Below are 453,706 nucleotides of genomic sequence, written 5' to 3' on the forward strand. Positions count from 1 at the left end.
CCCAGCAGCAGCGCGACCGGCTCCCCGGTCCGCAGCACCTCGGCGACGGACTTGATCGTCGTTTCCGGAACCGTCTTCGGGGCGCGGGGCGGCACCGGTGCGCACGGCCTGCCGCCGTCGCCCCACGACACGTCCGCGGGCAGGATCAGGGTCGCGATCCGGCCCGGCGCGTCCTGGGCGGCGGCGACGGCCGCGGCGGCGTCGGCGCCGACGTCGGCGGTGCTGTCCGAGCGGCGCACCCATCCGTTCAGCGAGCCGGCCACCGCTTCGATGTCGGATTCGAGTGGCGCGTCGAAGCGCTTGTGGTAGGTCGCGTGGTCGCCGACGACGTTGACGACCGGCGTGTGGGCCCGCCGCGCGTTGTGCAGGTTCGCCAGGCCGTTGCCCAGGCCGGGACCGAGGTGGAGCAGCGTGGCGGCCGGACGACCCGCGATCCGCGCGTAGCCGTCGGCGGCGCCGGTGACGACTCCCTCGGCGAGGCCGAGGACACCTCGCATCTCCGGAACCGAGTCCAGGGCGGCGACGAAGTGCATCTCCGACGTACCCGGGTTCGAGAAACACACGTCGACACCGGCGTCGACCAGCGTGCGGATCAGGGACTGCGCGCCGTTCATGGCCCTCCTCGCGGACGTTTCAGTCGAAAAGCACGCCGGGGTTGAGGATCCCGGCGGGGTCGAAGGCCTGCTTGAGCCGCCGCATGAGCGCGATCTTGTTCGGATCCTCGAGTTCGAGGAAGTGCTCCTTCTTGACCTGGCCGATGCCGTGCTCACCGGAGATCGCGCCGCCCAGCTCCATGCCCACCGCGAAGATGTCATGCAGCAGGTTCGCGCGCTTGTCCGGGTCCTTCTGGAAGATGCCGAGGTGCACGTTGCCGTCGCCGGCGTGCCCGCACCCCGCCACGCCGGACTCCGACTTGGCCGCGATCTCCCGTGCCCTGGTGAGGAACTCCGGCATCGCCGCGCGGGGCACGACCACGTCGATGACGTCGTCGGCGCCGGCGGCCTTCGCCGTCCAGAAGGCCTTCTCCCGTGCCTCGATGAGCTTGCGGGCCGCCGTGCCGTCGAGCACGTACACATCGGAGGCACCGAGTCCGGAGAGCAGTTCACCGAGCGTCTCCACGTCGCCGTCGAGGCGGTCGGCGTCCCGGTTCTCCAGCCCGACCACCAGGTACGCCTGCGAGGCCTCGCGCACGTCGTCCGGCACGCCGAGGGACAGCTGCGCGGTGTAGGTGATCGCGGCCATCGTGAACGCGTCGATGTACTCCAGGATGTGCGGCGCGAGCCCGCTGGAGACGATCTCCGGCACGGCCGCCATCACCTGGTCGAAGTCGGAGAACGGCGCGAGCACCGTGGCGCCGTGGCCGAGCCGGGGGTGCAGCCGCACGGTGACCTCGGTGGCCAGCGCGAGCGTGCCTTCCGAACCGATGATCAGCTGGGTCAGGTCGTAGCCCGAGGAGGTCTTCACGATCTTGCCCCCGGTGCGGATGATCTCGCCGGTCGGCAGGACGGCCTGCAGGCCGAGCACGTTGTGGCGGGTGACTCCGTACTTGACCGCCCGCATGCCGCCCGCGTTCGTGCCGACGTTCCCGCCGACACTCGCGCTGAGCTCGCCGGGGTAGACGGTGTAGCCGAGGCCCTTCTCGGCGGTCTTCTCATCCAGTTCGGACAGCGTGACGCCGGGTTGCACCACGGCGACGTGGTTGGTGGTGTCGATCTCGAGGATGGCGTTCATGCGCTCGAACGAGACGAGCAGACCGTCGGGGCGGGGCCGCGCCGCGGCGGAAAGGCCCGTGCCCGCGCCGCGGGCGGTGACCGGGACACCGTGCTCGGCCGCGGTCGTGAGGACCGCCGCCACCTCGTCCGCCGTCGCGGGCCGGACCACGTACGCGGGTTTGGCGGGCGGGCCGACGAGGGACTCGTCACCGGCGTAGTCGTCGGAGATCCGGTCGCCGGTCAGGAGGTGCTGCTCGCCGACGATCCCGGCCAGCCGCTGTGCAACGTCGCCCATGGCGGAAGACTAGTACGGGCGCCTGCTCCGCCGCCATGAACGATCTTCGGGTCCGCTCCGTGCGGCGGGGCCGGTCCGCGCCAACGTACCGGCCCCGCCTACCGGGCTGTCGATCCCGGAGGATCGGTCAGGTCGTCAGACCAGCCAGCCCAGCACGTGCGCCAGGTGCGCCAGCACGCTCGTGATGATGTCGTCGGCGTGGTGGGCGTGCGTGGCAAAGAACTGCATTGAGGGGCTCCTTGATCGGAATTCGCTTGCAACGGTCTGTGTGCGCACACCGCTTTCGAAAGCGAGATCAAGATTTCGCGCCGTGCCCGCCGGTGTCAAAGCGCCCTTCCCGCGCGGTCTGGGCGGAGGGCATCCCCCCAGGCTAAACACGTAACACGTTCGCGTTTTGCGCCGGGGTCACGTCACGTAGTCACGGTGACCGTCCGTGGTCCCTCCGCGGAGCGTCACGCCCGAGGACCCCGTGCTTGATGCGGCAACTGGGGGTTCGCGCTTGCGCGGACGGGTGAACCTGGTGCACCGATCGTGATCTTTCCAGGTCCACCCGTCCGGGTGATCACTGTGCGCGCGCGAACGACAGCGTCTCGCCCTCGACGCCGCGCAACCACAGGTCCTGCGCGGCGGCGGCCATCTCGTCGAGCCCCTCGGTGATGGTGGCGAAGACGTTGCCCGGCACCCAGCCGGCGTCGCCGTTGATCAGCAGGTTGTTGCGGCCGTAGAAGATGGCGAGATCGGTGGCGCCCTGCGCGCTGTGCGCCTCGCTGCCCTCCTCGTAACCGTAGGCCGGGTTGCCGATCTCCCACGGCTCGAAGCCGAAGTAGACGACGTCGCCGGGGATGGGCGTCACCGTCGGGTTCTCCCGGCCCGGCCTCGGTTCGGCGAACGGCGGCACCAGCGTGTAGACCTCGTTGCGGGCGTACTTCGCGTGGTAGGCGGAGCCGCTCTGCGGCAGCGCGTTCCACACCGCCGCACAGGTGCGGGGCGCCTCCGCCTCCAGCAGCCTGGCGCGGCAGGAGACGCCGCGCTTGTCCAGCGTGATCGTGATGTAGCGAGCCATGTGCGCTCCTCGCCGTCGTGAGTGAAAAACGTTGTTCTAACGACGGGGAACACTCACGAGGTGACGGACGCGACGACCTCGGCCCAGATGTCCAGCGCCTCGTCGACCTGCTCGGCGCTGACCACCAGCGGCGGGATCATCCGCACCACGTTCATGTACGCGCCGCAGGTCAGCAGCAGCAGCCCGCGCTCGGCGGCCGCCTTCTGCGCGGCCTGCGCCGTGGGGTTGTCCGGCTTGCCGTCCGGCGTGGTGAACTCCGAGCCGACGAGCAGGCCGAGTCCGCGCACGTCGCCGATCGCGGCGGTCTTGCCCGCCACGGCCCGGGCTCCCTCGAGCAACTGCCTGCCCCTGGCGGCGGCGTTCTCCACCAGGCCCTCCTCCTGGATCACGTCCAGCGTGGCGGCGGCAGCGGCGCACGCCACCGCGTTGCCGCCGTAGGTGCCGCCCTGGGAACCCGGCCAGGCCTTGGCCATCAGGTCCTTCGAGGCCGCGATGCCGGACAGCGGGAAGCCGCTGGCGAGCCCCTTGGCGATCAGCACGATGTCCGGCCGGACGTCGAAGTGCTCGTGGCCCCAGAACCGGCCGGTGCGCCCGAAGCCGGTCTGGATCTCGTCGAGCACCAGCAGGATCCCGTGCTCGTCGGCACGTTCCCGCAGCCCGGCGAGGAACTCCCGGTTGGCGGGCACGTAGCCGCCCTCGCCCAGCATCGGCTCCACGAAGAACGCCGCCGTCTCGTTCGGCGCGGTCATGGTCGCGAAGAGGTAGTCCAGCTCCTTCAGCGCGAACTCGGTCGCGGTCCGCTCGTCCCAGCCGTAGTGGAAGGCGTACGGGAACGGCGCCACGTGCACCCCGGACATCAGCGGGGAGAAGCCCGCGCTGAAGCGCGTGCCGGAGGTGGTCAGCGAGGCGGCGGCGACCGTCCGGCCGTGGAACCCGCCCTGGAACACCACGATGTTCGGCCGCCCGGTCGCCTGCCGGGTCAGCCGCAGCGCCGCCTCCACCGCCTCGCTGCCCGAGTTGGCGAAGAACAGCGAGTCCAGCCCCGGCGGCAGCACGTCACCCAGTCGCTCGGTCAGTTCGAGCAGCGGCTGGTGCATGACGGTGGTGTACTGGCCGTGGATGAGCTTGCCGATCTGCTCCTGCGCCGCCCGCACCACCCGCGGGTGGCAGTGGCCGGTGCTCGTCACACCGATTCCCGCGGTGAAGTCGAGGTGCCTGCGGCCGTCGACGTCGTAGAGGTACACGCCCTCGCCGCGGTCGACGACGACTGGCGTGGCCTGCTTGAGGAGAGGCGAGAGCTGGGCCATGGCGGCGGATCTCCTTCAGGGCGCGTGCGGGGTTGTAGATTGTCAACAATATTCGTATCATGGCACTCGCAGCGGCGCAATTCACTCGCAGGAGCACGGAGGCAAGGCAGGCAATGAGCACGGTCAGTGAATCCGGCGTCGTCGACGCGGTGGCGAAGGAACTGTTCATCGGGGGCAAGTGGACCGCCGCCAGTGGCGGCCGGACGTTCCCCGTGCACGACCCGGCGACCGGCGAGGTCCTGTGCGAGGTCGCCGACGCCTCCCCGGGGGACGGCGTCGCGGCGCTCGACGCGGCGGTCGCCGCGCAGGCCGAGTGGGCCCAGCACCCGCCCCGGGAGCGGGGCGAGATCCTGCGCCGCTCCTACGACGCGCTCATGCGCCGCCAGGAGGAGCTCGCGCTGCTGATGACCCTGGAGATGGGCAAGCCGCTCGCCGAGGCGCGCGGTGAGATCGCCTACGCCGCGGAGTTCTTCCGCTGGTTCGCCGAAGAAGCCGTCCGCATCGACGGCGGTTTCGCGACCGCGCCGAACGGCACGGGCCGGTTCCTCGTGACCAAGCAGCCCGTCGGCCCCTCGATCCTCATCACGCCGTGGAACTTCCCGATGGCGATGGGCACCCGCAAGATCGGCCCCGCCGTCGCCGCCGGCTGCACGATGGTCATCAAGCCCGCCGCGCAGACGCCGCTCTCGATGCTGGCGCTGACCCAGATCCTCGCCGATGCCGGGCTGCCCGACGGCGTGCTCAACGTGCTCACCACCACCGACTCCGGCGGGGTCATGGAGCCGCTGATCCGGGACGGGCGTGCCCGCAAGCTGTCGTTCACCGGCTCCACGGCCGTCGGCCGCAAGCTGCTGGAGCAGTGCTCCGACAAGGTGCTGCGCACCTCGATGGAGCTGGGCGGCAATGCCCCGTTCCTGGTCTTCGACGACGCCGACCTCGACGCCGCCGTGGACGGCGCGATGCAGGCGAAGATGCGCAACATCGGCGAGGCCTGCACCGCGGCGAACCGGTTCTACGTGCAGCGGGGCATCGCCGACGAGTTCTCCCGCAGGCTCACCGAGCGCATGGCCGCGCTGCCGATCGGCCGTGGCACCGAGGACGGGGTCGTGGTCGGCCCGCTCATCGACGAGGCCGCCGTCGAGAAGGTCACCACCCTGGTCAACGACGCGGCGCAGCGCGGCGCGCGCGTGCTCACCGGAGGTTCCACAGTGGACGGACCGGGCAACTTCTACCAGCCCACCGTGCTCACCGACGTCCCCGCGGACGCGCGCATGGCCGCGGAGGAGATCTTCGGCCCGGTCGCGCCGATCTCCGTGTTCGACACCGAGGAGGAGGCGCTGGCCGCCGCGAACGACACCGAGTACGGCCTGGTCAGCTACGTCTACACGAACGACCTCAAGCGGGCGCTGCGGGTCTGTGAGCGGCTCGAGGCGGGGATGGTCGGGCTCAACCAGGGGATCGTGTCGAACCCGGCGGCGCCGTTCGGCGGGATCAAGCAGTCGGGGCTCGGGCGCGAGGGCGGCACCGTCGGCATCGACGAGTTCCTGGAGACCAAGTACATCGCGGTGAACCTGTGACGACGTACCGCATCGCCGGCATTCCTGGCGACGGTATCGGCGTCGACGTCACGGCCGAGGCGCGCAAGGTCCTCGGCCGGGCGGCGGAACTGCACCACTTCGGTCTGGAGTGGACGGAGTTCGACTGGAGCTGCGAGCGGTACACCAGGACCGGCACGTTGATGCCGGACGACGGGATCGAGCAGCTGTCCGCGTTCGACGCGATCCTGCTCGGCGCCGTGGGCTTTCCCGGTGTGCCGGACCACGTCTCCCTGTGGGGGCTGCTCATCCCGGTGCGCCGCGCGTTCGCCCAGTACGTCAACCTCCGCCCGGTGCGGTTGCTGCCGGGCACCACGTCCGTGCTCGCCGGCCGCACCGCGGCGGAGCTGGAGATGGTGATCGTCCGGGAGAACTCCGAGGGCGAGTACTCCACGATCGGCGGCAGGCACAACCGGGGCAGACCGGACGAGTTCGCCCTGCAGGAGGCGGTGTTCACCCGCGCAGGCGTCGAGCGGATCGTCCGCTACGCGTTCGATCTCGCCCGCACCCGTTCCGGCCGGGTGTGCTCGGCGACCAAGTCGAACGGGATCGTCCACACGATGCCGTTCTGGGACGAGATCTTCGCCGAGGTGGCGGCCGGGTACCCGGACGTGGCCGCCGAGCAGTGCCACATCGACGCCCTCGCCGCCCGGATGGTGCAGCAGCCCGGCCGGCTCGACGTGGTCGTCGCGTCGAACCTCTTCGGCGACATCCTCAGTGACCTCGCCGCGGCGGTCACCGGCGGGCTCGGCATGGCTCCCTCGGGCAACATCAACCCGGAGCGGGAGTTCCCCTCGATGTTCGAGGCCGTGCACGGCAGCGCGCCGGACATCGCGGGCCAGGGCATCGCGAACCCGGTCGCGCAGGTGCTCACGGCGGCCATGATGTTGCGCCAGCTCGGAGAGGACGCCGCGGCGGCCGCGGTGGAGGGCGCCGTCGAGAAGGTGCTCGCCGACGGCGCCGTGCGCACCCCGGACCTGGGCGGCCGCTCCACCACCGCGGAGCTCGGCTCCGCCATCGCCGCCGCGCTGTAGCTGCCCCGGGAACGGCAGGGTCACGCATAGAAAACCGCGGTTCTGGGCACTTGAGGTGCCATGAGGTTGTTGGGGGTTCGGGTACCGGGTCCGTTGACAGCCGTGGGCACCGCCGTCGGCACCGCGCGCGGGCTGGCCGGGCTGGCCACGCGACCGCGCAGGCAGGTGTGGTCGTGCCCCGGCCGGTTGCACATCGAGGCACACGGCGTCCACGGGCCCGGCGGAGACCGCGTCGGCAGGCGCATCGAGCGCGAACTCGAACAGCATCCCGGCGTGGAGTGGGCGCGGGTCAACGCCCCCGCCGCCCGGGTGATCGTCGGGGTGGCCGACCCGCCGCCTCCCCGCGGCGAACTCGTCCGTCTCGTCGAACGCGCCGAGGCCGCGCCGTCCTGCCCGGAGGAGGAGGCGGCCGAGGACGAGCTGCACCACCCGGCCGACGGCGCCAAGGGCACGCGCCTCGTGCCGACGCTGGCAGCGGACGCGTTCGGCCTGGGGCTGTCCCTGATCACCCGCCTCGCGCCGTGGGCCCCGCTGCCTGCCGAGATCGCGGCGCTGCCGGGACTGGTCAGCCACCACCCGGCACTGCGGGAGGCCGCCGCCCGCAACACGCACAGCCACGAGAAGGCGGACTCGATGACGGCCATCGCGGGAGCGCTCACCCAGGGCCTCGCCGCCGGTGGCGAGGGTGCCCTGCTGGACAGCGCGCAGCGGCTCAACCGCCTGCGGGAGGCCAGGGCCCAGGAACGCGTGTGGTGTGAGGCCGAGGCCAGGCTGATCACCGGGCCGGACCACGCCGCGGCGGCGCCGGTCGCGGGGCCGCGGCCGGTCCCGCTGCCCGACGGGCAGGTGGAGGAGTACGAGAAACGCGTCCTCGCCCTGGGCGCCGCGGCGAGCGCCGCGGCGTTGCCGTTCGCGGGCCCGCGCAAGGCCGCGGCACTCGGGTTCTCCTCGATACCGAAGGCCGCGGAGTCGGGCCGGGCGGCGTTCGCCGCGCACCTCGGCCGGATTCTCGCCCAGCGGGGCGTGCTGGTGATGGACCGCTCGGCGCTGCGCCGGATGGACCGCCTCGACGCCCTGGTGCTCGACGGCTCCGCCCTGGAGACCGGCCGCCTCGTGCAGCGGGACCTCGTCGCGCTGCCCGGCAGCGATCCGCGCCGGATCGCCGAGCTGGCCTGGACGCTGTTCGACCCGGCCGACCCGAAGGCCGTGCGCCGCGACGGCGACTGGACCCTCGGCCCGGTGGACGAGCTCGACCTCGAGGGACGCCGGGGTGTCCGGGAGCGGCAGCGCCTGGAGAAGCAGGGCGCGGACGCCGTGCTCGGCCTCGCCCGCGGCAGGCGGCTGGAGGCCGTGCTCGCCCTCGGCGGTGAGCCGCTGCCCGGGGTCCACTCGCTCATGGTCGCCGCCCAGCGTGGCGACCTGCGGATCGAGCACACCGACGATCCCCTGGCCACGGTCCGTGAGCTGCAGCGGGACGGGCACGGCGTGCTGCTGGTGTCGCGGGACCGGCGCGCGCTGGGTGCCGCCGACTGCGGAGTCGGCACGCACCGCGACGGCGAGCCCGCGCCCTGGGGCGCGCACGTGCTCGTCGGGGAGGACATGCGCGCGGCGGCCCTGCTCGCGGAGGCGGTCGCCGTGGCCCGCGACGTCAACCGCGAGAGCATCCGCATCGCGCAGGCGGCCACCGGCGTCGGGGTGGTCACCGCGCTGCAGGGACGGCGGCGCGCCGGCGCGACCGGCCGGGGGATGCGTGCGCTGAACGCGGGAGCCGGGCTCGCCCTGGCCAACGCCCGGCGGCACGCCCGCAAGCTCTCCCCGCCCGAGGCCGCGGCACCGGACACCGTGCCCTGGCACCTGATGCCCGCGCGCGCCGTGCTCGACCGGCTGGACACCGGCGAGCAGGGACTGACCGACGACGTGGCGCGGCGCAGGGCCAGGGACCGCGGCGGGGGTTCCGAGGCGATGACGACCAGCCTCGGCAGCGCGTTCCTCGCCGAGCTGGCGAACCCCCTCACCCCCGTGCTCGCCGGTGGCGCGGCGCTGTCGGCCGCCGTCGGCTCGCCCGCGGACGCCGCGCTGGTGGCCGGGATCACCGGGCTGTCGGCACTGATCGGCAGCATCCAGCAGGTCCGCACCGACCGCGAGCTGGCCGACCTGCTGAGCCGCTCCTCGGTGAGCGCCACGGTGCTGCGCTCCGGCGACGAGCGGGTGATCAGCGCGGACGACCTGGTGCCAGGGGACGTCGTGGCGCTGACGTCGGGTGACGTCGTGCCCGCCGACTGCAGGCTGCTCGACGCGGACGGCCTCGAACTCGACGAGTCGTCGCTGACCGGGGAGTCGCTGCCGGTCGCGAAGGATCCCGCCCCGGTCGTGGCCGCCGAGATCGCCGAGCGCACGTCGATGGTGTACGAGGGCACCACGGTGGCCGCGGGCGAGTGCACCGCGGTGGTCGTGGCCGTCGGCGACGACACGGAGGCCGGGCGCAGCATGGCGCTGGCCAGGGAGGGCGCGCCGCCGACCGGTGTGGAGTCCAGGCTCACCGAGCTGACCGAGAAGAGCATGCCGTTCGCGGTCGGCTCCGCCGCGGCCGTCGCCGGGGCCGGGCTGCTGCGCGGCGTGCCGCTGCGGGAGAGCATGTCCGCCGCCGTGAACCTGGCGGTGGCCTCGGTGCCGGAGGGGCTGCCGTTCCTGGTCAACGCCGCCCAGCTCGCCGCCGCCCGGCGGCTCGCCGAGCACGGCGTGCTCGTGCGCAACCCGCGCAGCATCGAGGCGCTCGGCCGGGTCGACGTGCTCTGCTTCGACAAGACCGGCACGCTCACCGAGGGCAGGCTCAGCGTCAGCGAGGTCGACGACGGCGACCACCGGTGCCGGGTCGACACGCTCAGCGAGTCGCTGCGGCCGGTGCTGGCGGCCGCGTTGCGGGCCACCCCGCACGCCGACGACCCGGAGGAGCTGCCACACGCCACCGACCGCGCGGTGCTGGAGGCCGGGCGGCGGCTGAAGATGGGCACCGCGACCGGGGCGTCCGGCTGGCGGCCGCTGTCGTCGGCGCCGTTCGAGCCGTCCCGCGGCTACCACGCCGCGGTGGGGGAGACCCGCAAGGGACGGCTGCTGAGCGTCAAGGGAGCGCCCGAGGAGGTGCTGCCGCGCTGCGCGCTGGACGGCAAGACCCGCAAACGGTTGAACGGCCGGATGAAGCGGCTGGCCGAGGAGGGGCACCGCGTGCTGGCCGTCGCGGAGCGGCAGGTGGACTCCGCGGAGGCGAGCGACGAGCTGGTGACCGAGCTGAGCTTCCGTGGGTTCGTCGCCATCGCCGACCCGGTGCGCCGCAGCGCCGCGCCCGCCGCGAAGGAACTGCGGGCCGCGGGCGTGCACATCGTGATGATCACGGGCGACCACCCGGTGACCGGGGAGGCCATCGCGTCCGAGATCAACGGGGACGGCACCGAGCTGCGGGTGGTGACCGGGGCCGAACTCGACGAGTTCGACGACGAGCGGCTGCAGCGGGAGCTGCCCGAGGTCGACGTGGTCGCGCGGTGCAGCCCGGCGCAGAAGGTGCGGATCATCAAGGCGTACCAGCGGATCGGGCGGACCGTGGCCATGACGGGGGACGGTGCCAACGACGCGCCCGCGATCCGGCTCGCCGACGTGGGCATCGCGCTCGGCGGGCACGGCACGCCCGCGGCCAAGGCCGCGGCCGACCTGGTGGTCACCGACGACCGGCTGGAGACGATCATCGCCGCGCTCGTGGAGGGCCGCGCGATGTGGGCCTCGGTCCGCTCCGCGCTCGGCGTGCTGCTCGGCGGGAACCTCGGGGAGATCGCGTTCAACGTGCTCGGCGCGGTGATGACCGGCAGGTCGCCGCTCGTGGCGCGTCAGCTGCTGCTGGTCAACCTGCTGACGGACCTGGCACCCTCGCTCGCGATCGCGCTGCGGAGGCCCAGTCACGAGACCGTCGAGGAACTGCTGCAGGAGGGTCCGGAGAGCTCGCTCGGCGGCCGTCTCCACCGGGAGATCGGCGTCCGCGCGGGGACCACGACGCTGGGCGCTTCCGCCGCGTGGACGCTGGCCCGGCTCACCGGGCGGCGGCGCAGGGCGGGCACGGTCGCGCTCGCGGCGCTGGTCGGCACCCAGCTCGGCCAGACGCTGCTCACCGGTGGACGCAGCCCCGGCGTGCTGGCCAGCGGGCTCGGCTCGGCCGCCGTGCTGGCCGCGGCCATCCAGACGCCGGGGGTCAGCCGGTTCTTCGGCTGCACTCCGCTCGGCCCGGTCGGCTGGGGCATCGCGCTGGGCAGCGCGAGCGCGGCGACCGTGCTGAGCGCCGTCGCCGGGTCATGAGCCCACGCGGCCGCCTGCCCCTTCCGCCACCCGTCGCGCGGCGAGCTCGGTGAGCTTCGGGTCGCCATCCTGGTAGCTGACCGTCAGCGTGACGGCGGTGACCCGCGGCCCGCGGGGCGTCCGGCGTACCCGCATGTCGTAGCGCCCCGCGACCATCCACGTGGCGTGCTCGCCACCCTCGGTGAACCGGTGGTAGCCACGGACGGCCGTACGCACCGTGGTGTCCCCGCCTGCTCCCTCGGCCACCAGGAGCGGCCCCGTCAGGTGCTGTGTGGCGTCGAACCCGGGGAGCAGGCCCTGCCAGCGGCGCACCACCTCGTCGCCGGGAACGGTCTCCACCTCGCCGCCGAACAGGTCCGTGTAGTCCAGGCGGACCTCGTCGGCCAGCGCGGCGCGCACCCCGGTCCAGTCCAGCTCGTCGACCGCCAGCAGCAGCGCCGTGACGACGTCATCCACCCCGTGGTCACGCATCGCCCGCCCCCAGGGTTCGCCGGAAGTGCTCGGCCGCGGCGTCCGCCGCCCGCTCGACCTGCTCCGGCCGGTCGTAGAAGTCCGTCTGCCCGCCCCTCGACCACACCGTCTCCACCGGCCCGGTCAGCCGGTCCCGCACGGACTCCACATTGCCGGGAAACACGCAGTCGTCGCCGTGCACCAGCAGAGTCGGCACGCCGACCCGGGAGGCGGCGGTGAGCCCGTCGAAGCCGAGCCAGTGCCACCAGCTGAGCTCCGCCATCGCGTTCGTCCACTCCGGAACGGCACCGCGTGCGGGATCGGCGTAGTAGTCCAGGGAGAGGAACATCGCGGCCCGCTCGTCACCCTCGGCGTAAGCGGGTACCGTGACGACCTCACCGCTCGCGCGGTACCGCGCGACGGCGTCCCGCGCGCGGTCCAGGCGGGCCCGCACGCCGTCGATGCCGCCGTAGAACGGCGCGACCGTGGCCGGGTCGTGGAACCAGCCGGCGACGCTCGCGAACGACGTGATCGGTGCCCCCGCGGCGATCGCGGCCAGGGCGTACTGGGCGCTCGCGCACACACCGAGATAGCCCACACCGGACGGTCCGCTCACCGCCAGGGTGGCCGCGAAGCGCGCCGCGGAGCCGATGTCGGCGATCTTGCGGCTGGGCAGCTCCGCCTGGCGCGGCGCGCCTTCCGACTCGCCGAATCCGGCGAAATCGAAGGTGATGGCCGTGCAGCCGCGCTCGGCGAGCGCTTCCGCGTAGACGTGGGCCATCTGTTCCTTGACGGTGAGCCAGGAGCCGGTGACGAGGACGACCGGCCGCCGGACCGCCGGATCTGCGGGCTGCCCGTAGACCCGGCCGGCGAGGACGGTTCCGTTGCCGGGCACCAGGATCGGGATGGGTTCGGTCTGCATCGGTCTCCCCGGTTTCGCGTTGTACCGACGGCAGCGTGGCAGCGGCGGCGGCGTCCGGGGAGGTCCGATCCTGCTGTTCTCGGTGGTTCAGCGGGACCGGGCCGCGGCGGGCAGGATGCCGGTGTGCCGCCGGAAGAGGCGGCGGAAGTGGCCCACGTTCGAGTACCCCACCGCGTACGCCACCTCCGCGACGCTGAGCGTGGTGTGCCGCAGCAGCAAGGTGGCACGGTCCAGCCGCCGCGAGGTGACGAACTCGTGTGGCGCCATCCCGGTCGAGAGCCGGAACGAGCGCGCGAAGTGGAACGGGCTCAGCGTCGCCGCGGCGGCGAGGTCGGCGACCGTCAGCGGGTCGCCGAGCCGGTCCTCGACGAGTGCGGCGACCCGGTCGAGCTGCACCCGGTCGAGGCATCCGGTGGGCGGCCGGGACGCGCGGCGGCCGCCGTAGTAGGTCACGAGGTGCGCGGCCAGCCGGTGCGCGAGCTCGCTGGCCGCGACGTCCCCGAGCGAGCCGGGACGCAGGTGCGCGCGTTTCAGCGTCGAGGCGACGGCGAGCACCACGGCGTCGCGGGCACCGGCGAGGGGCTCGATCTCCGGGGTGCGGGACGTCCCGGCGGCCGCGCGCAGCAGCGCCGCGTCGGGGTAGATCTCCACCACCTCGTCCGGTCCGGCGACCTCCGACCAGTAGAGGTGGTCCCGGCCGTTGGCGAACACGTCGCCCGGCCGGATGTCGAGCCGCGCCGCCCGGCCGTCGCGTTCGAGGACGACGCCCCGGTGCGCGGCGAACGAGACGCCGACCTGCTGCGGCCCGGTGACGGTCGGGCCCTCGTCCGGCGGGATCCTGGCGTGCAGCGAGCGCATGCCGGGCCAGCGCAGTACCGAGGACACCACGTCGTCAGGTTACCGGTGGGCCGTGCGTGTTTCCCCGTCGCCGGAACGACGTTCCTGCCCTTGACCTACCGCGCGGGGCTTCACCCGGCGCCGGGCAGCGGGGTACCGGAGGGCACGTGCGGCACGGCGTCGGCGTGCAGGCTGGTGCCGGGCGCGAGCCGCTGCACGGCGTCCTCCATGTGGGCCTCCAGCAGCGTCAGCACGGCGACCTCGTCGCCCTCGCGGATGGCCGCGATGATCTGGTTGTGCTCGGCGACGCGCTCGTCCACGCCCTGCGCGTTCCTGCCGTAGGTGCCCTGCAGCGCGGTGAGGCACATCCGGGTCTCGATCAGCAGCGTGCGCGCCATCCGCGCCAGCCGCTTGCTGCCGGAGGCCTCGATCAGCTCCTCGTGGAACCGCAGGTCGGCCTCGGTGAGCGCGGCGGGGTCGTCCTGCTCGTCGGCCTCCGCCATGGCCGCGACGGCGGCGTCCAGCACGGCGGTCACCCGCTCCCGGTCGCCGCCGCGCATGACCCGGATCGCGGCGGCCCGCTCGACCGCCGAGCGCGCGGCGTAGATGTCGTAGACGTCGCCGGGTTCCAGGTCGATGACGAACAGCCCCCGGTGCCGCTCGCTGCGCAGCAGGCCCTCGGACACCAGCCGCTGCATCGCCTCCCGCAGCGGGCCGCGCGAGACCTGGAACCGCGCGGCGAGCTCCGTCTCCCCGAGCTGGGTGCCGGGCGGGAGGGCACCGGTCATGATCGCGTCCCGCAGCTGGCGGGCGATGATGCCCGCGGTGGACTCCCGGTTGACCGGTTCGATGTCGGCGAGCATTCTCACGCCCCCGTCCGGAAGAGGGTGCCGAGCCCGGGTACCGCGCGCGAGGCGCCCGCGAGCCGCAGTCCTTCCCAGACGGTGACCTGGTTGGCCGTGAGCACCGGCTTGCCGAGGCGCTCTTCGATCCGGTCGAGGAGCGCGAGCGTGCGCATGGCGGTGTCCGGCACGAGCAGCGCCTCCGCGTCCGGGTGGTCGCGGCCGGCGACGAGATCCACCACCGCCTCGGGGTCGAGCCTGCCGACCTCCGCCGCGGTGTCGATGTCGGCGGCCGACATCGACACGACGTCGATCCCGCCCTTGCCGAGGAACTCGGCGAACAGCGCCGCCACGTCGTCGGGGTAGCTGGCCGCCACGGCGACGCGCCGCAGCCCGAGCGCGTTCGCCGCCCGCACGAAGGCGAACGACGTGCTCGACGCCGGCAGCCCGCCCGCGGCCTCGGACAGCCCGGCGACCTGCTGGGTGGCCCCGTCCCAGCCGTAGACGAAGCTGCCGCTCGTGCACGCCCACACGACGGCGTCCGGCTCGTGCCGGGCCAGCAGCCCGGCGCCCTCGGTGAGCCTGGCGGGGCTGCCCAGGTCCAGCAGTTCGGCGACCGCGTGCAGGTCGGTGCCGTAGATGTGCGCCACCGGCAGCCGGACGTCGCCGCCGAGCAGGCGCTCGGCGAGCGGGTAGTCGTCCTCGGCGGCGTGGTCGGGGTAGATGAATCCGATCGTGCTCACGGCACACCTCCTACTAGGATTGTCGACAATCCTAGTAAAACTGGTCAAGACACTTCCCGGAGCCATTGGCCGGGGCCGACGATGGGCAGCTCCATCCGCCTGAGGCAGGCCCACATCGTGAGCTGGTTGGCGGTGAGCACCGGCTTGCCGAGCGCGGACTCCAGCGGGTCGATCACGTCGTAGGTGGGCAGGTTGGTGCAGCTGACGAAGATCGCCTCGGCGTCGTCGTGGTTGGCGGCGATGATCCGCTCCGCGATCGTGCGGTAGCTGACCTTCCAGATGCCGCCGCCGAGGCCGAGATGGTCGCTCGACAGGGTCTCCACGCCCAGCTCACCCAGGAAGTCGTGCAGCTTGGCGGTGAGGTCGGCGTCGTACGGGGTGAGCACCGAGACGCGGCCGATGTCGAGCTGGCGCAGCACCTCCGCGAGCGCGCCGGACGTCGTGACCGCCTGCGGGGCGCCCGCGTCACAGATCACCTTGCGCAGCGCGTGCTCGGCGTCGACGCCGTTGACGAAGCTACCTGACGTGCACAGGTAGGCCACGACCTCGGGTTCGACGTGCAGCACGTCCCTGGTGGCCGCCGCGAGGTGCTGTGCGTTGCTGACCAGGTGCGCCATCTCCATGCTCACGGGCACGGGCTCGTACGGGGTGCGAGCCAGGTGCAGCGAGACTTCCATCGGCACCCAGCGCCAGAGTTCCCGCTCCAGCGCCAGGTCGAACGGCGCGATGACACCGATGCCGCGCTGGGCTACCGGGCCATCGAACGCGGGGAAGTCCAGGGCTGCGAAATCCAAGGCTCAACCTTCGACGGGCTTGTGAGGGAGTGCCTCCGGGGTTATTCCTCGGATTGTTGACAATCATACGACTGGCTCTTACCGTGTCAACGTGATCGGCACGGATCGTCCGGTGCTGGCGGTGTTGTGCGGCGAGAAACACCCCCCGGACATGCACCCCATCGAGCAAGAGGCGACTGTGCGTTACACGCGCGCCGACGGGCTCGCCGAGGCGCTGCGCGGGGCCGACGCGCTGTTCGTCTACGACTTCCTTTCTACCGCCGTTCCGGACGCCTGGCACGCCGCGGACCGGCTGCGGTGGCTGCACATCGCGAGCGCGGGCGTCGACCCGGTGCTGTTCCCCGGACTGCGCGACAGCGACGTGGTCCTGACCAACTCGCGGGGCGTGTTCGACGACTCGATCGCCGAGTACGTCCTCGGGGTGATCCTGGCCTTCGCCAAGGACTTCGCCCGGTCGGTGCGGCTGCAGGACAACCGGGAGTGGCGGCACCGGGAGAGCGAGCGCATCGCGGGCAGGCACGCCCTCGTGGTGGGCACCGGGCCCATCGGCAGGGCCATCGCGCGCCTGCTGCGCGCCGCGGGGATGCGCGTGTCCGGCGCCGGGCGCCGCGCCAGGGACGGCGACCCCGACTTCGGCACCGTGCACGCGTCCGCGGAGCTGAACGGGCACCTGTCCGCTTTCGACTTCGTCGTCGTCGTGGCGCCGCTGACCGAGCGGACCAAGGGCATGTTCGACGCCGAGGCGTTCGCGGCCATGCGGCCGGACGCGCGGTTCGTCAACGTGGGCCGCGGCGAGCTCGTGGTGACCGACGACCTGGTCGAGGCCCTGCGGGCGGGGTCGATCGCGGGCGCCGCGCTCGACGTGTTCGACACCGAGCCCCTGCCCGCCGACAGTCCGCTGTGGACGATGGATAACGTGTTCGTGTCGCCGCACATGTCGGGGGACTTCATCGGCTGGCGCAACGCGCTGGTGGAGGTGTTCGCCGACAACTTCCGGCGGTGGCGGGCCGGGGAACCCCTGCGCAACGTGGTCGACAAACGACTGGGCTACGTACCCTCGGCGGATTGAGGCACCGTTCACGCGATAGGCACTCAAGGAGAGCGATGCGGAGCACGGAACCCCTGCTGACGGCGAGCGAGCTCGTCGCGGCGTACTCCTCGGGTGAACTGTCGCCGGTCGAGGTGACCCGGGGAGCGCTCGAGACGATCGAGAAGCTGGATCCGGAGTACAAGGCCTACACGCTCGCCGACCCCGAGGTGGCGCTCGACCAGGCCCGGCACTCGGAGGAGCGCTGGCGCGAGGGTAACCCGATCGGCTGGCTCGACGGCGTGCCCGCGTCCATCAAGGACATGTTCCTCACCCAGGGCTGGCCGACGCTGCGCGGCTCGCTGTGCATCGACCGCGACCAGCCGTGGGACGTCGACAGCCCGGTCTCCGCGCGGATGCGGGAGAACGGGCTCGTGCTGCTCGGCAAGACCACCACCCCCGAGCTGGGCTGGAAGGCCGTCACGGACTGCCCGCTCGACGGCGTCACCCGCAACCCGTACGACCCGTCGCTGACCCCCGGCGGGTCGAGCGGCGGCAGCGCCGTCGCCGTGGCCACCGGCATGGGCGAGCTGTCGGTGGGCACCGACGGCGGTGGCTCGGTGCGGATCCCGGCCTCGTTCTGCGGCATCGTGGGGTTCAAGCCGACCGGCGGCCGGATCCCGCTGTACCCGGCCAGCCCGTTCGGCCCGCTCGCGCACGCCGGGCCGATGGCCCGGTCGGTGGACGACATCGCGCTGTTCCTCGACGTGCTCGCCACGCCGGACCACCGTGACCCGGCCGCACTGCCGCCTCCGCCGGGGACCTACCGCGAGGCGGTGCGCCGGGACGTGCGCGGCCTGCGGGCGGCGTTCTCGCTGGATCTCGGCTACGTGGACGTGGACCCGGAGGTGGCGCAGCTGGTCGTGTCCGTGGTCGCGGCGCTGACCGAGGCGGGTGTGCACGTCGAGGAGACCGACCCCGGGTTCACCGACCCGATCGACGCGTTCGGCGTGCTGTGGTCGACCGGCGCGGCCAAGTGGCTCGACACGTTCCCGCCGGGCTCGGCCGAGCGCGTCGACCCCGGCCTGGCGCAGGTGTGGCGGCAGGGGCACACGTACTCGGCCAGCGACTATCTCGAGGCGTCCGCCGAACGGGCCGCGCTCGGCATCCACATGGGCGAGTTCCACACCCGGCACGACATCCTCCTCACGCCGTCGGTGGGAATCCAGCCGTTCGAGGCGGGGCACGACGTGCCGCCGGGCAGCGGGCTGGACTCCTGGATGCAGTGGGCGCGGTTCTCCTACCCGTTCAACATGACGCAGCAGCCCGCGATCAGCGTGCCCGCGGGGTTCACCTCGCGGGGACTGCCGGTGGGATTGCAGATCGTCGGCCCCCGGCACTCCGACGACCTCGTGCTCGCGGTGGCCAAGCTGGTCGAGGAGATCCGGCCCTGGCCCACCGACCGCCGCGCGGCTCCCAAGGCCGCCCGCTGACCACCCGCGTGCCCTCGTGAGTGCTGAACGTGGTGAGAACGACGTTTTTCACTCACGAGGGCGGGTCGGCAGGTCACCGGGTCGCGTACTCGAGTTCGGCGAGTGCGGTGTCCAGGTGGGTCAGCAGCCGCTGCAGGTGCGGCACGCTGCGGCGGCAGCCCGTGATGCCGAAGTCGAGGTTGTCGCCGTTGCTGGTGAGCGTGATGTTCAGCGCCTGACCGTCGAGCAGTACCGAGGCCGGGTACACGCCGTCGAGCTTGGCGCCGTTCCAGTACATCTGCTTGCGCGGCCCGGGCACGTTCGAGATGACGACGTTGAACGGCGGCCGGGTGTTGTTGACGAACCCGGGCACCGGCGACGCGCCGAGCGGGGCGACGTTGAGCGCCGAGAGCAGCAGCACCTGTAGCGGGGTGAGGTCCTTGAACAGCCGCTTGCCGTCCCGCATCGAGCGCGCGATCACGGCGAGCCGGGCCGCCGGGTCCGTCCGGTCGGTGCCGAGGTTGCACAGCATCGCGCCGATCTGGTTGCCCGAGGCCTCCCCGCCGTCCGACCGTGTGCGCAGCGAAACCGGCACCATCGCCACCAGCGGCGCGTCCGGCAGTGCCCGCTGCTCGATGAGGTAGTCCCGCAGCGCGCCCGCGCACATCGCGAGCACCACGTCGTTACGGGAGACGCCCGCGGCCGACGCGACCCCGCGCACCCGGTCCAGCGGCCACGACTGCGCGGCGAACCGGCGGGCACCGCCGATCGGCACGTTGAGCATCGTCCTCGGCGCCTGCATCGGCAGGGTCAGCCGGTGCTCCCGGAACGCCTCGTTGGCCACCCTGACCGCGGCGGGCGCGAGCCCGGCGAGCTGCTCCGTCGTGCGACGGGCCGTCCGGAGCAGGTCGAACGGCCCGGGCCGGGGCCGCCTCGGCCGCTGCGGGGACCGCGAGCCCCACGGCGCGGGGCAGTCCGTCGCGGACGGGTCGTCGCTGAGGATGCCCTGCAGGTGCCGCAGCGCCGAGACGCCGTCCATCACGGCGTGGTGCACCTTGCTGTACATGGCGAACCGGTCGTCGTTGAGACCTTCCACGAGGTGGATCTCCCACAGTGGCCGGTGCCGGTCGAGCAGCGTGCTGTGCCAGCGCGAGGTCAGCTCCAGCAGCTCGCGCACGCGGCCAGGCTGCGGAAGGGCGGAGTGCCGGAAGTGGTAGTGCAGGTCGAGGTCGTTGTCCTCCACCCAGGCCAGGTAGCCGAGCGAGTTCACCGGCTTGGCGAGGCGGCGCCGGAACAGGCTGCGCACCTCGGTGTTCTCGAGCATGTCGTGCCGGAGCTTGGCCAGGTAGTCGTCCCCCGCGCCGTCGGGTTTGGTGAACAGCTGCAACCCGCCGACGTGCATGGGATGCTCTCGGGTCTCGACGAGCAGGAACATCGAGTCGGTCACGGGCATCATCGGCATCGACCTCACCTCGCTCGCTTGCGTGGGCACACGCCAAGTGAACGAGTCTACGCACGGCGCGACGCGCTGACCGCTGTACGAAACGCGACTAGGGTCGGGGCATGACCATCCCGACCGACCCGGAGACGGGCGAGTTCCACCGCGCCCCCAACCACTTCGCCGCCCGCATCACCGCGGACGGGCGCGACGGCTGGCCGGTCGAGCCCGGCCGGTACCGGCTCGTGGTGAGCCGGGCGTGTCCGTGGGCGAGCCGCGCGCTCGTGGTGCGCAGGCTGCTGGGGCTGGAGCACGCCATCTCGCTGGCGGTCGCCGACCCCATCCAGGACGAGAAGAGCTGGCGGTTCACGCTCGATCCCGGCGACCGCGATCCGGTGCTCGGCATCAAGTACCTGAGCGAGGCCTACTACAAGGCCGATCCGGACTACACCGGCGGAATCAGCGTGCCCGCGGTCGTCGACACGCCGAGCGGCAGGCTCGTCACCAACGACTTCCCGCGGATCACGCTGGACTTCGCCACCGAGTGGACGGCCCACCACCGCGAGGGCGCGCCGGACCTGTACCCCGAGCACCTGCGGGACGAGATCGACGAGGTCAACCGCGGGGTGCACACCGACGTCAACGCCGCCGTGTACGAGGCGGGCTTCGCCACCAAGCAGGCCGCCTACGACGACGCGTACCGGCGGCTGTTCGCGCGGCTCGACGCGCTGTCGACGCGGCTGGAGAACCAGCGTTACCTCGTCGGCGACACGATCACGGAGGCGGACATCCGCCTGTTCACCACGCTCGTCCGGTTCGACGCCGTCTACCACGGCCACTTCAAGTGCAACCGGAACAAGCTCACCGAGATGCCGGTGCTGTGGGCCTACGCGCGCGACCTGTTCCAGACCCCCGGTTTCGGCGACACGGTCGACTTCGACCACATCAAGCGGCACTACTACCAGGTGCACGAGCAGATCAACCCGACGCGGATCGTGCCGCGCGGGCCGGAGCTGTCCCTGTGGGCGACCCCGCACGGCAGGGAGGCGCTGGGCGGGCGCCCGTTCGGCGACGGGACGCCGCCCGGACCGCCGCCCCCGACGGAGGTCCTCCCCGCGCAGTGGTAGCGCCGCGCGCAGCGAAGGGCACATCGCCTGCGTGCGACGCGGGGGATGTGCCATGCACTGCCCGGATCCCGGCGGGGTTCACCGGGTCGTATCCTCGCCCCGTGTCGCAGACCGGAGCGCAGCGCCTCGTCGAAGTCCTGAAGGAGGTCGGTGCGGAGGTCGTCTTCGGCTTACCCGGTGTGCACAACCTGCCGGTGTGGGAGGCCCTGGCCTCGTCGGGGATCCGGCTCATCGGCGTGCGGCACGAGCAGGCGGCGGGATACGCGGCCGACGGCTTCGCCCGAGCGACCGGCAAGCTCGGCGTCGCGCTCGTGACCACCGGCCCCGGCGCGGCGAACACGCTGGGCGCGGTCGGGGAGGCGATGGCCTCGGCGTCGCCGGTGCTCGTCATCGCCACCGACATCCCCTCGACCCTGCGCAGGCCGGGCACCGTGCGCGGGGTGCTGCACGAGACCAGCGACCAGCAGGCGATGTTCGCGCCGGTCACCAAGGCCGGGTTCACGGTCGGCCACCCGGACACGATCACGCCGGTGCTGCTGCGGGCTGCCCGGCTCGCGCTGCGGCCGCAGAGCGGGCCCGTCTACGTCGGTATCCCCACCGACTTCCTGCGGCAGGAGGTGGCGCACCGGCCGGGTACCGAGCCGACCGAGTCGATCCCGGCGCTGGCCGTCGCCGACCTCGGCCGGGCGCAGGACGTCCTCGCCGCCGCCGAGCGCCCGCTCATCTGGGCGGGTGGCGGCGCGTTGCGGTCCGGTGCGGGTGAGGGGATCGGCAAGCTCGCCGAGGTCCTCGCGGCTCCGGTCATCACGACGTTCGGCGCGCGCGGCCTGCTGCCGCCGGACCACCCGTGCCTCGCGTCGAACCCGGTGCACGCGCCCGAGGTGGGCGCCCTGTGGGACGAGGCCGACGTCGTGCTCGCCGTCGGCACCGACTTCGACGGCCTGATGACGCAGAACTGGCGCATGCCGCGGCCGCCGAAGCTGGTGGCCGTGAACGTCGACGCCGACGACGCGGCGAAGAACTACCGGCCGGACCTGCTGCTCCAGGGCGACGCGAGGGAAGTGGTCGCCATGCTGCTGGACGGCCTGCCACCCCGGCCGGGGCTCGCCGCGCTGAGCCGCAGGCTGGACGAGATCGAGGTGCGGGTGCGGCGCCGGATCCGCAAGGAGGAACCCCAGGCCGCGGAGTTCCTCTCCGCGCTCGGCGAGACACTGCCGGACGGCTCGGTGCTGGTGGCCGACATGTGCGTGGCCGGGTACTGGGTGGGTGGCTTCCACCGCATCGCCGCCCCGCGCAAGCTCGCGTATCCGATGGGCTGGGGCACGCTGGGGTTCGCGTTCCCCGCCTCGCTGGGCGTCGCCGCGGCAGGCGAGGGCCGTGCGGTGTGTGTCACCGGCGACGGTGGCTTCCTCTTCGGCTGCGCCGAACTGGCCACCGCCATCCAGGAGGAACTGCCGATCACGGTCGTGATCGTCGACGACGGCGGCTACGGGATGCTGCGCTACGACCAGACCAGGGAGGGCCTGCCGCACCGCGGCGTCGATCTGGTCACCCCGGACTTCGTCGGTCTCGCCAAGTCGTTCGGTGTGCACGCGGACCGGGTCGACGGCTTCGGCCGCGCCTTCCGCAGGCTCCTCCGTGAGTTCACGCGGTCGGAAGAGCCGAACGTGCTCGTGGTGAACGCGGAGCTGAGCCCTCCGCTCAACACCTCGCCACGCTGGTACCGGAAATGAGCCAGGAAAGCGGAGGGTGACCCGGTGGAGGACATGAACGAGACCGCGGAGCGGATCCTGCGGGAGGCCGACACGATCGCCGTCGTGGGGCTGAGCCGCGACCCCGCGAAGGAGGCGCACTCGGTGCCCGCGGCGATGCAGGCGGCCGGGTTCCGGATCATCCCGGTGAACCCGGTGGCGGACACGCTGCTCGGGGAGCGGGTCCACCGGTCGCTGGCCGACATCCCGGAACCGGTGGATGTCGTCGACGTGTTCCGGCCCTCGGAGCAGGCCGCGGAGGTCGCCCGCGAGGCCGCCGCGATCGGGGCGAAGGCCCTGTGGCTGCAGCAGGGCATCACCTCGGCGGAGGCGCGGGCCATCGCGGAGGAGGCGGGCATGGACTACGTGGAGGACAGGTGCATGGCGGTCGTGCGGGCGGTCGCCGGGATCCGGAAGGAGCGGCGCTGATGCGGGACAACTATGTCGAAGGCGAGTGGGTGCCCTCGTCCGGAACGCGGGGGATCGACGTGGTCAACCCCGCCACCGAGGAGGTCATCGCGACCGTGCCGGAGGGCACGGCCGAGGACGTGGACGCCGCCGTCGCTGCCGCCCGGCGCGCCTTCCCCGGCTGGGCGGCCACCCCGGTCGGGGAACGCTGCGGCTACGTCGGCGCGATCGCGGACGCGCTCGACCGGCGCCGCGACGAGGTCGCGGCCACGATCAGCGCCGACATGGGCTGCCCGATCAAGATCGCGCGACTCGTGCAGGCCGGCCTGCCCGTGACCGTGGCGGGGACGTTCCGCGACCCGGCGCTCGTGCCGGAACCCGAGGAGCTGGGCAACTCGCTCGTCGTGCGCGAGCCGATCGGCGTGGTGGGGGCGATCACGCCGTGGAACTACCCGCTGCACCAGGTGGTCGCCAAGGTCGCGCCCGCGCTGGCGGCGGGCTGCACGGTGGTGCTCAAGCCGAGCGAAGTCGCCCCGATGGCCGCGTACCTTTTCGCGGAGATCGTGGCCGAGGTGGGCGTGCCCGCGGGCGTGTTCAACCTGGTGAGCGGCACCGGGCCGGTGGTCGGCGAGGCCATCGCCGCGCACCCGGACGTCGACATGGTGTCGTTCACCGGCTCGGGACGCGCCGGGGCCAGGGTGTCGGAGGTCGCGTCGGGCACGATCAAGCGGGTCGCGCTGGAACTGGGCGGCAAGTCGCCGAACGTGATCCTCCCGGACGCCGACGTCGAGCAGGCGGTCAAGGCGGGCCTGAACAACGCCTACCTCAACGGCGGTCAGACGTGCGCCGCGCTGACGAGGATGATCGTGCACCGCGACCAGCGCGACCGCGTGCTGGAGCTGCTGCGGGCAGGCGTCGCCACGTTCACGGTCGGCGATCCGAGCGACCCCGCGACCCGCCTCGGGCCGATGGCGTCGCGGGCGCAGCGGGACCGTGTCGTCGGCTACATCGAGAAGGGCATCGCCGAGGGCGCGACGCTGGTCTGCGGCGGGCCCGACGCCCCCGAGGACGCCCCCAGCGGGTGCTACGTGCGGCCCACCGTGTTCGCCGACGTGGACCCCGGCATGGCCATCGCGCGGGAGGAGATCTTCGGCCCGGTCCTTTCGGTGTTCACCTACGACACCGAGGACGAGGCCGTGGCGCTGGCCAACGACACCGAGTACGGGCTGGCCGCCGCCGTGTGGGCGGGCGATGTCGAGCGCGGCACGGCGGTCGCGCGCCGGATCCGGGCCGGGCAGGTGGACGTCAACGGCGGCCGGTTCAACCCGCTCGCGCCGTTCGGCGGCTACCGGCGGTCCGGAAACGGGCGCGAGCTCGGCCGGTACGGGCTGGAGGAGTTCCTGGAGACGAAGGCCATCCAGCGTTGACGCGGCCGCTGGCCGGGCTGCGGGTCGTCGACCTGTCGCGGGTGCTCGCCGGGCCCTACTGCACGCAGTACCTCGGTGAGATGGGCGCCGACGTGATCAAGGTCGAGCCGCCGTCCGGGGACGATACCCGCGGCTGGGGGCCGCCGTTCGTCGGCGGTGCCGGGGACGAACGGGGCGAGGCGGTGTACTTCCTCGCGGCCAACCGCAACAAGCGTGGCATCGTGCTCGACCTGAACAGCGACGCGGGCCGGGACGTGCTGCGCAGGCTGGTCGCCGGCGCCGACGTCCTCGTGGAGAACTACCGGCCGGGCACGCTGGAGCGGTGGGGCCTCGGCCACGAGCGGCTGGCCGAGCTCAACCCGCGGCTGATCCACGTCTCGATCACCGGGTTCGGGCAGACCGGGCCGTACCGCGACCGCGCGGGCTACGACCTGGTCGCGCAGGGCATGGGCGGGGTGATGGGGCTGACCGGCGAGCCGGAGGGACCGCCGGCCAAGGTCGGGCTTCCCGTCGCCGACCTCAACGCGGGGACGTGGGCGATCATCGCGGTGCTCATGGCACTGCAGGCGCGGCACACCACCGGCCGAGGGCAGTACCTGGACGTCTCGCTGCTCGACGCGCAGGTGGCGTGGCACACCTACGCGGCGGGCGCGTACTTCTACGACACGCCACGGCCGGGCCGGATGGGCTCGGCGCATCCGAGCATCGTGCCGTACCAGGCGTATCCCGTGGCCGACGGCTGGCTGACGATCGCGGTCGGCAGCGAGCGGCTGTGGCGACGGTTCTGCGCGGTGCTGGATCTGGACATCGCCGAGGACCCGCGGTTCGCGAGCAACGCGGCCCGTGCCGCGCACCGGGACGAGCTCAACGAACGGCTCGTCGCGGTGCTGTCCACGCGCACGGCCGCGGAGTGGATGGCCGAGTTCGACGCCGCGGGCGTCCCGGCGGGGCCGATCAACACGATCGACGAGGTGTACGAGGGCGAGTGGGCGCGGGAGCGGGAGCAGGTGGTGCGGTTGCCGCACCCGGCGATCGGCACCTACGTCGGCACCGGTTTCCCCGTCAAGGCGTCGGACACCCCGGCGCGCCCGGTGTCGGCGCCGCCCACCCTCGGCCAGCACACCCGCGAGGTGCTGGCCGAACTCGGCTACCCGGAGGCGGAGATCGACGCCCTGACTCGCGGGTGAAAAGCGTCGTGAGAACCACGTTCTTCACGCACGAGTCAGGAAGAGGAAGTCGCGGGCCCCGGCGGCCTTCAGCGCGGCGCGGACGGGCGGCGGCACGCAACGCCGGGTCTCGTCCCGCACCACGCGTGGATCGGTGAGCCGCACCCGGTTGCCCCGCGTGATCAGCTCGCATCCGCCCGCGGCGAGGACATTGCGCACCCATTCCGCTTCGGGACCGTAGGTCAGCGGGACGACGTAGCCGTCGCGCGTGCGGAAGGCGTTCACCGGGGTGCGGTACGTCCGCCCCGATTTCCGGCCGGTGTGCGCGACCACTCCGAACGCGGGGAACAGGGCGGCGAACGGGCCCGTGACGCGGTTGGTCACGACGCGGTTGAAGCGGGCCAGCCCGCGGGGAAGCACCACGGCGGCCACGATACTCACGAGACTTTTCCGCCGCAGCGCGCTACGGTGCGCCCATGCCGTTTCTTTGACGCCCGGTACCGACACCCGCACGCCGCCTGGTCCGGCTGAGCCTGGGCTGGGCGCTGCTCGCGGACAGCATCCCGATCTATCCGCTGTACGCGTTGCTGTTCGCCGACACCGGTCTTTCCGGTGCCGAGATCTCCGCGCTGTTCGCGGTGTGGTCGGCCGTCGGCATCGCCGCCGAGGTGCCCTCGGGTGCGCTGGCCGACCGGTTCTCCCGCCGCGGCGCCCTCGTGCTCGGCGGGGTGTTGCAGGCGCTCGGTTACGTGCTGTGGACCGCCTTTCCCGGTTTCGCCGCCTTCGCGGCGGGTTTCGCGTTGTGGGGGCTGGGTGGCGCGTTCGTGTCCGGCGCGAGCGAGTCGCTCGTGTACGACGGGCTCGCCGCCGCCGGTGCGCGGGCGCACTTCGCCCGGGTGCACGGCTGGATGGAGGCGGCGGGGCAGCTGGCCCAGGTCCCGGTCGCCGTGGCCGCCACCGTGTTGTTCGCGACGGGCGGTTACGAGCTCGTGGGGTGGGTGAGCGTCGGCATGTGCCTCGCCGCCGCCGCGGTGGCCGCCCGGCTGCCGGAGCCGCCGCGGTCCGGCGAGGAGGGGCATGCCGCCGTGGCCGGGTACCTCGCCACCCTCCGCACGGGCCTGCGGGAGGCGCTGTCCCGCGCGCTCGTGCGGCGGGCGTTGCTGGCGGTGGCGCTGCTGACCGGCCTCGACGCCATCGAGGAGTACTTCCCGCTGATGGCGCGGGCGTGGGGGCTGCCGACCGAGGCCGTCCCGCTGGCGATGGCCGCGATCCCGCTGGTCGGTGCGCTGGGCTCCGCGTTCGGTGGCCGCGCGGGCAGGCTGGGCGCACGGGGGCTGACGGTCGTCTACGGTCTGGCGGCGCTGCTGTTCGCGGGCGCGGCGGTGGTGCGGCATCCGGCGGGGCTGGCGCTGATCGCCGCGTTCTACGGCCTGTACCGGGCGGTGCTGGTGGTCGCCGACGCGCGGCTGCAGGACCGGATCGGCAGCGCCGCCAGGGCGACGGTGACGTCGGTGGCCGGACTGGCGACGGAACTCGCCGTGTTCTCGGTGTACCTGGCCTGGGTGGCGGGCGAGATGGTCGCGGTGACCGGGCTGGTCGTCGTGGTCGCGGCCGTCCTGCCGTACGCCTTCCGCGCACCCCGGGCCGGGATACCCGTTCAGGTGTAAGGACCTCCGCTGGGTGGTATGCGGCGAACATGGCGACCTTCCAGTACTCGGCACCAGCGGAGCTTTCCGCCGACGACGTGTTCGGCTTCCTCGCGGAGCCGGGCAAGCTGGCCCGCCACTTCCCGGTGATCGCCGACGCGGAGGGTGGACCGCACATCGATCGGGAGACGAGGACGCTTACCTGGGGCGATCCGAAGCACAGCTCGACGCACGGCTCGCTCACCGTCGATCCCGACGGGCCCGGCCGCTGCGTCGTGTCGGTCACGCTGCACGCGGACGACTCCGACGAGCGCGACTTCCAGCGCGGCGTCAAGGAGACCGTCGCGGCGGTGGCGCACCGCGCGGCGGCCGAGACGGACGTGCGCGCCGCCGACGACCAGACCGGCTGGGTCTGACCGGAGCGCGCCCCGGGATACTGCCGGGGTGATCGTCTGGCTCAACGGTGCGTTCGGCGCGGGCAAGACCACGACCGCGCACGCGCTGACCCGGCTGCTGCCCCGGGCGCGCGTGTTCGACCCGGAGCAGGTCGGGTTCCTGCTGCGGCACGTCCTGCCCGAGCCGCCCGGCGACTTCCAGCACCTGCCGCCGTGGCGCCCGCTGGTCACCGAGACCGCGGTGCGTGTGCTGGCCGAGGTCGGCGGCGTGCTGGTGGCACCGCAGACCGTCCTGGTGCGGGAGTACCTGCGGGAGATCTTCGACGGTTTCGCCGCCGCGCGCGTGCCGGTGCGGCATGTCCTGCTGCATGCCGACGAGCCGGAGCTGCGCCGCCGGATCGACGGGGATGTCGCCGAGTCCGCCCGGGCGCGGGCGTGGCGGCTGGAGCACGTGGCGGCGTACCGGGAGGCGCTGCCCTGGTTGCGGACCTCCGCCGACGTGGTGGACACGGTCGGCCGTGCGCCGGACCGGGTGGCCGCCGAGGTGGCCCGGACGTTGCCGCGGTGATCGCTCCCGCACCGGGTCGTTCCGGCGGGGGCGCGCACACCCGCCGTGCCTAGACTCGCCTCGTGTCGAGGGATCCGCGGGAGGTCGGTGGCGCGTGGGCGCGGTACCAGCGGCACGCGTTCGCCGCTCCCTCCGCCGACCTGGCCCGGTACGTCGAGCGCTACTGGATCGTCACGTGGAGCTACCGCGAGCCGTACCGGCAGCTGGTGGTGCCTTATCCGAACGTGCACCTGACTTTCCGGGACGGCGGCGCGACCGTCCAGGGGGTGTCGGCCGGGTACCAGGTGAAGGTGCTGGAGGGGGACGGCCGCGTGTTCGGCGTCGCCTTCCGGCCGGGCTGTTTCCGGCCGTTCCTCGGCGCGCCCGTCTCCACGATCACCGGCACGTCCCTCGACGCGCGCGAGCTGTTGCCTGGCGCGCTCCCGGACCCGGTCGACGTGGTGACCGTGGAGCGCTACCTCAGGACCCACCTGCCGGAGCCGGATCCGCGGGCGGAGGAGGCGGCGGAGATCGTGGCGACCATCGCCGCCAAGCCGGAGATCGCCAGGGTCGACCAGCTGGCCCGCGAGCGGGGCACCACCCCGCGGCGCCTGCAGCGGCTGTTCGCCGAGTACGTCGGCGTCGGTCCGAAGTGGGTGATCCGCCGGTACCGGCTGCACGAGGTGACCGAGCGGCTGGCGAAGGGTGGGGACATCGACTGGGCCGCGCTCGCGGTGGAGCTCGGTTACACCGACCAGGCCCACTTCGTGCGCGACTTCCGTGCGATGTTCGGCGAGCCGCCGACCTGGTACGCCCAGCGCTACTAGCCCACGCGGGACAGCGAGTGCTGTGCTGAGTGCTGTGCTCCGACCGGTGAGTGCCGCGTTCCTGCTGGCGAGTACCCCGTTCGGGCCGGTGAGCGCTGCGTTCGCGTGCGGTCACCGGGCGCCGGGGTGCCGAAAAGCGGTGGACGGCCGCGCGGATTCGCCCGAGGATGGCGGCGCATGCCACGCTGTCGAAAGGACTCGCCGGTGGACGTGGTCGCCGCGACCGAACGGCTCCTGCTGCGCCGGTTCACCCCCGCGGACATCGACGACCTCGTCACGCTGGACGCCGATCCCGCGGTGATGCGGTTTCTCACCGGCGCGCCGACGCCGCGGGCCGAGATCGAGCACGTCGTGCTGCCCCGCATCCTGCGCGACTACCGGCGAGGCCCCGCGGGCCGGTGGGCCGCCGTCGAGCGGTCCACCGGGGACTTCGTCGGGTGGCTGGCCCTCCAGCCATCCGGCGATGGCGACGTCCGGGAGGTCGAGCTCGGTTACCGCCTGCGTACGTCCGCGTGGGGCAAGGGGTACGCCACCGAGGGTGCGCGGGCACTGGTCCACAAGGCGTTCGCGGAACTGGGCGTGGACCGGGTGTGGGCGCAGACCATGGCGGTCAACACCGCGTCCCGCAGGGTGCTGGAGAAGGCGGGTCTCGCCCACGTGCGCACGTTCCACGTGCATTTCGACGATCCGTTGCCCGGCACCGAGCACGGTGAGGTCGAGTACGAGCTGTGGCGTGCGGACTGGGAAAGGCGGCAAGGGCCCGAGCGATGACCGGACGGGATGGGAGCTGCCGAGGTCGTCAGTGCGGCCGGGCCATGATCCCGGCTGATCGAGTGGACACCCTGGACCCAGATCGTTCTGTGCGGGCCTCCGGCCGCCTGCTCAGGGCACGTCAGCCCGGGACGCGTGGTTCGTGGAGGGGCTCGGGGTCGCTGGTGTAGGTGGCCCCGGCCGGGGTGGTGACGGTGAGCCGTCCCGTGTGCGGGCAGAGGCGGTACCGCCAGGACGGTGAGTGCTTGGTGCGATGGTGTCGGCGGCAGAGGCCGACCAGGTTGGCCGCGTCCGTCCGGCCGTTCTCGCCGTGCGGCCGGGCGTGGTCGAGATCGCCGAACTGGGCCGGGCGGCGGCAACCGGGATGGCGGCATTCCCGGTCGCGCACGCGCACGTAGTCGGCGGTGACCGCGGGCGGACGGTAGCGTTCGCGTCCTGCGTCGACGGGGGCGCCGGTGGCGGGGTCGGTGATGATCCGTCGCCACGTGCTGCCGGACCGGTGCGCGATCTGCCGCGCCAGCCACGCCGGGATGGGACCGTGCCCGGCCAGCTCCGCGGGGCGCCGGTTCAGACCCGCCAGCGTCGTCAGGTCGACATAGACATGGATGTCCGCCTTGGGTCCCGGGGGCACGGCGCGATCGGACAGCAGCGCGTCGGCGAGCACGTCGGCGCGGAGCTGGTCGAGGGTGCGGGTCTCCCCGCCACCGCGAAGCCTCCTGGCGGCGCGGTCCAGGCGGGCGTAGGCGCCGGCAGCCACTTCGGCGGGCAGGTTGGCGACCAGGCTCGCCATACCGTCCTCGCCGTGCACCAGCTCCACCCGCCGTTCCGTCCGGCGGCGCCGCGCCCGCTCGGCCGCGCCCTCGGGATCGACCTGGTGTACCTGCCGCCGGACGGCGACGCGGAGGTTCGAGGGATTCTTGCCCGCTAGTTTTCCGGACATGCGCGAATCGACTTCACGTGCTTTTTCGTCGGCGAGGAATGCGGTCGGCTCGTGTATCTTCGCGGCCTTGTAGGAATCGATATCGCCACGCCGCATGGCGGCGAAGGTATTCGGTAACCGAGTGGTCAACGCCTGGGCGAGATCGAGTTGCCGCGCCGCGGCGTTCTCCGTGACGGACAGGGCCAGGGCGATCTCCTGCGCGACGTCCCTCCCGTGCCCGCGAAGGCATGCGTGCTCGGCGATCGCCCGCAGCTGAAGCGCCTGCAGGCGGGCGATCCGGGCGCCGATTCGCACGGCCCGGTCCAGAAACTCGGTCATCGATACCTCCCTGGAAACACTGCTACGCTACCGATGTAGCGAGCTATTATCATCATTCTTCCGGGTGATTCAGCGATTACCGTGCGCCAGCTTTCGATCCTCGGGTAATTGTCGTGTCGTTGGCGCTATGAGAGTGCTGAATGGGAGTGACGGTGACTGTTTCGAAGCGGCTGCCTCGCCATGCTCGCCGACACCGCCCCGATCCCGCTTCGCCGGGCGGGACAGTGCGCCACCGACCGGGAGGTTCGCCGCCGGCTCAGCCGATCCGCCACCCCGGCGGCGCGGCACACAGCCCCTGGTCCCGCTCGACATGTCCGGGGAGTCGTACTTTCCGGACCATCGCCTGCCGTGGTCGATGACGAGTGCACCCAGGAGCGGAGTCGCCCGGCGCCTTGCGGCTGGCCGCGCAGCGACTCGCCACCGGCTCGTTTCTCATCGTGGGCGGTGTGCTCCTTCGGCTTTCGAACGCCACGGGCCGATTCCCGCCGACCCCGGCGGCCAAGGCGGCAGGATCTCGTCGCGTCCGCGGCAGCGTGCTGCGTCCGGGAAGTGGCACGTGGCCCGCCGGGTACGTTCGGCTCGCGTCAGCAACAGGGGCGAGCAGCACGGTCCGGTCGGGTACCGGGACGGCAGCGGTGCGGGTGACGCCCGTCGGGCGGGCCCCGCTCGCGGGCGCCAGCCGGCGGGGACCGGGTGGTAGCGCAGGTTCACCGTCGCCGGACAGCACGGGCGCGAGGTGCCGGTCGGTCTCGTCGATCTCGTCGATCCGACCGCGCTCGAGCGGCCGGCGGCCGATTCCGGGCCCTGCTCCGCGCCGCCGTGCCCGCCCAGCTCGGTCCTCCCGCGCGGTTGACCTCTACCTAAGTCGAGATTCTAGCTTCGGTGGCGTACTCGATCGCCACCACGAGGGGACGCAGGATGACCACGTCGACGAACGCCACCGTGACCGTGCTCGGCCTGGGCGAGATGGGCTCCGCACTGGCGGGTGCCTTCCTGGCCGGAGGTGTCCGCACCACAGTGTGGAACCGCACCCCGGGCAAAGCCGGGGCTCTGGCCGCGAAGGGAGCACACCACGCCACCACAGTGGACGGCGCGGTGGCGGGCGCGGACCTCGTGGTGGTCAACGTCAAGGGTGACGCCGCGGCGAGGGAGGTGCTGGCGGCGGCGGGGGAGTCGCTGTCCGGAAGGGCCGTGCTGAACCTGACCGACGGCACGTCAGCCGAGGCCCGCGAGACGGGTGAGTGGGTGGCGGACCGGGGCGCGACGTACCTCCACGGGCAGATCATGACGATCGCGCCGGGCATCGGGCATCCGGCCGCGGTCATCTTCTACGGCGGGGACAAGGCGGTGTACGAGCGGTTCGCCGACGTGCTCGCGCTCCTCGGGGGCGGGGCCTCGTTCGTCTCCGCCGATCCCGGCCTGCCCACCCTGTACGGGATGGCCGTGCACGACACGATGTGGGGCACGCTGAACGCCTTCCTGCACGCCGCCGCGCTGCTCTCGGACGCGGGCGTGGAGCTGACCCGCTTCCTGGACCACGCCGACGGCTCCCTTTCGGCCCTGCTGGGATTCCTGCCCTCGCTGGCCGGTGAGGTCGACAGTGGACAGTACGCGGTGGAGTACGGCGCGCTGCGGCATCACCTGCCCTCGATCGAGGACCTGCTCCGGGAGAGCCGGGCACGCGGCATCGACACCGCGCTGCCCGGCCACACCCGCGCCCTCGTCGCCGGGGCCGTCGCGGCGGGCCACGGCGGCGACAGCTACTCCCGGCTCGTCGAGAGCTTCCGCGCGGGGACGGAACCGGCGTAGGCCCGCAGGTGCCGGGCCGTGACGGTGTCACCCGAGCGGACCAGCTCCGCGGGCGTGCCGGTGAACACCACCCGCCCGCCGTCGTGCCCGGCACCGGGACCGAGGTCGATGACCCAGTCGGCGTGGGCCAGCACACCCTGGTGGTGCTCGATCACGACGACCGTGTTGCCGTCGTCGACGAGCCGGTCCAGCAGCACCAGCAACGTGTCCACGTCGGCCAGGTGCAGTCCCGTCGTCGGCTCGTCGAGCACGTACGTGCTGCCACCGCGGGCCATGTGGATGGCGAGCTTGAGCCGCTGCCGCTCCCCGCCGGACAACGTGGTCAGCGGCTGGCCGAGGGTGAGGTACCCGAGCCCCACGGCCGCCAGCCGGTCGAGCACCACGCGTGCCTGGCCGGTGGTGAAGAACTCGCGTGCCTCGTCGACCGCCATGCCGAGGACCTCGCTGATGTTCCGCCCGCGCAGCCGGTAGGACAGCACCTCGGACGTGAACCGCTTGCCCTCGCACTTCTCGCACACCGTGGCCACCTCCGCCATCATCGCCAGGTCGGTGTAGACGAGCCCGATCCCCTTGCACGCCGGGCACGCCCCCGCCGAGTTGGCGCTGAACAGGCCGGGAGAGACACCGTTGGCCCTGGCGAACGCCGTGCGGATCGGGTCGAGAAGCCCGGTGTAGGTCGCCGGGTTGCTCCGCCGCGAGCCGCGGATCGGTGACTGGTCGGCCACGATCACCCCGTCCCGCCCGGCGAGCGAGCCGTGGATCAGCGAGCTCTTGCCGGAACCGGCCACCCCGGTCACCGCGGTGAGGACACCGAGCGGGACGTCGACGCTCACGTCCCGCAGGTTGTGCAGGCGAGCGCCCTGGATCGGCAACCACCCGGCTGGCGTGCGCACCCGCTCCCGCAGCGGCACCCGGTGGTCGAGGTAGCGGCCGGTCAGCGTGCCCGACCGGCGCAGTCCCGCCACGTCCCCGGCATAGCGGATCCGGCCGCCGGCCGGACCGGCGCCGGGACCGATCTCCACCACGTGGTCGGCGATCTCGATCGTCTCCGGTTCGTGCTCCACGACGAGCACGGTGTTGCCCTTGTCCCGCAACCGCAGCAGCAGCTGGTTCATCCGCTCGATGTCGTGCGGGTGCAGCCCCACCGTCGGCTCGTCGAAGACGTACGTGACGTCGGTCAGGCTCGACCCGAGGTGCCGCACCATCCGCACGCGCTGCGCCTCGCCGCCGGACAGTGTGGACGACTCCCGGTCCAGGCTCAGGTAACCGAGTCCGATCTCGACCAGGGAGTCGAGCGTCTCGCGCAGCGCCTCCAGCATCGGTTCGATCGAGGGCGCGGAGATCGAGCGCACGAACGCGGCCAGCTCGTCGATCTGCATGGCCGAGCACTCCGCGATGTCGTGTCCCTCGACCTTCGCGGACCTGGCGGTGTCGTTCAGCCGTGTGCCGGCGCAGGCCGGGCAGGCGGACAGCCGCAGCGCGCGGTCGGCGAACGCCCGCGCCCTCGGCTGCATCGAGTCGCGGTCCTTCGCGAGGTAGAGCCGCCGCACCTTGGGCACCAGCCCTTCGTAGGTCACGTTGTGCGAGCCCATCCGCAGCTTGGTGGCCGGCTTGTGCAGCAGGTCGTGCCACTCCCGCTCGGAGTAGTCGCGGAGCCTGCGCGCCGGATCGACCAGCCCGGAGTGTGCCAGCAGCTGCCAGGGCCACGAGTCCACCGTGAACCCGGGGACCTTGACCGCCCCCTCGTTCAGCGACAGGTCCCGGTCCACGAGCTCGTCGACGTCCACCTCCGGTGCCTTGCCCAGCCCCTCGCACCGCGGGCACATACCCTCGGCACGGTTGAAGCTGAACACGAACGGCGGCCCGACGTGGGGCGTGCCGATCCGGCTGAACACGATCCGCAGCATCGTGTGCGCGTCGGTGGCCGTGCCGACCGTGGAGCGGGCGTTCGTGCCCATCCGCTCCTGGTCGACGATGATCGCCGCGCTCAGGTTGCGCAACGCGTCGACGTCCGGCCTGTTCAGGCTCGGCATGAAGTTCTGCAGGAACGCCGAGTACGTCTCGTTGATCAGCCGCCGGGACTCGGCGGCGATCGTGTCGAACACCAGCGACGACTTGCCGGAGCCGGAAACCCCGGTGAACACCGTCAGCCTGCGCTTGGGCACGTCGAGGTCGACGCCGGTGAGGTTGTGCTCGCGCGCGCCACGCACCTCGATCACGTCGTGGCTGTCCGCGGTCCGGTTCGGACTGTTCACATCGGCCTCCGCAGTGCCTTCTCCCGCCGCGCGGCCATGCGCGCGCCGGACTCCCGCCGCGCCATCCGGCGCAGGACCGGCGGTGCCAGCAGCAGACCGAGCACGGCCCACGCGCCCAGCACGCCGACCGTCTCCAGGTGCCGCCAGGACTCGCCGATCTCGGCCATCACCAGGGCGTCCGGCAGCAGTGCCGAGCGCAGGCCGAGCCCGAGCCAGTAGATCGGGAACACCTGGGCGATCCACTGCAGCCACTCCGGCAGCGCCGTGACCGGGTAGAACACGCCGGAGACGCCCATCAGCGCCATCCCGGCCAGCGTCACGACGCTCAGTCCCTGCACACTCTCGAACAGCGAGCCGAGGACGATCCCGAGCGGCAGCACCGCGACGAGCCCGAGGGCCAGTACCCAGGTCAGCGTCAGCCAGGCCGCCGCGTCGCCGAGCCGCAGCCCGTCGAACAGGAAGGCCGAGGGCAGCAGCGGCACCAGCAGGCCGAGCACGGTCATCCCGGCGCGGCTCACCACCTTGCCGACGACGTAGCCCAGCACCCCGTTCGGTGTCGCCTTCGCCCGCAGCAGCGTGCCGTCCTCGCGGTCCATCGTCAGGACCATCGCCACGGCCACCAGGCCGACGAGGACGACGTTCATCCCCAGGATGCCCGGCACCGCCTGAGCGCCGAGCGAGAAGTCCGTGCCCGGCACCGTCCTCCCCCGCAGGAAGAACATCACCACCAGGGCGAACACCGGGAAGTACAGGGTCATCCAGAGGTCCTGCCCACTGGTGACGCCCTGCCGGAACTCGATCCGGCCCCGGTGCAGTCCGGTCCGGACGGCGACCGTCGCCGCGCTCATACCGCCAGCTCCTTCAGCTCGTGGAAGGCCTCGGTGCGCTGCCCGGACTCGAACTCGCGCACCAGGGCCAGGTAGACGTCCTCCAGGCGCGCCCTGCGCACCTCCAGATCGGTGATCGCGTCGCCGTGCCGGGCGAACAGCTCCCGGACGTACGCGGTCGCGTCGGTCACGGCATGGGTCCGCTGCTCGCCACCCCGGCGGTACCGGACCTCGGCCGTGCCCGCCACGCGCGTGGCCAGCTCGGCGGGGGTCCCCTCGGCCGCGATCGTGCCCCCGGCCAGGATCAGGATCCGGTCGGACAGCTTCTCCGCCTCGTCCAGGTCGTGCGTGGTGAGCAGGATCGCCGTGTCCTCCAGCTCGGACAGCCGGTGCACGACGTCGTGGAACTCGTGGCGGGCCTGCGGGTCGAAGCCCACCGTGGGTTCGTCGAGGAACAGCAGGTCGGGCCTGCCGACGAGGCCGACGGCGACGTCGAGCCTGCGCCGCTGCCCGCCGGAAAGGCGCGCGACGACCGCGTCCGCCCGGTCCCGCAGCCCGACGAGGTCGACCAGCTCGTCCACCGGGTACGGGCGGGGGCGTTCCGCCGTGCGGTACGGGGCGTAGAACCGGCCGAGGTGGTCGAGCAGTTCGCGGACGCGCCAGCGGCCGTGGTCGCGCCACGACTGCAGCACCACCCCCAGCCGGGCGCGCCACGCCTCGTTTCCGTGGTCCGGGTCGGTGCCCAGCACCCGCACCTCGCCTGCCGAGCGCCTGCGGAAGCCCTCGAGGATCTCGATCGTGGTGGTCTTGCCCGCGCCGTTGGGCCCGAGCAGCGCCACGACCTCACCCCGGTGCACCCGGAGGTCGACCCCGCGCAGGACCTCGGTGGAGCCGTAGCGCATCCGCAGATCGCGGGTCTCGATGACCGGGGTGGAGCCACCGGTCGGTTGTGCCAAGTTCATGCCTTCGAACTTATCGTTCAAATTGCATGTGTAAGGTTGACGAGAATCAGCCCCAGGCAGAGCGGGAGTTCGATGGCACCAACCCTCAAATCCGGGGAGAACTTGCGGCCGATCGATCTCGCGCGTGCGGGAGGGGTCTCGGCTCAGCAGGTGCGCAACTACGTCGAGGCGGGCGTCCTCCCGGCGGTGCCGCGCACCGCCAGCGGGTATCGCCGGTTCGGTCACCGGCACCTGCGCGCGCTACTGGCCTACCGGGCGCTGGGCAGTGCCCTCGGCTGGGTGATCGCGCGGGAGATCATGCTCGCGGTCCACGCCGGGGACACCGCGCACGCGCTCGCGCTCATCGACGAGGGCCACGCCGGCCTGCACGAGCAACGGGGGTCGTTGCGGGCCACCGCGCGGGCGCTGGCGGACGTCGCGGGGCAGGTGCCGGACACGACCGGGCCACGGCGGGCGGACCTGCGGATCGGCGAGGTCGCCCGCAGGCTGGGGGTGCGCCCTTCGGCGCTGCGGGTGTGGGAGTCGGCGGGGCTGCTGTCGCCGCGCCGCGAGGGCGGCACCGGCTACCGCAGGTACCGGCCGGCCGATGTGCGGGACGCCCGGGTCGTCCACCTGCTGCGGGAGAGCCGCTACCCGCTCGACCAGATCGGACCGGTGCTCGACGACCTCCGCGAGGCGGGCAGCACCGAGGAACTCCGGGCCGCCATCGCCCGGCGCGAGGAGAGCCTGACGCAGCGGGCGGCCGCGATGCTGGCCGCGGCGAGCCACCTGCACGGGTACCTGGAGGAGGGCTCGTGAGTGGGAAACGTGGTAAGAACCACGCTTCCCACTCACGAGCCCGCGGGCGGTCAGTGCCGGAAGAAGCGCCGGTACTGCTGCCAGACCACGTCGGCTTCCGCCGCCGTGTCGAGGAACATCAGCGAGTCCATCCGGCAGTTACACGGGTTGGTCTCCCGGTTGTCCTGCGGGAAGCTGCCGCCGATCTTGATCCCGCGCGGGTTGGTCGCACTCGTGCCCGAGCCGTCGACCTGCCAGGGGTCCCCGGCCTTCGTGTAGAAGCCCGGGACGGCCTTGCCGTTGCGGTACAGCGCCATCTCGCCCGTGGTGTAGTCGAACGTCGCCGCCAGGTGCACCCACTCGTCCTGCGGGAGCAGCTGGCGCCAGTCCTGGCTCGCGGCGAAGATCTGCGACTCACCGCCGTCGATCCGCCTGCCCAGGGCCACAAGACGTAGCTCACCGTCTACATTGATCAATTCAAGCAGGGCCCGGACGTTGTGCCCCTCGGAGTCCCCGCTGAGGATCCCGGCAAGGCCGACCGCGTTGTAGTGGTCGTCCGGGTTCGCCGTCGTGGAGTTGGGGCTCGGGTTCTGCCCGGTCATCTTGAACCAGCCCATCACCGTCGCGCCCCGCACGCCGTTGAACGCGCTCAGCGACTCCACGCCGTCGGCGTCGCCGTCCCAGACGCCTGCCTTCCAGTCGTCGTTGCCGTTCTGGTCCGGGTTCACCTGCCGCAGCTGCAGCGCGTTGTTGCTGCCCGGGAACGCGCCGTCGCCCACGCGCATGTCCTCGCCGCCGTTGACCAGGTTCAGCAGCGTGCGTGAGCTGCCCTGGTCCAGCTCCCTGGCGTCGTCGGCCGCGAACGGGTGCTCGAAGTCGTAGTACGCCACCAGGTCGCGCTCGACCTGGCGGGTGACTTCCGAGCCGGAGCCCCAGCGCGTGCCCGCGACCTTCCAGATCTTGCCGTTGGCCTTGGCCAGCAGGTACAGGTCGCCCCGCGAGTTCGTGCCGAAGCGCAGGTCGACCCTGCCGTCCCCGACGAAGTCGCTCATCCGCATCCGCTTGCCGCCGGTGTCGAACAGCTGCAGCTCGTGCAGGGTGGCGGGCTTGTGGCCACGCTTCATCTGGTTGACCTCGGTGTAGAACACCCGGCCGTCGACGAGGTCACCGAAGATGTACTTGCCCCACAGCAGCGGGAACTCCGCGCCGCGGTACACCTGGCCACCCGAGATGGCGTGGCCGCTGTCGGAGTTGCACGGCCAGTTCGGCGGCGGGTCGTGGTCGAACTGCGCCACGGGGTACACGTAGCCGTACCGCGCGTCGTCCTCGGGCAGCGGGTACAGCCAGCACTGGTTCGCCGGGTCGAAGCGGAAGGCGCCCTCGCGCTCGCTCCACCCGTAGTTGTCCCCGGCGCGCACCTCGTACACGGCCTCGATCGCGTGCTGGCCGATGTGCCCGAGGTACAGGGCGTTCCGGCCGCCGCGGTCCCAGCTGAACCGGTGCGGGTCCCGCATGCCGACCGCGTAGATCTCGCCCAGCGCGCCCTCCTGCCCGACGAACGGGTTGTCGTCCGGGATGCCGTACTGGCCGTTCGGGCCGTCGCTGCCTGCCGGGTCGATCCGCAGGATCTTGCCCGCGGGCGTGCTCATGTCCTGCGGAACGTCGGTCCCCACCCCGATGCCGCCGTCGCCGACAGCGAGGTAGAGCATGCCGTAGTCGGCGTCACCCGGCTTGGCGGTGGGGTTGAAGTCGATCTGCTGGATCGCGTGAATCTGCGTGGTGAAACCGAACCGGAAGATCTCCCGCTGGCTGCCGGAGAACACGTTGGCCGAGGGGTCGTCGGCCGTCCACTCCGTCACCACGCTCTGCACGAACGCGTTGGGCTGGTTCGGGTAGGTCGGCTCCTTCTCCGCGATGGCGTCGCGGTCCTCGGTGTGGACGGTGTAGAGCTTGCCGTTGCTCGCGAACTCCGGGTGGAACGTGACGAACCCGAAGCCACTGCCCAGGCCGCGGCCGGAGAAGTAGTCCTCGAAGCGTTCCTTGAAGTTCAGGTAGACGTGCTGCCGCTCGCCGTCGAGGAGGTACAGCGGGCCGTTGAGGTCGGGGACGTACATGCGGCCGGAGCCGTCGGGGACCTCGCCGATGTAGTTGATCCGGTTGTGCCGCATCAGCCTGCGGTCGGTCGGTGCCGGGGTCGGCTCCGACTCGGGCAGTTGCGCGTACTCCTCGAGCACGAGGCCGAGCCGCGACTGCTGAGGGTCCTCCGGAACCGGATCGGTGATCGGCTGATCCGGCGGTGGGGTGGACTGCGCCGCCGCCGGTGGTGCGACCAGGGTCGCCGTGAGCACCGTCGCGGTGATCACGGGCACCCACCATCTATGCTTGCCCATCGTTGGACTCCATCCCTCGGGTCGGGGTTGGTGGTGGGCTGCCGCTGCCACGGCAGCCCGGCTCGCCTCCCCGGGTGCGAGCCCGGGGAGGCGACGCCGCTTCAGGGGGTGTGCTGCTGCCCCGGTACCGCCTTGCTGCCCGCCACGACGACGTCGCGGATCCGGCCGAAGTTGTCGAACGAGCCGAAGCCGACCCTGCCGCCGGCGAACGTGGTGTCCGTGGCGGTCATGAGCGGCTCGTCCGCCCCGTCGACGTACACCGCGATCCGGCCCGTCTCCGCGTGGTAGTCGAGGCGGACGTCGTGCCATTCGGTGTCGTCGATGGCGGGCGGGGCGCCGATGGTGCCGTTCCACTGGTCGTCGATGCGCACGCGGTCGGCGTCGGCGACCTTGAAGATCCCGTTGTGCGGGTAGATCGTGTTGTCCTGCGAGAGGTGCGCGTAGTAGAAGCGGGTCGGGGACTGGTAGTTGAAGACCAGGATGACGTCGCGGTCGTTACGGGTCACCGGTTCGTCGATGCGGACCTCCGCGCGGTAGCTGAGCGAACGCAGCTCCGGTCCTTTCTCGACGATCGCGAACTCGAACGGCCTGCGGGGACCGCCGGGGTTCGTGCCCCGCTCGGTCATCACCACCTGGCCGTGCTCGAACGCCCACTTCTCCGGGTTGAGCGGTTCCCAGTGGCGGTCGGTCGCCTGCGGGTGCACGACGGCGAACGGGCCTTCGTGCGGGTCCAGATCGCCGGGAGTGCCTGCCGCGGCGGGAGCCACACCGGCGAGGGAGAGCGCGCACGCGGCCAGTGCGGTGGGCAGTTTTCGGTTCATGGTCGTGATCCTTCCGGTGGGGACGGTCCGGGGATTCGCTACAGGTGCGGCTCCACGATCTCGACGTAGCGCCGTGCCATCGTGGCGAGGACGGCGGCGCCGGGAGCCGCCCAGACGTCGGCGTTGAAGATCTCCACCTCGACGTCGCCGGTGTAGCCCGCGGCCGCGACGGCGCGGGTGAGCGTGCGGAAGTCGATGTGCCCGTCGCCCATCATCCCGCGGCTGAGCAGCGTGTCCGCGGGCAGCGGCGTGATCCACTCGCAGACCTGGTAGGACACGATCCGCCTGCCCGCGCGCGCGATCTGGTCCAGCACGCCCGGCTCCCACCACACGTGGAACGTGTCCACCACGACGCCGACGACGTCGGCCGGGTGCTGCTCGGCGAGGTCGAGCGCCTGCGCCAGGGTGGAGATCACCCCGCGGTCGGCGGCGAAGATGGGGTGCATGGGCTCGATCCCGAGTCGTACCCCGCGTGCCCGCGCGGGCGCGACCAGCTCGGCGACCGCCTCGGCCACCCGTTGCCGGGCGCCGGCGAGATCCCGGTCACCCTCGGGCAGCCCGCCGGGAACCAGCACCAGCGTGTCACAGCCCAGTGCCGCGGCCTCGTCCAGCGCCGCGATGTTCTCGGCGTGCGCCGCGGCCCGCGCGGACGGCTCCGACACGGTGAAGAACCCGCCCCGGCACAGCGACGAGACCCGCAGCCCGGCGTCGCGGATCATGCGGGCGGCGGTGTCCAGCCCGGCCTCGGCGAGCGGTTCCCGCCACACGCCGATCGACCCGATGCCCGCGGCCACACAGCCGTCCACGGCCTCGCGCAGCGACCAGCGGGCGGTCGTGCGCTGGTTGAGCGACAGCCGCGCCAGCCGGGGGTCGCCCGGCTCCGGTGTCGGCACGCGGGCCGGCGCCCCCGAGGGCACGTCCAGCTCTCGTGCCGCCGCCGGTGCGGTGCCGGTCATCGGACCGCTCCCGCGGCTTCCAGCCACAACCGCATGCGGTGGGCGGCGAGTTCCGGATCGGGCAGCAGCCGCGCCTCGTTGGCGAGCGCGAACGTTCTGGCCAGGTGCGGCACGCTCCGTGCGGACTGCAGCCCGCCGACCATGCTGAACCCGGGCTGGTGTCCGGCCAGCCACGCCAGGAACGCGATTCCCGTCTTGTAGTAGAAGGTGGGCGCGGCGAACACGTGCCGGGACAGCGGCAGCGTCGGTGCCAGCTCCTCGTCGTAGGTGGCCAGATCGTCCTCGTCGAGGGCGGCCAGTGCCGCCGAGGCGGCGGGCGCGATCGCGGAGAACGCGCCGAGCAGCGCGTCGGAGTGGTGCTCACCGTCGCCCCGGATCAGCTCGGGGTAGTTGAAGTCGTCGCCGGTGTAGAGCCGCACGCCGTCCGGCAGCGCGGCGCGCAGTCCGCGCTCGTGCTCGGCCGACAGCAGTGACACCTTCACCCCGTCGATCTTCGCCGCGTGCGCGCGGACGAGGCCGAGGAACGTCTCCGTGGCCGTGGGAACGTCGGTGGAACCCCAGTAGCCGGCCAGGTTCGGGTCGAACGCCTCGCCGAGCCAGTGCAGGATCACCGGTTCGGCGACCTGGCCGAGGATCGTGTCATACACCCGGCGGTAGTCGTCCGCGGAGCGCGCCAGCCGGGCGAGGTGCCGGGAGGCCATCACGATCACCTGCGAACCGCACCCCTCCACGAAACCGACCTGTTCCTCGTACGCGGCGACCACCCCGTCGAGGTCGGCGATGTCGTCCCGGTGGTCGGTGCCCGCGCCCGAGGCGATCCGGGCCCCGAAGTCCCTCGCCTGCTCGGCGCTGCGCCGGATGAGCTCCCGCACCGCCGCCCAGTCCAGGCCCATGTTGCGCTGCGCGGTGTCCATCGCCTCCGCCACCCCGAGCCCGTACCGGAACAGCTCGCGACGGAAGGCCAATGTGGAGTCCCAGTCGACCGTGGCAGGTGCGCCCGGCGTGTTGTCGCCGAGGGGGTCGGCGGCCACGTGTGCCGCGGCGAAGGCGACGCGCGACGCGTAGGGCTGGGGGTGTTCCTTCCACCGCCGGGGCTCGCGCAGCGGGATCTCGGTCCAGTCGCCGTCCGCGGTGGGCAGGTGGATCGTCGAGGTCATGCCGCGCCCTCCTGGACCAGCTCGACGCGACGGCCCTCCGCCGACGACGCGAGCCCGGCGTCGACCAGTCGCAGTCCGCGCACCCCGGCGGCCAGGTCGTAGGGGTGCGGCCTGCCGTGGTGCACGTCGAGGAGGAACCGCTCCCACTGGGCGCGGAAGCCGTTGCCGAACTCCTGGTTGTCCGGCACCTCGTCCCACTGCGCCCGGAAGTCCTCGGTGGTCGGCAGGTCGGGGTTCCACACCGGCTTGGGCGTGCGCACCCGGGGCTGGATCCGGCAGCCGAACAGGCCGGCGACCGCCGAGCCGTGCGTACCGTCCACCTGGAACTCGACGAGCTCCTTGCGCTCGACCCGCACCGCCCACGACGAGTTCACCTGCGCGATCACGTCCCCCTCGAGCTCGAAGATCGCGTACGCGGCGTCGTCGGCGGTGGCCTCGTAGCGTTCGCCGTGCTCGTCCCAGCGGTACGGGATGTGCGTGACGGCCTTGGCGGTGACCGCCCGGACGGGGCCGAAGAGGTTCTCCAGCACGTAGTTCCAGTGGCAGAACATGTCGAGCACCATCCCGCCGCCGTCTTCGGCCCGGTAGTTCCAGCTCGGCCGCTGCGCCGGGATCAGGTCACCCTCGAACACCCAGTAGCCGAACTCGCCGCGCACCGAGAGGATGCGGCCGAAGAATCCACTGTCGACGAGTCGCTTCAGCTTGCGCAGGCCCGGCAGGTACAGCTTGTCGTGGACGACGCCGTTGACGATCCCGGCGGCCTCGGCGGCGCGCACGAGCTCCTCGCCCTCGGGGACCGACGACGCCACCGGCTTCTCGGTGTAGATGTGCTTTCCGGCGCTGACCGCCTTCAGGATGGCCTTCTTGCGCTCGCTGGTGATCTGGGCGTCGAAGTAGATCCGCGCGTCGTCCTCGGCGAGCAGCGAGTCCAGATCGGTGCTCCAGTCGGCGATGCCGTGGGCCTCGGCCAGCCGCGCCAGCTTGTCGGCGTTGCGGCCGACCAGCACGGGCTCGACCTGGATGCGGTCGCCGTCGCCGACGGCGATGCCGCCCTCGTCGCGGATCGCGAGCACCGAGCGCAGCAGGTGCTGGCGATATCCCATGCGGCCGGTGACGCCGTTCATCAGGATGCGGTAGGTGTGCGTGCTCATGTGTTGTCTGCTCCCGGGGTAGAGAACTGGCGCCGGCCCGCGGTGCGGTTGCCGAGGTAGAGCTCGCCGAGCGCCGGATCGGCGAGGAGGTCCGCGGCGGGACCGGAGATGTGCACGCGACCGAGGTCCAGCACACAGCCGAGGTCCGCGGTCTCCAGCGCCCGCCTGGCGTTCTGCTCGACGAGCAGCACCGCGGTCCCGGCGTCCCGCATCCGCACCACTTGCTCGAACACCGTGCCGGTCGCCTTGGGGTCGAGCCCCATCGACGGCTCGTCGAGCAGGACCACGCGCGGGCTGATCATCAGCGAGCGCGCGAACTCCACCTGTTTCTGCTGGCCGCCGGACAGCGCGCCGGCCAGCGAGGTCCAGCGGTCGGCGACGACGGGGAAGAGGGTCTTGACGAAGTCGACGCGTTCGGCGATCTCCGCCTTGTCCCGCAACGAGTAGGCGCCGAGCAGCACGTTCTCGGACACGGTCATCTCCTTGAAGACGCTGTGTCCCTGCAGCACGTGCGACAGCCCCGCGCGGAGCATCTGCTGTGGACTGTTCCGGGTGACGTCCTCGCCACCGACGAGGATCCGGCCCGCCCGGGGCGGCAGCATGCCGCTGGCCACCTTGAGCACGGTGGACTTCCCGGCTCCGTTGGGCCCGACGAGGCACACCACGCTGGCGGGCGGGACCCGCACGGTGAGCCCGCGCAGGACGAGCGCGGCCCGGCCGTAGCCCGCCTCGATGTCGACGAGTTCGAGCAGGTGTTCAGACGCCAAGGTAGGCCTCCAGGACTCGCGGGTCCTCCTGGACCTCGGCAGGCGTGCCCTCGGCGATCGGCCTGCCCCGGTCGAAGACGACCACGTGGTCGGACAGGCTCATCACCATGTCCATGTTGTGCTCGACGATCAGGAAGGTCTTGCCCTCCGCGTTCAGCGAGCGCACCAGCTTGCCGATGCGGTCGATCAGCGCCGGGTTCACGCCACCGGCCGGCTCGTCGAGCATGATCGTCTCGGGGTCGGCCATCAGCACGCCGGCGAGTTCGAGCAGCTTCTGCTGGCCGTAGGACAGGTCGCGGGCCTCGGCGTGCTCGAGGTGGTCGATGCCGACCCTGGCCAGCAGCTCGCGGGCGCGGTCGACGTCCGCGCTCTGCCGGGCCGAGATCAGCTTGCCCAGCAGCGAGCTCGTCCGGACGGACACCAGCATGTTCTCCAGCACCGTCAGCCGCGGGAAGATCCGGCACAGCTGGAAACTGCGCCCGATCCCGGCCCTGGCGATGCGGTGCGGAGCCTTGCCGGTGATGTCCCTGCCGCGGTAGCTCGCCGTTCCCGCGTCCGGCTTGATCATGCCCGTGACACAGTTGAAGAACGTCGTCTTGCCGGAGCCGTTGGGTCCGATCAGCGCGTTGACCTTGCCGTGGTGGAAGGCCACGGTCGCGCCGTCGACGGCGCGGACGCCACCGAACGACTTGGTCAGGCCGGTGGTCGACAGGCCGGATGCGGTCATCGGCGCACCTCCTCCTTCTCGCCGCGCTCGCTACCGCCCGTGTCCTCGGCCGCGCGGCGCTGCTCGGCGAGTTCGGCGGCGCTGACCTCACGGATCGAGGCCGCCTGCGGCCGGAACCGGTTCACCAGCCCGCGCAGTGCGGGGATGATCCCGTCGGGCATGAACAGCACGACGATCGCCAGCAGCGCGCCCATCGCGATGAGGTGTGCCTGCGTGTCGCCGTACTGGGCCTTGAAGAACTCCATGGCGTAGCCGACGATCACGGCGCCGAGCAGCGGGCCGAACAGGCTGCGGATGCCGCCCAGCAGGCTCATCAGGACCATGTAGGAGCCGACCAGGATGGAGAACTGGAAGATCGGGTCGAGGAAGCCGAACCACAGCGCGTACATCCCGCCGCCCAGTGCGGTGAAGAACGCCGAGATCACGAACACCACGAGCTTGTAGGTGAACGTCGGCACGCCGAGCGACTGCGCCTTGTCCTCGTCCTCGCGGATCGCCTTCAGCCCCATGCCGAACCGGGAGCGGTCGATCGCCCACCAGCACAGCAGCAGCACCGCGAGCAGCGCCGCGTGCAGGTAGAAGAACCGCTCGTGCTGCTCGGGCCGGAGCACGTCGTCGCCGAATGGGCGGGGCAGCCGGATGCCGTTCGAGCCGCCGGTGAACGACCCCCAGCTCTGGAACACCAGCAGCAGGATCAGCACCAGCGCGATCGAGACGATCACGAACGAGGCGCCGCGCACCCGCAGGCTCGCGATGCCGACGGGCACCGCGAACGCCGCCACGAGCACGCCCGCCGCGACCATCGCCAGCCACGGGTTCACGTCCGCACGCGTGATCAGCAGCGCCGTGCCGTAGCCGCCGAGGCCGGAGTAGGCGGCGTGACCGAGCGAGATGTAGCCGGTGAAGCCGCCGACGAAGTTCCACGACGTGGCCAGCACGGCGTAGCTGGCGATCACCACGCCGACCGAGAGGATGAACGAGTCCGGGGCGAGGCTCGGGAAGGAGATCACCAGCCCGGCCAGCACCAGCAGGCCGAGCACCTTCGCCACCCGGGTGGTGGTGGAGGTCCTAGCGCGTGCGGGGACGGTCACGAGGTCAGAATCGCTGGGCAAGGCGGCCTCCGAAGAACCCCTGCGGGCGGAGCATCAGGGTGGCGAACAGTGCGAGGTAGAAGAACGTCTGCGCCCACGTCGTGCCCAGCGGGATCTGCAGCAGGCTCTGCCCGAGCCCGAGCGCCATCGCGGCGATCGCGGCGCCGGGAACGCTGCCGAGCCCGCCGACCACGATGATCGCCATCAGCGGCCCGATCCAGTGCCAGTGCAGCGACGGGTAGATCGTCGAGTCCAGCGCCAGCGCGGTGCCGCCGATCGCCGCGGTGGCCAGGCCGAGCCCGAAGCCGAACCCGGCGACGCGGTCGGTGTTGATGCCGACCAGCTGCGCGGCCTCCCGGTGCTGCATCGTGGCCCGCAGCGCCTGGCCGAACCGGGTCCGCTTGAGCAGGATGTAGAGCCCGGCCAGCGACAGCGCCGCGAGGCCGAACGCGATGAGCTTCACCACGGCGATGCTGGCGCCGAAGAACTCCAGGTGCGCACCCGAGTACGGCAGGCGGATGCGGCGGTGGGTACCGGTGAACGCGAAGCCAAGCACCCCCTCGATCAGCAGCGCGATCGAGAACGTCAGCAGCACCGACATCATCGTCAGTGTCGCCGGACGGAGCCGGGAGATCAGCAACCGCTGCATCAGCACCCCGATCCCGAAGAACAGCGGAACGGTGAACAGCAGCGACAGCATCGGGTCGAGACCGGTCTGGCGGGTGAAGAACCAGGCGAGGTACGCCGCGAGGATCAGGAACGCCGAGTGGGCGATCATCACCACGCGCATGACTCCGAAGTAGAGGGTGAGGCCCGCTGCCAGGAGGGCGTAGAGCCCTCCCAGCAGCACGCCGAGCACGAGGCTCTGCAGGAGGAGCGATCCCGTCACGTTCTCACCACGCCGGCTTGGGATAGATGAACTCGGCCTCCTTGGCGTCCTCCGGCAGCACGATCCTGATCTTGCCGTCGACGTACTGCTGGATCAGGTGCGCGCCCTGTGGTCTGCCCGCCTCGTCCCAGCTGAGCGGGCCGACGACCGTGTCGACCTCGTTGTTGCGCAGCCAGTCGATGAGCTTGCCCTGGCACTCGGGGTCCGGATCGGCGCATCCGACGGCCTCGACCGCGGCCGCGACGACCTGCCCGGTGGTCCAGGCGTTCGCCTCGTCCTCAGTGGGCGGAGAGCCGTGCTGTTCGGTGTAGAACTCCACGAACTCCTTGTTGGACGGGTACGGCGCCTCCGGCGTGTAGCCGGTCGGGGAGAGGATGCCCTCGGTCTGCTGTCCGATCGCCTTGGGGAACTCGGGATTCGTCGGCGCGGTGGAGAAGGCCGCGAGCTTCGGCTGGTAGTCGAGCTGCCGCAGCGCGACGATGAGGTTCACCGCGTCCTGGTACTGCGTGCCGCCCACCACGATGTCCGCGTTCGAGTCGGCGATCTTCGCCGCGATGGAGCCGAAGTCGGTGGTGTTCGGCGGGTAGACCTCGTCCACCACCGTGCGGATGCCGCCCTCTTCGAGCTTCTGCTTCAGGCCGTAGGCGGTGCCCTGGGCGAACGGGTCGTCCATCGCCGCGTACGCCGCGGTCTTGGGCCGCTGGCCTTCCGGCATCGAGAGGATCTTCTCGGCCAGGTGGTTGTAGTGGTCGTCGGCGACGGCGGGCGCCGCGTAGAACAGGTTGTCGAAGCCCTGGGTGAAGACCTCCTCGGCCGCACCGGCCGGCTCGACGAACAGCATCCCGTAGTCCTTGGCCACCTGCGCCGCGGGCACCACGAGCCGGGTGGAGAACGGGCCGAACACCAGGTCGACCCCGTCGGAGTTGATGAGTTTCTCGTAGTCCGCCGCCACCCGGTCCGCGTTCGACTGGTCGTCGAGGATGGTCAGCTTCACCTGCCGCCCGAGCAGCCCACCCTGCGAGTTCACGTACTCGGCCCACGCCTCGTAGCCCCGGCCCACGCCCTTGCCGGGCTCGGAGAAGTCGCCGGTGAGGGGGAGGGAGATGCCGATCCGGATCGGGTCGTCGCCACCGTCGCCGCCGCCCTGTGCGGAGTTCTCGCTGAGACAACCGGTGAGCACGAGAGCCGCGGTGCCCGCGAGCGCGCCGAGCCGGAGCGCGTTCGACCGTGTTCTCTTCGCTGTGTGCATCATTCAACCGCCATTGGTCGTTTGAAAGCGCTTTCGTAAGCGCTTTCAGGAGCATAAGGACGGAGGCCCCCAGGATCAACCCCCGTCCGCGAGATCAGCGCCGTGCGAGTCCCCCGCCCCTGATCGCGAGTCCCCTGGGCGGACGCGCGCGTGCCGCGCTCCGGCACGCGAGTGCCGCGCTCGGGTCCGTGACGTGCGCGGCCGGCCCGGTGGGCAGGGACACCGGCGGCCGGGACCCGGCGTTCCGCCGGTACCCCGGCGCGGCGGGCCGCGCCGGTTGTCCTCCCGCCTCGGCCGCGCCGAGGAGGTGGTCGCGCCCGCTCGTGCCAGGATCCTCGCGGCGGTGCGCCCCGGGCCGCCGGGCCCGCCCGCCGACCACGCCGACCACGCCGACCACGCCGGAGGCGGGCCGCGAGGGCACGTGTCGCCGGGGCCTGGCGGGGAACTCAGTGAACAGCCGTGGACATGGGAGGTCGGACGAGTGCGGATCGAATCGGGAGCCGCCAGCCGGGAGGCGCCGCCCGCGCGGGGAGGGCGCGCCGGGCTGCTCATGCTGGTCGTGTTCATCGTGGCGGAGGTCGTGTGGCTGGGCGCCTCGGTCCTGGTGCTGGTGCCGTTCGCCATCTCCGACCCGGCACTGGCGGAGGAGCAGCGGCTGACGATCTGGCCGCTGGTCACGCTGCTGGTCGTGCCGACGCTGCTGGCCGCGCTGGTGGCGGTCGCGGGCACCGCGTTGCTGGGCGGCGGGCCGCGGCGGTTCCGCGTCCGCCGCGAGCTGGCGTTCCGCTGGAACTGGCGCGATGTCGGCACCGGCGTGGTCATCGGGCTGCTCGGCCTGCTGATCACCGTGCCCGCGTCGGCGATCTGGGCCGCGTGGGTGGGCGCCGACGACGCCTCGTCGGCCGTCGGGGAGGCGTTCTCCGGCAGGCAGCTGGCACCCGCCGTCGCGGTGCTCGTGTTCCTGATCGTCTGGCTGCTCGCGCCGCTCGGCGAGGAGGTGCTCTACCGCGGCGTGCTGTGGCGGGCGTTCCAGCACTGGAAGTGGAACCGCTGGGTGATCTTCGCCGTCACCACGGTGGTGTTCTCCGTGGCCCATCTGGAGCTGCTCCGCACCCCGCTGCTGCTGATCGTCTCGATCCCGGTCGGCCTCGCCCGGCTGTTCACGGGCAACCTGCTGGCCAGCGTCGTCGCCCACCAGACGAACAACTTCCTGCCCGCGATCGCCCTGCTGCTGTCCACCACGGGCGTGGCGCCGGTGCCGATGTGACGGCTCAGCGCGCCGCGGCCAGCCGGTCCAGGGCGCGCGGCAGTGCGGAGGCCAGCAGGTCGAGTTCGGGCTCGCCCGCGACGAGGGGCGGGGACACCGCGATGCCCCGGCCGAGCGGGCGCACGAGGACGCCCTCGTCGCGGCAGGCCCGCTGCCACCGCGCCGGCGCCGCAGGGTCGTCCGCGAGCACGTCCGGCGCCAGGTCGACACCGGCGAGGAAGCCGAGGCCCGCCCGCACGTCCGCCACGAGCGGGTGGTCCGCGAGGCCGGACAGCGCGTCCGCCAGCGGCTTCTCCAGCTCCCGGCCCCTCGGCACCAGCCCCTCGCGTTCGTACAGGTCGAGTGCCGCGAGCGCGGCCGCGCACGCGGCGGGATGACCGGCGTAGGTGGGTCCGTGCCGCAGCACGGGTGCGCCCGGCTCACCGGTGAAGAACGGTTCCGCGACCTGCGGCGCCACCAGGAGCGCGCCGAGCGGCACGGCGCCGCCGGTGATGCCCTTCGCGAGGGTGACCAGGTCGGGGCGCACGTCCCAGCGGTCGATGCCGAGCCAGGTGCCGAGCCTGCCGAACCCCGCGATCACGCAGTCGGCGACGAAGAGCACCCCGTGGGCGCGGCAGGTCTCCGCCACGGCCTCGACGTAACCGTCGGGCGGCGGCAGCACCCCGCCCGCGCCGATCACCGGTTCGCAGAAGAAGGCCGCCACCCGGTCCGGCCCGACGCGGCGGATCTCGGCGTCCAGCGCGTCGGCGCTGTCGTGCGGGACGTGCGAGACGTCGCCGGGCAGCGGCCCGAAGCCGGTGCCGTTGGCCGGGATGCCGCCGACCGCGGTGCCGAACCCGTGCGTGCCGTGATAGGCCTGCGTCCGGCCGATGACGTGCACCCGCTCGGGCCTGCCGCGCTGCGCGAAGTGCGCGCGGACGACCTTCACCGCCGTGTCGATCGCGTCGCCCCCTCCCGAACCGAGGAAGACCTTGTACTCGGGGGCGGGCGCCAGCGCGGCCAGCCGGCCGGCCAGGTCGAGGGCGGGCTCGTTGGCGTAGTAGCCGAAGATGCCGTAGGCGTCGAGTTCCCGCAGCTGCCCGGCCACGGCCGTGGCGATCTCCTCGCGGCCGTGACCGAGGTTCGCGTACCACAGCGCGGCGGTGGCGTCGAGGTACCGGGTGCCGTCGACGTCCCAGACGTAGCTGCCCGACCCCCGGGTGAGCACCAGGCGGTCGCCGTCGACCGCGCCCATGTCCGCGAACGGGTGCCACAGCGGGTTGCTCGCGGTCGTTCGTTGGTTCGCCATCGGCCGGGCCTTTCGGTCTCGGTGTCGTCTGCCGCGATCGTCGCCCGCGCCGCGCATCCGGGCAACACACCGGTGTGTACAACCCGGAGTGCGCGGTGCGCCGTTCCGTCCACCCCGTTCAGCGCAGCGGGCTGAAGAACGCCCGCAGGTCCGCGGTCAGCAGGTCCGGCACCTCCATCGCGGCGAAGTGGCCGCCCCGGTCGAACTCCGACCAGTGCCGGATCCGGCCGGCCGGGTCCAGTGCGGCGCGGATCGTGTCGTCCGCGGCGAAGACGGCGACCCCGGTCGGCGGCCCGGCCGGTCCGGCGGCGTCGTGCTCCGTCCCGCCGGTGTCCTGCCTGGCGGCGAACTCCTTCCACGCGCGCATGCCGTCGTAGACCGCGTGGGCGCTGGACGCTCCCGAGCCGGTGAACCAGAACAGGCTCACGTTGGTGAGCAGCTGGTCGCGGTCCACGGCGTCGTCGGGCACCGCGGCGGCCGGGTCGGTCCACTCCCGGAACTTCTCGACGATCCACGCGAGCTGCCCCGCGGGGGAGTCGTTGAGCAGGTAGGCCAGGGTCTGCGGGCGCGTCGCCTGCTGCACGAGGTAGCCGATGCCGTCCTCGCGGAAGGCGTTGAACCGCTCGGCCCTGCGCCGGTCCTCCTCCGGGAGCCCCTGCGGCTCGAGCGGCGGCCCGAGCGGGTTGGCGGCCGCCGTGCCGCTGAGGTGGGCGCCCACGACGTGGTCCGGATCGACCATCGGCAGCATCCCCGCCACGCCGGAGCCGACGTCGGTGCCCGCCGCGGCGTACCGGTCGTAGCCGAGGCGGCGCATGAGCTCCGCCCACGCGGACGCGACGCCGAACAGGTTGAAGCCCGCCTCGCCGAGCGGGTTCGAGAACCCGTAACCGGGCAGCGAGGGCAGCACGACGTGGAACGCGTCGCGGGGGTCGCCGCCGTGGGCGCGAGGATCGGTCAGCGGGCCGAGCAGGCGCAGGAACTCCACCGGTGAGCTGGGCCAGCCGTGCGTGAGGACCAGCGGCAGCGCGTCCGGCTCCGCCGAACGCAGGTGGAAGAAGTGGACGCGCTGGCCGCCGATCTCGGTCGTGAACTGCGGGATGTCGTTCAGCGCGGCCTCTCGCGCCCGCCAGTCGAAGCCGGTGGCCCAGTAGCCGGCGAGCTCGGTGAGGTAGTCGGTCGGCACCCCGCGGCTCCAGTCGTCGACGCGCGGCCGCGCGGGCCAGCGGGTGCGGGCCAGGCGCGCGCGGAGGTCGTCGACGTCGGCCTGCGGGATCTCGATGCGGAAGGGACGGATCTCGTGGTCATCGCTCATGACCGGAAAGCTAGAACCAATTGCGGAAGGATACGTTCCGCATAATCCGTGTCCGCGCTCCGCGCTCGCGTGTCCGCGTTCTGTGCTCGCGTGTCCGCGTTCTGTGCTCGCGTGTCCGCGTTCTGTGCTCACGTGTCCGCGTTCTGTGCTCACGTGTCCGCGATCCGGGTACGGGCGTGCCGGCGGTCGCGACGCGGACGGCGGACACGCGTGCATGGACGGCGGACACGCGTGCATGGACGGCGGACACGCGTGCGGGCGGGATAGGGTCGGCTCGGGCGGGACGTTCTCGTGGTCACCGGGGCCAGCCGCGGCATCGGCGCCGCCGTGGCCCGGCTCGCGGGCAGGCACGGCTACCGGGTCTGCGTCAACTACCTCTCCAGCGACGAGGCCGCCGCCGCGGTCGTCGACGACATCACCGCCGCGGGCGGGGAGGCCCTCGCGGTACCGGCCGACACCGGCCGCGGTGCGGACGTCGAGCGGCTGTTCGCCACCGTCGACGAACGGCTCGGGCCGGTCACCGCACTCGTCAACAACGCCGGTGTCCTGTTCGGCCAGTGCCGTGTCGACGAGGTGGACGAGGACCGCCTGCGCGAGCTGCTCGCCACCAACGTCACGGGGTACTTCCTGTGCGCGAGACAGGCCGTGCTGCGAATGTCCACACGGTACGGTGGCGCGGGCGGTGCGATCGTCAACGTGTCGTCCGTGGCCGCCCGGCTCGGCTCGCCCGGCGAGTACGTCGACTACGCGGCCAGCAAGGGAGCCGTGGACACCCTGACCGTCGGGCTGTCCCGCGAGGTGGCGGCCGAGGGCATCCGGGTCAACGCGGTCCGGCCCGGATTCGTCCACACCGACATCCACGCCCGTGGCGGCGATCCGGACCGGGTGGAGCGGATCGCGCCCACCCTGCCGATGCGCCGGGGCGGTACGCCGGAGGAGGTGGCGGAGGCGGTGCTGTGGCTGCTGTCGCCGCGGTCGTCCTACGTCACCGGCACGTTCGTCGACCTCGCCGGCGGCAGGTAACCGCACTTCACGCGGTCTTTGCTTACCGCACCTTTCGCCCCGTTCTGCTCGGATGGACCTCGGCTGGACACAGCGGGACGACACGGCGAAAGGGGAGCAATCATGCGCAGCAGGACACTGGCCGGCCTGGCGGTCGCCGGTTTCTCGGCGGCGGCGGTCGCGGGCGGGGCCGCGTACGCGGCGAACGGGACCGAGGGCGAGCCCGAACCGACCGTCCGCATCGTGCAGGAGGCACAGCCCGGCGAGGACCGCGACTGTCCCGGCGAGGGGGCACCCACGGCGGCCACGACCGAGGCGGGGCTGTGAGCGACCAGCTCGAGCAGACTCTGTTCGAGGTCAAACGCATGATCGTCGGGCAGGACCGGCTGGTGGAGCGGCTCGTCGTCGCCCTGCTCGCCGACGGGCACTGCCTGCTCGAAGGCATGCCCGGCGTCGCGAAGACGCTGGCCGCGCAGACGCTCGCGAAGGCCGCTGGGGGCGACTTCGCCCGGATCCAGTTCACGCCGGACCTGGTGCCCTCGGACATCGTCGGCACCAGGATCTACCGGTCCGCGAGCGAGACGTTCGACGTCGAGCTGGGACCGATCATGGCGAACATCGTGGTGGCCGACGAGATCAACCGGGCCCCGGCCCGCGTGCAGTCGGCGCTGCTGGAGTCCATGGCCGAGCGGCAGGTGTCGATTGGGGACCGAAGCTATCCGGTGCCGAGGCCGTTCCTCGTGCTCGCCACGCAGAACCCGGTGGAGTCCGAGGGCGTCTACGCCCTGCCGGAGGCACAGCGCGACCGGTTCCTGATGAAGGTCGTCGTCGACTACCCCGACGAGTCCGAGGAACTGGGCATCCTCTACCGGATGGGCATCCGGCCACCGGTCGCGCGCCGGGTGCTCGACCCGGCGGCCGTGCTCGCCCTCCAGGACCGGACCAGGGACGTCTACGTGCATCACGCCCTGGCCGAGTACGTGGTGCGGATCGTGCTGGCCACGCGCGACCCGGAGCGAGCCGGGCTGCCGGACGTCGCTGCACTCGTGCAGTTCGGCGCCAGCCCGAGGGCCACACTCGGCCTGGTGGCGGCGGCCAGGGCCCTCGCCCTGCTGCGCGGCAGGGATTACGTGCTGCCCGGCGACATCCAGGAGCTGGCGGTCGAGGTGCTCGCCCACCGCCTGGTGCTGTCGTTCGACGCACTCGCCGACGGGGTGGCTGCCGAGGACGTGGTGCGCCGCGTCGTGACGGCGGTACCGGTGCCGCGGATCGCGCCCGCCCAGCACGAGGAGGCGGCATGAACACCGGCAACGGCGCCGCCGCCCTCGTCCCCGAACAGCGGTTGCGCAGGCTGGAGCTGACGGTCACCCGCCGCCTCGCCGGATTGCTGCGCGGCCAGTACGCGGGGCTGCTGCCCGGGCCGGGCACGGAGCCCGCCGGGAGCCGGGAGTACCGGCCGGGCGAGGACGAGGTGCGGCGCATCGACTGGGCGGTGACCGCCCGCACGGCCACCCCGCACGTGCGGGACACGATCGCGGAGCGGGAGCTGGTCGTGCAGGTGCTCGTCGACGGCAGCGCGAGCATGGACTTCGGCACCGTGGCGCTGGAGAAGCGGGAGCTCGCGGTGGCCGCGGTCGCCGCGATCGGCTTCCTCACCGCGGGTGCGGGCAACCGGCTGGGGGCGGAGCTGCTGGGCCCGCACGGCACCCGCCGCTTCCCGGCCCGTGCCGGACGTGCCCACCTGCTGGGCGTGCTGCACGCCTTCCTCGCGGCACCCAGGGCCACGGAGGGCAGCGGATCGCCCACGTTGGCCGCCGCGCTGCGAGGCCTGCGCCGCGGGCTCTGGCGGCGCGGCCTCGTGGTGGTGGTCTCCGACTTCCTCGACGAGCGCACCTGGGCGGCCGAGCTGCGCAGGCTCGCGCGGCGGCACCAGGTGATCGCGGTCGAGGTCACCGATCCGCGCGAGCTGGCACTGCCGGACGTGGGCCTGCTGACCGTCGTGGACCCGGAGACGGGCCGCCGCCAGGAGATCCCGACGGGCAGCAAGCGATTGCGCGAGCGGTTCGCCGCGGCGGCCGCCGAGCAGCGCCGCGCCGTGCGCGATGCCCTGCGCGCGGCGGGTGCCGCGCACGTGGCCCTGCGCACCGATCGGGACTGGGTGGCCGACCTCGCCAGGCACGTGCTGGCGCAGCGGCGCCTCGCGCACCGGGGAGGCCCCCGATGACGTTCCTTTCCCCGGTACGGCTGTGGCTGTTGCTCGGGGTGGCCGCGCTGCTGGTGGCCTACCTGGTGCTGCAGCGCAGGCGGAGCCGGTACGCGCTGCGGTTCACGAACCTGCCGCTGCTCGAACGCATCGCCGCCGCGCGTCCCGGGTGGCGACGGCACGTCCCGGCCGGGCTGTTCCTGACGATGCTCGCGTTGCTGGTGGTCGGGTTCGCCCAGCCCGCCGACGCGGTCCGGGTGCCGAGGGAACGCGCGACCGTGCTCGTCGCGGTGGACGTGTCGCCGTCGATGGGCGCGGCCGACGTGCGGCCCGACCGGCTCGGCGCGGCCCGCGACGCGGCCGAGGAGTTCGTGGCCACCCTGCCCGGGGAGTTCAACGTCGGGCTTGTCGCCTTCGCGGGCAACGCGACGGTCCTGGTGCCGCCCGGTACCGACCGCGACGCGTTCCGGTCGGGGCTCGACCGGCTCGCCGACGGTGACCTCGGCCCGGCGGGCACGGCCATCGGCGAGGCCATCGCCACCGCGCTGGGGGCGGTCCGCACCGTGGACGCCCGCGCGGTCGTCGAACCACCCCCGGCACGGATCGTGTTGCTGTCGGACGGGGCCAACACGACCGGCCGCGCGCCCGGTGCGATGGCCGACGAGGCCGCCGCCGCCGAGATCCCGGTGGACACGATCTCGGTGGGCACCGAGGACGGCGCGGTGCGGATCGGCGGTCGCTGGCAGGACGTCCCCGTCGACGGCGAGACGCTGCGGATGGTCGCCGAGCGGACCGGCGGCGCCTACCACGAAGCCGCCACCGCGACCGAACTGCGCGAGGTGTACGGCGACATCGGCGGCACCGTCGGATACCGGACCGAGCAGCGCGACGTGTCCAGCCGGTTCATCGGCTTCGGGCTCGTCCTCGCGCTCGCCACGGCCGGCACTTCGATGCTCTGGTTTTCCCGGATTCCCTGAAGGAGGCATGGTGACCAGTCAGCTGACCGGGCTGGGCGAGCCCCGTGGCCCCCGTTTCCTCCCGCCCGCACCACCCGCCCTGGCCGCGGTGCCGCCACCGCCGCCCGGTCCCGCGCCGCTCCCGCCGCGTGGCGGCGAGCGGCGACGGTGGCCGCGGTATCTCGGGGCCGGGCTGCTCGTGGTGACCGTCTCCGCCGGTACGGGGGCGCTGGCGGGCAGGGCGGCGGCGCCCGAAGGCGGAGAGGTGACCTTCCCCCGCGCGGCGCCCGCGCCCGGGGACCAGGGCGGTCTCGTCGGCGTGGCCGAGCGGACGCGGGCCGGGGTCGTCTCCATCACCGCGCCCGGCGGCGGGCGCGTCGCGGGCGGCTCCGGCTTCGTGCTCGACGACCGCGGGCACATCCTGACCAACGACCACATCGTGTCCGGCGCGGACTCGGTGACCGTGACCGGATCGGACGGCAGGCGCGTGCGGGCCGAGATCGTCGGCCGGGAACCGCGCGCCGACGTCGCGGTGCTGCGGATCCAGCCGAGCCCGGCGGTGCGCCCGCTGCCACTGGGCCGGTCGTCGAACGTCAGGGTGGGCGAGCGGGTGCTGGCGGTCGGCTCACCGCTCGGTCTCGCGGGCACGGTCACGTCCGGCGTGGTGAGTGCCGTGGAGCGCGAGGTGCGCCTCGGCGGCACGGAGCAGACCGCGGTGCAGACCGACGCGTCGATCAACCCCGGCAACTCGGGCGGGCCGCTGGTGAACGCGCGGGGCGAGGTGATCGGGGTGAACACGGCCATCGCGACCGACGACGGTGGCGGTTCGATCGGCATCGGGTTCGCCATCCCGGTCGACCGTGCCGCCGACGTGGCCGAGCGGCTGATCTCGGGTGGGTGACGGGGATGCGGTTGCTGTTGCTGGAGGACGAGGAGGACCTGGCCGAGGCCGTGCAGCTGGGGCTGCAGCGTGCCGGGTACGCCGTCGACACGGCCGCCACCGTGGACGCGGCCACGGAACGGCTCACGGTCAACGAGTACGACCTGCTGCTCCTGGACCTCGCGCTGCCGGACGGGGACGGTTTCTCGCTGTGCCGGGCGATCCGGGAGGGTGAACTTCCCGTCGTGGGCGGTGCCGACCTGCGCGTGCTCATGCTGACCGCGCGGGGTGCGCTCGCCGACCGGGTACGCGGGCTCGACGACGGCGCCGACGACTACGTGGTGAAGCCGTTCGCGCTGGACGAGCTGCTCGCCAGGGTGCGGGCGCTGCTGCGCCGGGAGACGCGTGGTGTCGGCGCCGTACTCCGTGCCGGCGATCTGCGGCTGGACACGGCCAGGCACGAGGCGTGGCGCGGGGAACGACGGCTTTCCTTGGCCCCCAAGGAGTTCGGCGTGCTCGAGTACCTGATGACCCGCCCGGGGCACGTCGTGTCGGCGGAGGAGCTGCTGGAGCACGTGTGGGACGAGAACGTCGACCCGTTCACCCACACCGTGCGGGTCACGGTGGGGACGTTGCGGCGCAAGATCGGCAACGGCGACGAGCACTCGGTCATCGAGACGGTCGTCGGGCGGGGATATCGGCTCAAGGAGGAGTGATGCGCCTGCCCGGGTTCGTGCACTCGATCAGGTTCCGGCTCACGGTGCTGTACTCGACGTTGCTGTTCCTGCTCGCCGGGGCGGCCCTGGTGACCGGCTACCTGGCCGTCGAGCGCAGCACGGACCCGAAACCGGTGACGGAGCGGTACGAGGCCGAGCTCGTCAAGCGCAAGGCCGACGGCAGTGAGGTCTTCCTCGGGACGATGGAGGTGGCGGCGGTCGAGCAGATCGAGTCGGAGGTGAACCTCCGCACGCTGGAGGTGATGCGGAACTACTCGGCAGCCGCGCTCGGCGGGTTGTTCGTGCTCAGCCTCGGCATCGGCTGGGTGCTGTCCGGCCGGGCGCTGCGGCCCGCGCGCTCGATCGCCCACGCGGCGCGGGAGATCCAGGCCACCGATCTGTCCCGGCGCATCCGGCTCGGTGGCGCGCGCGACGAGCTGCGCGAGCTGTCGGACACCATCGACTCCATGCTGGACCGGCTTGACGAGGCGTTCCGGGCGCAGCGCCAGCTGATCGACGACGCCTCGCACGAGCTGCGCAGCCCGCTCGCGATCATGCGCGCGCACCTGGACGCCTCGTTGAAGTCGCCGCAGGCGGGTGCGGAGGAGCGCGCGCGGGCGGTGCTCGTCGTCGACCGCGCCGTGGAACGGATGTCACGGCTGGTGGAGGACCTGCTCGCGACGGCGCGCCGCGACACGGACACGTTCGCCGACACCGATGTCGACCTGGCCGCCGTGGCCCGTGAGGCGGGTGACGACTTCGCGGTGCTGGCAGGCGAACGCGGGCTCCGGCTGTCCTACGACCTCGCGGACGGGCTGACCGTGATCGGCGACCGCGACGCCCTGCGCCGCGCCGTGGGCAACCTGCTGTCGAACGCCGTGCGGCTGTCCCCGCGCGGCGGGGAGATCAGGATCGCCTGCGGCCGGTCGGACGGCTGGTTCTGGCTCGCGGTCGCCGACGAGGGACCGGGCATCCCCAGCGAGAGCCAGGCACGCATCTTCGACCGGTTCTGGCGCGGTGTGGCGGGGCATGGCCGCGACCGGCACGCCGGGCTGGGGCTGGCGATCGTCCGCCAGATCGCGGAGTCGCACAGCGGGCGGGTCTCGGTGTTCTCGCGGATCGGGGCGGGCGCCACCTTCGTGCTGTGGTTCCCCGAGCACGGCGCCGAGGGGGACGCCGGACCGCCGGTGACCAGCCCGCTGGCCTGAGCCGCCGCCTCCGTGACCTGCGCGCACCGGGTGCGTGGTCCTGGTGCGCGGGCGGTGGCCACGACCGCGAGGTCACGGCCGCCGGTCCAGTTCGACGATCTCCGGATGCCTGCCCGACAGGCTCACCGCGCGGCGGCCCCGGAGTGCGAACCCCGCCGCCTTCGCTTCGGCCACGGCCGCCTCGGCATCCGGCACCAGCAGGACGGCGCGGCCGCCGGGCCGCAGCACCCGGTGCAGCTCCCGGTACAGCCGCCCGGGCTCGCGCGCCAGCGCGCCGGACGGCGGCACCTGGCGGTCCCACGGCGGGTTGCTCACCACGACGTCGACCGCACCGGACGGCACGGGGAGTGCGCCCGCGTCGGCGACCACCCAGCGGACGCCGGTGCCCGCGCCGTTGGCGGCCGCGGCGGCGACCGCGGCCGGGTCCCGGTCGGAGCCCACGATGGACAGTCCGGACCCGGCGAGCGCGGCCTCGACCGGGATCGTCCCCGTCCCGCAGCACGGGTCGAGCAGGCGGGCACCCGCGGGCGGGGCGGCCAGCCGGACCAGCGCGCTCGCCAGCGGCGGGTGCAGGCTGCCCGGCCGGGATGCCCGGCGGTAGCTCCTGCGGTGCAGCGGCCGCGCACCGATGCGCAGCGCGAGCACCGCGCGTTCGCCGGTCACCGTGACGCGCCACGACAACCCGCCCGGTGGCGGCTTCGCACCGTCCCGCCTGCTGTGGTACGGCAGGCCGAGTGCGGCGGCCAGCGGCTCGCCGACCGCGTCCTCCAGGTCGTACCTGCTGTAGTTGCGCCGGCCGAGGAACGACGCCGAGACGTCCACACCGGACGGTTCGGCGGTGGGTGCGCACCGGGCGCGCGCCGACAGCAGCCCGCGCAGCGGCAGCGCCGCGGCCGCCCGGGTGAGCCCGTGCAGGTCCGCACGGTGCCGCCCGATCCCGGCGACGGTCGTGGCCACGAGGAACACGTCGTCCGCGGTGCGCAGCCCGAGCACCGCCGGGCCCGGTGCGGTGTGGCGGAACCACACCTCCCGGTGCCCGAGATGCTCGACGTCGCCCAGCCCGCGTTCGCGGATCTCGTCCGCCACCACCGGCTCGATTCCCCGTACCGTCCGCGCCAGCAGGCGCGCGGCGGTCACGGTGTGCCGACGGCGCCAGGACGCGGTGAACCTCCGGCGCGCACGGGCGCCGGCGTCCGAGAGAGCATGTGATCTTCTCCCACGTCGCGACCCGGGACGGTGGTCTACCGCCCCGCATCGCCGGCGAGGGGATGTCCGCGACTCGCCAGCGGTCGCGTCAGATTCGGAAGAAGAAACTCATGGCCGCGATGCTAACCGACCCGCGCGTGCGCCAGGAACGTATTTTCCGGCCATGCGGAGTGATGTCAAAATTTCTTGACTTCGTGTCGGCTCTGCTTTACCTTCGATGGTGTCAAGTTTTCTTAACATCGGGAGACTGGACATGTCGTTCGAGGAGAAGCGCGCCTGGATCCTGGCCGTGGTGGCGGTCGTGGCGTACGCGGTGTACGTGGCTGTCGTGCTGGGGCGAGCGGGGGACGTCCCGCTGCCCGAGGTGCCCTACGCGGCCGCGATGGCGTGGACGATCGGGTCGGCCATCGCGGCGGGGATCCTGCTCGACATCGTCGCCGCGGCGGTGTCACCGGAGGACGCAGGCAGGAAGGACGAGCGCGACCGGGAGATCGGCCGGTTCGGCGAGCACGTCGGCCAGTCGTTCGTCGTCATCGGCGGGGTCACGGCGCTGGTGATGGCGCTGGTCGAGCTCGACCACTTCTGGATCGCCAACGCGATCTACCTGGCCTTCGTGCTGTCGGCCGTGCTCGGTTCCACGACGAAGATCGTCGCCTACCGGTGGGGTTTCCCGCGGTGGTGAAGCCGACCCGAGTCACGAACCGGATTCGCGCGCTGCGGTTCGAGCACGGCGAGATGACCCAGGCCGAGCTGGCGAGACGGGTCGGCGTGACCCGGCAGACCGTCATCGCGATCGAGCAGGGCCGCTACTCGCCCTCGCTGGAGATGGCCTTCCAGATCGCGCGGGTCTTCGGCGTGCCGCTCGACGACGTGTTCCAGTACCCCGACGAGGCGGGAGGAACCTCATGAAGGCCATCGTGCAGGACGGGTACGGCCCGGCCGACGTGCTCAGACTCGGGGACATCCCCAAGCCGGTGCCGGGTGACGGCGAGGTGCTGCTCTCGGTGCGCGCGGCCGGGGTGGACCCCGGCGTCTGGCACCTGATGACGGGACTGCCCTACCTGGTCCGGGTCATGGGGTTCGGGCTGCGGGCGCCGAAGGTGCGGGTCCGGGGCAGGGACGTCGCGGGCGTCGTGGCGGCGGTCGGCGCCAACGTGACCGGATTCCGGCCCGGCGACGAGGTGTTCGGCACCTGTGAGGGTTCGTTCGCCGAGTACGCGTGCGCCAGGGCGGACCGGATCGCGCCGAAGCCGGCGAACCTCGGCTTCGTGGAGGCGGCGGCCGTGCCGGTCTCGGGCGGCACGGCGTTGCAGGCGGTGCGCGACTGCGGGCGGGTGCGGCCCGGCCACCGGGTGCTCGTCATCGGCGCGGGCGGGGGAGTGGGCTCGTTCGCGGTGCAGCTCGCGGCGGCGTTCGGCGGGGAGGTCACCGGTGTGTGCGGTCCGGACAAGGCCGAGCTGGTGCGTTCGCTCGGTGCCGTCGACGTGATCGACTACACCCGGGAGGACCTCGCCGAGCGGAGACACCGCTACGACGTCATCCTCGACACCGCGGGCAACCGGCCGCTGGCGCGGCTGCGCCGCGCGCTCGCGCCGCGCGGCGCCCTGGTCATCGTGGGCGGCGAGGGCGGTGACCGGTGGATCGGCGGGTTCGACCGTGCGCTGCGGGCGGGACTGCTCTCGCCGTTCACCCGGCAGCGGCTGCGCGGGCTCGTCGCGAAGGAGAACTCCGCCGATCTCACCACCCTGCGGGAGCTCGCCGAGTCCGGCGCGTTCGCGCCGGTCGTCGGCCGGACCTACGCGCTGGCTGAGGCGCCGGACGCGATCCGTGAACTCCACAAGGGACATACCCGTGGCAAGCTCGTCGTCACGGTCGGCAGCTGACCGGCCGTGCCCTGCCTGCCCGGACCCGGGTGGGCCCGGGCAGGCGTCCGGTCACTGGTACAGGACGGCCTGGATCTTCTCGTCGTCGATGTTGCTCTTGTCGTACCAGTAGAAACCGGTGTCGACGGTCTCCGGAAGCCGCTGCCCCTCGATCGCCTTCAGCGCCGCGTCCACCAGTCGCTCGCCCATGCCGATGGGGTTCTGGGTGACGGCACCGAGCATCTGGCCGTTCCGGATGGCGTCGATCTGCGCCTGGCCGGAGTCGAACCCGACGACGGTGACCCCGGACGCGCCGCTCTCCTGCACACCCTTGATCACGCCGATCGCCGAGCCCTCGTTCGACGCGTAGATGCCGTCGAGGTCGGGATTCGCCGAGATGATCGACTTGGTGATGTTCGCCGACTCCAGCTGGTCGCCGCCGCCGTACTGCGCGGGCAGCACGGTGATGCCGGGCGCGTTCTGTTCCATCCACTCGACGAAGCCGTCCCGCCGGTCCACACCGGAGAGGCTGGTCTGGTCGTGCACCACGAGCGCGACCTTGCCCTTGCCGCCGAGCTCCTCGGCGAGGTGCTTGGCGGCCTCGGCCGCGGCCGCCTTGTTGTCCGTGGCGACGGTCGTGACCGGGATGCCACTGTCCACACCGGAGTCGAACGCGATGACGGGGACGTCCTGCGACTGGGCCTGCTGGAGCAACGGCGCGGCGGCCTTGCTGTCCAGCGCGGCGAACCCCAGCGCGTCCGGCTGCTTGGCCAGCGCGTTGGTGAGCATGTTCAGCTGCTCCTCGACCTCCTGCTCGGTGGCGGGGCCGACGAACGTCACCCTGGCTCCGCGCTTGCTCGCCTCCTGTTCCGCGCCCTTCTTCACGGCCTGCCAGAACTGGTGCTGGAAGCCCTTGGAGACGATCGCGACGTAGGGTTCGCCGCCACCACCGGCACCGTCGCCGGCCGAGCCGCAGGCGGCCAGGGAGAGTGCCACGACCGCGCTCGCGAGAGCGGCCGTGATCTTGCGTGCCAACATGTCCAGATCTCCTTTGTTCTGGTCGTGTGCCGGAGCCCCTCACGTCTCCTTCTTGCGGATCATGTCCGTGTACACCGCGACGAGGATCACGCAGCCGAGGATCACGTTCTGCCATTCCTGTGGGATCGACATGATCTGGAGCCCGTTGTTGAGCACCGAGATGATCAGCGCGCCGATGAGCGTGCCGACGATCGACCCCTTGCCGCCGGACAGCGACGTCCCCCCGATGACGACGGCGGCGATCGCCTGGAGTTCGTAGCCCATGCCCGTCGCGGGCTGCGCCGAACCGAGCCGGGCGGAGATCATGACGCCGGCCAGCCCGATGAACAGCCCGGCGAAGGCGTAGATCGCGATCTTCCACCGCCGGACGTTGATACCGGAAAGGGCGGTGGCCTCCTCGTTGCTGCCGATCGAGTAGGTGTAGCGGCCGAGCACGGTCTTCGTCAGCAGCACCGCGGCGACCAGCGCGGCGCCGAGCAGGACGAGCACCGCGTTCGGGAACCGCACGCCGGGCAGCAGGTTGCCGGTGGAGATGTCGGTGTAGCCGGCGACGTCGGTGAAGTAGATGGGAGCGCTGTCGGACAGCACCAGCGCGAGCCCCTGCGCGACGAGCATCATCGCCAGCGTCGCGATGAACGGCGGGATCTTCAGCACCGCGACGTTGAACCCGTTGACCAGCCCGATGAGCCCACCGAAAAGGATCGCCGCGGGCACCCCCAGTGCCAGCGGCAACCCGATGTCCACAAGGAACACTCCGGACATCACCGCGCACAGGGCCATCCCGGTGCCGATCGAGAGGTCGATGCCACCCGCGATGATGACGAACGTCGTGCCGATGGCGAGCGTTCCGATCACCACGGTCGAGAACAGGATGGCCGTGAAGTTGTCGTAGCTGAAGAAGTACGGGCTGGCGACCGAGAAGAACGCGGAGATGACGATGAGGCTGGCGAACGCCAGCAGCTGCTGCAGCCTGCCCTTGGCCACCGTGACGAGGCCGGTCTGGGCCGATTCCCTGGCGGATACCTTGGTCGCGGTCATGGCTCTCCTGCCTTCCGGGGCTCTTCGTCGGCCTGCGGCGCGGGCGGTTCCAGCCCGAGCTCGGCGGCATCGGCCGGGTTCTCGTCCGGCCGCAACGTCGCGTAGTGCATGATCGTTTCCTGGGTCGCCTCCGCCGCGTCCAGCGTGCGGGTCACCCTGCCCTCGCTCATCACGACCACGCGGTGCGCGAGACGCAGCACCTCGGGCAGCTCGGAGGAGATCATGATGATCGACTTGCCCTGACCGGCCAGCTCGGTGAGCAGCTGGTAGATCTCCTCCTTCGCGCCCACGTCGATCCCGCGGGTGGGCTCGTCGAAGATGAGGATGTCGCAGTCGCGGACGAGCCACTTCGCGATCACGACCTTCTGCTGGTTCCCGCCGGAGAGGTTCTTCGTCCGCTGTTCCGGCGACGGGGTCTTGATGCGCAGCGTCTCGACGTACCCGGCGGCCTCCGCCCGCGCGGCCCGGTCGCGCACGAATCCGGCGGTGGCGAAGCGTTGCCGCAGCGCACCGAGCGTGATGTTCGCCCGCACGGTCTGGTCCAGCAGCAGGCCGTACCGCTTGCGGTCCTCGGAGAGGTAGCCGATGCCCAGCCGCACCGCGTCGGCGGGATTGCGGACGCGCGCCCGCTCACCGCGCAGCGTGACCTCGCCCGCCGTGCTGCGGTCGGCGCCCACCAGCGCCCTCGCTACCTCGGTGCGCCCCGCGCCCATGAGCCCGGCGAAACCGAGGATCTCGCCCTGCCGGAGGTCGAACGAGACGTCCTTGAGCAACGACCGCGTGCACAGCCCCCGCACCCGCAGCACCGTCTCGCGGTCGGGGCGGACGTCCCGTGGACGGGCGTCGGCGGCCAGCGTGCGCCCGACCATGCGCGCGATGATCTCGTCGGTGGTGGTCGTCGCGGAGTCCACCGTGTCGACGTACTCGCCGTCGCGGATCACGGTCACCCGGTCCGAGATCGCCCTGATCTCGTCCATGCGGTGCGAGATGTAGATGACGCCGGTGCCGGTGCGCACGTATCGGCGGATCAGGTCGTGCAGGGTGGCGACCTCGGCGTCGTTGAGCGCGGCCGTGGGCTCGTCCATGATCAGCACCTTGGCGTCGTAGGACAGCGCCCTGGCGATCTCGACCATCTGCTGGTGGGCCACGGTGAGGTCGCCGACGACGGCCGTGGGGTCCAGCGGCAGGCCGAGGGAATCGATCAGCTTCCGGGTGCGGGCGTTCAGTTCCCGCTCGTCGAGCAGGACGCGCCACCGCCGGGGTTCGCGGCCGATGAAGACGTTCTGCGCGACGGTCAGGTGCGGCATCAGGTTGAGTTCCTGGTGGATGATGCTGATCCCGCTCGCCAGCGCCGCCCTGGGACCGTCCGGCGCGAACGGCTCGCCGGCGAGCCGGAAGCGGCCCGCGTCGGCGTCGTGGATGCCCGAGAGCAGTTTCATCAGGGTGGACTTGCCCGCCCCGTTCTCGCCGACCAGCGCCAGCACCTCGCCCTCGTACAGGTCGAGCCGCATGTCGGTGAGCGCCCGGACACCCGGAAAGCTCTTGTGCACGCCCTCGACCTCGAGCAGCGGCACCGGCGAGCGCGTCGCCCCCGCCGCGGTGGACGTCGTCGTCAACACGTCGGCACCTTCCTGATCTCGCTCCTGCGGGGCATCAGTCCGGGCCGCCGATGCCGTAGACCTCGGTGGCCGTTCCCGCCAGCACCCGCGCGCGTTCCGCGGGCGCCAGCTCCGCGATCAGCTCCGCGAGCACCCGCCAGGTGGCGGCGTAACCCCCGTACGGCAGCGTCATCGGCCAGTCGCCGCCGTACATCAGGCGGTCCGGGCCGAACAACTCCAGTGCCGTCTCCCACACCGGTCGCAGCGCGGCCGCGGTGAGCGGCTGGTCCGGCCACTGCAGCCCGGACACCTTGGCCACCGTGTTGGGCCGTCGCGCCACCTCGCGCAGTGCCTCCCGCCAGCGGGGGTAGTCGTCCCGGCCGCGGGGTGGTTTGGCGAGGTGGTCGACCACGATCGTGAGTCCGGGCAGCGCGGCGGCCAGCTCCGCGGTCGCCGTGAGATGCCGTGGCCACGCGTCCGGCACGTCGAACGGGATGCCGCACTCGGCCAGCAGGCGCAACGAGTCGCGCACCGGGCGCAGGGCGAGGAAGTCGTCGCGGGGGTCGTCGTGCACGAGGTGCCGCACCCCGCGGAAGTACGGGGAGCGCCGCCAGCGCTCCAGCTGCCGTGCGGCCCTGGCCGGGTCGTCGAGCGCGACCCAGCCGACCACCCCGCTGATCCACGGCTGACCGGCGGCCTGGTCGAGCAGGTAGGCGGTGTCGGCCTCGGAGTCCTCCGCCTGCACCAGCACCGCCGCGTCCACCCCGGCCGCCGCGAGGTGTGCGTGCGCGTCGGCCGCCGTGAACGTCGCGTGCACGGGGCCGTGCTGTGGCCCGAGCCAGCCGTAGTCGCTGACGGTGAGGTCCCACAGGTGCAGGTGGGCGTCGATGACGCGGTTGCCGTCGAGGGTCATGTCCTGATCAGCCCCCGCTCGCGCAGGACGGCCCACAGCCCCTCGGGCACCGGTTCGGTCAGCCGCCGCAGGTTGTCCTCGACCTGCGCGGCGGTGGCGGCGCCGAGCACCACGGTCCGCACGGCGGGCTCCCGCAGCGGGAACCGCAGCGCGGCCGTGGGCAGCTCCACGCCGAACTCGCCGCACACCGCCGCGAGCGTGTTCGCCCTGGCCAGTACCGACGGCGGGACGGTGCCGTACTCGTACTTCCCCTCGGCCGACGGCGCGGGCTCGGCGAGCAGGCCGGAGTTGAACACGCCCGCGCTCGCCACGGCGATCCCGCGCTCCCGGCACTCGGGCAGCACGTCGTCGAGCGCGGGCTGCTCCAGCAGCGTGAAGCGGCCCGCGACCATGAGCACGTCCACCATCCCGGAGCGCGCCGCCGCGAGCAGGGCCGGCACCGACTTGGAGCCCACGCCGATCGCGGACACCACGCCCTCCTCCCGCAACGCCGACAGCGCGGGCAGGCCGGTGTCCAGCGCGGGGCCGAGCGCGTGCTCGTCGGGGTCGTGCAGGTAGAGCAGGTCCACCGAGTCGAGGCCGAGACGCCCGAGCGAATCCGCCAGCCCGCGGCGGACCCCCGCCGCGGAGAAGTCCCAGACCCGCCGCGCCGTGGCCGGGACCGCGAAGCCGTTGGCGAGATCCAGCGTGCCCGCGCCGTCCGGATCGGGCACCAGCAGCCTGCCGACCTTCGTGGACACGACGAACTCGGCGCGCGGCTTGCTGGCGAGGAACTCCCCGAGGCGGCGCTCGGAAAGGCCGAGCCCGTAGTGCGGCGCGGTGTCGAAGTAGCGCACGCCCCGGTCCCACGCGGCCTCCAGCGCCGCCCTGGCCTGCTCGTCGGAGACGGGGTGGTACAGGTTGCCCAGCCCGGCGCCGCCGAGGCCGACGGTGCCGATCCGCCCGGCGAGCCGGGCCCGCTCACCGCTCATGGGCGTACTCCGCGAGCGAGCGGGCCAGCATCTCGGTGCCGGCGCCGGGGGCCTTCGGCGCGTGGTAGCGGCCGCCGTGCACCTCGACCGGGGTGACGAAGTGCTCGTGCAGGTGGTCGACGAACTCGATCACACGGCCCTCGGCCGAGCCGGACACGGCGACGAAGTCGAACATGGACAGGTGCTGGACCGCCTCGCACAGGCCGACCCCGCCCGCGTGCGGGCACACCGGAACCCCGAACTTCGCCGCCAGCAGCAGGACGGCGATGTTCTCGTTGACCCCGGCCACCCTGGTGGCGTCCAGCTGGAGCACCTGCAGCGCGCCGGCCTGCAGGAACTGCTTGAACATGACGCGGTTGGCCATGTGCTCGCCGGTGGCGACGGGCACGGGGGCGATCGCCCTGGCGATCTCGGCGTGGGCGAGCACGTCGTCCGGATTGGTCGGTTCCTCCACCCAGGCCACGTCGAACGGCCGCAGTGCGGCCATCCACCGGATCGCCTCGCCCACGTCCCAGCGCTGGTTCGCGTCGACGGCGATCCGCACGCCGTCGCCGCAGGCTGCGCGCGCGATGCCGAGCCTGCGGACGTCGTCGTCGAGGTCGGCGCCGACCTTCAGCTTGATCTGGGTGAAGCCGTCGGCCACCGCCTCGCGGCACAGCCGGTCCAGTTTGGAGTCGTCGTAGCCGAGCCAGCCCGGTGTCGTCGTGTAGGCGGGATAGCCCTCGGTGAGCAGCACCGACTCCCGCTGCGCGCGCCCCGGCTCGGCGGCCCGCAGGATGGCCAGCGCGTCGTCGCGGGTGAGCACGTCGGTGAGGTAGCGGAAGTCGACGAGGTCGACGATCTCCTCGGGGCTCAGCGCGGTGAGCACCTGCCAGAGCGGCTTGCCCTCCCGCTTGGCCCGCAGGTCCCAGAGCGCGTTGACGACCGCCCCGATCGCCATGTGCATGACGCCTTTCTCCGGCCCGAGCCAGCGCAGCTGCGAGTCGTGCACGAGCTCGCGCCACAGACCTCCGAGGTCTGCCAGCACCGCATCGACGTCCCGGCCGAGCACGTAGGGGGCCAGCGCCCGGATGGCCGCCACCTGGACGTCGTTGCCCCGGCCGATGGTGAAGACGAAGCCGTGGCCCTCGAGCCCGTCGCCCGCGTCGGTGGTGATCCGCGCGTAGGCCGCCGAGTAGTCGGGGTCGGGGTTCATGGCGTCGGAGCCGTCGAGCGACAGGGACGTGGGGAACCGCACGTCATGGGTGTGCAGCGCGAGGATGCGGGCCACGAGCATCTCCTGTCGTATGGGCTCCGTCACAGACGTCGGAGGGGACATTAGACATCCGATGTTTCCGGGTCAAGGTCTCGCTTTCTGTGCCGGATCGCCCTACGGTGAGCGGTACCTCGTGCGGACATCCGACCACTGAGCCGAAGGAATCCTCGTGAAGCTGGCCCGACTGGGCGCCGTCGGCGCGGAGCGACCCGTGCTGCTCGACGGCGGCACGACCTATGACCTCTCCGGGATCACGCCTGACCTCGACGGTGCGTTCCTCGCCTCCGAGGGACTCGCCACCGTGCGGGCCGCCGCCGAGGCGGGCGACCTGCCCGAGTTCGCCGCCGCCGGCCTGCGGGTGGGCGCCCCGATCGCCCGGCCCGGCGCGGTGCTCTGCATCGGCATGAACTACGCGGCGCACGCGGCGGAGTCCGGCTCGGCCCCGCCCGACGTGCCGATCCTGTTCCTCAAGACGCCGAACACGGTCGTCGGACCGCACGACGCCGTGACCATCCCGCCGGGAGCCGAACGAACGGACTGGGAGGTCGAACTGGGCGTGGTGATCGGCAGGCGGGCGTCCTACCTGGACTCACCCGCCGACAGCATGGCCCACGTCGCGGGGTTCGTGGTGGCCAACGACGTCTCCGAACGGGAACACCAGCTGGTGACCTCCGGCGGGCAGTGGAGCAAGGGCAAGTGCGCGCCCGGGTTCTGCCCGACCGGTCCGTGGCTGGTCACGCCCGACGAGGCCGACCACAGGGCACTGCGGTTGCGCAGCTGGGTCAACGGCGAGCCGAGGCAGGACTCCACCACCGCGGACCTGGTGTTCGGCGTCGAGTACCTCGTCTGGTACCTCAGCCGCTACCTCACGCTGGAACCCGGCGATCTGGTCCTCACCGGAACGCCGGAGGGCGTCGCGCTGTCCGGCCGGTTCCCCTACCTCACCGGGGGTGACGTGGTGGAACTGGAGATCGAGGGTCTCGGCAGGCAGCGCCAGGAGTTCGTGGGGTCGTGAGTGGATAACGTTGTTCTAACCACGGTCGGCACTCACGAGTGGTGACCAGGACGGATGGTGACCATGGCAGCGGAGTTCGACGGACTGGTGGCGGCGGTCACCGGTGGCGCCTCGGGGATCGGGGCGGCGATCGTGCGCGCCCTCGCCGAGGCGGGCGCCACCGTGGCGGTGCTGGACCTCGACGCGGGCGAACGCGACGACGGCGTGCTCGCGGTCCGCACTGACGTCACCGACGACGAGTCGGTGCGGGCCGCGGTGGACACCGTCGTCACGCGGCTCGGCGGCCTGGACATCCTCGTCAACAACGCGGGCATCGGGGCGCAGGGCACGGTCGCGGACAACGACGATGCCGAGTGGCTGCGCGTGCTCGACGTGAACGTGCTCGGCATGGTGCGGACCACCCGCGCCGCGCTGCCGCACCTGCGCAGATCGCCTGCCGCGGCGGTGGTGAACACCGGTTCCATCGTGGCGACGGCGGGGCTGCCGCAACGCGCGCTGTACACCGCGAGCAAGGGCGCGGTGCTCGCGCTGACCCGGGCGATGGCGGCCGACCACCTGCCCGAGGGGATCCGGGTCAACTGCGTCAACCCGGGCACGGCCGACACCCCGTGGATCGACCGCTTGCTCGCGGCCGCGCCGGACCCGGAGGCCGAGCGGGCCGCACTGGAGGCACGGCAGCCGCACGGCAGGCTCGTCACCGCCGACGAGGTGGCCCGCACGGTGCTGTACCTGGCCAGCCCGCTGTCCCGGTCGACCACCGGGGTGGGGATCGCCGTTGACGGCGGTATGCAGGACCTGCGGCTGCGGCCACGCGGGTAGCCGTGGCTACGCCGGGCCCTGACCGTCCTCGGTGAGCGCCTCGCGCAGCCACTGCTCGACCCCGGCGATGTGCACCGTGGCCCACGAGCGCGCGACCTCGGGCTGCCGGTCGGCCAGCGCGCGCTGGATCGCCCAGTGCTCGGCGAGGGTGCGCTCGACCGCGGCCTCCTGGGTGAGGCCGCGCCAGGTGCGGGCGCGGTGCGTGCGGCTGGACAGGCTGTCGAGCAACGAGCACAGCACCTGGTTGCCCGAGCCCGCCGCGATGCGCGCGTGGAACTCCACGTCGTTGGCCACCAGCTGCTCCACCGTCGGGTGCTCGCCGAGCGAGGTGAGCAGCCGGGCGAGCCCGTCGATGTCGGCGGCGGGCATGCTGATCGCGGCCATCGCGGTGGCCGCCGGTTCGAGGATGCGGCGGACCTCGAGAAACTGCAGGACCGTGTCGTCGCGGTGGAAGTCGACCACGAAGCCCATGGCGTCCATCAGCAGGCCGGGGTCCAGGCTGGTGACGTAGGTGCCATCGCCCTGGCGCACGTCCAGCACGTGGATGAGCGACAGCGCCCGGACCGCCTCGCGCAACGAGCTGCGGGACAGGCCGAGCCGGTCGGCGAGGTCGGCCTCCCTCGGCAGCCGGTCGCCGGGCCGCAGCTCGCCCGTGACGATCATCTGCTTGATCGCCTCGATGGCGTCGTCGGTGACGGACACGGTGTGCTCAGCCCGCCGTTCCCGTGCCGTCGCCCCGCTGCCGGGACAGGCTCCACACCAGCGGGATCCCCTCGTCCCGGCCCGAGTAGTCGTCGGCCCTGGCGTGCAGCGGCGCGACCGTCGCCTGCCAGCGCACGTTCGCGGGGTGGTCGCGCAGGGCGTGCCGCATCGCCGGGTAGTCCGCGACGTCGATGAGGTGGAACAGGTGCCGCCCGTCGCGCCAGATCCGCCACTCGCGCACGCCGTTGTCGCGCAGGGCCGCGGCGAGCTCGGCCGGGATCGTCTCGTGCACCGCCTCGTAGTCGGCCTCCCTGCCGGGCAGCAGCTCGGTGTGCAGCGCGATCTGCGGCATTCTCCGCCCTCCTCGTCGATCCGGTCAGGATACATCCGATCTCTGGTAACCCGTGGTCCGCCGCCGCGGCGGCGCACCGTCCACCGGACGGCACGCCGCCGCTCCGGTCAGCCGAACGCGTGCCCGCGCCAGTCCGCGACCTCGGCCGCGTCGAGCGCGTGGGGCAGGATCGCCGTGCGGTCGACCGCGCCGGTCAGCCGCTGGCCGCCGTTCTGGTCGGCGCCGAACCGCAGTTCCCTGGTGGCACAGCCGTTGATCCCGTCGCGGGGAACCGTCGCGGTGCCCGCCCGCGCGCCGTCGAGATAGACGGTGATCGCACCGCCGTCGGTCATCGTCACCACCACGTCGACCCACCGCCCGGTGGGCACGGTGGCCGAGGTCGTGACGCCGGTGCCCGATCCGATGAACCGCACCTGGTTCGACGGGGTCAGGTCGACCAGCACACCGTCGGTGCCCGGGTCACCGCTCGGCTGCCAGTCGAACAGCCGCCGGTAGGAGCCCGAACCCTCGACCCGCACCTCGGTGGCGAACGTCGCCTCGCGGAGGAATCCCAGCGACGTCGGCCCGGTGCGCAGGTACGACTGCCCGCCGAGGACCAGGCCGCTCCCGGTCGGCGCCGAGTCGTCGTAGCTCGCGTCGCCGTGCACGGCGGCGTCCCGTCCGTACGCCGAGGCGTCGGCCACTGACGGCCCCGACTCGGGGTCCCACGCCACCAGCGGCCCCCCGGGTTCGGGTGCCGGGCACGGCGGCAGCGGATCGATGCCCACGCGCGTGACCCCGGTGTGCCGCCAGCCGTCCCCGGTCAGCACCGCCCGGATACTCGCGTGGTCGCGCTCCCCGGCCACCGGGGTGACCGCGAAGGTGACGCGGGTGGACTGTCCCTTCCGGACCGGACGCATACGGTGGCTCTCCGGGGTCGCCGTCCAGCCGTCGGGGAGGTCCAGCCGCAGCCGCCCGGCGGGCACCGTCCTGTCCCGCGCCGCCACCGTCACGGACACCTCCGCCGGGGCGCCCGCGGTGACGTGGTCCGGCGCGCCGACCGTGACCGACGCGAGGGCCCGCACCAGGTAGGTGCCGCCCCGCTCGGCGTCGAGGGTGATCCGGTCGCCGTCGGCGCGGAACGGGATCCGGTGGCCGGACCGCGCGTCCACCACCTCGTAGCGTCCGGCGAGCAGGTCACTCGACAGCGAGAGTTCACCGGTGCGCCCGGCGGCGAGCCGGATGCGGGTCGGCGTGCCGCCCGCCCAGTCCACGTCCACCGTGACGTCACCGCGGGCCCGCAGCCCGCGCACCGAGCCGGTGTCCCAGAAGTCGGGCAGCGCGGGAAGCACGTCGATCACGCCGGCATGGCTCTGCAGCAGCATCTCCGCCACCCCGGCGGTCGCGCCGAAGTTGCCGTCGATCTGGAACGGCGGGTGGGTGTCCCACAGGTTGCTCAGCGTGCTGTTCCGCAGCAGTTCGGACAGCATCGTGTGGGAGTGGTTGCCGTCGAGCAGCCGCGCCCAGAAGTTGATCTTCCACGCCTTGCTCCAGCCCGTGCCCGCGTCGCCGCGTGCGGTCAGCGAGGTGCGGGCGGCCTCGGTGAGTTCCGGATCGCCCGCCGGGGTGATCTGGTCGCCAGGGTGCAGGGCGAACAGGTGCGACACGTGCCGGTGCCGGTTGGCCGGGTCGTCCCAGTCCTCCTTCCACTCCTGCAGCTGGCCCCACGAACCGATCCGCAGCCCTGGGTCGAGCCTGTCCAAAGTCGACCTGGCCCGTGCGGCGAACCCGTCGTCGCCCACCCTCGCCGCCGCCGACGCGGTGTTGGTCAGCAGGTCCCACACGATCTGCTGCGACATCGAGGCACCCGCGGAGAACGGGCCGTGCTCGGGGGAGAAGCTGGGGCTCACCACGAGCTTGCCGTCGCGCGGGTCGGCCACCAGTTCGTCCATCCAGAACTCGGAGAGCGACTTCAGCATCGGGTACGCCCGCTCGCGGAGGAACCGCTCGTCCCGGGTGAACAGGTAGTGCTCGTAGTAGTGCTGGGCGAGCCAGGCGCCGGACTCGGGGAACCAGAACGCCGTCGCCCAGTCGTGCACGCCGGTGAAGCCGAACGGGGTGGTCTCGTTGTGCACGACCCAGCCACGGTTGCCGAACATCTCCCGTGCGGTGACCTCGCCGGGCGCCACCAGCGAGTCGACGTAGTCGAACAGCGGCGCCGCGGTCTCCGACAGGTTGGTGGTCTCCGCGGGCCAGTAGTTCATCTGCAGGTTGATGTTGACGTGGTAGTCGGCGCTCCACGGCGGGGAGGTCGAGTTGTTCCACACGCCCTGCAGGTTCGCCGGCAGCGAGCCCGGCCGCGACGAGGCGATCAGCAGGTAGCGGCCGTACTGGAAGTACAGCGCCTCCAGTGCCTTGCGGTGCCCGGCCGGGGTCGCCGGGTCGCGGTAGGCCCGCAGCAGGTCGTCGGTCGGGATGGCGGGCATGCGCTGGCCGATGTCGAGGCTCACCCGGTCGAACAGGGCCCGGTAGTCGGCCACGTGGTCCGCCCGGAGCCGGGCGAAGCCCTGGCGCACCGCGTGGTCGATCCGCTCGCCGACCGCGGCGTGCGGATCGGTGCCGGTGCGGTAGTCCGGGTACTCGGGGGAGTAGTCGGTTCCGGCGGCGACGACGAGGGTGACCGCGTCGGCGCCGGTGACGGTGACCGAGCCGTCCGCGTTGTCGGTGCGGGTGCCGCCCTCGTTGAGCACCTGGATCTGGGCCTCGTAACGCATCCCGTTGTCGTCGAGCCGCCCGGCGAAGGTGATGCGGCCGTCGCGTGCGGACACCGACCTGGACCGGTTGCCGGGTGCGGTCACGGCCGTGGTGAAGCCGACCTCGCCGGGCCGGTCCGCGGACAGCCGGGCCACGATCACGTCGTCCGCGGCGGAGGCGAAGTACTCGCGGCTGTGCCGCACGCCGTCGGCGGTGTACTCGACACCGGCCGTGGCGTCGGTGAGGTCAAGGTCGCGCCGGTAGTCGCCGACCGTCGCCGGGGCCTGCTGCTGGGTGAGCCGGAGGTCGCCGAAGACCTGGTAGGCGCCGTAGCCGGTCTTGGGCTGGCCGAGCCGGCGCGCGACCCAGTCCGGGTCGGCGCTGCCCTCGGCCTCGATCCGGTCCCGCACCCGCTCGATGGCACCCGGGCGCGGGGTACGCCAGTTGCCGAAGTCGTACCCCGGTGAGCCGGGGCCTCCTGTCCACAGTGTCTTCTCGTTGAACTGCAGCAGCTCGGTTTCCACCCCGCCGAAGACACCGGCGCCGAGGGCGCCGTTGCCGATCGGCAGCGACTGCGACTCCCAGTCGGTGGCCGGTTCGTCGTACCACAGCGTCAGCCCGGCGGCCCCGTCCGGGCTGACGGCCTCGCCGGGCAGGTAGCCTGCCGCCGGCCGGCCGCCCGCGGTCCCGGTCAGGACCGTGCTCGTGAGGGCGGTGGCCGCCACCACCGAGGCCACCAGCGCCCGGGTCGCTCTCCCTCGTACGCGTCTGTTCGTCATCACGGCTCCTTCTGTGCTGAGCACACCAAGGTCTCGGGGATTCCTGCCGGGATCGGTGGGTGATCGGGTCACCGGCGGAGAACGGCGTCGACCGTCTCGCGCCCTGCCGGGGTCGGTGGTACCGGTGTCTCGGGTCGTGCCGGGCGGGCTCCTCTCCCTCGGATGGCGCACCACGATTCATCCGACGTCAGGTGTGTGCCGTGGCCGTCGTTCGCTCGCGGCCACGTCGCCGGTGCACGCCGGGCGGACGCGGCTGGTGGAGTGACCGTTCGCCCGTCAGCCGCCGGGGTGCGCTCGCCTGGTCAGCGGGGTGACTCGCGGCGTCGTGACGGGTGCGCGAGGGTGGCCGGTCATGCGGCCGGATGGGTGATGAGGTGGCGAATTCGTTGAGACAGGACCCATTGTCGCTACCTGATGCGGCCGGTCGGCGTACCCGGCTCGGGCGCGATGCGGTCGCGGGCGTGCGGCGAGCCCGCCGGACGGACGTGGCTCACGGTAGCTGTGCCGGGGACGGTCGTGATGGCGACCAGGGAACCCCAGGCCACTCGTGTCGTGCGCGTCGATGCGAGCCACGATCGCTCCTCCTCGTGCTGGGAGTGAGTCCGACCGAGACTAGACATCCGATGTATGTACCGTCAAGGCGGCGGAGGGTGCTGAGGCTTCCTACGTTGCCCGCTCATACGGATAGCGGTCTCTGACGAACCGGTTGAAGTACCGTCCCTTGCTCGCGGCCGCCATCAGCTCGGTGTAGACGGCGTGCTCGACTCCGAGGTAGCGGTAGACGCGGTCGTTCCGGAACTCCACTTCCAGGACCCGGTGGGCCGGGTCGTGACCGACACTCCGGAGCACGGACGAGTCGACGGGCTCGCGGATCATCCGCGGCCTCCACGCGGCACCACGTCATCGAGCGTAGCCGTTGCCCGGCTCCGTTGCCGCTCGACGAATCACGGACACGGCGACCTGGGTTCCCGTTGTGGCACAACGGGAACCCGGGCCAACGACGCCGGACCACGCTGGCGCGGGTACTGGCCCCCGCCGGTTCTCCCGGAGGGACCTCACGGCCGGAGGCGCTCCTGCTGGAGGTCGTAACAGACCAGGCCGTGCTCCTCCGCCAACTCGGCGACGGAGGCGGACACCTCGTCCACCCGGTCGTCGCCGTACCTGATGTTGACGTTGAGCACCGGACCGCTCGCGTCGCCGGTTCCGCCCGTGGCCCACGGTGCGTCGCCGGTGTCGTCGAGGTCGCCCCAGCGCGCTACCAGGGCGTCGACGAACCGCGTGATCTTCGGGGCCGCCGGAACCTCGTCATTCTCCAGGTAGCGCTCGGCGAGCTCACCGAAGATCTCAATCGCCTCGTCGTCACTGTCCGGCCGCCGACCGTCCCATATCGCCATGTCGTAGCTCATGGCCGCACGTTGGCATACGACACCGACAGTTCGTTCCCGAACGTGCTGCCGGAACTCACCGGGCTGGTGCGCTCACGTGCTAGACATGCCGCATGAGCCTCACGGTCAGGGGGATCTCCTACGTCACCGGGGAGACGAGCGCCGAGGTGCTCCGGGGCGATCTGCGGGCGATCCGCGAGGACCTGCATTGCACCGCCGTGATGCTGATCGGCACCGACGCCGGGCCGCAGCTGCGGGCGGCCCGCATCGCCCTCGACCTCGGGCTGGACGTCTACGTCCGGCCGCATCTGGCGGACCGGTCGCGTTCGGCGCTGCTGGCCCACCTGGCGGCGATGGCCGCCGGAGCCGAAGAGCTGCGCCGACAGTGCTCGGGCAGGGTGACGTTGCTGGTCGGCAGCGAGTTCTCGCTGACCCAACGGGGCATGCTGCCCGGCCGGTGGGTGTTCCTGCGCCTGCAGGTGCTGGTGCGCTGGCGGCGCTTCTTCGACCGCCGGATCACCCGCAAGCTCCGCGGTCTGCTCGCCGACGCCCTCGCCACCGCTCGCGGTGCCTTCCACGGTCCGGTCACCTACGCGGCGGGCTACTGGGAGCGGGTCGACTGGTCCGGCTTCGACATCGTCGGTGTCAACCTCTACCGCCTCGGCGACGATCCGGCCGCCTACGAACGGCGGCTGGATTCACTGCTGGCGGAGGCGGGCGAGGCGGGCAAGCCTGTGGTCATCACCGAGTTCGGGTGCGGCGCCTTCCGCGGGGCGGAGCGCAGGGGGCCTGGCTCGTTCCTGATCGTGAACTGGCTCCGCATACCGCCCCGCGTCCGGGAAGGGCACGAGCGAGACGAGCGCACCCAGGCGGCCTACCTCGGTGAGCTGATCGACCTCTTCGCCGATCGCGGTGTCCACGGCTGCTTCGTCTACACGTTCGTCATGCGGGACTTCCCGCACCACGAGGATCCGGCGCGCGATCTCGACATGGCCGGGTTCGGGGTGGTCAGGGTGTCCGCAGAGGACTCGTCGAGGTGGCAGCCCAAGGCGGCCTACGCCGCGGTGGCCGACCGGTACGCGGATGGCGGTACCGCCGCACGCTCCTGAGCGAGGACATCCTTCGGGGCGCATCCGGCCCAGGCAGCAAGACCCTTCAGGCTGTACTGGAACCTGCAGCGAGCCCTCGGGCTTGGCGAGGGCAGCAGACCTTGGGTGTCCCGCTTTCGGTAGTGAAACGCCGGATGACCGTCATACGGCGTCGTGCGCGATCTGCGACCAGCGGTCCGCGTGGCGCTCAAGTTGGGGCAAGGCCGCCGGCCGGTGTGGCTGTGGGGGTGAATGAGCCAGCCTTGTGCTTCCGGTGGCGGTCATGCTGATCCAGTATCGGTACGGCTGGTCAAGCGCACACAGCGTCGGAGTCGCATCTGGCCGCGTGGAGCGTTCGAAGGTCGCGCCGCGCAGTGCGTCGTCGAGATCGCGTCGAAACAGGACTTCGCCGGGCCACGCGAGGTCAGGAGCGCCTACATCTTCTCCGGGGCCGAGATCCCGAGCAGGTCAAGGCCCCGCGCCATAGTTCGCCCGGTCAGCGCACACAGCGCCAGCCGATTCGCCCGGATTTCGCTGCTTTCGGCTTTGAGCACCGGGCACGCCTCGTAGAACGAGGAGAATGTCCGCGCGAGCGCGTACAGGTAACCCGCGAGGCGATGTGGCTCGAGGGCGTCCGCGACGGCGTCGCACGTTGCGGCGAATTCGTCGAGCAGCAGGGACAGCGCCCGCTCCTGGGGCTTCAGCGCCAGATCAGCCACGAACCGGGCTTCGCCGACTCCAGCGTCGACCGCCCTGCGCTGGATCGACTTGATCCGCGTGTGCATGTACTGCAAGTAGACGCCGGTGGCACCGGTGAACGAGACCATGCGATCGACATCGAAGGCGTAGTCCTTGGTCCGTGCGGTCGACAACTCGGCGTACTTCACCGCGCCGACACTGGCCGTGTGCGCGATCTCTTCGAGCTCGGCGGACTCGAGCTCGGGATTCCTGTCCGTGACGATCTCCTGCGCCCGGCGCAGCGCGTCGTCGAGCAGGTCGGCGAGCCTGACTGTGCCTCCCGAACGGGTCTTGAACGGCTTGCCGTCGCTGCCGAGCACCGTGCCGAACTGCACGTGCACCACGTCTTGGTCGGTCAACCACCCGGCGCGGCGCGCGACGCGGAAGACCATGTCGAAGTGCTGGGCTTGGCGGGCGTCCACGACGTAGAGCGCGCGGGTGGCCTTCAGCTCCTGCAGGCGGTACCGGATCGTGGCCAGGTCCGTGGTGCCGTAGCCGTAGCCGCCGTCGCGCTTGCGGACCAGCAGCGGAACACGGTCGCCACTCGGCCCACGGATGTCGTCGAAGAAGACCACCAGGGCGTCCTGGCTCTTCTCGACGATGCCCTTGCGCCACAACTCCTCGACGACGTCAGCAAGGAGCGAGTTGTACCGGGATTCACCGGCAAGGTCGTCGTGGTTGAGCAGAACCCCGAGCCGGTCATAGATCCGCTGGAACGCGATCTCCGATTCCTTGACGATTTCTCGCCACGCCGCGACCGTTTCCTCGTCGCCGGACTGCAGCGCCACCACCCGGCGCTGCGCGCGCTCCTTGAACGCCTCGTCAGCGTCGAACTCGGCTCGGGCAGCGCGGTAGAGCGCGTCCAGGGCCGAGGTGGCATCCTCGTTCCCGACCTGGTCAACCTCGGTGTTCCGCCAGTTCGCTCCGGGGTGCTCGAAGAGGTGCTGGATGAGCATTCCGAACTGCGTGCCCCAGTCGCCGACATGGTTCTGCCGGACGACCTCTGCCCCGAGGAAGTCCAGGACACGAACCAGTGCGTCGCCGATAAGGGTCGACCGCAGGTGCCCGACGTGCATCTCCTTGGCGATGTTGGGGGCCGAGTAGTCGACAACGACCACCTGGCCGCTCTGACTCTCCGCCACACCCAGCCTCACCTGTTCGGAACGCTGAGCGAGCTGCTTCACGACCGCCGCGTCCGCCACGGTGATGTTGAGAAAGCCTGGTCCCGAAAGCTCCACCGCAGTGATCCAGGGGACAGCCGCAAGGTGCGGTCGCAGCCTCTCCGCGAGGTCACGAGGTTTCTGGTCTGCCTTCTTCGCCAGGGCGAGTGCGATGTCCGACTGAAAGTCGGCGTGGTCCGATCGGCGCACCAACGGGTCCTGATCGGCGAGCTCGGCAGGCAGCTCCGCAGCCATCGCCGCGGACACCGCGTGCTCCACCTCGGAGACCAATGAGCGCACCTGCTCCACCACGTCGGGCCAATCCTTCACACAAGTTCGGAATACAGACGTCAGACCTGCGCACCGTGTGCCGGACCAGGCTGACTTCCGGATCAGCGCCTCCCGGCGACACGCCACCGATCGATGTTGTCACCAGACCCGGGGCGCATCAGAGTGTGCCGCGCATGGTTCGTGCGAGCGTCTTCCAAGGGAGCCGGCCGTGGTCCGTCAGCCCAGGGGATGGGCCCGGAATGGCCGGGTCGTAGGCGCTGATGCGCGCCCCCGCGTGGCCAGCGCGGTGGTGATGGGCAACGCGGGCGAGGATCATCGCGTGGCCACGTTCGAGGCGGCTCCTCGCACGGGGAACCCTAGGTCAGCAGCGCGATTGCGCACTGCAGGACGTGTGGCACAGTAGTCGGACACAGGCCATTAGCCGCGGCTACGATCGTACGGTTCCATCCGATGGAATCAGCTGACATCTCCGGGATCGGGTAGGTGGCCCAGCACCTCGATCTCACGCCTGAGGCGGCCAAGGCGTTCGTCGGCAGTTCCTGGCCAGGCAACGAACCCCGGGTCACCTTCAATCAGGTCGCCCGGCACCGCCCCGCGATCGATCAGGTCGGAGGCCAGTTTCATCGTCATGTCGATGATCTCACGGTCGGATGCCTCAGAGCCGGCCACGCGGTTTGCCGCGTCTACCACTGTTGAACGTTCCAGCCAGTCATCGGATGCGTACCGCAGCAGATAGTCCAGCCGATCGTCGTACGGCAACGTTTCGAATTCCATCCCAGCCACATTCAATATGGAAGCGTTCGACGTTCAGGCCAGCTACGTTGTTGATATCGATCGGCGGACCGCCAGAACCGCTGTGAGTCCGGTACGTGATGTTTTTCGGTGTGTGGTCTCAGGACTTGTTTGACGGTTTGTCGTCGGGAGATGCTTGACGTGATCTTGGGACTCCGGCTCCGGTGACGTGGAGGCGGGTGATCGGCTTGAGGTTGCGTCGGGGTCGGACGGCGATCTCTTCGTCGTTGTGCAGGATGCGCAGGTGGGTGTCTTCGATGACGACGGTGACCAGCTTGCCGCGATGACGGGGGCCGAGCTTGATGCCTTGGCCGGCGACCATGATCCGGCCGCTGGCGTGCACTTTCCGTTGCGCGCGCAGCGATCCGGCCGGCAGCGGCGGGGGCGGCGGTGGTGGTGGAGGGTGTCCGTGCCCCGTGGATGCTGGTCAGGTGGTCGGCGGGGATGGGGCTGGGTCAGTTGCCGATCAGGGCGTTGTCGGCAATGGCGTGCATCAGGTGCCCGTCCAGCCGCAGCGTGATCTTGCGGCCGGCCCAGGCGAATCCGACCAGGTGGGCCTCGCCGGCGATGTTGACCTTGCCGTCCTTGGTCACGGTCCGGTCGATCTCCACCGCCCTGCCTTCGGGGAGAACAGGGGTGCCGTTGCGGCGCCGCAACGCGGGCCGGGCCGGTGGTGGGCCAGCGCGCCGGCCGCCCCGCATGGCCAGATGCCGCAGGTCCTCGGGCTGGAGCCGAGAGGACACGGTGCGCACCACGTGCCCATCCGCGGTGACGTGAACGCTGCGCAGATCGGCCCAGATCGTCACCAGCCGACCGGCCATAGACTCGTGCAGCGAGATCGCCTGCCGGCCGGAGGAGACGGTGAGCTGCCCGCTGGGCGGCACCCGCGCCTCGAACTCCACCGCAGCGCCTTCGACGGCGTCCAGGTCGACCGGCGCCGGTGGTTCGATCACGTCCACTAGCAGCGGGAGTAACTGTGGCAAGCTGTACTGAGCAGACTTGGGAAAGTATGCTCCTCGCTAGCGCACCGCGCGAGTGCTCATGGCGCAGTCGGCTTGTGTAGCCAGCACACGTCCCCAGGATACGGAAAGTCGCCGTGTGCGCGCATTTCATTACGCAGCCGGTCGAGTAGGGTGCTCTTTTCTCCGCTCCAAAGTACGAAGTCAGGGTAGTCAGCGATCAAATCTCCGGGCCGGATCCCTCGATCAATAAGTTCACCGACAAAGTCGACCGTAGCCTCGACGATCTGATCGAACGTCGCACCTTTGCCGAGGTGGCCGTTGACGGCGACGGCGACGTTGTGCAAAGGAACCCAGTCGTCGGTTGCGTACTTCGTGTAGTAGTCGAGATCTTCATCCCGGTTTTTCCCAGACACTGTTAAGCCTCACCCTTGCTGATGTGGAAGCGTTTGGCATCCAAGCCCTGAACTTCGTTGAGGTCGATTGTAGCGCCGCCTGAGTTACTGTACGAGCGATAGGTGACAGTCGATTTCGGGTCGTCGGATATTTGCCAGTACTCCAGCTGCCCTTTTGGGGTTTCAATCGTCTTGGTTGGCTCGCCCAGTCTGTCGTGCAACTGCTGCCGTAACTGGTTTAGATCCGCTTCCGGGATCAAGTAGACGCCCTTGCTGTCCTCGACGCCGGGAACCCGGCCATCCGGAGCCAGCACGGCATCGTGGACCGCTTTCGTCTTCTCTTCCGGTGTTTCCGGACGTCGGTTCGGGGACGCAGGCTCAGCGTGGCCACCGTCGGCGGGCCTGCCACCTTTTAGCATCCGGCCGGCGGCGCCGCCGACGAGGATGTTGCCGCCGATCTCGCCCAATGCTCGTCCGGTGTTGCCTTTTTCCCATTCGTCCCAGGCGACGAGGTTCTTCGCGGTGTCGACCGGGTTGGTGATGTTGTGCCAGGCAGCGGAGGCGATGTCGGTGAGCTGGGCGTGGTCGGGGTTGCCGGGGTCGGCGACGGCCAGCAGGAGGTCGGCTCCGGCGGAGGCGGTGGTGCTGACGCTGTTCCACATGCCGGCACCGAAGTCGAGCGCGTGTTCACCCCAGGACTTGTTCTCCGGCGCGGTGTCGGCTTCGGTATCGAGGATCGCGACGGCCTGATCACCTGCCGACGTGAGTTGCTGGCGCGCTCGGTTGAGGACCTCGCGGGCCGCTTGCCGGGTGGCCTCACCGGGATCGACGAACGGTCCGGGCGAGAGGCAGGTCGGGTTGCCGGCGGCGGCGTTGGCCTTGTTCTGGGCGGTGGCCTGCGCGACCGCGGCTTCGTGCTGCTGCTTGGCCTGCTGCGTTGCCGCGTTGCCTTCATTCCACAACCGGATCGCCTCCGCCGCTTGGCCTTGTGCCCAGCGCAGCGTCGCCGCATAGCCGTCGAGTGCGTCCGCGGCGGCGGTGAGCGCGTCCCCGGCTTTGATCCACTTGACCGGCTCGTAGTCGAATGCGTCGCGGAAGGCGTTGGCCGCCTCACCGGACCACGCGCCGGTATCAATGCTCTTGAGACCTTCACCGGCCCGCGTCGCCCGGTCGGCCCGGGCCCGCAGCACGCGCGCGTTCTCCTCGATCGCCTCAGGCTTGCCCTCTACCAGCGCGGCGGGGTCCTCGGTCTCCCCGAGCTCGGCCATCAGTCCTCAACCGCCTCGACAGCGGGATCCGGGAGCGTTCGAGCGGCAGCTGGTCGGTCTCCCGGTACTTCTGCGCCACCCGGTCAAGGCTGTCGGCGATGTCCTGCGCGTCGTCGTTGAGGTAGTCCAGCTCCTCACTCCACCGGGTGCAGAAGTTCATCAGCGCCGCGTGCAAGCCGCCATGGCCGTACAGCGACGTATCGCCACACAGCTCACGCAGTTCGACGTTGTCCTGGTCCCGCACGCTCTCGCTGATCCCGCGTGCCGCCTGTTCCAGCGCCTCGACCTCGACGTGCCAGCCCGGTCCGTCCATGCCTCCCCGCTCACCCCGACCACGTCACAGTCACCGTCGAGTCTAGAGCGACGACTCAGAGTGATGAGGCAGCTCAGCGAGACAGGACCTGCGCCGCATGCCAGGCGTTCTTGTCGTCACGGATCTCGACCCAGTCGCCGTGGCGAGCCACCAGCACGCAGTCCTTCTGCGGATCACTGCGCGTCGCCTGCCGGGTCTCTGCGAACGTCAGCGCGGCGTTCGACAGCCGGGCCCCGCTGCTTCGTACGCCTTGAACGCCTTCTTGACAGCTCGACCAAGTGCTGCAGCTGTTCGCGCATGGTCTCGGCGTCGCCCACACCCGACGCACGCATGAGTCCGACAACACGAACTGCAAGATCTGGCCTCCAGGGTGACACCGTCGATCTTCGGCTGGTCGGCATGCATGGCGCCCACATATGCCCTCGCACTGCAGCAGGCCGGGCACTCCGTGTCCGTGCTGTACGAGAGCTACGCCTCGTTGTTCCTGGACGGTGGCGAGGCAACCGTGCTGCAGCAGGTACCAGCGGCCCTCGGGGCATATCGCACGTGAGCTCGTCCCGCCGTACGTCACCGTGGCCGGGCATTGGCCGGAGACGGCCGGAGAGGGCCGGATACCAAAAGAACCCGCCCCTACCGGCGTTTCCGCTGGTGGGGGCGGGTTCGTGCACCTCAGATGAGGGCGCCCTCGGCAGGATTCGAACCTGCGACACCTGCCTCCGGAGGGCAGTGCTCTATCCACTGAGCTACGAGGGCCCATCGCCGTGCGACTTCCCGAAGCCTACCGCATGCCCTCGGCGGCCCTCACCGGGTGGTCGGGTTCGAGGGACGGCAGGTCACGGATCCCGAACTCGCGCCGCAGCACGTCGGCTGCCGCGTAGTAGCCGGCCATGCCGTGCACGCTGGGTCCGGGGGGTGTCGACGCCGAGCACAGGTACACGCCACCCAGCGGCGTCCGGTACGGGTGCCAGCGCGGGGCGGGGCGGAACAGCATCTGCGGCACCGTCACCGCCCCGCCCGCGATGTCGCCGCCCACGTAGTTGGGGTTGTAGTCCGCCAGCTCGGCGGCCGGGATCCCGCGGCGGGCGAGCACGGTGTCGGAGAACCCGGGCGCGTACCGCTCGATACGCGCCCGCACCAGCTCGGCCGGGTCGGTGCGGTCGCCGTTGGGCACGTGGGAGTAGGCCCAGACCGGGCGCCTGCCGCCCCGGGCGCGGCTCGGGTCGGCCACGGCGGGATCGACCACCAGGGTGAACGGATGCGCGGCGGGCGCCCCGTTCGCGACCGCGGTCTCGTGCGCGAACACGTCGCGCTCGTCCTCGCCAAGGTGCACGGTGCCGGCGGCGGCCAGCTCGGGGTCCGCCCACGGGATCGGCTCCGACACCAGGAAGTCCACCTTCGCCGCGCCGGGTCCGTACCGCCAGCGTTCCAGCCGCCGCCGGTAGCGCCGCGGCAGCCACGGCCCGGCCAGGTCCAGCAGCACGCGGGGGCTCACGTTCAGCAGCACCGCCTTCGCTCGCGCCAGCTCCCGCAGGTCTGTCACCGGCGCCACGGTGTGCACGACCCCGCCGTGCGCGACCAGGTCGGCGGCCATGGCGTCGGCGATGCGCTGGCTCCCGCCGCGCGGCACCGGCCACCCGCTGCCGTGCGCCAGGTGCCCGAGCAGCATCGCGACCGCCCCGCCCGGCAGGCTGGGCAGCGGACCCAGCGAGTGCGCCGCCACCCCCGCCAGCAGGCCCGGCGCCACGCGCCCGGAGAACCAGCGCCCGGCCAGCCCGGTGCCGTGGGCGAGCACGCGCGAGCCGAGCAGCCACGGCACCGAAGGGTCGGCGGGCAGCCGTCGCTGGTCGGAGAGGAACAGGTCCACGATCGGCCCGCTGTGCTCCAGCAGCGGCTCCATCAGCCGCCGCCAGCGCGGGCCGTCGGCACCGAGCCCGGCACACGTCCGGTCCAGGCTGTGGTACGCGACGCCGGGCGGCCCGCCGGGGAACGGGTGCGCGTAGCTGGCCTCCGGCTGCAGCAGGTCGACTCCCCGCGCGCCGAGGTCGAACTCGCGGAAGAACCGCGACGCGGCCGCCATCGGGTGCACGGCGGAGCACAGGTCGTGCACCACGTCGTCGTCGAACAGCGCCCGCGACCGGAGCCCGCCGCCGACCGTGTCCCCGGCCTCGAACACGTGCACCGACAGCCCGGCCCGCGCGAGGACGACCCCCGCGGCCAGGCCGTTCGGTCCCGATCCGACGATGGCGACATCCACGTCCCCGACGCTACGCGCCCGTTTGCGCGCCCGAGTGCGGGGAAAGCCCGATCGAGGGATGGCCGGGCGGCGCGTTCTCGCTACGTTGTCGATGTCAGGTGAGCCTCACCTGTATTGCAAGTATGCGCATGTCACTATATGTTTCTCGGGTTCCCGACCGAAGGAGGCGTTGCGATGGGCCATGGCCACGGGCACGGATCCGCGCTCCCCGCCGCGGGCAGCGCCTCCAGCCGGTACGTCCGCAGGCTCGCGGCGGCGCTCGCCATCGGCGCCACCTTCATGGTCCTGCAGTTCGTCGTCGCGCTGGCCACCTCGTCGCTGGCCCTGCTCTCCGACGCCGCGCACATGTTCACCGACGTTCTCGGCGTCGGTCTCGCGCTGCTGGCGATCGTGCTCGGCAGGCGCAGCACACCCACGTTCACCCGCACGTTCGGCATGTACCGCGCCGAGGTGCTCGCGGCGCTGGCCAACGCGGTGCTGCTGTTCGGCGTCGCGGGCTACGTCGTGTACGAGGCCATCGACCGGCTCGGCGACCCGCCTGCCGTGCCGGGCCTGCCCGTCCTGCTCGTCGCGGTGGCCGGGCTCGCGGCCAACGTCGTCTCGTTCCTGCTGCTGCGCGACGGCGCCAAGGAGAGCCTCAACGTCCGCGGCGCCTACCTCGAGGTGCTCGCCGACATGATCGGTTCGATCGGCGTCATCGTCAGCGCCGTGGTGACGCTCACGACGGGATGGCGCTACGCCGACCCGCTCGTCGGTGTGGCGATCGGACTGTTCGTGCTGCCGAGGACCGTCGTCCTGGCCGGGCGCGCGCTGCGGATCCTCTTCCAGCACGCGCCGCACGGCGTGGACGTGGAACGGATCAACGCCGAGCTGGCCGCCCTGCCCGGCGTCGAGGACGTGCACGACCTGCACGTCTGGACGCTCACCTCCGGCATGGAGGTGGCGTCGGCCCACCTGACGATCGAGCCGGACGCCGACTCGGCCGGGGTGCTCTCGGCGGCGCGCGACCTGCTCGCACGGGACCACGCGATCGAGCACGCGACCCTGCAGGTGGAACCGCGCGAGGCCGCCCGGCGCTGCGAGCAGCTGTCCTGGTAGGTCAGGGGTACGGCAGGGGTTCCGCGTCCCGCTCCGCGAGCAGCCGCCGCATCAGGTCCATTTCCGCGCCCTGTGACGTCAGCATGCTCTGGGCCAGCGTGCGGACCGCGGGAACCGCCGCGTGGTCGCGGGCGTACTCGGCCATGTCGGCGCCGCCCTGGTGGTGCCGCAGCATCAGCTGAAGGAACTTCACGTCCAGTTCTGCGCCGGAGAGGGAGCGCATCTGCTCCATCTCCGCGCTGGTCGCCATGCCCGGCATCGGCGCGTCCCCGGAAGCCTGCTCGGGCGCGGCGTGGCCGTGCGCGTGCCCGTCCGGGCCCGCCATCCACGTCATGTACTCGCCGAGCGCCTGCTCGGGCTGGCCCCAGAGCATCAGCCAGCCCTTCATCCGGCCGATCTGCTCCAGCTGGGTGCTGCCGATGTCGAACGCCAGCTGCCGGATCGCCGGATCGTCGGTGTGCGCCCTCGCCCAGTTGGCCATCGAGACGGCTTGCTCGTGGTGCAGCGCCATGTCCTGGGAAAAGCCGACGCTCACCGAACCCGCCTGCGGCGTCGCGGCGGGTTCGTCCCGGAACGTCTCGGTGAGCATCATCCCGCCCGTCGCACCCACCAGCAGGAGGGCGAGGGCGGCACCCAGGTAGATCACCCAGCGTGACCACGCGGGCCGGGGATCGGCGGTGTCCGGCTCCGGCACGGTCTCGGTCTCCGTGCCGGACTCCGCTTCCGTACTCACGGTCCGATCAGCCCTCCGAGCCCTGGCCGGGCTGCTGCTCGCCCATCTGCTGCGCGCTCTCCGAACCCTGGTAGTCCATCGGCTTGGCGTCCGGGCCCGGCGGCTCCGGGTTGAACGGCGGCGGGTTGTCGGGATCGAACATGCCCGCGCCGAGCGCGTCACAGGACGCGCCGACCTCGGGGTAGGTGTTCGGGTTGCGCCGCAGCGCCGCGATGAACTGGTCGATGCGCTCGTCCTCGGCGCTGTCGACCTTGAGCTGGTGCCCCCACGACTGCAGCGAGATCGGCGATTCCAGCCCGGGGTAGGGCGACATCATGGTGTACGGCTTGCCGTCCACGCGGGCCTTGAGCAGCTCGAGCGCCTCGCCCTTGATCTGGTCGGGGTTGTAGGCGATCCACACGGCCCCGTGCTCCAGCGAGTGCACCATGTTCTCGCTGCGCACGCCCTGCTCGTAGACGGTGCCGGTGCACGCGGCCCAGTAGCCGTCGTGCGGCCCGCCGAACGGCGGCGTCTCGTCGTAGGCGACCCGTTCCGTCGGCAGCACGTGGGCTCCGCCCTCGTAGCCCTTGATCTCGACGCCTTGGATGTCCTTGGCCGGGTCCGGGTTCTCCGCGGACGGCGCGAACGCGGCGGCCGCCTCCTCGCGGGCCCGCTGCTCGCGCTTGTCGGCCGAGGCCACCCAGTAGTAGCCGAACACGCCGGCGGCCAGGAGCAGGATCCCGACGACGGCCATGATGGTGCCCCAGGGGGTGTGCTTCTGTTTCACCACCGAGCCGCGCGCCGCCTTGACGGCACCACTCTTGCGTGCCCCTTTTTTCTTCGTGCCGCTACCCATGGCTCCCGCGTTTCGTCGGACGTGGAATTGGCGTGCTCGTGCCTGGTCTGCCAGTGTAGGGAGCACGTGTCTACTCGGTGTCAACGGCCACCGGGCGGCCCCGTCGGGCGGTCACGGACCGTCGCGCCCGCGGCCGTACACTCGCCTGGTGACTCCCGCCGCTCTCGCCGACCTCGTTCGTTCGTCCGCCGTGCAGGTGCTGACCGCGCGTGGCCTCGACCACAGCGTGCTGCCCGACCCCGTGACGATCGAGCGACCGCGCAACCCCGAGCACGGAGACTACGCCACCAACCTGGCCCTCCAGGTAGCGAAGAAAGTAGGACTGGCGCCCCGGGAGCTCGCCGAGGCGCTCGCCGCGGAGCTGACCGCCGCCGAGGGCATCGCCTCGGCCGAGGTCGCCGGTCCCGGTTTCCTGAACCTCCGGCTCGCCGCGGACGCGCAGGGTGAGCTCGTGCGGCGGGTCCTGTCCGCGGGCCGGGACTACGGCCGCGGCGACGCGCTCGCGGGCACGCGGATCAACCTGGAGTTCGTCTCGGCCAACCCGACCGGGCCGATCCACCTCGGCGGCACGCGCTGGGCCGCCGTCGGCGACGCGCTCGGCAGGCTGCTGGCCGCGCAGGGCGCCGAGATCACGCGCGAGTACTACATCAACGACGCCGGGGCGCAGATCGACCGGTTCGCCCGGTCGCTGATCGCGGCGGCGCTGGGCGAGCCCGCCCCCGAGGACGGCTACGCGGGCAGCTACATCAACGACATCGCCGCCGAGGTCCTGCGCAAGGAGCCCAGCGCGCTCACCAAACCGGAGGACGAGCGGCACGCGATCTTCCGGCAGGCCGGGGTCAGCCTGATGCTGGAGGAGATCAAGCGGACCCTGCACGAGTTCGGCACCGACTTCGATGTCTTCTTCTCCGAGGCCTCGCTGCACGAGTCGGGATCCGTGGCGGAGGTGGTCGAGCGGCTGAAGGAGGCGGGCAGCCTCTACTTCGCCGACGACGCGTGGTGGCTGCGCTCGACCGACCACGGTGACGACAAGGACCGGGTGGTGCTCAAGAGCGACGGCACCCCGGCCTACATCGCGGCCGACATCGCCTACCTGCGCGACAAGTTCGAGCGCGGTTTCGACCTGTGCATCTACATGCTCGGCGCCGACCACCACGGCTACATCCCGCGGCTCAAGGCGGCGGCCGCGGGGCTCGGCCACGACCCCGGCGCGGTCGAGGTGCTCATCGGCCAGCTCGTCAACCTGGTCAGCGGGGGCAAGCCGGTCCGGATGAGCAAGCGCGCGGGCAACGTCGTGACGCTGGAGGACCTGGTCGAGGCCGTGGGCGTGGACGCCGCGCGGTACGAGCTGTGCCGATACTCGGTGGACTCCATCCTGGACATCGACCTCGACCTGCTGCGCAAGCACACCAACGAGAACCCGGTGTTCTACGTCCAGTATGCCCACGCCCGGCTGGCCTCGTTGCAGCGCAACGCGGCCGAGCTGGGCCTGCGGACCCAGGCCGACGCGGACCTCGGCCTGCTCACGCATCCGAGGGAAGGCGACCTGATCCGCACGATCGGGGAGTTCCCCACCGTGCTCAGGAAGGCGGCCGAGCTGCGCGAACCGCACCGCGTCGCCCGCTACCTCGAGTCGCTCGCGTCGGCGTACCACAAGTTCTACGACGTGGCGCGCGTCCTGCCGCAGGGTGACGAGGAGGCGACTCCGCTCACCCACGCGCGGCTGGCGCTGTGCGAGGCCGCCCGCCAGGTGCTCGCCAACGGACTGTCCCTGCTCGGGGTCTCCGCCCCGGAACGGATGTAGTGAACGGCTATGTGCGCTCACCCCGCGGGGCCCCGGCATGCCGAGGTTTACCCGCACGTCGACCAGGCCGGTTTTCCACCGTCCACTTCGGAGGAACTGGACCGGCTTTACCCGAAGGTGTGGCCCCGCAACGCCTACCGCGCGCCCGACGGCGTGGTGCGGATCGCGGGCGTGGACGTCCGGGAACTGGCCCGGACGTACGGCACGCCGCTGTTCGTGATCGACGAGGCCGACTTCAAGTCCCGGTGCGCCGAGTACGCCGAGGCGTTCGACGACCCGGCGCTCGTGCACTACGCGAGCAAGGCGTTCCTGTGCACGGAGATCGCCCGCTGGGTGGCGGCACAGGGGCTGAGCCTCGACATCTGCAGCGGCGGTGAGCTCGCGATCGCGCAGCGCGCGGACTTCCCGCCCGAGCGGATCACCTTCCACGGCAACAACAAGTCCACCGCCGAACTGGAGGCCGCCGTCGAGGCCGGCGTGGGCACGATCGTGCTCGACTCGTTCTTCGAGATCGCCCGCCTCTCCGACGTGGCGGCCCGGCACGGCATCACGCAGAAGGTGCTGGTGCGCGTCACGGTCGGCGTCGAGGCACACACCCACGAGTTCATCGCCACCGCGCACGAGGACCAGAAGTTCGGCTTCTCGCTCGCCGCGGGCAACGCCGCGGAAGCGGTCCGGCGCGTCCTGAACGCCCCTTCGCTGGAACTCGTCGGCCTGCACAGCCACATCGGCTCGCAGATCTTCGACGCCGACGGCTTCGAGGTGGCGGCCCGGCGTGTCATCGGCCTGATCGCGGAGCTGGCGAAGGAGCACGGCGACGAGCTCGTCCAGCAGTTGTCCACAGTAGACCTCGGTGGCGGCTTCGGCATCGCCTACACCGACCGGGACAACCCGCCGCCGCCCGCGCAGATGATCACGCAGATCCGCGAGATCGTCCGCAAGGAGTGCGAGTTCGCCGGCCTGCCGGTGCCCCGCATCGCGGGCGAGCCCGGCCGCGCCATCGCGGGTCCGGGCACGGTGACGCTGTACGAGGTCGGCACCGTCAAGGACGTCGCGCTCGGTGACGACGCCGTGCGCCGGTACGTCAGCGTTGACGGCGGCATGAGCGACAACATCCGCACCGCGCTCTACGACGCCGCCTACGACTGCAGGCTCGTGTCCCGCGCCAGCGACGACGGCCAGCCGCAGCAGGTCGGGGCCGCGCTGTCCCGAGTCGTGGGAAAGCACTGTGAGTCCGGCGACATCGTGGTCCGCGACTGCTGGCTGCCCGACACCCTTGCCCCCGGCGACCTGCTCGCGGTGGCGGCGACCGGTGCGTACTGCTACTCGATGGCCAGCAACTACAACCGGCAGCCGCGGCCGGCCGTGGTCGCGGTCCGCAACGGCAGTGCCCGCCTGCTGCTGCGGCGGGAGACGAACGAGGACATGCTGCGCTTGGAGGTGTCGTGAGCGACGAACGCGTCAGGGTCGCCCTGCTCGGCTGCGGAACGGTCGGCAGCGAGGTGACGCGCGTGCTCCTCGACGAGGCCGACGAGCTGGCCGCCAGGGTGGGCGCCCCGGTCGAGCTCGCCGGGATCGCCGTGCGCCGCCCCGACAAGCATCCCGAGCTGCCGCAGGAGCTGCTCACCAACGACGCGGGCGCGCTCGTCGAGTCGGACGTCGACATCGTCGTCGAGCTGATCGGCGGGATCGAGCCCGTGCGCGGCTGGCTGCTGACCGCCCTGCGCAAGGGCAGGTCCGTGGTGACCGCCAACAAGGCGCTGCTCTCGGAGCACTCGGCCGAGCTCGCCGAGGCGGCCGACCTCTCCGGCGCGGACCTGTACTACGAGGCCTCGGTGGCCGGTGCCATCCCGCTGCTGCGGCCGCTGCGCGAGTCGCTGGCCGGTGACCGGATCACCCGCGTGATGGGCATCGTCAACGGGACCACGAACTACATCCTGTCCGCGATGGACGCCACCGGAGCCGGGTACGCCGAGACCCTCGACGAGGCGAGCAGGCTGGGCTACGCGGAGGCCGACCCGACCGCCGACGTCGACGGCTACGACGCGGCGTCCAAGGCGGCGATCCTCGCGTCGCTGGCCTTCCACACCCGCGTGACGGCCTCCGACGTGCACCGCGAGGGCATCGCCGGGATCACCGCCTCCGACATCGCGGCCGCCCGGCTGCTGAACCGGACCGTCAAGCTCCTCGCCATCTGCGAGCGGGTCACGGCCGACGACGGAACCGAGTCGGTCTCCGCGCGCGTGCACCCGGTGATGATCCCGCGCAGTCACCAGCTGGCCGGGGTGAACGGCGCGTTCAACGCCGTGTACGTCGAGGCCGACGCCGCGGGCGAGCTGATGTTCTACGGCCAGGGCGCGGGTGGCGCGCCGACGGCGAGCGCGGTGCTCGGCGACCTGGTCGCCGCCGCGCGCAACCGGGTCGCGGGCGGCCGGGGTCCACGCGAGTCCGCGCACGCGGCGCTGCCGGTCCGGCCGATGGGCCAGACCCCGACGCGGTACCACATCAGCCTCGACGTGGCCGACCGCGCGGGTGTGCTGGCGCAGGTGGCGCAGGCGTTCGCCACGCACGACGTGAGCATCGCGGCGGTGCGCCAGCGGGACCGCAACTCCACCGCGAGCCTCGTCATCGTCACGCACTCGGCGCCGGACGCGGCGCTGCGGGCGACGGTGGACGAGATCGGCAAGCTCGACGTCGTGCGTGAGGTCGTGAGCGTGATGCGGGTGGAAGGCGAGGACTCGTGAAGTTCGGCACCGACCCGGGCTGGCCGGGCATCATCAACGCCTACCCCTCGCGGATCCCCGTCCCGGAGGGCGCGGAGGTCGTCACGCTCGGCGAGGGCAACACGCCGCTGCTGGCCGCGCCGCATCTGTCCGAGCTCACCGGCTGCTCGGTCTTCCTCAAGGTGGAGGGCGCCAACCCCACCGGGTCCTTCAAGGACCGGGGGATGACCGTGGCCATCACGCACGCGCTCGCCAGCGGGCTGCGGGCGGTGATCTGCGCGTCCACCGGCAACACGTCGGCCTCCGCGTCCGCCTACGCCGCGCGTGCGGGACTGACGAGTGCCGTGCTCGTGCCGCAGGGCAAGATCGCGCTCGGCAAGATGGCGCAGGCCGTGCTGCACGGCGCCCGGATCCTGCAGGTCGACGGCAATTTCGACGACTGCCTCGAACTCGCGCGCAAGACGGCGGCCGACTACCCGGTGACGCTGGTGAACTCGGTCAACCCCGTGCGCCTCGTCGGGCAGAAGAGCGCCGCGTGGGAGATCTGCGACGTGCTGGGGGAGGCCCCGGACGTCCACTGCCTTCCGGTCGGCAACGCGGGGAACATCACCGCGTACTGGGCCGGGTACACCGAGTACGCCGCCGACGGTGTGGTGGACAACACACCGCGCATGTTCGGGTTCCAGGCCGAGGGCGCGGCGCCGCTCGTGCACGGCGAGCCGGTGCCGTGCCCGGAGACCGTGGCGACCGCCATCCGCGTCGGCAGTCCCGCGTCGTGGGACTCGGCGGTCAAGGCGCGCAACGCCAGCGGCGGCCTGTTCGAGGCGGTCTCCGACGAGCGGATCCTCGACGCCTACCGGCTGCTCGCCCGGCGCGAGGGCGTGTTCGTGGAGCCCGCTTCGGCCACGAGCGTCGCGGGTCTGCTGGTCACCGCGGCCGACGGCAGGCTGCCGCGCGGGTCCACCGTCGTGTGCACGGTGACCGGGCACGGGCTCAAGGACCCGGCCACCGCGCTGGAGGGCAACGTCGAGGTGGAACCACTCTCGGTGGACCCGAGAGCCGTCGCCGCGGCGCTGGAGCTGTCGTGACGAGCCTCCGCGTCACGGTTCCGGCCTCGACCGCGAACCTCGGCCCCGGCTTCGACACGCTGGGCATGGCGCTCGGCCTGCGCGACGTCGTCGAGGTGCTGGTCACCGAGCCGGGACTGAAGGTCGAGGTCCTGGACGCGGGCGCGGGCGATGTCGGCGACGTGCCCACCGACGGGACGCACCTGGTGGTGCGCGCGCTGCGGCGGGCCTGCGAGCACCTCGGCGTCGAGATGCCGGGGCTGCACCTGCGCTGCCACAACGCGATCCCGCACGCGCGGGGGCTCGGCTCGTCGGCGGCCGCCGTGGTCGCCGGCGTCGCCGCGGGCTACGCGCTGGCCGGACGCGGCCTCGACGACACGGTGCTGCAGCTGGCCGCCGAGTTCGAGGGGCACGCCGACAACGCCGCCGCCAGCCTGCACGGGGGTGTCGCGATCGCGTGGCGCGCGGACGGCCGGTACCACGCCGAACGGGTCGAACCGCACCCGGCGCTGCGCCCGGTGGTCGCGGTGCCCGCCGAGCGGTCGTCCACCCACGCGACGCGGGGGCTGCTGCCGGAGCGGGTTCCGCACGCCGACGCCGCGTTCACCGCGGGCCGCGCCGCGCTCGCCGTGCACGCCCTCACCGCGCGGCCGGACCTGCTGCTGCCCGCCACCGAGGACCGGCTGCACCAGGACTACCGCGAGCCCGCGTACCCCGCCAGCCTGCGGCTGCTGCGTGACCTGCGGGAACGGGGGGTGCCCGCGACGATCTCCGGCGCGGGGCCGACCGTGCTCGCGCTCACGACGACGGGAATACTCCCCCCGGGCACCGTTGTTGACGGATTCGAGGTCACCGAGCTGCCCGTCGATCCGATCGGCGTGCAGGTGACCGCCGGAGAGTGAGGCACGCCACGCAGGGGGTGGTTGTTGCACCACGACCCCCGGCGGTCTACCCTCGGGGGCGTTCGGTCATCGTGCACATTCCGCACCCGGTGCTGGTCCCGGGGTCTTCCCGGATCACATCTTTCGTCAATCCGACGGGCTTCCGGTAGCCACGATGGTCGGCTCAATCCCCGTGCTGGCGGTTCCGCCGCTGTGACTCGCACGTCTCAGCCCGAGCCGGTTCGCACGGGGAACTAGAACGCCGTCTCGCAATTCGGACGCGGGCGGCGGTCCGCTGGTCCACCGTGGAGGCGTGGATCGGTCAGGAAGGACATGTGTGAGCAACACCGATCTTTTGAGCGGCGACGTGAACACCCAGGCTGAAACGTCGGGTGCCGGGGAGCAGACGCCGCAGTCCAATGGTGCCGTCGCGGCGCCGAAGCGGCGTCCGGGCGGGCTGTCCGGCATGGTCATCGCCGACCTGCGGGCACTGGCCGGTGAACTGGGCATCAGCGACACCACGGGTATGCGTAAGGGTGATCTGATCGCCGCGATCAGGGAGCGTCAGGGCAAGTCGAAGCGGGGCCGCCAGGACGAGGGCGAGGCACTGCCGCTCGAAGGGGTCGAGCAGGCCGGCAAGCAGAAGGCCGCGGAGGCGACGCGGACTCCGGCCGAGGCACCCGCCGCGAAGCAGGCCACCGAGCAGCCCGAGCGGCCGACGTCCGGCTCGGAGCAGAAGCAGGCGGAGAAGTCGGCAAGGGACTCCGCCGCTCCCGCCCAGCCGCAGCAGGACGAGGGCCAGCCGGCCGAGGAGGGCGGCCGCAACCGGCGCCGCCGTGGTGGCTCCGGCCGCCAGTCCGGCGGCGGCTCCGGCTCCGACTCCGGCAACCAGGGCGGCCAGGGCAACCAGCAGGCTCAGCAGGGCGGCCAGCAGCGTGGCGGCGGCGAGGGCAAGCAGGGCAACAACCAGCGCGGCCAGCAGGGTCAGCAGGGTCAGCAGGGCGGCGACGAGGACGACGAGCGCGGCGGCAGGCGCGGCAGGCGCTTCCGGGACCGGCGCCGTCGCGGCGGTCGCGGCGAGGGGTCGGGCGGTCCCGACACCGAGATCCGCGAGGACGACGTGCTGCTGCCCGTCGCGGGCATCCTCGACGTGCTGGACAACTACGCGTTCGTCCGCACGTCCGGCTACCTGGCCGGGCCGAACGACGTGTACGTCTCGCTGTCGCTCGTGCGCAAGTACGGGCTGCGCCGGGGGGACGCCATCACCGGCGTCGTCCGCCAGCCGAGGGAGGGCGAGCAGCAGCGGCAGAAGTTCAACCCGCTGGTGCGCGTCGACTCGATCAACGGCCTGGACTCCGAGGTGGCCAAGAAGCGGCCCGAGTTCCACAAGCTGACGCCGCTGTACCCCAACGAGCGGCTGCGGCTGGAGACCTCGCCGAACAAGCTGACGACCCGGGTCATCGACCTGGTGATGCCGGTCGGCAAGGGGCAGCGTGCGCTGATCGTCTCGCCGCCGAAGGCGGGCAAGACGACGATCCTGCAGGACATCGCCAACGCGATCAGCACGAACAACCCCGAGTGCCACCTGATGGTCGTGCTCGTGGACGAGCGGCCGGAAGAGGTCACCGACATGCAGCGGTCGGTGAACGGCGAGGTCATCGCCTCGACGTTCGACCGCCCGCCGTCGGACCACACCTCGGTCGCCGAGCTGTCCATCGAGCGGGCGAAGCGCCTCGTGGAGATGGGGCACGACGTGGTCGTGCTGCTCGACTCGATCACCCGCCTCGGCCGTGCCTACAACCTGGCGGCGCCTGCCTCGGGCCGGATCCTGTCGGGTGGTGTCGACTCGACGGCGCTGTTCCCGCCCAAGCGGTTCCTCGGCGCGGCCCGCAACATCGAGGACGGCGGCTCGCTGACGATCTTCGCCACGGCGATGGTCGAGACCGGCTCGACCGGTGACACGGTGATCTTCGAGGAGTTCAAGGGCACCGGCAACGCCGAGCTCAAGCTCGACCGCAAGATCGCCGAGCGGCGCGTGTTCCCCGCGGTGGACGTCAACCCGTCCGGCACCCGCAAGGAGGAGCTGCTGCTCTCGCCCGACGAGCTGGCGGTCACGCACAAGCTGCACCGGGTGCTGCACGCGCTCGACTCGCAGCAGGCGATCGACCTCCTGCTCGACCGGCTGCGCAAGACGAAGACCAACATCGAGTTCCTGATGCAGGTCTCCAAGACCGCGCCCGGTACCGACGACGACTGACCCCTTCACCGCGCAGTGGGGTCGTGAGTGGGAAACGTTGTTCTAACCACTCGGAACACTCACGACCCCCGGCGCGTTGAAACCCAGGTCAGCGCGTCTGGCAGAATTCATCCGCTGAAGTCCGGCACCGGTTCACCCCGCGGGACGGGGACCCGGCGGCCATCGAGAGAGGACCCCATGAAGAGCGGTATCCACCCCGAGTACGTGACCACCACGGTGACCTGCGGCTGCGGCAACACGTTCACCACCCGCAGCACCAAGGAGACGGGCTCGATCCACGTCGAGATCTGCTCCAACTGCCACCCGTTCTACACGGGCAAGCAGAAGATCATGGACACCGGTGGCCGGGTCGCCCGCTTCGAGGCCCGCTACGGCAAGCGCGCCAAGAAGTCCGGCTCCCAGTAGCTTCGCCGACGGCGCCCGCACCTGCCCCCGCGGCAGGGCGGGCGCCGTTTGTCTGTGCAGAGAGACCGCCCGGCCGAGGCCAGGCCTGAAAGCGAAGGACCATCCGTGGACTCGAGTTCGCTGCGAGGGCTGCTCGACGAGTACGCCGAGCTGGAGGAACAGCTCGGCGACCCGTCCGTGCACGCCGACCAGGCGCGCGCCCGCACGCTGGGCCGCCGCTATGCCGAACTCGCGCCCGTCGTCAAGACGCTCGGCGAACTGGACGCCGCACGGTCGGACCTGGCCGCGGCCCGCGAGCTGGCCGCGGAGGACCCGGCGTTCGCTGCCGAGGCCGAGGAGCTCGCCGCGCGTATCCCGGCGCTGGAGACGAAGCTGACCGAGCTGCTCCTGCCCCGCGACCCGTACGACACCTCCGACGTGGTCATGGAGATCAAGTCGGGGGAGGGCGGCGAGGAGTCCGCGCTGTTCGCGGGCGACCTGCTGCGCATGTACCTGCGCTTCGCCGAGCGGCAGGGCTGGAAGGCCGAGGTGCTCGACGCCACCGAGTCCGACCTCGGCGGGTACAAGGACGTGACGCTGTCGGTCAAGGGCAGGAGCGCCGAAGCCGACGGCGTGTGGTCCCGGCTGAAGTTCGAGGGCGGCGTGCACCGGGTGCAGCGCGTGCCCGCCACCGAGTCACAGGGCCGCATCCACACCTCCGCCGCCGGCGTACTCGTGTACCCGGAGCCGGAGGAGGTCGAGGTCGAGCTCGACCCGAACGACCTGCGCATCGACGTGTTCCGGTCCTCGGGGCCCGGTGGCCAGAGCGTGAACACCACCGACTCCGCCGTGCGGGTCACGCACCTGCCCACCGGCATCGTGGTGTCCTGCCAGAACGAGAAGTCGCAGATCCAGAACCGCGCCAGGGCGATCCAGGTGCTGCAGGCGCGCCTGCAGGCGATCGCCGAGGAGGAGGCCGCGGCCAAGCAGGCCGACGCGCGCCGCTCCCAGGTGCGCACCGTGGACCGCTCCGAGCGCGTCCGCACCTACAACTTCCCGGAGAACCGCATCTCCGACCACCGGGTCAACTACAAGGCGTACAACCTGGACCAGGTCCTCGACGGCGACCTGTCCGGCGTCCTCGACGCGCTGCTCGCCGCCGACCGGGAGGAACGCCTCTCCGCGGCCCAGGCGGTCTGAACGGGCGGCCTCGTCCGCGTCGCGGTGCTCACGCGTGCCGCCCGAGGAACCCGGTGATCGCCGCGAGCCAGGCCTCCGGCGCCTCCGCGCCGATCGCGTGCCCGGCCTCGATCTCGGCCAGCTCGGCGCCGGGGATGCCGGCGGCCAGCTCGCGGGAGAGTCCTGGCCCGACGAGCGTGTCGAGCGTGGTCGCGACCACCAGCGTCGGCACCGAGATCGCGGCGAGCTCCGCTCGCGTGTCGACGGTGCCGACGAGCGCGACCTGTTCCGGGCTGCCCTCGGGGATCGACCCGGCGAGCTCCGCCACCGCCTGTTCCAGCCGCTCCGGGGACAGGGCGGCGAGCGCGCGTTCCCCGCTCGCGACGAGCGTGAGGAAGCGGGCCAGCGGCGCGCGGTCCTCGTGCCCGAGCAACTCCGACCACACCCTGGTGGCCAGCCGCAGCCGGTTGTCCGGGCGGGCCAGCCCCGACGTCAGCACCAGGCCGGTCACCCGCCCGGGATGGCGCGTGGCGGCCCGGACCGCGACCGCCGTGCCCAGTGAGTAGCCGAGGATCGCGAACCGCTCGACGCCGCTGTCCACGGCCGCGTGCACCAGCTGGTCGGCGAGACCGTCGAGGGTGAGGCCGCCGGCGGCGCGCGGGGTCGCTCCGCTGCCGGGATAGTCGGCGCCGACCACCGTGTGGTGGCGCGCCAGCTCGTCGATGATCGGTCCGAAGTTCGCCTCGACACCGCCGCCCGCGCCGTGCGCGAGCAGCAGCCCGGGACCCGAGCCGCGGACCGTGCGGGAGAAATGTTCGGTCATGCCGCGACGTTAGGAGCTGACATCGGTGTCAACGTCAACTCGCGAGGTGAGGCGGACCATGCTGATCGGGGAACTGGCCAGGCGAACCGGGGTGAGCCCCCGGCTGTTGCGGTACTACGAGCAGCAGGGCCTGCTCGACAGCGCACGCGGGCCGAACGGTTACCGGCACTTCGGCGACGACGCGGTGACGACGGTGCGGCAGATCAGGGCGCTGCTGGCGGCGGGGCTGTCCACCGACGTGATCCGCACGGTGCTGCCGTGCGCGCGGGGCACGGCCCCCGAGCTGGAGTACTGCCCGGAGCTGGTCCGCACCCTCAGCGACGAGCTGGCTGACCTCGACTCCCGCATCGACACGCTGCGCCGGTCGCGGGAGTCGCTCGCGGCGTTCCTCCCCGTTCCCGGATGACGGATATGCCAGGGTGGGGTGCGTGAAGAGACAGCCACTGCGTCTGGCGATCCTGGAGGCGACGCGGATCCTCGAGGACGCGGGAGTGGCGTCCCCCAGAGCCGACGCCGAGCTGATCGCCGCTCACGTGCTCGGCGTCGAGCGCGGGCGCCTGCCGCTCGTGCCGCTGGTGGACCCGCCGGTGGTGGAGGCGATCCGGCAGCTCGTCGTGCAGCGCGCCAAGCGCGTGCCGCTGCAGCACCTCACCGGCTGGGCGGCCATCGGGGACATCGCCGTCGACGTCGGTCCCGGCGTCTTCGTTCCCCGCCCGGAGACCGAGCTGCTCGTCGAGTGGGGGCTCAAGCTGCTCAAGGGCCGGGAGTACCCCGTGGTGGTGGACCTGTGCACCGGCTCGGGGGCGCTGGCGCTCGCCGTCGCGCACGCGCGGCCGGACGCCGTCGTCTACGCGGTGGACGTGGACACCAACGCGCTCGCGTGGGCGCGGCACAACGCCGACGCCCGCGCCGAGGAAGGGGACACGCCGATCCGGCTCTACTCCGGTGACGTCACCGACCCGACCGTGTTCGCGGAGCTGGACGGGCTCGTCGACCTGGTGCTGTGCAACCCGCCGTACGTGCCGCAGGGCACCTCCGTGCCGCCCGAGGTGGCCGACCACGACCCGCCGCAGGCCGTGTTCGCCTCCGGGGGCGGGCTGGACATCATCCGGCACGTGGTCTCGGCCGCCGCCCGCCTGCTGCGGCCGGGCGGGGGCGTGGCCATCGAGCACGACGACTCGCACGGCAGGGCGGTGCCCGCGCTGCTGTCCGCCCGCCGGGTGCTGACCGACGTCGAGAGCCACACCGACCTCGCCGGTCGCCCCCGGTTCGCCACCGCGCTGCGGGCGATAAGCTCCAGCGCATGAGCACGGTTTACGACTGCGGCCAGCCGGAGACCAGGGCGGACGGGCTGCGCGCTGCCGCGTCGGCGGTGCGTTCGGGAAGGCTCGTCGTGCTGCCGACCGACACGGTGTACGGCATCGGCTGCGACGCGTTCGACGGCGGCGCGGTCCGGTCGCTGTTGCAGGCCAAGCACCGCGGCCCGGACATGCCCGTCGGCGTGCTCGTCGGTTCGTGGTCCACAGTGGACGGGCTGGTGCTCGGCGTGACTCCGGAGGCGCGCGCGCTCATCGAGGCCTTCTGGCCGGGCGACCTGTCGATCGTGCTGCCGCACGCGCCGAGCCTCAACTGGGATCTCGGTACGACGCGGGGCACCGTGATGCTCCGGATGCCGCTGCACCCGGTGGCGCTGGAACTGCTCCGCGACGTCGGCCCGATGGCCGTGTCGAGCGCCAACGTGTCCGGCAGGCCACCCGCCTCGACCGCGCAGGAGGCGCAGGACCAGCTCGGTGAGTCCGTCGCCGTGTACCTCGACGGCGGCCCGAGCGGCGACCCCGTGCCATCGACCATCGTGGACCTCACCGGCACCGAACCCGTGCTGCTGCGCGAGGGTTCCGTGTCGGCGCAGGCCGTCTCCGAGGTGCTGGGCGTCGAGATCGGCCCGCGGTCGTGAGGTTCCGGCGCGGCGGTAGCGTTGCGCCCCGTGATCGAGCGGTACCTGACGTGCGGAGCGTGACCCCTCCGTGAACCCGACCCTCAGCGCCGGCCTGCCCATCCGCGAGTACGTCCTCGTCGGCCTGGTCAGCGCGGCCCTGACCTTCCTGCTCACGGCCGCGGTGCGGCGGTTCGCCATCAGGGCGGGAGCGGTGGCGGTGCCGCGCCAGCGCGACGTGCACGTCATCCCGATCCCCAGGATGGGCGGGCTGGCGATGTACCTGGGCGTGGTCGGCGGGATGGCGATGGCGCACCAGCTGCCGGTGCTGCGCAGGGCGTTCGAGTACTCGTTCGACCCCGTCGCCGTGCTCGTCGGCGGCGGGGTCATCGTGCTCATCGGCGCGCTCGACGACCGGTTCGAGCTCGACGCCTGGACCAAGCTCGCGGGGCAGGTGATGTGCGCGGGCATCCTGGTCCTCTTCGGACTGCAGTGGGTGTCGTTCTGGGTGCCCTGGGGCGGCGACGGCACCGCGCTGGGGCAGGTGCTCATCCTCGACCGCAACCAGGGCGGCCTGCTCGCCGTGCTGCTCGTGGTGGTGATGGTCAACGCGATGAACTTCGTCGACGGGCTGGACGGCCTCGCCGGCGGGCTTGGCTTCATCGCGGCGGCCGCGACCTGCACCTTCTCCCTCGGCCTGCTGGCCTCGTCCGGGGGCGACGTCGGCACCTATCCGCCCGCCCTGATCGCGGCCACGCTCGCCGGCGCCTGCCTCGGCTTCCTGCCGCACAACTTCCAGCCCGCGAAGATCTTCATGGGCGACTCGGGCTCGATGATGATCGGCCTGATGCTGGCCGCGGCGAGCACCTCCGCCTCCGGCAAGATCAACTACACGTCGTTCGACGCGACCGACGTCGTCGCGCTGCTCTCGCCGCTGTTCGTGGTGGCCGCCGTGCTGTTCCTGCCGCTGCTGGACCTGGTGATGGCCGTGGTGCGGCGGACCCGGCGGGGGGAGAGCCCGTTCGCGGCGGACAAGATGCACCTGCACCACCGGCTGCTGGAGATCGGGCACTCGCAGCGGCGGGCGGTGCTGCTGATCTACCTGTGGGCCGGGATCCTCGCGTTCGGCGCCGTCGCCGTGACCCTGTTCGACACGGCCGCGGTCTTCTGGATCATGTGCGTCGGGCTGCTGGTCGCGGCCCTCATCTCGGTCATCCCTAGACTGAGGTCGAGAAACCAGCAGGGAGCTTCATGACCGACCGCACGGGGACCGCCCCGAATCCGCACGCCGCGCAGGTGCTGAAGCTGGCCGACGCCATGCTGCGCGGAGCTCTGTGGCCCGGCCTCGGCACCGTCGTGATCGGCGCCGTCGTCGCCACCGTCTGGGTCGGGGTGCCCGGCCTCCTGGGGGCGCTCGTCGGCGGTGCCGTCGCGTTCGCGTCGTCGCTGGCTTCGCTGTGGATGATGCGCAGGACCTCGGGCATGGACCCGATGGCGCTGCTGGCGGTGGCCCTCGGCGGCTACATCGTCAAGTTCCTGGTGTTACTCGGTGTGATGATGCTGCTCGGCGGTGTCGAGGCGCTGCACCCGTTCGCGCTGGCGCTGACCATGCTGGCGGTGATCCTCGTCTGGGCCACCGCCGAGGCCATCGCGTTCAAGCGCACCAAGATCCCGACGATCATCCCGGACAGCAGCGGACAGGCCACGGCGCCGGTGGACAACAGTCCCGCCGAAGGTCGCTGATCCGTGCAGGTCAGCTGCCTTGCCCGGAAATGGCCACCCGTGGCCTCCCCGGTAAAGGAGTACGGCCGTACGGCGTCACCCGGGCGGCTGGTATCGTCCGCGCCATGGAGGCGGCCGCGGCCGGCTCCCGGGTAGCGCCTACCCTTCCGCAGCGTGGCGACCAGCCGGAACGCCACGCACCGCGGGGTGCTCCCGGTGAGGTCGGCTGTGTTCTCTCCTACACCTGGTAGGTATCCGCTTCCAGGTACTCGATCACGGTCGGGTACGTTAAGTCCAGATCGTACGATTCCCCCGGCGGAGTGAACGCCGGCCGGGAGAACCGGAAGGAGCCCAGTTGGGCGCGCTGGTACTCACAGCAGCCGAAGGTGGCGAGTTCGCTCCCCCCGGCGTCGGAGACTTCTTTCTGCCGCCGATCTTCCTCGGCGTCACCAAGCCGATGGTGCTCGTGGTGTTCTCGGTGATCATCATCGCGGCGTTCTTCCTGATCACCTCGCGGAACCTGAAGATCGTGCCGAGCAAGATGCAGTTCGCGGCCGAATCGGTCTACGACTTCGGGCGCAACAACATCGCCAGGGACCAGATCGGGTCCCAGGATTTCCGGCCCTTCGTGCCGATGATCCTGGCGCTGTTCACGTTCATCCTGGTGAACAACATCTTCGGGATCATCCCGTTCTTCCAGTTCCCGACGATGTCGCACATCGGCTTCCCGCTGGCGCTGTCGGTGCTGGTCGTCTACCCGGTCTACCACTACGTCGGCATCCGCAGGCACGGCCTCGGCGGCTACCTCAGGAACCAGCTCTTCCCCTCGGGCGTGCCGAAGCCCATCTACCTGCTGCTGACGCCGATCGAGTTCTTCCAGAAGTTCTTCTTCAACCCGATCACGCTGGCGATCCGAGTCTTCGCCGCCATGTTCGCGGGCCATCTGATCCTGCTGGTCTTCACCATCGGTGGTGAGTACCTGCTGCTGGAGGCGGGCGGCGCGCTGAAGGCCCTGTCGGCGGTCTCGTTCGCGTTCGCGATCCTGCTGACCTTCGTCGAGGCGCTGATCCAGGTGATCCAGGCCTACGTCTTCGCGGTGCTCTCCGCCGGCTACATCGGCATGGCACTCGCGTCGGACCACTGAGGGACAACCCGCAAGCCCCCGATCCGCGTACCAGCGGACCGAGTTGAAAGGGAAAACGCAAGTGAGCAACATCGTTCTCGCGCAGGCCGCGGAGGCCGCCACCAACATCAACCCGGGTCTCGCCATGATCGGCTACGGTCTCGGCGCCATCGGTCCCGGTATCGGTGTGGGCATCATCTGGGCCGCGGTCATCAACGGCACGGCGCGCCAGCCGGAGGCTCAGGGCAAGCTCATGGGTATCGCCTGGACCACCTTCGTGCTGACCGAGGTGCTCGCCCTGATCGGCCTGGTCCTCTTCTTCATCGCCTACGCCGCCTGAGCCGGCCGACGGCAACTAGGGAGACATCCGTGCTGAACACATCGATGATCCTGGCGCAGGAGGAGGAGCCGAGCCCGGTTCTTCCGCACGTCTCCGAGATCATCCTCGGCCTGGTCGCCTTCCTCATCCTGCTCTGGCTGCTCAAGAAGTACGCGGTCCCCCGCTTCGAGAAGCTCTACGAGGAGCGGACGGCGAAGATCGAGGGCGGCATCGAGAAGGCCGAGAAGGCGCAGGCCGAGGCGGAGCAGGCGCTGGCGCAGTACAAGGCGCAGCTCGCCGAGGCCAGGACCGAGGCGGCCAAGATCCGCGACGACGCGCGGCTCGAGGCCGAGCAGATCAAGGAAGAGCTGCGGGCCGAGGCGCAGGAGGAGGCCCGGCGGATCGTGGCGCAGGGCGAGGCCCAGCTGCAGGCCCAGCGGGCGCAGATCGTCGCCGAACTGCGCAGCGAGCTGGGACGCAACGCCGTCGAGCTGGCCAGCCGGATCGTCGGTGAGTCGCTCGAGGACGAGGCCCGTCGCCGGGGCACGGTCGACCGGTTCCTCGCCGAACTCGAAGCCAGTGGCAACGGCGCCGGAGCGAGGAAGTAGACGATGACGCTGCATGCTGCGAGCCGGGAAGCTCTGCGCTTCGCCGAGACCCGTCTCGACGAGGTACTCCGCGATTCGGGCACCGACCCGTCGGCGGTCGGGGAAGAGCTGCTCTCCGTGGTGGATATGCTCACCAGGGAGGTGGGGCTGCGCCGGGCCGTCGGTGACGGTTCGTCGGACCCCGAGGCCCGCAAGCGGCTGGTCAGGTCACTGCTCGAGGGCAAGGTGTCCGAGCCGGCGCTGACCGTGCTGGACGCGGCCGTCGGCGGCCGGTGGTCGAGCCCGCGCGAGCTGGTCGACGGCGTCGAGGCGCTCGGCCGCTCGGCGCTGCTCAACAGCGCCGAGAAGGCGGACAAACTGGACTCGGTGGAGACCCAGCTCTTCCGGATCGCACGTATCGTGGACGGCGAGCCGGAGCTCGAGCGGGCCCTGTCCGATCAGGCCGCGTCGCTGGAGGCGAAGCGCAACCTGATCCGGAGCCTCTTCGCCGACAAGGTGGATCCGATCACGCAGGTGCTCGTCGAGCAGGTCGTCGCCCGCACGCGTGGCCGCAGCGTCGCGTCAGGTCTCGACGAGCTGGTCGAGCTGGCCGCGACCCGGCGGGAACGGTCCGTCGCGTACGTCACGAGCGCGTCCGAGCTGTCCGAGGACCAGCGGGAACGGCTGTCCGGGAAGCTGACGCAGATCTACGGGCGGCCGATCACACTGCACGTGGAACTCGACCGGGAGCTCGGCGCGGGCCTGATGGTCCGCGTCGGCGACGAGGTGATCGACGGCAGCGCCGCGGGCCGGATCGAGGCGCTGCGCAGGCAGCTGGCCAGCTGAGGCTTCACAGCGACAGCACACATACTTCAGACACTGGCAAGAACGAAGCGAGAGCGGGAACGACATGGCGGAGCTGACGATCTCCTCGGATGAGATCCGCAGTGCGATCGAGAACTACGTCTCGAGTTACTCCCCGGATGTGAGCCGGGAAGAGGTCGGCGTCGTCGTCGACACCGGTGACGGCGTCGCCCACGTCGAGGGTCTGCCGTCCACCATGGCCAACGAGCTGCTGGAATTCCCCGGCGGCATCCTCGGCGTGGCGCAGAACCTGGAGCCGAGGCGGATCGGTGTCGTCATCCTCGGCAACTTCGAGAAGATCGAGGAAGGCCAGGAGGTCAAGCGGACCGGGCGGATCCTGTCCGTGCCGGTCGGCGACAACTTCCTCGGCCGCACCATCGACCCGCTCGGCAACCCGATCGACGGCCTGGGCGACATCGAGTCCGACCAGCGCCGCGCGCTGGAGCTGCAGGCCGCCTCGGTGGTCCAGCGGCAGCCGGTGTCCGAGCCGCTGCAGACCGGTATCACCGCGATCGATGCGATGACCCCGATCGGCCGCGGCCAGCGTCAGCTGATCATCGGTGACCGCAAGACCGGCAAGACCGCCGTCTGCGTCGACACGATCCTCAACCAGAAGGCCAACTGGGAGACCGGCGACCCGAAGCAGCAGGTGCGCTGCATCTACGTCGCCGTCGGCCAGAAGGGCTCCACCATCGCCGGTGTGCGCAAGTCCCTCGAGGACGCGGGCGCGATGGAGTACACGACGATCGTGGCCGCACCGGCCTCCGACTCCGCGGGCTTCAAGTGGCTGGCTCCGTTCACCGGTGCCGCGCTCGGCCAGCACTGGATGTACGAGGGCAAGCACGTCCTGATCGTCTTCGACGACCTCACCAAGCAGGCCGAGGCGTACCGGGCGATCTCGCTGCTGCTGCGCCGTCCGCCGGGCCGCGAGGCCTTCCCCGGCGACGTCTTCTACTTGCACTCCCGTCTGCTGGAGCGGTGCGCGAAGCTGTCCGACGAGATGGGCGGCGGCTCGCTCACCGGCCTGCCGATCATCGAGACCAAGGCCAACGACATCTCGGCCTACATCCCGACGAACGTCATCTCGATCACCGACGGGCAGTGCTTCTTCCAGTCCGACCTGTTCAACTCGGGCCAGCGGCCCGCCGTCGACGTCACCACCTCGGTCTCCCGGGTCGGCGGTGACGCGCAGATCAAGGCCATGAAGACGGTCTCCGGCTCGCTGCGGATCGACCTGTCGCAGTACCAGGAGCTGCAGGCGTTCGCCGCGTTCGCCTCGGACCTGGACCCGACGTCGCGCGCCCAGCTGGAGCGCGGTGCCCGGCTGTACGAGGTGCTCAAGCAGCCGCAGTACTCGCCGGTCCCGGTCGAGCAGCAGGTCGTCACCGTGTACCTGGGCACCAGCGGCCAGTTCGACGACGTGCCGGTCGAGGATGTCGCCCGCTTCAACCAGGAACTGCTGGACAGCATCCGGCACAAGCACGACGACATCCTCACCGAGATCCGCGACAAGAAGAAGTGGAGCGACGAGCTCGCCGAGCGCGTCACCGCCGCCGCAGGCGAGTTCAAGAAGGGCTTCACCACCTCGGAGGGCCACACGCTGGGCACCGAGGCGGAGGCCGAGGCCATGGACGCCGAGAAGGTCGGGCAGGAGTCGGTGAAGGTGCACCGTCCTGCCCCGAAGAAGTGACCGGGTAAGTAGATGGCCGCACAACTCCGCGAACTACGGCAGAAGATCCGGGCGACCAAGTCGATCGGAAAGATCACCAAGGCGATGGAGCTCATCGCCACGTCGCGCATCAGCCGTGCGCAGGCGAGGGTGGAGGCGTCCCGGCCCTATGCCGAGGAGATCACCGACGTGCTCTCCGCGCTGGCCGGGGCCGCGTCCAACCTGGACGACCCGCTGCTCACCGAGCGGGAGAACCCGCGGCGGGCCGCCGTCCTGGTGGTGACCAGTGACAAGGGTCTGTGCGGTGGCTACAACGCCAACGTGCTGCGGACCACCGAGGAGCTGTTCTCGCTGCTGCGGGAGCAGGGCAAGGAGCCGGTGCTCTACGTCATCGGTGGCAAGGGCCTGAACTACTTCCGGTTCCGCAACCGGGCGGTCGCGGACAGCTGGACCGGGTTCTCCGACCAGCCGCACTACGAGAACGCGGCCGCGGCGGGCGAGGCCCTGGTGCGGGCGTTCCGCGCCGGTGCCGACGACGAGGGCGGCGACCCCGGACCGGACGGTGTGCTCGGCGTCGACGAGATCCACGTGGTGTACACGGAGTTCAAGTCGATGCTGAGCCAGACCCCGACGGCCAAGCGGGTGGCCCCGCTCGAGGTCGAGTACACGACGGAGCAGCCCGACGTCCTCCTCCCGGCGTACGACTTCGAGCCGAGCGCGGACACGCTGCTGAAGGCGCTGCTGCCGAAGTACGTCAACACGCGGATCTTCGCGGCGCTGCTGGAGTCGGCCGCCTCGGAGCTCGCCGCCCGCCGGACCGCGATGAAGTCGGCGTCCGACAACGCCAGCGAGCTGGTGGACACCTACACCCGCATGGCGAACCAGGCCCGCCAGGCCCAGATCACCCAGGAGATCAGCGAAATCGTCGGTGGGGCTGACGCGCTCGCCGCTGCAGGAAGTGATGAGTAAGCAATGACTGCCACCCAAGACACAGCAACCGCGACCAAGGGTCGCATCGTCTCCGTGACCGGTCCCGTGGTCGATGTCGAGTTCCCGCGCGGCGCCGTGCCCCAGCTGTACAACGCGCTCAAGGTGGACATCGAGTTCGCCGAGCTGCGCAAGACCGTGACCCTGGAGGTCGCGCAGCACCTCGGGGACAACATGGTGCGGACGATCTCGTTGCAGCCGCAGGACGGCCTCGTCCGCGGTGCGGAGGTCACCGACACCGGCGAGGCCATCTCGGTGCCGGTGGGCGACAAGGTCAAGGGCTACGTGTGGAACGCCCTCGGCGAGTGCCTCAACGAGCCGGGCTACGGCGCGGACCTGGACCGGTGGAGCATCCACCGGCCGCCGCCCGCGTTCGACCAGCTCGAGGGCCGGACCGAGATGCTGGAGACCGGCCTCAAGGTCATCGATCTGCTCACCCCGTACGTGCAGGGTGGCAAGATCGGCCTGTTCGGCGGTGCCGGCGTCGGCAAGACGGTGCTCATCAAGGAGATGATCACCCGTGTCGCGAAGAACTTCGGTGGTACCTCGGTGTTCGCGGGCGTGGGCGAGCGGACCCGTGAGGGCACCGACCTGATCCTGGAGCTCAGCGAGGACGGCACCATCAACGACACCGCGCTGGTGTTCGGCCAGATGGACGAGCCGCCGGGCACGCGTCTCCGCGTCGCGCTGTCCGCGCTGACGATGGCGGAGTACTTCCGCGACGTGCAGAACCAGGACGTGCTGCTGTTCATCGACAACATCTTCCGGTTCACCCAGGCGGGCCAGGAGGTGTCGACCCTGCTGGGCCGTATGCCGTCCGCCGTGGGTTACCAGCCGACGCTGGCCGACGAGATGGGCGTGCTGCAGGAGCGGATCACCTCGACCCGCGGCCGGTCGATCACCTCGATGCAGGCGATCTACGTGCCCGCGGACGACTACACCGACCCGGCGCCCGCGACCACGTTCGCGCACCTGGACGCCACCACCGAGCTGTCCCGGTCGGTGTTCCAGAAGGGCATCTTCCCCGCGGTCGACCCGCTGGCCTCCTCGTCGACGATCCTGGAGCCCGGGATCGTCGGGGAGGACCACTACCGCGTGGCGTCCGAGGTCATCCGGATCCTGCAGAAGTACAAGGAGCTGCAGGACATCATCGCGATCCTCGGTATGGACGAGCTGTCCGAGGAGGACAAGCTCACGGTGAACCGGGCCCGCCGCATCGAGCGGTTCCTGTCGCAGAACATGCTGGTCGCCGAGGTGTTCACGGGGATCCCCGGCTCGACGGTGCCGGTCGCGGAGACCATCGAGGCGTTCGACAAGATCGCCAAGGGCGACTTCGACCACTACCCGGAGCAGGCGTTCCTGGGTATCGGTGGCCTCGAGGACCTCGAGAAGAAGTACAAGGAAATCACCGGCAAGTGATGTCCGTGACCGGCGGGGCCGCGTCCACTGTGGATGCGGCCCCGCCGGTCGCACGGGCACCCGGAATCGCCGCGGCGCACCCACTACACTGGGACGAGAGCGCCCGGGCGAAAGGAGAGCTACGTGGCTGAGGTTTCGGCGATGTCGGTCGAGCTTGTCGCCGTCGAGCGCCGCCTGTGGTCCGGAACCGCCTCGTTCGTCGTGGCGCAGACCACCGAGGGCGAGATCGGTGTGCTGCCGGGACACGAGCCGGTACTCGGCCAGCTGGTCGAGGGCGGCATCGTGAAGGTGAGCACCACGGACGGGGAGACCGTCACCGCGGCGGTCCACGGTGGTTTCCTCTCCATCACCGCCGACAAGGTGAGCGTGCTCGCCGAGTCCGCCGAGATGGGCGAGGAGATCGACGTCGAGGCGGCCAGGCGGGCCCTGTCCGACGAGGACGAGGCCGAGCGCACGAGAGCGAGCGCACGGCTCCGCGCGGCCGGTCACTCGGCCTGACCCGGACGACGAGCGGGAGCCGGCCGTGGACGTCGCACTGGTGGTCCTAGCCGTCTTGCTCGTGCTGCTTGTCGTCGCCTTCTGGTATGCCCTGCGCTGGGTGCGGATGCGCCGTCTCGGCGGCGTCAGCGTGGCGCTGCGCTGGCAGCCCGACCGGGAGCGGTCCGGCTGGCACCTGGGCATCGGCCGGTACCGGGGCGAGGAGTTCGTCTGGTACCGCGTGTGGAGCCTGCGCACCGGTCCGGACCGCGTCTTCCGCCGCGACCGGCTGAACATCACCGACCGGCGCGAGCCCATCGGTACCGAGTCGTACGCGGTCCCCTCGGGGTCGACCGTGCTGCGCTGCGAGTCAGCGAGCCAGGAGGCCATCGAGATCGCGATGGGCCCCGGCGCGCTGACCGGCTTCCTGTCCTGGCTGGAGTCCGCCCCACCCGGCCGCCGGATCCCCCGCGCCTCGTGAGTGAGAAACGTTGTTCTAACCACGTTTGTCACTCACGAGGCCCGGGTGGCTGGTTACGCCTGGCGGCCCGGCTCCCACAGCACGTCGCCGTCCGGGTTGGCCAGCCGGGCCAGGATGAACAGCAGGTCGGACAGGCGGTTCAGGTACTTCACGGCCAGCGCGTTGGTGCGCTCGCCGTCCGCCTCCACCAGCGCCCAGCCGGAGCGCTCCGCGCGCCGGGCCACCGTGCGCGCCTGGTGCAGCAGCGCCGCACCCGCGGTGCCGCCGGGCAGGATGAACGACGTCAGCTTGCCCAGCCGCTCGTTGAACTGGTCACACCACCCCTCCAGCCGTTCGACGTACTGCTCGGTGATCCGGAGAGCACTGTGACGCGAAGCGTCTCCTTGGGGGGTGGTGGTCGGGTGACGGGTGGGCGGAAACTCGGGGTCCTCGACCACCGGCGCGCACAGGTCGGCGCCGACGTCGAACAGGTCGTTCTGGACGGCCCGCAGCACGTCCGCGATCTCGTCCGGCAGCCCGCCGAGGGCGATCGCGACCCCGACCACGGAGTTCGTCTCGTCCACGTCGGCGTAGGCGCCGAGCCGGGGATCGGTCTTCGGGACGCGGGAGCCGTCGCCGAGCGCCGTGGTGCCGGAGTCGCCGACCTTCGTGTACACGCGGTTGATCCGTACGGGCATGTTCGCAGTCTACGGTGGAGCGAAAGAGGCCCGACTGTGTTTATCGCCCTGGCACCACGTGATGTTTCAGGGTGTGCCCCGTCGTGAGCGCGCCCGGCAGGGCGGGCATGATGGGCGACCATGAGCGAGCACTTCGACGTCCATGGCGGCGCGCGGTTGGTCGGCGAGGTCGAGGTCGTCGGCGCGAAGAACAGCGTCCTCAAGCTGATGGCGGCGGCGCTGCTCGCCGAGGGCACGACCACGATCACCAACTGCCCGCAGATCCTCGACGTCCCGCTGATGGCGGACGTCCTGCGGAGCGTCGGCTGTGACGTCGTGCTCGACGGTGACACGACGCACATCACGACCCCGTCCGAACTGTCCCATCGCGCGGACTCACCCGCGATGGGGAAGCTGCGGGCCTCGGTGTGCGTGCTCGGCCCGCTCGTCGGCAGGCTGAAGAAGGCCGTCGTGGCGCTGCCCGGCGGCGACGCGATCGGCTCCCGCCCGCTGGACATGCACCAGAACGGCCTGCGGAAGCTGGGCGCGACGAGCAACATCGAGCACGGTTGCGTGGTGGCCGAGGCCGACGGGCTGCACGGTGCCCAGATCTGGCTCGACTTCCCCAGCGTCGGTGCCACCGAGAACATCCTGATGGCCGCCGTGCTCGCCGAGGGCACCACCGTCATCGACAACGCCGCCCGCGAGCCGGAGATCGCCGACATCTGCACGATGCTCAACGAGATGGGCGCGCGGATCGAGGGAGCGGGCACCTCGACGCTGACCGTGCACGGAGTGGACCGGCTGCACCCGACCCAGCACCGCGTGATCGGCGACCGCATTGTGGGCGCGACCTGGGCGTTCGCCGCCGCCATGACGCGCGGCGACCTCACCGTCACCGGCGTGAACCCGCACCATCTCGACCTGGTGCTGGAGAAGCTGCGGCTCGCCGGGGCCGAGGTCACGACCTACGACGACAAGGGCTTCCGCATCGTGCAGGACGGCAGGCCCCAGTCGGTCGACTTCGTGACCCTGCCGTACCCGGGCTTCGCGACCGACCTGCAGCCGTTCGCGGTGGCGCTGTCGTCGGTGTCCGAGGGCACGTCGATGATCACGGAGAACGTCTACGAGGCACGGTTCCGGTTCATCGAGGAGATGGTGCGGCTCGGGGCGGACGCCCGCACCGACGGGCACCACGCGGTGGTCCGCGGCGTGGAGCGGCTGTCCAGCGCCCCCGTGTGGGCCTCCGACATCCGCGCCGGTGCGGGGCTCGTGCTCGCCGGGCTGTGCGCCGACGGCGTCACCGAGGTGTGGGACGTCTTCCACATCGACCGCGGCTACCCGCACTTCCTGGAGAACCTGAACCGCCTCGGCGCCCGCATCGACCGCGTGGCCACTGAGCCCGACCGCTCGTGAGTGGTAAGCGTGGTTCTCACCACGTTTACCACTCACGAGGGTGGTCAGGGCAGGGTGACGAACTCGCCGAGGAACGCGCGGGCGGTCGGCGCGTCCAGGCGGTAGGTGACGTTGGTGGCGTAGCACGGGGCGTCGCCGGTGATCGTGGTCGACACGAGCACCCGCTCACCGCCGATGAAGGCGAAGTTGGGGCCGCCGGAGTCGCCGTAGCAGGCGCCGCCGTTGCCCCGCGGCTCGGTCATCGCGAGCCGGACCCACGTCTTGTTCAGCGCGTTGAACCCGACGGGGGCCTTCATCCGCACGCCGCCACCCGGGTGGGTGTGCCCGCCGGGGCCGCGCTGGGCCTCCTGCGTGCCGTAGCCGGCGACCACGAAGTCGGTCGCGTTCAGCCCCTGGGGCCCGAGCTCGTCCAGCAGGCCCGCGCTCGGCAGGGTGGCCGGGGTGAACGACCAGCGCTGGGCCATCTCCGCCGCCGGGACCTCGACGACGGCGATGTCGTGGGAGTCGGCCGCGGTGCCCGGGTAGCCCGGTTCACTGTGCGCGGTGCCCTCGACGCCGACCGCTCCCGCGATCGCCGCCGGGTCACCGGCGTGCTGCTCCGCCGCCGTGTCGAGCCCGCCCTGCACGTCCTGGTCGAGTGAGACGGAGAAGCGCACACCCTCGGGCCAGCCGGTGGTGCAGTGCGCGGCGGTGAGGAACGTGTCGGTGTCGACCATCGTGCCCGAGCACACCCAGGCGACGCGATCGGGCGTGGCCGGGTCGCCGTCGTTGTCCCACTGCGCCACGAGCGCGCCCACCTCGGTGCGCTCGGGTGCGGGTTCGGCGTTGTACGAGTTGATGGCCGACGCGCTGGCGGCGGCGGTCAGCACGAGTGCCGTGGCAGCCGCGGTGACGGTGCCCGCTCTGCTGAAGTGAGATAGCTGGTTCATCCCGCGGATTCAACAGGGCGGGACGCCGGAAATCATCCGACGAACGGGGGGAGTGGCGGCCGTCAGGCCTCCGCGGCGAGCGCGGCGCCGAAACCGACCAGCGTGGTGCCGGTCAGCGCGTCGAGCGAGCGCCGCACGCGCCTGCGCCGCAGCCAGACGCGCACGCGGTGGACGAACAGCAGCAACAGCAGCAGCCACAGCGCACCCAGCACCGCCACGGTGTAGGCCAGCAGCAGCGCGTCGAACGCGGTGCCGCGCACGGGGTCGAGGAACTGTGGCAGCACCGACAGGTAGAGCGCGAGCACCTTGGGGTTGGTGACGTTGGACAGGAACCCCTCGCGCCACCTGCGGAAGCCGCTCGCCCGCGCACCCGTCTCGTCGACCGCGCGGTAGTCACCGCGCCACGCCGAGCGCAGCGCCTGGAAGCCGAGGTAGCACAGGTAGACCACGCCCGCCCAGCGCAGTGTCGTGAACACCGGCTGCGAGCTGACGATCAGGGCGCCGAGGCCGAGTGCCACGAGCGTGCCCTGCAGGAGGTTGCCGAACGCGATGCCCGCGGTGGCCAGCAACCCGCCGCGGAAGCCGCCCGCGAGCGAGTTCTTCAGGGTCACCATCGTGTCGGGGCCCGGGGCGAGCACCACGAGGACGACGAAGACCAGGTAGCTGCTGTAGGCACTCCACGTCACGCGTCCACGGTAGTCACCGGCCCCTGGCTGGGCCCGCGGATTTCCGTCACAGTGGTGCCCGCGACAAGTTACCGGCAAGTACACTCAGCGGACCCGTCCCAGGGAGGTTGGCGTGCCCTATCCAACGGATCGTGAACGGGACCGGCCGTGGGTGATGCGCACCTACGCGGGCCACTCCTCGGCCGCGGCGTCCAACGAGCTGTACCGGCGCAACCTCGCCAAGGGACAGACCGGGCTTTCCGTCGCCTTCGACCTGCCCACACAGACCGGCTACGACGCCGACCACAAGCTCGCCCGCGGCGAGGTCGGCAAGGTGGGCGTGCCGATCGCCCACATCGGGGACATGCGCCAGCTCTTCGACGGGATCCCGCTGGCCGAGGCCAACACGTCAATGACGATCAACGCGCCGGCGATGTGGCTGCTGGCGCTGTACGTGACGGTCGCCGAGGAGCAGGCGCGGGCCCAGAGCCGGGATGTCGACGAGGTGCTCGGCAAGCTCGCCGGCACGACGCAGAACGACGTCATCAAGGAGTACCTGTCCCGGGGCACCTACATCTTCCCTCCCGGGCCGAGCCTGCGCCTGACCACGGACGTCATCGCCTGGACCGTGCGGCACGTCCCCAAGTGGAACCCGATCAACATCTGCAGCTACCACCTGCAGGAGGCGGGGGCGACCCCGACGCAGGAGGTGGCCTACGCGCTGAGCACGGCGATCGCGGTGCTCGACGCCGTTCGCGACTCCGGCCAGGTCGAGCAGGCCGACATGGCACGCGTGGTCGCGCGCATCTCCTTCTTCGTCAACGCCGGGGTGCGTTTCGTCGAGGAGATGTGCAAGATGCGCGCGTTCGCCGCGCTGTGGGACGAGATCACCCGTGACCGCTACGGCGTGACCGACGCGAAGGCGCGCAGGCTCCGCTACGGCGTCCAGGTCAACTCGCTGGGCCTGACCGAGGCGCAACCGGAGAACAACGTCCAGCGGATCGTGCTGGAGATGCTCGCCGTCTCCCTCTCGCGCGACGCCAGGGCACGGGCCATCCAGCTGCCCGCGTGGAACGAGGCGCTCGGCCTGCCCCGGCCGTGGGACCAGCAGTGGGCGCTGCGGATGCAGCAGGTGCTCGCGTTCGAGACCGACCTGCTGGAGTACGAGGACCTGTTCGACGGCTCCCGGGTGGTCGAGTCCAAGGTGGACGAGATCGTGGCGGGCGCGCGCGAGGAGATCCGGCACGTGCAGGAGCTCGGCGGAGCGGTGGCCGCCGTCGAGAGCGGGTACATGAAGTCCCGGCTGGTGTCCTCGCTCGCGGAGTACCGGCGCCGCGTGGAGTCGGGGGAGCAGGTGCTCGTGGGGGTGAACGCCTTCGAGGCCACCGAGCCGAGCCCGCTGCAGGCCGAAGGAGCCAAGGCGATCGAGACGGTCGACCCGCGCGTCGAGAAGGAGGCCGTCGCCGCGCTGGAGCGCTGGCGGGCCGGCCGCGACGCGGACGCCGTGGAACGCGCGCTCACGCGGCTGCGGGCGACGGCAAGGACCACCGAGAACCTGTTCGAGGCGACGCTCGAGTGCGCCAGGGCGGGGGTGACCACCGGAGAGTGGGCGGGCGCGCTGCGCGAGGAGTTCGGTGAGTACCGTGCGCCGACCGGCGTGTCGTCGGCGTCCGCGAGCGGGTCGGGGGCCGCCGAGATCGCCCGCGTGCGCGAGCGGGTGAAGGCGACGAACGACGCGCTGGGCGAGCGGCTGCGGATCCTCGTCGGCAAGCCCGGGCTCGACGGGCACTCCAACGGTGCCGAGCAGGTGGCCGTCCGCGCCAGGGACACCGGCTTCGAGGTCGTCTACCAGGGCATCCGGCTCACGCCCGAGCAGATCGTGGCCGCCGCCGTGCAGGAGGGCGTGCACGTCGTGGGCCTGTCCGTGCTCTCCGGGTCGCACCTCGAGGTGGTGCCCGAGGTGGTGGACGGGCTGCGGGCCGCGGGGGCGGGTGACATCCCCGTCATCGTGGGCGGCATCATCCCGCCCGACGACGCCAGGATCCTCACCGGCCGGGGCATCGCGCGGGTGTTCACGCCCAAGGACTACGAGCTGACGGAGATCATGGACGAGATCGTCACGGTGGTCCGGGAGGCGCACGGCCTGCCGGGTTAGTCTCGGTCGGGTAACGGAGGGATGGCGGCACGTCCGTCCTGCTTTGACCGGAGCGGGTGCGCCGCCTACGTTCGGTAGCCTGCGGGAGATCGTCCCCTCGACCGTTCGACACTGGAGCATCGCCTTGGACTCTCAGCAGCCGCTCTCCGCAGCGTCGGCGGGCACCGCCACCGCCGACCGGGAGATGATCCGTTTCGACAAGGTGGTCAAGAAGTTCGGCGACAACGTCGTGCTGAACGAGCTCGACTTCACCGTGACCCCGGGTGAGTTCGTCACCCTGATCGGACCCAGCGGCTCCGGCAAGACGACGATCCTGCGCTTGCTGATGACCCTGGAGAAGGTCAACGGCGGGACGATCCAGGTCAATGGCGAGTACCTCAGCCACATGGAGCGCGGCGGGAAGCTGGTGCCCGCGGACGAGCGGCACCTGCGCAAGGTGCGCAGGCACATCGGCATGGTGTTCCAGCAGTTCAACCTGTTCCCGAACATGAAGGTGCTGCAGAACGTCACCGAGGCGCCGATCCGGGCGCTCGGCAAGTCCCGCGCGGAGGCCGAGGAGCGCGGGCGGGAGCTGCTGGAGATGGTGGGGCTGTCCGACAAGGTCGACGCCCACCCGTCGCAGCTGTCCGGCGGGCAGCAGCAGCGCGTGGCGATCGCGCGGGCGCTCGCGATGGAGCCGGACGTCCTGCTCCTCGACGAGGTCACCTCGGCTCTCGACCCCGAGCTGGTCGCGGGCGTGCTCAGCGTGCTCAAGGAGATCGCCACCAGCACCGAGATCACGTTCCTCTGCGTCACCCACGAGATGCAGTTCGCCAAGGACGTCTCCGACCGGGTGATCATGTTCGACCGCGGGCAGGTGGTCGAGGAGGCGCCGCCGGAGAAGCTGTTCACCTCGCCCGACCACGAGCGGACGAAGGAGTTCCTGCACGCGGTCATCGACCGCGAGGTCTGACGCCGCAGGCTTTTCCCGGCCGTCCTGGCTGGGCTACCTTCGGTCCATGGGCGAGTACCAGCACCTGCTGTGCAAGCGGGACGGTGACACGGTCACGATCACGATGAACCGGGCGAGCCGCCGTAACTCGCTGTCCGAGGACCACCTGCGCGAGCTGCTGGCCGCGTTCCAGGAGGCCGGCGCGGGCGACGCCACCGGCATCGTGCTGGCGGGTGCGGGGCCGGTGTTCTCGGCGGGTCACGACTTCGGCGACGTCGCCGCGCGGGACCTGGTAGGGGTCCGCGAGCTGCTGCGCCTGTGCACCGACCTGATGGGCACGATCCAGTCGGTGCCGCAGGTGGTGGTCGCCAGGGTGCACGGGCTGGCCACCGCCGCCGGGTGCCAGCTGGTCGCCTCGTGCGACCTGGCGGTGGCCGCCGAGTCGGCGGGGTTCGCCCTGCCCGGCGGGAAGGGCGGCTGGTTCTGCCACACGCCCGCGGTGCCCGTGGCCAGGGCGGTCGGCCGCAAGCGGCTGATGGAGCTGGCGCTCACCGGGGAGGCCATCGACGCCGCGACGGCACTGGACTGGGGACTGGTCAACCGGGTCGTGCCGGACGAGCAGCTGGACGACGCGGTCGCGGACCTGCTGGCCCGCGCGACGCGCGGCAGCCGCGCCTCGAAGGCACTGGGCAAGCAGACCCTGTATGCCCAGCTGGACCGCCCCGAGCAGGACGCCTACGCGATCGCGCTGGAGGTGATGGCGTCGGCCTCCCAGCTACCCGGCGCGCGCGAGGGCATGGCCGCGTTCCTGGAGAAGCGCAAGCCCTCCTGGCCCGACTGACCCGCGAGTGTCATGAGTGACCCGTTACTGACGATTCTCGTCCGGAACGGGCCACTCAGGACACCGCGTCCCGACCACGTTCCCAGAGGAGTAGCTGGGTGTAGGCGGCGATGGACTGAGCGTCGGTGACCTCACCCCCGAGGACCATCTTCTCGAACCGGGACCGTTCGAACCAGGCCGTCCGCATGTCCTGCTCCTCGAGCTCCCGGTCGGGGTCACCCTCCGTCAGGTCCGTGGCGAGGAAGACCCGGCCGCGCTGGCTGGACAGCCCCGGCGCGACGTCCAGCAGCCCGATCTCGACCAGCCTGCCCGCGGTCAGCCCGGTCTCCTCGCGCAGCTCGCGCGCGGCGAGCGCCAGCGGCTCCGCATCGGCCCGGTCGGGAGCCGTGCCCTGGGGGAACTCCCACCTGCGCAGCCCCAGCGGGTACCGGAACTGCTCCACGAGGTGCAGCCTGCCCTCGGCCAGCGGGATGACGAGCGCGTAGTCCGGCTTGTCGACCACGCCGTAGATGCCCGGCGAGCCGTCCGCACGCCGGATCTCGTCCTCGCGCACCGTCATCCAGCTGTTCGAGTACACCTCTCGGGTGCCCACGGTGTCCATGGGGCGATTGTGCCTTGGCGGGTGTACAGGTACACACGAGGCGTGTTTACCGTCGTCATTCGGTAACGAAAGGCCGCAATGCAACCCCTGATTGGGTATGGTCGCGAAGATCTACTGTCCGTCTGAACGGAGTGTTCTGTGTCCGAACAGAAGATGAACCGCCTTTCCCGCCGGGCGATGCTGCGTTACTCGGCAGCCGGGCTCGCTGCCGTCGGAGGGGGCTCGCTGCTCGGTGCGTGTCAGACGACCGACCCGAACACCGGCCAGCCGGAGGGCGGTGGCGGCGGCCTGCAGCAGCGGGCCGACTCGGGACAGCCGATCCGGCTCGCGATCGCCAACGAGCCGCCGTACACCAAGCTCGAGGCCGACGGCACCATCACCGGTGCCGCGCCGGACATCGCCAAGGCCGTGCTGAAGCGGATGGGGATCGAGAACGTCGAGCCGAAGCAGACCGGCTACGACTCGATGATCCCCGGCCTGCAGGCCAACCGCTGGGACATCGTCACCGCGGGCCTGTTCATGAACCAGGACCGCTGCGCCCAGGTGCTCTACACGACCCCGGACCTGGTGTCGACCGAGTCGTACGCGGTGCCGCCGGGCAACCCGCAGGGTCTGCGCACTCTGGACGACCTGAAGAACAAGGATCTCCAGGTCGCGGTGCTCGCCGGTGGCTACGAGGGCAGGACCGCCAAGGCGATGGGTGTGCCCGACAGCAAGCTGCCCACCTACCAGCAGGCGCCGGACGCCCTGCAGGCCATGGAGGCGGGCCGGGTCTACGGGATCCTGCTGCCGACGCTGACCCTGGAGTCGCTCAAGGAGCAGCAGGGTGCCAATTACGAGATCACCCCGCCGATCGAGCAGTTCCCGGTCACCGGCTCGGGGCACGCGTTCCGCAAGAGCGACCAGACCTTCTTCCAGAAGTACAACGAGGAGATGAAGGCGTTCAAGGAGACGAGCGAGTTCGAGCAGATCATGAACCAGTGGGGCTTCGACGCCGAGGCCTCGCGCAAGGCGACGAAGGAAGAGCTCTGCAAGACCGAGAGCTGACCCACCCGGGATAGCGAAACGGGCCGTGCGTGCCGGATCGCGGCACGCACGGCCCGTTTCCGTCCTGGCCGGTGGTCAGTAGGCCGCGAGCCTGCGTTCCATCCGGCGCAGCAGCAGCGCGGTCGGGTAGCTGGCCGCCAGGAAGATCAGGCCGGCCATCGTGAACGGTTCCAGGTACCGGAAGGTGTTGCCGCCGATCGTCTGCGCCGTGCGCAGCAGCTCGGGGACCGCGATGAAGGCCAGGAACGGCGTCTCCTTGAACATCGCGATCGCGTAGTTGCCCAGCGCGGGCAGCACGTTCCGGATCGCCTGCGGCAAAACCACCCGCTGCCACGTGATCCGCTGCGGAAGCTGCAACGCGACACTGGCCTCCCACTGTCCCTTCGGGACCGCGTCGATGCCCGAGCGGTAGACGTCGGCCATGTAGCAGGCGTAGTGCACGCCGAGCCCGGTCACGCCAGCCACCAGCGGTGCGAGGGTGATTCCCAGCTCGGGCAGCGCGAAGAAGAGGAAGAACAGCTGGATCAGCAGCGGCGTGCTGCGGATGAACTCGATGAACGCCGTGGTCACCTGGGCCAGCAACGGGATGCGCAGGTACCGGATGACCGCGAACACCAGACCCAGCGCGGCGGCGACCGCGGTGCCCAGCACGGTGGCCACGAGCGTGTACTCGGCGAAGTGCCGCAGCAGCTCGGGCAGGATCTCCCAGGCGAAGTCCCAGCTCCAGTTCACGGGGCCACCTCCTGCGGCACGGGCTTGCGGGTGCGGAACATGCTGCGCACGCCCTCGTGCTGGCCGAGCCGGGCCTTGACGGCCGCCTCGGCGAGGTTCATCAGGAACGTGACCGCGTAGGCGATGACGAAGTAGATCGCCATCAGCAGCAGGTACATCGCGGTGGAATTGCCACCCGCGAAGCGGAACGACTCACCCATGAACATGATGTCCGCGATCGAGATCGCGAACAGCAGCGGCGTGCTCTTGAACAGCTGGATGAACAGGTTGTTCATCGCGGGGATCATCAGCGGGATCGCCTGCGGCCAGATGACCCTGGTCATCCGCTGCCACGAGGAGAAGTTCAGTGCGGTGGCCGCCTCCCACTGCGGCTTCGGCACCGCGTTGATGGCGCCCCGCACGACCTCGGCCCCGTAGGCCCCGTAGTTGAGGCCGAAAGCGACTACACCGGCGACGATCGGCTCGAGCCGGAATCCCACCATGGGCAGCGCGTAGAAGAGCCAGAACAGCTGAATCGGCAGCGAGGTGCCGCGGAAGAACTCGATCACGACCCGGGCGACGCCCCGCACCGGGATCCGCGGCGAGCGGGCCATCAGGCCCAGGACCACGGCCAGCACGAGCATGAGCAACGTGCCGAACACGGTGACCAGCATGGTGTTGCCGAGGCCCCGCAGGAGGTTCGGAATCCAGTCGATCAGGCCAGGAGGTCCGTCCATGGCGCTCATCCCCTCCCGGCTCGTGGTGAACGGAGTCGTCCGTGGCGTTGGCTGAACACGCTCGGCTACCTCTCGTCGACGGTCTGCCGGTCACCGCCCGCCGCGACGTGCGGTGATCGGCTTCTGATCCGCACCGACACTAACGGGGTAACACCCCGGTCGCCGGGCACCCCATGCCGATGAGAAGGAGATGTTACGTGCGGACCCACCTGCCCGGCCGGGTTCGCGTGCCCTAATCTCTGCCGGGTGCGGTTAGTGATCGCGCGGTGCCAGGTCGACTACGCGGGCCGGCTCACCGCTCACCTCCCGATGGCCACCCGGCTCCTGCTCGTCAAGGCGGACGGGTCGGTGTCCGTGCACTCCGACGACCGGGCCTACAAGCCGCTGAACTGGATGAGCCCGCCGTGCTGGCTCATCGAGGACGGCAACCTCTGGATCGTGGAGAACAAGTCGGGCGAGAAGCTCGTCATCACGATCGAGGACATTGTGGACGAGGTGTCGCACGACCTCGGTGCCGAACCGGGCCTGGTGAAGGACGGCGTGGAGGCGCACCTGCAGGAGCTGCTCGCCGAGCACATCGGCACCCTCGGTGAGGGCTACTCGCTCGTGCGCAGGGAGTTCCCGACCGCGATCGGCCCGGTGGACATCATGGCCCGCGACGCGGACGGGGTCTCGGTGGCGGTCGAGATCAAGCGGCGGGGCGAGATCGACGGCGTCGAGCAGCTCACCCGCTACCTCGAACTGCTCAACCGCGACCCGCTGCTGGCTCCGGTCAAGGGGGTGTTCGCGGCCCAGCAGATCAAGCCACAGGCCCGTACGCTCGCCGAGGACCGGGGTATCCGCTGCGTGACGCTCGACTACGACGCGTTGCGCGGAATCGAGCCGGACGAGTTCCGTCTCTTCTGACCACCGCCCTCACCTCTCCTGATCCGACTTCCGGACACTACCCAACACCAGCGATGACCCGTGCGGGATTCACCTGCCTGGAAACGTGGGGTAATGTGCGCGTGCCGGTTGAACCTGGTGCTTGTTGTTGAGTGGTGTTGATTCCGGGAGGTGGATCGGGTGCACGTGCTGGCCCAGGCGGACCTACGGCTCGACGCGAACGCGATCGACTATTTACTGCTCGCGTTCTACTTCGTGCTGGTCCTCGGCATCGGCTACCTGGCCAGACGGCAGGTGTCGACGAGCCTCGACTTCTTCCTCTCCGGACGGTCCCTGCCCGCCTGGGTCACCGGCCTCGCCTTCATCTCGGCGAACCTGGGCGCCATCGAGGTCATGGGCATGTCGGCCAACGGCGCCCAGTACGGGATGCCGACCGCCCACTACTTCTGGATCGGCGCCGTCCCGGCCATGCTGTTCCTCGGCATCGTGATGATGCCGTTCTACTACGGCTCCAAGGTGCGCAGCGTGCCCGAGTTCATGCTGCGCCGTTTCGGCAAACCCGCACACCTGGTCAACGGCATCAGCTTCGCCACGGCGCAGATCCTCATCGCGGGCGCGAACCTGTTCCTCCTCGCCAGCGTCGTCAACCTGCTGCTCGGCTGGCCGATCTGGTTCTCCGTGATCATCGCCGCCGTGATCGTCCTCGCGTACACCGCGCTCGGCGGCCTCTCCGCCGCGATCTACAACGAGGTACTCCAGTTCTTCGTCATCGTCGCGGCCCTGCTGCCGCTGACGATCGTCGGGCTGTACAAGGTCGGCGGCTGGGAAGGCCTCGTCGACAAGGTGACGGGCGGCCCCGGCGGGGCCGAGCAGCTGAGCACCTGGCCCGGCAACCAGCTCACCGGCTTCGGCAGCAACTTCCTTTCCGTGCTCGGGCTCGTGTTCGGCCTCGGCTTCGTGCTCTCGTTCGGCTACTGGACCACGAACTTCGTCGAGGTCCAGCGCGCGATGGCGTCGAAGAGCATGTCGGCGGCCCGCCGGACCCCCATCATCGGCGCCTTCCCGAAGATGTTCATCCCGTTCATTGTGATCATTCCCGGCATGATCGCGGGCGTCACGGTCACCGAGCTCATGGGCGAGAACAAGGCCGCGCTGATGGAGTCGGGCAGCGCCCCGAGCGGCGCGACGTTCAACGACGCCCTGCTGCTGCTCATGCGCGACCTGCTGCCCAACGGCATGCTCGGCATCGCGATCGCGGGCCTGCTCGCGTCCTTCATGGCGGGCATGGCCGCGAACCTCAGCTCGTTCAACACGGTGTTCACCTACGACATCTGGCAGGCCTACCTCGTGAAGGACCGGCCGGACGACTACTACCTGCGGGTCGGCCGCGTGGTCACCGCCGCCGCCACCATCCTCGCCATCGGGACGGCGTTCATCGCCTCCACCTACAGCAACCTGATGGACTACCTGCAGCAGTTGTTCTCGTTCTTCAACGCGCCGCTGTTCGCCACGTTCATCCTCGGTATGTTCTGGAAGCGGATGACGCCGACCGCCGGCTGGACCGGCCTGGTCACCGGCACCGCCGCCGCCGTCACGGTGTTCGGGCTCACCGAGTCCGGGGTGTGGGAGCTGCCCGGCCAGGGCGGCGCGTTCGTCGGCGCGGGCGCCGCGTTCGTCGTCGACATCGTGGTGAGCGTGGCCGTCACCTACGCTACCCAGCCCAAGCCGGCCGGCCAGCTCGTCGGCCTCGTCTACTCGCTCACGCCGAAGGAGACGCTGCGGCACTCGACCACCGGCGAGGACGCCGGGTGGTACCGCAACCCGGGGCTGCTCGCCGGCATCGCACTGGCCATCACGATCGCGCTGAACATCATCTTCTTCTAGGAGGAACCCGCCATGTCGTCCGAATCCGGAACGCACCGCGCGGGCGTGTTCGACGTCCGGACGGTGATCGCCCTGCTCATCGGTGTGTACGGGCTGGTGCTCACGGTCATGGGCATCGGCTTCACCAGCGAGGAGGACATCGCCAAGGCAGCGGGCGTGAACATCAACCTGTGGGCGGGGATCGGGATGCTCGTCTTCGCCGGGCTGTTCGTGCTGTGGGTGAAGCTGCGCCCGCTGCGGGTCCCGGACCAGCCTGAGGAGGAGTAGGCCACCCGCTACCGTGCACGGGTGCGCACTCGCCTCCCCGCCCTGCTCGGTGCCGTGCTGCTCGGCGTCGTCGCCGGTTGCTCCGGCCCCGACCTGACGCGAGCCCACTTCCCGCGGACCACGGTCACGGCGGCACCGGGTGACGGCGGGCAGGGCGAGGTGCCCACGGGACCGATCACCGATCCCGCCGTCTCGGCCGCCGCGCTGCGGACGGTGGATCCGTGCGCGCTCCTCGGCGGCGACACCGCCGGCGTCCTCGGCGAGGCGGGCACGCCCGAGCCGGGGGACTGGGGCGTGTGCACGGTCGAGGTGCGCGACGCCGGCGGCAAGCCGGTCGGGCTCCGGCTCGACCTCGGCGAGTCGCTCGTGCTGGCCGACCGGGCGACCGGGGGCATCGAAGGGCTGCCGCTGGTCGAGAACGAGGTCGACGAGGGCAGCTGCTTCGTCACGGCGGTCACCTCCCGCGACCCGAGCCTCGGCATCACGGTGCAGGTGGACTACGAGGCCGGTGACCCGTGCGCGGCGGGCTACTCGGTGCTGCGACAGGTCCTGGCCGGGCTGCGCGGCGACCCCGGGACCTACCCGCCCGAGCCGGGCTCGCTGCTCGGGGTGGATCCGTGTGCCACCGTGACCGACGACGTGCTCGCCGAGGTGCTGCCCGGCGAGGTCCGCAAGCGACCGATGGGGCTGCACCAGTGCCGGTTCGCCGGGCACCGCCCCTCGGCGGTCGTGTGGTTCCGCACCGGTTACCCGCCGGACGCCGACGCGGGCACGCCGGTGGACCTGGGCGGCGGTGTCCGTGCCGTGCGGCAGCGGGGACAGACCGACACGGTCGAATGCGACATCTCGTGGCAACACCGGTCGTCCGGCGAGGGACCGGAAGGCGAGAACGTGACCGCGTCCTTCACGTTCGCGAGCGAGGAGGGCAGCGTCGACGACGCCTGCGCCAGGGCTCTCGCGGTAGCCCGCGACGTCGTGCGGCGGCTCCCGTCGTCCTGACCGGACATTGCCCCCGCTTTCTCTTGGCGAGAACGCCCCGGCGGCCACTAGGTTTGATCGTGTCCGCACGACGCCGTGGCTGGAGGTTCGCCGTGAAGAAGATCATCAACGATCCGGAGACCGTCGTCACCGACTCGCTCCGGGGGCTCGCCGCCGCGCATTCCGATCTGCTCCGCGTGGAGTACGACCCGGCGGTGGTCGTGCGGGCGGACGCCCCGGTCCGGGGCAGGGTGGCCGTCATCTCCGGCGGCGGCTCGGGGCACGAACCGCTGCACGGCGGCTTCGTCGGGCAGGGCATGCTCGACGCGGCCGTGCCCGGCGCGGTGTTCACCTCCCCGACGCCGGACGCGGTGCAGGCCGCGGTCAACGCCACGACCACCGACGCGGGCGCGCTGCTCATCGTCAAGAACTACACCGGCGACGTGCTCAACTTCGAGACGGCGGGCGAGCTGGCCTCGGCCGACGGGCTGGACGTGCGCAGCGTCGTGATCGACGACGACGTCGCGGTGGCCGACTCCACGTTCACGGCGGGCAGGCGGGGTGTGGGTGGCACCGTCCTGCTGGAGAAGATCGCCGGGGCCGCGGCAGGCCGTGGTGACCGGCTCGACGACGTCGAGGCCGTGGCGCGCAAGGTGATCGGGCAGGTTCGCTCGATCGGCGTGGCGCTCACCGCGCCGACCGTGCCGCACGTCGGCGAGCCCAGCTTCGAGCTCGGCCCGGACGAGATCGAGTTCGGGATCGGCATCCACGGTGAGCCGGGCCGCGAGCGGATCCCGGCCGAGCCTGCCGACGCGCTGGTCAGCCGGATGCTGGACGCGCTCGTCGAGGACCTGCCCTTCCACCAGGGCGACGACGTGCTGCTGTTCACCAACTCGATGGGCGGTACGCCGCTGCTCGAGCTGTACCTGGCGCACGGCATCGCGGAGCGGCTGCTCGGCGAGCGCGGGATCAACGTCCGGCGCAGGCTCGTCGGCCCCTACATCACGAGTCTGGAGATGCAGGGCATCAGCCTCACGCTGCTGCGTCTCGACGACGAGCTGACCGACCTGTGGGACTCGCCGGTCAACACACCCGCACTGCGCTGGGGGGTCTGAGCATGGGTTGCGCAGCGTCCGATGTGGCGGCGGCACTGCGGGCGGCCGCCGCGACCATCGCGGAGCATCGCGTCGAGCTGACCGATCTGGACCGTCCGATCGGCGACGCCGACCACGGCGAGAACATGAACCGCGGGTTCGCCGCTGTGGTGTCCAAGCTGGACGAGGGTGTTCCGGAGACGCCCGGTGCCGTGCTCAAGACCGCGGCCAGCACGCTGATCTCGAAGGTCGGCGGCGCGGCGGGCCCGCTGTACGGCACCGCGTTCCTCCGTGCGGCGACGGCGCTGGGGGACAAGTCCGAACTGGACGCGGGCGACGTGGCCGCCGCGCTGCGTGCCGGGCTGGACGGAGTGGTGGCCCGGGGCAAGGCGGTGGTGGGTGACGCGACCATGGTCGACGCGCTCAGCCCGGCGGCGGACGCCGCCGAGGCCGCGCGGGGCGACGGCATCGCGGCCCTGCTGCGCGCCGCGGCGGACGCCGCCGACGAGGGCGCGGGCTCCACGGTGCCGCTCGTCGCGCGCAAGGGCCGCGCCTCCTACCTCGGTGAGCGCAGCGTCGGGCACCTCGACCCGGGCGCCCGCTCGTCGGCGCTGCTCCTGCGGGCGCTCGCGACCGCGGCGGGTGCCGCATGACCGTCGGACTGGTCGTCGTCTCCCACAGCGCGAAGCTCGCCGAGGGAGTCGTGGAACTCGCGGCGCAGATGGCGCCGGACGTCACCGTGCTGGCCGCCGGCGGGCTCGCCGACGGCGGCATCGGCACCGACTTCGACGCGGTCAGCGCCGCCGTGCAGTCGGCGAACACCGGAGCCGGTGTCGTGCTGCTCTACGACCTCGGCAGCGCCCAGATGACCGCGGAACTCGCCGTGGAGGCACTGCCCGATCCGGGGGAGGCGGTGGTGGTCAACGCACCGCTGGTCGAGGGGGCCGTCGCGGCCGCCGTGGCGGCGCAGGGCGGTGCCGACCGGGCGGCGGTCGCGGAGGCGGCGGCCTCGGCAGGCGCGTCGCCCGCCGAGGCGGCCGAGCCGGCGCCGGCCGCCGTGGACACGCGGACCACGGAGCTGACCCTGGCCAACGACGTCGGCCTGCACGCGCGGCCCGCCGCGCTGCTCGTGCGCAGCATCGCCGGGCTGGACGCCAATGTCCGGGTGCGGCTGGGCGGCGACGAGGCGGACGGCCAGAGCGTGCTCGCCCTGATGTCGCTGGGGGCCCGCAAGGGCGACCGGATCGAGGTCAGCGCGAGCGGGGCGCAGGCGGAGGAGGCCCTGCGCCGGATCGAGGCACTCGTGGAGCGCAACTTCGACGAATGAGCCCCGCCCCGGGCGTGTCCGCGACCTGTGCACGCGTGTCCGCGTCCTGCGACGCGGACACGCGTGCACAGAACGCGGACACGGGTAGTTCCGTTCGCCTGATTCGATTCCGTACCCCGAATGGCGTGCCACCGTGGCACCATCAGGTTCCCTACTTGCGGGTAACCACTGGAGGTACGCCGTGGCACGTGAGTTCTCGACCGTAGGTGTCGTCGGCCTCGGCACGATGGGGGCCGGCATCGCGGAGGTGCTCGCCCGCAGCGGACTCTCCGTGGTGGGCGCCGAGGTGGACGAGGCGGCCGTGGCCAGAGGGCGCGGGCACATCGAGCACTCGACGGCGCGCGCGGTGGGCAAGGGCAAGCTCGGCGACTCCGACCGGGCGAGGCTGCTCGGCCGGATCCGCTACACCACGGCCCTGTCCGACCTCGCCGGGGCCGACCTCGTGATCGAGGCGGTGCCGGAGAGCCTGGAGCTGAAGGCCGACGTCTTCGCCCAGCTCGACAAGATCACCGGGCCGGAGACCGTGCTCGCCTCCAACACCTCGTCGCTGTCGGTCACCGAGATCGGCGTGCACACGTCCCGGCCCGGCAAGGTCGTCGGGATGCACTTCTTCAACCCGGCGCCCGTGCAGAAACTGATCGAGGTCGTGCGCACCGTGGTGACCGAACCGGACGTCGTCGACGACGTGATGGACTTCGTCGCGCGGCTCGGCAAGACACCGGTCGTGATCGGCGACCGCGCCGGGTTCATCGCCAACGCGTTGCTGTTCGGCTACCTCAACCACGCCGTGCGCATGTACGAGCAGCGCTACGTGACCCGCGCGGACCTGGACGCGGCCATGCGGTTCGGCTGCGGTTACCCCATGGGCCCGCTCGCCCTGCTCGACCTCATCGGGCTCGACACCGCCTACCAGATCCTGGACACGATGTACCACCAGTCGCGCAACCGGCTGCACGCGCCCGCGCCACTGCTCAAGCAGATGATCACGGCGGGCCTGCTCGGCCGGAAGAGCGGCCGGGGCTTCTACACCTACGACGCCCCCGGCTCGCCGACCGTCGTCGCGGACGCGGAGTCCGCCGCGCGGTCCGTCGTGGACGGTCCGGTGCGGACGGTCGGGCGGATCGGTGTCGTGGGCACCGGGACGATGGCCACGGGGATCGCGGAGGTGTTCGCCCGCGGCGGCTACGAGGTGGTCCTGCGGGCCAGGGCCATGGACAAGGCCGAGGCGTCGATCGGCAAGGTGCGCAACTCGCTCGGCAAGTCGGTCGTGAAGGGCCGGATGTCCGAAGCGGACGCGGCGGCCACACTAGCCCGCATCCGTCCGGCCGTCGAGTTCGACGACCTCGCCGAGACGGATCTGATCGTGGAGGCGGTGGCGGAGGAGCTGTCCGTCAAGCAGGCGGTGTTCGCGGCCCTGGACGAGGTGGCGAGGCCTGGTGCGATCCTCGCCACCACCACGTCGTCGCTGCCGGTGATCGAGTGCGCCGCCGCCACCGCGCGGCAGTCCGATGTGGTGGGTATGCACTTCTTCAACCCGGCGCAGGTCATGAAGCTCGTCGAGGTGGTCAGCACGATCGCGACCGCGCCGGACGTCGTCGCCACCGTCCACGCCGTGTGCGAGACCGTGGGCAAGCGGCCCGTGCACTGCGGGGACCGGGCCGGGTTCATCGTCAACGCGCTGCTCTTCCCGTACCTCAACGACGCGGTGACGATGCTCGAGGCGCACTACGCCAGCGCCGACGACATCGACACCGCGATGAAGGTCGGCTGCGGGCTGCCGATGGGTCCGTTCGAGCTGCTGGACGTGGTGGGGCTCGACGTGTCGCTCGCCATCGAGCGCACGCTCTACAACGAGTTCCGGGAGGCCGGGTTCGCCCCCGCCCCGCTCCTGGAGCACCTGGTCACCGCGGGACGCCTGGGCCGCAAGACCGGCAAGGGCTTCCGCGACTACACCGGCTGACCGCCCCGGGACTTCCCCAATGTGGCTTTCGGTGCGCTCGATGCACCGAAAGCCACATTGGGGAAATCGAGCGCTACCAATGCCACATTGGGGAGCTCGCCGCGAGCGCTCAGCCGCAGCCGCACGCACCTCCGCAGCAGCCGCCGCCCGTGGGCGCGGGGGCGTTCGCGGAGCCGGTGAGGGCGACCGTGGTGAGCAGCTTGACCGTGTCCGTGTGACCGTCCGGGCACGCGGCGGGCTCACCGGACTCGCTCATCGGCCTGCTCAGCTCGAAGGTCTCGGTGCACTCGCGGCACCGGTACGCGTAGGTCGGCATGTCGCGATTATCGCGTGGCGGCCGGGGGGTGAGAAGCTGGCGGCGTGGAACCGCCGGTGATCGACCAGGACATCCCGCACCTGAGCGAGGTCACGCCGTCCGTGCTGCGCGCGCTCGGCGTGCCCGGCAGCACCGGGTCGCTCGACCTGCCCGGGGCGCGGTCGGCGTGCGTCCTGCTCGTCGACGGCCTCGGCTGGGAGCTGCTGGCCGAGTACGCCGCGGACGCGCCCGCGCTGGCCGCGCTGCGGAGCAGCCGTCTGCGCGTCGGCTACCCGGCCACCACCGCCGCCGGGCTCGCCGCCATCGGTACCGGCGTCGCCTCCGGCGAGCACGGCCTCGCCGGTTACACCTTCGAGGTGCCGGGTGTCGGCGTGGTCAACGCGCTGAGCTGGCGGGACCACGACACCGGTGCCGACCTGCGCGGCCCGCTGCCGCCGGAAGAGGCGCAGCCGCTGCCGACCACGTTCGCCCGCGCCAGGGCCGCCGGGCTGGACTCCCGCGTCGTGTCGGCGGCGCGGTTCGCCGACACCGCCCTCACTCGCGCCGTCCTGCGGGACGGCGACTACCGCGGCGTGCACGCGCTCGGCGACCTCGCCGCGGCCGTGCTCGACGCGCTGGACACCGAGCGGTGCTTCTGCTGGGGCTACCACGGCGATCTGGACCTGCTGGGCCACGTGTACGGGCCCGGTTCGCGGCCGTGGCGGATGCAGCTGCGCCAGGTCGACCGGCTCGTCGAGTCGCTCGTCGCCGGCCTGCCCCCCGGCGCGCTGCTCGCCGTCGTCGCCGACCACGGGATGATCACGCTCGACGACACCGCGGTGGACCTGGAGGAGGAGCCCGGCCTGCTCGCCGGTGTCCGTGCCTTCGGCGGCGAGGTGCGTGCCCGGCACGTCTACACCGAGCCGGGCGCGGTGGACGACGTGCTGGCCGCGTGGCGGGCGATCCTCGGCGACCGGGCGTGGGTCGCCGGGCGCGAGCAGGCGATCGAGGAGGGCTGGTTCGGCCCTCGCGTCGCCGACCACGTGCGGCCCCGGATCGGGGACGTCGTCGCGGCGGCCCGGGGCCGCTCCGGAATGCTGCGCGGGCTCGCCGAGCCGGTCGAGTCGTCCCTGATCGGGCAGCACGGCTCGTTCACCCCGGCCGAGCAACTCGTCCCGCTCGCCGTCGCCTACGGCTGACGGCCGGGCTCCGGGCGCGGTACGGCGGCGGGCCGGGCCGCCGCCGTACCGCGGGCGAACGCAGGCGGGCCAGGGCAGTCGTCGCCGGAACGGGAGGAGCTGTGGCCGCGTGCGGCGCTGCCGCTGCTCGCCGCGTCCGCCGGGAGATCGGTGTGCCGCCCGGTGAATACCCCACCGCATAGGTCGTTACCGTGGGGCCATGCCTCGACGGAACCGGCCCCGGCGCGACGTGCCCAGGTCCGCCGGCCCCGCCGGGTGGGCACAGCCGGAGTCGGGACCGGACGGCGACTGGCTCGTGCGTTCCGTGCCGGGTTCCCAGGCGACCAAGCCGTACCGCTGCCCCGGCTGCGACCACGAGATCCGGCCCGGCGTGCCGCATGTCGTCGCGTGGCCCGCCGACGAGCTGGGTTCGGTGGCCGACCGGCGGCACTGGCACCGGCCGTGCTGGGAGGCGAGGACCCGGCGCGGACCGACGCGGCGCCGCTGAGCTCACCCCCTCCGGTAGTAGGCGGCGGGAACGCCCTCGTAGAGGTCGTCCTTCCACTTCCGGAAGCCCAGCTTCTCCGCGACCCGCTGCGCCGGGGTGTTGCGGCTGTTGGTCACGATCACTACCGGGCGGCCGGGGATCTCCCGCTCGGCCCACTCGACGATCGGCAGCGCCATCTCCGGTGCGTAGCCCTTGCCCCACGCGCTCGGCCGGAAGCGGTAGTACAGGTTCAGCACGGGCTCGCCGTGGAGGTCCTTCACCTGCACCCCGCCGAGCCCGATGAGCTTGCCGGTCGCGATCTCGACCACCGCCACGTAGCCGAACCCGTGTTCGGCCCAGTGCCGCTGCCACAGGGAGAACAGCATGCGGGCGGCGCCGGGTGCCGGTGCCTCGTCGAACGGGTGTGCCGCCGGATCGGCCTGCACCTCCAGGACCGAGGGCAGGTCCGCCTCGCGGAACCGCCGCAGGATCAGCCGCCGGGTGCGGATCTCGGGGAGCACAGCCACGGTCCGACGTTAACGCGAGGTCCCGACGAACGCCGCGCGAAGAACCCGCGCGAACGCCGCCGCCGCTAAGCTCCGTCCGTGCATACCGCGGGGGTCGGCGACAGACCCGGAACCTCCGCCGGGGCGCCGCTGCCCCGGTTCGCACTGGGGCCCGTCGCGCTGGTCGCCCTGGTGCAGTCCGCCGTGTTGACCCTGCTGTCCGGCCGGTACGGCTTCCATCGCGACGAGCTCTACTTCCTCGCGGCGGGCGACCGCCCGGCGTGGGGCTACGTCGACCAGCCCCCGCTCACCCCGCTGCTCGCCGAGGCGGCGACCGCGCTGTTCGGTGACACCCCGGGCGGGCTGCGCGTCCCGGCGACGCTGGCCGGGGCGGCGCTGGTGGTGGTGGCGGCGCTGGTGGCGCGGGAACTCGGCGGTGGCAGGACCGCTCAGCTGCTCGCCGCCGCGGCGACCGCGGCGTCCACGTTCGTCCTCGTGATCGCGCACATGGTCTCGACGACGACGTTCGACACCCTGCTGTGGGCGGTCCTCGGGCTGCTGACCCTGCGGCTGCTGCGGACCGGAGACGGTCGCTGGTGGGTGGCGATCGGGGCCGCCGCCGGAGTCGCCCTGGCCAACAAGTGGCTCGTGCTGTTGCTGCTCGGCGCGTTCGCCGTGGCGCTGCCGCTCGCGGGCCAGGCCAGGGCACTGCGCACCGGCTGGCTCCTCGCCGGGATCGGTGTGGCGGCGGCGCTGGCCACACCGCTCGTGGTGTGGCAGTTCGCGCACGACTTCCCGATGCTGACGGTCGCGGGCGGCATCAGTGAGGACGACGGAGCCGAGAACCGGATCTTGTTCGTCCCGATGCAGCTGGTGTACCTCTCGCCGGTGCTCGTCCCGGTGTGGCTGGCCGGGTTCGTCCGGCTGTGGCGCGACCCCGCGGTCCGCTGGGCACGGGTGCTGCCCGTCGCCTACCTGGTGCTGTGCGCGGCCTTGCTCGTGCTGGGCGGGAAGCCGTACTACGCGATCCCGTTGCTCGTGCTGCTGACGGCGGCCGGGGCGGAGCCGGTCGTGCGCTGGCTGACCGCGGGACGGCGGGCCGCCCGCAGGGCCCTCGCGACCGGGCTCGCGGTCGTCTGCGTGGTCACCTCGGCGCTCGTCGCGCTGCCCGTGCTCCCGCCCCCGGCACTGGACGGCCCGGTCCTCGCGATGAACAAGGAACAGGGCGAGCAGGTCGGCTGGCCGGAGCTGGCGCGGACCGTCGCGGCCGTGTGGGAGCGGGTCCCCGAGGCCGACCGCGCCACCTCGGTGATCTTCACCCGCAACTACGGGCAGGCGGGCGCGGTCGAGCGTTTCGGCCCGGCGTTCGGGTTGCCGGGGCCGTACTCGGGGCACATGTCCTACGCGGACTGGGGACCTCCGCCCGACGAGCGCACCGGCTGGGTGCTGACCGTCGGACCCCCGCCCGCCGCCTTCACCGGGTGCGCCGTGGTCGCGGTACACGACAGCGGACTCGGCGTCGACAACGAGGAGCACGGCACGCCGATCGCGTTGTGCGAGGGCACCACGGCTTCGTGGTCGCGGATCTGGCCGGGGCTGCGCCACTTCTACTGAAGACTCCGGCGGCAGCCGCCAGAATGCGGGTATGGATCGACTTTCCCTCGTGCTGCTGCACGCGTTTCCGGTGGACGCCCGGATGTGGAACGAGGTGCGGGAGCCGCTGGTCCAGCGCACCCGGCTGATCACGCCGGACCAGCGTGGCCTCGGCCGCACCGCCCTCCCGGAGACCGACCGCGAACCGAGCCTCGACGACGCCGCCCGGGACGTGCTGGCCCTGCTCGACAAGCTGGAGCTCGACCAGGTGATCCTCGGCGGCTGCTCCCTGGGCGGCTACGTGACCCTCGCCGTGCTGCGGGCCGCGCCGGAACGGATCGGTGGCCTGGTGCTCATCGACACGAAGGCCACGGCCGACGGCGAGGAGGCCCGGCGGGCCCGGCTGGAGATGGCCGACCGGGCCGAGGCCGAGGGCATCTCCGGCTGGCTGGCCGACGCGATGCTGCCGAAGGTGCTCGGCGAGACCACGCGGCGGACGAAGACCGACCTCGCGGACCAGATCAGGGAGCTCGTGGAGGCACAGCCCGCTGCGGGGGTCGCCTGGGCACAGCGGGCGATGGCGGCCAGGCCGGACGCGACGGACGTGGTCCGCGAGGCGCACGTGCCCGCGCTCGTCGTGGTCGGCGAGGAGGACACCGTGACCCCACCGGAGGCCGCCCGCGAGCTGGCCGGCGCGCTGCCCGACGCGACGCTCACCGTGCTGCCCGGGGTGGGGCACCTCACGCCGCTGGAGGACCCGGACGGGGTCGCGAAGGCGATCCTCGACTGGCTGCCCTGACCCCGCCGTCCGGCAGTGAAGGTGGCCTTCACTGCACCCGGGCGCGCTGTGGGGTGCGTCGTGCGTCTCCAAGGCCACCTTAGGTGCGTTGGGTGCGGTCAAGGCCACCTTGGTTGCGTTGGACGCACGCAGGGTGGCCTTCACTGCGTCCAGGGCGGTCACAGGCAGGGGTGCAGTGCCTCGACCAGCGTGTCGACCCGCTCGAAACCGGCGAGCCTGCGGGTCACGTACCCGAGCGTGTAGCCGCGTGCCGGGTCCGCGTAGCCGACGCTGCCCCCGATGCCGCCCATGCCCCAGGTGCCGTCGTCGTCGAGCTGCATCCCGAGCGTCCACCGCACGGGGCGGTCCAGCAGCAGGTCGTGGCCCTCGTACTGGGTTCGCACCGCCTCGTCGGTGAGCTCCGCGCCGAGCAGGCGGCCGCCGAGCAGCGCCGCGTACAGCCCGGCGAGCCCACTCGCGCTCGCGTGCAGGTTCACGGCGGGCACCTCGGCCCGGCGCCACCACGACGTGCCGAGCACGGCGGGGTCCAGCCAGCCCGCCGGGTTGCCGAGCGCGGCGGCGCGCAGTGACCCCGGCCGTCCGATCACCTCGCGGGCCCAGCCGGGGTCGCGGAACTCCGGGTCCGCACACCGGGTGCGCGCCCGGGCGGGGAGGCCGAAGCCGAGGTCCAACCCGAGAGGCCCGGCGATCTCCGCGGCCAGGAACGCGCCGGGCGTGCGGCCGGAGATTCGCCGCACCAGCTCGCCGACCAGGTGCCCGTAGGTCAGCGCGTGCTCCGCGGCGGCCGTGCCCGGCGCCCACTCCGGCGTGGCGGCCGCCAGATCCCCGGTGAGCAACCCCCAGTCGGCGAACGCGCGGGCGGGCCGCTCCACCGGGAAGGCGGGCAGCCCGGCCGTGTGGCTCAGCACGTGTCGGACGGACACGCCCTCGCCGGTGAACCCCGGCCAGTGCCGCGACACCGGGTCGTCCAGCGCCACGAGCCCCCGCTCGACCAGCGTGAGCAGGCACAGCGCGGCCACCGGCTTGCCCACCGAGAAGACGTTGACCAGCGTGTCCGGCCGCCACACGGCGGTGCGCGCGTGGTCGGTCCAGCCGCCGTGCAGAGCCACCACCGGACGGCCGTCGAGGAGCACCGTCAGCGCCCCACCGGTCTCGGCCCCGCTCGCCAGCAGCCCGGCGAACGCCTCGCGCACGGGCTCGAAGCCCGCCGCCACCCGCCCGCCGAGGGGAACCGTCATGGCGGCAGCCTAGGGACCTGGGTCGCGTCCCGCCGCCAGATATCCGCTCAGCGCGGACCGGGCTCCGGCCGCCTCGCCGGGGAACCGGCGGGCCACCACGAACCGCCAGCAGATCCCGAACAGCCGCCGCAGCCGCACGTACGGCGCCAGCTCGGCCGGGTCGGGCGCACCGGGGTAGGCGGCGAGCGCGGCCGCGCCGTCCAGCCGCGCGGTTCCCCACAGCACCGCGAGGTCCCAGGCGACCGGACCGCGCCAGGTGTCCTCGAGGTCGATCCACCGCCAGCCCGCCTCGGTCGCCAGCAGGTTCGCCGGGTGCGCGTCCCCGTGCAGGGGCCTGCGCTCGCCCGCCCCGGCCACCGTCTCCGCCAGCGCGGTCAGCTGCGCCCTGAGCACCGCGACGGTCTCCCCCAGGTCGTCGGCCAGCAGGTCCAGCATCCGCCGCAGTTCGGCCACCGGCCCCTCGGCGGGCAGCGCGCCGGGGTAGTCACGCAGGGCCTCGTGCAGCTCGGCCAGCGAGCGGCCCACCGTCGCGGGGCTGGGCAGCCGGCCGGGGTCGTGACGAACGTAACGCCAGAACGTCACCGGTAGGCCGCTGACCAGGTGCGGGCCGGGCGGCGGGTCGGTGCTCGGCGGCACGACCGGCGCGCCGCGGTCCGCGAGGTGGCGGGCCAGCCGCACCTCCCGGTCCAGCCACGCGGCGGGATCGGCGCGCAGCAGGCGCGTGGTCGCGGGCACCCTCGCCACCACCGGCCCCAGCCCCACCAGCACGTTCGACCCCGTGGCGAGCACGGACGGCGCGTCCGTGGGCAGTCCGTGCGCACGCCCGGTGGCGACCGCGGCGGAGAGCGCGGCGGTGACGAACGAGTCGGTCACCGTGTGATCTTCCCAGCCGGTGCGCAGCGTCCGGAAAGGCCCGGGATACGATCCCTCCAGCCGACGCGGGTCCATGCCCGTGCCGGAGACGTCATCACGGTGTTGAGTGCAGGAGGCAGGAGTGACGGCCGTAGCCCCCCAGCCGATCGCGACGCGGCCATATCCGGCCCGGGAGTCGGTGAAGGGTTCGTACCTGCTGCGGTTGTTCCGCACGACGGACCACAAGCAGATCGGCATCATGTACCTGGTCACGTCGTTCGCCTTCTTCATGGCGGGCGGCGCGATGGCGATGCTGATCCGCAGCGAGCTCGCCGTGCCGGGACAGCAGTTCCTCTCGGGAGAGCAGTACAACCAGCTGTTCACCATGCACGGCACGGTCATGCTGCTGCTGTACGCGACGCCGATCCTGTTCGGCTTCGCGAACTTCATCATGCCGCTGCAGATCGGCTCGCCCGACGTGGCGTTCCCCCGGCTCAACGCCTTCTCGTACTGGCTCTACCTGTTCGGCGGGCTCATCGTGATGGCGGGCTTCCTCACGCCCGGCGGCGCCGCCGACTTCGGCTGGTTCGCCTACACACCGCTGTCGGACGCCATCCACTCGCCGGGCGCGGGCGCGGACCTGTGGATCTCCGGCCTCGTGGTCGGTGGTCTCGGCACCATCCTCGGCGCCGTCAACATGATCACCACGATCGTGTGCCTGCGCGCGCCCGGCATGACCATGTACCGGATGCCGATCTTCACCTGGAACATCCTGGTGACGAGCCTGCTGGTGCTGCTCGCCTTCCCGATCCTCACCGCGGCGCTGCTGGGCCTGCTGGCCGACCGGCACCTCGGCGCGCACGTGTTCGACCCCGCCAACGGCGGCGTCATCCTGTGGCAGCACCTGTTCTGGTTCTTCGGCCACCCCGAGGTCTACATCGTCGCGCTGCCGTTCTTCGGCATCGTGTCGGAGATCTTCCCCGTCTTCAGCCGCAAGCCGATCTTCGGCTACAAGGGCCTGGTCTGGGCGACGCTGGGCATCGCCGCGCTGTCGGTGGCCGTGTGGGCGCACCACATGTACGCCACGGGCGCGGTGCTGCTGCCGTTCTTCGCGTTCATGACCTTCCTGATCGCGGTGCCGACCGGCGTGAAGTTCTTCAACTGGATCGGCACGATGTGGAAGGGCCAGCTGACCTTCGAGTCGCCGATGCTGTTCTCGGTCGGCTTCATCGTGACGTTCCTCTTCGGCGGCCTCACCGGCATCCTGCTGGCCGCGCCCGCGATCGACTTCCACGTCTCCGACAGCTACTTCGTGGTGGCGCACTTCCACTACGTGCTCTACGGCACGATCGTGTTCGCCACGTTCGCCGGGATCTACTTCTGGTTCCCGAAGATCACCGGCCGGATGATGGACGAGCCGCTGGGCAAGCTGCACTTCTGGACCACGTTCATCGGCTTCCACACGACGTTCCTCGTGCAGCACTGGCTCGGCGCCGAGGGCATGCCCCGCCGCTACGTCGACTACCTGGCCAGCGACGGTTTCACCACGCTGAACACGATCTCCACGATCGGCGCGTACATCCTCGGCGCCTCGACGCTGCCGTTCATCTGGAACGTGTTCAAGAGCTACCGCTACGGCGAGATCGTGACGGTGGACGATCCGTGGGGTTACGGCAACTCGCTGGAGTGGGCCACCTCGTGCCCGCCGCCGCGGCACAACTTCACCGAGCTGCCCCGGATCCGCTCCGAGCGGCCCGCGTTCGAGCTGCACTACCCGCACATGGTCGAACGCCTGCACAGCGAGGGCCACATCACGTTCACCGGTAAGCCGCTGCCGCATCCCGAGGCCAAGGACGCGCCGTCCGAGGTGCTCACGGAAGCGGTGATCCCGGGCGACCACGACAGGGACAACTCGAGCGAACGATGACGCAGCTGCCGGTGAACCCGACGCCAGTCCTGATCACCACGACCGGCCCGGACAAGCCCGGCGTCTCGTCGGTCCTCTTCGCCGCGCTGGCCCAGCCCGGAGTCGAGGTGCTCGACATCGAGCAGGTCGTCATCCGCGGCCAGCTCGTCCTCGGCGTGCTCGCCGGGGTCGAGAGCGACCCGGAGGCCCTGCAGGAGGCCGTCGAGCAGGCGATGGCGACGGTCTCGATGCACGTCGACGTGCGGATCGGATCGGCCATCGGCGCCGACCCGTTCGCCCCGGCCCGGCACGGCTCCAGCCACGTCATGGTGATCCTCGGCAGGCCGGTGACCGCGCGCGCGTTCACCGCGATCGCCCGCAGGCTGGCTTCGGTGAACGCCAACATCGACACGATCCGCAGCATCGCCGACTATCCGGTCACCGGGCTCGAGGTGCACGTCTCCGTCGCGGACGACACCCCGGAGGCGGACGCCGAGCTGCGCTCCGTGCTCGCGGACGTCGCCTCCCGGGGCGGTCTCGACGTCTCGATCGAGCGGGCCGGGCTGGCCCGCAGGGCGAAGCGGCTCATCGTGTTCGACGTGGACTCCACCCTGATCCAGGGCGAGGTCATCGAGATGCTGGCCGGCTACGCCGGGGTCGAGGACCAGGTGCGGGAGATCACCGACATCGCGATGCGCGGCGAGCTCAATTTCACCGAGTCGCTCGAACGCCGCGTCGCGCTGCTCGAAGGGCTGCCCGAGTCGGTGCTGGACGAGGTGGCCGAGGCCATCGAGCTCACTCCGGGGGCCCGCACCACGATCCGCACGCTCAAGCGGCTCGGCTTCCGGTGCGGTGTGGTGTCCGGCGGGTTCACCAGGATCATCGACCGGCTCGTCCGGGACCTCGGCCTCGACTTCGCGGCGGCGAACGACCTGGAGGTCGTCGACGGCAAGCTCACCGGACGCGTCGTCGGCGACGTCGTGGACCGGCCGGGCAAGGCGGAGGCGTTGCGCCGGTTCGCCGCCGAGTACGGCATCACGATGAACCAGTGCGTCGCCGTCGGCGACGGTGCCAACGACATCGACATGCTCTCCACCGCCGGGATGGGCATCGCGTTCAACGCGAAGCCCGCGCTGCGCGAGGTGGCCGACGCCGCACTGTCCTACCCCTACCTGGACGCCGTGCTGTTCATGCTCGGCATCACGCGGGCCGAGGTGGAGGCCGCCGACGCGGCCGACGGCCTCGAGCTGCTCCGCCCGTGAGCGAGCCTGCGAGCGAACCATCGATGCGGAGCGAGCCTGCGAGCGAACCATCGATGCGGGGCGAGCCTGCGGCCGCGGGCATCCTCGACCCGCTGGCGGCTCGCTACGCCACGTGGCTGGGCCTGCCCGCCGAGCGGACGGCCGAGCGCGAGCCCGCCGACCCGGGGCAGGTGCGGGCGATGCCGGTCGTGCTGCGGATGGAGCGGGCCGAGCCGCCCGCGCGGACGGCGCTGCTGGAGGCGGCCGCGCGGGCTGCGGTCGCGGTCTGCCTCGACGAGCGCGCGGCCGAGGGCGGCGAGTGGCACGACGCCGTGCGTTCCTGGGTGGCCGGGCACATCCGGAAGGTGGCCCGCCGGGCCAGGGGCGCGCACTGGCACGCGGTGCAGGACCTGCCCGGGATCACCGTGACGGTGGCCGGTGCCGAGGCCCGCGCCCTGCTGCCGTGCCGGGTGGCGGAGCTGCCCAGGGAGGTGGCCCGGCTGCAGATCTCCGGCAGCGAGCTGCCGCCGGACGAACCGGGACCCGCGCCGGGCGACGTGCCGTCGCTGCTGCTCAACCCGCACGTCACGATGACCGTTGGCAAGGCGGCGGCGCAGGTCGGGCACGGCACGATGCTGCTCGCGGCCCTGCTGGACGCCGGGTCCCGCGCCGCGTGGGCGGAGCGGGGCTTTCCCTGCGCCGTGCGCACCCCGGACGCCGCGCGGTGGGCGCAGGCGCACCCCGGCGCGGACGCCGAGGGCGCCTGGCGGGAGCGCCGGGTGCTCGCCGTGCGCGACGCCGGGTTCACCGAGGTGGATCCGGGTACGGTGACGGTGCTCGTGGAGCATCATGATGCGCGGTGAGAGTGTTATGATGCGTCCGTGCGCACGACCGTCAACATCGACGACAACCTGCTCAAGGAGGCGAGGCGGCTCGCCGTGAGCACCGGCCGCCCACTCGGCGAGGTCGTCAACGACGCGCTGCGCGTTCTGCTCGCGCGGGTCGAGCACAACCGCGGGCACGGTACGGACTTCCGGTTGCCCACCGGAGGGCAGGGCGGCCTGCGGCCGGGTGTGGACCTCGAGAACAAGGACCTGATGGCCGAGGTCCTCGGGGACAACGAGGCCCGCTAGTGCGGATCTTCGACGTCAACGTGTTCGTGTACGCGTTCCGCGAGGATCTTCCGCGGCACGGCGAGTACCGGCCGTGGGTGGAGAGCAGGCTGGCCGGTGCCGAGCCGGTGGGCGTCAGCGAGTTCGTGCTGTCCGGCTTCCTCCGGGTCGTGACCAATCACCGGGTCTTCCGCGAGCCGACCACGCCCGAGGATGCCCTCGCCTTCTGTGCCGCTGTCCGGCACGCGCCCGCCGCCGTTCCGGTGCGGGCCGGAGACCGGCACTGGATGGTCTTCGAAGAGCTCTGCCGGACCGTCGCCGCGAAGGGCAACACCGTGGCCGACGTCTACCATGCGGCGCTGGCCATCGAGCACGGCGCGACCTGGGTCAGCGCGGACCGGGACTTCGCGAAGTTCCCGGGACTGAGCTGGGAGCTGCCGCCGGTGCCCGCCTGAGGGGTCAGGCCGACTCGCCCGCCTTCCACACCACGTAGGCCTCGTCGGCGTCGGTGGTCATCGCCTCCACGAACTTGTCGTGGTCGAAGCCGGGCAGGGCCTGCAGGCGCTCTATCAACGCGTTCGCGGCCGGGTCGCCGCTCGGCACGGCCGTGCCGGTGCCGTCGGCGGCGGCCAGCATGAGGAACACGTCCTCGTTCCACGGACCCTCGGGGATCACCCGCACGACCACGGCGGACAGGTCCGCCCAGTCGACCGACTCCTCGCTACCGTCGGCCAGCTGCCTTCGCACGCCCGTGTCGTCGACGCGCACCGAGCGGGACTGTGCGGTGGCTGAATCCTGGGACAACAACTTCTCCCTCGGTGTTCGGCTTCCGTTCACCGTAGTGCCTCGGGTCACCGGGCTCAGGTGGGGGCGGCCGCGTCGAGCCTGCGCAACGCGTCCCGCGCGACCTGCGGGTCGGACGTCGGCCAGAACGGCGGCAACGAGGCCCGCAGGAAGCCGCCGTACCGGGCGGTCGCCAGCCGGGAGTCGAGGACGGCCACCACACCCCGGTCGGTGATCGAGCGGTGCAGCCTGCCCGTGCCCTGGGCGAGCAGCAGCGCGGCGTGTGTCGCGGCCACGGTCAGGAACCCGTTGCCCCCGCGAGCCTCGACCGCACGCTGCCGCGCGGACGCCACCGGATCGTCCGGGCGCGGGAACGGCAGCCGGTCCACCAGCACCAGCTGCAGCGACGGGCCCGGCACGTCCACGCCCTGCCACAGCGACAGGGTGCCGAACAGGCAGGTGCGCGGATCCTCGGCGAACTTGCGGACGAGCAGGGCCGTGGCGTCCTCGCCCTGGCAGAGGATCGGGTGCTCCACGCGGTCGCGCAGCGCCTCGGTGGCCTGCTTGGCCGCCCGCATCGAGGAGAACAGGCCGAGCGCCCGCCCGCCCGCGGCCCCGATCAGCTCGGCGATCTCGTCGAGCGTGGCCTCGCCGAGGCCGTCCCGGCCGGGCGGCGGCAGGTGCCTGGCGATGTAGAGGATGCCGTTGCGGCGGTGGTCGAAGGGTGAGCCGACGTCGATGCCCTGCCAGCGCGGGCCCGCGTCGGCGTCCGACGGCGGTGCCTTGTCGGTCGCGGTGCCCTCCGCCTTGGCCTGCCGCTCGGCCGACGGCGGCAGCCCCCACTGCCTGGCGAGCGTGTCGAACGTGCCGCCGAGGGTCAGCGTCGCCGAGGTGAGCACGGTGGTGGACCGGGCGAACACGCGCTCGCGCAGCAACCCGCCCACCGAAAGCGGTGCGACGTGCAGCGTCGGCGGCCGCGGCGTGGCGGCGAAGCCGTCGCCGCTGAGCCACACGACCTCGTGCTGGTGGGCGCGGTCCTCGCCGAACGCGTCGAGCATGCGCTCGGCCGACTCGTGCACCTCCTCCAGCAGCGACCGGGCCAGCTTGCGGACGGTGGCCTCCTCGACGTCCTCCTTCCGGTCGGAGCCGAGCGCGGTGAGGCACGCGTGCGCGGCGTCGCGCACGGCCGTGAGCGCGCCGCCCAGCGGCTGCGGCAGCGTGTCCATGCGGCCGGGGGGCAGCTCGTCGAGCACGAGCGCGAGGCCGTCGCCCGACTCCAGCAGCCGGTCGGCGACGTCGGCGTCGATGAGCTTGCCGCACCGGCGGGTCGCGGCGGAGATCATCGCGCTGGTCAGCTCGCCGGTGGCGACGGACGTGACGCGGTCGACCAGCTCGTGGGCCTCGTCGATGATCACCAGGTCGTGTTCGGGCAGCACCTGGTACTCCTGCATCGCGTCGATCGCGAGCAGGGCGTGGTTGGTGACCACCACGTCGGCGCGGCCCGCCTCGGCGCGGGCCCGCTCGGCGAAGCAGTCCGTGCCGATGGGGCAGCGGGCGGCGCCGAGGCACTCCTTCGCGGTGACCGACACCTGCCGCCACGCCTGTTCGGACACGCCCGGCACCAGCTCGTCGCGGTCGCCGGTCTCGGTGTCCGACGACCACTCGTGCAGCCGCCGGACCTCGCGGCCCAGCCGGGACACGGCGTACGGGTCGAACAGCGACGTGTCCTCCGGTTCCTCGGGGGCGCCGGTGTCCAGCCGGTGCAGGCAGAGGTAGTTGCGCCTGCCCTTGAGGATCGCGAACGTGGGCTCGCGGCCGAGCGGCTTCTTCAGTGCCTTCGCCAGCCGGGGCAGGTCGCGGTCCACGAGCTGCCGCTGCAGCGCGATGGTGGCCGTCGACACCACCACGGTGGCCTCGCGCTCGACCGCGTGCCGGATCGCGGGCACGAGGTAGGCCAGCGACTTCCCGGTGCCGGTGCCCGCCTGCACGGCGAGGTGCTCGCCGGTGCGGATCGCCGTGCCGACCGCCTCCGCCATGCGGACCTGTCCCTCGCGTTCGGTGCCGCCGACGGCCTCGACCGCGTGCGTGAGGAGTTCGCTGACGCTGGGCAGAGTCGAACGGTCACCGGCCACGGGCAGAGACGGTACCGGCAGCCACCGTCAGCGCGTGGTGCGCGGTCGCCTCACCCGGTCGGCCAATGCTCACGAACGCTCCACTCGCGGCTCACCGGAGCGTCAGAAACCGGACATAGCGTCGGCGCGTTCCGTCCCCACCCGATGAGGAGACCCATGAGACGCACCCCGACCCGGCTGGCGTCCGCCGCGCTCGCCGTCGCCGCGGCCGCACTGGTCAGCGCCCCCGCCCCGCTCTCCGCGCAGGCCGATCCCGGCGACGTCGTCGTCGCCGAGTCGTTCGAAGGCCCCGGCCTCCCCGCGGGCTGGCGCCCCGCGGCGGGCTCGTGGCAGGTCCAGGACGGCCGGCTGGTGACGACCGAGCCGGGCGCGCGGTCGCGCATCACCTTCGGCCCGCACCTGGCCGACTTCCGCGCGGAGGCCACGATCCGCTTCGACGCGGTGAACAACGCCAGCCGGTGGGCGGGCATCGTGCTCGACATCGACCCGTCCGGCGGCGTGCCGTGGAGCCAGGCCATCATGCGTTCGACGTCGACCGCGGCCAACGGGATCGAGTTCGCCGTCCGCACGGCGGGGGAGACGTGGAACGTCACCGACACCGCGTCCGCGCCGCACGACGCGGGCACCGGGCGGGACGTCCGGGTCGTGATCGAGGTGCACGGCAACCGCGCCAGCTGGAGCTTCGACGGCCGGACGGTGCTCACCACCACGCAGCTGCCGCGCAGCACCGACGGCGTGCTGGGCTTCGTCGCCGACGGCGCCCGGATCAGCGTGGACGACGTCGTGGTGACGGAGCTGGAGCCGCTGCCGATCACCCAGCCGGACGGGGCCCTGCCGCTGACGGTCGCCCACCGCGGCTACTCGTCGGCCGCGCCGGAGAACACGCTCGCCGCCGTGGCCGCCGGGATCCGCGCCCGTTCGGAGTACGTGGAGATCGACGCGCACACCACGGCGGACGGCGTGCCGGTGGTGATGCACGACTCGACCGTCGACCGCACCACGAACGGCACCGGCGCCGTGTCCGCGCTCACCGCCGACCACGTCACCGGGCTCGACGCGGGCTCGTGGTTCTCGCCCGCCTTCGCCGGGCAGCGCGTGCCGACCCTGGGCGCGGTGCTCGACCTGGTCAAGGACAGCGGCTCGACGCTGCTGCTGGAGGTCAAGGGCCCGGAGACGAGGGCCGAGACCGGCGGCATCGTCGCCGAGGTGCTGGAGCGCGGCATGGCGGAGCAGGTGCTGCTGCAGAGCTTCGACGAGCAGGTGCTGCGGCACGCCCGCGAGCTGGCGCCGGAGATCCCGCGCGGGCTGCTGCGGTCGGCCCTCGACGCCAACCCGGTCGCCACGGCGCGTTCGCTCGGTGTCGTGGCGTACAACCCGTCGGCGAACGCGCTGCTCGGCAGGCCCGGCGTCGTGGCCGACCTCAACGAGGCCGGGATCGCGGTGATGCCGTACACCGTCGACGACGCCGCCCGCTGGCAGCGCCTGACCGAACTCGGCGTCGACGCGGTCATCACGAACCGCGCCGGGGAGTTCGCGGGCTGGCGGCAGCGTTCCGAGCAGGTGCGCCCGGCCGCGCCGCGCGTGTCGGTCAGCGCGCCCGCCGACGGGGCGGCGGTGCGCCGCCACGAGCGCACGACCGTGGCCGTCGACGCCCGGGACGCCGACACCGTCACCGTGACCCTCGACGGTGAGTCGGTGGATCCGGCGGTACCGCTGGACCCGCGCGCGCTCGCCGCCGGGACGCACGAGCTGGTGGCCACCGCGACCGGGCCCGGCGGGACCGCGTCGGCGCGGTCGACGTTCGAGGTGGTCGTGGACGAGGTGGGCGTGCGGGTCCTCGTCGCGGAGGCGGACATCGCGCCGCACCACGTCGCGGTGATCCTGCGGCACGTCGACGCGGGCCGGTGGGCGCAGGCCGCGCACGCCGTGCGGAGGGCGGGCTTCCCGCCCGAGCGGGAGCGGGTGCTGCTCGCCGACCTGGCCACCCTCCGCGCGAGCTGACGAGCAGTGAAGGCCACCTTGACTGCGTTGAACGCAGTGAAGGTGGCCTTCACTGCCGGGGGTCAGTCGCGGAAGCGGTGCACGAGCGCCCAGGTGGCGGGCAGCACGGCGGCGGCGAGCGCGATCTTCAGCGCGTCGCCGAGCAGGAACGGTGCCACGCCCTTGTCCAGCGCGGTGGCGAGGTCGAGCGACGCGGCCGCCATCAGCCACGGCACGCCGAACGCGTAGATCACCAGGTTGCCGAGCACCATCGTGCCCGCCGTGCGCGCCGGCGTGCGGTCACCGCCCCGGGCGGCCAGCGTTCCGACCAGCGCACCGGCGAACACGAACCCGACGACGTACCCGGCGCTGGCCGTCAGGCCCGACGTCCCGTTGTTGAACCACGGCATCCCGGCCGCACCGACGAGCAGGTACAGCAGCATCGCGGCGGCACCGCGCCGCCAGCCCAGCGCCGCACCGGTGAGCAGAGCGGCGAACGTCTGCCCCGTCATCGGCACCGGGCTGCCCGGCACCGGGATCACCGCCTGCGCGGCCAGGCCGGTCAGCCCCGCGGCGGCCGTCACGAGGACGGCGTCCCGCACGAGCGTGCCGGGTACGAGGTCGGCCAGTACGGTGCGGCGGGTCGCGACGGGCAGCGAAGACACGAGAACCTCCAGGTCGAACTCCGATCCGCAGCGAGGTTAGTGCGACAGTGCCGCGACCGGACGCGGAAGTCGTGTTTCTCATACCTCACCCGACCGAGTGGAGCGGGCCCGCGCGGGTCAGGTGGGCCGGGACCACCGCCGATGACGAGGGGGCCGGAGTGTTCACCACGGGCGGGGAGGAACCAGGATGTCGCGGATCGGCAGGTCGATGGTGGTGGCGGCGCTGGCGGGCAGCCTGCTGACGGTGCCGGGTGCGGCGACGGCGGAGCAGGAGGCACCGGTCGCCGCGACCGCCTCGGCCTCGGCGTCGGTCGGTGCGGTCGACATCGTGGTCGCGGGCAGGCCCGGCCACGCGGCGCCGATCGCCCCGTGCACGGTCGGCGGCACCGAGCGGAACTCCGCGCGCGGCACGGACGTCGGCCGCACCACGAGCTTCGGGGCGGGGGACACCCGGTGCGCCCGCACATCCGGCGGCGCGGCCACGGCGAAGGCCACCGGGCAGCGGTTCCGGACCAGCGTGCTCCGCCAGTTCGGCGGTCCCGTGCTGCGGGTGCGCACGTTCTCCGCCGAGTGCCGGACCACCGGCAACGGCAGCGAGGGCTACGTGGAGCTGGGCGGGGTTTCCGGCTTCCGGCTGCCCTCGGAGATCCCAGCGGACCACACGATCACCATTCCCGGCCGGTCCGAGGGGGACCCGCCGATGGCCGAGATCGTGCTCAACGACCTCGTGGCGCCCACGCCGCCGGACGGCAGCCTCACCACCCACGCGTTGCACATCAAGCTGTTCCCGCAGGGTGGTCCGGCGAGCGGGGACATCTTCGTGGGCACCGCCGGCTGCGACCCGTACGCCGGCTGACGCCTGCCGGGTCAGCGGACGATCGTGATGGGCCCCGCCAGCTCGTTCAGCTCGTCGCGGTCGGGCAGCGCGTCCGCGTCACCCGCCACCGACACCGCGAACGCGCCGCACGCCGCGGCCGTCCGGACCCGCCGGTCCGGCGGCGCGCCGGCCAGCCGGTCCGCCAGGTAGCCCGCCGCGAACGCGTCGCCCGCGCCCTCCGGGTCCACCGCCCGCACCGGGTACACCGGGACGTCGTAGCGCAGCCCGCCCAGCTCGGCCACCGCCCCGCGCGGGCCCAGCTTCACGAGTACCTCCTCCGGCCCCAGCGCCGCGAGCGCCCCGGCGAGGTCCTCGGCCGATCCCTCCAGCCCGAGCAGCCGTGCCTCGGCCTCCCCCGCGAACACGATGTCGGCGCGGGTCACCAGCTCGCGCAGCACGTCCTGCGCGTCCTCGGGCGGCCACAGCGCGTGCCGGTAGTTCACGTCGAACGACACCGGGACGTCCGCCTCCTGCGCCACGTCGATCGCCGCGTGCACCGCGTCCGCCGCCGACTCCGACAGCGCGGGCGTGATGCCGGAGAGGTGCAGCACCCCGGCGGCGCGGATCCGGTCCTCGCAGAGGTCCTCGGCGCACAGCCGGGAGCCCGCGCTGCCGTGCCGGTAGTACGCCACGCGCATCGAGTCCGCGGCCCGGAAGTCCTTGAGCATCAACCCGGTGGCCGCGTACTGGTCGGTGCGCGCGGCCGAGACGTCGACGCCCTCGTCCCGGATCCGGGCCAGCACCAGGGATCCCGGTTCGTCCGCGCCGACCCGGCCCGCCCACGACGCGCCGACGCCGAGCCTGCGCACGCCGATGGCCACGCTCGACTCGGAACCGGCGATGCCGACGTTGACCGTGCTCGCGTGCCGCAGCCTGCCGGAGTCCGTGCTGAACACGGCCATGGTCTCGCCGAAGGTCAGCAACCCGCCTGCGGTCACGAACCGACCCGGGGAGTTCCGCTCACCGTCGCGCCCGCGGCCTTCATCTGGGCCACGGCGGTGTCCACAGTAGACTGCGAAACGCCCGCGGTGAGATTCGCCAGCACCCGCACCGAGAAACCGGCCCTCGCCGCGTCGACGGTGGTCGCGCGGACACAGTGGTCGGTGGCGATACCCACGACGTCGACGTCGGTCACGTCGCGGGCCCGCAGCCAGTCGGCGATGTTCTCGCCCCGGTCGGTCTCCCCCTCGAAGCCGGAGTAGCCGTCGCTGTACTGGCCCTTGGAGAACACCGCGGTGATCGGCGCGATGTCCAGCTCCGGCCGGAACGCGGCCCCGCCCGTGCCCGCGACGCAGTGCGGCGGCCACGACCGGACGAAGTCGGGTTGGTCGCTGAAATGCGGCCCCGGGTCGATGTGGTAGTCGCGGGTCGCCACGACGTGGTCGTAGCCCCGCTGGTGCATGTGCTCGGAGATGGCCGCGGCCACCGCCGCGCCGCCCTGCACCGCGAGTGAGCCGCCCTCGCAGAAGTCGTTCTGCACGTCCACCACGATCAGCGCGTTGGCCATGGTTTCCTCCTCGAAAAGCCGCTCAACTGAAGGTCGTGGGGATGGCCGGGTCGCCGCCGGACAGCTTCAGCCCCTCCCACGGCAGGCTCACCAGCGCGCGGCGCAGCCGTTGCCTTCCATCATCCAGGGTGGGCAGGTCCGGGACGGGTTGTCCACCGCGCATCAGGGGAATGAGCAGCTCGCGGTCGTGCGGTCCCCGTTCCGGCGGAGCGGCGCTGGGGTAGACCACCTCCTCCAGCGCGGTGCCCGTCGGCTTGTGCCTGCGCAGCGCGGACTTCCGGCCCCCTCGGGAGGCCTTGTGCTCGCTGCGCTTGGCCACCGGTTTGCCGTTCACCTCGACCAGCTTGTACACCATCCCCGCCGTCGGCGCTCCCGACCCGGTCACCACGGAGGTGCCCACGCCGTAGGCGTCCACGGGTTCCGCGCGCAACGCGGCGATGGCGTGTTCGTCGAGGTCTCCCGACACGACGATCCGGGTGTCCTTGGCGCCCAGGGAGTCCAGTTGCTCACGCGCCTTGCGGGCGAGCGGCCCGACGTCGCCGGAGTCGATGCGGATCGCGCCGAGCTCCGGCCCGGCCACGCGCACGGCCGTCTCGATGCCCGCCGTGATGTCGTAGGTGTCCACCAGGAGCGTCGTGTCCGCGCCCATCCTCGCCACCTGCGCGCGGAAGGCGGCCTCCTCGGTGTCGTGCAGCAGCATGAACGCGTGCGCGACCGTGCCCCGGGTGGGAATGCCGTACCGGCGGCCGGCCTCCAGGTTGGACGTGGTGGCGAAGCCCGCGAGATAGGCGGCCCGCGCGGCCGCCACCGCCGCGTACTCGTGCGTGCGCCGCCCGCCCATCTCGATGATCGGCCTGCCGTGCGCGGCGCTCGACATCCGCGCCGCCGCGGACGCGACCGCGCTGTCGTGGTTGAGGATGGACAGCACCAGCGTCTCCAGCACCACGGATTCGGCGAACGTGCCGCGGACGGTGAGGATGGGGGAGCCGGGAAAGTACAGCTCACCCTCGGGGTAGCCGTCGATGTCGCCGCCGAACCGGTAGTCCGCCAGCCAGTCCAGCGTCTCGTCGCTCACCACGGCCGTCGCCGCCAGCTGGGCGAGCTCGGCCTCGGTGAACCGGAAGTCGGCGATCGCCTCCAGCACGCGGGTGGTGCCCGCCACCACGCCGTACCGGCGCCCGGCAGGCAGCCTGCGCGCGAACACCTCGAACACGCAGTCCCGTTCCGCGGTGCCGTCGGCCAGCGCGCTGCTCAGCATCGTCAGCTCATAGTGGTCGGTGAGCAGTGCCGTGCTCGTGCTGCTCGCGGGACGATCCGGAGAGGCCATGCGATCACCCTATTCACCAACGATTCCGGCCCTTCACCCACACGGCCTGCCCTGGGCGCCCACAGGCGGTGCCAGTCGTGACACCATGTCGTTATGACCACGCCTGTCGAGGCCGAAGAGACACTCGGTGCCGATGCCGGTTCCGAGGACAGACCGTGGCAGACGATCGTGTGGAACGACCCGGTCAACCTGATGTCCTACGTGACGTACGTGCTGCAGAAGATCTTCGGGTACAGCCGGGACCACGCCACCAAGCTGATGCTCGACGTGCACCACAAGGGCAGGGCCACGGTGTCGTCCGGAACCAAGGAGAAGGTAGAGGGGGACGTGGCGAAGCTGCACGCCGCCGGGCTGTGGGCCACGATGGAGCAACCGTGAGGGGCTGGCGCCGCAAGGGTGGCAGGGTCGTCGCCGAGTTCGAGCAGCAGGAGGCGGCGGTGCTGCGCGGCCTGGTGAGCCAGGTCGAGGACATGCTGCGCGCCCGCGCCGAGGAGGCTCCCTCGGACGAGCTGAGCGAGCTGACCGGGATCCGCACCGGGCCCTCGGAGTCGCCCAACGACCCGGTGCTGTCCCGGCTGCTGCCGGACTTCCACATGCTCGATCCCGACAACCCGGCCAAGGAGACCCTGGACTCCGTCGCGGCGCTGCGTTCCCTGCACGAGCCGGAGGTGCTGGAGGCCAAGGTGGGGGTCGCCGCCGAGGTCATGCGGTCGTTGCCGCCCGAGGGCGGCGGGGTCCGGCTGACCTACGAGCAGGCGGACGCGTGGCTGTCCGCGCTCAACGACGTGCGGCTGGCGCTCGGCACCGCGCTCGACGTGAACGAGGAGATGCCGGACGAGCTCCCGGAGGAGGACCCGCGCGCGCCGCACCTCGGCGTGTACCACTGGCTCACCTGGGTGCAGGAGAGCCTCGTGCAGGCGATGACCGAGTGAGCGGGCACAACGCGATCACCGACGTGCCCGGCGTGCTCGTCGGGCACTACCAGCGGCTCGGCGCGGGCTGGGCCACCGGGACCACGGTCGTGCTCGTGCCCTCCGGGGCCAGCGCCGCCGTGGACCAGCGCGGCGGCGCGCCGGGAACGCGGGAGACGAACCTGCTGGACCCCGAGAACCTCGTGCAGCGGGTCGACGCGGTGTGCCTTTCCGGCGGCAGCGCGTACGGGCTGGCCGCCGCCGACGGCGTGCTGCGCTGGCACGACGAGCGGCACCGGGGCTTCCCGGTCGGGGAACAGCCGCACGAGGTGGTGCCGATCGTGCCCGCCGCCGTGATCTTCGACCTGCCGCACGGCGCGTGGGGCAACCGGCCCGACGCGGCGTTCGGCCACGCGGCGTGCGAGGCGGCGAGCGACGGTCCCGTCGCGCAGGGCACGGTGGGCGCGGGCACCGGGGCGCAGGTGGGTTCCCTCAAGGGCGGGGTCGGCACGGCCAGCGAACGGGTCGGCGACTTCGTCGTCGGCGCGCTCACCGTGCTCAACGCGTCCGGGGAGGCCGTGCGCATGGACACCGGCGAGCCGTACGCGGCCGACCACGAGGTGGACGGCGAGTTCGGCATCGCCAGGTGGCCGGGGCGCGCCGCGGAACCGTCCGCCGCGGGCACGCGCCTGAACACCACGATCGGCGTGGTCGCGGTGGACGCCGAGCTGTCGAAGGCCGAGTGCAGGCGGCTGGCCGTGGCCGCGCAGGACGGGCTGGCCCGTGCCGTGCGGCCCGCGCACAGCATGTTCGACGGCGACACGGTCTTCGCGCTGGCCACCGGGCAGCGGCCGCTGGCGGAGGAGCGGGGCCCGCTGGGCGCCGCGGGCCGCGCGGCGATGCTCGACGCCCTCTGCGCCGCGGCGGCGCGGGTGTTCGCCAGGGCGCTGGTGCACGGCCTGCTGGCGGCGACCTCGCTGCCGGGCCTGCCCGCCTACCGCGACCTGTGGCCGGAGGCTCTGCCCAGCTCGTGAGTGGTTCGTCTCACGGTGTGAACACGTCACGTCCACGACGTAAGATGTTCGTCGTGCTTCGGATCCGCCGAGACCTCGTGGACGCGATCGTCGAGCACGCCCGCCGGGACCACCCGGACGAGGCGTGCGGCGTCATCGCGGGCCCCGACGACGGTACCGACCGGCCGGAGCGGTTCATCCCGATGCTCAACGCGGCGCGCTCGCCCACCTTCTACGAGTTCGATTCGGGTGACCTGCTCAAGCTGTACCGCGAGATGGACGCCAACGACGAGATCCCCGTCGTGATCTACCACTCGCACACCGCCACCGAGGCCTATCCGTCCCGGACCGACGTGAAGCTCGCACAGGAGCCGTTCGCTCACTACGTGCTGGTCTCCACCCGGGATCCGGAGGAGTACGAGTTCCGCTCCTACCGGATCGTCGACGGTGCGGTGACCGAGGAGCCGGTCGAGGTCGTCGAGTCGTACATGTTCGCCAACACCGGCAGCGACGACGTTCCCGACGCCCGGTGACCGTGCGGGAATACACCCGCGCACGCGAACGTCAGTCCTGTCAGCAACCCGAGCGGAGGTAACCCATGGCCGTGACCGTCTCCATCCCGACCATCCTGCGGACCCACACCGGCGGCGAGAAGTCCGTCGAGGCGTCCGGCAAGACGGTGCTCGAGGTGATCGACGACATCGAGGCCAGGCACAGCGGCCTGAAGGACAGGCTGGTGAAGGACGACAAGCTGCACCGCTTCGTCAACGTCTACGTCAACGACGAGGACGTCCGCTTCGCCGGCGGGCTGGACGCCGAGGTCTCCGACGGCGACACGGTCACCATCCTGCCCGCGGTCGCCGGCGGCTCGCGCTGAGCTCATGACTCGCTACGAGTCCCTGCTCGACGCGCTCGGCGGCACGCCGCTGGTCGGGTTGCCCCGGCTGTCCCCTTCCCGCGACGTGCGGCTGTGGGCCAAGCTCGAGGACCGCAACCCGACCGGTTCGATCAAGGACCGGCCCGCGCTGGCCATGATCGAGGCCGCCGAGCGTGACGGCAGGCTGCACCGGGGCTCGACCATCCTGGAACCGACCTCGGGCAACACCGGCATCGCGCTCGCCATGGCCGCGAAGCTCAAGGGCTACGGGCTCGTGTGCGTGATGCCGGAGAACACCTCGGCCGAGCGCAAGCAGCTGCTGCAGGCCTACGGCGCCCGCATCGTGTACTCCCCGGCCGCGGGGGGCTCCAACGAGGCGGTGCGCCGGGCGAAGGAGCTCGCCGAGTCCAATCCCGACTGGGTGATGCTGTACCAGTACGGCAATCCGGCCAACGCCGACGCGCACTACTACGGCACCGGACCCGAGCTGCTGAAGGACCTGCCGACCCTGACGCACTTCGTCGGCGGGCTGGGCACCACCGGCACGCTCGTGGGCGTCGGCCGGTACCTGCACGAGCACAAGCCGGACGTCCGGATCATCGCCGCCGAGCCCCGCTACGGTGAGCTCGTCTACGGCCTGCGCAACCTCGACGAGGGGTTCGTGCCGGAGCTGTACGATCCCGACGTGCTCAACGGGCGCTACTCCGTCGGCGCCTACGACGCGCTGCGCCGCACGCGCGAACTGCTCGAGCGGGAAGGCATCTTCGCGGGCATCTCGACCGGCGCCGTGCTGCACGCCGCGCTGGGCGTCGCCCAGAAGGCCGTGGAGAAGGGCGAGCAGGCCGACATCGCGTTCGTCGTCGCCGACGCCGGCTGGAAGTACCTGTCCACCGGCGCCTACAGCGGTTCCCTGGACGAGGCCGCCGAGCGGCTCGACGGCCAGCTCTGGGCCTGACCGCGAGTTCCGCGTTCCCGCACGCGAGTACCGCGTTCGGACCGGCGAATGGCCCGCCCGGGAATCCGGGACCCGACTTCCGCGAACCTGAGCGGGGCACTCGCGAGCCTGAGTGCAGAACTCCGGGTTTTCACCCGAGGTCGGCGACCTGGGTCCGACGTAGCCTGGGGATGTGAGCACGCAGCCCGAACCCGCACGGACCGGCCGCCCGGCCCGGCGCGACCCGCGCAAGCGCATCCTGCCCGCCCGGCCGCTGGCCGCGGCGGCGCTCGCCGCCATGTTCGTCGCGCTGCTGTACGCGGTGGAGCTGGTCGATGTCATCCTGCCCGCCCAGCTCGACCTGGCGGGCATCCAGGCCCGCAGCCTCGACGGCCTCGACGGGGTCGCGTGGGCGCCGCTGCTGCACGCCGGGTGGGGCCACCTGTTCGCCAACACCGTGCCCGTCCTGGTGTTCGCCTTCCTGGCGATGGCGGGCGGCATCGGCCAGTGGGTCGCCGTGACCGCGATCATCTGGCTCGTCGGCGGGCTCGGCGTGTGGCTCGTCGCGCCGCCGGACGTGGTGACCGTCGGCGCGTCCGGTCTGGCCTTCGGCTGGCTGGCGTTCCTGCTGGTGCGGGGCGTGTTCAACCGCAGCGCCGGTCAGCTCGCGGTGGCGGCGGTGCTGCTGTCCCTCTGGGGCGGGATGCTGTGGGGCGTGCTGCCGGGCAACCCGGGTGTCTCCTGGCAGGGCCACCTCTTCGGCGCACTCGGCGGGATCCTCGCCGCCTGGATCGTCGCGCGGGCGGACCGGGCGAAGGCCCGCCGCGCGCCCGGTACGCTCGGGGCGTGAGCCACGCCGACGCACCCATCGGGATCTTCGACTCCGGCGTCGGCGGGCTGACGGTCGCGCGGGCCATCGCCGACCAGCTGCCCCACGAGCGGCTGCGTTACGTCGGGGACACGCGCCACGCGCCGTACGGCCCGCTGCCCATCGCGCGGGCACGGGAGCTGGCGCTGCATGCCCTCGACGGACTCGTCGCCGACGGCGTGAAGGCGCTCGTCATCGCCTGCAACACCGCCTCGGCCGCCTGCCTGCGGGACGCGCGGGAACGCTACAGCGGCGCGGGCATCCCCGTCGTCGAGGTGGTGCTGCCCGCCGTGCGCAGGGCGGTGGCCACCACCCGCAGCGGCCGGATCGGGCTCATCGGCACCGAGGGCACCGTGCGCTCCCGGGCCTACGACGACGCGTTCGCCGCCGCCAGGGACGTCCGGCTGACCAGCGTCGCCTGTCCCCGGTTCGTGGACTTCGTGGAACGCGGCGTGACGTCGGGCAGGCAGGTGCTCGGCCTCGCGCAGGGCTACCTGGAGCCGCTGCTGCGCGCCGACGTCGACACGCTGATCCTCGGCTGCACCCACTACCCGATGCTCACCGGCGTGCTGCAGATCGTGATGGGGCCCGACGTGACGCTGGTCTCCAGCGCCGAGGAGACCGCGAAGGACGTCGTCCGGGTGCTCACCGAGGCCGACCTGCTCGCCGAGGACACCGGCACGGAGCCGCGACACGAGTTCGTCGCCACCGGGCCGGCCGAGCCGTTCACCCGGCTGGCGCAGCGGTTCATGGGCTTTCCGCACGGAGTGGGCGTCCCCACTCCGGCATGACGCGCGCTCCCGGCCCCCCGCGTGGCAGGGTGTCGGTCGTGCGACTGACGATCCTGGGCTGCTCCGGCAGCATCCCCGGTCCCGATGCGGCGGCGTCCGGCTACCTCGTGGAGGCCGGTGGCTTCGTGCTCGGCATCGAGCTCGGCAACGGCGCGTTCGCGCGGCTGCAGGCGCTCCGCGACCCGTTCGACCTGGACGCGCTCGTGCTCACCCACCTGCATCCCGACCACTGCGCCGACTTCAGCGCGCTCACGGTGCTCCGCCGCTACCATCCTGAGCCGCCGTACGCCACGCGTCCCCGCCGCCTGCCCGTCCACGCGCCGGTGGAGGCGCCCGCCCGGCTCGCCAACGCCTACGCCCCGCACGAGGCCGAGCGGCTGGAGACCGACCTTTCCGACGTCTACGACTTCCACCCGCTCGGCCCGGATCCGGTGCGGCTCGGCCCGGTCACGCTGACCGCCGTGCCCGTCGAGCACCCGACCGAGGCGTTCGGCGTGCGCGTCGAGCACGGTGGCCGGGTGCTGGCCTACACCGGGGACACCGGGCCGTGCGAGGCGCTCACCGGGCTCGCGCGGGGAGCCGACGTGCTGCTCGCGGAGGCGTCCTGGACCGAAGCGGCGGACCGGCCCGAGGGCGTGCACCTGTCCGGCAGGCAGGCCGGTGAGCTCGCCGCCGCGGCGGGTGCGGGCAGGCTGCTGCTCACCCACATCGCGCCCTGGACCGACCGGGGCGCCGTGCTCGCCGAGGCGCGGGACGCGTTCAGCGGCCCGGTCGAGCTGGCCGAGCAGGGAGCCGTGCACGACATCTGACCGGGCGGCCCGGCTCGTGAGTGAGAAACGTGGTTCTAGCCACGTTCCTCACTCACGAGCGGTGTCGGCCAGGTAGTAGCCCCACAGCTCCCACGTGTAGGCGTGGAACAGTGCCAGCATGCTCAGCGTGCCGCCCGCGGCGTCGAACTCGGCCAGGTCGAGTGCCAGCTCGGCGCCCCTGCGGCTGGGGACGTCGTTGGTCACGTCGGTGAACCAGTCCACGAACGTCACCTGCCGCTGCTGCCCGGGCCGCGCGCCAGGCGAGACGAGGTCGAGCAGGGCGGGCCGGTTGCGCAGGGTCCACCGGTAGAACTCGGAGTAGGCGAAGAACCGCTGCTCCACGGCCGTGGGCGAGCGGCCGTGCACCCGCTCGGCGAGTGCGACGCCGTACTCGGTGGACGCCTGCTCCGCCTCGCTCCACGCGCGGTCGTGCGCGGAACGCGCGGCGAGCCTGCCCGCGCGCAGGTCGGTCAGGTACTCCGCCCACAGCGGGGCACCGGGGTTGCCGAACGTCCCGCCCCCTCGGCCGGAGGCGATCGCGATGCCGCGCTCGATGCCCTCGATGATCCCCGCGTCCACATAGGACACCCAGGTGCCCGGTGCGCCCATGTCGTGGTCGCGGAAGAAGTCGATGATGCCCTCGATGTTGCGCCAGCGGGGCGCGTAGCCGGGGATCAGCGCGGCGGCGGGCCCGCTCGACAGCGCCCGCACCAGTTCCAGCCGCTCGGTCATGCCGAGCAGGTTGATCTCCTCGGCCGTGCAGTCCAGCAGGGCGGCGCACTCCGCGGGGGCACGCCGTTCCCCGGTGTGGGCGCCGGCCACCGGCGCCGCCAGCACGCACAGCAGTGCGGCGAGGATCGTGACGACGGCGGCACGCATGCGCGGACCCTAGTCCGTTGCCCTCCGGCCAACAACCGCCGGAAGGCGGCGACCCGTCACCGGCGGTGGGCGGGGGCCCGGACTACGCTGCCCCCGTGGCTCGAAAAGACGGCAGGAACGACGACCAGCTCAGGGAAGTCCGCATCACCCGTGGCTTCCAGCAGTGGCCAGCGGGTTCGGTGCTCATCGAGTTCGGTGACACCAGAGTGCTGTGTGCCGCGAGCGTCAGCGAGGGCGTGCCCCGCTGGCGCACCGGCTCCGGGCTCGGCTGGGTGACCGCCGAGTACGCGATGCTGCCTTCCGCCACCAACACCCGCAGCGACCGGGAGTCGGTCAAGGGCCGCATCGGCGGCCGCACCCACGAGATCAGCAGGCTGATCGGCCGCTCCCTGCGCGCCTGCATCGACCTGGGCGCGCTCGGCGAGAACACCATCGTCATCGACTGCGACGTCCTGCAGGCGGACGGCGGCACGCGCACGGCCGCGATCACGGGCGGCTACGTGGCGCTGGCCGACGCCATCACCTGGCTCGGCGCGGCGGGCAGGCTGGCTGACCCGAAGCCGCTGTCGGCGGCGGTCTCGGCCGTGAGCGTCGGTGTCGTCGACGGCCGGGTAAGGCTCGACCTGCCGTACGAGGAGGACTCGCGGGCCGAGGTCGACGTGAACGTGGTCGCCACCGACGCGGGCACGCTGATCGAGGTCCAGGGCACCGGGGAGGGTGCGACGTTCACCAGGTCCACCCTGGACCGGATGCTGGACATGGCGCTGGCCGGGTGCGCGGAGCTGACCCGCAGGCAGGAGGAGGCGCTCGCGCTGCCGTATCCGGGCACGCTGCCGGAACCGGAGCGTGCCAAGAAGTCGAAGGGCGGTAAATGAGCTCCCGGCTGCTGCTGGCCACCCGCAACGCGAAGAAGCTGGAGGAGCTGCGCCGGATCCTGCTGCGGGCCGGTCTCGGTGAGATCGAGGTGCTCGGGCTCGCCGACGTCGAGGAGTTCCCCGAGGCGCCGGAGACCGGGGCGACGTTCGAGGAGAACGCCCTTGCCAAGGCCCATGACGCCGCGAAGGCCACCGGCCTGCCCTCGGTCGCCGACGACTCGGGACTCGGCGTGGACGCGCTGAACGGCATGCCCGGCGTGCTGTCGGCCCGGTGGGCAGGGGCCCACGGCGACGACCGCGCCAACCTGGAGCTGGTGCTGGCGCAGCTGACCGACGTCCCCGACGAGCGCAGGGGAGCCGCGTTCGTGTGCGCCGCCGCGTTCGTGGACCCCGACGTGGAGGAGGTGGTGGTCCGGGGCGAGTGGCGCGGCCGGATCATCCGGGAGCCGCGGGGCACGCACGGCTTCGGCTACGACCCGATCTTCGTCCCGGACGGGGAGGAGCGGACCTCGGCGGAGCTGGATCCCGCCGAGAAGGACTCGGTCTCGCACCGCGGCCGGGCACTGCGCGCCCTGCTGCCCCGGCTGCGCGAGTTCAGCTCGCGATCGACAGGTCCCTGAGCAGCTTGGCCACGTGCCCGGTGGCCCGGACGTTGTACAGCGCCTTGGCGATGCGGCCCTCCGGGTCGACGACGAACGTGGAGCGGATCACGCCCTGCACGACGCGCCCGTAGTTCTTCTTCTCGCCGAACGCGCCCCATTCGGAGAGGACGGTCTTGTCCGGGTCCGCGAGCAGCGGGAACGTGAGGTTCTCCCGCTCGGCGAACGTGGCCAGCTTCTCCGGCTTGTCCGGCGAGATGCCGAGGACCGCATAGCCCGCGTCGTTCAGCTCCGCGAGGTTGTCGCGGAAGTCGCACGCCTGCTTGGTGCAGCCGGGTGTGCCCGCGGCCGGGTAGAAGTACACGACGACGGAACGGCCGCGGAAGTCCGCGAGCGAGACCTTGTTGCCCTGGCTGTCGGGCAGGGTGAAGTCGGGGGCCGGGTCGCCCTCGCTGAGGCGCTTCTGCTCGGTCATGCGGCCAGCGTATCGGCCGGGTCCGACGTCCTAGACGGAGCCGCTGTACACGGCGGTCCGGGAGGCGGCGGAGTCCGGGCGCAGGCTCAGCCGCATCCGCGTGGGCTCGGCGGGCACGGCGAAGGCCAGCGTCAACCGGACGGTCTGGCCCGGCAGCACGTCCTGGTCGGCGTCGACGATGCCGTTGTAGCCCTGGGTGGCGTCCACGACCTGCTTGGTGGCCTGGTCGTCGATCGTGGCGGTCACGGACAGCTTCGACAGCCGGTAGGGCTGCTCACCCCGGTTGTAGACCGCGATCCCGAACGCGGCGGCCCGCTCGGACTGCGGGTACGCGCTCGGGCTCGGCTGGAAGCTCTTCGGCGGCGACACGGTGACGACCAGCCCGGAGGTGAACCGGTAGTCGGAACCGAACTCGGCGATCGTGCCGCTCGGGGTCGCCGCGTAGACCGTGGTGGACGGGGGAGGGGCTGAGGACCTGATGTCCGACTCGTCACCGGCGGCCTGCTGACCGCATCCGGCGGCGGCCAGCAACGCGCAGACCGCGAGCACGGCCCTGGGCGTTCTTCGCACCGGTGACGCTCCTTGTGGTCCGATCGCTGAGGGTAAGTTGCTCCGTTCGGCGGCGGCAAGCCACCGACCCGCTCCACTCTGGCGGTCGTGTCCCCCCGCGTGCCAGCCGCCCCGGGACGTTGACGCGGACCTGGTGTACGCCCGTGTCCTGGCCGTGATCGTCAGAGCACCAGGAGTGACGGTGGTCACTCGTTCCGCGACCGGTCAGACGGCGAACGCGAAGAACAGGATGAAGGTCGCCAGCCCGGTCAGCCACGCCACGATCAGCCAGCCGAAGTCCCGCCACGGGTCCACGGTCCGGTTGTCCTCGCCGGGGACGTACACGCCGCGCATCTCGAACCAGTCGGCCCAGCGTTCGATCCAGCGGAGGGGGTTGCGTGACGCCATGGCTCCACCTCCCGCGGATCCTGCCGGTGCTGCCTGGGCCCGATGGACGGCCCGATGTCACTGTACGTGACCCGACGGCGGCAGCGCGCTGGACGTGAGTCAACACGGGATATCAATCGGGACATTTGATGTTCACTGAATGTACGGACACCTCTACTCTCCCTAGGATCAAACGGGCGGGCGACGTCGTACGCCGTACGGCGGTCGGTCGCCCACTATTCATTCCTGGAATGAGGGGAGGCGGATATGCGGGCGTCACTTCTCTGGCGATCGGCGATCCTCCTGAGCGCCACAGCCCTGTTCGCCACGGCGTGCGGTGGTGGCGGTGACAGCGGCGGCGGCGGGCAGTCGTCCGACGGCGGCGACGGCGTGCTCAAGCTGGGATACGTTCTGCCGGAGACCGGTCAGCTCGCGTTCCTCGGGCCGCCGCAGATCCAGTCCACCAAGTTCGCGATCAAGACGATCAACGACGCCGGTGGCGTGCTCGGTCAGCAGATCCCGGAGGTCGTCGCCGGTGACGAGGCGGGCCAGGAAGGTGTCGCCGCGCAGTCGGCGGACCGGGTGCTCTCCAGCGGCGTGGACGCGATCATCGGGGCCGCGGCCTCGGGTATGTCGCTGGCGTTCATCGACAAGGTGACCGGGTCCGGCGTGGTGCAGTGCTCCGGTTCGAACACCGCGCCCACGTTCACCGACTACGACGACGGCGGTTTCTACTTCCGCACCGCGCCGAGCGACGCCCTGCAGGGCCCCGTGCTGGCGAACGTGGTCCGGGAGGACGGGCACAACCGGGTCGCCATCGTGGCCCGTGCCGACGACTACGGCAAGGGCCTGATGGAGGCGACGAAGTCGGCGCTGGAGAGCGACGGGGCGGAGGTCGTGCTGTCGCAGACCTACGACCCCGAGGCCACCAACTTCGACCAGCTCGCGCAGCAGATCAAGAACTCCAACGCGGACGCGGCCGTCGTGGTGGCGTTCGAGGAGGGCACGCAGATCCTGCAGAGCATGATCGAGGCGGGTGCCGGGCCGCAGCAGATCGGCGTCTACGGTGCCGACGGCCTGCGCAGCGAGGAGCTGGCCTCGCTGGTGTCGCCGAACAACCCCGGCCGGATCGCGGGCATGAAGGGCACCGCCCCGGCGTCGGCGGACAACGCGGACTACGTCAAGCAGCTCAAGGAGTTCGCACCGGACCTCCAGGAGCTGCAGTTCGCTCCGCAGGTCTTCGACTGCGTGACGATCATCGCGCTCGCCGCCGAGAAGGCGAAGTCCGACGACCCGGCGACGTTCGCGCCGGAGATCAACGGCATCACCAAGGACGGCGAGAAGTGCACGTCGTTCGCCGACTGCAAGGCACTGCTCGACGAGAACAAGGACATCGACTACGACGGCGTGAGCGGTCCGCTCGACTTCACCGAGGACGGTGAGCCAGGCCAGGCACAGATCGAGGTCTACACCTACAACGACTCCGGCGAGCTGGAGACGGTGCGCACCGAGACGAGCAGCGGTCAGGGCTGACGGACGAAACCAGCACGGTCCCCCGGAGCCATTCCGATCAGGTTGGCTCCGGGGGACTTTGCGTCGTGACCCCGGCGAGCACCGTGGTCACGACCTTGCGGACGGCTGTGGTTTCCGGCGGGGCGTCCCTCCGGTCGGCGTACAACAGGTGTGCGGCTCCGATCAGCGTGGGAGCGAGCGTGTCCACGTCCGCGTCCGCCGCGACCCGGCCCAGTTCGCGCTCGGCCGCGAGGTAGGACGCGAGCATCTCCGTGCCTTCCGTCAGCACCGGAACGCCGGCAGGCCAGGTCCGCCGCAACTGGGCCCGCAGCTCGTCGCGGAACGTGATGAGCGGGATGATCGCCACGGCGGTCGATCCGAACAGGGCCGTCAGCGCGTCGGTGACGTTGTCGGGGACGGTCCGGGTCCCCGCGGACTCGCGCAGGGCGGCGGCTTGGGGAGCGAGCCGGCCGGCGCGGTCGAGGACGAAGTCGGCGAGGAACTCGTCGAAGTCGGCGAAGTGCCGGTGCAGGACGCCTTTGGCGCAGCCCGCCTCGGTGGTGACCGCCCGGCTGGTCAGTGCGCTCGGCCCGGCCCTGAGCAGGACCCGTTCCGCGGCGTCGAACAGCTGTGCCCGGACGTTCCTGATGTGCACACCCGTCGGCACGGTGTCTCCTCTCCTGCGCGGACGAGTCTGTCCGAGAAGTGGGCGCATGCCCACTATAGTGGGCGCATGCCCACTTCTGGCGGACCACACGAGCACCGGAAGCTGGCGGAGTCCTTCGGCACCGACGCCGAGCGCACGACCGCACCCGGCCCGGCTATCCCGGCGACCTGGTGCGGCGGATCGTCGCGGCCTGCCCCGGCCGTGCCGGCGCCGTCGACGTCGTCGACGTCGGGTGTGGCACCGGTATCGCGGCGCGGCAGTTCACGTCGGCCGGCTGTGCCGTGCTCGGAGTCGAGCCGGACCCGCGGATGGCCGAGGTCGCGCGGCGCCACGGGATCCGGATCGAAAGGGCGAGATTCGAGGAGTGGGATCCCGCGGGCCGCACGTTCGACGCGGTCGTCTCCGGGCAGACCTGGCACTGGATCGACCCGGTGGCGGGAGCGGCGAAGGCGGCCGAGGTGCTGCGGCCGGGTGGTGTGCTGGCGGCGCTGTGGCACGCCCTCCAGCCGCCACCCGAGGTGACGGAGGCGTTCGCCACGACGTACCGGCGGCTGCGGCCCGATGCGCCGTTCGACCCCGGTGCGACGGCGCAGGGTGCCGACGCCTATCAGGCGATTCTCACGAAGGCGGCGGACGGCCTGCGGTCCGCGGGCGTGTTCGGCACGCCGCGGCGGTGGTGGTCCGGCTGGGAGCGGTCCTACACCCGCGACGAGTGGCTGGACCAGCTGCCCACCCACGGTTCGCTCACCGGGTTCTCGCCGGACGAGCTGGCGGAGGTGCTGGCCGCCGTCGGCTCGGCCGTCGACGCGCGAGGAGGGCGTGTCCCGGTCCGGTACACCACGGTGGCGCTCGTCGCGACCAGGTCGCGCGCGGTGAGGCTCGCGGTCAGCGGGCGCGGGCGAGGGTGCCGAGGTAGAGCTCGATGACCTTCTCGTCGTGCAGCAGCTGGTGGCCGGTGCCCGTGTAGGCGTTGGTGCCCTGGTCGAGCACGTAACCCCGGTCGCAGATCTGCAGGCAGCGGCGGGCGTTCTGCTCCACCATGAAGATCGCCACTCCGGTGGAGTTGATCTCCTTGACCCGTGCGAACACCTGGTCCTGGTAGGCGGGGGAGAGACCGGCCGAGGGCTCGTCGAGCAGCAGCACCTCGGGCTCCATCATCAGCGCCCTGCCCATCGCGAGCATCTGCCGCTCGCCGCCGGACATCGAGCCCGCCTTCTGGTTGCGCCGCTTGGCCAGCAGCGGGAACAGCTCCTCGACGAAGTCCCGCCGCTCGGTGAACCGCCTGGGCCGCAGGTACGTGCCCATGCGCAGGTTCTCCTCCACGGTCAGGGTGGCGAAGACGTTCTGCCGCTGCGGCACGTAGCCGATGCCGCGCGAGACGAGCTCGTGGGCGGGCCGGTTGGTCACGTCCGCGCCGCGCAGGCGCACCGAGCCGGTGCGCACGCGCAGCAGCCCGAACATGGCCTTGACCAGGGTGGACTTACCGGCCCCGTTCGGCCCGATCACCCCGACGATCTCCCCGGCGCCCAGCTCGGCGCCGCAGCCGCGCAGGATGTCGACCCCCGTGACGTATCCGGCGACGAGCTCGTCGGCCACCAGCAGTGGTTCGTCCATGATCAGCCCTCGTTCTCCGGTTCGTCGTGCTGCCTGCCGAGGTAGGCGTCGATCACGGCGGGGTTCTTCGCCACGGACTGCGGTGGCCCCTCCGCCACGATACTGCCCTCGGCCATGCACACCACCCAGTCGCTGATCCCCATCACGACGTCCATGTCGTGCTCGACGAAGCACACCGTCATGCCCTCGTCGCGCAGGGCCGTGATGTGCTCGAGCAGCGACTGGGTCAGCGCCGGGTTCACGCCGGCCATCGGCTCGTCGAGCATGATCATCGTGGGTTCGACCATGAGCGCCCTGGCCATCTCCAGCAGCTTGCGCTGCCCTCCGGACAGCGTGCCGGCGTACTCGTCGCGCATGTGCGAGAGCCGGAACCGCTCCAGCAGCTCGTCCGCGCGCCGCACGATGCCCCGCTCCTGCCCGCGCCACACCGGCCACAGCATGGACAGGCCCATCCGCTCGCCCCGCTGGTGCCGCGCGGCGAGCTTCATGTTCTCCAGCACGGTCAGCTTGGACAGCGTCTTGGTGAGCTGGAACGTCCGCACGAGGCCGCGCCGGGCCACGCGGTGCGCCGCGCGGCCGGTCAGCTCCTGGCCGTCGAACGTCCAGTGCCCCGTGTCGGCCCGGTCGAAGCCGCTGATGACGTTGAACAGCGTGGTCTTGCCCGCGCCGTTCGGCCCGATGAGCGCCGTGATCGTGCCCCGCTGCACCTCGAGGGTGTCGACGTGCACGGCGGTGAGGCCGCCGAACGTGCGGGTCACGCCGTCCACCACGAGCAGCGGGTCCGGCTTGCGCACGCCGGGCTCGCGCTCGACCTTGGCGAGCGCCGTGGAGATCGGGTTATCGGACATCGAGCAGCATCTCCCTCCGGCTGCCGAAGATCCCCTGTGGCCGGAAGATCATCAGCAACATCAGTCCGAGGCCGACCAGGGCGAACCTCGCCGCGCCGATCTCCGCCGCGCTGAGCACGTCCGACGAGATGTACCCGGCGCTGATGGCCTGCCGCAGTGCGCTGTCGAAGAACGACAGGATCGCCCAGAACAGGATCGACCCGATGACGGGACCGAGCATCCGGCCCGCGCCGCCGAGCACCAGCAGGGTGTAGAGGAAGAACGTCTCGACGGGGTTGTACGTGTCGGGGTTCACCGACTGGTTCTGGATCGCCAGCATCATCCCGGCGAGCGAACCGATCGCGCCACCGAAGACCAGGCTCTGCATCTTGTACGCGTAGACGCTCTTGCCGAGGCTGCGCACGGCGTCCTCGTCCTCGCGGATCGACCGGATGACCCGGCCCCAGGGGCTGTGCACCATCAGCGCCATGACCCCGGCGAACAGCGCGACCAGGCCCCACGCGACGAGCAGCACCCACAGGTCCCGCGAGCTGTAGTTGACCAGCCAGAACCCGTACTGGTCGCGCGGGATCGGGTTGATGTCGAAGAACTCGTCCGCGAACTGCTGCAGGCCGAAAACGCCGCCGGTGACCGGCTCGGCCCAGCTGGACCGGTAGAACAGGCGCAGGATCTCGCCTGCCGCGATCGTCGCGATCGCCAGGTACTCGGCGCGCAACCGCAGGGTGGGCAGGCCGAGCAGCAGGGCGAGGATCACCGAGCTGCCGAGACCGATCAGCACGCCGACCCACAGCGACAAGCCGAACGTCGACACCGAGGCCGCCACGCCGTAGGCCCCCACCAGCATGAAGCCGATCTGCCCGAAGTTGAGCAGGCCGGTGTAGCCGAAGTGGAGGTTCAGGCCGATGGCGGCCAGGGCGTAGACGGCGGCGATCGGCCCGATGCCCGAGCGCAGCGCGTCGGAGAGGATTACTTCCCAGTCCATTCGTGCAAACCGCCTAGCCTACTCGTTCCCGCTGGCCGAGAATCCCTTGTGGACGGATGAGGAGCACCAGGATGAGCGCGAGCAGCGCCCATGCGTTCTGCAGGTCGATGGGGAACCACAGGCTCGACATCTGGGCGACGATGCCGACGACGAAGCTGCCCACCATGGCCCCGTAGGCCGTGCCGAGGCCGCCGAGGATGATGCCGGCGAACATGAGCAGCAGCAGCCGGAAGCCCATGTCCCAGGTGATGATCTCGGTGAGGCCGAAGAAGACGCCCCCGATCGCGGCGAGCCCGCCGCCGAGCGTCCAGACGACGAGAACCACACGGTTCACGTCGATACCGGAGGCCTCGGCGAGGTCGCGGTTGCTGGACAGGGCGCGGATGGCCGTGCCGATCCGCGTCTTCTGCAGCATCAGCGCCACGCCGACCAGGAGACCCACCGAGATCAGCACGATCGTCAGGTCCCTCGGGGTGATGCCGACCGGCCCGAGGTCGATCGCGCGCTGGATGTCGTACTCGCGGTAGGACTGCGGGCGGGTGCCGAAGAAGATCAGGATGACGTGCCGGAGCAGGAGTGAGAGCCCGATCGTCACGATGAACATGTTGATCATGCCGACGCCCCGGCGGCGGAGTGGCGCCCACAGCCCGAGCTGCAGGATCGCGCCGACGAGCGCACCGATCAGCACGGCGATGAGCGCGGCCACCACGAGGTGCAGGCCGGCCGAGATGTTCAGGAAGAACGCGACCACGGCTCCGATCGTGACCAGCTCGCCGTGCGCGAAGTTGATGAGGTGGGTGGTGCCGAAGACGAGGGAGAGGCCCACTGCCGTGATCGCGATGATGGCGCCGAACTGGACACCGTCGAGCAGCGCCTGCAGCGCGCGGGCGCCGAAACCGGGCCCGGTCACGACCTCGTCGCCCTGCGCCGCCGCGGTGCCCGGTGCCAGCGCCACGAACAGCACAGCGAGCAAGGGCACAAGCAATCGGAAGTTACGCACGGTCACCTCGTACGCCGCGGGGATCTTTGGACGGTCAGTGTAAACACGGTTACCGCCTCCGGGTATGGGTCTACGTGATCGTTACCTGAAGTAGCCAGTGTGGGGCCAGTCCGGCCGTTCGCGTCATGGTCGCGGCTCGCCGCCCTCTCCTAGGTAGTCCGTTCGGGGGAATACGTACGTAGGAGCGAACAGTCAGTATGGAAGACGAGACACGGCGGGTGCTGGCCGCGCTCGCGGCCCTCGGTGACGCTCTCCCCCACACCATCGCGGCGCTGCGTGACGGTGCCCTGCCGGTGCCCGCGCAGCGGGAGGTCGCCGCCCGGCTGATCGAGGCCGGGGAGGCACTGGACGAGCACGCCGACCACCAGGCCGCGGCGAGCAACGGGCACACCGACGGGTTCGGCGCCGCCGGAGCGGAGTGCCACGACGAGGACTGACCGGCGGGTGAGGTGCCGTCGTCGCCGCTGGCCTGTTCCCGCGGCGGGCCGGGTGCCGCGACGAGGACCGGCCGGCCGGTCACGCACCGACGGTGCCGTCGATCCGCTCTCGCAGCAGGTCCGCGTGCCCGTTGTGCCGGGCGTATTCCGCGATGAGGTGCACGAGCAGCCACCGCAGCGTGAACGGCTCGCCCGACCGCGGCCGCGCGCCCCGCGTGTCGAGCCCGGGCGCGGCCGCCACGATCTCCCGGGACCGGGCGCACTCCGCCCGCCAGACGGCGAGCGCCTCCCCGGTGTCCCCGCCGAGATCGGTGAAGTCCTGGTCCGGGTCGTCGTCGGTGTAGTACAGCATCGGCACGTCCTCGCCTGCGAACTGGATGCGGAACCACCACCGCTCGGCGGCGGCGAGGTGCCGCACGATGCCGTGCAGGCTCAGCCCCGACGGCGGCACGCCGAACTCGGAAAGCCGCTCCGGGGCGACCCCCGCGCATTTCGCCTCCAGCGTCGCCCGGTGCCAGTCGAGGAAGGCGGTGAGTGTCGCGCGCTCGTCCCCGGTGCGCGGCGGTTCGGTGCGCCGGCCGCCGGCCCATCTCGGGGAGAGGTTCTCGGCGGGCACGGCGGGTTCGGTCACGGGGTGAGTCTGGCAGGCGGCACCGACAACCCGGGGTGGTGCCGAGGGCAGGCCCGCGGCACGAGCCAGGACCGCGAAGCCCTCGGCGGAACCGGTCCAGTGGGCCCGGACGGCGGCCAGGCCCGCTCGCCGGACCACGCCACGCAGCGCCACGGTCACCACGACGACGTCGTCGGCGAAGCCGAGTACCGGCACGACATCGGGGACGAGGTCGAACGGCAGCGCCAGGTAGCCGAGCGCCAGCCAGAGCCGGACCCGCACGCCGCGGGGCAGGCTCCGGTCGGCCGCGAGCCGCCGGACCAGCCGCAGCACGTCCGGCAGCAACCGGACCGCCTCCCGCAGCCTGCGGCCCCGCGGCCGGACCGCGAACAGCACGGCCACCAGGAGCAGCCACGCCGCGGCGAGCCCGGCCACGAGCCCGAGCACGGCATCCCACCACCACCCGCCGGTCACGGTCGCCAGCGTGGCACGCCGGGCGAGGGCGCAGGCCAAGGCCCGCTCAGGCGGCCGCGGTCTTGCCCTGGTCGTTGCTGAGCCACTTCTCCGGCCGCATCCGGACGAGGATCGACCGCGGCCCCAGCGCGCTGTCGACGTAGCCGACGGCGTCGGCCTCGGGCAGGTAGCGGCGGGCGATCGCCAGCGCCTGCTCCCTGGTCGGCGGTTCGTCGTTCGCGACGACCGGGCCCTCGGCGGTCACGTACCGGTAGGGCAGCGCCTCCGACTGGGCGACCAGGCTGAACCGGCCCGCCGCGCGGATCGCCCTGTCCTTCACCGTGTCCCGCTCCATCCAGATCCGGATCTCGCCACCGGGCCGGTAGTCGTACCAGACGGGGACCGCCAGCGGGGCGCGTCCCTCGCGCTCCACGGCGAGGATGCCGATGTGGACTCCGGACAGGAACGACTGACGCTCCTCGGGGGTCATGACGAAGGACGACATGGAACCGGGCTCCCTTCCGCGTTCGGTAACCCGTCCAACCCGGTATACCCGCCGGGCATTCCGGGAGTGGCCTGCCCGCGTTCAGCGGCCCTCCGCCGCCATGCGCAGGCCGAGGGCGACCAGCACCGTCCCGCTGACGGCGTCCAGCCTGCGCCGGACGGCCGTGCGGCGGAACCAGGAGCCCGCGCGGCCGACCGCGGCGGCCAGCGAGAGGTACAGCACGATCTCGACCGCGACCTGCAGCACGGCGAGCAGCGCGGTGGTGGCGAACAGCGGCCTGCCCTCGGGCACGAACTGCGGGTAGAACGCGACCATGAAGGCGGCGGCCTTGGGATTGGCCAGCATGACCACCAGGCCCTCGCCGAACGCCCTCGCCCAGCCGCGGGAGCCCGGTGCGGATGGTTCCCCGGCGAGCTCGGCCGCCGGGGTTCCCCGGTCGCGCCACGCGGACCGCCACATCCGCACGCCGAGATAGAGCAGGAAGCCCGCGCCGACCACGCGCAGGACGAGGAAGGCGACCTCGGAGGCGGCCACGAGCGCGGCCAGCCCGGCGGCGGCGAGCAGAGCCCACAGGTAGAGCCCGGCCTCCAGGCCCAGCACCGTGGGCACCGCGCCGGAGAACCCGCGCAGCGCGGCCCGGCGCAGGATCAGCGCCATCGCGGGGCCGGGGGAGGCGGAGATCAGCACGACGGCGGCCACGAACGCGGGCAGGGAGGCGAGCAGGTCCATGGCGGGATACTGCCCGCCACCGTCGCGTGGCTCAACGCACTTTCCCTTGAGGTTCACATCAGTGGCAGACCATACGGTCCCGGCATGACCTCATTTGTCGTGCACCGCGACGGCCGGGCGGCGACCGTCGACGACCTGGCCCCGCTGGCTTTCGCCGGCTACGCCCACTTCACCGCCATGCAGGTGCGCGGTGGCCGGGTCCGGGGACTCGACCTGCACCTGGAGCGGCTGCGGTCGGCCTCGGTGGAGTTGTTCGGCCGGGCACTGCCCGACGACCGGGTGCGGGGGTTCCTGCGGGCGGCGCTGGCCGCGAGCCCGGCCGACGTGTCGCTGACCGCGACCGTGTTCTCCCCTGCGGGGGAGTTCACCGTGGCGGGGACCGAGGTGGAGCCCGGGGTGCTCGTCCGTACCGGCCCGCCGGCATGCGGGCCGGAAGGGCCGCTGGCTCTGGCGGCGGTCGAGCACGAACGGATGCTGCCTTCGGTGAAGCACGTCGGCGAGGTGGCCAAGACGTACCTGCTCCGGCAGGCCGCGGGGAAGGGGTTCGACGACGCCGTCTTCCTCGACCGCCGGGGCAGGCTCAGCGAGGGCACGATCTGGAACCTGGCTTTCTGGGACGGCACCGCGGTGACGTGGCCGTCCGCCGACATGCTGCGCGGGACCACGATGGCGATCGTCGGCAGGCAGCTCGAGCGCCTCGGCGTCCCCCAGCGGGTCCGGGAGCTGACGCTCGCCGACCTGCCGGAGCTGGCCGGAGCCGTGGTGCTGAACTCGTGGACGCCGGGGGTGGCCGTGCACCGGATCGGCTCGGTCGACCTGCCCGCCGCCCCGGAGTTCGTCGAGCTGCTGCACCGCGCCTACGAAGCCGAAGAACCGTGTCTCGTGAGTGAGGAACGTGGTTAGAACCACGGACAGCACTCACGAGCGGGGCCGGCGTCGCCTCGGCGGGGGCGATCCTCGACGCGCCCGGCTCTCTCCGCGCACCTCTCGGTCGAGGTGGCCCGAGCCCCCCGGTCCCGGGACGGCCGGGCCGGTGAGGTCGCCGGGGGCCGCGGTGCGGGGCTGATCCGCCGCGGTTCGCGGGCCCGTCACTCGTCCGGGGCCAGCCGGGCGATCGCTCCGGCTTCGAGAGCGACCCACAGGGCGCCGTCGGGTCCGAGGGCGATGCCGTGCGGTTCCGAACGGGGGTCCGGCAACGCGTAGTGCGCCAGGTCGCCGTCCTGGCCGATGCGGCCGATCCGGCCCGTACCCCATTCGGTGAACCAGCAGGACCCGCGCGCGTCGGCGGTGATCGCGTGCGGGCGCGCGGCGCGGTCCGGCAACGGGAACTCGGTGATCGCGCCGTCCACGCCGATGCGGCCGATCTGGCCCGCGCCGATCTCGGTGAACCACAGCGCGCCGTCGCCGCCAAGGCAGATCCCGACCGGGCCCGCGTCGGCGGTGGGCAGTGCGTGCGTGGTGACCTTCCCTTCGGGAGTGATCCGGCCGATGGCGTTCGCCTGGTTCAGCGTGAACCACAGGGCACCGTCGGCGCCCCCGGTGATCATCGAGGGAAAGCCGCCCTTCGTGGGGAGGTCGAACTCCGTGACCGTTCCCTCGACGGTGACCCGCCCGATCCGGTCGGCGTGCAGTTCGGTGAACCAGAGCGCACCGTCCGGGCCCGCGGCGATGCCGAACGGTCCCGCGCCCGCCGAGGGAACGGCGACATGTGTGACGGCGCCCTCGGCGGAGATGCGGCCGATCCGGTGCTCCTGGGTCTCGGTGAACCAGAGCGCGCCGTCCGGCCCCCGCACGATGAGCGAGGGGCGGCCCGAGGCGGGATCGAGCCGGTAGGTGGTGTGCTCGCCGTCGAGGCCCAGCCGCCCGATCCGGTCGTGGTGCACCTGGGTGTACCAGATCGCGTCGCCGGGGCCCGCGACGATGCCGTACGGCCCTGAACCCGGTTCGCCGACCGGGTACTCCACTACCGACACCCCCGGTGTCCCCTTTCTCCTCGCGACCGGTCGATGATCCTGGCCCGGCTCCTCCGCGCCGGGCAAGCGAATTCCGCCGCACCCGCCGGGACAAGAATTCCTTGACGAGAATATTCGCTCAGGTGAATACTTCAGCGCATGGACCGGATCGCAGCAGCACTGGGGGACGCGGCGCGGTGGCGCATCGTCGAACTCCTCGCCGAGCGTCCCCGGTCCGTCGGTGAGCTGGCCGAGCTGACCGGGCTGCGGCAGCCGCAGACCACCAAGCACCTGCAGACCCTCGCCAGGGCCGGTCTCGTCGCCGTCTTCCCGCTCGGGCAGCGCCGCGTCTACGCGGTGGAGGCGGCGCCGCTGGCGGCGCTCGCGCGCAGGCTGGGGGAGCTGGCCGAGCGCACCGAGGCGCACCAGGGCGAACGGGACGTCCTCGCGCGGTACCGCGCCGCCATCGACGCGGAGTCCGCGGTCGCCGACCGGGACCGGTGGGCGGACGAACGCACCTTCTCGTTCGAGCGCGTGCTGCCCGCGTCCCGGGACGTCGTCTGGCGGCACTGGGTCGATCCGGACCTGCTGGCGTCCTGGTGGGCACCGCCGTCGATGACGGTCACCGACTGCGTTCTCGAGCCGTGGGCGGGCGGGCGCGCCGTCCTCGAGTACCGCGACGCCGAGGGGCGGTACCGCTCCGAAGGGCGGGTCCACGCCGCGGCGGAACCCGAGCGCCTCGGGTTCGACCTCTCGGTGCTGGACGCGGCGGGGGCGGTGTCGTTCACCGGTCACTACGACCTGACGCTCACCGGGGACCCACACGGCACCCGGTTGCGGCTCGGCCTGCGCATCACCGAGACCACCGTCGAGGCCATGCCCTACATCGCCGGGATCGGAACCGGCTGGGAGCAGGTGCTGGACAACCTCGCCGACGCCGTCGGCGCGTCCCGGCGCGCCACCAGAAGATCTACCCAAGGAAAGGAACGACAGCCATGACCAACCCGACCGGCCGCAGCGTGACCGCGAACATGAGCCTCACCATCGACGGGCGTTACCACGGCCCCGGAGGGCCCGGCGACCTCGGCGCGATCGTCCCGTACGCCACCACCGAGGTCGCGCGGGGACACCTCACCCGCATCTGGCAGACGGCGACGACGGCGCTGCTCGGCAGGCGCAACGCCGAGGGATTTCTCGGCTACTGGACACCGGTCGCCGAGGACGACGATGCCGACCCACGTGACCGCGGATACGCGAAGTGGCTGGTCGGCACGGAGAAGGTCGTCCTGTCGACCACCTTGACCGAGCCGCCCTGGGAGCGCACCCGCGTGGTGAACGCCCCCGCCGCGGACGTCGTCACCGAGCTCAAGGCCACCGGTCAGGGCGACATCCTCGTCAACAACAGCGCGAGCGTCATCAAGGCGCTGCTCTCGGCCGACCTGCTCGACCGGATGTACCTCCTGATCTGCCCCGAGATCACCGGAGGCGGGCAGCGGCTGTTCGACGACGGTATTCCGGCGTCGAAGTGGACACTCACCTACCAGGAAACCGGCGAGCTGGGCGAGATGGCTTTGGTCTACGACCGCGCACGCTGACGGCCAGTGCGGTGCCCCGGTGTCCCGTGTGGACACCGCTTCGGCACCGTCGACCTGCTACGTGCTCCGCGACCCAGTGGCCTCGCACGTCGTGGAAGCTCCCCAGGTGTTCTGCCGCTCCTGGTAGTCGGCCCGGACGGACCCGACGCTACGCCGGAATTCGTCCGTGGCACTCAGCCGGGGGAGGTAGGCCACGGCATCGAATGCCTCGAACACCGGGGCGTCGAGGAACTCGTGCTGCGAGCGGAACTTGCTGAACGTCCCGGCATCGTCCACATCGGCCTCCCTGAGGTCGGCGACCGTCAACGCCGCGGTAGTGTCGAAAGCCGTTTCGACGCTGCCCGGCTCGGGCGCGGGCAGGGCGCGTTCGACGAGTCGCAACCCGGTGGGTTGTTCCGCGTCGGGCTCCCCGGAGACAACCTGCCCGTGGTTGCCCGTCGCGGCGATGGCGACGTAGTCGTCGCCGAGCGCGTCGCGCAGGTGGTATCCGGCGGGGAAGAGACCGTCGGGCCCGTCCTGCTCAACCGGTGTCGTCCGGATGTGCACGTTGTGCAGCGCGAGGACGATCCGCGTACCGGGCTCGCGATCGAGCCGCCGGAGCACCGACTCGGCCATGAACGCGTCCAGCGACGCCGTACCGACCGCCAGCCCGCGCCCCGACATGTCCCGGTGCAGGTGATCGACGAACCAGGCGGCGCGCAGGTAGGTCATGGCGTCGTCGGGCGTTGCCCGGCCGGCCGCCATACTCTGCGACCGCGCGAGGAGGCGGCTCAGGTCCGCGGTGAGCGCGTCCCGGACGGACTGGTCGAGCGCCTGGTAACGCGCGAATGTTCGGAACGGCTCGTCGTCGTGGAAGCTGCTCGCGCCGGCCAGCGCCCGGTCCAGCAGCGGGATCGCGTCCGGATCGGTCCGCTCCAGGCGGCCGCGGAGTCTCCGTAGTTCGGGCAGGGGCGATCCGCCGCCGTTGCCCGCGAGCGTTCCGGCGAAGCGGACCGGGCGCTCCGCCGTCGCGTTGTGTTCCCGCATCCAGGTCAACGTGTCGTGCATGTCCTGGCAACGGGTCAGCGACATGGCCGGCGTGCCGGTGAGCTCGGCGAGATCACCACGACCACCGCGCACCCAGTGGTCGAGTGACTCGGACTCGACGTACGGCGATTCGAAGGCGTACACGCTGAACCCGCACCGCAGGACCAGAAAACGCAGCAGACGGTGGCGGAGCAGGTAGAACTCCCTGATGTGGTGGGAGTTCTCGCCGATCGCGACCACTCGCGCGTTCCCGATCAACGCGCGCAGCGGCTCCAGGTCGTCCAGTGGCGCGGCGGGGTCGATCGTGCCGGCGGTGAACGCCCGTTCCCGGACCCAGTGCGCGAACTTCATCGCCACCCCCACGAAATCTGACAGACCTGTCAAGGTTGGTGAAATCTTACATGACTGTCAAACATCGCTTACGATGACGGGCGATGCCGTACCAGAAGCCCGAGGAGGCCCGGACGCGTCGCCGCGCTGACGCCGAACGCAGCCGCACCGCGATCCTTGCCGCGGCCACGCGCGTCCTCGGCACGCGGCGCGACGTCGGACTCGATGACATCGCGAAGGCGGCGGGTGTCAGCAGGCAAACCGTGTACGCGCACTTCAGGTCACGGGAGACGTTGATCAACGCGGTGGTCGAGCACGTGACCGGGGCCGTCGTCGCCGCCATGGACGACGCCGTGACCGACGCCGTCGACGGGGAGCCAGCCGAGACCACCCTCGTGCGGCTGCTGTCGGCAAGTATCCGCGTCGCTCACCGGCTACCTGTGGTCCTGCGCGACCAGCCGCTCGCTCCGGAACGGTCACACGAACTGCACCGCCCGATCGTCGGACGATTCGCCGAGGTGATCGAGCGCGGTCGGCGGAGCGGTGAATTCAGTGACCGGCTTCCCCGCGACTGGCTGGTCGCCGCGATCATCGCCCTCGCGCACGCCGCCGCCGACGAGGTCGATTCCGGGCGGATGACCGCGGATGACGCCGAAGCCGCTCTCCGGCTCAGCGTCCGCCAGCTGGTCCTGCCCACCTGATGAGGTGGGCGACGAGGAGGCCGCGTCCACGAACCCACCGGGTCGCACGCGCATGCCACCGCAGGAGCAGTGCGGCGGCCATCGCGGCGGCGTCGCGCACCACCGCCGAGCGTGCTCGCGGTCACCATGGCAGACGAGCGCTCGGTTCAGCGTAGGCGCGTCGAAAGGCCGAGACCGGCCGGTGGAACTCGTCGCCACTCGCTCGCACGGGGTGCGGAAGCTGTCCGAGTTCTTCCGGTGGGCCCGGTGGGACTCGAACCCACACTGGCACGGACCTAAACCGTGTGCCTCTGCCAATTGGGCTACGGGCCCGACGACCGCAGCCTAGCGCGCGGGGGCCGGGCGGAATCCACGGCATTCGGCGTGGCCCGCGCGGCGCGGGCGGTGGCCGTGATCTACCGTTGGCCACCTGCGCAAGCATGCCTGGAGGAGGACACGTGGCGCGCGACCCGGAGACGATCGAGCGAGACATCGAGAAGGCCAGGGAGGCCCTGGCGGCGACCCTGGACGAACTCGGCACGAAGGCGAACCCCAAGCGGTTCGCCGACTCCGCCAAGACGAGCCTGCGGGCTCGGTTCGAGGACCCGAAGGTCAAGTACCCGCTGATCGGCGCCGGTGTGCTGATCGGGGTGCTGCTGGTGCGCAAGCTGTTCCGCTGACGCGGCTCAGCCCGTAGCGGCCTGCCGCACCCCCTGGGACGCGGTCGCCATGTCGGCGGGCTCGCCGTCGGCATGGCTCTCGTCCTGCTCGGACCGCGCGGTGTCCGGGCTCCTGCCGATCTCCTTGCGCGGCACGACCGGTTTGTCCTTGGCCTCCGGCTCGTCGCCGCCTTCCGGCGCGGCACCGTCCTCGGCGCTGTCGGTCTCCGTCGACTCCGCGGTCTCCGTCGACTGCGGGGCCTCAGCGGCGTCCGCGGCTTCCGTGGCCTCCGTGGTGCCGGTGGTCTCGTCGGCTTCCGTGGTCTCCGTCTCCGCGCTGTCCTCGGCGGGCTCCGCACGGGACAGCCGGGCCGTCATGTAAGCCGAGGTGAACTCGAGCGCACTGCCGTTGAGCAGGTGCACCACCGTCGCGCTCCGCCCCTCTTCGGTGAGCTTCTCGACGAGCTGGTCGGCGCGGTCGCGTGCGGCGATGATGCCCGGAGCGCGTCCGTGCAGTGACTTCCCCTCGCCGGCGACCGTGACAGACCAGTCGTCGTCCTCCTGCACGTACGTCGCGGTGATCGCTTGAACCACCAGTCTCACCCCTCTCCACGGTGGGCTCCTGCTGTGAGGAGACCCCGATCCGGCCGCCTCATGACGCAGCCGCGACTACCCCGCCAGCACGAAGCTCACGCATAACAATTCGAATTCTGTACTTCTCCTACCGCACCAGCAATACGACGATGCGTCAGAAACTACTGAGGGTGAGAACACTCTCAGTGCGTTATCGCGGAGAGTGATGCTCCGGCCGCGCAGTGTCGATCTTGGTCGCACGCTGGGCGAGGCCTCCCCAGAGCAGGTCCATCGCGTACTCGGTGACGATCTCCGGAGTGATGTCCTCGTGCCGCTCGCACCAGATCGCGAGCCGCTCGCACGCGCCGACCACGAACTCCGCGGAGGCCTCGGCCCGGATCGGGTCGCTCTCGCCGACCAGCGCGCCGAGCAGGTTCGAGATCAGGTCCGTCTGCTGCTGCCTGGTGGCCTCGATCTCGTCGGCCGCGGACGTGCCGATCAGGGCCATCTCGTGCCGCAGCAGGGACCACGCCTCCCGGTGCTCCCTGATGAACACGAAGAACGCGCGCAGCCCCCTGCGCATCGCGTCCTCGGCCGACGCCGCCTGCGCCACGGCCTCCTCGGTGACCTCGCGTAGCGCAGCCCTCGACTGGCGAATGCACGCGAGCAGCAGGCCCTCCTTGGAGTGGAAGTACTCGTAGAGCATCGGCTTGGAGACGCCGACCCGCTCGGCGATCTCGTCCATCGAGGCCGCCGTGTACCCGCGCTCGGCGAACACGGCCTCGGCCACCTCGATCATCTGTCGTTCGCGCTCGGCGCGGGGCATGCGCTTGCGCCGGGTGGGGGCCTTGGCTGTCGTGCTCACGAAATCCACTCTACCGGAAGTAACCTACTAGCAGTAAGATGGACTTCGAGTAACAGTAACTGCGGCATGGAGGCAGCAGATGGGCAAGCGCACCGAGGCCGGCGTTGTCATCGTCGGGACCGGCTTCTCGGGTCTCGGCATGGCGATCCAGCTCCGCAAGGAGGGCCGCGAGGACTTCGTGATCCTGGAGAAGGCCCACGAGGTCGGCGGCACCTGGCGCGACAACACCTATCCGGGCTGCGCGTGCGACATCCAGTCGCACATGTACTCCTTCTCGTTCGAGCAGAACCCCGACTGGTCGCGGTCCTTCTCGCCGCAGCCGGAGATCTTCGCCTACCTGCGCGGCGTCGCCGAGAAGTACGACCTCTACCGGTTCATCCGGTTCGGCCAGGAGATGACGGGCGCCCGCTGGGACAGCGACGAGAACCGCTGGCACGTCACCACCGCGGGCGGCGACGAGTTCGTCGGCCGCTACCTCGTCTCCGGCGTCGGCGCGCTGCACATCCCGCAGATCCCGCGGTTGCCCGGCATGGAGCGGTTCCAGGGCCGCAGCTTCCACTCCGCCGAGTGGGACCACGACTACGACCTGCGCGGCAAGCGCGTCGCGGTGGTCGGCACGGGCGCGAGCGCCATCCAGTTCGTGCCGCGGATCGCGGAGGACGTGGCCGAGCTCACCATCTTCCAGCGGACGCCGCCGTGGATCATGCCCAAGCCCGACCACGAGATGCCCGGCTGGGCCCGGCGGCTGTTCGCCCGCGTTCCCGGGGCGCAGCGCGCCTACCGCGACTTCCTCTACTGGCTGCTGGAGGTGCGCGCGATCGGCTTCAACGGCAACCCGCGGGTGATGAAGCTCGCGCAGCGGCTCGCCAAGTGGAACATCGACAAGCACGTCGCCGACCCCGCGCTGCGCGAGAAGCTCACGCCCGACTACATCCTGGGCTGCAAGCGCGTGCTGATCTCCAACGACTACTACCCGGCGCTGAACCGGAGGAACGTCGAGGTCGTCACCGACGGCGTGGCCGAGGTCACCGAGCGCGGCATCGTCGACGGCAGCGGCGTCGAGCGGGAGGTCGACGCCATCATCTTCGGCACCGGGTTCCACGTCACCGACGCCTTCGAGCACCTCGAGATCATCGGCTCGGACGGGACCGACCTCGGCAAGAAGTGGGCCGTCGAGGGGATGCAGACCCACCTCGGCATCACCGTCGCCGGATACCCGAACCTGTTCTTCCTGCTCGGGCCCAACACCGGCCTCGGCCACAACTCGGTGGTGTTCATGATCGAGCAGCAGATCCGCTACATCGCGGACGCGATGCGCCTGGTCGAGGAGCAGGGCGCCGAGGCGATCGACGTGCGTGCCGAAGCGCAGGCCGAGTTCAACGCCGAGATCCAGCGCAAGCTGGCGAACGGCATCTGGACGCAGGGCGGCTGCACGAGCTGGTATCTGGACGCGATGGGTGTCAACCGCACCATCTGGCCCGGTTTCACCTGGCGGTACTGGCTGCGCACGCGCAAGCTCCGCACCCGTGACTTCCAGCTGCTCGGCAGGCGGCGCGGCCGCACGGACGGGCGGCGGGACGAGCCGGCCACCGTCGCCGGCTGACGGTTCCCCACCCGCCGCGGCGTGCACCCAATGTGGCTTTCGGTGCGTCAGGCGCACCCAATGCCACATTGGGGAGCTTCGGGGCGGTGGGTGGTGGGGTGCCGGTGGGTCAGGTGCTCGCCCCGATGCTCGCCAGCTTCTCCAGCCGCGCGAGCAGGTCCGCGGTGTCGATACCGCACAGCTCGGCCATCCGGTCCAGCGCGGAGAGGTCCAGCTGGACCTCGGGGGACGAAGCCTGTCCCAGCCGGTCCTCGGCCCAGCGCCGCAGGGGCAGCAGCTCGGGCTGGTCGTCGGCCACCACGCGGGTCAGGTTCAGCCGGATACGGCCCGGCTCGTCGGTGAACACCCTCCGGTGCACGCGCGCGAGCAGATCCTGCGGCTGCTCGTCCATCGCCAGGCACAGCTCGACCAGCCGCACCACCGAGCACTGGCGGGTGCCCAGCTCATACGTCGCGAGCGTCTGCAGCGAGATGTCGCTCTGCAGGCGCTCGTTCAGCTCCTTGCGCGTCCATCCTCGCCTCTTGCGCAGCTTGCGCAACTCCTCGCCCAGCACGCGCTGGTAGGCGTCAGCGTCGATCAGCACTCCAGGTCCCCTGCTTGCACCGCTTGCGATGCCACGCGCCGGCACGACTCGGCCGGCACCATGCACGCGTTCCTCACGGGAATGAAAGGGGCTGCGGCCGCCGGTCTTACGCGGGTTCTGTAGAAATCTTGACAAAATCCGCGTGGCTACGCTGAACGGAGTAGCAAATGAACCCGAAAGGGCTCACCCACGTGACACGCTGGGTGGCCACACCCGACGGGCCGGGACACGCCCGCACGGCGCGTCCCGGCCCGTCGCGGGGGTCGGGTCAGTTCACGCAGGTGACGCCCTCGGCGGTGATCGGCGGCTCCTTCGCCGGCGACCGCGCCGGAGCCTGCGCCGCCTGCCCGGCGCCCGCCGAACCGGCGCTCGTGTCCCCGGTCTGAGCGGCCGAGTCCTCCTGGGCCTCCTGCGGCGAGTAGTCCGGGGCGAGCAGCACGTCGACGTGCCCGGCGGGCACCGACGAGCTCTCCTCGATCTCGATGTCGGCACGGAGCGCCTTGACGACCTCGCGGCCCGACGCCGTCTCCCCGGGCGGCACCCGCACCAGCGAGTTCGACCGGGAGGTCGCGTTGCCCACCTCGCCCTGGGCGAAGCCCTGCTCCGTCAGCGTGGCGGAGACGTCGCCGGCCAGCCCGTTGATCCCGGAGGCGTTGTGGACGTCGACGGTGATCTGTCCCTTGGGCGGCGCGGGCTTCGACTGCTCGGCAGGCGGAGCGCCGGCCATGTTCCCCACGAACCGGCGCACGTCGTCCGGGTCGATCTGGATGGCCGTGCCGTCGTCGGTCTCGTACTCCGGGTTCTCCACCGGGATCGTGCGGAACTGGATCTGGCCGCCGGTCAGTCCCTTGAGCTGCTGGGCGAACGCGAGGATGTCCCAGCCCTGGTTGAGCACGACAGACTTCTTGATGGCCTCGGTGAGGTCGGACAGCTTGCCCGGGTTGGCGAGCGTGCCCGCGGAGAGCACCTTCCTGGCCAGGCCCGCCATGAACACCTGCTGCCGCACGACCCGGTCCAGGTCGCCGCGGAGCAGGCCGTGCCGCTGGCGCACGAACGCCAGCGCCTCGAACCCCGCGATGGTCTGCCTGCCCGCCTTGAAGTCGGCGCCGGAGTACGGGTCGCTGGTGGCCTCCTTGAGACACACCTCGACGCCGCCGATCGCGCGCGTGATGTCGTAGAAGCCGAGCAGGTTGATCGACGCGTAGTTGTCGATGGTGGCGCCGGTGAGCTGCTCGACGGTCGCGATGAGCGTCTTCGCGCCCTCCTGGTTGCTCCGCACCTCCAGCTCCCGCTGGTCGGTGAGGCCCTCCTCCTTCAGCCGCTTCATCGCGTCGAACTTCGCCCGCGCGTACGCGGAATTGATCTTGTGCCTGCCGTAGCCGGGGATGTCCACGTACGAGTCTCGCGGCAGCGAGACGGCGACGGCCTTGCTGCCGTCGTTGGGGATGCGGACGAAGATCAGCGTGTCGGTGTTCAGCTCGCCGTCGGAGACGCCGGCGCGCAGCTTCGCGAGCATCTCCTCGGACAGCGGGTTGCCCTGCGCGTCGGTGCGGCTGTCCATGCCGACGAGCAGGATGTCGCGGGCCCCGTCGGCGGGCAGGTCGCCGCCCGCCTCCTCGCTGATGACGTCGGCCATCGTCAGGCCCTCCACCAGGCCCTGCATGGCGGCCCACGCGTACCCGGTGAGGCTCATCACCAGCGCGGACACCACCGCGAGCGCGACCTTGGGCCCGCGCAGCGAACCGCGGCGGCGCGGCGGGGGCGGTGGCGGCGACTTGGCAGGCCGCGCCGACTTCGCCGGAGCAGGCCGCGCGGGGCGGTGGCGGACGGTCGGCTCGTCGTCCGGAGGTGGCGCGGGGGAGCGCCGGGGTGGCGCCGGCCTGCCCGCCCGCGGGGTACCGCGGGGAGGCACGGATCTGCCGCCGCCGGCGCGCTCCTGCCACGGCCTCGGGGGACGCCTGTCCCCACGACCGTCCCGCGGCGGGTACTCCACGCCAACGGCTCCTTTCGTGTCGTGACCAGGTCCCGTACTCCGGACGCCTGAGCCCGTCCCCAGGTTGTCGTAGGGTGGCATACCCGCCTGTCGGCCGTGGTTCAGGCCACCCTGGCGTGGGCCGCGTCACGTGCCGAGGCGAACGACGCGAGCCCGGCGGCGACCGCGAACAACGCGGTGAGGCCGTGTGCGGCGACCACGAGTGGCTGCGGCTGCGCGGGCGCCACGGCGGACAGCAGCGGGGGGACGCAGGCGACCGCGGTCAGCGACCAGGTGCCGGGTGCGCTGCTCGCTCCCGTGCGCACCGTGTGCAGCAGCGACATGCCGAGCAGCAGGTGCACCAGGCTCTGGATCGGGTCGAGCGCGAGGCCCAGCAGCAGCTGGTCGCTCTCCGCCCCGAGTCCGCTCAGCGCGAGCCCGAACACGCCCACCGTGGCGTAGCCGATGCCGATGCCCGTCGCCGCCCTGGCGAGCACGTGGTCCAGCCTGCCGGTCCGGCCCGGTGGTGTGGGCCGCGGCGGCGGCCGGTGCCCCAGATGCCGCTCGAACCACCAGAACAGCACGGCGCCAGGCACGGCGAGCAGCGCGGGCGCGAGCAGGGACGCGGGCCGCAGCAGCGCGGCGGCCCCGGTACCGAGCTGCTCCGGCAGGTAGACCAGGGCCACGAGCAGTGACATGGTGGCGAGGAAGCCGAGGTAGCTGCTCATCGGCGCCCGGCGGGCGAACGCCGCGGCACGCAGCACCCACGGCTGCCTCGCCAGCCGCGCCAGTGGCATCCGGAACAGCGCCAGCAGGCTCAGGTGCACGATGCCCAGCAGCGCCACGGGCAGGGTCGGCCCGGCCAGCTCGGGCGGTGCGCCCGGGGCGCCCAGGAGGGTGAGCGGCGCCCCGCCCGCGGTGACGGCGAGCGCGAGCCCGCCGAGCCCGGCGGCCGCCGCGGCGCACAGCGCCGCCGTGCGGGTGCGTCCCGTGCCCGCGTGCCAGAAGGCCAGCTGCTGGGCGAGCAGGGCGAGGGCCAGTGCCGCGCCGTGCCGGGCCACCGCGGAGCCCGCGGCCGCCTCGCCGAGGACGATCACGGCGGCGGGGAGCAGCAGTCCGATGCCCGGTGCCCGGCGGTGCAGCGCCCACAGCAGCGGTGTGGCGGCCACCGTGAGCACGTACAGGCCGAGTAGCCACAGCGGGTGCAGCGCGATCCGCACGACCTCCGTCACCGTGTTCTCCGGGATGCCGAGCAGTTCCAGCGCGAGCGGCACCGCGAACGCCACCACGGCGAACACGAGCGCGAGCCGGAGCAGCCAGCCCGCCCGATGGGCCAGGTACTCGCGGTAGCCCCCGCCCGCACCGGTCACGGCACGCCATCCGGCGAGGTTGGCGTGTCCTCCCGCGAAGAAGAACACGAAGGCCAGTTGGGTGAGCCAGGTGAGCGGCCACAGCCATGCCTCGTCCGCGCCTGCCCAGCGGGCCAGCGACGTCCCGGCGTCCCCGAGCACGAGCAGCGCGATGCTGCCCGCGCCGAGCAGCGTCCACCGGCCGCCCCGGTACGGCAACGGCTCCGGGGCGGGCGGCCGGGGCCGGGCGCCCCGGGCGGCGTGCCAGCCACGCATCCGGAAGACGAGCAGCAGTGCGATCGCCAGCACCCCGGCGAGCATGGGGCCCACCGGTTCGCCCACCGGCGGGCCCCAGCGCTGGTGCCACGAGTTGACCACCAGCCCGGTGGAGTAGAGGGACGCGACGGCGTCGCACAGCCGCCGCGAGCCCTGCGGATTCCGCTCGCACGTGGCGCCCATGTCGGCGGACAGGCGGTGGTCGAGCGCCTCCCGCAGGCCGGGGCGGAGCGGATGCCCCTTGCGCTCCGCGTAGCGCAGCAGGTCGTAGCCGAGGTCGTGGGCCTTGCACGGCGTGCCGTAGTCCCAGCGGGTGCCGTCCTCGCCCCATGGCGCCGAGCAGCCACCGCCGACGTGCACGGCGCGGAGGGTCCCGTCGGGTGCCCGTTCCGTGCCCGCGACCACGCCGGTCACCGCGGTGAAGTCGGCGGGCAGCAGCTCCACGGCCGCCGCCGAACGAGCCGGGTCCATCAGGGTCTCGATCGCCGCCTCCGCCTTCGCGACGTCCCCGGTTGGCGGTCCCTGCGGGGGCGGGGCGTCGGTGCGCGTCGCCACGAACCCGAACCCGGTCACCACCAGCACGAGCAGCGCGAGCCACGCCGACGTCGCGAGACGGCGCCGCCCGCGCGGCGGCGCGGGCGGCGGGGGATCGGTGGCGGCGGGCACGGACCAAGGGTCTCAATGCGGTACGTCCGGCGGCATCCGGGTAACCCCCTGAGGTGACCCCCGATCCGGACTCCCTTCAGGCGGCGTCTCCCACGGGTGCGAACCGCACCTGGTTGCGCCCGTTCTCCTTCGCCGTGTACACGGCCTCGTCGGCTGCCTGCAGCAGCCCCTCCAGGGTGCTCGCGTGATCCGGGTAGACGGCGACGCCGATCGACGTCGTCCGGCCGGTGATCGTGGTCTGCCCACCGCGCTTGTCGGTCGTGTCGATCCGCAGCCCGGCGATCGTGCTGCGGACACGCTCGGCGGCGAGCCCGGCCGCGGCGGTGTCGGTGTCCGGCAGCAGCACCAGGAACTCCTCGCCGCCGAACCGGCCGACGATGTCGCTCGGCCTCGTGACCTCGCCGAGCACCTCGGCCACCGACATGAGCACGTCGTCGCCCGCCGGGTGGCCGAACGTGTCGTTGATCCACTTGAAGTGGTCGAGGTCGATCATGAGCATCGCGAGGGTGCCGCCGGAGCGGCTGATCCGCCCGAGGGCGCGTTCCGCGGCCTCCGTCCACCCGCGCATGTTCAGCAGGCCGGTCTTCGGATCGGTCACGACGTCGTCCTGCAGCTGGTCGAGCTCGGCGAGGCGGTTGAACACCACCGTGACGACCGCCATGATCGCCACCGTCGGTGGCATGGTGACCAGCAGCACCGCCGTCATCACGCCGAGCCCGGTGGTGATCGCCTCCAGCAGGTTGTCGGCCTTGCTGCCCAGCACGGTGCGGATCGTGGGGTTCGGCGAGCTCAGTGCGAGGATGCCGCCGACGTAGAGCACCTGCACGCCCTCGTAGACGAGCGCGGCCACGATGATGAGCAGGAACTCGCGCAGGGAGTCCCAGCCGGACAGGGTGTGCCAGTCCTGTGGGCCGAGCGAGATGTAGGTCAGGTGAGCCAGCGCCGCCGCGAGGCTGTGCGAGATCGACGAGAAGACGAAGTTGTGCGCGGGGCGCCGCGCGGTGAACCACCGCTGCAGGCGGATCAGCACGACGACGAGCACCACCAGCGTGGCGGGCAGCACCAGCACCGCGGGGAAGACCCACACCGCGATCAGGTCGATGAGGACGGTGCGCGTCCGGCTGCGCCTGCGTTCCTCCTGGCGCTGGGTCAGTTGGATATGCACCGTCGCACCCACGGCGAGGATGGCGAATCGCACCCAGTCCGTCGTGGTCGGTGTGCCGGACCCGGCGAAGGCGGCCGCGAAACCGCTGAGTGCCAGCAGTTCCATCGTGAGCAGGAACGCGATGAAGCGCTTCGGCCGCGTCCACAGCGCCCAGTCGCGCACGCGCCAGCTGTGCCGCCGGGGGCCGGCGGGGAGGTCACCCTGGGTGCGCCCGCCGTCGCTCGCCGGCATCGCCCCGGCCACCGTGCGCCGCCCATGGCCGCCCGACCGGGGCCTGCCACCTGGAGCCGGAGCCGCCGGTGGCGGCCGGTCGCGAGGTGTCAGGGGCACTCGCCAAACCTCCCCGCTGCGTCGGTTCCCGTCGTTGCGTAACCTGTCCGGCGTCCGCATGAGAACGATGCGCTATCCACAGCAGGTATCATCTCACCGCACCGGAACTGTCGTGTGGGCGAGGATGCACACTGAGGTGTCCGTGCGCCCGATCCGGAGTTCGAAAACGATCGGAGGTGTCTCCCTTGTCGGGCCGTGATTTCTGATCTAGAAATGCATCAGGTGGGTTGGTTGTCCGCGTCGGAGGAGGTGCCCGTGTCCGGTCGTGATTTCTGATCGACAGGCTCGTGAAGTGGTCGTATCGACGAAGTGACGGAGGTGTCCGGCGTGACCGGTCGTGATTTCTGAAGCCAGCGGTGTAGGTCAGGTGTTCGTTTGCCCGAGCGAAGGAGGGGTCCCGTGTCCGGCCGTGATTTCTGATGTTGATCTGTTCTTCCGGAAGTGCTCGACGCGCATTGAGGCAGGAGGTGTCCGACGTGACCGGCCGTGATTTCTGAATACTCGTCGTCATCGATTTCTTCCCCTTGTTCGAGGAGGTGGCTGAGTTGTCCGGCCGCGACTTCTGATTTTCTGCTTCCGCTTTCCCGAGCCGGCTGAGTCCCGCTACGCCAGGCCCGTGGTGGCGCCGTCCGGCGCCCCGCGAACCCGCGCCCAGGACAGCGCGACCGGTATGGTGAGAACCACCCCGGTCACCCCCGCGAGAGCGATCGCCGTGGTGGCGGATCCCACCAACTCCGCGACCACGCCCCCGATCGCCACGCCCACACCTTGAGCCACGCGGAGCCCGGTGCGGTACAGCCCGCCCGCGCCGCCACGGAGCTCGTTGGGAACCCACGTGATGAACGTGGCGCCGACGGTGATGATGTACGCGCCCGCCGCGCCTGCCGTGGCGAGGAGCAGCAGTGCCAGCGGGAGGTTCGGCTCGGCCGCGAACGCGACGAGGATCGCGGCCGCGGCGGTGGCGAGAATCCCCATGAACCGGCGCCGCGTCTCCGCCGACACGAACCGGGAGAGCACGAACGCGCCCACGATGAACCCGAGCGGGTCGGCGGCGAGCAGCCAGCCGACGGCCTGGTCCGGCGCGCCGATCTGGTGCGCCAGCGGCGCGGCGAGCCCTTCCGGGATCACCGCGAGACCGACGAGCCAGGACAGCGCGAGCAGCACCCGCAGCCTGCGCTGGCCGAACACCCAGTGCGCGGCACCGAACCATCCCTCGGAGCCGTCGCCCGCGGCGGGGCGCCAGCGCACCTGCCAGCGGATGAGCACCCCTGCGACGGCGAACGTCACGGCGTCGATCGCGAGCGCCCACGACGGCCCGACGAGGGTCACCAGCACGCCGCCGCCCGCCAGGCCGGCAAGCATGGCGACGTTCGTCGTGATGCCACGCAGGTCCTGGCTGCGCAGGTAGAGGTCGTCGTCGTGGAACACCTCGCGGGTGAGCGCGTTCTGCGCCGCGTTGGCCGGTGCCCCCACCAGCCGCACCAGCACGAGCAGCAGGCACAACGGCAGGAGCGGCATCCCGGGCAGGGCCATCGTGCCGACGAGCGCGGCCTGCGTCCCGGCGGTGACGGTGAGCACCGTGCGCCGGGGGAACCGGTCGGCGACCTGCGCGAGCCCGAGCCCGCCCGCCAGCGCGGGCAGGAACGTCAGCGCGTAGACGGCGGCGGCCCACAGCGCGGAGCCGGTCCGGCTGAAGACCGTGATGGCCAGGGCGACCGACGTGAGGTGGTCGCCCGCGACCGACTGGGCCTCGGCCAGCCAGAGTGCCCTGAACTCGGAGTTGCCGAGCGCCGTGCTCATCCGGGGCGCCGTCCGCGAACTCACCGTGCTGGTCACCTGTGCCGAATCGTTACTGGTCGCTTGTGTCGATGACGACGTTCAGTATGCCGCCGGCTACACAGTGCCGAACAGTGAACGAAAGTCGAATCGAACTTTCGGGCGTGTGGCTTGGTCCGAACGCCCGCCGTCAAAGGTACGGGATCGGGCGGTACCGCCTGCCCGCTGACCGGGACGCACGCCCGGTGACGCCGACCCGCGCGGCAGTTTCCCGCAGCCGATCACAGCTCACTCGTTCGGCGCAGTGCAGGCACCGCTCGCCGCGACCCCGGGTTTGAAACGCGGGAATTGGCGAACACTGAGAGGGGAGCCGGCAGCAGCGGTGTGTCGCGCTGTGCCTACGCCGGCCAGGGAGTGAAGGACGAGGAAGATGCTGCTCGACGGCAAGGCAGTGGTGGTGACGGGGGCGGGCAGGGGGCTCGGCGAGGCGTTCGCCGTGCACGCGGCGCAGGCGGGCGCCGCCGTGGTCGTGAACGACGTGGAGGCGGATCTGGCGCAGCGCACGGCGGCCAACATCCGTGCGCACGGGGGGCGTGCGGTCGCGAGCGGGCACTCGGTGGCCGAACCGGAGCAGGCGCGGGCGATCGTCGACCTGTGTGTCGCCGAGTTCGGCTCGATCGACGGCCTGGTGAACAACGCGGGGGTCAACTACGAGGCGCTGCCGTGGCAGGACGATCCCGCGCAGGTCCGGGAGCTGATCGAGGTCAACGTCCTCGGCGTCATCTACACCGGGATGGCGGCCGCGGAGGCCATGGCGGACAGCGGGCGCGGCGGCTCGATCGTCAACGTGTCGTCGGGTGCCTCGCTGGGGCAGCGGAAGCTGGGCGCGTACGCCGCGAGCAAGGGTGCCGTCGCGTCGCTGACGTACTCGTGGGCGCTCGACATGGAGGACGTCGGCATCCGCGTCAACGCGGTGTGCCCGCTCGCGCACACCCGGATGGTGTGGAAGTCCGAGCGGTCGCTGCGCAACTGCCCGCCGGACCGCACGCCGTCACGGATCGCGCCGCTCGTGCTGTTCCTCCTCGGCGACGGTGCGCACGGCATCACCGGGCAGCTGATCCGGTGCAACGGGCCGCAGCTGCACATCGTCGGCCAGCCCTACCTCAAGGCGCCGATCCTGGAACGGCAGGTGTGGGACTCCGAGAGCGTGCAACGCGCGTTCGACGAGGTGTTCAGCGCCCACCTCGAGCCGTACGGGCTGGAGAAGCGGGTCCCGCCGCGCCTGCGCAAATGGACCGACGCCCCCTCCACCCCCCTGCGCAGCGCCTGACGCAGGTCAGCAGTGAATGGCACATTGCCCGCGTTGAACGCAGGCAATGTGCCATTCACTGCCCGTGGCAGAGCTCAGTCGGCGTAGAGGGACTTGATCTCGGGCTCGTACCGCTGCGCGATCACGCGCCGCTTGAGCTTGAGCGTCGGGGTGACCTCACCGCTCTCCGGTGTCCACGCCTTGGCCAGCAGCCGGTACTTCTTGACCTGCTCGACCCTGGCGAGCCGCTCGTTGGCCGCCGCCACGGCGCGGTCGATCTCGGCGCGCACCTCGGGATGGTCGACGAGCGTCGGCACGTCGGTGCCCTCGATGCCCCGCGCGGCCGCCCACGCGGGCGCGATCTCGTCGTCGAGGACGATCAGCGCCGTCACGTACGGCTTGTCGTCGCCGATCGCCACCGCCTGGCCGATGAGCGGGTGCTCCTTCAGCAGCCCCTCGATCCGCGTGGGCGCGATGTTCTTGCCGCCGGAGGTGATGATCAGCTCCTTCTTGCGGTCGGTGATCGTGACGAAGCCGTCCTCGTCGATCGTGCCGATGTCGCCGGTGGCGAACCAGCCGTCGGCGTCGGTGGCCTGCTCGACCGTCCCGTCCTCGCGCAGGTAGCCGAGGAAGACGACCGGGCCGCGGACGAACAGCTCGCCGTCCTCACCGGTGCGTACCTCGACGTCGGCGAGCGGCCTGCCGACCGTGCCCGCCTTGAAGGCGCTCGCGGTGTTCGACGTGACCGCTCCGGTCGTCTCCGAAAGGCCCCACACCTCCTGGATCTCGATGCCGAGCCCGGCGATGAAGTACAGCACCTCGACCGGCAACGCGGCCGCGCCACTGGCCGCGAGTTCCAGGTTGTCCAGGCCGAGCAGCTGGCGGACCGGCGCCAGGACGGTGCGGTCGGCCTCCTCGATCCGCGCCGCCAGGTCCCCGGGCACCTCCTTGCCCGCACTGCGCAGCTTGTAGCCCTCCTGCAGCAGCTCGTTGGCGCGCAACAGCGCGTCGCGGCGTTCCTCCGGCTGGCTCGCCAGCATGTTCTTCAGTCCCGCGACCATCTTCTCCCACACCCGAGGCACGCCGAAGAACGACTGTGGCCGGACCCGGCCCAGCGCGCTCACGACGGTGGTCGGGTCGGCGAGCGTGTGCACGTGCCCGGCGAACACGATCGGAAGGTAGATCGACAGCTCCCGCTCCGCGATGTGCGCCAGCGGCAGGTACGCGATGTTGGTGAGGTGCATGGGCACGCCGTGCAGGGAGTGCACGGCGACGGCCTCGTGGATGGCGTTGCGGTGCGAGAGCACGACGCCCTTCGGGTTCCCCGTCGTCCCGGACGTGTAGATCATCGACAGCGGGTCGTCGGGCTTGATCTCGTCCGCCGTCCGCTCGAACACCTCTGGCTCCTCGGCGTGCAGCGCCGCGCCCCGCTCCCGCAGCTGCGCGAGGCTGAGGAACCGCGCGTCGCCCTCGGGGACCGCGGCGGGGTCCAGCATGACGACGTGTTCGAGGTTGGGCAGGTCGTCGAGCACCGGCTGCCAGCGCCGGAGCTCCTCGGCTCCGGCGAGCACGGCGATCGGGGCCGCGCTGTGCGAGGCGACGAAGTGGATCTGCTCGCTGCTCAGCGTCGAGTACGTCGTGCACGGGATCGCGCCGAGGTGCGTCGCCGCCTGGTCCACGACGAGGTGTTCGGGCCTGCTGGGCGCCATGATCAGCATCCGCTGGCCTGATCGCAGACCGAGGTCGGCCAGCCCGCGGGAGACGGCGGCGACCTCGTCGCGCAGCTGCCCCCAGGTCAGCGTCGGCTGGTCGGGATCGTCCAGTGACGTGAGCGCGGGAAGATCGGTGAACTCGGTGGCGTTGCGGCGCAGGAGCTTCGGGATCGTCAGACCCTCGACTTCGGTGCGGATGGACTGCTGGGACAACACTGGCCTCCTCGGTTACCTGCCTGGCGCCAGCCTATGTGGCAGTCGTCACTGTCCGAAAGTGTCGGGCGGGTGTCGGGCACGGTGGTCGCGGGTACGCCACGGCGATGAGCAAGGACACCGACCGGGTGGCGCGGCTGCTCGACGTGGCCGGGCGCACGTACGCCGACGAGGCCGGGATCCGGCTGGAGGACAAGCCCGCGTCGCTGTACCGCCTGCTCGTGCTGGCGGTCGTGCTCTCCACTCGCATCAAGGCCGAGCTGGCCGTCTCGGCCGCCCGGGAGCTGGTCCGTTCCGGCTTCGGCACGCCGCGCCGGATGCTGGACGCGTCGTGGCAGGACCGCGTGGACGCGCTCGGCCGCGCGCACTACGTCCGCTACGACGAGAGCACCGCCACGGCGCTCGGGGAGGGCGCGCGGCTCCTGCTGGACAAGTACTCGGGCGATCTGCGCAAGCTCCGCGAGCGGGCCGGGGGCGATATCGGCGAACTGCGCACGATGTTGCGTGAGGTGCCCAGGCTCGGCCCGGTGGGCGTGGACATCTTCTTCCGCGAGGTGCAGCACGTGTGGCCGGAGCTGCGGCCGTTCGTCGATCGCAAGGCGCTCGACGGTGCCGCGCGCATCGGCCTGCCGAAGGATCCGAAGAAGCTGGCTGACCTGGTGAAAGGTGATGAGCTGGCCGCCTTCACGGCAGCCCTGGTGCGGGTGAGCCTGGACAAGAAGCTCGCCGGCCGCGTGGCCTCGTGAGTGCGTGACGTTGTTCTAACCACGTTTTGCACTCACGACCCGCTTGTTGCGCAGTTTACTCAACTTATCTCCTCCAACTGCTTGTTTTGAGCATCTTTGTGGCGCATGATGATCGCCACGCTCAATCGGCCGGAGGAGGATCGCCGTGGATCTCCAACTGTTGGCTGCGCTGGTGCTCGGTGTCGCCACGATCGTCGTGGTCGTGCTGCGCACCCGCCTCGACGCCTTCGTGGCACTGCTCGTCGCCGCCCTGCTGACCGGGCTCGTCGCGGGCTCACCCGTCACCGACGTACTCGAGTCGATCACCGACGGGTTCGGCAGCACGATGGGCGCGATCGGGATCGTGATCGGACTCGGGGTCGGTCTCGGCAAGATCCTCGAGGTGTCCGGCGCCGCCGACGCGCTGGCCCGCGCGTTCGTGCGGCTGCTCGGCCAGGGCAGGGAACCGTGGGCGATGGCCGGGACGGGCGGCCTGGTGTCCATCCCGGTGTTCTGCGACTCCGGCTACGTGATCATGAACCCGCTCGCCAGGTCGATCGCCCGCCGCAAGGGCACCGGGTACGTGACGCTCGCGCTGGCGCTCGGCTGCGGCATGACGCTCACCCACCACCTGGTACCGCCGACCCCAGGGCCCCTCGGGGTCGCCGGCATCCTCGGTGCCAACCTGGGTGGGCTGATCCTCGCCGGGCTCGCGTTCGCGGTGGTGCTGTTCCCCGTCGTCGTGCTCTACGCCCGCTGGATCGGGCCCCGCCTCGAGTCGCAGGTCCTGCCCGTCGTGCGCGCCGAGGTGTACGGCCCGGCCTCCGCCCAGAGCGCGGTGCCCGCCACGACCCACGCCGGTGGCACCGGGGGCACCGACGTGCCCGCGCGGGACGAGGGCACGGGGCCCACGTCCGAGCTCGGCCGCCCGCCCGAGGGCGCGAAGCCGCACCGGATGCCGGCGGGCCTGGCGATCCTGCCGCTGCTCGTGCCGTTGCTGCTCATCGTCGCCAACACCGTGGCGACCGCGGTCGACCGCAGCGCCCAGGGCGTGCTCAGCGGCGACGACTACGACCCGTCACCGGTCCCCGCCGTGCTGGCGTTCGTCGGCGACCCCGTGGTGGCGCTGCTGATCGGTCTCGTCCTCGCCGTGTACGTCCTGGTGCCGCGGTGGGTCACCCGGGGCCAGGTGAGCGGCTGGCTGGCCCAGGCGGCGGCGTCGGCCGGGATGATCATCCTGATCACCGGCGCGGGTGGCGCGTTCGGCAAGGTCCTGCGCGACACCGGCGTCGGCGACGCGCTCGGTGCGGCCATCGCGTCGTGGAGCGTGCCCGGCGTGCTGGTGCCGTTCCTGATCGCCACCCTGGTGCGCCTCGCGCAGGGCTCGGGGACGGTCGCGATGATCACCGCGGCCTCGGTGACCGTGCCCCTGGTGGGCGGGCTCGGGATCTCGCCGCTCGCCGCCGCGCTGGCTTGCTGTGCGGGCTCGATGGTGTTCAGCTACTTCAACGACTCGTACTTCTGGGTGGTCACCCGGTTCACGGGTCTGGACGGAGTCGCCGCGCTGCGCGGCTGGTCCGGCATCACGACCGCCGTGTGGCTGGGCTCGCTGCCGCTGGTCCTGCTCGCCGGTGCGGTGCTGTGAGCACACGGATCGCGGGGGAGGCGGTGGCGCCGAAGGTACTCGTCGTCGGCGACGACCTGACCGGCAGCAACGCGACCGGGGCCCGGTTCGCGCGGGTCGGCCTGCGCACGATCGCGGTCAACGGGCTCGACCGGGTGTCGTGCGCGCTGGACGCCGACGTCGTCGTGCTCAACGTGAGCACCCGGCACCGCCCTCCGGCCGAGGCCAGGGCGATCGTGGCCGACGCGGTCAAGGCCGTGCCGGGTCCGGCGCTGCTGGCCAAGCGGGTGGACACCACGCTGCGGGGCAACGTGGGCGCCGAGGTGGACGCCGTGCTGGAGCTGGTGGCCCCGGGCACGCGGGCGCTGGTGGTGCCCGCGTTCCCCGACGCGGGGCGCACGACGGTCGGCGGACTGCACCTCGTCGACGGCGTCCCCCTCGCGGAGACGTCCGCCGCCCGTGACCCGCTCACCCCGGTCGAGAGCTCGCGCGTCGCCACCGTCCTGCGCCGTGGCACGCCGCGCTCGATCACCGAGATCCCGCTGGACGTGATCGAGTCCGGCGTCGCCGCGGTCGCCACCCGGCTCGCGGACAGCCCCGCCGAGCTGGTGATCTGCGACGCCACCACCAACCGGCACCTCGGCATCGTGGCCGACGCCGCCGCCAGGGTCACGGCCGGGCACGGCACGCGCTGGATCTCCGTCGACAGCGGGCCGTTCGCGGTGCGGCTGGCCACGGCTCTCGGCCTCGGTGCGGGGGAGCGGCCCGATCCGCCGGTGCTGGCCGTGGTCGGCAGCATCACCGAGACCACACGGGATCAGGTGGTGGAGTCCGAGCAGGTGCTCGGCGCCCGGTTCGTGGAGGTCGCCCTCGACGGGCTGGACCCGAGGGCGATCGCCGACCGGGTCGCCGGGACGCTGGGCGATTCGGTCGCGGTGGTGGGCATCCGGACCAGCCCGCCCGACCCGGGACAACGGGTCGACGCGACGCTGGCGGCCCGCATCCCCGGCGTGCTGGCCGAGGCGGCGGCGCTGCTGCTCGCCGAGCACCGGTTCGGCGGGCTCTACGCCACCGGCGGAGACATCGCCGAGGCCGTCACCGCCGCACTGGCCAGCGACGGGTTCGCGATCGACACCGAGGTCCTGCCGCTGGCCGTGGCGGGCAGGCTGGTCGGCGGGCCGCACGACGGGTTGCCGTTCGCCACCAAGGGCGGGCTGATCGGCGACCGGACCGCGGCCGTCGCCTGCCTGGAGCACCTGACCGGCGTCATCGCACGACGAGAGAGAGGAATGCCGCAGTGACCACCGAGCTCCCGATCCTGGCCGTCACCCTCGGCGACCCCGTGGGGATCGGCCCGGAGATCACCGCCCGCACGCTCGCCGACCCGGCGGCCACCGAGGGAGCCCGTCCGCTGGCGGTGGGCGACGCCGCCGTGCTGCGGCGGGCGATCGACGTCTGTGGTCTCGACGTCGGCGTGCACCCCGTGGGCGCCGTCTCCGAGGCCCGGTTCGCCCCGGGCACCATCGACGTGCTCGACCTCGGCGTCGCGCCCGCCGACCTGCCGTGGGGCGTGGTCGACGGCGTCGCGGGCGCCTCCGCCGTCGCGGCGATCGAGGCGGCCACCAAGGCGGCCCTCGCCAGGGAGGTCGACGCGGTCGTCACCTCGCCGATCAACAAGGAGGCGATCTGGGCCGCGGGGTCCGAGCACCTCGGCCACACCGAGATGCTCGGCGAGCTCACCGGGTCCACGCGGTTCAACACCATGTTCTGGGTGCGCGGCCTGAAGATCTTCTTCGCCACCCGGCACCTCTCGTTGCGCGAGGCACTGGACCGGATCACCAAGCCGAACATCGAGCACGCCATCCGCGAGGCGTACACGGCGCTGGAGGTGTTCGGCACGCGGGAGCCGCGGCTGGCGGTCGCCGCGCTGAACCCGCACGGTGGCGAGAACGGTAAGTTCGGGAACGAGGAGATCGTGGCGATCGCTCCCGCGGTGGACGCCGCGCGGGCCGATGGTCTCGCCGTGACCGGCCCCGTGCCCGCCGACTCCGTGTTCCACCAGGGGCTCGAGGGCCGGTACGACGGTGTGCTGTCGCTGTACCACGACCAGGGCCACATCGCGTCCAAGACCGTCGACTTCCACGGCACCGTGTCCGTGACGGTGGGGCTGCCGATCCTGCGGACCTCGGTGGATCACGGGACGGCCTTCGACATCGCGGGCACGGGCACCGCCGACGCGGGCACGATGCGCGCCGCGTTCCGGGCGGCGGTCGAGCTGGCGCCGTTCGCGGGGCGGCTCCGCGAGGTGTACCCGCCCGCGACGTAGGGTTTCGCCGTGACGGTTCCCCGGCAGACGACGCAGCAGCGACGGTCGCAGCTGCTCGCCGCCGTGCGCGGCGGCGACCGCAGCATCCCGCAGCTCGCCGAGCAGTTCGGGGTCTCGTCGTCCACGATCCGGCGCGACCTCGCCGAGCTGGCGCGCGAAGGGCACGTGGTGCGGACCTACGGCGGTGCGCTCGACACCGGTCCGGGGGTCGAGCGCACGCTGCGGGAGAAGGACGCCAGCCACGCCGAGGAGAAGGAGGCCGTCGCCCGCGCGGCGGCCGAGCTGGTGCGCGACGGCGAGGTGCTGCTGCTGGACGCGGGCACCACCACCGGCAGGCTCGCGCGGCGGCTCGCGGGGCGGTCCGGCCTCACCGTGGTCACCAACGGCCTCACCGTGTTGCTCGCGCTCGCCGACAGTCCCGAGATCGAGGTCGTGGTGCTGGGCGGCAGGCTGCGGTATCCGAACGAGGCCATCCTCGGCGGTACGGTCGAGCAGCAGCTCCGGCACATCCGGCCCGACCGGGTGTTCCTCGGAGCGGACGGCATCACAGCCGATCGCGGGTTGTGCTGCCCCACGCTGGAACAGGCCAGGCTCAAGCACAGCATGTTGCACGCGGGTACACGGTCCTACGTGCTGATCGACCATTCCAAAGTGGATAGCGCGCCGTTCGCGTACTGGGCGCCGCTGGACCGCGAGCACACCGTGCTCGTCGACGGGGGCGGTGACCCGGCCGCCCTCGAGTCCTTCGGGGACTCCGTCGTGGTGGTGTAGCCGAGCCGCTCCCGGGCCGCATCGAAGCCGATCGCGAGCCGTCACCGTTCGGTTTCCTCGCGTATGCGAACCGGGAAGCCGCTGCGCGAAAGGAACTCTGATGTCCTATGTCCACAAAGGATTGTCGGGGTGGTGACCTTCCGTAGCGTTGGCTCCACCCGTGTGAGTGGTGAACCTGACTCGCTACATCGCTAGTGTCGGTGGTGATCACTTCGACTGGGGGAGAGTTCATGACGGAGACGTTGGTTCCCGGTGTCGCCGAACAGGGTTTGCTGCGCCGGGCTGAGGAGTTCGCCGCTCAGGTGGCGCGCTACCAAGCGCTGCTGTTGGAGACGCTGGCGGAGTATCGCCGGTTGCGGGGCCGGGCGCGGGATGTGCCGCAGGAGGTGGCGCTGGTGCTGGCGGTGACCGAGCGGGCCGCCGCCCGGCAGCTCGATCTCGCTGACGCGCTGGTGACCCGCCTGCCGCGGACGTTGGCGGCGTTGCGACGTGGGGAGATTGACGCGGACAAGGCGTCGAAGGTGCACGAGCCCACCGCGTGCCTGACCGACGAGCAGGCCCGTGAGGTGGATGCCCGGATGGCTGCCAGGCTGGTGGGCAAGAACCCGCCGAACCTGCGTGCCGCCGTGCAGCGGCAGGTGCACCGGGTCGATCCCGAGGGTGCTGCGGTGCGGGCCCGGCGTCGGCGGGCTGAGCGGCGGGTGGAGCTGGTGCACGGTGAGGACGGGATGGCGACCCTGGTGGCGGATCTGCCGGTGGAGGTGGCCAGCAGCATCTACGCCCGCCTCGACCGCGCCGCGCGGAAACTCCGCGTCGGTGGGGAGGTGCGCACGCTGGATCAGCTGCGGGCCGACGTGCTGGCCGACACCCTGCTCAGCGGCACCGGGTTGCCCGCGGGCCCGAAAGCCGACATCCATATCTATGTCGACCTGGCCACGCTGGCGGGGCTCAATACGGAGCCTGCGGAGGTGGCCGGGCACGGCCCGATCCCGGCGTGGTTGGCCCGCCAGTTGGCGCACGAGCCGGGGAGTACGTGGCGGCGGATCATCACCGACCCCGCCACCGGCGCGCCCGTCGACGCCGGACGCCAACGCTACCGCCCACCGGCCGTCACCGACGACTTCGTGCGCGTACGCGACCGCGAATGCCGCCACCCCGGCTGCCGCCGCCCGGCGCAGTTCGGCGACCTCGACCACGCCCACCCCCGTGCACAACGCGGCACCACCAATGCCACCAACCTGGTCGGCTACTGCCGCCGCCACCACCGCACCAAACACACCCCCACCTGGCACCACTGGTTGTGCCCCGAGACCGGGCGGCTCACCGTCACGACCCCGGCCGGAGCGGTGTTCACCAGCGACCCGGAACCCCTCCACGAACCCCGTACCTGAACCCCGGATCCCCTCGGCGTCGAGCGTGACCCGATCCGGAGCCGCCCGAGCGCGGCATTCGCGTGCCTGAGTGCGGCGGTCGCGTGCTTGGGTGGGGCGTTCGCGTGCCTGAGTGCGGCGGTCGCGTGCTTGGGTGGGGCGTTCGCGTGCCTGAGTGCGGCGGTCGCCTGCTTGGGTGGGGCGTTCGCGTGCCTGAGTGCGGCGGTCGCGTGCTTGGGTGGGGCGTTCGCGTGCCTGAGTGCGGCGGTCGCCTGCTTGGGTGGGGCGTTCGCGTGCCTGAGTGCGGCAGTCGCGTGCTTGAGCGCGGCGTTCGCGTGTCCGAGTGGGGCGTTCGCGTGCTTGAGCGGGGCAGTCACGTGCCCGAGTGGGGCGTTCGCGTGCCTGAGCAGGGCAGTCACGTGTTCGAGTGGGGCGTTCTCGTGCCCGAGTGCGGCGGTCGCCCGTCCTACGCGGCATTCATGCACCCGAACGTGACATGCGCACCGTACGGAAGACTCACCGTGCCGCCCGGCGTTCGTGCGCCATGGAGCGGCACTCTCGCGCCGCCCCGGCCACCACCGGCCGCCGAGACCCGCACGCACGCACCGCGCGCCGCGGACCGGCGCTTGCCGGTGCGGAACCCGCCCCGCCCAGTGCGGCTTCCACCTGCACGAACGCGTCACTCGCGGCCCCGGCTCACCGCTCCCAGCGCTGCCCCCCACCCGCCGGAGACAGGGGAGCCTGCCGATATGGCCCGTGCGACGTCGGTGAGGACGAGGCCCCCCGGGCGCGCCGGTGATCCGTGCGGCTGATCGGTACGCACGCACAGTCCACTCCCGGAGCCCTGCTCCCGGTTCTATCCGGGCGTTCCGTCGCGCTTCTTTCGCTCGGCAAGCTGTTGTCGTTGCCATTCGTCCACTCCGGGCAGCCAATCCGTGCCGAACGTGGCCGACGGGCCGATGCGCGGATCCTCGGTTGCGTGGCCGTCACGTAAGGCGTGCACGTACGCGCGATCCAGCGCGATCCGTGCGCGTATCTGATCGGCTCCGCCGACGGATCCGTGACCAGGGATGAGGACGTCGACGTCGTCCGCCACGCCTTCGAGCAGCCGCAGTCCGGCGAGATAGTCCCCGAGCGGATCCGGAGCGTCCAGGTCGGGGAACGGAACGAGAATGTCCGAAAGCATGTCGCCTGCGACCAGAACGCGGCGCTCCTCGATCAGCAGGGCAGCATGGCCCTCGGCATGCGCCGGATGTTCGAGGATCCGGACCTTCGGGCCGTCCCAAGGAATCCGCGTGGTTTCGGCAGGCAGGCCGGTGATGAGGCCGAACAAATCCAGGGGTGTCTCCTCGGCGATCTCCGGCGGTAGTCCCTCGGCGACACGGGCCTTCCAGTCCGCGTTCGACCGCAGATCGCGCATCGAGGCCGCGCAGCGGGCCGTACCGTAACGGGGCGCTGCGCCGAGTCCGGCGTGCCAGAGCACGTGATCCCAGTCAGGATGCGTCGAGAAGCCCGCCACAACGGGCAGGCCCAGTTCCCGGAGATCGCTTGCGAGACAGGCCATCTCGGAGCCCGTTATTCCTGGGTCGACGACCAGCATGCCGGCTCGGCCTTGTACGACAACCGTGTTGTTCCGGAGTAACTCGCTCTGATGGATCAGCACCCCGTCCGCGACCTGCGTCAGCATGGGGCTCCTCCCGCTGGTGGTTTGTCCTTGCTTGTCGGGAACGCCGCACCTTCGCGCGGGCCTGGGCGGCTGAACGCGCCACTCGCCTGCCCGAAACGCGGCTCACGCGTGGCGGCCGACCGGGCACGGGCGGTGTGTTCGAGGATCGCGGGGATGACGACGCTCCACAGCGGGCGGGGTGGCAGCTCGTGTCCTGCCCGTTCCAGCGGCACGAGGCGGGCACCGGGGATCGCGTCCGCGAGCGCCTCGGCATGGCCGAACGGGAACAACGGGTCCTCGGTGCCGTGCAGGACGAGCGTCGGCGCCGCGATGTCCGGTAGCGAGACCGGCGTCGTGGGACCGTCGGCGAGCAGCCAGTGATTGGTCATGCTCGCCGCGATATCGGTCGTGCGGTCGAACACCCGACCGGCGAGGTCCCGCATCCCTTCCTCGTCGAACGGGTGCGACCCGGCGAACGGGCGCTCGCCCTCCGCGATGTACTCGGTCACCGCCGCCCGGTCGGACCAGTCCGGCTCGGGTGCGGGCTCGTCGAACACCCGCCGGATCCGGTCCGCCGCCCGCGGCAGCTCGCGGTCCACCGGGCCCGCCGGGCTCGTGGACAGCAACGTGAGCGTGGCGACCCGATCCGGGTGCTCGGTGGCCAGATGTTGCGCGAGCCCTCCGCCCGCCGACATGCCCACGACATGGGCGCTCGCCAGCCCGAGCGCGTCGAGCAGCCCGGCGGCGTCGGCCACCAGGTCCGCGCCGGTGTAGTCGGGCGCTCCGGGCTCGCTGCTGACCGACCTGCCCGTGTCCCGCAGGTCGTACCGGACGACGAAGCGCGAGCCCGCAGCCAGCGTCAGGCAGAACTCGTCCGCCCACCAGTCCATCGAGCAGGCCGCCCCCGCGATGAGCAGGACGGCCGGGTCGCCCGGCCGGCCGAACGTCTCCACACACAGCTGGACGCCGTTCGCCGCCAGCAGTCGTTCCCCACCGCGCTGCACCCGCATCGACGACACCTGCTCCCGTGGCCCAGTTCCACTCGCTCCACCAGGGCAGACCGGAGACCGGCGGGAAACTCACCGGCCTTGCGAAAGAAAGTTCCGCGGGCGGCGATGACTCCGGCCCACCGGAGACAGTCCTACCCGCGAAGACCGACGTGACGACCATGACCTGACGAAAGGACCACCGGCCATGACCAGCATCCACACTCTCTCCCTGCCCGGCGCTCACCTGCGGTACGAGGTCCGCGGCTCGGGCCCGCTGCTGCTCGCCATGGGCTCGCCGATGTCGGCGGCACCGTTCGCGGCCATGGCGGACGCCCTCGCGAGCGACTACACCGTCGTCACCCACGACCCGCGCGGCATCGCGGGCAGCACCCTCGACGACAGCGAGCAGGACTCCACACCCGGGCTGCGCGCCGACGACGTCGCGGCGCTCCTCGACGCTCTCGGCGCCGACACCGCCGACGTCCTCGGCAGCAGCGGCGGCGCCGTGACGTGCCTCGCGCTCGCCGAACGCCATCCCGGCCGGGTGCGGACGCTCGTCGCGCACGAGCCGCCACTGCTGGAGCTGCTGCCCGACGCCGCCGAGCAGCGGGCCGCGACCGACGACATCATCGACACCTTCCATCGGGAGGGCGTCGGCGCGGCGTGGGCGAAGTTCATGCGCAACGCCGGGTTCGACCTCGACGCCGCGGACGCCCCGGCGGGTCCGGAGGAGCCTTCGGAACAGGACCTCGCCGACAGCGCCCGGTTCTTCGCCCACGAGCTCCGGGGCACCACCCGTTACGTGCCCGACCCCGCCGCCGTGACCGCGGGCGCCGAGCGTGTGGTCGTGGGCATCGGCGCCGACTCCGGCGACCTGATCACCCACCGCACGTCGCACGCGCTGGCGGCGCTGCTCGGCACCGATCCCGTGACGTTCCCCGGTGACCACGGGGGCTTCCTGGAGCGGCCGAAGGAGTTCGCGGACGCAATGCGGGAGGTGCTCACCGGCAGGCCGTGACGGCGTCCCTCCGCTGGAAGGCGGCCCTGGGCAACCGGTAGGCGAGGTCGCAGGCGGTCTCGATCGCCTCGTCCTCGCCCAACCGGTGCTCGGTCACCAGCCGCGCGAGGTACCCCGCGTCGATCCGCCGCGCGAGGTCGTGCCGTGCGGGGATCGACGGGAACGCCCGCGTGTCGTCCACGAAGCCGGACGTGTTGTAGAACCCCGCGGTCTCGGTGGCCAGCTCCCGGAACCGGCGCATCCCGTCCGGACTGTCGAGAAACCACCACGGCGCCCCCAGCAGCACGGACGGGTAGCCGCCGGCCAGCGGCGCGAGCTCCCTGCTGTACGTCGTCTCGTCGGTGGTGTAGAGCACGAGCCGGAAGTTCGGGTGATGCCCGTACTCCCGCAGCAGCGGGCGCAGACCCCGGGTGAACTCGGTGCCGACCGGGATGTCGAGTCCCCGGTCCGAACCGAACGCCTCGTGGGTGGGCTCGTGGTGGTCCCGCAGCACCCCGGGGTGCAGCTGCATCACCAGGCCGTCGTCGCACGACATCCCGGCCATGACGAACAGCATGTGCCCGGCGAAAGCCGCCGCGTCGTCGGCGGTGGCATCGCCGTCGCGGGCGCGGGCGTAGATGGCCGCCGCGGCGGAGTCGTCGAGCGGTGTGGTGTCGGTGCCGAGGTGACCGTGGTCCGTGGCCAGCGCACCGGCCTCGGCGAAGGCGGCCCTGCGCCTGCGCAGCGCGGCGAGGAACCCGTCGTAGGTCGATGTGTCCACATCGGTCAGCGCGGCGAGCTCCTCCACCTGCTTGCGCCAGCCGTCGTGACCGATGTGCACGACCGAATCCGGCCGGAACGTGGGGATCACGCGGTCGCCGAGACCGTCCTCGCGCAGCCGGGCATGGTGTGCCAGGTCGGACGTCGCCGAGTCCGTCGTGGAGATGAGTTCGATGCCGAACCGGTCCAGCAGCGCCCTGGGCCGGAACTCGGGAGCCGCGAGCGCGGCCATGAGCTCGTCGTAGATCAGGTCCGCGGTCTCCGGGCCGGGTTGAACGGTGATCCCGAAGACCTCCGCGAGCTCGTGCTCCAGCCAGTACCGCGACGGGGTGCCGCGAAATAGGTGCCAGTGCTCGCAGAACCGCCGCCAGATCCGCCGGGGGTCCGTTTCGGACGGACGGCCGTCCCGTCGCGGCACGCCCAGCTCCTCCAGCGGAACACCCTGCGACATCAGCATCCGCGTCACGTAGTGGTCGGGGACCACCAGTAGCCGCGCGGGGTCGGGAAACGGGGCGTCGTCGGCGAGCACCTGCGCCTCCACATGGCCGTGCATGCACACCAGCGGCAGTGCCCGGGTCCGCTCGTAGATCCTTCTGGCGACCGACCTGGTGCCGGGGTCGGCGGGCAGCGCCCGGTCCGGGTGCGGGGCGAGCGGTATGGCCATCATCGGCGCTGGTGTCCTTCGCGGTCGCATGACGAGGTGATGAAAAGGATTGCATGAGGTCAGTCAGCGAATCAAGACGCACCGTTGACAAAGCCATGAAAACGGTTGCATGCTGCTGCCCAGCACGTGCAGAGGAGCACGTCCTCGACGGAAGCGGGACACCGACATGGCCGTGACGATCCGCGACGTGGCGAAGGCCGCGGGAGTGTCGACATCCACCGTGTCCCGGGCACTGTCCGGGTCCGAGCTGGTCGAGCCGCGCACGCGCGAAGCCGTGCTGCGCACGGCCGAGCAGCTGGGCTACCTGCCCAACCGGGCAGCCCGCGGCCTGATCACCGGCCGTACCGGAAACCTCGGGCTGATCGTGCCCGACCTCGCGAACCCGTTCTTCCCCGATGTCGTCAAGGGCATCCAGGCCAGGGCGCGCGAGGCCGACTACTCCGTCTTCCTCGCCGACACCGACGAGGACCCCTCCGCCGAACTCGGTCTCGTGCGTGCGCTCGCCAAGCAGGTCGACGGCATCATCCTGTGCTCACCGCGGATGAACGCCGAGGACCTGCGCACGGCGTCGGCCGCCGCCCCACTCGTCGCGGTCAACCGCCGGGGCTCCCACGTCCCCGCGGTGACCATCGACAACGCGGGCGGCATGCGGCAGGCCGTCGCGCACCTCGCGGCCCTCGGGCACCACCGTGTCGGTTACGTCGCCGGCCCCCGGAGCAGCTGGTCCAACCGGGAGCGGGTGCGCGCCATCCGGGCCGCCGCGGAGACCGAGCGGGTGGAGCTCGTCGAGGTCGGCAACGCGCCACCGCAGTTCGAGGGTGGCGTGGCCGTGGCGGACCTGGTCGTCGCGGCCGAGGTCACGGCGGTCATCGCCTACAACGACGTGGTCGCGCTCGGCCTGCTGACCAGGCTCGCCGCGCGCGGGATCGAGGTGCCACGCGACCTCAGCGTCGTGGGCATCGACGACATCGCGATGTCCGGGATGTTCAGCCCGGCACTGACCACCGTGTCCATCCCCAAGGCGCAGTCCGGACGTGCCGCCGTGGAGTTGCTCCTGCAGGTGCTGGACAACCCCGGCGGCCGCAACCCGTCCCGGCGGGAGATCCCCACCCAGCTGCTGGTCCGGGACACCACCGCCATCGCCAGCACCCGCCGGTAGGCCCGGCCGCCCACGCCGGACCCACCGGTGCGCCGCCGATCGACGACCGCTCGGCGGGAGAGAAGGGATTCGATCGATGCGAAAGACCCGACACCGCGTGGCCCTGCTCGCCGGAGCGCTCGCCGCGACACTCGTCGCCGCCTGCGGCGCACCCGACACCGGAAGCTCCGGGGACACCAGCGGCCCGGTCCCCGAGAAGCCGGAGAGCCCGGTGACGCTGAACATCCTCGACGTCGCCGGCAACCTCCAGCTCACCCAGGGCATGATCGACGAGTTCGTGGAACAGCACCCGGACGTCATCTCCAGGGTGACCTACAGCAAGGCGCCCGCCCCCTCGCTCATCGGAAAGATCAAGTCCCAGCAGGGCGCGGGCCGGGTCGACATCGGACTGGTCCTCACCGGGGTCGACGGCCTCGCGGCAGGCGTCGACCAGGGTCTGTGGGAGCAGCTGCTGCCGAGGTTCTCCGACCGGCTGCCGGGCATGGACGACTACCTCGACGGCGCGGCCGACATGCAGAAGCTCGCCGACGGCCACGGCGTCACGGTCACCTACTACCCCTCCGGCCCGCTCATCGAGTATCTGCCCTCGCGCGTGCCGAACCCGCCGCGCACCGCGCAGGAGCTGCTCGACTACGCCAAGGCGAACCCGGGCAAGGTGGCCTACGCGCGGCCGTCCAACTCCGGCCCCGGCCGGACGTTCCTCATGGGGCTGCCGTACATCCTCGGCGACTCCGACCCCAAGGACCCGGAGAACGGCTGGGACAAGACGTGGGAGTACCTGGCGGAGCTGAACTCCTACATCGACACGTACCCGTCGGGCACCACGCAGACCATGAAGGACCTCGCCAACGGCACGGTCGACATCGTCGCCACCACCACCGGCTGGGACATCAACCCGCGCGTGCTGGGCACCGTGCCGAAGGAGGCCGAGATCGGCACGCTGGAGGGCTTCCACTGGGTCACCGACGCGCACTACGCCGTGATCCCGAAGGGCGCCACCGCCGACCAGCAGGCGGCCGCGCTGCAGCTGATCCAGTTCATGCTCACCAAGGAGCAGCAGGCCAAGGCCTACGACCAGGGCTACTTCTACCCGGGTCCCGCGGTGCGTGGCGTCGAGCTGTCCATGGCCCCGCAGGAGAGCCAGCAGGCCATCCGCGAGTACGGCAGGCCCGAGTACGACCGGCTGATCGCCGAGCACCCCACGGAGACCCCGCTCGACGCCAAGTCGCTCGTGGCGGCGTTCGAGCGCTGGGACCGGGAGATCGGCGGAGCGAAGGTGGAGAAATGACGGAACGGCACGGACGCCGCGAGTTCGGCACGCTCCGGCTGGCCGGGGTCGGCCGCCGGTTCGGCAGGCACGACGCCCTCGCCGATCTCGACCTGGAGATCCACCGCGGCGAGTTCATCGCGCTGCTCGGCCCGTCGGGCTGCGGCAAGTCGACCGCGCTGAACTGCCTGGCCGGACTGCTGCCGCTCACCTCGGGGTCGATCCGGCTGGACGACGAGCGGATCGACGTGCTGCCACCGGAACGGCGCGGCTTCGGCATGGTGTTCCAGAACTACGCGCTGTTCCCGCACATGTCGGTGCGCCGCAATATCGCTTTCGGACTCCGTATGCGGCGAATGAGCAAAGCGGAGGTGCGCCGCCGTACGGAGGAGGCCATCCGGCTGGTGCGGCTGGAGGAGCACGCGGACAAGCTGCCCGGGCAGCTCTCCGGCGGGCAGCAGCAACGGGTCGCCATCGCCAGGGCCGTGGTGCTGGAACCCTCGCTCGTGCTGATGGACGAACCATTGTCCAATCTGGATGCCAAGCTGCGGCTGGAGATGCGGACCGAGATCCGCCGCCTGCACCAGACCCTGGGCCTCACCACCGTGTACGTGACGCACGACCAGGAGGAGGCGCTCTCGCTGGCCGACCGGCTGGTCGTGCTGCGGGACGGCCGCGTGCAGCAGGTCGGCACGCCCGAGGACCTGCACACGCGGCCGGCCAACTGGCACGTCGCCGACTTCATGGGCTACCGCAACCTGCTGCGCCTCACCGCGGGCGAGCGCACCGGGGGCGCGATCCGCGTCGAGGGGCGGGGCCTGCGCCTCGAGGCCACCCCGGTCGGCGACATCCGGTCCGGCCAGCCGGTCGTCGCCGGGGTCCGGCCCGAGGACCTGGTGATCACCGATTCCGCGGACCCTGGCGGCAACGTCGTCCGCGCCACCGTGGACGTCGTGGAGTACCAGGGCCGCGAGCACGCCGTCGAGGCGTGGACCGACGACGGGGTCCGGCTGCACATCCGCAGCGGCCGCAGGCCCGCGTCCGGCGACGAGGTGACGTTGCGGGTCGACCGGGCCCGGCTGCTGGCGTTCCCGGACGACCTCGGCTCCGGCCCGGCACCCGCCGAGCCGGAGCCTCCCGAGGGCGCGCGGCAGGTGGCCGTCGCGGGACGGGGGCTGTCGGCATGACCACGGTGTCCCCGCCCGCCCCCACCGGGACGGGCAGCCCGCCCGGCCCGGACCCGGGGCTGCGGCACCGGCTGGCCGAACGCGGCATCGACCGGCAGCTGCTGCTGCTGGTCCCCGCGATCGTGTTCATCGTCGGGCTGTTCGTCTACCCGTTCCTCTACGGGCTCGGCCTGTCGTTCCAGCCCAGGGAAGGCGGCGGCCCGTTCGCCGACTACGAGCGCTTCTTCACCGACCCGTACCAGCGGGACACGATCTGGAAGACGCTGGTGCTCGCCGTGCCCGCCGCGCTGCTGAACGTCCTCGCCTCCGTGCCGATCGCCTACCGGATGCGGGGGCGCTTCCGCGGCAAGCGGCTGCTGACGATCCTGCTGGTCGTCCCGATCACGCTCGGCACGGTGCTCACCGCGGAGGGCCTGCTGAACTACCTCGGACCCGCAGGCTGGTTCAACCGGCTGCTGCAGTCGGCCGGGCTGGTCGACGAGCCGATCCAGCTCATCGGCAACTACTGGGGCGTGTTCTTCTCGCTGGTGATCACCGGCTTCCCGTTCGCGTTCCTGCTGATCCTGTCGTACCTGTCCGGTATCGACCCCTCGCTGGAGCGGGCGGCCGCGACACTCGGCGCCCGCTGGTGGGACCGCTTCCGGCACATCACGCTTCCGCTGCTGGCGCCGGGCCTGGCCACCACGTTCTGCCTGACGTTCGTGCTGGCGTTCAGCGTGTTCCCCTCGGCGATCCTCGTCGGGAACCCGGCGGGGGAGACGCGCGTGATCTCGATCGCCGCGTACCAGGCGGCGTACGAGCAGTACGACTACCCGTTCGCCTCGACCATCGCGATGATCATGGCCGCCGTCGAGCTCGCCGTCATCGCGCTCGTGCTGCTGTGGCGATCACGCCTGTACAAGGGCTCGACGGGAGGTAAGGGATGACCACGTTCGGCCTCGCCCGCTCCGGCCCGCCGCGCCGCCGGATCGTCGGCACGCCCGCGGCCTGGCTCGTCTGGGGCGCGGTGATCTTCTTCCTGCTCAACGTGCTCGGCGTGGTCGGGTCGGTGGTGGTGAACTCGTTCGGCACGCACTGGTTCGGCGGGTGGCTGCCGGACGGGGTCACGGGCCGGTGGTACGCGGAGGCCTGGCAGGACTTCGGCCTGCTCGAACTGATCATCGTCACGGTCGAGGTGTGCGCCGCGGTGGTGGCGCTGTCGCTGGTGATCGGCGTGCCCGCGGCGTACGTGCTCGCGCGGCGCGATTTTCCCGGCAAGAAGCTCGTCTACCTGGCGTTCCTGCTGCCGATCCTGATGCCGCCCATCACCTACGGTATTCCACTCGCGACAGTGCTGTACAAGTTCGGGTTCGCGGGCAATCTCTCCGGGGTCATCCTCGCCAACCTGGTGCCCGCCGTGCCGTTCGTCATCCTCACCATGACGCCGTTCATCGAGCAGATCGACCCCGCGATCGAACGGGCCGCCCGGATGTGCGGCGCCGGGCTGCGCGAGGTGTTCCTGCGCATCCTCACGCCGCTGCTGATCCCGGGCATCCTCGCCGCGGGCATCCTGGTGCTGGTGCGCACCGTCGGCATGTTCGAGCTGACGTTCCTCACCGCGGGCCCGGACTCGCAGACCCTCATCGTCGCCCTGTTCTACTCGATGTCGGCGGCGGGGATCCGCGCGCAGCAGTCGGTGGACGCGATGGCGGTGATCTACACCGGAATGATGCTGGTGCTGCTCGTCATCGCGCTCCGGTTCGTCAACCCCACCCAGCTCGTGGCGAGGGTGAAGGAGGAGCCGGAATGAGGATCGCCGACGCGAGGGTCATCGTCACCTGCCCCGGCCGCAACTTCGTCACGCTCAAGCTCGTCACCGACGACGGGGTGACCGGGGTCGGCGACGCCACCCTCAACGGGCGGGAGCTGGCCGTCGCCGCCTACCTGCGGGACCACGTGGTCCCGGTGCTGCTCGGCCGCGAGGCACACCGCATCGAGGACACGTGGCAGTACCTGTTCCAGGGCGCGTACTGGCGGCGCGGGCCGGTGACCATGACCGCGATCGCCGCCGTCGACACCGCGCTGTGGGACATCAAGGGCAAGGTCGCGGGGCTGCCCGTGTACCAGCTGCTCGGCGGGCGCAGCCGCGAGGGCGTCACCGTGTACGGGCACGCCAACGGGGAGACCGTCGACGACGTGCTGGCCGAGGTCGGCCGGTTCACCGAGCTCGGCTACCGCGCGGTGCGGCTGCAGTGCGGGGTTCCCGGGCTGTCGTCGACCTACGGGGTCAGCGGGGACAGGATGTTCTACGAACCCGCCGACGCCGCCGTCCCCACGGAGAACCAGTGGTCCACGGCCGCCTACCTGGACTTCGTGCCGACGCTGTTCCGGCGGGCCAGGGAGGAGTTCGGGCCGGGGCTGGCGCTGCTGCACGACGTGCACCACCGGCTCACCCCGATCGAGGCGGCGCGGCTGGGCAGGGCGCTGGAACCCCACGGGCTGTTCTGGCTCGAGGACCCGGTGCCCGCCGACCTGCAGGAGGGCTTCCGGCTGATCCGGGGGCACACCACCACGCCGATCGCGGTCGGCGAGGTCATCAACACCATCTGGGACTGCGCGGGGCTCATCCGCGAGCAGCTGATCGATTTCATCCGGTGCTCGGTCGTCCACGCCGGCGGCATCACGCACCTGAGGCGGATCTTCGATCTCGCGGCACTGCACCACGTCCGCAGCGGTTCGCACGGCGCGACCGACCTCTCCCCGGTGTGCCTGGCCGCGGCCCTGCACCTGGACATCAGCATCCCGAACTTCGGGCTGCAGGAGTACATGCGGCACACCGCCGAGACCGACGCGGTGTTCCCGCACGGTTACCACTTCGCCGACGGCTACCTGCATCCGGGCGAGGAGCCGGGACTCGGTGTGGACATCGACGAGGACGCCGCCGCCCGCCACCCGTACCGCCCCGCCTCGCTCCCGGTGAACCGGCTGGCCGACGGCACGATGCACCCCTGGTGAGCACGGGGAAGGAGCAGCGATGTCCGAACCGGACGCACTGGAAGCACTGGGCACAGTGGACGTTCTCGTGATCGGGGAGCCGCTCGTCGAGCTCTCCTCGACCCGGCCGATGCACAACGGGGCGCCCATGCGGCTCGGCTTCTCCGGCGACGCGCTCAACGCCGCCGCGGCCGCCGCGGCGGCGGGTGCCCGCACCGCACTGCTGGCCAGGGTGCCCGCCGACGAGCTCGGGGACGCGATGGTCGCGCACATCGCGGAGCTCGGCGTCGAGACCGGCGCGCTGCTCCGCGTCCCCGGGCAGCACGGCGTCTACCTCACGCACATCGACCCCACCGGAGGGCGCCAGTTCGCCTATGCCCGTTCGGGCAGCGCGACCTCGGCGCTGGCGCCGGAGGACCTGCCGGGCGGCCTCGTCGCCTCGGCCGGGGTGGTGGTGTCGAGCGGGGTGACGTGTGCGCTGTCGGCCGGTGCGGCGGCGGCCGTCGAACGGGCCGCCCGGCTCGCCCGATGCTTCGTGTACGACCCCAACTTCCGGCCCCGGCTGACCGGCGCGGACGCCGCCGCCGCGGTGCTGCGCAGGCTCGCCCCGCTGGCCCGGCTGGTCACCCCTTCGTGGCCGGGTGAGGCGCGGCAGCTGCTCGGGCTCGGCCCCGACTCGGTGCCGGGGGACGCGGTGGCCGCGGTGCTCGCGCTCGGTGCGGCAGCGGTGGCGGTGACCAGCGGCCCGGACGGGGTGCTGCTCGGCACCCCCGCCGGGGAGACCGAGATCCCGCCGGTGCCCCCGCCGCGGGTCGTCGACCAGACCGGTGCGGGGGACGTGCTCACCGGCACCATCGCGGCCCGGCTGGCGCTGGGGGACGACCTGCTCGACGCCGTCCGGCTCGGGGCGGGTGCCGCCGCGCTGTCCGTGCAGGGCAGGGGCGGCACCGGGTACCTGCCCACCCTGGCGGAGTCCCGCGCGGCCGCCTGCGCGCGCGGAGCGGTCCGGTGAGCGGCGACGTGGTGCTGCTCACGGCGGGTGACGACGTGGCCGTCGCCCTGCGCGAGCTGCCCGAGGGCGGCGCCGTCGAGGTCCCCGGGGGCCCGGGGATGGCCGCGCGCGAGCGCGTGCCGCCGGGCCACAAGATCGCGCTGCGGGACCTGCCGGAGGGCGCCGCCGTGCGCAAGTACGGACACGTCATCGGCGTGGCCACGCGCCCGGTGCGGGCGGGCGAGCACGTGCACACGCACAACCTCGGGATGCCGGCGCAGCACGGGGAACCAGAGTCCGGAATGGACGGTTCGGCACTCGTCCCGCCGGCGCGCACGACGTTCCAGGGCATCCGGCGGCCGGACGGCTCCGTGGGGACCCGGAACCACGTGGGCGTGCTGACCACGGTCAACTGCTCGGCCACCGTCGCCAGGCAGATCGTGCGGCGCACGGAGAACGACCTCGCCGACCCCGCGTCCGGCGTGGACGGCGTGCTGGCGCTCACCCACGGCACCGGCTGCGGCATGACCACCGACGGCGACGGCTGGCGGCTGCTGCGCCGCACGCTCGCCGGGTACGCGCGGCATCCCAACATCGGGGCGCTCGTCGTGGTCGGCCTCGGCTGCGAGGTGAACGCGGTGCGCTCGCTCGTCGCCGAGCTCGGTGTCGGCGAGCACGTGCCGGTCGAGTCGTACACGATCCAGGACGCGGGCGGCACGATGGACGCCATCGCCCACGGCGAGCGGCTGGTCCGGCGGCTGGCGGCCGGGCTGGCGGGCACCCGGCGGGAGGAGACCGGTGTCGAGCACCTGGTGCTCGGCCTGCAGTGCGGCGGCTCTGACGCGTGGTCCGGGCTGACCGCCAACCCGGCGCTCGGCGTCGCGAGCGACCTGCTCGTCGCGGCGGGCGGCACCAGCGTGCTCGGCGAGACGCCGGAGATCTACGGCGCCGAGCACCTGCTCACCCGGCGGGCGGCGCGACCCGAGGTGGCCGGCAGGCTGCGGGAGCGGATCGCCTGGTGGGAGCGCTACACGCGGGACAACGGCACGACGTTGGACGGCAACCCGTCACCCGGCAACAAGGAGGGCGGCATCACCACGATCCTGGAGAAGTCGCTCGGCGCCGTCGCGAAGGCGGGCACCGCACCGCTGGCGGGCGTCTGCGGCTACGCCGAACCCGTGCCGGGACCGGGTCTGGTGTTCATGGACACGCCGGGCTACGACCCGGTCTCGGTGACCGGCATGGTGGCTGGTGGCGCCAACCTGGTCTGCTTCACCACCGGCAGGGGCTCGGTGTTCGGCAGCAGGCCCGCGCCCACCGTGAAGGTCGCGACCAACGCGGCGACGGCGCGGCGGATGGCCGGGGACATGGACTTCGACTGCTCGCCCGCGATCGAGGCCGGGGTGCCGGTGGCCGAGCTGGGCGCGCGGTTGTACGAGCACCTGCTCGACGTGGCCTCCGGGCGGCGCAGCCTCAGCGAGGAACTCGGCCTCGGCGGCGAGGAGCTGGTGCCCTGGCAGCTGGGAGCGGTGCTGTGACGCGGCTGTCGCGGGCCGCGCTGCCCGGCGTGCCCGCGGCGTCGCGCACCGGGATCGTCCACCTGGGACTCGGTGCGTTCCACCGGGCACATCAGGCCGTGTACACCGAGGACGCGGGACCCGGCGAGTGGGGCATCTGCGGCGTCACCCAGCGGTCGGCGACGGTCGTGGATCAGCTGCGGCCGCAGGACGGGCTGTTCACCGTGCTGGAGCGGGGCCGGGACTCGGTGCGCTGCCGGGTGGTCGGCTCGTTGCGCGAGGTGCTGTTCGCCGGTGCCGAACCCGGACTGCTCAGTGCCCGGCTCGCCGACGAGCACGTGCGCGTGATCTCGCTGACCGTGACGGAGAAGGGCTACCGGCGCGCCGCCTCGGGTCGGCTCGATCTCGCCGACCCGCTCGTGCGGCAGGACCTCGCGGGCGGGACCGCCCCGGTGACCGCGGTGGGGCGGCTCGTGCGCGGGTTGCAGGCGCGGTGTGCCAGCAGCGGCGCGCCGGTGACCGTGCTCTGCTGCGACAACCTCACCGGCAACGGCGCGGCGTTGCGGGACCTCGTCGCCGACTTCTGCGCGGCCCTGCCCACCGCCGAGGGGGACCCGCTCGCCACGTGGATCGCCGGGCACGTCCGGTTTCCCGGCACGATGGTCGACCGGATCGTCCCCGCGACCACCGACGCGGACCGGGCGGAGGTCGCCGCGCGGCTCGGCGTGTCCGACGAGGCCGTGGTGGTGGCCGAGCCGTTCCGGCAGTGGGTGATCGAGGACGACTTCGCGGCGGACCGGCCCGCGTGGGAGACGGCGGGCGCGCTGCTCGTCACCGACGTGGCGCCGTACGAGGCGATGAAGCTGCGGCTGCTGAACGGCACGCACTCACTGCTCGCCTACCTCGGCGCGCTCGCCGGGCACGCCACGATCGCCGACGCCGTCGCCGATCCGGAGATCGCGCGTGCCGCGGAGGGGCTGCAGCACCGGGACGCGGTTCCGTCCCTCGCCGTCCCGTCCGGAGTGGACGCCGGGGCCTACTGCGCGGAGGTGCTCGGCCGGTTCGCCAACCCGGCACTGCGGCACCGCACGACCCAGGTCGCGATGGATGGTTCGCAGAAGTTGCCGCACCGGTTGCTCGGCACGATCCGGGATCGCCTCGCGGCGGGGGAGACCCCGTACTGGGCGGCCCGTGGCGTCGCGGCCTGGATGGTGTACGTGGCGGCAGGCCGGGACCGGTTCGGCAGGCCACTGCCGCTCGACGACCCGCTCGCCGGGCGGCTGCGGGCGGCGGCGGGGGATGCCCGGAACGCGGCGGGCGTGGTGCGCGGGCTGCTGGCGGTGCCGGAGGTGTTCGGCACCGACCTGCCCGAGCACCACGCCCTGTGCGCCCTGCTGGAGGAGCACACCGAGGAGCTGCTCGCCCTGGTGAGTGGGAAACGTTGTGAGAACGACGTTTCCCACTCACCAGGCGGCTAGCGGCCGAAGCGCAGGCTCTCCGGCGGGCCGAGGTAGCTGTGCGCCACCCCGCCGGTGTTCACGACGAGCTTCTGCACGACGACCGTCGGGTCGACCATCCAGAACTTCAACGTGTGCTTGCCCGGCTTGTCGATCACGTGCGTCGTGGTCGTCCGGTTCACGTTGTCCGACGTGTTCCGCTCCCACTGCTTGTTCATGCTCGTGTCGTCGGCACCGGTGGCCTCGGTGATGTTGACGACCTGCGGTGGCTGGTCGTCGATCGAGACCGCGTACTTCAGACCGTCCCTGCCGAACACGTCGTTTCGGGGTGAGAGGTAGGCCTCCACCTCGACGGGCCCGGTCGTGAACAGCGTCATCTCGTACTCCAGCCGGGGACCGTCACCACCGGGTTCCCTGCGCGGCGCGGTCACCGGGAAAGGCTCCATCCCCGAGCCGGTGCGGCCGATGTCCGGGATCCGCTTCCAGCGCACGCCGTCGGCGTTGACCACCCGCGTGGCGTGGTCGGCTTCCATCGAGACGTAGCCGCTCGCCTCGACGAAGCCACGCAGCCGGTGCCACGGCACGTCCGGGTTCTCCACCACGGCGTCCACGGTCACGCTGCTGCCACCGGGGCCGGAGACCGTGATCGGCACCGTGGTGGTGCCCTTCGGCGCGCGGGCCCAGTTGATCCGTACGGTCACGCGTTCCTCCTTCTCGACCCGGCCCCTGGCGTGGTCGACCACCACCCACGGCTTCGCCGACTCGATGCGGTACTCGAACGGGACGCTGCCCCGGTTGAACACCTCGATGTACTGCTGCGGCCGCTTCTGGAACGGGCTGAACTTCGGCAGCACGGCCCGCGAGTCCGCCTGCGGCCACCAGGCGCGGGACCCGTCGACGGCGACCCCCATCTCGGCGCGCTCGGGCACGTCGATCCGCTTCACCTCGGGGAACACCTTGTCGGGCAGCGCCACGTGGTCGGGCGTCTGCGGTTGCTGCCACGGCGCGTTGGGGCCGTACCGTTCGACGTCGCCGTAGCCGATCTTCGGCTGGGTCTGGAACCCGTGCCACTTCCCGTCGGCCAGCTCGTTGTTGTAGTAGTCCGACATCGCCTGGTCCTCGGCGAAACGTGCCGCGGTCTCGTCGGCGAGGTCGTTCGTGGCGGCCCTGCCCTGCTCGGCGTACAGCAGGTTCTTGAACTCGGCGAGCCGCAGCTCGTAGAGGTTCGCCGTGGCCTTCACCTGGTAGTAGACGAGCTGGTAGTAGGCGTCCTGCGCGTGCGCGGGCAACTTTCGCTTGATGTGCTCGGCGCGGGCGGCGAGGCGTTGCCACTCCGCCGTGACCCGTTCGATCTCGCGGTAGTTGACGAGGCTGAACGGCGTGTTCTTGTCGTCGTAGACCACCGCGCTCGGGTCGGTTGACAGATCCTTGCCGGGGTCGACGGTGATGCGCCGGTTCAGCAGCTCGGGCTTGCGCCGGGACTGCAGGTTCGCGTAGGTGTGCAGCACCTCGGCGATCTCCGCGGCGTGCTCCCCGCCGAAGTTCTGCGCCGCGTACTGCCGTTCCCACTCGTCGAGCCGTTCCACCGGCCACTGCTCCGGGTTCCAGGCGTAGTCGAGGAAGAACTGCAGCGGCAGTTCCTCGTTCTTCATGTCGCCGACGTTGACGACCCACAGCCGTTCGACGCCCGTGGTGTAGGCCTGGTTGAGCTGGTCCCAGATGTTCGGCAGCAGGTTGGTGTCGACCCACTTGTAGTTGCGGCCGCCGCCGACGTAGTCGTAGTGGTAGTAGAGCCCGTAACCACCGCTGCGCTCGGGCAGGTCCTTGCCGGGCAGCCTCCGCATGTTGCCCCAGTTGTCGTCACAGAACACGACGGTGACGTCGTCCGGTGGGCGAAGGCCCTTGTCCCAGTACCGCTGTACCTCCTTGTACAGCGTGAAGACCTGCGGGATCTTCGCGATGTCCGCACCGGCGACGTCGGCGAGGATCTCCCGCTCGCTGCGGATGATCTCGCGCATCAGGTCGATGCCGTCGCCGTCGGGAAGGGCGACGTCGCCGTTGCCCCGCATCCCGAGGGTCACCACGCCCTCGAAGTCCTGCTCCTCCATCCGCCGGATGCCGTCGGCCCAGTACTTCTTGATGGCCTCGGCGTTGCGGCGGAAGCTCCACTCGCCCGTGCCGCCATAGGGATCGTTCCCCGGCTCGACGATCTCACCGTTCTCGTCGCGTTTCGCCGGGGTGGCGTGCCGGTTCCACTCCTCGATCCCGCGCATCATCGGCGCCTCGTGCGAGGTGCCCATGACGATGCCGTACTCCTTCGCCGTCTGGTGGTTGAGCGGGTCGTCCTCGGCGAAGGCCCGGCCCCAGACCGCGGGCCACAGGTAGTTCGCCTTGAGCCGCAGCATGGTCTCGAAGACCTTGGCGTAGAACTTGTGGTTGAACCCGTTCGGATGGCCGGGGGCCTTGCCGGGGCCGAAGTAGTTCGGAGCCCACGTGCCCAGCGCGGGGTTCTCGTCGTTGATGAAGAAGCCGCGGTACTTGACGGCCGGGGTGCCCTGGCTGTGCCTGCCCGGCTTGACGTACAGCTGGTCGTGCTGTTGCGGCGGCACGTCGTCCCACCAGTACCAGGGGGAGACGCCGATCCGCTTGGACACGTCGTACGCGCCGAAGATCGTGCCGCGCTGGTCGCTGCCCGCGATGACGAACGCGCGGCCGACCCCCGGCATCGGGTTGCGCACCACCTGCTGCAGCGAGGTCTCCCACTTGCCCTCGACCCCGGTGACGTCGAGCTTTCCGCGCGCCACCAGGTCGTCGACGAGCGGGCTCTTGCCGAGGGTCCCGACGAGCACGATGTCCCGCCGCGCCGGTGGCTGGTCGTGCACCACCTCGGGGCGGGTGCCGGTGACCTTCTCGATGTCCGAGCTCAGGTCACCCGCCACGCGCTGGACGCCGGGATGGTCGCGTCCACTGACCACGATCGGCGCTGCCCTGCCCCTGGCCACCAGGGGAAAGTAGCCCGGCCGGGCGACGGTGGTCACGTAGTCGCCCGGCGCGGACCGGTCACCGGCCGCACTCGCCGGCGGGCTGGTCGTCGCCAGGGGAGCGACGACCACCACCGAGGCGAGGACGAGCAGCGACATCAGGAGCCGTAAGGGAGCCCACGTGAGTGATCTCTTCATTGAGCATTCTCCGTGATGGTCGAAAGATTTTCGGTCATTTCGGTGAAGCAAAGCCAAGTGTGGCTTGATATTCACGACGGTCAAGAGCCGACCGTGTCGAAAATCTTTCGACGCAGGGAGACAGTGTCCGTCCACTGAGGAACGCGCGGCAATGCCCGGCGGACGCAGTGAAGGCCACCTTCAGTGCGCTGGACGCACTGAAGGTGGCCTTCACTGCACGGGAGGGAAGCCGGTCAGGAGGTGTACATGGAGTTCAGCACGTCGCGGTACTTCTCCTCCACCGCCTTGCGCCGCAGCTTCAGGCTCGGCGTGAGGTCGCCCGCCTCCACGGTGAGCTCGTCGGGGAGCACGGTGAACTTCTTGATCGTCTCCCAGCGGTTGAGCCGCGCGTTGAGCTCGTCGACGTAGCCCTGGACCATCTCCCGCGCCTGGGGCGAGGTGACGATCTCGCGGTGCGAGCGGCCGCCGAGCCCGTGCTGCTCCGCCCAGCCCGCCATGGCCTCGCGGTCCAGCGTCACCAGCGCGGAGATGAAGTTGCGCTCCTCGCCGTGCACCACCAGCTCGGCCGCGTACGGGCACAGGGCCTTGAACTGGGCCTCGACCATCTGCGGCGCGACGTACTTGCCGCCGGAGGTCTTGATCAGGTCCTTCTTCCGGTCGGTGATCCGCACGAACCCGTCGGAGAACTCGCCGATGTCGCCGGTGTGGAACCAGCCGTCGTCGGTCAGCACCTCGGCGGTGAGGTCGGGGCGGTTGTGGTAGCCGCGCATCACGCCGGGCCCGCGCAGCAGGACCTCCCCGTCGTCCGCGATGCGCACCTCCGTGCCGGGGAGCGGCGGGCCGACCGTGCCGATGCGGTTGGCGTCCGGGCGGTTCACCGTGCTGCCGCCGCTGGTCTCGGTGAGCCCGTAGCCCTCGAGGATCCGCAGCCCGGCCGCGTCGAACCACTCGGCGATGTCACGGTTGAGGGCGGCGCTGCCGGAGACGAAGTACCGGATCCGGCCGCCGAAGCGCTGCCGCAGCTTGGTGAACACCAGCCGGTCGGCGAGCTGGTGGCGCAGCTTCAGCAGGCCACCGGGTTCCCGGCCGCGCTGGCGTTGCCGGGACACCTCGATCCCCACGCCGAACGCCCAGTCGAAGATCTTCGCCTTCGGCCCGCCCTCGTCATGCGCCATGGTGACCACGCGGGCGTGCACCTTCTCGAAGATCCGCGGTGCCGCGCCCATGAACGTGGGCCGGACGACGGCGAGGTTGTCCACGAGCTTGTCGACGCGGCCGTCCACAGCGGATGCGAAACCGATGGCGAACTGCGTCGCGAGCAGCACCTTGCCGAACACGTGCGCCAGCGGCAGCCACAGGTACTGCAGGTCGTCGATGTCCAGGATGCCCAGCGAGGCCACCGCCGCACCCTCGTACGTCCAGCACCCGTGGACGAGGCGGACACCCTTGGGCGTGCCGGTGGTGCCGGAGGTGTAGATCAGCGTCGCCAGGCTCTCGGCACCGAGCGCGGCGACGGCCCGCTCCACCGCGTCGGCCTGCTCGGTGAGGTGCCGTTCCCCGCGCCGTTCCAGGTCGGCGAGGGAGATCACCCAGTCGCCGTCGGCGGTGCCGTCGAAGGTCACGACCGTGCTCAGCTCCGGCAGTTCGTCGCGGACGGCCCTGACCTTCTCGATCTGGGTGTCGTCCTCCGCGAACAGCACCCTGGTCCCCGAGTCGGCGAGGATGAACCGGACGTCCTGGCCCCCGGTCGTCGGGTAGACCGTGGTGGTCGCTCCGCCCGCGCACAGGATGCCGAGGTCGGCGAGCACCCACTCGTACCGGGTCGCGGACGCGATGGCCACCCGGTCCTCGCGTTCGATGCCGAGGGAGAGCAGCCCCGCCGCGATGCGGTCCACCCGGTCGCCGACGGTCCGCCAGTTCACCGCCTCCCAGCCCTCGCCGACGGGGAAGCGGAACGCCTCGCGCTCCGGCGTGGCGCGCACCCGCTCCCGGAACAGGTGCGCCACCGAAGGGGCCGGGTCACCGATCGGGGCGGCACCGCGCGAAAGGTCGGGTCGGGTCATCGTGCTCCTCCTCGGGACGACGGCGGCACGCCGTGCACGTTAGGCCAGCACCACACCGATTTCCAGCGAACCGCACCAACCGTGACCGGGCATTGTCGCAGGTCGTCGCTCCGGGCGCGGCCGGGTCGCGGGGTACGGGTAGGGTCGGTACCCGTATGAGCGCAGTCAGTGAGTCCCCGCCGCGGGGAGTGGCCGTGGAGTCGGCGCGTCGCCGGACGTTCGCGGTGATCAGCCATCCCGACGCCGGCAAGTCGACGTTGACTGAGGCGCTGGCGCTGCACGCGCGGGTGATCTCCGAGGCGGGTGCCGTGCACGGCAAGGCCGGCAGGCAGGGGGTGGTGTCGGACTGGCTGGAGATGGAGCGCGCGCGGGGCATCTCGATCACCTCGGCGGCGTTGCAGTTCTCCTACCGGGACACCGTGATCAACCTGCTGGACACCCCGGGGCACGCGGACTTCTCGGAGGACACCTACCGCGTGCTGGCGGCGGTGGACTCGGCCGTGATGCTGCTGGACGCGGCCAAGGGGCTGGAGCCGCAGACACTGAAGCTGTTCGAGGTGTGCCGCTACCGCGGGATCCCGGTGATCACGTTCGTCAACAAGTGGGACCGGCCGGGCCGGGACGCCCTGGCGTTGTGCGACGAGCTGGTGGACCGAATCGGGTTGCGGCCGATGCCGCTGACCTGGCCGGTGGGCGTGGCCGGGCACTTCCGCGGCGTGCTCGACGTGGCCGACGGTTCGTTCGTGCGGTACGAGCGCACGGCGGGCGGCGCGACCGTGGCGCCGGAGGAGCGGCTGAGCGCCGAGCGGGCGGAGGCCGAGGAGGGCGAGGACTGGCAGCGGGCCCGCGAGGAGGCCGAGTTGCTGGCCGCGGACGGGGGCGAGTTCGACCCGGCCGCGTTCGCCGCCGGAACGGGCACGCCGGTGCTGTTCGGCGCGGCGGTGCTGAACTTCGGCGTGCGGCACCTGCTGGACGTGCTGCTGGAGCTGGCGCCCCGGCCCGAACCCCGGGTGGACGTCGAGGGCCGGGCCCGCCCGCTGGACGCGCCGTTCTCCGCGTTCGTGTTCAAGGTGCAGACCGGCATGGACCGGGCGCACCGGGATCAGGTGGCGTTCGCGCGGGTGTGTTCGGGGCTGTTCGAGCGGGGCATGGTGGTCACCAACGCCACCACCGGGCGGCCGTTCGCCACGAAGTACGCCCAGCAGGTGTTCGGGCAGCAGCGCTCCACGGTGGAGCAGGCCTACCCGGGCGACGTGATCGGGCTGGTCAACGCCTCGGCGCTGCGGGTGGGCGACACGCTCTACGCGGACAAGCCGCCGGTGCGGTTTCCCGGCCTGCCCAGCTTCGCGCCCGCGCACTTCGCCACGGCCCGGCCCGTGGACCTCAGCCGCGCCAAGCAGTTCCGGCGCGGGGTGGAACAGCTGGAGTCCGAGGGCGTGGTGCAGGTGCTGCGCTCGGACCTGCGCGGCGACGCGGTGCCGGTGTTCGCCGCGGTGGGGCCGATGCAGTTCGACGTGGCCGCGCACCGGCTCGAGCACGAGTTCGGCTGCACGGTCCGGCTGGACCGGCTGCCGTACCACACGGTGCGCAAGCTGGGTGACCCCGCGCAGCGGCCACTGATCGACGCCGGGCACCGCAGCGAGGTCCTCACCCGGACCGACGGCACCGAGCTGGCGTTGTTCGACGACGACATGGCGCTGCGCATCCTGCAGCGCCGCCATCCCGACCTCGTTCTCGAACCGCTCCTCGCGGAAGGCGGGTGAGCACGGCCACCACGCATGACATCTGCCCACGATTCCGGCGTGCTGCGCTCGCTCACCCGTCAGCGGTGAAGCGGTCCCGTTGCCGGGGCACGATGTCGAACTTGCCGCACAGCCGGTCGCACACGCGGTCGATCGCCTCTTCCGGGTCGGCGGCGATCCCGCGGGCGCGGATCAGCCGGGAGCCGATCGTGAGGAACGCGTCGGCCAGCAACGCCGTCGGCATGGCCGGGTGACCGTTCCGGACGAGCCGCACTTCCAGCCGGTCCGCCCAGCTCAGGCTGGTTCCCGCGTGCGCGCGCAGCCGCTCCAGCGCGGGACCGAGGGAGGACACGTCGACGCCCGGTCCGGGCTGGACGTCGACGGTCGGCGACTCGACGTGCGGGGGCAGTGGGATCGTCACCTCCTGAGCTTGCCAACAGGACCTCGCCGGCGGCAGGGGCCAAAGTCCCGGTTACCCGGGACCCACGGCGCGGAACCATCACGGTGTGCCCAGCGGCTTCCGGCGCACGGATCCCGGAGTGACCGTCAGGTCCGGGTCTCCCGCAACCGGCTGGCGCGGGGCGGAGCCGCGGGCAGCAGGCGGGTCGCATACCAGTCCGCGGCCAGCCTGGCCACCCGGCCCAGCGCGCCGGCCTCCTCGAACAGGTGCGTCGCGCCGGGCACCACCGCGAGCCGGTTCTCGCAGCGCAGCGCCGCCCGCGCCCGCCGGTTGAGGTCGAGGACGGCCGGGTCGAGACCGCCCGCGATCAGCAGCGTGGGCGCCTCGACCGAGGGCAGCCGGGCCGCGGCGAGATCCGGACGCCCGCCACGGCTGACGATCGCCGACACACCGGCTCCCGGTTCCGCGGCGGCCCACAGCGCCGCCGCCGCGCCGGTGCTCGCGCCGAAGTAGCCGACCGGAAGACCCGCGCACACCGGCTGGTCCCGCAGCCACGCCGTCGCGGACCGCAGACGCTCCGCGAGCAGCGCGACGTCGAACACCGCCCGCCGGTCGTGCTCCTCCCGGTGGCCGAGCAGGTCGAACAGCAGCGTGCCGAACCCGGCCTCGTTGAGGGCCCGCCCGACGAACCGGTTGCGCGGGCTGTGCCTGCCGCTGCCGCTGCCGTGGGCGAAGACCACCACACCCGCCGCCCGCTCGGGAACGGTCAGCTGTCCGGAGAGCGGCACCATGCCCACGAGGAACTCCACGGCCACGTCGCGCAGCGGCGGAACGCCGGACTCGGCGTCGGCCGCGCCGCCGCCTCGCGGCGCCCGTCCGGCGCGGGCGAGCAGGTCCAGCACCTCCGCGTCGCCGACCTGGGTGAACCGGTCGTACCACTGGCCGACCGCGCGGAACCACTGCGGGATCTCCAGGCACACCACGCGGTCGGCCTCCCGCCGCAGGTCCCGCACCGCCACGGGCGAGCCGACCGGGACGGCGAGGACGACCCGCCGCGCGCCGTGCGCGCGGACGACCCGGCACGCCGCCCGCGCCGTCGACCCGGTCGCGACCCCGTCGTCCACCACCACGACCGTGCGCCCGGTCAGCGGTACGCGGGGACGCGCGGCCCGCAGCCCGCGTACCTGGCGGTCCAGGCTCGCCGACTCCCGCCGCCGTGCCTCGGCGAACTCCCGCTCACCCACCCCGCACAGGCGGACGACCTCGTCGTCGCGGACGAAGACGCCGCCCTCGCCGACCGCGCCCATCGCCAGCTCCGGCTGGAACGGCACGCCCAGCTTGCGGACGCCGACCACGTCCAGCGGCGCGCGCAGCGCCGTGGCCACCTCGTACGCCACCGGAACACCGCCCCTCGGCAGGCCGAGCACCACGGTGTCCGTGCCGCGCAGGTGCTCCAGTGACGCGGCCAGCGCCCTCCCGGCCTCCGTGCGATCGCGGAACGCCATGAGCGACCTCCTCCACCCGGCGGTTCCCACGGTGACAGCGGCGCGCCCCCGGCCATAGAGGCGTTGGTCCCGCCGCCGGTCTTGTACGGGATTTGTGCGGAGCTGCCCGACGCTGGCCCCGGCACGACCCACCGACGTGAAGGGATCGACGCATGAGAGTCCGTTCAGTGGTCACGGCCTGCCTGGCCGTGGTGCTGGGAATCGCGGCCGGTGTGGTCGCCGCGACCGGCACCGCGGCGGCCGCCGGGCCGCGCCCGGCGTTCCAGCTGCCGTTCCCGTGCGGGCAGACGTGGCACGGGAACTCCAGCAACAGCAGCGCCCACCGCTCGTACGAGATCGACTTCAACCGCGGGGACGACCTGGGCGACCCCGTGCTGGCCGCCGCGGCGGGGAAGGTCGTCATCTCCTCCCACCAGGGTTCGGTGAACGGCTACGGCAACCTGGTCAAGATCGATCACGGCGACGGCTGGTACACCTACTACGCCCACCTGCGGGTGCGGTCGGTCACCGTGGGGCAGCGGGTGGCCGGGGGCCAGAAGATCGGCGAGGTCGGCAACACCAGCTCTCCCGGCAACAACATCAGCCCGCACCTGCACTACGAGGTGCGCACGGACGGTTCCTACCCGGGCAACATCCAGCCCGCCTACTTCGACGGCGAGCGGTTCCCGTACCCGGACGCCAACATCACCTCGCGCAACGCCTGCGACGGGACCACCAACCCGTACGGCCCGACCGACGTGTGCGGCGACGGCTACGGCGTCATCGACTCGGCCTCGCTCGGCACCGCCGCGACCGTGTACCTCCTGTACGACGGGTCCACCGGTCGCAACTGCGTGGCCACGATCAAGAACTCCGGCGTCGGCACCGAGAGCGCGCTCTCGGCGTACCTGGAGGTGGAGGGGGCCAGCCGTGTGACCGACAGCGGCCAGTACGCCTACTACGCGGGTCCGGTCCGCGCCGAGGCGGCGAGCACCTGCGTGCGGTGGGGCGGCTCGGCGGGCTCGGCGTCCTACGACAGCCCGCTGGAGCACTGTGGGTAGCCGGGTGCGGGGCAGGCCGGGGCGGTACCGTGCGGCGGCGGTGGCGGTGCTCGCCGCGGCCGCGGCGGCCGCGGGTCCCCCGGGTGCCACCGCCGCGACCAGCGTTTCCGCCGAGCCGGCCACCACCGCGGCGGTGGCGAACACGGTCGTGTTCCGCGAACGGTCGGAGGGCTACGACTGCTTCCGCATCCCGGCCGTGCTGAAAGCCGCCAACGGTGACCTCCTCGCGTTCGCCGAGGGACGCAACGGCGGCGACCGGTTCTGCGCCGACGCCGGGGACATCGATCTCGTGCTGAAGCGCTCGACCGACGGCGGGCGGACCTGGAGCGCTCCCCGGGTCGTCATCGAGGGGCACGGCGACACCAAGGGCAACCCGACGCCCATCCTGGTTCCGGAGACCGGGCGGATCGTGCTGCTGTCCACCATGGAGTGCGTCCGCGACGCCGACTGCGGTCGCGTGCCCCGCGTCCAGCACAGCGACGACCACGGCCGGAGCTGGACGGCGCCGCGCGTGCTGACCGGGGAGCTCGGTTTCGACCGGGCGCCGGGCTGGCTCGCCACCGGCCCCGCCCACGGGATCGCGCTCCGGCGCGGCCCGCACGCGGGGCGGCTCGTCGCCGGGGTGAACTACTCGATCGGCGGCAGGCACACCGGTGCGCTGATCTACAGCGACGACCAGGGCCGGACGTGGCACCGGGGCGCGACCGACACCAGCTCGACCTCCGCGATCCTGCCCCAGGAGCTCAACCTCGTGGAACTGGTGGACGGCCGGATCCTCGCCACGGCCCGCAACCAGGCCAACAACGACGACAAGTGCCTCGCCGGCGGGACGCGCAACCGCCTGCGGGCCGTCAGCGCCGACGGCGGGGAGAGCTTCTCCCAGCGGTTCACCTACGAGACAGACCTGGTCACACCGACCGTGCAGGCGTCCGTGCAGCGGATGAGCGGCACCGACCAGGGTGACGAGTACAACCGGCTGCTGTTCGCGGGACCGTCCACGTGCGACCGGCGCAAGGAGCTGGTGGTGCGTTCGTCGTTCGACGAGGGCGGCAACTGGACTCCGAAGTCCCAGGGTGTCCTGGTGTGGGGCCAGGACGCCGCCTACAGTGACCTGGTCTCGCTGGGCGCCACGTCGGTCGGCGTGCTGTACGAGGCGGGTCCCGCGGGCAACGCCAACGAGACGATCCGGTGGTCCCGCGTCACCGAGGCCGACCTCGGCGCCCCCGTGTGCGGCAGCGGGTACCGCGAGATCGACTCGGCGTCACTGGGCCCGGCGGGCACCGTCTTCCTGTCGTACAACCCGGCCAACGGCCGGAACTGCGTGGCCACCATGAAGGCGAGCGATGTGGGCACGCCGACGCCGACGTCGGCGTTCCTCGAGGTCGACGGTGGCAGCAGGAGCACCGACTCGGGCGACTTCTCGTACTTCGCCGGGCCGGTGCGGGCCGAGGCGGCGGCCACGTGCGTCCGGTGGGGAGGTGCGATCGGCGAGCGGAGCTACACCAGCCCCTTCGAGCACTGTGGCTAGCGCTGCGGCCGCGCCGGGTACGCCCGGCGCGGCCGCACGGCGATGAGTTCTCCGCGCCCGGCGAGTCTGTCCCACCGAGATCGACGACCCGGGAGGAACGCGTGGCCCAGCTGCTGAGAGTCCAGAACTTCAACGTCTCGAGCGACGGGATCGGTGCCGGTGCTGACCAGAGCCTCGAACGGCCGTTCGGCCACGTCGCGCCCGAACGGCTGTTCGCCTGGGCCGGGGCGACGGCGAGCTGGCCCAACCGCACCGATCCCGGGGGCACCCGGGGCCTCGACGACTACTTCACCCGGGACTTCGCGTGCAACATCGGTGCCGAGATCATGGGCCGCAACAAGTTCGGGCCCCAGCGCGGCCCGTGGCGGGACCACGGGTGGCGCGGCTGGTGGGGTGACGAGCCCCCGTTCCACACGCCGGTCTTCGTCCTGACCCACCACCAGCGCCCGTCGTTCACGCTGTCGGACACCACGTTCCACTTCGTGGACGGCGACCCGGCCACGGTCCTCGCGCAGGCGCGAGCGGCGGCGCGGGGCAAGGACGTCCGGCTCGGCGGCGGGGTCACCACCATCCGGCAGTTCCTCGACGCCGACCTCGTCGACACCCTGCACGTGGCGGTGTCGCCGGTGGAGCTCGGGTCCGGGCTGCGCCTGTGGGACTCGCCCGAGGAGCTGCTCGACCGGTTCCACCTGGAGGTCGTGCCCAGCCCGAGCGGTGTGACGCACCACCTGTTCTGGCGCAGGTGAGCTCCGCCGCGGACCCGGCAGGCGCGGGGTCGCCCGGCACGGTCAGGACGGCCGTGCCGGGCGATCCGCGGAGGGTTTCCTAGCACCGGGGCACGACCGGCTCGTCGGAGCCGGTCAGCAGGTAGGTGTCGGAGACGTAGTGGCCGGGGCCGATCCGGTTCCAGATGTCGCTGGTGCCGAACCGCCCGGTGACCGTCTCGCCCCGGACGTAGCACTCGAGCGTGACCTTGGCGTGGTTGGCGGCGAAGCCCCGGACGGCGGCGCTCGTCGAACCGCTCGCGCGGACCGTCAGCGGGTCCCCCGCCGTCGTGACCTCGCCGGTCCTGCCCGTGCCCGTCCACAGGTAGGTCACGTTCACCCAGCCGTTGTCGGACATGTTCAGGCCGTCCCAGAACGTCCCGTCCGCCAGGTCGATGCCCGCCGGGTTGGCGACCCTGCGGCCGAACTGGTCCCGCCCTCCGTTGTAGCCGTCCTGGTAGGCGGCCTGTGCCTCGGGCTTGCCCTGGGGCAGGTCCTTCCACATCTGCCGTTCCGCCGCGGGGTTCCAGTAGTCGTCCTTGGTGTTCCACGGGCCCACGTCCCACACCGGCGCGTACTCGCACCTGCTGTTGTCGGTGCGGCACACCCGGACGGTGTAGGCGCCGGAGTTCTTGGGAGCCAGCGACTTGCCGGAGGGCAGCGCGACGAAATGGTCCCGGCTCTTGATGACGTGGCCGTTCGCGGTGGTGCCGCCGACCAGGCCCTCGCGGGTCGCGAAGACGCGGTAGGTGCGCTCCCCGGCGAGTGCGGTGGCCTGCTCTCCCCCCACCCGGTCCGCGACGAGCTCGACCCGCCGCACGGAGGGCGTTGCCCCCGTGTCGTCGCTGAACAGCCCGACCCGCACCTGCACGGTGGTCACGGGACGGTCCAGCAGCGCGGGTTGCCCGGTCGCGGGCACCCACTCGGACCACCGGTCCGGCCCGAGCAGCCCGCGCACGTCGACGTGCACGGACGTGCCCTCCGGCACGGTGGCCGCCGTGCGGGCGCGCACGCGGTTCACCGGGTGCTCCAGCCGCCGCTCCGCCGACACCAGGTAGCCCTCGGCGCCGGGCCGGGCGGACGTCGTCGCCGCATCCGGGTCGGCAAGGGTGAGCGCCTTCCCGTACCGGACGTTCGAATCGTCACCGTCCACAGCCGACAGTGGTGCGGTCCAGCTCACCGGTTCACCGCTGGCTTGCGGCTCCGCGGCCGGTGCCGCGGCCGCGCCGAGGGCGAGCGGGACGGACAGCGCCGCGGCGAGGCCGAGCGTCAGTCTCCGGCGCGGACCGGTCGTCGTTCTTCTGGCCATGGCCAGCTCCTTCGCAATCGGGGTCGGATCGCGCGGCGAGTCTCGGCGAGGCCGGTACACGATCCGTACAACGCCGCAGGCCGGGCCGGTTTGTACGGATCGTGTACGCCGGACCGGCAGGCTGCGGCGCATGACGAGAGGAGCGAACCGGCGGCCCGCCGGACGAGCACTGGTGCTGATCGCGGTCGTGGCGAGCGCGCTGGCGGTCGCGGTGCCGCCCGCGGCCGCGGCGGTGTCCGGGACGGTGCGCACGGCGGGTGATCCGCTGACCGTGCGCCGGGCCGCGAGCACGAGCGCCGCCGCGATCGGCACCGTGGCCAACGGCACGACGGTGTCCATCGACTGCCAGACCACGGGCACCCCCGTCTCCGGCACCTACGGCACGACGACGCTGTGGGACTACGTGCCGTCCCTCGGCGGCTACGTGTCCGACGCGTACATGTACACCGGCTCGGACGGGCAGGTGGCCCCCGACTGCGGGGTCGGGACCGGCAGCGCCCAGTGCTCGACGGGACAGTGCGCGGGCGAGGCGCGGTTCCGTTCGTCGGACGCGCACTTCGTGGTCTACGACCGCGTGCCGGACGGCAAGTCCGGCGTGGCCGCGTACTGGACGGCGGGTGGCGCCGGTCCGTTCTACGCGTGGAACTCCGGTGGCAGCGGGACGAGCGCCGAGCACGCCGTGCCCGGGCTCGAGCCGGGGGACTGGATCTTCTACAAGGTCTGCGTCGCCGACCGGGCCGCCGACCCGGACCTGCGGGCCTGCAGCGCCGGGCTCACCGACTACGTGGCGTGAAGGGAGCTGTCATGGGCCAGGTGAACCGGAGGGTGGTACTGCTCGGCGGCGCTGCCGCGGCGGCGGGCGCGCTGTCGCCGCCGTCGTGGGCGGGCACCCGGACGGCGAACGCGGCGCCCCCGATCCGCGACCCGTTCCAGCTCGGGGTGGCGTCGGGCGATCCGTTGCCGGACAGCGTCGTGCTGTGGACCCGGCTCGCGCAGGCACCGCTGAACCCGGACGGTTTCGGCGGCATGCCCGACGCGACCTACGACGTCGAGTGGGAGCTGGCCGACGACGAGACGTTCGGCTCGGTGGTGCGCAGGGGCACGGTCGCCACCTCGCGCGCCCAGGGGCACAGCGTGCACGTCGAGCCGGCCGGCCTCGACCCGGCGCGGGAGTACTTCTACCGGTTCCGCACGCAGGGCCACGTGTCGCCGGTGGGGCGTACCCGCACGGCGCCCGCGGCCGGCGCCGCCGTGAACCGGCTGACGTACTGCTTCGCGTCCTGCCAGCACTGGGAGGAGGGGTGGTACCACGCGCACCGGGGCATCGCCGCCGACGATCCCGACCTCGTGCTCTTCCTCGGCGACTACATCTACGAGAAGCCTTCGGGGCGGGGACCCGAGCTGCGGGTGCGCGGGCTGGCGGTGCCGGACGAGACCACCACGCTCGCGCTCTACCGCGCCCGGCACGCGCAGCACAAGACCGACGCCGACCTGCAGCGCGCGCACGCCGCCGCGCCGTGGCTGGTGGTGTTCGACGACCACGAGGTGGTGAACAACTGGAACGCCACCACCAGCCCCGCCACGACCGCGCGCAAGGCCGCCGCGTTCCAGGCGTTCTACGAGAACATGCCGGTGCGGTCCACGGTCAAGCCCAGCGGCGCGAGCATCCGGCTGTACCGCCGGTTCGGCTGGGGCGGCCTCGCGCGGTTCCACCTGCTCGACACACGGCAGTTCCGCAGCGCGCAGGTGGGTGACTGCGCCGGGATGCGCGACCCGGCCCGCACGATCACCGGGAGCGCGCAGGAGCGGTGGCTGCTCGACGCGTTCGGCTCGCACCCGGCGACCTGGGACTTCCTTGGCCAGCAGGTGTTCTTCGCGCAGCGGGACAACGACGGGTCGAGCGCCACCTGCGGCTACTCGGACGCGTGGAACGGTTACGAGGCCTCCCGCGACCGCATCACGCGCGGCTGGGTCGAGCGGGGCGTGCCCAACCCGGTGGTGCTCACCGGCGACGTCCACCGGCACTGGGCCGCCGACCTGCGCCAGGACTACTTCGACCACAGCGATCCGATCGTGGGCAGCGAGCTGGTCACGACGTCGGTGACGAGCACCAGCGCGGGCGCCTCGCCGCCGAGCCCGGAGTGGTACGCCAACAACCCGCACATCAAGTACTGCCAGGGGGAACGCGGCTACGTGCGCGTGACCGCGACACCCGCGCAGCTGCGGGCGGACTTCCGGGTCGTGTCCGACGCGCTGGAGCGGGATCCGGCGAAGGTGACGATCGGCACGGACGTCAGCTTCCTGCTCGATGCGGGCACGCGGGGGCTGCGGCGCGCCTGACCGTTCGTCACCCGTTCGGGCGGGTGCTGGTCCGTCCCGGTGGCATCCCGGTGACGCTCTTGCAAATGACGATCATGACCGAGTAGCACTGGAAGTGCCAGTACGTCCGGTCACCGAACGCCAGGAGGCAGCTCCATGTCCTTGAACGTGCCTACCGACCTGCTCGAGCTCGCCGAGCGGGGCGACGTCGACGACGCCCGTTTCGTCGAGTGTGTCCGGGAGTCGCTGCCCTACGCCTGGCAGGTGGTCAGCGGCGTGGTCGCCGACCTGGAGACCGGCCGGGCGGGGTTCGCCGACGACGCCACGCCGCCGCCGAGCGAGTCCGAGCGCGGGCAGTTGCTGCGCGCGCTCGCGTCCGACGCCATCCGGGGCGGCCTCGAACGGCACTTCGGCGTGAAGCTGGCCTTCCAGAACTGCCACCGCGTCGCCGCGTTCCGGCCATCCGCTGTGGACAGTGACGACTACCGCGCGTTCATCTCGCCGCGCGGCCAGCTGCTCAACCAGAGTCCCGAGCTGCGGGACTGCTAGGCGTCGCGGAGCAGCGGCAGGACCTCCGTGCCGAGCCGGTCGATGTTGGCCAGCGTGCGCTCGCGGGTCCCGCCGCCCTCCACCAGCATGACCACGTGCTCGATGCCGGTGCGGTCGATGCTCTCGCGCAGCCGCCCGGCGCAGTCCGCCGGACTGCCGACGGGGTGCAGCGAGCACAGCAGGTCGGTGTAGGCGACGGGATCGCGCGGGGTGTACGGCCTGCCGTCGACGGGCACGTAGCCGCGCAGCCCGTCGGCCAGCCAGCCCGGCATGGCCGCCCTGAGCTGGTGCTCCGCGTGGCGGCGGTCCTCGCCGACCTGAGCGAGGACCGCCGCCACGTGCGGCACGCCCCGGGGGTCGCGGCCGGCCTCGGTGGCGGCCCGCGCGTAGTGCTCGACGAGCCCGGCCTTCTCGTCGTCCCCGGCGTGCATACCGAGCAGCATCGGCAGGCCGCGCGCGGCGGCCTGCTCGACCGTCGCGCGCGAGGTGCACGCGACCGTGACCGGCGGCTGGCCGTCCGCCGGCCGGGGCACCATCGGCACCTCGCGGAACGCGAAGTGCTCGCCGTCCGCGGAGACGTGGTCTCGGCGCAGGCAGTCGAGCAGCAGGTCCAGGCTCTCGGCGAACCCGTGTTCGTAGCGCGGGAGGCCGGTGCCGAACACCTCGAGGTCCACCCACGGACCACCCCGCCCGACCCCGAGCCGGAACCGGCCACCCGAGATCCGGTCCAGCAGCGCCGCCTGCTCGGCGAGTGCCACGGGGTGCACTGTGGACAGCACGCTGACCGCGGTGCCCAGCGTGATCCGGCTGGTGCGGCCGAGCGCGTGCGCCGCGAACGTGATCGCGGAGGGGCAGACGCCGTACGACATGAAGTGGTGCTCGGCGATCCACGCGTCGTCGAACCCGGCTTCCTCGGCCCGCACCACGGCGTCGAGCGAACGCGTCAGCGCCTGTTCGTCGTCCTGTCCGGGGAACCGACCGGCGAGCACGAAGATCCCGAATCGCACGCGGGTACGGTAGTGCCCGCGCCCGGCTCGTGAGTGAGGAACGTTGTTCTTACCACTGTTTTCACTCACGAGTGGACGTGGCTTGGCGCGCCGTACGTCGCCGGACGTATCCGCCGAAGCCGCTTGCCGCCGGATGTGCCGGGGCCGCCACGCGACCACGATGGACCCCGTCGCGAAACCGTTGTGGCGGAAGGACTCGTCCGATGAGCCAGATGTTCCGCATGTCCGTCTCCGCCAGGCGGGCCGTCCTGGTGGCGCACGTCGTCTCGTCGGTGGGCTGGCTCGGGTTGACGATCGGCAACCTCACGCTCGCGATCACCGGGCTGACCACCGCCGATCCCGGCACGCAGCGTGCCGTGTTCGTGGCGATGGACGTCGTGGGCGGCACCCTGCTCATCCCGGTCAGCCTCACCGCGTTCGGCACCGGACTGGCCCTGTCCCTGGGCACGCGGTGGGGCCTGCTGCGGCACCGCTGGGTGCTGGCCAAGTTCGTGCTCACCCTCGTCGCGGTCGTGCTGACGCCGCTGTCGCTGCTGCCGGGCGTGCGCGCCGCCGCGGAGGCGGTGTCCGCCGCCCCCGCGGGCACGCTCGTGGACCTGGGTGGAACCGGGTCCGACCTGCTGGCGGCGGGATGCGTGTCGTCGTCGATGTACCTGGCCTGCGTGGTGCTGTCGATCACCAAGCCCTGGGGCAGGACCCGGTGGGGCAGGCGGGCGCTCGCGGACCGGCCGCGACCGGTCACAGCCGGTCGAGGAACGCGGCGAGCAGCGGGATGATCTCGGGTGCCTTCTCCTCCAGCGCGAAGTGCCCGGTGTCGAACACGTGCACCTCGGCCGAGGGCACGTCGCGCCGGTAGGCGTGGGCGCCGGGTTCCGGGAAGAACGGGTCGTTGCGGCCCCACACGACGAGCGTCGGTGGCCGGTGCTCCCGCAGCCACTCCTGCCACCGCGGGTACAGCGCGACGTTGGTGTGGTAGTCGAAGGCCAGGTCCAGCTGTGGCCGTTCGCGCCCGGGCAGGTCGAGGAAGTGCTGGTCGAGCGTCCAGCCGTCGGGGGCGATGAGCTCGACATCCCCCGCGCCGCCCTCGTACTGCCCCCGGGTGGCGGGCAGCGTCAGCAGTCCCCGCACGGTGTCCTCGGCACCCGGCGTCCCGGGCCGCAGGGCGATGAACTCGCGCGCCTGCCGCGACAGTCCCTCGGCGTAGGCGTTGCCGTTCTGCACCACGAGACCGGTGACGCGGTCCGGCCGCCGGGTGGCGAGCCGGAAGCCCACCGGAGCACCGAAGTCGAACACGTACAGCGCGAACCGGGTCAGGCCGAGCGCGGCGACGAAGCCCTCGACGACGTCGGCGAGGTGGTCGAAGGTGTACGCGAACGAACCGCCCGTGCTCGCCGGGCGCGGGACGTCGCTGTGCCCGAAGCCGGGGTAGTCGGGGGCGATGAGGCGGTAGCGGCCGCCGAGCGTGTCCAGCACGCGGCGGAACTGGTGGGACGACGAGGGAAACCCGTGCAGAAGCAGCAGCACCGGAGCGCCCTCGGGAGCCACCGTGTCGCGGTAGAAGATCCGGACCCCGCCGACGTCGACGGAACGGTGGAGCGTGCGGGACAGCGCGGGAACCGACATGTTCACATGCCTCCTGTGGTTGATGAAGCATTAGTCTTGCCGCGCCGTGGCTAATGCGTCAAGTGGATGAGTTAGCATTAGCCGGTGACCATGCCCGCGCCGCTCACCGGGGAGCCGCTCGCCCTCGACCTCGTCAACACGCGCCCGCTGACGCCCGACGGCCCCATCGACCTGCTGGCGGACGTCGCCGGGCTGCGGCAGTGGCTGGCGCTGGAGGCGGAACGGCTGCCCGGCATGCGCGCGGGGGCGGCGGAACTCGCCGCCGCCCGGGAGGTGCGGGAGCACGCGGCGGCCGCCCTCGCGGCGGCCCGGCACGGGAGGCGCCCGCCCGCCACGGCGCTGCGCGGGCTCAACGGCGCGCTGCGCACGGCGCCCGCGCACGGGGAGCTGGAGTGGAACGGCGGGACCGTGACCGTCACCGCGCGCCGGACCGGACCGCGCGCGGACCGCCTGCGCGCTCTGCTCGCCGAGGCGGTCGCCGACCTGCTCACCGATCCCGCCGTGACCACGGTCCGGGAGTGCGCGGCCGGCGACTGCGCGATGCTGTTCCTGCCCGCGCACCCGAGGCGGCGCTGGTGCTCGGCCGCCCGCTGCGGCAACCGGGCGCGCGTGGCGCGGTACTACCGGCGGCACCGGTGACGGCACGCGACCACCAGGACCCGATAGGGTGACGGCGAAGAGGAAGAGGAGAGCACATGCCCGACAGGGACCCGGACCACGTTCCCGAAGGAATCGACCTGGACCGGCCGAACCCGGCCCGGATCTACGACTGGTTCCTCGGCGGTACCGCGAACTGGGCCATCGACCGTGAGTTCGGCGCCAAGGCGGTCGAGGCGTTCCCGATGATCAGGACCATGGCCCGGGTCGGCCGCGAGTTCCTCGGGCGCGGCGTGCACTACCTGGCCCGCCAGGGAGTCACCCAGTTCCTCGATCTCGGTTCCGGGGTGCCGACGGTCGGCAACGTGCACGAGGTGGCCGACTCGGTGAACCCGGAGTCCCGCTGTGTCTATGTCGACAACGAACCGGTCGCCGTCGCGCATTCGCAGGTGCTCCTGGAGCAGGAGGGCGACCTCGACCGGCACGCCGTGTTCCAGGGCGACCTGCGCGAGCCGGAGCGGGTGTGGGAGCGGGCGCTGGAGACGGGCGTGCTCGACCCGGGCCAGCCGATCGGCCTGATCCTGGTGAACGTGCTGTACTTCGTCGGCCCGGAGGACCGGCCGCAGGAGATCCTCGCGAAGTACCGCGACCTGCTGCCGTCCGGTTCGTACCTGCTGTCGTCGCACCTCACGGCGGACGGTGTGCCCGAGGAGGGCGCCGAGGGCCGGGACGAGGTGCGCCGCCAGTACCAGCGGTCCAGCTCCGAGCTGCACCTGCGCTCGCGGGAGGAGTTCACCCGCTTCTTCGACGGTTTCGAACTCGTCGACCCCGGCGTCGTGTGGATCCCGGAGTGGCGGCCCGACGAGCGCGAGTCCCCCGCGACACGGCAGTTCCTCGCGAACCCCCCGGCCAGCAGTGGCCTCGCCGCGCTCGGCCGCAAACCCTGAGCTCGTTCACCCACTGCATCCCCACCCGCCTCACTGATGCGAAGCGAGGGAGCTTTGCTCCTGGAATCGGCACCGGCGCGCGGCGTCTCCGTTGGGGTGCTGGGAGACGGGCCGGCGGGAGTGCGGCTTCCTCGCTCGCTCCGGTGGCCGTCGCCCGCGCCGGGCCCGGGACGGAGGGCGCTCACCGGGTCTCCGCGGCGAGCACCACGTGCGTGGTGTGCCACCCGGCCCGCCTCGCCAGCGCCTCGAACAGGGGCACCGCGAGTATCGCGGCGACGATGCCCTGTACCGGGGGCAGCCCGAGCGCGAGCTGGTCGGTGCCGAAGGCGACCACGGTGCCGGTGACGTAGGCGGCGGCGCACGTCCAGCGGAACCGGACGAACCGCGTCCGCGCCAGCGGCGGCAGCGTCCCCCGCCACACGAACACGTAGTCGCCGATGATCGTCCCGCCCAGCGGCGGGATCAGCACGCCCAGCAGCACGAGGTACTGCGGCAGCGCCTCGTAGATGCCGGAGAGCGCGAGCACCATCGCGATGGCGATCCCGCCGACCACGAACGGGCGCTTGCCGCGCACTCCCGTCAGCTCCGCCCCGGCGAGCCCGAACGCGTACGCGGCGTTGTCCTGCGTGGTCCAGACGTTGAGCCCGAGCAGGACGACCGCCGCCAGCGTGAGGTCGAGATAGCGCAGCACCGAGACGAAGTCGCCCTCCGCGAAGGCGAGGGCGCCGACCGCGCCGAACACCAGCATGAGCAGGTTGGCGACGAAGAACGCACCGAACGCCGCGAGGAACGCCTGCCGGGCAGCCGCGCGAAGCGGCTCCAGTTGGGTGTCTGGGTGCCGCCGCTGACGAACGTGCCCACGACGATCGTCACCGCCGTCGCCCACGGCAGGGTCGCCGACGGTGCGAGGGCGCCGAAGCCGGCCACGCCGCCGACCTCGTCCACCGCCCGCACGACCACCCACACGCACAGCCCGAACATCAGCGGCACCGACAGGGCGCTGAGCAGTTCGATCCCGCGGTAGCCGTAGTAGGCGGTGACACCGGTCAGCGCGGATCCGACCACGATCACCAGCCATTCGAAGCCGTGCCAGCCGAACGCCTCCACGACCAGGTCGGCCAGGAACGCCGCCGTCACCGCGTACCAGCACACCTGCGTGCCGCCGAGCAGCAGGTCCGCCCACTTCGAGCCGCCGCTGCCGAGCGTGTACCGCGCCAGCAGCACGGTGGTCAGCCCGGTGCGCGCGCCGATCACCGACAGCACCGCCACGTACGTGCCGAGGATGAGGCTGCCGGTCACGAGGATCGCCAGCAGTGACGAGGGCCGGAACGCCGTCGCGACCTGCGCCCCGGCCAGCATCGTCGGGGTGAAGAACACGAATCCGAGCAGGACCGTCGTCAGCGAGAGCAGGCCGCGCCGGGCGTTCCGCGGCACCTCCGTGAGCGGGTAGTCGTCCGCGTCGGCCGGTCGCGCGGCGCTGCCGTGCCGCTCCAGGGTGGGCATCGTTGACCTCCGTTGCCGTGAAACCAGTGTGGGGACGGGATGCCGACCAGCGCACCACCACCGCCCCCGGGGGAGGTAGAGGAGATTCCTCTAGCGAATCGCCGGGACGGCTGGTTGTATCCACACCGTGCTCACGATCCGCTCGCTCGTGGACGTCGGGTCGCTCGGACTCCGCGTGCTCGTTCCGGGCGGGCCTGCCGCGCTGGACGAGCCGCTGCGCTGGCTGCACACCACCGAACTGCTCGACCCCTCCACCTACCTGCGCGACCGCGAGCTCGTGCTGACCAACGGGCTGTGGCACGACGGTGCCAACGCGGCCGAGTTCGTCGCCAACGTGGCGAGGGCCCGCGGGGCGGGCATCGTCTTCGGCCTGCGCCGGGTGACGCCCGAGACGCCGCCCGATCTGGTGGCGGCCTGCGGTCGCGCGGGACTGCCGCTGGTGGAGCTCGCCATCACGGTCCCGTTCACGGAACTGACCCGCCGCGCGGCGACCGAGCTGGCGGGGGAACGGCAACGGGCACTGGTCGACACGGTCCGGCGGGGCAACGACCTGGCGGCCGCCATCTCCCGTGGCGCGGGCGCCACCGGCGTGCTCAAGGTGCTGCGCCGCGACCACCACCTGCCGCTGGCGGTGATCGACCGGATGGGCCGGGTGCTCGCCGCGGACGGCGTGGAACCCGGGGCGGAAACCGCGCGGCGGGTCGCCGAAGGGCTCAAGCGGCATCCGCCGCCGTTGCGGCTGGAGCTCGGGGACGGTCAGGGCGAGGCGGTGCTGTTCCTCGTCAACACCCTGGCCGGGGCGGACGCCGCGCTCGTCTGCCTGGCGCCGCTCGACTCCCTCGGCGACGCCGAACGCGAGGCGCTCACCCAGGCCGCGCACTACCTGAGCCTGGAGGTCGCGCGCACCGAGCTGATGCGCGCGATCGAGTCACGGTTCGCCCACGAGCTGCTGGAGATGATCCTTTCCGGCAGCCGCGCACAGGGGGAGGTCGCCGCCCGGCTGGAGTCCTTCGGGGTCCGGCCGGACGGTCCGCTGGCCGTGCTGGCCGTCGCGGCGCGCGGGGAGGTGCCCGCCGACGCCGCGCTGGCGGAGCGGGTGGGCGAGTTCTTCCCGGCCGAGGGGACTCCCGCGGTCGTGATCGGGGGCAGCCAGGACGTCGTGGCGATCTTCCCGTGGGCGGAGGACGCCGATGCGCTCCCCGCGCTCGCCGACCGCCTGCTCACCGCCGTGGGCCGGGCCGGGAGCGCGGGGGCGACGGTGGCCGGTCTCGGCGGCATCGCCGAAGGGTCGCGCGGGCTGCGGCTGCCGCTGCGCTACGCCAGGGACGCGTGCCAGGTGCTGCGCCGGGGCGCCGGCAGGCGCATCGCCCACTTCACCGACCTCGGCTCGCACCGCTTGCTGCTCGGCGCTCAGGACGACGAGACCCGCAGGCGGTTCGCCGACAGCGTGCTGGGACCGCTGCGCGCGCACGACGCCGAGCGCGGCTCCTGCCTGGAGGCCACCGTGCGGGCGTTCCTGGCCAACGACGGCCGGTGGGCGGAGACCGCGGCGCGGCTGTTCGTGCACGTCAACACGTTGCGCAACCGGCTCGCGAAGGTCGCCGAGCTCACCGGCCACGACGTCACCACCACCGAGGGCCGGGTCGATCTGTTCCTCGCCGTCGAGGCGGACGCGCTCGGCAGGCACTGAAGCATCCTCCAGTCGTGATCACGCCCGCTGTGGGAACGTCCATGGCCGGTGCCCGGTGCGCGCTGCTGAGCTGGAGCCATGCAGCTGAACACGTTGATCGAGCGGGTGGAGGTACCCGCCAGGGAGGGCAGGCTGGTCCGCCTCGCCGCGGGCAGGCGGGTGCGGGTCACCACCGAGACCGGCGGGCAGGTCGGCGACCTGTTCGCGTTCACCGGCGACGACCTGTCCGAGCACCTGTCCGCCGCCCACACGCGGGCCCATCTCGACCGGTTGTTCCCCGCGGTGGGCGAACAGTTCGTGACCGATCGGCGACGACCGATCCTGACCCTGGTGGAGGACACCTCGCCGGGCAGGCACGACCTGCTCATCCCGGCGTGCGACCCCGCCCGCTACCGCGCGCTCGGGGTCACCTCGCCGCACGCGTCGTGCGCGGAGAACCTGCGGCACGCGCTCGCGGGGCTGGGCCGCGAGCTGCCGGTGGTGCCCCAGCCGGTGAACGTCTTCATGGACATCCCGGTGGATCCGGCAGGCGGGCTGGCGTGGCTGCCCTCGCCCGCGCCGCCGGGTGCCGCCATCACGTTCGAGGCGGTACGGGACAGCGTCGTGGTCGTGTCGGCCTGCCCGCAGGACCTGGTGGGCATCAACGCGCGCGGGCCGCAACCGCTGGTCGTCGAGGTGGTGGAGGGGGCGCGGGCATGACGACGCATTCCGCCCTGCGGGGCGCCGACCTCGCCGGTCTCCCGCTGGCCAACCGGCTCGCCGTGGCCCCGATGACCCGCGTGTCCGCCACGGCGGAGGGAGTGCCCACCGACGCGATGGCCGGCTACTACACGGAGTTCGCCGCTGGCGGGTTCGGGCTCGTGCTCACCGAGGGCACCTACACCGACCGCGAGTACAGCCAGGGCTACCTCCACCAGCCTGGGCTGGTCACCGACGCCCACGTCGCGGGGTGGCGGCGGATCACCGAGCGGGTGCACGCCGCGGGCGCGATGATGATCGCGCAGCTCATGCACGCCGGGGCGCTGTCCCAGGGCAACCGCTTCCGCACCGGGACGGCAGGACCCTCGGCGGTACCACCGCGCGGCGAGATGATGCCCGAGTACGGCGGCGCGGGCCCGTGGCCGGTGCCCGCTGAGCTGACGGCGGCGCAGCTCGAGGACGTGGTGGCCGGGTTCGTCGCGGCCGCGCGCCACGCGGAGCGGGCCGGGTTCGACGGTGTCGAGATCCACGCGGCCAACGGTTACCTGCTCGATCAGTTCCTCACCGACTACACCAACCGGCGCACGGACGGCTACGGCGGCCCGGTCGTGAACCGGGTCAGGCTGGCCGCCGAGACCGTCGCCGCCGTCCGCGCGGCGCTGCCTTCCGGGTTCGTGGTCGGCGTCCGGCTGTCCCAGACGAAGATCAACGACTTCACCTACCGCTGGCCCGGTGGTGCGGACGACGCCGAGGTGATCTTCTCCGCGCTCGTGGACGCCGGCGCCGGTTACCTGCACATCGCGAGCGAGGGGCGGGACTGGATCGAGACGGCGCGGCTGGACAGCGGCGACACCATCACCGCGCTGGCCCGCAAGGTGGGTGGCGTCCCCGTGATCGCCAACGGGGGCATGCACCGGCCGGACCAGGCCGCGCGCGTGCTCGATGAGGGGCACGCCGACCTGCTCGCCATCGGCAGGGCCGCGCTGGCCGACCCGGCGCTGCCGAAGCGGCTGGCCGAGGGCACGCCGCCGGTGCCGTTCGACCCGGACATGCTGCACCCGGCCGCGACCCTGGCCAACGTCGAGCGGTGGCGGCGGGAGAACGGAGGGGGACCGGCACGCTGAACCCGACGTGGCACGCCGCCGCATCGGTCCGCCGGGCCCGGCGTCGGCGTGCCACGCATCTGGCCCTGCTCGAGGGCGGGGAGCGGGACGTGCTCGGCCGCGGGACCGGCGAACGGCAACAATCAGTGATACCGGTGGGTTGATTTCTCACTTCCGTTATTCACCCGAATGTCGCAGGAACAATTACCGGCATTCGGGTCTTCGTTATGCGACCGCAATGGCGGATTTCCGGCCCCGCGGTTATCGTCTTCGTGCACGTCGGCGCTGTGCGGCAGGGTGGGAACGCCGGACCGAGGGGGCGGTCAGTCGTATTCGTCGAGCAACCGCAGAAACGATCGCAGAACAGCGCGAAGCAGGGGTGACGCACGCTGATGGAATCGGCTGCCGCGGCAACGGTCGAGACCGCGCCAGAACCGGGCAACGGGCACGATGATCAGCTGAACGCACTGGCCGCCCGTGCCGCCACGGGTGACCGCGCGGCCGCGGAACGGCTGCTGACCGTGGTGCGACCGGCCATTGTGCGGTACTGCCGCGCCCGCATCGGACGCAGCTTCGGGACGTACTCCTCGGCTGACGACGTCGCCCAGGAAGCGTGCCTGGGAATCTATCGTTCGCTCAGCGGCTACCGGTCGATCGGCAATTCGTTCCGCGCATTCGCTTATCGAATCGCCGCCAACAAGGTCGTCGACCACTACAGAAAATCCAAGGTCGGCAGAGAAATGTCGTACGAAGTGCTGCCGGAGGAGGTGGACACGAGCGCGAATCCCGAATCTCTTTTCCTGAAATCAGAGTACGCCGGGCAGATGCGGCGGTTGCTGGGGCACGTGAGCGAGCGGGACCGCGACATCCTCGTCCTCCGCTGTGTCGTCGGGCTCTCGGCGGAGGAGACGGCGCAGACGATCGGGTCCACGCCGGGTGCCGTCCGGGTGGCCCAGCACCGGGCGCTCACCAAACTTCGGGCGGTCCTGTCGGTGCATCCGGACGGGCCCGCGTAGCTCTCCGGTGGTGCTCCCACGGCCAGGTCATCAGCGCCCACGCGGTGAGGATCAGCGCGATCTCGGGCAGCAGGTACCACGGCCACGGCCCCAGCAGGTCCAGCACCGACGCGGTCTCGGGCTTGCGGTTGAGGAAGCCGTAGTTGGTGCCGGTGGCCGCGTTGAACACCATGGCCACCGCCGCCCACCCGGCGGTGAGCCCCACGGTGACGCGGTAGCCGTGCCAGGTGGGGCGCACGCCGATTCCCCACGTCAGGTAGATCGCTGCCCACACCACCAGCAGGTGCATCGCCCAGAAGGCCAGGAACTCGTGGTGCGGGAAGTCCGGCCCGGTGAGCACGGGGAAGAACAGCGCCTGCGTGCTCAGGGACAGGCACCAGTAGTACGTGATCGCGCAGGCCCAGCGCCGCCTCGACCAGAGCGCGTAGGCGGCGACGAAACCGGCGAGGTCCGAGATGTGCAGCGGGACCGAGCGGTCGAGTCCCAGGCCGGAGGTGGCCATCGAGTAGCCCTGCACCGTCAGCTGCATGGCGAGGACGGTCAGGGCGAACCCGCGCCCGAACCGGCGGGCGGCCGGCGTGCCCCGGTGGGCCCGGCCGGCGCGGACGAGCACCGCCGTCCCCGCCGCGAAGACCGCGAGCACCCCCCAGTGCGACGGGCCGTAGGCGGTGAAGCCGCCCCCCTCCGTGACTGTCTCCATGACCTACCCACGGTATCCGTGCTCACCGGAGCGGGCACCCGCTGAGCGGGCGGTACCGGCACCCGGCGCGGGGGGACGCCCGTGCCTACCGTGAAGGGGGAGAGGGTTCGCCGATCCCCGAGCGGGAGGCCGGGACGTGCGCACGCTGTTCCTCTGTGGCGACGTGATGCCGGGCCGCGGCATCGACCAGGTGCTGCCCCATCCGGGCGAGCCCTGGCTGCGCGAGCGGGTGGTCCGGGACGCACGCGACTACGTCCGCCTCGCGGAGCTCTGCCACGGGCCGGTCGCGGCGCCGGTCCCGTACTCGTGGCCATGGGGCGAGGCGCTCGACGTGATCGAGGCCGAACGGCCGGACGCGCGGGTGCTGAACCTGGAGACCGCCGTGACCGAGCGCGGTGCGTTCGCGCCGGGGAAAGGGGTCCACTACCGGATGACCCCCGCGAACCTCCCGGCGCTGCTCGCCGCCCGGCCCGACGTGTGCGTGCTGGCCAACAACCACGTCCTCGACTTCGGCCACGACGGCCTGTCCGACACGCTGGACGCGCTGGCCGCGGCGGGACTCACGGTGGCCGGTGCGGGACCCGACGGCGATGCCGCCGCGCGCCCGGCGACGGTCGGCCTTCCCGGCGGGAACAGGATGTGCCTGCTGGCCGCCGCGGCCGCCTCCAGCGGCGTCCCACCCGGCTGGGCGGCCGCCGCCGGTACGCCCGGGGTGCACCTGCTCCCCGACCTCTCCGACCGCACCGCCGAGCGGATCGCGGACCGGCTGGCGGCGGAGAAGCGGCCGGGGGACGTGGCGGTGTTCTCCGTCCACTGGGGATCGAACTGGGGCTACGACGTGCCGGACGCCCAGGTGCGGTTCGCCCACCGGCTCGTGGAGCTGGGCGTGGACGTGGTGCACGGGCACTCCGCACACCATCCCCGCCCGGTCGAGGTGTACGGCGGCGGGCTGATCCTCTACGGCTGCGGCGACCTCGTCAACGACTACGAGGGCATCACCGGTGCCGAGAAGTACCGCGGCGACCTCCGGCTGCTGTACTTCCCGTCGTTCGACGAACGCTCCGGCCGGTTCGCCGACCTGCGGATGTGGCCGGTACGGGCCCGGCGGCTGCGGCTGGAGTCCGCGCCCGGGCCGGACGCGGCCTGGCTGCACCGGTCGCTGGACCGCGTGAGCGCGCGGTTCGGCACCCGGATCGTGCTGGAAGCGGACGGGTGGCTCGGCACCCGGCCCGGCTGAGCGGGCGTCAGCGGGCCGCGGCGCCGGACGTCCGCCGCACGCGCCTGCGCAGCTGCAGGACCCGGGCCGCGCCGAGGAAGGCGACCAGCAACGCGCCGCCCACGGCCGCGAACAGCAGCGCCACGCCGAGCGGGATCGAGCCGGAGAAGCCCAGGAACGTCACGGTGACGGACGTCTGGTTCTGCAGGATGAACACCAGCAGGAAGACCAGCAACACCGTGCCGACGATCGCCGTCACCCAGATGGCGCTGGTCCTGGTCCGGGAGACGACGTCACGGCCGTGGCCGCGCTCGTCCGCCACCGGGGTGGTCTCGTCGTGCTCGGGGCGCGGCGAGTCCGCCGAGTTGTCGCCCGCGGAGGTACTCATGGCCCCATGATGGCGCGGCCGGTGCCGGTCCGCAGCGTGAACCGCGGGCGTGTCCGCCATCTGTGCGCACGTGTCCGCCGGTTGGGTACGCGTGTCCGCAAGGTGTGTACGCGTGTCCGCCGGTTGAGTACACGGATGGCGACATGGACGTCGGACACGCGGTCGTGGACGGCGGACACGGTGGGTGTCAGCGCAGCGACATGCCCTGCTCCGCCAGCGCCTCGCGCAGCACGCGGATCGCCTTGGGGCCCACCCCGTGCAGGGCGAGCAGATCCCGTTCACCGTGGGCCGCGACCTGCGCGAGGGTGAGCAGGCCGGCCTGGCGCAGTGCCCGCGTCGCCGGCTTGCCGATTCCGGCGGGCAGGTCGCTCTCGTCGGCCGGGCCCGCCGTGCCGGCCGCGGTGAGCGCGGCCGCCAGCCGCCGGGGCGCGCGGTGGATCCATGCCGCGCGCACGAGGGCGTTGAGCTCCTTGCCGCCGATGTCGGCCAGCGGGACGCGGAAGCCGATGAGCGTGCCCATCCGGACCAGCCGTTCCCCGCCGGGATGCGCCGACAACGCGGCGTCGACCTCGTCGGCCGGGAGCTGGAGCTGGACCTGGCCGTCCTTCGTCACCGAGGCGAAACCCTTGCCCCGCACCGAGAACGCGACCATGCCGAAATGGGTGCCCTCCTCGGTCTCGGGAAGGGCCAGCGCTGCCTTGCGCAATTGGGACACCGTGGTCATGGCCGGATCCTAGGACGCACCACCGACACGCGTGCCTGGATCGCGGACACGCGTGCGCGGATGGCGGACACGCGTGCGCGGATGGCGGACACGCGTCAGCTGGCTCGCCGCGCGTGGTCGCCGAGCAGCCGTTCCCGGTAGGCGGTGGGTGACTCGCCGAACTCCGCCTTGAACAGCCTGCTGAAGTGCGCGGCGTCGTGCAGCCCCCAGCGCGCCGCCACCCACGAGACGGGGCGGTCGGCGAACAGCGGGTCGGCCAGGTCGCGCCGGATGTGCTCCAGCCGCCGGGAGCGGATCCAGACCGAGACCGTCTGCCCCTCGGCCGAGAAGATCGTGTAGAGGTGCCGGGTCGAGATGTAGTGCGCCTGCGCGATGGACGACGGCGTGAGGTCGTGGTCGCCGAGGTGCTCGAGGATGTACTCACGCACCTCCCTGGCCAGGCTCCTGGCCGAGTTCGTCGCGGGTCCCTGGCGGCGGTGCAGCTCCTGCGACAGCATCGTGACGAGCAGGTCCAGTGCCGAGTGGACCAGCCGGGAGGCGTGGCTGCCCGCCAGCTGGTCCATGTTCCGCCCGAGCTCGACGAAGAACGGGTTGATCACCCGGCCCAGACCGGTGTCGTTGGGGAACCGCGTCGCGGTGACCCGGGCGACCTCGTCCCGCGGCAGGTCCACCAGCTCGTGCGGGAACATGACCACCATGGCCTGGTTGTGCTCGGGAAGGGTCAGCGTGTACGGCCGGTGGGTGTCGTAGATGGCCAGGTCGCCGGGTCGCAGCTCGGCGCGGCGCCCGTCCTGCTCCAGGATCGCGGGACCGGCCAGCTGGAGGCTCAGCTTGTAGTACCGGTTGTCGTCGTCCGAGATGAGTTCCGGACTGCGCCGCACGAGGTGCGGTGTCGCCACGATCTCGAACACGGAGACGTCCTCGATCACGGTCTGGGCGAGGTGGCCCTGGAAGGTGACGCCGTCGAGTTCCTCGACCTCCAGCGGCACGACGGTGCGCGCGATCACGGACTTCCAGACGGCGAGTCCGAACGGCGCGCCCGGCGTGTCGACGACGTAGTCGGCGGTACCGGAACCGGACATCGCTCCTCCTTCCTCGAGGAATCGCGGACTCGCGGAATCCCGGGATCGTAGCCGACCCGCGGTGCCGGGTGTGCCCTTCGTTATCCGCCAAGTGGAATCGGTGACGTTTGTCGGAGCGTGCGGAGTGCTTGAGTTTCCGTGAACGGTTCGGGCGCGCAGCGGGCCGCGGTCCCGGCCGGATGCGGGACCGCGGCCCACTCGCCGCGGGTGCGGTCAGGTCGCGATGACCTGCGGCACCCCGACGGCCTTGAGTCCTTCCGCCCCGAACTCCAGGCCGTAACCGGAGCCCTTGACACCCCCGAACGGCACCATCGGGTGCACCGTCCCGTGCTTGTTGATCCACACCGTGCCCGCCTCGATCCGGGCCGCGACCTGCCTGGCCCGCTCGACGTCGCTCGACCAGACCGACGCGCCGAGCCCCACGTCGAGCGCGTTCGCCTGGCTGAGCGCGTCGTCGAGGTCGGTGTAGGCGATGATCGGCAGCGCCGGACCGAACTGCTCCTCCACGACGAGCGGAGCGTCCGGCGGGAGCCCCGTGACCAGCGTCGTCGGGTAGAAGTTGCCGGGCGCGTCCCGGTCGGGGTCCCCGCCGAGGACGAACCGCCCGCCCGCGGCTCTGGCCTGCTCGACGAGCTTGTCGACGATGTGGAACTGGTCGGTGGTGGTGAGCGGCCCGAGCACGTTGTCCTCGCTGGTCCCCGGTCCCATGGGCATCCGGGCGGCCACGTCGGCGAGGGCGTCGACGACGTCGTCGTGCAGGGCCTCCGGCACGTACAGGCGCTTGAGTGCCGCGCACGTCTGGCCCGTGTTGATGAAGGCACCCCAGAACAGGTCCTCCGCGATCGCGGCCGGGTCCGCGTCCGGCAGCACGATGCCCGGATCGTTGCCGCCGAGTTCGAGGGTGAGCCGCGGCAGGTTGGCGGCGCTCGACCGGACGATCGCCTGGCCGGTGCGGGTCGAGCCGGTGAACATGATCTTGTCGAAGGCCGGGTGGGCGGTCATCGCGGCGCCGAGGTCGCCGCTCCCGGACAGCACCGTCAGCACACCCTCGGGCAGCACCTGGTTGACGATCTCGGCGAGGGCGAGCACCGAGAGGGGCGTGTGCTCGGACGGCTTCATCACGACGGCGTTACCCATGCGCAGCGCGGGCCCGAGCTGCCAGGACGCGATGAGCGCGGGCCAGTTCCACGGGCCGATGGCGCCCACCAGACCCGCGGCGCGGTAGCTGAGGGTCGCCTGACCGGACTCGTCGTCGAGCACCCGCTCGGGTTCGAGCGGGGTGGCGGCGGCGGTGCGCAGCCAGGCGGCGACCCCGCCCGCCTCGAACCGGCTGCCCGGGCCGTTGAGCGGCTTGCCCTGCTCGCGGGTGACGAGGTGGGCGAGCGCTTCGGCGGACCGGTCCACGGCGTCGGCCGCCGCGTTCAGCAGCCGGGAGCGCTCCTCGTGGCCGAGCGCCTCCCAGGCGGGCTGCGCCGCGCTGGCGGCGGTGACGGCCCGCTCGAGGTCGTCAGGGCCACGTTCCGGCGCCCGGCCGATCACCTCACCGGTGGCGGGGTCGGTCACCGGAAGGCCACCGTCCGGTGTGGTCACCGCGGCCAGCAGGGTCTCGTAGGTCTCCATGTCCTCTCTCTTTCCTCGGGGGTCGAACGTGCGCCGCTCAGGCGGGGAAGGCCGAACGCGCCGAGTAGCCGAAGTCCACGGTCAGCGCGGTGCCGTGGATGCCCGCGGACCGCGGCGACGCCAGGTACAGCACGTGCTCGGCGACGTCCTCGGGCCGGTGGACGGGGTAGCCGGCGTCGGCGAAGCCGGTCCGGCCGAGGTCACCGCGGCTCATCGGCGTGTCCACGATCGAGGGGCAGACGGCGTTGACCCGCACCTGGCCCGCCGTCTCCACCGACAGGGCCCGCGCCAGCTGGACCACGGCGGCCTTCGCCGCGCAGTACGGGACCATTCCCGGGGCGGCGACCAGCGCCGAATCGCTCGCGACCAGCACCGCGCTGCCCAGCGGCGAGCGGCGCAGGGCCGGGAGCGTGTGTTTCAGCGTCAGGTACGCGCCCGTGACGTTCACGGCGAGGACGCGCTGCCAGTCGGCGAGGGACACCTGCTCCAGGCTGGTGCCGACCGGGCCGGAGATCCCGGCGCAGGTGACGACGACATCGATGCGGCCGAGCCGGTGCAGCGCCGACTCGGCGGCCGAGCGCACCGAGGTCTCGTCCGTGACGTCGGTGGTGGCCGCCATCGCCGGGACGGCCCGGCCGCGGAGCGCGTCCGCCTGTCGCTGTGCGCGGTCGCCGTCGAGATCGAGCAGCACGGGGGTCGCGCCCCGGTCCGCCGCCAGGCGGGCGACCGCGGCGCCGATGCCGCTCGCGGCGCCCGTGACGAGGACGACGGCGCCGTCGAGGTCGGGTGAGGTGGGCACGGTGGGCTCCATCGCGGGTGGGCGGTCGTCAGCCGAACGCCAGGGTGGGCACGTCGACGATGTGGGCGCCGCCGTCCACCACGAGCGTCGCGCCGTGCACGTACGCGGCGTCGGGTCCGAGCAGGAACGCCACCACACCGGCGATCTCCTCGGGTCGCGCGGGCCGCCCGAGCGGCACGTCGCGGGTCACCGTGGCGTAGGCGGAGTCGACGTCGGCCGCGCCGCCGCGCTCAACGAGCGTCCGCATCTCCTCGTCGGCCATCGGCGTGCGGACCCAGCCGGGACAGACGGCGTTGACCCGCACGTGGCGGCCGTAGTCGCGCGCGAGCGACCGCACGAGCCCGAGCAGCGCGTGCTTGCCGACCGTGTACCCGGCCGTCTCCGGTGCCGCCCGCAGGCCGGAGAGCGAGGAGACGACCACGATGCCGCCGCCCGACTCGGCCAGCGGCCCGAGCGCCTCGCGGGTGGTGACGAAGGCCGTGGTGAGGTTCGCGTCCAGGCTGGAGCGCCACGCCTCGTCGCTGGTGCGGCCGACCGGGTCGTAGCCGTGCCCGCCCGCGTTGGCGACGACGCCGTCGAGGCCGCCGTAACGCTCACCGATGGTCGCGACGACGCGCCGCATGGCTTCGCCGTCGGTGGCGTCGGCGGGCATCGCGACGATGCGCGGGTGCGCCGACGCGACCTCGTCGAGCGGTTCCCGGCGCCTGCCGGAGACGATAACGTCGGCGCCGTCGTCAGCCAGCCGGGTGGCGATCGCCGCTCCGATCCCGGTTCCGCCGCCGGTGACCAGATAGGTACTCACTGGCTCACCTCGGTGGCCGCGGGCAGGTGGGCGACGCGGTCGAGGTCCTGGTCGAGGGCGGCCCACACGGCCGGCCTGGAGCCGCGCAGCCAGAGCGCCACCAGGACGGCGAGGACGGCGGCGACCGGCAGCAGCCAGGGGAGCAGGGCGATGATCGGGCTGTCGCTGCCCGCGAGCTCGGGGAAGTTGCCGAACGCCAGCGCCGTGACGGCCCACAGGCCCAGCCCGCCGAGCAGCGGCAGCACGAACGTGGGCAGCCAGCGCGGGTCCCGCACGCGCCGGAAGTGCACGACGATCGCGGTCGCGGCGATCGCCTGGAGCACGACGATGCCGAGGGTGCCGATGCCGGTGAAGGCGGCGACGAGGTTCGCGATCGGGTCGAGGCCCGTGACCGCGTAGGCCATGGCGACCAGCGTCGCGAAGGTGAGCTGCGTGGTCGAGGCGACGACCGGAGCGCCGTTGCTCCGCCGGGTGCGCGCCAGCGGGCGGGGCAGCACCCCGGTGCGGCCCAGCGCGTACAGGTAGCGGGTCGCGGAGTTGTGCAGCGCGAGCAGCGCCGCGAACAGGCTGACCACGAGCAGCAGCTGCATCGCGTCGGTCATGCCGCCACCGAGGTACTCCGCCGAGACCGTGAAGACGAGGTCGCCCGCGGCGAGGTGCTCGAGCGCGATGTCGCCCGCCTCCCGCGCGCCGAGGGCGGAGACGATCGCCCAGGTGGTGACGGCGGCGAAGATGCCGATGAAGGTGATCGCCACGTAGGTGGCCCTCGGGATGGTGCGCTTCGGGTCGCGGGCCTCCTCGCTGAACAGCCCGGTGGCCTCGAAGCCGACGAACGCGTTGGCGGCGAAGAGCAGGCCGAGCCCGATCGAGCCGCCCAGGAACACCTCGGGCAGGAACGGCTCGAACGAGTAGCCCGTGGTGAACAGGATGGCGATGTCGAGGATGATCAGGATCGAGACCTCCAGCACGAGGGCGACCCCGAGCACCTTGGCCGAGATGTCGATGCCGCTGCGCGTCAGCAGCCACACACCGGCGACGGAGATCAGGCTCCACAGCCACCACGGCAGGTCGAGGCCGAACACGTCGGCGAACACGATCGAGGTGAAGAAGCCGCTCGTGCCGACCGCACCGGCGACGAAGCAGTTGTAGCCGACCATGGCGACGAAGGCGGCGACCACGCCCGCCGTCCGGCCGAGCCCGCGCACGACGTAGGCGTAGAACCCGCCCGCGTTCACCAGTTTCTTCGCCATCTGGGCGTACCCGACGGCGAAGAGGAGGAACACGGCGGTGGCGAGGAGGAACATCATCGGCGTCCCACCGCCGGCGCCGACGGCGATGCCGATACCGCCGATGACGATGATGCCGGTCAGCGGCGCGACGGCGGCCAGGACGAGGAACACGACCCCGGGGACGCCGAGATGCCCCTGAAGTCTCGTTTCTGGTGTGGACAACGGTCCGCTCCCTTGCGGTCAGGACGCCGTGGCGTCAGTGCGCGGTGAAGTTGAGGATGTCGGCGCGTGCTCCGACGGGGAAGTTCACGATCGAACCTTCGTCGAAGGTGTCGTTGCCAAAGATCTTGCCGTCGGTGCGCAGGCCGTCGAGATCGATGAGGACCAGGCCGAGGGTGGGGACGATCTTCTCCCGCCAGACGAAGAGGGTCAGCCGGTCCCGGATGGCGACGTGGTGGCACCGGTCGGTGTCGGCGAGTCCTTTCTCGACTCCGCGCAGGCAGTGCCACGTGTACAGGTCCGGGGTGAGGTAGATGTGTTCGTAAACCTCGTTCGGCGAGTACGTGTACCTGGTACGCAGGCCGACGAGGTCGGCCGTCGGCGCGTGCGGAACGGCCGCGGGCCCGTCGATTCCACCGTGGACGATGCGTGCCGTCACGCCGGTCGGCTCGGCTCCCCTGCGCACCCGGGTGTACGCGGCCTCCGCCCGCGTCGCGGCGTCCGGGAGCCGTCCCTCGACGAGCGTGGCCGCGCCGGAGCCGACGTCGAGGACGAACGTCGTGGACACCTCGTCGGCGACGCCGTCGACCAGGTAGACACCCGTCCGGATCGAGGTGACCCGGACGGGGACGTCGGTGTGGCCGCCCCAGGACGCGGTGCCCTCGCCGATCCGGAGGGTGACCGGCGCGTCGAGGCTCAGGGCGAACGTCCGCCCGGCGAGGTCGGTCGTCTCCTCGAGGACGTTCGCGTCGGGGGCGAACCCCTCGCCGAGGGCGCCGACCGGGATGAACGATTCGCTCATGGTTCTCCTCGTCTTCGCGTGGTGCGGCCGGATCCCGAGGACGGTAGGTATCCGTGCCGGGGATACCTAGGACACGAGTGCACGGGTCTTGTCCACGGCGGCGTTCCCGCGGCGCCCGCCGAGCCCGCGGGGTCGTCCGCGTTCACAGACAAGCGCCGCGCAGCCGGGTGCAAGACGGGGCGGCCGGATGGATCTCACGATGCCTGGCAATCGGCTGGCGCCCTCGCGACGGTGCGAGGCCGGCGTGGCAGCGTGGAGTAGGAGGTCAGGATGACCGCACGACCGAGGAACGTCCGGCGTCGCCGGTTTCTGCAGGGGGTCGGCGCCGGGATCGCGCTCGGCGCGTTCGGTGGCACGGCCCAGGCGGCGGCGCATCCCGGGCACGGCAACGCCTTCGGGCACGGCAAGGCGGATCTCGTGCTGTTCAACGGCGACATCCTGACCATGGAACGGGGACGCGGGCCCGCCGAGGCCATCGCCATCAAGGACGGCGTGGTCCAGGCCGTCGGGCGGACCCGGGAGCTGCGGCGCCTGGTGAACTCGCGGACCGAGGTGGTCGACCTTCGCGGGCGGACCGTGCTGCCCGGCATCAACGACGGGCACTTCCACCCGCTGGGCCTCGGGACGGGACAGCCTCCGCTGACGCTCGACCTCAGCCGGGACGCGGTCGGTTCCATCGCCGACATCCGCGACCTCGTCGCCGAGGCCGCGCGGGACAAGGAGCCGGGCGAGTGGATCCGCGGCTTCGGCTGGGACCAGGGTTACCTCGCCGAGGGGCGGTACCCGACCCGGCACGACATCGACGAGGTCTCGCCGGAGAACCCGGCGGCGCTCCGGGAATGGTCCGGGCACGCACTGTGGGTGAACTCGAAGGCACTCGAGCTCGCCGGCATCACGCGCGACACCCGGCCGCCGCTCGGTGGCGAGATCGTCAAGGACGGCGACGGGGAACCGACCGGGCTGCTGCTGGAAGGCGCCGCCGGTCTCGTGAACGCGGTCATGCCGGACTTCACCGAGGAGGAGAAGCGCCGGGGGATGCGGGTGGCGGTGGACATCATGCACCGGCACGGCATCACCTCGGTCACCGACGCCGGTATCGACCTGGGGTCCGTCCGGCGGTACCAGGAGATGCTGGAGTCGGGTGACATCCGCCAGCGCTGCACGATCATGATCGCCGCGTCCAGCGCGGGTGACCTGCGTGAGACGTTGCTGGCCGCCAGGGAGCTCGAGACCGATCCCGCGTGGCTGAACGTGAGCCAGGTGAAGATCTTCGCCGACGGGGTGCCGACCCAGGCCCGGACGGCGTGGGTCTCCGAGCCGTACGTCGGCGGCGGCCACGGCGGGCTGACGCTGCCCGGGGGGTCGGTGGAGGAGCAGCTGTCGATCCTGAACGGCTGGGTCATGACGGCGCACGAGCTGGGCTTCCAGGTGGGCACGCACGCGACCGGCGACCGGACCATCCACGCGGTCGTCGACGCCTACCAGGCGGCCGTCGAACGGTTCGGCGGCGCGGGGCTGCGGCACTACGTCATCCACGGGGATCTGACGAGCCCGGGCGACCTGCGGCGGATGGCCGACCTCGGCTTCGCGGCGAGCTTCAACCCGCAGATCAAGCGGTCGTTGTCCCACCAACTGGTCGACGTGCTCGGCCGGGAGCGCACGGACTACCAGTGGCCGTACCGCACCGCGCTCGACCTCGGCGTCTCGATCGCCAGTGCCTCGGACTCGCCCGTGGTGGGCATGCCGAACTTCCGCGCGGGGCTGGCGGCGATGCTGACGCGAAAGAGCCTGGCGACGGGCGAGGTGTTCGGAGCTGAGGAGATCATCGGCCTCGGCGAGGCCCTCGCCACCTACACGACCGCGGGCGCGTGGCAGGACCACGCCGAGCGCTGGAAGGGCACGCTCGGCAGGGGCATGGCCGCCGACCTCGTCGTGCTCGACGGGAACCTGCTCCGGACCCCGCACGAGGAGATCGTCGACCTGCCGGTCGGCATGACCGTCGTCGGCGGTGACGTGGTCTACGACGCCGCGACCGCCAAGCCGGTCCGGACCGCCTCGGCCGCGTCCGCGGCCAGCGGGCTCGCGCGGTACATGAGCACCGGCTGCTGCCACGGCTGAGGACTCCGTCGTTCCCGGCGCGCCCGGTGTCCACCGTGGACACCGGGCGCGTTGCCGGATGGCGAGGGCACACCACGACGTGGCCGGGACGACGGGTTCCCGGCGGCGGAGGTCGTCACGCCGTGCTCAGTCTCCGGGCGGATCCAGGACAGTCGCGATCAGCTGGGTGTCGGCGTACTCGGTGAGCTCGCGTATCCGGCCGTCGACCACCCGGCAGACCCAGCAGTAGGTGTTGTGGTACGGGGCGCCGCCCGTGGTGGTGTTCTGGCCGCGGGCCTCGACCACCACGAGGTCCCCCTCGGCGACGAAGCGATGGGCGACCACGACGGTTCTTCCCTGGAGCCGGGAGCCGAGCGGTCGCAGCAGCTCGTTCAGTACGGCCGTCCTGCCCGCGTACACGCCCGACCACGCGGTCGTGCCGATGACGGTCCAGCGGACGTCGTCGGCCAGGCAGTCGAGGAACGGCCTGGCCTGGAGCGCACACCAGGTCAAGAGCCGAACGGGTGCCGCCCGGGAGCACGGCGCTCGAGCCCGGCACGCCTTCCGATGCCTCGTCACCTGAGGTCACCGCCTGGGTATGGACAGTGAGGACCACGCTCACGCTCGGGACACGCACAGTTGACCAGGAGCCAGCGACACTAGTCCTTTTGCACTAAATCATCAAAAGAACGTCTCAAATGTGCAGAAGTGTCTTCCGCTGTGCGTCGATCGGAGTAAGGATGCGGGTCGTCGGGGGTGCACGTCTTCAAGGAGGAAGAATGTCCTTACGCTCGCGTCCTCGGCGCAGAAGAGGTCTGGTCGGCCTCCTCTGCACCGCGGTGCTCGGTTCCCTGGTCGCACTCCTGCCACCGTCCGCCGCCGCGCAGGCCGACCTCCCGCCGCAGGAGCCCGGCGTCACGCTGCGCACGTACGACGTCCAGGTGCCCCTGAGCGAGATCTGCACCATCAAACCGGGACAGACCCCGAACGTCGACAAGCTCATGCCGGTGATCGACTGGCGCACGGCCGACGACTTCGGCTTCGAGAGCAACTTCGTCTCCCACGCCATCGCCAACCTGAACGTCCCGGTCGACGGCACCTACACCTTCCGGCTGACCAGCGACGACGGCTCCCGGCTCTACATCGACGACCAGCTCGTCGTCGACAACGACGGCCTGCACGCGGAGGAGCCGAAGGACGGTTCCGTGGAGCTCACGGCCGGCTACCACTCGCTGCGGATCGAGTACTTCGAGGCAGGCGGCGAGCAGGTGCTCCAGCTCGCCTGGCGGACCCCCGGCGCGGCCGACTTCGCCGTGGTGCCCAACTCGGCGCTCAGCACGGAAGCCGACGTCGTCCGGGTGACCGCACCCGGCCGCAAGGAGTGCGAGGGCGTCACCGACACCCCCGGCGACGGGCTCCCGCTCAACGACGTGAACCCGAACTACACGCTGACGAACCTGCGCCCGGACGGCTTCGAGCCGCAGGTGTCCGCCATGGACTGGACCAAGGACGGCCGCCTCGTCATCGCCACCTGGGGCGGCAGCCAGACCGCCCAAGGTGAGGTGTTCATCCTGGACGGTGTCACGGGCCAGACCGACCCGAGCCGCGTCACCTACAAGAAGGTCGCGAGCGGACTGCGTGAGCCGATGGGCCTCGCGGTCGTCGACGGCACGATCTACGTGTCGCAGAAGCACGAGCTCACCGAGCTGCGCGACACCGACGGCGACGAGGTCGCCGACGAGCACCGGACCGTCGCGACCTGGCCGTTCGGCGGGAACTTCCACGAGTTCGCGTTCGGCCTGCTGTACCGGGGCGGGCACTTCTACCTGAACCTGTCGGTCGCCATCGACTACGGCGGCGCGACGACGAACCCGCAGCCCGCGCCCGACCGCGGCACCACCATCAAGGTCGACCGGCGGACGGGCGAGGTGGAGTACCTCGCGGGCGGCCTGCGCACGCCGCACGGCATCGGCTGGGGTCCCGGCAACAACCTGTTCGTGACCGACAACCAGGGCGGCTGGCTGCCCGCGTCAAAGCTCGTGCACATCAAGCAGGACCGGTTCTTCAACCACTACACCAACCCCGAAGGCCCGTTCGACGACAACCCCGTCACCAAGCCGGTGCTGTGGCTGCCGCAGAACGAGATCGCGAACTCGCCTTCCATGCCGGTCATGCTGAAGTCCGGGCCGTTCCAGGGGCAGCTGCTGATCGGTGACGTCACCTACGGCGGGCTGCAGCGCGCGTACCTGGAGAAGGTGCACGGCGAGTACCAGGGCGCGGTGTTCCGGCACACCCAGGGCCTCGAGTCCGGCATCACGGAGACAACCATCGGGCCGGACGGCGCGGTCTACGTCGCGGGCCTCGGCGCCGGTGGCAACTGGGGACAGGCGGGCAAGCTCACGTACGGCCTGCAGAAGCTGACCCCGAACGGCGCCAACACGTTCGACATGAAGTCGATGAAGGCGACCCGTGACGGTTTCCGGATCACCTACACGAAGCCGCTGTCCGAGGAGACGGTCGCGAAGCTGGCCGACAGCTACCAGGTCCAGCAGTGGCGCTACGCGCCGACGGAGGCGTACGGCGGGCCGAAGGTCGACCAGGAGACCCTGAGCGTCTCCGGCGTGCAGGTGTCCGATGACCGGATGTCCGTCACGCTGCGCGTGGACGGCCTGCAGCGCGACCGGGTGGTGCACCTGCGTTCCCCGCGCCCGTTCGCGGCGGCCGACGGCTCGGAGTTGTGGAGCACGGAGGCGTGGTACACCCTCAACGCGATCCCCGGAGCGCAGGAGGACCAGGTGTTCTACGAGGCCGAGGAAGGCCGCCGCGAGGGCGGTGCCGGGGTGAACACCGACCACCGCGGCTACTCGGGCGTCGGGTTCGTCGACCGGTTCGGCAACGCGGGCGCGTCCACCACCATGCACGTCGAGGTCGGCAACACGGCTGACTACGACATCGGCCTGCGGTACTCCAATGGCCCGCACCCGTTCTCCGGCGAGAAGTCCGTGAGCATGTACGTCAACGGGGAGAAGGTGCGGCAGGTGGCGCTCCCGACCACGGTGACGTGGGAGGAGTGGGCCACGAAGACCGAGCGGGTGCGCCTGCACCAGGGGATGAACACCATCCAGTACCGGGTCGACGAGGGCGACACCGGGCACGTCAACCTCGACCTGATCAGCGTGCGTGAGGCGGGGGAGCGGATCACCCTGTTCGACGGCGGCGATCTCACCGAGTGGCAGCACACCGACGGCCGGCTCGCGAGCTGGCCACGGGTCGGTGACGGTGCCATGGAGGTCTGCTGTGGTGACCTGCGTACGAAGGACGCGTTCGGTGACTTCCGGCTGCACGTGGAGTTCAAGGTGCCGCAACTGCCGCCGGACGTGACCGGGCAGGACCGCGGCAACAGCGGGGTGTACCTGCAGGAGCGGTACGAGATCCAGATCCTCGACTCCTACGGCGACACCACGCTCGCGAACAACGAGGCGGGCGCGATCTACAACCAGAAGGCGCCCGACGTGAACGCCGCGACACCGCCGGAGACCTGGCAGACCTACGACATCACCTACCGCGCGGCCCGGTACGACGCCGCGGGGAACAAGGTCGAGGACGCCCGGGTGACGCTGGTGTGGAACGGCACGGTGGTGCACGACAACGTGGCCATCACCGGACCGACCGGCGGCAACATCCCGGAGGGCCCAGCGACGGGCGCGATCCGGTTGCAGGACCACGGTAACCCCGTGCAGTACCGCAACATCTGGATCGAGCCGCTGAGCTGACGGCGGTGGGGCCCGGCCAGCAGGCCGGGCCCCACCCCTGCTGCCCCGCCGCGGGTGGTCGCTCGCACCCGATGGACCCCGATCGCACGCCGGCCGGGGTCCTGTGGCTGGACGGCGGCCGCCCTCAGTCCGGCACTCACCACTCGCGGGCCGCGATTGTGGTGCGACCTCGCCGAATCAGCGGACACACCGACCCCCACACCAGTCATTCGTGCTCCTCGATACGCGTCGGATCGACCGGTGCGCCGACGCGGCAGCGGCGGGCAACTTTGCTCGGCACGACCCCGGCTCTCAGCCTCCGGGAAGCACGGGCAGCGAGGGGGCTGCCGAACCGCCCGGTTGCTGTTGTCCACCGGCCGAAGGGTCGATCTTGAGTATCGCCAGCTGAGCCAGCCGCATCAGCGGTTGCGTGAACTGCCCCTCGTCGAGCCCGTCGTGGTTGTAGTGGAACGTGACCGTCACGTTGCGGTAGAGAATGGACAGCTGGGCGGCGGCGACCCCGCCACTGCTGCCCTCGATCTCACGGAACCGGTCGTCGTTCGCGTTGGGAACCCCGATCGCGCTACCGGGCTTGCGGCGCAACTCCTCCTTCGCGTTGTCCACACCCGACTGGGCACGGTAGGCGCCTGGATGGTCGGCCTTGTGCAGTCGTGTCGTCACCGAGAGGTGTGCCGCGGGCTGCCCTTCGTCCCGGTAGGTGTCCAGATTGGAGTACATGCACTGCGCGTCTTTGGCGTAGTCCTTGTCGCCGCTGAGCCCACCGCCGCCCTCGGTGGTGAAGGTGCCGGGGACAAGGTGGCTGATCTCGTTCTCGGTGAACATCCCGCAGCCCATCGGCGCATCCGCGAGGTCGAGGGAGGTGTCGAGAGGGGGCGGATCGTCGGAGTCGCTCAGGTACCAGAGCCAGTACCCGCCGAACGCCAGGCCGAGTACGACGATGGTGGCGAGAACGCCGATGAGGATCCCGCCCTTGCGCCCGCGCTTCTGCTTCGGAGCCCCCGGAGGCGCGCCCTGCCGGTAGTGCTGCTGGTCAAGGTGCGGAGGGTACTGCCGGCCCTGCTGGTACTGCTGGTACTGCTGGGCGTAGTGCTGTTGGTACTGGGGATTCCACTGGCCCGGATTCGGCTGCTGTCCAGTCCCCATGTCCCCCCGCCCCATGTCCACCGAAGAGAATGCCCGCCGTTCCCTGGACCGGCAGGCTCACCGCAGGCCGCCCCTCGCGGCCGGACCTCCGCTGCCGCAAGGCTAGATCGCCTGCGACTCCCCGCTGTCAGGTGAACACCCGACAACGGGGTCACGGTTCGGTGTCCTCGGCGAGGTCTGCCGAGACCGGCGACCGCCTCGCCCGGCCGTCCTCGATCCCGTCGGCGGGAAGCGGAACGACAGCAGGCCGCCCTGGCCGCGATGTGCGCGTCAGGGCCGCGAACCCCGTCGGCCGCTCGTCCACGGCGCGGCCCGACCCATCGACCGCCCCCGGCCGGGCGCCGTCGTTCAGGGTGTGTGTCCGGTGGCGAGGCGCCGGGCCGCGGTGACCACCGCGGCCCGGCGCTGCGCGACGTCGGCGGCACCGGTCCCAGTGGTCATGCGTGCGATGTGCGGCGCGGCGTGCCACCAGGCCGCCAGCGCCATGATCGAGAACAGCAGGGCGCCCGGGGCGAGATCGGCGCGCAGGACGCCGTCGGCCTGGGCCTTGGCGAACCGCTCGACCTTGGCCCGGTAGTACTCCGATCGCGCGGCCTCGTCGACGACCTCGCCGGATGTGGTCAGGCCCTCCCAGAGCAGGAGCCGGACGAGCTCGGGGTGAGCCACGTGGTAGTCGAAGATCCGGCCCGCGTAGTCACCGACGGGATCGTGGTGTGCCGGGTCGAAGACGACGGATCCGGCGATTCGCTCGCTCTCGGCCGCGAGCACTCTGGTGAACAGGGCGCGTTTGTCGCCGAAGTAGTTGTAGATCCGCTCCTTGTTGATTTTGGCGCGCCTGGCGATCCGGTCGATCGTGGTGCCGGTGGGTCCGTACTCGGCGAACTCCTCCAGCGCCGCGTCGAGGATCTTCTGCTTCGTTGCGGCGGTGTCCCAGGCCATGAGGACAGCATAATTCCAACTTGCGCGTTGGAGACAGCATGTGGCATATTTCCAACGAAATAGTTGGACTTCGCTGGGAGACATCTGATGCTCACGTCCCATCCGACCGGCCTGGTCCGGGCCGCCGCGCTGCCGAGTGGCCGGATCAGGAGCGTTGCCGGCACGGTCGGTGTCCTGGTCGCGGCGGTGTTGCTCGCCGTCTCGCACATCTACGTCACGATCCCGCTCGTCCCGGCCGTTGCGGGTGAGTACGCCACGACCGTGGCCGCCGCGGGCTGGATCGGCAGCGGCTTCGGTTTCGCGTTCGCCGTGGGCAACCTGGTGTTCCCGACGGTCTCCGACTTCGTCGACCCGCGCCGCGTGATGGCACTGGGGCTCCTGGCCGTTGCCGGCACCGGAGTGGTCGCCGGGCTGGCCCCGAACCTGACCATCCTGATCGCCGCCCGCGCCGTCCAGGGGTTCGTCGCGCCGGCGGTGCCCCCCGTCGCACTGGCCTACCTACCGCGGGTCGTACCCGACCGGTTCCGGGCAATGGCCCTGGCCGTGCTCTCGAGTTGCTTCCTCCTGTCGGGCATCCTGGGGCAGGCGTGGTCGTTGTCGATCGGTGCCGCCTTCGGGTGGCGCTGGTCGCTCGGCGGGCTGGTGCCGCTGCTGGTCGTCGTCGCGGCCCTGGTCATGATGCTGCCCGCCGCCTCCCGGCCCGCCGCGCCGGGATCGTTCCGCACGGTGCTCGGCACGCTGGCGGGCATGCTCCGCAAGCCGCAGATGCTGGCCGCCTACACCGGGGCGGTGGCCTTCCTGCTCACGTTCGTCGGCATGTACGTCGCGCTCCAGGCCTCGAGTGCCGAACTCGGTGCGGCCGATCCCGTCACCGGCTTGCTGCTGCGCCTGCCCGGACTCCCGGGGATCGTGGTGGGCCTGTTCGGCGGCTTGTTCATCGGCCGCTGGGGTCCACACCGGACCGGGGCCGGGGCGTTCCTGGTGGCGGCCGCCGGTCTCGGCATCGAAGCGGCGGGCGGCCCGTTGTGGCTGGTCCTGACCGGCAGCGCGGTGTTCGTCGCCGGACTCGCCGTCGCCGTCCCCGCGGCGGTCACCCTCGTCGGTATCGCCAGCGGACCCGCACGGGGTGCCGGGATGGCCGGGTACGCCTTCCTCGTCGGCGCAGGCGCCAGCCTCGGGCCGTTGCTCGCCGGTGCGCTCACCGGCGCCGGGTTCGCCGTGACCTGCGGGGTGCTGGCCGTGATCCTGCTCGTCCCGGCCGCGGCGTTCGGCGCCTCGCGGCGGGCGAGCGCCTGACCGCACGGCTCGGCATCACGAGTCTCCCGCTGCCCGGCGCAGTGCCGCCACAACGGCGTCGACACTCGCCGCCCGTTCCGGCCTCGTCGCCACCACGGCGGTCCGGCCCAGCCAGGCGGGGTCGTCGACCGGGACGGTCACCACGCCGGCCGGCACGCCGGTCGCGGCGATTGCCGGCACCACCGTGATGCCCAGGCCCGCGGCGACCAGTCCGAGGCGCGCGTGCCACTCCCGCATCGTGTAGGCGATGCGCGGGTGTTCCAGACTGGGCCACGCGCCGAACTGCGGTTCGCCCCTCAGCCCTGTCCCGACGACCCATTCCTCGTCGGCCAGCTCGGTCACGCGGACCCGGGCGCGGTTCGCCAGCCGGTGGTCACGGGCGACCGCGACGAGCAGACCGCCCTCGGACAGCCGGGACTGGCGCAGCCCGGTCAGATCGTACTGGGGCAGATCGGGCCCGAGCGCGATCACCGCGACGTCGATCCGCCTGGCCCGCAACTGACGTAGCTGCGCGGGTGTGGACGCTTCGCGCAGCTCGACCCTGAGTCCGGGATGGTCCCGGCGCAGCTCGGCGACCGCCCGTGGTGCCAGCGTCCACATCGCGGTGGGGAAGGCGCCGAGGGCCACGCGCCCGGCGAGCCTGTCGGTCAGCTCGGCGAGATCCCGGTCGACAGCGTCGAGTTCGCTCAGCACCGTCGCCGCGCGCCGGGCCACCGCGGTCCCGGCCGGAGTCGGCAGCACGCCACGGGCGCCTCTGACGAACAGGGGCACGCCCGCGGCGGCCTCGGCGGCGGCGACCTGCCGGGAGACCGCCGACTGGGTGTATCCGAGCAGGTCGGCGGTCGCGGTGAACGAACCCGTGCTGACCACGGTGTGGACCACCCGCAGCGTGGTCACGGTGAACTCGGCCATACCCCATCCTGAGCCATGCGAACCGCTCATGTCTTGTGTGCGAAAGATTCGCTGGTGGAATGGCCTTCCGCGGCCACACGATGGTCGTGTCACCACGGCACGACTGTTGAGGGAGTCCCATGCACAAGACCTGGTTCATCACCGGAGCGTCCCGCGGGTTCGGCCGTCTGTGGGCCGAGGCGGCGCTCGAACGTGGCGACCACGTGGCCGCCACCGCGCGCGACGTGGCCGCGCTCGAACCGCTCGCCGCGCGGTTCGGCGAAGCCCTGGTTCCGGTCCGGCTCGACGTCACCGACCGGGAGGCCGTGTTCGATGCCGTCGCCTACGCCGCCGAACGGCTCGGCCGGCTCGACGTCGTCGTGAACAACGCGGGCTACGGGCACTTCGGCATGGTCGAAGAGCTGACCGAGTCCGAGCTACGGGCCCAGCTGGAGACCAACTTCTTCGGCACGGTGTGGGTGACGCAGGCGGTCCTTCCCGTGTTGCGGGCACAGCGATCCGGCAGGATTCTGCAGGTCACCAGCGAGGGAGGCGTCCGCGCCTACCCCGGTATCGGCGCGTACCACGCATCCAAGTGGGCGGTGGAGGGCCTTTCGGAGTCGCTCGCCCAGGAGGTGGCGGTCTTCGGCATCGGCGTCACCAACGTCGAACCCGGGCCGTACGCCACGGAGTTCGCCGGGAGCCTGAGCCTGCGCGCCAGCCAGCAGCACCCCGACTACGACGACGTTCGCGTCTCGACCGCGCCGCGGTTCGAGATCGGCGACCCGGAAGCCACCCGGTCGGCGATTCTCGCGATCGCCGACGCCGAACACCCTCCGCTGCACGTCTTCCTCGGCAAGCCCCTCGCCGACGTCGAAGAGATCTATGCCGAGCGACTGCGTACCTGGCGCGAGTGGCAACCGGTCGCGTTGGCCGCTTTCGGCGACCCCGGGCGGGGCGACGCGGAATCCGCCGCCTGAGCTGGGTGGCGGGCCGAGGCCCGCCGGCGTGGTGCACGCCCACGTCGTCGGGCTGGCGATCGTGAAGCCGGTCGCGGCCGCGATGACGTGCGGAGATGCGGCGGGCGCGGGCTGCGGGAAGGCCCACCGCGCCCGCCGCTACCTGCCGGTGCGTTCGCGGTGCTTGCATCCCGGCCAGCAGCAGGGCCTGCGCTGGCCCTCCAGGAGCTCCTCCTGGGTCCGGCGGATGCGCCGTTCCCGGGTCGTCTGCTGCTTGGCATCCTCGACCCAGCAGATGAACTCGTTGCGGGCCAAGGGGGTGATGTCGTTCCAGGCGTCGAGTGCCGTGGTGTCGGCGATCAGCGCCTGGCGCAGGTCCGCGGGCAGGGCGTGCACCACCCCACCTGGCACTCGCTGGCTGCTCATCGGGCCATGGTAACGAGACGAAGCCGAGCCGTTCACCATCCCGCTGAACCGGGTCCGCACCGCCGGACTCCGCCGCGGGCGCGCCAGGCCACAACAGACAGTGCACGAGACCGGCTGAAACCAGAAAGACCGCAGGTCAACCGGAAAGTTGATCTGCGGTCTGATGGTGCGCCATCAGGGACTCGAACCCCGAACCCGCTGATTAAGAGTCAGCTGCTCTGCCAGTTGAGCTAATGGCGCTCTGCTTGAGAACCGCGTGATGTGGTCCCCCTCAACGACGAGTGAAACTCTAGCACGGGCCTCCGGGGCCGCTTTCCGGCACCCCCGTCCGGCGGGGAGTGGGGCCGGGCTCCGCTGGGTAGGCGTTCCGGATGGAACGTGCGGACCGGGACTAACACCCCAGACACAACTTGGCTACTTCTACACACAGTAGGCACGGTTCCCGGCAGACTGTCACGCGTCTGGGGTATCCGCGTACGAACGGATGGTGATATGCGGAGTCGGGGAGCATTGACACCTCGTCTGGGGGTCCGGCTGGCGGCGCTGCTGCTGGCGGGGGGTGTACTGGCCGGCGGGTGCACGTCCGCGGCGAGCGAGGCGCCCGCTCCGAAACCGGCGGAGAGCACCTCCAGCACCACGCCGCCGCCGGAGCCGGCCGAGATCGCGCTGTCGGTCAAGGACGGCGCCACCGGAGTCGCACCGGGGCAGCGGTTCACCGCCACCGTGACCAACGGCACCATCGAGTCGGGTTCCCTGGTCGGCGCCGACGACACGGTGGTCGACGGGGGCAAGCGGCCCGACGGCTCGGGCTGGACCTCCACCGAGCCGCTCGGCTACGGCAAGACCTACACCCTGAAGGCGAAGGCGACCGGCGCCGACGGCAAGCGGGTCACCGCCAGTTCGACGTTCACCACGGCCGTGCCCGACCGGCAGCTGTCCGTGTCGATCAACGTGCAGGACGGGGAGACCGTCGGCGTCGGCATGCCGGTGATCTTCACGTTCAGCGGTTCCGTGCCCGACCGCGCGGCCGCCGAGAAGGCCCTGCGGATCGAGACCCGGCCGGACACGAAGGGCGCGTTCCACTGGTTCAGCGACCAGCAGGTGATCTGGCGGCCGAAGGAGTACTGGCGGTCCGGCACCAAGGTCACCGTCGAGGCAGAGATCTACGGCAAGCACTTCGGCCAGGGCACCTACGGCCAGCAGGACGAGGCACTCGACTTCACCGTCGGGGAGAAGCTCATCGCCATCGCCGACGGCCAGTCGCACCAGATGAAGGTGCTGGTGAACGACAAGGTGGTCCGCACCATGCCGCTGTCGATGGGCAAGCCGTCCAGCTCGACGCCGAACGGCCACTACACCGTGATGAGCGAGCACGTCGGCTACACGATGGACTCCAGTACCTACGGTGTCCCCACCGACAGCGCCGACGGCTACGAGACATGGGTGCAGTACGCGGTACGGCTGTCCTACAGCGGCATCTTCTACCACTCCGCGCCGTGGTCGGTGGGCGACCAGGGCCACCGCAACGTCAGCCACGGCTGCCTGAACCTGTCCACCGAGAACGCCGCCTGGCTGATGGACCGGTCGAAGCGCGGCGACATCGTGACCGTGCGCAACGGCGGTGCGCAGGTGCTCGAGCCCACCGACGGCTGGAGCGTGTGGCAGATGTCGTGGCAGGAGTGGCGCTCGGGCGGCAGCGCCTGACGGCTCCGCGAGTCCCCTGTTCCAGCACAGTGAAGGCCACCTTCAGTGCGTTCAACGTTGGGAAGGTGGCCTTCACTGCGTGAGCGGGGGACTCGCGCGCGGCCCGCATCCGCCTGGGGATGGCCGGGCGCTACGCTGCGGTCTCCGTCTCGGACACGGGAGGTCGCGTGGAACCACTCCGGATCGGCGTGCTGGGCGCCGCCCGCATCGCCGGGGTCGCGCTCGCCGGGCCGGCCAAGGAGATCGGTCACCGGCTGGTCGCCGTCGCGGCGCGGGACCGGGCCAGGGCCGAGGAGTTCGCGCGCGGGCACGGCGTCGAGCGGGTCCTCGACTCCTACGCCGCCGTCGTCGCCGACAGCGAGGTGGAGGTCGTCTACAACCCGCTGGCCAACGCGCTGCACGGGCCCTGGAACCTGGCGGCCGTCACGGCAGGCAAGCATGTCCTGACCGAGAAGCCGTTCGCCGCCAACGCCGACGAGGCGAGCGAGGTCCGCGCGGCCGCGGAGCGGGCAGGGGTGGCGATCATGGAGGCGTTCCACTACCACTGCCACCCGCTCCTGCACCGCCTGCACGAGCTGCTGGCGTCCGGGGAGCTGGGTGAGCTGCGCACCGTCGAGGCCGACATGTTCATGCCCGCACCCGGCGACACCGACCCCCGGTGGTCCCTCGAACTCGCCGGTGGCGCGCTCATGGACATCGGCTGCTACAACCTCCACCTGCTCCGCGGCCTCGCTCCCTGGGCCGGGGGAGCGCTCCGGCTGGTGGCGGCCAGGGGAGGCGAGCGGGCCGGGCGTCCCGGTGTCGACGAGTGGCTGGACGCCGACCTCGAGTACCCGGGTGGCGCCACCGCCCGCGCTCGCTGTCACATGGCCGCGGACGGCTGGCGCTTCGCCTGCCGGATCGTCGGCAGCCGGGGCGAGGCGTTCGTGCCGGAGTACGTCCGGCCGCACCTGGACGACCGGATCGTCGTCACGACGCCCTCGGGTTCCCGCGTCGAACGGCTCGGGACCCGGCCGTCGTACTCCTACCAGCTGGACGCGTTCGCCGCGCACGTGCGCGAGGGCGCCCCGCTGCCGGGCGGCGCCGAGGACGCGGTGGCCACGATGCGGCTCGTCGACGACTGCTACCGCGCGGCCGGGTTCGGCCCGCGTCCCCGGCTGGCCTGATCGGGTGCGCCGGTTCTGTCGGGGCGCGGCGCTATGGTCGCCCGATGAGTGATCGGCACGGGATCGCGGTGCTGGACGCACCGACCAACCTGGGGCTGCGCCCGCCCGAGGAGGGCTCGGTGCCCGGTTGCGCCAAGGCACCCGGGATGCTGCGGGACTTCGGGTTGCTGTCCCGTCTCGGGGCACGCGACGCGGGGGTGCTGACCCCGCCGAGGTACCGGCCGGCCTGGACGCCGGGCACGGTGCGCAACGAGCGGGCCATCGCGGCCTACTCGACGGCGCTCGCCGAGCGGGTGGCGGCGCTCCGGGACCGTGGCGAGTGGCCGCTGCTCCTCGGCGGCGACTGCAGCGTGCTCCTCGGTCCCGCACTGGCCTTGCGCCGCGCGGGCCGGTACGGCGTCGTCTACCTCGACGCGCACCTCGACTTCCGGCACCCCGGCAACAGCACCGGGGTCGGCGCCGCGGCCGGGGAGGGCCTGGCGCTGCTCACCGGGCGCGGCGGCGCACTCGCCGAGATCGGCGGCGCGAAGCCGTACGTCCGGCCCGAGGACATCGTCGCCGTCGGCTTCCGGAGGGGGGACGAGTACACGGACGAAGCCGCCGCGGCCGGGATTCACCTGCTCGACGCGCCGACGGTCCGGGCCGACCCCGCCGCGGCCGCCGCCCACGCCGTCGAGCTGGTCACGGCGCGCGGGCTCGACGGCTTCTGGGTCCACCTCGACGTGGACATCGTGGACGGCGAGCTCCTCCCGGCGGTCGACAGCCCCGAGCCCGGCGGGCTGACCTGGGACGAGCTCACCGCGGTGCTGCGCCCGCTGCTGGCCGTCCCGCGGGCGGCCGGGCTCAACGTCGGCATCTACGACCCCGACCTGGACCCCACCGGCACCGGCGCGCGGGAGCTGGTCGAGGTGCTCGCGGCCGCGGTCAGCCGGTGGTGACGGAGGCGCCGTACTCGTCGTGCAGCCGCCACCACGTGTAGGGCGCCGTCTGGGGGGTGCCCTCCGGCGAGTCCTCCCAGGTCTCCTGCCTGCCGAGCGGGGTCAGGTCGAGGAAGGTCCAGCCGCTGCCGAGCCGCTCGACGCCCCGCCCGGTCGTGAAGTACGTGCGGTAGACCGTGTCGCCGTCGCGGAGGAAGACGTTGAGGCCGAACCCGTCCCCGGCGTCCATGTCGTCGTTGAAGTCGTTGCCCAGCGACGAGTACCAGGGGAGCGGCCAGCCCATCCGGCGCTGGAACGGCAGGATCTCCGCGAGCGGGCCGCGCGAGACCAGCGCCATCGACGTGTCCCGGGCGTGCAGGTGCGCCAGGTGGCCGACGTTGTCGGTGAACATCGAGCACCCCGAGCAGTACTCGCCCGCGCCGTGCCACATGAAGCAGTAGGTGATGAGCTGGCGCCGCCCCTCGAACAGGTCCAGCAGGGTCGCCGGCCCGCCGGGCCCTTCGAACACGTACTCCTTGTCCACCCGGACCATGGGCAACCGCCGCCGCTCGGCGGCCAGCGCGTCCAGCTCGCGGGTGAGCCGCTTCTCCTTCGCCAGCAACGCTTCTCGCGCTTCCCGCCACTCCCCGGGCGAGACGACCCGCCGATGTGTCACGGTCACTCCTCCGCTCCTCGCTGAGTTCCCTCAAGAAACTGATTGCCCTGACCGTAACACGGGAAGTTCCCTGAGGGAACCCATCGATCCGCGCGCGCCCGCCCGCGCGCGACGCACCGAATGTGGCATCGGGTGCGCTGGACGCACCGAATGCCACATTGGGTGCGGCCAGGGGTGGGTGGCGGCTACCGCTCCCGGAGTGCGGGAAGGACCGACTCGCCGTAGGTCCGGAGGGTGCCGTGCGGGTTCGTACCGGACACGTTCATCAGCACGATCGCCGTCGCGCCGAGCTCCCGCAGCCCCTTGATCTTGCGGACGTGGTCCTGCGGATCGGCCGAGAACAGGCCCATCGCCTTGAACTTCAGGTCCGACACCTCCGACCGGCCGTTCTCCTGGATCCGGCCCGGCTCGTGGATGTCCTCCCGGTAGTGGTCCTTGACCAGGATCGGCTTCCACTCCCTGGCACCGTCGAGCGCCGCCTCGTCGGTGTCGTCGACCGCGGCGATGCCCTGCAGGACGATCTCGCCCGGCTCACGGCCGGCCCGCTCGCAGGAGCGCCGGTAACCCGCGATCACGGCGGGAGCCGCGGACGGATCGGCCAGCGTCCACACACCGTCGGCCTGCCTGCCCGCGATCTCCGCCGCCTGCTCGCCGAACGCGGACAGGAAGATCGGCGGCCTGCGGTCGGGCACCTCGTACAGTCGCGCGCCGACGGTGCGGAACCAGCGGCCCTCGAACGTCACCGTCTCGCCGTCGAGCAGGCGCCGGATGATCGTCAGCGCCTCCTCGGTGCGGCCGAGCTGCTCCGCGGGGGAGGGCCAGTCCATCCCGGCGGGAACCTCGTTCATCGCCTCACCGGAGCCCGCGGCGAGGAACGCCCGCCCCGGGTACATCGCTTCCATGGTCGCGACCTGCTGGGCGACCACCGCCGGATGGTAGCGATGGCTGAGGCTCGTCACCGCGGGCCCGAGCGACACGCGGCTGGTCACCTGCCCGGCCGCACCCAGCCACACCCAGGGGTTCGCGCAGTGCGCGGGCGCCGGGTCCCCCGGCTCCCACCACGGCGCCAGGTGGTCGCTGCAGCAGACCAGGTCGAACCCGGCGTCCTCGGCCTCCCGCGCCTGTCGCAGCAGATCGTTGGGTCCGAATCGTTCATGCGCGAGCGCCACTCCGTAGATGACGTCGTCGGGTTGACGCCGCCGCGCCCACAGCACGCTTCGCACAGACTCCAGCACACTCATACCGGGTGCCTACCCGCGCCCGCGCCACCCAAACAGCCCGATCCGCGCGCCGCCGGGTGTGATGAGCCTAGGCGGGCAGTCGCTCCCGTTGTGCACGGCGCACGTACCGCCTGGCCAGTGGCCACAGCAGGATCAGCGCGATCACCGAGTAGACCACATAGGACACCGGCCCGCCGATGAGCCCGGACAGGTCGCCCCCGGACAGCTGGAGCGCCATCCGGCCCTGCCGTTCCGCCATCGGTCCGAGGATGACCCCGATGATGAGGGGAAGCACCGGAAGGCCGAAGCGGCGCATGCCGAACCCGATGAGCCCGAGGAGCAGCAACAGGAACAGGTCGATCGCCTGGGCGTTCACGGCGTAGGCGCCCATGGAGGCGAAGAACAGGATTCCCGCGTACAGATAGGGACGCGGGATCCGGAGCAGCTTCGCCCACACCGGCGCCAGCGGGAGGTTGAGCACGAGCAGCAGCAGGTTGCCGATGAACAGGCTCGCGATCAGCGTCCAGACCAGTGTGGACTCCCGCTCGAACAGCAGCGGGCCCGGCTGGATCCCGTACGACTGGAACGCCGCGAGCATGATCGCCGCGGTGGCGTTCGTCGGCAGCCCGATCGCCAGCATCGGTACCAGGGTTCCCGCCGCCGAGGCGTTGTTGGCCGCCTCCGGCCCGGCGACACCCTCGATGGCGCCCTTGCCGAACTCCTCGGGGTGCTTGGTCAGTTTCCGTTCGGTCACATAGGACAGAAATGTCGGTATCTCCGCGCCACCGGCCGGGATGGCGCCGAACGGGAAGCCGAACGCGGCGCCGCGCAGCCACGGCTTCCACGACCGGCCCCAGTCCTTGCGGCCCAGCCACGGCTGACCGACCGGGATCACCTCGCCCGCCTTGCGGCGCAGGTGCGCGGCCACCCACAGCGCCTCGCCGACGGCGAAGATCCCGACGGCCACCACCACGACGTCGATCCCGTCGGCCAGCTGCGGTATGCCGAGCGTGAGCCGTTGCTGCCCGGTGACCAGGTCAATGCCGATCAGGCCGATCACCAGGCCGAGCAGCAGCGAGGCGAAGCCCCGCACCCGCGACGAGCCGAGCACCGCGGTGACGGCGATGAACGCCAGCACGATGATCGCCAGGAAGTCGGGAGCGCCGAGGCTGATCGCGAACGAGACCACGGCGGGCGTCACCAGCACCAGCAGCAGGGTGCCGATGGTGCCCGCGACGAACGAGCCGATGGCCGCCGTCGCGAGCGCCTGCGCGGCCCGGCCCGCCTTCGCCATCCTGTTGCCTTCGAGCGCCGTGATGACGGACGACGACTCACCCGGGGTGTTCAGCAGGATCGACGTGGTGGAGCCACCGTACATGCCGCCGTAGAAGATGCCGGCGAACATGATGAACGCCTGGGTCGGGTCCATGCCGTAGGTGATCGGCAGCAGGAGAGCCACGGTCATCGCGGGGCCGATGCCGGGCAGCACGCCCACCGCCGTGCCCACCGTCACGCCGACGAGCGCGATCAGCAGGTTCGCCGGGGTGACGACGTTGCCGAACCCGGCGAGCAGGTCCATCAGGTTGTCCATCTACAGAATCCCTCGCAGAACTCCGGCAGGCAGGTTCACGCCGAGCCCGATCGCGAACGCGTAGAAGGTGATGAGCGACAGCGTGATCGCGATCGCCAGGCCGAGGAAGTACCTCCTGCTGCCGAGGGCGATCGCCGAGCCCCAGAACAGCAGCGAGCCGCTGATCACCCAGCCGAGCCAGTCGATCAGCAACGCGTTCGCCACGAACACCGCCACGAGCAGGAGGACGGTGCGCCAGTTCATGCTGGCGGTCAGGTCGACGTCCTCGCCGCCCTCCGGCTCGCCGGTGCCGCCCCGTGCCACGTCGATCGCGTAGACCACGGAGACCACGATCAGCAGCGCGCCGAGCAGCATCGGCACCGGCCGGGGTCCGATCGGGTCGTTGGTGGTGGTGACGGCGTCGAGCAGGCTCGTGTCGACGATCACCGCGATCCCCACCAGCGCGAGGAACGCGCAGACTCCGTACTGTGCGCGGTCCGCGCTCCGCCCGCCCTGGGGGTCGCGGGCGGCGGAGCGCGGCGCGGTGTCGTTCATCGTCGTCATGCCAATCCGAGCTCGTTCAGGATCCCGGCGACCTCCTCGTCCTGCTTCTTCAGGAAGTTCGCGAACTCGTCGCCGGTGGCGAAGGCGTCGGTCCAGCCGTACTTCTCCAGCTGGTCCCGCCAGTCCTGCGTGTCGTGCATCTTCGTGTACACGTCGATCCACATCTGCCGGTCGGCGTCGGAGATCCCGGGCGGGGCAACGATTCCCCGCCAGTTGGTGAACACGAGGTCGATCCCGGAGTCCTTCAGCGTCGGGGCGTCCGGGACGACGTCGACGGGTTGCGCACTGGTCACGGCGAGCACGCGCACCTCGCCCGCCTTGATCTGGTCGAGGATCTCGCCGACTCCGGTGGCGCCGAACGCGACCTTGCCGCCGAGGATCGCGGGCAGCAGTTCGCCGCCGCCGTCGTAGGAGACGTAGTTGACGTTCTTCGGTGTGATGCCGACCTTCTTCGCCAGCTGCATGGGCAGCAGGTGGTCGGGTCCGCCGGGCGAGGAGCCTCCGCCGACGGCGATGCCCTTCGGGTCGGCCTTCCACTCGCGCACCAGGTCATCGATGGTCTGGTACGGCGAGTTCTTCGGTACGACGATCGCGCCCGGTTCCTCGACGACCTTGGCGATCGGCGTGGTCTCGGTCAGCTTGCCCTGCGACTTCTGCGTGTAGGAGGCACCGACGACGCCGAGGCCCATCTGCATGGCGAGCTTGCCGTTGCCCTTCTCGTTGATGGTGCGCTGCAGCCCCACCGTGCCGCCCGCGCCGGAGAGGTTGAACACGTCGACACCCGACGCGATCTTGTTGTCCTCCATCACCTTGGCGGCGGTCCTGGCGGTGGTGTCGTAGCCGCCACCGGGGCTGTTGGGCACCATGATCCGCAGCCCGGAGACCGGCCCTTCGCCGGTCGCCCCGCTGTCGCCCTCGTTGCCCGCGGTAGCCCCACACGCACTCATCGCCAGCATCGACGCCGCGGCGAGCGCACCGATGATCGTGGTCCGGAACTTTCTCATCGTGGTTTCACTTTCGTTTCACGGCAGTTCAGGGCGATGATGGTTGCTCTTCCGACGGGCAGACGTCAGCGTTACGTCAGTAGCGAAGGTTGTGTTCATTGTGGTCATGAGATTTCGGCCCTCCCTGGCCGGTCAGCTGCTCGCCTGGCAGCTGGCGATCATGCTGCTGGTGCTCGTCGCGGTCGGTGCGCTGTCGATCACGCAGTCCGAGGTCACGTTCAGCCGCGTCGAGGGGCGGCGGGTGGTCGCGCTGGCGGAGCAGCTGGCCAGCAACCCCCTGGTGCGCAACCAGCTCGACGCCCCGACCTCGCACGAGGCGCTGGCGACGCTCGTGCAGACGAGGCGGACGCAGGCCGGGGTCACGTCGGTGACGGTCGCCGACGCGCGCGGCACCGTCGTCAGCTCCACCGACCCGATCCTGGTGGGGACCGCGCTGCCGTTCGGTGACGACGCGGTGGCGGAGGGTCGCGGCTGGTCGGGAACGCTGACGATCGACGGTTCGCGGGAGCTCGTGGCGCAGGTTCCGGTGATCGGGGCGACCGCGGGAAACCTCGGCACGCACCTGGGCACGGTGATGATCGGCGAGTCGTCGCCGACGGTCTGGCAGCGGCTGCACGGCGCGTCCTCCTACCTGGCCATCTACCTGGGGATCGCCAGCCTTATCGGCCTGCTCGGCTCGTGGCTGCTGGCGCGGCGCATCAAGCGGCAGACGTTCGGCATGGAGCCGCAGGAGATCGCCGGGCTGGCCGAGCACCGCGAGGCGATGCTCTACGGCATCGCGGAGGGCGTCGTCGCGCTCGACCCGTACCAGCGGATCACGCTCGTCAACGAGCCCGCGCGGGCACTGCTCGACCTGCCGGAGGACTGCGTGGGCAAGACGCTCGCCGAGGCGGGCATCGAGGGCCGCCTGCGGGACGTCCTGCTCGACTCGGGCGGCGAGGCCCGCGACGAGGTCGTGCTGCGCCGGGGGCGAGTGCTGCTGCTGAACCGGATGGACGTGACCAAGGACGGCCGCAGGCTCGGCTCGGTGACGACCCTGCGCGACCGCACCGAGCTCGCCGAGCGGGAGCGCGAACTCGGCTCGTTCCGCAGCACCACCGAGCTGCTCCGCGCCCAGGCGCACGAGTTCACCAACCAGCTGCACACGATCTCGGGACTGATCCAGATCGGGGAGTACGACGAGGTGGTGCGGTACGTCGACGCGCTGAGCGGGCACCGGCAGTCGCTCGACCTGACGCTCGCGCGGCGGGTCGAGGACACGGCGATCTCGGCGCTGCTGATGGCGAAGGCCGCGCAGGCCGCCGAGCGCAGGGTGGAGCTGCGCCTCTCCGAGCGCACCGCGCTGCGGCACCTGGACCCGCAGGACTCCGCCGACGTGGCGACGGTGGTCGGCAACCTCGTCGACAACGCGGTCGACGCCGCGGCCGCCGGCAGTCAGTCCTGGGTGGAGGTGGAGTTGCGGCAGGACGCGACGACGGTGGAGATCGTCGTGCAGGACTCCGGTCCCGGCGTGGCGCCGGAGCTGGCGCAGGAGGTGTTCTCACACGGGTTCACGACGAAGGCCGCGCAGGCAGGGGAGCGCGGTATCGGGCTCGCGCTGACCCGGCGGGTGTGCAAGCGCCGTGGCGGTGAGATCGCGGTGACCAACACCGACGACGGTGCTATGTTCACCGCCCGCATGACGGTCGGCCACCCGGCCGGCCAGCCGGACCCCGTCGGTGCTGCCGGAGGTAGAGCCTGATGATCGACGTTCTCGTGGTCGACGACGACTTCAACGTCGCCAGAATCCACTGTGGATTCGTGAGCCGGGTACCCGGCTTCCGGGTCGCGGGCACCGCGCACACCGGAAGGGACGCGATCGCCGCCGTGGGCGAGCTGCGGCCCGGTCTCGTGCTGCTCGACCTCTACCTGCCCGACCTGAACGGGGTCGAGGTGCTGAGCCGGTTGCGGGCCGCCGGTCACGACTGCGATGTCATGGTCATCTCGGCGGCCAAGGACAGCGACGCCGTCCGAGCGGCGGTCCGGCACGGTGTGGTGAACTACGTGCTCAAGCCCTTCGGTTTCGAGGACCTGCGCGACCGGCTGGATCGCTACGCGACGCAGCGCGCGGGGTTGTACGCCACCGCGATCCGCGGACAGGACGATGTGGACCGGATGCTCGCCAACGCCACGTCGCGCACCACGACCGCCGTGCTGCCCAAGGGGCTCAGCGCCGAGACCGCGCAGCTGGTGGAGCGCACGCTGCGGGACGCGGAGGAGACGCTGTCGGCGGCCGAGTGCGCGGAGCGGGCCGGTATCTCGCGGGTCAGCGCCCGCAACTACCTGGAGTACCTGCGCGAGGCCGGCCGGGCGGAGCTGACGTTGCGCTACCGCCCGGCGGGCCGCCCCGAGCGCCGCTACCGGTGGCGGGGCTGAGCCCGTCCGTGCCTCAGGCCTCGCCGACGAACACGGCCGGGTTCTGCGTCGGGTAGGGCGAGAAGGTGAGCCGCAGCTCGCCCGGTTTCTCGGTCACGTCGTACGTGATCGGGTAGGTCAGGGCGCTTCCCTCCAGCACGGTGGTCACTCCGCGCAGATCTCGTGCGCAGCCCCAATCCATGACCATGCTCTCGCTGAAGTACCGCTTGATGGGGCGACCAGCGAACCGTGCCTCCGTGCTCAGGTCGAGCATCGTGGCGTCGAACTCCAGCGGGGTGTTGTTGATGATCTTGATGCGCAACATCACCGGGCGATCGGCGTCAGCCGGTAGCTCTCCGTTCGTGAAGGTGCCGCCGAGGCAGTCCGTGGGTTCGGAGACCTCGACGGACAGCCCGCCTTCCCAGGTGTACCGCTCCCCCCACGTCAGCGGCTCGGTGCTGGTCGTGGGCTTCTCGGTGGCCGCTGCCCGCGGCGAACTCCCGAGGTCGTCGGCCAGACGTTGCTGGAACACGACCGTGACGGCGTTGGCGAGCACGCAGAGGGACACACCGGTCAGCGCGAGTGCCTTCCGGCTGCCGAACAGTGCGATCACGCCGAGCACGAGCCCGACCGTCGCCACGCCGGCCGTGAGGAGGTTCAGCAGGACGACCGGGGAACCGGCCAGTCCGACCACACCGAGGACGACGGCGATCCAGGCGAGGGCCCCGAACCGTCGGCGCCGGGGTGGAGCGGCCTGTGCCGTCTCGCTGGCGTGGGACTCGGCCGGGTACGGGTCGTGCTCGTTCATCGGTTCCTTTCCGTGCGCACGCACAGGTGCGGTCTCCAGGAGTCTCGGAGAGAGGTGGACGAGCGTGGTCGTCCGTGACCGGTTTGTTAGCGGCTTGCCGGCTGGCTCGTGATCGTTTTCGGGGCGGGAGGCGACGTCTGGCCCCCCTGGTGTTCCTGGTCCCGGGTCGTACCCGGAGTGGGCCACGACCGCGGCCGATCACCGGACCGGCTCACCCGGACGGCCTAGTGTCCGCTGTGGACAGTAAGAGTCTGGGTGTGTGTTCGTGGGCGTCCCGATTGAGCTGCCGGAGTGGCGGCATTTTGCATTCTTCATAGCCGTTCTGCAACCTCTGTCCGGACTAGGCGAACTTGGGCCGGTTTGGGCTTGTTGGTTTATTTCGGTGTTGTGCATCGCATGGTGGGGTGTGTGGTGCCGGTGAAGCCTGCACCGGTTCTGGGCTGGGAGCTGAGGGGATTCTCGTCATGCGCCGTGGGCCGACTGTGCTCGTCCGTGCTGCCGTCGTCGTGGTGCTCACCGCGCTGGTGTTCGTAGGGCTTCCGGTGGGACCACCGGTGACACCGGCCGGTGGCGGGGTGGATCTCGGGCTGAGCCGCCTGTGGTCGTCGCTGGTGGACGCGCTGGGCCCGGACGAGGCGGCGGCAGCGCCGGAGCCGGGCCGGGTGGCCGCGCCGCCGCGGAAGGCGGAGCCGCCGAAGCGGGTGCGGGAGCTGGTGGGCAAGCGGTCGCCCACGGCGAAGGTGTTCGCTCTGTCGGACGGCCGCACGCAGGTGGAGATCTCAGCGGAGCGCAGGCACTTCCGCGGTAGCGACGGACAGTGGCGGGACATCGACACGACGGTGCGCGAGCAGGGACGGGACGGCTACCGGTTCTCCAACGACGCCAACACGTTCCGGTCTCGGTTCGGCGACTCCTCGGACCGGCTGGTGCGGTTCGAGCACGGCGGCAGGCACATCGCGCTGGGCCTGGCGGGGGAACGCCGGTCGCTGACGCCACGGGTCGAGGGTGACACGGTGATCTATCCGGGGGCGTTCCCCGGCGCGGACGTGGTGTACGAGGTGACCGGCGAGTCGCTGAAGGAGAACATCGTCCTCGCCGAGCCGGTGGACGACCCGGTCTTCCGGTTCACGATGCGGCTGGGCGGGGTCACCGCGCGGGAGCTGGCCGACGGGTCGATCGGATTCTTCCCGGCCGGTCCCCGCGGCGACGGACCGCCGGTCTTCGTGATGCCGAAGCCGTTCATGCACGACCGCGCGTGGGACGACAAGTCCCCGCACGGCAAGGCGTTCAGCGAGAAGGTGACCCAGTCGGTCGAGCAGCACGGTTCGGAGTTCACCATCACCGTGCGCGCGGACAGGGAATGGCTGCACGCTCCGGAGCGCATGTATCCGGTGGTGATCGACCCGACGATCAAGGTGGAGCCGACCCCGACGACCGGTCAGGACCTGCAGATCTGGTCGGACACTCCCGATCGCAACGACGGCTCCAGCTACCGGCTGTCGGTGGGCACGGACCCGTGGGGGGTGGCGCGCAGCCTGGTCAAGTTCGACACGTCCATGGTGCCACCTGGCACGGCGCTGGATTCCGCCCGGATGCGTGTCTACTACGACAACGACCTCTACACCGGCGCCAACGACGTGACGATCGAGGCACGGCGGATCACCCGCGCGTGGAGCGAGAGCAGCTCCACCTGGAACACCATCCACGACGCGTTCGCCGAGGCCGGACTGTCCACACAGGTCAAGAAGGCCAACGTGGCGAACGTCTGGCACGAGTTCGATGTGCGCAACATCGCGCAGTCGTGGGTGTCGGGTTCCGCACCCAACCACGGCATCATGCTCAAGCCGGTCAACGAGTCCCTGAACCGGGGCGGGGCGATCTACCAGGCGGCCGAGTACGCGTACAACCTCGAGGTGGAGAACCGCCCGAAGCTGATCCTGACCTACGGGCGGCCGAGTGTGGAGCTGCACTACCCGACGACGATCCACGCCACCGGCGCGGAGCTGGTGTGGGAGCCCTACGCCGAGGGCGATCCGGCCGACCCCGCGGACGACCTGGTGGAGTACCAGGTGCACCGCAGCGTGTTCCAGGCTTTCACCCCGTCGGCGTCGACGTTGATCGCGCCGCTGGCGCCGGGAACGACGAACTTCACCGACACCACCGCCGAACCCACCCCGGCGGAGTCACCGGATCCGTTCGGCAACGCCTACTACTACATGATCGCGGCCAAGACCCGGGACGGCCAGGTGATCCCGGGCCCGACCCAGGTGGCGCGGTTGCCCAAGGCGGGGCGAACCACGAAGATCTTCCACGGCGGTGTCAGCGATGCCACGCTCGCGTCGGGGCGACCGGACACCAACCTGAACACCTTCGGGGGCCAGCCGTGGCTGATGGCGGGCAACAACTCCTACGCCTACGGCAACAGCCGGGCCGTGGTGCGCTTCGACGGGCTGTCGCAGATCCCGTCCGGGGCCATGGTCGAGGACGCCGACTTCCAGCTGTGGGGCTTCTACTCCAACGGCAGCGGAGCCACCTTCGACGCCCACGCGCTGCGACAGTCCTTCGTGGAGGGTGAGGCGACCTGGAACCGGGCCTCGGCGACGACCACGTGGAGCACGCCGGGCGGATCGATCGGACCCGCGCTGGACCAGGTGGTCGGCATCACCAACGACCCCCGATGGCACATCTGGGAGAACGCGGGCGTGGTCCAGGGCTGGATCGACAATCCCGCCTCCAACCACGGCTACCTGGTGAAGCTGCGCGACGAGGGCGGCACCGCCCGGCAGCGGGTGCTGTTCCTCTCCGATGAGGCGGCCGAGCCGCAGTTGCGGCCGAACCTGGTGGTCACCTACACGGAGCCGACGGCGGCGTCAACCTACCACGCGCCGGCGACGCCGTCGGTGCGGATGATCCCGGGTGACGAGTACACGATCCCGGTCACGTTGACCAACACCACCGGCACCACCTGGTCGGCGGGCAACCGCGTGCTGTCCTACCGGTGGAAGCTGCCGGATGGCACGGACGTCACCACGTCGGGCAACCGGCTGGAGACCGCCCTGCCCGCGGACGTGCCGCCGCAGGGCACGGTGACCGTGCAGGCGCGGGTCAAGACCCCCATCCAGAGCGAGGCGGGCAACAAGCGCGAGCAGTTCGTGCTCAACTGGGACCTGCGCAACACGGCGGACGGCACCTGGCTGTCCGGCACGGGCGGGATCCCGGCACTGCCGCAGAACGTCACCGTCGAGGACCCGACCAGCGACGAGCTGGGTCTGGAGAAGTTCTACTCCTACGTGGGCAAGGCCACCGGCTCCGGATCGAACGTGCTGGTGAACCAGTTCGCCGGGAACACGGTGTTCTCCTACGACGCGCTGTCCAACCCGGGCCGCGGGCTGTCGACGTTCGTGCGGATGACCTACAACAGCCTGGACACGTCCGCCACCTCGATGGGGTACGGCTGGTCGATGGCCGCCTCGGGACTGGTGCGGCTGGGCACCTCCCTCGATCTGCACCCACGCGGGCAGGACCATCCCTCGCGGGTCACCCTGCCGGACGGGGACGGCACCAGCCACGTGTTCACGCTGAACAAGCACGGCTCGACCGATCCGGCGGCCTGGACCTACGACCGGCCCGCGGGCGTGCATCTGTACCTGCGGCGCAGTGGGGGTGACGACGACTCCCGGCGGTGGACGATGACGCGCCCGGATCGCACCACGTTCGTCTTCGACGACGAGGGCTGGCTCACCGCGATCCGCGATCGCAACGGCAACGAGCAGATCTTCACCTACACCGAGCGGCGTTCGAACAACCAGCCGCGCAAGTTCCTGGCCTATGTCACCGACCCGGCCGGGCGCAAGACGCTCACGCTCGACTACTGGGAGAAGGGCGAGACCAACAACCCGAAGTTGCGCGACATGCTGCAGTCGGTCACCGACGTCTCGGGCCGGACGATCACCTTCGGCTACGACGACAAGGGGCTGCTGACCGAACTCGTCGACGGTGCGGGCACGCCGAAGGCGAAGACGTTCGGTTTCGCCTACGACGCCACCCAGGGCAACAAGAACGTCAAGCTGGTGGCGGTCACCGACCCGCGCGGCAACACCACCAACCTGACCTACTACGAGGCCCCGGTCGATCCCAAGGACAAGTGGAAGCTGCGGACGCTGACCGACCGGCTGGGCTTCGACACCGGCTTCGCCTACGCCGACCCCGACGGCTCCACCGGGTCACAGCGCGAGTCCACGGTCACCGACGCCGAGGGCCACGCGACCACCTACCGGATGGACGGCTACGGCCGCCCGATCCGCACCACCAACGCCAGGAACGAAACCACCCGGCTCTCCTGGGACGCCGACAACAACGTGGTCGCGCTCACCGAGGCGAACGGCGCGGAGTCGCGCTGGACCTACGACGCGAAGACCGGCTACCCGACCTCGATCCGCGACGCCGAAGCCGTCGCGAACGACACCCCAGCCACCACACTGGAGTACCAGCGCGGACTCGACGGGCACACCGCAGAGCTCACCGCGAAGACCAGTCCCGAAGGTCGCAGGTGGACGTTCGGCTACGACTCCCGCGGCAACCTGACCACGGTCACCGACCCGAAGGGCGTGGCCACGACCGACGTGGCCGGCGACTACCAGACCAGCTACCGCTACGATGAGCACGGGCAGCTGCTCACCGTCACCGACGCGGGCGGCAACACGACCACCTACGGCGACTACCACGCCACCGGTTTCCCGCGCACCACCACCAACGCGCTGGGTGAGGTGTCCACTGTGGTGTACGACGAGCGCGGCCAGGTCACCGAGGCCACCGACGCGGGCGGCGCCACCACCACGATGGCCTACGACGTGTTCGGCCGCCCGATGGAGTCGACCACCCCCAAGGACCAGGCCGCCGGTGAGCTGATCACCACACCGGCGCCCGTCTACGACGCCAACGACAACGTCACGAAGGCCACCGCACCCAACGGCGCGGTCACCACCGCCACCTACGACGCTGCCGACCAGCTCGTCGCCGCCACCGAGCCGAAGGACACCCCCACCGGGCCGGAACGGCGCTCGACGTTCGCCTACGACAAGATCGGCAATCTGGTCGCCGAGACCCAGCCCCTGGGCACGCTGACCCCGGACGACCCCGACGACTACGTCACCCGCTACGCCTACGATCCGATCTCGCAGCTGGTTGAGGCGATCAACGCCGAGGGCGAGAAGATCACCTACGAGTACGACGAGGTGGGCAACCTCGTCACGGTGGTCGACCCGCGGAAGAACGCCACGGCCGATCCCGGTGATTTCACCACCAAGTTCGGCTATGACGGCAACCACCGGCGTGTCTCGGTCACCGACGCTGAGGGCAACGTCACCCGCCGGTCCTACGACCTCGACGGCAACACCGTGACCACGACCGACGCGGCCGGGGTCACCACCACCTACGTCTACGATCAGCGCGGCAAGCTCGCCGAGGTGCGTGTACCGCACAAGGCCGACGGCAGTGGCGGCACGGTCGTGCGCACCACCCGTTTCGAGTACGACGAGGTCGGCAACCGCACGCGCGTGATCAGTCCGCGTGGTGTCGACACGCCGGGTGACCCGGACGACTTCGCCACCCGGACCGTTTACGACAAGCTGAACCGTCCGATCGAACGGCACACCGCGTTCGATCCGGACCACGCGCGCTACAACGCCCCGGACATCACCCGCTACGCCTACGACAAGGTGGGCAATCTGACGAAGGTGTCCGCGCCGCCCTCAGCCGGGCAGAGCGTGCGCAACACCACCACCTACGACTACTTCGACAACGGCTGGATCCGCTCGTCCACCGACCCGTGGGACATCGTCACCAGCTACGACTACAACGCCCTCGGTCAGCAGACCCACCGCACGCTCACCTCGGCGGGCGGGTCGTCGTCGCGCACGATGACCTGGGAGTACTACCCCGACGGCAAACTGCGGTCCCGCTCCGACGACGGCGTGCCCGTCGGCAGGCACGTCGCACTGACCGACAACTCCGACACGCCGAGGGTCAAGACCGTGGGCACGTGGGCCACGAGTGGCGACGGCAGCGGATACAGCGGCTACGACTACCGCACCGCACCCGCCGGCACCGGGGAGTCGACGTTCACCTGGACCCCGGTCGTGCCGCAGGACGGCACCTACGAGGTGTTCGTGCGTTACCCGGCCGCCGCGGCGACCAACGCGCCGTACACCGTGCACCACGCCGACGGGGCCACCACGGCCCGGGTGGACCAGAGCCAGCAGGGCGGCGAGTGGGTCAGCCTCGGCAGCCACCGGTTCACCGAGGGAAACACCCACAGCGTCGTGCTCACCGACGACACCGACGGCCAGGTCGTCGCCGACGCCGTCAAGCTCGTCCGGGACAACTCCGGTGACACCGACACCGAGGCCAAGACGTTCGGCTACACCTACGACGCCAACGGCAACCTGACCTCGCTCACCGACGGCAGTTCCGGGGCGAAGGCCGACGCCTACGCCATGACCTACGACGGGCTGAACCAGTTGGCGCGTGTGCAGGAGAAGCTCGCCGGGGCGGTGGAGAACACCACGAGCTTCACCTACGACCCGAACGGCAACCCGCTCACCCGCCACCACGACAGCCAGGATGCGGCGTTCGAGTACGACCCGCGGGATCTGGTGTCGAAGGTGACCAACACCGAGACCGGGCGCGATCCGAAGGTCACCACCTACGGCTACACCGCGCGTGGGCAGGTGGCGCGGCAGGTGAAGGCCAACGGCAACACCGTCGACTACGACTATCACCTGGACGGCACGCTGGCCTCGCAGGTGGAGAAGAAGTCCGACGGCACGCTGGTGGCCCGGCACGTGCTGGATTACAACGCCAACGGCCACCGCACCCGGGACGCCTCGACGATTCAGAACGCTGATGATCCGGGTGCGTATCTGGATCGGGTGCGGGAGTACACGTATGACCCGCAGGACCGTATCGCTCATGTGGTGAAGAGGGCGGCTGGTTCGGGTGCGGTGCTGGAAGAGGAGAACTACGTCCACGATGCGAATGCCAACGTCATCGAGCAGACGTTGGAGGGTGTGACGACGGCGTTCACCTATGACCGCAACCGGTTGGTGTCCGCCACTGTCGACGGCACCACCGCTTCCTACAACTATGATCCGTTCGGCCGGTTGAACACGGTGACGGCGGCGGGGCAGATCATCGAGAAGCTGTCCTATGACGGGTTCGACCGCACCGTCGAACATCAGAAGCTGGCCGATTCGGGCGGTCTGGAGACGACCACCTACAGCTATGACCCGCTGGACCGTACGACGTCGAAGACCAGCGGCGGGGAGACGACGGAGTTCGCCTACCTCGGTTTGACGGACAAGGTGGTGACCGAGGAGATCGCCGGTCAGCTGCAACGTTCGTATGCCTACGACCCCTGGGGCCAGCGCCTGTCGCAGTTGAAGCACGACACCGACGGCACCGGTCCCGAAGTGACGGAAGACTCGTTCTACGGGTACAACCCGCACACCGATGTGGAGACGTTGACCGGTGAGTCGGGTGATACCCGGGCTACCTACGGCTACACGGCTTATGGCAGGGATGATGTGGAGGCGTTCACTGGGGTCGACAAACCGGACGCCCAGAACCCAGGCCAAGAGCCGTACAACTACTACCGGTTCAACGGTAAACGTTGGGATGCGTTCTCCGGCTCCTACGATATGGGGTTCCGTGACTACAGCCCTGGGTTGAACCGATTCCTGACGCGGGATATGTACAACGGAGCGCTGGCGGATCTGAACTTGAGTGTCGATCCGTGGACCGGGAACCGGTATGCCTTCACCGCGGGCAATCCGATCAGCCGGATTGAGGTCGATGGGCATATCAGTTGCACGGGGCCGGATGGCATGGACTGTGGGATGGAGGAGCGGGTCGGTGGTGCCACGGTGGACTATCCGGCCTTGTCGTCGCCGGAATCGGGGACCTCGACCACCGGGTCTGGTTCGTGCACGTCGGTGAAATACTGCGGCGGCACGGCCGACGCCCCGACGGTGTCGGTGTCGGAGGTCGTGGACTTCCTGGATTACAACGCCGACGCCATTGGTGACATGCTGCTCGGCACGGCCGGGATGATCGCGGGTGGTGCGATCGTCGTGGCCGGCGGTGCTCTGATGGCGGGAGGTGCTGCCGCCTGCGCCACTGGTGTGCTCTGCGCCGCGGGCGCACCCGCCATCGCCGCCGGCGGCACGGCCGCCGTCACCGGCGGCGGCCTCTTCGCCGTGGCCGCCTCCGTCTTCGGCGAAGGCACAGACAACCTCTCAGCGCCACCGTCGTCAGGTAGTTCTAGTCCTGGCATGCGCTTCGCTGACCAACTGTCCGACAAGATAGATAATCTGTCGAGTCACGTAACAAGGAAGGATCTCGAAGCCGCGGCTCGGGAACTTCAAGGCGAAGTTGTGAAACGCAGGCGCGATGGTCAATCGTATGACCATATTCACGAAGTTCGTGATGCGCAGAATGGTCTTCTCTCGATTATTGATCGCGCGAACAAAGTTCTCAGCGATCCGAGGTTGCCTGCGGCCGAACGCGAGGCAATCTCCGCACAGCTGAGTCGGGCGAGTCGGATGCTAGACTTCACGGAGAAGTACCTGCCCAGATAGGAACTAAGGCCCTCGAAATGGATCAAGAGTTGGAAGACCTTGTTCGCCGATCTAAAAGTGGCGAGGTACGAGAAGGAGAAATTCAGAAGATTGCGACCATCCTGGCGGATGGTTCTGCTGGCCGCGATACATATAAACTGCTGTACGTTCTTGGAAAGTGTGAGTCATTTTTCCATGAAGAGCTTGTCGCAAGCTTTCTCAGCTATGAGAACGATCCAATGGTTGCAAGGTTGGCACTACAGATTCTGTGCTCATACTGGGGTTTAGTCGAGAAGTACAAGGACTATCTAGCCGAATTTCTGTCGGGTGTGCATTGGGACGTTATGGGTGACGTCCGTGCGGCTGCAATAACTATAGCTGGAGACTACCTGAGAAGTCACAATGATGCAGACCTTCTAGCGCAACTGTTGTCGATTGCTGAGCGCGGTACGGAACGCTTAGAGAGACGATTCGCGGTGGAGGCCGTGGCGACTGCCCTTGGCGAGTCGATCTCCGAAGTCTTGAATACCAAGAGAAGGAGCGACTGGGAAACATGGGCACAACATGTAGTTGAGAGAGGTAGGGTGCGGTTACAGTCAGAACAACGAACTAACTGACGACCGGGCGCAACTCGCGCTGTAGACCGCATGCAGCCTAGCGGCCTTGGCGCACCCGCAGGTCAGCGAGGTGCGGGGCGGAGCATTGCGCCTCAGTTCATCGAGGACGTCATCAACACAAGTAGTCCGACCCATACGGTACTCAACGGCGTGCCACGCACAATCTATACTTCCGGAACGGTCGAAGTCGTAACCGAGCAAGGCGGGTGAGTAGTCGTAACCGTGAACCCATTTGCGGTGGATGACATGGCCATTTACCCTGATGTTGCTCAGGATCTCATTAAGAAATGCCGTGATTATCGTGCTCGAAAGCTTCCTCTTGGGGTTATCAAAGCAGAACTTTGGAACGCTGCTCAGCAAACTGTGGCTGTGGAGGAAAGCGAACTGAGACGTGCCCTGCAGGCTGCTGAGGGTCGCCTCGACATACTTGAGCATACCGTTGACTCGAACGCTCTTTTCGACGAGACTAAGTTGATCGTTCTAGACGTTGAGCGCCGTCTAGGCGAATATTTGGGCTAGTTTACTGATGTGATACTTGCAAATTTCACTTCAGTCGGGTCGTTTTCGAAACAGGTCCGGACGAGGATGGTTTTGACCATTTGTCCGGTCTTGCGTGGAACCCGTTGGCGCGTCGAAGAACCCTTCCAAACCAGCAAAGGTTTGGCCGGCCTGGATCAACACCAGGTCCGCCGCTGGGTCTCCTGGCATCGCTGGACCGTTCTGGCGATGCTCACGCACGCATTCCTCACCGTCGTCGCCGCAACCGAACGCGCCCGCGCAGCGACCTTGACCGGCTGGATCTCCCTGACCTGCAACGAAGTCCAGCACCTGCTCGCCGCAATCGTCATCACCCCGACCATCGACCTCGCGCACCAACTGCGCTGCTCGGTCTGGCGTAGACGACATCAATACCGAGCCCGGCAGGCCCACTACCAGCGGCAATCCACCCGAGAACCATGACGATCACGATCTACGGCTGGAGTAATAGGGCAACTTCTCTTGCTGACCACAGGTTAACAATCACCGGCATGTCGCCACCGTGACGCGCACCAACGTACGAAGGAGCTGGAGTTCGACCCGGGTGCCACGCCCGGAACAGATCAACTCGACACGCCGTCCGAGACCTGACCAGTTACAAATTAAGACCCTGTTCACGATTCTTGAGAAGGGCTGTAGATTGTCCGCGTTGGTCCGTACTCATCCGTTATAAGGACACGAAAGTCTCGGTCAGGAAAGTCCTTGCTCGCCTTGGCATGCCATCCAATTGACATCTGCTCTACGAGTACCCACAGAGCTTGCTCTTCTTGATCACTTTGCACGTCAAACAAGTCCCATAAATGCAGATGATTGATCATCTTCTCAATCTCTTGCTTATTTCCATTTAGCTGCTTCCACCAAACGAAAAATGATTCCTCCTCAAACAGCATGCGGACAAGAATGCAACCGCGGTTGAGAATAAAGGTCGGCACGATGAGCGTCGATACAGAGACGGCCTTTGAAACCGATACCTGTTCGGCTACGTAATCTTGCAAGCTGGGCGGGGGTTCGTGCGACCGCCTCCACGCGGCAGCTTCCGGTAGAGTCATGGGATCAAAGTCATCCAATGCCGAACAACTCCTCTGGTGTCGCTGGGCGTACAGCCTTCCCTCCTGCGGGTCCTCCCGCAGGGCGGCGACGACGCGCCGGGCACCGCGTCCCAGCCGGGCACGGCGGATGTCCATGGCGGCGAGGTTGTTGAGCGCCATGGTGTCGTGCGGATCGAGGCGCAACGCTTGCTCGTACGCCGCCCGCTCGGCGCGGCGGTCGCCCGCCGCGCCCGCGGCCAGCCCCGACAGCACGTACGGGGCCGGTTCGCCCGGCGCGAGCTCGACCGCCCGGTCCGCCGCGTCCCGCGCCTCGGCCACCACTTCCACGCTCGGTGCCTCGGCGTTCTGGACGAGCACCTGGCCGAGCGTGTAACGGGTGACGGCGTCCTCGGGCGTGGCGCGGACCGCGGCCCGCGCGGAACGCACCGCGGCAGCACGGTCGCCCAGTTCCAACGAGCTGACCGCGTGCAGCCGCAACGCCGCGTCCGACTCGGGGTCCAGCGCGAGCGCCGACGACGCGACCCGACGTGCCTCCGCGGCGTCGCCGAGCCGCAGCTCGCACTCCGCGAGGACGCACAGGGCGTCCGGCGATTCGGGGTTCTCGGCGAGGAGCCTGCCGATCTCCATGCGTGCCTGGTCGTGCCTGCCCAGCTCCGCGAGCGCCTGTGCTCTCCACAGCGAGTCGGCCGCCTGCTCCCTCATCTACGCCATCCTGTTCTTCTTGAGGTACCGGAGAAGTTCGTCGTACTCGCCGCCGTGATCGGCGAAGAGAGCGACGTTGCGGGCACTGTCGAACCACGGACGCGCGGACGGCCGCACCTCGGCGACGGCGGCCTGCAGATGCTCCATGCCGATCTCGCGGACGTCACCGGACGCCGCCGACTCCAGCAGCGCCCGCTCCGTGGCCAGCTCGCAGACGTGGGCGAGGTCGGCCCCCGTCCAGCCCTCCGTCCGCTTCGCCAGCTTGCGCAGGTCCACGTGCCCCACGGGACGTTGCCTCAGGTGGAAGCGGAGGATCGCTTCGCGCGCGGCCTGGTCCGGCGGTAGCACCAGCACCATGCGGTCGAGCCGACCGGGCCTGCGCAACGCCACGTCGACGTCCCAGGGCGCGTTGGTGGCCGCGAGGACGAACACGCCCTCGTTCCGCGAATCCACTCCGTCCAACTCGGACAGCAGCTGGTTGACCGTGGACCGCATCGCGGAGCGCCGCAACTGGCTCCGCCGCTGGCCGATGGCGTCGACCTCGTCGAGGAAGACCACGCACGGTGCGCCTGACCTGGCCACTTCGAAAACGTGGTGGAGGTTCTTCTCGCTCTGGCCGATCCACATGTCGAGTACGTCGGCGAGGGACACGGACAGGAATCGTGCCCCCAGCTCACCCGCGACGGCCCTGGCGAGGAACGTCTTCCCGCAGCCCGGCGGCCCGTACAGCAGGAGCCCGCCCTTCAGGCTCTTGCCGTACAGCTCGCGCAGTCCCGGGTTGCGCAGCGGGGCGAGGAACGCCGCGTCCAGGCGCTTCTTGACCTCGGTCAGACCGCCGACGTCGGCCAGCGTCAACGCCGGCCGCTCCACGTCGAGGGCACGCCGCTCCACGTCGAGCACCGGGTCGGCGACTTCGCGCAGCTCCTCCTCGGCACGTTGCCAGTCGAACCCGCTGTCCGCAGTGGACGAAGCGGCAACCGGGCCGCCGCCCACGGCCGCCGCCATCAGCCTCCGCGCCGGCTCGTTGCCCGGTTCCGCTGCCAGGACGGTGGCAAGGTGAGCGACGGCCTCGTCACCACGCCTGGCGCCGATCAGTGTCTCCGCAAGATGCAGGCGCAAGGGCACATCGCCGGGCGCGGCGTCGACCGCCCTGATGGTGCTGTGCCCGGTAGCCGAGCCGGGCGAACGGGAGCACCCGAACGCAGAACTCGCGAGTCTGAGCGGGGGACTCGCGGGTCTGGGTCAGTGCCTGGCCTGGCGGCGCAGGATGGCGCGCTGCATGACGATGAACACCAGCAGCAGGACGCCGACCACGATCATCGTCCACCAGGAGCTCAGCGTGCCCTCGAAGGAGATGATCGTCTGGATCGTGCCGAGCATCAGCACGCCGATCACCGAGCCGAGCACGTAACCGGCGCCGCCGGTGAGCAGCGTGCCGCCCACGACCACGGCGGCGATCGCCTGCAGTTCCATGCCCACCGCGTGCAGGCCGTATCCCGACAGCATGTACAGCGCGAAGAGCAGGCCGCCGAGCGCGGAGCAGAACCCGCTGATGGCGTAGACACCGACCTTGACCCGCGCGGTCGACAACCCCATCAGCATCGCCGACGACTCGCTGCCCCCGACCGCGTACACGGTGCGGCCGAACCGCGTCTGGTGCAGCACGTACACGGCCACCGCGACCACGAGCAGCGCCACCACGACGCCGTAGGTGATGCTGACGCCGCCGGGCAGCTCGATGATCCCGGTCGCGAGGTCGCGGAACGTCTCATTCTTGATCGAGATCGACTCGACGTCGATGACGAAGCACAGGCCCCGCGCGAGGAACATGCCGGCCAGCGTGACGATGAACGGCTGGATGTCGAAGTAGTGGATCACCAGTCCCATCAGCAGCCCGAACACCGAACCCAGCGCCAGCACGGCGAGGATCACGACCGGCACCGGCCATCCGGCCTGCAGCCCGGACGCCGTCACCATCGTCGACAGCGCCACCACCGAGCCGACCGAGAGGTCGATGCCGCCGGTGAGGATCACGAACGTCATCCCGACGGCCAGCACGATGAGGAACGTGTTGTCGATGAACAGGTTCGCGACCACCTGGCCGGAGGCGAACCCCTCGTAACGCAGCGAGCCGGCGCCGAACGTGGCGAGGAACAGGGCGAACGTGGCGAGCACCGGAACGAACCTGGACGGCACCCTCGGCCGCGGCCTGGTCCCGGACGCCGCGCCCGGCCGCACCGGAGCGGACCGCAGCTCGGTCTTCATCGCTGACCCACCTTCCGAGTCGGGGTTGTCTCGACCGCCACGGCCGGTTCCGGCGGGGCAGCGGCGTTCGGCGGCGCGACCGGGGTCCGGCGGCGGCGCAGCAGCGCCCTCGCCTTCGGCGCCTGGATCAGGCACACCACGATGACCACGAGCGCCTTGAACACCAGCGTGATCTCGGGCGCGATCCCCGTCGTGTAGACGGTGGTGGTCAGGGTCTGGATGAGCAGGGCACCGACCAGCGTGCCGGTGAGCGAGTAGCGGCCGCCCGACAGCGCGGTGCCGCCGATGACCACCGCGAGGATGGCGTCCAGCTCGATCCACAGCCCGGCGTTGTTGGCGTCGGCCGCGCTGACGTTCGAGCTGATCATCAACCCGCCGACAGCGGCGCACAGCGCGCAGAAGACGTACACGGTCCAGACGATCGTGCGCGACCGCACACCGGCCAGCCTGCTCGCCTTCGGGTTGATGCCCACCGACTCGATCAGCATGCCGAGCGCCGTCCGCCTGGTCACCAGGCCCACCAAGGCGAACATGCCGACGCTGATGAGGATCGCGACGGGCAGCACCACGAACCCGGCGCCCACACCCGCGTAGTAGGGGTTGTTCACGGTGACGATCTGCCCGTCGGTGATCAGCATCGCGATCCCGCGGCCGGTGATCATCAGCACGAGCGTCGCGATGATCGGCTGGATTCCCAGCACCGAAACCAGGAAGCCGTTCCAGAACCCGAGCACGGCGCACAGCAGCAGCGCGAGCCCGATACCGGTGAACGCGGCGGCCGCCCCGCCGCTGTCCGCGGCGCCCGCGATGGAGGTGCAGGCCACCGCACCGGCGATCGCCACCACGGCGCCGACCGAGAGGTCGATCCCTCGCGTCGCGATCACCAGCGTCATGCCGAGCGCGATGAGCAGCGTCGGCGCACCGTTCTTCAGGATGTCGATCAGGCTGCCGTACAGGTGCCCGTCCTGCAGGCGGATGTCGAAGAAGGACGGGGTGACGATCACGTTCACGAGCAGCAACGCGACCAGCGCCAGCACCGGCCACGTCAGCCTGCTCCGCCCCGCCCGGATCAGCGCGTCGCGCGCGGTGGTGGTCATGACGCCGCCCTCTCCCGCTCCGGCTCGCCGCTGGCGATCAGGTCCATGACCTCGTCGACGCCGACGTCCGGCCCGGCGAGCTCGGCGACCTTGCGCCGGTCGCGGAGGACGACGATCCGGTCGCTGATCCGCACGACCTCCTCCAGTTCCGCCGAGATGAACACGATGGCCAGCCCTTCGGCGGCGAGCTCGGCCACCAGTTTCTGGATCTGCGCCTTGGCCCCGACGTCGATGCCGCGGGTCGGCTCGTCGAGGATCAGCAGCTTCGGTTTCGTCACCAGCCAGCGCGCCAGCAAGACCTTCTGCTGGTTGCCACCGGAGAGGTTGCGGATGAGCGCGTCCGGGTCGCGCGGCCGGATGTCGAGCGTCTCGAGGTAGGACTCCACGAGCTCGTTCTTGACCCGCCGGGGGATCGGCCGGGTCCAGCCGCGGGCGGCCTGCATCGCGAGCACGAGGTTGTCGCGCACGCTGAGGTCGGGGATGAGGCCCTCGCCCTTGCGGTCCTCGGAGCAGAACGCGATGCCCGCGGCGATCGCCGTGCGCGGCCCGCGCAGGTGCAGCGGGTTGCCGCCGACCTCCACGCGCCCGGAGTCGGCCCGGTCGGCACCGAACAGCAGCCGTGCCAGCTCCGTGCGACCCGAGCCGAGCAGCCCGGCGAGCCCGACGACCTCGCCCGGATTGATCTCCAGGTCGAACGGTTCGATCGCGCCGGAGCGGCCGAGCCCTTTCGCGCGCAGCACCGGCGGGGCCGACCGCTCCGCCGTGTCATGCGTGGCGAGGCGCTCGACCTCCTCCAGCTCACCGAGCTCCCGGCCGATCATCGCCGACACCAGACCGATCCGGCTCAGCTCCGCCGTGGCGTACTCGCCGACGAGCCTGCCGTTGCGCAACACCGTCATCCGGTCGGAGATCTCGTAGACCTGGTCGATGAAGTGGGTCACGAACAGGATCGCCACCCCGTTGTCCCGCAGGACGCGCATCGTGCGGAACAGCTCGGCGACCTCGTCGGAGTCCAGACTGGACGTCGGCTCGTCGAGCACGAGCACGTGTGAGTCCACGGCGACCGCCCTGGCGATGGCGACGAGCTGCTGCACGGCGATCGGGTGGCTGCCCAGCACCGAAACCGGGTCGATATCCAGCCCGATGCGGTCGAGCAGCTCGGCGGCGCGAACCCGCATCGCGCGGGCGTCGATCGCGCCGAAGCGCCGGGGCTCCCGGCCGAGCAGGATGTTCTCGGCGACGGTCAGGTTGGTGCACAGGTTGACTTCCTGGTACACGGTGCTGATGCCCGCGTCCTGGGCGGCGGCGGGCCCGGAGAACGTCACCGGGCGCCCTGCCAGCCGGGTCACTCCCGAGTCGACGGAGTAGACACCGGTGAGGGCCTTGATGAGCGTGGACTTTCCCGCGCCGTTCTCGCCCATCAGGGCGTGCACCTCGCCGGGGAACAGCCGGAAGTCGACGTCCTGGAGCGCTTTGACGCCCGGGAACTCGATCGAGATTCCGCGCATGTCCACGATCGGCTCCGCGGTCGCGGCGGGTGGTGCCGCGCTCAGGGTCTCGGTCATGGTTCGCCTTCGCTTCTCGGTGCGTGGATGCGGTCCCCGCCATCACACCCGGAGGATGGCGGGGACCGCGGTCTGGTCGGCGGTCGTGTCAGTACTGCCGCTCCGGCAGGACCTTCTTCGCCTCCTCCTGCGTGAACGTCGTCTCCTCGACCACGACGCGCTTCGGCACCTGCTCACCCGCCACGACCTTCTGCACCAGGTCCATCAGCTGGTCACCGAGCAGCGGGTTGCACTCGACGATGAAGTTGATCTTCCCGTCGGCGAGCGCCTGCATGCCGTCCTTGACCGCGTCCACCGTGATGATCTTGATGTCCTCGCCGGGCTTCTTACCCGCGGCCTCGATGGCCTCGATGGCGCCGAGTCCCATGTCGTCGTTGTGGGCGTAGACGACGTCGATGTCGGAGTGGGACTTCAGGAACGCCTCCATCACCTGCTTGCCGCCGGACCGCGTGAAGTCACCGGTCTGCGAAGCGATGATCTTGATGTCCGATCCGGAGATCGCCTCCTGGAAACCCTCCTGCCGGTCGAGGGCGGGCGCCGACCCGGTGGTGCCCTGCAGCTCGACGACGTTGACCGTGCCCTCGCCCTTGCTGTCCTCGACGAGCCACTCGCCCGCCTTGCGCCCCTCCTCGACGAAGTCCGAGCCCAGGAACGTCTCGTAGAGCGACTCGTCGTCGGAGTCGATGGCGCGGTCGGTGAGGATCACCGGGATGTTCGCCCGCTTGGCCTCGAGCAGCACGTTGTCCCAGCCGGTCTCCACGACCGGGCTGAACGCGATCACGTCCACGCGCTGCTGGATGAACGAGCGGATGGCCTTGATCTGGTTCTCCTGCTTCTGCTGGGCGTCGGAGAACTTCAACTCGATTCCGGCGGCCTTCGCCGCCTCGCGGATCGACTTGGTGTTGGCGGTGCGCCAGCCGCTCTCCGCGCCGACCTGGGAGAAACCCATGGTGATGGCGTCGTCGTCGCCACTGGCCGAACCGCCGGAACCGCACGCGGCCAGTGCGCCGCACAGGGCGACGCCGGCCACCGCGGCCATCAATCTTCTGAGCACTGAATCTTCCTCCCAACGGACCTCGCGAACGCGGCCGATGGCGCTGGCTGTCCCACGCTCGCTGCTACGGTGAGCCACGTCACCCGATCGATGAGTGTGAACGCTAACATCGGTGGCGTCAAGTCTCCCGGGCGCAAAAGTTCCCAACGTTGACACAGTTTGGAAACGGTCATATGTTAGCGCTCACTTCGACGATTTCACCGTCATCGAACACCCGGCTGTCCTGTCCATCCGCGTGCTCGTCCGTTCGCGCGCATGACGAGAGAACGACACCGATGTCGAGACGACTCTTCTCCACTGGACGACGCCTCATCCCCGCCCTGCTCCTCGCGCTCGTCGGCGCGGCACTCGCCCCGGTCACCGCGGGCGCGGCCGGAACCGGAGACGGGCTGGTCGTGCACTACCCACTGCGGCAGTCCGGCGGCACCGTGGTGACCGACGCCTCCGGCCACGGCCGCGACGCCACGCTGGCGGGCGACGCCACCTGGCGTGGTGCCGAAGGCCTGGAGCTCGGGGGTACGGACGGGCACGTCCGGCTGCCCGGCAACCTCCTCCGTGACCTCACCGAGATCACCGTGTCGGTCCAGGCGCGGATCGACCCCGCCCAGGCGAGCCCGTACTTCATCTGGGGGCTCGGCAACTCCGCGGGCGGCGCCGGAAACGGTTACCTGTTCACCACCGGCAACTCCTACCGCACCTCGATCGCCAGCGGGAACTGGGCGACCGAGCAGACCGTCACCGCGGGCCGCGACCTCACCCGCGACGTCTGGAAGACGCTCACCTACACGCTCGCCGACGGCACGGCGGTGCTCTACGAGGACGGTGCCGAGGTCGCCCGCGAGAGCGGCATCACGCTGACACCCGCCTCGATCGGCGCGGGCACCACCACGGAGAACTACCTCGGACGCTCGCTGTACCGCGACGACCGGTACTTCATGGGCGGCCTCAGGGACTTCCGGATCTACGACCGCGCGCTCGGCGCCGCCGAGGTCAGGGAGCTGGGTTTCCTGACCGACGCCGAGCGGGCGGAACGTGACGCCGCCCGCCTCGATCTCGGTGACCTCTCCGGCGTCACCACCGACCTCGCACTGCCGGAGAACGGACCGTACGGTTCGACGATCACCTGGCGGTCGAGCGACGAGTCCGTCGTGTCCGGAACCGGCACCGTCACCAGGCCCGCGCCCGGCAGTGGTGACGCGATCGTGACACTGACCGCCACTGTCACGAGTGGACAGAGCAGTGTCGAACGCGCTTTCACCGTCACCGTGCTGGAGGAGCCCACCGACGCGGAGAAGGTCGCCGACGCCGCCGCCGCGCTGGTGGTGCACGACGCCGGCGACGTCCGGGGCAACCTCACGCTGCCGACCAGCGGCCGGCACGGCACCACCGTGTCGTGGCACTCGACGAAGAAGCGTGTGGTCACCCCGACCGGTGAGGTGAACCGGCCCCGGCCGGGCGCCGGCCCGGTGGCGCTGCGGCTGACCGCGACCGTCCGGCTCGGAAACGAGAAGGACAAGCGCCGGTTCGACGTGACGGTACGGCCGCTGCCGGAGCGCGAACCGTACGCGGGATACGCCTTCAGCTACTTCACCGGCGAGGGCTACCCGGACGGAGAGCAGATCTACTTCGCGGCCAGCGAGGGCAACGACCCGCTGCGCTGGACGGAGCTGAACGGCGGCGAGCCGGTGCTGACCTCGACCAAAGGCGAGGGCGGCGTGCGTGACCCGTTCCTCATCCGCTCGCCCGAGGGCGACAAGTTCTACCTGATCGCCACCGACCTCAAGATTCACGGCAACGGCGACTGGGACGGCGCCCAGCGCCACGGCAGCAAGTACATCGAGGTGTGGGAGTCCACCGACCTCGTGCACTGGTCGGAACAGCGGCACGTCCGTGTCGCACCCGACACCGCGGGCAACACCTGGGCCCCGGAGGCATTCTACGACGAGTCGATCGGCGCGTACGTGGTGTTCTGGGCGTCCAAACTGTACTCACCGGACGACCCGGGACACACGGGCAACACCTACAACCGGATGCTGTACGCGACCACAAGGGACTTCCACACGTTCAGCGAGCCGAAGGTGTGGGTGGACCCCGGCTACTCGGTGATCGACTCCACCGTCCTCAAGGAGGGCGGCACCTACCACCGGTTCACCAAGGACGAGCGTGCGGCCACGCCCGGTGCGCCGTGCGGGAAGTACATCGTCCAGGAGAAGTCCGACGACCTGCGCGGCCTCGACTACGAGCTCGTCGCCGAGTGCATCGGCAAGGGCGACACCACGAACCCCGGCATCAGCCGCGGTGAGGGACCCACGGTGTTCAAGTCCAACACCGAGGACAAGTGGTACCTGTTCATCGACGAGTTCGGCGGCCGCGGCTACGTGCCATTCGAGACCACCGACCTCGAGTCGGGCCGCTGGACGATGTCCGAGGACTACGACCTGCCCGACCGGCCCCGGCACGGCACGGTGCTGCCGGTCACCGCGGCGGAACTGCGACGACTGCACGACACCTGGTGACACCCCGGCACTGACCGGCCGCTCGACCGAACCCACCTTCCCGGCGTGGGGGCGGTACGGCCTGCCCGCTCCACGCCTCCCGACCGAAACGGAGGACGTCATGGTCCGAAGAGGCTCCAGACTCGGCATCGCCGCGGGGGTGACCGCGCTCGCCGGAGCGCTCGTCGCGGCACCCGTCGTGACCCTTCCCGCTTCCGGCCAGACCGCGCCCGCGGTCACCGACTACACCCTCGACATCGACCCCACCGCCCGGGGGCCGGAGATCGCCGACGAGATGTACGGGATCTTCTACGAGGACATCAACCGGGCCGCCGACGGCGGGCTCTACGCCGAGCTGGTGCAGAACCGCTCGTTCGAGTACGACCGCGTCGACAACCCGGCGTACACACCGCTGACCGCGTGGACGACCACCGCCGTGGCGGGCGGCGCCGGCTCCGCCGAGGTCGTCGGCGACGCGGGCAGGCTGCACGAGCGCAACCGGCACTACCTGAAGCTGTCGCTGGACAACCCCGCCGGTGGCGCGTACGGCGTGACCAACAGCGGCTACAACACCGGGATCGCCGTCGAGGGCGGCGAGCGGTACGACTTCTCGGTCTGGGCACGCACCGACGCGGGCAGCACCCCGCTCACCGTGCGGCTCGCGGACGGCACCGGCGAGCTCACCGCAAGGCCGCTGCGCCTCGACGTCCGGGGTGCGGAGTGGGCCGAGTACACCGGCACCTTCACCGCCACCGGCGACAGCACCACCGCGCGGCTCACGGTGGCCGGGGGCGGGAGCGGCACGCTCGCACTGGACATGGTGTCGCTTTTCCCTCGCGACACCTTCGCCAACAGGCCGAACGGGATGCGGAAGGACCTCGCGGAGAAGATCGCCGCGCTGGATCCCGGCTTCCTGCGCTTCCCCGGCGGCTGCCTCGTCAACACCGGCAGCCACTACGGCTACGAGGCGCCGAACTGGGAGCGCGCCCGTTCCTACCAGTGGAAGGACACCATCGGGCCGGTCGAGCAGCGCGCCACCAACGCCAACTTCTGGGGCTACAACCAGTCCTACGGGCTCGGCTACTTCGAGTACTTCCAGTTCGCCGAGGACATCGGCGCGATGCCGGTGCCCGTCGTGCCCGCGCTCGTCACCGGCTGCGGCCAGAACCGGGCCACCGACGACCCCGAGCTGCTGCGCAGGCACATCCAGGACACGCTCGACCTGATCGAGTTCGCCAACGGCCCGGTCACCTCCGAGTGGGGCGCCAAGCGCGCCGAGATGGGACATCCCGAGCCGTTCGGGCTGACCCACCTCGCCGTGGGCAACGAGGAGAACCTGCCGGACGCGTTCTTCGAGCGGTTCCGCCAGTTCCGGGCGGCCATCGAGGCCGAGTACCCCGGTGTCACGGTCATCAGCAACTCGGGACCGGACGACAGCGGCAGCACGTTCGACCGGGCGTGGGAGCTCAACCGCGCGGCGGACGTCGACATGGTCGACGAGCACTACTACAACTCGCCGCAGTGGTTCCTGGAGAACAACAACCGGTACGACTCCTACGACCGCAACGGTCCGCGCGTGTTCCTCGGCGAGTACGCCTCGCAGGGAAACCGGTTCGGCAACGCGCTCGCCGAGGCCGCCTACATGACCGGGCTGGAACGCAACGCCGACGTCGTCCGGATGGCGTCGTACGCGCCGCTGCTCGCCAACGAGGACTACGTCCAGTGGCAGCCGGACATGATCTGGTTCAACAACCACGAGTCCTGGGGCACGGCCAACTACGAGGTGCAGAAGCTGTTCATGAACAACGTCGGTGACCGTGTGGTGCCCAGCGAGGCCTCGCCGACCCCGGTCGTGAACGGGCCGATCACCGGCGCGATCGGACTGTCCACCTGGAACACCAGTGCCGCTTACGACGACGTCACGGTCACCTCGGCCGACGGTGAGGTGCTGCTGCGGGACGACTTCTCCGGTGGCGACGCCCAGTGGACCCACGCGACCGGTGCCGGTTCCTGGTCCGTCCAGGACGGTGCGTACGTGCAGTCCGACGCGGGCGCGACGAACACGATGGTGACGGCGGGCCAGGCTTCGTGGAGCGACTACGACCTGCACGTCAAGGCCACCAAGCGGGCCGGGCAGGAAGGCTTCCTCGTCGCGTTCGGCGTGCGAGACACCCGCAACTACTACTGGTGGAACCTCGGCGGGTGGAACAACACCCGGTCGGCCGTGGAGGAGGCCACGGACGGTGCGAAGCAGACGCTCGTCGAGGACGGCACCCGCATCGAGACGGGGCGGGAGTACGACATCCGCGTCGAGGTGCGCGGCAGGCAGGTCACGCTGTTCCTCGACGGCGAGAGGTGGGGCGGCTTCACCGACGACAAGGTCGCCGAGCCGTTCCGCCAGGTCGTCACCCGGGACGAGCGGACCGGTGAGCTCGTGGTGAAGGTCGTCAACGCGCAGGACGCCGCGGCCCGTACCCGGATCGACCTCGGCGACGACGTGCGCGTGGCCCCGGTCGCGCGGCTGACCACGCTGCAGGGCGACCCGGAGGCGACCAACACGGCCGGCTCCAGGCCCATCCGGCCGGTCACGTCGCGGCTGCATTCGATCGGCAGCACCTTCACGCACACGTTCCCGGCCCACTCCGTGACGTTCCTGCGGGTCCGCACCGTCCCGGCACGCTGAGCCGCGCGACCGGTCCCCACCGCAGACCACCCAGCCCACACCGACCACGAAGACAAAGGAGTCACCATGTCCCCATCCGGGTTCGACCGTCGCTCCCTGCTGCGCGCAGGCGGTGGCCTGGTCGCAGCAGGCTCGGTCGGCGCCGTCCTCCCGGCCGCCGCCGCGGCGGCACAGCCCGCCGGCGCCGTTCCGGCAGGCCCGCCGCGTTCGGCGGGCCCGGCCGCGGTGCCGACCCGTGACCCGCTCGTCGAGCAGCGCGCCGATCCGTTCATCACCAGGCCGGTCGACGGCATGTACTACCTCACCGGGTCCGTCCCGGAGTACGACCGCATCGTCGTGCGCGGCGCCCCGACCCTCGACGGGCTGACGCACGCGCGCGAGCGCACCATCTGGCGCAGACCGTCGTCCGGCCGGATGGGCGGCTACATCTGGGCGCCCGAACTGCACCGCATCGACGGCAACTGGTACGTGTACTTCGCGGCCGGTGACGCGGACAACCCGTTCCGCATCCGCATGTACGTGCTTGAGTCGAAGGCACCCGACCCGAGGGCGGACGCCTGGGTGCTGCTCGGCCAGACCACCACCGCGTGGGATACGTTCGCGCTGGACGCCACCACCTTCGAGCACGCGGGCACCCGGTACCTCGTGTGGGCGCAGCACGAGCCGGGCATCGACACCAACAGCAACCTCTACCTCGCCGAGATGGCCTCCCCGGTGGCGATCAAGGGCGACCCCGTGCGGATCGCCGTGCCCACCCGCGACTGGGAGATCCAGGGCTTCCGGGTGAACGAGGGCGCCGCGGCGATCATCCGCAACGGGCGGGTGTTCCTGACGTTCTCGGCGAGCGCGACCGACCACCGGTACTGCATGGGCCTGCTCACCGCCGACGCCAGGGCCGACCTGCTCGACCCGGCGTCGTGGACCAAGTCACCGCAGCCGGTGTTCACCACGAACGAGCGCACCGGGAGGTATGGCCCGGGGCACAACTCGTTCACCGTCACCGAGGACGGCACCGACGTGCTCGTCTACCACGCGCGGTCCTACCGCGACATCAGCGGCGACCCGCTGTTCGACCCCAACCGGCACGCCCGCGTGCAGCGGCTGTACTGGAACGCCGACGGCACGCCCGCGTTCGGCGTTCCGGTGGGCGAGGGCGGGCCCATCTCGCGGCTCTCGCCGATGGACGCGGAACGGTCCCACGTCAGGCACTACGCCTATGTGCTGCGTGTGGACAGTGACGTGCGCGAGCTGGCGGACACGCAGTTCCGGTTCGTCCCTGGTTTCCTGGAGCCGGGCACGGTCGCGCTGCAGTCGGTGAACTTCCCGGATCGGTACGTGCGGGTGGCGGGGAGCACGGTGCGGATCGACCCGTACGAGGACGACGACGCCTACTGCCGGGCGGCGTCGTTCGTGCGCGAGCCGGGGCTGGCCGACCGGGGAGCGGTCTCGCTGCGGCTGCCCGGTGCCGAGGGCGGGTACCTCGTCCACGACAACGGCGCGCTGACCGTCGGCACGCCGGGCCGCGACCGGCGGGACCGCGAGCGGGCGACCTTCCGGCTCGGCTGAGCCGCGTTCGAGTGCCGGGCCGTCGTTTCGGGCGGCCCGGCACCGGCGCGGCGCACGCACCGAATGCCGCGTTGGGTGCGTGGGATGCAGCGGATGTGGCGTTGGGTGCGTGGGACGCACCGGATGCCACATTGGGTGCGTGGGATGCACCGGATGCCGCGTTGGGTGCGTGGGGTGCAGCGGATGTGGCGTTGGGTGCGTGGGACGCACCGGATGCCGCGTTGGGTGCGTGGGATGCACCGGATGCCGCGTTGGGTGCGTGGGGTGCAGCGGATGCCGCTTTGGGTGCGTGGGACGCACCGGATGCCACATTGGGTGCGTCCGGCGGCGGGGGGCCCGGTCAGTCGAGGGTGCGCCGCCGCCGGTTCCGGGGAGTGCCCACCGTGCTCTGCCGGATGACGAGCTCGGGTGGCACGACGGCGGTCGCGTCCGGATCGGAGGTGCTGGCGATCTGATGGAGCAGCAGGTCGATGCTCCGCCTGCCGACGGCGTCGAAGTCCTGGCGGACGGTGGTCAGTGGCGGCGTGAAGTAGGCGGACTCGGGGATGTCGTCGAAACCGGCGACCAGGACGTCGGTGGGCACGCGCACACCGCGTTCGTGGAACGCGCGCAGCACGCCGAGGGCCATCTGGTCGTTGGCGACGAACACGGCGCGCACGTCGGAGCGCTCGGCGAGCAACTGACCGTTGGCGTAGCCGGAGGCGGGGCTCCAGTCGCCGCGCAGCAACTCGGGTTCCTCCGCTCCGGCGGACCGCAGCTCGGCACGCCAGCCGCGGACCCGGTTCTGCGCCTCCAGCCAGTCCGCGGGGCCCGCGATGTGCCACACGGTGGGCGCGCCCTGGTTCAGCAGGTGGCGCGTCGCCAGCCGCGCGCCCTCGGCCTGGTCGACGCACACCACCGGATGCCCGCCGCCGTCGCCGCCCTCGACCACGACGAGCGGCAGGCCCGCGGGTGCGTCCCGGAGCGCGTCGACGGTGGCCTGCTGCGGCGCGATGATGACGACGCCCTCGACCGACTGCCGGGTCAGGCGCTCCAGCGCGTCCTGCACGTCGTCACCGTCGAGGTCCTTGACGCTCGTGACGCTGACGAAGTAGCCGGCGCGCCGCGCGGCCTGCTCGATGCCGTACAACGTGCTCGCGGGGCCGAACAGGGTGGAGTCGAAGCTGACCACGCCGATCACCTTGGACCGCTTGGTCACCAGCGCGCGGGCAGCCGAGTTGGGGCGGTAGTCCAGTTCGTCGATCGCGGCCAGCACGCGCGTGCGGGTCGCCGGGGACACCGAGGGGTGCCGGTTGAGCACCCTGGACACCGTCTGGTGGGACACCCCGGCCAGCCGCGCGACGTCCGCCATCACGGCGGGTCGCCGTGCCGAGGACACCTTCCTGGTCATGCCCACCTCCGCGGCCGTCTGTCCGGGACGACCGTACCGCCGCGGCGCCGGCCCGGCCGAGGCGTGTCCGCGCCCGGCTGCCGGGACGCCCGGCGGCAGAAGGGCGGTGAACGGTCACATCGAGCACAGTGTACTACGCGGACTTTCGGTTGTTCTCCAAGAAACAGACCTTGACGGCCTAGATGTGAGCGTTAACATTGACCAGCGGAACCGTAGACGGCACGGCTGGAGGAAGCCTGCGATGACCGATCAGCTACTGCCGGGGGAGGCCCAGCTGCGCACGCTCGGGCTCGACGTGACCCAGCCCCGGCCGCCCGCCTCGCAGGTGACCTTCCCGGACGGGGGTGCCTGGCGCGTCGAGATCCCGTCGGTCGAGGGACCCGAGGCGCTCACGGCGGTCCTCGAGGAGTCCGCGGAGCGGGACGTGCCCGTGCACCGGGTGAGCCAGGGCAGCGGCGTGATGATGCTGGACGACGCCGAGATCACCGACATGCTCGCCCTCGGCGCCGACCGGGGAGTGGAGGTGTGCCTCTTCCTCGGCCCGCGCGGCACGTGGGATGTGGGCGCGGCGACCCGGACGCCCACCGGCGGCGCGGGCCCGCGGGCGCGGGGCCGCGACCAGCTCGGGCAGTGCCTGCAGGACTGCGTGCGCGCGGCTGAGCTCGGCGTGCGCAACCTGCTCGTCGCCGACGAGGGCGTGCTGTGGGCGGCCCACCGGCTGCGCTCGCGCGGCGACCTGCCCGCCGATCTCCGCTTCAAGCTCAGCGTCCTGACCGGTCCGGTGAACCCGGCGGCGTTCGCGGTGTGGGCCGCGCTCGGCGCCGACTCGGTCAACGTGCCGAGCGACCTGACCACCACCCAGGTCGCCGAACTGCGGGCCGCGAGCCCCGCGGCGATCGACATGTACCTGGAGGCGCCCGACGACGTGGGCGGTTTCGTCCGGCTCTACGACGCCGCCGAGCTGATCCGCGTCGGCGCGCCGCTGTACCTGAAGTTCGGGCTGCGCAACGCGCCCGGGATCTATCCCGTCGGCAGGCATCTGCGGGACGTGGCGATCAGCAGCGCCCGCGAGCGGGTCCGCCGCGCCCGGCTCGCGCTCGACATCCTGGAGCGCGGGGGAGGCGCGCCGCTGCCGATGTCGAAGATCGGCGATCCGGCACTGCCCGTGCCGGACCGGTTCGGCGAGCCGGTCGCCGCGGGCGGCGCCTGATGCCCGCGGCGGAACAGGTCACCGACCCGTGTGCCTTCCACGGCGAGGGACCCGTGTGGGACCGCGCGGCCGGGGTCGTGCGGTGGGTGGACATGCTGCGCGGGGACGTGCTCGCGATGGCCCCGGAGGGTGGCGCGGTGCCCCGGATCCACGTGGGTGACGTGGCGGCCTGCGTCCGGCCGAGAGAGCGCGGCGGTCTCGTCATGGCCGTGGAGCGCGGCTTCGCGCTGATGGCGGCCGACGGCGAGATCACCACCCTGCCCGAGCTGTGGCGCGATCCGGAGATCCGGATGAACGACGGCGGCTGCGATCCGCGGGGCCGCTTCTACTGCGGTTCGATGGCCTACGACGCCGCGCCGGGACGGGGCGCGCTGCACCGGCTCGATCCGGACGGGTCGACGAGCACCGTGTTCACCGGCGTGACCATCTCGAACGGGCTCGCGTGGAGCCCGGACGGTGCGACCGCGTACTACGTGGACTCGCCGACCCAGCGCGTGGACGCGTTCGACTTCGATGGGGACACCGCGACGTTCACCGCCCGCCGCACCGTGGTGGAGATCCCGGCCGGGCGGGGCATGCCCGACGGCATCACCGTCGACGCCGAGGGCGGGCTGTGGGTCGCGCTGTGGGGCGGCGGGGCCGTGCACCGGTACGGCCCCGAGGGAACGCTCGACGTGGTCGTGGAGCTGCCGGTGCGGCAGGTGACCGCGTGCACGTTCGGCGGTGCCGCGCTGACCGACCTGTTCGTCACCACCTCGCGGCAGGACGTGCCACCGGGTGAGCAACCCGGGGCGGGTGCGCTGTTCCGCTTCCGCCCCGGCGTCGCGGGCCTGCCCGCCGCCACCTTCGCCGGATGACCGACGACCGAAAGGACTGCCATCGTGGTCGGCACCACGACCGAGACCCGATCCGAGACCCTGGAGAACGTGCTCGCCGCCGCGGCGAGCGCCGCCCGGCCGCTGGCTGAGCTGCCGCCGCGCGACCGGGCTGCCCTCCTCACCTCCGTGGCCGAAGCCCTCGACGCGAACGCCGCCGCGCTCGTGCCGCTGGCCGAGCGGGAGTCGAACCTGCCGGAGGCGCGGCTGACCGGGGAGCTGGCGCGCACGACGTTCCAGCTGCGCCAGTTCGCCACCCAGCTGCGGGAGGGCTCGTTCCTCGACGTCGTGATCGACACCGCGGACCCCGGGCACCCGCTCGGCCCGAAGCCGGACCTGCGCCGGATGGTCGTGCCACTGGGGCCGGTGCTGGTGTTCGCGGCGAGCAACTTCCCGTTCGCCTTCTCCGTCGCGGGCGGCGACACGGCCTCCGCGCTCGCGGCCGGCTGCCCCGTGGTGCTCAAGGCGCACCCGGGGCATCCGGAACTGTCCCGGCGCACGGCGGAGGTCGTCACCGCCGCGCTGGCCGACGCGCCCCGGGGAACGTTCGCGCTCGCCGAGGGGCTGGAGACGGGGAGGGCGGCGCTGCTGGACCCGCGGATCAAGGCGGGCGCCTTCACCGGATCCGTCACCGCGGGACGGGCACTGTCCGATCTGGCCGGTTCCCGGCCGGAGCCGATCCCGTTCTACGGCGAGCTGGGCAGCCTCAATCCCGCCTTCGTCACACCCGGCGCCGTGCGGGCCAGGGGCGAGGAGATCGCGTCGGGATTCGTCTCCTCCTTCACCCTCGGCGCGGGCCAGTTCTGCACCAAGCCGGGGCTGCTGTTCCTGCCGTCCGGACACGGCCTCGCCGACCGGCTCGCCGCCGCTGTGCGAGGGGTCACGGCGGCGGCGATGCTGGGCGAGCGCATCCGGGACGGGTTCACCTCGTCGCTCGGCGCGCTCGCCGACGTGCCCGGTGTCGAGCCGATCGTGTCCCCCGCGGTCGAGGAGGACGGCCGCGTCTCGCCGGGGCTGTTCGGCTGCACCGTGCCCACCCTGCTGGCGAACCGGGACACGCTGCTGCGCGAGTGCTTCGGTCCGGCCTCCCTCGTCGTCACCTACGAAGGGAACGACGAGCTCTTCGCCGCGGCGGACGCGCTGGAGGGCAACCTCACCGCGACCGTCCACGCCGGACCCGACGAACGGGACACCGCCGGGCCACTGCTGGAGCGCCTGCGCGACCACGCGGGTCGGCTCATCGTGGACGGCTGGCCCACCGGCGTCGCCGTGTCGCCCGCCATGCACCACGGCGGTCCGTACCCGGCGACGACGTCCCCGCTGCACACCTCCGTCGGCGCGACCGCCATCCGCCGGTTCCTGCGCCCGGTCTGCTACCAGAACGCGCCCCAGGAGCTGCTGCCCCCACCCCTGCGGGACCGCAACGAGCTGGGTATCCCGCGCCTGGTCGACGGCCGCGTCACCACCGAGCACCTCACCGCCAAGGAGAACTGATGAAGATCACCGGCATCACCACGCACGTCCTGGGGACTCCGTGGCGCGACCTCACGTTCGTCCGGGTGCACACCGACGAGGGTCTCGTCGGCGTCGGTGAGACCCGCATGCTCAGCCACACCCAGGCGCTGCTCGGCTACCTGGCCGAGGCGGAGCGCAACCACATCGTGGGCAGCGACCCGTTCGACATCGAGTCGCTGGTGCGGCGGATGAAGTACGGCGACTACGGCCGGGCCGGCGAGATCGTCATGTCCGGCATCGCGTGCGTCGAGATGGCGTGCTGGGACATCGTCGGCAAGGCGCTCGGCCAGCCCGTGTGGCGCCTGCTCGGGGGCAAGGTCAACGACCGGATCAAGGCCTACGCCAACGGCTGGTACACAGTGGAGCGCACGCGGGAGGAGTTCCACGCCGCCGCCCGGCGGGTCGTCGAGCGTGGCTACCGGGCGCTCAAGTTCGACCCGTTCGGCCCTGGCCGGCTCGAGCTCGATCACGACGAGCGCATGCGCGCGGTCGGCCTGGTGGAGGCGGTCCGGGACGCGGTCGGGCCGGACGTGGAGATCCTGGTCGAGATGCACGGGCGGTTCGCCCCGCTGGAGGCCGTGCGGCTGGCGGACCTGCTCGCGGAGTTCGCTCCGAGCTGGCTGGAGGAGCCGGTGCCGCCCGAGAACCTGGCCGCGCTGGCGAAGGTCGCGGGCAAGACGAACCTGCCGATCGCCACGGGCGAGCGCATCCACGACCGCATCGAGTTCCGCGAGCTGTTCGAGTCCCAGGCCGTCGACATCATCCAGCCGGACATCGGTCACCTCGGCGGGATCGCGGAGACCCGCAAGCTGGCGGCCACCGCGGAGACCCACTACGTGCTCGTCGCCCCGCACAACGTGGGCGGTCCGGTGCTGACCGCGGCGAACCTGCACCTGGCGGCGTGCACGCCGAACTTCAAGATCCAGGAGCACTTCAACGACTTCGCCGACGAGGAGGTCAAGCAGGCGGCGCCGGGCGTGCCCGAGGTGGTGGACGGCTACTTCGGCCTGCCCACGGCGCCGGGCCTCGGTGTGGAGCTCGACGTCGGCTTCGTCGAGGAGCGGCCGAGCCGGGGCGCCCACTTCGACCTCTTCGCCGACGGCTGGCACTTCCGCGGCACTCGTGCGGGTGCGCGATGAGCCGAGCGGTGCGGATGGAGGCCCCCGGGCACACGCGGGTGGTCGCCGTGACCGCGCCCGGCCCCGAGCCGGGGGACGTGGTGGTGCGCGTCGCGTGGGCGGGCATCTGCGGCTCGGACGTCGAGGTGTTCGAGGGCACCCGGCCCGCCGCGTTCGTGCGCTACCCGATCGTGCCCGGCCACGAGTGGTCGGGCACGGTGGAGGCGGTGGGCGAGGGCGTGGACGCCGCACTGCTCGGCAAACCCGTGGTGGGCGAGGGGTTCCGCTCCTGCCAGGTCTGTCCGGCCTGCCGGCGCGGCGAGCCGACCGTGTGCCACGCGGACTACGACGAGACGGGCTTCACCCAGGACGGTGCGTGGGCCGACCGGCTGACCGTCCCGGCCCGGCTGCTGCACGTGCTGCCCGACGGCGCCGACCTGCGGGCGGCGGCGGGCCTCGAACCGGCCGCGTGCGTCGCCGAGGCGTGCCTGCGGGCGGCCGTGCAGCAGGGCGAGCGGGTGGCGGTCGTCGGGGCGGGCACCCTCGGCCTGCTCGCGGCGCAGCTGCTCCGCGCGGACAACCCGGCCGAGCTGGTGATGGTGCATCCCACCGCGGCCAGGGCGGAGCTCGCCGCGACGTGCGGCGCGAGCGCGCTGGTCACGCCGGACGAGGCGGCCGGCCTCGCCGGGCGGTTCGACGTGGTGGTCGAGGCCGCGGGCGTGACGGGCACGGCCGCGCTCGCGTGCCGGCTCACCCGCAGGGGCGGCCGGGTGGTGATCACGGGCATTCCGGGGGAGGAGGACGTGCTGTCCACCCGGGACATCGTGACCAACCACCTCGCGGTGCACACCGTCTTCGGCGCGCCGCCCCGCGCGTGGGTGTACGCGGTGCGGGCCTTCGCCACCGGCAACCTGGACCCCTCGCTGCTGGTGACCCACGAGTTCGTGCTGGAGGACGCGGAGAAGGCGCTGAGCACGGTCGCCGAGCGCGGGCCGGGCACCGTGAAGGTGCTGCTGCACCCGTGACCCGCCGCGCCGCGCGGGCTGAGGGAGGATGACGCCGTGTTGCCGTCGGGAGCGCAGGTCGAGCTGGAGCACGCGGGGTACCGCGCCGTCGTCACGGAGGTGGGGGCGGCGTTGCGGGTGCTGGAGCACGAGGGCAGGCCGCTGGTCCGTCCGTTCGGCGAGGACGAGCTGATGCCCGTCTACAGCGGCGCGGTGCTCGCGCCGTGGCCGAACCGGATCGGGGACGGCCGGTACCGCTACGGCGGGCGGGAGTACCAGGTGCCGCTCACCGAACCGGAGCGGTCCACCGCCCTGCACGGGCTGGTCGCGTGGCTGCCGTGGCGGCCGGTGTCGCGGTCGGCGGCGCGGGTGGACCTGGCCTGCACCCTGTGGCCGACGCCGGGCTACCCGTTCCCGCTGGGTCTCACGATGGCCTACACCCTGGATACGGACGGGCTCGAGGCGCGGCTCACCGCGGAGAACCTCGGCGGTGCGCCCGCGCCCTACGGCTGCTCCATCCACCCGTACCTGGTCGGCGGTGCGGGGCACGTCGACGACTGGACGCTCGAGCTGCCCGCCGCCCGCTACCTCGACGTGGACCCGCGGCGGCTGTTGCCTGCCGGGGAGCGCGCCGTCGAGGGCACGCCGTTCGACTTCCGGTCCGGCCGCGCACCGCGCGGCACCGAGGTGGACCACGCCTTCGGCGCGATCGGCTTCGGGCCGGACGGGGCGGCGTCGGCGGTGGTCCGCGGCGGGGACGGCCGCGGGGTGCGGATCGTGTGGGACCGCGCGTGCCCGTGGGTGCAGGTGCACACGGCCGACCGGCCCGAGCCCGAGCTGCACCGCACGGGGCTGGCCGTCGAACCGATGACGTGCCCGCCCGACGCCTTCCGGACCGGCCGCGACCTCGTGCACCTCGCCCCCGGCGCCACCCACACCGTGACCTGGCGGCTCGCGGCGGTGTCATGAGTGGCTCGTTACTGGCATTCTCGTCAGTAACGAGCCACTCATGACAGCTCCACGCGGGAGAATGGCCGCCGTGGGCGGGCAGGTGGAGATCGGGCTGCTGGGGTCGCTGCGGCTCCGGGCCGGGGCCGTTCGACGTGGTCGTGTTCTTCGACGCGTTGCACGACCTCGGCGACCCGCCCGCGGCACTGCGCAGGGCGCATGACCTGCTTACCGAAGGCGAGATCCTGGTCGCCGTCGAGCCGTGGTCGCTCGACCGGCTGGAGGACGGCATCGGCAACCCGTCGGTCCGGGTGGACTACGCGCTTTCCACGTCGCTGTGCACCCCGTGCTCGCTCGCCCAGGACGGCGGGTACGCACTCGGCACGCAGGGCGGCCCTTCGGTCCGGCTGCGGCTGCTGGCGGCGCGGGCTTCCGCGACCCGGTGATGGTGGCCGACACCGGGTATAACCTCGTGTTCGCCGCGGCCAAGTGAGCCGGCGTTACGCCGACCGGGATCTTGCCTCAGGGCCCCGATCGTGTTAGCACTCTTACTTGCCGAGTGCTAACTGAATAGTGGTCGAGGAGGCAAAGTGAGCACTGCGCACTCCCGTGCGTGTCGATCCCGTTCTCTTGCCCACAACGGCGTGCGGCAACCCGAGCACCGTCTGAGGGTGGCGCTGGTCGCCCCTCCCTACTTCGACGTGCCCCCCACCGCGTACGGCGGCGTGGAGGCCGTGGTCGCCGATCTCGCCGACGCGCTGGTCGCGCGGGGGCACTCGGTGACCCTGATCGGAGCGGGCCGTCCCGGCACAGCCGCGCGGTTCCTGCCCGTCTGGGACCGCACGGTGCCGGAACGGCTCGGTGAGCCGTACCCCGAGGTGATGCACGCCGTCCGGGCGCGCCGCGCGCTCGAACGGCTCATCGGAACCGACGGTGTGGACGTCGTGCACGACCACACCTTCGCGGGCCCGCTCAACGCGCCCGTGTTCGCGGCCGCGGGCGTGCCCACCGTGGTGACCGTCCACGGCCCCGTGGACGCCGATCTGGAGAGCTACTACCGGGAACTGGGCACGGACGTGCACCTGGTCGCCATCAGCGACCGGCAGCGCGCGCTCGCGCCCGGGCTCAACTGGACGCAGACCGTGCACAACGCCCTGCGGCTGGCGGACTGGCCGTTCCAGGAGCGCAAGGACGACTACGCCCTGTTCCTGGGCCGGTTCCACCCGGACAAGGCACCGCACCTGGCACTCGACGCCGCGCACGCCGCCGGTGTCCCGCTCGTGCTCGCGGGCAAGTGCGCCGAGCCGATCGAGAAGGAGTACTTCGAACGGGAGGTCCGCCCCCGGCTCACGGCCTCCGACCACCTCTTCGGCGTGGCGGACGCGAAGGCCAAGCGGGAGCTGCTGGCCTCCGCCCGCTGCCTGCTGTTCCCCATCCAGTGGGAGGAACCGTTCGGCATGGTGATGATCGAGGCGATGGCCTGCGGCACGCCGGTCGTCGCGCTGCGCGCGGGCGCGGTGCCCGAGGTGGTGGCCGACGGCGTCACCGGCCTCGTCCGGGACGACCCCGCCGAGCTTCCGGCCGCGCTGCACGAGGTGCGCGCCCTCGATCCGAGGGCCTGCCGGGACCACGTCGCCGCACACTTCGACGTCGACGGCCTCGGCGCGGGGTACGAGACGGCCTACCGGCGTGCCCTCGCACAGACCAGGCCCGCCCTCGACACGCTGCGCCGCGAGTACGCCGCGCTGGACTCCGCGCTCGACCGCGCCTACGAGCGCGACCGCGAGGCCACGGGAGAACCGGCATGACGTTCAACTCGGGGGAGCCGGTGCCGGTGGCGAGCGTCGGCGGCACCGTCACCCTCGTGGAGGGCAGCACGTTCTGCCTGTCCGCCGGGGACGGTGACGTGCACGAGGGCGGAGCGCACGGCCTGTTCTTCCGCGACGCCCGCCTGATCTCCCGCTGGGAGCTGCGCCTCGACGGGCAACCGCCGCAGCCGCTGGCCGTGCTGTCCCCCGAGGCGTTCGCCGCTCGTTTCGTGCTGCGCAGGCCGCCGCAGCCGGGGCACGCCGACAGCACCCTGCTGCTGGTGCGCGAGCGCCTCGTCGGGGACGGGATGCGGGAGACCATCACGCTGACCAACCTGGGCGGGGAGGCCACGGTGGCCACGCTCGCGTTGCACGTCGACGCGGACTTCTCCGGCCTGTTCGCGGTCAAGGAGGGCAGGCCGCGCCCCGGCGGCGCCGACCCGGTGGTGGCGGGCAGCGAGCTGCTGCTGCGGGACCGCGCCGACGGCACGCACGGTGTCGCCGTCGGCGCCAGCGGGGACCCCCAGGTGCGGCCCGGCACGCTGAGCTGGCACGTCGTCGTTCCCGGCGGCGGGTCCTGGAGCACCGAGATCGTCGTGCAGCCGAGCACGGGCAACCGGCGGGTGCAGCCCCAGTTCCATCGTGGACAGCAGCTGGAGCACAGTGGACCCGCTCGCAAGATCCAGGCGTGGCGGCAGGTCAGCTCGCTCGTCACCGCCGAGGACGCGGGCCTGACCCAGGTGCTGCGCCGCACCGAGAGTGACCTCGGTGCCCTGCTGATCCAGGACCCCACGAAGGCGGGCAACCCGTTCGTCGCGGCCGGTGCGCCGTGGTTCATGACGCTGTTCGGCCGGGACAGCCTGCTGACCGCGTGGATGGCGCTGCCGCTGGACGTCCGTCTCGCCCTCGGCACACTCGAGACGCTCGCGCGGTTGCAGGGCAGCAGGACCGACCCGCTGACCGAGGAGGAACCGGGGCGCATCCTGCACGAGTTGCGGCTCGGTCCGGACAGCGACGAGGTGCTCGGCGGCAACCACTACTACGGCACGGTGGACGCCACGCCGCTGTTCGTGATGCTGCTGGCCGAGTGCTGGCGGTGGGGAGCCGACGAGACGGGCGTGCGCGCGCTGCTGCCCGCCGCCGACGCGGCGCTGGCCTGGATCGAGCGCCACGGCGACCGCGACGGTGACGGTTTCGTGGAGTACCGGCGCGCCACCGACCGGGGACTGCTCAACCAGGGCTGGAAGGACAGCTTCGACGGCGTCAACGACGCGGCGGGCAGGCTCGCGACCCCGCCGGTCGCGCTGTGCGAGGTGCAGGGCTACACCTACGCCGCGTGGCTGGCGCGCGCGGAGCTGGCCGAGTCGTTCGGCGACCCGGGCACGGCGGAGGACTGCCGTGCCCGCGCCGAGCGGCTGCGGCAGCGCTTCGCCGAGGCGTTCTGGCTGCCGGACCGAGGTTGGTACGCCGTGGCGCTGGACCACCGCAAGCAGCCGGTGGACGCGCTCACCAGCAACGCCGCGCACGCGCTGTGGTCGGGTATCGCGCTCGACGAACACGCCGCGGTGCTCGTCGAGCGGCTGGCCTCGGCGGAGATGAACAGCGGGTTCGGGCTGCGCACGCTGTCCACCGGGATGGCCGCGTACAACCCGATGAGCTACCACAACGGTTCGGTCTGGCCGCACGACACCGCGATCGCGGTGGCGGGGCTGCTGCGCTACCGCCACCTGCCCGGCGCGGTCGAGCTCGCGCAGGACCTGGCGGGCGGCCTGCTCGACGCGGCGGAGGCGTTCGGCGGGCGGCTGCCCGAGCTGTTCTGTGGCTTCGCGCGCGCCGACTTCGGCTCCCCGGTGCCGTATCCGACGTCGTGCTCGCCACAGGCGTGGGCCAGTGCGGCGCCGCTGCTGCTGGTGCGCGCGTTCCTCGGCCTGGAACCGCACGTCCCGCGCCGGACGCTGACCGTGACCCCGCGCCTGCCCGAGCGCTGGGGCAAGCTCACCCTCACGGATTTGCGACTCGGCCCGGCGACGGTCCGGGTCGAGGCCGAGCGGGAGAGCGGGAAGGTGCACGATCTGCCCGACGGCTGGACGCTGGCCTGACCCCCGGCGGTCAGGCCGTCAGGCCGTGGTGCGGGCCGCGACGTGCTCCAGGGAGCGGGTGGCGCGCCCCTGGCTGACCCTCGCGGGAGCCGCGGACAGCCACCACACCCTGGACCTGCTGCCCGCGTCACGCGCTTCGCGCGCGCCGAAGCTGCTCTTGGGGCGTGTGGACGACGGTTTCCAGCCGGTGCGCCACGCCGTGCGGTTCGCCGCCGGGATCCCCCGGCGCGCTGGGCGGCTTCCTCACCCGCTGAAGAAGTCGGCCAGCACCGCGGCGAGCGCCGCCGGGTCGGCCACATGGCCCTGCCCGCTCAGGGTGAGCCTGCGGGCGTGCGGCACACCGGCGGTGATGGCGTCCGCCGCGCGCTCGAAGAAATCCTCCGATCCGCCGGTGACCACGAGCACCGGTTGGCCGACGTTCGCGAGGCGGCCCGCGGGCGGCCTGCCGTCGCCGAGGCAGGCGGCGTCGTAGGCCAGCGTGGGTGCGAGGCGTTCCAGGTGCGGCCACACCGGTGAACTCCTGGCCGCCGCGATGTGCTCTCCCGCTCCGGCCAGCCGCATGAACAGCTCGACCGCGGTGGCGCGCTCGCCGTCGGCGAGCGCGTCGGCCAGCTCACCGGTGTACTCACGCCAGCGTCGTAGGTCCTCGGGGAGCACGGCGTACGGCACCTCGTATACCGCGACCCGGTCGATGGCGAGCCCGGCGGCCGCGGCCTCCAGCGCCAGCGCGCCACCCGACGACGCGCCGAACAGCCGCACCGGCTCCCCTGCCTCGGCGATCAGTGCGTCGAGGTCGTCGATCTCCCTGGCCACCGCGTAGGGCAGGGTGTCGCCGCTGGCTCCGCGGCCACGCCGCGCGTAGTTGTCAACGGTGAACCGGCCGGCCAGCTCCCTGGCCAGCGGCGCGTTCTCCGCGCCGTCGTCGAGCCCGCCGCCGACCAGGACGACCGGTGCGCCGGCGCCCTGCCGTTCGTAGCTGATCGCCGTTCCGTCCTTGGACCTCACCTGACGCATACCGTCCTCCTCGACGCACGTTGTCATCGAGAAGGCGCGAGACGCGCGGGCGTCCCGCTGGATCCGATCTGGCATCCCGCGAGTCCCCCGCTCAGGGCCGAGAGTGCTGCGTTCCGGACTCGCGGGAACGCGGTGACCGGGCCGTCTGGTGAGGGTCGCTCGCCCGGCGTTGCGGCACCACCATCCGCGTGCTGCGGTGCTACGAGACACCGAGACTGCTGTCCGCGCGTCGTGCCTACGACGAGGATGACCTGCGGCTCGAGGTCTACGAGCGCGGGATCGCCGAGGGCCACCCGACTCGTCGCACGCGTCCGCCACGGCCGAGACCGGGCTCGTCCGCACGGTCGACACCGACTCCTTGCCCGCTCACCACCCTGCCGTACCAGGTCGCTGCCCTGCCGACGCTGCTGCTGTTCCGCGGTGGCGAGCCGATCGCGCCGACCGTCGGCGCCCGGTCGAAGGCCAGGCTGCTCGCGGAGCTGGACGAGGCGCTGCTCCGCTGACCGCCGGGGCCGACAGTCAGCTGGATCAGGCGCGGGCGGCCTCGGCGCGCTCGTCGGGCACACAGTGCGTCATGCGCAGCCCCCGCACGTCCCGGGAACCGTTGCGCCCCAGGTTCTCCAGCCGTTTGCGGTCCTCCTCGGTGAGGTCCTGGCTCGCGAGCGGCCGCAGGTGCGCCACCTCGTCGGCGGAGATGCCGAGGCCGTCCCCGACCCGCCTGCCGAGCTCGTCCTCGGCGAGGAGGAAGTGCCACACCATGCGTTCCTGGATCGCCCGGTCGCACTGGGACAGCTGGTCGACGAGGTTGTGGACCAGGTCGTCCTGCTCCCAGCCCTCCATCAGCAGGAACCGCTGGCCAGCCTGGACGTAGTCGTTGGTGCGCGGGAGGCGCTTGCGGGTCAGCCTGCCCTCGATGACGGGTCCCTGCTCGTCGTGCGTGGGGTACTGGGCTTCGCGCAAACCGCCGGTGATCGACGGTTCGTAGTTGACGTGCGGATTCGCGCCGCCCCGGTCGATCTGATATGTCATCTGCCCGTCACGCTGGTTGGTGTGCGGCTGGCCGTTCTTCGGCTGGTTCACGGGCAGCTGCAGGTAGTTGGGGCCGACCCGGTAACGCTGGGTGTCGCTGTAGGAGAAGGTGCGGCCGACGAGCATCTTGTCGTCGGAGAAGTCGAGCCCGTCCACCAGGACGCCGGTGCCGAACGCGATCTGCTCGTTCTCCGCGAAGAAGTCGTCCACCGTGCGGTCGAGCACCATGCGGCCCACCGGCTTCGGCGGGAAGTCGTTCTCCGGCCACACCTTGGTGTCGTCGAGCGGGTCGAAGTCGAGCTCGGCGTGTTCCGCGTCGGACATGATCTGCACGAGCAGTTCCCACTCCGGGTGGTCGCCGCGTTCGATGGACTCGTACAGGTCCCTGGTGGCGTGCCCGAGCTCGTGCGCCTGGATCGCGGCGGCGTCGGCCTCGGTCATGCTGCGCACACCGGCCCTGGGCATCCAGTGGTACTTGACGAGCACGGTCTCGCCCACCTCGTTGACCCACTTGTAGGTGTTGACGCCGAAGCCCTGCATGTGCCGGTAGTCGGCGGGGATACCGCGCGGGCTGAACAGGTTGACGAGCATGTGCATGGCCTCTGGCGTCTGCGACATGAAGTCGAAGATGCGGTTCGGCTCCTGCCGGAAGGTGACCGGGTCGGGCTTGAGCGCATGGATGACGTCCGGGAACTTGATGGCGTCCCGGATGAAGAACACGGCGAGGTTGTTGCCCACGAGGTCCCAGTTGCCGTCCTCGGTGTAGAACTTCACCGCGAAGCCGCGGGGATCACGCGCGCACTCGGACGAGTCCCTGCCGCCGATGACCGTGGAGAAGCGCACGGCGACGTCGGTTCGTTTGCCCTTCTCCTGGAACAGTTTCGCCCTGGTGTAGCGGCTGATGGGCTCGTCGCCCCACGAGCCGTACGCCTCGAACCAGCCGAAGGCGGTGGTGCCCCTGGCGTGCACCACCCGCTCCGGGATGCGCTCCCGGTCGAAATGGCTGATCTTCTCCAGGAACTGGTAGTTCTCCAGGGTCGCCGGGCCCCGTACGCCCACCGTCCGCTGGTTCTGGTTGTCGTAGACCGGGTGCCCCTGCCGGTTGGTCAGCACGGGGCGGTCGTCCCCGGGTTCCGGTCCCTTGCCCGACACGTCCGTCATAGCGCTGGTGTGTCCTTCCTCCACCGGAAACTGCACGAGCCTGCGTCGGCAGATACCCGCTACACCCGAGGAGTAACCCGCTCGGTGCGCCGATCCGGATGGATCCGCGCCGTGGCCGGTCAGTCGGGCCGGTCGCCGAAGTCCTCGGGCTTGACGTCGTCGAGCGCCGCGCGGAAGTCGGCGATCTGCTGTTCGGCGTCGGCCGGGTCGGGCTCTCCCGCGAACTGGATCTCGGCCGCCGCCGCGTCGAGCACGTCCTCGTCCACCTCCAGCGTGGCGCCCGCGCGGACGGCGATGGCCACCGCGTCACTCGGCCGCGCGGAAACCCGCGTGTCGTCGTCGAAGACCAGGTCGGCGAGGAAGATGCCCTCCTCGAGCGCGGTCACCTCGACCCGCTCGACCCGGCGCCCGAGCGCCTCGACGACGTGTCCGATCAGCTCGATGGTGTCCGGCCGGACGTGCTCGACCTCCTGGTAGGCCGCGATCAGGGCGCCGGCTTCCGGTGCCCCGATCGAGATGGGCAGCCAGCGCTGCTCTCCGACGGTCTCCTGGAGAAGCATCACCGGTGTCTCGTCCGGTGGCAGGAGGGCCACCCCGTGCACGCGCACTGGAATCACGGCACTCACCCCGTTCTCGTGTTCGTCCTCGCCAGAGCACGTACCCACACACCGAACTCACCACTCTGACATATCGGCGTGTCCTCCGCCCAGGGCCGGGCGACGTGGTGGGCAGACCTAGGCCGGAGCCGTCCGTCTGCCCTGTTCCAGCGCGTTGAGCGCACGGATGAATCCGTCGAACAGGTCGCGCAGTGCCACCAGCAGGGTCAGTGCCTCACCGAGGGCGTCGCCGAGGGCCTTGAGCAGCCTGGCGACCCCGCTTCGCCGGGGTTCTGGCTGATCATCACCGTGTCTCCAGGTCACGAAGGTCGAGTCGCGCCGACCCTAGTCCCTCGGCCCGCTCCGCCACCGGAGAATGCGCCGATTCAGCAGCGCGACGACCGCCTCGGCGTCCGGGACGGGCAGCATACACTCGCCGGAGTCGGAGCCGAGCGTGACCGCCGGTCCCGGCCTGGCGTACACGAGCGCGTTGTCGGACAGCCGCAGCCAGGGCACGTCGCCCCCGGCGTCCGGCAACAGGGTGGCCCTGGCGCCGTGCAACCGGGCGAACGGCACCTCGGCGTACGCGGTGGGGCCGCCCCGGCCCCGGTGCCTGCGCGCCGACCACACGACCCGGTCGGGCGCGATGTGCACGGCGCCGGACAGCATGCCGGTGCCGGTGATCCGGCCGGAACGCGACCGTGAACGGGGTGGCGCCCAGCTCGGGCACCGAAGGGGACAGCAGCGCGCGGTTGGCGCGATGGGCGGTCACCAGCCCGAGCACCAGCAGCACCACCTGCACCAGGAAGAGCAGGCTCGCACCGGTCGACGCGGCGGCGGCACCGCTGTTGAGCGCCATGCCGAGCGCGGGAATGCCCCCGAGCAGCAGCTGGCCGCCACCCGTCAGGAAGGCGGCCGGGCCCCACCGTGGCGGCTCGGCGATCAGCGAACGCAGCCGCCCGGCCACGATCGCGGTGAGCAGGAGGGACCGGGCCCGCGTCCACCGTGGCTGGAGCACCCACGCGGCCTGGGCATCGGCGGTGCCGGGCAGCGTGACGGGGACGAGCACGGCAGGACAGTAGCAGCGGAGCGGAATGTCGTGCCCCGTGGCGGGCGGTGTTCGGCCGGCCACGGAAGCTGTGTGAAATCGAGGCGTAGCCGACATCACGCCACAGGGGCAAGCCCTCTGCCGCAAGCCTTCGACGTGCGAAAACTGTGGGGTGAGTGACGGGACTTGAACCCGCGGCCCCCTGGACCACAACCAGGTGCTCTACCGACTGAGCTACACCCACCGCGTCGGACACCCTCACGGTTGTCCGCTGCCAGATCATCGTAGCGTGCCGCCCCGGCGGCCCCGCACCGGGTTACCGGTCGCCCCCGCGCAGCACCTCGTCGGCCGCCGCCCTGGCCTGCTCGGTGCTGGGGCCGGGCTGCGGCACGAACGCCGTCCGCCGGTAGTACCGCAGCTCGCCGATCGACTCCCGGATGTCCGCCAGCGCCCGGTGGGCGAGCCCCTTCTCCGGCTTGGCGTAGTAGATGCGGGGGTACCAGCGGCGGACCAGTTCCTTGATCGAGGACACGTCCACCATGCGGTAGTGCAGGTGGGCGTCGAGCGTGGGCATGTCGCGGGCGATGAACCCCCGGTCCGTGCCGATGGAGTTGCCCGCCAGCGGCGCGGTCTGCGGATCGGGGACGTGCTCGCGGACGTAGTCGAGGACTTCCCGTTCCGCCTCCTCGAGCGTGACGGTGGACCGGCGGACCTCCTCGGTCAGCCCGGACCGCGCGTGCATCTCCCGCACGACGTCCGGCATGTTCGCCAGGGCCTCGTCGCCCGCGTGGATCACCACGTCGCGGCCTTCCCCGAGCACGTTGAGCTCGGCGTCGGTCACCAGCACGGCGATCTCGATGAGCGAGTCCTTGGCGAGGTCGAGCCCCGTCATCTCACAATCGATCCAGACAAGACGATCGGTCACCCGGCAAACCCTAACGCGCCCGGCCCCGCCGCCGTCGCACGACGTGCGGAGCCGGGCACGAGCCCCTCGGACGGGTCACGACCGGGCCTCGATGGCGGCCACGATCGCCTTCGCGTCGTTGATCGGGATGGCGAAGCCGATGCCGACGTTGCCCGAATCCGAACCGGACGGCGAGTAGATCGCGGAGTTGATGCCGATCACCGCACCCGCCCTGTTCACCAGCGGGCCGCCCGAGTTGCCGTGGTTGATCGCCGCGTCCGTCTGGATCGCCGTGTAGCCCGGTCCGGCCGACGCGTCACTCGACACGGGGCGGCCGAACGGGGACGGCTGTTCGTCCTGCCTGCCGATCTCGGACAGCGTGCGGCCGACCGCGCTGACGATGCCCGAGGTGACGGTGTTCTGCAGGCCGCCGGGCGAGCCGACGGCGACGACCTGCTCACCCACCCGCACCGAGGAGGAGTCGCCGAGCCTCGCCGGGGCGAGCCCGCTCGCGTCCCTGGCCTGCAGCACGGCGATGTCCGCCGTGGCGTCGGCGCCGAGCACGGCGGCCTGGTACCGCGTTCCGTCGGAGAGCGTGATCGTCACGTCACCGGTGGCGCCGTCGATGACGTGGGCGTTGGTGAGGATCCTGCCGTCCTCGGTGAGGACGACGCCGGACCCGATCGCCTCGCCCTGCGCGGTGCGCACGTTCACCTGAACCACGCTGGGCAGCACCTGCTCGGCCACGGTGCCGACGTCGGTGCTCGTGGACGCCGCCCTGGCCGTGGCGGATCCGATCGCGACGGTCGAGTCGCCGGTCCGGTCCACGGAGGTGACGAGCGCCGCTCCGCTCGCGCCACCGGCCAGTGCGGCGACGACGGCGGCCGCGGAGGCCAGCACCACGACCCGGCGGGGCCTGCGTGGCGGCGCCTGCCCTGCCGGGTCGGCGGCCGGTGGCTGTTGCTCCCGTGTGTACTCGTCGCTGTCCATGCCCCTACGGTCGTCCGGTTCCGTGAGAGCCTGAGTGTGGGCGGGGACGTTGCTGAGAACCGCCCCGGACCCCCGCCGGTGCGGATTCCGCTCAGCGGGGCGGGGGAGGGAACCACAGCCCCCGGTCGCTCGCCAGCGTGGTGGCGAGCGACGCCCAGCGGGGCGGCGGCACGTCGCCCGCGGGCTGGGCGGGATCGATGCCGTGCTCAGCCAGCAGCCGGTGCCTGCCGCGGCCGGTGCGCGGAACGACCCTGCGGGCGGGGGTGCGCGGGGCGCCGTAGGCTGCTCCCAGCAGTGTCCACAGTGCAGCCTGAGCCCCGCGTCCCAGGCCGGGACGCCGCCGTGCCACCAGGTGTGCGGAGTCCACTGAGGGCACCGGCCGGAAATGCCGTGCGGGTATCCGGTGTACGAGTTCGAGGTCGAACCGGGCGGCCCACCACGCGAGTTCCCTGGTGCGGGGCACCTCGGCGGTCAGCCGCTTGGCGAAGCCCCATTCGACGATGAGCGCCGCTCGCCGGAGCCGGGACGACGCGGGCGTCAGCAGGCGGCGCAGCAGGGTGCTGGAGATCGCGTACGGGATGCTCGCCGCCACCAGGAACGGTTCCCGCGGCAGGGGAGTCGTCCGGGCGTCGTCCACCCGGATCCGGACGCCGGGCTCGTCGGCGACGCGTTCCCGCAGGCGCCGGGCGAATCCGGCATCGCGTTCGATGGCGAGCACCCGGGCTCCGGTGCGGGCGAGCGGAGTGGTGATGGCGCCGAGCCCGGCGCCGAACTCGACGACGAGGTCGCCGGGGCAGGGCGCGCACGAGCGGATCAACCGCTCGGCGACGTGCGGGTTGGCCAGCAGGTGGATCCCGGGCCGGTGCGTGGGCAGGTCTTCGTGGGCAGGGCGTCGCCTGCGCTGGGGCATGGGGTCGCTCCGTCATGATCGGCGGTGAGCGCGCCGTGGGGCGCGCGCGGACGTCATGACGCAGCGGCCGGAGCCGGCCGGTTCGGATCAGCGGTTCCGCGAGGCGGAGAAGGGTACGAACAGCCACCGCCCGGCGACGGCGGGGCGGTGTGTGCTGGAGCCTGGTGGCCGCTGCGTCAGGCGCGCTGCGGCCGGAGCCGAGCGGTCGCCACGCAGCAGCGGTGCAAAGTTCCCACAACTGCACGCTAGCAAGGCCCGCAACCGGTTTCTCCGGCGCGAGAGTGACCTTTCCCCTCGGATTCCGGTGTGCACGGATCCACTCGCACCGCGACACGTTTCCCGTTGTCGGTGCCGCGCCCTACCTTCGCCGATGCCCGGCCACCACCCGACGAGAGGACCCCACCGTGACCACGACCGCCCTGAGCCCGACCACCGTCCGGATCGCCGTCCGGCGTGACTTCGCGCTCTCCGCCGCAGCCCGCTTCCCGGAGGGCCGCACACCCGCGGCGTGGCCCGATGCCGCCGCGGAGCCCGGGACATGGCGGCTGGCGTTTCCCGTCGTAGGCTCGTGGCGGCACGCGGCGTGCTCGTCCGGCGGCGAGCACCCGGCTTCGTCGTCGCCGAGGTGGACGCGCCGTCCGGCGCGCGGCTTCGGCGAGATCGGCAGGGCGGACCCGGTGGTGGGTGAACTCCAGGAGCGCTGCCCCGGGCTGCGGCCGGTTCTCGGCGGAGCTCGTCGTCGTGCGCGGAGCGAGTCATCCCGACGTGCTCCCCCGGGCCCGAACCGCGGTTGCACGCCGGGCTGGCGCGGAACCACCGGGGTCGATCCCGGCGACGTCGGCACCCTGGCCCGCGTCGCCGACCGCCGGCGGCCGTACCGCAGCTGGGCGGCGCTGCAGTTGCCCGCGTCCCGGGAGGACCGGATCCGTCGCGGAGGGGAGTGCGGCCGAAACCGCGCATCGTAGCGCGGCACACCGGAGTGGTCGTCCGGAAAGGGGGTCACGATGATCAGACAACCGGTGTGATGAGGTCTGGCGCGTGGGATGGTCCGGTGATGACAGCGGTATCTGGCGACTGTTCGACCTCCAGCCCGGCGCGGCGGGCACCATCGTGGTGGTGGCGGGGGTCGGGGCACTGGCCGCCGTGCTCCTGGCCTCGCCGTGGCGGATCGCCCGGAACGTGGTGACCATCGTCCACGAGGCGGGTCACGCGATCGTCGCGCTGCTGGTGGGACGACGGCTGCGGGGAATCCGGCTGCACTCCGACACGTCCGGCGTCACGGTTTCCCGCGGCAAGCCAGAGGGCCCGGGAATGGTGCTGACCACACTGGCCGGCTATCCGGCGCCCGCGCTGCTGGGTCTGCTGTTCGCGGGCCTGGTCTCGGCCGACCGGATGCCGGTGGTGCTCACGATCGCGGGCGCGCTGCTGCTCGGTGTGCTCGTGATGGTGCGCAACGCCTACGGCGTCTTCGCCGTGCTGCTGTCGGCCGCGGTGCTGTTCGTGGTGGCCTTCGTCGCCGAGGCCGTGCCGCAGGCGGTGTTCGTGTACCTGATGACGTGGTTTCTCCTGTTCGGCGGCGTGCGCCCGGTGTTCGAGCTGCAGGCCAAACGGCGGCGGGGCGTGGCCCGGGACTCGGACGCGGACCAGCTCGCGCGGCTGACCGGCCTGCCTGCCGTCCTCTGGGTACTGGTGCTCGCGGTGCTCACGGTCAGCTGCCTGGTCGTGGGCGGGATGCTGCTGATCGAGCCCGCCGTGCGCTGAGCCGCCCCGCCCAGCGCGAGTCCCGCACTCGGGTGCGCGAGTGCTGCGCTCAGGTCCGCGAATGCTGCGCTCGGGCGCGCGGGTCCGCGGACCGGACCGGCTCCGCGTCCGCCGGACGTCGTGCGGCACACTGGTGACCAGCGAATCCGGTGTTGGTCTGCGAGAGGACAGTGCGGTGGCGGACGTGGTGGCGAAGGCGGTCGAGGAGTGCGCGCGGGCGGCGAAGCGGGCCGCGCCGTCGCTGGCCACGGCGACCGATGCGTCGATCGACGCCGCCCTGACGGCGATGGCCGACCGCCTGCTTGCCCAGCGTGACGCGGTGCTCGCGGCGAACGAGGAGGACGTCGCCAGGTCCCGTGCGGACGGGATGAGCGCGGGCCTGCTCGACCGGCTGACCATCACCGAGGAGCGGCTCACCGGCATGGCCGAACAGCTCCGGTTGCTCGCCGGCTCGCCGCACCCGGAGCGGTCGATCCCGGTTTCCACTCTCGACGGTGGGCTGCGGCTGGTGGAGCGCAGGCGTCCCGTCGGGGTGATCGGCGCCAACTACGAGGCGCGGCCGAACGTGACGGTCGACGTCGCCTCGCAGCTGGTGAAGTCGCGCAACGCGGGAGTGCTGCGCACGGGCTCGGCGGCGCTCGGGTCGGCGCAGCGGCTGCTGGAGACGGTCATCGCCCCGGCCCTGGCTGACGCGGGTATCGACGCCGACGTGGTGCAACTCGTCCCGCGGGTCGAGCGGGAGGCGGCCGCGGCGCTGGTGCGCCTGCCCGACCTGGTGCCGCTGGTGATCCTGCGGGGCAGCGGTGAGAGCACGCGGGCGCTCGCCATGGAGGCCGCCACGCACGGCGTGCGCACGCTGGCCCATGCCGACGGTGGTGGCGTGCTCTACGTCGACGAGGCCGCCGATCCCGACAAGGTCCGCTCGCTGGTGCTTGCCAGCCTCGACCGGCTGGGCGTGTGCAACCGGCTGAACCTGCTGCTGATCCATTCCGCCGTGCACGATGCGGTGTGGCCAGGCGTCTCCGAGGCACTGGCCGAGCGTGGCGTGCGGGCCTCGCTGCCGCCGCACGAGCACCCGATCGGCTACGAGTGGGCACTCGACTCCGACCGGGAGGCCACGGTGACGGTCGCGCAGGTCGGCGACCTCGACGAGGCCGTGCGGATCGCCAACGAGCACACCTCCGGTCTCGCCGCGGGCATCGCCACCGAGAGCGCCGGTGCCGCGGAGTCGTTCTTCGACGCCTACCAGGGCACCGGCGTGTTCTGGAACGCCCCCACCCGCCTGCTCGACGGCTTCAAGCTGCTCGGCGTCCCGGAGACCGGCATCAACCTCGACAAGGTCCCCGGCCCGCGTGGCCCGGTCACCTACACGGACCTCTACGTCCGCCAGTACGCGGTGCTGCCCGAGGGGCGATGACCTGGGAGACAGGGATCAGGCGGGCACGGGTTTCCGCGGCCGTACCCACGCGACGACAGCGACAACCAATCGGGCTGCGGATGCGGGTGTCCTAACGGGCAGCGGCCCCGCCCCCGTCCGGAGGCGGGGCCGTCGTGCTCCGGTGGGTTAGCGGCGAGTGATCTCGATCGTGGTGCCCGGCTCGCGGGTGGTGACCTGCTCTTCCGCGTCGTGGTTCTCTCCCTTGGCCGGGGAGGTGCGGACGATCCGCAGCCGCAGCTCGGCGTCGTCACTGCCGCCCTTGACAGCGAGGTCGGTGATGCCGTCGTCCACCTGGTACCGCTCGACCTCGACGCCGCGCTCGCGCAGCTGCTCGGCGAGCCAGTCCTTGAACCGCTCGACCCTCATACGAGTGCCTCCTTCGGCAGCTCGAACGGTGTCGTGGTCCGCACCCGGCTGCCGCGCACGTCGCGGATCATGATCACCGCCGAGGCACCGGACGCGAAGTGCACCACCACCCGCGTGTGGTCGGTGGGATCCTCCTCGGTCGGCACCACCTCGACCCGGGTGATCTCCGGATGGTCCGATTCGGTGATCACCTGCAGGATCAACTCGTCCAGCTCGCGCAGCTTCACGGCCGCCATGCTAGCGGCCGTCATCGTGGTTGGACCGACTGACCGGTGCCCGGGCATGTCCCCTGCTCCCCGGGAGCCCGATGGGGCGGCACCGAGGATCCGGGGGGACTGGACACGACCAGGTCACACACGGGGCATCGTCCGTCGCTCGACATGCTGGTTCCCTTCTGCTCGACCATCTCACCGTGCGGCTGTGCCGCTTGCCGCCGCACCTTCGTCTGTTTTCACAGGCTGCGGACCCTCCGGAGCACGCCCGCGGCCACGCCGGTTCCTGTTCCGGCCACCGCGTCCGCACGGCCGTGCCGGGCTCGTCGAGGTCCCGTGCCGGACACCGGTCCTGCCATGGGCAGCCGCTCGGTGGGTTCGAGGCGACCGCGACCGCTGCGCCGCCGGTCCGTCACACGCTCACGTCTCGCAGAAGACGTAGCCGCGTTCGCGCAGGATGTGCTCGGCCTGCCGCAGGCCCATCCGGCCGCACAGCACCTCGCGGTGCAGTTCGGGGGACCTGGCCCGCAGGAGGTGCCACACCTCCTCTCGCCACGCGTCGACGGCCTCGCCGTTGACGCCTCGGTGCTCGCGGGCGATGCCGACGGCGCGGCGCCAGTCGAGCCTCATTCCTTGCCTGCCCGGGTCGGCCGGGCCGACATCGCCGAGTTCCTTGAGCCGAGCCATCGCTGCCTCATGACTGGATAAGATGTAATGACAAGTTCCAACCCTGGCATGCGGCGGGTAAGTGGTCAAGACGAGTTGTCGTCTGGGAGGATCGGCCGATGGTGGACAAGACGAGCGGGGTGCCCGCATTCCGGCAAGTCGCCGCGGACCTGCGAGGGCGGATCGTCTCAGGCGAATACGCACCGGGCGATCGCCTGCCCAGCGAGCGGGAACTGGTCGAGCACTACCATGTCTCGCGGCCCACGATCCGCGACGCGGTCAACCTGTTGCGCTCCGAGGGGGTCGTGGTCGCGGAGCACGGCAAGGGTGTGTTCGTCCGTCCGCCGAACACCATCCACCGCCTCGCCCGCTCCCGGCTTTCCCGAGCAGCCCGGGCCGAGAACAAGGGCGCGTTTCTTGCCGACGCCGCGGCCAAGGGCTTCACGCCCTCCTCGTCGGTCAAGGTCCGATTCGAGGCCGCCGACGAGCGAGTCGCCGAATACCTGCGGATCGAGCCTGGTGCCGAGGTCACCGTCCGCGACCGCGTCATGCGCGCCAACGGCCTTGTCGTCCAGCTCGCCGTGTCCCGGCTGCCGCGCGAACTCACTCGCGGGACCCCGAGCGAGGAGGTCGACACCGGTTCCGGTGGCGTCTACGCGCGCCTGGAGGAGGCCGGCCACGTCATCGGCCATTATGCGGAGCATGTCGGCGCCCGCATGCCAACACCCGAGGAGACTTCCGCGCTGCAGCTCGGCCAGGGCACGCCGGTCATCACTGTGACCCGCGTCGCCTACCGGGACGATGGCACACCGCTGGAGATGAACGACATGGTGCTCCCCGCGGACCGCTACGAGCTGTCCTACGAGTGGGCGGCTGAGTAATCGATGAGCCGGGTCGTGCCGAGACGGCCCGCTCGCGGCATCCGGTGCGCTGGTACCAGGACGGCGCGTAGGCGGGACCGGACGACTGCGAGCTGCGATCGCATCTCGTCGAGCCGACCGGCCGCGTGACCGGCGCGCGACGGACAGCCTGGCCGGTTTCGCCCGGTGGGCAGGCATCGAGCTGTGATCGCCGGGTGCGGGTGAGCGTCGTGCCGCCGGGTCGCTAGGAGCAGCCGAGTCCGGTCACGCGTCGTCGAGGGTGTAGCCGCGTTCGCGCAGGATGTGCTCGGCCTGCCGCAGGCCCATCCGGCCGCACAGCACCTCGCGGTGCAGTTCGGGGGATCTGGCCCGCATCAGCCGCCACACCTCCTCTCGCCACGCGTCGACGGCCTCGCCGTTGATTCCCCGGTGTTCGCTGCAGATCCCGACGGCGCGACGCCAGTCGAGGCGTTTTCGTGCCTCCCTTGCCACACGCTTCCCTCCTCGTGGTCGGTGACCGAACCGTGCAGTCGGAGGCGGATACCCGGGGAAGGCGGTCCGAATCACGCTCGCGGCCGCGGTTTCGGGCCCCCGCCGCGGCGTCGGCAGGGCCGGTCAGCGGTCGCGGGCCGCGAGGGTCCGCCGCTCGGCGGGCTCGGTGCCGGGTGCGCAGCAGGCACACGCGGGTGCGTCCGCCGTCACCGGGCTCGCCTGCGCCGCGCCCGGCAGCGCGCGCAGCCGCCCGGCACGCACGCCGTTGCCGATGACGAGGACCTCCGCGAGCTCGTGGATGAACACGACGGTGGCCAGCCCGAGAACGCCGAGTGCGGCCAGCGGGACGAGGGCCAGCACGATCGCGGCGGACAGCCCGATGTTCTGCAGCATGATCGCGCGGGCCCGGCGGGTGTGGGCCAGCGCCTGGGGCAGGTGCCGCAGGTCGGTGCCCAGTAGCGCGACGTCCGCGGTCTCCACGGCCACATCGGTGCCCATGGCCCCCATGGCGATGCCGACGTCGGCGGTGGCCAGGGCGGGTGCGTCGTTCACGCCGTCGCCGACCATGGCGACCGTGCCGCGCCTGCCGCGCAGGCGTTCGACCAGGGTGGCCTTGTCCTGCGGCCGCAGCTCGGCGTGGACCTCGCTGATGCCCGCCTCGGCGGCGAGCGCGGTGGCCGTGCGGGTGTTGTCGCCGGTGAGCATGGCGACCCGCACGCCGTCACGGGTGAGGGCGCGGACGGTCTCCACCGCTTCGGGACGCAGGTCGTCGCGGATACCGAGGACGCCGAGCACCCGGTGGCCGTGTTCGACGACGGCGACCGTGGCTCCCGCGTCCTGCAGGCGGGCGACCGCCCCGTCGAGCGGCCCCGGCGGGATCCAGCCGGGCTTGCCGAGCCGGGCGGCCGTTCCGTCGACGGTGCCCTCCAGCCCGGCGCCGGGCACGGTGGCGACGTCGTGTGCGGGTGCGGGGTCGGGCGCGGCGGCGAGGATGGCCGCGGCGAGCGGGTGTTCGCTGCGGGACTCCAGCGCGGCGGCCACGGCCAGCACCTGGCCGGTCTCCGCGCCGTCGGCGGGCACGACCTCGACCACGGTGGGCGCGTTGCGCGTGAGGGTGCCGGTCTTGTCCAGCGCCACGGTGCGCACGGCCCCCAGCGTCTCCAGCGCGGCCCCGCCCTTGACGAGGACCCCCAGCCGGGTGGCGGCGCCGACCGCGGCGATGACGGTGACCGGCACGGAGATCGCCAGCGCGCAGGGCGCGGCGGCGACGAGCACGACCAGGGAGCGTTCGAGCCAGGTCGCCGGGTCGCCGAGCAGCGCGCCGAGGCCGGCGACGAACGCGGCGAGCACCATGACGCCCGGCACCAGCGGCCGTGAGATGCGGTCGGCGAGGCGCTGCCGTGCGCCCTTGCGCCGCTGGGCGTCCTCGACCGTCCGCACGACCTTGGCCAGTGAGTTGTCGGCGACCGTCGCGGTGGCCTCGACGGTGAGCACGCCGGTGCCGTTGATCGAGCCGGCGAACACCTCGGCTCCCGGCCCGGTCTCGACCGGCATCGACTCGCCGGTGATCGCGGAGGTGTCCACAGCGGACCGGCCCTCGACCACGATCCCGTCACTGGCCACCCGTTCCCCGGCTCGCACCAGCATCCGGTCACCGACCCGCAGCTCCCCGGGGGAGACGACGGTCTCCCGGCCGTCCCGCAGGACGGTGACCCGCTCCGGCACGAGCGCGAGCAGCGCGCGCAGACCGCGCCGGGTGCGGGCCAGCGAGTAGTCCTCCAGCGCCTCGCTGATGGAGAACAGGAACGCCAGCATCGCGGCCTCGGCCACCTGGCCCAGCACCAGCGCGCCGACGAGGGCGATCGTCATGAGGGTGCTGACACCGATCCGGCGCCGCCACAGCGCGCGCAGCGTGCCGGGCACGAACGTCACACCACCCGCCAGCGCGGCCAGGGCGTGCAGCACCAGCCCGGCGGTCGGCGCCCCCAGCCAGTCCGCGCCGAACCCGGCTCCGGCCAGGAGCCCGGACAGCGCCGCGAGGCGCAGCTCGCGGACCTGCCACAGGCGCCGGGGCCGCTCGTCGTGCTCGTCCTCGTGCGTCGCCGTGGCCCCGGTGTCGCAGCAGTCCGCGCTCATACCGGATCCGCCTCCACGGCGGGCGCCGCGATCGCCGTCAGCAGCCGCAGGCCGGGCTGCGCGAGCCGGTACATCACCAGCTTGCCGTCCCGGCGCGAGCTGACCAGGCCCGCCGTGCGCAGCTGCCGCAGGTGGTGCGACACCAGCCCCTGCGACGAGCCGACGATCCACGCCAGGTCGCACACGCACAGCTCGTCGCCGGTGTGCAGCGCGTGGGCGATCCGCAACCGGGTCGGGTCGCCCAGCGCTCGCATGAGCATGGCCCGCTGTTCGAGTTCCGACGACCCGGGCAGCGCCGTGCGCAGTTCCTCGGCGTGGTCGAGGTCGATACACAGCAGTTCGCACCGGTCGTCGCTCATATCGTCAAACTAACGCACGTAGATATGTTCGGGCAATGGTCCGTCGGCCGTGCGGCGCGGCGATACCCGCCCTCTGCTCAGCCGGTGCCGCCGATCAGCAGCGGCGCGTTCGACAGCGCGTGCGCCGCCCAGTCCCGACCCCGGGATGTGGCTGCCGACGAACACCAGGTACGACTCCAGATGCGCGAGCTGGACCAGCGACAGACTCGCCAGCAGGCGCGCCGTCTGCGTGTCCGGCTCGCCGCCGGTGGCGAGCCGGTACACACCGAACGAGACCGGCATCGCCAGACCGGCCACGAGCAGCGCACGGCTGAGATCGTGGGCTCGTGGCCGCGCGATCCCCACCGACGACAGCGGTCTGCGCTCGACGCCCACCACGAAACCGAGCAGCAGGGCCGCGGCCAGCCAGCGCAGGAGCATCGTCGCGACGAAACGCGCCGCCACGTCGTCGCCTGCGGGGTGGAGCAGGCCGAGGCCGCGCAGGCCCGCGACGATCGGGCCCACCGCGGGCTGCCCGAACGTGGGCAGGAACCACAGCGTCACGCCCACGCCGAGCGCTGCGCGTGGCGGGATCCGCAACCGGCCACGCCCCGGCGTCCGCGCGCAACGCCTGCGCTTTCCCCGTCAGGTGGTGGGCGGACGTACCCGCGCGGCCTCGTTCACCGCCGGCCGCGCCGGGTCGGCGACCACCACCTTCGTCCCGGCCAGCAGGTCGGCCACCCGCCGCCGCTGCCCCCACAGCACCGGCAGCCAGTCGAGCCAGGCGAGGGGCCCGGCCAGGAAGCTCAGCCGCCGCGCGATCGCCACCGGCACCGGGACCCGGAGCCCGGTCTCGGTCACCACGCGCAGGCCGCGCAGGCGCTTGGCGGGTGTCGTGCCCGACCACGCCTCCAGCAGGCCCAGCCCGACGATCGACCACGCCAGCGCGAGCGGTACCCCGACGAGGTACAGCGGTCCGCTCATCGGCGCGCAGCGCAGCGGGGACAGCGAGACGCAGACGTCGCCGAACGCGGACACCACCGGCGGGAACGTCAGCCAGAACCCGCCTCCGCCGGCCGCGGCCCGGACCACCTCCGACACCAGCAGCGCCAGGGTCAGGCCGGCCAGCGGCAGGTTGTCCAGCGCCGCGGCCGCCAGCCGCGTGCCGACCGGGGCGGGCGCGGCCGACCGGACCGGGGTGAACGTCGCGGCCGCCGCCTCCGGCGAGCCCAGGCGCCGCAGGGCGTCGGCCAGCTCACCCGCGTCCGCGGCGTCCGACAGGTGTGCCGCCAGCTCCGCCCTTGGCCCGCGCCCGCTCGGCGGCGGATCCGGTCAGCCTCCGCTCGAAGGTCCGCAGGAACTCCTCGATGGCCCGCTCGTCCTCGGTCATCAGTCCACCCCGTCCAGGGTGTCCAGCAATGTCCGCATCCCCGCGACCAACGCGGTCCACTCGCCGCGCAGCAGGGCGAGGTGCGTCCGGCCGTCCGGCGTGAGGGAGTAGTACTTCCGGGGCCGCGCCCTGCCCTCGGCCTCCCAGCTCGCGGTGATGTGCCCGGCGTCCTCGAGCCGGTGCAGCAGGGGATAGAGGGTGCCTTCCTTAACTTCGAGCAAGCCGCCGCCGGTCTCGCGCAGCAGCTTCAGCAGCTCGTAGCCGTACCGCCTGCGGGTGCTCAGCACCGAGAGGACGGCCAGCTCGGCCGTGCCCCTCGCCAGTTCCCTGCGCAGCCGGTCGAGCGCGGGCGCTCCGGTCGCGGCCGCGCGCTCGTCCACCCCGCCGGAAGGGGACCGATTCGGCATGGAACGCATCGTATGGCCCGATGCCTTGTCTCACAAGGCATCAAGCGGCGCGAGGCATCGAGGCAGGGGACGGCGGAGAGGGACCCGGCGCTCAGTCGATCTCCGGCCGCGCGGGGGAGGCTCCCCGCGCGGCCGGATCCAGGCCGAGGAACTCGGCCGCGAACTGCGGCCTGCCGGCGGATCGCCTGCCGGGCCGGCGGTCGCGCGCCCGGCGCAGTGCGGCGGGCCGGAGCCGGTGGTAACCGCGTACCGACACCGGGCGCCGGTGCCGCAGCTCGTAGGCGGGCTCGCCGGTCAGAGCCGCCGCCAGCTCCCGGTCGACCAGCACGGTGCCCGGCCGGGCCAGCGACGTGAGCCTGCTCGCCAGGTTGACCACCGACCCGTACACGTCGCCGAAGCGGTTGAGGATGCGACCGGCGGCCATCCCGGCGCGCACGGCGGGGAGGCCCGCGTCGGCGTCGGCGCGTTCGGCGAGCGTCAGCGCGATCTCGGCCGCCTCCACCGCCGAGTCGGTCACGAACAGCACCTCGTCGCCGATCATCTTCACCACCCGGCCGTGGTGTTCGGCGATGACGTCCGTGGCCACCGTCTCGAACCGGTCGAGCACGTCGCCGAGCGCGGCCTCGTCGATCCGCCGCGTCATGCGGGTGTAGCCGACCATGTCGACGAACCCGACCACCTCGGTGCGCGTCTCGAGCGGCTCGTCGGGGGAGGCGAGCGCCCGGCCCGCGTAGGCGGCGAGATGCCGCCGCCAGACGAAGTTCTGCACCCGCTCCAGCTCGGGCAGCAGCGTGTCGACCAGCCTGGCGATCCGCTCCTCGTCGGCGGCCAGCTCGGGGTTGTCCTGGATGAGCTCCCACAGCAGGTGGACCTGCCACTCGGCGAGCCGGGACAGGTGCAGGCCCACGGCCCTGGCCACGGACGCCTCGATCCTGCGGTCGATCAGGCCCGCCGCCACGAGGCTGTCGGTCACCCGCATGGCCTCGACGTCGGCGTCGGTGAACACGACCTGGTCGTCGGCCGCCGTGGCGAAGCCGAGCGCCCGCCACAGCCGCCGCGACCGCTCCTCCGGAACGCCGGCCTCGGCCGCCACCTGCAGCCTCGTGTACTTGCGGCGGCCACCCAGCAGGACGCGTTCCAGCCGTCGCTGCAGATCCTCGTCGGCCATGGGCGGTGTGTGCGCGGACCTACGTGGTGTGCACGATGAGCACGTCGACGCCGGACTTGCGGGCGACCTCGGAAGGCACCGAGCCGAGGATCCGGCCGGCCAGCGTGTTCAGCCCCCGGTTGCCGACGACGAGCAGGTCGGCCGACCGGTCCCGCACGACCTGGCGCAGCGAGTCCACCGGCTCGCCCAGGACCGGCACCGTGTCGATCTTGGCGGCACCCGCCTTCGCGGCCCGGTCACGCGCGGTCCGCAGCGTGTCCTCGGCCGGTGCCGAGCCGACCACCTGGTAGGCCTCGTCGCCCAGCACGTCCTGGGCCTGTTCGACATCGTGCTTGCTCGCCGGGAAGTACGCGCAGACGATCACCAGCGTGGCGTCCGCGTCGGCCGCCACGGCGGCGGCCCGGTCCACTGCGGCGAACGACGAGTCCGAACCATCGGTCCCCACGACCACGGTCCCGTATGCGGCCATCCGGATCCTCCAGCAAGGTGCTCGGGCAGGTGTAGACGCCGACAGTAGCGGGCCGGACGGCCGAGCGCAGCCCTAACCTACTCGCGAGTCGGTTTTGTTCCGGCGGCGGCCTTCGCCCGCTCACTCCGCGTCTCCTCGGTGGCGGACTCGTTCTCCGGCCACGCGACAGCGCTCTCGTCGCCCTCGTCGTCGCCGTTCTCGTCCTCCAGGACCGAGGTGGCCTCGGCGAGCATGGTGCGGGCCGCGTGCACCTGGTCGGCGATCTGCGAGCGCAGCTTGCGCAGCTCCTGCACCCTGGCGGTGGCGTCGTCGACCATGCGCTTGGCCTTCTCGGTGGCCTCGCGCACCCGCCGGTTCGCCTCGTCCGAGGCCTCGGCGACCCGCGCGTTGGCCTCGCTGATCGAGTTCTGCTTGCGCCGGTTGGCGTCCTCGACCGACTCGCGGTGCCGGCGCTCGATGTCGGCCTTGGCCTTCTCCTGCTCGTCCTTGACCTCGGCCCGGATCGACGCGGCCTCCTCACTGGCCTCGCGCACGCGCCGCTCGGCCTCGGCCTTGCTCGCCGCCTCCTGCTCGGCCAGCGCGCGCATCGCCTCGTTGCGGCGCGTGGCCATCGCGATCTCGAAGTCCTCCTCGATCTTCGTGCGGCGCTGCTCCGACTCCTCGTCCAGCCGCCGGCGTTCCTGCTCGGCCTTGCTGGTGATCTCCTCGGCCTCGGCCCGCGCGTCCGCCAGGACCTTGCGGTGCTCGGCCTCCATCTCCTTGCGCCGCTCGGCGAGTTCGGTCAGCAGCTGCTCGTAGCGCGCCCGCATGGCGCTCGCGTCCGACTCGGCCTTGGCCCTGATGTGCCCGGCCTCGGCCTCGGCCCGCGCCTTGGTGTCGCTTGCCTCGTCCTGGGCCAGCCGCAACATGCGCTGCAGGCGCTCGGAAAGGCCCTCTATGGTCGTCGGTGGCTGCGCGAGACGTTCGACCTGCCCGCGCAGGTCGTCGATCTCGATGCGCGCCGACTCCAGCTGCCTTGCCAGGTCGCCTGCCTGCTCGATCGCGGCGTCCCGATCGGACATGAGCATCTTGAGATCGGCGTCCAGCCGTTCCAGATGGTCGTCGACCTGCGCCCGGTTGTAGCCACGCTTCTCGAAGTCGAAGCCGGCTCCCAGCGGCACGAGCTCCCGTTCCTCGCCAAGGCTCATGCACCCACCCTAACGGGCGTCCACCCGCCGAGCCCGCCTTGGATCCCGGTACGCGCCGAACGCCTCGTGCGTGCTCTCAGTGGTTCTCACCACGTTCTCCACGCACGAGTGCTCACACGCCCCGGAACGCGTTGATCCGATCGAGGTGCCGCTCGCGCAGGGCCGTGTTCCGCACGCCGAGGCCGTCCTCGGGAGCGAGGCAGCGCACGCCGACCTTGCCCTGGTGGAGGTTGCGGTGCACGTCGTAGGCCGCCTGCCCGGTCTCGGCGAGCGGGTACGTCCGCGAGAGCGTGGGGTGGATGTGCCCCTTGGCGATGAGCCGGTTCGCCTCCCAGGACTCGCGGTAGTTCGCGAAGTGTGAGCCGATGATCCGCTTCAGGTTCATCCACAGGTACCGGTTGTCGTACTGGTGCAGGTAGCCCGACGTCGACGCGCAGGTGACCACGGTGCCGCCCTTGCGCGCGGCGTAGACCGAGGCGCCGAACGTCTCCCTTCCGGGGTGCTCGAAGACGATGTCGGGGTCCTCGCCCCCGGTCAGCTCCCGGATCCGCGCGCCGAACCGCTGCCACTCCTGGGGATCCTGTGTGTTCTCGTCCTTCCAGAACCGGTAGCCCTCGGCGACGCGGTCGATGACGAGCTCGGCGCCCATCGTGCGGCAGATGTCCGCCTTTTCCGGGCTGGAGACCACGCACACCGGGATCGCGCCGCCGTTCAGTGCGTACTGCGTGGCGTAGGAGCCGAGGCCACCCGAGGCGCCCCAGATCAGCACGACATCGCCCTGCTTCATGTCGGCGCCGTTGCGCGAGACCAGCTGCCGGTAGGCGGTGGAGTTCACCAGCCCGGGACAGGCGGCTTCCTCCCACGTGAGATGGGCCGGCTTGGGCATCAGCTGATTGGCCTTCACGAGCGCGATCTCGGCCAGCCCGCCGAAGTTGGTCTCGAAGCCCCAGATCCGCTGCTCGGAGTCGAGCATCGTGTCGTTGTGCCCGTCCGGGCCCTCCAGCTCGACGTTGAGGCAGTGCGCGACCACCTCCTGGCCCGGCCGCCACGAGTGCACGCCGGGGCCGGTGCGCAGCACGACCCCGGAGAGGTCCGAGCCCACGACGTGGTAGGGCAGGTCGTGCCGCTTCGCCAGCGGCGAGAGCCTGCCGTAGCGCTGCAGGAACTTGAACGTCGGCAGTGGCTCGAAGATGGAGGTCCAGACCGTGTTGTAGTTGATCGCGCTGGCCATCACGGCCACCAGCGCCTCACCCGGGCCCAGCTCGGGCACCGGCACCTCGTCCAGCCGCAGCGACTTCCGTGGGTCCTTCTCGGTGCTGGGCAGGCCCGCGAACATCTCGACGTCCTCGGCGCGCACGGTCATCCCCCGGTAGGCCTCCGGCACCGGCAGGGAACCAACGGCCTCCAGGTTGTCGGTGAGGATGGCCTGCTGGATCTCGCTCAGCGCGCTCGCCATGGGGACCTCCGTGCATGGGTAGGGGCCTGCCGGCCAGGGGAACAGGCAACAGAAATTACTGGCCGGTAACCCGTTGCACAACCGTTCGCGAGGAGAGGCACGCCACCCGTCGCCCCGCCTGCTGTCATGAGTGGCTCGTCACTGGCACTTTTCGTCAGTAACGAGCCACTCATGACCATTTCACCCGTTCGGGAAGGGCGCGTGCCGCTGTTTGACCGGCTGGCCAACCAGGGAGCACCATGGAGGGGGGACCGCGGGGTTGGCGGCCTCCTCGCGGTGGACGTGGCCGCGTCCACCGCGCCACCCGTGCTCAACGGAGGTGATCACGATGGCTGACACTTCGGCGACCTCGGCACGTCCCTGGACCCGGCCGCACGACTGGGCGGAGGTCGTCCTGGGCGTGGTGCTGGCCCTCTCACCGCTGTGGCTGGACACCAGCACGGCCGCGATGTGGACGATGATCGTGCTGGGCGCGCTCATCGCGATCGACGGCCTGGCCTCGCTCGCGATGCCCGGTATGGTCTACGGCGAGGGCATCCAGATCGTGCTCGGCGCGCTGGCGGTCGTCTCGCCGTGGGTCATGAGCTACACCGACCTGACCGGCGCGGCGTGGACGTCCTGGATCGTCGGCGCCCTGACGATCATCGCCGGGGCGGCGGCACTGCCGCTGGCCAGCACCGCACACCGGACGGCCGGTCAGCACTGACCGGTCCGTGGCACCCGTACGTCGGGCCCGCACCGGCGGCCGTCCGGCCGTCGGCGCGGGCCCCGCGTTCGTCGTGTTCGCCCACCGTCACCGGTGCGACCGAGAGGAACAGCCATGGCCCGCACGAAATCCGGGGACCGGGACGACCCCTCGGCGCGGGAACGGATCCTGCTCGCCGCCGAACGGCTGTTCGCCGAGCTGGGCTTCACGGCCACCCCCACGTCGCGGATCGCGGAGGTCGCCGGCGTCCCCAAAGGTCTGGTCCACTACTACTTCCGCCGCAAGCGCGACCTGCTCACCGCGCTGGTGGGACGGCTGCCCGACGAACGGATCGACGTCGCCTCCGTGGCCGTCCCCGGTGATCTCGCGGAGAGCCTGCGCAGGCTCGTCGCCGAGCACGACCGGCGGCTGAGCACCTCCCGGGTGCTGTCCCACCTGCTCTGGCGCGAGGCCGACACGCACCGCGCCGTCCGGGACGCCCTGCGGTCGCGGCACGGCGAGCTGGTGCGGCAGGTGCGCGCGGTGATCGTCACCGCGGCGGGGCCGAACGCGCTGCCCGAGGCCGACGTGGACGGTGCCGCCGCGCTGGTGGCGCTCGCCGTGGGATACCGGCACTCGATGGCCCGGCATGAAGACGACGCTTCCCCCGGGGAGATGGAGCGCGAGCTGGAGTTCATCGCGAACGCGCTCACCGCTCGCGCCGCGACGGCGCCGTCAGTGCCCGGCGGCGGGCTGCACTAGCTCCACCAGCACCCCGCCTGCGTCCTTGGGGTGCACGAAGTTGACCTTGCTGCCCGCGGTGCCGCGCCGCGCCTCGGGGTAGAGCAGCCGCAGGCCCTTGGCGCGCAACGCGGCCGCGGCGGCCTCGACGTCGGTCACGCGGTACGCCAGCTGCTGCAGGCCGGGCCCCTTGGTGTCGAGGAACTTGCCGATCGTCGAGTCCGGGCGCAGCGGGGCGAGCAACTGCACCGCGGGGCCGTTCTCGTCGCCCGGCGCGTGCAGCATGGCCTCCCGCACGCCCTGCTCCTCGTTGACCTCGGTGTGGGTGGCCTCCAGACCGAAGTTCCCGGAGTAGAAGGCGATCGCGGCGTCGAGGTCGGGCACGGCGACCCCGACGTGGTCGATCGTGGTGACGTACGGCTTCAGCGCCTCGTTCATAACCAGCAGGATAGGACCTGCGCGCGCCGGCCGACCGTGCTCCGCCTCACAGGGGCGGATTCCGGCCGGGTTTCGATTCAGCGGTGCCGCCTGCCGTATCGTCGGCTGACAGGCTTGTTCGGCTGCTCGTGCGATGACGCTTGGAGGCTGTTGTGACCGGTTCCGTGATCCTCGGTGCCGCCCGTACGCCGATCGGCAGGCTGCTCGGCTCGCTGAAGGACTTCTCCGGAGCCCAGCTCGGCGGGTTCGCCATCAAGGCCGCGCTGGAGCGGGCGGGCGTCTCGCCGGACGCGGTGCAGTACACGATCATGGGTCAGGTGCTCACCGCGGGCGCGGGCCAGATTCCCGCCCGCCAGGCGGCCGTCGCGGCCGGTATCGGCATGGACGTGCCCGCGCTCACCGTCAACAAGGTCTGCCTCTCCGGGCTCGACGCCATCGCGCTTGCCGACCAGCTGATCCGCGCCGGTGAGTTCGACCTCGTCGTCGCGGGCGGGCAGGAATCGATGACCCAGGCGCCGCACCTGCTGCCCAAGTCCCGCGCCGGGTTCAAGTACGGCGACACCGCGCTCGTCGACCACATGGCCTACGACGGCCTGTTCTGCGCGTTCGACCAGTGCGCGATGGGTGCCTCCACCGAGAAGTTCAACTCCCGCTACGGCATCAGCCGCGAGGACCAGGACGCCTTCGCCGCCCGCTCGCACCAGCGCGCGGCCGCCGCGACGGAGCAGGGCCTGTTCGCCGAGGAGATCGTCGACATCGAGATCCCGCAGCGCAAGGGTGACCCGGTGGTGTTCGGCACCGATGAGGGCGTGCGCGCCGACACCACCGCGGAGAGCCTGGCCAAGCTGCGGCCCGCCTTCGCGGCGGACGGCACCATCACCGCGGGCTCCGCCTCGCAGATCTCGGACGGCGCGGCCGCGGTGGTGGTGGCCAGCCCCGCGAAGGCGGAGGAGCTCGGGCTCGAACCGCTCGCGGAGATCGGGGCGCACGGCGTGGTCGCCGGGCCCGACGCCAGCCTGCACGAGCAGCCCGCGAACGCGATCAACGCCGCGCTGGGCAAGGCGAAGCTGGAGGCGGGAGACCTCGACCTCGTGGAGATCAACGAGGCCTTCGCCGCGGTCGGGCTCGTGTCCACCCGGAAACTCGGCCTGGACCAGGACCGGGTCAACGTCAACGGCGGCGCGATCGCGCTGGGCCACCCGATCGGCGCGTCCGGCGCCCGGCTCGCCGTGCACCTCGCCTACGAGCTGCGCCGCCGTGGCGGTGGCCTCGGTGCCGCGGCCCTGTGCGGTGGCGGCGGCCAGGGCGACGCGCTGCTGATCCGCGTGCCGAAGCGCTAGTGGCGGACGTCGGTGATCTCGTCGGGCGGGCGCGGGACGGTGAGCCCCGCGCCGTCGCCCGGCTGATCTCGCTGGTCGAGGACGCGCACCCGCGGCTGCGCGAGGTCGCCGCCGCGCTCACGCCGTACACCGGAAACGCGCAGGTCGTCGGGCTCACCGGGCCGCCGGGGGTGGGCAAGTCCACCTCGACGTCGATGCTGCTCACCGCCCTGCGCGCGGAGGGCAGGCGGGTCGGCGTGCTCGCGATCGACCCTTCGTCGCCGTTTTCCGGCGGTGCCCTGCTCGGTGACCGGATCCGGATGGGTGAGCACGCCACCGACCCCGGTGTCTTCATCCGGTCGATGGCGACCCGAGGCCACCTCGGCGGGCTGGCGTGGGCCACCCCGCAGGCCGTCCGGGTGCTCGACGCGGCAGGCTTCGACGTGGTGCTCATCGAGACCGTCGGTGTAGGACAGTCCGAAGTGGACGTTGTGCGGCTCGCGGACACCACCGTGGTGCTGCTGGCTCCCGGCATGGGCGACGGCATCCAGGCGGCGAAGGCCGGCGTGCTGGAGATCGCGGACGTGTTCGTGGTCAACAAGGCCGACCGGGACGGCGCCGACGTCACCGTCCGCGAGCTGGAACAGCTGGTGTCGATGACCCGCAGGGAGGTGCGCGGCCGGTCGTGGCGGCAGCCGGTCGTGCGGACCGTCGCCGCCGAGGGGAAGGGCGCCGACGCCGTCGTGCGGGCGCTGGCCGGGCACCGGGCCTGGCTGGAGGAGCACGGCGAGCTGCGGCGCCGCCGTGTCGCCAGGGCGAGCGGCGAAGTGGAGGCCGTCGCCGTGCAGCGACTGCGCGCGGAGCTGGGCGAGCTGCGGGGCGGCGAACGGCTGGCGCAACTCGCCGAGGCGGTGGTCGGCCGGGAACTCGACCCGTACGCCGCCGCCGACGCGCTCGTCGCCGAGCTCAGGCGAGGTTGACGTCCGCGAGCGTCGCCAGCAGGGCCCGCACCGTGGGCTGGAACGCGTGCTCGGCCGGAGCGCCGTAGCCGAGAACGAGACCCTGCGGGTGCGGTCCCGGCCGCACCCAGTGCGGGCCGAGCGGCTGCACCGTCAGCGAGTGACGGCGGGCGGCGCCGAGCACGGCGTCCTCGCCGGGACCGTCGCCGGGCAGCATCAGCACCAGTTGCAGGCCCGCGGAGATCCCGTCCGGCACGAGGTGCTCCGGCAGGGCGGCCAGCAGTCGGTCGCGGCGGGACCGGTAGACGCCGCGGCAGCGGCGGACGTGCCGGTCGTAGCCGCCGGAGTCGAGCAGCTCCGCGAGCACGAGCTGTTCCAGCACCGGCGGACGCCAGCCGCTGTCGGCCATCGCGGCGCGCACCGGCTCCACCAGCGTGCGCGGCAGCACCAGCCAGCCGAGCCGCAATCCCGGGGCCAGCGTCTTGCTGGCCGTGCCCGCGTAGGCGATCCGCTCCGGCGCGAGCGCCTGCAGCGCCCCGACGGGTTCGCGGTCGAACCGGAACTCGCCGTCGTAGTCGTCCTCGATCACGAACGCGCCCGCCGTGCTCGCCCACCGCGCCAGCTCGCCGCGCCGGTGCGGTGCCAGCGTCACCCCGAGCGGGAACTGGTGTGCCGGGGTGACCATGACCGCCGGACTGTCCAGTTCGGACGTCACGAGCCCGTCGGCGTCGACCGGCACCCCGGTCACCCTGGCGCCCGCGGCCTCGGCGATGCGCCGGAACGCCCACAGGGACGGGTCCTCGAAGGCGATCTCCCGGTCGCCCCGTGCGGCCAGGGCGGTGGCGAGCAGCCAGGTGGCGTGCGAGTGCCCGCCGCAGACGACGATGCGGTCCGGGTCGGCGACCACACCCCGGCTGCGGGCCAGGTAGCGGGCGAGTGCGGCTCGCAGCGCCGCGACGCCCCGCTCCTCCAGGTAGCCGAACTCGGTGGCGGGCGTGCGCTGCAGGACCCGCCGGGTGGCCGCCAGCCACTCGGTGCGCGGAAACGCCGAGAGATCGGGCTGCCCCGGCTGGAGCGTCCACCGGGTGACGGGTTTCTCCGGGCGGGAACGCGGAGGCGAGGAGGGCCGTTCGACGCCGCTGGCCACGCGGGTGGGCGCGCCCTGGGCCGTCCGCACGTAGCCCTCCGCGGCCAGGTCGGTGTAGACGCGGGTGACGGTTCCCCTGGCGACGCCGAGGTCCGCCGCGAGCGCGCGGGTGGAGGGCAGCGTGGCGCCGGGCGGCAGGCGGCCGCTCCGGATGGCGTCGCGGAGCGCGTCGGCGAGCCCGGACCTGCCGGTGGCCGGATCCCAGTCGAGGTGAAGGTCCGGTGCGGCACTGGACCACGAATCTGTCACAACACTGGACCATATCGTGGACCAGTCCCGTGGTTGGGTGAAGGTGTGAGTGATCGAATCAAGTTCGGCCCGGTGGTGCCGGACGCCTACCAGCATCTGTTGTCCCTCAGCGGTGCCGTCGAGAAGGCGGTGGCGAACGCGGGTCTCGACCGGCGGCTCGTCGAGCTGGTCAAGCTCCGCGTGTCCCAGCTCAACGGCTGTGCCTTCTGCGTGGACAAGCATTCGCGGGACGCGAGGACGATCGGGGAGACCGAGCGGCGGGTGCACCTGCTGCCCGTGTGGCGGGAGACCACGTGCTACACCGAGCAGGAACGGGCCGCGCTGGAGCTCGCCGAGGCGATGACCACACTCTCGCAGCACCACGAGGTGCCCGACGCGGTGTACGAGCGGGCGACGTCGGTGTTCACCGAGGAGCAGTACGCGGCCGTCGCGTGGGCGGCCACCGCGATGAACGCGCTCAACCGGCTGGGTGTGGCCAGCCGGCTGCCGCTGCCCGACCAGGACGCCTCGTGAGCGCCGCCCCGAGCTCCCCAATGTGGCATTGGTGGCGTTCAACGCACCGAATGCCGCATTGGGTGCGCACGGGCCGCGTCGTGAGCGAGGAGCGCGCTGCCCGGCGTGCGGGGTGCCGGTGACGGCGGCGCGCCTCCGCGCCCTGCACGTGCCGGGCTCGCCGCTGGTGCTGCCGAACGTCTGGGACGCCGGATCGGCACGGCTGGTGGCGGCCGCGGGGTTCCCCGTGGTCGCCACCAGCTCGGCCGCGGTCGCCGAGACACTCGGCTACTCCGACGGCGAGGATGCCCCGGCCGCGGAGATGTTCGCGGCCGCCGCACGGATCGTGCGGGCGGTTCCGGTGCCGGTCACCGTCGACGTCGAGGCGGGCTACGGGCTCGATCCGGCCGAGCTGGCGCGGCGGGTGCTCGACACCGGGGCGGTCGGGTGCAACCTGGAGGACACCGACCCGGCGACGGGCCGCCGCCGCGACCCGGCGGAGCAGGCGGACCGGCTGGCGGCCCTGCGTGCCGCGGCGGGGGACGCGCTGGTGATCAACGCGCGGATCGACACCTTCCTCGACGGCGGGGACGAGCACGCCGCGCTGCCGGAGGCGCTCGACCGGGCCCGCCGGTACCTCGGTGCGGGGTCCGACTGTGTGTACCCGATCCACGTGCGCGACCCGGAGGTGATCCGTGCTTTCGCCGGGGCGGTGGCGCCCGCGGCGGTGAACGTGACGTCCCTGCCGGGCATGCCGGAGCCGGTGCGCCTCGCCGAGCTGGGTGTCGCCCGCCTCTCGCTGGGCGCCGGCCTGTGGCGGGCGAGCCAGGACTGGCTGGCGGACCGGCTGGCCGCCCTCGCCGAACGCACCGCGCCTCGTGCGTGAAAACGTCGTGGGAACCACGTTCCTCACGCACGAGGCGGGCGGCACCGGATCACCGTCGTCTCGCCGGTGAGCTCCAGCTCACCCGCGGCGTGCGGGACGACGAGCGTGTCACCCCTGGTGACCGGCAGCTCGGCGCCGTGCTCGGTGCGCAGGGTGCCCGTGCCGTCGAGCACCACGAGCACGGAGAAGGACGGTGCCAGCGCGAGCGCGGGTCGCGGGCGCAGCCGGTCGGCGCGGAAGAAACCGGCCGCGCCCGGCACCAGCAGGTCCACAGTGGGCGAATCGTGGTCCGCGGTGTGCCGGATCAGCCCGCGCAACCGGTCGTCGTCCCAGCCGGACCGGTCGAGTGCCGCCAGCGCCGTGTCGAAGCCGATGCCGAGGTGGCCCTCGTCCGGGGCGCGGAGGAAGTCGCGCCACTCCATCGTCAGCGAGAAGTCGGTGGGCTGCTGCAGCTCCACCACGAACACGCCCGCGCCGATCGCGTGCGGCAGCCCGGCCGGGATGTACACGGTGTCGCCGGGGCGTACCGCGATCCGGTTGAGGGCGTCCAGCATGGCGGGGGCGTCCTGGCCGCGCACCCACTCGCCGATCGTCCCCGCGCTGTGCGCCTCCCGGAAACCCGCGTACACCACGGCGTCGGGACCGCCGGTGCCCACCACGATCCACGCCTCCGTCTTGCCGAAGTGCGAGTCGAAGTGCTCGCGGGCGAACGCGTCGGAGGGGTGGAAGTGCACGGGCAGCCGCTGCCCCGCGTCGAGGAGCTTCACCAGCAGCGCGGTGGAGTCGCCGAACGCGGCGACGTGCCCGGCCCCGAGCCAGCCGTGCGGGTCGGCGTGCACGGCGTCCCGCAGCCACCGGCCGTCGGGCAGCAGGCTCAGTCCCTGGGTGTCCCGGCCGAACCGGGTCGTGGTGGACGCGACCCAGTCCTCGGGGCCGAACTCGGCCGAACCGGGATGGCCGCGCAGCGCGGCGATGGCCTCCCCGCCCCGGTAGAACTGGGGTGGCTGGTTGGCGGGGAGCCGGACGGGTTCGGGCCGCGCGCTCATGCCGCGACCTCGCCGGATCCACGCGCTTCGATTCGCACGGGCAGCACGACCTTTCTCGGTGGGGACTGATCTCCGCGCACCCGGGCCAGCAGCAGCTCGGCCGCCGCCTCCCCGAGCGCGCTGACGTCGTGTGCGACGACGCTGACCGGCGGGTCCAGCAGGTCGGCCAGCTCGAAGTCGTCGAAGCCGACCAGCGCGGGCCTGCGCCCGGCCCCGGCCAGCGCGCGCACCAGGTGCACGGTCACCCGGTTGTTGCCCGCGACCACGGCGGTCGCCGGGTCGGGACACGTCAGCACGCGGTGGGCGGCCTCGGCGACGCTCTCCCGGGTCGGCGTGCGCATGACCACGAGCCGCTCGGCGCACGGCACGCCCGCGGTGGCGCATCCTTCCCGGAAGCCGCGCAGCCGCTCCGCCGCGGTGAAGATCTCCGGGCTGTCGGCGACGAACGCGATCCGGCGGTGCCCGTGGGCCACGAGGTGGGCCACCGCCGCGGCGGTGCCGCCCGCGTTGTCCACGAGCACGGTGTCGGCGGCGATGTCGCCCGGGGGCCGGTCGACGAACACGACCGGGGTGCCTGCGCGCATCTCCGGCAGGAGGTACCCGTGCCGCGTTCCCGCCGGCACCACGAGCAGGCCGTCCACCCTGCGTGCGCAGAACTCGAGCGCCAGCTCCCGCTCCCGGTCGGGGATCTCCTCCGAAGAGCCCGTGAGCACCCGCCTGCCGTGCCGGATCGCGATGCGCTCCACCGCGCGGTGCAGCTCGGAGTAGAAGGGGTTCCCGACGTCCTCCACGATGAGCCCGAGCGTGCCGGTGCCGGAGCCGCGCCGCAGGTTGCGGGCGCCGAGGTTGCGCCGGAAGCCGAGCCGTTCGATGGCCGCGAGCACCCGGTCGGCGGTGTCGGGATGCACCGAAGGCTCGTCGTTCACGACCCGCGACACGGTCTTGATGCTCACTCCGGCGAGGCGGGCCACGTCGTTCATCGTGGGCCGCCGACCGTGCCGGTCGTCGGGAGACAACGTTGTCATGATGTCGTGATTCCACCGGAGCCGGACGGCCCATGTCAACGACGGAACGCGAATGTTTTTGCCCGATTTCCCCGTGCCGTGTCGGCCAGCCCGATACATTGCCGCCATGAGCCCACCTGCCCTGACCGTCACCGACCTGACCATGAGCTACGGGGAACTCCGTGCCGTCGACGGCGTGTCGTTCGAGGTGGCGGAGGGTGAGTTCGTCGGCATCCTCGGGCCCAACGGGGCCGGCAAGACCACCACCCTGGAGATCGCCGAGGGCCTGCGGGAGCCGGACAGCGGAACGGTGCGCCTGCTCGGCGAGTCGCCGTGGCCGCGCAACCTCGCGCTGCTGCCGAGGATCGGTGTGCAGCTGCAGGCCTCCGCGTTCTTCGAGAAGCTCACGGCGCGCGAGCAGCTGGAGACCTTCGGCGCGCTGTACGGAGTCGGCTCGGCCAGGGTCGACGAGATGCTGGACCTCGTCGGCCTCTCCGACAAGGCAGGGACCCCGGAGGCGAAGCTCTCCGGGGGCCAGCGGCAACGGCTGTCCATCGCCTGCGCGCTCGTGCACGACCCCGACGTGGTGTTCCTCGACGAGCCGACCGCGGCGCTCGACCCGCAGGCCCGCCGCAACCTGTGGGACGTGCTGCGCGAGATCCAGGCCAGGGGCAAGACCATCGTGTACACCACGCACTACCTCGACGAGGCCGAGGTGCTGTGCGACCGGGTCGCGATCATGGACCAGGGCCGGATCCTCGCCATGGACACGCCCGCGCGGCTGGTGCGCGACCTCGACGCGGCCACGCACGTGACGCTGGAGCGCGGCGCGCTGCCCGCCGACGACGCGCGGGCGCTGCCCGGCGCGGACGGGGTCACCCAGGACGAGGTGTCGCTCACCATCGCGACCCGGGCCCCGGCGCCGCTGCTCACCGCGCTCGCCGAGCGCGGCACCCTGGACGGCCTGCAGGTGCGCACCGCGACGCTGGAGGACGTGTTCCTCCACCTGACGGGCAGGGAGTACCGGGCATGACGGTCACCGAGGAACGCGAGCGCACCCGGCCGCGCCCCGCCACCGTGTCCGGCTCGTCGTCGTTCCGCGCGCTGTCCGTGGCGATGTTCAAGGGCTTCGTGCGCGACAAGGCGACGCTGTTCTTCACGTTCCTGTTTCCGCTGATGTTCCTGCTGATCTTCGGCCTGATCTTCGGCAACCAGGGCGCGTCGAAGACGGAGGTCGGCGTGGTCGGCGAGGGGCAGGTGATCCAGGCACTGGAGCGCTCGGAGGCGGTGGAGCTCAAGCGGATGGACAGCGCCGAGGCCGCGGAGCAGCAGGTGCGCTCCGGCGACCTTCCGGCGTTCGTGGCGCAGGACGGCACCGACGTGACGCTGCGGTTCGCGGCCAGCGACCGGACCCGGGCCGGCACGGTGTACGGCATCGTGCGCGGTGTCGTGGACCGCGTCAACGTCGCCGCCACCGGCCAGCCGCCGCGTTTCGAGCTGGACTCCGCCCAGGTGGAGGACTCCTCGCTCAAGCCGATCCAGTACCTCGCGCCGGGGCTCATGTCGTGGGCCGTCTCGATCGCCGCGGTGTTCGGCGCGGCGCTGACGTTCGTCAACTGGCGCAAGAAGCAGGTGCTACGCCGCCTGCGGCTGGCCCCCGTGTGGCCGCTGACGGTGCTCGGTTCGCGGTTGGTGGTCTCGCTCGGCGTCGCACTGCTCCAGTTCGGTGTCTTCGTGGGCATCGCGCTGCTGCCGGTGTTCGGCCTGCAGCTGTCCGGCCAGTGGTGGCTGGCCGTCCCGCTGCTGCTGCTCGGCACCCTCGCGTTCTTCTCGGTGGGCATGCTCATCGGCGCCCTGTGCAAGACCGAGGAGTCCGCCAACGGAGCCTCCAACCTGGTCGTGCTGCCGATGGCCTTCCTCTCGGGCGCGTTCTTCCCGACCGACCTCATGCCGCAGTGGCTGCAGAACGCGGCGCAGGTGCTCCCGATGCGGCACCTCAACGAGGGCATGCTCGACGTCATGGTGCGCGGCGAGGGCGTGGACGCGCTGGCCGTCCCCGCGCTCGTGCTGGTCGCGTTCACCGCCGTGCTCGGCCTGCTCGCCGCGAAACTGTTCCGCTGGGAGGACTGAACGGCCCGGTCGTGACTATGCTCACCGGCGCCCCGGTGTTCCGGTGACGGCCCTCACGCCTCACACTGGTATCACAACGTCCGACAGCGTGGTTGACGTGAACGAGAGCTCTCGGAGTCGACCACCCCGTCGGCGGGTCCTCGCGGGAGTCCTCGAACCTATCCCTTTGGGTGCGTCGTGATGACACTGCTCTCGCAGTGGGACTGAGGAGGAAGCCTTGTCGAACAAGGCCGCTGTCTTGTTCCGGGTGGCTGCCATCGCCGAGGCCTTTTCGTGGGCCGGACTGTTGATCGGCATGTTCTTCAAGTACGTCGTGGAGCTCGGCGAGGGCGGCGTGCCCGTGCTGGGCATGGTGCACGGAGTGCTGTTCGTGCTCTACGTCGTCGTGTCCCTCGCGGTGTTCCGCCCGCTCGGCTGGAGCCCGAAGCTGCTCCTCGTCGCCCTGCTCGCCGCCGTGCCGCCGATGTTCACCTGGCTGTTCGAGAAGTGGGCGCTGCGCAGGGGCAAGCTCGACGGCCCCGGCCGGCTCGCCCACGGCGGCACCGGCCTGATCGTGCACAGCGAACCCGCCCGGGTCTGACCTCCGCCCGACTCCGCGGGCAGTGAAGGCCACCTTCAGTGCGTTGAGCGCAGTGAAGGTGGCCTTCACTGCGGCCCGGGTCACTCGTCGAAGTCGCCCGCGGCCTTGCGGACCTTCGTCAGCAGCTCGGTGAGCTGCTCGGTCTGCTTCTGGGTGAGCCCGACCAGCCCGAAGTCGATCGCGGTGACGGCCTTCGTCGCGTCCTCGCGCCGCTGCCTGCCGTCGTCGGTGATCTCGACCAGTGTGGTGCGCCGGTCCGTCGGGTGCGGGACCCGCTTGACCAGCCCGTCCTTCTCCAGCCGGTCGACGATGTTGGTGACGCTGGTCGGGTGCAGCTGGAGGCGCTCGCCCATCACCCGCATCGGCAGGCTGGAGCGGCGTGCGAACGTGAGCAGCACGAGCGCCTCGTACCGCGCGAAGGTCAGCCCGTGGGGCTTGAGCGCGCCGTCGACGGCCGATTGGATGATCTGCTGAACCCGCATCACCCCGGTCGCCGCGGCCATGGTCGTGGCAGGCCCGGTGCGGTCTTCCCAGAGCTGCGCCGCGCGGGCGATCGGGTCGAACGGCAGCGGACGCTTCATGGCGGTCGAAGCTACCAGCGGGTACCGGCAGGGTGGGGGCGGGTACCACCGACACGAGGAGAAACACATGATCGTCGCATTCAGTGTCAGCCCCGCGGGCGGAGACGACGACGGGAGCGTCAGCGAGGCGGTGGCGCGGGCCGTCCGGGTGGTGCGGGAGTCCGGGCTGCCGAACTCGACCAACGCGATGTTCACCAACGTCGAGGGCGAGTGGGACGAGGTGATGGACGTCGTCAAGCGCGCCGTGGCCGCCGCGGGGGAGGGATCGCCGCGGGTGAGCCTCGTGCTCAAGGCGGACATCCGCCCCGGCTACGAGGGCCAGCTGGACGCCAAGGTCGACCGCGTCGAGCAACACCTCGACGACGCGTGACCGCTCGGCGACATTGGCACCACCAGGCTGAACCGGTCCACCGGCCCGTGCCAGGATGGAGACGTGACACACCCACGCGGATCAGCAGGCAACCAAGCAGCCATGTCCGCCGCGCTGTCCGGAGCGGTGGACCTCTCCGGGCTCAAGGCGCGGGCGGAGACCGCCGGGCAGCAGCCGTCCGACGGCGCGGGCGGCGCGGCGCCGCAATCGGGTGGCGCGGTCATCGACGTCACCGAGTCGACCTTCCAGCGCGAGGTCGTGGAGCGGTCGCTGCAGACACTCGTCGTCGTGGACCTGTGGGCGGACTGGTGCGGTCCGTGCAAGCAGCTCAGCCCGGTGCTGGAGAAGCTGGCCCACGAGGCCAACGGCGCCTGGGTGCTGGCCAAGGTCGACGTCGACGCCAACCCGCGCATCTCGCAACTGTTCGGCGTGCAGTCCATCCCCACGGTCGTCGCGATCGCGGGCGGGCAGCCGGTGACCGCGTTCTCGGGGGCGCAGCCGGAACCGCAGCTGCGGCAGTGGTTGAACGAGCTGCTCGACGCGCTGCGCGACCAGCTGCCCGGCATCCGGCAGGCCGAGGAGGCCGGTGGCGCCCCGGCAGGGGCGGAGGACCAGGGAGAGCCGGAGGACCCGCGGTTCACCGAGGCCGAGGACGCGTTCGAGCGCGGTGACTTCGCCGAGGCGGAGGCGGCGTACCAGCGGATCCTGGACAGCGAGCCGGCCAACGAGCAGGCCAAGGCCGCGCTGGTCCAGGTGCGCTTCGCCCGGCGGGCGAGCGAGGCGGACCCGTCGGCCGTGGCGAGGGCGGACGCGGACCCGGGTGACCTGGACGCGCAGATCGCCGCCGCGGACTACGAGGTCGCGCAGGTCGACGCCGAGCGCGGGTTCGCCCGCCTGATCGACACCGTGCGCCGCACCTCGGGCGAGGACCGCGACCGGGTGCGCGGGCACCTGCTCGAGCTGTTCGAGCTGTTCGACCCGGCCGACGAGCGCGTCGTCAGGGCGCGGCGGAACCTGGCCAGCGCGCTGTTCTGACTCGTGAGCGCGGAGCGTGGTTAGAACCACGTTCCGCGCTCACGAGCCTCAGCCGTACTGGCGGGTGCAGGGCTCGGAACCCTTCAGGTAGCCCACGCGCAGGGCCTCCACCCTGGCGAACCCGTTCGCCACCGGATGGCCGTTGACGTCGGCGGCGATGAGGCTGCGGGGCCGCAGCAGCTCGGCGATCGCCTCGTCCAGGTCGCCGGGGGAGAGGCGGAGCACGTTGCCGTCCCCGTCGGCCGCGCCCGCCCACGCCCCGACGAGGCACGCGGTGCGCAGCCCGGCGTTGGCGTCGTCCAGCGTCGCGCCGACGCCCTGCTGGATGCCCTGGGTGTAGCGCGAGGCCACCTCGGCGAACGCCGCGAAGTCGCCGAGGCCGCCCGCCGACTCGGTGCCCTCGAACTCGGCCTCCCGGTCCACGGGCTGCCCCAGCTGGTACAGCTCGGCCAGGTCGATGCTGACCGTGTTCGTGTCCGGGCAGTACGTCGCGGGCGGGGTGGCCGGGCCGTCCGGGCACGACCCGCCACCCGCGACGATGCGCGGGCCGTCCACGCCGGCCCCGGCGAACGCCTGGTCCAGGCTCTGCTGCACGAGCGCCATCATCTCCTCGTTGATCGGCGCGTCCCCGTCGTTGTTGTCCTCCGGGTGGAACGGCTGCTCGGTGATCCGCGCGTCGACGTCGGCCTGGTCGATCGCGGCACACCGCTCGGCGCCCCGCTCGAAGCCGAGCTGGAAGGCGTAGGTGCGATCGAAGGCGCTGCCGTGCGCCCCGTGGTCCGACGCCGACTGCCCGGCCTCGTCCCGGATGAAGAACAGGGAGGCGAGCACCTGGTTGAGCCCTTCGGACGTGGACACCACGAAGTACTCGCTGTTGTTCTCCGCCATCCACCGGAAGTACGTGCCGGTGAAGCAGTCGGCCTGCTGTTCCTTCACGATCGTCGAGGTGTTCTCGTCGATGCCCGCCTTCGGGCCGAGCCGGTACTGGATGGCGTGCCCGTACTCGTGGCCGAGCACGGTGACGATCGCCATCGGGCCGAACCGCTCGCGCAGCAGCGGGAGCAGCAGCTTCCGGTCCCACGCCACCATGTCCTCGGGCGGGCAGTAGAAGGCGTTCATCGCGGCGTCGGCGGTCGAGCCGCCGCAGACCTCGACCTTCGTGCCGTCCGGGTCGTACGACAGGAGCCTGCCCACCGGTGCGAACCGCTGCCGGAACACCGCGGGCAGGGTCTGTGCCCAGTAGTCGGTGACATCGGCGATCGCCGCCGCCGCGAGCCGGTCCTCCGTGCTGCCGGTGATGCCCTGGATCCGGACGTCCGGCTTCGGCGCGTCCGGCCGCAGCCCGCTCTCGAAGTGCGTCACGGGCAGCCCGGCCACGTCGCCGATCGTCAGCGGCTGCCCGTCCGTCGTGGACGAGCACGCGCCGGAGACCACCGCGACCGCCGCGAGAAGCGCTCCCAGCACCGGGAGCCGGGCAGCGTACCCCCCTGTCCGAACCATGAGGGGAACCCTACTCACGGCGGGCTCCGCGTACGGGCGGAACCGCCGATCGGGGACCGGCGGGCGCGCGGGGGGACGAGGTGAGGACGATCACCGGCGCGGCCCCCGTCCGGGGCGGCGCCACCGGGGTCCACCGCCCGCTATGGTCGCTGACCATGAAAGCAGTCCGCCGGTTCACCGTGCGTGCGAGCGTGCCCGAGGAGCTGTCGGGGCTCACCGCGCTCGCGACCAACCTGCGCTGGACGTGGCACCCGCCGACGCGGGACCTGTTCGCGTCCATGGACGACCCGCTGTTCCGGCGGATCCGCGACCCGCTGCGGATGCTGACGGCGGTGCCGGCCGAGCGGTTGCGGGAGCTCGCGGCGGACGAGGACTTCCTGGCGCGCACGCGGGCGGCCACCGAGGACCTCGAGCGCTACCTGACCGAGCCCCGCTGGTACCAGCGCAGGGCGGCGGAAGGGGACGGGCAGCGCTGCCCGGAGGGCGTCGCGTACTTCTCGATGGAGTTCGGCGTGCACGAGGCGCTGCCGAACTACTCCGGCGGGCTCGGCGTGCTCGCCGGTGACCACCTCAAGGCGGCCTCCGACCTGGGCGTGCCGATGATCGGGGTCGGCCCGCTCTACCGGTCCGGCTACTTCCGCCAGTCGCTCTCGCTCGACGGCTGGCAGGTCGAGCACTACCCGGTGATCGATCCGAGCGGGCTGCCGCTGGAACTGCTCACCGAGCCCTCCGGCGAGCCCGTGCTCGTGCACGTCGCGATGCCCGGCGGCCGGGAGCTGCGGGCGCAGGTCTGGCTGGCGCGGGTCGGCCGGGTGCCGCTGCTGCTGCTGGACACCGACATCGACGGCAACGACGACGATCTGCGTGGCGTCACCGACCGGCTTTACGGCGGCGACGCCGACCACCGCATCCGGCAGGAGATCCTCGCCGGCATCGGCGGGATGCGCGCCGTGCGCCGCTACTGCGAGCTGACCGGGCACCCGCAGCCGGAGGTGTTCCACACCAACGAGGGGCACGCCGGGTTCCTCGGGCTGGAGCGGGCGCGGGAGATCCTCGCCGCGGGCGGGCCCGGCTTCGACGAGGTGCTGCAGGCCGTGCGCGCGGGCACCGTGTTCACCACGCACACCCCCGTCTCGGCCGGTATCGACCGGTTCCCCGTCGACCTGGTGCAGCGTTACTTCGGTGACGGGAGGCTGCTGCCCGCCATCGACGTGCGCCGCGTGCTCGCGCTGGGAGCCGAGGACAACCCCGGCATGTTCAACATGGCCCACATGGGCCTGCGGCTCGCGCAGCGGGCCAACGGCGTCTCCGCGCTGCACGGCCGGGTGTCGCGCCGCATGTTCGCGCGGCTGTGGCCGGGGTTCGACGAGGACGAGGTGCCGGTCCGGTCGGTCACCAACGGCGTGCACGGCCCGACCTGGGTGGCCAGGGAGATGAGCGCGCTGCTCGGCGGCAGCGACGAGGAGTGGGGGCACGACGGTCCCGGCTCCTCCGGTGGCCCGGGCTCCGGCATCGACGGCGGGGTGACCGACGAGCAGCTGTGGGACCTGCGCCGCGACCTGCGCGCCAAGCTGGTCGCCGAGGTGCGCCGCCGGGCCAGGGACGCGTGGCTGCAGCGCGGCGCCTCGGCGCTCGAGCTCGGCTGGACCGAGCGGATCTTCGACCCCGACGTGCTGACGGTGGGTTTCGCGCGGCGGGTGCCGACGTACAAGCGGCTCACGCTGATGCTGCGCGATCCCGACCGGCTTCGGGCGCTGCTGCTCGACGACGACCACCCGATCCAGGTGGTGGTCGCGGGCAAGTCGCATCCCGCCGACGAGGGTGGCAAGGCGCTGATCCAGCAGATCGTCCGCTTCGTCGACGACCCCGCGGTGCGGCAGCGGATCGTGTTCCTGCCCGACTACGACATGTCGATGGCCCGCTACCTCTACCGGGGTTGCGACGTCTGGCTGAACAACCCGACGCGGCCGCTCGAGGCCTGCGGCACCTCCGGCATGAAGGCGGCGCTCAACGGCTGCCTCAACCTGTCGATCCGCGACGGCTGGTGGGACGAGTACTACGACGGCAGCAACGGCTGGGCGATCCCCACCGCCGACGGCGTGAGCGACCCGCTCGTGCGCGACGACCTGGAGGCCGCGGCCCTGTACGACCTGCTGGGGCAGCAGATCGCGCCGCTGTTCTACGACCGCGACCCGAACGGCGTGCCGAAGGGCTGGCTGTCGATGATCTGGCATACGCTGCGCACGCTCGGCCCGCGCGTGCAGGCCTCGCGCATGGTGCGGGAGTACGTCGAGTCGTACTACCTGCCCGCGGCCACGACGGTCGCGGACGCGACGGCGGACTCCTACGCGGGCTCGCGCTCGCTCGCCGAGTACCGCAGGCGGCTCGACACGTACTGGAGCCGGGTGCGGGTGGTGGACACCGACCTGACCGTGGACGGTGACTCGCTCGTGGTGGGCACGGAGGCGCGGGTCCGGGCGCGGATCGACCTCGCCGGGCTCGGCGAGTCCGAGGTGTCGGTGCAGGCCGTGGTCGGGCGGGTGGGCGACACCGACGACCTGCACGACGTGGTGACCGTTCCGATGGAGCCGTCCGGGCGGGGTGAGTTCACCGCCCGGCTGCGGTTGCCGCACGCGGGCGCGCTCGGCTACACCGTCCGGGTGCTGCCTCGTCACCGCCTGCTCGCGAGTCCGGCCGAGCTCGGCAAGGTGGTGCACGCGTGAGTGAACGCGGCCCCGGGGGGCGGGCACCGGCCGAGCGCCCGGGCCGGGACAATGGCCTCGTGAGTGCGCAGGAACGGGAGACGGTCGTACCGGAGAACCTGGACGATCTGGTGATCCACATGTCCGGGGTCGGGGTCCGGCGAGGAGGCAACAAGCTGCTCGCCGATCTCGACTGGTCCGTCGAACTGGACGAACGCTGGGTCGTCCTCGGGCCGAACGGGGCCGGCAAGACCACCCTGCTCAAGCTCGCGGCCGCGGAGCTGCACCCCACCAACGGCGCCGTGCACGTCCTCGGTGAGCGGCTCGGCCGGGTCAATGTGTTCGAGCTGCGCACCCGGATCGGCTTCACCTCGGCGGCGCTCAACGGCCGGGTGCCGCCGGAGGAGACCGTGCGTGACGTCGTCGTCAGCGCCGGGTACGCGGTGCTCGGCCGCTGGCGGGAGGAGTACGAGACGCTCGACACCGAGCGCGCCGACGAGCTGCTCGCCGCGCTCGGCATCGGTCACCTCGCCACCCGTACCTACGGGACGCTGTCGGAGGGTGAGCGCAAGCGCACGCTGATCGCCCGCTCGCTGATGACCGATCCGGAACTGCTGCTGCTCGACGAGCCCGCGGCCGGACTCGACCTCGGTGGCCGGGAGGACCTGGTGGCGCGGCTGTCCACGCTGGCGTTCGACCCGGACGCACCGGCCATGGTGCTGGTGACCCACCACGTCGAGGAGATCCCGCCCGGCTTCACCCACGCGCTGTTGCTCGGGGAAGGGCGTTCGGTCGCCGCCGGGCTGATCGACGACGTGCTGACCAGCGAGAACCTGTCCGCGACGTTCGGCCAGGAGCTGCTGCTGGAGCGTTCGGGCGACCGGTTCTTCGCCCGGCGCCGGTAACCGGTTCTACCGGCGGGTAACCTGCCGGGACAGCGATGGCGCAGAAGACGCAGAGGAGGTAGGCGTGGGCGAGTTCGTACGTCTCGACGTCGAGGCGGGTGTCGGCACGATCCGGCTGGACAAGCCACCGGTCAACGCGCTGAACAACCAGGTGCAGGCCGAGCTGGGGGAGGCCGCGCGGGAGGCGACCGACCGGGACGACGTCCGTGCCGTGATCCTCTACGGCGGGGAGAAGACCTTCGCCGGTGGCGCGGACATCAAGGAGATGGCCGCGCGCTCGTACGTCGAGATGCAGCCGTTCGCGACCGCGCTGTCGGCGTCGCTGACCGCGCTGGCCGAGATCCCCAAGCCCACGGTCGCCGCGATCACCGGTTACGCCCTCGGCGGCGGGCTGGAGCTCGCGCTGACCGCCGACCGGCGCATCGCGGGTGACAACGTCAAGGTCGGCCAGCCGGAGATCCAGCTCGGCATCATCCCCGGCGCGGGCGGCACCCAGCGGCTCGCCCGGCTCATCGGCCCGAGCAAGGCGAAGGATCTCGTCTACACCGGCCGGTTCGTGCGGGCCGACGAGGCGCTGGCGCTCGGGATCGTGGACGAGGTCGTGGCCCCCGATGACGTGTACGCCACCGCGCACCGGTGGGCCGCGCAGTTCGTGAACGGGCCCGCCGTCGCGCTGAAGGCGGCGAAGGCCGCGATCGACGGCGGCCTCGACACCGACCTGCGCAACGGGCTGCGACTGGAGACCAGTCTCTTCGTCGGGCTGTGGGCGACCGAGGACCAGCGCACCGGCATGCAGTCGTTCATCGAGAACGGGCCGGGCAAGGCCACGTTCACCGGGCGGTGACGCGATGACCGAGGTGACCGATCCCGCGCCCAACCCGCACGCCACCGAGGAGCAGGTGCGGGCCGCGTTCGCGGACCCGAAGCTCGCCAACGTGCTCTACCACGACTGGGAGGCGGGCACGTACGACGAGAAGTGGTCGATCTCGTACGACGAGCGCTGCATCTCCTACGCCACCGACGTGTTCACCGCGGTCGCGGGTGAGCCCGCCGAGCCCTACGGGCACGCGATGGAGCTCGGCAGCGGCACCGGCTTCTTCCTGCTCAACCTCATGCAGGGCGGGATCATCAAGAAGGGCTCGGTCACCGACCTCTCGCCCGGCATGGTGGAGGTCGCCCTGCGCAACGCCCGGCAGCTCGGACTCGACGTGGACGGGCGGGTGGCCGACGCGGAGCGGATCCCGTACCCCGACGACACGTTCGACCTCGTCGTCGGCCACGCGGTGCTGCACCACATCCCCGACGTGCCCGCCGCGTTCGGCGAGGTGCTGCGGGTGCTCAAGCCGGGCGGCCGGTTCGTCTTCGCCGGGGAACCGACGAAGATCGGCGACCACTACGCCCGCAGGCTGGGCCAGCTGACGTGGTGGCTCACCACCAACGTCACGAAGCTCCCCGCGTTGCGGGGCTGGCGCAGGCCGCAGGAGGAGCTCGACGAGTCCTCGCGTGCCGCCGCGCTGGAAGCGGTGGTCGACCTGCACACGTTCGACCCGTCCCGGTTGGAGCGCATGGCGCTGGCCGCGGGCGCGGTGGACGTGCGTGCCGTGACCGAGGAGCTCGCCGCGGCACTGGCGGGCTGGCCGATCCGGACGTTCGAGGCCGCGGTGCCGCAGGAGCGGCTGACGCTGCGCTGGCGCCTGTTCGCCTACCACCTGTGGCTGCGGCTGTCCGCTGTGGACAAGAAGCTGCTCGCGAAGGTGCTGCCGCGTGAGCTTTTCTACAACGTGATGATCACCGGTACCAAACCGCCCGCCCCCGTGGACCTGTAGCACCTTGCCGTACGCGTTCTCGCTCGCCGACGTGGAGTTCCTGCGCTCGCCGGAGGGCGAGGACGCCCTCGCCCGGTGCGCACACCTGCCGCTGACCGACGCCAGCCGGATCGCCGATGTGGCCGCCGCCCGCCGGATGGTGGGCGAGCGGTACGCGGCGGTGCTGGAGACCGTCGTGCTGCGGCGGAAGGCCGGGGCCAAGGTCGCCCGGCCGGAGCGCTGGCTGTTCGGCGAGGACGCGCTGCAACAGGCCAGCGCCGCACCGGTGGCGGCGCACCGCGCGCGGCGGCTGGCCGGCCGGGACGTGCACGACGTCACCTGCTCGGTCGGCGCGGACCTGGTCGAGCTGGCGCGGACGGCGAGCCGCTGCGTCGGGTCCGATGTGGACGCCGTGCGGCTCGCGATGGCCAGGCACAACTGCGGAGCGGAGGGGGCCGAGCCGCTGCTGGTGCGGGCCGACGCCCTGCGGCCGGTCACCAGGGACTGCGTCGTGGTGGCCGATCCCGCGCGGCGGGACGCGGCGGGCAGGCGCACGTGGCGGCCGGCCGACTTCGTGCCCGCACTGGACGAGCTGGCACGGGTGTACGAGCACCGGGACCTGGCCGTGAAGTGCGCGCCGGGGATGGACCCCGCGGCCGTGCCGTGGGCGCGGGAGTTCGAGGTCGTTTCCCTCGACGGTCAGGTGCGCGAGGCCTGCCTGTGGAGCGCCGGGCTCGGCTCGGTGTCGCGGCGAGCCACCGTGCTGCGCTCCGACGGTACGGAGTGGACGGTCACCGACGCCGAGCCGGACGACGTGCCGGTGGCCGAGCCGGGAGAGTGGATCGTCGACCCCGACGGTGCGGTGGTGCGGGCCGGGCTGGTGCGGCAGTACGGCGCCCGGCACGGGCTGTGGCAGCTGGACGAGCGGATCGCCTACCTGACCGGCGACCGGCCGCCGCCCGGTGTGCGGGCGTTCCGGGTGCTGGAGTTCGAGGGCTACAGCGAGAAGAACCTGCGGGCGGCGCTGCGGCGGCACGGCGTCGGGCGGGTGGAGATCCTGGTGCGCGGCCTCGATGTGGATCCGAACGCGCTGCGCCGCAGGCTCAAGCCGAGCGGGCCGGCCGAGGCGAGCGTGGTGCTCACCCGCGTCGGCCGCACCGCGGTGCAGTTCCTCTGCCGCGCCGAACGCGTTCCGGCCTAGGCGGGGCACCGCGGAAGGTTTCGTTCCGGAATCGGTGCCAGGATGAACGCATGCTGGACACTTCCGCGCGGCTGCTCGCGCTGCTGTCGCTGCTGCAGACCCGGCGCGACTGGACCGGCGCGGAGCTGGCCGAGCGGTTCGGTGTGACGACCAGGACGATCCGCAACGACGTGGGCAAGCTGCGTGCGCTCGGCTACCCGATCGAGGCGGCTCCCGGGGTCGCGGGCGGCTACCGGCTCGGCGCCGGGGCGCGGATGCCGCCGCTGCTGCTCGACGACGAGGAGGCCGTGGCCGTCGCCGTGTCGCTGCGGACGGCGGCGGGCGGCTCGGTGACCGGCATCGGGGAGACCGCGGTCCGTGCGCTGGCGAAGCTGGAGCAGGTGCTGCCCGCGCGGCTGCGGCGCCGGGTCGCCGCCCTGCACGGCTACACCGTGCCGCTGCCCGGTACGCCGTCGCCCGTGCGCACCGAGGTGCTCACGACGCTGGCCACGGTGTGCCGCGATCACGAGCGGCTGCGGTTCGACTATCGCGATCACGACGGCACGGCCGGGGTGCGGACCGTCGAGCCGCACCGGCTCGTGCACAGCGGGCGGCGCTGGTACCTGCTCGCGTGGGACCTGGACCGGCAGGACTGGCGCACGTTCCGCGCCGACCGCATCGAGCCCCGCGTGCCCACCGGACCCCGGTTCGCGCCGAGGGAGCTGCCGGACGAGGAGGTGGCGCGGCGGGTCACCAGCGGGCTGGCCATGTCGGCGTGGCGCTACCGCGCGCGGGTCGTGGTGCACGCGCCCGCCGACGTGATCGCGCGGCGGCTGCCGCCCGGACTCGACCCGCCCGAGGTGCTCGGCGCCGGCCGGTGCGCCGTGCACGTCGGATCGGACGACCCCGAGCTGCTGGCGCGCTATCTGTGCCTGCTCGGGGCCGACTTCGAGGTGCGCGACGCGCCCGAGCTGGCCGGGGAGCTGCGCCGGCTGTCCGACCGGCTGCGCCGCGCCGCCGGATCCGGCTGACGGCGTGTCCGCGCGCTGTGTCCGCGTGTCCGCGCCGCACGACGCGGACACGCGGACACAGACAGCGGACACGCCTCAGGCGAGGCGGTGTTCGTACCGCTCGCGCAGCTCGGCGACCCTGGCGCGGGACCGCTCCCGCTCCTCGCCGAGCACGGCGGCGTACAGCTGTTCCAGGCGGGCCTGCCACGCGGCGAGCGCCGCGGGCCGGAGCCCGGCCAGTCGCGCGGGGACGGTCTGGGTCAGCTCGACGCGCGTGCCGAACTCCGGGTCCTGGACCAGCTCCCAGCGCACCCGCCCGGCGGGGCCGCCCTCGTGCAGCCACGTGAACTCCAGCAGCCGGGGCGCCTGGACGGCGGTGAGCTGCCCGGCGCTGACGTTCTCGACGTCCTCGACGGTGCATCCGGCGGGTGGTGGATCACCCACCGCCGGGTCCTCCTCCCCGGTGAGCATGGCCCACACCTGCTCGGCAGGCCGCCACACGAGGTCGCGTGCGAAGTGCAGCTCGAAGCCGTCGCCTGTGGTCCGGACCTCGCCCTCGGCCAGGCCGAACTCGGCCGCGTAGAACTCCATCCGCGGCAGCATCTCCGGCTCCTCGGCCCGCTGCCCGCCGAGGTGGGCCAGCAGGGCCGCGAGGCAGGTGTCCCAGCCCGCGGCGTTGCGCCCCGCGCCGAGCTCGCCGAGCCGCCCGCCGCCGAGGGTGTGGCTGAACAGCAGCAGGCAGCCGCCGTCGTCCGGGACGATCTCGAACCGCAGCACGTCGTGGTTCCACCGGAACGCGAACACCTTCGGCGGGTCGAACTCCAGGACCTCGCCGGTGCCACCGTCACCCTCGCTCTCGAACGTGAACCGCATGGCGGCCCCGACTTCGGGGGACAGCTCGACGGTCGAGGGGAACCAGTGCGCCAGCTCGCCGGGTTCGGTGATCGCCCGCCACACCTTCTCCGGCGGGTGGGCCAGCCGCCGTTCGAAGCGCAGCACCGGGTTTCCGGCGATGGTCTGCAGGGTCGCCTTGTGATCGGTCACGGGTGGTCCCCCTCGGGTCGGTCGGGCATCTGGTCCAGGCGGCGTTCGAGTGCGTCGAGGCGGGACTCCCACAGCCGCCGGTAGGGCGCCAGCCAGGCGTCGACCTCGGCGAGCGGCTCCGGCCGCAGCCGGTACCAGCGGCGCTGGGCGTCCTGCCGCACCTCCACGAGCCCGGCCTCGCGCAGCACCTTCAGGTGTTTGGAGACCGTCGGCTGGGTGAGCGCGAGCCGGTCGACCAGCTCGCCGACGGGGCGTTCGCCCTCGCGGAGGAGGTCGAGGATCTCCCTGCGGCTCCGTTCCGCCAGCACTTCGAACGTGTATGCCACATCAGCAATATAGACAGGTAGGAATATTGGTTGTCAACCCCGCTGGTCGTGCTACGGTTTGGGCAGTCGCCCAAGTCAGTCGACCAAACCGGAGGCGCGCATGGCGCGGCGGGAGGAGCCACCGCAGCTCCGGGACGTGCGGGGACGCCTGCTCGCGGCCGCCGCCGAGCTGATCCCCGAGGCCGGCTGGCAGGCCGTCAGCACGCGGTCGGTCGCCCAGCGCGCCGGGGTCACTCCCGGGCTCGTGCACTACCACTTCGGCTCGGTGCGCCGCCTGCTCGCCGAGGCGGCCCTCGGCGTCGCGGGCCGGTCGCTCGACGAGGTCGCCGCGATGCTGCCGGAGGCGCCGGACGCCCGCACGCTGGTGGCGCGCCTGGTCGGCGCGATCGACGTCTACACCGGTTCGGATCCCGCCTCGCGGCTGCTGCTGGAGGCCTCGCTCGCCGCCGACCGCGATCCGGAGCTGCGTGCGGGCCTCGGGGAGCTGATGAACCGTTTCCGTGACGCGCTGGCCGGGCGCCTCGGCGAGCTCGGGGTGCCCGGGGCCGGGGCGACGGCCGCCGTGCTCGTGGCGGCTCTCGACGGGATCGTGCTGCACCGGGCTCTCGGCCCTGCCCCGGACCCGCACGCGGTGGCCGCGGTGCTGGGCAGGCTGGCGACCGGGCGGGAAGGAGCGGAATGCGAGCGTTGATCTGTGGCGCGGGCATCGCGGGACTGGCACTCGCCAGGACGCTCGGTGAGTCCGGCTGGGACGTGGTCGTGGTGGAGCGGTCGCCGGAGCCGCGCGGCGGCGGATACCTGATCGATTTCTTCGGCCCCGGCTTCGACGTCGCCGAGGCGACCGGGCTGCTGCCCAGGCTGCGGGAGCTCGCCAACCCGATCCAGGGAGTCGAGTACGTCGACGCGTACGGCCGCACCACCGCGACGCTCGACTACGCGCGGTTCGCCGACGCCGTCGGCGGCAGGCTGCTCAGCCTCATGCGCGGGGACGTGGAACTGGCCCTGTACGAGACCGTCGGCGACCCGGTCGAGCTGCGCTTCGGCCGCACCGTCGACGCGGTCGAGCAGCGGCCGTCCGGGGTGGTGGTCACCCTGTCGGACGGCACGCGCGAGGACGTGGACCTGCTCGTGGGCGCCGACGGCGTCCACTCGCGGGTGCGGGAGCTGGTGTTCGGGCCGGAGCGCGAGTACTTCCGCTACCTCGGTTTCCACACCGCCGCCTACCTGATCGACGATCCGGGGCTGCGGGAACGGCTCGGTGGCCGGTTCGCCCTCACCGACTCGATCGACCGGCAGTTCGGGCTCTACGCCGTCCGGGGCGGCGGGGTGACCGCGTTCACCGTCCACCGCAGCGCCGACCCGGAGCTTCCCGACGATCCACAACGGACACTGCGCGAGTGCTACGGGGGCTTCGGCTGGCTCGTGCCGGACGCGCTCGCGCACTGCCCGCGCCCGCCCCGGCTGTACTACGACCAGGTCGCGCAGATCGAGATGCCCACGTGGAGCGACGGCAGGGTCGCGCTGGTCGGCGACGCGTGCCAGGCGGTGTCGCTGCTCGCCGGGCAGGGCGCCTCGCTCGCGGTGACCGGCGCCCACCTGCTCGCCACCGAACTCGGCAAGGGTGACGACATTCCCGGCGCGCTCGCCAGGTACGAACGGCGCCTGCTGCCGCTGGTGCGGGAGAAGCAGGCCGCGGGCCGCAAGACCGCCGAGTGGTTCCTGCCGCGCAGCCGGGCGCGGCTGCTGGCCCGCCGGGGCCTGCTGCGGGCCATGCGGGTGCCCGGGCTGCGCCGGGCCCTCGGCGGGGCACTGGCGGGCCGGAGCTTCCGGGCGCCACACCTCGGCTCGGCCGCCTGACCTCACCTGACTGCGCGGGGTCGCTACTCCTCGATGGCGCCGCCCACCGCACGCAGGTGCTCGCGGAAGGTGAGTGCGGGCTGTTCCCGCCGCCGCGCGAGGTAGGTGTCGAAGCGCACCTGGGCGCGCAGCGATTCCCCGCCACCGATCCGCTCGGCCTGCCGCCGCTCGGTGTCGCGAATGGACTCCGCGAGCGACAGCAGCTCACCCGCCCGGTCCGCGGGCGCGAACAGCACCCCGTCGTCGTCGCCGAACACGGCGTCCTCCCGGGTCAGCCGCCAGTCGCCGACGGTGGCGGTCTCCAGCACGTCCGCGGGCCGCTCGTCGAGCCGCAGCGGTCCGGTCGGTAGTGAGCCGAGGCTGAACACCGGCAGCCCGATCGCGCGGATGTCGGCCGTGTCCCGGTGCAGTCCCCAGATCACGATGCCGGTCAGCCCGGCGCCCCGTGCCTCCAGCACCACGAGGTCGCCCACGCAGGCCTCGTCGGTGCGGCCGCCGTTGTCCGCGACGAGCACATCACCGGCGGCGGCCTGCTCGAACGCCTCCAGGAAGACGTCGACGCTGCCCACGTGCCGGACCGGGCACACCCGCCCGGCGACGCGCCCGCCGGGGGCCGTGGCGCGCAGCGCCGCAGGCGCGCACCGCACGGACACCCCCGCGCGGAGGCAGGCGTCGGCCACGTGCGCGGTGGTCAGGTTCGTGAAGCGCTCGGCGATGTCGGGGGCGTCCATGGGTCGTTCCCTTCTCGGTCGGTCGGCTCGACCGGTTTCTCGAACCAGTGGTGGGCGTAGGGCTCGTCGTTGAACGCCGCCACCTCGCGATATCCGGCGGACCGGTACAGCCGGATCGCCTCGCCCAGGGCGCGGTTGGTCTCCAGGCGGAGCACGGTGGCTCCCCGTGCGGCGGCCTCGGTCTCCAGCGCGGTGAGCAGCCGCCTGCCCAGGCCGAGCCCGCGGGCGCCGGGCGCGACCCACATCCGCTTGATCTCCGCGCGGCCGTCGGCGTGCAGCTTCAGCGCGCCGCAGCCGGCCGGCTCGCCGTGCCGGGTCGCGACCAGCAGCAGACCGGCGGGCGGCACCAGCTCGTCGTCGTCCGCGGAGATGCTGCGGCCGGGGTCGAAGCCGCCGGCGAAGCGGGCCGCGAGCTCGGCGAAGTAGGCGCGCAGGCAGTGGCGCGCCACGGGGTCGCGCGGGTCGGTGACCGCCACGTCGATCGCCGGCGTGGTGTGGCGGCGTTCGGTCATGTCCTGATTCAGTCAGACCCGCCGCCGGGGCGACAGCGCCATTCAGCGCGGATTGGACTCCGCGCGCACCAGCGGCAGGTACACCTCGTCGGTGATCTCGACGAGGACGTCGTCGGGAACGGTGGCGATCCCGCGGGTGACGTACTCGTTGCGCAGCAGCACGAGTGCCACCGTGATCACGCGGGGGCGCAGCGCGCCGGGCCGCGCCTCCCCGCGCGCCACCGCGCGTTCGAGAATCGCGCGCCACGGTTCGGCCCCGCCGTCGCCGATCTGCTCGTGCAGCTGGGCCAGCAGCTCCGGCTCGTCGCCGATGCTGGACAGCAGGCCGCGGAGGATCTCGCCGTGCGGTGCGGACAGGTCGCAGTTCACCTGCCGCAGGAGGGCGAGCACGTCGCCGCGCAACGTGCCCGTGTCCGGCACCCGTGTCCGCGCGTCGGCGAGCCTGCGGTACGCGGCGACGCCGAGCGCGGCGCGGTTCGGCCAGCGCCGGTAGAGGGCGTTCTTGTTGGTGCCCGCCCGCCGCGCGACCCGGTCCATGGTGAGCCCGGGGTATCCGGATTCCACCAGCTCGTCGGCCGCCGCCCGGAGGATCGCCTCCTCCAGCGCCGCCCCGCGCCTCCTGGTCGGCTGGTGCTCCCGGTCCATGCCCCTCCTTTCGGTACGAAGCGTACCCTATCCGTGTAAGGTACTCGGCGTACCTTATTGGCGAAGGCAGCGAAGGGACACGCGCATGCGAGGCAAGGGCATCACCTACGACACCGGATTCCTGCACGCGGGGGTGAGCACCCGCGAACCGTTCGACCCCGAGGTCGTCCGGCGGGAGATGGACGTGATCCGGCACGAACTGCACTGCACGGCGGTCCGCGTCACCGGCGGGGATCCCGGCAGGCTGGAGGTGGCCGCACGGCACGCGGCGGACGCCGGGCTCGAGGTCTGGTTCTCGCCGTTCACCAGCGATCTGACGACCGGGGAGCTGCTCGCCGTCCTGGCCGACTGCGCGGACCGCGCCGAGCGCCTGCGGCGGGAGGGTGCCGAGGTCGTCCTCGTCACCGGGGCCGAGCTCTCCCTGTTCACCCGGGGTTTCCTGCCCGGGGACACGCTCGACGACCGGCTGGCCCTGCTCGCCGAGCCGGTCCGGGTGCGGGAGGCGATGGCCGCGGTGCCCGCCCGGCTGAACGCCTTCCTCGGGGAGGCGGTGGAGGTGGTGCGCGCGCGGTTCGGCGGCAGGGTCACCTACGCCGCCCTGCCGTCCGAGCGGGTCGACTGGACGCCGTTCGACATCGTCGCGGCCGACCTCTACAACTCGGCGGAGATCGCGGATCGCTACGCCGAGGCGGTGCGCTCGCTCGTCACGCAGGGCAAGCCCGTGGCGATCACCGAGTTCGGCTGCACCACCCACCGGGGCGCGGCCGCGCTGGGCGCCCATGGCATGTCGATGATCGAGTGGGACCCGCACGGCAGGGCCGTGGGGCTGCGGGACGAGTACGTCCGCGACGAGCGGGAGCAGGTCGCCTACCTGCGCGACTCGCTGGCGACGTTCGCCGCCGAGGGCGTCGACACCGCGTTCTGGAACACCTTCGCGTCGTACCACCTGCCGCACCGGACCGACGGTGCCGATCTCGACCTCGCCTCCTACGGGGTGGTGAAGGTCTTCGAAGACGGCTCCGGCGGCAGGCCGGGTCTGCGCTGGGAGCCGAAGGCGGCGTTCGCGGCCCTCGCCGAGGCCTACCGCGACGGGGTCGCCGTCACACCACGCCCGTGACGATCAGCACCAGCGCCGCGGTCACCAGCGCCACGCGCAGGCAGCGCCACGCGCCGAGCGCGGTCCGGGCCGCGCTCACGCTTCCGGGTCGAGGCCGACGTGCCGCTCCAGGCGGTCGAGCCGGTCGAGCACCGGCCGCAGCTCGGCGCGGATGCCGTCGGCCAGTGCCGTCCGCAGGTCCGCCCGCGGCTGGGCGGCCTGGGCCCGCAGGTGGGTGTAGCCGCTGAGGGCGGCCACGACGGCGCGGCGGGTGGTCCGCAGGTCGAGCCCCAGCTCGCGGAGGACGTGACCCGCCGTGCCGTCGGGCTCGCTCAGCAGCCCGAGCAGCAGGTGCTCACAGCCGACGTAGTTGTGCCCCAGGGCGGCCGCCTCCGTGGCGGTGAGCTCCAGCGCGTTGGCGGCGGGTGCGCTGAACCGGCTCGCCGCGCCGTCGCCCTGCCGGTCGTCCGTGGCGCCGGCCAGCGCCTGGCCCACCACGTCCGGCTCGACATCCACGGCCCGCAACACGAGCAGCGCCAGGTTGGTGCCCTCGGCGAGCACGCCGTCCAGGAGGTGTTCCGTCCCCACCTCGGCGGCGCCGTCCGTCCGCGCCCGCTGGACCGCCAGGCGCAGCACGGCGCGTGCCCGCTCCGTGAAGTGGGAGAGCCGGGCCGCCGGGTCGTCGCCGTCCAGATCGCCCAGGACGGCCGCCCGGATGGCGGTCACCCGGCGCACCGACTGCTCCAGCGCGCGCTGGCAGATGGCGGATACGGGCAGCCCGGTGTCGCGGACGCCCTCGGCCAGCTCGTCCGGCAGGTAGACGTTGATCTTCGGCATCACGGCGCGACCTTTCTCGGTGACTATAACCCCATAAGTACCCCCATATGGGGTTATAGTCAACGTCACCGGTCAGCGCTTCTCGACCACGTACTCCGGCGCGCCCGGCTTCCAGATCGTGATGTCGAGGTGGTCGCCGCTGACCTCGACCGAAGAGGCGCCGGTCAGGTCGACGCCGTAGAAGTGGTCGAACTCCTGGCCGCGCAGGTCGAACCCGGTCTCCTCGAACAGCGCCGTCGCGAACCGCCCGTGCAACGCCCTGTCCCGGACGTCCCGGACGGAGCCGAACAGCTTCGCGTCCCCCTCCTTGACCTCGGTGTCGACGGTCGCCGTGTGCAGACAGAACCGGGGATCGCGCTCCAGATCCCGGAACTTGGTGGTGCCGGGCATGCCGATCAGCCACAGCTCGTCCTCGAAGAACCGAGGTTCCAAGGGGCTGATCCGCGGCGAGCCGTCCCGGCGCACGGTGGCGAGCAGGCAGAGGTTGTTCGCCGCGGCGTGGCGGCGGGTGAAGATCCCGGCGATCCGGGGTGCGGCGGTGCTGAACTCGTTCCACGTCGTCATGGCACGCGACGCTAACCCGGAACGCTGTCAGAACCTGTCATCGTTTCGGTGCACCCGCGGGCCGGGATGCGGGCCGGGGAGGCTCAGACGCTGCGCAGCACCGAGACGACGATGCCCAGCACGACGGCGTCGTCGCCGTCGATGACGTCGTAGTCGGGGTTGCGCGGCTCCAGGTACACGTGGCCACCCCGGCGGCGGTACACCTTGACGGTCGCCTCGTCGTCGATCATCGCGGCGACGATCTGCCCCGAGTGCGCCTCGGGCTGCTGGCGCACCACCACGATGTCGCCGTCGCAGATCGCCGCGTCGATCATCGAGTCGCCGCGCACCCGCAGCCCGAACACCCGGCCCCGCCCGGCGAGCTCGCGGGGGAGGGTGAGCACGTCGTCGGCGTGCTCCTCGGCGGTGATGGGGGTGCCCGCCGCGATGTCGCCGACCACGGGCACGCTCACCGCGTCACCGGTCCGCTCCCCTCGGGAGGGCTCCCGCAGGAACAGGCGCACGTCGATCGGCCGGGACATCGTGTCGCTGCGGCGCAGGAAGCCTCGCTCCTCCAGGCTCGCCAGGTGCTTGGACACCGACGAGGTGGACCGCAGCCCGACGGCATCGGCGATCTGCCGGGTGCTGGGCGAGTAGCCGTACCGGACCACCCAGTCCCGGATCGTGGCCAGGATCCGTTGCTGCCGCGGCGGCAACAGGGAGGTGTCCAGGTGCTCGAACCCGTCGAGGTCGTCGTAGGCGGTCATCGGCGTCATCGTAGATCAGTCCGAACTGGCCGGACGCGCGCCCGGGGGCGAGTTCGGTGCGGCAGAATTTTCCCGGCGTGCGGTGTCGATCGAGGCGGTTCCCGTTCGACGCACAGATGAGAGCACGTCGAAGCCAACCAAGGAGCACTCCATGCGCACCCTGATCACCACCGCCTTCGTCTCGCTCGACGGTGTCGTCGAGGCACCCGGCGGAGAGCCGGGCTACCGCAACTCGGGCTGGACCTTCAACGGCATCGAGTTCGACGAGGCGGTCTACGAGATCAAGGGCCGTGAGCAGGACGAGGCCACGGCCATGCTGCTGGGCCGGGTCAGCTACGAGGCGTTCGCGCCGGTGTGGCCGGACATGACCGAGGAGTTCCCCGGCTACAACGCGATGCCGAAGTACGTCGTGTCCACCACCCTGCGGGAGCAGGACCTGGTGTCCAACTGGGGCGAGATCAGCATCCTCCGTTCGCTGGACGACGTCGCCGCGCTCAAGGAGACCGAGGGCGGGCCGATCATCGTCCACGGCAGTGCCACGCTGAACCGCAACCTGTCCGACGCCGGCCTGATCGACCGCTACCACCTGCTGGTCTTCCCCGTCCTGCTCGGCGCGGGCAAGCGGCTGTTCAGCGACACTGACAAGGACAAGCAGAGCCTCGCGCTCGTCGAGAGCGAGTCCTACGGCAACGGCATCCAGAAGCTCGTCTACGACGTCCGCCGCTGAGGGGAGTCCGGGGGCCGGCCGCGCCCGGCGGCCGGCCCCCGGACCCGCACCCGCGGCTCAGCCGGTGGCGGCGCCGAACCACCGGGTCAGGTGTTCGAGCAGCTCCCGCTGGTCGTCACCGGCCCACGCCACGTGGCCGTCCGGCCGGAGCAGCACGGCGGGCGTGTCCAGCTCCTCGCTGACGTCGACGACGTGGTCCACCCGGTCCGCCCAGCCCGCCACCGAGAGGTTGCCGGTCTGGTCGAGCAGCAGCCCGCGGCCGCCGCGCACCAGCTCGTAGAGGCGCCCCCGCTTCAGCGCCACGTCCCGCAGCCGCCTGCCGAGCAGGTCGTGTCCCTCGCCGAAGTCGTAGCGGACCCCGATCGCGGTGATCTTCTCGGTCAGATACCGGTTGACCTCCGGGAAGGAGACCAGCTCCGTCAGCAGCGTGCGCACCGCCTGCGGACCCGGTTCGGTGGACAGCAGCTCCATCTGCGCGCGGGTGTTGTTCAGCACGTCGGCGGCCACCGGATGCCGTTCGGTGTGGTAGCTGTCCAGCAGCCCCTCCGGGGCCCAGCCCGCGATCTCGGCGGCCAGCTTCCAGCCGAGGTTGAACGCGTCCTGGATGCCGAGGTTGAGGCCCTGCCCACCGGTCGGCGGGTGGATGTGCGCGGCGTCGCCCGCCAGCAGCACCCGGCCGACCCGGTAACGCTCGGCCAGCCGGGTGGCGTTCCCGAACCGGGACAACCAGCGCGGGGAGTGCACGCCGAAGTCGGTGCCCGCGATCGCCCGCAGTGCGGCCCTGACCTCGTCGAGGGTCGGTGGGACCGAGCGGTCCCCGGCCACCTCCGGCGCGGGCACGACGACGCGGTAGATCCCGTCCCCGAGCGGACCGGCGCCGAACCGCTTCTCGGTCTCCCGGATCCGGGTCACCACGGCCGCCACCTCCTCCGGCGCGGCGCCCACCGCCATCTCGCCCAGCAGCATCTCGACCTTGGTGGGCTCACCGGGGAAGCCGACACCGAGCAGTTTGCGCACCGTGCTGCGGCCGCCGTCGCAGCCGACGAGATAACGCGCCCGCAGCCGTGTTCCGTCGGCGAGTTCGGCGGTCACCCCCTCGTCGTCCTGGCTCAGCCCGGCCACCGCGCAGCCGCGGCGGATCTCGGCACCGGCTTCGGTGGCGTGCTCGGCCAGCAGGCGGTCGGTGATGGTCTGCGGGATGCCGAGGACGTAGGCGTGCGCGGTGTCCAGCCCCTCCGGCTGCGGCGCGTCGATGCCGGCGAAGAAGCCGCCGAGCGGGTACTGCTTGCCGTGTGCGAGGAACCGGTCCAGCAGCCCGCGCTGGTCCATCACCTCGATGCTGCGCACGTGCAGCCCGAGCGACCGCACGAACGGGGGCGGCTCCTCCTCCTTCTCCAGCACGAGCACGCGCACGCCGTGCAGCCGCAGCTCGCCGGCCAGCATCGAGCCGGTCGGCCCGCCGCCGACGATGATCACGTCGAACATGACTCCCCCTCCGAAGGTGATTTCTCAGCGGGCCCGATTTCCCGCGTGCGTTTCCGCGGGTCCCGGGTCCGGCGGGAGATTCTGCGGCATGGACCGGGTCTTGCCGCAAGCCCCCCAGTGCGCTATAAGTTGAAGGTGGCGGGGGAATTCTGCGTGCTGTCGCGTCCGGTGCGGACGGACAAGCTCCTCTCGGCATGACGCGTTCGGTCCACCGTGGACACCGGGACAAGCCTGGCGTGCTGGTTACCGCGCGGGCGCTTCCCCGGCGGCGGACGCCGCACCGTGCCAGGACCGCCTGAGCCCGTGGCCGAAGCTGCTCGCCACCGACGATCACCGGCGCGTCGACCAGGCCTTCGTTCTTCGCCGAGTTGCTGGTCGTCCCCGCGGTGCCGTAGATCAGGCAGGTGCGACGTGGTGTGCCGGTGCTGCGCCCGGTGGTGGCGAGCACGAGTGTGCACGCCGTGCGATTGGTGAGGCCGGTGTTGGTCAGCGCAGTTTCTCGGCGAGCCCGAGGATGACGCCTTCGGGACCGCGGACGTAGCAGAGCCGGTAGCTGTCCCCGTACCGCACCAGCTCACCGACGAGTTCGGCGCCGTGGGCGCGCAGGCGGGCAAGGACGTCCTCGATGTCGTCGACCGCGAACATGATGCGGCCGATGCCCAGGCTGTTCAGCGCCTTCGGTTCCGTGCCGGTGACCGCCGGTGTGTGGAACTTCGTCAGCTCCACCCGCCCGTGGTCGTCGGGGGTTCGCAGGACGGCGATGTCCGCTCGAACGCCCTCCAGGGCGAGGAGGCGGTCCACCGACGGACCCTCGACCACGGTCTTGCCCTCCACCTCCAGGCCCAGTTCGACGAAGAACGCGAGAGCGGCGTCGAGGTCGTCGACGACGATGAGGACGTTGTCCATGCGCTGGACTGCCATGACGGGACTCCTTCGTTCGGTGCGGCCACGGTGGCCGCGTTGCTGCCCCTGGGACGGAGCCGGGAAGCCATTCTCGACCTCCCCGGCCGCGAATCCGGCGACGGAGACGGGCCTGTCGCGGAACGCGGCCAGGTCGGCGCCGGCACGGGAGCCGAGATGGCGACCGGGTCACCGGTGCCGTGGTGGAGGCCGTCGGGCGGCGCGGCGTCGCCGACCGGGCCAGGTGCCCGACTCCGCGAAGCACCGCCGGTCACGAGCATCGGCCGCATCAGGCGCAGCAGCGACACCTGCGCGGCGGGCCCCTTGTGGTCGCGACCTTCGGGTCGCGGTGCTGTGGCCGGTCGCGGCCGTCGGCTGGGCGTCTTGCAAGAACGTTTGCTGGTCCGGCAAGCTGGGTCCGTGGACGATCTGGACCAGGTGCTGGGAGGGGTGGGGCAGCGGCTGCGCGCGCTGCGCCGCCGTCGCGAGGTCACCCTCGCCAAGCTGGCCGAGGCCACCGGGATCTCGGAGAGCACACTGTCCCGGCTGGAAAGCGGCGAGCGGCAACCGACCCTCAAGCTGCTGCTGCCCCTGGCGCGGGCACACGGGGTGCCCCTGGACGAACTCGTCGGCGCCCCGCCCACCGGCGATCCCCGCGTGCACATCCGCCCGGTCCGCCGCCATGGCATGACCTTCATGCCGCTGAGCCGCCGCCCCGGCGGTGCGCACGCGTTCAAGCTGATCATCCCCGGCAGCCTGCACGGCGCCGAACCCGATCCACAGACCCACGAAGGCTACGAATGGCTCTACGTCCTGGAGGGCCGGCTCCGGCTCGTGCTCGGCGACCAGGACCTCGTGCTGACCCCCGGTGAGGCCGCGGAGTTCGACACCCACGTTCCACACTGGCTGGGAACCGCCGCGGATGCGGCCGTGGAACTGCTGATCCTCTTCGGACCCCAGGGTGAACGTACTCACCTCCGTGCCCGGACCCGATGACGACGACACTCGTCCGCTGAGGACAGAACTCGGCCACTGCCGGTCAGGGACGGTCCACGTCGGGTCGACGACGTGCGCACCCGGGCTCATGCCTGCTTGGTCGGTCGGCGCGTTCGGTGTCATCGGCGGGTGCCACGTGCCCGATGACGCCCGTCGCCGGAGGATCGAGGTCGAGCATCTCGGTTCGGATGCGCTCGAAGCCGGCCTCGGCAAGCTGGTCTGCCAGCTCGTGGGCGGCTGCCGCCGACGTGGCCGCGGTGGCACCGGGACAGCGGGGCTGGGACACCACAGCGATGCGGCCGCCGGGCCGCAACAGCCGGGCGAGTTCGCGCAGCCGAGCCGTCGGGTCGCGCCACATGCCGACCGTGTTGACCGCCAGCGCGGCGTCGAACGGCCCGTCGCTGATCGACAGGCTCTCGACCGGCGTGTGCACCAGACGTACCCGGCCGGCCCTTGTGGCGAGCCGGTTGCGGCGGCGGGCCTGGCGGATCATGACCCGCGAGTGGTCGACGCCGACGACCAAGCCGCGGGGCGCTCGGGTGGCGAGAGCGGCGAGGGCCACGCCCGGACCGCAGCCGAGCTCGATGACGCGGTCGGTTGGCTGGACGTCGAGTAGCCGCACCGCCCAGTGGTTGCGCGCCACGTTCGACGAGCGCCGGCCCATGATCCAGCCGGCGAGATGCCCGACGGCTCCGGTCGGCTGGTGGAACTGTGCCAGCCCGCCGCGGGGGCCCCACCACTGCAGGATGCGGCCGAGCACCCTCTCCTTGATCTTCATGAGGCGAGCCAAGCACTTCAAGTACACTTGAAGTCAATGTCTGCCACCGAGCGCACCGCGGATTCGCCGGCCACGCCGGCGTCGTTGTCCATTGGCGAGCTGTCCGGACGTACCGGCGTGCCGACGAGCGCGCTGCGTTACTACGACGAACTCGGCTTGGTGCGGCCGGTGGCGCGGGCGGCGGGACGACGGCGCTATGCCGCGTCGGCAGTCCGGGACGTCACCTTGATCCTTTTCTTCCGCGAGATCGGATTCTCGCTGGCGGAGATCGGGCGCTTCCTCGCGGGCGAGCGGCAGGGCCGGCGGGAGATGATCGACCACAAGCTGGCCGAGCTGGCCGAGCGGCAACGCCGCATCGAGGTGGCCCGCACCGCACTCGAGCACGGTCGGCGATGTCCGGCCGGTGATCCGGTGGAGTGCTCCCGGTTCTGGTCCATCATCGAAGGGCGACAGCGTGGCCTCTCCCCGGAGGAAAGCCACGCGCGAGTGCACTGACCGGCCCGTCGCCGATCCGGGAACGGCACAGCATCGCACCGTTGCCCCTGTCGCGTCCGATGCGACGACGGTCAGCCGGCCGGCCGCCCGGCACCGGCGTAGTTGTCGCCGGGGGAGCGGTAGTTGTGCACCTGCACGGCCTGCCCGAAGGTCGGCGCGTCCACCATCTGCTGGTTGCCGATGTAGATGCCCACGTGGTGGATCTTGGTGGCGGGGTCGCCGTAGAAGATCAGGTCACCGAGCCGGGGTTGCTCACCGGCGGGCACGAGCGGGACGCTGTTGTACTGCCAGTGCGCCGTGCGCAGCAGTTCGACGCCCGCGCTGGCGTACGCGGCCGTCGTCAGGCCCGAGCAGTCGAAGCCCACGTCGCCCCGTTCCCGGCCGTTGCCGCCCCACTCGTAGGGCAGGCCGATCTTCGAGATGGCGAAGCTGACGGCCTGCAGGGCGGCCCGGTTCGGGGGCTCGCCCTCCTTGCCCACGGTGCCGTAGACGTTGGCGTAGGCGAGCACCCGGTGCAGGAACAGCGGCGCGTCGTGCAGCGCCGACACCGCGGCCAGCCAGTCTTCGCCCCGCCCGATGTCCCTGCCGCCGGCGCACAGCGCCCGGCCCGCGGTCAGCGCCGCGTCGTCGAGATCCTGGATGTCGGGTGCGGCACCGGAGGCGCTGACCCGCCACCGCTGCCACACGGCCGGGGCGAGCTGCATCGGCCCGGCCGCGCCCGGCTGGGAGATCACCCGGCCCGCGAAGTCCCGCAGCTCGACCGTGCCGATCGGGCGGGACACCGTGCCGTCGGCGGTGACCTTGCCGCCGCCGTGGCGGCCGTGGTTGGTGGTGGTCTTGCCGACCCCGGCCAGGGTCACCCACGACAGGTTGCAGCCCGGTTGTTCCTCGCCGAGCCGGACGGTGGCGGCCGCGTAGGCGTGCATGGCGCGGCGGGGGATGTCGAGCCAGCCGGCGACGTCGTCGACCCAGGCCTGGAAGCGGGGGCCCTTCTCCTCCGGCACCGGAGTCTCGCGCGGCACGGCGGGGGCCGTGGTGGTCTCCGAGGCGGGCGCCGGCGCCGCCGTGGTCGTGCCGGGCGCCGACCCGCCCGTGGCCGCCGCCGGGTTCACCCGCTGGTCGGCGGGCGCGAGCCGCAGTGTCACGACGAGCCCGCCCGCGGCGAGCAGCGCCGCGACGAGCGCGACGATCAGCGCGCGGCGGCGTGGCCGTACGTGGTCCCCGGCTTCGGCGGCGGGTGGCTCGTCCCCCACGGTCATGTGCACAGGATAGGTACCGCTTGTTCACGTGCTGTGAGGCCGTCCGCCGAACCGGCGCCGGAGCGGGTCGGCGCCGGTCGCCACTCGTGAGTGAGGAGCGTTGTTCTAACCACGTTCAGCACTCACGAGGCGCGGGTGCGTCCGGTGAGCCGGTCGAGCAGGAACGCCCGCAGACCGTCCAGGTCGGTGTCGACGGCGACGTCGACCGTGCCCGGCGCGTGCTCCCCCTCGGTGTCCGCCCGCAGCTCCGGCCTCCGCCGGTCGACCACGGTGGTGCCGCGGGCCGGGCCGAGCGAGCACTCCACGTCGACGGGGAACCGCTTCGTGCGCAGGATCCCGGGCCGCACCGCCTCCGCGACGGCGACGGCGTCGTGCAGCACCACCCCGTTCCAGCCGAGCGCCTTGCGGTAGTGGTCGAGGTAGTCGGGGGTCAGGGCGTCGAGCGCCGCGCCGACCGGGCCGGACGCCGCCAGCGTGGCCAGCCACTCCGTGTCGACCGCGCAGCGGTAGGTGAGGTCCATCGGCACCAGCACGCACGGCACCTCGCCGCCCGCCAGCACCCGGCGGGCGGCCTCCGGATCGCTCCAGATGTTGAACTCGGCCGCGGCGGTCGTGTTGCCGTGGTCCATGGCCCCGCCCATCACCACGATCCGGGCGATCCTCTCCCGCAGGCCGGGGTGGGCGGCCAGCAGCGCCGCGATGTTGGTCAGCGGCCCGATCGGGGCGATCGTGACCGGCTCGTCGGCGGCCTCCAGCAGCCGGGTGAGCAGCGTGACCGCGTCCGCGCGCTCCAGTTCCCGGCCGGGTTCGGGCAGGGCCGAGGAACGGCCGGAGAGCCCGTCGGCGCCGTGCGCGTAGCGCGCCCGGTGCGGATGCGGGTAGACGAGCGGGCGTTCCGCGCCCGCGGCCACCGGTACGTCCGCCCGCTTGCACAGGGCGAGCACCCTGCGGGCGTTGCGGGTGGTCGCCGCGAGCGGCACGTTGCCGTACACCGTGGTGACCCCGAGCAGCTCGACGTCGTCGCTCAGCGCCGCCAGCGCGATCGCGAAGGCGTCGTCGACGCCCGGGTCGGTGTCGATGATCAGCTTGGTGGCCATGGGTGCTCCGTCTCGTCCGCCGCCCTTCGCCGACAGGTTACGGTGATCGCATGACGTCGATGTGGGGTTCGCCGGTGCTGTCCCGGGTCCAGGCGTGGCGGCGCGCCCGCCGCGACCCGCACCAGGCGCGGTTCCTGACCCGCGACTCGCTGCGCTGGGTGATCCGCAACCGCGCGTTCACGCCGTGGTACCTGGTGCGGTACTGGCGCCTGCTGCGGTTCCGCCTCGCCAATCCGCACGTCGTGCTGCGCGGCATGGTGTTCCTCGGCCGCGACGTGGAGATCCACTGCCGCCCCGGCTACGGGCGGCTGGAGATCGGCCGCTGGGTGCACATCGGGGACGGCAACGCCATCCGCTGCCACGAGGGCTCGCTGCGGATCGGGGACAAGACCGTGTTCGGCAGGCAGAACGTGGTCAACGGTTACCTGGACATCGAGATCGGCGCCGCGACGCTCGTGGCCGACTGGGTGTACGTCTGCGACTTCGACCACGTCACCACCGACATCAACCTGCCGATCAAGGACCAGGGCATCGTCAAGGCGCCGGTGCGGATCGGGCCCGACACGTGGATCGGCACGAAGGTCTCGGTGCTCAAGGGCACCCGGGTCGGCCGGGGCTGCGTGCTCGGCGCGCACGCCGTGGTGCGCGGCGATGTGCCGGACTACGCCATCGCGGTGGGCTCGCCCGCGCGGGTGGTCCGCGACCGCAAGGCCGACTACGACGCCGACGCCGAACGCCGCGAGGCCGTGCGGGACATGGCCCGCAAGGCCTCGAAGGCGCTGCAGAAGACCCTCGGCGAACCTCTGTGACGCCGAGCCGGTCGTGAGTGAGAACCGTGGTTAGAACAACGTTTCGCACTCACGAGGACTTGGGCACCGCCGGGTAGGGGACGAACGTGCTGGTGTTCTCGTCCACGGTGAGCTGCTTGCCGATGGTCGGGAACGCGCGCTGCGGGCAGGCAGGCCGCTCGCACACCTTGCAGCCCATCCCGATCGGCGTCGCGGCGTCCCGGTCGTCGAGGTCGAGGCCCGCCGAGTACACCAGCCGGCGGGCGTGCCGCAGCTCGCAACCGAGTCCCACCGTGAACATCTTGCCCGGGCTGCCGTAGCCGCCGATGTTGCGGGAGATCGTGCGCGCGATCCAGAAGTAGCTCTTGCCGTCGGGCAGCGTGGCCACCTGCGTGAAGATCTTCCCGGGTGCGGTGAACGCCTCGTAGATCACCCACAGCGGGCAGGCGCCGCCGACGCGGGAGAAGTGGAAACCGGCCGCGGACTGCCGCTTCGACATGTTGCCCGCCCGGTCGACGCGCACGAACGAGAACGGGATGCCGCGCAGCTTCGGCCGCTGCAGCGTGGACAGCCGGTGGCACACCGTCTCGAAGCCGACGCCGAAGTGGTCGCAGAGCAGCTCGATGTCGTAGCGGAGCCGTTCGGCGGTCGAGTGGAACAACCGGTACGGCAGGATCAGCGCCCCGGCGAAGTAGTTGGCCAGTCCGACGCGCGCCAGCGACCGGGCCGCGGGCCCGGAGAACGCCCAGGAGTCGGCGAGCTCGTTGATCAGGTCGTCGTACTCGAGCAGCGCGATCTGCGAGGCCATCCGGAACGCCTGCTGACCGATCCGCAGGCTCGGCGCCATCCGCAGCACCTTGCCCTCGTGTTCGTAGCGATGCTGCTCCCCGGCGGCCTCGTTGATGCCCTCGCTGGTCACGGTCACGCCGTAGTGGCCGGTGAGCCGGTCGCGCAGGCCGTTGCGCACCTCGCCCCGGCGCAGCCCCAGCTCCGCGTACATCTTCTCGGCCCGCTCGTCGAGCTCGGCGACGTAGTTCTCCCGCTCGTAGAAGAAGTCGCGTACCTCCTCGTGCGGCAGCGGCGCGGCCGCGCTGCCGTGCGTGCCCCTGCCGTCCTCGGTGACGAGCGCGGCGGTGTTCTCCACGGCGTTGCGGTACCGCCGGTGCAGTTTCACCAGCGCCTCGGCCATGGTGGGCAGGTTGTTGGCGAGCTCGTTGATCTCGCCGGGGGAGACCTGCGCGCCGATCGCCTCGTCCAGCAGTGCCTCGCGCACGTCGGCGACGAGCCGGGAGGTGTCGTTGCTGGCGAAGAACTCGGCGTCCACGCCGAACGCCTCGGTGATGCGCAGCAGCACTGGAACGGTCAAGGGGCGGGAGTTGTGCTCGATCTGGTTGAGGTAACTGGGGGAGATCTCCAGCAACCGGGCCAGGTCGGCCTGGTTCATCGAGCGGCTCTCCCGCAGATGGCGCAGCCGTGCGCCGGCGAACGTTTTCTCCACGCTGACCCGTGTCCTCCGAAAGGTTTCCTGTTCGGTACCGATCAAGGCGGTACTTTCGTCCGGCTTTGCGAACCAGGGTTTCGCAAGCTTCACAACATGCTACGGAAACTTCGCACAAATTGGCAAATTGGAGCTCTGGTGCCATTTTCGCAGCGCATGTCATGGTCGATGGCAGCAGGCGAGTAATCGCAAAGTTCGCAATGTTGGAGAGTTCGATGACGAAGCAGTTCGAGCAGGAAGCGGCGAAGCTTGCCGAGGAGTGGGAGACGAACCCACGCTGGCGAGGCGTGAAGCGCTCGTACTCCGCCGCCGACGTGGTCAAGCTGCGCGGCAGTGTCGTCGAGGAGAACACGCTGGCTCGCCGTGGTGCGGAGAAGCTGTGGAACCTGCTGCAGACCGAGGACTACGTGCACGCGCTCGGCGCGCTGACCGGCAACCAGGCGGTGCAGCAGGTCCGCGCCGGTCTCAAGGCGATCTACCTGTCCGGCTGGCAGGTCGCCGCCGACGCCAACCTGGCCGGCCAGACCTACCCGGACCAGAGCCTGTACCCGGCGAACTCGGTCCCGGCCGTGGTCCGCCGCATCAACAACGCGCTCGGCCGTGCCGACCAGATCAACTGGGCCGAGGGCAACACCGACATCGACTGGTTCGCCCCCATCGTGGCCGACGCGGAGGCGGGCTTCGGCGGCCCGCTCAACGCGTTCGAGCTGATGAAGGCCATGATCGGCGCCGGGGCCGCGGGCGTGCACTGGGAGGACCAGCTCGCCTCGGAGAAGAAGTGCGGCCACCTCGGCGGCAAGGTGCTGATCCCGACCAAGCAGCACGAGCGGACCCTCAACGCCGCCCGGCTCGCGGCGGACGTGCTCGACGTGCCCTCGCTCGTCGTCGCCCGCACCGACGCGCAGGCCGCGACGCTGATCACCAGCGACGCCGACGAGCGCGACCAGAAGTACATCACGGGCGAGCGCACCTCCGAGGGCTTCTACAAGGTCCGCAACGGCATCGAGCCGTGCATCGATCGCGGGCTGGCCTACGCCGAGTACGCCGACCTGCTGTGGATGGAGACCTCCGAGCCCGACCTCGAGGTCGCGCGCCAGTTCGCCGAGGCGATCAAGGCCAAGTACCCGGACCAGATGCTGGCCTACAACTGCTCGCCGTCGTTCAACTGGAAGAAGCACCTGGACGACGCGACGATCGCCAAGTTCCAGCGCGAGCTGGGTCACATGGGTTACAAGTTCCAGTTCATCACGCTGGCCGGCTTCCACGCGCTGAACTACTCGATGTTCGACCTGGCCCACGGCTACGCCCGCGAGGGCATGACCGCCTACGTCGACCTGCAGGAGCGCGAGTTCGCCGCCGAGGACCGTGGCTACACCGCCACGCGGCACCAGCGCGAGGTCGGCACCGGCTGGTTCGACCTGGTCAGCACCGCGCTGAACCCGGAGAGCTCCACCACCGCTCTCACGGGTTCCACCGAGGAAGCGCAGTTCTGACCGCACGGCCCTGCTGCCGGTGCGCGGTTTCCCGGCCGCGCGCCGGCAGCAGGCCCATCCCCTAGGACACCCCCTCGGAGGGACGAGATGGCTGACACGCTGAACTACCGGATCGACGTTTCCGGCCCCGCGGGCGAGCGGTTCGACGAGATCCTCACCCCCGCCGCGGTGGACTTCGTGGCGCGGCTGGACAACGCGTTCGCCGGCCGCAGGCGTGAGCTGCTCGACGCGCGCAGGCGCCGCCGCGAGCGGCTCGCCTCGGGCGAGGAGCGCCTGGACTTCCTGCCGGAGACCGCGCGGATCCGCAACGACGAGTCCTGGACCGTGGCGGCGCCCGCACCGGGTCTCGAGGACCGGCGCGTGGAGATCACCGGCCCCACCGACCGGAAGATGACGGTCAACGCGCTCAACTCCGGCGCGAAGGTGTGGCTCGCGGACTTCGAGGACGCGCTCGCCCCGACGTGGCAGAACGTCATCGGCGGTCAGCTGAACCTCTACGACGCGATCCGGCGCAACATCGACTTCACCACCGAGGGCGGGAAACGGTACGTCATCGGGGACGAGCCGGCCACGATCGTCGCCCGGCCGCGCGGCTGGCACCTGGTGGAGAAGCACATCCGGATCGACGGCAGGCCGGTCTCGGCCAGCCTCGTCGACTTCGGGCTGTACTTCTTCCACAACGCCCGCCAGCTGCTGGCCCGCGGCAGCGGCCCGTACTTCTACCTGCCGAAGCTGGAGAGCCACCACGAGGCGCGGCTGTGGAACGACGTGTTCCGCTTCGCGCAGCGCGAGCTCGGCATCCCGCAGGGCACCATCCGGGCGACGGTGCTGATCGAGACGATCACGGCCGCGTTCGAGATGGACGAGATCCTCTACGAGCTGCGCGAGCACGCGGCGGGGCTGAACGCGGGGCGCTGGGACTACATCTTCAGCGTCATCAAGAACTTCGCCGACGCGGGCGCGGACTTCGTGCTGCCCGACCGGGCGCAGGTGACGATGACGGTGCCGTTCATGCGCGCCTACACCGAGCTGCTGGTGCGGACGTGCCACAAGCGGGGCGCGCACGCGATCGGCGGGATGGCGGCGTTCATCCCGAGCCGGGACCCGGACGTCAACGCGAGGGCGCTGGAGAAGGTGCGGCAGGACAAGGAGCGTGAGGCCGGGGACGGCTTCGACGGCTCCTGGGTGGCCCACCCCGGCCTGGTGCCGGTGTGCCGCGAGGTGTTCGACGCGGTGCTGGGCGGCTGGCCCAACCAGCTCGGCAAGCTGCGCGAGGACGTCGTGGTGACCGCGGAGGACCTGCTGGACGTCGCGAGCGCGGGCGGCGAGGTCACCGAGTCCGGGTTGCGCCAGAACATCAACGTGGCGCTGCGCTATGTCGACTCGTGGCTGCGCGGCACCGGCGCCGCCGCGATCTTCGACCTGATGGAGGACGCGGCCACGGCGGAGATCTCGCGGTGCCAGGTCTGGCAGTGGATCCGCAACGGCACGAAGCTGGCGGACGGCACGGCCGTCACCCACGAGCTGGTGGAGCGGCTGCTGGACGAGGAACTGGCCGGGGTGCGCGCCGACCTCGGCGACGGCAACCGGCTCGACGAGGCGCGGGAGATCTTCGTGGAGTCCGCGCTCGGCGAGAAGCTGCCGAACTTCTTCACCACCGCCGCCTACGCCCGCCATCTGACCGACTGCCGCTGACCCCGCCTCCCGCGGCGGTCAGTGAAGGCCACCTTCACTGCATTGGGCGCAGTGAAGGTGGCCTTCACTGCTTTCGGCTCAGGGGTGGGGGCGGGCGGTGGTGAGGAGGGTTTCGGCAGCGGCGCGGGCGGTGCGGGCGGCCCCGGGGTCGGCCCGGATCGCGGCGAGCGCGATCGCGCCCTCCACCAGCGTCAGCAGTTGCTCGGCGAGCCGGTCCGGATCGGGCACGTCCAGGCGCCCGGTCAGGGTGCGCAGGTAGTCGCGGACGGCGTCCTTGTGCCGCCGGGCCGCCGCGGCGACGGCGGGTGAGTCCGCGCCGAGCTCGCCGAACGAGTTGACGAACGCGCACCCGCGGAACCCGGGCTCGGCGAACCAGGTGCGCAGCCAGTCGAACACGGCCAGCGGCTCGTCGCCGTGCGTGGCGACGTAGTCGGCCAGCGACCGCCGCCACCGCTCGTCCCGCCGCTCCAGATACGCCTCGACCAGGCTGTCCTTGGACGGGAAGCACTGGTACATCCGCTTGAGCGAGACACCGGAGCGGCCGCGGATGACGTCCATCCCGACGCCCCGCACCCCGTGCTCGTAGAACTCCGCCTCGGCCGCGTCGAGCAGCCGGGCGGTGGCCTCCTGCTGATCCATGTCCCTCGATCCCTGGCGCGGAGAACGGTCGTTCTCTACGATAGCGGACGAGCGGAGAACGACCGTTCTCCGGATGAGGAGGAGCTCATGTCCCGCCCGCCGTTCCCGCCGTTCGACGAGCAGACCGCGGCCCAGAAGGTCCAGGCCGCCGAGGACGCCTGGAACACCAGGGATCCCGAACGCGTCGCGCTCGCCTACACCGAGGACTCGGTGTGGCGCAACCGTGACCGGCACGTCGTCGGCCGGGCCCAGATCGTGGAGTTCCTGCGCGAGAAGTGGGCGCGGGAGCTCGACTACGCGCTGCGCAAGGAGCTGTGGGGCTTCCGGGGCAACCGCATCGCGGTGCGCTTCCAGTACGAGTGCCACGACAGCGCGGGCCAGTGGTGGCGCAGCTACGGCAACGAGCTGTGGGAGTTCACCGACGACGGGCTCATGCGCCGCCGCGAGGCCAGCATCAACGACGTGCCGATCACCGAGGCGGAGCGGCGCATCATCGGCCCGCGCCCGGACGGCGAGCGCGGCAGGCCGCTCCCGGTGTTCTGACGGCCCGCTCGCTCACGCGGGTCACGGCTCGAAGGCGTTGCCGGTCGCGATCTTCGGGCGGGCCAGCTCCTGCGGCCCGCCCGGCCTGGCCCGCCGGTACACCTCCGCGGTCGCGGCGGCGATCCGGGCCCAGTCGAAGTCGGCGGCGAGCCGGGACTGCGCCGTCGCGGCCCGCCGCTCGGCGGCCCGCGCGTCGGCGAGCACGGCGTCCACCGCGTCCGTCATCGCCGGAACGTCACCGGGGGAGAAGGCCAGCCCCGTCTCGCCGTCCACCACCACCTCGCCGAGGCCGCCCGCCGTGGAGGCCACCAGCGGTGCCTTCGCGGCGGCGGCCTCCAGCGCGACGATCCCGAACGGCTCGTACCGGCTGGGCAGCACGACGGCGTCGGCGGCGGACAGGACCGCGCGCAGGTCCCGGTCGGACAGGTGCCCGACGAAGTCGATCGCCCGCACCAGCCGCAGCTTGCGGGCCTGCTCGGTGAGTTCCTGCAGGTGCCTGCCCTTGCCCGCCACCACCAGCCGGGTGCCGGGATGGCGCCTGCGGATCGCGGGCATCGCCGCGAGCAGGTCCTGCACACCCTTCTCCCACTCCAGCCTGCCGAAGTAGAGCAGCAGCGGCGCGCCGCCGGGGCTGTGCGCCTCCCTGGCGCGGCGGATCTCCTCCTCGGTGACCTGCCAGCTGCGCTCCTCGATGCCGTTGTGGATCACCGTGATGTCGTCCGTCGACAGCTCGAACAGGTGCGCCACCTCCCGGCGCATCGCCTGGGAGCAGGTGATCAGCGCGTCCGCCCGGTTGGCCAGCCACCACTCCACCGAGTGCACCTGCTGGTTGAGCGGATGCGACAGCCACCCGGAGTGCCTGCCCGCCTCCGTGGCGTGGATCGTGCCGACCAGCGGCACCCGCGCCGCCTCGGCCAGCGCGATCGCCGGGTGCGTGACGAGCCAGTCGTGCGCGTGCACCACCTCCGGCTGCCACGTGCGCAGCAGGTCGGTGCCCGCGCGCACCATGGCGTGCCCCATCGCGAGCGTCCACGCGACGAGATCCCGCTCGAAGGTGACGTGCATCGGGTCCTCCGCGACCCGGATGATCCGCACACCCTCGACGACCCGGTCGGTCCTCGGGTGGGTCTCCGCGTCCGTGCCCGCGGCGTGCCGGCACAGCACCACCACCTCGTGCCCGTCCCGCACCAGGTGGCGGGCCAACGCGTGGACGTGCCGGGCGAGGCCCCCGACCACGACAGGCGGGTACTCCCACGACAGCATCAGCACGCGCATGAGTGGAGGTTACTCATGAGTCCGTTCGGCCGCGGCGACGCGTCGCCCGTTGTCTGCGACCATCACGACGATGACCGTGCGACCCCCGCTCTCCACGCCCTGGACCGACCAGGCCGGCGGCGACCATGGCACCTCCTGCCTGCCGGAGTACCCCAGGCCACGGCTGGTCCGGCCGCGGTGGCTCAACCTCAACGGGCACTGGGAGTACACCGCCCGCACCGGGGACGGGCCGACCCGGCGTGGCGAGCGCATCCTGGTGCCGTTCCCGCCGGAGTCGGCGCTGTCCGGCATCGGCCGCCGCGACGAGCGGATGTGGTACCGGCGCACGTTCACGGTGCCGGAGGACTGGCCACGCGGCCGGGTGCTGCTGCACTTCGGCGCGGTCGACCAGGTCGCGACGGTGTGGGTGAACCACCAGCGGGTCGCCGAGCACGAGGGCGGCTACACCGGCTTCACCGCCGACGTCACCGGCGTGCTCCGGCCCGAAGGTGAGCAGGAACTGCTGGTCCACGCCGAGGACCTCGGCAACCGCGGTACGTTCCCGGTCGGCAAGCAGGCCAACGAGCCCGGCGGCATCCTCTACACCGGCGCCTCGGGCATCTGGCAGACCGTCTGGCTGGAGCCGGTGCCCGCGGTGTACCTGGCGGACCTCGACATGACCCCCGACCTGACCGGGGTCACCGTGACGCCGCACGTCCGCGGCGGCACCGGCGGCGAGACCGTCGAGGTGGCGGTGCGCCACCGCGACGGGACGCGGGTCACGGCCCGCACCGGGGGACCCGGAACGCCGCTGCGGCTGGACGTTCCCGAGCCGAGGCCGTGGAGCCCCGACGACCCGTACCTGTACGACCTGACCGTCCGGGTGCTGGACGCGGGCGGAGACCTCGTGGACGAGGTCGCCAGCTACACGGGCCTGCGCACGATCGGGCTGGCCGAGGACGCGGACGGCAGGCCCCGGATCGCGCTCAACGGGCGCATCACGTTCCTGCACGGCCTGCTCGACCAGGGCTACTGGCCGGACGGCGGCTACACGGCCCCCACCGACGAGGCGCTGCGGTACGACCTGGAGCGCACCAAGGCGCTGGGCTTCAACTGCGTCCGCAAGCATGCCAAGGTCGAGCCCGCACGCTGGTACCACTGGGCCGACCGGCTCGGCCTGCTGGTGTGGCAGGACATGCCGTCGCTGCCCGTCGTGCTGGAGCACCCGCCCGGCCCGCAGGCGCCGCCCGTGGCCAGGGCCCGGGAGCGGTTCGAGGCCGGGCTCGCCGACCTGCTCCGCGCGCTGCGCGGCAGCACGTCGGTCATCGGGTGGGTCGTGTTCAACGAGGGATGGGGCGAGTACGACACCGCCCGCCTCACCGCGGAGGTCAAGGCCGCCGACCCCGGGCGGCTGGTCATCGCGGCGAGCGGGGTGAACTGCTGCCACTCGCACCCGGACTCCGGCGCGGGCGACGTCTACGACGACCACACGTACGTGGGGCCCGGCCGCCCGCGGGTGCGGGACGGCCGGGCGCTGCTCGACGGCGAGTACGGCGGGATCGGGCTGGTCGTGGCCGGGCACACCTGGCCGGGTGAGCCGTTCGCGTACGAGCTTGCCGCCGACTCCGCCGCGCTCACCCGGCGCTACGTCGAGCTGACCCGCGAGCTGGAGCGGCTGGTGCGTGAGCACGGGCTGTCCGGCGCGATCTACACGCAGACCACGGACGTGGAGAACGAGGTCAACGGGTTGCTGACGTACGACCGCCGCGTCGTGAAGGTGGCCGAGCCGGAGATCGCCGAGCGGAACCGGGCGGTGCTCGCCGCGGCCCGCGCTCAGATCACGGCGAGCGTGACCAGCTCCGAGTAGGCCGAGGCGTAGACGTGCGTCTCCGGGTGGTAGACGCGCAGGGTGAGGTTCGCCGAGAAGCTGAAGCTCAGGTTCAGGAAGAACTTCCCGTTGGGGCGGCACGAGGAGGTCGTCAGGTTCACCCACGCGCCGGCCTGCAGGCTCTGCACGATGACCGGTTCGAGACCGCCGGAGGCGTCGGCGCGTCCCTTGCCCTGCGACCGCACCTCCAGCGCGCCACGCAGCTTGACCTTCTCGTTGACCTTGACGACCTTCTTGTCCACCGCGGCGTGCACCTTCAGGTCCTTCTTCGGTCCCGTCACGGCGCCCGGGGAGGCCGCGGCCGCCGCGGAGCCGAGGACCAGGACGAGGCAGGAGGCCAGCAGTGCGACGAAGAGGCGGTGTCGGGGAATCACCTTCGATGCGTCCATGTGTGCAGTGGACCACGCCATCCGGCGGCGGGATCCGGTGAATACCGCTAACGAGGCGGCGTCCCACCTGCGTGGGTGACTCGCGAGTGAGCGACCGGTTCTCCCGTGCGAGCGGGCAGCAGGGCGCGGGCGTCGAGATGGCCGAAGGGGCCGTCCTGCGCACGCAGCCGGGCGGCGACGGTGGCCGCGTCCGGGGCGCCGGAGCGGTGCAGGGCGGCGAGTTCGTCGAACCGTTCGGTGTGCACCCGCGCGCGCCGCCGCGCGTAGTCGGCGGCGGAGTCCTTCGTCACCATGAACGCCCAGTCGCTCGACAGCGCCAGCAGCGCCTCCCGCACCGCCTGGTCGGCGACCGGGTCGCGGGAACCCGGACGTACCCGCAGGTCCAGCAGCCGCCGCTGCAGCGCGGTGTTGTCGGCCACCATGTCGGCGACCTGCTCCCCGTCCCACACCCGCCAGTCCTTTCCGGACCCCCACGACGAGGCGGGCAGGTCGACCGGCGCGCCGAGGTGCCCGGCCTCCAGCGCCCCGTTCAGGGTCGTCACGTGCACCCCCGCCTCGGGCAGTGCCCGCAGCACGCCCTCCAGCCAGGCGGGCCCCTCGTGCCACCAGTGCCCGAACAGTTCGGTGTCGTAGGCCGCGACGACGAGCGAGCGGCGGCCGTGCCGCTCCCGCAGCTGCCGCAACCTGGCCACGACCGTGTCGACGAAGTCCTTGACGTGCAGCCGTAACGTGTCGGCGGCGAGCGCCGGGTCGTAGGGCGCCTTTCCGGCGGGTTCGATGTGCTTGCCGGTGACTCGCGACGGCTTCAGGCCCACCTCGTGCGCCCACGTGTGGAAGTCGCGGTAGGCGCTGTGGCCGGGATAGCCAGCCTTCGGCGACCACACCCGGTAGGTCACCTCCAGATCGCGGCCGAAGCACACGACGTCGCTGGAGCCGACCGGGCGTGCCGCGGCGGTGTCTCCGCGCAGCGAGGGACCGTCCACAAGGAACCGCCGGACCCCCTCGGCCGCGTAGCCGCCCTCCATCCCGGGGGCGTACCCGCATTCCGGTGCCCAGACGCCCTCGGGCCGGTGCCCGGTGCGCAGCCGCGTGTCGGCCAGCCCGCCGCGCAGGGCGAACGACCGGACCCGCTCGTCGAGCAGCGGCTGGAAGGGGTGGGTGAGCGGCCCGCCGAGCAGCTCGACCACACCGGAGTCCACCAGGGACCGCAGGATCGGGGAGAAACCGTGCCGCCAGCGCTGTTCGAAGTCGCTCAGCGCGGCGGTCGCCGCCCGGTACTCGTCCGCGGCGAGCGCGCCGAGCAGGCGGTCGGAGCGCCAGAGGGTCCCGGCGTGCTGGGCGCGCAGCTGCCAGTCGCCGAGCCAGGAGTGGAAGGTGCGCAGGCAGTACGGGTCGTCGAGCTGCGCGGCGAGCACCGGGGTGACGCCGAGCGTCAGCACGTCCCGCCTGCCCTCGTCCGCGAACCGGCGCAGCAGGTCCGCCACCGGCAGGTACGAGTGCGCCCACGCCTGGTACAGCCACTCCTCACCGACCGGCCACGACCCGTGGTGCGCCAGCCACGGCAGGTGGCTGTGCAGGACGAGGCAGAAGGTGCCCTCCGAGCCCGGCCCGGTCACGGCCGCACCGCCACCGCGAGGAGGTCCAGGCTCGCGTCGAGGTCGTCGCCGTGCACGGTGAAGCCGTCGGCCCGGATGGCGGCCACGTCGGCGAGCAGCCCGGCGGGCCAGCGCGCCTGGCCGGGCAGGCTGCCCAGCACCACGTCGAGCTGCGCGTCGATGATCGATCCGCCGTAGCGCTCGTCGAGCTCGCGCACGGCGGGGCCGTGGTGCAGACCGTGCAGCAGCTCCACCTCGAACCCGGCCTCGCGCAGCAGTGAGTCCAGTTCGGACGGTGAAAGTTCCCTGGTGTGGTAGGGATTCAGCGGTGTGTCACTGTCGGGGGTGAAGGTGAGCCGGTTGGGTGTGGTGACGAGCAGCCTGCCGCCGGGACGCAGCACCCGCCCGCATTCGGCGAGGAAGCCGGCCTGGTCCCAGAGGTGCTCGATCACCTGGAAGTTGGCGACGACGTCCAGGGCGCGGTCGCGCACGGGCAGGAACGCGAGGTTGGCGCGGACGGCGTGCACCCCGGGATAGCGGTCCGCCACGTGCGCCGCGGCCTGCTCGTCGTAGTCGAGCGCGACCACCCGCGCCGCGTGCCGCGCGATGAGCCCGGCGCCGTAGCCCTCGCCGCAGCCCGCCTCGAGCACGGTGGCATCGGAGCAGTACGGCAGCAGCGCGAGGTACGCGGCCTCGTGGCGCCGGAACCAGTAGTTCTCCTCCGGCACCCCCGGCACGGTGCGCTCGCCGGTGAGGTGCAGGGTCTCCGCCCGGTCGGATGGCGTCGTGGTCACACCGGCGAGCGTAACGGCGGTGCGGTCAGCGACCGGCGGGCGGCGGGGCGCCTGGCCCCTTGCCCCGGCCGCGGAGGCGGTCGACGGCCTCCTTGGCCTGCTGTCGCGTACGGGGGTCCTTGGCCGCCCGCCTCGCCTGCTCGATGGCCCGGCGGCCCTGCGGGCTGCGCGCGATCCGGACGAGCTTGCTGAACAGCGATGCCATGGTGAACCTCCACTGTGCCGGTGCTCGGCGGGCCGGCACGTACCACCAACGTGCGCGAGCGGGTGCGAGTTCCTGCTCACGCGGCCGGGGAGACGGTGATGCCCAGTGCGCCGGGGCCGACGTGCGCCGCGATGACCGTACTGGCCCGCACCAGGACGATCTCCCGCAGCTCGGGCACGCGCGATCGTAGCTGCTGGACCATGCCCAGCTCGCGGTCGGACGGGGTCGCGCACGCGATGGCGACGTCGACCGGGGCCGAGCCGGCCCGCCGCACGGCGAGGTCGGCGAGCTTGGCGAGGGCTCGCTTGCCGCCCGCGACCCTTGTCAGTGGCGCCACCTCTCCTTCGGCCACCGTGAGCAGCGGTTTCACCGAGAAGGCGGTGCCGAGAAAGGCCGAGGCCTTGCCGATCCGCCCGCCGCGCCGGAGGTACTCCAGCGTGTCGACGTAGACGAACTCGCTCGCGAACCGGTAGCGGCGGTGGGCCGCCTCGATGACCCGCTGGGGGTCGGCGCCCGCGGCGGCGGCCCTGGCCGCGGACAGGGCCGCGAAGCCCAGGCTCATGCCGGTGGTGCCGCTGTCGATGACGTAGACGGGCACCCGGATCTGCTGGGCGGCCTCCCTGGCGGCCTCCGCGGTCGCCGACATCCGCTCGGAGATGTGCAGGCTGACGATGGCGGTGGCGCCCGCGCTGACGGCGTCGGCGAAGGTCCAGAAGAAGGCCCCCGGGTCCGGCGGTCTGGTGGAGACGGGACGGCCCGAGCGCAGCATCTCGATCAGCTCGGCCCGGTCGAAACGGGCCTCGTCGTCGATGCGGTCGTCCGTCACGATCTGGACCTGGACGACCGAGATGCCCCACTGCGCCGCCATCTGTTCGGGAAGGCAGGCGGTCGAATCGGTGATCACTGCTACGGGCACAGCACCGGAGGCTAGCGAACACCCACCCGTTAGTAGTAGAGCGTTGCGCCTTTCGGTCGCTGAGCGCGCACGTGGAGTAGTCTGAACTGAGTCGGCGAGTTAGTGGAACTATCGTCCCAGTAAATCGCGATTCCAGGTGAATGCCGTCACCTCGCGGGGTCAGCGGGTGCGTTTCCGGCCTAATCTACCGGCCAGTAACGCATGTGTGCGCACGCCGAGGCACGGCCACACCGCGCCCCACCCCTGACCGATACTCAGGAGGTCGAAGGAGACCCATGCCCAACATCGTCGTACTGGTCAAGCAGGTGCCAGACACCTACTCGGAGCGCAAACTCAACGAGTCCGACCACACGCTGGACCGGGAGTCCGCCGACGCCGTGCTCGACGAGATCAACGAGCGCGCCGTCGAGGAGGCGCTCAAGATCAAGGAGGCGAGCGAGGGGGAGGTGACCGTCCTCTGCGTCGGACCCGACCGCGCCACCGACGCCATCCGCAAGGCGCTGTCGATGGGTGCCGACAAGGCCATCCACGTCTCCGACGAGTCGCTGCACGGCTCGGACATGGTGGCCACGGCCAAGGTGATCGCCGCCGCCATCGGCCGGGTGGAGGGCGTCGACCTGGTCATCGCCGGCAACGAGGCCTCCGACGGCCGGGGCGGCGCGGTGCCCGCCATGCTCGCGGAGCTGCTGGGCATGCCGCAGCTGACCCACGCCAGGCAGGTCACCGTCGACGGCTCGACCGTGCAGGTCGACCGCGAGACCGAGGAGGGCCTGACCCACCTCGAGGCCGGCCTGCCCGCCGTGATCAGCGTGACGGAGAAGATCAACGAGCCGCGGTACCCGTCGTTCAAGGGCATCATGGCCGCGAAGAAGAAGCCGGTCGAGACACTGACCGTCGCCGACCTGGGCGTGGACGCCGGTGAGGTCGGCCTCGCCAACGCCTGGTCCACCGTGCTCGAGGCGGCCCCGAAGCCGCCGCGCACCGCGGGCCAGCGGGTGGACGACGAGGGTGACGGCGGCACGAAGATCGCCGAGTACCTGGTCGGCCAGAAGCTCATCTGAGACTAAGGAGACGAAGAATGGCTGAAGTACTTGTTCTCGTCGACCAGGTCGACGGTGAGGTCAAGAAGGTCACCCTGGAGCTGCTGACCGCGGCCCGCGCGCTCGGCGAGCCGTCCGCGGTCGTCGTCGGCGCCCCCGGCACCGCGGCGAAGGTCAAGGAGACGCTGGCCGCCTACGGCGCGCAGAAGGTGTACGTCGCCGAGTCCGACGACGCGGCGGGCTACCTGGTGACGCCGAAGGTCGACGCGCTGGCCACGGTCGCGGGCACCGCGTCCCCGGCGGCGGTCCTCGTGGCCGCCACGGCCGAGGGCAAGGAGGTGTCCGGCCGCCTCGCCGTCCGGCTCGGCTCCGGCGTGCTGGTGGACGCGGTCGGCGTCAACGCCGACGGCAGCGTGGACCAGTCGATCTTCGGTGGCGCGTTCTCGGTGAAGGCCAGGGCCGCCAAGGGTGCGCCGGTCATCTCGGTCCGCCCGGGCAGCGTCGACGCCGAGCGGGCGGAGGGCGCCGCGGCGGAGGAGACCGTCGAGCTGCCCGCCGCCGACCCGGCGAAGTCGGCCCGGATCACCGGCGTCGAGCCCGCCGTCGGCGGTGACCGCCCCGAGCTCACCGAGGCGACGGTGGTCGTCTCCGGTGGCCGTGGCGTCGGCTCGGCCGAGAAATTCGAGGTCGTGGAGAAGCTCGCCGACTCCCTCGGCGCGGCCGTCGGTGCCTCGCGGGCCGCGGTGGACTCCGGCTACTACCCGGCGCAGTTCCAGGTCGGGCAGACCGGCAAGACCGTGTCGCCGCAGCTGTACATCGCGCTCGGCATCTCCGGCGCGATCCAGCACCGCGCGGGCATGCAGACCTCGAAGACCATCGTCGCGGTCAACAAGGACCCCGAGGCGCCGATCTTCGAGATCGCCGACTTCGGCGTCGTGGGCGACCTGTTCGACGTCGCCCCGCAGCTGACCGACGAGGTCGCCAAGCGCAAGGGCTGACCCGCGTGCAGTGAAGGCCACCCTGAGTGCGTCCAACGCACTCAGGGTGGCCTTCACTCGCGTTTGGGGCAGTTCACGGAGTGTGCACCGGGGTGTCATGACCGGCACCCCTGGCGGTTGCCTCCCGCGGCGACGATCGTCGCATGACGCGGTCACAGCTACTCGTCAGCACTGACCGGGAGGGCGTCGAGCTGCCCGCCGGGGCGCCCCGGTACTCGCTGCTCGTCGCCAACGACAACGACGAGGTCGTCGCCGCCCAGCGGTTGCGCCACCGCGTGTTCGCGGACGAGATGGGCGCCCGGCTGGACTCGCCGCGACCCGGCCTCGACATCGACCCCTTCGACGCGTTCTGCGACCACCTGGTGGTCCGCGACGACAACACCGGCGAGATCGTCGGCACCTACCGGATGCTGCCGCCCGACCGCGCCAGGGAGGCGGGCCGGCTCTACGCCGACACGGAGTTCGACCTCTCCGCCCTCGCCCCCTTGCGCGGCTCGCTCGTCGAGACCGGGCGCTCGTGCGTGGACGCCGCGCACCGCAGCGGCGCCGTCGTGAGCCTGGTGTGGGCGGGCATCGCGCGGTACATGCTGCTGTCCGGGCATCGCTACCTCGCGGGCTGCGCCTCGGTGCCGCTCACCGACGGCGGGGCCTTTGCCGCGGGGGTCTGGGATGTCGTGCGGAGCAGGCACTACGCGCCCGAGTCGGAGCGGGTGGCGCCGCTGCGCCCGTGGCACGACGAGGACGTCGCCCGCCCGGACCGGGCGCTCCTCCCGCCCCTGCTGCGCGGCTACCTCCGCCTCGGCGCCCGCGTGTGCGGCCCGCCCGCCCACGACCCGGACTTCGGCGTCGCCGACTTCTTCGTGCTGCTCGACCTCCAGCAGGTCGACGAGCGGTACCTGAAGTTCTTCCTCGGGATCGGCTGATGACCCATCCCTGGATGCCGGCCTCGCCGTGCGGCCCGGGCTGCCTGGCACCGGGCGCCCCGGCCGTCGGGCCGCTCCGCCGGGCGGTGCGGCTCATCGCGGCCGTGGCCGTGGTCACCTTCGCGTTGCTGGTCGCGCCGCTGCTGTTCGTGGTGCGGCCGGGGGCGCGGGACCGGCTGCTGCGCGGCGTGTTCCGGGGCGTGCTCCGCGCCTTCGGCGTGCGGCTGGTCGTGCACGGCGCGATCGAGGCCGCGGGCCGCGGTGCGCTGGTGGTCAACAACCACATCTCGTGGCTCGACATCGTCGGCGTCAACGCCGTCCGGCCCATGCGCGCGCTCGCCAAGCAGGAGATCGCGGGCTGGCCGGTGCTCGGCGGGCTCGTCACCCGTGCGGGCAGCATCTACCTCGACCGCGAACGGCTCTCCGCCCTGCCCGGCACGATGGCCGAGCTCGCCGCGGCGCTGCGCGGCGGCTCGCTGGTCAGCGTCACCCCCGAGGGCACGACCTGGTGCGGGCGGGCGTCCGGGCGGTTCCGGCCGGCCGCGTTCCAGGCGGCGATCGACGGCGGTGTCCCCGTCCGGCCGGTGGCGCTGCGCTACCGGCTCGCCGACGGCAGGGAGACCACCGAGCCCGCGTTCATCGGGCCCGAGTCGCTGATCGAGTCGCTGCGCCGGGTGCTGCGGCTGCGGGGCCTGGTGCTCGAGGTGTTCGTGTGCCCGGAGATCGCACCCGGCCGGGCGGCCGACCGCCGGGAGCTGGCCGGTCTCGCCGAGGCCGCCGTGCACGCCGCCCTCGGCGTGTCCGCGCTCGGCGCACGCGTTCCCGCGCCGCGCGACGCGGACACGCGTACACAACCGGCGGACACGCGTACGCAACCGGCGGACACGCGGGTTCAGGCGTAGCGGGTGCGCAGGGCCCTGCGGTCCAGCTTGCCGTTGGCGGTGCGCGGCAGCTCGTCGAGGAACCGGATGTCGCGCGGGTACTTGTGCCCGGCCAGCCGCTCGCGGGCGAACTCGGTGAGCCGCTCGGCGGTGAGCGTGGCGCCCTCGCGCGGCACCACGAAGGCCCGCGGGCGCGTCCGGCCGTTCTCGGTGTGACCGACGACGGCGCAGTCGAGGACGTCCGGGTGCGCCAGCAGGCAGTCCTCGATCTCGTTGGGCGCCACGAACATCCCGCCCACCTTGAGCAGGTCGTCGGCGCGGCCGTGGTGGTGGAAGAACCCGTCGGCGTCCCGGCTGAACAGGTCGCCCGTGCGGACCGTGTCGCCGTGGAAGGTCTCCGCCGACTTCTCCGGCGCCCGCCAGTACCGCAGGGCCACGGTGGGGCCGGAGACCTCGAGGATCCCGATCTCCCCGTCGGGCACGTCCGCGCCCGACTCGTCGACGATCCGGGCCGTGTACCCGGGCACCGGGCGGCCCAGGCTGCCGCGCCGGAGGTCACCGGGCCGGTTGGACAGGTAGATGTGGTAGGCCTCCGACGAGCCGATGCCGTCCACGACGGGCACGCCGAAGGCCTCGTCCCACCGCCGGTGCACCTCGGCGGGCAACGCCTCACCCGCCGACGTGCACAGCCGCAGGCAGCTCAGGTCGGCCGAGGCCGCGGCGGGGTGCGCGGCCATCGCCCCCATCATCGTCGGCACGTTCACCAGGATCGTCGGCCGGTGCCGCGCGATCAGCTCGAACAGCCGCTCCGGCGTGGTGCGCTCGCCGAACACGATCCCGCTGCCGCCGACGCCGAACGGGAACATCGCCACGAGGTCGCGGGCATAGCCGAAGAACAGCTTCGGAACGGCCAGCACCACGTCGTCGCCGGTCATCCCGAGCACGTCGAGCGCGTAGCGCCGGAAGCTCTCGACCGGGCTGCGCGCCGGGTGCACGCACGCCTTCGGCTTGCCCGTGCTGCCCGTGGTGAACTTCCAGATCACCACGTCGTCGCGGGTGACCGGGGCGGGGTCGAGCTCGCCGGGAGCCCGCCGCACCATCGTCCAGAACGGACTCTCGCCGGCGCCCAGCAGCTCGTCAGCCACGCCGGCGACGAGCAGCCGGACCGGCCGGGTCATCGCCTGCCGCACCGGGTCGAGCGTCGCCTCGTCGACCACCACGACGTCGGCATCGGTGTACTGGAGGTAGTAGGCGTAGTCCTCCGGCCGCAGGAACGTGTACACCTCGGCGGTCACCGCGCCGATCTTCTGCGCGCCGTACCAGGTGGCCACGAACTCGATCCCGTCGGCGAGGGCGAGCAACACCCTTTGTCCACTGTGGACACCGAGCTCGCGGAGCACGTGCCCGGCCCGGTTCGCCAGCGTGGCCAGCTCCGCGTAGCTCACCCGCTCGTCGCCGCACAGCAGTGCGGTGCGCTCGCCCCGGCCCTCGTCGAGGTTGCGGTCGAGGAAGTACGTCGCGAGGTTCATGCCAGGTCCCGGATCGCCTCGACGAGCATCGTGGTCAGCGTGTCGAACGTGGCCTCCCCCTCGGCGCCGGTGGCCTCGGCTGGCGAGCCGCAGTAGGCCTGCTCCATGCCCATCGCCAGGAAGTCGTCGCGCCCCTCCGCCATGGCCGCGGGCATGTTCACGGGCACCCGGGGCAGCGACCGCATCCGCCCGGTGTCGACGAGGTCGGGCCGTTCGGCCAGCACCAGCGACGTCTCGTAGCGGCCCGCGTGGCACTCGCCGGAGCGGAACTCCTCGGTCAGCCGCAGGGCGTTCGCGCGCCGCACCAGGTCGAGGTGCCCGATCCGGTGCCCGGACAGCGACTCGACCGTGCGCACGGCGCGCCGCAGCGTGGCGACGTGGTCCGGCTCGAAGTGGTTGTTCACCAGCAGCACCCTGGGCAGCCCCTGGTCGGCCAGCGCGGTGCAGACGTCGACGACCAGCGCGTGCAGGGTCTCGGCCCCGATGTGGACGGCCCCCGCGAACGCCGCCGCGTACCGGGTCACGCCGTAGGACAGCGGCGGCAGGATGAGCACCCGCACGTCCGGGTCGTCGGCGAGCCGGGCGGCGGTCCGCTCGCACATGCCCAGGGAGATCAGTGGATCCGTGCCGAGCGGCGCGTGCGGGCCGTGCGGCTCCACCGCCCCCACCGGCAGCAGCAGCACCGGGACCCGCGAGGACTCCCGCAGGGCCGCCACCTGCGGTGAGGACAGCTCGGCGAAGTGCACGGACCTAAGCTACCCACCATGACCGACAGCGACCAGCACGCGGCACTGACCTACTCGTCGTATCTCGCGCTGGACGAGGTACTGGGCGCACAACGCCCGCGCTCCGAGGAGCACGACGAGATGCTCTTCATCGTCATCCACCAGGTGTACGAACTGTGGTTCAAGCAACTGCTGCACGAACTGGCCTACCTGCAGCGGCGGCTGGAGGACGGCGACACCCCGCACGCGGTGCGCACCCTGCGCCGGGTGCTGACGATCCTCAAGGTGGTGGTCGCGCAGATCGACGTGCTGGAGACGATGACGCCGAGCCAGTTCGCCAGCTTCCGCACGCGGCTGGACGCCGCGAGCGGGTTCCAGTCCGGGCAGTTCCGGGAGCTGGAGGCCGTGCTCGGCAGGCGCGACCGGCGGGTGTTCGAGCACTACCCCGAGGGCACCGGGGCCCGGGAGCGCATCGCGGCCGCCATGGCGCGCCCCTCCCTGTTCGACTCCTTCGTCGCCTATCTCGCGGCCCACGGCTACCCCGTCCCGGCGCGGCGGGACGTCGAACGGCCGCTGGAGCCCTCGCCCGAGCTGCAGCGCGTGCTGCTGCGGGTCTACCGCGACGACGCGGGTCCCGCGACCGTGTGCGAGCACCTGGTGGACCTCGACGAGGGCGTGCAGGAATGGCGCTACCGGCACGTGAAGATGGTCGAGCGCACGATCGGGGACAAGGCCGGAACCGGCGGCTCCTCCGGCGCCGCCTACCTGCGCACGACGCTGTCCAGCCCGGTCTTCCCCGATCTGTGGGCCGTGCGGAGCGAGCTGTGAACGACCTGGCGAGGCACTACTCGCGGTTCCGGGTGGCCGAACGGCTGCTGCTCACCGGGCACTCGCACCAGGCGTGGCCGGACGTGGCGCGGGAGGGCCAGCTGGAGGCCTTCGACGACGCCGCCCGCGACGTCGACGCCAAGTGGGCGGCGGCGTTCGCCAAGGCAGAGGAGGTCCGCGAGGGGTTCCGCGTCTTCCTCGGCGAGCCGGGCGCGGAGCTGGCGCTGGGAGCGAACACCCACGAGCTGCTCGTGCGCCTGCTCTCCGCGCTCGACCTGCGTTCCCGGCCGCGGCTGGTGACCACCGACGGCGAGTTCCACACCGTCCGCCGCCAGCTCGCCCGGCTCGCCGAGGAGGGCGTCGAGGTGGTCCGGGTGCCCGCCGAGCCGGCGGGCACGCTGGCCGAGCGGCTCGCCGCCGAGGCCGACGACCGCACCGCCGCCGTCCTGGTGTCCCGGGTGCTGTTCGCGACGGCGCGGCTGGTGCCCGGGCTCGGCGACCTCGCGGCCGCATGCGCGCGCCGGGGGACGGAGCTGGTCGTGGACGCCTACCACGCCCTCGGAGCGGTGCCGATGTCCGTGCCGGGCGAGGGGCTGGCCGGCGCGTGGGTCCTCGGCGGCGGTTACAAGTACCTGCAGCTCGGGGAGGGCAACTGCGTGCTGCGGCTGCCCGGGCACGCGCGGGAGCTGCGGCCGGTGGTCACCGGCTGGTTCGCCGAGTTCGGCGCGCTCGCCGACGCCGGGCGTCCGGAGCGGGTGGCCTACGCGGCGGGTGGCGACCGGTTCGCGGGCGCCACCTACGACCCGACGAGCCACTACCGGGCGGCGCGGGTGTTCCGGTTCTTCGCCGAGCAGCACCTCACGCCGCTGCGGCTGCGTGACGTGTCACTGCGGCAGACGGAACGCCTCGCGCGGCGGTTCGACGAACTGGACCTGCCGGAGGACGTGGCGACGCGCGACCGGGACACCCCGCGATCCGGTTACGGCGGGTTTCTGGCGGTGCGCTGCCGGGACGCCGCGGGGGTGTGCGCCGCGCTCGCCGAGCGCGGGGTGCACACCGACAGCAGGGGCGACTACCTGCGCTTCGGTCCCGCGCCGTACCTGTCCGACACCCAGCTCGACGAGGCGATGGCCGCGCTGGGTGACGTCGTGAGTGCATAACGTGGTGCTAACCACGTTCTTCGCTCACGAGCCGGTCCAGCACGGGTAGCAGGGCGGCCGGGTCCTCCACGTGCGCGTTGTGCCCGAGGCCGGGCAGGACGACGTGGTCGGCGCGCAGGTCCCACAGGTGCTCGACGGGGCACATCGGGTCGTGCTCGCCCGCCGCGAGCACCACGTCCGCCCTGGCCGCACCGAGCAGTCCCGGCATGTCCGGGGCGCCGACGCCGAACGCGCCCTGGTCCAGCGCCAACCTCCAGGCGCCGTCGCCGCCGGTCACGCCGGCCCGTGCGGCGGGGGAGCCGGCGGCGACCAGGTCCGTCAGGCCGGACACGCGCAGCCACCGGCGCACCGCCTCCTCGCGCGTGCCGAAGCTGCGTGCGGGGGCCGCGGCGAGCTCCCCGGCCTTGGCCAGCTCGGCCGCCGACCAGCGCACCTTGATCCCCAGCCCGCAGGCGGCCATGACCCGCACGCCGAACCAGCCGGAAGCCAGGGTCAGCGCGAGCGCGCCACCCAGGGAGTGCCCCAGCACCGCCACCGGCCGATCCCGCGGCAGCCGCTCCGCGAGGGCCGCCGCCATGGCACCGAAGGAGTATCTCGGCAGCGGGGCGGCGGCTCCGTGTCCCGGCAGGTCGGGGGCCAGCCAGTCGCCGGGCCAGCGTTGCGGCAGGAGCTCGCCGAGGCCCTGCCACACGTGCCGGTTGCCGCCGAGACCGTGCAGGAGCAGCAACAGCGGCGGCGCGGATCGCACTCGGGTCACGGCGGGATCTTCCCATCCCAACGTTCGCGCGTCAGTGGTGGCGTTCGGTGGTCCGGGGGAATAGGTTCGGCCCCAGCGGAGATCACGCGGAAACACCCTTCCGCGCTCACCGCGTATCCGGCAGGCACCGCCGGCGGGCGACCACAAGCCGCGCGCCGGGGCTGACAAAGGAGTCACCACCGTGACCGAAGGTGTATTCGGCCGCGACAGCGGCCATGAGCAGGTTGTCTTCTGCCACGACGCCCACACCGGGCTGCGGGCGATCATCGCGGTGTACTCGACCGCGCTCGGGCCCTCCCTCGGCGGCACCCGTTTCCACCCCTACGCGACGGAGAGCGACGCGCTCGACGACGTGCTCGCCCTGTCGAAGGGCATGGCCTACAAGAACGCGCTGGCCGGGCTGGACCTGGGCGGCGGGAAAGCCGTCATCATCGGCGACCCGAAGACGCTGAAGTCCGAGGCGCTGCTGCGGGCCTACGGCCGCTTCGTGCAGTCGCTCGGTGGCCGCTACATCACGGCGTGCGATGTCGGCACCTACGTCGCCGACATGGACGTCATCGCCCGCGAGACCCGGTTCGTCACCGGGCGGTCCCGCGACGAGGGCGGCGCGGGCGACTCGTCGGTGCTCACCGCGTTCGGCGTCTTCCAGGGCATGCGGGCCTCCGCCGAGCACCTGTGGGGCAGCCCCGAGCTGCGCGGCAGGCGCGTCGGCGTCGCGGGCGTCGGCAAGGTCGGGCACATCCTCGTCGGTCACCTCGTGGAGGCCGGCGCGGAGGTCGTGGTCACCGACGTCGCCGAGGAGGCGATCGACCGCGTGCGGCGGGCGCACCCCGGCGTCGAGACGGTCCCGGACGCCGACGCGCTCGTGCGGGCGGACCTGGACATCTACGCGCCGTGCGCGCTGGGCGGTGCCCTCGACGACGCGACCGTGGACGTGCTGCGCGCGCGGATCGTGTGCGGCGCGGCCAACAACCAGCTCGCGCACGCGGGGGTCGAGAAGCAGCTGGACGAGAAGGGCATCCTGTTCGCGCCCGACTACCTCGTGAACTCCGGTGGTGTCATCCAGGTCAGCGACGAGCTGCACGGCTTCGACTTCGAGCGGGCGAAGCGCAAGGCGGGCACGATCTACGACACCGCGAAGGCGGTGTTCGCGCTGGCCGCCGACGAGGGCGTGCCCCCGGTGACGGCCGCGGACCGCCTCGCCGAGCGCCGCATGGCCGAGCTGCCGCGGCTGCGCTCGATCCACACCGGCTGAGTCCAGACGGCAGTGAATGGCACATCGCCAGCGTTGAACGCAGGGAATGTGCCATTCACTGCCCGGCGGGCCTCAGCCGCTCTTGCGGCGGAAGCTGCGCTTGTGCGCGGCGGGGCCGTGGGCGTGCCCGGCCTTGGAGCCGAGGTCGTCATGGGCCGTGCCCGCCTTGGCCTTCGCCTGCTTGCGCTCCAGCGCCTCCCGGAACCGGCGCTTGACGTCGTCGTCCGGGGCGCCGCCCTCGGGCTCCGCCGATGGTGCCTGCTCTGCCATGCGAACCTCCGAGGTCACCAGGCCACCGCCTGTACGGATGCCCAGCTTGGCACGCGGGCGCCCCGCGGGCCACCGAGATAACCGGGTGGCGCTACTTGCAGACCACCTTGTCCCTCGGGTTGTACACGACCGTGCGCGGCTCGCGCCGGACGACCTCCCCGCTGTCCGCGTCGCGGATGATCCGGGTGTCGGTGACGGTGAAGCCCTCGGCGCCGCCACTCGGGTGGCAGTTCTCCTTCGGCCCTTCCGTGGTGCCGGGCGGCACGATGTTGGTGCGCTCGCCGGTCACGGACTCGACCTCGTAGTGCTTGGTGCCCCACAGCCGCACCGTGATGCTGGACGGTGTCCAGATCGTCTGGATCGCCACCCCGGTGGGGGTGTTGTTGGTGAACTTCAGGTCGATGACGCTGGAGCCGTCGGGGTTCTGGAACACCGTCGCCTCGCGCCCCATCGGGTACCGGCTGATGTAGTAGCTGTGCTCGCGGTGGCCGGCGTCGGTCATGCCCGCGAAGTACGACGCGTTGTAGAGCGTGGTGGCGAACTGCGAGATGCCGCCGCCGACGGCCTCCCCGGGCTGGCCGTTCTCGATGATCCCCGCGGGCACGTACCCCTGCGCGGTGCCGCGCGGACCGGTGTGGCCGTTGAGGCTGAACGTCTCGCCCGGCTTGACGATCGCGCCGTCGACCTCCTCCGCGACCACCCGGATGTTGACGCCGGAGTCCGGCGCGAAGCCCCCGGTGGTGAACTCGCTGATCACCTCGTTGATGCCGAGCTTGTTGGCCTCCTCGGTGGTGACCTTGGCCGGCTTCTTCTCGTACACGGCGTCCAGCTCGCGGCCTTCGGTCTTCTTGAGCACGTCCAGCAGCGGCTTGAGGGTCTTGTCCCACTTGATGACGTTGCCCTCCTGCGAGGGCACCACCGTGGGCTCGCCGCCCTCGAACACGATCTCGGCGTCCTTGCCCTCCTGCTCCGTGGAGGCCAGTTCCGGCTGGACGCCCGCGATGATCTTCTTCCGGTCCAGCTGCGGCTTGAGCGTGTCCTTCTCCGCCTTGAAGGACAGCCCCGCCGCGATCTCCTCGGGTTCGAGGGTGCCGTCCTTGCCCTCGCCGTGCACGATCACGGGGCCGGAGACCGCGGGCTTCGCGATCTGCTCCAGAGCCGTCCGCACCGCCTCCGCGGTGACCTGGACGGGCGTCTCCCGCACGGGCAGCGTGACCGGGCCGCCGGAGGCCCACTGGCCGATGATGGCCGCCTTCGCGCCCTCGGCGTCCAGCTCCTGGCCCTGCTTCGGCTCCACCGGAACCGGCGTGGCGCCCTCGAAGGTCACGTTGCCCTCGACGGGCTCGCGGTCGATGGTGCCGCGCAGCTCGGCGATCGCGTTGTCGAGCTGGTTGGGCTCCGCCTGCGTGACGACGCCGACCTCACGCGTGGTGAAGAACGACGTGATCCGGGTGATCGGGTTCAGTGGCTGGTCGCCTGCCTGCTCGAGCGTCGCCGACCAGTCCAGGCCGAGCCCGGCGGCCTTCGGGTCGAACGAGTCCTCGACCGCACCGGCGACGTACCGCACCGGCTCGGTGAGCCTGGGCTCGATCTCCGCGCGCAACTTCTCCTCGGCGTCGTGCTGGCTCATGCCACCGACCTCGACACCGGTCACCGTGACCCCGCGCGGCACGGAGCCCTGGGTCACCAGCAGGTCGATGCCGTAGACGAGGGCGAGAACGCCGAACACGGCGCCCGCGATGATCGCGGGCTTGCGGAACCGGTTGCGGGCGGCCGGTTCCTGGCCGTCCGGTCCCGGCGTCGCGGCGATCCGTTCGGTGGCCCCCGGGTGCGCCGGGTGGAACTGCTGCGTCGCGAGGCTGTCCGCGGAGAAGTTCTGGGTGGCCTCGGTGGCGTTGTGCGCATGACCCTGGTGCGCGTACCCCTGGCCGGGACGTGCCTGCACAGCAGGAAGCACGTCCGTCTGTTCGTTGTGCGACTCGGGCCACTGGCGATCCTGTGGCAAGGCAACCCTCCACGTCCGACGGCTCATGGGCCAGGACTCCCAGGTCAAGATACGTTGCCCGGCGCGGGTGCCCCGCAGCCGCCCCGCCGCTGGTGACGCCGCCCGCGTCCGCGCTGGTCAGCGGCTCCCGCCGGGCGCCCGACCGGTCGTTTCGCCCGCCGCCCGCACCGGTGGCGGGAACATACCGATTCGATCTCGAACAGGTGGGGTATCCGCCTCGGCGACCAGGCGAGACGAAGGAGCGCGGACATGCGGATCACCGGCGACGACGTGCGGGCCCTGCTGGAGTCCGACCTGCCCGGATCGACGCTGGTCGTCCACGAGGGCAGGCCGACGCTGCTCGGCGGGGACGACCTGGGGTCCGATCGCTACGCTGGAGCACTCGTCGTCGTCTCCCGCGACGACCTGCGCAGGCAGATCGGCGACCGGCAGCTGTCGGAGCGGGACTTCGACGAGCTGGCGGCCGGGCTGGAGGCGGCGGTGTCCAACCTCGGGGGCTGACAGCCGGCGGATTCCGAAGGGGGTCGAGCGTGCGCCTGCTCGTCGTGGCGGACACCCACGTGCCCCAGCGTGCCAGGAAACTGCCCGACCGGATCTGGGCGGAGGTCGGCGCGGCCGATGTCGTGGTGCACGCGGGCGACTGGGTGGACGTGCGGCTCCTCGACGAACTGGAGGCGGCCGCGCGCAGGGTGATCGGGGTGTACGGCAACAACGACGGGCCCGAGCTGCGGGCCCGGCTGCCGGAGGTGGCCAGGGCGGAGCTGGCCGGTCTCCGGCTGGCGGTCGTGCACGAGACCGGGCCGGCGAAGGGCCGCGAGCGGCGGTGCGAACGGGATTTCTCCGGCACGGACGTGCTCGTCTTCGGGCACAGCCACATCCCGTGGGACAGCGTCACCCCCGGCGGTCTGCGGCTGCTCAACCCCGGGTCGCCCACCGACCGCCGCAGGCAGCCGCACTGCACGTACCTGACGGCGACGGTGGCGGACGGCGCCCTCACCGGCGTCGAGCTGCACGCGCTGCCGAGGAGCTGACGCCGTGGACCCCGTGCGCGTGCTGCGCCAGATCGCCCTCGAGCTGGAACGGGTCGGGGAACCGGGCTATCGGGTTCGCGCGTTCCGGAAGGCCGCGACCGTGGTGGCCGGGCTGTCCGGCGACGAGCTGGCCGAGCGGGTCCGCGCGGGAACGCTCACGTCGCTGCCGGGCATCGGGAAGACCACCGCGGCCATCGTCGCCGACGCCGTGGCCGGCCGGGAACCGGACTACCTGGCGAGGCTCACCGGCAGGCCGGGGGAGGAGCTGCCGGACGGCGGCCCGCTGCGGTCGGCGTTGCGCGGCGACTGTCACACCCACTCGGACTGGTCGGACGGCGCCAGCCCGATCGAGGAGATGGCCGAGGCCGCGATCGCGCTCGGCCACGACTGGATGGTGCTCACCGACCACTCGCCGCGGCTGACCGTCGCGAACGGGCTGAGCGCCGACCGGTTGCGGCGGCAGCTCTCCGTGGTGGCCGGCCTCAACGAGCGGCTCGCCCCGTTCCGCGTGCTCACCGGCATCGAGGTGGACATCCTCGACGACGGCGCGCTCGACCAGGACCCCGGGCTGCTGGCGGAACTGGACGTCGTGGTCGCCAGCGTGCACTCGAAGCTGCGGATGGCCGCGCCCGAGATGACCGAGCGCATGCTCACCGCCGTGGCGAACCCGCGGGTGAACGTGCTGGGCCACTGCACGGGACGGCTCGTCAAGGGCAGGGGCAGGCCGGAGTCCGCGTTCGACGCCGAGGCCGTGTTCACCGCCTGCCGGGAGCACGACGTGGCCGTGGAGATCAACTCCCGGCCGGAACGGCTGGACCCGCCGCGCAGGCTGCTCCGGCTGGCCCGCGAACTCGGCTGCCGGTTCGCCATCGACAGCGACGCCCACACGCCGGGTCAGCTCGGCTGGCAGCCCTACGGCTGTGTGCGGGCGGCGGAGTGCGGTGTCGGCGCCGAGGACGTGGTCAACACCATGTCCGCCGCCGAGCTGGTGGCCTGGGCTCGCCCGTGAGCGCCTTCTCGAACCAGTGGTCGGCGTAGGGGCCGTCGTGGTAGGCGTCGATCTCCCGGTAGCCGAGCCGGACGTACAACCGGCGTGCCTCCACGAGGTCGTGCCGCGTGTCGAGGCGGACCAGCCGGGCCCCGAGCGACCGCGCCGCCTCCTCGGCCGCCAGCACGAGCGTGCCGCCCAGGCCCCGCCCGCGCAGTCCCGGCTCGGTGAACACGCGGGTCAGCTCCGCGACGTCGGGTTCGAGGAGACGTACTCCCGCGCAGCCGACCGGGTGGCCAGCCTGCCGGGCCACCAGCAACAGGCCGGTGGGCGACACGAGGTCGTCGCTCGGCTCCGCGGCGAGCGCGGCGGCCAGTTCCGCGTCCGTCACCGGGCGGCCGAGGTAGCGGCTCGCGATGTCGGTGAAGTACCGGCGGAGGATGGTGCCTGCGTCCGGGTGGTGCGGCGGCACCGGTTCGATGGTCCAGTCCACCCCGCGATGATCGCCGGTGTGTCCAGCGCTTTCCGGATCCGCTCGCCGGGTACGGCACCGGCCGGGCAGCGGGATGCCGGAGGCCACGGCGTGCCCGGCGAGCGCGGGCCGCGATTCCGGCCACGTTTCTCCCCGCGCGACCGGCTGTTCGGTGGACAGAACAGGTACGCCCGTACTAGAACGGGTGGGTGCCCTCGTCCTCCTCGCTCGCCGGGGCGCAGCAACCCTCCCCACTGCGCAACCGCGGCTTCAGCCTCATGCTGCTGGCCTCGCTGGCGGCCTTCTTCGGCTACGCGCTGCTGTTGCCCGTCGTCCCGCTCTGGGCCGTGCGCCAGGGCGCGGGCGCGTTCGCCGCGGGAGCGGCCACCGGGGTGTTCATGGGCAGCACCGTGGCCGCCCAGTTCGCCGTCCCCGCGTTCGTCCGCCGGTTCGGCTACCGGGCCGGGCTGCTGTGGGGTGCGCTGCTGGTCGGCGCTCCCGCGCCGCTGCTCATCGTCGCGACCAGCGCGCCGTCGATCCTCGCCATCTCCCTGGTCCGCGGGCTCGGCTTCGGGCTGCTCACCGTGTGCGGCAGCGCGCTGATCGCCGAGCTGCTGCCCACCGGTTCGCTGGCCAGGGGCGCGGGGCTGCACGGGCTCGCGGTGGGCGTCCCGCAGCTGCTCGGCCTTTCGGTGGGCACGGCGATCGCGGAGCACTGGGCCTTCCCGCCGGTGTTCCTGCTGGCCACGGCGCTGCCCGCGGTGGCGCTGGTGCCGACCCTGCTGCTGCCGAAGGTGTTCCCGCGGTACCAGCGGCGCGGTCGGGGCGGCCTGCGTTCCCTGGCGGGCGCGACCTGGGCACCGTGGGCGGTGATGCTGGCGGTCTCCACCGGCTTCGGAGCGCTCACCACCTTCCTGCCGATCGCGCTGGAGAACGCGACGGCCGCCGCCGTGGCGCTGTTCCTGGCTCCCGGCGCGGCCATGCTCACCCGATGGCTGGCCGGCCAGCTGGGTGACCGGCTCAGCGGCCCGGGCCGGATGCTCCCCGCGGCGCTCGCGGTGTCCGCCGCCGGGCTGCTCGGCGTCGCGGTGTGGACGGCCGAGCCCGTGCTCGCCGTCGTCGCGGTGACGGCGTTCGGCGCGGGCTTCGGCGTGGTGCAGAACGACTCGCTGGTCACCATGTTCGCCCGTTCCCCGGCGGGGCAGGCCAGCATGGTCTGGAACGTCGCGTTCGACGCGGGGACCGGGCTCGGTGCGGTCGCGGTGGGAGCCATCGTGTCGGGCACGAGCTTCCCCGTGGCCTTCGGTCTGGTCGCCGTGTCGGCTTTCGCGCTGCTCCCCGTCGCGATCCGCGCCCGCCACCCCCGTTGACCGACGGCGGCGAAAACCCGGTGCGCTCGGGCGTCGGCGACGGATTAGCCTGGAGGTGTGCCTCGCGTCGTGATCCTGGACTACGGTTCCGGCAACCTCCGCTCCGCCGAGCGCGCCGTGCAGCGCGCCGGCGCCGACGTGGAGGTCACCGCCGACCATCGCGCCGCGCTGGCGGCCGACGGCCTGGTGGTGCCGGGCGTCGGGGCGTTCGCCGCCTGCATGGAGGGCCTGCTCTCCGTCGGCGGCGAGAAGATCATCGGCACGCGCCTCGCCGGGGGCAGGCCCGTGCTCGGCATCTGCGTCGGCATGCAGATCCTGTTCGAGCGGGGCGTCGAGCACGGGGTGACCGCCGAGGGCACCGGCGAGTGGCCGGGCACGGTCGAACGCCTGCACGCCGACGTCCTGCCGCACATGGGGTGGAACACGGTGCGCGCCCCCGAGAGCTCCGGGCTGTTCGCCGGTCTCGACGCGGACACCCGGTTCTACTTCGTGCACTCCTACGCCGTCCGCAAGTGGGAGCTGGACTCGGGGCTCGCCGGTCAGCAACCCACGGTGACGTGGGCCCACCACGGGGAGGACTTCGTCGCCGCCGTGGAGAACGGGCCGCTGTGGGCCACCCAGTTCCACCCGGAGAAGTCCGGGGACGCGGGAGCGCAGCTGCTCCGGAACTGGCTCCGCACCCTGTGAACCGGCGGAACCGCCCGCTCCTATAGTGGCCCCGTGACCTTCACCCTCCTTCCCGCCGTCGACGTGGCCGATGGCCAGGCCGTCCGCCTCGTGCAGGGCGAGGCCGGCACCGAGACCTCCTACGGCTCCCCGCTGGAGGCCGCGCTGTCCTGGCAGCGGGACGGTGCCGAGTGGATCCACCTGGTCGACCTCGACGCCGCGTTCGGCAAGGGCTCCAACCGTGAGCTGCTCGCCGAGGTCGTCGGCAAGCTCGACGTGCACGTGGAGCTCTCGGGCGGCATCCGTGACGACGCGTCGCTCGAGGCGGCCCTCGCCACCGGCGCGCGCAGGGTGAACCTCGGCACCGCCGCGCTCGAGGATCCGGAGTGGAGCGCGAAGGTCGTCGCCACCCACGGCGACCGCGTCGCGATCGGCCTGGACGTGCGGATCACCGAGGCCGGGCACCGGCTCGCCGCCCGCGGCTGGACACGCGACGGCGGCGACCTCTGGGAGGTCCTCGACCGCCTCGACCAGGACGGCGCGCAGCGCTATGTCGTGACCGACGTCAGCAAGGACGGCACGCTGCGGGGGCCGAACCTCGACCTGCTGCGCGAGGTCACGGCCCGCACCGACGCGGCCGTGATCGCGTCCGGTGGTGTGTCCAGCGTCGACGACCTGCGCGCGCTCGCCACCCTCGCCCGCGACGGGGTGGAGGGCGCGATCGTCGGCAAGGCGCTCTACGCGGGCGCGTTCACGCTGCCCGAGGCCCTCGCCGCGGTCGCGGAGGCCTGACCTACTCCTCCGGCAGCGGCAGCGCGAGCCCGCGCTTGATCGTCTCGACCGCGGGCAGCGTGTCGTACCTGCGGACGTTGGGGTCGCCGAGGAACAGCCGTTCGGAGAGCGCGCGGCTCTCGGCCAGCCCCTCGGTGACGTGCACGACGACGTAGTCCCACTGGCCCGCGATGCTGTAGCACTGCTGCACGCGGGGTTCGGCCAGCATCCGAGCGTGGAACGCGGCGTGCAGGGCGGCCGACTCGCGGTCGAGCGCGACGAGCACGATCGAGGGCATCGCCCCGCCGAGCACGCGGGGGTCGAGCACGGCGACCTCGCCCCGCAGGAGGCCGGACGTGCGGTAGCGGGTGAGCCGGCGCTGCACCGCGCTCGCCGAGAGGCCCACCTCCTCCCCGAGTTCGTGCAGTCCACGCGTGGAGTCGGCCTGGATCAGCGTGAGCAGGTGGCGGTCGATGTCGTCGAGTGGAATGGGACGAGGCACGCAAGAATTTTGCGTCGCGGCGCGAGAACTTTCAATCGGCGTCACCGCGTTCCGGTCTAGCGTCGCGGGCATGACCGATCTCGATCTCAGCGCCGACCGCATCGCCGAGGCCGCCAAGGTGGTCGACCCGCTGTTCCGTGACACGCCGCAGTACGTCGACGGGCAACTGGCCGCCGCGCTCGGCCGCACCGTTGTGACCAAAGTGGAGACCCTCAACCCGTTGCGCAGTTTCAAGGGCAGGGGGATGGACTTCCTGGCGCGGGACATCCCGCCCGGGACGCGGCTGGTGTGCGCTTCGGCGGGCAACTTCGGGCAGGCGGTGGCCTACGCCGCGCGCAAGTACGGGCTGCACGCGCACGTCTTCGTGGCCCGCGACATCAGCCAGGTGAAATCGCGCCGCATGGCGGCGCTCGGCGCACGAGTATCCACAGTGGATGGTGACGAGAAGGCGGCGGCCACCGAGTACGCCGAGCGGCATCCGGACGCCCGGCTCGTCGTGGACGGCAGGGAGCCCGCGATCGCCGAGGGTGCGGGCACGATCGGCGTGGAGCTGCTGGAGACGCCCGGGATCGACACCGTCGTCGTTCCGGTCGGTGACGGGGCGCTGATCAACGGCGTGGCGTGCTGGCTGAAGACCCACGCGCCCTCGGTGCGCGTCGTCGGGGTGGGCGCGGAGGGGGCGCCGAGCTTCGCCCGCAGCTGGCGGGAGGGAACGGTGGTGACGGAGCCGGGCGGCGGCTCGTTCGCGGCGGGCATCAACGTCCGCAGGCCGCTGCCGGAGTCGGTCGCGCGCGCCAGGCGCCTGGTGGACGACATGGTCCTCGTCGACGACGCGGCGATCCTGCGCGCGATGCGGCTGGCCGCGCGGACACTCGGCGTGCTCCTCGAGCCCGCGGGTGCCGCGGGGCTCGCGGCCATCGCCGAGCACGATCTGCCGGGCGGGCTGATGGCGACGGTGCTCACGGGCGCCAACCTCGACCCGGCGCGCTACCCCGAGCTGCTGTGATCGCCTGCCGGGGCCAGCTCGACCGCGATGCCCACGGTGCGCTGCCTGCCGCCGCGCAGCCTGCTGAAGAACATCGTCACGTGCCCGACCAGGCCGTACTCCCGCGCGATCGCGGCCCGGGCCCGGTCGCTGCCCTCGTCGTCCAAGATCCGCGCGGTGCCGGGCACGGTCGGCCCGTGCGTCCTGCGGCCACGGAGGTCGCACGCCGTCACCTCCACCCGGGGGTCGCGCCGGATGCGCTTGACCTTGCCCGCGGCGCGCTCGCTGAAGACCACGAGCCGGTCGCCGTCGCGGGCGGACCACACCGGGGTGGGCACGGGATCGCCGTTCTTCCGGAACGTCGTCAGCAGCACGTACTTCTCGCGGCGCAGCCGCTCCAGCTCGTCGGGCATGGCCTCAACGTAGCCGGTCACGCCAGACCGCCGCCGGTGCGTCGCCGCGCCGGCGACCGGCGCGAGTGGTGCGCGGCCCGCACCGCGATGTCCCGCCCGAGGGCACCGCTGACCTCGTCGTCCCCCGGCATCCGCGCCACGACCGGCACCTCAGGCCACTACAGTGCGGGTATGTCGCGGATCTTGCTGGTGGAGGACGACGACGCGCTCGCCGAGGCGTTCTCGCTCGCGCTCACCGGGCTGGGGCACGACGTGGCGCTCGCCGGAACCGGGGAGCACGCGCTCGCGACACTGTTCGACGACGGCAGGGAGATCGCGAACACGGACGTGGTCCTGCTCGACGTGATGCTCCCCGGCATCGACGGATTCGAGGTGTGCCGCCGGATCCGGACCCGCAGTACGGTGCCGGTGATCCTGCTGACCGCACGCGGCGACCCGATCGACGTCGTGGTGGGGCTGGAGGGTGGTGCGGACGACTACGTGGTCAAGCCCACCGAGCCGAGGGTCGTCGACGCGAGGATGAAGGCGGTGCTCCGGCGGGCGGCGGCCGCGCCGCCGCCCGCCGCCGAGACCCGGATCCTGACCGTCGGCGACCTGGAGATCGATCCGGTCGCGATGATCGTGCGCCGCGACGGCTCCGAACTGCACCTCACCGCCACCGAACTGCGGCTGCTGATCGAGTTCGCCGAGCATCCGGGTCAGGTGCTGAGCAGGCCGACCCTGCTGAAGCGCGTGTGGGACTACGGCTTCGCCGGGGACTCCCGCCTCGTCGACGCCGCGGTGGCGAGGTTGCGGGCGAAGATCGAACCGGATCCGGGTAACCCGGTGCTGTTGCGTACCGTGCGCGGCCTCGGCTACCGCCTGGCCGGACCGTGAGGTGGCGGGCCCGGCTCGGGCTGCGAGCCCGGATCGCGCTCGCCGTCGTGCTCGTCACCACCACGGCCACCGCCGCCATGGCGCTGGCCGCGTACCGGCTGCAGGCCGACCAGGCGAGGGACCGGTTCGTCGCGGCCGCCACGGCCGGAATCCGGTCCGACCTGACCCAGGCGCGCAACCGGCTCGTCTCGGTCGAGGGCGAGGTGAACCGCATCGAGGTCGTCGCGCTCTACATGCGCGACCGGCTCGGGCTCGGGTGGTCCGTCTTCGACCTCGACGCGGACCTTCCCGGGCAGCCGGAGGTGCCACCGGGCCAGGTCCTCCCCGGCGGGGGAACCGTGGCCGCCCCGCTCGACGAAACACTGGTCGACCGGGGCGGCTCCGCCGAGATCACGGTCGGCGGGACGCCGATGCTCGTGCTCACCGGCGAGGTGGTCCCTGGCCTGGTGCTGGCCGAGTACTACTCGCTGGCGCGGCTGGAGGGCGACCTCGCCAGGCTGCGGTGGGTGCTCACCCTGATCGCGCTCGGCGTCGCGGCGCTCGGGGTGCCCGCCGCGACGGTGGCCGCGCGGCGGATCCAGCGCCCGGTCCGCGAGGTCGCCCGGGCCGCGCGTGAGCTCGGGGACGGCACCCTTGAGACGCGGGTTCCCGTCCAGGGGCGGGACGAGCTCGCCGACCTCTCCCGCGCGTTCAACGCCATGGCGGTCCGCGTCGGCGAATCGATCGAGCAGCTGCGCGACAAGGACCGGCAGCAGCGCCGGTTCGTCGCCGACGTGGCGCACGACCTGCGCACGCCCGTGGCGGCGATGGTGGCTGCGGCCGACGGGCTCGAGCACGCCGGCACCGGTTCACCGGCCCGGTCGGCCCGGTTGCTCGGTGCGCAGTCCCGCCGGCTCGCGCGGCTGGTCGACGACCTGCTGGAGATCTCCCGGTTCGACGCGGGCGTCGCGGAGCTGCTCCCCGAGCGGGTCCGGCTCGGGGAGCTGGCGGCCGAGGCGGCCGACCTCGTGGCGAGTGGAGCGGACGTGACCGTCCGCGCCTCCGGTGACGACGAGGTGACCGGCGATCCACGGAGGCTGCTCACCATCGTGCGGAACCTGCTCGCGAACGCGGTGCGGCACGGCGCGGAGCCGATCACGGTGACCGTCGACGGCTCGGCGCCGGACACCGTGACGCTGCGCGTGGCCGACTCCGGCGCCGGGGTTCCGGAGGAGCTGTTGCCGGTCCTGTTCGACCGCTTCGTGCGTGCGGACCGTTCCCGGCGCTACACCGAGGGCAGTGGTCTCGGGCTGGCGATCGCCAGGGAGAACGCGCTCGCCCACGGCGGCCACCTCGAGGTGCACAACGACGGCGGTGCGGTGTTCACCCTCACCGTGCCGCGCGGCTCGGGGTGGGAGGAACGTGGATAGCGCGGCGTCTCCGCCGCCCCGGCTTCAGGTCTGGCCGACGGTGGTCTGGCCGGGCCGCAGCGTGTCGCCGCAGCTGCGCAGGGGGTACGTGGCGGTGCGGGAGTCCCGCTCGACCCGTTCCACCTCGGTGCGGGCGTACCGGCGCAGCTCGGCGAGCGTGGCCTGGTCCGGTACGGCGCCCTTGCGCACCCAGTCCCCGTTCGGCGGATCGTCGTCGGGGTAGCTGTAGAGCTGGTGGTAGTCGCGCGCGATCCGCGGGTCGGACGAGATGCCGTTGCCCGAGGCCCACGGCCAGCGCGAGTGGATGAACGTGGGCTTGACCTCCTCGAACACGTAGTCCCGCAGGCCCGCCATGTCCCCGTTGCGGATGAACTCGGCGATCCTCGGCTCACCCAGTCCCGCCATGTCCACCAGGTGCAGCCGGGTCGTCAGGGCGGAGCCGCCCAGGTCGGGCAGCAGCAGGGACGCCTCCCGCAGCCCGAGGATGTCGGCGTAGGCGTTGAAGTTGCGGCCGAGCCGGTCGGCGACGTAGCACGCCGAGATGTTCGGGTTGGCCCGGAACTCCTCGGCGGACTCGGCGTAGGCCGCGCCCGACGGCAGGGCGGCCACCACGAGCCCCGCGGCGAGCCAGGCCCGTCTGCGCGGGCGCGAGTGCCGGAACACGTCGGCCACCGCCAGGGAGCCGACCAGCGCGCCGAGCACCCACACGGGCGTCGCGAAGCGGTACTGCTCCATCCAGTCGGACTCGAGCACCGCGTAGGCGAACAGGGCGAGGCCCAGCGGCACCAGCAGGGCGAGCATGGCCTGCCGCCACCACAGCGGCCGGGCCAGGGCCATCGCCAGTACCGCGGCGACCACCAGCACCGCGGGCGCGCCCGCGTACGCGACCAGCTCGCCCGGCCGGGCGAAGTCGGACAGCGCGGGCAGGCTCTGCGACTTGGCCACGGCGGGACTCGAGAGCCACTGCCCGAACGTGGCGAGCCGCCACGCGTAGTAGCCGCCGACCGGCAGCGCGAACGCGGCCACCGACAGCGCCGCGTTCCGGATGCTGGGCCGCAGCAGCGGCCTGCGCAGCAGGACCAGCGCCAGCAGCGGGTACGCGCCCGCGTAGACGAGTCCCTCGGGGCGGGTCAGCGCCGCGACCGCGGCGAGCGCGCCCGCCGCCAGCGCGACCTTCGCCGTGCGCAGCCTGCCGTCGAGGACGGCGAGGAACAGCACCGCGGCCAGCGCGACGACGGTCAGCGCGTACAGCGAGTTCTCCAGCCCGGAGAAGCTCCAGATGACGAACGAGGGAATGGCCGCGAGGACGAGCCCGGTCGCCGCGGTCACCAGCCACGGCCGCCGGGTGACGCGGCGGGCGACCAGGTAGCAGACGGTGAGGATGCCCGCGCAGCACAGGAGCGCGAGACCCTTGGGGAACAGCACGTAGTCGGGGACGCCGAACAGCGTTCCGTGGTCGAAGAGGCCGACCAGTTTGCCGAGCGCCAGCAGCAGCAGCCACGTCGGGTTGGAGAAGCCCTCCACCGCCTCCGCGCCGGGGTGGACCACCGGGCCGAGGCCGTCCGCGAAGCTCCGGGCGTAGGCGAAGGTGATGGCCGCGTCGTCGACGATCCAGTTCCCGTACAGGGCCCCGTGCCAGCCGATCGCCGCCGTGCCGGTGAGCACGGACAGGACGGCGAGCAGGACGGAACGCCGCCGGGCGGGCTCGCCGCCCGGTCGCCCGACATCGGACGGGTCGACGAGGACCCGCAGGGTTGGGCTGGCTGTCATACGGGAACGGCTCCCCCCGGGAATGGGATCTCCAATTCGGAAAAGTCGGCATAACGCTAGCAGGCAGTTGTGCCGAGACTTTTTTCGGATTCGCGCTGTGCGTGACAATTTCTTGACAGAATCGTCACGAATCCGCGGGCCGCGGATGCGGTCACGGTCGCCGCCGCCGTGCCCCGTACCCTGGGAGGCATGTCCGTGGCGGTGAGGGTGATCCCGTGTCTCGACGTGGACGCGGGCCGGGTGGTGAAGGGCGTCAACTTCGCGGACCTGCGCGACGCCGGTGACCCGGTGGAGCTGGCGCGGGCCTACGACGCGGAGGGGGCCGACGAGCTCACCTTCCTCGACGTCACCGCGTCCTCGGGCAACCGCGAGACCACCTTCGACGTGGTCCGGCGTACCGCTGAGCAGGTGTTCATCCCGCTCACCGTGGGCGGCGGCGTGCGCGGCTGCGACGACATCGACCGGTTGCTGCGGGCCGGTGCCGACAAGGTCAGCATCAACACCGCGGCGATCGCGCGACCGGAGCTGCTGCGGGAGGCCTCGCGCCGGTTCGGCGCACAGTGCGTGGTGCTCTCCGTGGACGCCAGGCGGGTGCCGGAGGGCGGCGAGCCCACGGCGTCCGGCTTCGAGGTGACCACGCACGGCGGCCGGCGCGGCACCGGGATCGACGCGGTCGAGTGGGCCGCGCGGGGCGAGGAGCTCGGTGTCGGCGAGATCCTGCTGAACTCGATGGACGCCGACGGCACGAAGGCCGGGTTCGACCTGGAGCTCATCGAACTGGTGCGCCGCGCGGTGCGGGTGCCGGTGATCGCCAGCGGCGGCGCGGGCAGCCCCGGGCACTTCCCGCCCGCCGTGCACGCCGGTGCCGACGCGGTGCTGGCCGCGAGCGTGTTCCACTTCGGGGAGCTCAAGATCGCCGAGGTGAAGGACGCGCTGCGGGCACAGGGAGTCGTGGTCCGGTGACGGACGCGCTCGACCCGGCGATCGCGGAGCGGCTCACGAGAACCCCGGACGGCCTCGTGTGCGCGGTGGTGGTCGAGCACGGCACCTCGGACGTGCTCATGGTGGCCTGGATGAACGACGAGGCGCTGCACCGCACGCTGACCACGCGGCGGGCCACCTACTGGTCGCGCAGCAGGCAGCGGCTGTGGGTGAAGGGCGAGACGTCGGGGCACACGCAGCGCGTGCGCGAGGTGCGGATCGACTGCGACGCCGACACGTTGCTGGTGCGCGTCGACCAGACGGGGCCCGCGTGCCATACCGGCACGCACACGTGTTTCGACACCGACGACCGCGTGCTGCTCGCCGACGACGGGTGAGCGGCGGCGGGCCGTCTCAGTCGATGTCGCCGGTCAGGTAGCGCTGCAGGGTCGGCGCGACCCCGGCGACGATCGTCTCGATGTCGGCGGAGGCCAGCGGCTCCAGCCCGATGACGTAGCGCGCCATGCCCATGCCGATGATCTGGCTCGCGCAGAGGGACGCCCGCAGCTCGGGCCGGTCGCAGCCGGCCGCCTCGGTGATGCCCTTGAACATGCGGTGCACGAGGAAGTCCTTCAGCGCCCGCAGCGCCTCGTCGCGAGCGGTGACGCTGCGGACCAGCGCGATGAACACCTCGCCGCCCGCGCCGTCCCAGTTGGCCAGGAAGGTGCGCACGATGTTGTCCCCGAGGTGTTCGGGTCCATCCGCGGTCACCTGGTCGAGCACCACCTGCGGATCGAACGGCACGCGCAGCACGGCCTGGGCGAACAGCCCGTCCTTGCTGCCGAACCAGTGGTTCACCATGGCCGGATCGACCCCGGCCCTGGCGGCGATCGACCGCACGGTCGCGCCGTCGTAACCGTGCTCGGCGAACTCCGTCCGCGCGGCGGTGACCAGCGCCGCCCTCGTGTCCTCCCCCGCGGGCCTGCGGCCGCGCCGCCGGACGCCGGTAGTCTTGCCGTTGGCGGTCGTCACAGGCACCATCATGGCCGATCCACGGACTGAATTCAACAAGCGTTGAGATCTGCCCCGCGCGGAGCCCGGGTGGCGGCGACGGCACAATGTGCGCATGGTGACTGCCCACTCCCTCGACGCCGGTGCTGGGCTCGGCGCGGTCAGCCCGGCGCGCGACGAGTTCCGCGCGCTCGCCGGTGACCGGCGCGTGATCCCGGTGGTGCGGCGACTGCTCGCCGACGCGGACACGCCGGTCGCGCTCTACCGCAAGCTCGCCGGCGACCGCCCCGGCACGTTCCTGCTCGAGTCGGCGGAGAACGGCGAGTCGTGGTCACGCTGGTCGTTCATCGGCGTGCGCAGTCCCGCGGCACTCACGGTGCGCGACGGCGAGGCCGTGTGGACCGGGACGCCGGTCGCCGGGCTGCCGACCGGTGGCGACCCGCTGAGCGTGCTGCGGGAGACCATCGAGATCCTGCACACCGAGCCGCTGCCCGGCATGCCGCCGCTGACCGGGGGCATGGTCGGCTACATCGGCTACGACGCGGTCCGCTGGATCGAACGCCTTCCCGAGCTGGCCGAGAAGGACATCGACATCCCCGAGCTGACGATGCTGCTGGCCACCGACCTCGCGGCGTTCGACCACCACGAGGGCACGGTGACGCTCATCGCGAACGCCGTGAACTGGGACGACTCGCCCGAGCGCGTCGACGCGGCCTACGACGACGCCGTGCGCAGGCTCGACGAGATGACCGTGCGGCTGGGCACGCCCGCACCGGCCACGAACGCGGTGTTCGACCGGCCCGCCCCCGAGTTCACCCGGCGGCGCAGCAAGGAGGACTTCCACGCGGCCGTGCACCGCGCGGTCGAGGCGATCCACGCGGGCGAGGCGTTCCAGGTCGTGCCGTCGCAGCGGTTCGAGATGCGCACCGGCGCCGACGCGCTCGACGTCTACCGCGTGCTGCGCACGTCCAACCCGAGCCCGTACATGTACCTGCTGCGGCTCGACGGCTTCGACATCGTCGGCTCCAGCCCGGAGTCGCTGGTGACCGTGCGCGACGGGCGGGCCACGACGCACCCCATCGCGGGCACGCGCTGGCGCGGCGTCGACCCGGAGGAGGACGCGCAGCTGGCGAAGGACCTGCTCGCCGACGAGAAGGAACGCTCGGAGCACCTCATGCTCGTCGACCTCGGCCGCAACGACCTCGGCAAGGTCTGCAAGCCCGGCACGGTCCGCGTGGTCGAGTTCTTCGCGATCGAACGCTACAGCCACGTGATGCACCTGGTGTCCACCGTGACCGGGGAGCTGGCGGAGGGCCGCACCGCCTTCGACGCGGTGCGGGCGTGCTTCCCGGCGGGGACCTTGTCCGGGGCGCCGAAGGTCCGGGCGATGGAGCTCATCGAGGAACTCGAGCCCACCCGCCGCGGGTTGTACGGCGGCGTCGTCGGCTACCTCGACTTCGCGGGCGACGCCGACACCGCCATCGCCATCCGCACCGCGCTGATGCGCGACGGCGTCGCCTACGTGCAGGCGGGCGGCGGGGTGGTGGCCGACTCGGACGCCGACTACGAGGACAACGAGTCGCTCAACAAGGCCCGCACGGTGCTTTCCGCCGTCGCGGCGGCCGGTACGCTCGCGCCCGCCACCGTGCCGGGCCGGGCGGGGGATGCCGGTGTCTGAGGCCGGAGCGCGGAGCGGCAAGCGTCCACTGTGGATGTCGGTGGGCGCGCTGCTGCTCGGTGCGGCCGCGCTGTGGGCCTCGTCGCGCCTGGTCTGGTTCGCCGAGTCGGCCGACGGCGGCGTGCGCGGCACGGTGCTGCGCACGCAGACCGGTGCGGAGCGCTCCGGTGCGCTGATCCCGCTCGCCGTGCTCGCGCTGGCCGGGGTGGCCGGGATGGTCGCCACCGGCGGCTGGCCGCGGCGGCTGCTCGGCGGCGTGCTCGTGGCCGCGGGGGTGGCCGCGTGCTGGGTGGCGCTGTCCGGGCTGCGGTTCGGAGGCCATCCCGAGGGCGCGCCGGTGGCCGAGATGTACGCCGCGCACGGGCTCGCCGTCGCGGGCGGGGCGCTGATCGTGGTGGGCGGGTTGCTCGGGCTGCGCAAGGCGGGGCGGATGCCGCGGCTCGGCGCGAAGTACTCGGCGCCGGGCGCCAAACGGGCGGAGCGAGACCCAGGCACGGAGCTGTGGGACGCGCTCTCGGATGGCGAGGATCCGACCACGCGGAGTTAACAGGGTGTCGTCTGCGCTGGTGAGAAAGGTTGTCTCCGCCCCGGAACAGATGCGCTTCGGCGCCGGGGTTAGCATCTTTTCGGCGGGAAGGGGAAGGTTTTTGTGAGCCACCTTGCGAGTGAATCAGCGACCGCGACACCCGGTGGGGTAACCCGGTGAGCGTTCTGGAGGACATCGTCGCGGGCGTGCGGGCCGACCTGGCCGAGCGGGAGGCCGCACTGCCGTTCGACGAACTGAAGCAACGCGCCGCCAAGGCGCCCGAGCCGCGGGACGCGCTCGCGGCGCTGCGGGAGTCGGGGATCGGGGTGATCGCCGAGGTCAAGCGGCGCAGCCCGTCCAAGGGCGAGCTGGCGCCGATCGCGGATCCGGCCGCGCTGGCGAAGGACTACGCCGACGCGGGCGCGCGCGTGGTCAGCGTGCTCACCGAGCAGCGCCGGTTCGGCGGCTCGCTCGCCGACCTCGACGCCGTCCGCGCCGCGGTGGACGTCCCCCTGCTGCGCAAGGACTTCATCGTCAGCCCGTACCAGGTGCACGAGGCGCGCCTGCACGGTGCGGACATGGTCCTGCTGATCGTGGCCGCCCTGGAGCAGAACGCGCTGTCGGCGCTGCTCGACCGCGTCGAGTCGCTGGGCATGACCGCGCTGGTGGAGGTGCACAACGCCGAGGAGGCCGACCGGGCGCTGGAGGCGGGTGCCTCGGTGATCGGCATCAACGCGCGCAACCTGCACACGCTCGAGGTCGACCGCGACGTCTTCGCCCGGCTGGCCCCCGGCCTGCCGATGGAGACGTTCAAGATCGCCGAGTCCGGCGTGCGCGGGCCGGGTGACCTGATGGCCTACGCCGGTCAGGGCGCCGACGCGGTGCTCGTCGGGGAGGGGCTGGTCGCGTCCGAGGATCCCAAGGGCGCGCTCGTCAAGCTCGTCACCGCGGGCTCGCACCCCGCGTGCCCGAGGCCGAGCCGATGACCGACGACGGCGAGGACAAGCCCCCGCGCGGCGAGCACGACCCGGACGAGCGCGGGCACTTCGGGCCGTACGGCGGGCGGTTCATGCCGGAGGCGCTGATCGGCGCCCTCGACGAGCTGTCCGCCGAGTACGACAAGGCGCGCCTGGACCCCGCGTTCCACGACGAGCTCTCCCGCCTGCTCTCCGGTTACGCGGGCAGGCCGTCGCTGCTCACCGAGGCTCCCCGGTTCGCCGAGCACGCGGGCGGTGCACGGATCTTCCTCAAGCGCGAGGATCTCAACCACACCGGCTCGCACAAGATCAACAATGTGCTGGGCCAGGCGCTGCTGACGAAGCGGATGGGCAAGAAGCGGGTCATCGCCGAGACGGGGGCCGGGCAGCACGGCGTCGCCACCGCCACCGCCTGCGCGCTGCTCGGGCTCGACTGCGTGATCTACATGGGCGAGGTCGACACCGAGCGGCAGGCGCTCAACGTCGCCCGCATGCGGCTCCTCGGCGCCGAGGTGATCCCGGTGAAGACCGGCTCGCGCACCCTCAAGGACGCCATCAACGAGGCGCTGCGGGACTGGGTGACCAATGTGGACACCACGCACTACCTGCTGGGCACGGCCGCGGGCGCGCACCCGTTCCCGCTGCTGGTGCGGAACTTCCACAAGGTGATCGGCGAGGAGGCCAGGGCGCAGATCCTCGAGCTCACCGGGCGGCTGCCGGACGTCGTCGCCGCGTGCGTCGGCGGCGGGTCCAACGCGATCGGCATCTTCCACGGCTTCCTCGACGACGCGGACGTGCGGCTCGTCGGCCTCGAACCCGGCGGAAAGGGCCTGGACAGCGGCGAGCACGGGGCCACCCTCACCAAGGGCACGCCGGGCACGCTGCACGGGGCCCTTTCGTACCTGTTGCAGGACGCCGACGGGCAGACCACCGAGGCCTACTCGATCTCGGCGGGGCTGGACTACCCGGGGGTCGGGCCCGAGCACTCGTGGCTCAAGGACACCGGGCGCGCCGAGTACCGCGCGGTCACCGACGCCGAGGCGATGGAGGCATTCCAGCTGCTGTCGCGCACGGAGGGCATCATCCCGGCGATCGAGTCGGCCCACGCGCTCGCCGGTGCGCTGCGGCTGGGCCGGGAGCTGGGCGGCGAGGCGCACATCCTGGTGAGCCTCTCCGGCCGCGGCGACAAGGACGTGGACACCGCGGCGCGGTACTTCCAGCTGGTGGACGAGGAGAAGTTGTGACCGGGCTCGGCGAGCTGTTCGAGCGGACGCGGGCGGAGCGGCGCGGTGCGCTGATCGGCTACCTGCCCGCGGGCTACCCCGACGTGGCGGCGTCGAAGGAGCTGCTCGCGGCGACGCTCGACGCGGGGGCCGACCTGGTCGAGGTGGGTGTTCCCTACTCCGACCCGGTGATGGACGGGCCGACCATCCAGGCGGCGGCCGACGCGGCGCTGAAGGCCGGGTTCCGGCTCAAGCACCTGTTCGAGGTCGTGGAGTCCCTTTCCGCGCGCGGCGGGCGCGCCGTGGTCATGACGTACTGGAACCCGGTGTACCGCTACGGCGTGGACCGGTTCGCGCGGGACCTCGCGTCGGCGGGCGGGCTCGGGCTGATCACTCCCGACCTCACCCCGGACGAGGCGGGTGACTGGATCGCGGCGTCCGACGCGCACGGTCTCGACCGGATCTTCCTGGTGGCTCCCTCGTCGTCGGAGGAACGGCTGCACCTCACGGCCGGTGCCACCACGGGCTTCGTCTACGCGACCGCGGTCATGGGCGTCACCGGCGCGCGGGACAGGGTCGGCTCCGGAGCCGCGGAGCTGGTGCGGCGCACCCGCGCGCACACCGACCTGCCGATCGGCGTGGGGCTCGGCGTGCGGTCGCGCGAGCAGGCCGCGGAGGTGGCCGGGTTCGCCGACGCGGTGATCGTCGGCTCGGCGCTCGTCAGCAGGGCCACCGAGGGCACCGAGGCGGTGCGGGCGCTGACCGCCGAGCTGGCCGAGGGCGTCCGCGCACCGGAACCAGCCGCCCAGCCCTCGTGAGTGTTTCTCGTGGTTAGAACAACGTTCTTCACTCACGAGCCCTGGGCGGTCGGTATCCCGGTGCGCGCGCTACGGTGACGGGGTGAGCTCCGCGTCGGCAGTGTTCCTCGCCAGCATTCCCAGCCCGGACCGGGGTGTGTGGCATCTGGGCCCGATCCCCATCCGCGCGTACGCGTTGTGCATCATCGCGGGCATCGTCGTCGCGATCTGGTGGGGTGAGCGGCGGTGGGCGCAGCGCGGTGGCGCCAAGGGAACCATCACCGACATCGCTGTTTTCGCGGTGCCGTTCGGCCTGATCGGCGGCAGGCTCTACCACGTCATCACCGACTACCAGCTGTACTTCGGCGAGGGCAGGGACCCGGTCCGCGCCCTCTACATCTGGGACGGCGGGCTCGGCATCTGGGGCGCGATCGCGCTCGGCGGCGTCGGAGCGTGGATCGCGTGCCGCCGCAGGGGCATCCCGCTGCCCGCGGTGGCCGACGCGGTCGCGCCGGGCATCGTGGTCGCGCAGGCCATCGGCAGGCTCGGTAACTACTTCAACCAGGAGCTCTACGGCCGGCCCACCGACCTGCCGTGGGGACTGGAGATCTACTGCCGCACCACGCCCGGCTACCCGGCCAGCCAGTGCACGCTGGAGAACCCCGGGCCGCTCGACGGTGTCGCGGTCAGCGACGTGCCGCTCGGCACGGTGCACCCGACGTTCCTCTACGAGCTGCTGTGGAGCCTCGGTGTCGCCCTGCTCATCGTGTGGGCCGACCGGCGGTTCCGGCTCGGCCACGGGCGGGTGTTCGCGCTCTACGTCGCCGGGTACACGGCGGGCCGGTTCTGGATCGAGTTCATGCGCACCGACGAGGCCAACGAGATCCTCGGCCTGCGCGTGAACAACTGGACGTCGATGCTGCTGTTCGCCGGGGCGGTCGCCTACTTCGTACTGGCCCGCCGGCGCGGTCCCCGCGAGGAACCGGCCGCACTGCGCGGCAAGGACGAGCCCGGACCCGAACCCGGCGACTCCGACGACTCCGGTTCCCCCGGGACCGAGGACGAACCGGACCGAGGACAGGCCGGCGACGGCTCAGCGGACGAGGCCCCTGCCGGTGACCAGCGGAAGGTCGAGCCCGGTCAGTAGCCCGGGCGCCGCCCGCACCACGGCCGGGACGGCGTTGACCAGCCGCATCGCCGTCGCCTTGAGACCGGCCGTGTTGTGGTCGCCGTCGCTGCCGAGCAGCCGCAGGTCGAGCGTGTAGTTCGGCTCACCGGTCACCTGCACGCGGTAGCAGCCCTGTCCGGTGGGCTGGGGCCAGTCCGGGCCGAGGTCCGGCCGCAGCCGCGTCACGTGTTCCAGCACGCACACCGGCCTGCCGCCGCGCATGCCGCGCACCTCGAACCGCAGCGCCGCCGCCGTGCCGCGTTCGATGGTGCCCGAGGAGATCGGGAAGGTCTCGGGCGCGGGCAGCCGCTCGTAGTGCTCCTCGACGGCGTCGAGCTCCACGTCGAGGCCCGCCGCGAGCTGGCGCACGACGCTGCCCCACGCGAGCGTGAGCACGCCGGGCTGCAGCAGCATGGGCTTGTCCTCCAGCGGGGAGCCGAAGCCCATGATGTCGAAGACGACCTTGCGGTTGTCGTAGGTCGCGTAGTCGAGGATCTCCAGGCAGCGGACCTCGTCGATGCGCTCGCTGATCCCGGTGAGGGTCAGCGGCAGCCAGTCGTTGGCGAAGCCGGGGTCGACCCCGTTCACCCACAGCGAGGAGCCGCCCTCCAGCGCCGCCGCGCGCACCGGGCCGGAGATCTCCTCCGGCACCACGCCGTCCGGGAACTGGAGGAACACCGGGCTGCTGGACACCACGTTGACGCCCGTGCGCAGGATCCGTCGCAGGTCGGCCAGCGCCTCGGTGATCCGGTCGTCCGCCATCGCGGTGTAGACGACACAGTCGGGGCGCAGCGCGAGCAGCGCGTCGGCGTCGTCGGTCGCCGCCACCCCGAGCGGCCTGCCGAGCCCGGCCAGCTCGCCCGCGTCGCGGCCCACCTTCGCCGGGTCGGACACCCACACCCCGGCCAGCTCCAGATCCGGCCGCGCGGCGATGCCCGCCAGCGCGTGGCGGCCCACGTTGCCGGTGCTCCACTGCACCACCCGGTAGTTCATGTCAGGTCCGGGAGTCCGAGGTCGAGGTTCGGCGCCTGCTGGCCGCCGTCCACCTCGAGCACCTTGCCCGTGACGTAGCCGCCCGCGGGGGAGCACAGGTAGAGGATCGTGGCGGCCACCTCCTCCGGTTCACCGATGCGCCGCAGCGGTGTCGCGGCCTCCATCCGTTCGCGCAGCTCGGGGTTGTTCACCACCACCTCCAGCGCGGACGTGGCGACCGAGCCGACGGCGACCGCGTTGACCCGGATCCGCGGCGCCAGGTCGGCGGCGGCGAGCCGGGTGTAGTGCGCCAGCGCGCCCTTCGCGGTGCCGTAGGCGAGGAAGCCGCGGCCGCTGACCCTGCCCATCACCGACGACACGTTGACGACCGCGCCGCCGCCCGAGCGCAGCATCGCGGGTGCGGCCGCGCGGGTGAGCGCGTGTGCCGTGGACACGTTGAACCGGAAGGCCTCCTCCAGGAACTCCGTGCTGGTGTCGGTGAGCGGGCAGGGGAAGGTGCCGCCGACGTTGTTCACCACGACGTCGAGCCTGCCGAACGTGTCCATCGCCGCGTCGGCCAGCGCCGCCGCGTTGGCGGGATCGGACAGGTCGGCCGGGACGACGTGTGCCGTGCGGCCCGCGCCCGCGACGCGCGCGGCCACCTCGTCGAGCTGGTCCTTCGTGCGGGCGGCGAGCACCACGTCGGCGCCGGCCTCGGCCAGTGCCACCGCTGTCGCGGCGCCGATGCCGCGCCCGGCGCCCGTCACCACCGCCACCGCGTCGTTGATCCGGAACCGGTCGAGAATCACGCGCGGAACTGTAACACGTTCTAGTCGGCGAGTCCCCCGCCCGGACGCGCGAGTGCTGCGTTCGGGACCGGGGAGTTCGGCGTCGTGGACGCAGCACGCGCGAGCAGGGGCGGGGGACCCGCGGTCAGCGCGGGCGGACCGGAGTGACCACCGGGCGGCCGTCGGCGGTGCGGAGCACCTCGGCGTCGGCGGCGTAGTGGCGGCGCAGCCGCTCCGCGGTGAGCACCTCCTCCGGCGCCCCGGCGGCCACCACCTCGCCGCCGTCCACGAGCAGCAGGTCCCCGGCGTACTGCGCCGCGAACGTCAGGTCGTGCAGGGTGGTGACGACGGTCGTCCCGTCCTCCCGGCGGAGCCGGTCCAGCAGCTCCAGCAACGCCTGCGCGTGACCGATGTCGAGACCCGTGGTCGGCTCGTCGAGCAGCAGCAGCCGCGTCCGCTGCGCCAGCACCCTGGCGAGCACCGCGCGCTGCTGCTCGCCCCCGGACAGGGTGCGCATCCGGCGCGCCGCGAGGCCGCCGAGGTCGACCCTGGCCAGCGACTCCTCCACAATGGACCTGTCGGTCGCGCTCTCCCTGGCCAGTGCGCCGAGGTGCGGGGTGCGGCCCAGCAACACGTAGTCGGTCACGGTCAGCCCGTCGGGCAGCAGCGGGTTCTGCGGCGCGTAGCCGATCTCGTGCGCGCGCTGCCTGCGGGACAGCGCGGTGACGGACCTGCCGTGCACCTCGATGTCGCCGCTGAACGCGACGAGCCCGGCGATCGCCTTGAGCAACGTCGACTTGCCCGCCCCGTTCGGGCCGACGATCGCGAGCCAGCCGCCCTCGGCCACCGCGGCCGACACCCCGCGCACGACCTCGGCACCGCGGTAGCCCGCCGCCACCCGGTCCAGCCGCAGCGCCGCGGTCACGGCAGCCGCCCGCGTGTCGTCCGCAGCACCACGACGAAGAACGGCGCGCCCGCGAACGCGGTCACCACGCCGAGCGGCAGCTCGCCCGGCATGATCGTGCGGGCGATGTGGTCGGCGACGATGAGGAACGCCGCCCCGCCCACGAGCGACAGCGGCAGGATGACCCGGTAGCTCGCGCCGGCGAGCAGCCGCACCAGGTGCGGCACGACGATGCCGACGAAGCCGATCAGCCCGCTCACCGCCACGGCGGCCGCGGTGGCCAGCGACGCCGCCGACAGCACCACCAGCCGCACCCGCCCGGCGTGGACGCCGAGCGACGCGGCCTCCGCGTCGCCAAGCCCGAGCACGTCGAGCAGCCTGGCGCAGGCACACAGCACCACGGCGGCCAGCGCGATGTACGGGAGCGCGAGCCATACCTCCCGCCAGCCGGTGAGGTTGAGCCCGCCGAGCATCCACGTGTAGACCTGCTCGATGGTGTCGGTGTCCAGCTGCTGCACGAACGTCTGCACGGCGGTGAGGAACGACGCGACGGCGACCCCGGCCAGCAGCAGGGTCGCGGTACCCGACCCGCCCGCCGACCGGCCGAGCACCCAGCTCAGCCCCACCCCGCCGAGTGCGCCGGCGAACGCGGCCAGCGGCAGCGGGCCGACGACCCAGGAGCTCGCGGCGGGGAGGAGCACGACGACGATGGTGGCCGCCATACCCGCCCCCGCGGCCGCGCCGAGCAGGTAGGGGTCGGCCAGTGGGTTCCGGAACACCCCCTGGAAGGCGGCTCCGGCCCCGGCGAGCGCGGCGCCGACGAGCCCGGCCAGCAGCACCCGGGGCAGGCGCAGCTCCCAGACGATCGCGGCCTCGCGTTCCGACAGCGGGGACACCCCGCCGGTGAGCTGCGCGCCGATCTCGGTGAGCACCCGCCCGGCCCCGAGGTCGCCCGCGCCGAGCACGACCGCCAGGACGCCCACGCCGAGCAGCACCAGCATGGCGGCGAGCAGGGTGCGCGGCCGCAGCGTGGTGGCGGGCCGCAGGGCGCGAGCCTTCAACACGTCAGCGGCTCGCCTCGGTGACGGCCGTCGACACGGCGTGTACGAAGTCGACGAGCCGGGGGGTCCACCGGGACGCGATGTCGTCGTCGAGCGGGTACACCCGGCCGTGTTCGACCGCGGTGAGCGTGTCCCAGCCCGGTCGTGCCGCCACCGTCTCGGCGTTCTGCCCGCAGCAGTGGGTGTCGGCCAGGAAGATGAGGTCCGGGTCGGCTTCCAGGATCCGCTCTGCGGACAGCTGCGGGTAGTCGCTCGCCGCGTCCGGATCGCCCTGGTCGGCGATGTTGACGAGGCCGAAGAGGCCGTACACCTGGCCGATGAAGGTCTTCGACGTGACGCTGTAGTAGGTCGGGTCGAGCTCGTGGTAGTAGGTCAGCGGCTCGGCGGGCTCCGGCGTCTCCCGGACGATCTTCTGGATCTCGGTGCGCGTCCGCCGCGCCAGGTCGGCGCCCTCGTCCGGGTATCCGGTGGCCCTGCCGAGCAGCTCGAACTGGTCGTACGCGGCCCGCAGCGAGGTGGCGGCCGGGAGCACGAGCGTGGTCGTGCCCGTCTTCGCCAGCGCCCCGGTGAGCCTGCCGTCCAGGTCCGATTCGACGACGACGAGGTCGGGGTCGTGGGCGGCGATCGCCTCGGGGTCGAGGTTCAGCCCGGACAGGTCGGTGCGCGGAGCCTGCTCGGGGTACGTCGAGGCCGAGTCGACGGCCACCACCTGTGGGCCCGCGCCCACCGCGTAGAGGACCTCGGTGGCGGACGGGGACAGCGACACGATCCGCTCGGGCCGCTTCTCGATGGTGACGGCGGGCGCGCCCTCGGGGCGCAGCTCGACGGGGAAGCCGGCCGACCCGGCGGGAGTTTCGGCGCTCGGCGGCCGCTCGGCGCAGCCGGCCAGCACGGCGGCGCAGAGCAGCGGAAGCAGCGGGAGCAGCCTGGACAAGCGGGGCATGGAACCTCGAACGATCGGCCGGCGGAGGGCCGGGCCGGACCGCGTGCGGCGGTCACGACGCCGCTACCCCTGCGCCGGAGGTGGATGGCGTCCGCGCGAGCGGCAGGCGACCTGGCTCGGCCCACCCCGTCGGGTGACTACCACGAGTGGCTCGTTACTGGCGAAAGGTGCCGGTAACGGGTCACTCGCGACCGTTCGCGGTCCGTGCGGGACCGGGGCCATCACAGTTGCGGGACAGCGCCGGGATCTCACCGGACTTCGCTCCCGCTCGCGCCGCCGGGCACGGTACCCGGCGGGATGACGTTATCAGGTGACGGCGGCGGAGCTTGACAAACCCGAACTTCGGGTAAACTCGAACGGCGAGCCACCGCTCGACTGCTCATCAAGAACATTGTCGTTCACCGCAGCCAGATCGTTACAGTTTCCGGCCGGAACGGCACTGAGAACGAGTGCTCCCATGTTTCACAGATGTTAAGGTCTCGCTCATCATGCGGGCCATCGTCGTCCCGTGCCCAGCACGAACCCGAGCACGAAGACGACGCAGGAGGTCCCTTTGATCTTCTCGGCGAATCCGGGTCAGCAGGGTCTCTACGACCCCCAGTACGAGCAGGATTCCTGTGGTGTGGCGATGGTCGCCCACATCCACGGCACGCGGTCGCACGGCATCGTCACCGACGGCCTGAACGCGCTGACCAACCTCGACCACCGCGGTGCCGCGGGCGCCGAGCCCACCAGCGGGGACGGTGCCGGCATCCTGCTGCAGCTGCCTGACGAGCTGCTGCGCGCCGAGGCCGGCTGCCCGCTGCCCGCCCCCGACTCCTTCGGCAGCCACCACTACGCCGCCGGGATCGCGTTCCTGCCCACCGATGCCGAGCAGCGCACCAAGGCCGTCGAGATCGTCGAGCGCATCGCGGACGAGGAAGGTCTCGACGTCCTCGGCTGGCGCGAGGTGCCCACCGACCCCGACGGGGCCGGGATCGGCCCCACGGCCCGCTCGGTGATGCCGCACTTCGCGATGCTGTTCGTCGCGGGCAGGCCGGACGCCGACGACGAGCGGCCGAGCGGCCTCGACCTCGACCGCCTGGCGTTCTGCCTGCGCAAGCGCGCGGAGCGGGAGACCGAGGTGGCGGGCTGCGGCACCTACTTCCCGTCGCTCTCGTCGCGCACCCTGGTCTACAAGGGCATGCTCACGCCGGTCCAGCTGCCGCTGTTCTTCCGCGACCTCGCCGACGAGCGGCTGGTCAGCGCCATCGCGCTGGTGCACAGCCGGTTCTCCACCAACACCTTTCCCTCGTGGCCGCTGGCGCACCCGTTCCGGTTCGTCGCGCACAACGGCGAGATCAACACCATCCGCGGCAACCGCAACCGCATGCGGGCGCGCGAGGCGCTGCTGGAGTCCGACCTCCTCCCCGGTGACCTCACGCGGCTGTACCCGGTGTGCACGCCGGACGCGTCGGACTCGGCCTCGTTCGACGAGGTGCTGGAGCTGCTGCACCTCGGCGGCCGCAGCCTGCCGCACGCGGTGCTGATGATGATCCCCGAGGCGTGGGAGAACCACGCCACGATGGACGAGGCGCGCCGCGCGTTCTACCAGTTCCACGCCAGCCTGATGGAGCCGTGGGACGGGCCCGCCTGCGTGACGTTCACCGACGGCACGCTCGTCGGCGCCGTGCTCGACCGCAACGGCCTGCGGCCGGCCCGCTGGTGGCGCACCGCGGACGACCGCGTGGTGCTCGCGAGCGAGACGGGCGTGCTCGACGTGGCGCCGGACGCCGTCGTGGCGAAGGGCAGGCTCAAGCCGGGCCGCATGTTCCTCGTGGACACCGAGGCGGGCCGCATCGTCAACGACGACGAGATCAAGTCCGGGCTCGCGGGCGAGGAGCCGTACGAGGAGTGGCTGCACGCGGGGCTGCTGTCGCTGTCCGAGCTGCGCGACCGCGACCACATCACGCAGACCCATGCCTCGGTGCTGCGCCGCCAGCTCGCGTTCGGCTACACCGAGGAGGAGCTGAAGATCCTGCTCGGCCCGATGGCCGCCCACGGCGCGGAGCCGGTCGGTTCGATGGGCACGGACACGCCGCCCGGCGTGCTGTCCAAGCGATCCCGGCTGCTCTACGACTACTTCAAGCAGGGTTTCGCGCAGGTGACCAACCCGCCGCTGGACGCGATCCGCGAGGAGCTGGTCACCTCGATGAGCCGCATCATGGGCCCCGAGCAGAACCTGCTGCGGCCCGGTCCGGCGTCGTGCAGGCACATCCAGCTGCCCACGCCCGTCATCGACAACGACGAGCTGGCCAAGCTGATCCACATCAACGACGACGGCGACCTGCCCGGCTTCGCCTGTACCGTCCTGTCCGGACTGTACGAGGTGGACGGTGGCGGTGCCGCGCTGGCGGCGGCGATCGAGCGGGTGCGCCGGGAGGCGTCCGAGGCGATCGCGGCCGGCGCGCGCACGCTGGTGCTCTCCGACCGCGACTCCGACCACCGGATGGCGCCGATTCCCTCGCTGCTGCTCGTCTCGGCGGTCCACCATCATCTGGTGCGCACCAAGGAGCGGCTGCGGGTGGCGCTGGTCGTCGAGTCCGGCGACGCGCGCGAGGTGCACCACATCGCGCTGCTGCTCGGCTACGGCGCCGCCGCCGTGAACCCGTACCTCGCGTTCGAGACGATCGAGGACATGATCGCGCAGGGAGCGATCACCGGCATCGAGCCGGAGAAGGCGATCCGCAACTACGTCAACGCGCTCGTCAAGGGCGTGCTGAAGATCATGTCCAAGATGGGCATCTCCACCGTGGGCGCCTACACCGCCGCCCAGGTCTTCGAGTCCCTCGGGCTCTCCCAGGAGCTGCTCGACGAGTACTTCACCGGCACCACGTCGAAGCTCGGCGGGGTCGGCCTCGACGTGCTCGCCGAGGAGGTCGCCCTGCGGCACCGCCGCGCCTACCCGGACAACCCGACCGAGCGCGTGCACCGCGGGCTGGAAACCGGTGGTGAGTACGCCTACCGCAGGGAGGGCGAGCTGCACCTGTTCACGCCGGAGACGGTGTTTCTGCTGCAGCACGCCAGCAAGACGCGGCGGGACGAGGTCTACCGCCAGTACTCGGACGAGGTGAACCGCCTCAACCGGGAGGGTGGCGCGCTACGCGGCATGTTCTCCTTCCGGACCGGGGGACGCAGCCCGGTGCCGATCGAGGAGGTCGAGTCGGTCGAGTCGATCTGCAGGCGGTTCAACACCGGCGCGATGTCGTACGGCTCCATCTCGATGGAGGCGCACCAGACGCTCGCCATCGCGATGAACCGCATCGGCGGCCGGTCGAACACCGGTGAGGGCGGCGAGGATCCCGAGCGGCTGTACGACCCCGAGCGGCGCAGCGCCATCAAGCAGGTCGCGAGTGGACGGTTCGGCGTCACCAGCGAGTACCTGGTGAACGCCGACGACATCCAGATCAAGATGGCGCAGGGCGCCAAGCCCGGCGAGGGCGGGCAGCTGCCGCCGAACAAGGTGTACCCGTGGATCGCGCGCACCCGGCACTCCACTCCGGGGGTGGGGCTGATCTCGCCGCCGCCGCACCACGACATCTACTCGATCGAGGACCTGGCGCAGCTGATCCACGACCTGAAGAACGCCAACGAGCGGGCGCGGATCCACGTCAAGCTGGTCAGTTCGCTCGGCGTCGGCACGGTCGCCGCGGGCGTGTCGAAGGCGCACGCCGACGTGGTGCTCATCTCGGGGCACGACGGCGGCACCGGTGCCTCGCCGATGAACTCGCTCAAGCACGCCGGGACCCCGTGGGAGATCGGCCTGGCCGAGACGCAGCAGACGTTGCTGCTCAACGGGTTGCGCGACCGCATCACGGTGCAGGTCGACGGCGGGTTCAAGAACGGACGGGATGTGGTCGTCGCCGCGCTGCTCGGCGCCGAGGAGTACGGGTTCGCCACCGCGCCGCTGGTGGTGGCCGGCTGCATCATGATGCGCGTGTGCCACCTGGACACCTGCCCGGTGGGCGTCGCCACGCAGAACCCCGACCTGCGCAAGCGGTACACCGGCCAGGCCGACCACGTCGTGAACTACTTCCGGTTCGTGGCGCAGGAGATCCGCGAGTACCTGGCGCAGCTGGGCTTCCGCTCGCTGGACGAGGCGATCGGCAGGGCCGACGTGCTCGACGTCGACGAGGCCGTCGAGCACTGGAAGGCGCGGGGTCTCGATCTCGAGCCGGTGTTCGCCATGCCGGAGCGGACGCCGTACGGCGGCGCGCGGCGCAAGGTCCGCGAGCAGGACCACGGTCTCGAGCACGCGCTGGACCGGACGCTGATCCAGCTCGCCGAGGCTGCGCTGGAGGACGCGCACCGGGTGAACATCGAGCTTCCGGTGCGCAACGTCAACCGCACGGTGGGCACCTTGCTCGGCTCGGAGATCACCCGCCGGTACGGCAGCGCGGGCCTGCCCGACGACACCATCCGCATCATGCTGACGGGCTCGGCGGGGCAGTCGCTGGGCGCCTTCCTGCCGCCCGGCGTGACCCTGGACATGGTGGGCGACGCGAACGACTACGTCGGCAAGGGCCTCTCCGGCGGGCGGGTCATCGTGCGCCCGCACCCCGAGGCGCAGTTCGCCGCCGAGGGACAGGTGATCGCGGGCAACACCATCGGCTACGGCGCGACGGGCGGTGAGCTGTTCATCCGCGGCCAGGTGGGCGAGCGGTTCTGCGTGCGCAACTCCGGCGCGCTGGCGGTGGCCGAGGGCGTCGGCGACCACGCGTTCGAGTACATGACCGGTGGCCGGGCGGTGGTGCTCGGCCCGACCGGCCGGAACGTCGCGGCCGGCATGTCCGGCGGCCTCGCCTACGTGCTCGACCTCGACCGGCGGCAGGTCAACCCCGGCATGGTGGACCTGCAGGAGCCGGAGGCCGACGACCTGGCGTGGCTGAAGGAGACCGTGCGGCGGCACCACGACCTGACCCGTTCCCCGGTGGCCGCCTCGCTGCTGGCCGACTGGCCGCGCCGGTCGGCGGGTTTCGTGAAGGTGATGCCGCGCGACTACCAGCGCGTCCTGGAGGCCGCGCGGGCGGCGAAGGCGGCGGGCCGGGACATCGACGAGGCGATCATGGAGGCGGCTCGTGGCTGAGCATGGCGGAGCGTGCGGAGCGGCAGCCACGGCCGCCGACCGGGTGCGGGGGTCCCGCAAGACACTGGAGGCGGCTCGTGGCTGAGCATGGCGGAGCGTGCGGAGCGGCAGCCACGGCCGCCGACCGGGTTGGGCCCCCGCTGTGGCATGCTTTTTCGCCACAGCAGGGGAGGGGGTCCCGCAAGACACTGGAGGCGGCTCGTGGCTGACCCGACCGGATTCCTGAAGCACGACCGCGCCGAGCCACCCAAGCGGCCGAAGGACGAGCGCGTCCACGACTGGCGCGAGGTGTACGCCGACCGCGCCCCGGGGGAGCGCGACAGCGAGGTCCGCACGCAGGCGACCCGGTGCATGGACTGCGGCATCCCGTTCTGCCACTCCGGCACGGCGGGCTGCCCGCTGGGCAACCTGATTCCCGAGTGGAACGACCTGGTGCGGCGCGGCGACTGGGCGGAGGCGAGCGAGCGGCTCCACGCGACCAACAACTTCCCCGAGTTCACCGGGAAGCTGTGCCCGGCGCCGTGCGAGTCGGCGTGCGTGCTGTCGATCTCGCCGCTGTCCGGTGGCCCGGTGGCGATCAAGCGGGTCGAGGAGACCATTGCCGTGCAGGCGTGGGAGTCCGGCTACGTGCGCGAGCGGACGGCGGCGGAGTCCACCGGGCGGCGGGTGGCCGTCGTGGGCTCGGGGCCTGCCGGTCTCGCGGCCGCCCAGCAGCTGACGCGAGCCGGGCACGAGGTGACCGTGTTCGAGCGGGACGACCGGCTCGGCGGGTTGCTGCGGTACGGCATTCCCGAGTTCAAGATGGAGAAGAAGGTCCTCGACCGCAGGCTCGCGCAGCTGCGCGCCGAGGGCACCACGTTCGTCACCCGCTGCGAGGTGGGTGTCGACGTCACGGTGGAGCAGCTGCGGGAGCGGTTCGACGCCGTCGTGCTGGCGGTGGGCGCGCTGCGCGGCCGCGACGACACCATGACGCCCGGCCGCGAGCACGACGGCATCCACCTCGCGATGGAGTACCTGGTGCCCGCCAACCGGTACTGCGAGGGCGACGGCCCGCCGGAGATCGACGCGCACGGCAGGCACGTCGTCATCATCGGCGGCGGCGACACCGGCGCCGACTGCTACGGCACGGCCACCAGGCAGGGCGCGCTCTCGGTGACGCAGCTCGACCAGTACCCGCAGCCCCCGTCCACGCGCGACGACGACCGCTCGCCGTGGCCGACGTGGCCGTACATCCTGCGCACCTACCCCGTGCACGAGGAGACGGGGGAACGGCGGTTCGCGGTCGCGGTGAAGCGGTTCCTCGCCGACGAGAACGGCCGGGTGCGGGCGCTGGAGCTGCACAAGGTGCGGGTGGAGAAGGACCCGGAGACCGGCCGCAGGCAGGTCGTGCCGACCAGCGAGGAGATCGAGGAGCTGCCCGCCGACCTGGTCTTGCTCGCGATCGGTTTCGAGGGCGTGGAGCACATGCGCCTGCTCGGCGACCTGGGACTGGAGCTGACCGGGCGCGGCACGATCTCGTGCGGTGCGGACTGGCAGACGGAGGCGCCCGGCGTGTTCGTGTGCGGTGACGCGCACCGGGGCGCCTCGCTGGTGGTGTGGGCGATCGCGGAGGGCCGTTCGGTGGCCCACGCGGTGGACTCCTACCTCACCGGTTCCTCCGACCTGCCCGCCCCGGTGCACCCGACCGCGCTGCCGCTGGCCGCGGTCTGAGCCCACCACGGGACGTGAAGGCCACCCTCGGTGCGTTCGACGCACTGAAGGTGGCCTTCACCGCGTGGCTGGGCGGGTTCGTATGCTGAGGCTGTGAACTGGACCGTGGACGTACCCGTCGACACCCTGCCCGAGCTCCCACCGCTTCCCGGTGGCCTGCGCGAACGGCTCGACGACGCGCTGTCGCGCCCGGCCGCGCAGCAGCCGGAGTGGCCCGACGCCGAGGTGACGAAGCGGGTGCGCCACGTGCTGGAGAGCGTGCCGCCGATCACCGTGCCCGCCGAGATCGACCGGCTGCGCGACCGGCTGGCCATGGTCGCGCAGGGCGAGGCCTTCCTGCTGCAGGGCGGTGACTGCGCGGAGACGTTCGAGTCGAACACCGAACCGCACATCCGTGCCAACCTGCGGACGCTGCTGCAGATGGCCGTGGTGCTGACCTACGGCGCGAGCCTGCCGGTGGTGAAGGTGGGCCGGATCGCGGGCCAGTACGCGAAGCCGAGGTCCAACAACACCGACGCGCTGGGCCTGCCGGTCTACCGCGGGGACATCGTCAACTCGCTGGTGCCCGAGCCACAGCTGCGCATCCCCGACCCGGCGCGCATGATCCGCGCGTACGCCAACTCCGGCGCGGCGATGAACCTGGTGCGCGCGCTCACCGGCGCGGGCATGGCCGACCTGGCGCAGGTGCACTCCTGGAACAAGGACTTCGTGCTGAACTCGCCCGCGGGGGAGCGGTACGAGGCGCTGGCCTCGGAGATCGACCGGGGGCTGCGGTTCATGTCGGCGTGCGGCGTGAACGACACCTCGCTGCACTCCACCGAGATCTTCGCCAGCCACGAGGCGTTGCTGCTCGACTACGAGCGGGCGATGCTGCGCCTGGACGAGCCCGGCTCGCCGGACGCGAAGTTGTACAACCTCTCGTCGCACTTCCTGTGGATCGGTGAGCGGACCCGCCAGCTGGACGGCGCGCACGTCGCGTTCGCGGAGCTGCTGGCGAACCCGATCGGGCTCAAGATCGGCCCCACCATCACGCCCGAGCAGGCCGTCGAGTACGTCGAACGGCTCGACCCGCACCACGAGCCGGGCCGCCTCACGATCATCTCCCGGATGGGCAACTCCAAGGTGCGCGATGTGCTGCCCGCCATCGTGGAGAAGGTGGAGAGCTCGGGGCACAAGGTCATCTGGCAGTGCGACCCGATGCACGGCAACACGCACGAGTCGTCGAACGGCTACAAGACCCGCCACTTCGACCGGATCGTCGACGAGGTGCAGGGCTTCTTCGAGGTGCACCGCAAGGTGGGCAGCTACCCGGGGGGCATCCACGTCGAGCTCACCGGCGAGGACGTCACGGAATGCCTCGGCGGTGCCCAGGACATCTCGGACCTGGACCTCTCCGGCCGCTACGAGACGGCGTGCGACCCCCGGCTGAACACGCAGCAGTCGCTGGAGCTGGCGTTCCTCGTCGCGGAGATGCTGCGCGGCTGACTCGTGAGTGGGAACCGTGGTGAGAACAACGTTTCTCACGCACGAGCGCTGAGCAGCAGGGCCGCCATCGACTTGGTCACCGCGTCGCCGAGGGACCCCACGTCGGGGACGGCCTCGCCGTTGGCCTGCAGGCCGACGTGCAGGGTGTCGCGGTAGCTCGACACCGCGACACCCACGGCCTGGTGCGGGGCCAGCGGCACGAACGGGTACACCTCCCGCAGTGCGGCGCCCCCGAACGTCATCGGCACGCCGGGCAGCGGCACGTTGGTGACGACGGTGTCGAACAGCAGCGGCGCGGCACGGCCCGCGACCTTCGTGGCGATCCGGTGCACGCCCGCGGGCACGCGGTTGGCCAGGATGGGGATCGCTCCCGCGCCCCGGGCGGGACCGGCCTTCTTGTTGCGGTCCATCGTCGCCCGCACCGCCCGCAGCCGCGCCGCCGGATCCTCGAGCTCGACGGGCAGGTCGCACAGGTAACCGGAGAGCACGTTGCCGCCCGCACGTTCGGCCTCCCGGCCGCGCAGGCTCACCGGCACGAGCGCGCGCAACGGCCCGGCTTCGGGACGCCGCCCCCGGTTGGTCATCCAGTCCCGTAGCGCACCCGCCAGCACCGCGAGGACGACGTCGTTGGTGGTGCCGCCGAGCGACCTGCGCACCCGCCGGACGTCGCCCATGTCGAGCCGGACGAAGCCGAGCCGCCTGCTCCGGGAGTTCGGCGTCGCGGTCGGGGACACCGGGTACGGTCGCGCCGCCCGCAGGACGGCGCCCGCGATGCCCGCCGACTCGCCCGCCTGGCCGATCGCCGTCGTCGCGCTGTCCCAGAGAACGTCCAGCGGCGACCGGGCGGGCGCGGGCTTCGGCCGTTCCGCACCGCGCTGGCGCGGCAGGGAGACGCCGTCGAGCAGGCCCAGTGCGACCTCGACGGCACCCTGGCCGTCGGCGAACGCGTGGTGGAACTTCAGCAGCAACGCGAACTCCCCGCCGGGCAGGCCGGTCACGATCTGCGCGTTCCACAGCGGGGTCTCCGGGTCGAGTGGCTCCGCGATCCAGTAGGAGGCGTGCTCGGCCAGCGGGTCGGCCTGGAACCGGTCGGTGAGGTGGTGCACCTCGATGTGCCGCATGACGTCGAAGCCGGGATCCTCCGTCCACTGCGCGCCGCCGAGCGGTGGCCAGCTGGTCCGCACTCGTCGGCGCAGCCGGGGAATCCGCCGGGCACGGTCGGCGAGCAGCCCGGTCAGCCGCGCCGGGTCGGCGACCTCCCCGGGCCGGAACGTCACGACCGCGCCCATGTGCATGGGGGTCGTGTCGCTTTCCAGGCAGAGGAAGGCGACGTCCAGGGCGCTGAGCCGGTTCGCGGGCATCGGCGGGCCTCCCGATGTCGAAGGATTTCGCGATGGGTTCACTGCAGCAGCCGCGCGTGACACGCGCGTGGTCGCGGCGTTACCGCCCTGCTAATCCTTCCCCGGCAGGCTCCCGGCGCGGAGACCCCGTCCGTGGATTCATCCGAACGAGGTTGTCAGGCAAGGAAGTTCGCGAAGGCGCGGTACACGTCCGGGCTGAACAGTACGAAACGGACGTGTTCGACAGCGGTGTCCTCGGCCTGCCGGACCGACGTTATGGCGATCTCCGCGGCACTGTCGAGGGGCCAGCCGTAGACCCCGGCCGACACCGCGGGGAAGGCGACGGACCGCGCACCGAGTTCGTCGGCGACCCGCAACGACTCGCGGTAGCACGACGCGAGCAGGTGCGCGCGATCCTCGGAGCGGGCGAAGACGGGTCCGACCGTGTGGATCACCCATCGCGCGGGCAGCCTGCCCGCCGTGGTGGCGACGGCCCGCCCGGTCGGCAGCCCGTCGGGGTAGGTCGTCTCCCGCAGCCTGCGGCATTCGGCGAGGATGTCCGGCCCGCCCGCGCGGTGGATGGCGCCGTCGACCCCGCCGCCGCCGAGCAGCCGCGAGTTGGCCGCGTTGACGACGGCGTCGACGTCCTGTTCGGTGATGTCTCCCTGGACGAGTTCGATCCCGGTCATGGCAGCACGCGGAGGTTGACGGTGGTTCCCTTCGGCACCCGCTGGCCGGGGTCGGGGTCCTGGTCGACGACGAAGCTGAACCCGCGTCGCTCGTCGGCTCCCTGCACCTGCAGGCCCGCGTCGGACAGCAACTGCACGGCGTCGCGCGTCGGCCTGCCGACCACCGAGGGGACCTCGACGGCGTTCGACACGAAGACGCCGACCCTGGTGCCACCACCCGGGGTGGTGCCCGCCTCCGGGTCGGTGCGGGTCACGCTGCCCGCCGGCACGTCCGCGGCGAACTCCTCGCCCGCGTCGAACGGTTCGAACCCGGCCTGCTGCAGGATCTGGAACGCCTCGTCGCGGCTCTTTCCCTTCACCGAGGGCACCGGCGTCGGCGGTGGGCCCTTGGACACGACGATGGTGACCCGGTCGCCGATGTTGGCCTCGCTGCCGGGCCGCGGCGACACGGTGACGACGGCGCCCTCGGGCACCTCGGCGCTGAACTGGTCGGCGTTCGGGTCGAGCCGTGGTTCCAGCTGCACCTCACGAATCGCGTTCTCGGCCTGCTCGACCGACATGCCGGGCGAGATGTCCGGCACGATCGGCTTGCCGAGTGAGAGCGTCACCCGCACGACGCCGCCCACGAGGGCGTCGGTGCCCGCGGCCGGGTCGGTGCCGATGACGGTGCCCCGGGGCGCGGTGTTGTGCCGCTCCTCGGCGAACTCGGGCACGAGCTCGGCGGCGCGGAGCTGCTGCTCGGCGGCGGCGCGGTCGAGTCCGGTCACCTGCGGCACGGCGACCCAGCGGCCGCCCGCGAACCACCACACGAGCGCGCCGACGCCGGCCGCGACGAGCAGCCCGGCCAGCGCCCACAGGACCATCCGGCCGCGGCGCCGTGGCGGAGGCGCCGCGGGCTCGCCGCCGGGAGGCGTGCCGGGACCGGGCGGCGGTCCGTCCATCGGAAGGGGGCCGCGAGGCAGGGCCTGGGTGCCGCGGGGCCCGCCGGGAACCGGCTGCACCGTGGTGACCGCCTGGAAGGCGGGAATGGTGCGCTCGGCGTCGGTGACCTCCGAGGGGCTCCCGGCACTCTCGGCCTGGGGGCGCACGGGGGCGGGCACGGGCACCGAGGTGATGCCCAGCGACGTCCGGACCTGCTCCAGCTCGGCGAGGAAGACGCGGGCGTCCGCGGGCCTGGCCTGCGGGTCGCGCCGGGTCACGCGCAGGACGAGGTCGTCGAGCGCGGGCGGGAGGTCCCGCCGGGCGAGGCTCGGCGCGGGCACGTCGTCGTTCACGTGCCGGTACGCCACCGACAGCGCCGTGTCGGCGGTGTAGGGCACGCGGCCCGTCAGCATCTCGTAGAGCAGGATGCCCGTCGAGTAGACGTCGCCGCGCTCGTTCGCCGAACCGCTGGTGACCTGCTCGGGCGAGAGGTAGGCGACCGTGCCGAGGATGACGCTCGCGCTGGTGGTGTTGGCGCTCGCCACGGCGCGCACCAGCCCGAAGTCGCCGACCTTCACCGATCCGCCCCGGCCGATGAGCACGTTCTCCGGCTTCACGTCGCGGTGCACCAGGCCCTCCGTGTGGGCCGCCGCGAGCGCGGAGAGCACCTGCTCGGCGATGGTGAGGGCCAGCGGGAGGTCCAGCGGGCCGCGCTGGTCGAGCAGGTCCCGCAGCGTGCCGCCGTCCACGAGCTCCATGACCAGGAAGGCGCGGCCCTCGTCGGCTCCGGCGGTGGTGTCGAAGCCCTGGTCGTGCACCGCGACGACGTGGGGGTGGTGCAGGCGTGCGGCGGAGCGGGCCTCCCACTCGAAGCGGTCGACGAACGAGCGGTCGTCGGCGAAGCGGGGATCCATGATCTTGATGGCGACGGGCCGGTCCAGCCTGGTGTCGACGCCGCGGTACACCGACGACATGCCGCCCCTGGCGAGCAGCCTGTCGACTCGGTACCGCCGGTCGAGGAGCGCGCCGACCGGGCTGTGGTCCGTGCGTGTCACAGGAGTCGATAGTACGGACGTGAGCACGATCGGTGGACCCGCCCTGAGCACTCCGGCGCCACCGAGAGTGCGCTGGCCCTGTCCGGGTTAGTCCATTGGAGCGGTTCTCCTCGCGACCGCGCTGTTTGTGGCAAGGTAAGGGGCGTGAGTGCGATCCCAGTCGCTGACGACGTGCTCGACGCGGACGTCCCGGTGCTTCCGCTCGCGGAGGTGGCGAACGCGCTCGGGCTCTCGGGCAACAAAGTGCGGCAGATGCTGAAAGACGGTCAGCTGATCGCGGTCCGCCGGGACGGAGAGCTGGTCGTGCCCGCTGACTTCCTGGGCGACGGTGTGGTCATCAAGGGGCTCGCCGGCACCATCACCGTGCTGGCGGACGCCGGGTTCAACCGCACGGAGATGCTGCGCTGGCTGTTCTCCAGGGACGAGTCGCTGCCGGGGGTCACCCCGATCAACGCCCTGCGGACCAGCCACGGCACGGAGGTCAAGCGGCGCGCGCAGGCGATGGCGTTCTGAGCCCCCGCAGCGGGCGGTGCATGGCTCATTCCCCGTGCCCGGCACGGGGAATGAGCCATTCACTGCTGTCGCCGTCAGCGCCGTCAGCGCCGTCAGCGCCGTCAGCGCCGTCAGCCCGAGTGCGGGCAGGTGTCGCGGTACTCCTCGATGGTCCGGTCGGTCGGGGCCGGGCAGAGGAACTGCTCGTAGCGGGTGTCGTTGTCGATGAACCGCTTGAGCCACGAGATCGTGTACTTCGCGATGGTGGTGTCCGGCGAGTTCGGCGCGAAGTGCGAGGCGCCGTCGAGCTCCATGTACGCCTTGTCCAGTGTGGACGGCAGCGACCGGTAGAACGGCTCGGCGTGCGAGCTCACCGAGGCGACGCTGTCGTTCTCGGCGCCGATGATGAACGTCGGCACCCGCACCTCGCCCCACGTCTTGTCGAGGTTCCACGGCGTCAGCGGGATCGCCGCCTGCAGCGAGGGCCGGTCCACCGCGGCCTCGAGCGAGCCGCCGCCGCCCATCGAGTGGCCCATGACGCCGAGCCGGTTGCGGTCGATCCGGTTCCGCACCGAACTGCGGTCCACCAGGTAGTCGAGCGCCGCGAGGAGCTGGTCGCCCCTGCTGTCCGGCTGGTCGAACCGCGAGTTGGTGTCGATCGTGAAGACCACGAAGCCCTGCGACGCGAGCCGGGGCCCGTACCAGCTCATGCTGGACTGGCTCGCCGTGTAGCCGGGCGCGATGGCCACGGCTCCGAACGTGCCCTCGCTGGTGGTGGTCGGGTAGTAGATGGTGCCGCCGCCGAAACCGGAGACGAAGCCGGACACCGAGTCCTGCGCGATCGCGAACGGTCCGCGGCTGGCCTCGATGCTCCGCTCCGTGGGGTCCGGGCCGCGCTCGTACGGGTTCTCCTGGGCCGTCGCGACCGGGCTCGCGACACCGCCCGCGATGGTGAGCGCCGCGAGCACGGCGAGCGCGTGCCTGGTCCGGCCACGCAGCCGGGAGAGGGGTTTACGGGGAGTCACGTCGTTGTACTCCTCTGGTTCGTCGGGTCCGCCACCCGGCCGGGGAACGCCGGGGGCATCCGTGTGGTCACGGACAGTCGTGAAGTCTGGTGAGCCGCGCGGTCGCGGCGCATCGGTGAAATCGCCGGTTCCCGCCCGCCGAGCGCCGGCGGAAAGTGCCGGACACGGCACTCGCGTGCGGGAACGCGGAACTCGCGGGCCTGGGCGGGGGACTCGCGGTTCAGCGGTAGCGGCGGGCCAGCTCCACCCGGGACCGGATGCCGAGCTTGGTGAAGATGTTGCGCAGGTGGTGGTCGACGGTGCGGTGGCTGATGAACAGCTGCTCGGCGACCTCGCGGTTGGTGGCGCCGGCCGCGACCAGCGCGGCGATCTTCTCCTGCTGCGGCGTCAGCTCCCCGCTCGGCACCGGCGAGCCGTCGTGCACGGGGTGCCCGCAGGCGCGCAGCTCCTGGCGCGCCCGGCCTGCCCGGTGCCCGGCGTCGAGGTCGGTGAAGATCCGCACGGCCTCGCGCAGCAGTTCCCGCGCCTGCCGGACGCCGCGTTCGCGGCGCAACCGCCGCGCGTACAGCAGTTGCGTGCTCGCCAGGTCGTACACCGCGCCCGCGCTGCGGTGCAGCTCCATCGCCTCGCCGAAGTGCTCGGCCGCGGTCCGCTCGTCCGTGGCCAGCAGCGCGTGACAGCGGTGGGCGAGCGCGCGCCGGGCGTCGCCGCCGGTGGAGTTCGCCCACCGTTCGTAGGTGGCGAGCGCCCTCCGGGCCTGGTCCCGCCTGCCGCAGCGCACGGCCGCCTCGACGAAGTGCGGCACGGCCATCACCCGCACCGCGGAGAACCGGGACGTCCCGCTCGTGGCCATCCGCCGGAACCGGTCGAGCGCGTCGGCGGGCCGGTCGTCGGCGAGGTCCGCGCAGGCGGCGGCCCAGTCGGCGAACGCGCTCGGCCTGCCCAGCCCGCGTTCGGCGAGCCCCGCCGCGGCGGCGTTCAGCCGCAGCTTCGCGGTCGCGCCGTCCCCCTGCAGCGCCGCGTGCATGCCGAGGATCGTGAGGTGGTCGATCACGCAGTTCGGCTGGCCCAGCGACTCGGCCAGCCGCAGCCCCTCCAGGGAGCTGTGCAGGGCCGCCGCGTGCTGGTCCGTCAGCAGCGCCGAGATCGACGCGTAGATGAGCGCCCACGGCACCCGTGCCGGGTTGCCCCTGGCCCGTGCGAACGCCACCGCCCGCTGCGCCAGGTCCCGCGCCGCGGGCGCTTCGCCGAGGGTGTAGGCGGCCTGGCTGGCGAGGATCTGCGCGGACGGATCCGCCGTCTCGCCCGCGAGCCGGACCACCCGGCGCAACGGGTCGGCCGCCGCCCAGTGCCTGCCGCTGAGCGTCGCGCTCATGGCGGCGAAGTGGTCGAGCACCAGCCGGGTCGCGGGCTCGTCCGCGGCGTCACGCAGCCGGGCGGCGTCCCCGGCCATGGCGCAGTAGCGGGCGTCGTCGCCCGCCACCATGTTGGCCTCTCCGGCGAGCATCAGCGTGCTGATGGCGACATCGCGGTGCGTGTCCGCGAACCGCCGCGCGGTGTTGAGCAGGCCGATCGCCGCGACGGAGGGATGGCCCCTGCGCAGCTCGATCTCCCCGTCGAGCAGGCAGGCCAGCCCGGCGAGACCGTCGTGGGCGAGGGGTGCCGCGCCGCGCAGCAGGGTCCGCGCCCGCCGGGGACTGCCCCCGATCCAGTGGTCCGCGGCGGCCGAGACGAGCCGCAACGCTCTGCCGTCGCCGTCCGGGGACAGGGCCGCGGCCCGTTCGCTCGCCGCGGCCGCCTCGCGGTAGCCGCGTACCCGGCGGGCGCGGACCGCGAGCCGGTCCAGCTCGGCGGCGAGCCCGGGATCGGCGGCCGTCGCGAGCGCGGCACGGTGCCAGGTGCGGCGGTAGTCGTCGGTCGCGACGGCGGCCAGCAGCTCGTGGGCCGCGCGCAGCTCGGCCCTGGCGGCCGCGGCCCGCACGGCGCCGGGCACCAGGTCGGCGGGCAGCGTGACGGCGTCGGGGGAGAGGGCGAGCAGGCCGGCCGCCTCCGCCTCGCCGAGCGCGTCCGGTGCGGCACCGGCGTGGTCGGCGGCGCGCGCGGCCAGCTCCGGGCACAGCCGGTCGTCGACGACGGCCAGCAGCACCGCCAGCCGGGCGTCGCGGGACAGGGCGGCGAGCCGCCTGCGCACGGTGCGCACCAGCTCGCTGTCGGCGGGCAGCGCGGTGGGCGGGGCGGCACGGTCGCACAGCTGGTCGGTCGTCACGGCGCGGGCCAGCTCCGCCAGCGCGAGCGGGTTGCCGCACGCCAGCTCCAGCATGCTCTCCCGCACGTCGGGAGGCACGCCCGTGCCGAGCCGGTCGGTGAGCAGCCGCGCGGCCGTCTCGTCGTCGAGCGGGCCGAGCCGCACGTCCGGCAGGCCGGCCAGCAGGCCCGTCCGGCCGCCGAGGCCGCTCCGGTCGGCCGCGAACAGCACCGCGACGCGCGCCGGGGCGGCCCGGCGGGCCGCGAACGCCAGCGCGGCCAGCGAGGCGGGGTCGAGGTCCTCGGCCGCGTCGACCGTGCACACCACCGGCTTCGCGGCCGACGAGACGGTGAGCAGCCGCAGCACGGCCGCGTGCAGGGTGAGCGGATCGGCGTCGCCGGTGCCGCCGAGTCCGAGCACGCGGTCCAGCGCCGCGCGCTGCGGGGCGGGCAGCCGGGACAGGAATCCGGTCAACGGCCGCACCAGCTGGTGCAACCCGGCCAGTGGCAGCTCCGCCTCGGGTGCGGTGCCGCGCACCCGCAGCACCCGGAACCCGCCGAGCGCGCGGACGGCCTCCCCGAGCAGGGCCGTCTTGCCCGTGCCCGGTTGCCCGAGCACCACGAGCGCCCCACCGGTGCCCGCCCGCGCGGCCTCGACCGCCGCCGCGAGCATGCCGAGCTCCCGCTCGCGTCCCCGCAGTGGAAAGCTGTCCGTCCCAGCGGTCATCCCGTCAGTGTTGCGCGTGCCACACCCGAGGGAAAGACTTGGCTACTGCCCGGTAGGAAGATCAGCCGTTCTGCGCATCGCGCCACGCGATCCACTTGCGCAGCGTGCTCAGGTCGTAGTCCGGGCCGCCAGCCCCGACGGTGAACATCGTGACGCCGAGGTCGAGCAGCTCCGGCCCGGTGTCCTCCGGGTCGCCCTGGACGCCGACCGAGCGCTCGATCTCCGCCGGGTTCCGGCCCACGTCGGCGCAGTGCTGGTCGAGGATCCGCACCTTGCGCTCGGCCACCTCCGGGTCGCCGAAGCCGTGCCAGATGTCGGCGTGCCGTGCCGCCAGCCGCAGCGTCTTCTTCTCGCCGCCACCGCCGATCAGCACGGGGATCCGGCGGGTGGGCCGCGGGTTCAGCTTGGCCAGCCGGTTCTCGATGCGCGGCAGCGCGTCGGCGAGATCGGCGATCCGGCCACCCGCCGTGCCGAACTCGTAGCCGTACTCCTCGTAGTCCTTCTCGAACCAGCCTGCGCCGATGCCCAGGATGAGCCTGCCGCCGCTGATGTGGTCGACCGTGCGCGCCATGTCGGCGAGCAGGTCGGGGTTGCGGTAGCTGTTGCACGTCACGAGCGCGCCGATCTCCACGCGGGAGGTCGACTCGGCCCACGCGCCGAGCATCGTCCAGCACTCGAAGTGCTTGCCGTCGGGGTCCCCGGACAACGGGTAGAAGTGGTCCCAGTTGAACACCATGTCCACGCCGAGCTCCTCCGCCTCGGCGGCCGTGCGCCGGATGGTCGCGTAGTCGGCGTGCTGGGGCTGTAGCTGGAGCCCGATCCGGACCGGTCGGTTCGCTGTGGTCATGGTTGAACCCTAACGCGCAACGCGGCGCGGACGGCGACCTTCCACCGCCGCGCGGGCGGCACCACCACCCGTCCGCGCAGCACGTCGTAGTCCACCGCGACGATCTCGTCGAGGATGCCCTCGTACAGCGCGGCCGCGATCGCTACGCACGGCCGCGACTCGGGGCGCAGCAGCGGGATTCCCGGTCGTGCCCTGCGGTAGACCGCCCTCGTGTGCGCCACCAGGGCGGCGATCGCCGCGCGGATCCTCGGGTCGTTCCGCCCGGCCCGCCGGGCGTGCCGCAACAGGTCCCGGTCCACCCCGTACGCGGCGAGCTCGCGGGCGGGCAGGTACACGCGGCCGCGGTCGAGGTCCTCCCCGACGTCCCGCAGGAAGTTCGTGAGCTGGAAGGCCTCGCCGAGCGCCGCCGCGTACGGCGCGGCCTCGTCCGGCGGCACCACCGTGCCCAGCACCGGGAGCAGTTGCAGGCCGATCACGCACGCCGAGCCGTGCGTGTACTCGCGCAGGTCCGCGAACGTGGCGTACTCGCGCACCCGCAGGTCCATCCGCATCGATCGCAGGAACGCGTCGAACAGCGGCCGGGGGAGGTCGTAGCGGCGCACCGTGTCACCGAGCGCCCGGAACACCGGGTCGCCGGGGTCGTGCCCGGCGAAGACCGCCCCGAGCAGGCGTGCGTACCGAGCGAGCTCGGCCTCGGGATCGCTGCCCCGCGGCGGGTTGTCGACGGCCTCGTCCACCAGCCTGGCGAAGCCGTAGAGGGCGTGCACGGCGGGGCGGGCGTGGGCGGGCAGCAGCCGGGTGGCGAGGTAGTAGGTGCGGCCGTGCCGGGCGTTGATCCGCCTGCAGGCGGCGTAGGCGCCGCGCAGATCGGTCCCGGCGGGGGCGCGACGCTCATCGATGCTCACCGCCCGGTGATCCTCGCCGCCGCGAGCCTGCCGGAGACGAGCACGGGCGGGACCCCGACGCCCGGCGTGGTGCCGCAGCCGGCGAGCACCACGTTGCCCGCCGCCCGCACGAGGTTGCGCGGCCGGAACGGTCCCGTCTGGGGAAGGGTGTGGGCGAGCGAGAACGGTGTGCCCGCCGCGAGTCCCCGCGCCGCCCAGTCGGCCGGGGTGACCGTCTCGGTGACCTCCACCGCGCCGGGCAGGCCGCCGAGCCCGCGGTTCGCCAGCGTGCGCAGCAGCTCGTCGCGATAGGCGGGGCCGACCCGTGCCCAGTCGATGCCCGCCGCCCGCAGGTTCGGCACCGGGGCCAGCACCGAAAGCACCTGCCGCCCGGCGGGGGCGAGCGTGGGGTCGGTCGCGGTCGGCCTGGTCACCAGCAGGGACGGGTCGCTCATCAGCGAGCCCCGCCGGACGATCTCGGCGAAGGTCCGCTCCCACCGGTCGCCGAAGAAGATCGTGTGGTGGTCCAGCAGCGGCCAGGTGCGGCCGCTGTGGGCGTGCAGCACGACGGCTGACGGCGCGTACCGGGGCGGCAGCGGTCGCCGGGGCCGTGCGCCGAGCAGGCGGTAGGCGGTGTTCAGCTCGGTCGCCAGCACGACCGCGTCGCACGCGATCCGCTCGCCCGAGCCCGTCCGCACGGCGCGGACCCGGTCACCCACGCGCTCCAGCCATGCCGCCCTCGTCCGCGGCCGGACGCGCGCGCCCCCGGCGCGGGCGGCGTCGGCCATCGCGTGCGCGACGCGGCCCATGCCGCCCGGCGGGTAGTACACGCCGCCGATCGTGTCCATGTACGCGATGACGCCGTAGGCCGCCAGGGCGCGGGCCGGTTCCAGCCCGGCGTAGAGCGACTGGAACGAGAACAGCCTGCGCAGCCGGTCGTCCCGGAGGAACCGGGCGATCCGGGGACCGAGCCTGCCGAACCCGCCGAGGGCGGCCAGCCGCGCCAGCTCCGGCCGCACCAGGTCGAGCGGGGAGTCGAAGTTGCCGCCGATGAAGTGGTCCCGCTGCACGGCGTAGAGGCCGCTCAGCCACTCCCGGAGCGCGCGGTAGCCCGCGGCGTCCCGCGGCCCGGCCACCGCGCGGATCTCCTCCTCCATCGCGGCGGGATCGGTGCGCAGCCGGATCGTGCTGCCGTCGGCGAAGTGCGCCAGATACGCCGGGTCGAGCGGGACGAGCGGCAGCACCTCGGCGCGGGACCGGCCCACGGCGGCGAACGCCTCGTCGAGCAGCTCGGGCATCGTGAGCACGGTCGCGCCCGTGTCGACCGAGTACCCTTTCCGGTCCACAGTGGACACACGGCCGCCCACGTGCGGCTCGCGTTCCAGCACGGTCACCTCGCGGCCCGCGCCGAGCAGGTGCAGGGCCGCCGAGAGCCCGGCGAGTCCGGCGCCGATCACCACCACGTGGTCCGTGCGGCCGCCCACCGTGCGCATCAGGACGTCCTCTGGGTGGCCCTGACCGTGAGCTCGGTCAGCCGCTCGGTCGCCGGCCCGGTGAGCCCCGCGGCGCGCAGCGTCGCCAGCGCCGAGTCCCTCAGCTCACCGATGCGGCGCTCGACCTCGGCCACGGCCCCCACGGCGGTCAGCGCCTCCCGCACCCGGTCCACTCGCGCCACGGTGAGGGCGGGATCGCCGATCGCGGCCGCGATCGCGTCGTGGTCGGCCGTGCGGCCCTGCTCCCGCGCCCGCTCGAGACCGAGGGCGAGCAGCACCGTGCGCTTGCCCTCCCGCAGGTCGTCGCCCGCGGGCTTGCCGGTCACCTCCGGGTCGCCGAAGACCCCGAGCAGGTCGTCCCGCAGCTGGAAGGCGACGCCGAGGTCGCGGCCGAAGGACATCAGCGGGTCGATCAGCTCGGGGCCCGCACCGGCGAGCGCGGCGCCCAGGTGCAACGGCCGCTGCACGGTGTAGGCGGCGGTCTTGAGCCGGTCGACCCGCAGCGCCGCCTCCACCGAGGCGTCCCCGGTGGCCTGCGTGTGCACGTCGAGGTACTGCCCGGCCAGCACCTCGGTGCGCATCGCCCGCCACGCGGGGCGCGCCGCGGTGAGCACCTCGGCGGGCAGCGGCGACTCGGCGAACATGTCGTCCGCCCACGCCAGCGCCAGATCGCCGATCAGGACGGCGGCGGCCAGCCCGAACGACGCCGGCGAGCCGAGCCAGCCGTGCTCGGCGTGCCGGGCGGCGAAGGCGACGTGCACGGTGGGGGCTCCGCGGCGGGAGTCGGACGAGTCCAGCACGTCGTCGTGGACCAGGGCACAGGCCTGGATCAGCTCCAGGCTCGCGACCGCGTGCAGCACCCCGGCCGCGCGCGGGCCGTCCGGGTCGCCGCCCGCGCCACGCCAGCTCCACCACGCGAACGTGGGCCGCATCCGCTTGCCGCCGCCGAGCACGAAGTCGCGCAGGGCGTCGACGGCGGGCCCGAACACCGGCTCGGTGGCGCGGATCGACGTTCCGGCGCGGTCGAGGAAACCGGCCAGTGCGCGGTCCAGGTGCGCGGGGAGGTCCCGGTCGTAGTCCGCGTGGTCGCTGGTCGGCTCCGGCTCGCTCATGAGCACCATCGTCCGGGTGGCGGCCACAGGCGGCAGCGCGGGGGCCGGGTCCGCGACGTCTCCTGACACCGTTCCCAGGAACTGGGACGCGGTCCCGGATTGCGGACCGGTGACTAGCATGGCGGCCATGACGTCGGTGGTGGAGCGGCTGACGGGGCGCGCCCCGGCCTTCTCCGTGGAGTTCTTCCCGCCCCGGGACACCGCCGACGAAGCCGTGCTGTGGCGCTCGATCCGCGAGCTGGAGCCGTACGACCCGGCCTACCTCTCGATCACCTACGGCGCGGGCGGGTCGAGCCGCGACGGCACCATCCGCAACATCGCCCGCGTCGCCACGGAGACCACGCTCGTCCCGATGGCCCACCTCACGGCCGTCGACCACTCCGTGGCCGAGCTGCGCAACGTGATCGGCTGGTACGCGGCCGTCGGCGTGCGCAACATCCTCGCGCTGCGCGGTGACCCGCCGGGCGACCCGTACGGCGAGTGGGTGCCGCACCCGGAGGGCCTGCGGTACGCCGAGGAGCTCGTCGAGCTGGTGCGCTCCCTCGGCGACTTCTGCGTCGGCGTCTCCGCGTTCCCGTACGGCCACCCGCGCTCGCCCGACCTGGACACCGACACGGCGTACCTGGTCCGCAAGTTCCGCGCCGGGGCGGACTTCGGCATCGCGCAGCTGTTCTTCGAGGCCGAGGACTTCCTGCGGCTGCGCGACCGAGTGGCCGCCGCGGGCTGCGATGCCCTGCTCCTCCCCGGGATCATGCCGCTGACCACGCCGAGGACGTTGCACAAGACGATCGAGCTGTCCGGGGCCGAGGCGCCGCGGTGGCTGCTCGACCGGCTGGAACCGCTCGCGCACGACCCGAGGGCCTTCCGCGCCGAGGGCCTCGACGTCGTCACCGAACTGGCCGCGCGGCTGCTCGCCGAAGGGGTGCCGGACCTGCACTTCTACACGTTCAACCGGTCGAAGGCGACCCGGGAGCTGGTGCGGCGGCTGGGTCTCTCGCCCGCCCGGGCGTTCACCGCGCGGGAAACCGGCGCGCCCGTGGAGGCCGCCCGCGGGTAGCGTGCCCGCATGGCTTACGAGGCTGCACAACAGGGCGTGCATCGGATCTGCGACCGGTTCGTCGAGGACTATGCCGCCGCCGACCCGATCATGGCGACCGCGATAGGCGTCGCCGGACACGACGACCAGGTCACGGACTACTCACCGGAGGGCTACGCGGCGCGGGCCGCGCTGGCGAAGCGGGCACTGCGGGAGATCGCGGACGTCACCCCGGCCGACGAGGCCGAGCGGGTGGCGAAGGCGGTGTTCACCGAGCGTGTCGGGCTGGACGTGGAGATCCACGAGGCCGGGCTCGACCTCGGCGCTCTCAACGTGATCGCCAGCCCGGTGCAGGAACTGCGGATGGTGTTCGACCTGATGCCCGCCGAGACCGCCGAGCACTGGCGGACCATCGCCGCCCGCCTGGCACGGGTACCCGAGGCGCTCGACGGCGTCCGGGCGTCACTGCTCACCGCCGCCGGTGCCGGGCGCGCCCCCGCGCTGCGGCAGATCAGCAAGGTCGCCGAGCAGGCCGAGGTGTGGGCGGGGATGTCCGGCGACGCGGGCTTCTTCGCCACCATGGTGGAGCAGGCGAAGGACATCCCGGACACGCTGCGTCGCGACCTGGAGCACGCGGCCACCTCCGCGCAGGAGGCCTACGCCGAGCTGGCCGGGTTCCTCCGCGCCGAGCTGGCTCCCGAGGCGCCCACCAAGGACGCCGTCGGCGAGGACGTCTACCGCCTGTGGTCCCGCTACTTCGTCGGCGCCGAGCTCGACCTGCGCGAGGCGTACGAGTGGGGCTGGGCGGAGTTCGCGCGCGTCGAGCGGGAGGCGAAGGAGGTCGCCGAGCGGATCAGGCCGGGCGCCTCGCTGGCCGAAACCGCGGCCGCGCTCGACGCCGACGAGCGGTACCGCGTCCACGGACAGCGCGCGCTGGAGGAGTGGATGCAGCGGCTGTCCGACGACGCGCTGCGGTCGCTGCGCGGCTCGCACTTCGAGATCCCCGACCCGCTGATGGCCCTGGAGTGCCGGATCGCGCCGCCCGGTGGCGGCGTCGGCGCCTACTACAGCGCCCCCAACGAGGATTTCTCCCGGCCCGGCCGCATGTGGTGGTCCGTGCCCGCGGGCAAGGAGGAGTTCTCCACCTGGCGGGAGGTGAGCACGGTCTACCACGAGGGTGTGCCCGGGCATCACCTGCAGATCGCGACGGCGGTGCACCAGGCCGACTCGCTGAACCGGTTCCAGCGCATGATGGCGTTCACCTCGGGACACGCGGAGGGCTGGGCGCTCTACGCCGAGCGGCTGATGCAGGACCTCGGTTTCCTGTCCGACGACGGCGACCTGCTCGGCATGCTCGACGCGCACCTGTTCCGGGCCGCGCGGGTGGTCGTGGACATCGGCATGCACCTGGAGCTGGAGATCCCGCGGGGCACCGGCTTCCACGAGGGTGAGCGGTGGACCCCCGACCTCGGCCTGGAGTTCATGCTCACGCGGACGATCACCGACGCCGACCACGTGTACGACGAGATCGACCGCTACCTCGGCTGGCCGGGCCAGGCGCCCGCGTACAAGCTGGGGGAGCGGCTGTGGCTCGCCGCGCGCGAGGACGCCCGCCAGCGCCTCGGGGCCGCCTTCGACCTGAAGGACTTCCACACCAGGGCGCTGAAGATGGGCGGCATGGGCCTCGACACCCTCCGCGAACAGCTCGCCACCCTCTCCTGACCCGCACGGGCAGTGAAGGCCACCTTGACTGCGTTGGACGCGGTCAAGGTGGCCCTCACTGCCTCGCCGCTGCGCTATGCTGACCGGCATGCACCGGGTCTTCCGCAGCACCCCGCCGCCGCGCTCCTGAGCGGGGCGTGGCCCGCCGTGCGGCGCTGACCGCCGCACGGCTCCTTTGTGCCGAATCGTCCCCCAAGGCCACCTTGGTTGCACCCGCCCGTCTCCCAGCACCGCCTGAACGGAGACGCTGCGTTCGATTCCCGCAACCAAGGTGGCCTTGGGGGCGGTCCACCAGGCTTTCCGGATCAGCGATCCGCTGACGCCCCGCGTCGTCGAGTTCCCGCCCGTTTTCGCGCGGCCGCGCGAACGGGCTCCTCATTCCTTCGACGTTGGAGCGTTTCCTCATGTCCACGACCGTGTCGAGCGCGGGCACGCGGGCCCGCGCCGGGTCTTTCAGTCTCCTCACCGCAGGCGTCCTCTGGGGCACCGGCGGCCTCACCGGGTCCCTCCTCGGCGACGCCGCGAGCCTGCACCCCCTGGCCGTCGCGGCGTACCGGCTGCTGCTCGGTGGCGCGTTCACCGTGCTGTTCCTGGGGTGCGCGGGAGGCCTGCGGGCCTTCCCGCGCACCCGCGCCGTCCTGCGGCGCCTGCTGGTCGCCGGCGCGCTGCTGGCCGCCTTCCAGGCGTGCTACTTCGCGGCGGTCCTGCTCACGTCGGTGAGCGTCGCGACCATGACCACCATCGGCAGTGTCCCGGTCTTCGTGGCCGTCGCCGAGGCGGTCGCCGAACGGCGGCGCCCGGCGGGCGCGACCCTGTGCTCGGTCGCGATCGCGCTGCTGGGCCTGGCGCTGCTCACCGGGTCCCCGGACGGGACACCCGACCGGCTGCGGCTGTTCGGCGGGCTCGCGTTCGCGCTCGCCGCGGGCGCGGGGTTCGCGACGCTGACGATGGCCACCCGGCGTCCCGTCAAGGGGCTGGATCCGTTGCGCACCACGGCGTTCGGCCTGCTGGCAGGCGGGTTGCTGCTGCTCCCGCTCGCGCTCTGGGCGGGGATGTCGTTGCCGTCGCGGCTCGACGTGCTCGCGCTCGTCGGCTACCTGGGTGCCGTTCCGACCGCGCTGGCGTACACGGCGTACTTCCGCGGCCTGCGGACGGCACGCCCGGTGCTCGCCGCGCTGTCGGCCCTCCTCGAACCGCTGACGGCCACCCTGCTCGCCGTGCTGCTGCTCGGTGACCGGCTGGGGGTGGCGGGATGGTGCGGAGCCGTGCTGCTCGCCGGCTCGCTCGCGGTGAGCTACCGGCGCCGGGGCTGACGGCCTGCCGGGTGCCGTCCCGTCCCGGCGGCGGCACCCGGTCCCGCGACCTCCACCCGCAGTCCGCGCCGCGCGTCGGGCCTCGGCCGCAGGCCGGCGGTGTGCCAGCCCCGGGGCATCCGGCCCGCCAGCAGCCGCGCCCGCATCCGGGGCGCGTTGTGCGCGTGCCGCGAGAACGACCGGCTGGTCAGCACCCGGCCGCGCACGCGCTGCCCGGCGAGCGCCTCGCCGACGGTGCAGTCGATCCACAGCAGGTGCCTGGTGCGTCCGGTCACCATGCCCAGCACCACGAACGCCGCGCGCCGGATGCCGCCCGTCGCCGGGTCGTGCACCACGACGGGGCCCGGCGCGACCAGGGCCGTCAGCACCAGCCGCAGGTTCTGCAACAGGTGCACGAGCGGCCGGTACCAGGCGTAGGGCGTGCTGGCGGGGAACATCGTGCGCAGCCGGGCGCGGATCTGGTCGGTGTCGAGCACCGCGACCGGCGAGGTGGCCACGACGTCGCGCAACAGGGTGCTCTTGCCCGCTCCGGGCAGGCCCGCCACCACGAGCAGCGAGCGCTGCTCGACCGCCACGCACAGCCGGGCCGGGCCCCGGTACACCGGGATGTCGGGCACGGGCTCGGTGAAGTCCATGTCCCCACGAACGGACGGGACGGGGTCCGTCGTTCCGGACTCGCCCATTCCGGGCGGGATTCTTCGCGAGAACTCCCGCACGCGCGGCGGATCAGTCGAGCGGCAGCGCGCGGCCCAGGATCGCGAACGGCCGTGGATCGCCCGCGAACCGGTAGTGCCGCAGCACGTCGGTGAACCCGAGCCTGCGGTAGAGCCGCCAGGCCCGGCTCGGTCCCTCCGGCGTGGACAGCAGGACGTGCCGCTGCGGCACGTCGGCCAGCAGCCTGCGCAGCAGGTCCTCGCCGGTGCCGCGGCCCTGCCGGTCCGGCCGGACGTGGATCTCGGTGAGCTCGAAGTAGTCGTCGAGCCAGTGCCGGACGGCCGCCTCCCCCTCGGTCCCGGCCAGCCCGCGCCGTACCTGCTCGTGCCACCACTGCCCGGGACTGCCCCGGTAGCCGTACGCGAGTCCCAGCAGCGCGTCGTCGGTGTCGAGGGCGGCCACGCAGCGCCAGCCGTCGCGCAGGGCGTGGGTGAGCCACATCGGCGCGCGCTGCTCCGCGGTGCCCGCCGGATAGTTCATGGCGGCGACGTAGAGGTCGAGCGCCTCGGACAGCCGCGTCCGGAACTCGTCGGCGGACAGCCGCGCGTAGCGGGTGGAACGGGACATCGCCGTCACGCCGATGATTCCCGCCCGTGCGGCGCGGAGACGTCGGCGGGCTGGCCCCCGGTGAGCGCGACGAGCCCGTCGAACGTCGAGGGGAACACCGACTTCGCGTGCCCCGCGGCGGCCCACACCTCGTCGTACCGGCGCAGTGCGGTGTCCACGAAGGTGCGGATCGGGCTGGGGTGGCCGACCGGGGCGACGCCGCCGATGACCTGCCCGGTGTGCTCCTTCACGAAGTCCGGATCGGCCTTGTCCACGCGCTCCGCACCGGCCAGCGCGGCCAGGGTGCGGGTGTCCGCGCGGTGCGCGCCCGAGGTCAGGGCCAGCAGCGGAGCGTCGGGAGCGTCCGGGAACACCGCGCGGAAGACGAGGCTGTTGGCGATCGCGCCGACGTCGACGCCCAGGGCCTCCGCGGCGTGCCGCGCGGTGCGGACCTCGGCGGGGAGGATGCGGATCCGCTCGGCCGCCTCGTCGTGCCCGGCCTCGTGGAGCGCCGCGGCGACCTTGGCGATCACGGGATGGTCGAGGGAGCTCATAGCGCTATGAGATCACGGATCGCCCGGCGGGTGCGACGCAGATCGCCCCGCCCGCACTTGAGTGCCCGGCCCGCTGGAGCTAATCTGAGCGTGTCGAACATACGTTCGACTCCGGTGGAGCGCTCCCCGGTCCGGTGTTCCGGGGCGCAGGTGGGGGAAGCACCTGCGCCCCGGGCGCCGCCAGGGAACCTGCCGCTCCGCCACGAGCACGAGATGAGGGAGGTGGGCCAATGGCGATCGCGTTCGCGTCGCACAGTGGCTCAGTCCAGGACCCGGCCCACGGTCCGGCGCGGGATCCGGTGGCGGGCCCGGACCGTGGACCGGTGCAACCGGAGCTGCCGATCCGGGTGCGGCCGCCGGTCGCACCGTCCGCGGTGTCCCTGCTCGCGCAGGCCAGGCACGGCTTCACCGAGGCGGGCCGGGAGAGCGATCCCGTGGGCAGGTTCGTCTCCGCGTACCTGTCGGCGTTGCGGGCCGCCGCGGCGGTGCTCGCCGCGCGGGGCCGCCCGCACCGGGGCAGGGCCCGCCCGGAGAGCGTGTGGACCCTGCTGGAGTCGGCGGCGCCCGAGCTGGGGGAGTGGGCCGCCTACTTCGCCGCCAACTCGGCGAAGCGCGCGGCGGCGCAGGCGGGCGTCACCCGTGCGGTCACCGAGGACTCGGCCCGGGAGCTGCACCGCAGGACGGGTGAGTTCCTCGTGGTCGCCCGCCGGGTGGTGCACGGCGCCGAGCCTGCCCGGCCGGTCACCCGGTGCGATGCACGGCCTCGCGTGCGGAAGCCACGGGCGAGATGATGCGGGGACAGGCCCTGATCGATCACGGCAGGCTGTTCGAGGCGCTGGAAGCGGAGGTGGAGCTGCTCGCCGGGGTCGTGCACGACGCGGCCCTGCCGGTGCCGGTCCGGATGTGTCCTGGATGGACGGTCGGCGAGGTGCTCCGGCACGTCGGCAGTGTCTACCGGCTCGTCGTGGCCTGGTTGCGCGGCGGGCAGCGCCCGCGGGAATGGCAGCGGGAGCCGCGTGCCGGGGAGTCGGTGGAACACTTCTTCCGTTCCGGGTTCGCCGAACTGGCCGGGGTGCTCGCCGCGCACGATCCCGGCGACCCGGCGCCGACCTGGTGGCCCGCCGACCGCACCTACGGGTTCTGGTACCGGCGCATGGCCCACGAGACGGTCGTGCACCGGGTCGACGTACAGGACGCCGCCGGGCTCACGCCCACGGTGGTCGCCGACGACATCGCGATCGACGGCATCGACGAGGCGCTGGCCCTGTGGTTCGGCCACCGGCTGCCGCTGATCGGTCTCACCGGCACCCGCGACGGCCAGGTGGCGGTCCGGTCCGGCGGGCACACGTGGATTGCCAGGGCTGGGCCCACGGAGACCGTCGCGTGGCGATGCTCCGAGGCGGAGGCCGAGCGGGCCGGCGTGACGGTGACGGGCCGACCGCATGACGTCTACCTGTGGTTGTGGGGCCGGAACGTACCCGGCTCGGTGACCTACGACGGCGCCGACGAGGACGCGGCGGGACAACTGTGGGCGCTGATGCGGCTCGCCACCCGGTGAGCGTGCCGGCCGGGCGGGAACGGCTTGTGGGGAAGCAACGCCGTTTCGCCCGGCCCGGGCCGCCGAGTGCTGCGCCCAGGATCGCGAATGCTGCGCCCGGGACCGGGAGTGTTGAGTCTGGGATCGTGAGTGCTGCGCCCGGGACCGGGAGTGTTGCGCCTGGGATCGCGAGTGCTGCGTCCGGGATCGCGAGTGCTGCGACCAGGATCGCCAGGTCCGGGATCGCGTCCCCCGCGTGTGCGGTTCCGCGACCTCGGCCGCGGAACTCGTGAGCGGAGACGGGGCACTCGCGTGCGGGGACGGGGACTCGCGATCAGGAGCCGGAAGGGAGCAGCACCACGCCGTCGTCGTCGGCGTACAGCTGGTCGCCGGGAGTGAAGGTGACTCCCCCGAAGCCGACCGGGACGTCCACCGCCCCGGCGCCCGCCTTGGCGCTCTTCCGTGGGTTGGTGCCGAGCGCCTTGATGCCCAGCGGGAGCGTGGCGAGCATCGCACTGTCGCGGACCGCGCCGTTGAGCACCAGGCCCGCCCAGCCGTTGTCGGCCGCGGCCTTGGCGATCAGGTCGCCGGTGAGGGCGGTGCGTAACGAGCCGCGGCCGTCCACCACGAGGACACGGCCCTCGCCGGGGGAGTTCAGCAGTTCCTTGACGAGCCCGTTGTCCTCGTAGCACGAGATCGTGCGGATCCGGCCGGAGAAGGCGTGCACGGCGCCGAACTGCCGGAACTGGGTGTCGCACACCCGCAGCTGCGCACCATGCTCGTCGACGAGGTCGGCGGTGCTCACGGCGTCGTTCACGGAACGGACCTCCCTGGTTACTGGCGAGTAATACGTGGCCTCGGCAGGACGCTACCGGATGCTCCGGCGCCGTGCCCGGTCACCCGGCTCAGCGTTCCGGAGCAGTTTCTGACGGCTTCTGACAAGGGCGAAACACGGACGCCGCCGACCGGCAACAACGGTCCGCGACCGTGGCGATATGGACATTCTCCGTGCTCACCAGGCGCCGCTTCCGGAACATCCCGGGTCATGGCTGGGATCGGCAAGGGAGGACGCCGCCGTGGTCCCGTGGCGGCTGCGGGTCCGGCTGGCCGACCGGCCCGGCGCACTCGCCCGGATCGCGATCAGGCTCGCCGACCTGGAATGCAACATTCTCGGGCTGACCGTGCTGCCGATCCCCGGCGGCGTGCTGGACGAGATCGTCGTCCGGCCCGCGACCGGCCTCACCCGCGACCTGCTCGCCGAGGCGATCCGCACCGAGGACTGCGAGTGCCTCGGCATCACCGACGCCGACGTGCACGAGCTCGTCGATGTCGCCGCCGCCAGCCTCGCCGCCGCGCGGCGTGCGGTCGCCGACCCGGCGGGGCTGGCCGACGCGGTGCGGGCGGTGCTGGCCGCGGACATCGTGACGGTGGTCCCCGCCGAGGAGGGCAACCCGGGCCGGGACGAGGGTGGGCACCGGACGGTGCTCCCCGCCCCGGACGGGCGGGTGCTCGTGGCCCGCCGCAACTGGGCTCCGTTCGCCCAGCTCGAGCTCGCCAGGGCCGGCGCGCTGCTGGCACTGCTCGACGCGGTGCGCGCCGATCTGTCCCGGCCCGCTGTGGCCACGTGCGCGGACGGCGCCACGATCGTGCTGCGCGAGGGTCGGCCCGCCGACGCGGACGCGGTGCTCGCGCTGCACGGCAGGTGCTCGGCGGCGACGCTGTTCGAGCGGTACCACACCGGCACGCGCTCGATCCCGCGTCGCCGCCTGCACCGGCTGCTCGTGCCGCCGAGGGGGCGGAGCCTGCTGGCCGTCTGCGGGCGGGACGTGCTGGGGATCGGCCAGCTCATTCCCACCGCGGAGCCCGGCGTCGCCGAGCTCTCCCTGCTGGTGGAGGACGCGTGGCAGCGCAACGGCGTCGGCACCGCCCTGCTGCGGCGGCTGGCCGCCCTCGCTGTCGCCCTGGGGCACCGGCAGCTCGTGGCGAACTGCCTGCCCGGCCACGACGGGGTCCACCGGACGGCGGTCCGGGCGGGCCTCGCCGCGGTCCCGGGCGGCGACGGCGGCCTGCGGTTGCCGCTCTGACGGCGCGTCAGCAGGCCACGTCCACGTCGCCGCCCGCCTCGAACGAGACGTGCACGTGGTCGTAGTGGTTGGCGGTGGCGCTGCCGCGGTCCTCCATCATCGACCAGCCACCACCGTCGTTGTACCGCTGGCGCCAGATCACGTAGCTCACCGCGAACTCCGACTGGTGCGCCAGCACGTACTCGGCGAGCGCGTCGCCGGTCGCCGTGTCGACCATGAAGTCGAGGGCGAGCCCGGACGGGTGGTCGCTCGCGCCGGAACGGCTGGCGCGGCCGATGACGGAGTCCACCGCGAACTTACCCAGCAGGTGGTTGCCGACCTGCGCGACATGCGGCTCGGTGCCGTCGAGCGCCGTGGAGCAGGATTCCGGCGGCGGTGGTGGCGGAGGGGTGGGTTTGGGGCTCGGTTTCGGCGCCGGCTTGCGGACCGCCTGCTTGGTGGTCTCGGGTGCCACCGTCGTCGTGGTGGTCGGCCGGGGCTTGGTGGTGCTGGCCGGAGCCTTGGTCGTGGTCGTGGGGCGGGTCGTTGTCGGGCTCGGAGTGGTGGCCGAGTCGATTCCCAGGGCCGCGACGGCGGTGCCACCGTTCTCCTCGAGCTGGCCCAGTCCGCCGGTGATCCACATCGTGAACACCAGCAGGCCCGCGGCACTCGATCCCATTGCTGTCGGTTTTCGCCATGACGGCGTCTTCTTCTTCAGTCGATGTCGACCGGGCATGCGAATTCACACCATCCTCGGGGGAGGGTCTCCCGGCGCCGTGTGTCGGGGGAGGCGCCGGTCGACCGGAAGGCCCGGCCAGGTTACGAAACGGCAACAGAGAAGTCACGGCCGAGGTGGTTTTGAACACAGATCGACTGCGCATTGCGGCCGAACGTGGGACGGCAATTGCGCCGAACGGCGGATTAGGTGATGACGCTGCGTGTGTTCCGGTCTCCCGGAGGGTGAGTGCCGTCCGGTTACCGGCGGGACCAGAACCAGTCGCGCTGCCGGGCCTCCCGCAACGCCGTGCGCTTGCGGTCGGCGGTCAGCCGGTCGAGATAGAGGACGCCGTCGAGGTGGTCGGTCTCGTGCTGCAGACACTGGGCGAGGACATCGTCCCCGGCCACGGTCACCGGCTCGTTCCGCACGTCCACGCCCCGCACCACGGTGTGTTTGGCGCGCCGGGTGGGGAACCACAGTTCCGGCACGGACAGGCAGCCCTCGTCGATCTCGTGGGTCTCCTCGGACAGCTCCACGATCTCGGGGTTCACCACGTAGCCGACCCGGTCACCGACGCGGTAGCTGAACACCCGCAGGCTCACCCCGATCTGCGGGGCGGCGAGACCCGCCCTGCCCGGTGCGTCCACCGTGTCCAGCAGATCGGTGACCAGTGATTCCAGGGACTTGTCGAACCGGGTCACCGGGTCGGCTGGGCTCTTGAGCACCGGGTCGCCGAAGTAGCGCAGCTCGCGCACGGCCATCGTCGAAGATCCTTCCTCCTCTGCCGGCGCAGCCTAGTGGTCCCTTACGTCCGGAGTTGTCGGCAGGAGTCGCCTCGCGACGGACGACATCACCGCGTGTCCCCCATAGCGTCGTCGTCATGTCGTGGAAGCTCGTCGTCGCACTGGCGGCATTCGGTCTCCTCCGGCCGCTGCTGAGCATGGCCGGAGTCCTGGACGCGCTGGGCAAGCCGTGGAGCCCGCTGGCGGCGACCGCGGTGATCGCGGTCGTCTGGGTCGGGGCGGTGGTGTGGGCGCGGCCCGCCCAGCCCGTGCTGACCCTCACCCTCGCCGGGGTGGGTTACGCCGTGCTGGCGGTGTTGCTGAACCTGGCCGCGCAACCGTTGTTCGAGGACGCCCGACTCGTGCCCGGGGCGGGCA

General features: G+C 72.0%; 433 protein-coding genes, 4 tRNA genes and 2 pseudogenes (2 of these 439 only partly in view). 226 read left to right on the top strand and 213 right to left on the bottom strand.

Annotated features, from left to right (window positions below; genetic code table 11):
• The 4 genes from B0I33_RS07465 to B0I33_RS07480 form a co-directional block, all read right to left on the bottom strand.
• Positions 1–614: the 5' end (the start) of an acetolactate synthase large subunit gene (locus B0I33_RS07465; RefSeq protein WP_106177839.1), read on the bottom strand. It extends 940 nt beyond the left edge of the window; only the first 614 of its 1,554 coding nucleotides appear in the window; its start codon is at positions 612–614; its stop codon lies off the left edge, out of view.
• A 19-nt stretch (positions 615–633) separates the two neighbouring features.
• Positions 634–2,007: an FAD-binding oxidoreductase gene (locus B0I33_RS07470; protein ID WP_106177840.1), complete on the bottom strand. Its 1,374-nt coding sequence runs from the start codon at positions 2,005–2,007 to the stop codon at positions 634–636.
• Positions 2,008–2,569: 562 nt separating this feature from the next.
• Positions 2,570–3,070 (bottom strand): DUF3830 family protein, encoded by a 501-nt coding sequence (locus B0I33_RS07475; RefSeq protein ID WP_106177841.1) that lies wholly within the window; start codon positions 3,068–3,070, stop codon positions 2,570–2,572.
• A 53-nt stretch (positions 3,071–3,123) separates the two neighbouring features.
• Entirely contained in the window at positions 3,124–4,377 is a 1,254-nt protein-coding gene (locus B0I33_RS07480; protein ID WP_106177842.1) for an aspartate aminotransferase family protein, read from the bottom strand.
• Between the two features lie 113 nt (positions 4,378–4,490).
• On the opposite strand from B0I33_RS07480, the gene B0I33_RS07485 reads away from it, so the two are divergent.
• The 3 genes from B0I33_RS07485 to B0I33_RS07495 are packed head-to-tail and all read left to right on the top strand — an operon-like array spanning position 4,491 to position 11,344.
• The gene (locus B0I33_RS07485; protein WP_106177843.1) at positions 4,491–5,954 is read left to right on the top strand and encodes an NAD-dependent succinate-semialdehyde dehydrogenase; all 1,464 of its coding nucleotides are present in this window, start codon (positions 4,491–4,493) and stop codon (positions 5,952–5,954) included.
• Positions 5,951–7,006 carry a tartrate dehydrogenase gene (locus tag B0I33_RS07490; RefSeq protein WP_106177844.1) on the top strand — a complete coding sequence of 352 codons (1,056 nt, stop codon included), beginning with the start codon at positions 5,951–5,953 and terminating at the stop codon, positions 7,004–7,006. The genes B0I33_RS07485 and B0I33_RS07490 overlap by 4 nt, the downstream gene beginning before the upstream one ends.
• 60 nt (positions 7,007–7,066) lie before the next feature.
• Positions 7,067–11,344, top strand: a complete 4,278-nt coding sequence (locus B0I33_RS07495; RefSeq protein WP_106177845.1) for an HAD-IC family P-type ATPase — start codon at positions 7,067–7,069, stop codon at positions 11,342–11,344.
• Here B0I33_RS07495 and B0I33_RS07500 read toward each other — a convergent pair.
• The 6 genes from B0I33_RS07500 to B0I33_RS07525 form a co-directional block, all read right to left on the bottom strand.
• On the bottom strand, positions 11,339–11,815 hold the full coding sequence (locus tag B0I33_RS07500) for a nuclear transport factor 2 family protein (RefSeq protein WP_106177846.1): 477 nt from the start codon (positions 11,813–11,815) through the stop codon (positions 11,339–11,341). The two genes, B0I33_RS07495 and B0I33_RS07500, sit on opposite strands and share 6 nt — an antisense overlap.
• Positions 11,808–12,716, bottom strand: coding sequence for an alpha/beta hydrolase (locus B0I33_RS07505; protein WP_106177847.1), 909 nt, complete (start codon positions 12,714–12,716; stop codon positions 11,808–11,810). The genes B0I33_RS07500 and B0I33_RS07505 overlap by 8 nt, the downstream gene beginning before the upstream one ends.
• An 87-nt stretch (positions 12,717–12,803) precedes the next feature.
• A complete protein-coding gene (locus tag B0I33_RS07510) occupies positions 12,804–13,604 on the bottom strand; it encodes a helix-turn-helix domain-containing protein (protein ID WP_106177848.1) in 801 nt (266 codons plus the stop codon).
• Positions 13,605–13,684: 80 nt separating this feature from the next.
• Positions 13,685–14,416 (bottom strand): GntR family transcriptional regulator, encoded by a 732-nt coding sequence (locus tag B0I33_RS07515; protein WP_106177849.1) that lies wholly within the window; start codon positions 14,414–14,416, stop codon positions 13,685–13,687.
• Between the two features lie 2 nt (positions 14,417–14,418).
• Entirely contained in the window at positions 14,419–15,138 is a 720-nt protein-coding gene (locus tag B0I33_RS07520; RefSeq protein WP_106177850.1) for a maleate cis-trans isomerase family protein, read from the bottom strand.
• A 44-nt stretch (positions 15,139–15,182) separates the two neighbouring features.
• Positions 15,183–15,932 (bottom strand): maleate cis-trans isomerase family protein, encoded by a 750-nt coding sequence (locus tag B0I33_RS07525; RefSeq protein WP_106177851.1) that lies wholly within the window; start codon positions 15,930–15,932, stop codon positions 15,183–15,185.
• Positions 15,933–16,083: 151 nt separating this feature from the next.
• On the opposite strand from B0I33_RS07525, the gene B0I33_RS07530 reads away from it, so the two are divergent.
• Both B0I33_RS07530 and B0I33_RS07535 read left to right on the top strand, forming a co-directional pair.
• Positions 16,084–17,001 (top strand): D-2-hydroxyacid dehydrogenase, encoded by a 918-nt coding sequence (locus B0I33_RS07530; RefSeq protein WP_106178235.1) that lies wholly within the window; start codon positions 16,084–16,086, stop codon positions 16,999–17,001.
• Between the two features lie 35 nt (positions 17,002–17,036).
• Positions 17,037–18,452, top strand: coding sequence for an amidase (locus B0I33_RS07535; RefSeq protein ID WP_106177852.1), 1,416 nt, complete (start codon positions 17,037–17,039; stop codon positions 18,450–18,452).
• 73 nt (positions 18,453–18,525) lie between these two features.
• Here B0I33_RS07535 and B0I33_RS07540 read toward each other — a convergent pair whose 3' ends face one another.
• Entirely contained in the window at positions 18,526–19,893 is a 1,368-nt protein-coding gene (locus tag B0I33_RS07540; RefSeq protein WP_106177853.1) for a WS/DGAT/MGAT family O-acyltransferase, read from the bottom strand.
• A 101-nt stretch (positions 19,894–19,994) separates the two neighbouring features.
• On the opposite strand from B0I33_RS07540, the gene B0I33_RS07545 reads away from it, so the two are divergent.
• From B0I33_RS07545 to B0I33_RS07565, 5 genes are all read left to right on the top strand, one after another.
• Positions 19,995–20,996, top strand: a complete 1,002-nt coding sequence (locus tag B0I33_RS07545) for a glutathione S-transferase family protein (protein WP_106177854.1) — start codon at positions 19,995–19,997, stop codon at positions 20,994–20,996.
• Positions 20,997–21,097: 101 nt separating this feature from the next.
• Complete coding sequence (locus B0I33_RS07550; RefSeq protein ID WP_106177855.1) at positions 21,098–22,729, top strand: thiamine pyrophosphate-binding protein; 1,632 nt, start codon at positions 21,098–21,100, stop codon at positions 22,727–22,729.
• Positions 22,730–22,762: 33 nt separating this feature from the next.
• The gene (locus B0I33_RS07555) at positions 22,763–23,176 is read left to right on the top strand and encodes a CoA-binding protein (protein ID WP_106178236.1); all 414 of its coding nucleotides are present in this window, start codon (positions 22,763–22,765) and stop codon (positions 23,174–23,176) included.
• The gene (locus B0I33_RS07560; protein WP_106177856.1) at positions 23,176–24,582 is read left to right on the top strand and encodes an aldehyde dehydrogenase family protein; all 1,407 of its coding nucleotides are present in this window, start codon (positions 23,176–23,178) and stop codon (positions 24,580–24,582) included. The genes B0I33_RS07555 and B0I33_RS07560 overlap by 1 nt, the downstream gene beginning before the upstream one ends.
• Positions 24,579–25,769, top strand: a complete 1,191-nt coding sequence (locus B0I33_RS07565) for a CaiB/BaiF CoA transferase family protein (protein ID WP_106177857.1) — start codon at positions 24,579–24,581, stop codon at positions 25,767–25,769. The genes B0I33_RS07560 and B0I33_RS07565 overlap by 4 nt, the downstream gene beginning before the upstream one ends.
• A gap of 24 nt (positions 25,770–25,793) precedes the next feature.
• On the opposite strand, the gene B0I33_RS07570 is transcribed toward B0I33_RS07565, so the two are convergent.
• Positions 25,794–26,180, bottom strand: a complete 387-nt coding sequence (locus B0I33_RS07570) for a nitroreductase family deazaflavin-dependent oxidoreductase (RefSeq protein WP_425440462.1) — start codon at positions 26,178–26,180, stop codon at positions 25,794–25,796.
• A 134-nt stretch (positions 26,181–26,314) separates the two neighbouring features.
• On the opposite strand from B0I33_RS07570, the gene B0I33_RS07575 reads away from it, so the two are divergent.
• The 5 genes from B0I33_RS07575 (at position 26,315) to B0I33_RS07595 (ending at position 29,934) form a co-directional block, all read left to right on the top strand.
• On the top strand, positions 26,315–27,415 hold the full coding sequence (locus B0I33_RS07575) for an MFS transporter (RefSeq protein ID WP_281259361.1): 1,101 nt from the start codon (positions 26,315–26,317) through the stop codon (positions 27,413–27,415).
• 29 nt (positions 27,416–27,444) lie between these two features.
• Positions 27,445–27,810: a hypothetical protein gene (locus B0I33_RS07580; protein ID WP_106177859.1), complete on the top strand. Its 366-nt coding sequence runs from the start codon at positions 27,445–27,447 to the stop codon at positions 27,808–27,810.
• 28 nt (positions 27,811–27,838) lie between these two features.
• Positions 27,839–28,357 carry an AAA family ATPase gene (locus B0I33_RS07585; protein ID WP_106177860.1) on the top strand — a complete coding sequence of 173 codons (519 nt, stop codon included), beginning with the start codon at positions 27,839–27,841 and terminating at the stop codon, positions 28,355–28,357.
• Between the two features lie 62 nt (positions 28,358–28,419).
• Positions 28,420–29,163 (top strand): helix-turn-helix domain-containing protein, encoded by a 744-nt coding sequence (locus B0I33_RS07590; protein WP_106177861.1) that lies wholly within the window; start codon positions 28,420–28,422, stop codon positions 29,161–29,163.
• A 177-nt stretch (positions 29,164–29,340) separates the two neighbouring features.
• Positions 29,341–29,934, top strand: a complete 594-nt coding sequence (locus B0I33_RS07595) for a GNAT family N-acetyltransferase (protein WP_106177862.1) — start codon at positions 29,341–29,343, stop codon at positions 29,932–29,934.
• A gap of 121 nt (positions 29,935–30,055) precedes the next feature.
• Here B0I33_RS07595 and B0I33_RS07600 read toward each other — a convergent pair whose 3' ends face one another.
• Entirely contained in the window at positions 30,056–31,192 is a 1,137-nt protein-coding gene (locus tag B0I33_RS07600; protein ID WP_106177863.1) for an HNH endonuclease signature motif containing protein, read from the bottom strand.
• A 918-nt stretch (positions 31,193–32,110) separates the two neighbouring features.
• On the opposite strand from B0I33_RS07600, the gene B0I33_RS07610 reads away from it, so the two are divergent.
• Positions 32,111–33,001, top strand: coding sequence for an imine reductase family protein (locus B0I33_RS07610; protein ID WP_106177864.1), 891 nt, complete (start codon positions 32,111–32,113; stop codon positions 32,999–33,001).
• Here the strand turns inward: B0I33_RS07610 and B0I33_RS07615 are convergent.
• The 3 genes from B0I33_RS07615 to B0I33_RS07625 are packed head-to-tail and all read right to left on the bottom strand — an operon-like array spanning position 32,953 to position 37,045.
• On the bottom strand, positions 32,953–35,256 hold the full coding sequence (locus tag B0I33_RS07615; RefSeq protein ID WP_106177865.1) for an ATP-binding cassette domain-containing protein: 2,304 nt from the start codon (positions 35,254–35,256) through the stop codon (positions 32,953–32,955). The genes B0I33_RS07610 and B0I33_RS07615 overlap by 49 nt on opposite strands.
• The gene (locus tag B0I33_RS07620) at positions 35,253–36,104 is read right to left on the bottom strand and encodes an ABC transporter permease (RefSeq protein WP_106177866.1); all 852 of its coding nucleotides are present in this window, start codon (positions 36,102–36,104) and stop codon (positions 35,253–35,255) included. The genes B0I33_RS07615 and B0I33_RS07620 overlap by 4 nt, the downstream gene beginning before the upstream one ends.
• A complete protein-coding gene (locus B0I33_RS07625; RefSeq protein WP_245900487.1) occupies positions 36,101–37,045 on the bottom strand; it encodes an ABC transporter ATP-binding protein in 945 nt (314 codons plus the stop codon). Before B0I33_RS07625 ends, B0I33_RS07620 begins: the two co-directional genes overlap by 4 nt.
• Before the next feature lie 102 nt (positions 37,046–37,147).
• Here B0I33_RS07625 and B0I33_RS07630 point away from each other — a divergent pair, with 102 nt between their 5' ends.
• Positions 37,148–37,843 carry a MerR family transcriptional regulator gene (locus tag B0I33_RS07630; protein WP_245900488.1) on the top strand — a complete coding sequence of 232 codons (696 nt, stop codon included), beginning with the start codon at positions 37,148–37,150 and terminating at the stop codon, positions 37,841–37,843.
• 50 nt (positions 37,844–37,893) lie between these two features.
• Here B0I33_RS07630 and B0I33_RS07635 read toward each other — a convergent pair whose 3' ends face one another.
• The 10 genes from B0I33_RS07635 to B0I33_RS07680 form a co-directional block, all read right to left on the bottom strand.
• Positions 37,894–40,212, bottom strand: coding sequence for a PQQ-dependent sugar dehydrogenase (locus B0I33_RS07635; RefSeq protein WP_106177868.1), 2,319 nt, complete (start codon positions 40,210–40,212; stop codon positions 37,894–37,896).
• A 101-nt stretch (positions 40,213–40,313) separates the two neighbouring features.
• Entirely contained in the window at positions 40,314–41,033 is a 720-nt protein-coding gene (locus tag B0I33_RS07640; protein WP_106177869.1) for a hypothetical protein, read from the bottom strand.
• A 38-nt stretch (positions 41,034–41,071) separates the two neighbouring features.
• Entirely contained in the window at positions 41,072–41,989 is a 918-nt protein-coding gene (locus tag B0I33_RS07645) for a sugar phosphate isomerase/epimerase family protein (RefSeq protein ID WP_106177870.1), read from the bottom strand.
• Positions 41,986–43,146, bottom strand: a complete 1,161-nt coding sequence (locus tag B0I33_RS07650) for a dihydrodipicolinate synthase family protein (protein WP_106177871.1) — start codon at positions 43,144–43,146, stop codon at positions 41,986–41,988. The genes B0I33_RS07645 and B0I33_RS07650 overlap by 4 nt, the downstream gene beginning before the upstream one ends.
• Complete coding sequence (locus tag B0I33_RS07655) at positions 43,143–44,297, bottom strand: Gfo/Idh/MocA family protein (RefSeq protein ID WP_181193212.1); 1,155 nt, start codon at positions 44,295–44,297, stop codon at positions 43,143–43,145. Before B0I33_RS07655 ends, B0I33_RS07650 begins: the two co-directional genes overlap by 4 nt.
• Entirely contained in the window at positions 44,294–45,064 is a 771-nt protein-coding gene (locus B0I33_RS07660) for an ABC transporter ATP-binding protein (RefSeq protein ID WP_106177872.1), read from the bottom strand. The genes B0I33_RS07655 and B0I33_RS07660 overlap by 4 nt, the downstream gene beginning before the upstream one ends.
• Positions 45,054–45,791, bottom strand: coding sequence for an ABC transporter ATP-binding protein (locus B0I33_RS07665; protein ID WP_106177873.1), 738 nt, complete (start codon positions 45,789–45,791; stop codon positions 45,054–45,056). Before B0I33_RS07665 ends, B0I33_RS07660 begins: the two co-directional genes overlap by 11 nt.
• Positions 45,788–46,882, bottom strand: a complete 1,095-nt coding sequence (locus tag B0I33_RS07670) for a branched-chain amino acid ABC transporter permease (RefSeq protein ID WP_245900489.1) — start codon at positions 46,880–46,882, stop codon at positions 45,788–45,790. Before B0I33_RS07670 ends, B0I33_RS07665 begins: the two co-directional genes overlap by 4 nt.
• 4 nt (positions 46,883–46,886) lie before the next feature.
• A complete protein-coding gene (locus B0I33_RS07675) occupies positions 46,887–47,771 on the bottom strand; it encodes a branched-chain amino acid ABC transporter permease (protein ID WP_106177874.1) in 885 nt (294 codons plus the stop codon).
• Between the two features lie 4 nt (positions 47,772–47,775).
• Positions 47,776–49,020, bottom strand: a complete 1,245-nt coding sequence (locus B0I33_RS07680; protein ID WP_106178241.1) for an amino acid ABC transporter substrate-binding protein — start codon at positions 49,018–49,020, stop codon at positions 47,776–47,778.
• 481 nt (positions 49,021–49,501) lie between these two features.
• Between B0I33_RS07680 and B0I33_RS07690 the strand changes: the two genes are divergently transcribed.
• On the top strand, positions 49,502–50,287 hold the full coding sequence (locus B0I33_RS07690; RefSeq protein ID WP_245900490.1) for a CPBP family intramembrane glutamic endopeptidase: 786 nt from the start codon (positions 49,502–49,504) through the stop codon (positions 50,285–50,287).
• A 4-nt stretch (positions 50,288–50,291) separates the two neighbouring features.
• Here the strand turns inward: B0I33_RS07690 and B0I33_RS07695 are convergent, their stop codons facing one another.
• A complete protein-coding gene (locus tag B0I33_RS07695) occupies positions 50,292–51,575 on the bottom strand; it encodes an aminotransferase family protein (RefSeq protein WP_181193213.1) in 1,284 nt (427 codons plus the stop codon).
• 118 nt (positions 51,576–51,693) lie between these two features.
• A complete protein-coding gene (locus tag B0I33_RS07700) occupies positions 51,694–52,887 on the bottom strand; it encodes an epoxide hydrolase family protein (protein ID WP_106177876.1) in 1,194 nt (397 codons plus the stop codon).
• A gap of 291 nt (positions 52,888–53,178) precedes the next feature.
• On the opposite strand from B0I33_RS07700, the gene B0I33_RS07705 reads away from it, so the two are divergent.
• The 8 genes from B0I33_RS07705 (at position 53,179) to B0I33_RS07735 (ending at position 59,852) form a co-directional block, all read left to right on the top strand.
• A complete protein-coding gene (locus B0I33_RS07705; RefSeq protein ID WP_106177877.1) occupies positions 53,179–53,910 on the top strand; it encodes an SDR family oxidoreductase in 732 nt (243 codons plus the stop codon).
• 102 nt (positions 53,911–54,012) lie between these two features.
• Complete coding sequence (locus B0I33_RS29880; protein WP_181193214.1) at positions 54,013–54,216, top strand: hypothetical protein; 204 nt, start codon at positions 54,013–54,015, stop codon at positions 54,214–54,216.
• Positions 54,213–55,190: an AAA family ATPase gene (locus tag B0I33_RS07710; protein ID WP_281259350.1), complete on the top strand. Its 978-nt coding sequence runs from the start codon at positions 54,213–54,215 to the stop codon at positions 55,188–55,190. Before B0I33_RS29880 ends, B0I33_RS07710 begins: the two co-directional genes overlap by 4 nt.
• The gene (locus tag B0I33_RS07715; protein ID WP_106177878.1) at positions 55,187–56,113 is read left to right on the top strand and encodes a DUF58 domain-containing protein; all 927 of its coding nucleotides are present in this window, start codon (positions 55,187–55,189) and stop codon (positions 56,111–56,113) included. Before B0I33_RS07710 ends, B0I33_RS07715 begins: the two co-directional genes overlap by 4 nt.
• Complete coding sequence (locus tag B0I33_RS07720; RefSeq protein WP_106177879.1) at positions 56,110–57,069, top strand: VWA domain-containing protein; 960 nt, start codon at positions 56,110–56,112, stop codon at positions 57,067–57,069. Before B0I33_RS07715 ends, B0I33_RS07720 begins: the two co-directional genes overlap by 4 nt.
• A gap of 10 nt (positions 57,070–57,079) precedes the next feature.
• A complete protein-coding gene (locus tag B0I33_RS07725) occupies positions 57,080–57,949 on the top strand; it encodes a S1C family serine protease (protein WP_219927154.1) in 870 nt (289 codons plus the stop codon).
• A 5-nt stretch (positions 57,950–57,954) separates the two neighbouring features.
• Positions 57,955–58,644, top strand: coding sequence for a winged helix-turn-helix domain-containing protein (locus B0I33_RS07730; protein WP_106177881.1), 690 nt, complete (start codon positions 57,955–57,957; stop codon positions 58,642–58,644).
• On the top strand, positions 58,644–59,852 hold the full coding sequence (locus tag B0I33_RS07735; protein ID WP_106177882.1) for a sensor histidine kinase: 1,209 nt from the start codon (positions 58,644–58,646) through the stop codon (positions 59,850–59,852). Before B0I33_RS07730 ends, B0I33_RS07735 begins: the two co-directional genes overlap by 1 nt.
• A gap of 72 nt (positions 59,853–59,924) precedes the next feature.
• Here B0I33_RS07735 and B0I33_RS07740 read toward each other — a convergent pair whose 3' ends face one another.
• Positions 59,925–60,989 carry a methyltransferase domain-containing protein gene (locus tag B0I33_RS07740; RefSeq protein ID WP_106177883.1) on the bottom strand — a complete coding sequence of 355 codons (1,065 nt, stop codon included), beginning with the start codon at positions 60,987–60,989 and terminating at the stop codon, positions 59,925–59,927.
• Between the two features lie 322 nt (positions 60,990–61,311).
• On the opposite strand from B0I33_RS07740, the gene B0I33_RS07745 reads away from it, so the two are divergent.
• The 3 genes from B0I33_RS07745 to B0I33_RS07755 are packed head-to-tail and all read left to right on the top strand — an operon-like array spanning position 61,312 to position 62,941.
• A complete protein-coding gene (locus B0I33_RS07745; RefSeq protein ID WP_106177884.1) occupies positions 61,312–61,740 on the top strand; it encodes a hypothetical protein in 429 nt (142 codons plus the stop codon).
• Positions 61,734–61,967, top strand: coding sequence for a helix-turn-helix transcriptional regulator (locus B0I33_RS07750; protein WP_106177885.1), 234 nt, complete (start codon positions 61,734–61,736; stop codon positions 61,965–61,967). The genes B0I33_RS07745 and B0I33_RS07750 overlap by 7 nt, the downstream gene beginning before the upstream one ends.
• Positions 61,964–62,941, top strand: a complete 978-nt coding sequence (locus tag B0I33_RS07755) for an NAD(P)-dependent alcohol dehydrogenase (RefSeq protein WP_106177886.1) — start codon at positions 61,964–61,966, stop codon at positions 62,939–62,941. Before B0I33_RS07750 ends, B0I33_RS07755 begins: the two co-directional genes overlap by 4 nt.
• A gap of 51 nt (positions 62,942–62,992) precedes the next feature.
• Here the strand turns inward: B0I33_RS07755 and B0I33_RS07760 are convergent, their stop codons facing one another.
• Genes B0I33_RS07760 through B0I33_RS07785 form a run of 6 tightly spaced genes read right to left on the bottom strand, consistent with a single transcriptional unit; the run spans position 62,993 to position 69,748 of the window.
• Positions 62,993–63,958: an ABC transporter substrate-binding protein gene (locus B0I33_RS07760; RefSeq protein WP_106177887.1), complete on the bottom strand. Its 966-nt coding sequence runs from the start codon at positions 63,956–63,958 to the stop codon at positions 62,993–62,995.
• A 39-nt stretch (positions 63,959–63,997) separates the two neighbouring features.
• Positions 63,998–64,996, bottom strand: coding sequence for an ABC transporter permease (locus B0I33_RS07765; protein WP_106177888.1), 999 nt, complete (start codon positions 64,994–64,996; stop codon positions 63,998–64,000).
• Positions 64,993–66,615: a sugar ABC transporter ATP-binding protein gene (locus B0I33_RS07770; protein WP_281259351.1), complete on the bottom strand. Its 1,623-nt coding sequence runs from the start codon at positions 66,613–66,615 to the stop codon at positions 64,993–64,995. The genes B0I33_RS07765 and B0I33_RS07770 overlap by 4 nt, the downstream gene beginning before the upstream one ends.
• 34 nt (positions 66,616–66,649) lie before the next feature.
• Positions 66,650–67,507 (bottom strand): amidohydrolase family protein, encoded by an 858-nt coding sequence (locus B0I33_RS07775; RefSeq protein ID WP_106177889.1) that lies wholly within the window; start codon positions 67,505–67,507, stop codon positions 66,650–66,652.
• A complete protein-coding gene (locus tag B0I33_RS07780; protein ID WP_106177890.1) occupies positions 67,504–68,478 on the bottom strand; it encodes an aldo/keto reductase in 975 nt (324 codons plus the stop codon). The genes B0I33_RS07775 and B0I33_RS07780 overlap by 4 nt, the downstream gene beginning before the upstream one ends.
• Positions 68,468–69,748, bottom strand: coding sequence for an enolase C-terminal domain-like protein (locus B0I33_RS07785; RefSeq protein WP_106178246.1), 1,281 nt, complete (start codon positions 69,746–69,748; stop codon positions 68,468–68,470). The genes B0I33_RS07780 and B0I33_RS07785 overlap by 11 nt, the downstream gene beginning before the upstream one ends.
• A 154-nt stretch (positions 69,749–69,902) precedes the next feature.
• On the opposite strand from B0I33_RS07785, the gene B0I33_RS07790 reads away from it, so the two are divergent.
• Positions 69,903–70,748: a fumarylacetoacetate hydrolase family protein gene (locus tag B0I33_RS07790; protein ID WP_106177891.1), complete on the top strand. Its 846-nt coding sequence runs from the start codon at positions 69,903–69,905 to the stop codon at positions 70,746–70,748.
• A gap of 63 nt (positions 70,749–70,811) precedes the next feature.
• Positions 70,812–71,567, top strand: a complete 756-nt coding sequence (locus B0I33_RS07795; protein ID WP_106178247.1) for an SDR family NAD(P)-dependent oxidoreductase — start codon at positions 70,812–70,814, stop codon at positions 71,565–71,567.
• 6 nt (positions 71,568–71,573) lie between these two features.
• Here B0I33_RS07795 and B0I33_RS07800 read toward each other — a convergent pair whose 3' ends face one another.
• The 5 genes from B0I33_RS07800 to B0I33_RS07820 form a co-directional block, all read right to left on the bottom strand.
• Positions 71,574–72,269, bottom strand: a complete 696-nt coding sequence (locus B0I33_RS07800) for a FadR/GntR family transcriptional regulator (RefSeq protein ID WP_106177892.1) — start codon at positions 72,267–72,269, stop codon at positions 71,574–71,576.
• Between the two features lie 7 nt (positions 72,270–72,276).
• Positions 72,277–72,621, bottom strand: coding sequence for an L-rhamnose mutarotase (locus tag B0I33_RS07805; protein WP_106177893.1), 345 nt, complete (start codon positions 72,619–72,621; stop codon positions 72,277–72,279).
• A gap of 107 nt (positions 72,622–72,728) precedes the next feature.
• Complete coding sequence (locus tag B0I33_RS07810; protein ID WP_106177894.1) at positions 72,729–76,133, bottom strand: glycosyl hydrolase family 95 catalytic domain-containing protein; 3,405 nt, start codon at positions 76,131–76,133, stop codon at positions 72,729–72,731.
• Between the two features lie 663 nt (positions 76,134–76,796).
• The gene (locus B0I33_RS07815; RefSeq protein ID WP_106177895.1) at positions 76,797–77,009 is read right to left on the bottom strand and encodes a KTSC domain-containing protein; all 213 of its coding nucleotides are present in this window, start codon (positions 77,007–77,009) and stop codon (positions 76,797–76,799) included.
• A gap of 179 nt (positions 77,010–77,188) precedes the next feature.
• Positions 77,189–77,539, bottom strand: a complete 351-nt coding sequence (locus B0I33_RS07820) for a hypothetical protein (protein ID WP_106177896.1) — start codon at positions 77,537–77,539, stop codon at positions 77,189–77,191.
• Between the two features lie 92 nt (positions 77,540–77,631).
• Between B0I33_RS07820 and B0I33_RS07825 the strand changes: the two genes are divergently transcribed.
• The gene (locus B0I33_RS07825; protein ID WP_106177897.1) at positions 77,632–78,627 is read left to right on the top strand and encodes a glycoside hydrolase family 113 protein; all 996 of its coding nucleotides are present in this window, start codon (positions 77,632–77,634) and stop codon (positions 78,625–78,627) included.
• Between the two features lie 413 nt (positions 78,628–79,040).
• On the opposite strand, the gene argS (B0I33_RS07830) is transcribed toward B0I33_RS07825, so the two are convergent.
• The 7 genes from argS (B0I33_RS07830) to B0I33_RS07850 all read right to left on the bottom strand — a co-directional run bounded on the left by argS (B0I33_RS07830) (position 79,041) and on the right by B0I33_RS07850 (position 84,522).
• The gene (gene argS, locus B0I33_RS07830; RefSeq protein WP_245900491.1) at positions 79,041–80,816 is read right to left on the bottom strand and encodes an arginine--tRNA ligase; all 1,776 of its coding nucleotides are present in this window, start codon (positions 80,814–80,816) and stop codon (positions 79,041–79,043) included.
• A gap of 435 nt (positions 80,817–81,251) precedes the next feature.
• The gene (locus B0I33_RS07835; RefSeq protein ID WP_106177898.1) at positions 81,252–81,569 is read right to left on the bottom strand and encodes a hypothetical protein; all 318 of its coding nucleotides are present in this window, start codon (positions 81,567–81,569) and stop codon (positions 81,252–81,254) included.
• A 118-nt stretch (positions 81,570–81,687) separates the two neighbouring features.
• Positions 81,688–81,930: a hypothetical protein gene (locus B0I33_RS29885; RefSeq protein WP_181193215.1), complete on the bottom strand. Its 243-nt coding sequence runs from the start codon at positions 81,928–81,930 to the stop codon at positions 81,688–81,690.
• Between the two features lie 112 nt (positions 81,931–82,042).
• The gene (locus B0I33_RS29890) at positions 82,043–82,540 is read right to left on the bottom strand and encodes a hypothetical protein (RefSeq protein WP_181193216.1); all 498 of its coding nucleotides are present in this window, start codon (positions 82,538–82,540) and stop codon (positions 82,043–82,045) included.
• Between the two features lie 86 nt (positions 82,541–82,626).
• Positions 82,627–82,962 carry a hypothetical protein gene (locus B0I33_RS29625; protein WP_146147467.1) on the bottom strand — a complete coding sequence of 112 codons (336 nt, stop codon included), beginning with the start codon at positions 82,960–82,962 and terminating at the stop codon, positions 82,627–82,629.
• A gap of 2 nt (positions 82,963–82,964) precedes the next feature.
• Entirely contained in the window at positions 82,965–84,209 is a 1,245-nt protein-coding gene (locus tag B0I33_RS07845) for a putative T7SS-secreted protein (protein ID WP_106177899.1), read from the bottom strand.
• Positions 84,154–84,522, bottom strand: coding sequence for a hypothetical protein (locus B0I33_RS07850; RefSeq protein ID WP_245900492.1), 369 nt, complete (start codon positions 84,520–84,522; stop codon positions 84,154–84,156). The genes B0I33_RS07845 and B0I33_RS07850 overlap by 56 nt, the downstream gene beginning before the upstream one ends.
• 370 nt (positions 84,523–84,892) lie before the next feature.
• On the opposite strand from B0I33_RS07850, the gene B0I33_RS29630 reads away from it, so the two are divergent.
• Positions 84,893–85,072, top strand: a complete 180-nt coding sequence (locus tag B0I33_RS29630) for a hypothetical protein (protein ID WP_146147468.1) — start codon at positions 84,893–84,895, stop codon at positions 85,070–85,072.
• 130 nt (positions 85,073–85,202) lie between these two features.
• On the opposite strand, the gene B0I33_RS07855 is transcribed toward B0I33_RS29630, so the two are convergent.
• A tRNA-Arg gene (locus tag B0I33_RS07855) sits at positions 85,203–85,275 on the bottom strand.
• 25 nt (positions 85,276–85,300) lie between these two features.
• Positions 85,301–86,776, bottom strand: a complete 1,476-nt coding sequence (locus B0I33_RS07860; RefSeq protein WP_106177900.1) for a phytoene desaturase family protein — start codon at positions 86,774–86,776, stop codon at positions 85,301–85,303.
• Positions 86,777–86,950: 174 nt separating this feature from the next.
• On the opposite strand from B0I33_RS07860, the gene B0I33_RS07865 reads away from it, so the two are divergent.
• Positions 86,951–87,874: a cation diffusion facilitator family transporter gene (locus tag B0I33_RS07865; protein ID WP_106177901.1), complete on the top strand. Its 924-nt coding sequence runs from the start codon at positions 86,951–86,953 to the stop codon at positions 87,872–87,874.
• Position 87,875: 1 nt separating this feature from the next.
• Here B0I33_RS07865 and B0I33_RS07870 read toward each other — a convergent pair whose 3' ends face one another.
• Together B0I33_RS07870 and B0I33_RS07875 are read right to left on the bottom strand one after the other, a co-directional pair.
• Complete coding sequence (locus B0I33_RS07870) at positions 87,876–88,607, bottom strand: DUF305 domain-containing protein (RefSeq protein ID WP_425440452.1); 732 nt, start codon at positions 88,605–88,607, stop codon at positions 87,876–87,878.
• A gap of 7 nt (positions 88,608–88,614) precedes the next feature.
• The gene (locus tag B0I33_RS07875; RefSeq protein ID WP_106177902.1) at positions 88,615–89,442 is read right to left on the bottom strand and encodes a thioredoxin-like domain-containing protein; all 828 of its coding nucleotides are present in this window, start codon (positions 89,440–89,442) and stop codon (positions 88,615–88,617) included.
• A 148-nt stretch (positions 89,443–89,590) separates the two neighbouring features.
• Here B0I33_RS07875 and argS (B0I33_RS07880) point away from each other — a divergent pair, with 148 nt between their 5' ends.
• The 8 genes from argS (B0I33_RS07880) (at position 89,591) to prfA (ending at position 99,758) form a co-directional block, all read left to right on the top strand.
• Positions 89,591–91,246, top strand: coding sequence for an arginine--tRNA ligase (gene argS / locus B0I33_RS07880; protein ID WP_106177903.1), 1,656 nt, complete (start codon positions 89,591–89,593; stop codon positions 91,244–91,246).
• Between the two features lie 9 nt (positions 91,247–91,255).
• Positions 91,256–92,695, top strand: coding sequence for a diaminopimelate decarboxylase (lysA, locus tag B0I33_RS07885; protein ID WP_106177904.1), 1,440 nt, complete (start codon positions 91,256–91,258; stop codon positions 92,693–92,695).
• Positions 92,692–93,990: a homoserine dehydrogenase gene (locus B0I33_RS07890; protein WP_106177905.1), complete on the top strand. Its 1,299-nt coding sequence runs from the start codon at positions 92,692–92,694 to the stop codon at positions 93,988–93,990. The genes lysA and B0I33_RS07890 overlap by 4 nt, the downstream gene beginning before the upstream one ends.
• Positions 93,987–95,057 (top strand): threonine synthase, encoded by a 1,071-nt coding sequence (gene thrC, locus B0I33_RS07895; RefSeq protein ID WP_106177906.1) that lies wholly within the window; start codon positions 93,987–93,989, stop codon positions 95,055–95,057. Before B0I33_RS07890 ends, thrC begins: the two co-directional genes overlap by 4 nt.
• The gene (thrB, locus tag B0I33_RS07900) at positions 95,054–95,938 is read left to right on the top strand and encodes a homoserine kinase (protein WP_106177907.1); all 885 of its coding nucleotides are present in this window, start codon (positions 95,054–95,056) and stop codon (positions 95,936–95,938) included. Before thrC ends, thrB begins: the two co-directional genes overlap by 4 nt.
• A gap of 316 nt (positions 95,939–96,254) precedes the next feature.
• A complete protein-coding gene (rho, locus tag B0I33_RS07905; RefSeq protein WP_106177908.1) occupies positions 96,255–98,174 on the top strand; it encodes a transcription termination factor Rho in 1,920 nt (639 codons plus the stop codon).
• A 177-nt stretch (positions 98,175–98,351) separates the two neighbouring features.
• On the top strand, positions 98,352–98,579 hold the full coding sequence (gene rpmE, locus B0I33_RS07910) for a 50S ribosomal protein L31 (RefSeq protein ID WP_106177909.1): 228 nt from the start codon (positions 98,352–98,354) through the stop codon (positions 98,577–98,579).
• A gap of 105 nt (positions 98,580–98,684) precedes the next feature.
• Positions 98,685–99,758: a peptide chain release factor 1 gene (gene prfA / locus B0I33_RS07915; protein ID WP_106177910.1), complete on the top strand. Its 1,074-nt coding sequence runs from the start codon at positions 98,685–98,687 to the stop codon at positions 99,756–99,758.
• Between the two features lie 28 nt (positions 99,759–99,786).
• Here the strand turns inward: prfA and B0I33_RS07920 are convergent, their stop codons facing one another.
• The gene (locus B0I33_RS07920) at positions 99,787–100,560 is read right to left on the bottom strand and encodes an alpha/beta fold hydrolase (RefSeq protein WP_106177911.1); all 774 of its coding nucleotides are present in this window, start codon (positions 100,558–100,560) and stop codon (positions 99,787–99,789) included.
• Positions 100,561–100,618: 58 nt separating this feature from the next.
• Here B0I33_RS07920 and B0I33_RS07925 point away from each other — a divergent pair, with 58 nt between their 5' ends.
• The 14 genes from B0I33_RS07925 (at position 100,619) to B0I33_RS07990 (ending at position 112,141) form a co-directional block, all read left to right on the top strand.
• A complete protein-coding gene (locus tag B0I33_RS07925) occupies positions 100,619–100,966 on the top strand; it encodes a MerR family transcriptional regulator (protein ID WP_106177912.1) in 348 nt (115 codons plus the stop codon).
• A 22-nt stretch (positions 100,967–100,988) separates the two neighbouring features.
• The gene (gene prmC / locus B0I33_RS07930) at positions 100,989–101,867 is read left to right on the top strand and encodes a peptide chain release factor N(5)-glutamine methyltransferase (RefSeq protein WP_106177913.1); all 879 of its coding nucleotides are present in this window, start codon (positions 100,989–100,991) and stop codon (positions 101,865–101,867) included.
• On the top strand, positions 101,864–102,514 hold the full coding sequence (locus B0I33_RS07935; protein ID WP_106177914.1) for an L-threonylcarbamoyladenylate synthase: 651 nt from the start codon (positions 101,864–101,866) through the stop codon (positions 102,512–102,514). Before prmC ends, B0I33_RS07935 begins: the two co-directional genes overlap by 4 nt.
• 70 nt (positions 102,515–102,584) lie before the next feature.
• Positions 102,585–103,748: a glycosyltransferase family 4 protein gene (locus B0I33_RS07940; protein ID WP_106177915.1), complete on the top strand. Its 1,164-nt coding sequence runs from the start codon at positions 102,585–102,587 to the stop codon at positions 103,746–103,748.
• On the top strand, positions 103,745–104,236 hold the full coding sequence (locus tag B0I33_RS07945) for a Cg1360 family ATP-synthase-associated protein (RefSeq protein ID WP_106177916.1): 492 nt from the start codon (positions 103,745–103,747) through the stop codon (positions 104,234–104,236). Before B0I33_RS07940 ends, B0I33_RS07945 begins: the two co-directional genes overlap by 4 nt.
• A gap of 334 nt (positions 104,237–104,570) precedes the next feature.
• Positions 104,571–105,359 (top strand): F0F1 ATP synthase subunit A, encoded by a 789-nt coding sequence (gene atpB, locus B0I33_RS07950; RefSeq protein WP_106177917.1) that lies wholly within the window; start codon positions 104,571–104,573, stop codon positions 105,357–105,359.
• 61 nt (positions 105,360–105,420) lie between these two features.
• On the top strand, positions 105,421–105,678 hold the full coding sequence (locus tag B0I33_RS07955; protein WP_106177918.1) for an ATP synthase subunit c family protein: 258 nt from the start codon (positions 105,421–105,423) through the stop codon (positions 105,676–105,678).
• 29 nt (positions 105,679–105,707) lie between these two features.
• Positions 105,708–106,265, top strand: a complete 558-nt coding sequence (locus tag B0I33_RS07960; RefSeq protein ID WP_106177919.1) for a F0F1 ATP synthase subunit B — start codon at positions 105,708–105,710, stop codon at positions 106,263–106,265.
• 3 nt (positions 106,266–106,268) lie between these two features.
• Positions 106,269–107,090, top strand: a complete 822-nt coding sequence (locus B0I33_RS07965; RefSeq protein ID WP_106177920.1) for a F0F1 ATP synthase subunit delta — start codon at positions 106,269–106,271, stop codon at positions 107,088–107,090.
• A 64-nt stretch (positions 107,091–107,154) separates the two neighbouring features.
• The gene (gene atpA, locus B0I33_RS07970; RefSeq protein WP_106177921.1) at positions 107,155–108,798 is read left to right on the top strand and encodes a F0F1 ATP synthase subunit alpha; all 1,644 of its coding nucleotides are present in this window, start codon (positions 107,155–107,157) and stop codon (positions 108,796–108,798) included.
• Between the two features lie 12 nt (positions 108,799–108,810).
• On the top strand, positions 108,811–109,746 hold the full coding sequence (locus B0I33_RS07975) for a F0F1 ATP synthase subunit gamma (RefSeq protein WP_106177922.1): 936 nt from the start codon (positions 108,811–108,813) through the stop codon (positions 109,744–109,746).
• Positions 109,747–109,749: 3 nt separating this feature from the next.
• Positions 109,750–111,183, top strand: a complete 1,434-nt coding sequence (atpD, locus tag B0I33_RS07980; RefSeq protein ID WP_106177923.1) for a F0F1 ATP synthase subunit beta — start codon at positions 109,750–109,752, stop codon at positions 111,181–111,183.
• Between the two features lie 141 nt (positions 111,184–111,324).
• On the top strand, positions 111,325–111,681 hold the full coding sequence (locus B0I33_RS07985; protein ID WP_106177924.1) for a F0F1 ATP synthase subunit epsilon: 357 nt from the start codon (positions 111,325–111,327) through the stop codon (positions 111,679–111,681).
• 25 nt (positions 111,682–111,706) lie between these two features.
• Positions 111,707–112,141, top strand: coding sequence for a DUF2550 domain-containing protein (locus tag B0I33_RS07990; protein WP_106177925.1), 435 nt, complete (start codon positions 111,707–111,709; stop codon positions 112,139–112,141).
• A 53-nt stretch (positions 112,142–112,194) separates the two neighbouring features.
• Here the strand turns inward: B0I33_RS07990 and B0I33_RS07995 are convergent, their stop codons facing one another.
• Positions 112,195–112,818 (bottom strand): cob(I)yrinic acid a,c-diamide adenosyltransferase, encoded by a 624-nt coding sequence (locus tag B0I33_RS07995; RefSeq protein ID WP_106177926.1) that lies wholly within the window; start codon positions 112,816–112,818, stop codon positions 112,195–112,197.
• Positions 112,819–112,938: 120 nt separating this feature from the next.
• On the opposite strand from B0I33_RS07995, the gene murA reads away from it, so the two are divergent.
• Positions 112,939–114,213, top strand: a complete 1,275-nt coding sequence (murA, locus tag B0I33_RS08000; RefSeq protein ID WP_106177927.1) for a UDP-N-acetylglucosamine 1-carboxyvinyltransferase — start codon at positions 112,939–112,941, stop codon at positions 114,211–114,213.
• 44 nt (positions 114,214–114,257) lie between these two features.
• Here the strand turns inward: murA and B0I33_RS08005 are convergent, their stop codons facing one another.
• Positions 114,258–115,142, bottom strand: coding sequence for a trypsin-like serine protease (locus B0I33_RS08005; protein ID WP_106177928.1), 885 nt, complete (start codon positions 115,140–115,142; stop codon positions 114,258–114,260).
• Positions 115,143–115,204: 62 nt separating this feature from the next.
• Positions 115,205–115,828 carry a LysE family translocator gene (locus tag B0I33_RS08010; RefSeq protein WP_106177929.1) on the bottom strand — a complete coding sequence of 208 codons (624 nt, stop codon included), beginning with the start codon at positions 115,826–115,828 and terminating at the stop codon, positions 115,205–115,207.
• Between the two features lie 112 nt (positions 115,829–115,940).
• Here B0I33_RS08010 and B0I33_RS08015 point away from each other — a divergent pair, with 112 nt between their 5' ends.
• From B0I33_RS08015 to B0I33_RS08025, 3 genes are all read left to right on the top strand, one after another.
• Entirely contained in the window at positions 115,941–117,962 is a 2,022-nt protein-coding gene (locus tag B0I33_RS08015; RefSeq protein WP_106177930.1) for a protein meaA, read from the top strand.
• 184 nt (positions 117,963–118,146) lie between these two features.
• Positions 118,147–118,914 (top strand): ectoine/hydroxyectoine ABC transporter ATP-binding protein EhuA, encoded by a 768-nt coding sequence (gene ehuA / locus B0I33_RS08020; RefSeq protein WP_106178250.1) that lies wholly within the window; start codon positions 118,147–118,149, stop codon positions 118,912–118,914.
• 46 nt (positions 118,915–118,960) lie between these two features.
• Positions 118,961–119,734 carry an enoyl-CoA hydratase-related protein gene (locus tag B0I33_RS08025; RefSeq protein WP_106177931.1) on the top strand — a complete coding sequence of 258 codons (774 nt, stop codon included), beginning with the start codon at positions 118,961–118,963 and terminating at the stop codon, positions 119,732–119,734.
• 55 nt (positions 119,735–119,789) lie between these two features.
• Here B0I33_RS08025 and B0I33_RS08030 read toward each other — a convergent pair whose 3' ends face one another.
• Complete coding sequence (locus tag B0I33_RS08030; RefSeq protein WP_106177932.1) at positions 119,790–120,335, bottom strand: NUDIX domain-containing protein; 546 nt, start codon at positions 120,333–120,335, stop codon at positions 119,790–119,792.
• Positions 120,336–120,473: 138 nt separating this feature from the next.
• Between B0I33_RS08030 and ehuB the strand changes: the two genes are divergently transcribed.
• Positions 120,474–121,382 (top strand): ectoine/hydroxyectoine ABC transporter substrate-binding protein EhuB, encoded by a 909-nt coding sequence (ehuB, locus tag B0I33_RS08035; RefSeq protein WP_245900493.1) that lies wholly within the window; start codon positions 120,474–120,476, stop codon positions 121,380–121,382.
• A gap of 75 nt (positions 121,383–121,457) precedes the next feature.
• On the opposite strand, the gene ehuD is transcribed toward ehuB, so the two are convergent.
• Together ehuD and ehuC are read right to left on the bottom strand one after the other, a co-directional pair.
• Positions 121,458–122,114 (bottom strand): ectoine/hydroxyectoine ABC transporter permease subunit EhuD, encoded by a 657-nt coding sequence (gene ehuD, locus B0I33_RS08040; protein WP_106177933.1) that lies wholly within the window; start codon positions 122,112–122,114, stop codon positions 121,458–121,460.
• Entirely contained in the window at positions 122,111–122,830 is a 720-nt protein-coding gene (gene ehuC / locus B0I33_RS08045) for an ectoine/hydroxyectoine ABC transporter permease subunit EhuC (protein WP_106178252.1), read from the bottom strand. The genes ehuD and ehuC overlap by 4 nt, the downstream gene beginning before the upstream one ends.
• Positions 122,831–123,076: 246 nt before the next feature.
• Between ehuC and nucS the strand changes: the two genes are divergently transcribed.
• The 8 genes from nucS (at position 123,077) to B0I33_RS08085 (ending at position 131,225) form a co-directional block, all read left to right on the top strand.
• Positions 123,077–123,736, top strand: coding sequence for an endonuclease NucS (gene nucS, locus B0I33_RS08050; protein ID WP_181193217.1), 660 nt, complete (start codon positions 123,077–123,079; stop codon positions 123,734–123,736).
• A gap of 159 nt (positions 123,737–123,895) precedes the next feature.
• Positions 123,896–125,599 carry a sodium:solute symporter family protein gene (locus B0I33_RS08055; protein ID WP_106177935.1) on the top strand — a complete coding sequence of 568 codons (1,704 nt, stop codon included), beginning with the start codon at positions 123,896–123,898 and terminating at the stop codon, positions 125,597–125,599.
• Positions 125,600–125,611: 12 nt separating this feature from the next.
• The gene (locus B0I33_RS08060; protein WP_106177936.1) at positions 125,612–125,866 is read left to right on the top strand and encodes a hypothetical protein; all 255 of its coding nucleotides are present in this window, start codon (positions 125,612–125,614) and stop codon (positions 125,864–125,866) included.
• A gap of 21 nt (positions 125,867–125,887) precedes the next feature.
• Positions 125,888–126,865, top strand: a complete 978-nt coding sequence (locus tag B0I33_RS08065) for a hypothetical protein (protein WP_106177937.1) — start codon at positions 125,888–125,890, stop codon at positions 126,863–126,865.
• 92 nt (positions 126,866–126,957) lie between these two features.
• Entirely contained in the window at positions 126,958–127,959 is a 1,002-nt protein-coding gene (gene dhaK / locus B0I33_RS08070; RefSeq protein ID WP_106177938.1) for a dihydroxyacetone kinase subunit DhaK, read from the top strand.
• Positions 127,960–127,961: 2 nt separating this feature from the next.
• A complete protein-coding gene (gene dhaL, locus B0I33_RS08075; RefSeq protein ID WP_106177939.1) occupies positions 127,962–128,591 on the top strand; it encodes a dihydroxyacetone kinase subunit DhaL in 630 nt (209 codons plus the stop codon).
• Positions 128,588–129,265, top strand: a complete 678-nt coding sequence (gene dhaM, locus B0I33_RS08080) for a dihydroxyacetone kinase phosphoryl donor subunit DhaM (protein ID WP_106177940.1) — start codon at positions 128,588–128,590, stop codon at positions 129,263–129,265. Before dhaL ends, dhaM begins: the two co-directional genes overlap by 4 nt.
• A 181-nt stretch (positions 129,266–129,446) precedes the next feature.
• Complete coding sequence (locus tag B0I33_RS08085) at positions 129,447–131,225, top strand: 3-hydroxyacyl-CoA dehydrogenase family protein (RefSeq protein WP_106177941.1); 1,779 nt, start codon at positions 129,447–129,449, stop codon at positions 131,223–131,225.
• A 109-nt stretch (positions 131,226–131,334) separates the two neighbouring features.
• Here B0I33_RS08085 and B0I33_RS08090 read toward each other — a convergent pair whose 3' ends face one another.
• Positions 131,335–131,541: an FmdB family zinc ribbon protein gene (locus B0I33_RS08090; RefSeq protein ID WP_106177942.1), complete on the bottom strand. Its 207-nt coding sequence runs from the start codon at positions 131,539–131,541 to the stop codon at positions 131,335–131,337.
• Positions 131,542–131,585: 44 nt separating this feature from the next.
• Between B0I33_RS08090 and B0I33_RS08095 the strand changes: the two genes are divergently transcribed.
• The gene (locus tag B0I33_RS08095) at positions 131,586–132,719 is read left to right on the top strand and encodes an alkaline phosphatase family protein (RefSeq protein WP_106177943.1); all 1,134 of its coding nucleotides are present in this window, start codon (positions 131,586–131,588) and stop codon (positions 132,717–132,719) included.
• 199 nt (positions 132,720–132,918) lie between these two features.
• Positions 132,919–133,206, top strand: coding sequence for a hypothetical protein (locus tag B0I33_RS08100; RefSeq protein WP_106177944.1), 288 nt, complete (start codon positions 132,919–132,921; stop codon positions 133,204–133,206).
• A 2-nt stretch (positions 133,207–133,208) separates the two neighbouring features.
• On the opposite strand, the gene B0I33_RS08105 is transcribed toward B0I33_RS08100, so the two are convergent.
• The gene (locus B0I33_RS08105; protein WP_245900494.1) at positions 133,209–133,712 is read right to left on the bottom strand and encodes a GNAT family N-acetyltransferase; all 504 of its coding nucleotides are present in this window, start codon (positions 133,710–133,712) and stop codon (positions 133,209–133,211) included.
• 78 nt (positions 133,713–133,790) lie between these two features.
• On the opposite strand from B0I33_RS08105, the gene B0I33_RS08110 reads away from it, so the two are divergent.
• Both B0I33_RS08110 and B0I33_RS08115 read left to right on the top strand, forming a co-directional pair.
• Positions 133,791–135,305 (top strand): glycosyltransferase family 39 protein, encoded by a 1,515-nt coding sequence (locus tag B0I33_RS08110; RefSeq protein WP_245900495.1) that lies wholly within the window; start codon positions 133,791–133,793, stop codon positions 135,303–135,305.
• Positions 135,306–135,336: 31 nt separating this feature from the next.
• Positions 135,337–136,083, top strand: coding sequence for an alpha/beta fold hydrolase (locus B0I33_RS08115; protein WP_106177945.1), 747 nt, complete (start codon positions 135,337–135,339; stop codon positions 136,081–136,083).
• A gap of 158 nt (positions 136,084–136,241) precedes the next feature.
• Here the strand turns inward: B0I33_RS08115 and B0I33_RS08120 are convergent, their stop codons facing one another.
• Entirely contained in the window at positions 136,242–137,321 is a 1,080-nt protein-coding gene (locus B0I33_RS08120; RefSeq protein WP_219927155.1) for a serine hydrolase domain-containing protein, read from the bottom strand.
• Positions 137,322–137,330: 9 nt separating this feature from the next.
• Positions 137,331–138,194 carry a phosphotransferase gene (locus tag B0I33_RS08125; RefSeq protein ID WP_245900496.1) on the bottom strand — a complete coding sequence of 288 codons (864 nt, stop codon included), beginning with the start codon at positions 138,192–138,194 and terminating at the stop codon, positions 137,331–137,333.
• Positions 138,195–138,315: 121 nt separating this feature from the next.
• On the opposite strand from B0I33_RS08125, the gene ctaD reads away from it, so the two are divergent.
• Genes ctaD through B0I33_RS08150 form a run of 5 tightly spaced genes read left to right on the top strand, consistent with a single transcriptional unit; the run spans position 138,316 to position 142,887 of the window.
• Complete coding sequence (ctaD, locus tag B0I33_RS08130; protein WP_106177947.1) at positions 138,316–140,100, top strand: aa3-type cytochrome oxidase subunit I; 1,785 nt, start codon at positions 138,316–138,318, stop codon at positions 140,098–140,100.
• Positions 140,101–140,111: 11 nt separating this feature from the next.
• Positions 140,112–141,341, top strand: coding sequence for a phosphoserine phosphatase SerB (gene serB, locus B0I33_RS08135; protein ID WP_106178256.1), 1,230 nt, complete (start codon positions 140,112–140,114; stop codon positions 141,339–141,341).
• A gap of 53 nt (positions 141,342–141,394) precedes the next feature.
• Positions 141,395–142,183: a peptidyl-tRNA hydrolase gene (locus tag B0I33_RS08140; RefSeq protein WP_106177948.1), complete on the top strand. Its 789-nt coding sequence runs from the start codon at positions 141,395–141,397 to the stop codon at positions 142,181–142,183.
• A gap of 18 nt (positions 142,184–142,201) precedes the next feature.
• Positions 142,202–142,453, top strand: coding sequence for a type II toxin-antitoxin system VapB family antitoxin (locus B0I33_RS08145; protein ID WP_106177949.1), 252 nt, complete (start codon positions 142,202–142,204; stop codon positions 142,451–142,453).
• Positions 142,453–142,887, top strand: a complete 435-nt coding sequence (locus B0I33_RS08150) for a type II toxin-antitoxin system VapC family toxin (RefSeq protein ID WP_106177950.1) — start codon at positions 142,453–142,455, stop codon at positions 142,885–142,887. The genes B0I33_RS08145 and B0I33_RS08150 overlap by 1 nt, the downstream gene beginning before the upstream one ends.
• Before the next feature lie 4 nt (positions 142,888–142,891).
• On the opposite strand, the gene B0I33_RS08155 is transcribed toward B0I33_RS08150, so the two are convergent.
• Together B0I33_RS08155 and B0I33_RS08160 are read right to left on the bottom strand one after the other, a co-directional pair.
• Positions 142,892–143,239: a hypothetical protein gene (locus B0I33_RS08155; RefSeq protein WP_425440453.1), complete on the bottom strand. Its 348-nt coding sequence runs from the start codon at positions 143,237–143,239 to the stop codon at positions 142,892–142,894.
• A 53-nt stretch (positions 143,240–143,292) separates the two neighbouring features.
• On the bottom strand, positions 143,293–145,347 hold the full coding sequence (locus tag B0I33_RS08160; protein ID WP_181193218.1) for an ATP-dependent DNA helicase: 2,055 nt from the start codon (positions 145,345–145,347) through the stop codon (positions 143,293–143,295).
• A 156-nt stretch (positions 145,348–145,503) separates the two neighbouring features.
• Here B0I33_RS08160 and B0I33_RS08165 point away from each other — a divergent pair, with 156 nt between their 5' ends.
• Positions 145,504–147,348 (top strand): glycerophosphodiester phosphodiesterase, encoded by a 1,845-nt coding sequence (locus tag B0I33_RS08165; protein WP_106177952.1) that lies wholly within the window; start codon positions 145,504–145,506, stop codon positions 147,346–147,348.
• Positions 147,349–147,410: 62 nt separating this feature from the next.
• On the opposite strand, the gene B0I33_RS08170 is transcribed toward B0I33_RS08165, so the two are convergent.
• Positions 147,411–147,992, bottom strand: a complete 582-nt coding sequence (locus B0I33_RS08170) for a biotin transporter BioY (RefSeq protein WP_106177953.1) — start codon at positions 147,990–147,992, stop codon at positions 147,411–147,413.
• 187 nt (positions 147,993–148,179) lie between these two features.
• On the opposite strand from B0I33_RS08170, the gene B0I33_RS08175 reads away from it, so the two are divergent.
• On the top strand, positions 148,180–148,848 hold the full coding sequence (locus tag B0I33_RS08175; protein WP_106177954.1) for a hypothetical protein: 669 nt from the start codon (positions 148,180–148,182) through the stop codon (positions 148,846–148,848).
• 11 nt (positions 148,849–148,859) lie between these two features.
• On the opposite strand, the gene B0I33_RS08180 is transcribed toward B0I33_RS08175, so the two are convergent.
• The 3 genes from B0I33_RS08180 to B0I33_RS08190 are packed head-to-tail and all read right to left on the bottom strand — an operon-like array spanning position 148,860 to position 151,703.
• Positions 148,860–149,807, bottom strand: a complete 948-nt coding sequence (locus B0I33_RS08180) for a sugar kinase (protein WP_106177955.1) — start codon at positions 149,805–149,807, stop codon at positions 148,860–148,862.
• Positions 149,804–150,376 carry an isochorismatase family protein gene (locus tag B0I33_RS08185; protein ID WP_106177956.1) on the bottom strand — a complete coding sequence of 191 codons (573 nt, stop codon included), beginning with the start codon at positions 150,374–150,376 and terminating at the stop codon, positions 149,804–149,806. Before B0I33_RS08185 ends, B0I33_RS08180 begins: the two co-directional genes overlap by 4 nt.
• A 22-nt stretch (positions 150,377–150,398) precedes the next feature.
• A complete protein-coding gene (locus tag B0I33_RS08190) occupies positions 150,399–151,703 on the bottom strand; it encodes a nicotinate phosphoribosyltransferase (protein WP_106177957.1) in 1,305 nt (434 codons plus the stop codon).
• Between the two features lie 93 nt (positions 151,704–151,796).
• Between B0I33_RS08190 and clpS the strand changes: the two genes are divergently transcribed.
• The 9 genes from clpS to B0I33_RS08235 all read left to right on the top strand — a co-directional run bounded on the left by clpS (position 151,797) and on the right by B0I33_RS08235 (position 157,906).
• Entirely contained in the window at positions 151,797–152,081 is a 285-nt protein-coding gene (gene clpS, locus B0I33_RS08195) for an ATP-dependent Clp protease adapter ClpS (RefSeq protein WP_106177958.1), read from the top strand.
• Positions 152,078–152,635 carry a DUF2017 domain-containing protein gene (locus B0I33_RS08200; RefSeq protein ID WP_106177959.1) on the top strand — a complete coding sequence of 186 codons (558 nt, stop codon included), beginning with the start codon at positions 152,078–152,080 and terminating at the stop codon, positions 152,633–152,635. Before clpS ends, B0I33_RS08200 begins: the two co-directional genes overlap by 4 nt.
• Positions 152,632–153,648 carry a P1 family peptidase gene (locus tag B0I33_RS08205; RefSeq protein ID WP_181193219.1) on the top strand — a complete coding sequence of 339 codons (1,017 nt, stop codon included), beginning with the start codon at positions 152,632–152,634 and terminating at the stop codon, positions 153,646–153,648. Before B0I33_RS08200 ends, B0I33_RS08205 begins: the two co-directional genes overlap by 4 nt.
• Positions 153,649–153,692: 44 nt before the next feature.
• A complete protein-coding gene (locus B0I33_RS08210) occupies positions 153,693–154,160 on the top strand; it encodes a M67 family metallopeptidase (protein ID WP_106177960.1) in 468 nt (155 codons plus the stop codon).
• A gap of 65 nt (positions 154,161–154,225) precedes the next feature.
• Positions 154,226–154,504 (top strand): MoaD/ThiS family protein, encoded by a 279-nt coding sequence (locus tag B0I33_RS08215; protein ID WP_106177961.1) that lies wholly within the window; start codon positions 154,226–154,228, stop codon positions 154,502–154,504.
• Between the two features lie 4 nt (positions 154,505–154,508).
• Complete coding sequence (locus B0I33_RS08220; protein WP_106177962.1) at positions 154,509–155,459, top strand: PLP-dependent cysteine synthase family protein; 951 nt, start codon at positions 154,509–154,511, stop codon at positions 155,457–155,459.
• 172 nt (positions 155,460–155,631) lie between these two features.
• Positions 155,632–156,288: a rhomboid family intramembrane serine protease gene (locus tag B0I33_RS08225; RefSeq protein WP_425440454.1), complete on the top strand. Its 657-nt coding sequence runs from the start codon at positions 155,632–155,634 to the stop codon at positions 156,286–156,288.
• Positions 156,285–157,097, top strand: coding sequence for a glutamate racemase (gene murI, locus B0I33_RS08230; RefSeq protein ID WP_106177963.1), 813 nt, complete (start codon positions 156,285–156,287; stop codon positions 157,095–157,097). The genes B0I33_RS08225 and murI overlap by 4 nt, the downstream gene beginning before the upstream one ends.
• Positions 157,098–157,135: 38 nt before the next feature.
• A complete protein-coding gene (locus B0I33_RS08235; protein WP_106178260.1) occupies positions 157,136–157,906 on the top strand; it encodes an MBL fold metallo-hydrolase in 771 nt (256 codons plus the stop codon).
• A 48-nt stretch (positions 157,907–157,954) separates the two neighbouring features.
• Here B0I33_RS08235 and B0I33_RS08240 read toward each other — a convergent pair whose 3' ends face one another.
• Positions 157,955–158,785 carry a hypothetical protein gene (locus B0I33_RS08240; RefSeq protein ID WP_106177964.1) on the bottom strand — a complete coding sequence of 277 codons (831 nt, stop codon included), beginning with the start codon at positions 158,783–158,785 and terminating at the stop codon, positions 157,955–157,957.
• Positions 158,786–158,880: 95 nt separating this feature from the next.
• Between B0I33_RS08240 and rph the strand changes: the two genes are divergently transcribed.
• Both rph and rdgB read left to right on the top strand, forming a co-directional pair.
• Positions 158,881–159,660, top strand: coding sequence for a ribonuclease PH (gene rph / locus B0I33_RS08245; protein ID WP_106177965.1), 780 nt, complete (start codon positions 158,881–158,883; stop codon positions 159,658–159,660).
• Entirely contained in the window at positions 159,657–160,280 is a 624-nt protein-coding gene (gene rdgB / locus B0I33_RS08250) for an RdgB/HAM1 family non-canonical purine NTP pyrophosphatase (RefSeq protein ID WP_106177966.1), read from the top strand. Before rph ends, rdgB begins: the two co-directional genes overlap by 4 nt.
• On the opposite strand, the gene bcp is transcribed toward rdgB, so the two are convergent.
• The 3 genes from bcp to B0I33_RS08265 form a co-directional block, all read right to left on the bottom strand.
• Positions 160,255–160,734 (bottom strand): thioredoxin-dependent thiol peroxidase, encoded by a 480-nt coding sequence (gene bcp, locus B0I33_RS08255; RefSeq protein WP_106177967.1) that lies wholly within the window; start codon positions 160,732–160,734, stop codon positions 160,255–160,257. The two genes, rdgB and bcp, sit on opposite strands and share 26 nt — an antisense overlap.
• A 30-nt stretch (positions 160,735–160,764) precedes the next feature.
• Entirely contained in the window at positions 160,765–161,304 is a 540-nt protein-coding gene (locus B0I33_RS08260; protein WP_106177968.1) for a hypothetical protein, read from the bottom strand.
• A gap of 204 nt (positions 161,305–161,508) precedes the next feature.
• Positions 161,509–161,691 carry a hypothetical protein gene (locus B0I33_RS08265; RefSeq protein WP_106177969.1) on the bottom strand — a complete coding sequence of 61 codons (183 nt, stop codon included), beginning with the start codon at positions 161,689–161,691 and terminating at the stop codon, positions 161,509–161,511.
• Between the two features lie 246 nt (positions 161,692–161,937).
• Here B0I33_RS08265 and B0I33_RS08270 point away from each other — a divergent pair, with 246 nt between their 5' ends.
• Positions 161,938–163,203, top strand: coding sequence for an ABC transporter substrate-binding protein (locus tag B0I33_RS08270; protein ID WP_106177970.1), 1,266 nt, complete (start codon positions 161,938–161,940; stop codon positions 163,201–163,203).
• A 37-nt stretch (positions 163,204–163,240) separates the two neighbouring features.
• Here the strand turns inward: B0I33_RS08270 and B0I33_RS08275 are convergent, their stop codons facing one another.
• Entirely contained in the window at positions 163,241–163,849 is a 609-nt protein-coding gene (locus B0I33_RS08275) for a TetR/AcrR family transcriptional regulator (protein WP_106177971.1), read from the bottom strand.
• 170 nt (positions 163,850–164,019) lie between these two features.
• Here B0I33_RS08275 and B0I33_RS08280 point away from each other — a divergent pair, with 170 nt between their 5' ends.
• The gene (locus B0I33_RS08280; RefSeq protein WP_342750052.1) at positions 164,020–164,775 is read left to right on the top strand and encodes a class I SAM-dependent methyltransferase; all 756 of its coding nucleotides are present in this window, start codon (positions 164,020–164,022) and stop codon (positions 164,773–164,775) included.
• Here B0I33_RS08280 and B0I33_RS08285 read toward each other — a convergent pair.
• Genes B0I33_RS08285 through B0I33_RS08300 form a run of 4 tightly spaced genes read right to left on the bottom strand, consistent with a single transcriptional unit; the run spans position 164,735 to position 168,272 of the window.
• Positions 164,735–165,463, bottom strand: coding sequence for an ABC transporter ATP-binding protein (locus B0I33_RS08285; RefSeq protein WP_106177973.1), 729 nt, complete (start codon positions 165,461–165,463; stop codon positions 164,735–164,737). The genes B0I33_RS08280 and B0I33_RS08285 overlap by 41 nt on opposite strands.
• A 2-nt stretch (positions 165,464–165,465) precedes the next feature.
• Positions 165,466–166,311 (bottom strand): ABC transporter ATP-binding protein, encoded by an 846-nt coding sequence (locus B0I33_RS08290; RefSeq protein WP_106177974.1) that lies wholly within the window; start codon positions 166,309–166,311, stop codon positions 165,466–165,468.
• On the bottom strand, positions 166,301–167,293 hold the full coding sequence (locus B0I33_RS08295; protein WP_106177975.1) for a branched-chain amino acid ABC transporter permease: 993 nt from the start codon (positions 167,291–167,293) through the stop codon (positions 166,301–166,303). Before B0I33_RS08295 ends, B0I33_RS08290 begins: the two co-directional genes overlap by 11 nt.
• Before the next feature lie 13 nt (positions 167,294–167,306).
• Positions 167,307–168,272, bottom strand: a complete 966-nt coding sequence (locus tag B0I33_RS08300) for a branched-chain amino acid ABC transporter permease (protein ID WP_245900498.1) — start codon at positions 168,270–168,272, stop codon at positions 167,307–167,309.
• A gap of 218 nt (positions 168,273–168,490) precedes the next feature.
• On the opposite strand from B0I33_RS08300, the gene B0I33_RS08305 reads away from it, so the two are divergent.
• Entirely contained in the window at positions 168,491–168,730 is a 240-nt protein-coding gene (locus B0I33_RS08305) for a hypothetical protein (protein WP_106177976.1), read from the top strand.
• A 79-nt stretch (positions 168,731–168,809) separates the two neighbouring features.
• Here the strand turns inward: B0I33_RS08305 and B0I33_RS08310 are convergent, their stop codons facing one another.
• From B0I33_RS08310 to B0I33_RS08325, 4 genes and pseudogenes are all read right to left on the bottom strand, one after another.
• Positions 168,810–169,361, bottom strand: a complete 552-nt coding sequence (locus tag B0I33_RS08310; RefSeq protein WP_106178262.1) for a DinB family protein — start codon at positions 169,359–169,361, stop codon at positions 168,810–168,812.
• 165 nt (positions 169,362–169,526) lie between these two features.
• A pseudogene (locus B0I33_RS08315) lies at positions 169,527–169,814 on the bottom strand (YkvA family protein); the annotation flags it as partial.
• A 46-nt stretch (positions 169,815–169,860) separates the two neighbouring features.
• Positions 169,861–170,298 (bottom strand): pyridoxamine 5'-phosphate oxidase family protein, encoded by a 438-nt coding sequence (locus B0I33_RS08320; RefSeq protein WP_106177977.1) that lies wholly within the window; start codon positions 170,296–170,298, stop codon positions 169,861–169,863.
• A gap of 81 nt (positions 170,299–170,379) precedes the next feature.
• Positions 170,380–171,027, bottom strand: a complete 648-nt coding sequence (locus B0I33_RS08325) for a LysE family translocator (RefSeq protein ID WP_106177978.1) — start codon at positions 171,025–171,027, stop codon at positions 170,380–170,382.
• An 84-nt stretch (positions 171,028–171,111) separates the two neighbouring features.
• Here B0I33_RS08325 and B0I33_RS08330 point away from each other — a divergent pair, with 84 nt between their 5' ends.
• Positions 171,112–171,930, top strand: a complete 819-nt coding sequence (locus B0I33_RS08330; protein ID WP_106177979.1) for an aminotransferase class IV family protein — start codon at positions 171,112–171,114, stop codon at positions 171,928–171,930.
• A 185-nt stretch (positions 171,931–172,115) separates the two neighbouring features.
• Here the strand turns inward: B0I33_RS08330 and B0I33_RS08335 are convergent, their stop codons facing one another.
• Complete coding sequence (locus B0I33_RS08335; protein WP_106177980.1) at positions 172,116–173,000, bottom strand: Vgb family protein; 885 nt, start codon at positions 172,998–173,000, stop codon at positions 172,116–172,118.
• A 138-nt stretch (positions 173,001–173,138) separates the two neighbouring features.
• Here B0I33_RS08335 and B0I33_RS08340 point away from each other — a divergent pair, with 138 nt between their 5' ends.
• Together B0I33_RS08340 and B0I33_RS08345 are read left to right on the top strand one after the other, a co-directional pair.
• Positions 173,139–173,978 carry a metalloregulator ArsR/SmtB family transcription factor gene (locus B0I33_RS08340; RefSeq protein ID WP_106177981.1) on the top strand — a complete coding sequence of 280 codons (840 nt, stop codon included), beginning with the start codon at positions 173,139–173,141 and terminating at the stop codon, positions 173,976–173,978.
• The gene (locus tag B0I33_RS08345; RefSeq protein WP_106177982.1) at positions 173,975–174,574 is read left to right on the top strand and encodes a dihydrofolate reductase family protein; all 600 of its coding nucleotides are present in this window, start codon (positions 173,975–173,977) and stop codon (positions 174,572–174,574) included. The genes B0I33_RS08340 and B0I33_RS08345 overlap by 4 nt, the downstream gene beginning before the upstream one ends.
• 57 nt (positions 174,575–174,631) lie before the next feature.
• On the opposite strand, the gene B0I33_RS08350 is transcribed toward B0I33_RS08345, so the two are convergent.
• Positions 174,632–175,951 (bottom strand): erythromycin esterase family protein, encoded by a 1,320-nt coding sequence (locus B0I33_RS08350; RefSeq protein ID WP_245900545.1) that lies wholly within the window; start codon positions 175,949–175,951, stop codon positions 174,632–174,634.
• An 83-nt stretch (positions 175,952–176,034) separates the two neighbouring features.
• On the opposite strand from B0I33_RS08350, the gene B0I33_RS08355 reads away from it, so the two are divergent.
• On the top strand, positions 176,035–176,631 hold the full coding sequence (locus tag B0I33_RS08355) for a TetR/AcrR family transcriptional regulator (protein WP_106177984.1): 597 nt from the start codon (positions 176,035–176,037) through the stop codon (positions 176,629–176,631).
• Positions 176,632–176,869: 238 nt separating this feature from the next.
• Here B0I33_RS08355 and B0I33_RS08360 read toward each other — a convergent pair.
• Positions 176,870–176,943, bottom strand: a tRNA-Leu gene (locus tag B0I33_RS08360).
• Between the two features lie 125 nt (positions 176,944–177,068).
• Here B0I33_RS08360 and B0I33_RS08365 point away from each other — a divergent pair.
• Entirely contained in the window at positions 177,069–177,290 is a 222-nt protein-coding gene (locus B0I33_RS08365) for a DUF3618 domain-containing protein (RefSeq protein WP_106177985.1), read from the top strand.
• A 6-nt stretch (positions 177,291–177,296) separates the two neighbouring features.
• Here the strand turns inward: B0I33_RS08365 and B0I33_RS30365 are convergent, their stop codons facing one another.
• Both B0I33_RS30365 and B0I33_RS08375 read right to left on the bottom strand, forming a co-directional pair.
• A complete protein-coding gene (locus B0I33_RS30365) occupies positions 177,297–177,863 on the bottom strand; it encodes a hypothetical protein (RefSeq protein WP_245900499.1) in 567 nt (188 codons plus the stop codon).
• Between the two features lie 190 nt (positions 177,864–178,053).
• A complete protein-coding gene (locus tag B0I33_RS08375) occupies positions 178,054–178,707 on the bottom strand; it encodes a TetR/AcrR family transcriptional regulator (protein WP_245900500.1) in 654 nt (217 codons plus the stop codon).
• 79 nt (positions 178,708–178,786) lie between these two features.
• On the opposite strand from B0I33_RS08375, the gene B0I33_RS08380 reads away from it, so the two are divergent.
• Complete coding sequence (locus B0I33_RS08380) at positions 178,787–180,310, top strand: flavin-containing monooxygenase (RefSeq protein ID WP_106177986.1); 1,524 nt, start codon at positions 178,787–178,789, stop codon at positions 180,308–180,310.
• Positions 180,311–180,419: 109 nt separating this feature from the next.
• Here B0I33_RS08380 and B0I33_RS08385 read toward each other — a convergent pair whose 3' ends face one another.
• From B0I33_RS08385 to B0I33_RS08405, 5 genes are all read right to left on the bottom strand, one after another.
• Positions 180,420–180,893: a helix-turn-helix transcriptional regulator gene (locus B0I33_RS08385; RefSeq protein WP_106177987.1), complete on the bottom strand. Its 474-nt coding sequence runs from the start codon at positions 180,891–180,893 to the stop codon at positions 180,420–180,422.
• Between the two features lie 268 nt (positions 180,894–181,161).
• Positions 181,162–182,886: an LCP family protein gene (locus tag B0I33_RS08390; protein ID WP_245900501.1), complete on the bottom strand. Its 1,725-nt coding sequence runs from the start codon at positions 182,884–182,886 to the stop codon at positions 181,162–181,164.
• 101 nt (positions 182,887–182,987) lie between these two features.
• Positions 182,988–185,156: a phospholipase gene (locus B0I33_RS08395; protein WP_106177989.1), complete on the bottom strand. Its 2,169-nt coding sequence runs from the start codon at positions 185,154–185,156 to the stop codon at positions 182,988–182,990.
• A gap of 76 nt (positions 185,157–185,232) precedes the next feature.
• A complete protein-coding gene (locus B0I33_RS08400) occupies positions 185,233–186,426 on the bottom strand; it encodes a GGDEF domain-containing protein (protein ID WP_106178264.1) in 1,194 nt (397 codons plus the stop codon).
• Between the two features lie 828 nt (positions 186,427–187,254).
• Positions 187,255–188,451 (bottom strand): MFS transporter, encoded by a 1,197-nt coding sequence (locus B0I33_RS08405; protein WP_106177990.1) that lies wholly within the window; start codon positions 188,449–188,451, stop codon positions 187,255–187,257.
• A 406-nt stretch (positions 188,452–188,857) separates the two neighbouring features.
• Between B0I33_RS08405 and B0I33_RS08410 the strand changes: the two genes are divergently transcribed.
• Positions 188,858–189,757 (top strand): SDR family NAD(P)-dependent oxidoreductase, encoded by a 900-nt coding sequence (locus tag B0I33_RS08410; RefSeq protein ID WP_106177991.1) that lies wholly within the window; start codon positions 188,858–188,860, stop codon positions 189,755–189,757.
• Between the two features lie 74 nt (positions 189,758–189,831).
• On the opposite strand, the gene B0I33_RS08415 is transcribed toward B0I33_RS08410, so the two are convergent.
• Complete coding sequence (locus B0I33_RS08415; RefSeq protein WP_106177992.1) at positions 189,832–191,664, bottom strand: AMP-dependent synthetase/ligase; 1,833 nt, start codon at positions 191,662–191,664, stop codon at positions 189,832–189,834.
• Positions 191,665–191,768: 104 nt separating this feature from the next.
• On the opposite strand from B0I33_RS08415, the gene B0I33_RS08420 reads away from it, so the two are divergent.
• The 6 genes from B0I33_RS08420 to B0I33_RS08445 all read left to right on the top strand — a co-directional run bounded on the left by B0I33_RS08420 (position 191,769) and on the right by B0I33_RS08445 (position 198,498).
• A complete protein-coding gene (locus tag B0I33_RS08420; protein ID WP_106177993.1) occupies positions 191,769–192,407 on the top strand; it encodes an endonuclease in 639 nt (212 codons plus the stop codon).
• A gap of 145 nt (positions 192,408–192,552) precedes the next feature.
• Positions 192,553–194,031, top strand: a complete 1,479-nt coding sequence (locus B0I33_RS08425; RefSeq protein ID WP_181193221.1) for a GntP family permease — start codon at positions 192,553–192,555, stop codon at positions 194,029–194,031.
• A complete protein-coding gene (locus B0I33_RS08430; protein WP_245900502.1) occupies positions 194,028–195,311 on the top strand; it encodes a four-carbon acid sugar kinase family protein in 1,284 nt (427 codons plus the stop codon). Before B0I33_RS08425 ends, B0I33_RS08430 begins: the two co-directional genes overlap by 4 nt.
• On the top strand, positions 195,308–196,336 hold the full coding sequence (pdxA, locus tag B0I33_RS08435; RefSeq protein WP_106177994.1) for a 4-hydroxythreonine-4-phosphate dehydrogenase PdxA: 1,029 nt from the start codon (positions 195,308–195,310) through the stop codon (positions 196,334–196,336). The genes B0I33_RS08430 and pdxA overlap by 4 nt, the downstream gene beginning before the upstream one ends.
• A 9-nt stretch (positions 196,337–196,345) precedes the next feature.
• Positions 196,346–197,107 carry a DeoR/GlpR family DNA-binding transcription regulator gene (locus tag B0I33_RS08440; protein ID WP_106177995.1) on the top strand — a complete coding sequence of 254 codons (762 nt, stop codon included), beginning with the start codon at positions 196,346–196,348 and terminating at the stop codon, positions 197,105–197,107.
• 230 nt (positions 197,108–197,337) lie between these two features.
• The gene (locus B0I33_RS08445) at positions 197,338–198,498 is read left to right on the top strand and encodes an HNH endonuclease signature motif containing protein (protein ID WP_106177996.1); all 1,161 of its coding nucleotides are present in this window, start codon (positions 197,338–197,340) and stop codon (positions 198,496–198,498) included.
• A gap of 835 nt (positions 198,499–199,333) precedes the next feature.
• Here the strand turns inward: B0I33_RS08445 and B0I33_RS08450 are convergent.
• Positions 199,334–200,164 carry an MBL fold metallo-hydrolase gene (locus tag B0I33_RS08450; RefSeq protein WP_106177997.1) on the bottom strand — a complete coding sequence of 277 codons (831 nt, stop codon included), beginning with the start codon at positions 200,162–200,164 and terminating at the stop codon, positions 199,334–199,336.
• Positions 200,158–201,153 carry an alpha/beta fold hydrolase gene (locus B0I33_RS08455; protein ID WP_106177998.1) on the bottom strand — a complete coding sequence of 332 codons (996 nt, stop codon included), beginning with the start codon at positions 201,151–201,153 and terminating at the stop codon, positions 200,158–200,160. The genes B0I33_RS08450 and B0I33_RS08455 overlap by 7 nt, the downstream gene beginning before the upstream one ends.
• Positions 201,154–201,337: 184 nt before the next feature.
• Between B0I33_RS08455 and B0I33_RS08460 the strand changes: the two genes are divergently transcribed.
• Positions 201,338–202,150, top strand: a complete 813-nt coding sequence (locus B0I33_RS08460; protein ID WP_106177999.1) for an alpha/beta fold hydrolase — start codon at positions 201,338–201,340, stop codon at positions 202,148–202,150.
• Here B0I33_RS08460 and uxaC read toward each other — a convergent pair.
• Entirely contained in the window at positions 202,134–203,573 is a 1,440-nt protein-coding gene (gene uxaC / locus B0I33_RS08465; RefSeq protein WP_106178267.1) for a glucuronate isomerase, read from the bottom strand. The two genes, B0I33_RS08460 and uxaC, sit on opposite strands and share 17 nt — an antisense overlap.
• Positions 203,574–203,739: 166 nt before the next feature.
• Between uxaC and B0I33_RS08470 the strand changes: the two genes are divergently transcribed.
• The 9 genes from B0I33_RS08470 (at position 203,740) to B0I33_RS08510 (ending at position 214,145) form a co-directional block, all read left to right on the top strand.
• Positions 203,740–204,732 (top strand): LacI family DNA-binding transcriptional regulator, encoded by a 993-nt coding sequence (locus B0I33_RS08470; protein WP_106178000.1) that lies wholly within the window; start codon positions 203,740–203,742, stop codon positions 204,730–204,732.
• 76 nt (positions 204,733–204,808) lie between these two features.
• Positions 204,809–206,020, top strand: a complete 1,212-nt coding sequence (locus tag B0I33_RS08475; RefSeq protein WP_106178001.1) for an ABC transporter substrate-binding protein — start codon at positions 204,809–204,811, stop codon at positions 206,018–206,020.
• On the top strand, positions 206,017–207,186 hold the full coding sequence (locus B0I33_RS08480; protein ID WP_106178002.1) for an ABC transporter ATP-binding protein: 1,170 nt from the start codon (positions 206,017–206,019) through the stop codon (positions 207,184–207,186). Before B0I33_RS08475 ends, B0I33_RS08480 begins: the two co-directional genes overlap by 4 nt.
• Entirely contained in the window at positions 207,183–208,112 is a 930-nt protein-coding gene (locus B0I33_RS08485; RefSeq protein WP_106178003.1) for an ABC transporter permease, read from the top strand. The genes B0I33_RS08480 and B0I33_RS08485 overlap by 4 nt, the downstream gene beginning before the upstream one ends.
• Positions 208,109–208,975, top strand: a complete 867-nt coding sequence (locus tag B0I33_RS08490) for an ABC transporter permease (protein WP_106178004.1) — start codon at positions 208,109–208,111, stop codon at positions 208,973–208,975. Before B0I33_RS08485 ends, B0I33_RS08490 begins: the two co-directional genes overlap by 4 nt.
• On the top strand, positions 208,972–210,180 hold the full coding sequence (gene manD / locus B0I33_RS08495; RefSeq protein WP_106178005.1) for a D-mannonate dehydratase ManD: 1,209 nt from the start codon (positions 208,972–208,974) through the stop codon (positions 210,178–210,180). Before B0I33_RS08490 ends, manD begins: the two co-directional genes overlap by 4 nt.
• Before the next feature lie 19 nt (positions 210,181–210,199).
• A complete protein-coding gene (locus B0I33_RS08500) occupies positions 210,200–211,171 on the top strand; it encodes a PfkB family carbohydrate kinase (RefSeq protein WP_106178006.1) in 972 nt (323 codons plus the stop codon).
• Entirely contained in the window at positions 211,168–212,688 is a 1,521-nt protein-coding gene (locus B0I33_RS08505) for a UxaA family hydrolase (protein WP_106178007.1), read from the top strand. Before B0I33_RS08500 ends, B0I33_RS08505 begins: the two co-directional genes overlap by 4 nt.
• Positions 212,685–214,145 carry a mannitol dehydrogenase family protein gene (locus tag B0I33_RS08510; RefSeq protein WP_219927156.1) on the top strand — a complete coding sequence of 487 codons (1,461 nt, stop codon included), beginning with the start codon at positions 212,685–212,687 and terminating at the stop codon, positions 214,143–214,145. Before B0I33_RS08505 ends, B0I33_RS08510 begins: the two co-directional genes overlap by 4 nt.
• Here B0I33_RS08510 and B0I33_RS08515 read toward each other — a convergent pair.
• Together B0I33_RS08515 and B0I33_RS08520 are read right to left on the bottom strand one after the other, a co-directional pair.
• Positions 214,142–217,303, bottom strand: coding sequence for a glycosyl hydrolase 115 family protein (locus B0I33_RS08515; protein ID WP_106178008.1), 3,162 nt, complete (start codon positions 217,301–217,303; stop codon positions 214,142–214,144). The genes B0I33_RS08510 and B0I33_RS08515 overlap by 4 nt on opposite strands.
• A gap of 233 nt (positions 217,304–217,536) precedes the next feature.
• Positions 217,537–219,366 (bottom strand): AMP-dependent synthetase/ligase, encoded by a 1,830-nt coding sequence (locus B0I33_RS08520; RefSeq protein WP_106178009.1) that lies wholly within the window; start codon positions 219,364–219,366, stop codon positions 217,537–217,539.
• Positions 219,367–219,521: 155 nt separating this feature from the next.
• Here B0I33_RS08520 and B0I33_RS08525 point away from each other — a divergent pair, with 155 nt between their 5' ends.
• Positions 219,522–221,129 carry a peptide chain release factor 3 gene (locus tag B0I33_RS08525; RefSeq protein ID WP_106178010.1) on the top strand — a complete coding sequence of 536 codons (1,608 nt, stop codon included), beginning with the start codon at positions 219,522–219,524 and terminating at the stop codon, positions 221,127–221,129.
• Positions 221,130–221,181: 52 nt separating this feature from the next.
• Here B0I33_RS08525 and B0I33_RS08530 read toward each other — a convergent pair whose 3' ends face one another.
• Complete coding sequence (locus tag B0I33_RS08530) at positions 221,182–221,529, bottom strand: hypothetical protein (RefSeq protein WP_106178011.1); 348 nt, start codon at positions 221,527–221,529, stop codon at positions 221,182–221,184.
• A 125-nt stretch (positions 221,530–221,654) separates the two neighbouring features.
• Positions 221,655–223,013, bottom strand: a complete 1,359-nt coding sequence (locus tag B0I33_RS08535; protein ID WP_106178012.1) for a phosphoribosyltransferase family protein — start codon at positions 223,011–223,013, stop codon at positions 221,655–221,657.
• Positions 223,014–223,165: 152 nt separating this feature from the next.
• Between B0I33_RS08535 and B0I33_RS08540 the strand changes: the two genes are divergently transcribed.
• The 3 genes from B0I33_RS08540 to B0I33_RS08550 all read left to right on the top strand — a co-directional run bounded on the left by B0I33_RS08540 (position 223,166) and on the right by B0I33_RS08550 (position 226,327).
• Positions 223,166–224,053 (top strand): M23 family metallopeptidase, encoded by an 888-nt coding sequence (locus tag B0I33_RS08540; protein WP_181193222.1) that lies wholly within the window; start codon positions 223,166–223,168, stop codon positions 224,051–224,053.
• On the top strand, positions 224,046–225,581 hold the full coding sequence (locus tag B0I33_RS08545; RefSeq protein WP_245900503.1) for a sialidase family protein: 1,536 nt from the start codon (positions 224,046–224,048) through the stop codon (positions 225,579–225,581). The genes B0I33_RS08540 and B0I33_RS08545 overlap by 8 nt, the downstream gene beginning before the upstream one ends.
• A gap of 101 nt (positions 225,582–225,682) precedes the next feature.
• A complete protein-coding gene (locus tag B0I33_RS08550; RefSeq protein ID WP_106178014.1) occupies positions 225,683–226,327 on the top strand; it encodes a dihydrofolate reductase family protein in 645 nt (214 codons plus the stop codon).
• Positions 226,328–226,406: 79 nt separating this feature from the next.
• Here the strand turns inward: B0I33_RS08550 and B0I33_RS08555 are convergent, their stop codons facing one another.
• Positions 226,407–227,654 carry a hypothetical protein gene (locus B0I33_RS08555; protein ID WP_106178015.1) on the bottom strand — a complete coding sequence of 416 codons (1,248 nt, stop codon included), beginning with the start codon at positions 227,652–227,654 and terminating at the stop codon, positions 226,407–226,409.
• A 130-nt stretch (positions 227,655–227,784) separates the two neighbouring features.
• Here B0I33_RS08555 and B0I33_RS08560 point away from each other — a divergent pair, with 130 nt between their 5' ends.
• The 3 genes from B0I33_RS08560 (at position 227,785) to B0I33_RS08570 (ending at position 230,522) form a co-directional block, all read left to right on the top strand.
• On the top strand, positions 227,785–228,447 hold the full coding sequence (locus B0I33_RS08560; protein WP_181193223.1) for a hypothetical protein: 663 nt from the start codon (positions 227,785–227,787) through the stop codon (positions 228,445–228,447).
• 11 nt (positions 228,448–228,458) lie between these two features.
• Positions 228,459–229,994 carry an alkaline phosphatase D family protein gene (locus B0I33_RS08565; RefSeq protein ID WP_106178016.1) on the top strand — a complete coding sequence of 512 codons (1,536 nt, stop codon included), beginning with the start codon at positions 228,459–228,461 and terminating at the stop codon, positions 229,992–229,994.
• Positions 229,995–230,129: 135 nt separating this feature from the next.
• Positions 230,130–230,522, top strand: coding sequence for an SCO5389 family protein (locus B0I33_RS08570; RefSeq protein ID WP_106178017.1), 393 nt, complete (start codon positions 230,130–230,132; stop codon positions 230,520–230,522).
• On the opposite strand, the gene B0I33_RS08575 is transcribed toward B0I33_RS08570, so the two are convergent.
• Complete coding sequence (locus B0I33_RS08575; RefSeq protein WP_106178018.1) at positions 230,519–231,529, bottom strand: LLM class flavin-dependent oxidoreductase; 1,011 nt, start codon at positions 231,527–231,529, stop codon at positions 230,519–230,521. The two genes, B0I33_RS08570 and B0I33_RS08575, sit on opposite strands and share 4 nt — an antisense overlap.
• Positions 231,530–231,732: 203 nt before the next feature.
• On the opposite strand from B0I33_RS08575, the gene B0I33_RS08580 reads away from it, so the two are divergent.
• Positions 231,733–232,305 (top strand): hypothetical protein, encoded by a 573-nt coding sequence (locus B0I33_RS08580; protein ID WP_245900504.1) that lies wholly within the window; start codon positions 231,733–231,735, stop codon positions 232,303–232,305.
• Here B0I33_RS08580 and B0I33_RS08585 read toward each other — a convergent pair.
• Positions 232,268–233,152: an alpha/beta fold hydrolase gene (locus tag B0I33_RS08585; protein WP_106178019.1), complete on the bottom strand. Its 885-nt coding sequence runs from the start codon at positions 233,150–233,152 to the stop codon at positions 232,268–232,270. The genes B0I33_RS08580 and B0I33_RS08585 overlap by 38 nt on opposite strands.
• Positions 233,153–233,242: 90 nt before the next feature.
• Here B0I33_RS08585 and B0I33_RS08590 point away from each other — a divergent pair, with 90 nt between their 5' ends.
• Positions 233,243–233,791 (top strand): CGNR zinc finger domain-containing protein, encoded by a 549-nt coding sequence (locus B0I33_RS08590; protein ID WP_106178272.1) that lies wholly within the window; start codon positions 233,243–233,245, stop codon positions 233,789–233,791.
• A gap of 56 nt (positions 233,792–233,847) precedes the next feature.
• A complete protein-coding gene (locus B0I33_RS08595; RefSeq protein ID WP_106178020.1) occupies positions 233,848–234,696 on the top strand; it encodes an SAM-dependent methyltransferase in 849 nt (282 codons plus the stop codon).
• Positions 234,697–234,877: 181 nt separating this feature from the next.
• Here the strand turns inward: B0I33_RS08595 and B0I33_RS30180 are convergent, their stop codons facing one another.
• Positions 234,878–235,387 carry an SLC5/6 family protein gene (locus tag B0I33_RS30180; RefSeq protein WP_219927158.1) on the bottom strand — a complete coding sequence of 170 codons (510 nt, stop codon included), beginning with the start codon at positions 235,385–235,387 and terminating at the stop codon, positions 234,878–234,880.
• The gene (locus B0I33_RS08600; RefSeq protein ID WP_219927159.1) at positions 235,276–236,199 is read right to left on the bottom strand and encodes a cytosine permease; all 924 of its coding nucleotides are present in this window, start codon (positions 236,197–236,199) and stop codon (positions 235,276–235,278) included. Before B0I33_RS08600 ends, B0I33_RS30180 begins: the two co-directional genes overlap by 112 nt.
• Positions 236,200–236,326: 127 nt before the next feature.
• Here B0I33_RS08600 and B0I33_RS08605 point away from each other — a divergent pair, with 127 nt between their 5' ends.
• The 4 genes from B0I33_RS08605 (at position 236,327) to shbA (ending at position 240,707) form a co-directional block, all read left to right on the top strand.
• Positions 236,327–237,889: a PucR family transcriptional regulator gene (locus B0I33_RS08605; RefSeq protein ID WP_106178021.1), complete on the top strand. Its 1,563-nt coding sequence runs from the start codon at positions 236,327–236,329 to the stop codon at positions 237,887–237,889.
• A gap of 78 nt (positions 237,890–237,967) precedes the next feature.
• A complete protein-coding gene (locus tag B0I33_RS08610) occupies positions 237,968–238,588 on the top strand; it encodes a DUF1989 domain-containing protein (protein ID WP_106178022.1) in 621 nt (206 codons plus the stop codon).
• Entirely contained in the window at positions 238,585–239,712 is a 1,128-nt protein-coding gene (locus B0I33_RS08615; RefSeq protein ID WP_106178023.1) for an oxidoreductase, read from the top strand. The genes B0I33_RS08610 and B0I33_RS08615 overlap by 4 nt, the downstream gene beginning before the upstream one ends.
• A 371-nt stretch (positions 239,713–240,083) precedes the next feature.
• Positions 240,084–240,707, top strand: coding sequence for an RNA polymerase sigma factor ShbA (gene shbA / locus B0I33_RS08620; protein WP_106178024.1), 624 nt, complete (start codon positions 240,084–240,086; stop codon positions 240,705–240,707).
• On the opposite strand, the gene B0I33_RS08625 is transcribed toward shbA, so the two are convergent.
• Complete coding sequence (locus B0I33_RS08625; RefSeq protein ID WP_106178025.1) at positions 240,658–241,407, bottom strand: YwaF family protein; 750 nt, start codon at positions 241,405–241,407, stop codon at positions 240,658–240,660. The genes shbA and B0I33_RS08625 overlap by 50 nt on opposite strands.
• A gap of 136 nt (positions 241,408–241,543) precedes the next feature.
• Here B0I33_RS08625 and B0I33_RS08630 point away from each other — a divergent pair, with 136 nt between their 5' ends.
• A complete protein-coding gene (locus B0I33_RS08630; protein ID WP_106178026.1) occupies positions 241,544–242,644 on the top strand; it encodes a CapA family protein in 1,101 nt (366 codons plus the stop codon).
• Between the two features lie 7 nt (positions 242,645–242,651).
• On the opposite strand, the gene B0I33_RS08635 is transcribed toward B0I33_RS08630, so the two are convergent.
• The 8 genes from B0I33_RS08635 to B0I33_RS08670 form a co-directional block, all read right to left on the bottom strand.
• Complete coding sequence (locus B0I33_RS08635) at positions 242,652–243,011, bottom strand: lipopolysaccharide assembly protein LapA domain-containing protein (RefSeq protein ID WP_106178027.1); 360 nt, start codon at positions 243,009–243,011, stop codon at positions 242,652–242,654.
• A 187-nt stretch (positions 243,012–243,198) separates the two neighbouring features.
• Positions 243,199–243,735, bottom strand: a complete 537-nt coding sequence (locus tag B0I33_RS08640; RefSeq protein WP_106178028.1) for an MmcQ/YjbR family DNA-binding protein — start codon at positions 243,733–243,735, stop codon at positions 243,199–243,201.
• A 95-nt stretch (positions 243,736–243,830) separates the two neighbouring features.
• Entirely contained in the window at positions 243,831–244,817 is a 987-nt protein-coding gene (locus tag B0I33_RS08645) for an AraC-like ligand-binding domain-containing protein (protein ID WP_106178029.1), read from the bottom strand.
• Between the two features lie 213 nt (positions 244,818–245,030).
• The gene (locus tag B0I33_RS08650) at positions 245,031–246,437 is read right to left on the bottom strand and encodes an aldehyde dehydrogenase family protein (protein ID WP_106178030.1); all 1,407 of its coding nucleotides are present in this window, start codon (positions 246,435–246,437) and stop codon (positions 245,031–245,033) included.
• 37 nt (positions 246,438–246,474) lie between these two features.
• On the bottom strand, positions 246,475–247,236 hold the full coding sequence (locus B0I33_RS08655; protein WP_245900505.1) for an SDR family NAD(P)-dependent oxidoreductase: 762 nt from the start codon (positions 247,234–247,236) through the stop codon (positions 246,475–246,477).
• Between the two features lie 28 nt (positions 247,237–247,264).
• Positions 247,265–248,038: an SDR family NAD(P)-dependent oxidoreductase gene (locus B0I33_RS08660; protein WP_106178032.1), complete on the bottom strand. Its 774-nt coding sequence runs from the start codon at positions 248,036–248,038 to the stop codon at positions 247,265–247,267.
• On the bottom strand, positions 248,035–249,489 hold the full coding sequence (locus B0I33_RS08665; RefSeq protein WP_106178033.1) for an APC family permease: 1,455 nt from the start codon (positions 249,487–249,489) through the stop codon (positions 248,035–248,037). Before B0I33_RS08665 ends, B0I33_RS08660 begins: the two co-directional genes overlap by 4 nt.
• A 34-nt stretch (positions 249,490–249,523) precedes the next feature.
• Positions 249,524–250,288, bottom strand: a complete 765-nt coding sequence (locus B0I33_RS08670; protein ID WP_106178034.1) for a MoaF C-terminal domain-containing protein — start codon at positions 250,286–250,288, stop codon at positions 249,524–249,526.
• A 270-nt stretch (positions 250,289–250,558) separates the two neighbouring features.
• On the opposite strand from B0I33_RS08670, the gene B0I33_RS08675 reads away from it, so the two are divergent.
• Entirely contained in the window at positions 250,559–252,406 is a 1,848-nt protein-coding gene (locus tag B0I33_RS08675) for an amidohydrolase (protein WP_106178035.1), read from the top strand.
• 126 nt (positions 252,407–252,532) lie between these two features.
• Here B0I33_RS08675 and B0I33_RS08680 read toward each other — a convergent pair whose 3' ends face one another.
• Entirely contained in the window at positions 252,533–252,898 is a 366-nt protein-coding gene (locus B0I33_RS08680) for a nuclear transport factor 2 family protein (protein WP_106178036.1), read from the bottom strand.
• A gap of 266 nt (positions 252,899–253,164) precedes the next feature.
• Between B0I33_RS08680 and B0I33_RS08685 the strand changes: the two genes are divergently transcribed.
• On the top strand, positions 253,165–256,158 hold the full coding sequence (locus B0I33_RS08685) for a 3-keto-alpha-glucoside-1,2-lyase-like domain-containing protein (RefSeq protein ID WP_106178037.1): 2,994 nt from the start codon (positions 253,165–253,167) through the stop codon (positions 256,156–256,158).
• 291 nt (positions 256,159–256,449) lie between these two features.
• Here B0I33_RS08685 and B0I33_RS08690 read toward each other — a convergent pair whose 3' ends face one another.
• On the bottom strand, positions 256,450–257,301 hold the full coding sequence (locus tag B0I33_RS08690; RefSeq protein ID WP_146147470.1) for a flagellar basal body-associated FliL family protein: 852 nt from the start codon (positions 257,299–257,301) through the stop codon (positions 256,450–256,452).
• A 348-nt stretch (positions 257,302–257,649) separates the two neighbouring features.
• Positions 257,650–258,240, bottom strand: coding sequence for a TetR/AcrR family transcriptional regulator (locus tag B0I33_RS08695; RefSeq protein WP_106178039.1), 591 nt, complete (start codon positions 258,238–258,240; stop codon positions 257,650–257,652).
• Positions 258,241–258,327: 87 nt separating this feature from the next.
• Between B0I33_RS08695 and B0I33_RS08700 the strand changes: the two genes are divergently transcribed.
• Positions 258,328–259,536 (top strand): MFS transporter, encoded by a 1,209-nt coding sequence (locus tag B0I33_RS08700; RefSeq protein ID WP_106178040.1) that lies wholly within the window; start codon positions 258,328–258,330, stop codon positions 259,534–259,536.
• Positions 259,537–259,551: 15 nt separating this feature from the next.
• Here B0I33_RS08700 and B0I33_RS08705 read toward each other — a convergent pair whose 3' ends face one another.
• Positions 259,552–260,448 (bottom strand): LysR family transcriptional regulator, encoded by an 897-nt coding sequence (locus B0I33_RS08705; protein WP_106178041.1) that lies wholly within the window; start codon positions 260,446–260,448, stop codon positions 259,552–259,554.
• A 119-nt stretch (positions 260,449–260,567) separates the two neighbouring features.
• Between B0I33_RS08705 and B0I33_RS08710 the strand changes: the two genes are divergently transcribed.
• On the top strand, positions 260,568–261,407 hold the full coding sequence (locus tag B0I33_RS08710) for an SDR family NAD(P)-dependent oxidoreductase (RefSeq protein WP_106178042.1): 840 nt from the start codon (positions 260,568–260,570) through the stop codon (positions 261,405–261,407).
• Positions 261,408–261,545: 138 nt separating this feature from the next.
• Here the strand turns inward: B0I33_RS08710 and B0I33_RS08715 are convergent, their stop codons facing one another.
• A complete protein-coding gene (locus B0I33_RS08715; protein WP_106178043.1) occupies positions 261,546–261,812 on the bottom strand; it encodes a YdeI/OmpD-associated family protein in 267 nt (88 codons plus the stop codon).
• A 164-nt stretch (positions 261,813–261,976) separates the two neighbouring features.
• Positions 261,977–262,052, bottom strand: a tRNA-Lys gene (locus B0I33_RS08720).
• Between the two features lie 252 nt (positions 262,053–262,304).
• Between B0I33_RS08720 and B0I33_RS08725 the strand changes: the two genes are divergently transcribed.
• The 3 genes from B0I33_RS08725 to B0I33_RS08735 all read left to right on the top strand — a co-directional run bounded on the left by B0I33_RS08725 (position 262,305) and on the right by B0I33_RS08735 (position 265,620).
• Positions 262,305–263,516, top strand: a complete 1,212-nt coding sequence (locus B0I33_RS08725; RefSeq protein WP_106178044.1) for a L,D-transpeptidase — start codon at positions 262,305–262,307, stop codon at positions 263,514–263,516.
• A 167-nt stretch (positions 263,517–263,683) separates the two neighbouring features.
• A complete protein-coding gene (locus B0I33_RS08730; protein WP_219927160.1) occupies positions 263,684–264,682 on the top strand; it encodes a Gfo/Idh/MocA family protein in 999 nt (332 codons plus the stop codon).
• A gap of 44 nt (positions 264,683–264,726) precedes the next feature.
• A complete protein-coding gene (locus tag B0I33_RS08735) occupies positions 264,727–265,620 on the top strand; it encodes an arginase family protein (protein ID WP_219927161.1) in 894 nt (297 codons plus the stop codon).
• Here the strand turns inward: B0I33_RS08735 and B0I33_RS08740 are convergent.
• From B0I33_RS08740 to B0I33_RS08760, 5 genes are all read right to left on the bottom strand, one after another.
• A complete protein-coding gene (locus B0I33_RS08740) occupies positions 265,607–266,275 on the bottom strand; it encodes a DUF899 domain-containing protein (RefSeq protein WP_106178274.1) in 669 nt (222 codons plus the stop codon). The genes B0I33_RS08735 and B0I33_RS08740 overlap by 14 nt on opposite strands.
• A 185-nt stretch (positions 266,276–266,460) precedes the next feature.
• Positions 266,461–267,498 (bottom strand): LLM class flavin-dependent oxidoreductase, encoded by a 1,038-nt coding sequence (locus B0I33_RS08745; protein ID WP_181193224.1) that lies wholly within the window; start codon positions 267,496–267,498, stop codon positions 266,461–266,463.
• Positions 267,499–267,583: 85 nt separating this feature from the next.
• A complete protein-coding gene (locus B0I33_RS08750) occupies positions 267,584–269,086 on the bottom strand; it encodes a tripartite tricarboxylate transporter permease (protein ID WP_106178047.1) in 1,503 nt (500 codons plus the stop codon).
• On the bottom strand, positions 269,087–269,629 hold the full coding sequence (locus tag B0I33_RS08755; RefSeq protein ID WP_106178048.1) for a tripartite tricarboxylate transporter TctB family protein: 543 nt from the start codon (positions 269,627–269,629) through the stop codon (positions 269,087–269,089).
• On the bottom strand, positions 269,626–270,633 hold the full coding sequence (locus B0I33_RS08760) for a Bug family tripartite tricarboxylate transporter substrate binding protein (protein WP_106178049.1): 1,008 nt from the start codon (positions 270,631–270,633) through the stop codon (positions 269,626–269,628). Before B0I33_RS08760 ends, B0I33_RS08755 begins: the two co-directional genes overlap by 4 nt.
• Positions 270,634–270,739: 106 nt before the next feature.
• Between B0I33_RS08760 and B0I33_RS08765 the strand changes: the two genes are divergently transcribed.
• The gene (locus tag B0I33_RS08765) at positions 270,740–272,374 is read left to right on the top strand and encodes a sensor histidine kinase (RefSeq protein WP_219927162.1); all 1,635 of its coding nucleotides are present in this window, start codon (positions 270,740–270,742) and stop codon (positions 272,372–272,374) included.
• Complete coding sequence (locus tag B0I33_RS08770) at positions 272,374–273,048, top strand: response regulator (protein WP_106178050.1); 675 nt, start codon at positions 272,374–272,376, stop codon at positions 273,046–273,048. The genes B0I33_RS08765 and B0I33_RS08770 overlap by 1 nt, the downstream gene beginning before the upstream one ends.
• Positions 273,049–273,061: 13 nt before the next feature.
• Here the strand turns inward: B0I33_RS08770 and B0I33_RS08775 are convergent, their stop codons facing one another.
• Positions 273,062–273,835, bottom strand: coding sequence for a hypothetical protein (locus B0I33_RS08775; RefSeq protein WP_106178051.1), 774 nt, complete (start codon positions 273,833–273,835; stop codon positions 273,062–273,064).
• A gap of 464 nt (positions 273,836–274,299) precedes the next feature.
• Between B0I33_RS08775 and B0I33_RS08780 the strand changes: the two genes are divergently transcribed.
• The 4 genes and pseudogenes from B0I33_RS08780 to B0I33_RS29895 all read left to right on the top strand — a co-directional run.
• Positions 274,300–282,471: a DNRLRE domain-containing protein gene (locus B0I33_RS08780; RefSeq protein ID WP_106178052.1), complete on the top strand. Its 8,172-nt coding sequence runs from the start codon at positions 274,300–274,302 to the stop codon at positions 282,469–282,471.
• A 17-nt stretch (positions 282,472–282,488) separates the two neighbouring features.
• Complete coding sequence (locus B0I33_RS29635) at positions 282,489–283,067, top strand: hypothetical protein (RefSeq protein WP_146147471.1); 579 nt, start codon at positions 282,489–282,491, stop codon at positions 283,065–283,067.
• 222 nt (positions 283,068–283,289) lie between these two features.
• On the top strand, positions 283,290–283,586 hold the full coding sequence (locus B0I33_RS29640) for a hypothetical protein (protein ID WP_146147472.1): 297 nt from the start codon (positions 283,290–283,292) through the stop codon (positions 283,584–283,586).
• A 93-nt stretch (positions 283,587–283,679) separates the two neighbouring features.
• Positions 283,680–284,027, top strand: a pseudogene (locus tag B0I33_RS29895) (IS701 family transposase); the annotation flags it as partial.
• Between the two features lie 191 nt (positions 284,028–284,218).
• Here B0I33_RS29895 and B0I33_RS08790 read toward each other — a convergent pair.
• The 6 genes from B0I33_RS08790 to B0I33_RS08815 form a co-directional block, all read right to left on the bottom strand.
• Positions 284,219–285,355, bottom strand: coding sequence for a tetratricopeptide repeat protein (locus B0I33_RS08790; RefSeq protein WP_106178053.1), 1,137 nt, complete (start codon positions 285,353–285,355; stop codon positions 284,219–284,221).
• Positions 285,356–286,510, bottom strand: a complete 1,155-nt coding sequence (locus tag B0I33_RS08795) for an ATP-binding protein (protein WP_106178054.1) — start codon at positions 286,508–286,510, stop codon at positions 285,356–285,358.
• A gap of 87 nt (positions 286,511–286,597) precedes the next feature.
• Positions 286,598–287,620 (bottom strand): galactofuranose ABC transporter, permease protein YjfF, encoded by a 1,023-nt coding sequence (gene yjfF / locus B0I33_RS08800; protein WP_106178055.1) that lies wholly within the window; start codon positions 287,618–287,620, stop codon positions 286,598–286,600.
• On the bottom strand, positions 287,617–288,717 hold the full coding sequence (locus tag B0I33_RS08805) for an ABC transporter permease (RefSeq protein WP_106178056.1): 1,101 nt from the start codon (positions 288,715–288,717) through the stop codon (positions 287,617–287,619). The genes yjfF and B0I33_RS08805 overlap by 4 nt, the downstream gene beginning before the upstream one ends.
• Positions 288,714–290,282: a sugar ABC transporter ATP-binding protein gene (locus tag B0I33_RS08810; protein WP_106178057.1), complete on the bottom strand. Its 1,569-nt coding sequence runs from the start codon at positions 290,280–290,282 to the stop codon at positions 288,714–288,716. Before B0I33_RS08810 ends, B0I33_RS08805 begins: the two co-directional genes overlap by 4 nt.
• Before the next feature lie 88 nt (positions 290,283–290,370).
• Positions 290,371–291,321 carry an ABC transporter substrate-binding protein gene (locus tag B0I33_RS08815; protein WP_181193237.1) on the bottom strand — a complete coding sequence of 317 codons (951 nt, stop codon included), beginning with the start codon at positions 291,319–291,321 and terminating at the stop codon, positions 290,371–290,373.
• 290 nt (positions 291,322–291,611) lie between these two features.
• Here B0I33_RS08815 and B0I33_RS08820 point away from each other — a divergent pair, with 290 nt between their 5' ends.
• The 3 genes from B0I33_RS08820 to B0I33_RS08830 all read left to right on the top strand — a co-directional run bounded on the left by B0I33_RS08820 (position 291,612) and on the right by B0I33_RS08830 (position 298,080).
• A complete protein-coding gene (locus B0I33_RS08820; protein ID WP_106178059.1) occupies positions 291,612–293,852 on the top strand; it encodes an immunoglobulin-like domain-containing protein in 2,241 nt (746 codons plus the stop codon).
• A 100-nt stretch (positions 293,853–293,952) separates the two neighbouring features.
• A complete protein-coding gene (locus B0I33_RS08825) occupies positions 293,953–296,514 on the top strand; it encodes an alpha-L-arabinofuranosidase C-terminal domain-containing protein (protein ID WP_106178060.1) in 2,562 nt (853 codons plus the stop codon).
• Positions 296,515–296,580: 66 nt separating this feature from the next.
• Positions 296,581–298,080 (top strand): family 43 glycosylhydrolase, encoded by a 1,500-nt coding sequence (locus B0I33_RS08830; protein ID WP_106178061.1) that lies wholly within the window; start codon positions 296,581–296,583, stop codon positions 298,078–298,080.
• A 340-nt stretch (positions 298,081–298,420) separates the two neighbouring features.
• Here the strand turns inward: B0I33_RS08830 and B0I33_RS08840 are convergent, their stop codons facing one another.
• Positions 298,421–299,470, bottom strand: a complete 1,050-nt coding sequence (locus tag B0I33_RS08840; RefSeq protein ID WP_106178062.1) for a LacI family DNA-binding transcriptional regulator — start codon at positions 299,468–299,470, stop codon at positions 298,421–298,423.
• 241 nt (positions 299,471–299,711) lie between these two features.
• Here B0I33_RS08840 and B0I33_RS08845 point away from each other — a divergent pair, with 241 nt between their 5' ends.
• The 9 genes from B0I33_RS08845 to B0I33_RS08885 all read left to right on the top strand — a co-directional run bounded on the left by B0I33_RS08845 (position 299,712) and on the right by B0I33_RS08885 (position 310,047).
• Complete coding sequence (locus B0I33_RS08845; RefSeq protein ID WP_106178063.1) at positions 299,712–300,680, top strand: U32 family peptidase; 969 nt, start codon at positions 299,712–299,714, stop codon at positions 300,678–300,680.
• Positions 300,680–301,537, top strand: a complete 858-nt coding sequence (locus B0I33_RS08850; RefSeq protein ID WP_106178064.1) for an SMP-30/gluconolactonase/LRE family protein — start codon at positions 300,680–300,682, stop codon at positions 301,535–301,537. The genes B0I33_RS08845 and B0I33_RS08850 overlap by 1 nt, the downstream gene beginning before the upstream one ends.
• Before the next feature lie 24 nt (positions 301,538–301,561).
• The gene (locus B0I33_RS08855; RefSeq protein WP_106178065.1) at positions 301,562–303,049 is read left to right on the top strand and encodes an aldehyde dehydrogenase (NADP(+)); all 1,488 of its coding nucleotides are present in this window, start codon (positions 301,562–301,564) and stop codon (positions 303,047–303,049) included.
• On the top strand, positions 303,049–304,209 hold the full coding sequence (locus B0I33_RS08860) for a mandelate racemase/muconate lactonizing enzyme family protein (RefSeq protein WP_106178066.1): 1,161 nt from the start codon (positions 303,049–303,051) through the stop codon (positions 304,207–304,209). Before B0I33_RS08855 ends, B0I33_RS08860 begins: the two co-directional genes overlap by 1 nt.
• On the top strand, positions 304,206–305,213 hold the full coding sequence (locus tag B0I33_RS08865; protein ID WP_106178067.1) for a zinc-dependent alcohol dehydrogenase: 1,008 nt from the start codon (positions 304,206–304,208) through the stop codon (positions 305,211–305,213). Before B0I33_RS08860 ends, B0I33_RS08865 begins: the two co-directional genes overlap by 4 nt.
• A gap of 36 nt (positions 305,214–305,249) precedes the next feature.
• On the top strand, positions 305,250–306,161 hold the full coding sequence (locus B0I33_RS08870; RefSeq protein ID WP_181193227.1) for an aldose 1-epimerase family protein: 912 nt from the start codon (positions 305,250–305,252) through the stop codon (positions 306,159–306,161).
• A gap of 134 nt (positions 306,162–306,295) precedes the next feature.
• A complete protein-coding gene (locus tag B0I33_RS08875) occupies positions 306,296–306,586 on the top strand; it encodes a hypothetical protein (protein ID WP_106178069.1) in 291 nt (96 codons plus the stop codon).
• Between the two features lie 225 nt (positions 306,587–306,811).
• The gene (locus B0I33_RS08880) at positions 306,812–307,948 is read left to right on the top strand and encodes a glycosyltransferase family 4 protein (protein WP_245900507.1); all 1,137 of its coding nucleotides are present in this window, start codon (positions 306,812–306,814) and stop codon (positions 307,946–307,948) included.
• Positions 307,945–310,047 carry an amylo-alpha-1,6-glucosidase gene (locus B0I33_RS08885; RefSeq protein ID WP_106178071.1) on the top strand — a complete coding sequence of 701 codons (2,103 nt, stop codon included), beginning with the start codon at positions 307,945–307,947 and terminating at the stop codon, positions 310,045–310,047. The genes B0I33_RS08880 and B0I33_RS08885 overlap by 4 nt, the downstream gene beginning before the upstream one ends.
• A gap of 243 nt (positions 310,048–310,290) precedes the next feature.
• On the opposite strand, the gene B0I33_RS08890 is transcribed toward B0I33_RS08885, so the two are convergent.
• The gene (locus tag B0I33_RS08890) at positions 310,291–311,061 is read right to left on the bottom strand and encodes an alpha/beta fold hydrolase (RefSeq protein ID WP_106178072.1); all 771 of its coding nucleotides are present in this window, start codon (positions 311,059–311,061) and stop codon (positions 310,291–310,293) included.
• 188 nt (positions 311,062–311,249) lie between these two features.
• Between B0I33_RS08890 and B0I33_RS30370 the strand changes: the two genes are divergently transcribed.
• Complete coding sequence (locus B0I33_RS30370) at positions 311,250–311,564, top strand: YbbN family protein (protein ID WP_245900508.1); 315 nt, start codon at positions 311,250–311,252, stop codon at positions 311,562–311,564.
• Between the two features lie 25 nt (positions 311,565–311,589).
• Here the strand turns inward: B0I33_RS30370 and B0I33_RS08900 are convergent, their stop codons facing one another.
• The 4 genes from B0I33_RS08900 to B0I33_RS30375 all read right to left on the bottom strand — a co-directional run bounded on the left by B0I33_RS08900 (position 311,590) and on the right by B0I33_RS30375 (position 314,516).
• Complete coding sequence (locus B0I33_RS08900; protein ID WP_106178073.1) at positions 311,590–313,251, bottom strand: catalase; 1,662 nt, start codon at positions 313,249–313,251, stop codon at positions 311,590–311,592.
• Between the two features lie 119 nt (positions 313,252–313,370).
• On the bottom strand, positions 313,371–313,868 hold the full coding sequence (locus B0I33_RS08905) for a bifunctional nuclease family protein (protein ID WP_106178276.1): 498 nt from the start codon (positions 313,866–313,868) through the stop codon (positions 313,371–313,373).
• Positions 313,869–313,985: 117 nt separating this feature from the next.
• Complete coding sequence (locus B0I33_RS08910) at positions 313,986–314,171, bottom strand: hypothetical protein (RefSeq protein WP_106178074.1); 186 nt, start codon at positions 314,169–314,171, stop codon at positions 313,986–313,988.
• Between the two features lie 21 nt (positions 314,172–314,192).
• Positions 314,193–314,516, bottom strand: coding sequence for a hypothetical protein (locus B0I33_RS30375; protein WP_245900509.1), 324 nt, complete (start codon positions 314,514–314,516; stop codon positions 314,193–314,195).
• A 41-nt stretch (positions 314,517–314,557) separates the two neighbouring features.
• Between B0I33_RS30375 and B0I33_RS30380 the strand changes: the two genes are divergently transcribed.
• On the top strand, positions 314,558–314,929 hold the full coding sequence (locus tag B0I33_RS30380; protein WP_245900510.1) for a hypothetical protein: 372 nt from the start codon (positions 314,558–314,560) through the stop codon (positions 314,927–314,929).
• 134 nt (positions 314,930–315,063) lie between these two features.
• Here the strand turns inward: B0I33_RS30380 and B0I33_RS08920 are convergent.
• The 4 genes from B0I33_RS08920 to B0I33_RS08935 form a co-directional block, all read right to left on the bottom strand.
• Positions 315,064–315,139 (bottom strand) — tRNA-His (locus tag B0I33_RS08920).
• Positions 315,140–315,211: 72 nt separating this feature from the next.
• Positions 315,212–315,820 (bottom strand): oligoribonuclease, encoded by a 609-nt coding sequence (orn, locus tag B0I33_RS08925; RefSeq protein ID WP_106178075.1) that lies wholly within the window; start codon positions 315,818–315,820, stop codon positions 315,212–315,214.
• 75 nt (positions 315,821–315,895) lie between these two features.
• Entirely contained in the window at positions 315,896–316,789 is an 894-nt protein-coding gene (locus tag B0I33_RS08930) for a S1C family serine protease (protein WP_106178076.1), read from the bottom strand.
• Between the two features lie 91 nt (positions 316,790–316,880).
• Positions 316,881–317,699, bottom strand: a complete 819-nt coding sequence (locus tag B0I33_RS08935; protein WP_245900511.1) for a ribosomal RNA small subunit methyltransferase A — start codon at positions 317,697–317,699, stop codon at positions 316,881–316,883.
• Between the two features lie 404 nt (positions 317,700–318,103).
• On the opposite strand from B0I33_RS08935, the gene B0I33_RS29645 reads away from it, so the two are divergent.
• The 3 genes from B0I33_RS29645 (at position 318,104) to B0I33_RS08945 (ending at position 320,877) form a co-directional block, all read left to right on the top strand.
• Positions 318,104–318,664: a hypothetical protein gene (locus B0I33_RS29645; RefSeq protein ID WP_146147473.1), complete on the top strand. Its 561-nt coding sequence runs from the start codon at positions 318,104–318,106 to the stop codon at positions 318,662–318,664.
• A 73-nt stretch (positions 318,665–318,737) separates the two neighbouring features.
• On the top strand, positions 318,738–319,460 hold the full coding sequence (locus B0I33_RS08940; RefSeq protein ID WP_245900512.1) for a M50 family metallopeptidase: 723 nt from the start codon (positions 318,738–318,740) through the stop codon (positions 319,458–319,460).
• A 175-nt stretch (positions 319,461–319,635) separates the two neighbouring features.
• Positions 319,636–320,877 carry an aldehyde dehydrogenase family protein gene (locus B0I33_RS08945; protein ID WP_245900513.1) on the top strand — a complete coding sequence of 414 codons (1,242 nt, stop codon included), beginning with the start codon at positions 319,636–319,638 and terminating at the stop codon, positions 320,875–320,877.
• Positions 320,878–321,024: 147 nt separating this feature from the next.
• Here B0I33_RS08945 and B0I33_RS08950 read toward each other — a convergent pair whose 3' ends face one another.
• The 3 genes from B0I33_RS08950 to B0I33_RS08960 form a co-directional block, all read right to left on the bottom strand.
• Positions 321,025–321,264 carry a hypothetical protein gene (locus B0I33_RS08950; protein WP_106178078.1) on the bottom strand — a complete coding sequence of 80 codons (240 nt, stop codon included), beginning with the start codon at positions 321,262–321,264 and terminating at the stop codon, positions 321,025–321,027.
• Positions 321,261–321,491, bottom strand: a complete 231-nt coding sequence (locus B0I33_RS08955; protein WP_146147474.1) for a hypothetical protein — start codon at positions 321,489–321,491, stop codon at positions 321,261–321,263. The genes B0I33_RS08950 and B0I33_RS08955 overlap by 4 nt, the downstream gene beginning before the upstream one ends.
• Positions 321,492–321,896: 405 nt before the next feature.
• Positions 321,897–322,163 carry a hypothetical protein gene (locus B0I33_RS08960; protein WP_106178080.1) on the bottom strand — a complete coding sequence of 89 codons (267 nt, stop codon included), beginning with the start codon at positions 322,161–322,163 and terminating at the stop codon, positions 321,897–321,899.
• A 98-nt stretch (positions 322,164–322,261) separates the two neighbouring features.
• Between B0I33_RS08960 and B0I33_RS08965 the strand changes: the two genes are divergently transcribed.
• Positions 322,262–323,023, top strand: coding sequence for a GntR family transcriptional regulator (locus tag B0I33_RS08965; RefSeq protein WP_106178081.1), 762 nt, complete (start codon positions 322,262–322,264; stop codon positions 323,021–323,023).
• Between the two features lie 243 nt (positions 323,024–323,266).
• On the opposite strand, the gene B0I33_RS08970 is transcribed toward B0I33_RS08965, so the two are convergent.
• The 11 genes from B0I33_RS08970 to ccrA all read right to left on the bottom strand — a co-directional run bounded on the left by B0I33_RS08970 (position 323,267) and on the right by ccrA (position 332,045).
• The gene (locus B0I33_RS08970) at positions 323,267–323,494 is read right to left on the bottom strand and encodes a hypothetical protein (protein ID WP_106178082.1); all 228 of its coding nucleotides are present in this window, start codon (positions 323,492–323,494) and stop codon (positions 323,267–323,269) included.
• Between the two features lie 123 nt (positions 323,495–323,617).
• On the bottom strand, positions 323,618–325,630 hold the full coding sequence (locus tag B0I33_RS08975; RefSeq protein WP_106178083.1) for a heavy metal translocating P-type ATPase: 2,013 nt from the start codon (positions 325,628–325,630) through the stop codon (positions 323,618–323,620).
• Positions 325,627–325,989 (bottom strand): ArsR/SmtB family transcription factor, encoded by a 363-nt coding sequence (locus tag B0I33_RS08980; RefSeq protein WP_106178084.1) that lies wholly within the window; start codon positions 325,987–325,989, stop codon positions 325,627–325,629. Before B0I33_RS08980 ends, B0I33_RS08975 begins: the two co-directional genes overlap by 4 nt.
• A 9-nt stretch (positions 325,990–325,998) precedes the next feature.
• Positions 325,999–326,538: a hypothetical protein gene (locus tag B0I33_RS08985; protein WP_106178085.1), complete on the bottom strand. Its 540-nt coding sequence runs from the start codon at positions 326,536–326,538 to the stop codon at positions 325,999–326,001.
• Between the two features lie 75 nt (positions 326,539–326,613).
• Positions 326,614–327,261 carry an RDD family protein gene (locus B0I33_RS08990; RefSeq protein WP_106178086.1) on the bottom strand — a complete coding sequence of 216 codons (648 nt, stop codon included), beginning with the start codon at positions 327,259–327,261 and terminating at the stop codon, positions 326,614–326,616.
• On the bottom strand, positions 327,224–327,358 hold the full coding sequence (locus tag B0I33_RS30680; RefSeq protein ID WP_281259355.1) for a hypothetical protein: 135 nt from the start codon (positions 327,356–327,358) through the stop codon (positions 327,224–327,226). Before B0I33_RS30680 ends, B0I33_RS08990 begins: the two co-directional genes overlap by 38 nt.
• A complete protein-coding gene (locus tag B0I33_RS08995; protein ID WP_181193229.1) occupies positions 327,358–327,765 on the bottom strand; it encodes a PadR family transcriptional regulator in 408 nt (135 codons plus the stop codon). The genes B0I33_RS30680 and B0I33_RS08995 overlap by 1 nt, the downstream gene beginning before the upstream one ends.
• 91 nt (positions 327,766–327,856) lie before the next feature.
• Positions 327,857–328,933 (bottom strand): adenylate/guanylate cyclase domain-containing protein, encoded by a 1,077-nt coding sequence (locus B0I33_RS09000; protein ID WP_106178088.1) that lies wholly within the window; start codon positions 328,931–328,933, stop codon positions 327,857–327,859.
• Positions 328,934–328,952: 19 nt separating this feature from the next.
• Entirely contained in the window at positions 328,953–329,402 is a 450-nt protein-coding gene (locus tag B0I33_RS09005; RefSeq protein ID WP_106178089.1) for a universal stress protein, read from the bottom strand.
• 77 nt (positions 329,403–329,479) lie between these two features.
• Complete coding sequence (locus B0I33_RS09010) at positions 329,480–330,589, bottom strand: coiled-coil domain-containing protein (RefSeq protein WP_146147475.1); 1,110 nt, start codon at positions 330,587–330,589, stop codon at positions 329,480–329,482.
• Between the two features lie 112 nt (positions 330,590–330,701).
• Entirely contained in the window at positions 330,702–332,045 is a 1,344-nt protein-coding gene (gene ccrA, locus B0I33_RS09015; RefSeq protein WP_106178090.1) for a crotonyl-CoA carboxylase/reductase, read from the bottom strand.
• Between the two features lie 328 nt (positions 332,046–332,373).
• On the opposite strand from ccrA, the gene B0I33_RS09020 reads away from it, so the two are divergent.
• Together B0I33_RS09020 and B0I33_RS09025 are read left to right on the top strand one after the other, a co-directional pair.
• Entirely contained in the window at positions 332,374–332,751 is a 378-nt protein-coding gene (locus B0I33_RS09020; protein WP_106178279.1) for an SPW repeat protein, read from the top strand.
• A gap of 114 nt (positions 332,752–332,865) precedes the next feature.
• Positions 332,866–333,492, top strand: coding sequence for a TetR/AcrR family transcriptional regulator (locus tag B0I33_RS09025; RefSeq protein WP_106178091.1), 627 nt, complete (start codon positions 332,866–332,868; stop codon positions 333,490–333,492).
• Here the strand turns inward: B0I33_RS09025 and mce are convergent.
• A complete protein-coding gene (gene mce / locus B0I33_RS09030; protein WP_106178092.1) occupies positions 333,466–333,909 on the bottom strand; it encodes a methylmalonyl-CoA epimerase in 444 nt (147 codons plus the stop codon). The genes B0I33_RS09025 and mce overlap by 27 nt on opposite strands.
• Before the next feature lie 152 nt (positions 333,910–334,061).
• Between mce and B0I33_RS09035 the strand changes: the two genes are divergently transcribed.
• Together B0I33_RS09035 and meaB are read left to right on the top strand one after the other, a co-directional pair.
• Positions 334,062–335,249, top strand: coding sequence for an acetyl-CoA C-acetyltransferase (locus B0I33_RS09035; RefSeq protein ID WP_106178093.1), 1,188 nt, complete (start codon positions 334,062–334,064; stop codon positions 335,247–335,249).
• On the top strand, positions 335,249–336,208 hold the full coding sequence (gene meaB / locus B0I33_RS09040) for a methylmalonyl Co-A mutase-associated GTPase MeaB (protein WP_106178094.1): 960 nt from the start codon (positions 335,249–335,251) through the stop codon (positions 336,206–336,208). Before B0I33_RS09035 ends, meaB begins: the two co-directional genes overlap by 1 nt.
• On the opposite strand, the gene pdxR is transcribed toward meaB, so the two are convergent.
• A complete protein-coding gene (pdxR, locus tag B0I33_RS09045; protein WP_106178095.1) occupies positions 336,195–337,583 on the bottom strand; it encodes a MocR-like pyridoxine biosynthesis transcription factor PdxR in 1,389 nt (462 codons plus the stop codon). The two genes, meaB and pdxR, sit on opposite strands and share 14 nt — an antisense overlap.
• Before the next feature lie 45 nt (positions 337,584–337,628).
• On the opposite strand from pdxR, the gene B0I33_RS09050 reads away from it, so the two are divergent.
• Together B0I33_RS09050 and B0I33_RS09055 are read left to right on the top strand one after the other, a co-directional pair.
• Positions 337,629–338,096: a carboxymuconolactone decarboxylase family protein gene (locus B0I33_RS09050; RefSeq protein WP_106178096.1), complete on the top strand. Its 468-nt coding sequence runs from the start codon at positions 337,629–337,631 to the stop codon at positions 338,094–338,096.
• A 118-nt stretch (positions 338,097–338,214) separates the two neighbouring features.
• Positions 338,215–338,961 (top strand): isocitrate lyase/PEP mutase family protein, encoded by a 747-nt coding sequence (locus B0I33_RS09055; RefSeq protein WP_106178280.1) that lies wholly within the window; start codon positions 338,215–338,217, stop codon positions 338,959–338,961.
• A gap of 23 nt (positions 338,962–338,984) precedes the next feature.
• Here the strand turns inward: B0I33_RS09055 and B0I33_RS09060 are convergent, their stop codons facing one another.
• Together B0I33_RS09060 and B0I33_RS09065 are read right to left on the bottom strand one after the other, a co-directional pair.
• A complete protein-coding gene (locus tag B0I33_RS09060) occupies positions 338,985–340,007 on the bottom strand; it encodes a class I mannose-6-phosphate isomerase (RefSeq protein WP_106178097.1) in 1,023 nt (340 codons plus the stop codon).
• Positions 340,004–340,987: a LacI family DNA-binding transcriptional regulator gene (locus B0I33_RS09065; protein WP_106178098.1), complete on the bottom strand. Its 984-nt coding sequence runs from the start codon at positions 340,985–340,987 to the stop codon at positions 340,004–340,006. Before B0I33_RS09065 ends, B0I33_RS09060 begins: the two co-directional genes overlap by 4 nt.
• A gap of 151 nt (positions 340,988–341,138) precedes the next feature.
• Here B0I33_RS09065 and B0I33_RS09070 point away from each other — a divergent pair, with 151 nt between their 5' ends.
• The 3 genes from B0I33_RS09070 (at position 341,139) to B0I33_RS09080 (ending at position 343,721) form a co-directional block, all read left to right on the top strand.
• On the top strand, positions 341,139–342,044 hold the full coding sequence (locus B0I33_RS09070; RefSeq protein ID WP_106178099.1) for an ABC transporter ATP-binding protein: 906 nt from the start codon (positions 341,139–341,141) through the stop codon (positions 342,042–342,044).
• Positions 342,041–343,141: an ABC transporter permease gene (locus tag B0I33_RS09075; RefSeq protein ID WP_106178100.1), complete on the top strand. Its 1,101-nt coding sequence runs from the start codon at positions 342,041–342,043 to the stop codon at positions 343,139–343,141. Before B0I33_RS09070 ends, B0I33_RS09075 begins: the two co-directional genes overlap by 4 nt.
• A 217-nt stretch (positions 343,142–343,358) precedes the next feature.
• On the top strand, positions 343,359–343,721 hold the full coding sequence (locus B0I33_RS09080; protein WP_106178101.1) for a DUF3817 domain-containing protein: 363 nt from the start codon (positions 343,359–343,361) through the stop codon (positions 343,719–343,721).
• Positions 343,722–343,801: 80 nt separating this feature from the next.
• Here B0I33_RS09080 and B0I33_RS09085 read toward each other — a convergent pair whose 3' ends face one another.
• A complete protein-coding gene (locus tag B0I33_RS09085) occupies positions 343,802–344,302 on the bottom strand; it encodes a MarR family winged helix-turn-helix transcriptional regulator (RefSeq protein ID WP_106178102.1) in 501 nt (166 codons plus the stop codon).
• Between the two features lie 67 nt (positions 344,303–344,369).
• On the opposite strand from B0I33_RS09085, the gene B0I33_RS09090 reads away from it, so the two are divergent.
• The gene (locus tag B0I33_RS09090) at positions 344,370–344,672 is read left to right on the top strand and encodes an MTH1187 family thiamine-binding protein (protein WP_106178103.1); all 303 of its coding nucleotides are present in this window, start codon (positions 344,370–344,372) and stop codon (positions 344,670–344,672) included.
• A 63-nt stretch (positions 344,673–344,735) separates the two neighbouring features.
• Complete coding sequence (gene trxA, locus B0I33_RS09095; RefSeq protein WP_106178104.1) at positions 344,736–345,707, top strand: thioredoxin; 972 nt, start codon at positions 344,736–344,738, stop codon at positions 345,705–345,707.
• Between the two features lie 48 nt (positions 345,708–345,755).
• On the opposite strand, the gene B0I33_RS09100 is transcribed toward trxA, so the two are convergent.
• Positions 345,756–347,207 carry a neutral zinc metallopeptidase gene (locus B0I33_RS09100; protein WP_106178105.1) on the bottom strand — a complete coding sequence of 484 codons (1,452 nt, stop codon included), beginning with the start codon at positions 347,205–347,207 and terminating at the stop codon, positions 345,756–345,758.
• Positions 347,208–347,362: 155 nt separating this feature from the next.
• On the opposite strand from B0I33_RS09100, the gene glgP reads away from it, so the two are divergent.
• The 6 genes from glgP to B0I33_RS09130 all read left to right on the top strand — a co-directional run bounded on the left by glgP (position 347,363) and on the right by B0I33_RS09130 (position 354,830).
• The gene (glgP, locus tag B0I33_RS09105) at positions 347,363–349,930 is read left to right on the top strand and encodes an alpha-glucan family phosphorylase (protein WP_106178281.1); all 2,568 of its coding nucleotides are present in this window, start codon (positions 347,363–347,365) and stop codon (positions 349,928–349,930) included.
• 119 nt (positions 349,931–350,049) lie between these two features.
• Positions 350,050–350,814, top strand: coding sequence for an ABC transporter ATP-binding protein (locus B0I33_RS09110; RefSeq protein ID WP_106178282.1), 765 nt, complete (start codon positions 350,050–350,052; stop codon positions 350,812–350,814).
• A gap of 64 nt (positions 350,815–350,878) precedes the next feature.
• Positions 350,879–351,658, top strand: coding sequence for an enoyl-CoA hydratase/isomerase family protein (locus B0I33_RS09115; RefSeq protein ID WP_106178106.1), 780 nt, complete (start codon positions 350,879–350,881; stop codon positions 351,656–351,658).
• A gap of 4 nt (positions 351,659–351,662) precedes the next feature.
• Entirely contained in the window at positions 351,663–352,640 is a 978-nt protein-coding gene (locus tag B0I33_RS09120) for a class I SAM-dependent methyltransferase (RefSeq protein WP_106178107.1), read from the top strand.
• A gap of 4 nt (positions 352,641–352,644) precedes the next feature.
• A complete protein-coding gene (locus tag B0I33_RS09125) occupies positions 352,645–353,820 on the top strand; it encodes a class I SAM-dependent methyltransferase (RefSeq protein ID WP_106178108.1) in 1,176 nt (391 codons plus the stop codon).
• 50 nt (positions 353,821–353,870) lie between these two features.
• On the top strand, positions 353,871–354,830 hold the full coding sequence (locus B0I33_RS09130; RefSeq protein ID WP_106178109.1) for a helix-turn-helix transcriptional regulator: 960 nt from the start codon (positions 353,871–353,873) through the stop codon (positions 354,828–354,830).
• A 75-nt stretch (positions 354,831–354,905) separates the two neighbouring features.
• On the opposite strand, the gene B0I33_RS09135 is transcribed toward B0I33_RS09130, so the two are convergent.
• Both B0I33_RS09135 and B0I33_RS09140 read right to left on the bottom strand, forming a co-directional pair.
• Complete coding sequence (locus tag B0I33_RS09135; RefSeq protein WP_245900514.1) at positions 354,906–355,853, bottom strand: SRPBCC family protein; 948 nt, start codon at positions 355,851–355,853, stop codon at positions 354,906–354,908.
• On the bottom strand, positions 355,850–356,179 hold the full coding sequence (locus B0I33_RS09140) for an ArsR/SmtB family transcription factor (protein ID WP_106178110.1): 330 nt from the start codon (positions 356,177–356,179) through the stop codon (positions 355,850–355,852). Before B0I33_RS09140 ends, B0I33_RS09135 begins: the two co-directional genes overlap by 4 nt.
• 100 nt (positions 356,180–356,279) lie before the next feature.
• Here B0I33_RS09140 and B0I33_RS09145 point away from each other — a divergent pair, with 100 nt between their 5' ends.
• The gene (locus B0I33_RS09145) at positions 356,280–356,870 is read left to right on the top strand and encodes a TetR/AcrR family transcriptional regulator (protein WP_106178111.1); all 591 of its coding nucleotides are present in this window, start codon (positions 356,280–356,282) and stop codon (positions 356,868–356,870) included.
• Positions 356,858–358,036: an FAD-dependent monooxygenase gene (locus B0I33_RS09150; RefSeq protein WP_106178112.1), complete on the top strand. Its 1,179-nt coding sequence runs from the start codon at positions 356,858–356,860 to the stop codon at positions 358,034–358,036. The genes B0I33_RS09145 and B0I33_RS09150 overlap by 13 nt, the downstream gene beginning before the upstream one ends.
• Positions 358,037–358,059: 23 nt before the next feature.
• On the opposite strand, the gene B0I33_RS09155 is transcribed toward B0I33_RS09150, so the two are convergent.
• Genes B0I33_RS09155 through B0I33_RS09165 form a run of 3 tightly spaced genes read right to left on the bottom strand, consistent with a single transcriptional unit; the run spans position 358,060 to position 359,924 of the window.
• A complete protein-coding gene (locus tag B0I33_RS09155) occupies positions 358,060–358,767 on the bottom strand; it encodes an RraA family protein (RefSeq protein WP_106178113.1) in 708 nt (235 codons plus the stop codon).
• Positions 358,728–359,279, bottom strand: a complete 552-nt coding sequence (locus B0I33_RS09160) for a GNAT family N-acetyltransferase (RefSeq protein WP_106178114.1) — start codon at positions 359,277–359,279, stop codon at positions 358,728–358,730. Before B0I33_RS09160 ends, B0I33_RS09155 begins: the two co-directional genes overlap by 40 nt.
• Positions 359,280–359,321: 42 nt before the next feature.
• Positions 359,322–359,924 carry a TetR/AcrR family transcriptional regulator gene (locus B0I33_RS09165; RefSeq protein ID WP_106178115.1) on the bottom strand — a complete coding sequence of 201 codons (603 nt, stop codon included), beginning with the start codon at positions 359,922–359,924 and terminating at the stop codon, positions 359,322–359,324.
• Positions 359,925–360,009: 85 nt separating this feature from the next.
• On the opposite strand from B0I33_RS09165, the gene B0I33_RS09170 reads away from it, so the two are divergent.
• A complete protein-coding gene (locus tag B0I33_RS09170; RefSeq protein ID WP_106178116.1) occupies positions 360,010–361,041 on the top strand; it encodes a glycoside hydrolase family 113 protein in 1,032 nt (343 codons plus the stop codon).
• 75 nt (positions 361,042–361,116) lie between these two features.
• Here B0I33_RS09170 and B0I33_RS09175 read toward each other — a convergent pair whose 3' ends face one another.
• The 3 genes from B0I33_RS09175 to lexA form a co-directional block, all read right to left on the bottom strand.
• Positions 361,117–361,857 (bottom strand): Clp protease N-terminal domain-containing protein, encoded by a 741-nt coding sequence (locus B0I33_RS09175; RefSeq protein WP_106178117.1) that lies wholly within the window; start codon positions 361,855–361,857, stop codon positions 361,117–361,119.
• A 72-nt stretch (positions 361,858–361,929) separates the two neighbouring features.
• Positions 361,930–362,421 (bottom strand): pyridoxamine 5'-phosphate oxidase family protein, encoded by a 492-nt coding sequence (locus B0I33_RS09180; protein WP_106178118.1) that lies wholly within the window; start codon positions 362,419–362,421, stop codon positions 361,930–361,932.
• A gap of 83 nt (positions 362,422–362,504) precedes the next feature.
• Complete coding sequence (gene lexA / locus B0I33_RS09185; protein ID WP_106178284.1) at positions 362,505–363,167, bottom strand: transcriptional repressor LexA; 663 nt, start codon at positions 363,165–363,167, stop codon at positions 362,505–362,507.
• A gap of 151 nt (positions 363,168–363,318) precedes the next feature.
• Between lexA and B0I33_RS09190 the strand changes: the two genes are divergently transcribed.
• Positions 363,319–363,894, top strand: a complete 576-nt coding sequence (locus B0I33_RS09190; RefSeq protein WP_106178119.1) for a dihydrofolate reductase family protein — start codon at positions 363,319–363,321, stop codon at positions 363,892–363,894.
• 57 nt (positions 363,895–363,951) lie between these two features.
• Here the strand turns inward: B0I33_RS09190 and rox are convergent, their stop codons facing one another.
• Positions 363,952–365,379, bottom strand: coding sequence for a rifampin monooxygenase (gene rox / locus B0I33_RS09195; RefSeq protein WP_106178120.1), 1,428 nt, complete (start codon positions 365,377–365,379; stop codon positions 363,952–363,954).
• Positions 365,380–365,865: 486 nt separating this feature from the next.
• Complete coding sequence (locus B0I33_RS09205; RefSeq protein ID WP_106178121.1) at positions 365,866–366,300, bottom strand: VOC family protein; 435 nt, start codon at positions 366,298–366,300, stop codon at positions 365,866–365,868.
• Between the two features lie 399 nt (positions 366,301–366,699).
• Here B0I33_RS09205 and B0I33_RS09210 point away from each other — a divergent pair, with 399 nt between their 5' ends.
• Positions 366,700–367,275, top strand: coding sequence for an XRE family transcriptional regulator (locus tag B0I33_RS09210; protein ID WP_219927163.1), 576 nt, complete (start codon positions 366,700–366,702; stop codon positions 367,273–367,275).
• Positions 367,276–367,318: 43 nt separating this feature from the next.
• Here B0I33_RS09210 and B0I33_RS09215 read toward each other — a convergent pair whose 3' ends face one another.
• Entirely contained in the window at positions 367,319–368,053 is a 735-nt protein-coding gene (locus B0I33_RS09215; protein WP_106178122.1) for a class I SAM-dependent methyltransferase, read from the bottom strand.
• Positions 368,054–368,089: 36 nt separating this feature from the next.
• Here B0I33_RS09215 and B0I33_RS09220 point away from each other — a divergent pair, with 36 nt between their 5' ends.
• Positions 368,090–368,548 carry a MerR family transcriptional regulator gene (locus tag B0I33_RS09220; RefSeq protein ID WP_106178123.1) on the top strand — a complete coding sequence of 153 codons (459 nt, stop codon included), beginning with the start codon at positions 368,090–368,092 and terminating at the stop codon, positions 368,546–368,548.
• Between the two features lie 71 nt (positions 368,549–368,619).
• Here the strand turns inward: B0I33_RS09220 and B0I33_RS09225 are convergent, their stop codons facing one another.
• A complete protein-coding gene (locus tag B0I33_RS09225; protein WP_106178124.1) occupies positions 368,620–369,807 on the bottom strand; it encodes a C40 family peptidase in 1,188 nt (395 codons plus the stop codon).
• A gap of 122 nt (positions 369,808–369,929) precedes the next feature.
• A complete protein-coding gene (locus B0I33_RS09230; RefSeq protein ID WP_106178125.1) occupies positions 369,930–370,904 on the bottom strand; it encodes a nucleoside hydrolase in 975 nt (324 codons plus the stop codon).
• 50 nt (positions 370,905–370,954) lie between these two features.
• Here B0I33_RS09230 and B0I33_RS09235 point away from each other — a divergent pair, with 50 nt between their 5' ends.
• Positions 370,955–371,713 (top strand): acyltransferase, encoded by a 759-nt coding sequence (locus B0I33_RS09235; protein ID WP_106178126.1) that lies wholly within the window; start codon positions 370,955–370,957, stop codon positions 371,711–371,713.
• Between the two features lie 49 nt (positions 371,714–371,762).
• Here B0I33_RS09235 and B0I33_RS09240 read toward each other — a convergent pair whose 3' ends face one another.
• Positions 371,763–373,190 carry a short-chain fatty acyl-CoA regulator family protein gene (locus B0I33_RS09240; RefSeq protein ID WP_106178127.1) on the bottom strand — a complete coding sequence of 476 codons (1,428 nt, stop codon included), beginning with the start codon at positions 373,188–373,190 and terminating at the stop codon, positions 371,763–371,765.
• A 215-nt stretch (positions 373,191–373,405) separates the two neighbouring features.
• Between B0I33_RS09240 and aceA the strand changes: the two genes are divergently transcribed.
• Together aceA and aceB are read left to right on the top strand one after the other, a co-directional pair.
• The gene (aceA, locus tag B0I33_RS09245) at positions 373,406–374,683 is read left to right on the top strand and encodes an isocitrate lyase (RefSeq protein ID WP_106178128.1); all 1,278 of its coding nucleotides are present in this window, start codon (positions 373,406–373,408) and stop codon (positions 374,681–374,683) included.
• Between the two features lie 87 nt (positions 374,684–374,770).
• Positions 374,771–376,378, top strand: coding sequence for a malate synthase A (gene aceB / locus B0I33_RS09250; RefSeq protein WP_106178129.1), 1,608 nt, complete (start codon positions 374,771–374,773; stop codon positions 376,376–376,378).
• A 78-nt stretch (positions 376,379–376,456) separates the two neighbouring features.
• Here aceB and B0I33_RS09255 read toward each other — a convergent pair whose 3' ends face one another.
• Complete coding sequence (locus B0I33_RS09255) at positions 376,457–377,017, bottom strand: TetR/AcrR family transcriptional regulator (RefSeq protein ID WP_106178130.1); 561 nt, start codon at positions 377,015–377,017, stop codon at positions 376,457–376,459.
• An 87-nt stretch (positions 377,018–377,104) separates the two neighbouring features.
• On the opposite strand from B0I33_RS09255, the gene B0I33_RS09260 reads away from it, so the two are divergent.
• Entirely contained in the window at positions 377,105–377,560 is a 456-nt protein-coding gene (locus tag B0I33_RS09260) for a nuclear transport factor 2 family protein (protein WP_106178131.1), read from the top strand.
• Positions 377,561–377,581: 21 nt separating this feature from the next.
• On the opposite strand, the gene B0I33_RS09265 is transcribed toward B0I33_RS09260, so the two are convergent.
• A complete protein-coding gene (locus B0I33_RS09265; RefSeq protein WP_106178132.1) occupies positions 377,582–378,835 on the bottom strand; it encodes a glycosyltransferase family 4 protein in 1,254 nt (417 codons plus the stop codon).
• A gap of 70 nt (positions 378,836–378,905) precedes the next feature.
• Between B0I33_RS09265 and B0I33_RS09270 the strand changes: the two genes are divergently transcribed.
• Complete coding sequence (locus tag B0I33_RS09270) at positions 378,906–380,681, top strand: glycoside hydrolase family 2 protein (protein WP_106178133.1); 1,776 nt, start codon at positions 378,906–378,908, stop codon at positions 380,679–380,681.
• Here the strand turns inward: B0I33_RS09270 and B0I33_RS09275 are convergent.
• From B0I33_RS09275 to B0I33_RS09295, 5 genes are all read right to left on the bottom strand, one after another.
• Entirely contained in the window at positions 380,648–381,091 is a 444-nt protein-coding gene (locus B0I33_RS09275) for a hypothetical protein (protein WP_106178134.1), read from the bottom strand. The genes B0I33_RS09270 and B0I33_RS09275 overlap by 34 nt on opposite strands.
• A gap of 47 nt (positions 381,092–381,138) precedes the next feature.
• A complete protein-coding gene (locus tag B0I33_RS09280) occupies positions 381,139–382,707 on the bottom strand; it encodes a 1,4-alpha-glucan branching protein domain-containing protein (RefSeq protein WP_106178135.1) in 1,569 nt (522 codons plus the stop codon).
• Positions 382,704–383,480 (bottom strand): class I SAM-dependent methyltransferase, encoded by a 777-nt coding sequence (locus B0I33_RS09285; protein WP_106178136.1) that lies wholly within the window; start codon positions 383,478–383,480, stop codon positions 382,704–382,706. The genes B0I33_RS09280 and B0I33_RS09285 overlap by 4 nt, the downstream gene beginning before the upstream one ends.
• Positions 383,481–383,505: 25 nt before the next feature.
• On the bottom strand, positions 383,506–383,685 hold the full coding sequence (locus tag B0I33_RS09290; RefSeq protein WP_106178137.1) for a hypothetical protein: 180 nt from the start codon (positions 383,683–383,685) through the stop codon (positions 383,506–383,508).
• A 76-nt stretch (positions 383,686–383,761) separates the two neighbouring features.
• Positions 383,762–384,601: a DegV family protein gene (locus B0I33_RS09295; RefSeq protein WP_106178138.1), complete on the bottom strand. Its 840-nt coding sequence runs from the start codon at positions 384,599–384,601 to the stop codon at positions 383,762–383,764.
• Positions 384,602–384,876: 275 nt separating this feature from the next.
• On the opposite strand from B0I33_RS09295, the gene B0I33_RS09300 reads away from it, so the two are divergent.
• The 4 genes from B0I33_RS09300 to B0I33_RS09315 all read left to right on the top strand — a co-directional run bounded on the left by B0I33_RS09300 (position 384,877) and on the right by B0I33_RS09315 (position 388,464).
• Positions 384,877–385,662, top strand: coding sequence for an electron transfer flavoprotein subunit beta/FixA family protein (locus B0I33_RS09300; RefSeq protein ID WP_106178139.1), 786 nt, complete (start codon positions 384,877–384,879; stop codon positions 385,660–385,662).
• A 17-nt stretch (positions 385,663–385,679) separates the two neighbouring features.
• On the top strand, positions 385,680–386,639 hold the full coding sequence (locus tag B0I33_RS09305) for an electron transfer flavoprotein subunit alpha/FixB family protein (protein ID WP_106178140.1): 960 nt from the start codon (positions 385,680–385,682) through the stop codon (positions 386,637–386,639).
• Positions 386,640–386,782: 143 nt separating this feature from the next.
• Positions 386,783–387,562 (top strand): GNAT family N-acetyltransferase, encoded by a 780-nt coding sequence (locus tag B0I33_RS09310; RefSeq protein WP_106178141.1) that lies wholly within the window; start codon positions 386,783–386,785, stop codon positions 387,560–387,562.
• Positions 387,562–388,464 (top strand): lysophospholipid acyltransferase family protein, encoded by a 903-nt coding sequence (locus B0I33_RS09315; RefSeq protein WP_106178142.1) that lies wholly within the window; start codon positions 387,562–387,564, stop codon positions 388,462–388,464. The genes B0I33_RS09310 and B0I33_RS09315 overlap by 1 nt, the downstream gene beginning before the upstream one ends.
• On the opposite strand, the gene B0I33_RS09320 is transcribed toward B0I33_RS09315, so the two are convergent.
• Together B0I33_RS09320 and B0I33_RS09325 are read right to left on the bottom strand one after the other, a co-directional pair.
• Complete coding sequence (locus B0I33_RS09320) at positions 388,455–389,972, bottom strand: benzoate-CoA ligase family protein (protein ID WP_106178143.1); 1,518 nt, start codon at positions 389,970–389,972, stop codon at positions 388,455–388,457. The genes B0I33_RS09315 and B0I33_RS09320 overlap by 10 nt on opposite strands.
• Positions 389,969–390,718: a creatininase family protein gene (locus B0I33_RS09325; protein WP_106178144.1), complete on the bottom strand. Its 750-nt coding sequence runs from the start codon at positions 390,716–390,718 to the stop codon at positions 389,969–389,971. The genes B0I33_RS09320 and B0I33_RS09325 overlap by 4 nt, the downstream gene beginning before the upstream one ends.
• A gap of 18 nt (positions 390,719–390,736) precedes the next feature.
• On the opposite strand from B0I33_RS09325, the gene B0I33_RS09330 reads away from it, so the two are divergent.
• Together B0I33_RS09330 and B0I33_RS09335 are read left to right on the top strand one after the other, a co-directional pair.
• Positions 390,737–391,525 carry a tryptophan 2,3-dioxygenase gene (locus tag B0I33_RS09330; RefSeq protein ID WP_106178145.1) on the top strand — a complete coding sequence of 263 codons (789 nt, stop codon included), beginning with the start codon at positions 390,737–390,739 and terminating at the stop codon, positions 391,523–391,525.
• The gene (locus B0I33_RS09335) at positions 391,522–392,685 is read left to right on the top strand and encodes a kynureninase/PvdN C-terminal domain-containing protein (protein ID WP_106178146.1); all 1,164 of its coding nucleotides are present in this window, start codon (positions 391,522–391,524) and stop codon (positions 392,683–392,685) included. Before B0I33_RS09330 ends, B0I33_RS09335 begins: the two co-directional genes overlap by 4 nt.
• A 7-nt stretch (positions 392,686–392,692) precedes the next feature.
• Here the strand turns inward: B0I33_RS09335 and B0I33_RS09340 are convergent, their stop codons facing one another.
• Positions 392,693–393,433, bottom strand: coding sequence for an alpha/beta fold hydrolase (locus B0I33_RS09340; protein WP_425440463.1), 741 nt, complete (start codon positions 393,431–393,433; stop codon positions 392,693–392,695).
• 190 nt (positions 393,434–393,623) lie between these two features.
• On the opposite strand from B0I33_RS09340, the gene B0I33_RS09345 reads away from it, so the two are divergent.
• Positions 393,624–394,697, top strand: a complete 1,074-nt coding sequence (locus tag B0I33_RS09345; RefSeq protein WP_106178147.1) for a Glu/Leu/Phe/Val dehydrogenase dimerization domain-containing protein — start codon at positions 393,624–393,626, stop codon at positions 394,695–394,697.
• A 72-nt stretch (positions 394,698–394,769) separates the two neighbouring features.
• Here the strand turns inward: B0I33_RS09345 and B0I33_RS09350 are convergent, their stop codons facing one another.
• The gene (locus B0I33_RS09350) at positions 394,770–394,967 is read right to left on the bottom strand and encodes a DUF5302 domain-containing protein (RefSeq protein ID WP_106178148.1); all 198 of its coding nucleotides are present in this window, start codon (positions 394,965–394,967) and stop codon (positions 394,770–394,772) included.
• 91 nt (positions 394,968–395,058) lie between these two features.
• On the bottom strand, positions 395,059–396,972 hold the full coding sequence (locus B0I33_RS09355) for a VanW family protein (protein ID WP_245900516.1): 1,914 nt from the start codon (positions 396,970–396,972) through the stop codon (positions 395,059–395,061).
• A gap of 249 nt (positions 396,973–397,221) precedes the next feature.
• On the opposite strand from B0I33_RS09355, the gene B0I33_RS09360 reads away from it, so the two are divergent.
• From B0I33_RS09360 to B0I33_RS09370, 3 genes are read left to right on the top strand one after another with little or no spacing between them, the layout of a single operon-like run.
• Positions 397,222–397,473: a hypothetical protein gene (locus tag B0I33_RS09360; protein ID WP_106178150.1), complete on the top strand. Its 252-nt coding sequence runs from the start codon at positions 397,222–397,224 to the stop codon at positions 397,471–397,473.
• Between the two features lie 29 nt (positions 397,474–397,502).
• Positions 397,503–398,003, top strand: a complete 501-nt coding sequence (locus tag B0I33_RS09365; protein ID WP_106178151.1) for a metallophosphoesterase family protein — start codon at positions 397,503–397,505, stop codon at positions 398,001–398,003.
• 4 nt (positions 398,004–398,007) lie between these two features.
• Entirely contained in the window at positions 398,008–399,012 is a 1,005-nt protein-coding gene (locus B0I33_RS09370) for a PHP domain-containing protein (RefSeq protein WP_106178152.1), read from the top strand.
• On the opposite strand, the gene B0I33_RS09375 is transcribed toward B0I33_RS09370, so the two are convergent.
• On the bottom strand, positions 398,966–399,484 hold the full coding sequence (locus B0I33_RS09375) for a GNAT family N-acetyltransferase (protein ID WP_106178153.1): 519 nt from the start codon (positions 399,482–399,484) through the stop codon (positions 398,966–398,968). The two genes, B0I33_RS09370 and B0I33_RS09375, sit on opposite strands and share 47 nt — an antisense overlap.
• Before the next feature lie 188 nt (positions 399,485–399,672).
• On the opposite strand from B0I33_RS09375, the gene B0I33_RS09380 reads away from it, so the two are divergent.
• Genes B0I33_RS09380 through priA form a run of 3 tightly spaced genes read left to right on the top strand, consistent with a single transcriptional unit; the run spans position 399,673 to position 402,291 of the window.
• Positions 399,673–400,833: an MFS transporter gene (locus tag B0I33_RS09380; protein ID WP_245900517.1), complete on the top strand. Its 1,161-nt coding sequence runs from the start codon at positions 399,673–399,675 to the stop codon at positions 400,831–400,833.
• Positions 400,834–400,890: 57 nt separating this feature from the next.
• Positions 400,891–401,520 carry an imidazole glycerol phosphate synthase subunit HisH gene (gene hisH / locus B0I33_RS09385; protein WP_106178154.1) on the top strand — a complete coding sequence of 210 codons (630 nt, stop codon included), beginning with the start codon at positions 400,891–400,893 and terminating at the stop codon, positions 401,518–401,520.
• A gap of 33 nt (positions 401,521–401,553) precedes the next feature.
• Positions 401,554–402,291, top strand: coding sequence for a bifunctional 1-(5-phosphoribosyl)-5-((5-phosphoribosylamino)methylideneamino)imidazole-4-carboxamide isomerase/phosphoribosylanthranilate isomerase PriA (gene priA / locus B0I33_RS09390; RefSeq protein WP_106178155.1), 738 nt, complete (start codon positions 401,554–401,556; stop codon positions 402,289–402,291).
• Between the two features lies 1 nt (position 402,292).
• On the opposite strand, the gene B0I33_RS09395 is transcribed toward priA, so the two are convergent.
• Positions 402,293–402,772 carry an Lrp/AsnC family transcriptional regulator gene (locus B0I33_RS09395; protein ID WP_245900518.1) on the bottom strand — a complete coding sequence of 160 codons (480 nt, stop codon included), beginning with the start codon at positions 402,770–402,772 and terminating at the stop codon, positions 402,293–402,295.
• A gap of 70 nt (positions 402,773–402,842) precedes the next feature.
• On the opposite strand from B0I33_RS09395, the gene B0I33_RS09400 reads away from it, so the two are divergent.
• Complete coding sequence (locus tag B0I33_RS09400; RefSeq protein WP_106178156.1) at positions 402,843–403,778, top strand: threonine ammonia-lyase; 936 nt, start codon at positions 402,843–402,845, stop codon at positions 403,776–403,778.
• On the opposite strand, the gene B0I33_RS09405 is transcribed toward B0I33_RS09400, so the two are convergent.
• On the bottom strand, positions 403,760–404,170 hold the full coding sequence (locus B0I33_RS09405) for a PPOX class F420-dependent oxidoreductase (RefSeq protein WP_106178289.1): 411 nt from the start codon (positions 404,168–404,170) through the stop codon (positions 403,760–403,762). The genes B0I33_RS09400 and B0I33_RS09405 overlap by 19 nt on opposite strands.
• 17 nt (positions 404,171–404,187) lie before the next feature.
• The gene (locus tag B0I33_RS30685; RefSeq protein WP_281259356.1) at positions 404,188–404,310 is read right to left on the bottom strand and encodes a hypothetical protein; all 123 of its coding nucleotides are present in this window, start codon (positions 404,308–404,310) and stop codon (positions 404,188–404,190) included.
• A gap of 31 nt (positions 404,311–404,341) precedes the next feature.
• Here B0I33_RS30685 and B0I33_RS09410 point away from each other — a divergent pair, with 31 nt between their 5' ends.
• Entirely contained in the window at positions 404,342–405,046 is a 705-nt protein-coding gene (locus B0I33_RS09410; RefSeq protein WP_106178157.1) for a response regulator transcription factor, read from the top strand.
• Positions 405,043–406,455 (top strand): sensor histidine kinase, encoded by a 1,413-nt coding sequence (locus tag B0I33_RS09415; protein ID WP_245900519.1) that lies wholly within the window; start codon positions 405,043–405,045, stop codon positions 406,453–406,455. The genes B0I33_RS09410 and B0I33_RS09415 overlap by 4 nt, the downstream gene beginning before the upstream one ends.
• A gap of 24 nt (positions 406,456–406,479) precedes the next feature.
• Here the strand turns inward: B0I33_RS09415 and B0I33_RS09420 are convergent, their stop codons facing one another.
• A complete protein-coding gene (locus B0I33_RS09420) occupies positions 406,480–408,225 on the bottom strand; it encodes a hypothetical protein (RefSeq protein WP_106178158.1) in 1,746 nt (581 codons plus the stop codon).
• 189 nt (positions 408,226–408,414) lie between these two features.
• On the opposite strand from B0I33_RS09420, the gene hisF reads away from it, so the two are divergent.
• Both hisF and hisI read left to right on the top strand, forming a co-directional pair.
• Positions 408,415–409,188 (top strand): imidazole glycerol phosphate synthase subunit HisF, encoded by a 774-nt coding sequence (gene hisF / locus B0I33_RS09425; protein ID WP_106178159.1) that lies wholly within the window; start codon positions 408,415–408,417, stop codon positions 409,186–409,188.
• Entirely contained in the window at positions 409,185–409,544 is a 360-nt protein-coding gene (hisI, locus tag B0I33_RS09430) for a phosphoribosyl-AMP cyclohydrolase (protein ID WP_106178160.1), read from the top strand. Before hisF ends, hisI begins: the two co-directional genes overlap by 4 nt.
• 16 nt (positions 409,545–409,560) lie before the next feature.
• Here the strand turns inward: hisI and B0I33_RS09435 are convergent, their stop codons facing one another.
• Positions 409,561–410,187: a TetR/AcrR family transcriptional regulator gene (locus B0I33_RS09435; RefSeq protein WP_245900552.1), complete on the bottom strand. Its 627-nt coding sequence runs from the start codon at positions 410,185–410,187 to the stop codon at positions 409,561–409,563.
• Positions 410,188–410,272: 85 nt separating this feature from the next.
• Between B0I33_RS09435 and B0I33_RS09440 the strand changes: the two genes are divergently transcribed.
• The 6 genes from B0I33_RS09440 (at position 410,273) to lgt (ending at position 416,505) form a co-directional block, all read left to right on the top strand.
• Complete coding sequence (locus tag B0I33_RS09440; protein ID WP_106178162.1) at positions 410,273–411,835, top strand: anthranilate synthase component I; 1,563 nt, start codon at positions 410,273–410,275, stop codon at positions 411,833–411,835.
• 34 nt (positions 411,836–411,869) lie between these two features.
• Positions 411,870–412,382, top strand: a complete 513-nt coding sequence (locus tag B0I33_RS09445; RefSeq protein ID WP_106178163.1) for a Trp biosynthesis-associated membrane protein — start codon at positions 411,870–411,872, stop codon at positions 412,380–412,382.
• A gap of 155 nt (positions 412,383–412,537) precedes the next feature.
• Positions 412,538–413,347, top strand: a complete 810-nt coding sequence (gene trpC, locus B0I33_RS09450; protein ID WP_106178164.1) for an indole-3-glycerol phosphate synthase TrpC — start codon at positions 412,538–412,540, stop codon at positions 413,345–413,347.
• Complete coding sequence (trpB, locus tag B0I33_RS09455) at positions 413,326–414,582, top strand: tryptophan synthase subunit beta (RefSeq protein ID WP_425440455.1); 1,257 nt, start codon at positions 413,326–413,328, stop codon at positions 414,580–414,582. The genes trpC and trpB overlap by 22 nt, the downstream gene beginning before the upstream one ends.
• Positions 414,579–415,379, top strand: a complete 801-nt coding sequence (gene trpA, locus B0I33_RS09460) for a tryptophan synthase subunit alpha (RefSeq protein ID WP_106178165.1) — start codon at positions 414,579–414,581, stop codon at positions 415,377–415,379. Before trpB ends, trpA begins: the two co-directional genes overlap by 4 nt.
• Before the next feature lie 82 nt (positions 415,380–415,461).
• Positions 415,462–416,505 carry a prolipoprotein diacylglyceryl transferase gene (gene lgt, locus B0I33_RS09465; RefSeq protein ID WP_106178166.1) on the top strand — a complete coding sequence of 348 codons (1,044 nt, stop codon included), beginning with the start codon at positions 415,462–415,464 and terminating at the stop codon, positions 416,503–416,505.
• On the opposite strand, the gene B0I33_RS09470 is transcribed toward lgt, so the two are convergent.
• From B0I33_RS09470 to B0I33_RS09490, 5 genes are all read right to left on the bottom strand, one after another.
• Positions 416,452–417,519, bottom strand: a complete 1,068-nt coding sequence (locus B0I33_RS09470) for an NAD(P)H-dependent amine dehydrogenase family protein (protein WP_106178167.1) — start codon at positions 417,517–417,519, stop codon at positions 416,452–416,454. The genes lgt and B0I33_RS09470 overlap by 54 nt on opposite strands.
• Complete coding sequence (locus B0I33_RS09475) at positions 417,516–418,307, bottom strand: SDR family oxidoreductase (protein WP_106178168.1); 792 nt, start codon at positions 418,305–418,307, stop codon at positions 417,516–417,518. Before B0I33_RS09475 ends, B0I33_RS09470 begins: the two co-directional genes overlap by 4 nt.
• A gap of 124 nt (positions 418,308–418,431) precedes the next feature.
• Entirely contained in the window at positions 418,432–419,211 is a 780-nt protein-coding gene (locus tag B0I33_RS09480) for an ABC transporter ATP-binding protein (protein ID WP_106178169.1), read from the bottom strand.
• Positions 419,208–420,191, bottom strand: a complete 984-nt coding sequence (locus tag B0I33_RS09485; RefSeq protein ID WP_106178292.1) for a FecCD family ABC transporter permease — start codon at positions 420,189–420,191, stop codon at positions 419,208–419,210. Before B0I33_RS09485 ends, B0I33_RS09480 begins: the two co-directional genes overlap by 4 nt.
• A 64-nt stretch (positions 420,192–420,255) precedes the next feature.
• Complete coding sequence (locus B0I33_RS09490; protein WP_106178170.1) at positions 420,256–421,194, bottom strand: ABC transporter substrate-binding protein; 939 nt, start codon at positions 421,192–421,194, stop codon at positions 420,256–420,258.
• Between the two features lie 553 nt (positions 421,195–421,747).
• Between B0I33_RS09490 and gltB the strand changes: the two genes are divergently transcribed.
• The 3 genes from gltB to B0I33_RS09505 all read left to right on the top strand — a co-directional run bounded on the left by gltB (position 421,748) and on the right by B0I33_RS09505 (position 429,514).
• Entirely contained in the window at positions 421,748–426,319 is a 4,572-nt protein-coding gene (gltB, locus tag B0I33_RS09495) for a glutamate synthase large subunit (protein ID WP_106178171.1), read from the top strand.
• Between the two features lie 201 nt (positions 426,320–426,520).
• The gene (locus tag B0I33_RS09500) at positions 426,521–428,029 is read left to right on the top strand and encodes a glutamate synthase subunit beta (protein WP_106178172.1); all 1,509 of its coding nucleotides are present in this window, start codon (positions 426,521–426,523) and stop codon (positions 428,027–428,029) included.
• Between the two features lie 93 nt (positions 428,030–428,122).
• Positions 428,123–429,514, top strand: coding sequence for a class II 3-deoxy-7-phosphoheptulonate synthase (locus tag B0I33_RS09505; RefSeq protein WP_106178173.1), 1,392 nt, complete (start codon positions 428,123–428,125; stop codon positions 429,512–429,514).
• 35 nt (positions 429,515–429,549) lie between these two features.
• On the opposite strand, the gene B0I33_RS09510 is transcribed toward B0I33_RS09505, so the two are convergent.
• From B0I33_RS09510 to B0I33_RS09520, 3 genes are all read right to left on the bottom strand, one after another.
• Positions 429,550–430,875 (bottom strand): wax ester/triacylglycerol synthase family O-acyltransferase, encoded by a 1,326-nt coding sequence (locus tag B0I33_RS09510; protein ID WP_106178174.1) that lies wholly within the window; start codon positions 430,873–430,875, stop codon positions 429,550–429,552.
• Positions 430,876–431,030: 155 nt separating this feature from the next.
• Entirely contained in the window at positions 431,031–431,543 is a 513-nt protein-coding gene (locus B0I33_RS09515) for an O-acetyl-ADP-ribose deacetylase (RefSeq protein WP_106178175.1), read from the bottom strand.
• Positions 431,540–433,519 carry a Stk1 family PASTA domain-containing Ser/Thr kinase gene (locus B0I33_RS09520; protein ID WP_106178176.1) on the bottom strand — a complete coding sequence of 660 codons (1,980 nt, stop codon included), beginning with the start codon at positions 433,517–433,519 and terminating at the stop codon, positions 431,540–431,542. The genes B0I33_RS09515 and B0I33_RS09520 overlap by 4 nt, the downstream gene beginning before the upstream one ends.
• 144 nt (positions 433,520–433,663) lie before the next feature.
• Between B0I33_RS09520 and B0I33_RS09525 the strand changes: the two genes are divergently transcribed.
• Entirely contained in the window at positions 433,664–434,032 is a 369-nt protein-coding gene (locus B0I33_RS09525) for an Rv2175c family DNA-binding protein (protein WP_106178177.1), read from the top strand.
• Positions 434,033–434,142: 110 nt separating this feature from the next.
• Here the strand turns inward: B0I33_RS09525 and bdeA are convergent, their stop codons facing one another.
• The 6 genes from bdeA to B0I33_RS09555 form a co-directional block, all read right to left on the bottom strand.
• Positions 434,143–435,036, bottom strand: coding sequence for a bis(hydroxyethyl) terephthalate hydrolase (gene bdeA / locus B0I33_RS09530; protein WP_146147476.1), 894 nt, complete (start codon positions 435,034–435,036; stop codon positions 434,143–434,145).
• 220 nt (positions 435,037–435,256) lie between these two features.
• Positions 435,257–438,007 (bottom strand): helix-turn-helix transcriptional regulator, encoded by a 2,751-nt coding sequence (locus B0I33_RS09535; protein WP_106178178.1) that lies wholly within the window; start codon positions 438,005–438,007, stop codon positions 435,257–435,259.
• A gap of 61 nt (positions 438,008–438,068) precedes the next feature.
• On the bottom strand, positions 438,069–438,854 hold the full coding sequence (locus tag B0I33_RS09540) for an LLM class F420-dependent oxidoreductase (RefSeq protein WP_106178179.1): 786 nt from the start codon (positions 438,852–438,854) through the stop codon (positions 438,069–438,071).
• A complete protein-coding gene (locus B0I33_RS09545; protein WP_425440456.1) occupies positions 438,851–439,759 on the bottom strand; it encodes a phytoene/squalene synthase family protein in 909 nt (302 codons plus the stop codon). Before B0I33_RS09545 ends, B0I33_RS09540 begins: the two co-directional genes overlap by 4 nt.
• The gene (gene crtI, locus B0I33_RS09550; RefSeq protein WP_106178180.1) at positions 439,756–441,231 is read right to left on the bottom strand and encodes a phytoene desaturase family protein; all 1,476 of its coding nucleotides are present in this window, start codon (positions 441,229–441,231) and stop codon (positions 439,756–439,758) included. The genes B0I33_RS09545 and crtI overlap by 4 nt, the downstream gene beginning before the upstream one ends.
• A complete protein-coding gene (locus B0I33_RS09555; protein ID WP_106178295.1) occupies positions 441,231–442,343 on the bottom strand; it encodes a polyprenyl synthetase family protein in 1,113 nt (370 codons plus the stop codon). The genes crtI and B0I33_RS09555 overlap by 1 nt, the downstream gene beginning before the upstream one ends.
• Positions 442,344–442,470: 127 nt before the next feature.
• On the opposite strand from B0I33_RS09555, the gene B0I33_RS09560 reads away from it, so the two are divergent.
• From B0I33_RS09560 to B0I33_RS09570, 3 genes are all read left to right on the top strand, one after another.
• Positions 442,471–443,400, top strand: coding sequence for a methylenetetrahydrofolate reductase (locus B0I33_RS09560; RefSeq protein WP_106178296.1), 930 nt, complete (start codon positions 442,471–442,473; stop codon positions 443,398–443,400).
• Positions 443,401–443,409: 9 nt separating this feature from the next.
• On the top strand, positions 443,410–445,101 hold the full coding sequence (locus B0I33_RS09565) for a DUF885 domain-containing protein (RefSeq protein WP_106178181.1): 1,692 nt from the start codon (positions 443,410–443,412) through the stop codon (positions 445,099–445,101).
• 404 nt (positions 445,102–445,505) lie between these two features.
• Positions 445,506–446,414: a DMT family transporter gene (locus B0I33_RS09570; RefSeq protein WP_106178182.1), complete on the top strand. Its 909-nt coding sequence runs from the start codon at positions 445,506–445,508 to the stop codon at positions 446,412–446,414.
• Here B0I33_RS09570 and B0I33_RS09575 read toward each other — a convergent pair.
• From B0I33_RS09575 to B0I33_RS09585, 3 genes are all read right to left on the bottom strand, one after another.
• Complete coding sequence (locus B0I33_RS09575; protein ID WP_106178183.1) at positions 446,396–447,049, bottom strand: P-loop nucleotide/nucleoside kinase family protein; 654 nt, start codon at positions 447,047–447,049, stop codon at positions 446,396–446,398. The genes B0I33_RS09570 and B0I33_RS09575 overlap by 19 nt on opposite strands.
• A 91-nt stretch (positions 447,050–447,140) precedes the next feature.
• Complete coding sequence (locus B0I33_RS09580; protein ID WP_425440457.1) at positions 447,141–447,695, bottom strand: GNAT family N-acetyltransferase; 555 nt, start codon at positions 447,693–447,695, stop codon at positions 447,141–447,143.
• Between the two features lie 5 nt (positions 447,696–447,700).
• Positions 447,701–448,228, bottom strand: coding sequence for a YbaK/EbsC family protein (locus tag B0I33_RS09585; RefSeq protein WP_106178185.1), 528 nt, complete (start codon positions 448,226–448,228; stop codon positions 447,701–447,703).
• 230 nt (positions 448,229–448,458) lie between these two features.
• Here B0I33_RS09585 and B0I33_RS09590 point away from each other — a divergent pair, with 230 nt between their 5' ends.
• Together B0I33_RS09590 and B0I33_RS09595 are read left to right on the top strand one after the other, a co-directional pair.
• Positions 448,459–449,019, top strand: coding sequence for an SAV_6107 family HEPN domain-containing protein (locus B0I33_RS09590; RefSeq protein WP_181193231.1), 561 nt, complete (start codon positions 448,459–448,461; stop codon positions 449,017–449,019).
• Positions 449,019–449,786, top strand: a complete 768-nt coding sequence (locus B0I33_RS09595; RefSeq protein ID WP_106178298.1) for a maleylpyruvate isomerase family mycothiol-dependent enzyme — start codon at positions 449,019–449,021, stop codon at positions 449,784–449,786. The genes B0I33_RS09590 and B0I33_RS09595 overlap by 1 nt, the downstream gene beginning before the upstream one ends.
• Positions 449,787–450,099: 313 nt before the next feature.
• Here B0I33_RS09595 and rraA read toward each other — a convergent pair whose 3' ends face one another.
• On the bottom strand, positions 450,100–450,582 hold the full coding sequence (gene rraA / locus B0I33_RS09600; RefSeq protein WP_106178186.1) for a ribonuclease E activity regulator RraA: 483 nt from the start codon (positions 450,580–450,582) through the stop codon (positions 450,100–450,102).
• A gap of 178 nt (positions 450,583–450,760) precedes the next feature.
• On the opposite strand from rraA, the gene B0I33_RS09605 reads away from it, so the two are divergent.
• A complete protein-coding gene (locus tag B0I33_RS09605) occupies positions 450,761–451,849 on the top strand; it encodes a GNAT family N-acetyltransferase (protein WP_425440458.1) in 1,089 nt (362 codons plus the stop codon).
• Between the two features lie 7 nt (positions 451,850–451,856).
• On the opposite strand, the gene B0I33_RS09610 is transcribed toward B0I33_RS09605, so the two are convergent.
• Both B0I33_RS09610 and def read right to left on the bottom strand, forming a co-directional pair.
• Positions 451,857–452,507, bottom strand: a complete 651-nt coding sequence (locus B0I33_RS09610) for a VldE C-terminal domain-containing protein (RefSeq protein WP_245900521.1) — start codon at positions 452,505–452,507, stop codon at positions 451,857–451,859.
• Between the two features lie 296 nt (positions 452,508–452,803).
• Positions 452,804–453,307: a peptide deformylase gene (gene def / locus B0I33_RS09615; protein ID WP_106178188.1), complete on the bottom strand. Its 504-nt coding sequence runs from the start codon at positions 453,305–453,307 to the stop codon at positions 452,804–452,806.
• A gap of 119 nt (positions 453,308–453,426) precedes the next feature.
• Here def and B0I33_RS09620 point away from each other — a divergent pair, with 119 nt between their 5' ends.
• A protein-coding gene (locus B0I33_RS09620; protein WP_106178189.1) for a hypothetical protein crosses the window boundary here: on the top strand, positions 453,427–453,706 show its 5' portion. Its footprint extends 92 nt past the window's final position; 280 of the gene's 372 nt are visible here — the first part of the coding sequence; the start codon lies at positions 453,427–453,429; its stop codon lies off the right edge, out of view.

The organism is Prauserella shujinwangii (assembly GCF_003001955.1).
Taxonomy (GTDB): domain Bacteria; phylum Actinomycetota; class Actinomycetes; order Mycobacteriales; family Pseudonocardiaceae; genus Qaidamihabitans; species Qaidamihabitans shujinwangii.

Bases quoted from the DNA above. Each gene is read 5' to 3' on its own strand.
- B0I33_RS07470 (WP_106177840.1), bottom strand. From the start codon at position 2,007: ATGGGCGACGTTGCACAGCGGCTGGCCGGGATCGTCGGCGAGCAGCAC.
- B0I33_RS07475 (WP_106177841.1), bottom strand. From the start codon at position 3,070: ATGGCTCGCTACATCACGATCACGCTGGACAAGCGCGGCGTCTCCTGC.
- B0I33_RS07480 (WP_106177842.1), bottom strand. From the start codon at position 4,377: ATGGCCCAGCTCTCGCCTCTCCTCAAGCAGGCCACGCCAGTCGTCGTC.
- B0I33_RS07485 (WP_106177843.1), top strand. From the start codon at position 4,491: ATGAGCACGGTCAGTGAATCCGGCGTCGTCGACGCGGTGGCGAAGGAA.
- B0I33_RS07495 (WP_106177845.1), top strand. From the start codon at position 7,067: ATGAGGTTGTTGGGGGTTCGGGTACCGGGTCCGTTGACAGCCGTGGGC.
- B0I33_RS07500 (WP_106177846.1), bottom strand. From the start codon at position 11,815: ATGCGTGACCACGGGGTGGATGACGTCGTCACGGCGCTGCTGCTGGCG.
- B0I33_RS07505 (WP_106177847.1), bottom strand. From the start codon at position 12,716: ATGCAGACCGAACCCATCCCGATCCTGGTGCCCGGCAACGGAACCGTC.
- B0I33_RS07515 (WP_106177849.1), bottom strand. From the start codon at position 14,416: ATGCTCGCCGACATCGAACCGGTCAACCGGGAGTCCACCGCGGGCATC.
- B0I33_RS07530 (WP_106178235.1), top strand. From the start codon at position 16,084: ATGCACCCCATCGAGCAAGAGGCGACTGTGCGTTACACGCGCGCCGAC.
- B0I33_RS07535 (WP_106177852.1), top strand. From the start codon at position 17,037: ATGCGGAGCACGGAACCCCTGCTGACGGCGAGCGAGCTCGTCGCGGCG.
- B0I33_RS07540 (WP_106177853.1), bottom strand. From the start codon at position 19,893: ATGCCGATGATGCCCGTGACCGACTCGATGTTCCTGCTCGTCGAGACC.
- B0I33_RS07545 (WP_106177854.1), top strand. From the start codon at position 19,995: ATGACCATCCCGACCGACCCGGAGACGGGCGAGTTCCACCGCGCCCCC.
- B0I33_RS07555 (WP_106178236.1), top strand. From the start codon at position 22,763: ATGAACGAGACCGCGGAGCGGATCCTGCGGGAGGCCGACACGATCGCC.
- B0I33_RS07560 (WP_106177856.1), top strand. From the start codon at position 23,176: ATGCGGGACAACTATGTCGAAGGCGAGTGGGTGCCCTCGTCCGGAACG.
- B0I33_RS07580 (WP_106177859.1), top strand. From the start codon at position 27,445: ATGGCGACCTTCCAGTACTCGGCACCAGCGGAGCTTTCCGCCGACGAC.
- B0I33_RS07595 (WP_106177862.1), top strand. From the start codon at position 29,341: ATGCCACGCTGTCGAAAGGACTCGCCGGTGGACGTGGTCGCCGCGACC.
- B0I33_RS07600 (WP_106177863.1), bottom strand. From the start codon at position 31,192: ATGACCGAGTTTCTGGACCGGGCCGTGCGAATCGGCGCCCGGATCGCC.
- B0I33_RS07610 (WP_106177864.1), top strand. From the start codon at position 32,111: ATGACCACGTCGACGAACGCCACCGTGACCGTGCTCGGCCTGGGCGAG.
- B0I33_RS07620 (WP_106177866.1), bottom strand. From the start codon at position 36,104: ATGAGCGCGGCGACGGTCGCCGTCCGGACCGGACTGCACCGGGGCCGG.
- B0I33_RS07625 (WP_245900487.1), bottom strand. From the start codon at position 37,045: ATGAACTTGGCACAACCGACCGGTGGCTCCACCCCGGTCATCGAGACC.
- B0I33_RS07635 (WP_106177868.1), bottom strand. From the start codon at position 40,212: ATGGGCAAGCATAGATGGTGGGTGCCCGTGATCACCGCGACGGTGCTC.
- B0I33_RS07640 (WP_106177869.1), bottom strand. From the start codon at position 41,033: ATGAACCGAAAACTGCCCACCGCACTGGCCGCGTGCGCGCTCTCCCTC.
- B0I33_RS07645 (WP_106177870.1), bottom strand. From the start codon at position 41,989: ATGACCGGCACCGCACCGGCGGCGGCACGAGAGCTGGACGTGCCCTCG.
- B0I33_RS07650 (WP_106177871.1), bottom strand. From the start codon at position 43,146: ATGACCTCGACGATCCACCTGCCCACCGCGGACGGCGACTGGACCGAG.
- B0I33_RS07655 (WP_181193212.1), bottom strand. From the start codon at position 44,297: ATGAGCACGCACACCTACCGCATCCTGATGAACGGCGTCACCGGCCGC.
- B0I33_RS07665 (WP_106177873.1), bottom strand. From the start codon at position 45,791: ATGACCGCATCCGGCCTGTCGACCACCGGCCTGACCAAGTCGTTCGGT.
- B0I33_RS07680 (WP_106178241.1), bottom strand. From the start codon at position 49,020: ATGCACACAGCGAAGAGAACACGGTCGAACGCGCTCCGGCTCGGCGCG.
- B0I33_RS07695 (WP_181193213.1), bottom strand. From the start codon at position 51,575: ATGGCGAACCAACGAACGACCGCGAGCAACCCGCTGTGGCACCCGTTC.
- B0I33_RS07700 (WP_106177876.1), bottom strand. From the start codon at position 52,887: ATGAGCGATGACCACGAGATCCGTCCCTTCCGCATCGAGATCCCGCAG.
- B0I33_RS29880 (WP_181193214.1), top strand. From the start codon at position 54,013: ATGCGCAGCAGGACACTGGCCGGCCTGGCGGTCGCCGGTTTCTCGGCG.
- B0I33_RS07715 (WP_106177878.1), top strand. From the start codon at position 55,187: ATGAACACCGGCAACGGCGCCGCCGCCCTCGTCCCCGAACAGCGGTTG.
- B0I33_RS07720 (WP_106177879.1), top strand. From the start codon at position 56,110: ATGACGTTCCTTTCCCCGGTACGGCTGTGGCTGTTGCTCGGGGTGGCC.
- B0I33_RS07730 (WP_106177881.1), top strand. From the start codon at position 57,955: ATGCGGTTGCTGTTGCTGGAGGACGAGGAGGACCTGGCCGAGGCCGTG.
- B0I33_RS07735 (WP_106177882.1), top strand. From the start codon at position 58,644: ATGCGCCTGCCCGGGTTCGTGCACTCGATCAGGTTCCGGCTCACGGTG.
- B0I33_RS07745 (WP_106177884.1), top strand. From the start codon at position 61,312: ATGTCGTTCGAGGAGAAGCGCGCCTGGATCCTGGCCGTGGTGGCGGTC.
- B0I33_RS07755 (WP_106177886.1), top strand. From the start codon at position 61,964: ATGAAGGCCATCGTGCAGGACGGGTACGGCCCGGCCGACGTGCTCAGA.
- B0I33_RS07760 (WP_106177887.1), bottom strand. From the start codon at position 63,958: ATGTTGGCACGCAAGATCACGGCCGCTCTCGCGAGCGCGGTCGTGGCA.
- B0I33_RS07765 (WP_106177888.1), bottom strand. From the start codon at position 64,996: ATGACCGCGACCAAGGTATCCGCCAGGGAATCGGCCCAGACCGGCCTC.
- B0I33_RS07775 (WP_106177889.1), bottom strand. From the start codon at position 67,507: ATGACCCTCGACGGCAACCGCGTCATCGACGCCCACCTGCACCTGTGG.
- B0I33_RS07780 (WP_106177890.1), bottom strand. From the start codon at position 68,478: ATGAGCGGTGAGCGGGCCCGGCTCGCCGGGCGGATCGGCACCGTCGGC.
- B0I33_RS07795 (WP_106178247.1), top strand. From the start codon at position 70,812: ATGGCAGCGGAGTTCGACGGACTGGTGGCGGCGGTCACCGGTGGCGCC.
- B0I33_RS07805 (WP_106177893.1), bottom strand. From the start codon at position 72,621: ATGCCGCAGATCGCGCTGCACACCGAGCTGCTGCCCGGCAGGGAGGCC.
- B0I33_RS07810 (WP_106177894.1), bottom strand. From the start codon at position 76,133: ATGACGAACAGACGCGTACGAGGGAGAGCGACCCGGGCGCTGGTGGCC.
- B0I33_RS07815 (WP_106177895.1), bottom strand. From the start codon at position 77,009: ATGATCCGCGAGCCCGTCGACTCGTCCGTGCTCCGGAGTGTCGGTCAC.
- B0I33_RS07820 (WP_106177896.1), bottom strand. From the start codon at position 77,539: ATGAGCTACGACATGGCGATATGGGACGGTCGGCGGCCGGACAGTGAC.
- B0I33_RS07825 (WP_106177897.1), top strand. From the start codon at position 77,632: ATGAGCCTCACGGTCAGGGGGATCTCCTACGTCACCGGGGAGACGAGC.
- B0I33_RS07835 (WP_106177898.1), bottom strand. From the start codon at position 81,569: ATGGAATTCGAAACGTTGCCGTACGACGATCGGCTGGACTATCTGCTG.
- B0I33_RS07845 (WP_106177899.1), bottom strand. From the start codon at position 84,209: ATGGCCGAGCTCGGGGAGACCGAGGACCCCGCCGCGCTGGTAGAGGGC.
- B0I33_RS07850 (WP_245900492.1), bottom strand. From the start codon at position 84,522: ATGGACGGACCGGGCTGGCACGTCGAGGTCGAGGCGCTGGAACAGGCG.
- B0I33_RS07865 (WP_106177901.1), top strand. From the start codon at position 86,951: ATGGGCCATGGCCACGGGCACGGATCCGCGCTCCCCGCCGCGGGCAGC.
- B0I33_RS07875 (WP_106177902.1), bottom strand. From the start codon at position 89,442: ATGGGTAGCGGCACGAAGAAAAAAGGGGCACGCAAGAGTGGTGCCGTC.
- lysA (WP_106177904.1), top strand. From the start codon at position 91,256: ATGTGCGCTCACCCCGCGGGGCCCCGGCATGCCGAGGTTTACCCGCAC.
- rpmE (WP_106177909.1), top strand. From the start codon at position 98,352: ATGAAGAGCGGTATCCACCCCGAGTACGTGACCACCACGGTGACCTGC.
- B0I33_RS07920 (WP_106177911.1), bottom strand. From the start codon at position 100,560: ATGACCGAACATTTCTCCCGCACGGTCCGCGGCTCGGGTCCCGGGCTG.
- B0I33_RS07925 (WP_106177912.1), top strand. From the start codon at position 100,619: ATGCTGATCGGGGAACTGGCCAGGCGAACCGGGGTGAGCCCCCGGCTG.
- B0I33_RS07935 (WP_106177914.1), top strand. From the start codon at position 101,864: ATGAGCACGGTTTACGACTGCGGCCAGCCGGAGACCAGGGCGGACGGG.
- B0I33_RS07945 (WP_106177916.1), top strand. From the start codon at position 103,745: ATGACCGACCGCACGGGGACCGCCCCGAATCCGCACGCCGCGCAGGTG.
- B0I33_RS07965 (WP_106177920.1), top strand. From the start codon at position 106,269: ATGACGCTGCATGCTGCGAGCCGGGAAGCTCTGCGCTTCGCCGAGACC.
- atpA (WP_106177921.1), top strand. From the start codon at position 107,155: ATGGCGGAGCTGACGATCTCCTCGGATGAGATCCGCAGTGCGATCGAG.
- B0I33_RS07975 (WP_106177922.1), top strand. From the start codon at position 108,811: ATGGCCGCACAACTCCGCGAACTACGGCAGAAGATCCGGGCGACCAAG.
- atpD (WP_106177923.1), top strand. From the start codon at position 109,750: ATGACTGCCACCCAAGACACAGCAACCGCGACCAAGGGTCGCATCGTC.
- B0I33_RS07985 (WP_106177924.1), top strand. From the start codon at position 111,325: ATGTCGGTCGAGCTTGTCGCCGTCGAGCGCCGCCTGTGGTCCGGAACC.
- B0I33_RS07995 (WP_106177926.1), bottom strand. From the start codon at position 112,818: ATGCCCGTACGGATCAACCGCGTGTACACGAAGGTCGGCGACTCCGGC.
- murA (WP_106177927.1), top strand. From the start codon at position 112,939: ATGAGCGAGCACTTCGACGTCCATGGCGGCGCGCGGTTGGTCGGCGAG.
- B0I33_RS08005 (WP_106177928.1), bottom strand. From the start codon at position 115,142: ATGAACCAGCTATCTCACTTCAGCAGAGCGGGCACCGTCACCGCGGCT.
- ehuA (WP_106178250.1), top strand. From the start codon at position 118,147: ATGATCCGTTTCGACAAGGTGGTCAAGAAGTTCGGCGACAACGTCGTG.
- B0I33_RS08025 (WP_106177931.1), top strand. From the start codon at position 118,961: ATGGGCGAGTACCAGCACCTGCTGTGCAAGCGGGACGGTGACACGGTC.
- B0I33_RS08030 (WP_106177932.1), bottom strand. From the start codon at position 120,335: ATGGACACCGTGGGCACCCGAGAGGTGTACTCGAACAGCTGGATGACG.
- ehuC (WP_106178252.1), bottom strand. From the start codon at position 122,830: ATGGACGGACCTCCTGGCCTGATCGACTGGATTCCGAACCTCCTGCGG.
- B0I33_RS08060 (WP_106177936.1), top strand. From the start codon at position 125,612: ATGTCGTCCGAATCCGGAACGCACCGCGCGGGCGTGTTCGACGTCCGG.
- dhaL (WP_106177939.1), top strand. From the start codon at position 127,962: ATGGGTTGCGCAGCGTCCGATGTGGCGGCGGCACTGCGGGCGGCCGCC.
- dhaM (WP_106177940.1), top strand. From the start codon at position 128,588: ATGACCGTCGGACTGGTCGTCGTCTCCCACAGCGCGAAGCTCGCCGAG.
- B0I33_RS08090 (WP_106177942.1), bottom strand. From the start codon at position 131,541: ATGCCGACCTACGCGTACCGGTGCCGCGAGTGCACCGAGACCTTCGAG.
- B0I33_RS08100 (WP_106177944.1), top strand. From the start codon at position 132,919: ATGCCTCGACGGAACCGGCCCCGGCGCGACGTGCCCAGGTCCGCCGGC.
- B0I33_RS08115 (WP_106177945.1), top strand. From the start codon at position 135,337: ATGGATCGACTTTCCCTCGTGCTGCTGCACGCGTTTCCGGTGGACGCC.
- B0I33_RS08120 (WP_219927155.1), bottom strand. From the start codon at position 137,321: ATGACGGTTCCCCTCGGCGGGCGGGTGGCGGCGGGCTTCGAGCCCGTG.
- B0I33_RS08140 (WP_106177948.1), top strand. From the start codon at position 141,395: ATGCGGGGCGAGCCTGCGGCCGCGGGCATCCTCGACCCGCTGGCGGCT.
- B0I33_RS08165 (WP_106177952.1), top strand. From the start codon at position 145,504: ATGAGACGCACCCCGACCCGGCTGGCGTCCGCCGCGCTCGCCGTCGCC.
- B0I33_RS08175 (WP_106177954.1), top strand. From the start codon at position 148,180: ATGTCGCGGATCGGCAGGTCGATGGTGGTGGCGGCGCTGGCGGGCAGC.
- B0I33_RS08185 (WP_106177956.1), bottom strand. From the start codon at position 150,376: ATGGCCAACGCGCTGATCGTGGTGGACGTGCAGAACGACTTCTGCGAG.
- B0I33_RS08190 (WP_106177957.1), bottom strand. From the start codon at position 151,703: ATGGCCTCTCCGGATCGTCCCGCGAGCAGCACGAGCACGGCACTGCTC.
- clpS (WP_106177958.1), top strand. From the start codon at position 151,797: ATGACCACGCCTGTCGAGGCCGAAGAGACACTCGGTGCCGATGCCGGT.
- B0I33_RS08210 (WP_106177960.1), top strand. From the start codon at position 153,693: ATGTTCGTCGTGCTTCGGATCCGCCGAGACCTCGTGGACGCGATCGTC.
- B0I33_RS08215 (WP_106177961.1), top strand. From the start codon at position 154,226: ATGGCCGTGACCGTCTCCATCCCGACCATCCTGCGGACCCACACCGGC.
- B0I33_RS08220 (WP_106177962.1), top strand. From the start codon at position 154,509: ATGACTCGCTACGAGTCCCTGCTCGACGCGCTCGGCGGCACGCCGCTG.
- B0I33_RS08240 (WP_106177964.1), bottom strand. From the start codon at position 158,785: ATGCGTGCCGCCGTCGTCACGATCCTCGCCGCACTGCTGTGCGTGCTG.
- rdgB (WP_106177966.1), top strand. From the start codon at position 159,657: ATGAGCTCCCGGCTGCTGCTGGCCACCCGCAACGCGAAGAAGCTGGAG.
- bcp (WP_106177967.1), bottom strand. From the start codon at position 160,734: ATGACCGAGCAGAAGCGCCTCAGCGAGGGCGACCCGGCCCCCGACTTC.
- B0I33_RS08265 (WP_106177969.1), bottom strand. From the start codon at position 161,691: ATGGCGTCACGCAACCCCCTCCGCTGGATCGAACGCTGGGCCGACTGG.
- B0I33_RS08270 (WP_106177970.1), top strand. From the start codon at position 161,938: ATGCGGGCGTCACTTCTCTGGCGATCGGCGATCCTCCTGAGCGCCACA.
- B0I33_RS08285 (WP_106177973.1), bottom strand. From the start codon at position 165,463: ATGGACGAACCACTGCTGGTGGCCGACGAGCTCGTCGCCGGATACGTC.
- B0I33_RS08290 (WP_106177974.1), bottom strand. From the start codon at position 166,311: ATGTCCGATAACCCGATCTCCACGGCGCTCGCCAAGGTCGAGCGCGAG.
- B0I33_RS08295 (WP_106177975.1), bottom strand. From the start codon at position 167,293: ATGGACTGGGAAGTAATCCTCTCCGACGCGCTGCGCTCGGGCATCGGG.
- B0I33_RS08305 (WP_106177976.1), top strand. From the start codon at position 168,491: ATGGAAGACGAGACACGGCGGGTGCTGGCCGCGCTCGCGGCCCTCGGT.
- B0I33_RS08320 (WP_106177977.1), bottom strand. From the start codon at position 170,298: ATGTCGTCCTTCGTCATGACCCCCGAGGAGCGTCAGTCGTTCCTGTCC.
- B0I33_RS08325 (WP_106177978.1), bottom strand. From the start codon at position 171,027: ATGGACCTGCTCGCCTCCCTGCCCGCGTTCGTGGCCGCCGTCGTGCTG.
- B0I33_RS08330 (WP_106177979.1), top strand. From the start codon at position 171,112: ATGACCTCATTTGTCGTGCACCGCGACGGCCGGGCGGCGACCGTCGAC.
- B0I33_RS08340 (WP_106177981.1), top strand. From the start codon at position 173,139: ATGGACCGGATCGCAGCAGCACTGGGGGACGCGGCGCGGTGGCGCATC.
- B0I33_RS08345 (WP_106177982.1), top strand. From the start codon at position 173,975: ATGACCAACCCGACCGGCCGCAGCGTGACCGCGAACATGAGCCTCACC.
- B0I33_RS08350 (WP_245900545.1), bottom strand. From the start codon at position 175,951: ATGAAGTTCGCGCACTGGGTCCGGGAACGGGCGTTCACCGCCGGCACG.
- B0I33_RS08355 (WP_106177984.1), top strand. From the start codon at position 176,035: ATGCCGTACCAGAAGCCCGAGGAGGCCCGGACGCGTCGCCGCGCTGAC.
- B0I33_RS08380 (WP_106177986.1), top strand. From the start codon at position 178,787: ATGGGCAAGCGCACCGAGGCCGGCGTTGTCATCGTCGGGACCGGCTTC.
- B0I33_RS08400 (WP_106178264.1), bottom strand. From the start codon at position 186,426: ATGGAACTGCTGGCACTCAGCGGTTTCGCGGCCGCCTTCGCCGGGTCC.
- B0I33_RS08405 (WP_106177990.1), bottom strand. From the start codon at position 188,451: ATGAGCACGGCGCTCGGCAACTCCGAGTTCAGGGCACTCTGGCTGGCC.
- B0I33_RS08410 (WP_106177991.1), top strand. From the start codon at position 188,858: ATGCTGCTCGACGGCAAGGCAGTGGTGGTGACGGGGGCGGGCAGGGGG.
- B0I33_RS08420 (WP_106177993.1), top strand. From the start codon at position 191,769: ATGAGCAAGGACACCGACCGGGTGGCGCGGCTGCTCGACGTGGCCGGG.
- B0I33_RS08445 (WP_106177996.1), top strand. From the start codon at position 197,338: ATGACGGAGACGTTGGTTCCCGGTGTCGCCGAACAGGGTTTGCTGCGC.
- B0I33_RS08450 (WP_106177997.1), bottom strand. From the start codon at position 200,164: ATGCTGACGCAGGTCGCGGACGGGGTGCTGATCCATCAGAGCGAGTTA.
- B0I33_RS08455 (WP_106177998.1), bottom strand. From the start codon at position 201,153: ATGCGGGTGCAGCGCGGTGGGGAACGACTGCTGGCGGCGAACGGCGTC.
- B0I33_RS08460 (WP_106177999.1), top strand. From the start codon at position 201,338: ATGACCAGCATCCACACTCTCTCCCTGCCCGGCGCTCACCTGCGGTAC.
- uxaC (WP_106178267.1), bottom strand. From the start codon at position 203,573: ATGGCCATACCGCTCGCCCCGCACCCGGACCGGGCGCTGCCCGCCGAC.
- B0I33_RS08470 (WP_106178000.1), top strand. From the start codon at position 203,740: ATGGCCGTGACGATCCGCGACGTGGCGAAGGCCGCGGGAGTGTCGACA.
- B0I33_RS08475 (WP_106178001.1), top strand. From the start codon at position 204,809: ATGCGAAAGACCCGACACCGCGTGGCCCTGCTCGCCGGAGCGCTCGCC.
- B0I33_RS08480 (WP_106178002.1), top strand. From the start codon at position 206,017: ATGACGGAACGGCACGGACGCCGCGAGTTCGGCACGCTCCGGCTGGCC.
- B0I33_RS08485 (WP_106178003.1), top strand. From the start codon at position 207,183: ATGACCACGGTGTCCCCGCCCGCCCCCACCGGGACGGGCAGCCCGCCC.
- B0I33_RS08490 (WP_106178004.1), top strand. From the start codon at position 208,109: ATGACCACGTTCGGCCTCGCCCGCTCCGGCCCGCCGCGCCGCCGGATC.
- manD (WP_106178005.1), top strand. From the start codon at position 208,972: ATGAGGATCGCCGACGCGAGGGTCATCGTCACCTGCCCCGGCCGCAAC.
- B0I33_RS08500 (WP_106178006.1), top strand. From the start codon at position 210,200: ATGTCCGAACCGGACGCACTGGAAGCACTGGGCACAGTGGACGTTCTC.
- B0I33_RS08515 (WP_106178008.1), bottom strand. From the start codon at position 217,303: ATGAAGAGATCACTCACGTGGGCTCCCTTACGGCTCCTGATGTCGCTG.
- B0I33_RS08520 (WP_106178009.1), bottom strand. From the start codon at position 219,366: ATGACCCGACCCGACCTTTCGCGCGGTGCCGCCCCGATCGGTGACCCG.
- B0I33_RS08525 (WP_106178010.1), top strand. From the start codon at position 219,522: ATGAGCGCAGTCAGTGAGTCCCCGCCGCGGGGAGTGGCCGTGGAGTCG.
- B0I33_RS08535 (WP_106178012.1), bottom strand. From the start codon at position 223,013: ATGGCGTTCCGCGATCGCACGGAGGCCGGGAGGGCGCTGGCCGCGTCA.
- B0I33_RS08540 (WP_181193222.1), top strand. From the start codon at position 223,166: ATGAGAGTCCGTTCAGTGGTCACGGCCTGCCTGGCCGTGGTGCTGGGA.
- B0I33_RS08555 (WP_106178015.1), bottom strand. From the start codon at position 227,654: ATGGCCAGAAGAACGACGACCGGTCCGCGCCGGAGACTGACGCTCGGC.
- B0I33_RS08560 (WP_181193223.1), top strand. From the start codon at position 227,785: ATGACGAGAGGAGCGAACCGGCGGCCCGCCGGACGAGCACTGGTGCTG.
- B0I33_RS08565 (WP_106178016.1), top strand. From the start codon at position 228,459: ATGGGCCAGGTGAACCGGAGGGTGGTACTGCTCGGCGGCGCTGCCGCG.
- B0I33_RS08570 (WP_106178017.1), top strand. From the start codon at position 230,130: ATGTCCTTGAACGTGCCTACCGACCTGCTCGAGCTCGCCGAGCGGGGC.
- B0I33_RS08580 (WP_245900504.1), top strand. From the start codon at position 231,733: ATGAGCCAGATGTTCCGCATGTCCGTCTCCGCCAGGCGGGCCGTCCTG.
- B0I33_RS08585 (WP_106178019.1), bottom strand. From the start codon at position 233,152: ATGTCGGTTCCCGCGCTGTCCCGCACGCTCCACCGTTCCGTCGACGTC.
- B0I33_RS08590 (WP_106178272.1), top strand. From the start codon at position 233,243: ATGCCCGCGCCGCTCACCGGGGAGCCGCTCGCCCTCGACCTCGTCAAC.
- B0I33_RS08595 (WP_106178020.1), top strand. From the start codon at position 233,848: ATGCCCGACAGGGACCCGGACCACGTTCCCGAAGGAATCGACCTGGAC.
- B0I33_RS08600 (WP_219927159.1), bottom strand. From the start codon at position 236,199: ATGCCCACCCTGGAGCGGCACGGCAGCGCCGCGCGACCGGCCGACGCG.
- B0I33_RS08610 (WP_106178022.1), top strand. From the start codon at position 237,968: ATGCAGCTGAACACGTTGATCGAGCGGGTGGAGGTACCCGCCAGGGAG.
- B0I33_RS08615 (WP_106178023.1), top strand. From the start codon at position 238,585: ATGACGACGCATTCCGCCCTGCGGGGCGCCGACCTCGCCGGTCTCCCG.
- shbA (WP_106178024.1), top strand. From the start codon at position 240,084: ATGGAATCGGCTGCCGCGGCAACGGTCGAGACCGCGCCAGAACCGGGC.
- B0I33_RS08625 (WP_106178025.1), bottom strand. From the start codon at position 241,407: ATGGAGACAGTCACGGAGGGGGGCGGCTTCACCGCCTACGGCCCGTCG.
- B0I33_RS08635 (WP_106178027.1), bottom strand. From the start codon at position 243,011: ATGAGTACCTCCGCGGGCGACAACTCGGCGGACTCGCCGCGCCCCGAG.
- B0I33_RS08640 (WP_106178028.1), bottom strand. From the start codon at position 243,735: ATGACCACGGTGTCCCAATTGCGCAAGGCAGCGCTGGCCCTTCCCGAG.
- B0I33_RS08645 (WP_106178029.1), bottom strand. From the start codon at position 244,817: ATGTCCGGTTCCGGTACCGCCGACTACGTCGTCGACACGCCGGGCGCG.
- B0I33_RS08650 (WP_106178030.1), bottom strand. From the start codon at position 246,437: ATGGAGACCTACGAGACCCTGCTGGCCGCGGTGACCACACCGGACGGT.
- B0I33_RS08670 (WP_106178034.1), bottom strand. From the start codon at position 250,288: ATGAGCGAATCGTTCATCCCGGTCGGCGCCCTCGGCGAGGGGTTCGCC.
- B0I33_RS08675 (WP_106178035.1), top strand. From the start codon at position 250,559: ATGACCGCACGACCGAGGAACGTCCGGCGTCGCCGGTTTCTGCAGGGG.
- B0I33_RS08685 (WP_106178037.1), top strand. From the start codon at position 253,165: ATGTCCTTACGCTCGCGTCCTCGGCGCAGAAGAGGTCTGGTCGGCCTC.
- B0I33_RS08690 (WP_146147470.1), bottom strand. From the start codon at position 257,301: ATGGGGACTGGACAGCAGCCGAATCCGGGCCAGTGGAATCCCCAGTAC.
- B0I33_RS08695 (WP_106178039.1), bottom strand. From the start codon at position 258,240: ATGGCCTGGGACACCGCCGCAACGAAGCAGAAGATCCTCGACGCGGCG.
- B0I33_RS08700 (WP_106178040.1), top strand. From the start codon at position 258,328: ATGCTCACGTCCCATCCGACCGGCCTGGTCCGGGCCGCCGCGCTGCCG.
- B0I33_RS08705 (WP_106178041.1), bottom strand. From the start codon at position 260,448: ATGGCCGAGTTCACCGTGACCACGCTGCGGGTGGTCCACACCGTGGTC.
- B0I33_RS08710 (WP_106178042.1), top strand. From the start codon at position 260,568: ATGCACAAGACCTGGTTCATCACCGGAGCGTCCCGCGGGTTCGGCCGT.
- B0I33_RS08715 (WP_106178043.1), bottom strand. From the start codon at position 261,812: ATGAGCAGCCAGCGAGTGCCAGGTGGGGTGGTGCACGCCCTGCCCGCG.
- B0I33_RS08725 (WP_106178044.1), top strand. From the start codon at position 262,305: ATGCGGAGTCGGGGAGCATTGACACCTCGTCTGGGGGTCCGGCTGGCG.
- B0I33_RS08735 (WP_219927161.1), top strand. From the start codon at position 264,727: ATGAGTGATCGGCACGGGATCGCGGTGCTGGACGCACCGACCAACCTG.
- B0I33_RS08750 (WP_106178047.1), bottom strand. From the start codon at position 269,086: ATGGACAACCTGATGGACCTGCTCGCCGGGTTCGGCAACGTCGTCACC.
- B0I33_RS08755 (WP_106178048.1), bottom strand. From the start codon at position 269,629: ATGACGACGATGAACGACACCGCGCCGCGCTCCGCCGCCCGCGACCCC.
- B0I33_RS08760 (WP_106178049.1), bottom strand. From the start codon at position 270,633: ATGAGAAAGTTCCGGACCACGATCATCGGTGCGCTCGCCGCGGCGTCG.
- B0I33_RS08765 (WP_219927162.1), top strand. From the start codon at position 270,740: ATGAGATTTCGGCCCTCCCTGGCCGGTCAGCTGCTCGCCTGGCAGCTG.
- B0I33_RS08770 (WP_106178050.1), top strand. From the start codon at position 272,374: ATGATCGACGTTCTCGTGGTCGACGACGACTTCAACGTCGCCAGAATC.
- B0I33_RS08775 (WP_106178051.1), bottom strand. From the start codon at position 273,835: ATGAACGAGCACGACCCGTACCCGGCCGAGTCCCACGCCAGCGAGACG.
- B0I33_RS08780 (WP_106178052.1), top strand. From the start codon at position 274,300: ATGCGCCGTGGGCCGACTGTGCTCGTCCGTGCTGCCGTCGTCGTGGTG.
- B0I33_RS29635 (WP_146147471.1), top strand. From the start codon at position 282,489: ATGGATCAAGAGTTGGAAGACCTTGTTCGCCGATCTAAAAGTGGCGAG.
- B0I33_RS08790 (WP_106178053.1), bottom strand. From the start codon at position 285,355: ATGAGGGAGCAGGCGGCCGACTCGCTGTGGAGAGCACAGGCGCTCGCG.
- yjfF (WP_106178055.1), bottom strand. From the start codon at position 287,620: ATGAAGACCGAGCTGCGGTCCGCTCCGGTGCGGCCGGGCGCGGCGTCC.
- B0I33_RS08805 (WP_106178056.1), bottom strand. From the start codon at position 288,717: ATGACCACCACCGCGCGCGACGCGCTGATCCGGGCGGGGCGGAGCAGG.
- B0I33_RS08810 (WP_106178057.1), bottom strand. From the start codon at position 290,282: ATGACCGAGACCCTGAGCGCGGCACCACCCGCCGCGACCGCGGAGCCG.
- B0I33_RS08815 (WP_181193237.1), bottom strand. From the start codon at position 291,321: ATGGCCGCGGTGGCCGGCGTCGCCCTGTGCGGCGCACTGGCCGCGTGC.
- B0I33_RS08820 (WP_106178059.1), top strand. From the start codon at position 291,612: ATGTCGAGACGACTCTTCTCCACTGGACGACGCCTCATCCCCGCCCTG.
- B0I33_RS08825 (WP_106178060.1), top strand. From the start codon at position 293,953: ATGGTCCGAAGAGGCTCCAGACTCGGCATCGCCGCGGGGGTGACCGCG.
- B0I33_RS08830 (WP_106178061.1), top strand. From the start codon at position 296,581: ATGTCCCCATCCGGGTTCGACCGTCGCTCCCTGCTGCGCGCAGGCGGT.
- B0I33_RS08840 (WP_106178062.1), bottom strand. From the start codon at position 299,470: ATGACCAGGAAGGTGTCCTCGGCACGGCGACCCGCCGTGATGGCGGAC.
- B0I33_RS08845 (WP_106178063.1), top strand. From the start codon at position 299,712: ATGACCGATCAGCTACTGCCGGGGGAGGCCCAGCTGCGCACGCTCGGG.
- B0I33_RS08850 (WP_106178064.1), top strand. From the start codon at position 300,680: ATGCCCGCGGCGGAACAGGTCACCGACCCGTGTGCCTTCCACGGCGAG.
- B0I33_RS08860 (WP_106178066.1), top strand. From the start codon at position 303,049: ATGAAGATCACCGGCATCACCACGCACGTCCTGGGGACTCCGTGGCGC.
- B0I33_RS08865 (WP_106178067.1), top strand. From the start codon at position 304,206: ATGAGCCGAGCGGTGCGGATGGAGGCCCCCGGGCACACGCGGGTGGTC.
- B0I33_RS08885 (WP_106178071.1), top strand. From the start codon at position 307,945: ATGACGTTCAACTCGGGGGAGCCGGTGCCGGTGGCGAGCGTCGGCGGC.
- B0I33_RS08890 (WP_106178072.1), bottom strand. From the start codon at position 311,061: ATGCGTCAGGTGAGGTCCAAGGACGGAACGGCGATCAGCTACGAACGG.
- B0I33_RS08900 (WP_106178073.1), bottom strand. From the start codon at position 313,251: ATGACGGACGTGTCGGGCAAGGGACCGGAACCCGGGGACGACCGCCCC.
- B0I33_RS30375 (WP_245900509.1), bottom strand. From the start codon at position 314,516: ATGCTGTCCGGCGCCGTGCACATCGCGCCCGACCGGGTCGTGTGGTCG.
- B0I33_RS08930 (WP_106178076.1), bottom strand. From the start codon at position 316,789: ATGGACAGCGACGAGTACACACGGGAGCAACAGCCACCGGCCGCCGAC.
- B0I33_RS08935 (WP_245900511.1), bottom strand. From the start codon at position 317,699: ATGCCCCAGCGCAGGCGACGCCCTGCCCACGAAGACCTGCCCACGCAC.
- B0I33_RS08950 (WP_106178078.1), bottom strand. From the start codon at position 321,264: ATGAGGGTCGAGCGGTTCAAGGACTGGCTCGCCGAGCAGCTGCGCGAG.
- B0I33_RS08960 (WP_106178080.1), bottom strand. From the start codon at position 322,163: ATGGCTCGGCTCAAGGAACTCGGCGATGTCGGCCCGGCCGACCCGGGC.
- B0I33_RS08965 (WP_106178081.1), top strand. From the start codon at position 322,262: ATGGTGGACAAGACGAGCGGGGTGCCCGCATTCCGGCAAGTCGCCGCG.
- B0I33_RS08975 (WP_106178083.1), bottom strand. From the start codon at position 325,630: ATGAGCGCGGACTGCTGCGACACCGGGGCCACGGCGACGCACGAGGAC.
- B0I33_RS08980 (WP_106178084.1), bottom strand. From the start codon at position 325,989: ATGAGCGACGACCGGTGCGAACTGCTGTGTATCGACCTCGACCACGCC.
- B0I33_RS30680 (WP_281259355.1), bottom strand. From the start codon at position 327,358: ATGACCGAGGACGAGCGGGCCATCGAGGAGTTCCTGCGGACCTTCGAG.
- B0I33_RS08995 (WP_181193229.1), bottom strand. From the start codon at position 327,765: ATGCCGAATCGGTCCCCTTCCGGCGGGGTGGACGAGCGCGCGGCCGCG.
- B0I33_RS09000 (WP_106178088.1), bottom strand. From the start codon at position 328,933: ATGGCCGACGAGGATCTGCAGCGACGGCTGGAACGCGTCCTGCTGGGT.
- B0I33_RS09005 (WP_106178089.1), bottom strand. From the start codon at position 329,402: ATGGCCGCATACGGGACCGTGGTCGTGGGGACCGATGGTTCGGACTCG.
- B0I33_RS09010 (WP_146147475.1), bottom strand. From the start codon at position 330,589: ATGAGCCTTGGCGAGGAACGGGAGCTCGTGCCGCTGGGAGCCGGCTTC.
- ccrA (WP_106178090.1), bottom strand. From the start codon at position 332,045: ATGGCGAGCGCGCTGAGCGAGATCCAGCAGGCCATCCTCACCGACAAC.
- B0I33_RS09020 (WP_106178279.1), top strand. From the start codon at position 332,374: ATGGCTGACACTTCGGCGACCTCGGCACGTCCCTGGACCCGGCCGCAC.
- B0I33_RS09025 (WP_106178091.1), top strand. From the start codon at position 332,866: ATGGCCCGCACGAAATCCGGGGACCGGGACGACCCCTCGGCGCGGGAA.
- mce (WP_106178092.1), bottom strand. From the start codon at position 333,909: ATGAACGAGGCGCTGAAGCCGTACGTCACCACGATCGACCACGTCGGG.
- B0I33_RS09060 (WP_106178097.1), bottom strand. From the start codon at position 340,007: ATGAGCGCGCGGCCCGAACCCGTCCGGCTCCCCGCCAACCAGCCACCC.
- B0I33_RS09065 (WP_106178098.1), bottom strand. From the start codon at position 340,987: ATGAACGACGTGGCCCGCCTCGCCGGAGTGAGCATCAAGACCGTGTCG.
- B0I33_RS09070 (WP_106178099.1), top strand. From the start codon at position 341,139: ATGAGCCCACCTGCCCTGACCGTCACCGACCTGACCATGAGCTACGGG.
- B0I33_RS09075 (WP_106178100.1), top strand. From the start codon at position 342,041: ATGACGGTCACCGAGGAACGCGAGCGCACCCGGCCGCGCCCCGCCACC.
- B0I33_RS09085 (WP_106178102.1), bottom strand. From the start codon at position 344,302: ATGAAGCGTCCGCTGCCGTTCGACCCGATCGCCCGCGCGGCGCAGCTC.
- B0I33_RS09090 (WP_106178103.1), top strand. From the start codon at position 344,370: ATGATCGTCGCATTCAGTGTCAGCCCCGCGGGCGGAGACGACGACGGG.
- B0I33_RS09100 (WP_106178105.1), bottom strand. From the start codon at position 347,207: ATGGTTCGGACAGGGGGGTACGCTGCCCGGCTCCCGGTGCTGGGAGCG.
- glgP (WP_106178281.1), top strand. From the start codon at position 347,363: ATGAAAGCAGTCCGCCGGTTCACCGTGCGTGCGAGCGTGCCCGAGGAG.
- B0I33_RS09110 (WP_106178282.1), top strand. From the start codon at position 350,050: ATGTCCGGGGTCGGGGTCCGGCGAGGAGGCAACAAGCTGCTCGCCGAT.
- B0I33_RS09120 (WP_106178107.1), top strand. From the start codon at position 351,663: ATGACCGAGGTGACCGATCCCGCGCCCAACCCGCACGCCACCGAGGAG.
- B0I33_RS09130 (WP_106178109.1), top strand. From the start codon at position 353,871: ATGCTGGACACTTCCGCGCGGCTGCTCGCGCTGCTGTCGCTGCTGCAG.
- B0I33_RS09145 (WP_106178111.1), top strand. From the start codon at position 356,280: ATGGCGCGGCGGGAGGAGCCACCGCAGCTCCGGGACGTGCGGGGACGC.
- B0I33_RS09150 (WP_106178112.1), top strand. From the start codon at position 356,858: ATGCGAGCGTTGATCTGTGGCGCGGGCATCGCGGGACTGGCACTCGCC.
- B0I33_RS09155 (WP_106178113.1), bottom strand. From the start codon at position 358,767: ATGGACGCCCCCGACATCGCCGAGCGCTTCACGAACCTGACCACCGCG.
- B0I33_RS09160 (WP_106178114.1), bottom strand. From the start codon at position 359,279: ATGACCGAACGCCGCCACACCACGCCGGCGATCGACGTGGCGGTCACC.
- B0I33_RS09165 (WP_106178115.1), bottom strand. From the start codon at position 359,924: ATGGACCGGGAGCACCAGCCGACCAGGAGGCGCGGGGCGGCGCTGGAG.
- B0I33_RS09170 (WP_106178116.1), top strand. From the start codon at position 360,010: ATGCGAGGCAAGGGCATCACCTACGACACCGGATTCCTGCACGCGGGG.
- B0I33_RS09175 (WP_106178117.1), bottom strand. From the start codon at position 361,857: ATGCCGAAGATCAACGTCTACCTGCCGGACGAGCTGGCCGAGGGCGTC.
- B0I33_RS09180 (WP_106178118.1), bottom strand. From the start codon at position 362,421: ATGACGACGTGGAACGAGTTCAGCACCGCCGCACCCCGGATCGCCGGG.
- lexA (WP_106178284.1), bottom strand. From the start codon at position 363,167: ATGACCGCCTACGACGACCTCGACGGGTTCGAGCACCTGGACACCTCC.
- B0I33_RS09190 (WP_106178119.1), top strand. From the start codon at position 363,319: ATGCGCACCCTGATCACCACCGCCTTCGTCTCGCTCGACGGTGTCGTC.
- rox (WP_106178120.1), bottom strand. From the start codon at position 365,379: ATGTTCGACGTGATCATCGTCGGCGGCGGGCCGACCGGCTCGATGCTG.
- B0I33_RS09205 (WP_106178121.1), bottom strand. From the start codon at position 366,300: ATGGCAGTCCAGCGCATGGACAACGTCCTCATCGTCGTCGACGACCTC.
- B0I33_RS09215 (WP_106178122.1), bottom strand. From the start codon at position 368,053: ATGAAGATCAAGGAGAGGGTGCTCGGCCGCATCCTGCAGTGGTGGGGC.
- B0I33_RS09220 (WP_106178123.1), top strand. From the start codon at position 368,090: ATGTCTGCCACCGAGCGCACCGCGGATTCGCCGGCCACGCCGGCGTCG.
- B0I33_RS09225 (WP_106178124.1), bottom strand. From the start codon at position 369,807: ATGACCGTGGGGGACGAGCCACCCGCCGCCGAAGCCGGGGACCACGTA.
- B0I33_RS09230 (WP_106178125.1), bottom strand. From the start codon at position 370,904: ATGGCCACCAAGCTGATCATCGACACCGACCCGGGCGTCGACGACGCC.
- B0I33_RS09235 (WP_106178126.1), top strand. From the start codon at position 370,955: ATGACGTCGATGTGGGGTTCGCCGGTGCTGTCCCGGGTCCAGGCGTGG.
- aceA (WP_106178128.1), top strand. From the start codon at position 373,406: ATGACGAAGCAGTTCGAGCAGGAAGCGGCGAAGCTTGCCGAGGAGTGG.
- aceB (WP_106178129.1), top strand. From the start codon at position 374,771: ATGGCTGACACGCTGAACTACCGGATCGACGTTTCCGGCCCCGCGGGC.
- B0I33_RS09255 (WP_106178130.1), bottom strand. From the start codon at position 377,017: ATGGATCAGCAGGAGGCCACCGCCCGGCTGCTCGACGCGGCCGAGGCG.
- B0I33_RS09260 (WP_106178131.1), top strand. From the start codon at position 377,105: ATGTCCCGCCCGCCGTTCCCGCCGTTCGACGAGCAGACCGCGGCCCAG.
- B0I33_RS09265 (WP_106178132.1), bottom strand. From the start codon at position 378,835: ATGCGCGTGCTGATGCTGTCGTGGGAGTACCCGCCTGTCGTGGTCGGG.
- B0I33_RS09270 (WP_106178133.1), top strand. From the start codon at position 378,906: ATGACCGTGCGACCCCCGCTCTCCACGCCCTGGACCGACCAGGCCGGC.
- B0I33_RS09275 (WP_106178134.1), bottom strand. From the start codon at position 381,091: ATGGACGCATCGAAGGTGATTCCCCGACACCGCCTCTTCGTCGCACTG.
- B0I33_RS09290 (WP_106178137.1), bottom strand. From the start codon at position 383,685: ATGGCATCGCTGTTCAGCAAGCTCGTCCGGATCGCGCGCAGCCCGCAG.
- B0I33_RS09300 (WP_106178139.1), top strand. From the start codon at position 384,877: ATGCCCAACATCGTCGTACTGGTCAAGCAGGTGCCAGACACCTACTCG.
- B0I33_RS09305 (WP_106178140.1), top strand. From the start codon at position 385,680: ATGGCTGAAGTACTTGTTCTCGTCGACCAGGTCGACGGTGAGGTCAAG.
- B0I33_RS09310 (WP_106178141.1), top strand. From the start codon at position 386,783: ATGACGCGGTCACAGCTACTCGTCAGCACTGACCGGGAGGGCGTCGAG.
- B0I33_RS09315 (WP_106178142.1), top strand. From the start codon at position 387,562: ATGACCCATCCCTGGATGCCGGCCTCGCCGTGCGGCCCGGGCTGCCTG.
- B0I33_RS09320 (WP_106178143.1), bottom strand. From the start codon at position 389,972: ATGAACCTCGCGACGTACTTCCTCGACCGCAACCTCGACGAGGGCCGG.
- B0I33_RS09330 (WP_106178145.1), top strand. From the start codon at position 390,737: ATGACCGACAGCGACCAGCACGCGGCACTGACCTACTCGTCGTATCTC.
- B0I33_RS09350 (WP_106178148.1), bottom strand. From the start codon at position 394,967: ATGGCAGAGCAGGCACCATCGGCGGAGCCCGAGGGCGGCGCCCCGGAC.
- B0I33_RS09360 (WP_106178150.1), top strand. From the start codon at position 397,222: ATGCGGATCACCGGCGACGACGTGCGGGCCCTGCTGGAGTCCGACCTG.
- B0I33_RS09400 (WP_106178156.1), top strand. From the start codon at position 402,843: ATGACCGATCTCGATCTCAGCGCCGACCGCATCGCCGAGGCCGCCAAG.
- B0I33_RS09405 (WP_106178289.1), bottom strand. From the start codon at position 404,170: ATGCCCGACGAGCTGGAGCGGCTGCGCCGCGAGAAGTACGTGCTGCTG.
- B0I33_RS09410 (WP_106178157.1), top strand. From the start codon at position 404,342: ATGTCGCGGATCTTGCTGGTGGAGGACGACGACGCGCTCGCCGAGGCG.
- B0I33_RS09420 (WP_106178158.1), bottom strand. From the start codon at position 408,225: ATGACAGCCAGCCCAACCCTGCGGGTCCTCGTCGACCCGTCCGATGTC.
- hisF (WP_106178159.1), top strand. From the start codon at position 408,415: ATGTCCGTGGCGGTGAGGGTGATCCCGTGTCTCGACGTGGACGCGGGC.
- B0I33_RS09435 (WP_245900552.1), bottom strand. From the start codon at position 410,187: ATGGTGCCTGTGACGACCGCCAACGGCAAGACTACCGGCGTCCGGCGG.
- B0I33_RS09440 (WP_106178162.1), top strand. From the start codon at position 410,273: ATGGTGACTGCCCACTCCCTCGACGCCGGTGCTGGGCTCGGCGCGGTC.
- B0I33_RS09445 (WP_106178163.1), top strand. From the start codon at position 411,870: ATGTCGGTGGGCGCGCTGCTGCTCGGTGCGGCCGCGCTGTGGGCCTCG.
- B0I33_RS09470 (WP_106178167.1), bottom strand. From the start codon at position 417,519: ATGAACTACCGGGTGGTGCAGTGGAGCACCGGCAACGTGGGCCGCCAC.
- B0I33_RS09485 (WP_106178292.1), bottom strand. From the start codon at position 420,191: ATGCTGGTGCTGCTCGGCGTGGGCGTCCTGGCGGTCGTGCTCGGCGCG.
- B0I33_RS09490 (WP_106178170.1), bottom strand. From the start codon at position 421,194: ATGCCCCGCTTGTCCAGGCTGCTCCCGCTGCTTCCGCTGCTCTGCGCC.
- B0I33_RS09510 (WP_106178174.1), bottom strand. From the start codon at position 430,875: ATGCCCGCGAACCGGCTCAGCGCCCTGGACGTCGCCTTCCTCTGCCTG.
- B0I33_RS09515 (WP_106178175.1), bottom strand. From the start codon at position 431,543: ATGACCGGGATCGAACTCGTCCAGGGAGACATCACCGAACAGGACGTC.
- B0I33_RS09535 (WP_106178178.1), bottom strand. From the start codon at position 438,007: ATGACCGCTGGGACGGACAGCTTTCCACTGCGGGGACGCGAGCGGGAG.
- B0I33_RS09540 (WP_106178179.1), bottom strand. From the start codon at position 438,854: ATGACCACAGCGAACCGACCGGTCCGGATCGGGCTCCAGCTACAGCCC.
- crtI (WP_106178180.1), bottom strand. From the start codon at position 441,231: ATGCGCACGGTGGGCGGCCGCACGGACCACGTGGTGGTGATCGGCGCC.
- B0I33_RS09555 (WP_106178295.1), bottom strand. From the start codon at position 442,343: ATGAGCGAGCCGGAGCCGACCAGCGACCACGCGGACTACGACCGGGAC.
- B0I33_RS09560 (WP_106178296.1), top strand. From the start codon at position 442,471: ATGACGTCGGTGGTGGAGCGGCTGACGGGGCGCGCCCCGGCCTTCTCC.
- B0I33_RS09565 (WP_106178181.1), top strand. From the start codon at position 443,410: ATGGCTTACGAGGCTGCACAACAGGGCGTGCATCGGATCTGCGACCGG.
- B0I33_RS09570 (WP_106178182.1), top strand. From the start codon at position 445,506: ATGTCCACGACCGTGTCGAGCGCGGGCACGCGGGCCCGCGCCGGGTCT.
- B0I33_RS09575 (WP_106178183.1), bottom strand. From the start codon at position 447,049: ATGGACTTCACCGAGCCCGTGCCCGACATCCCGGTGTACCGGGGCCCG.
- B0I33_RS09580 (WP_425440457.1), bottom strand. From the start codon at position 447,695: ATGTCCCGTTCCACCCGCTACGCGCGGCTGTCCGCCGACGAGTTCCGG.
- B0I33_RS09585 (WP_106178185.1), bottom strand. From the start codon at position 448,228: ATGAGCTCCCTCGACCATCCCGTGATCGCCAAGGTCGCCGCGGCGCTC.
- B0I33_RS09590 (WP_181193231.1), top strand. From the start codon at position 448,459: ATGGCGATCGCGTTCGCGTCGCACAGTGGCTCAGTCCAGGACCCGGCC.
- B0I33_RS09595 (WP_106178298.1), top strand. From the start codon at position 449,019: ATGCGGGGACAGGCCCTGATCGATCACGGCAGGCTGTTCGAGGCGCTG.
- B0I33_RS09605 (WP_425440458.1), top strand. From the start codon at position 450,761: ATGGACATTCTCCGTGCTCACCAGGCGCCGCTTCCGGAACATCCCGGG.
- B0I33_RS09610 (WP_245900521.1), bottom strand. From the start codon at position 452,507: ATGGGATCGAGTGCCGCGGGCCTGCTGGTGTTCACGATGTGGATCACC.
- def (WP_106178188.1), bottom strand. From the start codon at position 453,307: ATGGCCGTGCGCGAGCTGCGCTACTTCGGCGACCCGGTGCTCAAGAGC.